Source organism: Vibrio sp. TRT 29B02, from assembly GCF_050113655.1.
Taxonomy (GTDB): Bacteria; Pseudomonadota; Gammaproteobacteria; order Enterobacterales; family Vibrionaceae; genus Vibrio.
In genome coordinates, this window is record NZ_JBNJOJ010000001.1 from 1 (window position 1) to 330,081 (window position 330,081).

254 protein-coding genes and 11 pseudogenes are annotated in these 330,081 nt (G+C 45.2%); 140 read left to right on the forward strand and 125 right to left on the reverse strand.

What is annotated here, in order from left to right; genetic code table 11:
* Positions 1 to 167: 167 nt before the first annotated feature.
* Both ACQEXT_RS00005 and ACQEXT_RS00010 read left to right on the forward strand, forming a co-directional pair.
* Positions 168 to 665: a fasciclin domain-containing protein gene (locus tag ACQEXT_RS00005; RefSeq protein WP_138970520.1), complete on the forward strand. Its 498-nt coding sequence runs from the start codon at positions 168 to 170 to the stop codon at positions 663 to 665.
* Between the two features lie 55 nt (positions 666 to 720).
* Positions 721 to 807, forward strand: a pseudogene (locus tag ACQEXT_RS00010) (flavin oxidoreductase); the annotation flags it as partial.
* 436 nt (positions 808 to 1,243) lie between these two features.
* Here the strand turns inward: ACQEXT_RS00010 and ACQEXT_RS00015 are convergent.
* The gene (locus tag ACQEXT_RS00015) at positions 1,244 to 9,835 is read right to left on the reverse strand and encodes a hemagglutinin repeat-containing protein (protein ID WP_426950009.1); all 8,592 of its coding nucleotides are present in this window, start codon (positions 9,833 to 9,835) and stop codon (positions 1,244 to 1,246) included.
* 16 nt (positions 9,836 to 9,851) lie between these two features.
* Positions 9,852 to 11,468 carry a ShlB/FhaC/HecB family hemolysin secretion/activation protein gene (locus tag ACQEXT_RS00020; RefSeq protein ID WP_426950011.1) on the reverse strand — a complete coding sequence of 539 codons (1,617 nt, stop codon included), beginning with the start codon at positions 11,466 to 11,468 and terminating at the stop codon, positions 9,852 to 9,854.
* A gap of 683 nt (positions 11,469 to 12,151) precedes the next feature.
* On the opposite strand from ACQEXT_RS00020, the gene ACQEXT_RS00025 reads away from it, so the two are divergent.
* The gene (locus tag ACQEXT_RS00025) at positions 12,152 to 13,417 is read left to right on the forward strand and encodes a Rid family hydrolase (RefSeq protein WP_426950012.1); all 1,266 of its coding nucleotides are present in this window, start codon (positions 12,152 to 12,154) and stop codon (positions 13,415 to 13,417) included.
* A 64-nt stretch (positions 13,418 to 13,481) separates the two neighbouring features.
* Here ACQEXT_RS00025 and ACQEXT_RS00030 read toward each other — a convergent pair whose 3' ends face one another.
* Entirely contained in the window at positions 13,482 to 13,730 is a 249-nt protein-coding gene (locus ACQEXT_RS00030) for a hypothetical protein (protein WP_138970518.1), read from the reverse strand.
* 251 nt (positions 13,731 to 13,981) lie between these two features.
* On the opposite strand from ACQEXT_RS00030, the gene ACQEXT_RS00035 reads away from it, so the two are divergent.
* The 8 genes from ACQEXT_RS00035 to ACQEXT_RS00070 all read left to right on the forward strand — a co-directional run bounded on the left by ACQEXT_RS00035 (position 13,982) and on the right by ACQEXT_RS00070 (position 21,111).
* Positions 13,982 to 14,626 carry a hypothetical protein gene (locus ACQEXT_RS00035; protein ID WP_426950014.1) on the forward strand — a complete coding sequence of 215 codons (645 nt, stop codon included), beginning with the start codon at positions 13,982 to 13,984 and terminating at the stop codon, positions 14,624 to 14,626.
* A 9-nt stretch (positions 14,627 to 14,635) separates the two neighbouring features.
* On the forward strand, positions 14,636 to 15,319 hold the full coding sequence (locus tag ACQEXT_RS00040; protein ID WP_426950015.1) for an ABC transporter ATP-binding protein: 684 nt from the start codon (positions 14,636 to 14,638) through the stop codon (positions 15,317 to 15,319).
* Positions 15,307 to 16,566, forward strand: coding sequence for an ABC transporter permease (locus tag ACQEXT_RS00045; protein ID WP_426950017.1), 1,260 nt, complete (start codon positions 15,307 to 15,309; stop codon positions 16,564 to 16,566). The genes ACQEXT_RS00040 and ACQEXT_RS00045 overlap by 13 nt, the downstream gene beginning before the upstream one ends.
* Positions 16,559 to 17,317: an outer membrane lipoprotein-sorting protein gene (locus ACQEXT_RS00050; protein ID WP_426950018.1), complete on the forward strand. Its 759-nt coding sequence runs from the start codon at positions 16,559 to 16,561 to the stop codon at positions 17,315 to 17,317. The genes ACQEXT_RS00045 and ACQEXT_RS00050 overlap by 8 nt, the downstream gene beginning before the upstream one ends.
* Entirely contained in the window at positions 17,318 to 18,586 is a 1,269-nt protein-coding gene (locus ACQEXT_RS00055) for a hypothetical protein (protein ID WP_426950020.1), read from the forward strand.
* Positions 18,586 to 19,620, forward strand: coding sequence for a sensor histidine kinase (locus tag ACQEXT_RS00060; protein WP_426950021.1), 1,035 nt, complete (start codon positions 18,586 to 18,588; stop codon positions 19,618 to 19,620). The genes ACQEXT_RS00055 and ACQEXT_RS00060 overlap by 1 nt, the downstream gene beginning before the upstream one ends.
* A gap of 12 nt (positions 19,621 to 19,632) precedes the next feature.
* Positions 19,633 to 20,424, forward strand: a complete 792-nt coding sequence (locus ACQEXT_RS00065; protein WP_426950023.1) for a LytR/AlgR family response regulator transcription factor — start codon at positions 19,633 to 19,635, stop codon at positions 20,422 to 20,424.
* Positions 20,425 to 20,490: 66 nt separating this feature from the next.
* On the forward strand, positions 20,491 to 21,111 hold the full coding sequence (locus ACQEXT_RS00070) for a DsbA family protein (protein ID WP_426950024.1): 621 nt from the start codon (positions 20,491 to 20,493) through the stop codon (positions 21,109 to 21,111).
* Positions 21,112 to 21,158: 47 nt separating this feature from the next.
* Here ACQEXT_RS00070 and ACQEXT_RS00075 read toward each other — a convergent pair whose 3' ends face one another.
* Positions 21,159 to 22,790, reverse strand: a complete 1,632-nt coding sequence (locus ACQEXT_RS00075; protein ID WP_426950025.1) for a glycoside hydrolase family 13 protein — start codon at positions 22,788 to 22,790, stop codon at positions 21,159 to 21,161.
* Positions 22,791 to 22,931: 141 nt separating this feature from the next.
* Here ACQEXT_RS00075 and ACQEXT_RS00080 point away from each other — a divergent pair, with 141 nt between their 5' ends.
* The gene (locus ACQEXT_RS00080) at positions 22,932 to 23,828 is read left to right on the forward strand and encodes a LysR family transcriptional regulator (RefSeq protein ID WP_426950026.1); all 897 of its coding nucleotides are present in this window, start codon (positions 22,932 to 22,934) and stop codon (positions 23,826 to 23,828) included.
* A gap of 104 nt (positions 23,829 to 23,932) precedes the next feature.
* On the opposite strand, the gene ACQEXT_RS00085 is transcribed toward ACQEXT_RS00080, so the two are convergent.
* Complete coding sequence (locus tag ACQEXT_RS00085; protein ID WP_426950028.1) at positions 23,933 to 24,373, reverse strand: hypothetical protein; 441 nt, start codon at positions 24,371 to 24,373, stop codon at positions 23,933 to 23,935.
* Positions 24,370 to 24,687 carry a hypothetical protein gene (locus ACQEXT_RS00090; RefSeq protein ID WP_426950030.1) on the reverse strand — a complete coding sequence of 106 codons (318 nt, stop codon included), beginning with the start codon at positions 24,685 to 24,687 and terminating at the stop codon, positions 24,370 to 24,372. The genes ACQEXT_RS00085 and ACQEXT_RS00090 overlap by 4 nt, the downstream gene beginning before the upstream one ends.
* A 603-nt stretch (positions 24,688 to 25,290) precedes the next feature.
* Here ACQEXT_RS00090 and ACQEXT_RS00095 point away from each other — a divergent pair.
* The 6 genes and pseudogenes from ACQEXT_RS00095 to ACQEXT_RS00120 all read left to right on the forward strand — a co-directional run bounded on the left by ACQEXT_RS00095 (position 25,291) and on the right by ACQEXT_RS00120 (position 30,338).
* On the forward strand, positions 25,291 to 25,764 hold the full coding sequence (locus ACQEXT_RS00095; protein WP_004747439.1) for a site-2 protease family protein: 474 nt from the start codon (positions 25,291 to 25,293) through the stop codon (positions 25,762 to 25,764).
* A gap of 372 nt (positions 25,765 to 26,136) precedes the next feature.
* Positions 26,137 to 26,625, forward strand: a complete 489-nt coding sequence (locus ACQEXT_RS00100; protein WP_426950031.1) for a mobile mystery protein A — start codon at positions 26,137 to 26,139, stop codon at positions 26,623 to 26,625.
* Entirely contained in the window at positions 26,622 to 27,233 is a 612-nt protein-coding gene (locus ACQEXT_RS00105; RefSeq protein WP_426950033.1) for a mobile mystery protein B, read from the forward strand. The genes ACQEXT_RS00100 and ACQEXT_RS00105 overlap by 4 nt, the downstream gene beginning before the upstream one ends.
* Before the next feature lie 174 nt (positions 27,234 to 27,407).
* Positions 27,408 to 27,767 (forward strand): annotated as a pseudogene (locus ACQEXT_RS00110) (transposase); the annotation flags it as partial.
* Positions 27,768 to 28,004: 237 nt separating this feature from the next.
* Positions 28,005 to 28,199: a hypothetical protein gene (locus ACQEXT_RS00115; protein WP_138972222.1), complete on the forward strand. Its 195-nt coding sequence runs from the start codon at positions 28,005 to 28,007 to the stop codon at positions 28,197 to 28,199.
* A 228-nt stretch (positions 28,200 to 28,427) separates the two neighbouring features.
* Complete coding sequence (locus ACQEXT_RS00120) at positions 28,428 to 30,338, forward strand: methyl-accepting chemotaxis protein (RefSeq protein WP_426950035.1); 1,911 nt, start codon at positions 28,428 to 28,430, stop codon at positions 30,336 to 30,338.
* Positions 30,339 to 30,418: 80 nt separating this feature from the next.
* Here the strand turns inward: ACQEXT_RS00120 and ACQEXT_RS00125 are convergent, their stop codons facing one another.
* On the reverse strand, positions 30,419 to 31,624 hold the full coding sequence (locus ACQEXT_RS00125; RefSeq protein ID WP_426950037.1) for an MFS transporter: 1,206 nt from the start codon (positions 31,622 to 31,624) through the stop codon (positions 30,419 to 30,421).
* 97 nt (positions 31,625 to 31,721) lie between these two features.
* Between ACQEXT_RS00125 and soxR the strand changes: the two genes are divergently transcribed.
* Positions 31,722 to 32,186: a redox-sensitive transcriptional activator SoxR gene (gene soxR / locus ACQEXT_RS00130; protein WP_331417822.1), complete on the forward strand. Its 465-nt coding sequence runs from the start codon at positions 31,722 to 31,724 to the stop codon at positions 32,184 to 32,186.
* On the opposite strand, the gene ACQEXT_RS00135 is transcribed toward soxR, so the two are convergent.
* On the reverse strand, positions 32,160 to 33,035 hold the full coding sequence (locus ACQEXT_RS00135) for an AEC family transporter (protein ID WP_426950039.1): 876 nt from the start codon (positions 33,033 to 33,035) through the stop codon (positions 32,160 to 32,162). The two genes, soxR and ACQEXT_RS00135, sit on opposite strands and share 27 nt — an antisense overlap.
* A gap of 120 nt (positions 33,036 to 33,155) precedes the next feature.
* Positions 33,156 to 33,632, reverse strand: coding sequence for a peptide-methionine (S)-S-oxide reductase (locus ACQEXT_RS00140; RefSeq protein ID WP_138971092.1), 477 nt, complete (start codon positions 33,630 to 33,632; stop codon positions 33,156 to 33,158).
* 301 nt (positions 33,633 to 33,933) lie between these two features.
* Between ACQEXT_RS00140 and ACQEXT_RS00145 the strand changes: the two genes are divergently transcribed.
* From ACQEXT_RS00145 to ACQEXT_RS00155, 3 genes are all read left to right on the forward strand, one after another.
* Positions 33,934 to 34,935, forward strand: a complete 1,002-nt coding sequence (locus ACQEXT_RS00145) for an ABC transporter substrate-binding protein (RefSeq protein ID WP_426950042.1) — start codon at positions 33,934 to 33,936, stop codon at positions 34,933 to 34,935.
* 4 nt (positions 34,936 to 34,939) lie between these two features.
* Positions 34,940 to 36,298 carry a GGDEF domain-containing protein gene (locus ACQEXT_RS00150; RefSeq protein WP_331428538.1) on the forward strand — a complete coding sequence of 453 codons (1,359 nt, stop codon included), beginning with the start codon at positions 34,940 to 34,942 and terminating at the stop codon, positions 36,296 to 36,298.
* A 189-nt stretch (positions 36,299 to 36,487) separates the two neighbouring features.
* Positions 36,488 to 37,096, forward strand: a complete 609-nt coding sequence (locus tag ACQEXT_RS00155; protein ID WP_138971094.1) for a YitT family protein — start codon at positions 36,488 to 36,490, stop codon at positions 37,094 to 37,096.
* Between the two features lie 33 nt (positions 37,097 to 37,129).
* Here ACQEXT_RS00155 and ACQEXT_RS00160 read toward each other — a convergent pair whose 3' ends face one another.
* Positions 37,130 to 37,648 carry a flavodoxin family protein gene (locus ACQEXT_RS00160; protein ID WP_426950044.1) on the reverse strand — a complete coding sequence of 173 codons (519 nt, stop codon included), beginning with the start codon at positions 37,646 to 37,648 and terminating at the stop codon, positions 37,130 to 37,132.
* A 531-nt stretch (positions 37,649 to 38,179) separates the two neighbouring features.
* Between ACQEXT_RS00160 and ACQEXT_RS00165 the strand changes: the two genes are divergently transcribed.
* Together ACQEXT_RS00165 and ACQEXT_RS00170 are read left to right on the forward strand one after the other, a co-directional pair.
* Positions 38,180 to 39,325, forward strand: a complete 1,146-nt coding sequence (locus ACQEXT_RS00165) for an efflux RND transporter periplasmic adaptor subunit (protein WP_331417817.1) — start codon at positions 38,180 to 38,182, stop codon at positions 39,323 to 39,325.
* A 9-nt stretch (positions 39,326 to 39,334) separates the two neighbouring features.
* Positions 39,335 to 42,460, forward strand: coding sequence for an efflux RND transporter permease subunit (locus ACQEXT_RS00170; RefSeq protein WP_426950045.1), 3,126 nt, complete (start codon positions 39,335 to 39,337; stop codon positions 42,458 to 42,460).
* A 72-nt stretch (positions 42,461 to 42,532) separates the two neighbouring features.
* Here the strand turns inward: ACQEXT_RS00170 and ACQEXT_RS00175 are convergent, their stop codons facing one another.
* From ACQEXT_RS00175 to ACQEXT_RS00190, 4 genes are all read right to left on the reverse strand, one after another.
* Entirely contained in the window at positions 42,533 to 45,634 is a 3,102-nt protein-coding gene (locus tag ACQEXT_RS00175) for an efflux RND transporter permease subunit (protein WP_426950047.1), read from the reverse strand.
* A complete protein-coding gene (locus ACQEXT_RS00180; protein ID WP_426950049.1) occupies positions 45,631 to 46,947 on the reverse strand; it encodes an efflux RND transporter periplasmic adaptor subunit in 1,317 nt (438 codons plus the stop codon). The genes ACQEXT_RS00175 and ACQEXT_RS00180 overlap by 4 nt, the downstream gene beginning before the upstream one ends.
* Before the next feature lie 5 nt (positions 46,948 to 46,952).
* Entirely contained in the window at positions 46,953 to 47,603 is a 651-nt protein-coding gene (locus ACQEXT_RS00185; RefSeq protein ID WP_426950051.1) for a TetR/AcrR family transcriptional regulator, read from the reverse strand.
* 359 nt (positions 47,604 to 47,962) lie between these two features.
* Positions 47,963 to 50,473 (reverse strand): bifunctional diguanylate cyclase/phosphodiesterase, encoded by a 2,511-nt coding sequence (locus tag ACQEXT_RS00190; RefSeq protein WP_426950052.1) that lies wholly within the window; start codon positions 50,471 to 50,473, stop codon positions 47,963 to 47,965.
* Positions 50,474 to 50,765: 292 nt separating this feature from the next.
* On the opposite strand from ACQEXT_RS00190, the gene ACQEXT_RS00195 reads away from it, so the two are divergent.
* A complete protein-coding gene (locus ACQEXT_RS00195) occupies positions 50,766 to 51,701 on the forward strand; it encodes an endonuclease/exonuclease/phosphatase family protein (RefSeq protein ID WP_138971123.1) in 936 nt (311 codons plus the stop codon).
* Positions 51,702 to 51,805: 104 nt separating this feature from the next.
* A complete protein-coding gene (locus ACQEXT_RS00200) occupies positions 51,806 to 51,952 on the forward strand; it encodes a hypothetical protein (protein WP_171052136.1) in 147 nt (48 codons plus the stop codon).
* 74 nt (positions 51,953 to 52,026) lie between these two features.
* Here the strand turns inward: ACQEXT_RS00200 and yghU are convergent, their stop codons facing one another.
* Entirely contained in the window at positions 52,027 to 52,887 is an 861-nt protein-coding gene (gene yghU, locus ACQEXT_RS00205; RefSeq protein ID WP_426950053.1) for a glutathione-dependent disulfide-bond oxidoreductase, read from the reverse strand.
* A gap of 203 nt (positions 52,888 to 53,090) precedes the next feature.
* On the reverse strand, positions 53,091 to 53,738 hold the full coding sequence (locus tag ACQEXT_RS00210; protein WP_426950055.1) for an HAD family hydrolase: 648 nt from the start codon (positions 53,736 to 53,738) through the stop codon (positions 53,091 to 53,093).
* A 285-nt stretch (positions 53,739 to 54,023) separates the two neighbouring features.
* Between ACQEXT_RS00210 and ACQEXT_RS00215 the strand changes: the two genes are divergently transcribed.
* Positions 54,024 to 54,899, forward strand: a complete 876-nt coding sequence (locus ACQEXT_RS00215; RefSeq protein WP_426950057.1) for an NAD(P)-dependent oxidoreductase — start codon at positions 54,024 to 54,026, stop codon at positions 54,897 to 54,899.
* Between the two features lie 301 nt (positions 54,900 to 55,200).
* Here the strand turns inward: ACQEXT_RS00215 and ACQEXT_RS00220 are convergent, their stop codons facing one another.
* From ACQEXT_RS00220 to ACQEXT_RS00250, 7 genes are all read right to left on the reverse strand, one after another.
* Complete coding sequence (locus ACQEXT_RS00220; RefSeq protein WP_426950058.1) at positions 55,201 to 56,232, reverse strand: NADP-dependent oxidoreductase; 1,032 nt, start codon at positions 56,230 to 56,232, stop codon at positions 55,201 to 55,203.
* A 76-nt stretch (positions 56,233 to 56,308) separates the two neighbouring features.
* A complete protein-coding gene (locus ACQEXT_RS00225; protein WP_426950059.1) occupies positions 56,309 to 56,893 on the reverse strand; it encodes a TetR/AcrR family transcriptional regulator in 585 nt (194 codons plus the stop codon).
* A 155-nt stretch (positions 56,894 to 57,048) separates the two neighbouring features.
* A complete protein-coding gene (gene yqfB, locus ACQEXT_RS00230) occupies positions 57,049 to 57,366 on the reverse strand; it encodes a N(4)-acetylcytidine aminohydrolase (protein WP_426950060.1) in 318 nt (105 codons plus the stop codon).
* Positions 57,363 to 58,559, reverse strand: coding sequence for a DEAD/DEAH box helicase (locus ACQEXT_RS00235; RefSeq protein WP_138971105.1), 1,197 nt, complete (start codon positions 58,557 to 58,559; stop codon positions 57,363 to 57,365). The genes yqfB and ACQEXT_RS00235 overlap by 4 nt, the downstream gene beginning before the upstream one ends.
* A gap of 109 nt (positions 58,560 to 58,668) precedes the next feature.
* Positions 58,669 to 59,136, reverse strand: a complete 468-nt coding sequence (locus ACQEXT_RS00240; RefSeq protein ID WP_138971106.1) for an OsmC family protein — start codon at positions 59,134 to 59,136, stop codon at positions 58,669 to 58,671.
* A gap of 141 nt (positions 59,137 to 59,277) precedes the next feature.
* On the reverse strand, positions 59,278 to 60,957 hold the full coding sequence (locus tag ACQEXT_RS00245; RefSeq protein WP_426950062.1) for a pseudouridine synthase: 1,680 nt from the start codon (positions 60,955 to 60,957) through the stop codon (positions 59,278 to 59,280).
* Positions 60,958 to 61,033: 76 nt separating this feature from the next.
* Entirely contained in the window at positions 61,034 to 61,435 is a 402-nt protein-coding gene (locus tag ACQEXT_RS00250; protein WP_426950063.1) for a hypothetical protein, read from the reverse strand.
* A 171-nt stretch (positions 61,436 to 61,606) separates the two neighbouring features.
* Here ACQEXT_RS00250 and ACQEXT_RS00255 point away from each other — a divergent pair, with 171 nt between their 5' ends.
* The gene (locus ACQEXT_RS00255) at positions 61,607 to 62,476 is read left to right on the forward strand and encodes a LysR family transcriptional regulator (protein ID WP_426950064.1); all 870 of its coding nucleotides are present in this window, start codon (positions 61,607 to 61,609) and stop codon (positions 62,474 to 62,476) included.
* Between the two features lie 52 nt (positions 62,477 to 62,528).
* Here ACQEXT_RS00255 and ACQEXT_RS00260 read toward each other — a convergent pair whose 3' ends face one another.
* Together ACQEXT_RS00260 and ACQEXT_RS00265 are read right to left on the reverse strand one after the other, a co-directional pair.
* Entirely contained in the window at positions 62,529 to 63,302 is a 774-nt protein-coding gene (locus ACQEXT_RS00260) for a siderophore-interacting protein (protein ID WP_426950066.1), read from the reverse strand.
* 93 nt (positions 63,303 to 63,395) lie between these two features.
* Positions 63,396 to 63,980 (reverse strand): LysE family translocator, encoded by a 585-nt coding sequence (locus ACQEXT_RS00265; RefSeq protein ID WP_426950067.1) that lies wholly within the window; start codon positions 63,978 to 63,980, stop codon positions 63,396 to 63,398.
* Between the two features lie 144 nt (positions 63,981 to 64,124).
* Between ACQEXT_RS00265 and ACQEXT_RS00270 the strand changes: the two genes are divergently transcribed.
* The 4 genes from ACQEXT_RS00270 to ACQEXT_RS00285 all read left to right on the forward strand — a co-directional run bounded on the left by ACQEXT_RS00270 (position 64,125) and on the right by ACQEXT_RS00285 (position 69,127).
* Positions 64,125 to 64,565 (forward strand): Lrp/AsnC family transcriptional regulator, encoded by a 441-nt coding sequence (locus ACQEXT_RS00270; RefSeq protein WP_138971112.1) that lies wholly within the window; start codon positions 64,125 to 64,127, stop codon positions 64,563 to 64,565.
* 178 nt (positions 64,566 to 64,743) lie between these two features.
* Entirely contained in the window at positions 64,744 to 65,739 is a 996-nt protein-coding gene (locus ACQEXT_RS00275) for a porin (RefSeq protein ID WP_426950069.1), read from the forward strand.
* 286 nt (positions 65,740 to 66,025) lie between these two features.
* A complete protein-coding gene (locus ACQEXT_RS00280) occupies positions 66,026 to 67,654 on the forward strand; it encodes a methyl-accepting chemotaxis protein (RefSeq protein WP_426950070.1) in 1,629 nt (542 codons plus the stop codon).
* 426 nt (positions 67,655 to 68,080) lie between these two features.
* Complete coding sequence (locus ACQEXT_RS00285; protein WP_138971115.1) at positions 68,081 to 69,127, forward strand: GMP reductase; 1,047 nt, start codon at positions 68,081 to 68,083, stop codon at positions 69,125 to 69,127.
* Positions 69,128 to 69,319: 192 nt separating this feature from the next.
* On the opposite strand, the pseudogene ACQEXT_RS00290 reads toward ACQEXT_RS00285, so the two are convergent.
* Positions 69,320 to 70,126, reverse strand: a pseudogene (locus ACQEXT_RS00290) (phage integrase); the annotation flags it as partial.
* A 164-nt stretch (positions 70,127 to 70,290) separates the two neighbouring features.
* On the opposite strand from ACQEXT_RS00290, the gene ACQEXT_RS00295 reads away from it, so the two are divergent.
* A complete protein-coding gene (locus ACQEXT_RS00295; protein WP_263176058.1) occupies positions 70,291 to 70,689 on the forward strand; it encodes an ASCH domain-containing protein in 399 nt (132 codons plus the stop codon).
* Here ACQEXT_RS00295 and ACQEXT_RS00300 read toward each other — a convergent pair.
* Entirely contained in the window at positions 70,686 to 71,747 is a 1,062-nt protein-coding gene (locus tag ACQEXT_RS00300) for an N-acetyltransferase (protein WP_263176056.1), read from the reverse strand. The genes ACQEXT_RS00295 and ACQEXT_RS00300 overlap by 4 nt on opposite strands.
* Positions 71,748 to 71,909: 162 nt before the next feature.
* Here ACQEXT_RS00300 and ACQEXT_RS00305 point away from each other — a divergent pair, with 162 nt between their 5' ends.
* The gene (locus tag ACQEXT_RS00305; protein ID WP_426950073.1) at positions 71,910 to 72,422 is read left to right on the forward strand and encodes an ATP-binding protein; all 513 of its coding nucleotides are present in this window, start codon (positions 71,910 to 71,912) and stop codon (positions 72,420 to 72,422) included.
* A 211-nt stretch (positions 72,423 to 72,633) separates the two neighbouring features.
* On the opposite strand, the gene ACQEXT_RS00310 is transcribed toward ACQEXT_RS00305, so the two are convergent.
* Both ACQEXT_RS00310 and ACQEXT_RS00315 read right to left on the reverse strand, forming a co-directional pair.
* The gene (locus ACQEXT_RS00310) at positions 72,634 to 73,638 is read right to left on the reverse strand and encodes a hypothetical protein (protein WP_426950075.1); all 1,005 of its coding nucleotides are present in this window, start codon (positions 73,636 to 73,638) and stop codon (positions 72,634 to 72,636) included.
* Positions 73,635 to 73,910, reverse strand: coding sequence for a cold shock domain-containing protein (locus tag ACQEXT_RS00315; protein ID WP_269979026.1), 276 nt, complete (start codon positions 73,908 to 73,910; stop codon positions 73,635 to 73,637). Before ACQEXT_RS00315 ends, ACQEXT_RS00310 begins: the two co-directional genes overlap by 4 nt.
* A gap of 144 nt (positions 73,911 to 74,054) precedes the next feature.
* Between ACQEXT_RS00315 and ACQEXT_RS00320 the strand changes: the two genes are divergently transcribed.
* Genes ACQEXT_RS00320 through ACQEXT_RS00330 form a run of 3 tightly spaced genes read left to right on the forward strand, consistent with a single transcriptional unit; the run spans position 74,055 to position 79,647 of the window.
* The gene (locus ACQEXT_RS00320) at positions 74,055 to 75,404 is read left to right on the forward strand and encodes a TolC family outer membrane protein (protein ID WP_426950077.1); all 1,350 of its coding nucleotides are present in this window, start codon (positions 74,055 to 74,057) and stop codon (positions 75,402 to 75,404) included.
* Positions 75,405 to 75,452: 48 nt separating this feature from the next.
* Entirely contained in the window at positions 75,453 to 76,532 is a 1,080-nt protein-coding gene (locus ACQEXT_RS00325) for an efflux RND transporter periplasmic adaptor subunit (protein WP_426950079.1), read from the forward strand.
* 4 nt (positions 76,533 to 76,536) lie between these two features.
* Complete coding sequence (locus ACQEXT_RS00330; RefSeq protein ID WP_426950080.1) at positions 76,537 to 79,647, forward strand: efflux RND transporter permease subunit; 3,111 nt, start codon at positions 76,537 to 76,539, stop codon at positions 79,645 to 79,647.
* A gap of 315 nt (positions 79,648 to 79,962) precedes the next feature.
* Here the strand turns inward: ACQEXT_RS00330 and ACQEXT_RS00335 are convergent, their stop codons facing one another.
* The gene (locus tag ACQEXT_RS00335) at positions 79,963 to 81,285 is read right to left on the reverse strand and encodes an amidohydrolase (protein ID WP_058666166.1); all 1,323 of its coding nucleotides are present in this window, start codon (positions 81,283 to 81,285) and stop codon (positions 79,963 to 79,965) included.
* 97 nt (positions 81,286 to 81,382) lie between these two features.
* Between ACQEXT_RS00335 and ACQEXT_RS00340 the strand changes: the two genes are divergently transcribed.
* Entirely contained in the window at positions 81,383 to 82,300 is a 918-nt protein-coding gene (locus ACQEXT_RS00340) for a LysR family transcriptional regulator (RefSeq protein WP_426950081.1), read from the forward strand.
* A 41-nt stretch (positions 82,301 to 82,341) separates the two neighbouring features.
* Here the strand turns inward: ACQEXT_RS00340 and ACQEXT_RS00345 are convergent, their stop codons facing one another.
* From ACQEXT_RS00345 to ACQEXT_RS00380, 8 genes are all read right to left on the reverse strand, one after another.
* On the reverse strand, positions 82,342 to 83,568 hold the full coding sequence (locus tag ACQEXT_RS00345) for a carbohydrate porin (protein WP_426950083.1): 1,227 nt from the start codon (positions 83,566 to 83,568) through the stop codon (positions 82,342 to 82,344).
* Between the two features lie 56 nt (positions 83,569 to 83,624).
* Positions 83,625 to 84,233 (reverse strand): acyltransferase, encoded by a 609-nt coding sequence (locus ACQEXT_RS00350; protein ID WP_426950085.1) that lies wholly within the window; start codon positions 84,231 to 84,233, stop codon positions 83,625 to 83,627.
* A gap of 234 nt (positions 84,234 to 84,467) precedes the next feature.
* A complete protein-coding gene (locus ACQEXT_RS00355; protein WP_058666158.1) occupies positions 84,468 to 85,265 on the reverse strand; it encodes a hypothetical protein in 798 nt (265 codons plus the stop codon).
* 386 nt (positions 85,266 to 85,651) lie between these two features.
* Complete coding sequence (locus tag ACQEXT_RS00360; RefSeq protein WP_426950087.1) at positions 85,652 to 86,542, reverse strand: LysR family transcriptional regulator; 891 nt, start codon at positions 86,540 to 86,542, stop codon at positions 85,652 to 85,654.
* Positions 86,543 to 86,685: 143 nt separating this feature from the next.
* Positions 86,686 to 88,053 carry a serine hydrolase domain-containing protein gene (locus ACQEXT_RS00365; protein ID WP_227744717.1) on the reverse strand — a complete coding sequence of 456 codons (1,368 nt, stop codon included), beginning with the start codon at positions 88,051 to 88,053 and terminating at the stop codon, positions 86,686 to 86,688.
* A gap of 172 nt (positions 88,054 to 88,225) precedes the next feature.
* Positions 88,226 to 89,386, reverse strand: coding sequence for an acetyl-CoA C-acyltransferase FadA (fadA, locus tag ACQEXT_RS00370; protein ID WP_058666152.1), 1,161 nt, complete (start codon positions 89,384 to 89,386; stop codon positions 88,226 to 88,228).
* Positions 89,387 to 89,400: 14 nt separating this feature from the next.
* Positions 89,401 to 91,557, reverse strand: coding sequence for a fatty acid oxidation complex subunit alpha FadB (gene fadB / locus ACQEXT_RS00375; RefSeq protein WP_426950090.1), 2,157 nt, complete (start codon positions 91,555 to 91,557; stop codon positions 89,401 to 89,403).
* A gap of 12 nt (positions 91,558 to 91,569) precedes the next feature.
* A complete protein-coding gene (locus ACQEXT_RS00380) occupies positions 91,570 to 92,877 on the reverse strand; it encodes an acetyl-CoA hydrolase/transferase family protein (protein ID WP_130200586.1) in 1,308 nt (435 codons plus the stop codon).
* A gap of 233 nt (positions 92,878 to 93,110) precedes the next feature.
* Here ACQEXT_RS00380 and ACQEXT_RS00385 point away from each other — a divergent pair, with 233 nt between their 5' ends.
* Positions 93,111 to 94,133 (forward strand): helix-turn-helix domain-containing protein, encoded by a 1,023-nt coding sequence (locus tag ACQEXT_RS00385; protein WP_058666147.1) that lies wholly within the window; start codon positions 93,111 to 93,113, stop codon positions 94,131 to 94,133.
* Between the two features lie 149 nt (positions 94,134 to 94,282).
* Positions 94,283 to 96,304: an FAD-dependent oxidoreductase gene (locus ACQEXT_RS00390; RefSeq protein WP_426950093.1), complete on the forward strand. Its 2,022-nt coding sequence runs from the start codon at positions 94,283 to 94,285 to the stop codon at positions 96,302 to 96,304.
* Positions 96,305 to 96,825: 521 nt separating this feature from the next.
* On the opposite strand, the gene ACQEXT_RS00395 is transcribed toward ACQEXT_RS00390, so the two are convergent.
* From ACQEXT_RS00395 to ACQEXT_RS00415, 5 genes and pseudogenes are all read right to left on the reverse strand, one after another.
* The gene (locus tag ACQEXT_RS00395) at positions 96,826 to 98,055 is read right to left on the reverse strand and encodes a DUF3179 domain-containing (seleno)protein (RefSeq protein WP_426950095.1); all 1,230 of its coding nucleotides are present in this window, start codon (positions 98,053 to 98,055) and stop codon (positions 96,826 to 96,828) included.
* Positions 98,056 to 98,165: 110 nt separating this feature from the next.
* Positions 98,166 to 99,065 carry a LysR family transcriptional regulator gene (locus ACQEXT_RS00400; protein ID WP_426950097.1) on the reverse strand — a complete coding sequence of 300 codons (900 nt, stop codon included), beginning with the start codon at positions 99,063 to 99,065 and terminating at the stop codon, positions 98,166 to 98,168.
* A 325-nt stretch (positions 99,066 to 99,390) separates the two neighbouring features.
* Positions 99,391 to 99,531, reverse strand: a pseudogene (locus tag ACQEXT_RS00405) (site-specific integrase); the annotation flags it as partial.
* A gap of 60 nt (positions 99,532 to 99,591) precedes the next feature.
* A complete protein-coding gene (locus ACQEXT_RS00410; RefSeq protein WP_426950099.1) occupies positions 99,592 to 100,050 on the reverse strand; it encodes an SDR family NAD(P)-dependent oxidoreductase in 459 nt (152 codons plus the stop codon).
* Between the two features lie 83 nt (positions 100,051 to 100,133).
* Positions 100,134 to 101,330: an MFS transporter gene (locus tag ACQEXT_RS00415; protein ID WP_426950100.1), complete on the reverse strand. Its 1,197-nt coding sequence runs from the start codon at positions 101,328 to 101,330 to the stop codon at positions 100,134 to 100,136.
* Positions 101,331 to 101,519: 189 nt separating this feature from the next.
* Between ACQEXT_RS00415 and ACQEXT_RS00420 the strand changes: the two genes are divergently transcribed.
* Positions 101,520 to 102,401: a LysR family transcriptional regulator gene (locus ACQEXT_RS00420; protein WP_331418358.1), complete on the forward strand. Its 882-nt coding sequence runs from the start codon at positions 101,520 to 101,522 to the stop codon at positions 102,399 to 102,401.
* A gap of 282 nt (positions 102,402 to 102,683) precedes the next feature.
* On the opposite strand, the gene ACQEXT_RS00425 is transcribed toward ACQEXT_RS00420, so the two are convergent.
* From ACQEXT_RS00425 to ACQEXT_RS00435, 3 genes are all read right to left on the reverse strand, one after another.
* Positions 102,684 to 103,409 carry a GntR family transcriptional regulator gene (locus ACQEXT_RS00425; RefSeq protein WP_138971116.1) on the reverse strand — a complete coding sequence of 242 codons (726 nt, stop codon included), beginning with the start codon at positions 103,407 to 103,409 and terminating at the stop codon, positions 102,684 to 102,686.
* 187 nt (positions 103,410 to 103,596) lie between these two features.
* A complete protein-coding gene (locus ACQEXT_RS00430; protein WP_426950103.1) occupies positions 103,597 to 105,222 on the reverse strand; it encodes a PTS fructose transporter subunit IIC in 1,626 nt (541 codons plus the stop codon).
* Positions 105,223 to 105,460: 238 nt separating this feature from the next.
* Positions 105,461 to 106,183 carry a GntR family transcriptional regulator gene (locus ACQEXT_RS00435; protein WP_138971124.1) on the reverse strand — a complete coding sequence of 241 codons (723 nt, stop codon included), beginning with the start codon at positions 106,181 to 106,183 and terminating at the stop codon, positions 105,461 to 105,463.
* A 267-nt stretch (positions 106,184 to 106,450) separates the two neighbouring features.
* On the opposite strand from ACQEXT_RS00435, the pseudogene ACQEXT_RS00440 reads away from it, so the two are divergent.
* The 8 genes and pseudogenes from ACQEXT_RS00440 to ACQEXT_RS00475 form a co-directional block, all read left to right on the forward strand.
* Positions 106,451 to 106,921: pseudogene (locus tag ACQEXT_RS00440) on the forward strand (fructose PTS transporter subunit IIA); the annotation flags it as partial.
* A 145-nt stretch (positions 106,922 to 107,066) separates the two neighbouring features.
* A complete protein-coding gene (gene mngB, locus ACQEXT_RS00445; RefSeq protein ID WP_426950105.1) occupies positions 107,067 to 109,706 on the forward strand; it encodes a mannosylglycerate hydrolase in 2,640 nt (879 codons plus the stop codon).
* Between the two features lie 63 nt (positions 109,707 to 109,769).
* Positions 109,770 to 110,918 (forward strand): glycerate kinase, encoded by a 1,149-nt coding sequence (locus ACQEXT_RS00450; protein WP_426950106.1) that lies wholly within the window; start codon positions 109,770 to 109,772, stop codon positions 110,916 to 110,918.
* 1 nt (position 110,919) lies between these two features.
* Positions 110,920 to 112,110: a mannose-6-phosphate isomerase, class I gene (gene manA / locus ACQEXT_RS00455; protein ID WP_138971120.1), complete on the forward strand. Its 1,191-nt coding sequence runs from the start codon at positions 110,920 to 110,922 to the stop codon at positions 112,108 to 112,110.
* Between the two features lie 540 nt (positions 112,111 to 112,650).
* Positions 112,651 to 112,932: pseudogene (locus ACQEXT_RS00460) on the forward strand (type VI secretion system PAAR protein); the annotation flags it as partial.
* A 257-nt stretch (positions 112,933 to 113,189) separates the two neighbouring features.
* Positions 113,190 to 113,861: a hypothetical protein gene (locus ACQEXT_RS00465; RefSeq protein WP_426950108.1), complete on the forward strand. Its 672-nt coding sequence runs from the start codon at positions 113,190 to 113,192 to the stop codon at positions 113,859 to 113,861.
* Between the two features lies 1 nt (position 113,862).
* The gene (locus tag ACQEXT_RS00470) at positions 113,863 to 114,228 is read left to right on the forward strand and encodes a hypothetical protein (RefSeq protein ID WP_426950110.1); all 366 of its coding nucleotides are present in this window, start codon (positions 113,863 to 113,865) and stop codon (positions 114,226 to 114,228) included.
* A gap of 331 nt (positions 114,229 to 114,559) precedes the next feature.
* Entirely contained in the window at positions 114,560 to 114,727 is a 168-nt protein-coding gene (locus ACQEXT_RS00475; protein ID WP_426950111.1) for a hypothetical protein, read from the forward strand.
* A gap of 43 nt (positions 114,728 to 114,770) precedes the next feature.
* Here ACQEXT_RS00475 and ACQEXT_RS00480 read toward each other — a convergent pair whose 3' ends face one another.
* Genes ACQEXT_RS00480 through ACQEXT_RS00490 form a run of 3 tightly spaced genes read right to left on the reverse strand, consistent with a single transcriptional unit; the run spans position 114,771 to position 118,825 of the window.
* Positions 114,771 to 116,351 (reverse strand): hydantoinase/oxoprolinase N-terminal domain-containing protein, encoded by a 1,581-nt coding sequence (locus tag ACQEXT_RS00480; protein ID WP_426950113.1) that lies wholly within the window; start codon positions 116,349 to 116,351, stop codon positions 114,771 to 114,773.
* Between the two features lie 4 nt (positions 116,352 to 116,355).
* Entirely contained in the window at positions 116,356 to 117,483 is a 1,128-nt protein-coding gene (locus ACQEXT_RS00485; RefSeq protein ID WP_426950114.1) for a DUF917 domain-containing protein, read from the reverse strand.
* 28 nt (positions 117,484 to 117,511) lie between these two features.
* Positions 117,512 to 118,825, reverse strand: a complete 1,314-nt coding sequence (locus ACQEXT_RS00490; protein WP_426950290.1) for a purine-cytosine permease family protein — start codon at positions 118,823 to 118,825, stop codon at positions 117,512 to 117,514.
* Between the two features lie 135 nt (positions 118,826 to 118,960).
* Between ACQEXT_RS00490 and ACQEXT_RS00495 the strand changes: the two genes are divergently transcribed.
* Both ACQEXT_RS00495 and ACQEXT_RS00500 read left to right on the forward strand, forming a co-directional pair.
* The gene (locus tag ACQEXT_RS00495; RefSeq protein ID WP_426950116.1) at positions 118,961 to 119,887 is read left to right on the forward strand and encodes a LysR family transcriptional regulator; all 927 of its coding nucleotides are present in this window, start codon (positions 118,961 to 118,963) and stop codon (positions 119,885 to 119,887) included.
* A 506-nt stretch (positions 119,888 to 120,393) separates the two neighbouring features.
* Positions 120,394 to 120,471, forward strand: a pseudogene (locus tag ACQEXT_RS00500) (transposase); the annotation flags it as partial.
* 108 nt (positions 120,472 to 120,579) lie between these two features.
* Here ACQEXT_RS00500 and phnX read toward each other — a convergent pair.
* The 3 genes from phnX to phnW all read right to left on the reverse strand — a co-directional run bounded on the left by phnX (position 120,580) and on the right by phnW (position 123,985).
* On the reverse strand, positions 120,580 to 121,395 hold the full coding sequence (gene phnX / locus ACQEXT_RS00505; RefSeq protein ID WP_426950118.1) for a phosphonoacetaldehyde hydrolase: 816 nt from the start codon (positions 121,393 to 121,395) through the stop codon (positions 120,580 to 120,582).
* An 80-nt stretch (positions 121,396 to 121,475) separates the two neighbouring features.
* Positions 121,476 to 122,855 carry an aspartate aminotransferase family protein gene (locus ACQEXT_RS00510; RefSeq protein ID WP_426950120.1) on the reverse strand — a complete coding sequence of 460 codons (1,380 nt, stop codon included), beginning with the start codon at positions 122,853 to 122,855 and terminating at the stop codon, positions 121,476 to 121,478.
* A gap of 26 nt (positions 122,856 to 122,881) precedes the next feature.
* Entirely contained in the window at positions 122,882 to 123,985 is a 1,104-nt protein-coding gene (gene phnW / locus ACQEXT_RS00515; protein WP_426950292.1) for a 2-aminoethylphosphonate--pyruvate transaminase, read from the reverse strand.
* A gap of 266 nt (positions 123,986 to 124,251) precedes the next feature.
* Here phnW and ACQEXT_RS00520 point away from each other — a divergent pair, with 266 nt between their 5' ends.
* From ACQEXT_RS00520 to ACQEXT_RS00540, 5 genes are all read left to right on the forward strand, one after another.
* Positions 124,252 to 125,262, forward strand: coding sequence for a putative 2-aminoethylphosphonate ABC transporter substrate-binding protein (locus tag ACQEXT_RS00520; RefSeq protein WP_426950122.1), 1,011 nt, complete (start codon positions 124,252 to 124,254; stop codon positions 125,260 to 125,262).
* A 248-nt stretch (positions 125,263 to 125,510) separates the two neighbouring features.
* On the forward strand, positions 125,511 to 126,617 hold the full coding sequence (locus tag ACQEXT_RS00525; protein ID WP_426950124.1) for a putative 2-aminoethylphosphonate ABC transporter ATP-binding protein: 1,107 nt from the start codon (positions 125,511 to 125,513) through the stop codon (positions 126,615 to 126,617).
* Between the two features lie 8 nt (positions 126,618 to 126,625).
* Entirely contained in the window at positions 126,626 to 128,350 is a 1,725-nt protein-coding gene (locus tag ACQEXT_RS00530; protein WP_426950126.1) for a putative 2-aminoethylphosphonate ABC transporter permease subunit, read from the forward strand.
* Between the two features lie 9 nt (positions 128,351 to 128,359).
* Positions 128,360 to 129,064, forward strand: a complete 705-nt coding sequence (phnR, locus tag ACQEXT_RS00535; protein ID WP_138972180.1) for a phosphonate utilization transcriptional regulator PhnR — start codon at positions 128,360 to 128,362, stop codon at positions 129,062 to 129,064.
* 66 nt (positions 129,065 to 129,130) lie between these two features.
* Positions 129,131 to 130,033 (forward strand): EamA family transporter, encoded by a 903-nt coding sequence (locus tag ACQEXT_RS00540; RefSeq protein ID WP_426950128.1) that lies wholly within the window; start codon positions 129,131 to 129,133, stop codon positions 130,031 to 130,033.
* A gap of 97 nt (positions 130,034 to 130,130) precedes the next feature.
* Here ACQEXT_RS00540 and ACQEXT_RS00545 read toward each other — a convergent pair whose 3' ends face one another.
* Positions 130,131 to 131,606 carry a peptide MFS transporter gene (locus ACQEXT_RS00545; protein WP_426950130.1) on the reverse strand — a complete coding sequence of 492 codons (1,476 nt, stop codon included), beginning with the start codon at positions 131,604 to 131,606 and terminating at the stop codon, positions 130,131 to 130,133.
* Between the two features lie 279 nt (positions 131,607 to 131,885).
* Between ACQEXT_RS00545 and ACQEXT_RS00550 the strand changes: the two genes are divergently transcribed.
* Positions 131,886 to 133,010: a M14 family metallopeptidase gene (locus ACQEXT_RS00550; RefSeq protein ID WP_426950132.1), complete on the forward strand. Its 1,125-nt coding sequence runs from the start codon at positions 131,886 to 131,888 to the stop codon at positions 133,008 to 133,010.
* A 66-nt stretch (positions 133,011 to 133,076) separates the two neighbouring features.
* Here the strand turns inward: ACQEXT_RS00550 and ACQEXT_RS00555 are convergent, their stop codons facing one another.
* The gene (locus tag ACQEXT_RS00555) at positions 133,077 to 134,447 is read right to left on the reverse strand and encodes an L-serine ammonia-lyase (protein WP_331418310.1); all 1,371 of its coding nucleotides are present in this window, start codon (positions 134,445 to 134,447) and stop codon (positions 133,077 to 133,079) included.
* Positions 134,448 to 134,635: 188 nt separating this feature from the next.
* On the opposite strand from ACQEXT_RS00555, the gene ACQEXT_RS00560 reads away from it, so the two are divergent.
* The gene (locus ACQEXT_RS00560) at positions 134,636 to 135,469 is read left to right on the forward strand and encodes a YdcF family protein (protein ID WP_426950134.1); all 834 of its coding nucleotides are present in this window, start codon (positions 134,636 to 134,638) and stop codon (positions 135,467 to 135,469) included.
* On the opposite strand, the pseudogene ACQEXT_RS00565 reads toward ACQEXT_RS00560, so the two are convergent.
* A pseudogene (locus tag ACQEXT_RS00565) lies at positions 135,432 to 136,115 on the reverse strand (hypothetical protein). The gene ACQEXT_RS00560 and the pseudogene ACQEXT_RS00565 sit on opposite strands and share 38 nt — an antisense overlap.
* Positions 136,116 to 136,308: 193 nt before the next feature.
* Entirely contained in the window at positions 136,309 to 136,572 is a 264-nt protein-coding gene (locus ACQEXT_RS00570) for a DUF333 domain-containing protein (protein WP_331418307.1), read from the reverse strand.
* 195 nt (positions 136,573 to 136,767) lie between these two features.
* On the opposite strand from ACQEXT_RS00570, the gene ACQEXT_RS00575 reads away from it, so the two are divergent.
* Positions 136,768 to 137,700, forward strand: coding sequence for an exopolyphosphatase (locus ACQEXT_RS00575; protein ID WP_138972173.1), 933 nt, complete (start codon positions 136,768 to 136,770; stop codon positions 137,698 to 137,700).
* A 59-nt stretch (positions 137,701 to 137,759) separates the two neighbouring features.
* On the opposite strand, the gene ACQEXT_RS00580 is transcribed toward ACQEXT_RS00575, so the two are convergent.
* Both ACQEXT_RS00580 and ACQEXT_RS00585 read right to left on the reverse strand, forming a co-directional pair.
* Positions 137,760 to 138,776 carry a GGDEF domain-containing protein gene (locus ACQEXT_RS00580; protein ID WP_331427665.1) on the reverse strand — a complete coding sequence of 339 codons (1,017 nt, stop codon included), beginning with the start codon at positions 138,774 to 138,776 and terminating at the stop codon, positions 137,760 to 137,762.
* Positions 138,777 to 138,969: 193 nt separating this feature from the next.
* Positions 138,970 to 139,905: a chemotaxis protein gene (locus ACQEXT_RS00585; RefSeq protein ID WP_138972171.1), complete on the reverse strand. Its 936-nt coding sequence runs from the start codon at positions 139,903 to 139,905 to the stop codon at positions 138,970 to 138,972.
* Between the two features lie 196 nt (positions 139,906 to 140,101).
* On the opposite strand from ACQEXT_RS00585, the gene ppiC reads away from it, so the two are divergent.
* The gene (gene ppiC / locus ACQEXT_RS00590; RefSeq protein ID WP_038177557.1) at positions 140,102 to 140,380 is read left to right on the forward strand and encodes a peptidylprolyl isomerase PpiC; all 279 of its coding nucleotides are present in this window, start codon (positions 140,102 to 140,104) and stop codon (positions 140,378 to 140,380) included.
* A gap of 186 nt (positions 140,381 to 140,566) precedes the next feature.
* On the opposite strand, the gene ACQEXT_RS00595 is transcribed toward ppiC, so the two are convergent.
* The 7 genes from ACQEXT_RS00595 to ACQEXT_RS00625 all read right to left on the reverse strand — a co-directional run bounded on the left by ACQEXT_RS00595 (position 140,567) and on the right by ACQEXT_RS00625 (position 146,739).
* Positions 140,567 to 141,130, reverse strand: coding sequence for a glucose-6-phosphate isomerase family protein (locus ACQEXT_RS00595; RefSeq protein WP_426950136.1), 564 nt, complete (start codon positions 141,128 to 141,130; stop codon positions 140,567 to 140,569).
* A 1-nt stretch (position 141,131) separates the two neighbouring features.
* A complete protein-coding gene (locus tag ACQEXT_RS00600) occupies positions 141,132 to 142,259 on the reverse strand; it encodes an AGE family epimerase/isomerase (protein ID WP_426950137.1) in 1,128 nt (375 codons plus the stop codon).
* A gap of 50 nt (positions 142,260 to 142,309) precedes the next feature.
* On the reverse strand, positions 142,310 to 143,158 hold the full coding sequence (locus tag ACQEXT_RS00605) for a PTS system mannose/fructose/sorbose family transporter subunit IID (RefSeq protein WP_426950139.1): 849 nt from the start codon (positions 143,156 to 143,158) through the stop codon (positions 142,310 to 142,312).
* Positions 143,158 to 143,961: a PTS mannose/fructose/sorbose/N-acetylgalactosamine transporter subunit IIC gene (locus tag ACQEXT_RS00610; RefSeq protein ID WP_426950142.1), complete on the reverse strand. Its 804-nt coding sequence runs from the start codon at positions 143,959 to 143,961 to the stop codon at positions 143,158 to 143,160. The genes ACQEXT_RS00605 and ACQEXT_RS00610 overlap by 1 nt, the downstream gene beginning before the upstream one ends.
* A gap of 80 nt (positions 143,962 to 144,041) precedes the next feature.
* Complete coding sequence (locus tag ACQEXT_RS00615) at positions 144,042 to 144,536, reverse strand: PTS system mannose/fructose/N-acetylgalactosamine-transporter subunit IIB (protein WP_138972166.1); 495 nt, start codon at positions 144,534 to 144,536, stop codon at positions 144,042 to 144,044.
* Positions 144,537 to 144,547: 11 nt separating this feature from the next.
* Positions 144,548 to 144,976 (reverse strand): PTS sugar transporter subunit IIA, encoded by a 429-nt coding sequence (locus ACQEXT_RS00620; protein WP_426950143.1) that lies wholly within the window; start codon positions 144,974 to 144,976, stop codon positions 144,548 to 144,550.
* Between the two features lie 2 nt (positions 144,977 to 144,978).
* Positions 144,979 to 146,739 (reverse strand): class I mannose-6-phosphate isomerase, encoded by a 1,761-nt coding sequence (locus tag ACQEXT_RS00625; protein ID WP_426950144.1) that lies wholly within the window; start codon positions 146,737 to 146,739, stop codon positions 144,979 to 144,981.
* A 242-nt stretch (positions 146,740 to 146,981) separates the two neighbouring features.
* Between ACQEXT_RS00625 and ACQEXT_RS00630 the strand changes: the two genes are divergently transcribed.
* The 5 genes from ACQEXT_RS00630 to ACQEXT_RS00650 all read left to right on the forward strand — a co-directional run bounded on the left by ACQEXT_RS00630 (position 146,982) and on the right by ACQEXT_RS00650 (position 154,750).
* On the forward strand, positions 146,982 to 147,986 hold the full coding sequence (locus ACQEXT_RS00630; RefSeq protein ID WP_426950145.1) for a LacI family DNA-binding transcriptional regulator: 1,005 nt from the start codon (positions 146,982 to 146,984) through the stop codon (positions 147,984 to 147,986).
* A 257-nt stretch (positions 147,987 to 148,243) separates the two neighbouring features.
* Entirely contained in the window at positions 148,244 to 149,521 is a 1,278-nt protein-coding gene (locus ACQEXT_RS00635) for a methyl-accepting chemotaxis protein (RefSeq protein ID WP_426950146.1), read from the forward strand.
* A gap of 395 nt (positions 149,522 to 149,916) precedes the next feature.
* Entirely contained in the window at positions 149,917 to 150,759 is an 843-nt protein-coding gene (locus ACQEXT_RS00640) for a DUF4123 domain-containing protein (RefSeq protein WP_426950147.1), read from the forward strand.
* A 2-nt stretch (positions 150,760 to 150,761) separates the two neighbouring features.
* Positions 150,762 to 154,022 carry a T6SS effector BTH_I2691 family protein gene (locus ACQEXT_RS00645; RefSeq protein ID WP_426950148.1) on the forward strand — a complete coding sequence of 1,087 codons (3,261 nt, stop codon included), beginning with the start codon at positions 150,762 to 150,764 and terminating at the stop codon, positions 154,020 to 154,022.
* Positions 154,019 to 154,750, forward strand: a complete 732-nt coding sequence (locus ACQEXT_RS00650) for a hypothetical protein (RefSeq protein ID WP_426950149.1) — start codon at positions 154,019 to 154,021, stop codon at positions 154,748 to 154,750. Before ACQEXT_RS00645 ends, ACQEXT_RS00650 begins: the two co-directional genes overlap by 4 nt.
* 210 nt (positions 154,751 to 154,960) lie before the next feature.
* Here ACQEXT_RS00650 and ACQEXT_RS00655 read toward each other — a convergent pair whose 3' ends face one another.
* From ACQEXT_RS00655 to ACQEXT_RS00690, 8 genes are all read right to left on the reverse strand, one after another.
* Positions 154,961 to 156,595, reverse strand: coding sequence for an FGGY-family carbohydrate kinase (locus tag ACQEXT_RS00655; RefSeq protein WP_426950151.1), 1,635 nt, complete (start codon positions 156,593 to 156,595; stop codon positions 154,961 to 154,963).
* 11 nt (positions 156,596 to 156,606) lie between these two features.
* Positions 156,607 to 157,566, reverse strand: a complete 960-nt coding sequence (locus tag ACQEXT_RS00660; protein WP_331417717.1) for an ABC transporter permease — start codon at positions 157,564 to 157,566, stop codon at positions 156,607 to 156,609.
* Between the two features lie 3 nt (positions 157,567 to 157,569).
* Complete coding sequence (locus ACQEXT_RS00665) at positions 157,570 to 158,568, reverse strand: ABC transporter permease (protein ID WP_426950152.1); 999 nt, start codon at positions 158,566 to 158,568, stop codon at positions 157,570 to 157,572.
* The gene (locus tag ACQEXT_RS00670; protein WP_426950154.1) at positions 158,561 to 160,054 is read right to left on the reverse strand and encodes a sugar ABC transporter ATP-binding protein; all 1,494 of its coding nucleotides are present in this window, start codon (positions 160,052 to 160,054) and stop codon (positions 158,561 to 158,563) included. The genes ACQEXT_RS00665 and ACQEXT_RS00670 overlap by 8 nt, the downstream gene beginning before the upstream one ends.
* Before the next feature lie 62 nt (positions 160,055 to 160,116).
* The gene (locus tag ACQEXT_RS00675; RefSeq protein ID WP_331417720.1) at positions 160,117 to 161,091 is read right to left on the reverse strand and encodes a substrate-binding domain-containing protein; all 975 of its coding nucleotides are present in this window, start codon (positions 161,089 to 161,091) and stop codon (positions 160,117 to 160,119) included.
* Positions 161,092 to 161,669: 578 nt separating this feature from the next.
* The gene (locus tag ACQEXT_RS00680; protein WP_426950155.1) at positions 161,670 to 161,978 is read right to left on the reverse strand and encodes a c-type cytochrome; all 309 of its coding nucleotides are present in this window, start codon (positions 161,976 to 161,978) and stop codon (positions 161,670 to 161,672) included.
* Between the two features lie 74 nt (positions 161,979 to 162,052).
* Positions 162,053 to 163,060, reverse strand: a complete 1,008-nt coding sequence (ltaE, locus tag ACQEXT_RS00685; protein ID WP_426950156.1) for a low-specificity L-threonine aldolase — start codon at positions 163,058 to 163,060, stop codon at positions 162,053 to 162,055.
* Positions 163,061 to 163,071: 11 nt separating this feature from the next.
* On the reverse strand, positions 163,072 to 163,596 hold the full coding sequence (locus ACQEXT_RS00690; RefSeq protein WP_331417722.1) for an NUDIX hydrolase: 525 nt from the start codon (positions 163,594 to 163,596) through the stop codon (positions 163,072 to 163,074).
* A gap of 274 nt (positions 163,597 to 163,870) precedes the next feature.
* Between ACQEXT_RS00690 and ACQEXT_RS00695 the strand changes: the two genes are divergently transcribed.
* Together ACQEXT_RS00695 and viaA are read left to right on the forward strand one after the other, a co-directional pair.
* Entirely contained in the window at positions 163,871 to 165,535 is a 1,665-nt protein-coding gene (locus tag ACQEXT_RS00695) for an ATPase RavA domain-containing protein (RefSeq protein ID WP_138972640.1), read from the forward strand.
* 9 nt (positions 165,536 to 165,544) lie between these two features.
* Positions 165,545 to 166,990, forward strand: a complete 1,446-nt coding sequence (viaA, locus tag ACQEXT_RS00700) for an ATPase RavA stimulator ViaA (RefSeq protein ID WP_426950158.1) — start codon at positions 165,545 to 165,547, stop codon at positions 166,988 to 166,990.
* A gap of 33 nt (positions 166,991 to 167,023) precedes the next feature.
* Here viaA and emrD read toward each other — a convergent pair whose 3' ends face one another.
* The 3 genes from emrD to ACQEXT_RS00715 all read right to left on the reverse strand — a co-directional run bounded on the left by emrD (position 167,024) and on the right by ACQEXT_RS00715 (position 169,771).
* Positions 167,024 to 168,229 (reverse strand): multidrug efflux MFS transporter EmrD, encoded by a 1,206-nt coding sequence (gene emrD, locus ACQEXT_RS00705; RefSeq protein WP_138972638.1) that lies wholly within the window; start codon positions 168,227 to 168,229, stop codon positions 167,024 to 167,026.
* 210 nt (positions 168,230 to 168,439) lie between these two features.
* Positions 168,440 to 168,748, reverse strand: coding sequence for a cysteine-rich CWC family protein (locus ACQEXT_RS00710; RefSeq protein WP_138972637.1), 309 nt, complete (start codon positions 168,746 to 168,748; stop codon positions 168,440 to 168,442).
* A 90-nt stretch (positions 168,749 to 168,838) separates the two neighbouring features.
* On the reverse strand, positions 168,839 to 169,771 hold the full coding sequence (locus tag ACQEXT_RS00715; RefSeq protein ID WP_426950293.1) for a DMT family transporter: 933 nt from the start codon (positions 169,769 to 169,771) through the stop codon (positions 168,839 to 168,841).
* 146 nt (positions 169,772 to 169,917) lie between these two features.
* On the opposite strand from ACQEXT_RS00715, the gene ACQEXT_RS00720 reads away from it, so the two are divergent.
* Positions 169,918 to 170,373 (forward strand): Lrp/AsnC family transcriptional regulator, encoded by a 456-nt coding sequence (locus ACQEXT_RS00720; protein ID WP_331417742.1) that lies wholly within the window; start codon positions 169,918 to 169,920, stop codon positions 170,371 to 170,373.
* Positions 170,374 to 170,378: 5 nt separating this feature from the next.
* Here ACQEXT_RS00720 and ACQEXT_RS00725 read toward each other — a convergent pair whose 3' ends face one another.
* Together ACQEXT_RS00725 and ACQEXT_RS00730 are read right to left on the reverse strand one after the other, a co-directional pair.
* Positions 170,379 to 171,428: a GGDEF domain-containing protein gene (locus tag ACQEXT_RS00725; protein ID WP_426950160.1), complete on the reverse strand. Its 1,050-nt coding sequence runs from the start codon at positions 171,426 to 171,428 to the stop codon at positions 170,379 to 170,381.
* A 90-nt stretch (positions 171,429 to 171,518) separates the two neighbouring features.
* On the reverse strand, positions 171,519 to 171,995 hold the full coding sequence (locus tag ACQEXT_RS00730; RefSeq protein WP_138972636.1) for a MarR family winged helix-turn-helix transcriptional regulator: 477 nt from the start codon (positions 171,993 to 171,995) through the stop codon (positions 171,519 to 171,521).
* A gap of 366 nt (positions 171,996 to 172,361) precedes the next feature.
* Between ACQEXT_RS00730 and ACQEXT_RS00735 the strand changes: the two genes are divergently transcribed.
* Entirely contained in the window at positions 172,362 to 173,930 is a 1,569-nt protein-coding gene (locus ACQEXT_RS00735) for a BCCT family transporter (protein WP_426950162.1), read from the forward strand.
* A gap of 253 nt (positions 173,931 to 174,183) precedes the next feature.
* Positions 174,184 to 174,597: a GFA family protein gene (locus ACQEXT_RS00740; protein WP_426950163.1), complete on the forward strand. Its 414-nt coding sequence runs from the start codon at positions 174,184 to 174,186 to the stop codon at positions 174,595 to 174,597.
* Positions 174,598 to 174,680: 83 nt separating this feature from the next.
* Here ACQEXT_RS00740 and ACQEXT_RS00745 read toward each other — a convergent pair whose 3' ends face one another.
* The 3 genes from ACQEXT_RS00745 to ACQEXT_RS00755 form a co-directional block, all read right to left on the reverse strand.
* On the reverse strand, positions 174,681 to 175,109 hold the full coding sequence (locus tag ACQEXT_RS00745; protein ID WP_138972633.1) for a DUF3010 family protein: 429 nt from the start codon (positions 175,107 to 175,109) through the stop codon (positions 174,681 to 174,683).
* A gap of 144 nt (positions 175,110 to 175,253) precedes the next feature.
* A complete protein-coding gene (locus tag ACQEXT_RS00750; RefSeq protein WP_426950165.1) occupies positions 175,254 to 175,625 on the reverse strand; it encodes a cystatin domain-containing protein in 372 nt (123 codons plus the stop codon).
* 164 nt (positions 175,626 to 175,789) lie between these two features.
* Complete coding sequence (locus ACQEXT_RS00755) at positions 175,790 to 176,134, reverse strand: DUF3316 domain-containing protein (protein WP_426950166.1); 345 nt, start codon at positions 176,132 to 176,134, stop codon at positions 175,790 to 175,792.
* Positions 176,135 to 176,527: 393 nt separating this feature from the next.
* Here ACQEXT_RS00755 and ACQEXT_RS00760 point away from each other — a divergent pair, with 393 nt between their 5' ends.
* The 5 genes from ACQEXT_RS00760 to ACQEXT_RS00780 all read left to right on the forward strand — a co-directional run bounded on the left by ACQEXT_RS00760 (position 176,528) and on the right by ACQEXT_RS00780 (position 179,546).
* Positions 176,528 to 177,358 carry a DUF6279 family lipoprotein gene (locus ACQEXT_RS00760; RefSeq protein WP_426950167.1) on the forward strand — a complete coding sequence of 277 codons (831 nt, stop codon included), beginning with the start codon at positions 176,528 to 176,530 and terminating at the stop codon, positions 177,356 to 177,358.
* Positions 177,359 to 177,445: 87 nt separating this feature from the next.
* Positions 177,446 to 178,210, forward strand: coding sequence for a sulfite exporter TauE/SafE family protein (locus tag ACQEXT_RS00765; protein ID WP_426950168.1), 765 nt, complete (start codon positions 177,446 to 177,448; stop codon positions 178,208 to 178,210).
* A 152-nt stretch (positions 178,211 to 178,362) separates the two neighbouring features.
* A complete protein-coding gene (locus tag ACQEXT_RS00770; protein ID WP_138972630.1) occupies positions 178,363 to 178,554 on the forward strand; it encodes a hypothetical protein in 192 nt (63 codons plus the stop codon).
* 153 nt (positions 178,555 to 178,707) lie between these two features.
* Positions 178,708 to 178,950 carry a hypothetical protein gene (locus tag ACQEXT_RS00775; protein WP_426950170.1) on the forward strand — a complete coding sequence of 81 codons (243 nt, stop codon included), beginning with the start codon at positions 178,708 to 178,710 and terminating at the stop codon, positions 178,948 to 178,950.
* 413 nt (positions 178,951 to 179,363) lie between these two features.
* Complete coding sequence (locus tag ACQEXT_RS00780) at positions 179,364 to 179,546, forward strand: hypothetical protein (protein ID WP_426950171.1); 183 nt, start codon at positions 179,364 to 179,366, stop codon at positions 179,544 to 179,546.
* A 456-nt stretch (positions 179,547 to 180,002) separates the two neighbouring features.
* Here the strand turns inward: ACQEXT_RS00780 and gnd are convergent, their stop codons facing one another.
* The 4 genes from gnd to ACQEXT_RS00800 all read right to left on the reverse strand — a co-directional run bounded on the left by gnd (position 180,003) and on the right by ACQEXT_RS00800 (position 186,948).
* Positions 180,003 to 181,451, reverse strand: coding sequence for a decarboxylating NADP(+)-dependent phosphogluconate dehydrogenase (gene gnd / locus ACQEXT_RS00785; protein ID WP_138972627.1), 1,449 nt, complete (start codon positions 181,449 to 181,451; stop codon positions 180,003 to 180,005).
* 34 nt (positions 181,452 to 181,485) lie between these two features.
* On the reverse strand, positions 181,486 to 182,202 hold the full coding sequence (pgl, locus tag ACQEXT_RS00790) for a 6-phosphogluconolactonase (protein ID WP_426950172.1): 717 nt from the start codon (positions 182,200 to 182,202) through the stop codon (positions 181,486 to 181,488).
* Positions 182,199 to 183,701: a glucose-6-phosphate dehydrogenase gene (gene zwf, locus ACQEXT_RS00795; RefSeq protein ID WP_426950295.1), complete on the reverse strand. Its 1,503-nt coding sequence runs from the start codon at positions 183,699 to 183,701 to the stop codon at positions 182,199 to 182,201. Before zwf ends, pgl begins: the two co-directional genes overlap by 4 nt.
* A 370-nt stretch (positions 183,702 to 184,071) precedes the next feature.
* On the reverse strand, positions 184,072 to 186,948 hold the full coding sequence (locus ACQEXT_RS00800) for an HD domain-containing phosphohydrolase (RefSeq protein WP_426950173.1): 2,877 nt from the start codon (positions 186,946 to 186,948) through the stop codon (positions 184,072 to 184,074).
* Positions 186,949 to 187,129: 181 nt separating this feature from the next.
* Between ACQEXT_RS00800 and ACQEXT_RS00805 the strand changes: the two genes are divergently transcribed.
* The 4 genes from ACQEXT_RS00805 to ACQEXT_RS00820 all read left to right on the forward strand — a co-directional run bounded on the left by ACQEXT_RS00805 (position 187,130) and on the right by ACQEXT_RS00820 (position 190,398).
* Positions 187,130 to 187,873: a phosphatase gene (locus ACQEXT_RS00805; RefSeq protein ID WP_426950175.1), complete on the forward strand. Its 744-nt coding sequence runs from the start codon at positions 187,130 to 187,132 to the stop codon at positions 187,871 to 187,873.
* Between the two features lie 82 nt (positions 187,874 to 187,955).
* Positions 187,956 to 188,339, forward strand: coding sequence for a cytochrome b562 (locus ACQEXT_RS00810; protein ID WP_426950177.1), 384 nt, complete (start codon positions 187,956 to 187,958; stop codon positions 188,337 to 188,339).
* A 120-nt stretch (positions 188,340 to 188,459) separates the two neighbouring features.
* Positions 188,460 to 188,834: a hypothetical protein gene (locus ACQEXT_RS00815; protein ID WP_331427293.1), complete on the forward strand. Its 375-nt coding sequence runs from the start codon at positions 188,460 to 188,462 to the stop codon at positions 188,832 to 188,834.
* A 97-nt stretch (positions 188,835 to 188,931) separates the two neighbouring features.
* The gene (locus ACQEXT_RS00820) at positions 188,932 to 190,398 is read left to right on the forward strand and encodes a PepSY-associated TM helix domain-containing protein (protein WP_426950178.1); all 1,467 of its coding nucleotides are present in this window, start codon (positions 188,932 to 188,934) and stop codon (positions 190,396 to 190,398) included.
* 48 nt (positions 190,399 to 190,446) lie between these two features.
* On the opposite strand, the gene ACQEXT_RS00825 is transcribed toward ACQEXT_RS00820, so the two are convergent.
* On the reverse strand, positions 190,447 to 191,361 hold the full coding sequence (locus ACQEXT_RS00825; RefSeq protein WP_426950180.1) for a LysR family transcriptional regulator: 915 nt from the start codon (positions 191,359 to 191,361) through the stop codon (positions 190,447 to 190,449).
* A gap of 235 nt (positions 191,362 to 191,596) precedes the next feature.
* Here ACQEXT_RS00825 and ACQEXT_RS00830 point away from each other — a divergent pair, with 235 nt between their 5' ends.
* Both ACQEXT_RS00830 and tdh read left to right on the forward strand, forming a co-directional pair.
* Complete coding sequence (locus ACQEXT_RS00830; protein WP_138972620.1) at positions 191,597 to 192,793, forward strand: glycine C-acetyltransferase; 1,197 nt, start codon at positions 191,597 to 191,599, stop codon at positions 192,791 to 192,793.
* The gene (gene tdh / locus ACQEXT_RS00835; RefSeq protein WP_426950182.1) at positions 192,793 to 193,824 is read left to right on the forward strand and encodes an L-threonine 3-dehydrogenase; all 1,032 of its coding nucleotides are present in this window, start codon (positions 192,793 to 192,795) and stop codon (positions 193,822 to 193,824) included. The genes ACQEXT_RS00830 and tdh overlap by 1 nt, the downstream gene beginning before the upstream one ends.
* A 142-nt stretch (positions 193,825 to 193,966) precedes the next feature.
* Here tdh and pyk read toward each other — a convergent pair whose 3' ends face one another.
* A complete protein-coding gene (pyk, locus tag ACQEXT_RS00840) occupies positions 193,967 to 195,421 on the reverse strand; it encodes a pyruvate kinase (RefSeq protein ID WP_426950184.1) in 1,455 nt (484 codons plus the stop codon).
* Positions 195,422 to 195,595: 174 nt separating this feature from the next.
* Positions 195,596 to 196,975, reverse strand: a complete 1,380-nt coding sequence (locus tag ACQEXT_RS00845) for an MFS transporter (protein ID WP_138972617.1) — start codon at positions 196,973 to 196,975, stop codon at positions 195,596 to 195,598.
* Between the two features lie 68 nt (positions 196,976 to 197,043).
* Between ACQEXT_RS00845 and ACQEXT_RS00850 the strand changes: the two genes are divergently transcribed.
* Genes ACQEXT_RS00850 through ACQEXT_RS00865 form a run of 4 tightly spaced genes read left to right on the forward strand, consistent with a single transcriptional unit; the run spans position 197,044 to position 202,168 of the window.
* Positions 197,044 to 197,232, forward strand: a complete 189-nt coding sequence (locus ACQEXT_RS00850; protein ID WP_426950186.1) for a hypothetical protein — start codon at positions 197,044 to 197,046, stop codon at positions 197,230 to 197,232.
* A gap of 31 nt (positions 197,233 to 197,263) precedes the next feature.
* Positions 197,264 to 198,562 carry an ABC transporter substrate-binding protein gene (locus ACQEXT_RS00855; protein ID WP_426950187.1) on the forward strand — a complete coding sequence of 433 codons (1,299 nt, stop codon included), beginning with the start codon at positions 197,264 to 197,266 and terminating at the stop codon, positions 198,560 to 198,562.
* Positions 198,559 to 200,919 (forward strand): ATP-binding protein, encoded by a 2,361-nt coding sequence (locus ACQEXT_RS00860; RefSeq protein WP_426950189.1) that lies wholly within the window; start codon positions 198,559 to 198,561, stop codon positions 200,917 to 200,919. Before ACQEXT_RS00855 ends, ACQEXT_RS00860 begins: the two co-directional genes overlap by 4 nt.
* On the forward strand, positions 200,906 to 202,168 hold the full coding sequence (locus ACQEXT_RS00865) for a sigma-54-dependent transcriptional regulator (protein WP_426950191.1): 1,263 nt from the start codon (positions 200,906 to 200,908) through the stop codon (positions 202,166 to 202,168). The genes ACQEXT_RS00860 and ACQEXT_RS00865 overlap by 14 nt, the downstream gene beginning before the upstream one ends.
* A gap of 122 nt (positions 202,169 to 202,290) precedes the next feature.
* On the opposite strand, the gene ACQEXT_RS00870 is transcribed toward ACQEXT_RS00865, so the two are convergent.
* Together ACQEXT_RS00870 and ACQEXT_RS00875 are read right to left on the reverse strand one after the other, a co-directional pair.
* Positions 202,291 to 202,620, reverse strand: coding sequence for an ATPase (locus ACQEXT_RS00870; protein WP_426950192.1), 330 nt, complete (start codon positions 202,618 to 202,620; stop codon positions 202,291 to 202,293).
* Between the two features lie 15 nt (positions 202,621 to 202,635).
* Complete coding sequence (locus tag ACQEXT_RS00875) at positions 202,636 to 204,666, reverse strand: S8 family serine peptidase (protein ID WP_426950193.1); 2,031 nt, start codon at positions 204,664 to 204,666, stop codon at positions 202,636 to 202,638.
* Between the two features lie 421 nt (positions 204,667 to 205,087).
* Between ACQEXT_RS00875 and ACQEXT_RS00880 the strand changes: the two genes are divergently transcribed.
* The gene (locus ACQEXT_RS00880; RefSeq protein WP_426950195.1) at positions 205,088 to 206,341 is read left to right on the forward strand and encodes an SGNH/GDSL hydrolase family protein; all 1,254 of its coding nucleotides are present in this window, start codon (positions 205,088 to 205,090) and stop codon (positions 206,339 to 206,341) included.
* A 5-nt stretch (positions 206,342 to 206,346) separates the two neighbouring features.
* Here the strand turns inward: ACQEXT_RS00880 and ACQEXT_RS00885 are convergent, their stop codons facing one another.
* Positions 206,347 to 206,793 carry an exoribonuclease R gene (locus ACQEXT_RS00885; RefSeq protein ID WP_138972610.1) on the reverse strand — a complete coding sequence of 149 codons (447 nt, stop codon included), beginning with the start codon at positions 206,791 to 206,793 and terminating at the stop codon, positions 206,347 to 206,349.
* A 540-nt stretch (positions 206,794 to 207,333) separates the two neighbouring features.
* Between ACQEXT_RS00885 and ACQEXT_RS00890 the strand changes: the two genes are divergently transcribed.
* The 8 genes from ACQEXT_RS00890 to ACQEXT_RS00925 all read left to right on the forward strand — a co-directional run bounded on the left by ACQEXT_RS00890 (position 207,334) and on the right by ACQEXT_RS00925 (position 229,461).
* A complete protein-coding gene (locus tag ACQEXT_RS00890; RefSeq protein WP_426950197.1) occupies positions 207,334 to 208,542 on the forward strand; it encodes a NupC/NupG family nucleoside CNT transporter in 1,209 nt (402 codons plus the stop codon).
* 165 nt (positions 208,543 to 208,707) lie between these two features.
* Complete coding sequence (gene pepT, locus ACQEXT_RS00895) at positions 208,708 to 209,937, forward strand: peptidase T (RefSeq protein WP_426950198.1); 1,230 nt, start codon at positions 208,708 to 208,710, stop codon at positions 209,935 to 209,937.
* Between the two features lie 75 nt (positions 209,938 to 210,012).
* Complete coding sequence (locus ACQEXT_RS00900) at positions 210,013 to 210,480, forward strand: DM13 domain-containing protein (protein WP_426950200.1); 468 nt, start codon at positions 210,013 to 210,015, stop codon at positions 210,478 to 210,480.
* Between the two features lie 262 nt (positions 210,481 to 210,742).
* Positions 210,743 to 221,752 carry a DUF11 domain-containing protein gene (locus ACQEXT_RS00905; protein WP_426950202.1) on the forward strand — a complete coding sequence of 3,670 codons (11,010 nt, stop codon included), beginning with the start codon at positions 210,743 to 210,745 and terminating at the stop codon, positions 221,750 to 221,752.
* A gap of 46 nt (positions 221,753 to 221,798) precedes the next feature.
* Positions 221,799 to 225,332 (forward strand): hypothetical protein, encoded by a 3,534-nt coding sequence (locus ACQEXT_RS00910; RefSeq protein WP_426950204.1) that lies wholly within the window; start codon positions 221,799 to 221,801, stop codon positions 225,330 to 225,332.
* 15 nt (positions 225,333 to 225,347) lie between these two features.
* Positions 225,348 to 226,238 (forward strand): OmpA family protein, encoded by an 891-nt coding sequence (locus ACQEXT_RS00915; RefSeq protein ID WP_426950296.1) that lies wholly within the window; start codon positions 225,348 to 225,350, stop codon positions 226,236 to 226,238.
* A gap of 72 nt (positions 226,239 to 226,310) precedes the next feature.
* Positions 226,311 to 227,171 (forward strand): mechanosensitive ion channel family protein, encoded by an 861-nt coding sequence (locus ACQEXT_RS00920; protein ID WP_426950205.1) that lies wholly within the window; start codon positions 226,311 to 226,313, stop codon positions 227,169 to 227,171.
* Positions 227,172 to 227,424: 253 nt separating this feature from the next.
* Positions 227,425 to 229,461 (forward strand): EAL domain-containing protein, encoded by a 2,037-nt coding sequence (locus ACQEXT_RS00925; protein WP_426950207.1) that lies wholly within the window; start codon positions 227,425 to 227,427, stop codon positions 229,459 to 229,461.
* A 66-nt stretch (positions 229,462 to 229,527) separates the two neighbouring features.
* Here the strand turns inward: ACQEXT_RS00925 and ACQEXT_RS00930 are convergent, their stop codons facing one another.
* On the reverse strand, positions 229,528 to 229,869 hold the full coding sequence (locus ACQEXT_RS00930; protein ID WP_426950208.1) for an ArsR/SmtB family transcription factor: 342 nt from the start codon (positions 229,867 to 229,869) through the stop codon (positions 229,528 to 229,530).
* Positions 229,870 to 230,034: 165 nt separating this feature from the next.
* On the opposite strand from ACQEXT_RS00930, the gene ACQEXT_RS00935 reads away from it, so the two are divergent.
* On the forward strand, positions 230,035 to 232,785 hold the full coding sequence (locus tag ACQEXT_RS00935) for a M16 family metallopeptidase (protein WP_426950210.1): 2,751 nt from the start codon (positions 230,035 to 230,037) through the stop codon (positions 232,783 to 232,785).
* 32 nt (positions 232,786 to 232,817) lie between these two features.
* Here the strand turns inward: ACQEXT_RS00935 and ACQEXT_RS00940 are convergent, their stop codons facing one another.
* The 5 genes from ACQEXT_RS00940 to ACQEXT_RS00960 all read right to left on the reverse strand — a co-directional run bounded on the left by ACQEXT_RS00940 (position 232,818) and on the right by ACQEXT_RS00960 (position 240,478).
* Entirely contained in the window at positions 232,818 to 233,435 is a 618-nt protein-coding gene (locus ACQEXT_RS00940; protein ID WP_138972599.1) for an esterase/lipase family protein, read from the reverse strand.
* 151 nt (positions 233,436 to 233,586) lie between these two features.
* Complete coding sequence (locus ACQEXT_RS00945; RefSeq protein WP_138972598.1) at positions 233,587 to 234,375, reverse strand: PhzF family phenazine biosynthesis protein; 789 nt, start codon at positions 234,373 to 234,375, stop codon at positions 233,587 to 233,589.
* 159 nt (positions 234,376 to 234,534) lie between these two features.
* Positions 234,535 to 237,384: an FAD-binding and (Fe-S)-binding domain-containing protein gene (locus ACQEXT_RS00950; protein ID WP_426950212.1), complete on the reverse strand. Its 2,850-nt coding sequence runs from the start codon at positions 237,382 to 237,384 to the stop codon at positions 234,535 to 234,537.
* A gap of 100 nt (positions 237,385 to 237,484) precedes the next feature.
* Positions 237,485 to 238,624 (reverse strand): FMN-dependent L-lactate dehydrogenase LldD, encoded by a 1,140-nt coding sequence (lldD, locus tag ACQEXT_RS00955; RefSeq protein ID WP_331427282.1) that lies wholly within the window; start codon positions 238,622 to 238,624, stop codon positions 237,485 to 237,487.
* Positions 238,625 to 238,786: 162 nt separating this feature from the next.
* Positions 238,787 to 240,478: an L-lactate permease gene (locus tag ACQEXT_RS00960; RefSeq protein ID WP_426950213.1), complete on the reverse strand. Its 1,692-nt coding sequence runs from the start codon at positions 240,476 to 240,478 to the stop codon at positions 238,787 to 238,789.
* A 153-nt stretch (positions 240,479 to 240,631) separates the two neighbouring features.
* Between ACQEXT_RS00960 and ACQEXT_RS00965 the strand changes: the two genes are divergently transcribed.
* Both ACQEXT_RS00965 and ACQEXT_RS00970 read left to right on the forward strand, forming a co-directional pair.
* Positions 240,632 to 241,531 carry a LysR family transcriptional regulator gene (locus tag ACQEXT_RS00965; RefSeq protein WP_138972596.1) on the forward strand — a complete coding sequence of 300 codons (900 nt, stop codon included), beginning with the start codon at positions 240,632 to 240,634 and terminating at the stop codon, positions 241,529 to 241,531.
* A gap of 110 nt (positions 241,532 to 241,641) precedes the next feature.
* Entirely contained in the window at positions 241,642 to 241,944 is a 303-nt protein-coding gene (locus ACQEXT_RS00970; RefSeq protein ID WP_138972595.1) for a hypothetical protein, read from the forward strand.
* Positions 241,945 to 242,255: 311 nt separating this feature from the next.
* Here the strand turns inward: ACQEXT_RS00970 and ACQEXT_RS00975 are convergent, their stop codons facing one another.
* Positions 242,256 to 243,878 carry an ABC transporter ATP-binding protein gene (locus ACQEXT_RS00975; RefSeq protein ID WP_426950214.1) on the reverse strand — a complete coding sequence of 541 codons (1,623 nt, stop codon included), beginning with the start codon at positions 243,876 to 243,878 and terminating at the stop codon, positions 242,256 to 242,258.
* A gap of 13 nt (positions 243,879 to 243,891) precedes the next feature.
* Positions 243,892 to 244,381, reverse strand: a pseudogene (locus ACQEXT_RS00980) (hypothetical protein).
* A gap of 206 nt (positions 244,382 to 244,587) precedes the next feature.
* On the opposite strand from ACQEXT_RS00980, the gene ACQEXT_RS00985 reads away from it, so the two are divergent.
* Positions 244,588 to 246,948, forward strand: a complete 2,361-nt coding sequence (locus ACQEXT_RS00985) for a Lon protease family protein (protein WP_426950216.1) — start codon at positions 244,588 to 244,590, stop codon at positions 246,946 to 246,948.
* 48 nt (positions 246,949 to 246,996) lie between these two features.
* Here ACQEXT_RS00985 and ACQEXT_RS00990 read toward each other — a convergent pair whose 3' ends face one another.
* Entirely contained in the window at positions 246,997 to 247,995 is a 999-nt protein-coding gene (locus tag ACQEXT_RS00990) for a 2-hydroxyacid dehydrogenase (RefSeq protein ID WP_426950218.1), read from the reverse strand.
* Positions 247,996 to 248,163: 168 nt separating this feature from the next.
* Between ACQEXT_RS00990 and ACQEXT_RS00995 the strand changes: the two genes are divergently transcribed.
* The 6 genes from ACQEXT_RS00995 (at position 248,164) to ACQEXT_RS01020 (ending at position 254,973) form a co-directional block, all read left to right on the forward strand.
* A complete protein-coding gene (locus ACQEXT_RS00995; protein WP_426950220.1) occupies positions 248,164 to 248,631 on the forward strand; it encodes a GNAT family N-acetyltransferase in 468 nt (155 codons plus the stop codon).
* A 61-nt stretch (positions 248,632 to 248,692) separates the two neighbouring features.
* Positions 248,693 to 249,211 carry an NUDIX hydrolase gene (locus ACQEXT_RS01000; RefSeq protein ID WP_426950222.1) on the forward strand — a complete coding sequence of 173 codons (519 nt, stop codon included), beginning with the start codon at positions 248,693 to 248,695 and terminating at the stop codon, positions 249,209 to 249,211.
* A gap of 218 nt (positions 249,212 to 249,429) precedes the next feature.
* A complete protein-coding gene (locus ACQEXT_RS01005; RefSeq protein WP_426950297.1) occupies positions 249,430 to 251,244 on the forward strand; it encodes an extracellular solute-binding protein in 1,815 nt (604 codons plus the stop codon).
* 11 nt (positions 251,245 to 251,255) lie between these two features.
* On the forward strand, positions 251,256 to 252,344 hold the full coding sequence (locus tag ACQEXT_RS01010; protein ID WP_426950224.1) for a microcin C ABC transporter permease YejB: 1,089 nt from the start codon (positions 251,256 to 251,258) through the stop codon (positions 252,342 to 252,344).
* Complete coding sequence (locus tag ACQEXT_RS01015; protein ID WP_426950225.1) at positions 252,344 to 253,378, forward strand: ABC transporter permease; 1,035 nt, start codon at positions 252,344 to 252,346, stop codon at positions 253,376 to 253,378. Before ACQEXT_RS01010 ends, ACQEXT_RS01015 begins: the two co-directional genes overlap by 1 nt.
* Positions 253,379 to 253,380: 2 nt before the next feature.
* Positions 253,381 to 254,973, forward strand: coding sequence for an ABC transporter ATP-binding protein (locus tag ACQEXT_RS01020; RefSeq protein ID WP_426950226.1), 1,593 nt, complete (start codon positions 253,381 to 253,383; stop codon positions 254,971 to 254,973).
* A gap of 72 nt (positions 254,974 to 255,045) precedes the next feature.
* Here the strand turns inward: ACQEXT_RS01020 and ACQEXT_RS01025 are convergent, their stop codons facing one another.
* Both ACQEXT_RS01025 and ACQEXT_RS01030 read right to left on the reverse strand, forming a co-directional pair.
* The gene (locus ACQEXT_RS01025) at positions 255,046 to 256,350 is read right to left on the reverse strand and encodes an insulinase family protein (protein ID WP_426950228.1); all 1,305 of its coding nucleotides are present in this window, start codon (positions 256,348 to 256,350) and stop codon (positions 255,046 to 255,048) included.
* A gap of 250 nt (positions 256,351 to 256,600) precedes the next feature.
* Positions 256,601 to 258,376 carry an EAL domain-containing protein gene (locus ACQEXT_RS01030; protein WP_426950229.1) on the reverse strand — a complete coding sequence of 592 codons (1,776 nt, stop codon included), beginning with the start codon at positions 258,374 to 258,376 and terminating at the stop codon, positions 256,601 to 256,603.
* A gap of 385 nt (positions 258,377 to 258,761) precedes the next feature.
* Here ACQEXT_RS01030 and ACQEXT_RS01035 point away from each other — a divergent pair, with 385 nt between their 5' ends.
* Positions 258,762 to 259,652 carry a LysR family transcriptional regulator gene (locus tag ACQEXT_RS01035; RefSeq protein ID WP_426950231.1) on the forward strand — a complete coding sequence of 297 codons (891 nt, stop codon included), beginning with the start codon at positions 258,762 to 258,764 and terminating at the stop codon, positions 259,650 to 259,652.
* On the opposite strand, the gene ACQEXT_RS01040 is transcribed toward ACQEXT_RS01035, so the two are convergent.
* Together ACQEXT_RS01040 and ACQEXT_RS01045 are read right to left on the reverse strand one after the other, a co-directional pair.
* Entirely contained in the window at positions 259,633 to 260,265 is a 633-nt protein-coding gene (locus tag ACQEXT_RS01040; RefSeq protein ID WP_426950232.1) for a response regulator, read from the reverse strand. The genes ACQEXT_RS01035 and ACQEXT_RS01040 overlap by 20 nt on opposite strands.
* Positions 260,266 to 260,417: 152 nt before the next feature.
* Positions 260,418 to 261,203, reverse strand: a complete 786-nt coding sequence (locus ACQEXT_RS01045) for a substrate-binding periplasmic protein (protein WP_426950233.1) — start codon at positions 261,201 to 261,203, stop codon at positions 260,418 to 260,420.
* A gap of 107 nt (positions 261,204 to 261,310) precedes the next feature.
* On the opposite strand from ACQEXT_RS01045, the gene ACQEXT_RS01050 reads away from it, so the two are divergent.
* Complete coding sequence (locus tag ACQEXT_RS01050) at positions 261,311 to 261,742, forward strand: RNA-binding S4 domain-containing protein (protein ID WP_426950234.1); 432 nt, start codon at positions 261,311 to 261,313, stop codon at positions 261,740 to 261,742.
* 59 nt (positions 261,743 to 261,801) lie between these two features.
* Here the strand turns inward: ACQEXT_RS01050 and ACQEXT_RS01055 are convergent, their stop codons facing one another.
* Positions 261,802 to 263,538, reverse strand: a complete 1,737-nt coding sequence (locus tag ACQEXT_RS01055; protein WP_426950235.1) for a methyl-accepting chemotaxis protein — start codon at positions 263,536 to 263,538, stop codon at positions 261,802 to 261,804.
* Positions 263,539 to 263,619: 81 nt separating this feature from the next.
* Positions 263,620 to 267,576 carry a response regulator gene (locus ACQEXT_RS01060; RefSeq protein ID WP_426950236.1) on the reverse strand — a complete coding sequence of 1,319 codons (3,957 nt, stop codon included), beginning with the start codon at positions 267,574 to 267,576 and terminating at the stop codon, positions 263,620 to 263,622.
* 111 nt (positions 267,577 to 267,687) lie between these two features.
* Here ACQEXT_RS01060 and ACQEXT_RS01065 point away from each other — a divergent pair, with 111 nt between their 5' ends.
* From ACQEXT_RS01065 to vctC, 5 genes are all read left to right on the forward strand, one after another.
* Positions 267,688 to 268,782 carry an HD-GYP domain-containing protein gene (locus ACQEXT_RS01065; RefSeq protein ID WP_426950238.1) on the forward strand — a complete coding sequence of 365 codons (1,095 nt, stop codon included), beginning with the start codon at positions 267,688 to 267,690 and terminating at the stop codon, positions 268,780 to 268,782.
* Positions 268,783 to 268,971: 189 nt separating this feature from the next.
* Positions 268,972 to 269,883: a siderophore ABC transporter substrate-binding protein gene (locus ACQEXT_RS01070; RefSeq protein ID WP_426950240.1), complete on the forward strand. Its 912-nt coding sequence runs from the start codon at positions 268,972 to 268,974 to the stop codon at positions 269,881 to 269,883.
* Positions 269,884 to 269,954: 71 nt separating this feature from the next.
* Entirely contained in the window at positions 269,955 to 270,890 is a 936-nt protein-coding gene (gene vctD / locus ACQEXT_RS01075; RefSeq protein WP_426950241.1) for an iron chelate uptake ABC transporter permease subunit VctD, read from the forward strand.
* On the forward strand, positions 270,883 to 271,833 hold the full coding sequence (locus ACQEXT_RS01080) for an iron chelate uptake ABC transporter family permease subunit (protein ID WP_138972577.1): 951 nt from the start codon (positions 270,883 to 270,885) through the stop codon (positions 271,831 to 271,833). The genes vctD and ACQEXT_RS01080 overlap by 8 nt, the downstream gene beginning before the upstream one ends.
* 9 nt (positions 271,834 to 271,842) lie before the next feature.
* On the forward strand, positions 271,843 to 272,598 hold the full coding sequence (vctC, locus tag ACQEXT_RS01085) for an iron chelate ABC transporter ATP-binding protein VctC (RefSeq protein ID WP_426950243.1): 756 nt from the start codon (positions 271,843 to 271,845) through the stop codon (positions 272,596 to 272,598).
* A gap of 37 nt (positions 272,599 to 272,635) precedes the next feature.
* Here vctC and cueR read toward each other — a convergent pair whose 3' ends face one another.
* The gene (gene cueR / locus ACQEXT_RS01090) at positions 272,636 to 273,028 is read right to left on the reverse strand and encodes a Cu(I)-responsive transcriptional regulator (protein WP_331418457.1); all 393 of its coding nucleotides are present in this window, start codon (positions 273,026 to 273,028) and stop codon (positions 272,636 to 272,638) included.
* 345 nt (positions 273,029 to 273,373) lie between these two features.
* On the opposite strand from cueR, the gene ACQEXT_RS01095 reads away from it, so the two are divergent.
* The 5 genes from ACQEXT_RS01095 to ACQEXT_RS01115 all read left to right on the forward strand — a co-directional run bounded on the left by ACQEXT_RS01095 (position 273,374) and on the right by ACQEXT_RS01115 (position 278,405).
* The gene (locus ACQEXT_RS01095) at positions 273,374 to 274,567 is read left to right on the forward strand and encodes an acetate/propionate family kinase (protein WP_426950244.1); all 1,194 of its coding nucleotides are present in this window, start codon (positions 273,374 to 273,376) and stop codon (positions 274,565 to 274,567) included.
* A gap of 328 nt (positions 274,568 to 274,895) precedes the next feature.
* The gene (locus ACQEXT_RS01100) at positions 274,896 to 275,528 is read left to right on the forward strand and encodes a hypothetical protein (protein ID WP_426950246.1); all 633 of its coding nucleotides are present in this window, start codon (positions 274,896 to 274,898) and stop codon (positions 275,526 to 275,528) included.
* Positions 275,529 to 276,338: 810 nt separating this feature from the next.
* Complete coding sequence (locus ACQEXT_RS01105; protein ID WP_083148515.1) at positions 276,339 to 277,100, forward strand: RES family NAD+ phosphorylase; 762 nt, start codon at positions 276,339 to 276,341, stop codon at positions 277,098 to 277,100.
* A gap of 171 nt (positions 277,101 to 277,271) precedes the next feature.
* A complete protein-coding gene (locus tag ACQEXT_RS01110) occupies positions 277,272 to 277,805 on the forward strand; it encodes a DUF6817 domain-containing protein (protein ID WP_426950247.1) in 534 nt (177 codons plus the stop codon).
* A gap of 138 nt (positions 277,806 to 277,943) precedes the next feature.
* Positions 277,944 to 278,405, forward strand: a complete 462-nt coding sequence (locus tag ACQEXT_RS01115) for a T6SS immunity protein Tdi1 domain-containing protein (RefSeq protein ID WP_426950248.1) — start codon at positions 277,944 to 277,946, stop codon at positions 278,403 to 278,405.
* A 22-nt stretch (positions 278,406 to 278,427) separates the two neighbouring features.
* Here the strand turns inward: ACQEXT_RS01115 and ACQEXT_RS01120 are convergent, their stop codons facing one another.
* Positions 278,428 to 279,384 (reverse strand): IS110 family transposase, encoded by a 957-nt coding sequence (locus ACQEXT_RS01120; RefSeq protein WP_426950249.1) that lies wholly within the window; start codon positions 279,382 to 279,384, stop codon positions 278,428 to 278,430.
* Positions 279,385 to 279,723: 339 nt separating this feature from the next.
* Between ACQEXT_RS01120 and ACQEXT_RS01125 the strand changes: the two genes are divergently transcribed.
* Both ACQEXT_RS01125 and ACQEXT_RS01130 read left to right on the forward strand, forming a co-directional pair.
* Positions 279,724 to 280,095 (forward strand): hypothetical protein, encoded by a 372-nt coding sequence (locus tag ACQEXT_RS01125; protein ID WP_426950251.1) that lies wholly within the window; start codon positions 279,724 to 279,726, stop codon positions 280,093 to 280,095.
* A 144-nt stretch (positions 280,096 to 280,239) separates the two neighbouring features.
* Positions 280,240 to 280,857, forward strand: a complete 618-nt coding sequence (locus ACQEXT_RS01130; RefSeq protein WP_426950252.1) for a hypothetical protein — start codon at positions 280,240 to 280,242, stop codon at positions 280,855 to 280,857.
* Between the two features lie 27 nt (positions 280,858 to 280,884).
* Here the strand turns inward: ACQEXT_RS01130 and ACQEXT_RS01135 are convergent.
* A protein-coding gene (locus ACQEXT_RS01135) for an IS3 family transposase (protein WP_426950253.1) occupies positions 280,885 to 282,035 on the reverse strand; the annotation gives its coding sequence in 2 pieces (ribosomal slippage) (positions 280,885 to 281,792 and positions 281,792 to 282,035; 1,152 coding nt in all).
* Between the two features lie 64 nt (positions 282,036 to 282,099).
* Here ACQEXT_RS01135 and ACQEXT_RS01140 point away from each other — a divergent pair.
* The 5 genes from ACQEXT_RS01140 (at position 282,100) to ACQEXT_RS01160 (ending at position 292,729) form a co-directional block, all read left to right on the forward strand.
* A complete protein-coding gene (locus tag ACQEXT_RS01140) occupies positions 282,100 to 283,653 on the forward strand; it encodes a hypothetical protein (protein ID WP_426950255.1) in 1,554 nt (517 codons plus the stop codon).
* 664 nt (positions 283,654 to 284,317) lie between these two features.
* Positions 284,318 to 284,914 (forward strand): tyrosine-type recombinase/integrase, encoded by a 597-nt coding sequence (locus ACQEXT_RS01145; protein WP_426950256.1) that lies wholly within the window; start codon positions 284,318 to 284,320, stop codon positions 284,912 to 284,914.
* A gap of 205 nt (positions 284,915 to 285,119) precedes the next feature.
* The gene (locus tag ACQEXT_RS01150; protein ID WP_426950257.1) at positions 285,120 to 291,506 is read left to right on the forward strand and encodes an RHS repeat-associated core domain-containing protein; all 6,387 of its coding nucleotides are present in this window, start codon (positions 285,120 to 285,122) and stop codon (positions 291,504 to 291,506) included.
* 2 nt (positions 291,507 to 291,508) lie between these two features.
* A complete protein-coding gene (locus ACQEXT_RS01155; RefSeq protein ID WP_426950259.1) occupies positions 291,509 to 291,766 on the forward strand; it encodes a hypothetical protein in 258 nt (85 codons plus the stop codon).
* 183 nt (positions 291,767 to 291,949) lie between these two features.
* Positions 291,950 to 292,729 carry an RHS repeat-associated core domain-containing protein gene (locus tag ACQEXT_RS01160; RefSeq protein WP_426950261.1) on the forward strand — a complete coding sequence of 260 codons (780 nt, stop codon included), beginning with the start codon at positions 291,950 to 291,952 and terminating at the stop codon, positions 292,727 to 292,729.
* An 853-nt stretch (positions 292,730 to 293,582) separates the two neighbouring features.
* On the opposite strand, the gene ACQEXT_RS01165 is transcribed toward ACQEXT_RS01160, so the two are convergent.
* The 8 genes from ACQEXT_RS01165 to ACQEXT_RS01200 form a co-directional block, all read right to left on the reverse strand.
* Complete coding sequence (locus ACQEXT_RS01165; RefSeq protein WP_426950263.1) at positions 293,583 to 294,635, reverse strand: IS91 family transposase; 1,053 nt, start codon at positions 294,633 to 294,635, stop codon at positions 293,583 to 293,585.
* On the reverse strand, positions 294,632 to 295,522 hold the full coding sequence (locus tag ACQEXT_RS01170; RefSeq protein WP_426950264.1) for a tyrosine-type recombinase/integrase: 891 nt from the start codon (positions 295,520 to 295,522) through the stop codon (positions 294,632 to 294,634). Before ACQEXT_RS01170 ends, ACQEXT_RS01165 begins: the two co-directional genes overlap by 4 nt.
* A 411-nt stretch (positions 295,523 to 295,933) precedes the next feature.
* On the reverse strand, positions 295,934 to 296,428 hold the full coding sequence (locus ACQEXT_RS01175; RefSeq protein ID WP_426950266.1) for a peptidylprolyl isomerase: 495 nt from the start codon (positions 296,426 to 296,428) through the stop codon (positions 295,934 to 295,936).
* Positions 296,429 to 296,610: 182 nt separating this feature from the next.
* The gene (locus tag ACQEXT_RS01180) at positions 296,611 to 297,429 is read right to left on the reverse strand and encodes a M14 family metallopeptidase (RefSeq protein ID WP_426950267.1); all 819 of its coding nucleotides are present in this window, start codon (positions 297,427 to 297,429) and stop codon (positions 296,611 to 296,613) included.
* A gap of 210 nt (positions 297,430 to 297,639) precedes the next feature.
* Positions 297,640 to 298,908, reverse strand: a complete 1,269-nt coding sequence (locus tag ACQEXT_RS01185; RefSeq protein WP_426950268.1) for a sensor histidine kinase — start codon at positions 298,906 to 298,908, stop codon at positions 297,640 to 297,642.
* Positions 298,905 to 299,582 (reverse strand): response regulator transcription factor, encoded by a 678-nt coding sequence (locus ACQEXT_RS01190; protein ID WP_426950270.1) that lies wholly within the window; start codon positions 299,580 to 299,582, stop codon positions 298,905 to 298,907. The genes ACQEXT_RS01185 and ACQEXT_RS01190 overlap by 4 nt, the downstream gene beginning before the upstream one ends.
* Before the next feature lie 208 nt (positions 299,583 to 299,790).
* On the reverse strand, positions 299,791 to 300,165 hold the full coding sequence (locus ACQEXT_RS01195) for a diacylglycerol kinase (protein ID WP_426950271.1): 375 nt from the start codon (positions 300,163 to 300,165) through the stop codon (positions 299,791 to 299,793).
* 24 nt (positions 300,166 to 300,189) lie between these two features.
* On the reverse strand, positions 300,190 to 301,782 hold the full coding sequence (locus ACQEXT_RS01200; RefSeq protein ID WP_426950272.1) for a phosphoethanolamine transferase: 1,593 nt from the start codon (positions 301,780 to 301,782) through the stop codon (positions 300,190 to 300,192).
* Positions 301,783 to 302,105: 323 nt separating this feature from the next.
* On the opposite strand from ACQEXT_RS01200, the gene ACQEXT_RS01205 reads away from it, so the two are divergent.
* The 4 genes from ACQEXT_RS01205 to ACQEXT_RS01220 all read left to right on the forward strand — a co-directional run bounded on the left by ACQEXT_RS01205 (position 302,106) and on the right by ACQEXT_RS01220 (position 305,748).
* A complete protein-coding gene (locus ACQEXT_RS01205) occupies positions 302,106 to 302,972 on the forward strand; it encodes a LysR family transcriptional regulator (RefSeq protein ID WP_426950273.1) in 867 nt (288 codons plus the stop codon).
* 95 nt (positions 302,973 to 303,067) lie between these two features.
* A complete protein-coding gene (gene dgcN / locus ACQEXT_RS01210; protein WP_426950274.1) occupies positions 303,068 to 304,075 on the forward strand; it encodes an N-acetyltransferase DgcN in 1,008 nt (335 codons plus the stop codon).
* Between the two features lie 14 nt (positions 304,076 to 304,089).
* Complete coding sequence (gene dgcA, locus ACQEXT_RS01215) at positions 304,090 to 305,058, forward strand: N-acetyl-D-Glu racemase DgcA (protein ID WP_426950275.1); 969 nt, start codon at positions 304,090 to 304,092, stop codon at positions 305,056 to 305,058.
* A 183-nt stretch (positions 305,059 to 305,241) separates the two neighbouring features.
* Positions 305,242 to 305,748 carry a DUF3087 domain-containing protein gene (locus tag ACQEXT_RS01220; protein WP_426950276.1) on the forward strand — a complete coding sequence of 169 codons (507 nt, stop codon included), beginning with the start codon at positions 305,242 to 305,244 and terminating at the stop codon, positions 305,746 to 305,748.
* 168 nt (positions 305,749 to 305,916) lie between these two features.
* On the opposite strand, the gene ACQEXT_RS01225 is transcribed toward ACQEXT_RS01220, so the two are convergent.
* From ACQEXT_RS01225 to maoP, 3 genes are read right to left on the reverse strand one after another with little or no spacing between them, the layout of a single operon-like run.
* Complete coding sequence (locus ACQEXT_RS01225) at positions 305,917 to 307,923, reverse strand: flavohemoglobin expression-modulating QEGLA motif protein (protein WP_426950277.1); 2,007 nt, start codon at positions 307,921 to 307,923, stop codon at positions 305,917 to 305,919.
* Positions 307,904 to 308,944 (reverse strand): glutathione synthase, encoded by a 1,041-nt coding sequence (gshB, locus tag ACQEXT_RS01230; protein WP_426950278.1) that lies wholly within the window; start codon positions 308,942 to 308,944, stop codon positions 307,904 to 307,906. The genes ACQEXT_RS01225 and gshB overlap by 20 nt, the downstream gene beginning before the upstream one ends.
* Positions 308,944 to 309,294: a DUF413 domain-containing protein gene (maoP, locus tag ACQEXT_RS01235; RefSeq protein ID WP_138971592.1), complete on the reverse strand. Its 351-nt coding sequence runs from the start codon at positions 309,292 to 309,294 to the stop codon at positions 308,944 to 308,946. The genes gshB and maoP overlap by 1 nt, the downstream gene beginning before the upstream one ends.
* Positions 309,295 to 309,610: 316 nt before the next feature.
* Here maoP and ACQEXT_RS01240 point away from each other — a divergent pair, with 316 nt between their 5' ends.
* A complete protein-coding gene (locus ACQEXT_RS01240; protein ID WP_426950279.1) occupies positions 309,611 to 310,606 on the forward strand; it encodes a zinc transporter ZntB in 996 nt (331 codons plus the stop codon).
* A gap of 115 nt (positions 310,607 to 310,721) precedes the next feature.
* Here ACQEXT_RS01240 and ACQEXT_RS01245 read toward each other — a convergent pair whose 3' ends face one another.
* Positions 310,722 to 310,958: an alkyl sulfatase C-terminal domain-containing protein gene (locus tag ACQEXT_RS01245; protein ID WP_426950298.1), complete on the reverse strand. Its 237-nt coding sequence runs from the start codon at positions 310,956 to 310,958 to the stop codon at positions 310,722 to 310,724.
* On the opposite strand from ACQEXT_RS01245, the pseudogene ACQEXT_RS01250 reads away from it, so the two are divergent.
* From ACQEXT_RS01250 to ACQEXT_RS01260, 3 genes and pseudogenes are all read left to right on the forward strand, one after another.
* Positions 310,924 to 311,013: pseudogene (locus tag ACQEXT_RS01250) on the forward strand (VOC family protein); the annotation flags it as partial. The gene ACQEXT_RS01245 and the pseudogene ACQEXT_RS01250 overlap by 35 nt on opposite strands.
* Before the next feature lie 235 nt (positions 311,014 to 311,248).
* Positions 311,249 to 313,345 (forward strand): methyl-accepting chemotaxis protein, encoded by a 2,097-nt coding sequence (locus tag ACQEXT_RS01255; RefSeq protein ID WP_426950281.1) that lies wholly within the window; start codon positions 311,249 to 311,251, stop codon positions 313,343 to 313,345.
* Positions 313,346 to 313,522: 177 nt separating this feature from the next.
* Complete coding sequence (locus ACQEXT_RS01260) at positions 313,523 to 314,692, forward strand: MerR family transcriptional regulator (protein WP_426950282.1); 1,170 nt, start codon at positions 313,523 to 313,525, stop codon at positions 314,690 to 314,692.
* 64 nt (positions 314,693 to 314,756) lie between these two features.
* Here the strand turns inward: ACQEXT_RS01260 and ACQEXT_RS01265 are convergent, their stop codons facing one another.
* Entirely contained in the window at positions 314,757 to 315,503 is a 747-nt protein-coding gene (locus ACQEXT_RS01265) for a TetR/AcrR family transcriptional regulator (RefSeq protein WP_138971590.1), read from the reverse strand.
* A 194-nt stretch (positions 315,504 to 315,697) separates the two neighbouring features.
* On the opposite strand from ACQEXT_RS01265, the gene ACQEXT_RS01270 reads away from it, so the two are divergent.
* The 9 genes from ACQEXT_RS01270 (at position 315,698) to ACQEXT_RS01310 (ending at position 327,704) form a co-directional block, all read left to right on the forward strand.
* On the forward strand, positions 315,698 to 316,762 hold the full coding sequence (locus tag ACQEXT_RS01270; protein ID WP_426950283.1) for an efflux RND transporter periplasmic adaptor subunit: 1,065 nt from the start codon (positions 315,698 to 315,700) through the stop codon (positions 316,760 to 316,762).
* A 1-nt stretch (position 316,763) separates the two neighbouring features.
* Positions 316,764 to 317,819: an efflux RND transporter periplasmic adaptor subunit gene (locus ACQEXT_RS01275; RefSeq protein WP_426950284.1), complete on the forward strand. Its 1,056-nt coding sequence runs from the start codon at positions 316,764 to 316,766 to the stop codon at positions 317,817 to 317,819.
* Positions 317,816 to 320,878, forward strand: coding sequence for an efflux RND transporter permease subunit (locus tag ACQEXT_RS01280; protein ID WP_426950285.1), 3,063 nt, complete (start codon positions 317,816 to 317,818; stop codon positions 320,876 to 320,878). The genes ACQEXT_RS01275 and ACQEXT_RS01280 overlap by 4 nt, the downstream gene beginning before the upstream one ends.
* Positions 320,879 to 321,557: 679 nt before the next feature.
* Positions 321,558 to 322,298: an SDR family oxidoreductase gene (locus tag ACQEXT_RS01285; protein ID WP_138970949.1), complete on the forward strand. Its 741-nt coding sequence runs from the start codon at positions 321,558 to 321,560 to the stop codon at positions 322,296 to 322,298.
* A gap of 12 nt (positions 322,299 to 322,310) precedes the next feature.
* Positions 322,311 to 323,519 carry an acetyl-CoA C-acetyltransferase gene (locus ACQEXT_RS01290; RefSeq protein ID WP_426950287.1) on the forward strand — a complete coding sequence of 403 codons (1,209 nt, stop codon included), beginning with the start codon at positions 322,311 to 322,313 and terminating at the stop codon, positions 323,517 to 323,519.
* A gap of 35 nt (positions 323,520 to 323,554) precedes the next feature.
* Positions 323,555 to 323,902, forward strand: coding sequence for a phasin family protein (locus ACQEXT_RS01295; protein WP_138970951.1), 348 nt, complete (start codon positions 323,555 to 323,557; stop codon positions 323,900 to 323,902).
* 55 nt (positions 323,903 to 323,957) lie between these two features.
* Positions 323,958 to 325,736, forward strand: coding sequence for a class I poly(R)-hydroxyalkanoic acid synthase (phaC, locus tag ACQEXT_RS01300; RefSeq protein ID WP_426950288.1), 1,779 nt, complete (start codon positions 323,958 to 323,960; stop codon positions 325,734 to 325,736).
* Positions 325,737 to 325,845: 109 nt separating this feature from the next.
* Complete coding sequence (locus tag ACQEXT_RS01305) at positions 325,846 to 326,538, forward strand: aspartate/glutamate racemase family protein (RefSeq protein WP_138970953.1); 693 nt, start codon at positions 325,846 to 325,848, stop codon at positions 326,536 to 326,538.
* On the forward strand, positions 326,535 to 327,704 hold the full coding sequence (locus ACQEXT_RS01310) for an MFS transporter (RefSeq protein ID WP_331418322.1): 1,170 nt from the start codon (positions 326,535 to 326,537) through the stop codon (positions 327,702 to 327,704). The genes ACQEXT_RS01305 and ACQEXT_RS01310 overlap by 4 nt, the downstream gene beginning before the upstream one ends.
* 104 nt (positions 327,705 to 327,808) lie before the next feature.
* On the opposite strand, the gene ACQEXT_RS01315 is transcribed toward ACQEXT_RS01310, so the two are convergent.
* From ACQEXT_RS01315 to ACQEXT_RS01325, 3 genes and pseudogenes are all read right to left on the reverse strand, one after another.
* Positions 327,809 to 327,991 carry a hypothetical protein gene (locus ACQEXT_RS01315; RefSeq protein ID WP_331418321.1) on the reverse strand — a complete coding sequence of 61 codons (183 nt, stop codon included), beginning with the start codon at positions 327,989 to 327,991 and terminating at the stop codon, positions 327,809 to 327,811.
* A gap of 893 nt (positions 327,992 to 328,884) precedes the next feature.
* On the reverse strand, positions 328,885 to 329,277 hold the full coding sequence (locus tag ACQEXT_RS01320) for a hypothetical protein (protein ID WP_331428173.1): 393 nt from the start codon (positions 329,275 to 329,277) through the stop codon (positions 328,885 to 328,887).
* A pseudogene (locus ACQEXT_RS01325) lies at positions 329,278 to 330,081 on the reverse strand (hypothetical protein); the annotation flags it as partial.

Here is a 330,081-nt window from a genome sequence, read left to right on the forward strand (position 1 = left end):
ACCAAGTTTCATTTCTAGTATAGGTCATAAGTTGAGTGAAAACTGTTGTTTAGAGTATTAGCGGTTGAGATTTATAAAAATGATCTGTTTACAAATCCGTTGCGTAGACATTAGTGAGCAAGACAACAGCTAAATGGAGCATAGCTCCTCACTTAAAGGATGGACTCATGTTTAAATATACAATTTCACTTACGGTAGCTTTAATCGCGTTATTCACGTTTATGTTGCCAGCACAAGCACACAACCATGGTATGAAAGCGGACATTGTTGATGTAGCGGTCGAAAACGGCTCATTCACTACGCTTGTCGCGGCAGTCAAAGCAGCTGGCTTGGTCGACACGTTAAAGAGCGATGGCCCATTCACCGTCTTTGCACCAACGGATGAAGCCTTTGCTAAGTTGCCAGAAGGCACAGTGGAATCGTTACTTCTACCAGAGAACAAAGATAAGTTGGTCGCAGTGCTTACTTACCATGTTGTTGCAGGAAAGGTAATGGCGGCTGATGTTGTCAAATTGGACAAAGCAACCACTGTGCAAGGACAAGATGTGATGATCAAAGTGGTGGACGGTAACGTCATGGTTGACAATGCCAATGTGGTTGCGACTGACGTCAAAGCTAGCAACGGTGTCATTCACGTTATTGACCAAGTCATTTTACCCAAGTAATTCTCGAAACTAATTCTTTAATCAGGGCAGAGCATCGCTTTGCCCTTTTCTTTGGTTGAGCGGATTCAAAAGCGCTAATCTAGTCGGTACTGTTGACACAGATGTTCAGCCTAACCTCGCTATTGTAAGCTCGGTAACACATTCGGCTCTAAGCCTGTAAGTCGCCCCAATTCCGTACTTCAGTGCCTGTCCTTGTTACGATGAACTTTTATCGGAAGATTGGATTTGAAGCCTTTCATCGTTTGATAGATCTTGTGGTAGCCTCGAATTACTAGATCAACGGTTGGAATAGGCAGTAGAAGAGAACAACAACACAAATTACAAAGCTGATAAATCTGTTGAATTGTGTTCCTTCACTACCCTCTTCATATCTGACTAATATCGCTCCTATCGGCATAGTTCTATTGTTTAGAAAACACCAAATTAGGAATATCAGATATACAGAAATTAGTTGAGGCGCAGAAACTTCATTAATAGTATTAATGCTAAAGACTATTGTGCTTATCCATGTGATAACAATCAGGCTGATCAATGTAATTCTTACTGCTGTACTCATACATTTTCTAGGCCATATTAACTTACTTATTCTGGTCATCTTCTAAATACTCATTTATTGCGGTTTTTATCTCTTTGTCTTCAGGGATTGTCTCATTAACTTTCTTAGACACATCTAGATTATCTAGCAAGGCTTCAACTTTTTCTGCCTTTCCTGGAGCTACTAAGTCTTTAATAATTAGACCAAATAATGCTGTCGTACCTTCTTCAGCAATTTGCTTGGTAAGCTCACCTTTAATTCCTGCGCTGGAATAACTCGCGGCTGTACTAATGCCTTGTGCTGTATACATAAGTGGACCTGCAGGTGTCACCAAACTTGCTTTCGTAGCTAAATCACTAGCATCATCCAACGCTTTGGCACTAGTCGCATCTATGAACGCATCGCTGGCAGCATTTTGCACCATATTACTATTAGTCGCCACACACTCTGGAGTAGCACATGAGTGATAATCTACCATGTAGGATTTACCATCAATGGTGTGTGATACTTGGTATGTACCATTCTGGGAATTGAGCGGTTTGCCTGTTAGGAAGTCAATCTCAACCGCCTTTGTTTCTGGAACTTTAAAGAAGCTATAGCCTAGATCTTGATCCAACAAATACTGCTTCGCTGACTCGTCTAAAGGAATCGACTCTATATCCTGAACAATGTAACGACCTTTTCCTGTTCCGTCTTGTGCTACGATCAATTTACCCTCACTGTTATCAACGAAACTCTTATCGTCTACTTTAGATGTATCTGCAAAGTAGGGAGAAACACCTGAATCATACTTCTCACTTTCCTGAGCTTTGGTATGACGCATTGCATTACGAATTTCTTCCGCTGTATATTTTCCATTGCTCTCAGCTGCTAGCGTATTAGCTAGCTCGTATTCACGTTTACTCAAGAACCGATTGTCAACAGTTACTCCCGGTGTATTGTGTTGAATGGCCGAGTTGATATTGTTTAACCAGATCAATGGCGAACTGTCATTGCCGATATGTTGGTTTACATCACCAGACTTATATTCACCAAGCCCATAATTTTCCAAAACAAACTTAAAGGAATCCTCTGCATAGTTACCAACCAGACCTGCATACTGCTCTTCAAACTCTCCTTTGTCCCCAATTCGCCCTTGGTTAATAGCTGCATGGGTTCCTTCATGTACTATGGTGTTAGTAGCATCAGAACCATTGGTCGTCTCAGCATCATTTATCTCGACTGTGGTCTTTCCGTTTTGAACCAGATGATTACCTTTAGCTCCACCTTCAAACGCCACAACACGTGCTTCATCAATAGTAATCCCCATCACATCTGCATAGGTTTGTAAGTAAACCTCTGTGGCATACTGTTTCGCCTCTGCATTCGCTAAATCAAGGTTGTTCAGGATTTGAGCTGCTCCTGGGTTTTCTAACGCTATCTTCTTTTGGATGTCTAACTCTTTTTGCAGTACATCCATATGTTCGAAGGTGTCTGATACTTCAACCGATTCATCACTGACAACATCAGCAATTGCATTCCCAGCCAAATGTGTCCGCTTAACATCCTCCGCAATAGCCTTCCTGCCATCTTCGGTCAACAGACGGTGATCTACTGTAACATCTATATCCCCCTGCTTACGGTCAACCGTGAACAAATCCTTTTCAGTTTGATCGATATCGCGGTTGAGACGAGACGTGTCGTCGGAAGACTCTAAATCCCCAATGTTTAAGTTACCTTGGCTGATGGTTGCCAACGTCTTGCTCTTGTCGTAACCAGACGTGTTTTTGTATTGAAGGGACGTTGAGTTATTGGTTGAATCCAGCTCACCATTATTGATACCGACACTACTATTAAGGCCTAAGCTTTGGTCTTGACTGTAGCGAGTATTAGAAAGGTCAGCATAGCTCAATGAATCTGTGGTTAAGTTAAGTTTGCCACTGTCTTTGCCTTCCTCATCCAGCGCTGCAATGGTCGCCCCTTTAATATCTGTGTTGCCACCAACATTGATATCTAAGCTACCATTTGACGTTAAGCTGGTTACAACCGTTTGCTTGCTGCTTGTTCGTCCATTAGATGCATTGAAGCCACCATTGCCACCAGTAACATCTCCCATATTAGTAACATCTTTAGCCAAACCTTCAGGGGCCGCACCTTTTCCGTCCGATACACCGCCGCCAGACATCGAAATACCACCACTAATACCTTGACCTTTATGACTCGAACTATAGCGGTCTTGTACTGAAGCGATATTCAAGTCACCACCCACGTCTAGCGTCAAGCTCTCTCCGGCATTAACCGTTGCCCCTTTAATGTTGGTGTCTTGCGCAGAGGTAATACGGATATTGTCTGCGCTTAATTGACTGTTGTTATGCGTGGTTGACGCGGATGTGCTTTGGTTTCGGTTGACGCTTGCATTGAGGTTAATGCCCGATGAGGCACCATACACCGTCATCGATGCACCAATCTTACCAGATTGAGTTTCAGACTTACTGCTGTGAGTATCTTGAGAAGCGGTGATATTCACCTCATTGGCAGCGAGAGACAGGGTATCGTTAGCCGTAAGCTCAGAGCCTTGGATATTCAGTTGATTGCCCGTGTTATTACCAGCGCTTATCTTGATATTTTGCCCACTTAGCGCAGATCCCACTGAGGTGGTCGTTTGAGAGCTAGACTCGGTTTGGCTTGCTTCAATATCTAAATGAAGGCCTGCATTGAAGCCATAGGTGCCCGAGCTTTGCGCTGCGGCTGCCGTTTGCTGAACCAGCAAGGTAGTTTTTGAAACGACATCTTCAGCAGCCAGCGCTACGCCTGCGACATACCACGCTTCATCGCTTTTCACTTCGCTGATTAGGTCATTGAGCTCTTCGATATCTTCAAACGTAACGCCTGGTTTTTTGTCCGCGAACTCTTGTTCTAAGGTGCGGAGTGTCGACTCTAGAGAATCCAAACCTTTCTTATACTGTTTATAGTCTTGCTCAGCTTGTTTAAGTTTCTTCGTTGATTTTTGGAGCGCTTGCGCCGCTTTTGCGACCTCCACAGCTTGGTGCTGAACAACCAAGCTCGCTTCCGCTTTACCATGAATTTCTTCACGTTGTTCACTGAGCGCGTCTACCGCCTCGATAATGGTCACGTTCTCTTTTGCGGCAAGCGTTAAATCACCAGACTGGTCTTGGTTGCTATCTGCGACCAGAGTAGAGCCCTCGACCAAAATAGACGACTCAGCATCCATTGACAGATTATCACCTGCTGCAATCACACTCCCTTTATGGCTTAGTGAATCACTTTGCTGTTTGACTTTATCGTAGGTCGCCTCACCAAGCGATATCTTAACTTGACCGTCTTCAACATTTACTCCATCAAACCCATCCCCCAAACTGACTGACAGTTTTTCTTCACTGCTGAACGAACGAGTATTTTCTTTCGCCGCAAGAATGGAGACATCGCCTGTATCGGCGGTTAAGTCTATATTCTTATCAGCTTGAAGCTCAGAACCAATAACGGTCACTGAACCCCCATTGACCGAGAGGTTTCCGCCTGATTGAATCACACTCGACTGAGCAGTAGAGCTTTGCTGACCTTCACGTTTTTTCTCCATCTCAAACAGGTTACCGCCACTTAGGAACTTGGTTTTCTCATCCCACTCTTGACTCTGCTTTAATACTTCCCCGGCCGCAATAAGCACATCATTGACCGCTTCAAGGCTTACGCTGCCACCACTGGCTACTTCACTGGCAATTAGACCAATATCTTTGCCTGCGATAACCGTGGTGTTGCCCGAGTTAATCAAGTAGCTGCTGTTAAGCAAAGTGGCGTCATCAAGGCTGCCTTGGTTACTGCCACTTAGCCCGGCAAAGCCTTTCTTGATGGTTTCACGTCGTTCAAATTCTTTGTAAGTTTGAGCAGCCATGGTCACATCACCATCGGCAGATAAATTCACTTCACCGCCAGCATTCAGAGAAGAACCAATAACATTGATGTTACTATCGCCACCCGCAGTAATCGCTGAATCTAAGTTTTGCGCTTTAATGCTAATGTCATTACCAGCCGTAATCGCACTGCCTTTCACCTGCTCTTGATAAGTTTCATTGATGGTGGTTTTACTGCGACCAAAAGACTTCTTCGAAACAGTTTTGTCGTAGTGGTACTCGCTATCATTAACGGCAATAATGTTGACATCACCCTTGGCTTTAAGATTTGCAGTTTGCTCCGCTGAAACCGTACTCCCTGATAACGTAATATCGTTTTGAGCCTGCATAGAGACATTCTTGCCCTCAAGCATCGACCCTTGGTGCTGCTCACTACGATTGATTTCAGTATAATTTGAGCGATAGGTATGATCTGATTGTTTATTAAGCGCGGTTTGAACGGTAATGTCATTGCCCGCTGCCAAGCTAAGGTTCTCGCTTGATTTCACTTGGCTCGCAGTGACGGCAATATTTTGATCCGCACTCATCGTTAGGTTTCCACCCGTTGTAACATTCGCGCCAATTTGAGTAGTTTCACTTTCTCCTGCTCGCCATCCTCGCGCGGTGACGTCGTAGCCATGAGTTTCTTCTTTCGAGCTAACAGTGATGTCGTGCCCAGCATTTAAGTTGGCGTCTCCATTGGCTTTAATATCAGCCGCATGGTTTTCAATGTTCTTACCCGCTTTCAGAGCCAAGTTGCCCGTTGAGGTAATGGCAGCAGTCTGACCAACATCCGTGAACGTGCCACGGTTGTTGCTCAGAGAAGCTGTGCTGGTTGTCACTCGGGTCTCATTAATAATGCTGCCATTGGTTGCTTCAAGTGAGACATCGTGGCCTTCAATATCACCACTTAGGTTGATGATATCTTTCTCGGCAGTTAACGAGACATCTCCGCCACTAGCAATAGTGCCACCAATATTGGTGATGCTGTTTGAGCTGTTTACACTAAGACTTGAATCTGCTGACAAGTGGCCGCTATTGGTTAGATCGCCAGCATCGATAGTGACATTAGAACCTGCAATTTGAGCGCCGATGCTCAAGTTATCGATGGTTGCCTGCGCTAGGTAAAGTTTAGGTGCTAGCACTTTCTGGCCGTTGACTTCAATTTCTTCGTACCAAAGGATATCTTGAGTCAAACTTGCGACTTGAGAAGAAGAAAGTGCAATGCCCGCTGTCAGGTTGAGTGATGCTTTCTGAGATGCTGCAGCGTCTATCAGTTGTTGCATTTGGTCTAATTGGCTTCCTACCGAAGCATTTAAGTACTGTTGACCCGTTTGCTCAAAAATGGCTTGGCTAATGATGCGTGAATCATATAATGCATCACCTAAGAACTTAACATCGGCCTCTGGGTTGAAGCCCACACGACTCATAAAATAATCGGACCCTAAGAAGTTGCCCATATTGGTTAATAGCGGGTTAGTTTCAATAAGGTACTTACCTTTCGGGTCAGGTGAGAGAATAAATAACCCATTTGGCGAAGTCGGGAACACGAAATCCGGAAAGGCAATATCATTTATGTTTGCAAACGTGATAGTCGGTCCCGTGACCGATGCCGATGATGTCGCCTTTAATTTGGACGCAGATTTCGTTGGCTGAACAGCGGTGGCGTTTGCCTTAAGCGTGGAGTTATTGACTTTGTTAGCAACGTTAAGCGTTAAATTGTTGCTGGCAGTGATAGAAGAATTAAGCTGGCCTGAAGAGCCTGTTTTGACTTTGCGAGTGTTGGTTCGATCGAACATAATGTTATTAACCCAATAACTACATCCCGAATTACTTGCGCAGCCATCTTGTTCAATCGAATAGTCATAATATGTTGTATATTCAGAGAACTCATAGCCTTGGTTGGTCAAAGTACTTGCGTTAATGTTTATGTTGTTTGCAGCCATCTGACTTGCTTTGTTCAAAACATTTGTCGCTTGAATTGCCAAGTCATTTTTGGCAATAATTCGAGCAGACGCACTAGCACTATTAAGCTGAAGCCCCTCTTTTAAAACAGATACAGTAAACGTATCACCAGATACAACAGTATAAACATCGTGGCAATACACACTGTCACCACTATTACTCTCATTACACCGCTCGCTATATTCTATATCAGGCCTATGCTTACTATCTGTCGCGTTATATTTCGGACCATATTCCGCACGTTTGTCAGTGGTAGACGTATTACTGATATCTAATGTCGTTCGTTTATTGGTAAGCGTATTAGTGTAAATGCCAATATCACCGCCCAATGACTCGATAGTGCCAGAGCTATTCGTGACGCTAGAACTCTTCTGTTTTGCTGCATTTTTGGCAATTAATAAATCATGTCCAACCACAACATCTGATGTATTGTGCAGCGTATTGGAGTATAGGTTTGCATTGTTGCCCGCATAGATCAGTCCTTGGTTATTAATCGCATTTGTTACCACTGTGGTTAAATCCGCAAGAGCAATTAACCCACCTTTATTGACCAATGAGCTCACCGTCAAATTAAGGCTGTCTAACGCCTGAAGCGTGCCTGAGTTATCAACGTCGGCTGCAGAAAGGGTGACATTTTCCCCCGAAATCGTCCCTGACGAACTATGAGTAAAGTTGTTGGTTAAGAAAATAGAAGTGTCACCACTAGCCGTCAAAGTTCCATTATTTGATAAACTTTGAGCAGACAAATTTAAGTCTTGCCCTACAATCGCTTGAGCTTTGTTGGTGACAGATGAGGCCGTTATGTTGAGGTTACCCTGCGTTTCGATATCGCTCTGTATGTCTAAACTTGTCGTGTTGATTTGCAGGTCACCGACACTGGTTAGAGACCCTTGCTGCTCAAGGTTAGTAGCATCGATAGAAAGCGTACCACCCGAGTGGGTGCTGCCTTTGTTCGACAAATCACTAGTATCAATTGATAACTGATCAATGGCACTTACTTGCGCTGTAGAATCTATATTAACGCTTGATGTGGAGGCTAGATCGAGCTTTGTTGCTTCCACTGTCCCCGTAACATTAATTGCCTCACCGGTTACTCTAAAGGCTTGTTTAGCTTGGGTCTGACCCGATAAAGTTGCACTTTTAACGCTAATTGAAATGTCTTGTTCAGCGATTAATTGACCACTTTGCTCTAACGACTCTGCGTTGACTGCTATTTGATTGGCACTCGTTTCGCCCTCATGCGTTAGCGTATTCGCATCAAGTGTAATTGTACCATTGCTGGTAAGTTGGCCTTTTTGAGTCAGACTCTGAGCATTGAGTGTGGTATTACCCGTCGATTGAAGGTTGGCCTCTTGCCCAATGTCTAACGTCGATTGCGCCTTCACAGATAGTAAATTGGAGGTAATCTGACTATCAAGGTTTGCAGAGTTCACCTCTATCTGAATAGAATCTGCAGTCAGTGCGCCAGAGCCGGCTAAAGTTAGCTGTTCTGCATCAACCTCTACCGCAGCGCTTGCGTTAATCTCTCCGTCATTTTCAATGGTTTCAGCGTCTGTGAGTACAATATCACTCGCCGTAATTTCACTGTTTGAGTCCAGTGATAATGAGGTAACCTGGCCTGATACGTCGCCTTGAGAGGCGACTTTGCTGTCTTGTAGAGAAATTTGGTTAGCTTTAATGTTAAGTTCAGCATTCGCATTGGTTTGGTTATTGTTCTTGATACCACTGAATAACTTGCTGTTTTGCGCCGTGACACTCTCGTCCACTGTTAACTCAACCAAATCCCCAGCCGTGACTGTTGTTTGATTCAATACTAGGTTATCGGCGCGAACCTTGAGCTGCTCTTGCGCCACTTGCTGGTTGGTTAACGCCACTTCTTGGCTACTCGTAATGTCGATATTCTTTGCACTCTGAGCTGACGCAAGCTGCACTTTGCCATCGGCTGTTAACACAATGTTTCCGACATTCGAGACAAGATTACCTAGGTTCACGCCTACACCATCTTCAGTCGCGACCAAAGAGATACGCCCTGCGTACATTCCTCCAATAGCGGACGAGTCAATGGCGAGTGCTGGCTTACTCGTCGATGTTGAGGTTTTTTCAGTTACTTGATTGCTCTGGTAACGGACCTTGTTATGGCCCGTGATTACAGATAGATCGTTGGCATGTATATTGGCATTTATCTCGGCAGTACGACTGATAATATCGAAATAGGTTTGGTTGGTGGCATCTAGCCCCAGCCCTTCAATCGTCACACTCCCTTCGGAAACATCAAAGCCAGTCAACTGACCATTATTTAGCTCTGGAGCCCCTGTCGATAACGTCACTCGAGGGGTATTAATAAAACCACACCCGTCACAGGTTATGCCGTATGGGTTGGCCAAGATGACATTGGCTTGTTGGCCGAATACTTCTGTGTAGCCTTCAAGCTGACTGCGGTTTGCCCCTGTGACTTCATTTAAAATTACGTCGGCAGCACGGCCTTTGAGATTGGGGTTATTTTGCAGTAGCCCGCCAAGCTGAGACTGACTGAGTTGTTGGGTCGAGTTATTGAGAATTAGTCCTTGAGAGTCAACATCGAACTTTTGGTATTTGTTGTGAGACAGTCCTTTGTTGTTCGGGGTGGCGATATTGACCACCACAACGCCGTTACCCGCCTGAGTTTTGCTGGTATTCGCCGAGTTGCCATCAATCACGACATTGGCAAGAGCCGGATGAATGGTTAGAACACCACATAATGTGTATGTCAGCCACACACTGCCTTGGGTTACACGCTTATCCATAATCTACCTGCCAAATTTATATTGAGACATCTACGCGGTAATAGACCACGTAATCATCGGCATTGAGTCGTGACGGGGCTTCAATCGGAACACCTATAGCGAGTGAGCTTGAAGCGTATTTAGCCTGCGAGTTTAATGACCAACTGGTGCCAAGCAGCGAACCGCCTTCATATTGGTCTCGGTTGTCTTCAACGATGGTGCCTGTGTCTAAAGCCAGCACAGTAGTGATTTGTCCGATGTACGGCCACTGACCGATTCGATAAGTCAAATCATTGCGCCAGTAATAGCCTTCATCACCGGAGAGGGAAGTTCCTTTAAAGCCTCTGACCGAGTATTCGCCACCAATGCTGATACGTTCAGCGCCATATAGAGTGTCGTTGCTCCATTGACCAAACAGGGTACTGGTCATCGTTAGAGAAGGGGCGATAGGGTAGGTGTAGCTTGCTGTCAGGGAGCCTTTTACAAATTCAGCGTTGGCTAGCGCCGGATCACTTGATAGGGTTTCTTCTCCACCAAACCAGTCCGTCCCGATAGCCATTTTCGGAGCTACACTCAAAAAACCGCCTGCCAGACGGGTACTGTGTTGCCAACTTAATCCAGCAGAAGAGAGATTTCTTGAACTGGCTTCGACAAGAGAGCCCAAAATGTAGTTTTTTTCTCGGCGGTGTTTAACGCTGGCTCTAAGTGAAGACTTGCTGACGCTGTCTCTGAACAACAACCATTTAATGTCGAGATCATGGCTATTGGTTTGACCCGATGAATCAAACGTGAAGCCCTGATTAGTAAAGGTGGTGTGATAGGTGCTGTATGAGGTGCGAAAACCGACATTCCAATAACCGTAAGGGATGTCAACGCCAAGATAGAGGCTTTCGGAGTCTTTTGAATCGATATAGGCCGCGCTTTTGGTTGCAGTAAGGCTCCACTGGTCAAGGCGTTTGAATAGGTTGTCTGCCGTTACGCTAAGTGAAATCTGCTGCTCTCCGGTGGATTTCTGGCCGCTGTTGTTGAAGCCAGCGTCTACGGAGCCTAACTTGTGTGGAGCAGACTGAATATCAACAATTGAGTAACCCTGCTGGGCTGAAGGAAGAAGTTTGATTTGTGCATTGTATCGAGACAAGCGGTTGACCTGATCCAGACCTTGTTCTATATCCCTTAGGTTGAGTACCTTGCCCGAACTATCGGGTAGTGCCATATCTAACGCGCCAGACTCCTGACCGTTAAACAGGACTTTCTCTACTTTTCCTTCCAGTATGACTAGCTGTAAAACCCCGCCAGAGAGATCTTGGGGAGTCATAAACGCACGCGATGTGACATAGCCTGCCTGCATATAATGATTAGAAATATTACGCAGGTACTCATTGATGGTATTGAGTCCGATACAGCCTGACTGAAAGCCACTGATATCCGTCAGTGTGTGGCGGTCGTAAATGGTATTGCCTTCGAAAACGATGGTATTAATCTCGATACACTGGCTGCTCTCTATTGGTTTGGGCTGAGGCAGGCTAGGCGTTGGGACAAGTTCCTGAAGCGACTGAGTGTTCTGCTCAAGCTGCTCTAAACGCTGCTTTTGCTGATTTTCAATATCTTGCGTTGTTAATGGGCCAATCGGTAACTCAGAGGCCTGTATCACCATCGGGGTTAGGCTTAATACGATTAGCCACGTCCCCCTCCCTGAATGTGAACAATAAGGTTTGTCTATGCGAGATAATGGCAACAGATACGGCATGATGTGTGATATGTGTCTGGGTTATTTGTCTGGTGAATGTAATCTTTATCACATTTGAATCGCTTGAGTGCATTCTAGTCGATAGAAAATGACTAAATTGCAGAAGGGTTCACATCACTCTTAGCTATATATGATATTGATATCAATAAAAATGATGGGTTTGATGAGTGATAGAAGCTTTTGGTTAGTGGGGGGACAGGCCGACAAAACTTTATGCACTTCTGGCGAGTGAAACCGCGCTCAAATCCGCTTTGCTATGGTCGAAAGGCGAGTATGTTGTGAGGCCGATATCAGAAACGAACGAAATCCTTCAGTGTTGAGAAGATTTTGCTTGGGTAGGTATGCACTATTACCGCAAAACTACATTGAAATCATTGGATGGTTTCAATGGTTGATTGATAATTGATGGATATTTAGTCTGCCCGTGCTTAAATATCCACAATTCATCGTTGTGCTAGTGACCACATAATTTGATTTTAGTCACAATGACTTTTATTTTATTTCTCTACTATCTCGCCACTTATTTAACAAAACTAAACCCTACCAAAATAAAGATATAAATAAATCTTAATAGAAGGATAAGCATCGAAATGAGTGGCGGAATTATTAAGGTCTCAAGAAATACTGAACTGGCTCCAATTAACCCATTATCAACACAGAGTGTGGCGTTTTCTCACTACAACAATATTTCAGCGCAATTACCGATCGATCCTAACACTGGTCATATTGTCGCTGGTGATATTAAGCAGCAGGCGAAGCAATGTCTTGAGAATATTAAAGCGATCGTAGAGAGCATTAATCATGTTATGGATGATGTGGTAAAAATTCACGTTTTCCTCAAGGATATGTCTGATCTTCCTGCTATTGATGAAGTGTACGCGACGTTCTTCCAAAACCTATTACCAGTAAGAACGGTTGTTGCAGTTGATGCCCTTCCATTAGGTGACGCGCTAGTGCAAATGGACGCTTTAATTTCTAATGGCGAAGGGACTGCACCTCAAGAACCATGCCCGTTGATTAAGCTGTCGAGAAATACAGAGCAAGCACCAGTGCACTCACTATCCACACAGACAGTTGCATTCTCACACTACAACAATGTGTCAGCACAGTTACCAATCAATCCACAGACTGGTGAGATCGTTGCGGGTGGCGTTAAAGAGCAGGCGGCACAGTGTCTACAAAACGTGAAAGCAATCCTAGAAAGTATTGATGTACCGTTTGACGACATTGTAAAAGTGGGAATTTATCTAAAAGACTTGGCTGACTTAGACGCAGTGAATGAAGTCTACAGCACTTTCTTCCCAGATTCAGCGATTGCTCGCACTGTCGCTTATGTTCCTGCACGTACGGTAGCCGCTGCAAAAGAACTACCGCAGCAAGCGTTAGTTCAGATTGATGTTGTTGTTTCTCATGGTGACGGTACGCCACCACAAGAAGTCGAAGATCGACATGGCATTGTGATCCGTGCAAACAATACTGAGAAGGCGCCGTTAAGCCCATTGTACACTCAGACAGTCGCATTCTCGCATTACAACCATATCGCTGCGCAGTTGCCTGTAGATCCGCAATCAAACCAGATTGTTGCTGGTGGTGTGAGAGAGCAAGCAGAGCAATGCTTAAACAACATCAAAGCGATCGTTGAAAGCGTTAACCATGTTATGGACGATATTGTTAAGGTGAACATTCAGTTGCGAGATATTGCGGATCTGGAAACGGTGAATGACGTTTATACTCGTTACTTTGACGGTGATTTACCCGCAAGAACGGTTGTTGGTGTCGCGGCAATTCAACAAGACGCCTTGGTTCAGATCGATGTAGTGATGTCGAATGGTGAAGGTACACCACCACAACACTGATATTAATTTGTCATTAAAATAAAACCTGTTCAATGAACAGGTTTTAATTTCTAACTGTGCGGTTTTAGTGCTTACGGCTTGGACCGTTGCGCACCAAATCTTGTCCTGTTTGGAACACTTCTTCTGTAACCCAACGGCCTAAAATGAGTTGGTGCTTATCGTCTAGTACAGCAACGAATCGGCGGCCGTCCTGGTTGTTGGTTGCCATGGCAACGCCTGCGGCATTCTTAAGCTCTAACACACCGCTCTCGACGGCGATAAGGAAAGCTTCAAGTTCTGCTAAATCAGCAATAATTTTGTCGTCTTTGATCATCGGAGTTATCTCTTTGCTCTAACCTTCTCTGCATGTTTTTGTTATTCAGAGAGGTGATTCTTATTTTGTCGCTACTTTAACGATCATAGTGGCTAAAATCCACTGCTGCACCCTAGGTTGGCCTCAACCGCTTGCCATTTAATCCGTGTTTGTGCCATTCACGCCTTTGAATGGCCGTTCGTCGCATTGCTCTGAATACTTTTTTCTCTGAGCGTAATCTTTGACCATCACACGATCAAAGGAATAGTCAGATGAAAACAGTAACATTCGCTAGCTTCATTCTATGTAGCTTACTCACAGCCTTTCCCTCGTATTCTACGCCAACAGAGGCCGTCATCGCCGAATACAACTTGGCAGCGGAAGGTGACGAAGACAAAGTGGAGCAAGTTCACCAGCAGTTAGAGCAGCAGATTGCAGAGCATGGTGCTGATCCGCTGAGCCTTGTCTACTTGGGCAGTACCCAGACATTAATGGGCCGTGATGCTTATATGCCGTGGAACAAGATGAAATACACGGAGCAGGGGCTTGCGACGATCAGTAAGGGGCTCGATCTATTAGCCAGCCAATCGACGCCAATTGAACAGCAACAGATTCGTCAGGGACTGCCAGAGTCATTACTGGCTAGATCGATTGCAGGTGCGACGTTCACTTCGCTTCCCGATATGTTCAATCACTTCGAACGAGGCTACGACTTATATATTGAACTGCTTGCTGACGAGTCGTTTAAACAGCAGGACTACGATGCAATCTCTTGGGTTTATCTCTACGCAATACGTGCTGCACTTCGAGCGGAAGATAAGCATCAGGCACAGCAATGGATATCAGATATGCAAGCAAAAGCGCCGCAACATCCATTGACTCTTCAGGCGCAAGCCCTTGTTGATTCAGCAGCTTAAGGTGGCGTTATGATTAACTTCCAGCAAATCAGTAAGCAGTATTGCATTGGTCAGCAGCAAGTGAACGCACTGAGCGAAGTCAGTGGTCAGATTGCCAAGGGAGAAATGGTTGCACTCTGTGGTCCCTCTGGTTCAGGCAAAAGTACTTTGCTTAATATCCTTGGTCTTCTCGACATGGATTATCAAGGAATCGTCGAGTTGTCCGGCCAACCTTATCCCAAAAATCCGCTCAAAGCGGCTCAAATGCGTCGTCACCAGCTTGGTTTCGTGTTTCAAAAGTTCAACCTGATCCCAGTAATGACGGCTTGGGAAAATGTTGCCTATCCACTTATGCTCAATGGGTTTTCTCAAGCCGAGCAAAAGAAACAGGCTCAAGCGATTCTCGCAAAAGTTGGGTTAGCGGAATTTGCCAACCATAGACCTGACAACTTGTCAGGAGGCCAGCAACAGCGCGTTGCGATCGCGAGAGCTCTGGTACATAAGCCGCAAATGGTGATAGCCGACGAGCCAACCGCAAGCTTGGATAGCCATACCGCTTCGGTCGTGATTGATTTGATGAAAAACCTAGGCCATCAGTTAGGCACCACATTCATTGTCGCCACTCACGACCCACGCATGGCTATTCAGTGCGATCGAAGCATCGATTTGCTTGATGGAACAGTTAACAAGGAGCCAGTCAAATGGGCAAGCTGATCCCTGGTTCGATTCGAATCGCTTATCTAAACCTACAACGCAACAAACGTCGTAGCGTACTGTCGATATTGATTGTTGCTATCGCTATATTTGCTCTGACATCGGCGGGTGGGTTTGGCCTCTATACCTATGATTCACTTAAGGAATCAACCGCAAGAGATACTGGGCATCTCACCATAAGTCAGCCGGGATATTTCGAGCAAGATGAAGATATGCCTCTGGCAAACGGGATTGCAGATGGAGGGGCTCTAACCACTCGTTTGTTGGCCAGTGATAAGGTTCGTGGAGTCCAACCCCGCGTAGAATTTACAGGCCTAGTGTCGAATGGCAGCAAATCGACGATTTTTGTTGGCACTGGCGTTAATGAACGCGAGTTCGATATGAAAGGTCCCTTTCTTGATGTTCGAGAAGGTAAAACGCTTTCGAGTACCCAATCATCTCGGTACGAACCGAGCGAACCAGAAGTGATGCTTGGTATCGATTTGGCGCGTAACCTCAGTGTCAAAACCGGTGACTGGGTCACTTTACTCGCCACAACCAGTGATGGTGCGCTCAATGCCTATGATTATAAAGTTCGCGGCATCTATTCAACCGGCGTTCCTGAGCTCGATAAACGTCAGTTGTATCTTCATATCGATTCTGCGCAGCAACTGCTGAACAGCAACAAAGTGAGTACCTTGTCGGTGTTTTTGTTTGATACTAAACAAACCGAGTCTATGGCGCTTTGGGTTAACCAGCAGTTATCTCAAATGAACTTAGCTCAGCCGCTAGAGGTGACACCTTGGCAGCAAAGGGCGTTTTTCTACAGCAAAGTCAAAGACCTATATGACCGAATTTTTGGCATCATGGGCGCGGTCATGGCTTTGGTTGTATTCGTTGCTCTGTTTAACACAATGACAATGTCCGTGACAGAACGCACTCGCGAGATCGGCACCTTATCCGCATTAGGGACTTATCCCAATGAGATCGTTTCTGGTTTTGTTCGAGAGGCCGCGCTGCTTGCCGTGATCGGCTCTATGATTGGTGGAGTATTGAGTTTACTGGTCAGCGGTTTGCTTATGGTGGTTGATGTACAAATGCCACCCCCACCGGGGCGAACCGAAGGCTATCCACTTAACATCTATTTCTCGCCAGAACTTCTGACAATGACAGCGCTAGGCGTACTCATTATTTGTGTCGTCGCCGCTTGGTTGTCCGCATCAAAAGGCGTTAAAAAGCCTATTACGGAGGCCCTTATCTATGTTTAATACTTTGATTAAAGCCACAATGGCGCTGTTACTCACCTTGTCGGCCAGTTCATCAATGGCTAAAGACGTTGAAACCATGGTGAAAAACGCGGATCACTATCGGCTGGATTCTGACTCAGCTAAGGTCGTTTCTCTGGTCAGTCTGTATGAGAATGGGGAATTAGATAAAACTCGCGAATACAACGTATACACTCGTGAGAAACGGGAGTCGTTGGTGCTGTTTAAATCCCAAGTTGAAGCGGGACAGAAAATGTTGATGTTGGGAGATAACTACTGGTTAGTGATGCCTAAGAGTCGTCGACCCATTCGGATTACTCCGATGCAAAAACTGCTTGGAGAAGCGTCGGTTGGAGATATATCAACCTTGACCTGGAGTGAGGATTATCAGGCGACATTTGTCAAACCTGAGCAGATGGAAATCGAAGGTCAGGCTCGCTCGGTCAACTATTTGCGCTTAAGGGCGACAACTAAAGGCGCAAGCTACGCCAAAATTGACCTGTGGCTCAATGAGAGTGATGACTTTCCGATCAAAGCGGATCTGTACCTACACTCGGGTAAACTGGCCAAACAGGCTTGGTTTACGTCCGGAGAAAGGGAAGGTAAACAGCGCGTGGTTGCTATGACGCTTCTCGATCAAATTCAGCCAGCGAAGAAAACGGTGATTGAGTATCAAGAGATCACGCCGTTTGAGTTAGACGATAAATACTATAACCCTGCTTATCTCACGCGAAATGCTTTGTCGGAGTTGTAGATGAAAACATCTGTTGTGGCTATAGCATTGATAGGGGTGGCGTGTTCGGCAAACAGTCAGCCGTTTGAATTTGATTGGGATATGACTCTAAGTGGCAGTTCTGCTCAACATCGACATTCAAAGCTTCTCGGGTCTGCGGATTCAGCGAGTACTGAAGAGATCGATGCCGTTGTCGACGTCCAATTTGAAGGATACGGAGTGACGGGATTGTTAGCGGCCAAAGGAAGCCAAATTTACAGTTCGGACTCGACGCAGAGCTATCAAGGTGAATTGATCGCACAAGAACTGTTTTGGCAGGGCAGTATGGAACTTTTTTCTCAGCCCGTGGATCTGACGATCGGTAAAGTCAGGTTAGACTGGGGCGTCGGCTATGGTTACAGACCGCTCGACCTTTTCAAACCCTACCGACGTAACCCTGTTGGAATTCAGGTTGAAGAGGGGACAGGCACTGCAATGGCGTCGTATTTTGACTCAGCAGGAGAGTGGAGTCTCTACTACACCGATTCTTCGTGGACCAAACAGCAGAGCAGTGATCTCGAACAAGCTTCTGAACAACAAGGCGTAGGGATTCGGCGATATGTGCTGAGTGGTGATAACGAATGGCAGATGCTTGCTTATTACGATGATGTTCGCCATGGCGTGTTAGGGGGCTCTTTGGTCACAGTTGTGGATGAAGCTTGGTCCCTGCATGGCTCGGCTGTTTATCAAAACCACTACCTTGGCTACCGTCAAAATGAACAAAATAGCCCAGTGACGCTTGAAGAGTACAACGACGGTTATCAAGCGTTATTGGGGCTTAATTGGGCTAATGCAACAGGTCATAATGTCATCGTTGAATATTGGTTTGACAGTCGTAGCTGGAGCAATAGCGACTGGCAGGAGGCTTATCAGAGAGTGGAATTGCTTAATAGTGATGCCATGCTCGCGCCGTTAACATCCTCCTACGCACAAGGGCTCAATCACGCCAATCTAGTGCAACACAACCTGATGATTCACTGGTCAATGAACTCGACTGGATGGAGCCATTGGCCTTGGACTCGACAGCTATTATGGTTTGATAAACTCACGCCAACCTTCGATCTACTCTATTCACCACAAGATCAGGGGGTCATCGCCACGCAATGGATCGAGTACCTGATGTATGATTCGGGAAGCGCTTCACTATTCGCGGAAGTTGCGGCTCGTTTTATGACAGGAAATCAAGACTCGTTGTATGCAAATCTACTAGATAAGCGTATGATTTTTCTTAACCTGAGAGGGAAGTTTTGATGAATAATTCCGTCACTTATGCTTCGAACGCAATCAAAAGTTTTGGCTACACAACGATTTTTTGTGCGGTTATTGCGTTCGTTACTCAGTCGATTTGGTCGAGTCCTTACAATGAGCATCTGGCGATCAGCCTGGGTTATGGCTATAGCTCAGTGATTGGATCATTGTTGCTTAGCTGGTGGTTTCCACAGCTCTCCAATCGTGTAGTAACCGCGATATCGCTGGCAGGCGCTATGGTATTTGGTACGATGAATGCCTACTGGTGGCTAAGCATTTATGATCGATTCGCCGACCTTAGCCAGCTCAAACCCGTGATGGTACTTGGTTTTATCTTCTCCGTGACCTGCTTCTTTTATTTTTATACTCATGAGCAAAAGTTACTGGCGCAAAAAGAGTTAGAAACCGCGAAACGCATCCAGTCTGAGCAAGAAAAAGCACTGGTTTTAAGTCAGTTACGACAGCTACAGAGTCAAATTGAACCTCATTTTCTATTCAATACATTGGCGAATGTAAATGCGTTGATTAGCCATGATCCAAAAACTGCTCAGCATATGTTGGATAAGTTAACCGAGCTGTTGCGAGGAACGCTGCACAACAGTCGCCAGTCTCATTCGACGTTGGAAGCAGAGCTCAATCTGGTTGATGCTTACTTAGCTATTCAACAGATTCGTTTGGGTGAACGGCTCAGTTATCAGATAAATAACTTGCTCGATCATGCTTTGCCATTAGCGCCTTTGTTACTGCAACCCCTTGTCGAAAATGCTATTCAGCATGGAATTGAGCCCAAAGCGGAAGGCGGTGAAGTGTTGATCGAAATATCGCAGCAAAATCAAATGATCAACATTGAAGTGACAGATAGCGGAGTGGGCTTGGGCAATGTTGCGACTAAAGATGGTCATGGCATTGGGCTGGAGAACACACGAGAGCGAGTTAAAGCGTTGTACGGTGATGAGGCTAGCCTGTCGATTAGACAAGTTGAAACCGGAGGGGTTAAGGCCGTGATTCAGATCCCTATCGATAAATTGACACTTTAAGCAGGGAGCACGATGAATACCATAACGCACAGTGCGGTTATCGCTGATGATGAACCATTGTTAAGGCATCATTTAAACAAGCTGTTGGGGGAGTGCTGGCCGGAACTAGAGATAGTTGGCCTGGCCAAAAATGGTCAGGAAGCATTGCAACTTATTGAACAGCATAAGCCAAGCGTGGTCTTTCTTGATATCAAAATGCCTCAGCTTGATGGGATGGCCGCTGCCAAGATACTGGATAAGAGCGATACTGAGACTCAGATTGTTTTCGTAACGGCATACGATGAGTATGCTTTACAGGCTTTTGAGACTAATGCTGTCGATTATTTACTCAAACCTTTGTCAGAGAAGCGGTTAGAGCAATGTATCGCCAAGCTTAAAGTGAGGCTTAACACCAATGTACCACCTTTACAGCCCAATATGTCGATGCTGCTTGATCAGATTCAGCAGATAAGTCAGCAAGCGAAGCCGACTTATTTGAGTTGGTTGCGTGCCAGCAGAGGGGACGACATTCATCTTATCGCAGCGAGTGATGTCCTCTTTTTTAAAGCTGAGGACAAGTACGTGTCTCTTTTTGCCAAAGAGGGCGATAAAAAGGTGGAGTACTTGTTGAGAACTTCGCTGAGAGAGTTATTGCAGCAGTTAGATCCGCAGCAGTTTTGGCAGATTCATCGTTCAACGATTGTGAATGTGTCGGCGGTTGAAAAGGTCAAAAAAGTCATTACCGGTAAGATGGTGGTTGTGATTGGAGGAGAAAAGCTGCCAGTGAGTCGTGCAATGCAAAGCCAGTTTACCAATTTGTGGTAATCGAGAGACAAGCTGTGTAGTCTCACTCTAACACCCTATCTAAGAGCTCACCGAAGGAGCGGTAATATGTCGACCAACAACAAACTCTATTATGTCTATGATCCCATGTGCTCATGGTGTTGGGGATATAAACCCGTGTGGCAGAAAGTATCGCAACAGCTCGAAAGCAAGATAGAGATACAGTACGTACTCGGTGGTTTGGCACCGGATTCCGACCAGCCGATGCCAGAAGAGATGCAACGCCAAATCGCCTCATATTGGAAGAAAATAGAGGATTTTCTTGGTACAGAGTTTAACTATGATTTCTGGCAAAAGAATACGCCTCGTCGTTCTACCTATCCGTCATGTCGGGCTGTCCTTGCCGCTCGCAAGCAAGGAGCTGAGCAAGCTATGTTGAGTGCGATTCAACACGCTTATTACCTAGAGGCAAGAAACCCCAGTGACAATGAGGTTCTACTCTCTCTTGCAGCCAACATAGGGCTGGATGCGGCAAAATTTGCAGTGGATTTTTTCTCAGCAGAGCTTAACCAAGAGTTTCTTCAAGAGCTGGAGTTTGCTCGTAGTATCGGTGGCAACAGCTTTCCTTCACTGTTTGTTGCCAACGAACAAGGAATTATAGAGCTGCAAGTGGATTATCAGTCCGCAGAGACAACGATTGATCAAGTCGAACAGATACTGTCTTGGTAAGGACATGATTGAAAAGAACAACACCGGACACGTGTCCGGTGTTTTTTTTATAGCTCTAGGGCAAAAGATTCATACGGGCTCAACGTGAGTGAGTTCCCTAACTCAGTAAGTGCCGCGCGATTGGTAATCAAGGTGGTTACCTTGCGACTTTGCAGGTGACTTGGTAATGGGACGATTAGCCTCTCGGCACTAAAGTTACTGACGACCACAAAGTGTTGTTGATCATCTTTTCTCTCATAGGCAAACACTTGCGGATGTTGTTCGAGCAGCGGAATGAAATCACCGTAGACGATGACAGGGTGGGTTTTACGCAAAGATACTAGCTGTTTGTAGTGATAAAAGATTGAATCATGATTGGCAAGGGCATCTGCTACGTTGATGTGCGGATAGTTTGGATTGACTGCAATCCAAGGTGTTACGTTGGTAAAACCCGCTTGATTGTCGTTATTCCATTGCATCGGTGTACGAGCATTGTCACGACCATTTTGGTGAATTGCCTCCATCATATGCTCGTGACTTGTACCTGATTCGGTTTTCACTTGGTAAAAATTGAGCGTTTCGATGTCTTTATATTGGTCGATGGTATCGAAGGCTACATTGGTCATGCCAATCTCTTCACCTTGATAGATATAAGGTGTCCCTTTCATAAAGTGCAGCGTGGTTGCCAACATTTTCGCTGATTCAACTCGGTATTGTTTGTCGCATCCATATTTAGACACAACACGCGGTAAGTCATGATTGTTCCAAAACAGTGAGTTCCAACCTTGGTTGTTGAGTTCGACCTGCCATTTGGTGAGAACTTGCTTAAACCTATTTAGGTCGAGTGGAATGGGTTGCCATTTATCGCCGTCTTGCCATGTCAGTGTAATGTGCTCAAACTGGAACACCATGGACAATTCCTGCCTTGCGGGGTCACTGTACAATTTGGCAATTTCAGGTGTTGCTCCCCAAGTTTCTCCCACCGTTAGAAGGTCTTTGCTGCCAAAGGTGGCTTGATTCATTTGTTGTAACAGTGGGTGTAGACGTTCACCATTCCCTGTAATACCTTTATCGATCTCCTTACCAATCAGATCGATGACATCAAGACGGAAGCCGCCAATACCTTGGTCAATCCACCAGTTCATCATCGCAAAGATGTGTTCGTGAAGTAGCGGGTTTTCCCAGTTAAGGTCAGGCTGGCGTTTTGAGAATAGGTGAAAGTAGTATTGCTGGTTGTGCTCGTCCCACTGCCAAGCGCTACCTCCGAAAATAGAGCCGATATCACTTGGTGGCGTGCCGTCTGCGTTCGCATCTCGCCAAATGTAAAAGTCGCGATACTTGCTGTCAGCACTTTGCTTTGCATCGACAAACCATGGATGTTCATCCGAAGTATGGTTTACTACTAAATCCATTACAATGCGGATACCACGCTGTTTGGCTTGTTCAATGAGTGCTCGCATGTCGTCCATGGTGCCAAACTCAGGAGCGATTGCCTGATAATCTGAAATATCGTAGCCGTTGTCGTCCATCGGAGATTGATAAACTGGAGAAAGCCAGATCACGTCAATTCCCAGATTTTGCAGGTAATCTAGTTTACTGATGATGCCTTGAAGGTCACCGATCCCATCATCATTTGAATCACAAAAACTACGTGGATAGATTTGATATACCACACTGTTATGCCACCAACGTTTGTCCATTTTGTTGCCCTAATATTCGAATTGTTGAGGGAAATATAGCGAATTTTTGGCGACAAAAATAATTGATTATTTGAATTTTGATATAGAAAAAATCAATATCAAAAGTTACTCTGACACCTCTATTCTAAGGAGAGGTTGAGCATGGATAAACAGTCTCGCTATTTTTACGAAGTGGCCCGCCAGGGGAGTATCAAGGCTGCCGCAGATAAGCTCTTTATTAGTCAGCCATCACTCACAACAGCAATCAAGAAACTTGAACAGCAGTTGGGTACAGACTTGTTCATTCGCAAGTCGAAAGGGGTTGAACTCACCGAATATGGGCGAGTTTACTTGGGTTATGTGCAGGATGTACAAGAGAAGCACACTCAGATGATTCATCAGTTGTCTGATATGAAGATGCGCAGCAGTGGTAAAGTTAAGCTAGGTGTGGGCGAGGCTTGGTGGGAGTGCTTTGCGGCGCAGGCGATTGAGGAGTTTACTCGACAGTTTCCAAACAGCTCGATGCACGTCGAATTTGGTAATGGTCTGTCAATGTTACACCACTTGATCAATGACGAAATTGACTTGTTTGTCGGCCATCAAATTAACGGCATTAACTCTCAGTATCGGGTTCGTTTTACCCCTCTATTCCAAGAGCGCGAAGCCTGGTATGTCAGACCCGACCACCCCTTACTGGAGCAGGACAATATTGTCGAAAAAGCAGTGAACTATCCGCTGGTTAAGGTTACTCCCGATCACGCTCGTCATGGGGATGTATTAACGGAGGAAGGGGCCGAACTATTTAGCGCTGCGGCTTGTGATACGCGAGTGACGTATGAGCTTGATTCTCTCTCGGCAAGTGTTGCTCTGGTCAAAATGAGCAATGCGATCATGCCTTATACCTCAGAGATGAAAGCGCATTTTGAACGGGCGGGGTTGAAAATGTTGTGGGTGAATCAACAGCAACTGGGTCAGGTCGGTATCTACACTAAAATTGGCAATTTCACTGAGCCCACACAAACTCTGATGGATCTCATTTGTAGTCAAGCCGAGAGATGACTAATCTATTTTATAGGGAAAAGCTATATCACTCGCCATGCTCTAGAACGTTTATATCAGATTAGGACAAGTATCTTGAAGCCTTAAATGCTTGTAGCCAACTTTTAACCACCAGCTATACCGGATGACGACTTGCACAAACTTAAATCTTTTGCATAAACCCTCCAGCTATTTTTAGAAGAAGTTCGTGACTCATGGATACACTTTACATAACCAGATTTGGTTACTTGGTAGCCGAGATAACCTCTTGAAACTAAAGCAAGTGAACCTATGGCTAGTGATATATAAGCAACTTTGAGCCATACCTTACTATAAGAGGTTACTTCTCTTTGTGGATTACATAACTGATGTGTCATTATGCCAATACCTCCTAAGAGTAAAGGAGGAAGAATTGCTAATGCAATGTAGGATTGGTATCCAAGCAACCTGACTCTTAGCTCTAAGGGTAGAAAGGGGAGTGCTAATTCTGCTGGCGCTCCAATTGCCAAATAGCCGGCAAGAAAAAGTGCAAAAAAAATAATTCCTGAGATTTGTATCTTCTTCATTCTTGACCCGTTTTCAACAAATCAACTAACGCATCAGACACCCCAAATTCATTGTCAGCCCAGTCAAGTGCTGAACCCATGCCACCTAACCCTTTAGCGAGCTCAAGTTGTTCACTTTTAGTAAAGTCATACGGTGGCCAATAACCTGAACCTTGTGGAATTTGAGCGGTTTTCGAAGTGCCAACTTCGGTTACACTCGCTGAGGAATGTGCATTTTGAGCTTTAGTTTGAATAGCTGCTTGAGACTCAATTGAAGACAATGAAGATGATAACGCAGACATTTCCGTAGGCTGATATACATCACCGATGTTCACTGTACCACTACCAATCGTTACCCCTCCGCAACGAATCGCACCTCCAGTAATGGCTGCTGGTTTACCATTTATTTATACTGGATAGGACTTTAATTTCATGTTTATTGTTATGCAATGAAGTGCTTTAAGAATATGAATAAAGATCAATAGATGTCAGTTGAGTCAGAAACATGATTCAAGTACATGCCATCAATAATCAAAACGGCGATCGTTAGTAGCCCAGTTAACAGCAGTTTAATTCTATCAATCATCGGCTTAAAATCTCCGGAAAATTATTTACCGCATCATAGATCCAACTGCCGTGTAACCCCTAATTATTAGCAGCTTGCTTTGGTGAGCTAATGTCGCATCGGTCGCCCTTAGTAGTTAAGGCACTTAGGAGTTAAGGCCCTGTAACACGTTTCTGGACATAACCTTCTTAGAGTAGCTCCGCCTTAATCCTGCTTTCAGATAACTTTTCATATGCCAAAACGTCATTCGTCATGAAATAGGTTCATTAACTCCCCCATATTGCCGTTTATCTCTCAGCACTTTGTTTAGAAAAAGAACTTGCTACCATCGGTTGCGCAATAAACAAACGGAAAATAATGAACAGGACACGCTATGATTGAAATCATCGGAATTATCTTAGGCCTTGTTGTGATAACGCCGGCACTTACTCTCGCTCACGAGTTGGGACATGCACTACCACAGCTACTTAAAGGGTATCCGGTGAAAATAGTGTTAGGGTTGGGTTCAGACGTCAGGACGTTGAATTGGGGTAACTTATCTATATCATCGACCAAAGTTCCAATGCATGTAGGCTACTCTGAGATATCCTCTAGATGCTCATCTAAAGAGAGAGTCATTTCACTTGCAATGGGACCACTAACTTCTCTCGGGATGTGTACATTGCTTTACTTCGCATCCAAGTTTCAACTTCCATACCTACTAAGTTATTGCATAAACTTTGGATTGTACTTCTCGCTGCTTCAGACACTTGTAACAGCTGTTCCTATGCAATATCCAAGTATCTTTGGTGCTTACGAGGGCATGCACAGTGATGGGAAGCAAATACTTGAGATATTGAAACGATAGAGTGTCAATCGAAGGATGGCTTTGCTTTGTTACAAGGAACATATATGGTTACGCTAACTAATAAAGGGGCAGAAATCATTCAGAGCAGAAGTCTGGATTGTGTTTTTTCCAAAACAACCCCTATTGTCCCCAGAATCTAGATCAACCTAAACCGTTCACTTCCCACTCTAGCGCTGCCGAAGACGTTTGCACTTCCAAGATGAATTTGACACGACCATTGTCCAGTAAACAGATAGCTAAATAAGTAATGTATCTTTTTGTCGATACACTCAGTCTTGCTACGTATCAATAAAAAGATACAACAGTCTTTATAGTGTATGCAAAATTAGATACCATTAGCTTTGTAGTGTATTTAATTGGAGATACAGAGTTATGAAAAAATCCGGTGTCTATGCCGTTGCACTCAAGCAAGTCAAAGCAAAAATCAGCGCTTTGCTCGATTTATCTGTGCCTAAACCGCCGAAAAATGGCTGGGTGCGCAGTATCCGTGAGGCCTTGGGGATGTCGGGCGCGCAATTAGGTGAACGTCTTAATCTCTCTCGAAATCAAGTCTCCATATTGGAGCGTAAAGAAGCCGATGAAACCATCACACTCAAACAACTTAAACATCTGGCAAGCGGGCTCGATGCCGAACTGGTTTATGCGATTGTTCCGCGTCAGTCGATTGATGACATGATAGAAGCGCGCGCTATGGAGTTGGCCAAGCAGCGTTTGGCCATGAGCCACCAATCGATGTTTTTAGAAGCGCAGCAGTTAACCTCAGAGCAACAACAGCAAGCGCTGGTTCAATTAGCCAATGAGATTAAAACGGGCAGCCCCCGAGATTTGTGGAAAGTCAGCTTGCAGGAGAAATACCAATGAGTCTGTTTGTTGAACCAGAGGGCGCAACCGAACTAAATGCCGATGATGTTGCCGGGCTAAAATTTGATCACATCTCGACTCGCGAAGAGCTTAATGAGCTTGAAAATGCCAACATACTGCAAGGGTTGAGTTGGTTAGCCACGACGCCTAAAACCAGCATGGATGACATTCTTTCTATGGCGTTTGTGGAAGAGTTACATCAACGTTTGTTTGGTGATGTGTGGGAATGGGCCGGTAGCTACCGTCACCGAGAGTTGAACATTGGTGTCGATCCGCTGAATATCCGGCCAGATTTACACAACTTACTGGAAGACATCAAATGTTGGATTGAGTTTGAACACTATGACAGCCTAGAACTCTCAGCCCGGATACAGCACAGGTTAGTTAAAATTCACCCTTTTCCTAACGGCAATGGACGTCACTCGCGCGTAATGACGGACTACATACGAATGGTACTACTCAAACAAAAGCCTTTAGTTTGGTCCAATACAGATTTGGATAGACAAAGCCAAGAGCGGGGTGAGTACATTGCGAGCTTACGCCAAGCTGATGCAGGCGATTATGCGCCTTTAATTCAATATCTTCGGACGAAAGGGAATGTGACTTAAACTAAGCGTTAAGAGCTAAATATACAATTACAGTGTGAAACGTTAAAAGAGGCTGGAACGTCAGCCTCTTTTCTTTGTACAGAGAGCAAGCTCACCAAAACACCCCTATTGTCCTCAGAAATGGAGTACACCACACCGACAATACTAAGTAACTTTTGGACACTTCCAAGTTACCAGATCAGAGGACTTGCCGTTGAGTACGGAGTGGTTTTCCCTTTGTCTATTAAATCACTGCGGAGTGATTTGCCGTTAGCGATTGAAGAAGCTGAGAATCAGTTGTCTAATGTTATGAGAAGCTTACTGCAAACACTGCACTGTAACTTTATCAATATCAGCGACGAAATTGATGAAGTTACTCAAAGCATAACCAGATTGAGCCAACAACATCCAAGGTATGAGGCAGTTAAGAATATCCCTGATTTTGGTCCGATTTTGACTGCTGAAATTATTAGTGAAGTAGGCTCTGGCAAACAGTTTCAAAATGGTCGGCAATTCTCAGCTTGGTGTGGATTAGTTCCCAAACACAATAGCTCGGTTGCGTGGTAATGTATTGAGTGATTTATGAAAGAACAATGCGATTAGTTGGAAAAAGCTCACAGAATTAGACTTATTTGAGTCATAATGATCGAGGTTTAATGTCCAATAACATTTTATTAATCATAGCGTTACTTCAATGACTATTGGTTATGTGCAACAAAAGTTCACTTTGACTCTGGCAAGGGTTTTTCTACGCTTAATAGTGATTTAAACGTCAGATGAAAGGAGAACACAATGGCGAGATTCCAACAAGACATCCCTAATCGAGTTACGGTTTATCATGATGATCTTGACCAAGAAAAAGCGCTAAAAAATGCAATGCTGCCAGAAAAACCAAGGTACTTTAACGGCTCACCAACCTATGAAGCCTCTAGCGTTGATGAATTCCGAAGCAAATTGAGTCAAATAGGCATGTCTCTTGATATGTAAGCTCAGCGAGTTACGCAGAAAGCAGCTCTAGGGGCTGCTTTTTTTATGCCTGATGGCGATTTTATGCTTGTCAAACCAAGAAATGACAATCATGCGTCATGAACTCGCGTTCTAGGCTGGATCTTTATCATATTCCTACCACAATTTACTTACAGATTTAATAATAAATTCGAGTGATTGGCTCTGCTCTGTAGTCGTTATGGCAATAGAGTGAATAAGGAATTTGTAATGAGAAATTTAGGATTTAGGAAGTTACTGCTTATATCGATCATCGCACTGGTGGTGTTTTCTGTGACGGTGTCGAGCTATGTTTCATACGTTAAGCAGAAAGAGACATTGGTTGATCTGATCACTAGAAGCAATCAGGAGTATGTCAAAGCTCAAGCTGAGCAGGTCGGTGGCAAACTGAATGAAAAAGTGGCGGGTTTGGACAAAGTTGGGGCGTTGTTTGCGAATCAACCCATCACAGGCAGTGAACAAGAGTTCATTGATTTGACTCACTTGATAGCGGGTGGAATGAACCTTAACAGTTCTGTGGTGGCATTTACCAATGGTGATGCCTACTGGAACCAGACAGCAAACACGTGGCCGAATCACAAATACAATGGTGACGTTACAACTCGAAGTTGGTATCAGCTCGGAAGACAAAGTCCAACGGCCGCAATGACGGAGCCCTATTTAAGCAGTGACGGGGACACCTACTGGGTGTCGATAGTGCGCAAGACACTGAGTGGCATGATCTCGGTCGATATGCAGCTAGGGTTTCTCAACGAAATCGTTAAAAGTGCCAACGATATTCCTGGTGCATTCGCGATGATTCTTAATCACGATAATACCGTTCTGGCTTCTTCTCTCTCTCTGGTTAAAGCAGGAGAGAAGGCAGACAAATACGCTTGGTTGGCAAACGTTGCTCGCCAGTCAATCGGAGTGAATGATGCGGTATTTGAAGGTCAGATTGACTCCGTCGAAAAACTATTTTTTTCGCACAAAATCAATGTTGCAGGTAAAAGTTGGTACTTCGTTACTGGGCTGGAGAAAGAAGTTGTTTTCTCTGATTTGGTTTCGGCGAAACAAGCCGCGATCGCCACGGCATCCATAGCAACCATGGTGAGTGTCATACTAGCAATGCTAATTATGCAGGTTCTTTACCGACCCATTTTAGTATTGAAACAGACCATGCTTGGTTTGAGCCAAGGAAACGGCGATCTCACTCAGCGCATCGAAGTCAAAACGAAAGACGACTTGGGAGAGATCTCGGAAAGTGTTAATTCGTTTATCGGTAGCCTCCAGACTATGATGTTAGAGATTCGCCAGATGACGGAAAATCTCAATGAGAATGTCGATCGGATGAAAGATCAGAGTCAGAGGAATAGCGTTATTCTCCAAAACCATGTTCAAGAGACAGAACAAGTGGTGACAGCCATTGAGGAAATGAACTCTACGGCTGATTCGATGGCAACGGATGCGGCGAATACGGCGCAATTGACTCATAAAGCGAGTGAGGCGAGTAGCGCTTCTAAGAATACCGTGACACAAGCGCAGAAAAATGTTCAAGAGTTAGTCGAAGACGTAAGCACGGCATCTGGAAACGTAAATAATATGGCGGCCGAGACGGATGGAATTAATACCATCCTTGGTGTGATTGGCGATATCGCTGAACAGACCAATTTACTGGCGCTAAATGCAGCCATTGAGGCGGCACGCGCAGGGGAGCAGGGGCGTGGTTTTGCTGTGGTGGCCGACGAGGTCCGCAACCTTGCTAGCCGAACCAAAACCAGTACTGAAGAAATTGAAGCGGCGCTAGCAAGCTTGTTACGTGGCAGCCAATCCGTGGTGGATTCGATGGAATCGACCAAACAGAAGTGCGCCCAAACTGCGCAAGGGGCTGGTGAAGTGGCAGAAAGTCTCGATGTGATGAGTCAATTTGTGACGGATATAAACGACCTCAGTACCCAAATTGCGACAGCCGCAGAAGAGCAAAGTAGCGTTACTCAAGAGTTAAGCCGCAATATGAGCGCAATCAATGACATTGTTGGTGAGTTGGATGCCAATGGACAACAAGCATTAGAAGAGGCGCAGAGAATTTCAGATATGAATCAGACACTGAGTGATATCGTCGCTCGCTTTAAACTCTCGTAGCTCATTTGCTATTGGCTGAAAATATAAGAGGTACCTCCGTGTACCTCTTTGGTTTTTAATTGGAGAGAGACAATATGGGTTCAGTTGGCAATTTGAGCTTGTAAAGCGCGGGAGCGGTTGAGTTGAGACATAACCAATACCGCGAAAAACATAGTAAACGCTGCAATAGCAAAGCCCCATTGAGTCATATCGTATCGCGCCAAATACGCAATCAGGATGTAACTGACACTTTGTACAGATGTGGAGAATAGCACCAATCCACCCTCGACTCTGCCACGCTGACTGACATCAATCGTATGATGCATCCAATTAGTGCGAGCAATACGATTTAAGGCATTAAAAAATCCAAACACTAACGTCATCATAAGGATGTACATTGGGTGTGTCGCGATGCTCATACCCACTAAGGACGCCGCTACGAGCGCCATTGAGTATTGCATGGTCGTTTGATGTGAGCTGAGTGAGAGCAGTCTGCTGACAAATATACCCGTCAGCAAAGAACCAAAACCAAAGGCGATGTTATAGCCCGCATACCAGTCTCCGGAAATGTCATTCTCAGCAAACCAAATTGGGACAAGTTTTCCTAAGAAAGTGAGAATTGGATAAGAAAGGCATGACATCAGCAGAAAAGCATAGAAGTGTGGCTGTTGAGCAAAGATGGTACGACTCTCTTTCATCTGTTCGACAAAAGAGTTTTGGTTGTTGCTACGCAGTTGCTGTTGATATGGTGTGACAATGTAACTCACAGCAGCGATAGCCGATGCAATGGCGGCAAACGTTGCAAATTCGACCATTCCCCATCTTTGCAGTAACACGACGCCTAATGCACCAGCACCAAGGGTTGTCGCCTGCATTACAATCTCTTGCTTACCTGAAATCGAAGCATATTCATGGCGCTGATAGTTCTCTTGGGTAAACGCGTTGTTCGTCGACCAGGCTAAATTGCTACTGACCCAAAACACCAATTGAGCACCGGCGAGGAGCCAGTGAGAGTCGAGATTAATAAGGTATGCGACCAATACGATGGTTGCGGTGAGAGACTGAACCACTTGAACAAGGATCAGCAATAATTTGCGTGAGTGACGATCAATTAAGGTCGCAAAAAATGGCGTGAGGACAAATGATGTTGCGGTACAGGTGAGAGCAACCAAGGCAATGAATGTTCCCATGTCGGGTGTGCTTAACATGACCCACGGCAAAGCCATCATGAAAAGACCGGATGAAATACCATCAAAAAAGCGCCCTGAAAGGTAAGGCAAAGTTCTATTTCTCGTCACTAGTCTCATCGAAATATCCTTATGTAATCTGACTGAGTTAGTGCTACTGTAAAACCTCAAGTTAACTTGAGGTAAAGCGCGAATTTTAATTTATTTGGAGTGCAATATGGAAATGAGTGTGGGAGAAGTGGCGAAAAGAGCGCAAGTCAAAGTCTCAGCGTTACACTTCTATGAGCAAAAGGGATTGATCTTCAGTTGGAGAAATCAGGGCAATCAACGTCGCTATCATCGCAGCGTACTGAGGCGTATCGCAGTGATTAAAGCCGCTCAGGAAGTCGGACTAACGCTGGAGGAAATTGCGGAGTCACTGGGTCATTTGCCTAAGCATCAGGCTCCTAGCCGTCAGGAATGGGAGCAGATGGCATCCGGATGGAAAGAGCGTTTGGAGCACAGAATTCAGCAGCTTAAAGCTCTTCAAGATGATCTAGGTGGCTGTATCGGCTGTGGTTGTTTGTCTATGGAATCCTGTGCTATCTACAACCCTCAAGATATTCGTGCTGAAACGTTCAAAGGTAAAACCATGCTCACCAACCCTGAAGAGTGGTCACAAGGAGAGGGCGAACCCGAGTAACATTGGCAGTGTCAGCACACTAAAGAAGTTACTGAACAGTACCATTGACGCGACTTTCGTTGGCTCTATCTGAAAGCGCTCAGCAAACAGATAGTTCATCACCGCTGGTGGTAGCATGGTAAAGAGCACCATCATTTGTAGCTGCATCGGCGGTAGAGGAATGAATAGATAGATCACCGTGAAAGCGACTGCACCGGTTGCCAGTGATTGCAACGTACATAAGATTCCCACTTTTAAGCCGCTCAACCTGAGGTTACACATCTGTGCTCCAAGCGAAAGCAGCATGACAGGAACAGCCGCCTGACCGAGTAACGAGGTCGCTTCATAGAGTGGTGTCCATACACCGATATCGGAAACGTTAAGGATTAGCGCTAAGCTTGCCGCGATAAAGATCGGCATCTTTACGATCTGTTTGAAAGGGTTACCTTCACTGAGGAGTGCTAAACCGAGGCTAATATGTAGGCAAGCCGAAACCACAAATAGCAAAACCGCTGACCCGAGCGCACTGTCTCCGAAAGTGTAAGTGAACAACGGGATAGCGAGGTTGCCACTGTTACGAAACATGTGTGGAGGCGCCCAAGCTTTATAGTTTAGCTTGGTGAGTTTGCATACGGGGAGCATGAGGATGCCAGGTAACAGCACCGCGATGGCGGCAGCGCTTAAAAGCGGCACTTGCTCAGTATCCAGAGGCATAGCGACCAGCGATGAAAATACCAACGCAGGGGTGAACGCATCCATATTTATACGGTTAATCGGCCTAAAGTCGGGTTTAAGCCATCTACCAACGGAAAAGCCAACGGCAATCAGCGCGAACACAGGGAAGAGAATCCCGACCACTTGTTGAAACATTTCAATCCTTGAATAGCGTTATACAACTTAGACTAACTTACTGGATCTTAAATCATTAAAACAGGGTAATGTCGCTTATAACGTCAATGTCAGTTGATTTACGCGCGGTTGCTCTGCTGACTACTTACGATATTTATGCAGCACATTGACGGGAATGTGACAGTAGTCATTTGGAAATCGAGTTAATCGATCTTGGTGCTCGTCATCGCTCTTGACGTAATTGGTCAGCAGCATCACTTCAACTGCAATTTTCTTGCTGTCAGGACGCGCAGCAATGTACTGGCGGGCTTGATTTAAGTGCTGCTCATCTCGGCTGTAAACACCGGTACGATACTTCTTACCGATGTCTTCTCCTTGCTGGTTAACGCTATAAGGATCGATAATCTCGAACAGATAATCCATTAACTGTTCAACAGAGAGCAATTTAGGATCGAACTCAGTACGAACACATTCTGCGTAGCCATCATATTGCCCCGAGGTTGTGCTTGAGGTGCCATTGGCTCTACCAGCTTCAGTGGTGACAACGCCGGGTAAATGGCGCATAAACTCTTGCACACCCCATAAACATCCGCCTGCAATATAGATCTCGTGTAACAAAACATGGCTCCGTTGGTCGATTTAGACTGGCAATTAAAACAAATTCCGCTGCCTAGGAATAGTGATCATTCGTCAAGTGAATCTGTACACAGATATAACAGGAAGCATGGAGAAAAAGAGAACAGGTAAGACGAACTGGCGGATATCGCTTGCGGGTCGGAAGGGCTGGTTTTTGTGAACTGGCGTTAAGTTTTAAAGAAATTATTCATGACAATCTGAAAAACTTGAGCTCTTGATTCACTTTTTTAATTCATAGGCTAAATTTATATGTGCTAGGTTTCTTATGCAAATGGATCTGCCAATGATACCGTTTATAAAGAATAATAAATTGGCGCTTAGTGTTTCTGTGCTTATGTTGTGCGCGGTAGCTTGGGGCGTGATAAACGAAGTGAAGATGAGTCAGATGACGACCTCTTCAAAAATAAGAATAGGGGTTTCTCTAACACCCTTATCATCGCCTTTTTTGGTTGCTGACCAACTGGGCTTTTTTAAATCCTTTAATCTAGATGTCAGCTTACACCCTTGTTCGAGTGGTGCCGCTTGTACAAACCTGATGCTAGATCGCAATGTTGACTATGCAACGGCATCGGAGTCTGTTGTGATGTTCCAAAGCTTTCAGCGTGATGATCTTTCTTTGCTTGTCAGCTTTGTTGAATCAGACAACGACCTCAAACTTCTCACACTCGTGCCTGCCAGTATTCACAGCGTCAACGAGTTGGAAGGTCGTAGGGTAGGCATTATCAAGGGCACGGCCAGTGAGTTCTATTTCGACTCGGTACTTATCAGCAACAATCTCAAGCATATGCCCGTAGAGAAAGTCTATTTGCAACCACACGAGATGGTACCGGCACTGCTTTCGTATCGAGTTGATGCAATATCGGCATGGGAACCAATGGGCTTTGAAGCGGATTTATTCTCTGTTGCGGATGTCGCGAATCTAGGGGTTAAAGGGATCTATCAATTGTCATTTAACCTGATTGCTCGCTCACCTTATCTAGAGTTTGTTGGTGATGAGCCGACCCGCTTACTACAGGCTCTTGATAAGGCGATTGAATGGATAAACAGCAACCCAGAGGAGGCGATTGCGATGATCGCGACACGACTTGACCTTCCGCCTAGCCAAGTCAAGTGGACATGGCAGGACTACCTGTTTCGCTTATCCTTGGGTAATTCGCTACTCTCAAACTTGCAATTACAATCTCGCTGGGCGATTGAAATGGGGTTAGTCGAAAACTCGCCGCCGGATTTCAGAGAGCTACTTTACCCTTATCCGTATCAGCAAGCGATGGAACTGAGGGATTGACGCTATGTTGGATTCTCTGTTCAAGAAAATGTTTATCCTTTCAACGACAACGATGATGTTGACGTTATTCATTGTTATCTCTTTCTCAAAGATACATGCCGAACAGAAGCTAACGAAATTCGAGCTGGATCAGCTTATTGAGCTACAACTGTGCGTCGATTTATTGCGCAGCCAATTATGGGTGTTTAAACAGTTTGGTGACCAGCCAAGTTTGCATCAGGTCGAGATCGCACACGCTGAGTTGGACACTAAACTCACCGCTTATAAGAGTAGCAACATTCTCCTCGACAACATTCAACACATGAACCGAAGCCTTCATATTTTGCTACTGCAAGAAAAAGAGCTCTATTTTGATGGTTCTGGTAGACGCAAAGAAACGGATTCTGACGATATCAATGCACGTAACCTGCTGCATTCGCGCTACAACATGATCGTGCAAAACATGACAGAGGAGCTTGCTTACGTTCATCAGCTTGTCTTGAATCGTAATGTCACCAATCTACAGAGTGTTATGGCGACAGCTGCTGCGTGGCTGATCATCTGTTCCATTTTAGTGAGCGTCACCGCTTGGCTAATTTTGTTCCGTTTTAAATCGGGTGCAGAAGCAATGAAAGCAGCGATCATCGATCTTGCTAAGGGGAAATTGGACACCAAGGTTGAAGCGGTAAAAATGGACAGTGAGTTTCGTGTTATCGCCAGCTTTTTTAATCAAATGACCGTCTCGTTGTGTCGTTCGACGGTCACACGTAAAGAGCTTGAAGAAGAAGTGCTCAGACAGACTCGACAGCTCAAACATAAGCAGGAGCAACTGCTGTTCTTATCCGAACATGACCCACTCACCAACCTAATGAACCGCCGCGCATTTGATAAACAACTTGAGAATGCGATGATCAAAGCTAATCGCAGTGGCTGTAAATTGGCGTTGCTGTTTATTGATCTCGACGAGTTCAAACAAGTTAATGACACCTATGGTCATGATGCTGGTGATGTGGTGTTAGTCAACATTGCGCAGCGATTAGAAGAGAGTGTACGCGAGTCGGACTTTGTTGGTCGTTTAGGTGGGGATGAGTTTGTTATCTGCTTAGACTTGCTTCACGATCTGTCCATTGTCGATAAAAAAGTTCAGCAAATCATAGACGTCATCAGTCAGCCGATTGTATTTGACGGCCACACGCTCGTTATTGGGGCGAGTGTTGGTGTTAGCCATTATCCGGAACAGACCAAAGATAAAGATTCATTGCTCAGCTTAGCTGACGAAGCGATGTATAGCGCGAAAGGTCGCAGTGGGGGGGATGAGAAGGCCAATAAGCCGGCAGCCTCTTCAGAGTCAAATGTGGTCAATTTATCACAACGCTCCAAGTAACCTTAGCGTCTAGTGTACATTTTGTTTAACACAGTCCTTACAAGTGATTTCCTGTCAGCTCTCGACATTTTTGTCATTAATCGACATCTTATGCGGGTTTGATTCACCGGTTTGTGAATCTGATTGCCCATCGAAATACGTCATCGTTATGTCTATTTCGATTTTGGTACTAATGGATAGGAAGTCTAAATGGATAAAGAACATAGTTTGCGCGAAAACTTACTTGCGCTTGTTTTGGGTAGTGCTCTGGTCTCACTGGGTGTTATCTTTTTCAATAAAGTCGGTCTGCTGACAGGCGGTACTGCGGGATTGGCAATCTTCCTGACTAAGGTGAGTGATTTCAGTTTCGGTCAAATCTTTTTTGCGCTCAATTTGCCGTTTTACATTTTATCCGTCACCCGAATGGGATGGCGATTCACGCTCAATACCTTCATTGCCGTTACCATTGTGTCATTCGCGGTTGACCACTTACACCATGTAATAGAGATTGCCCGCATTGACCCATTTTATGCGGCGCTTCTTGGCGGAGGGATGATCGGTATTGGGATGCTGGTGATATTCCGTCACAAGATGAGCTTAGGTGGATTCAATATTTTAGCGCTGTTTCTGCAGGAGCGATTTGGTATTCGTGCTGGTAAAGTGCAAATGGCATTAGACTGTACGATTGTTATCATGTCTTTGTTTATTGTCGATATTTCGCTGATTGCTCTGTCGGTAATGGGCGCAGTCGCGACCAACTTGATTCTGGCAATGAACCACAAGCCGGGTCGTTATCAACCCCAAGCAACAACAGCATAGAAAAAGGCTTAGCTTCGGCTAAGCCTTTTTTATTTAGCAATGGGATTGTCTATGACTCAAGGCGTTCGTGAAGTGCTGCAAATCCTGTTCAGACAAAGAATAGCCATCATTGCAAGCGGCGTGCAGAGTTGCAGTAAACTCCATATTAAAATAATCAAATAGACCGTGAAACAGCCCATGAAATATTGGGCATATTTGCGCTTTACCTGAGCTGGTCACTAAGAACCCACGCTTATGTTCAAGCGCCCGCGCTTTGGGCTTTAGTTCGGCAACATCGAGCAACTCGGTTAAACGATCGATCAGGGCTTTCATCGGCGCAGTCACGGTATACCAATATACCGGAGAGGCAAACACAATGTTGTCAGCCGCGAGCATCTTATCGACCAATGGATAAAAGTCATCGGCAGGATAGTCATTTTGGTAGTTGTAGGGAGTGATCACCAGCTCATCAATGTCGATAATCTCGCTTTCGTGGCTGCGATTGACCGCCTCAATGGTTTTAGCCGTATTTCCTTGTTTGTTTGCGCTTGAGAATAGAATCAATGTTTTCACTTGTTGTCCTTTTTGATGTTGATACCTTGCTAAGGACGAGACTATAAAACCTCAACCTAAGCTGAGGTAAAGTGCCAGTTACCATTTTTGTTCTAGTAGCTGAGATAAACAGTGAATCACCAACCATTAGGGTGTTACCCCAATCAAATAGAATGACTCGCTTCATCTGATGACTTCCTTGTTAGTCATATTTGCCTCATCAGTTTTTTTTGTAATCACTAGTAGGTAAATTTCACCTACTAGTGATTACATTCACCAACTGCATAGTTAGTAAGTGTTGATTAGTCCTGTGGAAGCTTTTATTTATCAGGGACTTAATTTTGGCACTGCAATTGCTATCGCCTAGTTAGGCATTCAATATATGAACAAAAATGAGAATTGATAAGGATTTATTATGAACGTCATTTATTGGGTGTATAGTGTGGGCTGAATTGGTGCAAAACCTCTCTACATACGTATATAAATTCTAATACTCGGTGAAGTCAGCCGAGATTGCACAAATGTATTATTACAAGCGGATAAGGAATTCAAATGACAACTAAGCCGTTACGTTGGTTACTGCCATTTATCACGTTAGGGGCTGCTTATGCGGGCTACTCAGCTATCGCTTCAAGTGCACCAGAGTCACTAGAGAGTAAGCCACCCAAAGCACCACCAGTCGTCACCGTTTCTAAAGTTCAATCGAGTGACCACAAGGTCGTGATTACTAGCCACGGCGAGCTTCGACCTGTGGAAGTCACTCAACTTTCAGCCCAGGTGTCAGGTGAGGTAATCAGCTGGCACGCCAACTTTGTCGTTGGTGGTATTGTAAAACGAGGCGAGGTTCTATTCAGTATTGAAAACGACAACTACCAAGCGGCGGTATTGCAGGCTGAAGCTCAGTTAGCGAGCGCACAAGCAGCGCTTATCGAGGAGAAAGCAAAAGCCGAAGTCGCAAAGCGTCAAGCGAAGAGTATGCCTGAAAAACAGGTCACAGATTTATATCTCCGTAAACCGCAACTGCTCAGTGCCAATGCCCAAGTGAAATCTGCACAGGCCGAGCTAAAAAGAGCGAAACGTGATTTAGAAAACTGCCAGATCATCGCACCTTACGATGCACTAGTGGTGTCGAGGGATATTGGTGTTGGTCAATTCATCACTGCGGGTGCTCACGTCGCAACGTTAAATAACGTCGAAGCGGGTGAAGTGCATATTCCAATCGCGGGCTTTGACAGTGCTTTCTTGCCACAAGACTACGCAGGAACATCAGCTCAGATCATTCAGCGCGGTATCGAAAATACCTTCCGTGAAGGTGTTATCGACCGTGACCTCGGTGTAGTAGATAGCAGCACAAGGATGATCAATATGGTGGTTCGCGTCGAGAATCCTTACGCCATTGATAGTGATCAGCCCGCGATGAAATTCGGTTCTTATGTCGAGGTTCAGTTCGCAGGCAAAGAGCTGAAGCATATTTACCGTCTGCCGCAAGAACTGGTTAACAATCGCCAGGTTTGGGTGGTTAACGACAACAATCAGTTAGAACCAAGAACCGTTAATGTGTTGCGTGCAGAAAAAGAGTTCATGCTGATCAATCAGGGATTAAATGATGATGACATGTTAGTCCTCACTGTGCCTGAGTATCCGCAGCAAGGGTTACAGGTCGAAGTTGCTGCGAAAACTAACCAATCAAGCATGTAGGGTTTGAGCATGGAAGAGACGAAACAAACAGGGCTGATTGCCTATTTCGCCAACAACCCTGTGGCGGCAAACTTGCTGATGGTGTTCATTCTTATCGTCGGAACGGTGAGTTTTTTCTTCATACAAAGACAAATGTTCCCCAACATTGAGGTCAACTACATCAATGTCAGCGCACAGTATCCGGGGGCGTCACCACAAGAAATTGAAGAGAGCATCCTAATCAAACTTGAAGAGTCGTTGAAGGATGTCACGGGAATTAAAAAAGCGGTATCCACGGCATATCGTGGTAGCGGTAACATTGAGCTGGAAGTGAACGTTAATGAGAATATCGATGATGTTCTCGATAAGGTTAAGCAGAAGGTCGATGCCACTTCTAACTTCCCAGATGCCATGGAGCCGATTCAGGTTTACCAATACGAGTGGCGTCAAGATGTCATTGAGATGGCTCTGGTGGGTGATCGCAGTTTACTTGAGCTAAAGCCGATTGCTAAACAGATTGAAGATGAGTTGCTACAACTGGGGAATGTGGCTTTGGTTGATTTAGGGGCGCCTGATTACGAGATCGCCATAGAAATCGAACCTCAAGTGCTGCAAAAGTACAGTTTAACGCTTAATGACGTTAGCAACGCGATTAAGCGTTACTCAGCGAACTATTCTGCGGGTGAAGTGCGCACCAATGCGGGAATGATCTCGGTACGAATAGAGAATCAGTATTACAGCGGTGAAGAGTTCCGCGATATTCCAGTCAAAATTGGTAACAATGGTGGCAAGGTTCTTTTACAAGATATCGCCACGATTAAAGATGGCTTTACCGAAGATGATCGATACTTCAAGTATTCGGGTCAAAACGCGATGTACCTTTCGGTTAAGGCGACAAAAGATCAAAACATGGTCGCCGTTGCGGAGTCAGTCAAAGCGTATATTGAGCAAAAGAATCAAACGTTGCCAGCCGATCTGAAGATCAAAACTTTGGTTGATATGACCTATTATCTGAATGCGCGTTTAGACATGATGTTGAAGAACCTACTGCAAGGTGCGGTTTTGGTCGCACTCATGCTTAGTCTATTCTTGCGCGTTAAGTTAGCAATGTGGGTGATGATCGGTCTGCCTGTCTGTTTCCTCGGCGCGGTGATGGTGATGCCTGCGATTGGTGTCAGTATCAATATTATTTCACTGTTTGCCTTCATTATGGTGCTGGGTATTGTTGTCGATGACGCGATAGTGATTGGCGAGAGTGCTTATAGTGAAATCGAGAAAAAAGGTGGCGGGGTTGAAAATGTGGTTCGAGGCGTAAAACGCGTCGCGACTCCTGCGACCTTTGGTGTTCTTACCACCATGGCAGTATTCGCTCCGTTCTTGATGTCTAAAGGTATTGAACGCGCCTTCTTCTTTGGTATCGCGTCGATTGTTATTCTGTGTTTGTTGTTTAGTTTGATTGAGTCGAAGTTGATTCTTCCGGCGCACTTGGCACATTCTAATTTCACTCCAATCAAGAAAGGCAGTTGGCGAGATCGATTCAATACTCGTTTCTTTGCATTCATCAATGGGCCGTACAAACGTTTTGTCACAACCTGTACCTACTGGCGTTGGAGTGTGTTTGCTGGCTTTGTCGCGATACTCGTTATCAGTATCGCTATGGTGATGGCGAGTTACGTTCGAATCGTCCCGTCACCTAAGGTACCTCATGATTTCCCAAGTATTAAGTTGGTGATGAACGACAATGTTTCTAGCGAACAGACGATAGACGCGTTGAAACTCATCGAATCGACGGTTCTGACGATTGATAAAGAGATCGAGCAAGAGACGGGTCAGAAAATGATTCGTGACATCCTCACCTTTAGTCAGGGTAGAAAAGAGGGGCGCTTGGTGATTCCTTTGGTTGATGAGGAACTGAGACCATTTACCACATTTGAGTTGGCGCGAAGATGGCGCGAACGTCTGCCAGATATCCCAGGGCTCAAGATGCTCAATGTATCTGACAACGTTAACGATGATGAGAAAGGGGATGAGTTCGGATTCTTGCTTTATGGGTCGGATATTGAAAGTCTGAATGCGGCTGGACGCGATCTGATTTTGACTCTGCAACAGCAGAAAGGCTTGTTTGATATCTCTTCATCTATTGATGCGGGTAGTCAGGAAGTTCTGCTCTCTCTCGCACCAGTTGCCTACGATCTCGGTCTGGATCTCTTCGATATTGCCACTCAGGTCGGTGGGAGTTTTTACGGTGGCGAAGCACAACGAGTGCTGCGCGATGGTGAAGAAATTAAAGTAATGGTTCGCTACCCACAGTTGACTCGTGAAGCGTTCTCTTCACTGCGATATGCCGTCATTACGACTCCAGAAGGCAAAAAGGTGATGTTGGGGGATGTGGTCGAAATTAATCAGCAACCTGGCGTGAGCAGTATTCGACGAGAAGGTGGCTATCGCAGTGTGTATGTCTATGGTTCTATTGATGAGGAACTGGTTGAGCCGAATCAGGTTGTTGGTCAGATCACCGATGAAATCATTCCAGACATTTTGACATCTTATCCCGGCGTTAAGAGCCAACTTGGTGGCTCGATAGAAGAGCAACAAGCTCAGCAAAATGAGCAAAAAATCTTCTTTGTTGCTGGCATGATCATTGTTTATATCCTGCTGGCTGTGCCGCTCAAGAGCTACACTCAGCCGCTGATCATTATGTCTGTCATTCCGTTTAGTCTAACTGGGGCGATCTGGGGACACTATTGGTTTGGACTCGATCTGAGTATGATGTCGACATTTGGTCTTATCGCTGCCGCGGGGGTGGTGGTTAACGACTCCTTGGTGATGACAGATTATGTCAATCAGGTTCGAGCGCAAGGCGTGACGATCAAAGAAGCCGTAATAGAAGCTGGCTGTGCTCGATTCCGAGCCATCATACTAACTTCCATTACTACCTTTGTAGGTGTACTGCCGATTATGTTTGAAACCAGTCTTCAGGCAAGGTTTGTCATACCTATGGCGGTCGCACTCGGTTTCGCCGTTTTGTTTGCAACACTGCTGACGCTGGTTCTCGTCCCATGTCTCTATTTGATGTTGGAGGATATCAAAGGTGTGTTTGGCAAGCTAAAACGCCTGTTTCCACGAGCGAAAGCGAAGGCACAAACCACGTCTTGAGCAATGTTCTCGGTAGATAAAAAATAAGCCAGGCATCTTGTCTGGCTTATTTTTATTTTAATGTTTCGACCATCAGATTTCTTGATGTTTATGAACCAAACCGAAGTCAGCCAATACGGCGTAGGCGGCGGGGATCATAAACAACACTAGAAGTGTGGAGGCAAAAATACCAAAGACGATAGAGATCACTAGTGGTTGAATCACTTGCGCCTGCAAGCTGGTTTCAGTGAGCAGTGGTAGCAAACCCGCAGCCGTAGTCATCGACGTTAAGAAAACCGCGCGGAACCTCTCTCTGCTCGCTTTTACAACCGAGTTATGGACATTGTCTCCTTCATCCACATGGTGACGGATATACTGCACCAGCAGGATAGAGTCATTGACCACTATCCCCGCCAAAGAAACAAATCCCATCATACTTGGCATGCTGAGTGAGTGACCAAGCAGAATATGTCCCCATACTACACCGATAAAAGCGAGTGGAATGGCGAGCATAACCACAAACGGTTCTAAGTAGCTGCGGAACTGATAGCTCAAGATGGTGAATACACCGAACAGTCCGAGCAAGAAGCCTTTCGCCATCGAAGAACTGGTCTCTGCGGTGTCTTTTGCTTCCCCTTCAAAATCAAAGCGTAGCCCCGGATACTTAGCCATTAACTTAGGCGCTTCATCTTTCTGGAACTGATTGATGATAGCGGTTGAGTTGACTTTGGTATTGTCTGTGTCACCAAAAACACTGATGGTTCTCAATCCGTCAATGCGCTGTATGCGTACATAGTTTCTCTGGAAATCGAGCGTCGCGATGGTTGCCAAGGGAATTTGGCTACCGTCAGCGACAATGATCGGGAAGTTAGCTAACTGCTGTAGATCGCCCGCTTGAACCTTATTTAATCGCACCTCAACGGAGATGTTTTCGACGCCAACCTGAATCTCATCGGCCGTTTGACCAAAGAAAGCGGCTCTCAGTTGGTTGGCGATAAGCTGACCATTGACTCCGTAGGTTTCAGCGCCCGGTCTTAGTTTGACGAGCACCTCTTCCTTGCCCATGCGCATGTCATCGAGTACGCCGTGAACGCCATCAAACTCTTTTAAGTACTGCTGAATATCGATCGAGGCCGCTTTTAAGGCGTTAAGATCATCATGCTTGGCGCGGATTTCAATGGCTCGTCCTCCTGGTCCCATAGTGGGTTGTTTAAATACCAGAGAGATAGGATCGGCGAGCTCTCCAATATCTTTTCTCCATGCGGCAATAAACTCATCGATGACTGTGTTGCGGCTTTCTGCCCCGAGCAAGTCAAGCCTGACGGTCGCGATATGAGGGCCAGACTCGTTGGCGTCCGCGTTGGCGTTAAACTGACTGGTAATATGCTCGATCAGCGGTGTGCCATTTTCGACAGTTTCACTCCACTCTTTATCAAGCTTACGAGCGGAAGCGACGATTTTATCGACCACAGCTTCGGTCTGGGAGAGAGACGAGCCGGGAGGTAAAATGATACGAGCTTCAGCGATATCGCCATCTAATTCTGGAAATGGTTGGAATTTAAGTAGTCCACCAGCAATGGTGGCTATTGAAATCAGAAGTAACGCGACGATACTACCGAGGAAGGCGTAGCGGTATTCGACCACTTTTTCGACACCATAGACTAGAGTGGTGTTACGGAAGTTCTCAAACTTATCGAGGAGCGTTTGTTTGAACTTAGCAGGTGGTTGATCGTTTTTTTCTCGGTGTAACGAATGGGATAAGTGGTTAGGCAGGATTAAAAATGCTTCCACCAAGCTCAACGTAAGGACCAAAATGAGCACTTGCGGAACGGCTTTCAGAACCGCCCCCATCTCTCCTTCGAGAAACAATAGACTGCCAAAGATACACACAGTGGTTAGGAACGAAGAGATAACGCCGGGCAGAACCTTTTTCACCCCTTTTATCACTGCGTCATCCACCTCTTCACCACGATCTAGGTGTGATGCGATAGACTCGGCGATCACGATTGCATCATCCATCATGATGCCTATTGCCATCAGAAGACCCACCAGCGACATGATGTTGATTGACAGTCCGAGTTGTGCCATTAAGAACAGACCGCCAAGAAACGCGACTGGCAAACCGGCGGCAACCCAAAATGAGTAACGAAGAGTGAAGAACAACCACATGGTAGCAAACACCAAGACAATACCTTGCCAGCCGTTGCGTACCATCATAGTTAAGCGATCCCAGAGTACGGATGAGAGATCATTGGTCAGCTCAAGTTTGACACCCATGGGCGCAATAGCCTGTTGTTCTTCCACAAACTGGGCGACACGCTCTTTGATACGCAGCGCATCATCTTCTTTGTTTTTACTGACTTTAAGCAGTGCAGAAGGATGGCCATCGAATAGCACTTTTTGTTCGTCCAGTTCGAAGCGATCAGTGATGGTTGCGATGTCTCTAAGACGTATGAGCGATCCATTGGGGCCTGAACCGACAACAATGCTTTCCATTTCTTGTGGAGTGATGCGTCGCTCATCAAAACGGATCAGGAAGTTTTTGTCGGGAGTTTCAACGTTTCCGCTTGGTAGCTTGATATTCTGACGACCAATCTGATCAGCGATATCGCCAACACTGAGACCCAATTGACGCATCGCTTGCCCATCAAGCTCGACTCTAAACTGGTGATCCGAAAAGCCTGCTACATCGACCAACGAAACATCATAATCGAGCTTTAACGTTCGTTTAAGCTGTTCGGCATACGCTTTTAGCTCAGGCCAAGTGGTATCGGCAGTAATCGCGACATCAACGACAGGCTCGTTCCAGTCTAGTTCTTGAACGACAGGGGACTCAATCTGTTGAGGGAAGTCATTGATAGAGTTAATTTGAGTCTGAACATCAACCAGCATCCGACCAATATCGGCTTTCTCATTGAGCTTGAGGATCAGGCGCGCTGAACCTTCAACGGCTTCACATTGGGTCTCTTCAATATTGGCTAATCCATCGACGGCATCTTCCATTCTTACACAGATGCTCTCCTCGACTTCTTGAGGAGATGCACCCGGGTAGACGACGCCAGCCATAATATAGGGTGGATCAAACTCGGGGAAAGTCTCCCTTTTGATGTTGGGTAATGAGGTGAGGCCGAGTACTAGTAGGGCGAGCATCATCAGGTTGGCGGCTGTCGGATGCTTGGCAAAGAATCGGATCATTGCGTTGACTCCTGATCGCTATTGTGCGCTGTTTTAAGCAGCATCCCTTCAATGGCAGGAAGAAGATCATTAACAATCAGTTGATCCCCTTGGCTAAAATTACCATCGATGACTACTTGGTTGTCTCGGCGATACAGAACTTCGACAGCATGGATTTCCAACTGGTTTTCCTGATTCATCAGATAGATTTTGTCACCGTGCAAAGCGCGTTCAGGGATGACCCAACTTGGATTGGCCTGACCTTCAATGACCGCTCGGACAAACATACCATTGACCAGTGGCGGTGCGGACGTCGGGTTGAGGTTGCGGTAGTCTTGCTCGATTTCTAGAATCACGCCCGCTGTTGCCTGATTTGGGTCAACCGTTTCACTGATACGGGCAACTTTGGCAGGCCATGTTGCCTTCAAGCTTCCGCTACTTAGTTCGATATAGGCATCAATGAAGGTCATGTCAGGCTGAGGAATCCCATTCGCATCACGGCCAAACTCTCCAAGACTAGATGCAAGGGTCTGCATGTCGTGAATCGATAACTGCGCTTCAACTTCCATCACGCCCATACCATGTGCGGTGACCATCGTTTGCTGGAGGTTCACAACTTGATTTTGCTCGACATCGACTGAGGCAATTCGCAGATCATACGGAAGAGTAATAATGGTTTTCTCAAGGGAACGCTGTGCTTCATCAACTTTCGATGCATTGACTTTAACTAAGGCTTGCGCGACACGTTTTTCATCTGGCATCAGTCCAATTTGGTTTTCGATGTCCAGAACCAGTTTGCGTTGTGATAACGCACTTTGCTCTTGTTGATCGACATCTGACTGAGACGTCAGCCCTTTAGTGCGCAGATTCTGTTTCCGTTGTAACTCTTTGTTCGCAATCTCAAGTCGGTTACGTTCGATCTTTAAGGTTTGTTTAAGGTTATCTTCTTCTTGATTCAGCTTAGCTAAAGAGGTTTGAGCAGATTTGAGATCAGCCTGAGCTTGAACCAGTTTTAGTTCATAATCGAGTGGGTCGATACGCAGGATTTCTGTTCCGGCTTGAAGAACCTGCCCTTTTTCAAGTCTCGGATGGCGGAAGACGATTTTACCTGTGACCTCGGCGATCGCTTTCCACTCTAATTTAGGGGCAATTTTACCAAACCCGATAGCCTGCGGAGCCATTGACTTGAGTTCTAACGTTGCGGTTTCGACTAAACGGGCGCGATCGCCAGCGGGTTTAACGGGCAGATCAGGTTTCATTTTTACCGCGATAATCAGGGTGATCACGCCAACAGCGAGTGCGGGGAAGAACAGTAGTTTCTTGTTAATTTTCATTGATGTTAATCCTGCTGGTGGTTGGATTGCAGAAATCCGTGAGTCATGAGTTTGATGTTGTGTTCGAGCAGTCGGTCTAAGAAGGCTTCATTCAGTTCAATGCCATGAATCGCGAGCAAAGCAGGCGGTGCAATAAACGGAAAGACCATCAGACTGATGTAGGAGACTTTACACAGTTTCGGGTCAGCATCTGGCCTGAGGATTTTGCCCTCAACGAGTTTCGTAAACATAACCTGTTGCATGGGTTGGCTGATATCGAGAAAAACCTTCTCCAATAATTTGCGTTGTGTTTCACTTGCGTCCATGTGCATGACTTGAGCGACTAAGCGCGGGAATTGCGGCACCTTGACCATCTCACGATAGTAAGTTCGCATGAGATCGAGAAAGTTCTTCTGAGAACTCTCTTTTAATAGCACCTGCATTTGCCGTCGCATTGGCTCCAAGGTTTCACGCAACATGGTTTCAAATAATCCTTCTTTGTTACCGAAGTAATAGCGGATCATGGCAACATTGACGCCGGCGCGATTGGCGATAAGTCGAGTCGATACCTTATCGTAAGCCATGATAGTAAACAGCTCTCTGGCTTGATGGATCAGCTGTTGTCGAGCATCGATACTGTCACTGGGACGTCCTGCTTTACGTGGCTTAGTCGTCACACCAAAATCTCTTATATTAAACAGACGATTAATTATAGTGTGGCTATGATTTGTTCGACACGACAAAAATTAATCAATATTTAAACAAGTGATTAATTTGTGACGTATCGCGTAAGTGGACATGCTAGAAAAGAAAATGCCCGCACAGTGGGCAACTGCACGGGCTAAAAAGGGCAACAATTCATATTGTTTGTTTGGAGATTGTTGGTCCATATCCTTATTTAAACTGTTATAAAGAGTGTTCGGTCTTTGGAATTTCTTTATATCAGTGTAACCAATGACGTTTAAAGTAACACTTTTGTCACGATTGGTTAAACAGTAAAAACGCAAAGATAAATTCCAAATATGAAATCTTCGGGCTACAGATTTGTCTTCGACGTCGAGTTTTCTTGTATGGTCGACGCGTACCTTTCTGCTAATTGATCGATACTGATAGGGCGTTCAATTAAATAGCCTTGCAGCACATCACATCCATATTCGATCAAAATCCTTCTCTGGGCTTCCGTTTCGACCCCTTCAGCAACGACACGCATTTCCGCAGACTTGGCAATCGCAAGGATCGCTTTAACGAGCGAATCACTCTGCTCCGAACTCAGCATCTTGTCGACGAAGACTCGATCAATTTTGAGCTCGTCGAGTGGTAGGTTGCTCAGATAGCTTAACGATGAATAGCCTGTACCAAAATCATCTAGTGATATAGTGAACCCAAGTTCCTTCAGTTTGCTAATGACAGGTGCGACTTTAGGGAGATCGCTAATAAGGACATTTTCGGTGATTTCTAATGTCACTCGATGATTAGGCAACTGGTGCCTATCGGTTGCCGCCAGCAAGTTAGGAATAAGCTGTTCGTTCATCAACTGCATCGGTGAGATGTTGATTGAAAGAACCAAATCAAATTGAGGAGAAGGGAACAGTTGGCTAAACTCCTCGCACGCCTTGTTAATTACAAAGTCACCTAACTGATGTATCAGACCAATCTCTTCTGCCAGAGAAATAAACTCCAGTGGAGAGACATGGCCAAGTTGAGTATTGCTCCAGCGTAGCAAGCTTTCAACTCCGTACAGTTTACCGCTGTCTGCACAAATCTGTGGCTGATAAACCACGGAAAGCTCACCGCGCTCAACCGCACCGCGTAATTCGCGTTCGAGTAGGAAGTCATACTGAACTTGTTTGTTAATACTGCTATCGAAAAACAGTACATCACCTTTTTGACGAGCCTTCGACTTGTAGAGCACGATATCAGCTTTGGAAATGAGTTCTTCGGGTTCATCACCATCGGAAGGGTACATAGAGACACCGATAGAGCAACTGGCAAATAGCACCTTGCCATCGATGACAAATTGCTGCTTAAAGACTTGCTTAATACTGTCAACTTTTGCTTCGGTTTCAGCGAGATTAGTTAAGCCGGAGAAACAGAAGATAAACTCATCGCCACCGAAACGCGCTACAAAATCGTTGGGCCCAAGAAATGCCTCAAACTTCTTACCGATTTCACTGAGTAGACGGTCTCCTGCTGAGTGGCCATATAAATCGTTCACTTTCTTAAAGTCATCAAGGTCTACAAACATCACCGCTAACTGACAACATGCTTGCTCCGATTGCTTGATGCCCTCTCTAATACGTTGATGTAACTGAGAACGGTTGGGTAGGCCAGTGAGTTCATCATGGGAAGCAATGTACTCCAATTGATCCTTAGTGGACTGCAAATACTCGAAGTCGTTGTTGATTCGTTTTTCAAATCGCTTAAAGCGTTTGGCGATGAGACGGCTTAAAGCAATGGAAAAAAGAGCCACGATGGCGGTTGTGCTTAGCCCAATGACTAACAGCTGCTGTAAGGTGCTGCGTTGTTCAAGTTTAGCCTGCTGCTCGACAGAGGCCAGATAGCGCATATTGATTTCATCATACACACCGGCGCCGATTGTCCATTGCCAGCTTTCATCTTGAACGACGTAACTGGTTTTAGAGTAATCTGAGATATCTTCAGGTCCAAAGGTGGCTTTGTAGTGTACAAATTCTCTATTGGCGTCCATGAGGGCTAAAGCGCCTTGTAAAGATTCGGAACTGTCGAGGTTATACGCATTCTTGCCAATCAAGTCAGACTCAATGTGCGAAAGAATCGTCCCGTCATTTTCGATGACGAACACATAGCCAAATTGATCAAATCTAAGATTTATCAACCAGTGAAGCACCCTTTTCTTGATATCATTTTCTACATCGACGACATAGTCGCCCGTACCGATAAACCAGTCATAGGGTTCGAAGTACTTACCAAAGCCAACTTTTTCAAACTCTTTATTTTTGTTATCTGGCTTAACAAACCACCAGCGATAGAATGCTTCGCCATGCTTTTTCACCTCTTCTCCCATCTCGCGGACGATGTAGCTGCCGCGAACATCTTCAAAATCCCACAAAGAGGTGCCTTCGACACGAGGAAGTAGGGGATGCATGATGCTCAAACCATCGGTTTTGTAGATAAAGAAGTAACCACGACCGTTATTGAAACGTATATCGCGGAGGGCATCGGTAATGAGTTTGGTGACTTCAGCCTCGGGCAAAGATTTGTTGCTTTCGTATAGGCGTGTCGCGATGTTGTGAGCTTGATATATCTGCTCTTTTATCGTGCTTTCTAATTCGGCTTCTGTTTGAGTGCGTGCGTAGCGGATTTGCTGCTCAACATATTCGACTCGGCTGGTTAGGGTTGCCAGTTGCTGTTGTTGATGTTCTTGGCGTAATGCGCGTAATTGCTCTTCGGAGTTTAGAATGACGTCTCTTGCGGTAAGGATTATCCAGAATAGAGTGAAGACAGCAACGATGGAAGCTGGAGCATAAGTAATTAAGTTCAGCAGTTTTTTATCCGTAAGCTTGGTCATGTAATACCGTAAGTTGCCTAAAAATAAGAACTTAGATTATAGCAATCGTTTAATGAAATGTTAAAGATATCAGTGTTAATTGTTCTAAATATTAACAATTTGAGATCTCACGGTATGTATTGAATTGCATTACGAATCAGGATATTAAGATCAAAATTGCATAATTATGCATTTGTGCGCAGAGGTAGCTGACTGTTAGTCACTTGAGTTGAGCTATATTTCATAGTGTAGCGGAGTAATGTGACAGCTTGACGCATACTTGGTTGATATCGTGCATAAGGAGAGCCGATTGATAAAGCGCAGCTTAGTCTGGTTATTGATCTTCAGTCCAACATTGACATGGGTCGGATTCTCATTTTATGAATCGACTTGGTGGATTGAAAACATTGTCGCGTTTCCGGCGGTCTTTCTATTGATCTACTGGGGACTCGCGTTGGCCTTGATATTGAAGAAGTGTTGGGCGCAGGGGGTCGTGTCTGTTTTGTTATCGGGTGTGTTCTTGCTCCTCGCTCCAAACTCTCAGCACACTTTAGTCACCAACTGCGTTAATCCGATCACAGTGAGTCAGTTTAATCTTTACTACGGCAACAGAAACATCAATCAATTTATAAACCGCCTGCTATCGAATCCCACTGATTTAGTCGTGCTGCAAGAGGTTGCGCCTGAGATAGGTGAAAAACTCAAGACACTCGATGATGTGTATCCCTATTACTACGGCGGACAAGAGGGAATTGGTTACCCTTCTAGCCAGATGATTTTGAGTCGAGCGCCACTGCGAGACGTCTCCGTGTACATGACGCCAGATCAGCAAGCCATCATCCACGGTGTGTGGATGCCAAATAAGCATAGTGCGGTGACCTTTATTGCTGCACATCCTCCTTCACCAAGGACTAAAGAGCTCTGGTATCGACGTAATGCCTTGATAAGGACGATAGAGTCTATCATTGAACTTTATCCGAGCGATGAAATGCTGGTGGTTGGAGATTTCAACCTATCCGCGGTCAGCCTGAGGTTTGGTCAGATTTTGCCAAGTTTTCAAACGGTGCCAGTGGCGAGTTGGCCTAATTGGGCTCAAGAGGTTGCGACCCCCGATTTTTCAATGATTGCGATTGATCACTTATGGTTAAAGTCATCCTTGGAAGGAAGGCGTATATGTGAACGACGAAGTATCAATCATCCAAACGGCTCTGACCATAAAATGGTGATCACTAAGATTGGGTTTCTTTAATGGGGCTAGCCGGACGAAACAGATTCAACTGTTACCATGGTTGAACTCGCAGTAGGCAGTCTGTAGAATCGCCGCTCCTTAACACTCTATCCGTTTGAGGGTTTATGAACAGTGCACAAGTTGCGGCGTCATATTCTACAGCGATTGTTTCACCTATGCGTGAAGTGATGATGCGAGAATTTTTGGCGTTAGCAAAAATGGCGTCGGCAATTGCCTTACCATTTTTGCTGTTGTCTCTGGTTTGGATTTAACTCAGAGCAATACGACACAAGGATGTGTACTTTCTAGCCTTCCTGACATCATCCTCTTTCAGCACCGGTCATCCTTACTCTGGCTTTAACGCCATGACTTTATCGATATCCTCTGCGCTATGGCGTTCGAGCACCTGTTCCCACTCTTCACCAAATGGTCGGTTCACAATACGTCCTCGCTGTACGGCTTGACGAGACTCAATCTGTTTGGCCCAACGGACCACATGGGTGTAGCTCTCTACCTGTAAGAACTCAGCTGCGTTATACAATTTGCCTAGTACTAGGTTTCCATACCATGGCCAGATCGCCATATCCGCAATCGTGTACTCTTCACCAGCGACAAAGGTGTTGTTTGCCAACTGCTTGTCCAGTACGTCTAACTGACGTTTGGCTTCCATCGCAAAGCGGTTAATCGGGTATTCTTGCTTCTCATCGGCATACGCGTAGAAGTGGCCAAAGCCTCCACCTAAGAATGGTGCGGAACCTTGAGCCCAGAACAACCAGTTGAAGGTTTGGGTACGGGCAGGCCCACTTTGTGGTAAGAACTTGCCAAATTTTTCTGCTAAGTGAACCAAAATTGACGCCGATTCAAACACGTTCTCAGGTGTTTCGCCTGAATTGTCGACCAACGCAGGTATCTTAGAGTTCGGGTTTACGGCAACGAATCCTGAAGAGAACTGATCGGAATCCCCAATTTTAATTAGGTGCGCATCATACTCCGCCTCCTTAATACCAAGGGCGAGTAACTCTTCCAATAAAATGGTGACTTTTTGGCCATTCGGAGTGCCTAAAGAGTAGAGCTGAAGGGGATGTTCGCCAACAGGTAGATCCCTTTCAAATCGAGCCCCTGCTTCTGGGCGATTAATATTTGCCCATTGGTTTCCTGAGCTAGGTTGGTTCTTCCAAACTTTAGGTGGTACGTATTGAGTTGTCATTGTCGTTCCTTATTCGGATTGCGTTCAATACTATTATTGGGTCACTTTAGTCGATAAAAACCCTAAGTAACAAACTGCCTATAGAACGCTTAGTTATTGAAAATTGGTAAAGGGTATAAGGGCGAGGTGCCGTGTTCGACAAGATGGTCGGCGAAGAAGTAGCGAGTAAAGCAATGATGAGAAATGCTTACTCGCTGTCGAGATTACTGCTGTTTTAAATCGGCTAGGGCATCATGCAATGATGGCAGGATCTGGTGGCCAAGGGCGATCACATCCTCACTAGGTTCAAGCAGATCTGGGATTTGATAGGTATTCATTCGCGCTGCCACTGCACTACGTACACCATTGTTTGAGTCTTCAAACGCGAGACACTTAGTCGGGTCTACTCCCAAACGCGTTGCGGCGAGTAGGTAAATCTCTGGGTCAGGTTTGCCATGTGACACTTCGCAACCACAAGTCAGGCTATCAAAATACTTATCGAGACCTGCCAGTTTAAGCTTAAAAGTGGCGACATCCTTATGTGTTGAAGTGGCGACAGCCGTTGGAATCTTGTGGCTTTTTAGCCACTCAAGTAGCTCTATAACGCCATCTTTGACAGGTATTGCCTGATGCTTGACGATAGCGTTGTAGTTGACTCGCCACTCATCGTGTACGGTTTGGTAGTGCTCCCCATAAGCGTGACGAAAGATCTTTTCAATCGTTGCAGAGTTACAACCAATAATCGATCGGTAAACCTCTTCATGGAAAGGTTGATGGGTTGTAGCGCAGGCCTGTTTGAAGACGCGCATACAGACACGTTCAGTGTCGAGTAGAAGGCCATCCATATCGAAGATAGCGGCTTGATAATTCATGTGACAACTTATTAAACATGGAAGTAACTGCGTTGATTCTGGCACAATTAGTCAAGTGAGTAAAAGAGCATATCAATGATATCTCGACAATTTTAATCGTCTTCGCTGGGGCGATTTGTTTTGTAAATGGGTAGAGGTGGTTGGTTAATCTGCCCTTATCGGTGACAAACAATGCTAAGTTTGCGTACTTTTCGAATGTGAACAACAGTTCGTTTGAGAAGTTAATTTGTCCGCCATTATTTAGTACACTGGCAACACAACAATCTATAACAGAGAGATAGAGTCATGAGCAACAAAGTCGCCTTCATCGGATTAGGAGTGATGGGCTATCCAATGGCGGGTTATCTTAGCAAAGCGGGAAACCAGACTAAGGTGTATAACCGCACATCGGCTAAGGCAGAGCGTTGGGCTGAAGAGTATCAAGGAACGCCGTGTGCAACACCGAGAGAAGCCGCGCAAGATTGCGATGTGGTTTTTGTCTGTGTTGGTAACGATGATGACGTGCGCAGCGTTGTTTACGGTGAAGATGGTGTCTTGGCAGGGCTAAAACCAGGAGCAGTATTGGTTGATCATACGACGACGTCGGCAGAGTTGGCGATTGAGTTGGCAGATGCGGCGAAAGAGAATGGAAATGCCTTTATTGACGCCCCTGTTTCTGGTGGACAAGCAGGCGCAGAAAATGGCGTGTTGACCATCATGTGCGGTGGTGATCAGAGTGTATTTGATGCCGTATCTCCCGTGATGGATGCCTATGCGAAACAAGTCAGCTTGTTTGGTGAAAACGGGCAGGGTCAACGCTGTAAGATGGTTAACCAGATTTGTGTGGGTGCTGTATTGCAAGGCCTCAGCGAAGCCATTTTGCTTGCGCAGAAAACGGGTCTTGATGTTGAAAAAGTCGTTGATACTTTAAAGCATGGTGCCGCAGGATCATGGCAAATGGAGAATCGCGCAGTCACTATGGCTAACGATCAGTTTGATTTCGGCTTCGCCATCGATTGGATGCGTAAAGATCTTGGATTCTGTCTTAAAGAAGCAAAACGCGTTGGTATCGAGTTGCCTCTGACTAAAGATATTGACCAACGATACGCTCAACTGCAAAAAGATGGCTATGGCCGTATGGATACCTCTGTATTGATTAAAGCGCTAGGCAAAAATCAGTAAAAAATAAACAGCTCTTTGGTGTCAAACAGTCTAAAAAAATCGAAGCTTTTCATGGTTCACCCCTCATTGTTCCTACAGAGCTAAGCCAATAGAGAGGTGCTATATGCACCTCTTTTCCTATTTGGTTTCATCAATAAATTTAGTTTAGGTTTTGCACGATTGCCAAATTTTATCTTCAGCAAATAGCGCGGATTGGAAAAGACGTTGAGGACGGTTGGTTTGGATTCGCAACAGCAAAGAGGGCTCACCACAGTGAGCCCTCTTTGGCATGATGTTTTAGTGTTCGATCACTACGTTTAGATCAAAGGGCAGCGTTGGTTTGAACAACGAGTTTACCGAAGTTTTTTCCTTCCAGCAGGCCGATAAAGGCTTGTGGTGCGTTTTCTAGACCTTCAACCAGATGCTCGCGGTAGTGAATTTTGCCTTCAGCTAGCCATTGCCCCATGTCTGCTGCAAATTCGCCATAGCGGTGAGCGTAGTCGTCAAAAATGATAAAGCCTTGCATTTTAATGCGTTTGATCAGCAGTTGAGCCATTAGCATTGACATGCGGTCTGGCCCAGCAGGCAATTCTGTCGCGTTGTACTGAGAAATTAACCCACATAGAGGAACACGAGCGCTGGTATTTAGGAGAGGCATTACTGCATCAAATACTTTGCCGCCAACGTTCTCGAAATAGATATCAATACCCTTATCACACACCTTTGCTAGCTGCTCGGCGAAATCGTCGGCCTTATGATCAATACATTCATCAAAGCCTAACTGTTCTTTTGCGTAACGGCATTTTTCTTCACCACCAGCGACACCGATAACTCGACAGCCCTTTAACTTACCAATCTGGCCAACCATAGAGCCCACTGCGCCAGTCGCAGCCGCAACGACTAGAGTTTCTCCCGCTTTAGGCTGACCAATGTCTAGCAGCCCCATGTAAGCGGTGAAGCCTGGCATGCCCATAACGCCTAACGCATAAGATGGATGAGAAGGTGCTTTACCCATCTTAATGAGACCTTCTCCATTTGAAATGCCGTAGTCCTGCCAACCGGTAAAGGCGAGAACCCATTCACCGACTTCAAAGTCAGGGTGGTTGGATTGCTCTACCTGACAAACGCTACCGCCAACCATCACTTCACCCAAAGCGACAGGATCGGCGTAAGATTTAGCATCGCTCATACGTCCACGCATGTAGGGATCAAGAGAAAGGTAAACACTGCGAAGTAGCATTTCTCCTTCGGCAGGTGTTGGTTTATCGACATTCTCAAGACGGAAGTTACTGTCGACCGGAGCACCTACCGGTCTTGAAGCGAGGACAATGCGGCGATTCGTTGAATTAGTCATGGGTAGTTCCTTATTATTAGACCAGTCGTCTAGTTGATGTTTCAAAAAATCCCGCCGTGTAAAGTGGCGGGTATTATTAGTTGTTTAAAAGTTGTTGAGTCGCAATGTAGCAAGATTCCAGATTGCGGCCATCTTGATGCAATTTGTTCAATAAACTTGCCCCAAGCCATTGCTGATAGAGCTGACGTGCCATTTGATCCGCATCACGACAGTGAATTGAGCCATCTTCAATACCAGATTGAATGCATTTGGCCAGCATCTGAACTATCTTTTCTGCACCGGACGCCAATTTCGACCTCATAGGCTCTGATAAATCCGCTACTTCAGCACTTAGCTTTACCACCAAACACTTATTGGCGTTACACATCCCGTTGTCGACATCTAACCAGCGCGAAAAATAATCTAGCAGGCGTTCGCGGCCAGTTGTCTTGTCATGCGACAATAAGTCACCGACTCGTGTCAGATAAGTTTTGAAATACTCTTCAATAAGCGCTTCTCCAAACTGTTCTTTTGATTTGAAGTAGTGATAGAAAGAACCTTTAGGTACATCTGCACTTTTAAGCAATTCAGATAGGCCAACCGTAGTAAAGCCTTTAGCCACGACCAATTGGTAGCCGACTTCGAGTATGTGTTGACGAGTGTCTTGAGTTTTAGCGTTCATGGCGCTACTATAATTTAAATTAGACCAGTCGTCTAGTTTTTGTTTTTCGTGACATAACCATGGACTGGTTAAGAGAGTGATCGAACGAACAGGCGGAACCAAGATTAACTTGATGAGAAGACACAGGCTACCGTTGGTAGCCTGCGTTAAGCCACTTAAACGAGCTCGTAACTGATTTCGAAAAGGGTGTCTGTATTAGGGTAAATCTCCCTAATCAGTGCTTTGAGTTTTGGTAGTTCAATCGATTCCTGCTCGGCATGGAACTCGTTGATATCATCAAAGTGGAGGGGGGTAACCGACAGTATCTTAATGTTGCAGACTTTTTGGTCAGTTTCTAAGGTGTACACCTCCACTTCCGTTCCTGGAACATAATGGGACTCAGACTCATCACGGATGGTAATGGTCTTTTTTCCCGCCGTGATCAACGGAGTCAGAAACTCAAAAAAGGTAATTTTAGTTGGTGCGTTCATCAATTATCCTTTTGTTGGCGTTTGTGTTTTGGCACATAGTTTAAGATAGAAATCGGCACTGGCTTACGAGGCTCAAAACCTTCAATTTCACGGCGCTCAATCAAGTGACCTAAACGAGATTCGATCATGCAAAGGTTCTTGAAGTTATCTTTCGAGACAAATGAAATCGCTTCACCTTGCGCATCCGCACGACCCGTACGACCAATGCGATGAACATACTCGTCTGCTGGGAATGGCAGATCATAGTTAATGACTCTCGATAGCCCTTCAATATCAATACCGCGAGCGCCGACGCCTGTCGCAATCATGTATTTAATTTTGCCTGCTTTGAAGTCAGCGAGTAGTTGTGAACGCACCGCCTGACTTCGGCCACTGTGAAACGCTTCAGCAATGATGCCGCGCTTTTCAAGCTGCGACGCCAGCTTGGCTGCGCCATGTTTAGTTTCGATAAAAATCAGCGCCTGATCCCAGTCATTCTCATTGATCAGATGACTCAGCAGCGCTGATTTTCTGTCTTTGTCTACCGTTATCAGCCATTGCTCAATGTTTTTCTTTGATGCTTGGTTGGCCGCAATAGAGATTTCATACGGGTCATGAACCGCGGTTTTAGCCAGATCGCGCACCTTGTTCGACAGGGTTGCCGAAAACAGAAGATGCTGAATATCGGTAGGCAAACGATCGAGAATCTTGTTGATGTCTTCAATGAAGCCCATGTCGAGCATTCGGTCTGCTTCATCGAGTACCAGCACTTCGACTTCATCGAAATGCACTGCGCGTTTGCCATACATATCAATTAGGCGGCCTGGTGTTGCAACCAGAATATCGACACCATCGATTAATGCTTGTTTCTGGCTACTCTCATCGACGCCACCGTACATAGCGAGAGAGGTGAGAGACAGATTCTTACTATAATCTTGTACCTTTTGCTCAACTTGCATTGCAAGCTCACGGGTAGGAGCAAGGATGAGAGCGCGAATGCGTTTCTTACGCTGGGTTTGCCCTTGACTGAGCTTTTGTAAAATTGGCAGAACAAAGCTGGCGGTTTTACCGGTTCCCGTCTGTGCCGCAGCGATAAGGTCATCACCACGTAAGATCACTGGAATCGCTTGTTGTTGAATTGTAGTTGGCTTGCTGTAGCCAAGTTGAGAAATCACGTCGGTGATCGGTTGGCTCAGGCCAAGTTTGGAGAATGGCATGGTTACACTCAGGTTTTTTATCGTAGTGGGCGTTTACCCCATAATTGACGCTGAGTGTAGCATGAAGTGAGTTATTTTGATTAGCTTTGTTTCTCTCGCTTTACCGCTTCTAAGCAAGGATTTCAGTGGTTATCTCTGTTTTGACTGAATTCGCGATGAAGCAGTGTTGATGAGCAAGGTGATGGAGTTTTTGCAACTGCTCAAACGTTGGTTGCTTGTCTCCAACGAAAATGATGTCGGGCCGCAGAATCACTTGTGTCACGGAGCTTCTTCCTTGAGAGTCTTCTTCCATATAACCAACAGCGTGATCGATGTACTGGTCGATCACGTAGCGCTGTTTGGCGGCTATGCCAAGGAAAGTTAGCATGTGACAGCTGGAGATCGCAGCGATATACGCTTCTTCAGGATCAACATTTTCCGCCACTGAAAAGGGTAGGGGGACAACATGAGGTGAAGACGAGGCGGGAACAACGATTCCGCCATCAAACTCCCAAGTGTGGCCACGGCTGTATTGATTGTCGTTAAAGGGCTCTTGCTCGCCACGTTGCCATTTAACCGTAGCAGTGTAATCAGACATATTTGAACATTCCTTGTAGGCTGGCTTTAAGACATTGTCATACACTGATTAGGTTGAGGTCTGAACCCTTAGATAACAAAAGCCTGACTAGACTCACAGCATTGACGGTTTCTAGTCCGCGCAGTGAGTCCTGTCTGCGAGCTAAAACTCGGCCGGTGCTGAAAAGGTTAGTCTCTCTTTGCTATAAGGGTGGTCAAACTCCAACCGCTCTGCGTGTAGATGTAAGCGATCTGCTTTCTCACCATACAATCCATCACCGACCATAGGCAGGTTTAGTCCGAGATGGTGTGCACAGTGAACCCTTAGTTGGTGCGTGCGTCCAGTTTTCGGATAGAGGTAGAGCTTGCTTCGTCCGTCAGTGGTGTTAATTTTTTCCCAGTAAGTTTCAGCGGGTTTGCCATGCTCAAAACAGACCAATTGGCGAGGGCGGTCAACGGGATCCCCTCGCATTGGTAGAGTAATCTGGCCGCTCTCTTGGTCAACACTACCCTCGAGCAAAGCGACATAGCGCTTGTGTACGCTGCGGGAGATAAACTGTTTCTGGAGGCTTTTGTTGGCGCGTTTAGTGAGTGCAAAAACCAGCAATCCCGATGTGGCCATATCCAATCGATGGATGACAAATGGTCCTTCTGCGTCGGGATAACGCATTTGTAAGCGTGTATAGGCAGAGTCCGAGATGATCTTGCCTGGCACTGATAGTAGGCCCGAAGGTTTGTTTACGACGACTAATGCTTCGTCTTCGTATAAGATTTCCAACTCTTTGTCTTGTGCCCAGCTCTCTTCCAGTGGGTTGTCGTCAACCAGCAAGCCTTGCAACATGTGACCTAATATTGGCTGGCACTTGCTATTACAGGATGGATAGAACTTTGCGTGCTGTCGAATTTCCGATTTGGGAGAGACTCCCCACCAGAATTCCGCCAGCGCTAATGGTTTGAAGTTGTGCTTAAAGGCGTAATGTAACAACTTTGGTGCCGCACATTCGCCTGCTCCTGCGGGAGGAGTCGGGCTCGTCGTCGGTGCAAAGATTGCAGATAGAGACTGTTGTTGTCCATGTGCATTAAGAAAACGGTATTGATTGAACAGTTTATTTTGCAGGGTATTGGACAACTGTTTTCTCTGTTGCTTGAGCTGTTCTAGTGACGTCTGCAAGACATCAAGCTCTGCTGTGATCGCCGCGATTCTTTCTTCCCACTCTAACTTGAGGTATTTGAGTTTGTTTTTTTCAGCGACACTCTCTTTGCCTAACGCTACTAACAGCGCATCGAGCTCCGCTTTACTTAATGTTTGTTCGCCGCGTTCGCGTTGCATTTTACGCGCTGCTCGGCCAGCAATAATGGCTTGACGCTGCTGATGTTCTTCGCTCTGATAGTCTTGCTGTAATTGACTTAACGTCTGTTTAAGCTCTATAAAGCGGGGGTTGGATTGCTGCTGGGTAACCGCACTATTGATCTCAGTTATATTAGCCAGATCTGAACGAAAGAAACTTTCCTCTGCCAGCATATCAAACACCGGTGGTACAAAGCCTGGTAGTAGGTTTTGGTCTGCGATCTTGCCAGAAAAAGCAGAGAGATAACCAATTTCACCTAGAGGAGACTTAACCAGTAGAACGCCAAACATTTTACCCGTTCCTGCTGCATCACCATCGATGCCAAAGTTATGTTGCCATTGCTTCTGGGTCGTCAAGTGTTGTTGCAGTTGCTCAGCCGCTAACACGCACAATGGGTGCGGTTGATAATAAAACGGAAAGGTAAATTTCTCTGGTAGTGAATAATGTGCGATATCAGTGGAGAAACGGGTAAATAGATCTTGAGGGTGGTGCATTAGGGTATTCACTACAGGTAAAAACAACTGGCGTGATTTTACCTGTTTGTGTCTGGAATGCTAGCGCAGTGAGAGGCTAGCGGATGTAATTGATATTCGCACTGACGTACCAATGTTGCACTGTACCGTCGGGTCTTTCGATCCAAACGTCATTATCAAGGAACTTAACTCGACCATTGACCGAGAGCGATAATTTGTTGTCATCAACCTTAGTCACAGTAATAAATGGGTCAGATGTGATCAAAAAAGGTTCTGAGTCTGAGACGCTGGCTGATTGATCGATGAGGAAGAAGTGGTTCAATTTACCGGCTTGAGGATCGGTTGATATCGCTTTGTGACCGACCAATTTGTAGCCACCACCAATTGATTGATTAAGGATTTCGTTGCCGAGACGAACATGGGTAGGAATGAACACCCATGCTAGTACGAGTGCGATCGTGATGATGAGTATACTCAGTGACAGTTTGACTTTAGACATTTTCAGTCGCTTTTGGAATCGGAACAGGAGGCCATGTTATCACAATCGAAGTGCGGTTTTTTGCTTTGAACCTATCCGGCTAAACAATTCACGACTTCGATTCTTGTGAGATTGTTGTCTTTTTTGCAATAATTGACCGTTAGATGACCTTGAATATTACAGAGTGACAAGATGGCGAATTGGGAAGGAGTCAGTGAGTTTGTCGCGGTGGCGGAAACACACTCATTTACGGCGGCGGCAAACAAACTGGCGACTTCAGTTGCGCAGGTCAGCCGTCGCATTTCTACGCTAGAGGAACGTTTGGCCGTTAAGCTATTTAACAGGACGACTCGCAAAGTCACCCTCACCGAAGCTGGGCATGTTTACTTCCAGCAATGTAAGCATCTTGTGGAGGGGTTAGAATTGGCTGAACTGGCGGTTACTCAGATGCAGTCAACGCCGAAGGGATTGTTAAAAGTGACCGCCCCAGTCACCTTCGGTGAGCAAAATTTAGCGCCTTTGTTGCATCAGTTTCTGGAACAGTACCCACAGGTCGATCTGGAGCTTATGTTGACCAACCAGAAGCTGGATCTTATTGAGATGGGCTTTGATGTGGCGATTCGCCTTGGTCGTCTACAAGATTCGAGTTTGATCGCAAAACGTCTCTCAAGTCGGCAGTTATACGTTTGTGCTAGCCCGAGCTACCTAGACAGATATGGAGAGCCTTATACATTATCTGAGTTAGCTCGCCATCAGTGCCTTGTGGGGTCAGTAGACTACTGGCGCTTTAGGGATGCAAAGAGCGAAAAATCAATACGCGTTACAGGCCGAATTCACTGCAATTCAGGCTATGCGCTGCTTGATGCGGCGAAACGAGGGCTAGGTTTAGTTCAACTGCCCGACCACTATGTTCAACACGCTTTGGATGAGGGTGATTTGATCGAAGTATTGACGGAGTATCGAGATGAACGCGAAGGTATTTGGGCGCTTTATCCGCAAAACAGAAACCTATCGCCTAAAGTTCGGTTGTTGATTGATTTTCTCGCGGAGAAGTTGGTCTGACGGTTCACTAATGAACAGATTGAGGGAGAAATTCCCTCAATCTATATCCCGGTTAGTTGTCATGCTGTTCCGCATCTTGGCGTTTAATCACTTTGTGACCGTCTTCTGCAACGCCTTGTTTCCAATAACTACTGATGTAGATATTTTCTCTTTCTACCTGTCTTTCATTTCTAAAGTACTGGCGTAGCCCTCGCATAGAGTCAAACTCACACGCGCACCAAACGGAAGTTTTACCTGCATGCCAAGGTAAAGAACGTACTGTGTCGACTAGCGATTCGTTTGCGAAAATCCATTTAACGTCAAAGTGACTTGGCGTCTCAATAGGCTGAATATCGAGCTCTGAAATAACCTTGATCACAGCATAGCCTTTTGCATCATGCGGCAAACGGCGGATCTTAGCGGATAGTGCTGGCAGTGCGGTCATATCGGCGGTCATAAAAAACCAGTCCGCTTCTGTATTCATATCTTGAATCGAACCTGGACCCGCAATAGAAATGCGTTCACCCACTTTGGCACTCATTGCCCATCGAGCGGCAAATCCGCACTGTAGATCCTCAGTAATATGTTTAACAAAATCGACTTCAATCAATCCGTTATCGGCGTCAAAGCGGCGGATGGTGTAAGTGCGCATGATAGGGCGATCGCCTTCGCTCATCGTGGTGAGATCAGTGCCACCTGATGGTGTAAACAGTAACTTGATGTAGCTACCTTCACAATCGGCAGGGAATTCAACAAGCGCATCACTCTGAAGAGTAATGCGCTGCATGTTGGGAGTGATGGATTCAGTCGCTGAGATGGTTACTTGTCTTGGAGATGGCTTATTCATTTCTTACCCGATAATTGTTCGTATTCGCGTTTAAGATTAGCAGCACAATTTCAAGTTAGATAGCATCTTTAAGTAAATTTACATTCAGCCCAGCTAGATCATCGGCAGGGTTGAGGCGACGAGCAGTGTAGCCATCGCGATATTAAAGCTTCGAATACGAAGTGTACTGGTTAGCCAACGTTGTAGCTCACGTCCCGCCAGTATCCAAAAAGTACCAGAGGGAAAGTTCACGATTAAAAAGGTACTTGATATGATCATTAGTTCAAACCAACTTCCACCATTGCTATACAAGGTGACGGAACTGAGAGCCATTGACCAGCCTTTGGGGTTGACCCACTGAAAGCTTGCTGCGGCAAGAAAGCTCATTGGTCTAAAGTCATCAACTGTTGAGGCTCTACCACTTAACGCAATCTTAAGCGCCAAATAAGCCAGATAGGCCAAGCTGACGTATTTTAGTACGACATGCGCTGTTGGATAAGCTTCAAATATCTTGGTCAAGCCTAGGCCAACAAGCAATACCATAAACGCAAAGCCAACTGCTATCCCACACATGTGCGGAAGCGTGCGCATATAACCCACATTGGCTCCAGACGTCATCAACATGATGTTATTGGGGCCTGGGGTAAAGGTCGAGACAAAAGCAAATAAAATGAGAGCACTAAGTTGTTCAAATTCCATGAGAGTTCCTAATTGCAAAGTGATCGCAACAAAGTTGCGTGATGAGCTTCTCTTGACCGGTCAATGGCTATATTAGGTGGAAAAGTGAGCAATTTTGTGTTTTTATTCGAATCTAATTGGTTATTTGCACAATAAAGAGATGAAATGGATCGTTTTGACGAAAGGATATTGCACGAGCTCAAGTTAGACGGAAGAATCTCCAATGTTGAACTTGCGGAGCGTATTGGTTTATCGCCATCAGCGACGCTGCGACGGGTCCAGGAGTTGGAGAAGCAGCGAGTCATCAAAGGTTACCGTGTGATTCTGGATAACAGCCGCCTTGGTATCGGATTTATTGCTTATGTTTCAATCGGCTTAGCCAGCCACAGAAAACAGGCTCAGCAAGAGTTTGAACAGCATGTGCGTTTTGTCGATGAGGTGGTGGAATGCCACAACATTACGGGGGCCAACGAGTATTTACTCCGTGTAGAAACCAAGGATTTACCAAGTTATAAAAAGTTTCACGCCGATGTATTAGGTGAGTGTAGGCACGTTCAGTCGATTACCACCATGGTAGTGATGGACTCGCCTAAAGACAAACGTTAGCAATCAGTTTCATCTCGATAGGGCAGGTCTTCTTTGGCATGCCCTGTCACATTACTTCCATTATTTCGCCACTTAACCGTCATGGTTCAGCCATCAAAGCGTCACGCTGGCACATTAATTTATCTCGCATTAACCCATTCGAGCATGAAGCTCATTGAAAACTAAAAGGTAACGTAAGATGAAATTAGCAGTGGCAGCGTCTGCAGTATGTGCAGCATTGGTATCAGGATCTTCATTGGCAGCGACCGTGTACAAGGCAGAGGGTACCGAATTTCAAGTCGGTGGCCGTGTTGAGTTTAGAGGTGACTTTATCGGTACCTCAAAGGGGGCTGAAATTCAGGGCACGATGGATGACAGTACCCGTGCTCGTCTGAATTTAAAAGGGAAGTCTGAAATAGCCCAAGGCATGACAGCATTTGGCGTGTACGAAGCAGAGCAAGACACAGGTAAAGACGAATTTGAAAACCGCTATATGTACGCAGGAGTCGATTTTGATGGTCATGCCTTATCGTTCGGTCGTCAAGATATGGCGTCTGTCATTGTCTCTGATCTAACGGACATCACGGAATTCTCTGGGATCCAGCAAGTCAATAATTCATCAAGCGACAAGCAGGACAGTGTGGTTGCGTATCGCGGAGCATTTGAATCTTTCAAACTACAGGCGACCTACCAAGCCAATAGTGAAGAAGACACCGATGGCTATGGTATTTCCGGGATCTATTCTGCGCCGTTTGGGTTGGATATTGGTTTGGCATTTTCGGCCGCAGATCTAGGTAAAGGGCTAGGCAGCCAATCACAAGTGCTTGGTGGTCTCGGTTATACGCTCGACAATCTTTATCTTGGTGCCACTTACTCTATTGGTGATCTTGATGATAAAGCGACAGGGACGAACGACAAAGAGTTCACCGCCTTAGAAGTGGTGGCTCAATACAAGTTTACCAAGCAGCTTTCTGCTGCGTTGCTTTACACCAATCAGGAGAACAAGCAAGCAAATGGCAGTAAATATGATGATACTGATGGTGTAGAGCTGGTCGGTTATTACAAATTCAACAGTAATTTCCGTACCTATGTTTCTTACTACTCTAATGGCGTAACGTCGACGGATACGAACGCCGACGGATTCAAGGATACGGGTGAAGATACCTTACGCCTTGGTGTTCGCTACGATTTTTAATCGCAGAGTTGCCTGAAAATTCTGTGGTAATGGCCAAGCTCAGCTTGGCCTTTTTTGGCTAAGTATCCTAGTTTAATATAACTTTTAAAGTCATCTGAATGTATATGCTCTATAGTCGGTTTGCATATAATGGCGTCTGAACCTAGAGTATTGGTCAGGACATACTGCTGCCGAAAAAGCACCTCACTCCAGTCAGACACTATTACTTGAAATGCTTTAAGTCCCTTTTTAGCCAATGCGAGCTTATAACAAACAAGGGCGAGCTTAGACTGACTAAGAGTGAATTATGCAGCCATCATTAAATAATTTTTCGATCCGAACTCAGGTTTTGTTACCTGTTCTTTTTACCGCCCTAGCACTGATTATTGCGTTACTTATCACCAAGAGAAGCATTCAAGCGGAAGAAGCCGTGGTCAATGAAATCATCGAATCACTGATGTTTTATACCGAAACGTTGGACGAGCTTGACGAAGAGGTATACACACTCAGACTCAGTGTGTTAAACGTTATCTATGGTAGTGAAGATCAGAGCGATTTCCCTATCAAATTGGATCATGGAAGGTCCGCTATTGAGGCCAAACTAACCCTGATTGATCAACGGGGAACATTTATCGAACAGGTGAAACCGGTTCGCGATGCGCTGAAAAACTATATTGCGCAGTCTGAGCGAGTGGTGGAACTTACAAACGCGAAAGAGTTAGGGCAGGTGAGTAGAGAGGAGTATAACGACTTTCTTAGCAATTATCGTCAAGCAGGCGATGAGATGGTGATTGTGGCTGATCAGCTTTCCCAACAAATTGCGACCTTCGCAAGTGAGTTTGTCGAGATGAGAGCGGCGCAGAATGTAAAAGTAAAACGACTGACGCTTATTTTGCTCCCTTCGGTATTCGGCATATCGCTTTATGTCGCATGGGTTCTGTCTGGCATGATCGTTCGCCCAATACTCAACCTGCAAAATGTCATGCGCCAGTTAGCACAAGGTGACTTAACAGTTCGAGCTGACGCAAAGGGTAAAAACGAAATCTCAAAGCTAATCAATGACGTTAATCTAACGGCGAAGCAATTCCATTCGATCGTCGGTACCTTAACGAACATCAGTGACGAAGTTGCCAGTGCCTCGACAGTATTGGCTAAGGTTATGACCCAATCAGAATCCAATGCAGAGAAAGAACTGGCAGAAATCGAACAAATTGTTTCTGCTGTCAAAGAGCTATCAAGTGCTGCCGACAATGTCAGTGCTAATGCTCAGCAGGCTGGTCTAACGGCCCAAGAAGCCGATACGTTGGCAAAGTCTGGGCAACAAGTATTTGAGCTGAGTCATGCGGAAGGTGTGAAAATGGGCAAAGTACTCAATGACGCAGCGAACGTTATTATGACTCTTAAGTCTCAATCTGAGCGCGTCAATGACGTGATTGAAGTGATTCGCGGTGTCTCCGAGCAGACCAACTTACTGGCGTTGAATGCAGCTATAGAAGCGGCGCGAGCAGGAGAAACTGGGCGTGGTTTTGCTGTTGTCGCAGATGAAGTACGAAAATTGGCGGCGACAACACAAGACTCCACGGTAGAGATTCAAACCATCATTGAAGAACTACAGAAACAGTCGAATCTTGCCAATGAAAGCATGCAAAAAAGCTTGGATATGCTAGACAAAAGTAGCCAACTTACTAATCAGGCTAACGGTGCATTGCATGGTATTACGCAAACTATCACCAGTATTAATGCCGTCAATGCGCAGGTGGCAACAGCGGCGGAACAACAGTCTCACGTTACCCAAGAAATCAACGGCAACATGGCGAATATGTCCCAGTTGGTGAATCAAAACGTGTTAGGGATTTCTCAAAGCGCCACCGCAAGTGAAGCGCTTTCTGATCTCGCAGAGAAACAAAAACAACATTTGTCGTTCTTCAAGCTGTAGTTTTTGGGCTTTCTAAGTAAATAATCAGGTATTTTTTTACTCAAGAGGCGAAAAATCGTTGAGTTCTACACCACTGTTTTTAACCAAAACGAGACATCGAGTCGAACATTTAGTTTAAAGGTTGGTTTAATTGTCTACGTAAAGGATTGCGCAAACGTTTGTGTGACTGTTGTTAAGTGTTTGTTTTGAAAAGATAATTGGTGTATTAGGCGTGAGTTGCAGTCGGATAGGTATGCAACTTAACCGAACTGTAGCATAAAAATTTTGAAAATATCAGTCTTGCGAGAAATAAATCGCGACCTATAATGCTGAAAACCGGAGCGTCTGCCAACGCTCCGGTTTTTTTGTGTCCGAAACTCAGTAAAACGTCTGCCAACGTTTACCGAAAACGCACGACACGTAAATTTGCTTACAGGAAAATTTATCATGCGTATCGAACAAGAACTTAAGTTAGGCTTTAAAGATGTACTATTCCGCCCGAAGCGTTCTACTCTTAAAAGTCGTTCTCAAGTTGAGTTAACCCGCGAGTTTACATTCAAGCATAGCGGTCGTCAATGGTCTGGTACTCCAGTCATTGCTGCCAATATGGACTCGGTAGGTAGCTTCGAAATGGCAAAGGCGCTCGCTGAACACGGTGTTATGACAGCTGTTCATAAACACTACTCAGTAGAACAGTGGGCTGAGTTTGTAGAATCTGCGGACCAAAAAACATTAAACAATGTGTTTGTTTCTACTGGTACTTCTGATGCTGATTTCGAAAAAACCAAAGAGATCATGGCACTTTCAGAAGAACTTATCTTCATCTGTATCGACATCGCAAATGGTTACTCAGAGCATTTAGTTGAGTACGTAGAAAGAGTACGTGCGGCATTCCCAAACAAAGTGATCTCTGCTGGTAACGTTGTGACAGGGGATATGTGTGAAGAGTTGATTCTTGCTGGCGCGGACATTGTGAAAGTGGGTATCGGCCCTGGTTCAGTATGTACAACACGCGTGAAAACGGGTGTTGGCTACCCACAACTTTCAGCAATCATTGAGTGTGGTGATGCGGCGCACGGCCTTGGCGGTATGATCATCGGTGACGGTGGCTGTTCATGTGCGGGTGATGTGGCGAAAGCATTCGGCGGCGGCGCAGACTTCGTTATGTTAGGCGGTATGCTTGCAGGTCATGAAGAGTCAGGCGGCGAAATCATCGAGAAAGATGGTGAAACCTTCATGAAATTCTACGGCATGTCTTCTCAGTCGGCGATGGACAAGCACTCAGGTGGTGTGGCTAAGTACCGCGCAGCTGAAGGAAAAACCGTACTATTGCCTTACCGTGGAAGCGTTCACGGCACTATCTCAGACATCCTTGGCGGCGTACGTTCAACGTGTACCTACGTAGGCGCAGCAAAGCTTAAAGAGCTAACTAAGCGTACAACTTTCATCCGCGTACAAGAGCAAGAGAACAACGTATTCGGTAAAGAGAAGTAATCCAACATTTCGAAAAAAACGAACAATCGAGAGCCGCATTTTGCGGCTCTTTTTTTGCCTGAAATTTGGTAAGTGTCTACAAAGTGTCTACACCTGAGACATTTTTGCTTTGCGCCACTCTTCAGATTTGCATAAAAACTCATCAATTATTCAAGTCCAAGAGCAGCAAGCGGGTTCATGTCAAATGTTTCAGAAAGGGGTGTAGCACTCTTCATACATTAAGCCGGAGCATGGCTTGTAGATCTCTTCATAAAGCGCCTTGGAGATGGGTACTGAACGGTTCTTCTTGGTTTTAGTATTGGTATAGATGATCTTGTACTTGCTGAGCTGGCTCCCCCGCAGCTTTGCCGCTTCATTCCATCGTGCACCTGTGGCTAAGCATATCTTTACTATTTTGGGCATGTCTCCACGCTGATGCTGGCCAACCAACTCTAGCAGTAGAGGAAGTTTTTCTTTAGGAATAAAAGCCATCTCTCGCTCTGCTACTTTGAATGGCTTGAGCTCTTCTAGAGGGTGGGGGAGGTCCCACTCACCGAGTTCTTTTAGCTTACTGAAAACCGCCTTAAAGCGCGCTAACTCCGAATTGAGGGTAGAAACACTTGGAGCGCCTTTTTGCCAGCGGTCATCAACAAAGTTGATTTGGCCAGCGATCCTCAAGCTACGAAACTCAGTGTATTGCTTGGCGTTAAATAAGGAAGCGGGCGGGTTACCCATGGCTTTAACCATATGGTTAAACTTTTGGTAGATGACTTCTCCGTTGGTGAGCGTTCGGCCGTAGTGGCTGAACCAGGTATCCACAACATCAGACAGCCGCCTGTGATCACTACTCATTCCAAGCCAGGGCTTTTGATCCACTTCTTTCATTGTGAACTTCTCAAACCCGACAGCCTCACCTTTGGTGGCAAAGCGTCTGCGAACGCGTTTCCCATTGCGGCCATTAGGGTAGCAGTCACATATCCAAGGTTTGGTTGAACCATCTTTTAAGTTACGGATAGACATAGAAAATATACTCATATACTCATATACTGTATATGTATGCAGTATCATCCGTTTTGGTACATTCAATGTTTAGTTGGGATAAACTCGCACAATGTCAGATTTCCTGATGAAATCTTGCGTGTTTGAGTTTAATATTCGCACCTAGAAAAAATAAGAGCTCTATCATGAAAGCGTTATTGTCGATTAAACCAGAATTCGTAGAAAAGATTATCTCGGGCGAGAAGTTGTTCGAGTATCGCAAAGCTATCTTCAAAAGACCTGAAGTGAAGTCAGTAGTAATCTATTCGACCATGCCAGAAGGTAAGATCGTTGGAGAGTTTACTATCGGGGATATATTAGCTAAACATCCTGAAGAGTTATGGGAAGAAACCAAATCTGCGTCTGGTATTAAGAAGTCGTTCTTTGACGAGTACTTCTCAAATAGAGAAGTGGCTTACGCTATTCAGATCAAAGACTTCAAAAAGTACGATAATCCGATAGATCCATACCAAAAAGAGAGAGGCTTTAAAGCCCCTCAGTCATTTAAGTATATCGATTTGAACTCGAATCTTTGCTTAGCTTAATTCCGGATGAGTTCCGGTCTAACTTCTGAAATGTCTACTATACTCTGGAACTGTTGGTCTGACAGTTCTAATACACCCCAATAATCGTCTCTTGATACTCCGGCCTCGTCAGCAATTTTGCCTCTGATTGGTCGTTTCGGTAGAGCTGCATTGTAGGTGAACTTAATAACGTAAGGATATTTCTGGCTTCTATAGAACCCTCTTAACTCTTTTTCGGTGAAAACACTGTATTTCACACATTCGCTGACAAAGTGCTCTTCATTGTCATAATCGCCTATTGTATGGACATCCTCAACGATACATAGTGAAGTCGCAACTGCCCTGAACTCAGCGGCACCTTGTCCATCACCAGTTCTATAAATAACGAGAACATCACCAGGTTTCATCGCAGTTACTCCATCCATACCGCAAATGTAAATCTTGTGGATACTATTCGAATGAGAAATATCCTGTACGATGTTTGGAGATTCGGTGAGCAGCTTGGAGTCTGGAAATAAAACAGTATGGTACTTTGGGTAGACACTAAGTAAATACTTTTTGCGGCCCTCGGTATAAATAAAAGGGTAATCTTTATTGATATCGCCAAACTGCTTGTTCAAATCTCTAAGGAGAACTAACTCGGTACCATTCTGTCCAGTCTTCGTTCCGTAACGTTCGAAGCCATAACGTTCAAACAATTCAACTAAGTACCCGTGCTCATTCTCAAAGACTGTTACATAGATGTCACTAGGCTTCGACTGATGAGCTAATGCATAATCAAAAATCTTTTTTAAATACCTATCACCGCGACGTGTTCCTTTCGGATTAAATTTGAAAGTTCCCACCTTCATATGGTTAGTGCTTGGAAGAAGAGGGTTGGTGTCGTCACCTGGACCAGATTCAAATTTGCAGTATAGAAACCCTTCAATAGTCCCTTCATTGCTGTATAGCACCAAGGCATGGTCATCTGCTTTTTTTAGAAACCATTCAGAGAACTCAGTGTAACCAGCTTTGAGAGAATTGAAGAATTTGTCGTTGAGATTAATCTCAGAGAATTTTTGAATTAATAGGTTATCCATTTTTGCCACCGACGTTGCTTACTAATATGGGGCAAGTTTACTCTTAGTAATTCTAAAAACAGTGATGCATATAAATAAGTTACATAAATGTTCGTTGAGTCAAATTCATTGCTGTGACAAAGGTTTAAAATCTGTTCGTCAACCCAGTATCAGGAATGAGATATGCCAAAGATAATTTTTGTTTCAGGAGTGCATGGAGTAGGGAAGTCGACGCTGTGCGGAAAGCTATCAGAGAAGTTTGGATGGGCGCATTATTCATGCAGCGACTTGATAAAAGAGAACTCGGATTATGTTGAGAGTTCTAAGCTTGTCTCTACTGCTGATAAGAATCAACAGGCATTGCTGAGAGGAATCAGCCGACTAACTGAAGAAGTAGTGCTGCTCGATGGACACTTTTGCCTGCTCGACAAAGATGAGCAAGTGATAGAGTTACCGTTTGAGGTTTTCGATGCGATTTCACCGTCGGCTATCTTGCTGGCAACCTGTGACGAAGAAACGATACATCAACGGTTAGAATTACGCGGTGGGCATGTTTTCGCTCTCGGAAAAATAGTTGAGCTGCAACAGCATGAAGTCAAGCGTTCAAAGCTATATAGCGAGAGCACTAGCTGTAGATTACTAGAATATCGTTCTCCTGAGCCTATCGATGAGTTACTAGGGGAGTTGTCCTGTTGAGGATGATTCAGTTCTACCTAATTATAGAAGCTCTAAAAACTCGCATTCGATGAAGGTTACTAGATCTGACACTACGCAAACGTAGCTATCGCCAATCCGGCTAGCGCAATCAAAGAGAACAGTAAATCGAGAGTTCTTAAGTCTCTAGTCATCTTCTGGATTAATATCTGCCGCAGTCAGTTACGCTGTATGGTGTTGAGCTCGATTTGTACTACGCCGAAAGCTTGATAAGTGCTTGTATCTTTTCTAGCAATCTCGATCTTAATTGCTGGTAGGTGAGAGGCTTGCGTCCACGTACAGTCACTCTCTCGGACTCCGCTGCCAATATTGCTTTTTTATTGCGTTCTAATTCACACAATTGTTCCTCGAGTTTTTTCCGTTTTCTTAGTGCTTTTTGGCGCTCACTGAATGGCTTTCTGCCAACTTTTTCAAGTTTACTATGTTGTTGGTTTCGCCAAACTTGTTCTGGTGTCAGTGGTAGTATTTGAAGAGCACGATAAGTTATGGCTAGCTCTTGATATTCATCGATCAAGGCTTGCTCCGACCTAACAAGATCAACCGGCGTTGGTAGCTTAGGGCGACCTGCGGTTTTGGCGCTATGTATCGGGTAAATCAAACCAATGCGTTTTTCAATGATGTGGCCTAGCCCATTTCTGATCAATGTCCGCCAAGTTTTAACAGCACACTTCTCTTCATACTCAGCACACTGTGCTTTGAGCCAAAGAGCAAAACCATAGAGCGTAACAGTTTGTTCGTTAGCTGGTTGATAACTTAAATATGAAATCGCCTTATTGATTGTTTCATTGTTAGCATGTCGCCAGTACTTTTTACTGGGTAGGATAGGTTGATTACGCTGACAGAGTATTAACTGATAAGTAGTCTGCAACTGGACTAAGTCCTGCTGGAGCTTCTCCGACTGGAGCAAAAATTGAGTTTCTGGGTCTTTGTGCCTCTGAATGGCGAGCAGCCGATTGTCGATTTCTGACCATAAGCGATATTCTTCCGCGGTAGCAAGAACAAGTTGGGCGACATCGCTGAGTTCCGCAGGGTTTAAATCTGGGTAGTGCTGTTTCAGCTCTAGGTTGAATTGCTGACGCACGTTAAGTAGATCTTGATAGCGTTTCGCTACGTGACGTTGCTGTTTTATTAATGGAGCGCTTTTGGGCCTTCCTCGTTTATTGTCAGGCGTAGACGTCTCCGATACGGCATCCGTCATAGTGGTATCACTGCAGTGGCGCGAAAGCCACCGTCGTCAGGTGTTTCGATTTCTATGTAAATTCGCTGCCCAAGGGCTAATTCCATGTTGGCCAAGTTGATGCTGGAAAGATCAATCAACACATCAATGGGAACGACATCGGGCACCGCAAAGCCAAATTTTTTCTCAGAGTTAAACCAGGTTACTTTCGCTTTCAGTCCCAGCATTTCTAGTGTCTCTCTCCTAATTAATAAGTAATAAATTAAATAACAAAAAAAGCCGAGCGTAGCCACGCTTTTCCTTTCTTACCGCCGCGAAAGCTGATCTGAAACAATTCCTGCTCTTCCAAGCCTACGTTTCGCACTGGTTTCTCAGTAAAACAGCGTCATTAAACACGATTAATCACGTAATTACGTTGTATAACAGCGAGTAAAACTATGAACAGACTATTGTTATCAGCAGTTGGGGTCAGTTTGACACTTAGCGGCGCGCCCGCAGTGGCACATACTGTTGACTTGCAGCGACTCTATCTAGACTCACTAGAGAACAATCCGATATTGGCTAGTGCGGCACTGGAAATGGATAGTGCGCGTAAGGGCAGCGCCATCATTGATGGTCAATACCGCCCACAGGTGGATGTGGGTGTTCAGTATGGTGCGCTGCGAAATGATTGGACAACGATGAACGAAACCGATGGCCAAGGCGCAGAAGTGTCTGTATCGGTTGGGCAAAATATTTTTAATGATCAGCTTAATCGAGCGAGTGCCATTGCTGAGCAGCAGCATGAACTCAGCAAGGTTAGTTATGATTACGCTCTAGCGACGATGCAGATGAGTGTGGTCAATGGCTATTTCAATGCGCTTAAAGCGCAAGAGAAACAAAAACAGGTTAAAGCCACCAAGAAAGCGATAGGTGAGCATTTGGTTCAAGTGAAGCATCGTTTTAATAACGGCCTCGTGCCAGAGAATGATGTCAAAGAAACTCAAGCGCAATATGACCTAGCGGAAACGGCGGTGATTTTTGCTCACAACGAGTTGGAAAAGGCGCTCGACTATCTGTACGAATTAACGGGTCGCGAATATACACGAGTAGCCTCATTGGGTGCCAATCTGCCTAAGGTTTCGCTCCCCCAACCCAATGGTTACATCAGCTGGCAAGAGCTTGCTCAGCGAGAGAGCCAGCAAATGGAGATTCAACGTCATCTGGTTGAGTTATCGCGAGAGCAGATTTCCCTTGCTCAAGCGGGTCATATGCCGACGATTGGCTTAGTGGCAGAGTATCGCTATGCGTTTGCTACTCAATCCCGTAGCAACGGCCCACAACAAGCAAAAGGTTCGTTTCAAGACCTAGACAACAATGCCACTGTGTTTGCCGGAGTGGCAATGTCTCTGCCAGCTTACCGTGGTGGCGCGACGGAAAATCGAGTCGAACAAGCCAATATTCAGTACCAACAGGCACTTGAACTTCAAAGCCATACTTGGCGACAGGTCGCACGCCAAGTGCGCAGCGCAGAAAAAGATTTAGTGGCACTTAAAAGTGCGCAATCTGCTTATCAACAGGCGGTGATTTCTGCCGAATCGGCATTAAACGCGACGGAACAAGGGCTAGACATTGGCACGCGCACTATCGTTGATGTGCTTGACTCGACGCGTCAACTTTACTCAGCGAAAGAGCAGTTAACTGCCGCTCAGATCGATTTCTTAGTCGCAAATCTTCAACTGCATTTCCTAGCAGGTGTTCTCGATGACGAAGCGCTAAACGCAATTAATCGCCTGCTAGATGTTTAGTGATTACACCGCACCCACTCAATCAAATTAATTAATAAAGAGAAACTCATGAGAAAATTGCCCTTATACACAGCGATGGCCCTTTTGCTATCTGGTTGTGGTAGTTCAAATGAAAGTGACCAGCAAAACGTGGCTCAAGCAACCCCTGTTAGTGTGGTCACTGCAAAGGCACACTTTCACAGCCCAACTAGCTATTACGTCGGCCGAATGCAAGCGATTGAGTCCGCTAATTTGACGCCAAGAACCACAGGTTACTTACTCAAGAAAAACTTTGAAGATGGGGCTTTAGTCGAGAAAGGTGACGTTCTATTTGAGATCGATCCAACCTCATACCAAGCCGCTTTGGATGCCGCTAAGGCTTCGATGAGCGAGGCGAAAGCAGCGCTAGCACTTACAGAGCTGAACCATCAACGTAATGCAAACATGTTGAAAACCGGTGGCGTATCTCAAGCACAGTTTGATTTAAGCTCAGCGGAACTCGCACAAGCGAAACACCGCGTTGAATCAGCGCAAGCTAACCTAGTTGTTCAGCAAGATAACCTAGAACAAACCCAAGTAAGAGCGCCGTACAGTGGCAAGTTGGGTAAGAGCCTGTTCTCTATCGGCGATATGGTTGGACCTAACTTTGGACCACTTACCGATTTGGTGCAAATCCATCCGATTGAAGCGAGCTTCTCACTCAAGCAAACCGACGTTGCTGCACGCGATTTTTCGCGCCAAGACTCAACACTGGTTTCACTAGAAATTGCTGGTGAAGTTGTTGACAGCGAAGGCGTCCTTTCATTTGTTGACAACAAGATTGACCCACAAAGTGGCACGATAGATCTCGCGGCAACATTCAACAACGAGCAAGGCTTGCTGACAGCGAATCAGTATGTACGGGTTGGCTTAGCTCCGACTCAAGCGCTTGCTGGTGTAAAAATACCGCACGCGGCGATTCACCAAGATTACAAGGCGCAATACGTTCTGACGATTGAAGACGGGATTGCGGTTCGTCGAGATGTGGAAGTGTCAGACCGCATTGGTCAAAACGTCTTTATTACACAAGGTTTGGCCGTGGAAGAGCCAATCATTATCGGTGGTCTACAGCGCATTAGGGAAGGTGCTCAAGTAGTGGTAGCGGAGTAGGTCCATGCTAAGTCAATTTTTCATCAATCGACCAAAATTTGCGTTTGTCATTTCGATTTTCCTGACCTTGATCGGTTTGATTGCGATTAAAACCATGCCCGTGGCGGAGTACCCTAGTGTAACACCGCCTCAGGTACGTGTGATCGCCGTTTTACCCGGTGCGAGCGCAGAAACAGTGAAAGAGGTGATTGGTAACCCGATCGAAGAAGAGGTCAACGGCGTGGATGGCATGGTATACATGCAGTCGCGTTCAACCAACGATGGCCGTTACTTCCTCAATATTACGTTTGATAACAGTGTCGACTCTGACATGGCGATGGTCAACGTTTCAAACCGTGTCGCGGTAGCGGAAAACATGCTGCCGTTCGAAGTGCGTGCCCGTGGTATTCGTATTCGTAAAGCGACGCCTGATGATCTGCTTGCGGTAGCGTTCTATTCTGAAACCCAGTCAATGTCTGAGCTTGAGCTTAACTCGTGGGTGGAATCTAACTTCATGGAGCGTATTGCGCGTATTCCAGGGCTGGCGACCAGTGACCTCATCGGTGCGACGTATGGCATGCGTGTGTGGCTTGATATGGATCGTATGGCGGCTCTAGGTGTCAGCACAGTAGAAGTGAAGAATGCGATTCGCGAGCAAAATGCGGTTGTCCCTGCGGGCCGTATTGGTCAGGGTCCGAGCCGTGAAAATGCCGCGCTTCAGTTTAACCTGATCACACAAGGGCGTTTAACCAGTGCGCAAGACTTTGAACAAGTGATTGTCAAAACCCTCGCTAATGGTAACCATATTCACCTTGCGGATGTGGCCGATATTGAAATTGGCAGTCAGTTCTACGACGCATATGCTAACTACAATGGTCAAGAAGCGGCGCTAGTGATGATGCAAGCGAACCCAGATGCGAACGCATTGGAAACGGGTGAAGCGGTTAAAGCGGTGCTGAAAGACATAGAATCTATTCTGCCAGCAGGCATGTCGTATGCTATCCCTTATGACACAACGCTTGCGGTAGAGGCATCGATTAAGAGTATCGTAGAAACGCTGTTAGTTGCGGTTCTGCTGGTTATCGCGGTGACCTACTTATTCTTGGGTAATGTTCGTGCAACGTTAGCGCCTGTTGTAGCCATTCCTGTCTCTTTGATTGGCACCTTTGCCTTTATGCAGATGGGCGGCTTTAGTATCAACACAGTGACGCTATTTGGCTTGATTCTCGCGATTGGTATTGTGGTAGACAATGCGATCTTAGTGGTAGAAAACGTCGAACGTATTCTCGACGAGCAGCCACAGTGGTCAAGCAAGGAAGCGACAATTCAAGCAATGAAAGAGGTGACGGGGCCTATCATCGCGTCGACGCTCGTTATGTTGGCGGTGTTTATTCCGGTTGCGATGCTGCCGGGTATTACCGGCTTGATGTTCGCTCAGTTCTCAATCACGATTTGTATTGCGCTAGTATTATCTGCGATTAACGCGCTGACTCTATCGCCAGCATTGTGTGCCATGGTGATGAAGCGCAATAGCCAACCAGCAAAATGGTTTGTTGCTTTTAACCGCATGTTTGACCGCGTGACCAACGCCTATGGTAAAGCGGTGGCACTGATGGTTCGTAAGAGCTTGGTGTTGGGTGCGGCCTTCATAGTGGCGATTGGTGCTATGGTCGTGATGAACGCTAAGCTACCAACCGCATTTGTTCCTGCTGAAGATAAAGGGGTACTTGCGCTAGCTATGTTCTTGCCGGACAACGCATCTAAAGAGCGCACCCATGAGCTGATCCGTAAAGCCGAAGAAATTTTGAACAATGACCCGGCTATTGAAGATTATGCAGGTGCGATTGGTTTTAACGCCGTAACCGGCAGTGTGGCGTCAAACTCGGCGACCATGTTCATCAACTTAAAGCACTGGGATGAGCGTCTTGATCTTGAGGGAGACCATACTCAGGCAGCGGTTGCACAGCGTTTGAATCGTCAGTTGCATGGTATCGACAAGGCGATGACGTTTACCATGGGTATGCCAGCGATTCCGGGTGTAGGTGCCGGTGATTCACTTGAGTTCATGCTGCAAGACACAGGCGGTCGCAGTGCACAAGAGCTGGCCCAAATGACGTACGCGATGGTCGCGGCGGCAAACCAAGCCCCAGAGATCACTCGTGCGATGACCACCTATCGCGCCAATGTGCCTCACTACCACGTCGACATTGACCGTGAAAAAGCGCGTCAAATGGGTGTAACGCTCGGCGCGATCAATGATGCGATGGCCACCCATCTTGCGTCTTCTTACGTGAATGATTTTGCACTGAATGGTCGTAGCTACCGTGTGTTCGTTCAGGCAAAAGGTGAGCAGCGCAACGATCTGGATGATGTTTTGCGTATCCATGTGCCATCGAACAGCGGTAAGCAGGTTCCATTGTCAACGATAGCAACGATTTCACCGACACTTGAGCCAGATTTGGTGACGAGCTACAACATGCTACCAGCTGCGCGTATTCAGCTAAATGCCGCGCCAGGATATTCATCGGGTCAAGCCATTGAAGCGATGGAGCGTATTGCAGGCGAAGTGCTTGAGTCGGGTTACACGTTTGAATGGACCAACATGGCGTTCCAAGAGAAACAAGCGGGCGGTACAGCACAAATTGCCATGATTCTCGCGTTGGTGTTCATCTACCTGTTCTTGGTGGCGCAGTATGAATCTTGGGCACTGCCAGCAGCAATCATCATTGTTGCGCCAACAGCGGCGGTCGGCACATACGCTGCACTACTAATGGGTGGTCAAGCGCTGTCGATTTACGGACAAATTGGTTTGATTCTGTTGGTATCGCTAGCGGCGAAAAACGCCATCTTGATGGTTGAGTTCTCAAAGATTAAGCGTGAAGAGCAAGGTCTATCGATTGAAGAGGCAGCTATCCAAGGTGGTAAGATGCGCTTTAGAGCGGTTAACATGACATCATGGTCGTTTATTCTGGGTATTTTACCGCTTGCGTTTGCACAAGGTGCGGGTGCGACCGCGCAAAACACCACGGGCCTTGCCTTGCTGGGCGGTATGTTGATGGTACTTGCGGTGGGCTCGATTATGACCCCGGGATTCTATGCGGTGTTCCAAAAACTGCGTGAAAAAGTGAAAGCGTAACAAATAGCAGTGTTAAGCAGTAAAGCGGAGCTCAATTGAGCTCCGTTTTTTTTGTGCGTCATGTTTACCCATCACTACGGGTTAGAGAGTAAAGCTCAAGTCTCTGAGAGGGGAGAGGTAAACGCTGTATGCGTGGCGGCAGGGTTGCTTGGTTACTTTATTGGTTGAACAACTCGGTAGTGTGACAGAACCAGTGGAAGGTCAAACAACAAGGGTTTTTGACTAGGCTGGGGGTCGTTGAAAGCAGGAGGGAGCGGTGTAGCAAATGCAAAAATGGTGCGTCCGTGCACCCTACATTTTGTTAGTGAGGTAACACTATTTTTCCATGATCTTAAGGATGATGTCTGAAGCTACTTTGGTCCCTTTACCGATCGCGTCAAGGTCGACTTGGTAGTCAGGGTTGTGGTTCATAAACGGGAAATGCTGACCATTCTTATGTGCTTGCTCAACCAGCTTAGGCTCTGCTGAACCAACGGCTAGGTAAGACACTTTTACCCCTGGAATATGGTCAACTAAAGTTGTTGCGTCATCCGATGCTGGTGCTTGGAACTGAGGCACGACTTTGTTGACATAATCCGCGTCACGCAGCTCTTTCTGAATCAGACTCGTCAGTTCTGGATCGTTAACCATGGCCGCTGCGAAGCCTTTGTAGGTGATCGTCGGCAGGTCTTCTTCCGTCACGCCGTTTGAGCGAGCGATGTTGTTAACGATGTTGGTGATGGACTCGTGCATCTGCTTGCGAACATCGTTGTCTGAAAAGTGAAGCTTGAGCTTTAGTGTCGCTTCTTCAGGAATCACGTTGTTGTCGACGCCCGCTTGCACTGAACCAACGGTTAATACCGAAACATCCGTTGGATCTATGTGACGTGAAACCACGGTTTGCAGTTGAACAATCGCTTGTCCAGCCATGAGCACTGGATCTTTTGCTAGATGAGGAGAAGAACCATGGCCACCAACACCGTGGAAAGTGACGTCGATATGATCAGAGCCGGTACTTACACGACCTGGAGAGGCCAATACCGTACCCGTGGCGAATGGGAAGGTATGCATTGCGATGAAGTAATCTGGTTCAGGTACGCCATGAGTCGTGTACATACCATCTTGTACCATAGATTGCGCGCCTTCAATGGGCTCTTCTGCTGGCTGAGCAACCAATACCAGTGTGCCTTGCCACTCAGATTTCATTTCGGCCATCACTTTGGCTAAACCGATCAGCCAGGTGGTGTGTGCGTCATGACCACACATGTGCGAGACGTACGTTTCCTCTCCGTCTAGGTTGGTGACTTTAACGTTGCTGGCATAAGGCAGTCCGGTTTCTTCTTTGACCGCGTTGGCATCCATATCAGCGCGGAACATCACAACCGGGCCCGGCCCATTTTCTAAGATTCCAACCACGCCTGTTTTACCAATGCCTGTCTTTACCTCAAAGCCGAGTTTGGTCAGTTCATCGGCTACCACTCCCGCAGTGCGGTATTCCATGAACCCTAGCTCTGGGTTGGCATGCAGGTCTTTGTATATTTCTTGCAGACGCTCTGCTTTGCTGTCGACAAACTGGGTCATTTCGACCGATGAGGCATTAACTGTTGTCGCGAGTGCCATTGCGACGGCAAGCACTGAAGCTTTTCTTAGTAGGTTCATTCTTTTTCACCTTATGTAAGCGTTGTTTGATAGGTTTATCTTTCGTGTTGATATTAAGATGGATTGAGAAATCAAAGAAATGCATAATGATAGGGAAGTGCGTACATTTTTGCTGGGGGCGACGATGTTTACTCTTGAACAAATCCATTGTTTTAATCAGGTCTTCGTGACGAACTCTTACAGTCAGGCTGGCAAAGTGTTGGGTAAGACACGTACAACGGTTAGAGAGCAGATCGTGGCGTTAGAAGACTCTACTGGGCTAGCTTTGTTTGAACTTGAAGGTAAGCGATTAACGCCGACCCAAGCCGCAAAAGCCATTTTTGAGCGCACAGTGCTTTTGGGTAAGCATGCTAGAGATTTGCAGGAAACGCTTTTGTCACTGCATGATTCGACATTAACGGAGCTGGTTATTTGCCATGACCCTTTGGTGCCTATGAACTTGCTTACTCGCCTCCATGCCGCCATATCGAGTCAATTTCCTCACCTAAATGTCCAGTTTCTTGATCGTGTGCGAGAAAACGCGTTTGTTGAGGTAAAACAAGGAAGGGCGCAAATCGCGTTAATGGCGAGTGAAAACTTGATTGCTACATCCCACGAATTGGATGTCATCAACCTAGGAACAATGCGATTTTCAGCTTACCTATCCAAACAGCACCCATTGGCGAAGGCGAAGTCTGTTAGCCTCAATGATCTGCGCTTGGTAAAACAATACATGACAGAGAGCGCTGCAAATGGGGGGTTGGGTTCTTATCCCATGTCGGTAAACAAGCAAATTATTACCGATACCAACCTGTTATTAGAAATGGCCGCACAAGATGGCTGGACCATTATTCCGGAATGGTTGGCAAAATCTCACGCGTCCCAAAAAGGACTCATTAAAATTAAGCTTGAAGAAGTTCTCCAGTCACAACCACATAATGTGTGTGCGTTTTTTCCTATTCATTATCGCAGTGATGAGCAGTTACGCGAGATTGCCAATATTGTAGGTCAAGTCGGCAAAAACAACCTGAGTTAAAATAACGCTCCATCGTGTTTGATGGAGCGTTTTGTCGATGATTAAAAGCGAATATTGGTGCGAAGACCTGCCAACCACGCTTTATCTTGTGTATTGAGCGCTGAAGTGACGTATTGAAGGTCAGCGGTTACCGTTAACCAAGGCACTGGCTCATACGCATAATAAGCCTCAAACCCCTGTTCATTACGCAGTTTATACGGCATTGGTAATGCGTTGATGCTGTCTTGTAAATCGTCAGACAAATCGTAGTAGTAATAACCTAAGCCCCAAGTATCCATTGGGCGTTCGAAGAACAGTGCTTTACCGCCGAGTCCGCCTGCAAAGGTCGCGTGAAAGACATTTGGGTTGCCATCAGCCAGTGATCCGCGTAGATGTAATCCCCAAGATTCCGCCGGATTACCCTCTCGCTCAACTAAATTGTGCGACAGTTGGAAACGTGCGTTGTATTTATATTGTGCAGTCGCCTCGAAGTTTAAATCTGGTGTCAGTGAGCTAAAGTCTGCACCTTTCTCAGTGCTGTAAGCATAGTTAACTGACAGCAGAGTTTGACGGTCAAACAGCTTGGTAAAGTGCGCAAAGCCTAAGCTAGCACTGACGCCATCATCAAACAGACCTTTAGCATTCAAGTTTTCGGTGTAGCGATCTCTTGGGTCGAACACCATCGCGTTCCAAAGGGTGTTGCCAACTCTGTGATTCGCAATGACCCCGACAAACGAAGGTGGCACTACGCCACTTGGCGGCGCAGTAAACGCTAAGTTCATAAAGCCATGACGTGTACCACCACCATAGAAACTAGCTGGGCGCATCATCTCAATCGCATCAAATTTACCAACCATGACTTGTGTCGCAGGGCTAATCTGATGGCTATAGTTGAACGTCGGAACCATGACTGAATCATCATGGGCGAACAGTGTTGAGTTCGGGCTCGAAATTTGTACTAGACCAAAGTCATTTGCCGTGCCGCTGCTGGCAACCACTTGCGTGTTGAGCTTGCCTCCTTGCCATAGCCCGAGCGCTGCAAAATCAAATTGGGTAAATAGATCAAAACGGTGAGAAGTATTTGAGCGGTCGTTTGGCGTTGTATTGAGAGGCGTTTGATAGACATTAGTGTACTCCGCATTCACGATGACTCCAGAGTTGGCAAGATCGGTTCTTACACCACCCCAATCTTGGCTCAGTGTATTGTCAAAAGTCGAATTAGCGACAGCGGCAGTGCTATAGCTGGTAAATATCGCTGTTAGCGCGAAAGCGATCGGTGAGCGTTTCATATAAGTTCTCTGTGGTTACGGTATTGGTTTACATGCTTTAAGCCGTTTCTGACCTGTCAGGGTTGGAGCTGGACAAATTGCAAGCGATGCTGACACGCAAACTGTGCGCGATAGGCGTCAATTGCTTCACTGAGGTTGAGCAGACCTTTTCGGTATGCGGTTGCAATATGGAGACCATTGCCTTCGGTGAGCTGGGTTGGCTGAGAGACCATTTGTCTGTTCTTAAGGTAAGAAAACAACAGATTCATTTTCTCGTCATCTTGGCAAGATAGAGGTTCGTCGCTGTTGAGCAAATAAGTCGCAATTTTACGAGCTCGCTCGATAAGCAGATTGAACTGGTCGTAACGCTCAAGGTTGACCACAACCGACAAGCGTTCAACCAACTCAAGTGCTTGGTGAATATGTCTGACTTCGACTCGCTGTTGTTCAAGCGTATCTGAGACCAACTGCTCTACAAGTTCGATAATACGGTGTTTTTCTTTGGGGAAAATTTTTACTGTGTCGTCCCTAACATGAGCAATAATTTCCTGAAATAGTGTGACAAAATCTGTCAGTTCAGGGTGTTTTATGATCATGGTTTTTGTAGTGTCTGTTGGATTAATGATGTTTGCCGGGTTGGTGCGAGAAGGATGCTGCTCAACGCTCGGACAGTAAGGTGTAAACATGGTTTAGCTCGGTCTGGTTCAACTCTCTTTCAAAAATGGTTGGGCTCACGCAGTGGTGAATCAGCCGAGAAAATGTAATTGGTGCTGATAGCACAACAATAAAAACGACTAAAATGGCGACATGGGCATTGAGCATATCTGAATGTGCCTTATCGTGGAGAAAGAGCGTGGCCCTATATAAACGCAGCGCTTTTACACTGAGCTTATTAGAGAGCCACTCTCTTTTGCCTCTAACTAGAAGAACCACTTCATGCCGATTTCGACACGTAGCTCAGGATCATTGTTAATTTCAGTACCATCAGGCAAAACGACATCGGCTGAGCCGTATTCAAAACGTGTCATAAGCCATTGAGTACGATCAGAGCGGGTTGGTGCGCTAACAAAGAAGTTCAGCTTGCTTGATTCCATCGATACCACATCACCTTCGGCTTTGAAGTACTCTGGTGAGAACTGAATGAAGCTGCCCGAGTCACCAATTTCTTTGGTTAGGAACATGTTTAGCATGTAGCCATCTGCACTTTCGCCAAATACGCTACCCGTGGTGTAAGCTACGTTAGGGAACACTTTGGCACCAAATGTGTAAGCAGGATTGATCAGACCAATCACGCCCGCTGAAAACAGAGTCGTGTCTTTAAGGCCCGAACCTTTTGCCGTACCTGCTTCACCGTTTTGGTGGATCAAATCGGTTGAGAAACCAACGCGAGGTAGCAGAGAGTTGTCTAGCGCGTGAACTTGAAAATACTGCGCGCGACCTTTTTGATAGTCAGTGCCAAGCTTATGTTTGCCATCAACTTTTGCATCATTGTTGCCAAACGTACCTTCAGCAAAGCCTGCAAATTGAATATCTTCTGACCATGCACCTGTCATCATTCCTGACATTCGAACGTCCGCATTGGAATCTAGGAAGACAGCCGCTTGAGTATAAACGCGTGTAAGGTCAGATGGATTGATCACTTCGCTTTCTTGTTCTTCGGCAATCGCAGCACTAGAAAATGCAAGAATGAGTGAAGCGGTAACAGCAGTTCTTTTCATAGTTTTACCTTGTGTTATTACTCGGTTTTTGTTCCAACATGGTAGAAATGCATCCTTGCAAGGCCTTATGTAAATGTGGAGTAACGACTGGCGTATATGAAAAATCAGGAAAAAAGCTCTTACCTTCATACGCGTTGTGTCATCCAGTTTGTAGAGGTATTAAAACAAGTGAGCATGCTTTGCGCTTTGCATTTTAGGTCACACGGTTAGCCAGCTGGGACAATGGATAAATTGTTGATGCAGGTCATCCTTTCTGAAGGGGGCAGTTTGTGATGCAGGTGAAGAGATTAAGCAAAGTTGAGAAATGCTGGTGAAGAATGCGACTAAAAGAGAGATAGGAGGTTGTTGTGGTATGAAAAAGCCGGCTGACTAGGCCGGCAGTTGATTCACGCTAAGTACGGATGAGCATGTCGATTAAAGCAATCCAGCGCAAAGCTAATTTCATCTCTGTTTTTGCTGGTTAAGCCAAAAAATAGACAAACACCTCGCATATAATTGCGCGTCGCTTCGTTCAAGGTAAGTTGCCGGATATGGCCTTGCTGAACGAAAGGATCTGCTAATGAGCAGGATAAGGCTATCCAACCGCCTTGAGTGAGCAGAGCGCTAGCAAGGCTGAGTGAACTGACTTTTTCAATCATGTTTGAAACGCGAAAGCACCCCAAGTCGCCTTCTTTCGTGTGGGGTAGTTCATACTGGGTTTCGAGTCTGAGTTGCTCAATTGACACGATATCTTGTTCGGCAAGCTGAGAGTCTGGGCTGACATAGGCACCAAGAGCCAAGTTACCAATATAGTGTGTGTCAATTCGAGCTTGCGTTCTTGGCGAGTCTTCGGTGGCCATGATTGCTATATGGCATTCGCTCTTTTCAAGGCAATCATAAGCGTGCTCTCTTGACGCGCAGATAATATCAATCGTCAGTTGAGGGTACTGCTGCTTAATCTCCAGAATGGCAGAACTCATCCAGCCACTTGGGATCTGGTCATCATGCATGACGATCAGTTTTTCTAGTGGCTCATCGAGCAGGGAGAAAGCGGTGAGCTCAAAATCTTTGGCTTGTTTGCTTAAATTGGTTGCCCGAGAGATGAGCTGGTGGGCCGCATCGGTTGGCTTTGCTTTTCGTCCTTCAATTTGGAACAGCTCTACTCCAACAATATCTTCTAAGGTCACCACTTGCTCCCTTATTGTACTGCGTTCCTTGTTTGCTGCGCGTGCCGCTGCACTGTATGAGCCATGTTGGTAAACCAGAGTAAACGCGTGAATCTGTTCAATAGAGATCATAGAGAAACCTTGTCGAGGTGTTTTTGTATAAGATACTGGTTTCTTTGGGCATTGTCATGACTGCAAGGGGCTCAAAACGAGCCGGAAAAAAAGCCTAAACGTTTCCGCTTAGGCTTTGGTCTTATCCCGATAAATGTATGTGCTTATTTTGCGTTGTCTAACTGCTCTGCTACTTTGCGGAAGTAAGCAGGTGCTTTGATCTCACCGTATGGTGGCACATAAGGTGTTGCTCCGAAGTAAACCGCGGCAAAGTCACGCGATGGGTCGACGTAGATACCTTGGCCAGAGTTACCGTGTTTGTACATCGCACCGTCTTCAAAAATGAAGTCGAACTGGTAAGCGCCTTTAACAGGTTTTTCGCCAAATAGACCCACAGCCTGGCCTTCTTTCATACCGCCTGCGAATGCGTCTGCACTGCCCGCAGAGCGAATGCGATCAAGTAGCTCAGGTGTAACGACTTGCTCGTGTGCAACTTTATCCCAGCTTGGCGTGTACATGGTGGCGTACTTAGCGAAATCTTCTAGCGTAGACGACATGATAGCTAGGTTTAGTGGTGTGCCGTCTGGTGTTAGGTGAACTTGTAGTGGCATACGTGCGCCTAGTTTGCCCCAAATGCGCTCTTCAGCAACGTCAGTCCAGCGTTTGTTGGTCACGTTTTGAATCACTTGCCCCAGCACGTGTGTGTTTAGTGAAGAGTAACGGAAGCGATCGCCCGGCTTTTCGTTTTCTAGCGGTTGAACATCTTTTAGCACATCACGCCAAGTTTCACCGCTTGCGCAGCGTTCAGTGGTGCCAAGCGCAGAGCTGATAAAGCGTACGAATACGCCTTCTGGATCTAGGATAGACTTGTTGTTCTCTTCGTGGTCAAGGCCAGCTGTGTGGTTAACTAAGTCAAGGATAGTCACTTTTTCCCATGCCGTGCCTTTAAGCTCAGGCACGTATTTAGCGGTTGAAGCGCTCATGTCGAGCTTGCCTTCTTCAGCCAGCATCGCAGTGATAAGGCCAGTTAGTGTCTTTGATGATGACATCCAGATGTGAGAATCGGTTGGTTTCATACCTGGGTAAGCTTCGTATACCACTTCACCTTTGTGGATCATCATGACACCTTGGTGACGGAAGGTTGGATGAACGAAGTAGTCATCCATCTTCAGTTCACCTTCACTGTCCGTTGTGACTGTGATGTTGCCAATTTCGCTGTTGATATTACGTGCCAATATTTTTTGCACTGCCGCAGGGTTAACGTTGTCAGTGCGCATCACAGTGCTGAAGTTGGTCATGTAGTAAAGTGCATGGTCGCCGCCCATTTGCGCATGGAAGCTTTCGAAGCTGTCGTAGGCGCCCTGAACGAAATCTAGATCAAAAGACTGTTTTGCTGCAGTCACAGGCAAGTTAACCGATGCACCTGGTGCATTAAGGTACTTAGCCAGTGGGTGTTCCGCTGGTACATTGGCGTGAACAGAAGCTGACGTAAGTGCGAATGTTAGCGTGGTTAAGGCAAATTTTTTCATCATTTTCCCCAAGGTTTGTTATAGGAACAGAATGTTTGTTTCGTTGACCATAATAGCGATTTTAGTGAAGCAAAAAACTCAATTATGTAGGGGGTGACCATCCAAACTAACTGGCGACAAAAAAAGAGCTCTGGGTAGGACAGAGCTCTTTGACTTAGGCTGACTTTAGTTTTCGCTATTCAATACGTTCAATGATGGTCGCGATACCTTGACCCATGCCAATACACATGGTCGCAAGTCCGTAACGGCCGCCACGTTGTTCCATGATGTTGATCAGAGAGCCGACAATACGCGCGCCTGAACAACCGAGTGGGTGACCCAGTGAAATCGCGCCGCCATGGAGGTTAACTTTGTCATCACGCTGCTCCCACAAGCCAAGATCCTTCAAACAAGGAATCGCTTGAGCGGCAAATGCTTCGTTAACTTCAGCAAAGTCGATTTGGTCAATGCTGAGTTCGGCTTTCTTCAGCGCTTTTTGTGTCGCTGGCACTGGGCCGTAACCCATGATCGCTGCAGGAACACCTGCACTGGTAGCCGCAATGACGCGTGCTCTTGCTTTCAGACCGAGTTCGATGGCTTTTTCTTCGCTCATCACGAGTAGACATGACGCGCCATCAGACAGTGCCGATGAGGTACCAGCCGTTACTGTGCCGCGAGGGTCAAACACTGGGCGAAGCGTAGCAAGTGATTCTGCTGTCGTTTCTGGTCGAATCACTTCATCGTGTTGGACTAGAGTAGGTAAACCCTCCGCATCATGGCCCATTGTTGGGACGATCTCGTTATCAAAGCGACCTTCAAGGGTGGCTTGATGAGCCAGACGATGAGAACGAGCGCCTAGCTCATCTTGCTCTTCACGAGACACTTTATGCATCTTGCCAAGGGCTTCTGCTGTCAGTCCCATCATTGCTGATGCTTGCGCCATATTGCGGTTGTATGGGTTCATGCTGATGCCTTTGGTCATCGGCACGTGGCCCATGTGCTCAACACCGCCGACAAGGACCACATCTGAGTCGCCCGCTTTAATAGCGCGGGTTGCCATGTGCAGTGCATCCATCGATGAACCACATAGTCGGTTGACGGTTGTCGCTGGCACGGTTTCCGGAAGCCCCGCTTGCAGAGCAGCAACACGAGCTAGGTTAGCACCTTGCTCCTCAGTTTGTTGCACACAACCCCAAATCACATCGTCGATCAGTGTCGCATCAAGGTTCGGTTGACGCTCAATCATGCTTTTCATTAGGTGTGCAGACAGGTCGTCAGCACGGACGTGGCGAAAAACACCATTCTTTGATTTACCCATAGGAGTACGGATAGCATCAACAATCACTACATTTTTCATTTTAAATCTCCTAATTAGGCGTAAAAGCTTTGGTTGTTGTTCGCACGTTCAAGCAGACCTTGAGGTATCGCGTAAAGTGAACCCAGTGCTTGGTATTTCTGCGCGAGTTCGACTAAGTTATCGAGGCCAAGACTGTCCATGTAGTAGAAAATGCCGCCGCGGAATGGCGGGAAGCCTGTGCCATAAACAAACGCGATATCGCCTTCTTGAGGAGAGCTGATAATGCCTTCATCTAAACAGCGAATTGCTTCAAACATCATTGGCAGCATCATGCGCAAAGTCACTTCTTCATCGCTAAACACCGCAGGAGCTGCACATTCGCTATCAAGCAACACTTGGGTGTCAATGCTGAGAGACGGCTGTAGACGACCTTTACGATCTTTTTGGTAGCTGTAGAAGCCGTGTTCAGATTTCTGACCTAGCTGTCCACGTCCACACAACATTTCAATCAGGTTGACTTGTGGTTTACCCAAACGAGCTGGGAAGGCTTCATCCATCACATCCATACAGTGCTTAGCGGTATCAAGACCAATCACATCCGCAAGGTGCGCAGGCCCCATCGGCCATCCAAAGCCTTTGCTCATCACTTTGTCAGCTTGCGCGATGCTTCCACCATCAACCAGCAGTTGGTTGAACGCTAGGAAGTAAGGCGTTAGGCAGCGGTTGACTAAGAACCCTGCACAGTCATTAACCACAACCGGCACTTTACCTAATTGCAGAACATAGTTGACGGCTTTGGCGATCGTGTCCGTTGATGTTTTTTCGCCACGAATCACTTCGACTAATGGCATACGGTGTACTGGGTTGAAAAAGTGGATACCACAGAAGTTTTCAGGCTTTTTCAGTGCCTGAGCTAGACCGCTGATCATCAGCGTTGATGTGTTTGATGCGATGATGGCGTTCGGCGCTGTCTCTTCAAGTTGAGCCAGTACTTTCTCTTTCACCATTGGATTTTCAACCACCGCTTCGATGATCATATCGGTGTCTGCCAGTGTTGCGTCGTGCAGTGTTGGCACGATGCGATTTAGCACATTACCCATTTCGCGTGGGGTTTTCTTCTTGCGCTCAACTTGCTTGGTTAGAAGGTTGTTTGCTTCTGATAGACCGAGGTCAAGACCTTGCTTATTGATGTCTTTCATCACCACATCAATACCACGGTCTGCACTCACGTAGGCGATACCGCCACCCATGATGCCTGCGCCAATTACGCCGACTTGTGCTGTTTTGCTTACATCAGGCTGTTCAGCGTGCTTTTTCGCCGCCGCTTTTACCGCCATATCGCTTAAGAAAACATTCACAAGTGCGTCTGCTACGCCGCTTTCTGCACAAGCGACGATACCTTTTGCTTCAACTTTTAGCGCTTCATCACGAGCGCAACGTGCAGCGTTAAATACGGTATCGAGGATAATACCTGGAGCAGGGTAGTGAGGACCTGCCGCTTTTGCCACCATGCCGCGAGCGACATTAATCGACATCGCCAGCTCTAGATCGTTCACAGGAAGTGCTTGGCGTTTTTCTGCTTGGCGCGCTTGCCAATTCAGTTCACCACGCTGTGCACGTTCGATGACGCGCAGCGCTTGCTCAACTGGGTTATCTTGGCTTGGATCAATGATGCCATCAACCACATGGTCGCTTAGTGCTTTTTCGGCTGAGAAGTTTTTGCCCGTGGTTAGCCAACCAAGAGCAGTATCAACGCCAACAATACGTGGAAGACGCGTAACGCCACCCCAACCCGGCATAATGCCAAGTTTCACTTCTGGCAAACTGATTTTTGCGTCAGTTGTCGCTAAACGGTAGTCAGCTAATAAAGACAGCTCAACACCGCCACCCGCTGCTACGCCATTGATGATGGCCACTTTAGGGCAATCGAGATCTTCAACACGGTTGTAGATAGAGTGTACCCAGTCAAGGAACGGTGTGATCGCTGCGTCACCGTCTTTAAATAGGCTACGAAACGCTTTAACGTCTGCACCAGCACTAAATAGAGCTTTGCCAGAACGAATGATTAAGCCTTGTGGCTTTTCTTCTTCAAGCAGGGTAATACAGGCTTCAAGTTCAATGAGCGCAGCATTACGTAGTGTATTGACTGGATCCTTTTCAGCGTTGAAAACCAGTTCAACTGCCTGATTGTTGCCCAGTGTGTTTAGGGTGAAAAATTGACCTTTGTACATAATCTGGGCTCCTTATTTAGCCAAACCAAGTTTTGTTGCTTGTTCTAGAAGCTCATCTCTAAACTCTGGGTGAGCAATGTTGATGAGGGCTTTGACACGTTGTGGGGTGGTTAAACCACGTAGGTCAGCTGCACCGTATTCGGTGACAACAACTTGTGTGTCGTTGCGAGGCGTGGTGATCGGTGTACCTGTTGGCAGTGCGATACGAATGTTTGACTCAAGGCCTTCTTTGCCATCACGAGTTGACGATAGGGCAAGAATGCTCACGCCACCTTTAGACATGCCCGCCGCACGAACGAAGTCAAGCTGACCGCCAGAGCCAGAAATTTGAGAGAAGCCCACACCTTCAGACGCCACTTGACCCACAACATCGACCATCACACAGGTGTTGATTGATACGAAGTTATCGTTCTTGGCAACTTCATAAGCGTCGACCACATCGGCCATGCCACCCATTTCAATTGCGTCGTTGTTGTGCAGGAAGTCCATCACTTCTTGAGGACCAGCTGCAAACGCAGTCACAATTTTGTTTGGCTTGTAGTTTTTCAGCTTGCCACTCACCGCACCTGCTTTACACATTTCCATTAGAGATTCGGTAAACATTTCCGTGTGAATTCCGAGATCTTGGTGGTTACGTAGTGCCATGCCCATAGCGTTGGAGATGGTGCCAATACCGATTTGCACTGTCATGCCATTTTCAATGAATGGACTAACGTGCTGTGCGATTTGTTGTTCAAGTTCACTTGGCTCGCCCGCTTTTGGCATGGCAATACTGTGGTGACCTTCGACAACAAAATCTGCGTAGTCAATGTGAACAAGGTTGTCTTTGTTGCCAATAAATGGTTGTTGGTCGTTAACCACAAAAAGGACTTTTTTCGCGTACTTCAGCGCTTCTTTGCTGCCCACACCGCCACAAGCACCAAGACTTACATAACCGTCTGAATTTGGTGGCGTCACCTCAATGATGACTGTGTTTGGTTTTAGCGCAGCAAACGTCTGTTTGAAGTTAGAGAAGTGGAAGTTCATCACTTCAATGTTACCGCCATGCTGGCATTTACGCTCAAGTGGGCCCATGAAAAGGCTGATGTGTTTGAAGTTCTCTTTATATTGAGGTTTTAGGAATTCGTATGGGTAAGTCATTAGGCCTGTGTAAAGCTCACAGCCGTGGAATTGAGTTAGGTGTTTGTCTAACTCTTGAAGGAAGATAACTGGCATCGACAACAAGCCACCAGCCCAAATTTTATCGCCCGATTCAATTTTGCCTACTGCCGACTCTAATGAGATGATTTTTTCGGCGAATTGATTTTTCCAGTCAGTCATAGTGACGCTCTCTGTTTTCGCATATTGAACCATTCGACCTCGACTTCTCAACCGTGAAAATGTCCGATGTATCGTGTCCAATGTGATTTATGTAGGGAAGAAAGTCCGTTTCACTGCATACAGCTTACTCTGTTGATGGAGGTCAATATTTGGCTTTTTAAGACAGCTAGTATGCAAGTTGAGACAGTGTTAACCTTTGTGTATTGAGTCACAAATTTAGGGTGTTAAGTGATATGAATCATAAAAAATCCGTTTTTGACAACGCGCTTTCAGTTCATGCTGGCTGGCTAAAGCTATTGAAACCGATAGGTGAAGAGTCCCTAATAGAAGCGATTCGCTGCAATGAAGAAGGTAGGGTTAATGTGCAAGATTTGCGCTCCTTGCTTTATCAAGCTTACGAGCAAAATGAGACACCAATCATGTTGGCTGACATTGCCGATACGGTAGAGTCATTGACGTTTGGCAGCTTTTCGACTGCGTTATGGACGGCGCGAGATCTTGATAGCTTGTTGAGCGTGTTGCAAGAATACGTGATTGTATTGAATGCGCCTGTTCGACTTGTCTATAAGCGAGATCGCCAAGGCAATGCTGAGCTCTGGGTTCTGGATACGGAGTCGCTGGGAAACGATTCAAAAGTCAGTTACCTTGGGATTACTTTATTTATCGCCGTGGTGATCAAAATCATTCACAAGGTGCTGAGTGATATCAAAGTAACACTCGATGTCTGCTTGATTGAACATCGTTATCGCGAAGAAGAAAACGCCCTACTTGAAGAAACAATGCACTGCACCATAGTCGAAGGTTCACCAATTCGAAAGTTGGTTATTCCAAAGCGCTTTCTTCACATCCCTCTCACCCATTGGGACAAAAATCTTCACTTCTCTTGTGTGAATTTATTGCGAGAAGAAGCGGAGCGCCTGAAAAAAGATGACTTGATTCTTCAGATTTATCATTTCCTCAATCAGCAGAGTCACTTAGTTGATATTAATGGCCGTGCCATCGCCGACGAGCTGAATATGAATTTACGCACCCTAAATCGACATCTTTCACAGCAAAACACCAGTTATCGAGGGGTGGTCGAAAAGTACAAGCTTGAAAAAGCGCTACATCTACTCGATGCCGGAAAAGTCAATATGACCGAAATTGCCTACCAACTTGGCTTTTCAGATTTGAGCACTTTTTCGCGTGCGTTTAAAAGGTGGACGGGCGTATCGCCAATGTCTATAAGGCAAGACGCTAAGATCAAGGACGCCTGATTATGATTCATGTCAAAAAAAATCAGGATGTCTTGAAAGGTTAATGAGATGTCCTGTTTTGCCAAGTAATGAGCGTTGAGGGTTGTTTTAATACTCGCAGATTCTGTCACTAACTATTTTGGTGGCATACCAATAATGTGGAGTGTTCAATGTTAAAACAACAGCACAAAATCCTTTTTGAGCCAATGCAGATTGGTTCATTAAAACTGAAAAACCGTTACTCGATGGCGCCAATGGGCACACTGGGTTGTGTCGATGGTGACGGCGCCTACAATCAGCGTGGTGTTGAATACTACGTAGCGCGCGCTCGTGGCGGCGTTGGCTTGATCATTACCGGCGTACAAATGGTTGAAAACGAATTGGAACAGTTTCCAATGCCTTCTCTTCCTTGTCCGACCAACCACCCTACAGCGTACATTCGCAGTGCCAAAGAGATGACTGAACGTGTGCATACTTACGGTGCGAAGATCTTTGCTCAGTTGACCGCAGGTTGGGGACGCTCTTGTATCCCAGGTTTTACCCCAGAAGACAAATCCATCGCGCCTTCTGACGCGCCAAACCGTTTTGATCCTTCTATTCAGCATAGAGAGTTAACGACTGACGAAGTAAAATACTTTATCGGTAAGTTTGTGGAATCGGCCGCGATTGCACAAAAAGCGGGCTTTGATGGCGTCGAAATTCACGCAGTGCATGAAGGATACCTGCTTGATCAGTTTACGATGGAGTTCTTTAACCAACGTACCGATCAATACGGTGGTAGTTTTGAAAACCGCTACCGTTTCGCAGTAGAAATCGTAAAAGGCATTAAAGCAATCTGTGGTGATGATTTCCCAGTTTCACTGCGTTACTCAGTCAAAGGCAACATGAAGGGCTTTGGCCAAGGTATTCTTCCGGGTGAAGTAGCTGAAGAAGTTGGCCGCGATATGGAAGAGGGCCTGAAAGCAGCCAAGTACCTTCAAGATGCTGGCTTTGATGCGTTGAACGTGGATGCGGGCACTTATGACTCTTGGTACTGGAACCACCCGCCTAACTACTTTGCACCTGGCATGTACAAGCCTTACTGCAAGGCAGTGTCAGAGGTGGTCGATATTCCAGTCTTAATGGCAGGACGCATGGAGAATCCAGATTTAGCTGCGCATGCCGTCAACAATGGCATCTCTGATGGTATTTCACTTGGTCGACCACTGCTGGCAGACCCAGATACCGTTAACAAGATTCGTCGCGGTCGCTTTGAAGAGGTGCGTCCTTGTCTCTCGTGTCATTTAGGGTGTTTAGGCCGTATGGCAGAAGTGGGTAACTTATCGTGCGCTGTAAACCCAAGTTGTGGCCGTGAAGAAGAGTTTCGCTTAGCGCCAACCCATCGCAGCCAAAACGTCGTGGTCGTTGGTGGTGGTGTCGCAGGTATGGAAGCAGCGCGTATCGCGTCAGAGCGTGGCCATAAAGTGACGCTACTGGAGAGATCCCAACAACTTGGTGGTAACGTGATCCCGGGTAGTCAGCCTCCGTTTAAACACGATGACAAATTATTGATTGAATGGTTTGCTGGTGAAATGGAGCGTAAGAATGTGGATGTGCGTTTCGATACTACGGCAGATAAAGAGACCATTGAATCGCTCAATCCAGACAGCGTTATCTTTGCGACGGGCTCGCGTCCAGTGAAGCCAAAATGGTTATCAGGTCAAGATAAGCCACATGTGATCGTTGCAGAAGATATGTTGATGAATCCTGACAAGATCACAGGAGACAAAGTCACCGTGATTGGTGGTGGTCTAGTTGGCGCTGAGGCAGCCTTGTGGATGGCCCAACAGGGTAAAGCTGTGACTTTAATTGAAGCCAGTGACGACATCATCGGTGGTCCTCACGGCACTTGTTTCGCTAACTACCAAATGCTCAAAGAGCTACTGGTTAAAGAGCAAGTGAGCGTATTGACCTCAACGATGCTGCAAACCATCACTGATACAGGGGTTACAGTTCAGCGAGATCAAAGAGACATGGAAATCTTGTCGGATCACGTCGTATTAGCTTTGGGTTACCGAGCCGAAGATCATCTACATGAAGCACTTGCTAATCAGCTTGATGTCGAAAACGTGTTTAACATTGGTGATAGCCAAAAAGCGCGAACCATCATGACCGCCATTTGGGATGGTTTTGAGGTTGCCAGAACACTTTAATCGTTAAACAAAACAGAGAAGCAGCAATAGGCTGCTTCTTTTTTTCGTTACGGATTGATTGGCGACTCGATCATTTAAGTCGCGCCGGAGATCTGGGAGTCGCTAAGTTTTAATCACAACTAGACTAGTTAGACCTAAAATTGAAAACTACAATAACGGTAGATATAAATAGGTGAGTCTGTATTATGACGGGCGCAAATAAGCGGCATATGATCCCCATAGTCTAGATTCAATTAGACGTCGTTGATTATATTCGTTATGTCGTTTGGTCGTACTTACACAATAAAGTGAGCTTTTAAATTCGAACGGTAAGTCACTTCGAGATAGAAGCGACTATGGTGAAAGCAGTTAGCTAAGTAACGAAGCTAGCTCTCCGTTCTGCCCCATTTATTGCTAGAAACAGAGTTTGGGGAATTTCTTTTGATCGCTATTTAGCCTAGGAAAGTTAGGCGATTGAAAAGGATTCATGATTAACCTAGCCAAGGAAACGCCCTAACTTAGACAGGGCGTTTATAGAGGGTCTAGAGACGGTTCAGGTCGGTTTTTGGGAAGAAGTCGGACCAAATAATCCAGTACGCTCCTGCTTTTACCGTTTCAACGCGGTCTAGTTTGCCGTGGGCGGTTTCACCAAAAAAGTTAATATGTTCAATCTCTTGTTTGGTGTCATTGTAATAGAAGCCTAAGCTTTCATATTGCGCATCGTAACTAATCACAATGTCTTTGCCGCCAATTTGCGTGTTAATTGGCTGGTCTTGAAGTCGAACGAAATGTTCAGTGTACGCAACAAAGTCATCCCCAACATTCAAGCCCCAAACTTTCTCTTTGCTCGGTAAGCGATGATCATTGTATTCCACTGTAGGGAAGGTTGGCTCGTCATAGTATGATTGGTAGGCAATCGCCAGCTTAAAAATAAACTCCATAATAGGGTCGTATACAGCTAGGAATGGGTTTTCCCAGAATGTCGGGCGCATACCTTCGACTAAGTAGTCGTTTACAAACACTTCACCTTGTGGGTAAGCTTCGGCAAAGCGGTTAAATGGCATACGGAAAGTTGGCCACTCCTGCATTTTTTTCTCATTACCTAGGTTGCGGTCTTGCTCTTTTTGTCCCCATAGCTGCTGTACAGGTTCGCCTGTATTGCGATCCCACATCACTAGGTTGTTGCGCAGTTGGTTAGCGGGAGCGAGATCGAGTGGTTTTCCGTCAATCTCAGGGATAAACGCCATGCCTAAATTGGTAAGACCGCAATATGTCATAACCACATTGTCTTGCTCTTCTGATACTAGTTTGCCCGCGACATGGGGGCGTAGGAGCTGCTTGTCTGAGTGAGCTCGTGCCTTTCCGTTGACCTCCATAACAATCACGCTTTCATGTGGACGAAGATATTTTTTCCCTTCTTCCACCGACACGAAATGACCATCACTCATTCGATCACGCATCATAAGATGGGGGTTGATCATGCCGCTGTAAAAAGTAAAGGCAAACACCAATCCTAGTACAGATAAAGTTAGGTTGCCCACGATATCTCTTCGGGTGTATTTGAGATATGCCATAATACCAACCACTACCACGGCGATTACACCAAGCAAGTTTCGGTTGTACCAAACCCACATCGTGGTCTCTCGGTCTGATTGTACAAACCATTGGCTGACATCTGCCAAGTCTTTGAAAAGCAATGCACCAATGTATTGGGCAATGATCATACATAGCCAAAAAATGACTTTGCCATATTTATCGAGAATTGAACTCATACGTTTACTCATCAAGTTGTTTACCTGACAGTGAGTGTATTGAAGTAAACCAAGCGTATAAATAATCAAAAATAGAATGGACTGTTGCTAAAAATGAGACAGTTATAGCTCTATGTTTTGGATTCAAGCTCTGTAATTCGCTGTGGCAACTGCTCTTTGATCGTCTCAATTAACAGTCGAACTTTTTGCGGAACAAACCGGCGAGAGTGGTAAATGGCGAAGATGGTTTGGCTAAAGGTTTCTTGACCTTCAAAAAGTCTGACCAAGCGACCTTGTTCAATATCTTTGCCCACCATCGCGACGGGTAAACAGCCAATGCCTTGAGCATCTACAGTTAATGCCCGGCATACATATGGCGAGTTTGCTACATACTTTGGCTGGGTAGGGAGGATTGCTTTCTTGTCGTGCCAGACAATGGCACTTGATGGCAGCTCATGGACAATGAGTTTGTGATTTTTGTTCAGATCATGCAGCGAGAATGGTTGGCCGCACTTACTGAGATAATCAGGGTGGGCAAAAAAGTCAAAGCTGATGTCTACGATCTGTTGGGCGATAAAAGACGAATCAGGTTGCTGGCCTATGTCTATCAATAAGTCAAAGCGTTTGTCGCTCATGCTCGTTAAAGGTTGACTGGTGTTGTGAAAGGTCATTGATAAGCGCGGGTATTGACGACAAAATTCAGAGACCTGATCAATACAAAGCTCGAGAATGTGGTCAGGAGCGTAGATGGTGAGGTTTCCTATAGACTCATCTTGTGCCTGCGTTATCTCGTGCTGGGTAGCAGCGACTTGTTCAAGGATAGAGAGACATTTTTGGTAAAAGACTTCACCCACCTCAGTCATCACTACCTTTCGTGTTGTACGTTCAAGAAGACGACTATGCAGGCTCTCTTCTAAGCCTCTGATTCTTCGACTGACTGTGGATTTAGGCATGTCAGTTAATTGTGCTGTTTTGGTAAAGCTTGCTGTTTCGACAACCTGAACAAACAGCTCCATATCTTCTAATCGCATATTGACTCACAACGTTAAGGGTTATGAACAGTCTAACGGATAAGATTAAAACGCCAAACCTTCTTAGCGCTCGTGCCGTTTAGAGTGCGATGCTTTGACAGAGGATGAAGGTTTATGAATGAGGAAGTGACGAGGCGTTTACCATAGAATGCTGAAAGTAACTTTCTTACCGTTAGTTATTGACTAAATTCGCCGATTCACAAAAATATCAATTTATGGTTGTTTCAACAAAAAAGACGAATAATCGAGATCCGCTGATTGCGGCTCTTTTTTTGCCTGAAAATTGGTAAGTGTCTACAAAGTGGCGACAGCCGCCGAAAAAATTTTATGGCGATGACGACAAATTCGCGAGTGGATTACGAGTGATCGCCTCAGACAGGTGATCAGGTGCGAAGTGGGCATAACGCATTGTCATGCTGATATCGGCATGGCCAAGGATGTCTCTCAGAACAAGAATGTTGCCACCAAAACTATAAATAAAAGCAAATCATACCCTTAGAGTTTGTATGTGACGTAACTAGAGGGCTTACCACGGCAATTGAGTTCCATCGTAGACAAAAAATGAACCTGAATGCTTAAGTTTTAAATTGTCGATAACATTAAGCATGCCTTTAACACTCTCTTCTACTGTTACCTTGCCATCCTTTCCGCCCATATCGGTTTGTACCCAACCTGGATGAATTGCCATCGTCTTCACACCCACTTCGGAGAGTTCACAAGCCAAAGATTTAATTATTTGGTTGAGGGCGGCTTTTGATGCGCGATAACTGTATCGACCACCAGAGCGGTTGTCATCGATGCTAGCGAGTATTGAAGTCATGCCAATGATGGTTTTATCTTCGCCAGCAAGAATGTTATTAAGCAAAGCCTGAGCTGTGTTGATGTCACGGCTGCATGCAATTACACGCCATCCACGCTGAGCGTATTGTTTAACAAGCTCTAGGCCTAAGCCTCGATTGGCGCCAGTGATAAAAACCGTTTTCATTGTGAGCCACCTAAGTTGATTATAAGTAAGAATTAGCTGGTCAATGTCGAGCCTTGACCAGCCTGTAACCATTATCGTGATACTTACTTCACAAGTACGTTTGCTTCCGACAAATGAACTGCTGTACGTTTATCAAGACGTCCACTCATTCGAGTAAGAGCGAGCGCAACGATCACTATCACTGCTCCAATCCAAGGGGTATGCATTAAGCCCATTTCTGACACAATCATACCGCCTCCCCAAGAACCAAGCGCAATACCCACGTTAAACGCCGCAATGTTTAGACCAGAAGCGACGTCTACCGCATCAGGAGTGTATTTTTCAGCCAGTTTAACCACATAGACTTGTAAGCCAGGAACATTACCGAATGCAAAGGCCCCCCAAACTAAAATGGTCGCTACCGCTGCTATAGGGTTAATGGCCGTAAAGTTAAATACAACTAATACGGTGGCGAGTCCCGCAAAAATAATCGTCAGCGCTTTTATTGGCCCCATCTTATCGGCCATTTTGCCGCCCAAAATATTACCAATCGCTACTGATACGCCGTATACCAACATAATTAGGCTGATTGCATTGGCGCTGAATCCTGTTTCCTGTTGCAAAATCGGCGCAAGGAAAGTGAAAGCGGTAAAGGTACCGCCGTAACCGAGTGCTGTAATGGCATAAACCAGTAGTAGTCTTGGTTGCGTTAACACTTTTAGTTGTGATGACAGTTTAGCGGCAGCAGGCTGTTTTAGGTTGTTTGGCACCAAGAAAGCACTACCAATCAAGGCAATCAGTCCTAATAGCGCTACAATCAAAAACGTCGATTGCCAACCAAAGGTTTGGCCGATGTAAGTACCAAGCGGTACGCCCGTTACTAATGCCACGGTTAATCCCGTGAACATAATCGCAATCGCGCTGGCTGCTTTTTCTTTAGGTACTAGGCCTGTCGCAATTGTGGAGCCGATTGAGAAGAACACACCATGGGCTAAACCAGTCAAAATACGAGCAACGATAAGGGTGTTGTAACCAGGTGCTTGCCATGCCAATAAGTTGCCAATCACAAACAGTGACATAACAGTAATGAGTACGTGCTTACGGTTCCACTTTCCCGTTAGCGCGGTTAAAACAGGTGCGCCAATCGCAACACCGAGTGCATAAAGACTGACCAGCAGTCCTGCGGATGGTAGTGAGACATTTAAGTCAGAAGCCATGGTCGGGATCAATCCCACGATCACGAACTCCGTCGTTCCAATAGCAAAGGCGCTGAGCGTCAATGCAAAAAGTGCTAATGGCATATCATTAATTCTCTTTTGTTAGGTTCTAGTAAACAGCAGTGAATGTGTTTATCAACGTGTCGCGCTGCCGTGATTTGATAGAGGGATTTTGCGTGGAAATGTAGTTGCAAAAAATAGGTTATTTAACAAATGATATTTGCTATAAATGCAATAATTAAAACGAAACTGTTGAGAAAATGGTAGGCAAGCATGCGCACGAAATCGGACGATTTAGAAATTCTACTTACTGTCGTTGATACTGGTGGATTTACTGCGGCAGCAGAAAGTCTCGATATACAGGTGGCACGCGTATCACGAGCGGTGAGTAAGGTAGAAAGCCAGCTTGGTGTGACGATATTAAACCGAACCACAAGACGGATTGAATTAACGGATGAGGGGAGGCAATTCGTTGAGTCGGTAAGAATAGGGCTGATGCAGTTGCAGCAAGCGGAAGACGAGATCATATCCCGTGGGGAATTACCCAAAGGGCGGCTGCGTGTTGATGCCGCCAGTCCGTTTGTGTTTCACCAGCTAGTTCCACTCGTTCAGCCATTTAATCAAACCTATCCTGATATTGAGTTGGAGTTGACCTCCAATGAAGGTTTTGTTGATTTGCTAGAAAAGAAAACCGATATCGCTATTCGTATCGGTGCATTAAATGATTCAACTTTACATGCAAGGCCTCTTGGCCGAAGTTTACTTTACATTGTTGCTTCACCTGATTATTTATCAAAGCGCGGCTTTCCGAGTAAGAGTAGTGATTTGGAACATCACGATACCATCGGATTTTCAACACCAAAAACACTCAACGAATGGCCTCTGAAAGGATTTTCAGGGCTGACACCCACGCTGACCTCAAGTAACGGTGAAACCGTAAGACAGCTCACCTTGATGGGAAATGGAATAGCCTGCCTATCAGGGTTTATGGTGAAGAAAGATATTGCGGAAGGAAGGCTAATTCCTTTGCTCGAAGGTGAAAAAATCAGTCATTCTGGCAGGGAGCAAATTAATGCCGTCTACTATAAGTCTTCTTCTGTTGCCAAGAGGATCTCTGCTTTTATCGATTTTATTCAGCCGAAACTGGATCTGTAAATCGTTCAACGCGAGGTAACTCCGTACCTCGCTTGGACTATTGCAATTTTAACAAATATCATTTGTCTTTGTTGCTATCAATGTAATGCGTTGAGTTTGTTAGTCTCCCTCTCAAGAAATAAGAGGGCTTATTATGTCTAAATCACTTTTTCAACCTACTACCGTCAGCGTGCCAGCACTATTTTTTACAACGAAATAGCCCTTGGTGCGTTACATGATTTCTGTCCATAACCTTCACGGTGCTACTTCTAGCGTTCGACAATTTTACTTAAAACATCCAAGTTAACTGTTAGGTTTATGTCTTTTTGCTACCAAGGTGAACTTATAGTCACTTGATTTAAAGAAGTTACGACTATATTCAAATACCGTGTCGTCGTGTAAGTAACTGCGAGTGCGTTTCTCAATGATCGGGTCGGTAGTGCTAATACCTAACAACTTCGCTATTTCATCAGGAGGTAGGATTGGCACCAATTCTTGTTCGCTTCGATCTATCACTAGCTTTTTTTGATTCTCGATAAACTCATATTTTGATCCCTGCATTACCTGGTAGGTCAAATCAGGAAACATTTCTACTGGCATCCAAGTCTCTTCAACCGTGATTGGATTCTCATCAAGGAAACGTACACGCTTAACATAGAAAATGCGTTCACCTTCGTTGATATCTAAATGTTCAGCCATAGTGAGAGACGCAGATTGAATTTCAAAGGCCAATACATCGCTATGCGTGACACCTTCCAAATGTGCCCATTTTTCAGCGAAACTACTCTGCTGATAGATATCATAATTGACTTTGGTCTCTTTAACGTAGGTGCCACTGCCTTGAATACTCTCTAACTCTTCGTTCTCGATGAGCAGCTTTAATGCTTGGCGAACGGTGACTCGACTGGCAGAGAACTCTTTGCAAAGTTGAGCCTCGGTGGGAAGTGCCTCACCTACTTTGTAATCCTTGCTGATTATCTTTTCTCGAATGGCGTCAGCTATTTTGCGATACAGGGGCAGTCTTGCCATGTAAACCTCGAAAGTAATACAAAAGAGATGGGGGGCAACAGATTATGCTTCCCACAAGAAGCTTAATGATACGAATTAAAGCGCTGAATACAAGATTCGGTTGATAAAGAGCTAGCGGGTAATACAAAAAAACTCCAAGCGAGGGGGGATCGACTTGGAGTTTTGGAGCATATTTAGTTGAGGGTAACTAAACTTTCGCTTCAGCTAACTTCTTTTCTTTTTGGTTTCCTATTCCTTTTAATGCGATGGTTAGGACCATTGACACTGCAATACCTATGGCGAAGTAAGTCAGCCAAGCGACAGGGTTACCGATAACAGGTAGCATGAATACTGCGCCGCCAGCTACGGTACCAATCGTAATCTTAGAAGATAGAATTAACGCTGCCGCTACGCCACCACCAATCATATGTGCTGGTATGATACGCATTGGATCTTTTACAGCGTAAGGAATAGCGCCTTCAGTGATACCACAGAAACCTAAGATAGCGGTTGAAGGGCCTGCCAAGCGATCTTCTTCGTCGAAGAAACGTTTGAATACCACAGACATAATACCTAGTGACATACCTGGGATACATTTCGCAGCAGTAAAGGCTGCGTAGAAGATTGATGCATCACCAGCGAAGTCTCCACTAGTACCGACACCGATACAGAATAGGTACGCGGCTTTGTTTACAGGGCCACCCATATCGAAACAAGCCATAGCACCGAGGATGAAACCAAGAATAAGTAGGTTATTCGTACCCATTGACGTTAGCCAATCGACCAAACCACTGTTAAGCATCGCGAAGAACTTACCAGGGCCTGCATACATAAAGATCAGTGTGGCGATACCGGCTAGTAGAGGTGTGATGATAATCATCTTCACTGATTCTAGTACTTTTGGTACTTTGATCTGGCGGACAAGCATAACAAATAAGGCTGCTGCTGCACCGGCTACTAAACCACCTAGGAAGCCGCCAGTCATGACCGAGATCTTACCGAACCCGCCACCAACGGCGACGAAACCACCGACGAAACCAGGGGCTAAACCGGGTTTACCTACCATACCGTAAGCCGTAAATGCCGCAAGCACACAGATTAACAGAGGGTTAAAGGCTTTTAACGTGCTGTAGTATAGGAAATGAATAATACCTTGGAACGAAGCCTCAAACTGCGCTTTGGCTTCTGGCTGTGCAATGGCTGCATAAACTTCTTGCTTAATTGCATCGATTTCACTGTTTGCTAGCCCTTCAGCAGCGTTAATAATGCCAAGGTCTGCGTATGTTTTGCCCGTGTATTCAACCAGTATCGCTTCATCATAAAGGTGGGTGTAATCGTAGCCGAAGAATAGATTTAGAAGACCTACACAAAGACCACCGATTATAACAAGAGGAATGATGTGAGATACGCCTGAAAGAGCGCCCTTGTACCAAAGTTTCAAGAAGCTAACGATCATATTGTCGTTGCTCTCTTCCTTCTCGGCAAACTTATTGGTCGTCGTGGTTGCTTTCGCTTTTGAGCCACCCGCTTTGACCTTCTCTTCGAGTGCATCAAGCATTTCGTCAGCGGCTTTGATGCCATCCTTAACCTTACCTTGCACAGACGTTAGGCCCTCGAAACGCTCAGCTTCAATTACGCCTACGTCAACAGCGTAGATAATGCCATCGGCTTCCGCGACATCTTGCGCGGTTAGTTTTCCATCTAGGCCATTCGCACCTTGTTTCTCGACCTTTATTTCCCAGCCGCGCGCGGCTGCTTTCTTTTCTAAATTTTTAGCCGCCATGTAGGTGTGCGCTACACCGGCCGTACATGCTGTAATCGCTAAGATCTTCATCTGATGTTCCTTTGCGTCGTCTCTCGTCATTTGAGCGACAAATAGGTCACTCAATGATTATATTTTTACCTAATTTGTTTTAATCATCTGTGATAATTCTCACAATTTGTATTATTTGTATTTAATTTGTTTTTATTTATCTTGGGTGAAAGGTAATACAAAAATTTATTTTGACGCTATAGCATTGAAATATAATATGAAATAGATACACGATGACATTGAGTAATATAACCCTTATTTAAATAGAATAGCTTGTCTTCGCCCTTTGGCGCTTAGAGGTGAGGGTAAACTTATAGTTGTTGGTCGTGAAATAGTTTCGGCTGTACTCGAAGATGGTGTCATTTTCTAGGTATCCGCGTGTGCGCTTTTCTATAACGGGTTCTGTGGGATTGATGCCAAGCAATGCAGCCACGTCACTTGGTGGAAGAACGGGCATGATTTCTTGCTCACTTCTATCTATAACCATCTTCTTCTGTTTTTCGATGTAGTCATATTTCGACCCTTGCATCACTTGGTAGCTGAGGTCTGGGAATATCGCTGTTGGCATCCAAGTCTCTTCAACCGTAATGGCGGTTTCGTCTAGGAAACGCACCCTCTTGATGTAGAAAACGCGCTCTCCTTCGTTGATTTCCAAGTGTTCTGCCATCGTTAGCGAGGCAGCTTGTACCTCAAAGGCTAAGACATCGCTGTGCGTTACTCCCTGCAAATGAGCCCACTTCTCAGCAAAGCTGCTCTGTTGGTAAATGTTGTAGTTGATTTTGCTCTCTTTTACATAGGTACCACTACCTTGAATACTTTCTAGCTCTTCTTGTTCGATTAGAAGCTTAAGCGCTTGGCGTATAGTGACTCGGCTGACAGAAAACTCTTCACGTAGTTGTGCCTCTGTAGGCAGTGTCTCACCAACCTTGTAAATACCGGTGCTAATCTTATCTCGAATGGCATGAGCGATTTGTCGGTACATGGGTAATCTTGTCGTCATATCCTAGATAGCCTCTTGCTTATTAACCTGCATAACCGCTCTAACAGGTCTTAGTGTGTGACTTTAGATTTAGATAATACTAATTCCACCCTGTTTAATAAATTAAAAAATACAAATATGTCATTTTAAATCCAATTTAATACATATTGTGGTGTTTGTGAGATCTGTATCACGGTTTATTTGTATTTGATTGGTATTATTGGTGTGTAAACGAATAACCCAACAGAACGTGAATACGGGGCTAAAACTATGAACCTTACAACGCTTACAAATCCATCACTGATCAATCTACAAACGACGTTCGAGAGTCGTGATGCTGCAATTAAGGCACTCGCTGAACAGCTCGACCAACAGGGCAAGCTGCACGACAAAGAAGAATACTTAAAAGCGGTGTTTGCCCGTGAAGAACATGGTGCAACGGCGCTAGGTGAAGGCCTTGCCGTTCCACATGGCAAAACCGACGCAGTGAAAGAAGCGGCATTTGCTGTCGCAACCCTAAAACAAGATTTGAAATGGCAGGGAATTGATGAAGAAGAGGATGTCAATCTGATTTTCTTGATTGCTATTCCTAATGCTGAAGCGGGTTCTACACACATGCAATTGCTGACCGAGCTTACAAGTACTTTGATTGATGATGAAGTTCGTGAAGCGGTACTTAGCGCGACTACTGTAGAAGAAATTTTTGCACTTCTTAGCGATGAGGAAGAGCAAGTTGAAGAGATAGCAGAAGAACCAGCACCAGTAGTTGAAGAGAAGAAAGGGTTGTTTGGCTCTATTGCTTCAAAATTATTTGGATAGCTCAGCGTTTACGCAAAAGCCATTACTCATTTAAGTCGCATAGCACAGTCTTTACAGGTACAAAACAATGACTAAATCACGCGTTCATATTACCCCACACATGCACTGGGATCGTGAATGGTATTTCACCACTGAAGAGTCTCGTATTCTTTTGGTGAACAACATGGAAGAGATCATGCAACGTCTGGAGAGCGATCCAGACTATAAATACTATGTACTCGATGGTCAGACAGCGGTCCTTGAAGACTACTTTGCTATCAAGCCTGAAAACAAAGAGCGAGTACGCGACCTAGTTCAGGCGGGCAAACTGATTGTTGGTCCTTGGTACTCTCAAACAGACACTATGCAGGTTGGTGGCGAGTCAATCGTTCGTAATATGTTGTACGGCCTACGCGATTGTCTAGAGTTGGGCGAGCCAATGAAGATTGGCTACCTGCCAGATTCATTCTCGATGAGCTCACAATTGCCAATGATCTACAACGGTTTTGATATCGATACTGCGATGTTCTGGCGCGGTTGCTCTGAGCGTCATGGTACCAACAAAACTGAGTTCTTATGGCAATCTAATGATGGTTCAGAAGTTGCGGCACAAGTACTGCCTCTTGGTTATGCGATTGGGAAGTACCTACCTCAAGACGAAGAAGGGCTGCGTGCTCGCCTAGACAAATACTTCCCTGTGTTAGAAAAGCCGTCAGTGACCAAAGATATCCTGCTGCCGAATGGTCACGATCAGATGCCAATCCAACAAGACATCTTCGAGGTGATGGACAAGCTACGTGAGGTTTATCCGGAACGTGAGTTTGTGATGAGCCGCTTTGAAGAGGTTTTTGATCGCATCAACCAAGAACGCGATCAACTAGACACAGTAAAAGGCGAGTTTAATGACGGCAAATACATGCGTGTTCATCGCACTATCTCGTCAACTCGCATGGATATCAAACTGATTCACGCTCAGGTAGAGAACAAGATTGTCAACATCCTAGAACCGCTCGCTTCTATCGCTTGGTCGCTAGGTTTTGAATATCACCACGGTCTGATTGAGAAAATGTGGAAAGAGAGCATGAAGAACCATGCCCACGACTCTATCGGTTGTTGCTGTTCAGATAAGGTGCACGCTGAGATTCTTAACCGTTACATCCTAGCCGACGATATGGCGAGCAACCTGATTACCTTCTACAAGCGAAAAATCGTTGACCATATGCCAGCTCGTGAAGGCTGCGACAAGCTAGCATTCTTTAACCTATCGCCATACGAACGTGAAGAGGTGATCAACACCACCATCACTATCCGTGCAGAGCAGTTCAACATCTTCGATGATAATGGCAACCCAGTAGAGTTCTTCATCCAAGATCAACGAGTGATCGACCCAGGCAAAATTGACCGTCAGATCGTTCACTACGGTAACTATGACCCGTTTGTTGAGTACGATATTCAGATTAAACAATCTGTACCTGCGATGGGCTTTACCACTTTGCATATCCAAGGCAATGAGAAAGGCACTCAAAAAATTGCTGAGCAAAAAGATTACCTGCTTGAGAATGAGTACTACAGCATCAAGGTCAATGACAACGGCACTCTAACCATCTTGGACAAAGAAACCGAGATGACGTACGACCAAGTGCTAAAAATTGAAGATGGTTCAGACGATGGTGATGAGTACGACTACTCGCCATCTCGCAAAGAGTGGTTGCTTTACTCAGATGAGTTCAAGGTAGAAACCGATATTAAACATGAAGGCTTCCAATCGGTTGCTAGTATCAAACTACGAATGGATGTGCCAGCTAATCTGCAAGAACGCGAAGAGCGCACGGGTCAAAATGGCTTTGTTGATGTCGATTGCCAAGTCGTACTGAAAGCAGGTTCACGCCGTATTGAAGTTCGTCTGGAGCTAGATAACCAAGCTGATGATCACCGTGTGCGGGTGCTAATCCCAACGCCATTTGTATCTGAAAATGTGGTGGCAGATAACCAGTTTGGCCTAATCACACGTCCAACTAACGACCCTGCGATGCAAGTATGGGAGCAAGAAGGTTGGAAAGAAGCGCCAGTGCCGGTGTACCAACTGATGAACTTTGCTGCTGTTGAGAATCAAACTGGTGGTTTGGCGCTCATGACTAATGGCCTGCGTGAGTTTGAAGTGGTTTCGAGCCAAAGCAATCAAGATCGTGACACTTTCGCCCTAACTTTGCTACGTGGTGTTGGCGTACTGGGTAAAGAAGAGCTGTTGCTGCGTCCGGGACGTCCTTCAGGGATCAAGATCCCGACTCCAGATTCGCAAACGCGTGGCAAGTTAGTGTGTGAGTTCAGCTTACTTGGTTTTGCTGGTAACCATATCGACGCAAATGTAATGGCTCAAGCACGAGACTATGTAACGCCAATCGAGTGTTACAACAAGATCCCATACAACGCAATGAAGCTAAACGTTGGTGTACAAGACAAACCTTTGACTTACTCGCTCTTAGCAAAAGAGCAGAAAGGTGCCGTCCTAAGCGTCTTAAAGAAAGCTGAAGATGAAGATGCCTTAATTCTACGCGTCTACAACCCTGCTGAATCTGGACAGATTGAAGATGGTGTTGCCTTCACTCAACCAGTGGCTTCATGGCAAGAGACCAGCATGGATGAGCGAGTACGTGATACTGAAGTCGCTAGCCAGAGCTTTGGTGCCCTTAAAGCGTGTCAGGCTAAATCATTCCGAGTGAAGTTTTAATCCTAGTTTTTAAACGTAGAAACCTCCGCTCTGATTCCAACTGGGCGGAGTTGGTGAACTGAGATGAAGATTGTAATTGCCCCCGATTCATTTAAAGAGTCCCTTAGTGCCAAGCAGGTATGCCAACGCATTGAAGCAGGTTTTGTACAAGTATTCCCAGAAGCGGAGTATGTGCATCTACCGCTGGCTGACGGTGGTGAGGGAACGGTGGATGTATTGATGCAAGGGTTAGATGGCATTATGCAAACTACCCAAGTGATGAACCCACTGGGTGAGACCGTCGACGCACATTGGGCACTGCTTGATGACGGTAATACGGCATTGATAGAGATAGCGGCGGCATCGGGATTAGACCTAGTTTCGCCACAAGATCGCGATCCTGCCCTTGCAACTACCTATGGTACTGGTGAGTTGATCAAAGAGGCACTTGAGAAAGGTGTAAATAAAATCCTGCTTGGTCTTGGCGGAAGTGCCACCAATGACGGTGGGGCAGGTATCGTCCAAGCATTGGGTGGAAAGTTGTTGGACGAGCAAGGCAATGAGATTGCCTTGGGTGGAGCCGCTCTTTCTCATCTTTCTCGCATCGACTTGAGCAATATCTATCCTCGATGCCAACAGGTCGAGTTTGTGATTGCTTGTGATGTCAACAATCCACTAGTTGGTGAAAACGGCGCTAGCTATATCTTCGGTGCTCAAAAAGGGGCTTCTTCGAAACTGATTGTTCAGCTTGATGACGCACTAAATCATTTTGCAGAGATCAGCAGCCGTCTCACTGGAAAAGACAACCGAACGACACCCGGCTTTGGCGCCGCTGGTGGCGCATCTCTTGGTTTATCACTGCTATTTGATATTCAAATCAAGCAAGGTATTGAGATGGTTTTAGACACCTTAAACGCAGACCAAGTGTTGCAAGGCTCGGATCTCGTTATCACTGGCGAGGGTCAGATGGATAACCAAACCCTGCAAGGCAAGACCCCGTTTGGTATTGCAAAACGAGCCACGCTACAAGGTATTCCCGTGATTGGAATTGCAGGCTCATTGGGTAAAGAGATTGATGAACTCTACAACGCTGTCGATAGCACCTTTGGCACGGTTCGTTCACCACAACCACTAGAACAAGTTCTGACAGAGGCGGGCGATAATCTGACTCGCACTGCACGTAATATTGCCGCCACCTTGAAAGTCGGCGCACAGATATTTGGAGAGAAGTAGTATGTCTCTATTTAAGCTTGATAACGTCATCCAAAACTATGCATGGGGTAGTAAAGACTCCATTCACAACCTATTTGGTATCAATAATCCAGAGCACAAGCCGCAGGCAGAGATCTGGATGGGTGCTCACCCAAATGGCAGCTCTAAGCTCGATGATACCGGAGAGCCTCTTGCTGAGGTAATTGAGCACAACAAACAAGATATCCTTGGTGGCTACACCGCCGCACGTTTTGGGGAGTTGCCTTTCTTATTCAAAGTCCTTGCCGCAGAGACGCCACTCTCTATTCAGGTACACCCAAGTAAACATAAAGCGCAGCAAGGGTTTGAGCGAGAAAACCAACAAGGGATTCCGTTAGATGCTGCTCACCGAAACTATAAAGATCCTAATCATAAGCCTGAGTTGGTTTATGCGCTAACTTTCTACAAAGCGATGAATGGCTTTCGTCCGATCGCCGATATAGTTGCCCTGTTCAAAGAAGCCAATATCCTAAGCTTGGCCCCTGAGGTCGCAGAGCTTGAAAAGCAGGCAGATAACGCCGCACTAAAGGCATTCTTCACTACTATCATGTCACTTGAAGGCAAACACAAAGAGGTGGCTCTGGCAGAGTTGGAAGCCGCCCATAATCGCCCCGCTAAAACCATGATGGGACGAGAAGCGTTGCAATACAGTGCTGAATTCAAACAGCACTATCCGGGAGATATCGGTCTATTTTCACCACTGATACTAAACACCGTTGAACTGGCTCCAGGTGAGGCTATGTTCCTCTATGCAGAAACCCCACACGCTTACGTGCAGGGCACTGGCCTTGAGATCATGGCAAATTCGGACAATGTATTGCGCGCAGGGCTAACACCAAAACACATTGATGTAATTGAGTTGATAGATAACACCTCATTCGAACCGATTAATCCAGCGGAGATTCGGCTAAAACCAATATATAAAGAGGGTAATAAAGTGAGCTATCCCATCCCAGTTGATGACTTTTGCTTTGATGTAATGACAGTCGAACATAGCAGCCAAGTACAGTTTGTCCGTAGCGCAGAAATACTGTTTTGTATTGAAGGTGAAGTGGCAATTTCAAGTCAAAATAATCACCTTGTCTTGAGAGCTGGTGAATCAGTATTCGTTAGCAGCAACTCAGTGAAATACGATTATCAAGGGCATGGGAGGATAGCCCGAGCATTCAATTAATTTGCATATACTTTGACCCTTCACGTGGCTTGCAACTAGGGCTAGCTTTAAGAGTTGACACTACTAAATAAATGGCAACTGCAAACAATATTGAGTATTTGGCAGCCCTAAGTGCTTTGTGTCCAATTTGAGTCTAATCTCATTTAACTTGCTTAAACTAATCCATTTCTCACTAAATTATTAAATTGCGTAACATTTTGTCTGGAAACGTGTTACAGGGTCTTAACTACTAAGGGCGACCGATGCGATATTAGCTAACTAAAGCAAGCGGCTAATAATTTGGGGTTACACGGCGGTTGGATCGATGATGGGTAAATAATTTTCCGGAGATTCTAAGCCGATGATTGATAGAATTAAACTGCTGTTAACTGGACTACTAACGATCGCCGTTTTGATTATTGATAGCATATACTTGAATCATATTTCTGACTCACATCATATCTATTGATCTTTATTCATATTCTTAAAACACCCCATTGCATAATAAGAAATATGAAATTAAGGTCTTATCTACTATAAATATCGTGGTGGGCTTGTGAAATGGCTAAAGCAGTTAAAGTGGGGGATCAAGGAACTGAGCATGATGGCTTTCCTCCAACACGTGTAATCGCAGGATCTCCTACAGTCAATTTTGATGGTTCTCCAGCAGCTAGAGTTGGAGATCCTTTAGAGCCACACGATAAGCCTAAACATCCTCCGCATGATCGTGTTATTGCGTCAGGCTCATCTACGGTAAAGATTGATGGAAAGGCGGCAGCTATTACCGGAGGAGCGATCAGCTGTGGTGGTGTTACTATTGGAAGCGGAACCATCAATATAGGAGACGCCCCTTCAACTGCTTCAGCAAAAAAACTTATTGCGGCTGCTGAAGAACTATACGATATCAATCTTTTGGTTAAGGGCTCCTCGGGCTCAGTATGTTCCGAAATGGAGTTAATTTGTGTATTCAGTGATGGCACAGAAGAAGTCGTAAGGACTAACGCTAAAGGGGAGATAAAAGGTCTAGCAAAAGGTGCTTCGATAAAAACGGTATCTCTCAAGCCTAAACCAACTAAGAAATGGTTCTTAGGAGGCCATTAATGACTGACACTGTGTCCTCAACCCCAGTTACCGATGTAACTCCATATGAAATATATGTCTCCGGTACAGAAGATTTCCTGATACCCATAGTATTTCCTGATTACGAAATTCTTGTTGCAAGCGAACAGACATTTGATTTATTTGGGTTTGATATTACGACCCCTAAAGTGAAAGCACCGTACCTCGGGCATGCTGGGGTTATATTAATTAACGGAGAGACCGGAGTGACGAGGTATTATGAATATGGTCGTTACCCGAACAGAGCTTCCGATATTCCAGGAAATGTCAGAAAGGTATCAATTCCAAATGTGAAACTGATCAACGGATTGATTACCGAAAGCTCTCTGAAAGAAACATTGAAATCAATCTCAAAAAGCTCAGGACAAAGCGGCAGAATTTCTGGTGTGGTCTTAAGGGGAAGCTTTTTTGCAAAGGGAGATAGCTGGCTTAAAAATAAAATGAGCAGTAATAACAGTCCTAACAAACTCCCTTATGATCTAGATAGTCATAACTGTATGACATTTGTAATAGATCTCGCCGAGCACCTAGAGTTGGATCCAAGCTGGCGTCCACCTGTCGTAATTCCAAGCGCTTACATTGAACAATTTCAACTGTCTGAAGTCGATTTAGACTACGACTTCTCAACGAATACGTTAGTCGTATCGGAGTAATATGAGAAAAATATTAAAGTGGTTGTTAATCTTAGGAGCAGCAACTGTATTAGCACTTCTAGTTCTTTTCTTCACCTTCTTCAAGTTCGAGGAAACAGCACCAACGCAACACCAAATGCTTGGTGAAATGTTATGGATTTCAGCACCTGATGGAGGAGTTGGTTTCAGAATACTTGAGTCAAATCATCCTGATTACAAGGTGAAGATACTGTGTGGTACTCCAGATAACGTATGTGATGAAGGCACCTTCAAATATTCAGGAAGCAAGCTTGATAAAATCAAGCCTGATGACATTGCTTCTTACTTTGGTGAGAACATTGGCCTCATAAATGGTGAAACGATGGTCAAAGTTACTCAGAACGAATAATACAGAATCATACCTTGGTGGCTTGGTATTTCTAAAATCAAGCCAGCGAGGCGCTTCTATATACAGAAAGGCCAAAGAGCAATGCCACTTAATCAGGCCTTTTACTTTTCTAGTAGCTGCGTTGAAGGCTGTTTCTAATCACCTCAATGAAATGCCTCTGCTCACTAAAACTCAACTTACTTCTGCCCCTTTCCGTGCTAGAACTATTGCTCGTATGAGTTCTGATACGTGTCATTTGACCAGATTATCCTAATCAACTTAATATGCAGTTAAGCACCTACTAGGAAGGCGCTATTTAAGTCACATAGGTATTTGAGGTGCCATTTTGTTAATGACGAGAAATGAACTTAACGATTTCAGTAAAGAAGCCGATCAACATATCATCAGTCAGGATTATGCCTCTTTGGAGAAGTTAATTGAGAGGCTCACAACGCTAGATTTTGACTTTGAACACTCTCTATATGAGGCTTATTACTTCTATACACTGCTACCTGTATGAGCAGGTAGCAGCGTTGTTTTGGAAGCGATAAATTGAGTCCAGACTAATCCATCTTAATATGTCCGGCAGCTTTGATTTTCACGTGAACCATATTGCCCTGCAGATAGCTCAGTGGGATTTCACTGCGCTCGATAATGGAAACATTTTCTCTGCACGCACCCGCTGCAATCGCGAACTGTTTTGCCTGCTCTTCTAATGTTGACAGCACCTTTTCACGTGATGTGGATTCAATCGGGACTATTTTATCTAATTGCCCAGAAATTTCCCCAAGAGCAACCCCAATAGCATTAGCAACTTCAAAATGTTCTGGACGAACAACTTGGCTCACTCCTTCGAAGTTATCGGGGAAAAGCGCACTGCCGCCCCCGACCATGATCACAGGGACACTGGCAGCAGAAGTTTTCATCTTATCGATACCTTCTTCCACATCAAGCACCATTTGTTGATAAATAGCCTGTGCTTGCTGCAGAGTGATACCGATGTTGTCCGTCAAAAGATGGTCGGATTGCCACTGCATGTTGCCTGTCTTTAAAGCAACATCTGTTAACGTAAGCTCATCGCCACCAAAACTGCGAGCCGTTGAAGTCAGTGTATGACCTACGCTATCAGGCCCTAGTACGATACGTTCTCGCTCAAGGGCAATCTTGGTGCCACCACCGATAGCAAGAGCCAAAATATCGGGCATCCGGAAGTTAGTACGCACTTCTCCAATTTCGACAGCTAAACTCGACTCGCGAGGATATCCGTGAGTAAGCACACCGATATCGGATGTTGTTCCACCTACATCGACCACAATCGCATCTTTGAGTTTAGTAAGATGACTTGCGCCACGAATAGAGTTCGTAGGGCCACAAGCGACCGTCAAGATTGGGTACATTAACGCAAACTGCTGTGACATGAGTGTGCCATCGTTCTGACCAAAGTAAGGCGTCGTATTAATATTGTGATTCACTAAGGCACGGCAAAAACCATCGACAAAGCGCTTGGCTGTGCCTTGAAGTGCCGCATTCAAAATCGTTGCGTTCTCGCGCTCAAGTAACCCTAAGCTCCCAATCTTATGAGACAGTGAGATGTTTACACCTGGAAGTTCTTCAGCGACCCACTCAGCAACGCTCAGTTCTTGATCACCATTCACCGGCGAGAACACACCACAGATCGCAATCGAGTCTACTCGACCTTTCATCTTATGGCATATCTCGCGGATCTCTTGTTCTTGCAACTCTGCGATGAGTTGACCATCGTATTCATATCCACCGTGCGCTTGATAAAAGTGCTCACCAAGCAGTGTCTGCCATGATTGGCTCCAGCCACACAATGGTGGAACGCTATCACCGCTAGGTAAAGAAAGGCGGATCATACCCACGCTGTCGAGTCCTTTTTTCTCAACGATAGCATTGGTACATTGCGTCGTCCCAAGCATGGCATGTTGAACTTGCGATCCATCAATGTTCGTCACCTGTAAAAGCTTTGAAATTGCATTATCGATACCGGTTGAAATATCATGTGTGGTGGCGGTTTTGATTTTAGCTACCACATTGAGTTCAGCATCTAGCAACACACCATCGGTATTCGTTCCGCCAACATCAATACCTAAACGGTAGTAATCTAATGTGTTGTTTGCCATTCTATTACTCTCCTTTTAACGCCGACTTCAGTTGTTCGATAGGCTGATAATCCACGGTATAACCAAAGTAGTTTGGCCCTGCGACTTCAATCCCTTTTTTACTGCGCCACTTCGGGTCACAAGGATAAGCAATTAAGTCGATGCGCTGACCATAGCGCAATTGTTCTGTGGTGATGGGATTGCCTGTTTCATGGTCAAGGATCGAGATAAGGTCAGGAGTTGACGCTAGCAAGTTCTCTTGTGACATGTCTGCCCTGCTACGTCCTTTGTGGGCGAGTAGAAGTTCATTCTGGAAATGGACAAATACCGAGTCTACCCCCGTGTCTTCAAACTGAACGAGTTTTTCGATCACCACTCCCCCCATGGCAAAGCCACCATCGGTTTCACGCTGAATATCAACGATCTTGCCACTAATCAAGATATGACCACCCACTATATCCAATACCGCTTGTGTGCCGCTTTGGTTACCCTCATTGGCTTGGCGTATCGCTTCACCAATCTTCATTGCTTGGGTCAAAGTGGCTGGCAGAGCACTGCGCTTGAGGTTTTTTCCACTCATTGGGTAATCACACATTGCTGCTGAACCGCCCATTTGCTCGGTAATTGGGCGAGCAAATTTTTCAGACCAAAGACCATTGACTGGATAGAGCGTGACCACATTGCCTCGTTCATCAGCCAAGGTATTGGGTGCCGATGGCAAGTCGTCGAGAAAAAACGTCACCATCTGCGCCTCAGGGAAGGCGCGCCCCATCGCATCACAGTCAACGAGAGGGATATTCTTTTGTGCCGCCACCAAGATAGGAATCAGTGAGTTGAAGCCACCCACTTCAATTGGGAATGTTGCGGCTATCTCGGTTTCAAGCGCCTGTTCCATGGCCTCAAACGCCACCAGCATTTGGTCTTTGGAGTTAAGCTTTTCAATCGCAACGGTAGGTGCCCCAATCATGGATGAAGGAACTGTCATCCAATCATCTTGTACTTCATCCAAAGCGATTAATTGCACAGGCTGTTTTGCATTTGCAATCGCAACCTTCGCCATCAGCGCGCCACTGTAAGGGTCACCACCACCTCCAGTGCCAAGTACGGTAGCACCCAGTGCTATGTCATCAATCATCTGTTCAGTAATAATCACTACAACTTTCCTTATTACTAATTTCCAATCATTTAGAAAGATTTTTGCGCTTTGATAGCTTCATCAGAGCAATATAAAACACAGCCGAAGCAATAATGCCATCAAGTGCCGAAATGCTCGTCAGCGAAAATAAGTCGAAGAATTCTGGGGCTGTACAAGCACTAAATACGGTACCGAACACCCAAGATGCTAAGCCTCTTAGCATCCAACTCGGCACTTGTTGAATGTTCTTAAAATTCATTTTGCTCGAATCAAGAACATAATATTGAGCGATATAAACCCCCGCTGCCGGTGCGATAGTGACACTTAGTAGCATTAAAAACTCAGTGAACTTGTCCACCATGCCTAATTGGGCAATGGCGATACCTGCGACGGTCATTAGAATCACAAGGATAGGGCGCGGCACCTTGGGTAGTACCATCGACATACATAGGCCGCCAGAAGTAAGGTTGCTACTGTTGGTTGTCCATTGAGCAAACACCAACACAATGATGGCAGCCATGCCCAAACCTAGGCTAAAGAAGACTTCAACAAGGTCATCGGTGCCGGTGATTTTTGTCAGAATAAGAGCGATAAGGATGATCGCACTGTTGCCAACCAAGAAACCGATACCCGCACCCAAAATCGCATCTTTACGTGTCTTCGCATAGCGAGCAATGTCTGGCGCAGCGACGGCTGCTAGGATCCAGATAGACATAACGAACGAGATCGCTTGCCCCATCGTTAGAGGATCAGTAATGGATGGAGCGCCACTACCTTGGTAATCCGCCGCCATAAATAAGCCAAGAGTAATTAGAGTGACCATAAGGGGCACAGAGTAAGTACTCAACTTACCCAAAGCACGGACACCATAGATTGCTGTCGCCATCATCAAGATACTGCCGCCAATCAGCGCAGATAGATGAGAAACCACAATCTCATATTTTGCTAGAGCATCAACTAGGATGAATGCAAAGAAGTCGGCTTGGAAAGCGAACCAACCGACAAGTGAGATACCGTTGATAAACCCAAGAATCTTACCGCCATTACGACCAAAAACTGCGCTGCTCATCAAAGATGTGGATACTCCAGATTGAAAGCCGATATTGGCGCACAGCATCGCAATCACTGCGAGAAGACCTGAGCCCACAAAGGTTGCGATGAGTGCATCTTCAAAACCCATAGCGCTGCTGAGGATAGAACCCAAGAAAAGACCAGAAATATCGATGCCGATCGCTAACCAAATGAGGCTAATCACCCACCAAGAACGCCTGGCTTTTTCTGGCACTGGCTCTAACTCGAAATCATCGATATTCTTTTGAGTCTGACCAGCTTGGCTTAGCTCTGTCGTCTCTTCTTCCATGTATGTTTCTTTATTCATGATGCATCCCTTGCATTGTTATTCCATAAGCCTGAATAAATCATACTGATGTATTTCTTATCAATAAATGAATATAATTAAATGCAAACATAACAAAAACCAAATGTGTTAATTTAGATGAACTCAAACAATAAGTTAGATAAGCGTGACCTACGAAGATTAGAGCTTTTTTGTGAAATCGTTGAGCAAGGAGGCATTAACCAAGCGGTTGCAAGTACAGGTCTTAGCCAGCCCGTCTTGAGTAATCAACTTATTGCGCTAGAAAATAGTTTAGATTTAACACTATGCCAACGCGGAAGAAAGGGGTTTAAGCTTACTCACGAGGGTGAGAAAGTCTATAAATATGCAAATCAGTTAAAATCCACTCTTACTGACTTCGCTTATAAGTTGCGAGGCGTGCAAACTGAACTCTCGGGCCACGTTCGTGTTGGTTGCTTAGACAATACGGTGACACTCCCTAATAACCCGTTACCCAAAGCGGTCGAGTCATTTTATCAGCGTAGTGATAGCGTCGAAGTGAGTATTGAAGTCGGTGACTTCACTCAACTTAACGAAAAGCTCGCAAAAAACCAAATTGACTTAATGATCGTAGTACTGGGGGGGCATCAAAAAACCGCCTTTAAGCACAGCTACCCATTGTTTGATGAGAGAAGTTATCTCTATGCGCGCCGCGATCTTGCAGATAAGATCATGGATCTAGAGTTCTCCCTTGATGGATGTCGTATCAATATGGGCGGATATGCAAAGGACGAAATGTTTGAATTACTCAACATTGAGCAATATGACTCGATTAAGCTCTATGACGGCTGGCATGTGGAGTCTGGCGTTCTTCTCACCCTGGCAGGCACCCATTTAAGTTTTCTCCCTTCTCACTTGATTGATCGTGGTCATTACGACCAGTCCTTAGTTCCATTGCAACCAGAGAGATGGTTTCTAATTAGCCAGTTTTATGCCGTCATGAAACAGCCACTTGATTCGCTTTCTCCCGTTGCGAAAGCTTTCTTTGAAGAGCTGAGCAAACTTACCGAGGATCACTCGCGTTAGTTTTATTCATATCAATAAACTTGGTTGTTTACAAGGCACTTGGAGCAAGAATAAAACATCACTAGTGTAGTGGCTTAGTTAATTTGGTCAATTGATTGGAGGTTTGCAATACCTGAAATTATCCGTGAGATGCTAATTTAGAACATTCACTAAAACACTTTTGTCCAAAACCTTCCTAGCGCTGGTGTCGTTTAGAGTGCGGCTCTTTTTTGTCTGAAAACAGGAGTGATTACACCTGAGGCATTTTTGCTTCGCGCTACTTTTCAGGTTTGCCCAAAACCGCACTAGTTATTCAAGTTCAAGAGCAGCAAGTGGGTTCATTTCGATAGTTTCTGAAAGGTGGCCTTTTATTGGTTTAGGCTGCTCCCACATTTGTTAGTTTGGAGTTCATCACTATTTAAAAGACTACTGTTCCGTTAAAGGGTGGAAGCTCTCTGCTCGTGGTCGCTCGACCTCGCAAATTACCTAGCTAATGTTATGGTCATGAGCCATATACAGGACATTAAATGACAACTGCGAGAAAACAACAGATATCTATTGATGCCAAACCTTATTATCACTGTGTCTCTCGCAGTGTCAGGCGTCGCTAAGTACCGCGCAGCGGAAGGAAAAACCGTACTATTGTCATACCGTGGAAGCGTACCTCTAACTCAGTTGATAATTTAGTTGAATTAGAGGCTTTTACATAAATCCTATGGACGCTCACCTGCCGCTAGGCGACGTTCGATATCTGCCACCACTTCAGGGAAGTCAGCAATGGTGTCGATTAGGTAGTGCGGCGAGCTCTTGATCAATTTTGCACGTGCCTTTTCACGAGCAGTATCTAGTGTGGTTTGGTCGGCCGCTTGGTACTCTTCAAATGTCAGACCCGCTTCGTTACCAGAAAGCAGCAGACCAACGGTCCACATACCTGCGTTATGACCTTCATCAATGCCCGGTGCTGCGTCATCCACTTTGATACACGCGTTAACATCGGTTACGTTCAGTTCAATCACGTTCTTCAATGCCATAAATGGTGCAGGGCGGCCTCCTTGAGGCAAATCATCCGTGGCTACCACGTAATCAGGTTTGTAGCCGCAATCCGCTGCTACTGGAATCAGTACATCCATCACTTCGCGAGGGTAACCAGAACAAGAACCTATCTTGATGCCTTTGTTTTTCAGACCGTTCACGACTTCAATTGCATTGAGAATGGGCTCGGCGTGGTCAGCGACTTTCGCTTTTTGCAGAGGCATAAATGCGGCATAGATCGCGTCGATGTCTTCGCTGGTCATTGAGCGACCAAACTTCTCATTCCAACGCTTATCAACCGCAGGGATGCGACCCACAGCTTGGATGTGATCCCATTTGCCAAGTCCCATCGGCTCACGCGCTTCTTCAAGGTCAATATCGAAATCAAAGCCTTGCTTGAATGCTTCCACAAAGATGCTGGTTGGCGCAAAAGAGCCGAAGTCGACGATAGTGCCTGCCCAGTCAAAGATCACAGCTTGAATTGGTGACTTGTTCATGTTTAATCCTTTGTCTTGTTTGCCAGAGCGCTTACCTACACGTTGGAACTACGCTCTGGATAAATTGGTGTTTGTTGAAATTAGAAGTAGTTAAAGTCTTTACACACTTTGGCGATGGCTTCTTCGAAGATTGCCAACGCTTCTGTCAGTTGCTCGCGCGTTATGATCAGCGGGGGGCTGAGTTGAATCACATTGCCTTGCGATACCTTAAAGCTGACGCCATTGTTGAGGCATTGGTACAGCACAGCTTCCGCTTCGTCATACGCGCGCGCTTTGCTTTCGTGGTCGGTGACCAGTTCAATGCCCCACAACATGCCGATGCCACGTACATCACCAATCACTGGGTACTTGGCTTTCATCTCTAGTAGCTTTTCCCGCATGAACTGGCTGTCGGCTTTGGTTTTATCTAACAAGCCGTATTGCTCAATGGCTTCCATGGTTGCCAGCGCCGCAGCACAACCGATAGGGCTTTTCTCATGAGTGTAGTGTCCCATCGAGATTTGCTCGGCAGTGTTATATTTATCTTTGGTTACCATGGCTGCGATAGGCATTATGCCTCCGCCCAAGCCTTTACCAATGCAGAGCATATCAGGCTCGATATCGTAGGCTTGGTAGGTAAACCATTCACCGCTACGACCCATGCCGTTAGGGATGTCGTCGATGATCAGCATGACATTATGTTTGTCACAGATTTCGCGGATGCGTTTCCAATAGGCTTTACTGGGCACTTGAACATCCGTGTTGCGAACCGCTTCTGCGATAAATGCACCCACGCCGCCTTCTTTCTCAATTACGTATTCAAGATAATCGGCGTAATGCACATCACTACCGTCAGCGACTGGAAAAGCACCTCGATAAGAGACCGCTGGTGGAATGCGCTCAACACCTGCCATCAAAGGTCCCATGCCTTGGAGGAAGCAAGCTTCTCCTCCCACTGAGATGGCATCCAATGATGCGCCGTGGAAGGAGTCCCACAAGGACACTACCTTGTAGTTCCCTGTGATGTGGCGTGCTAGTTTAAGTGCCATACCTACCGCTGATGTACCACCCGGAGCAAACAATACGCGATTCAACTCGCCGCCACAGATTTGCGTTAGCTTTTCGGCACATTCAATTGCGGTTTCGTTGGTAAAGCGACGTGGTGAAAACGCCAGTTTGGCAATTTGCTCTTGCACACGTTTAATCACATGCGGGTGACCGTAGCCCAGCTGATGGACGTTATTACCATGGAAGTCCATGTACTTTTTGCCGGTAGCATCTTGGATGTAGATGCCTTGTGCTGCTTCCAAGGTATCTAAGCAAGGCGTTGACATGGCTTGATGAAGAAAGACTTCCGAATCACGCTTCAATAATGCTTGCGTGCGTTTGTCGTCCATCGATGCATTCCAAGCTTGGCGTGCCGGTGTCGTGTTGACATCACCTTCGCTGCGGAAATGGGTCGGTTTTACATTTTCAGTCATAACGCTCTCTCAATCAGAAGGCTGCTTTAGGCAACTTGCCAATACATTGCTTTTTCAATCGCACCGATTAAGCGCTCGATATCTGCTGGGTAAACTTCGCCAATGTTGCCGATGCGGAAGCAATCTGCGTTCGATACCTTACCCGGATAAATCACAAAACCTTGCTCTTTCAAACGGGTGTAGAACTCTTTGAACTGGTAATCACTGTGCGTCGGAGAGTAGAAAGAAGTGATGATTGGCGAGTGAAGATCATCATGCAGTAGTGGTTTGAAACCAAGAGAACGCATACCTGCAACCAGTGTTTTCTGGTTAGTCTGGTAACGGTTGTGACGGGCCTCGATGCCGCCTTCTTGTTCTAGCTCTAACAATGCTTGGTAGAAAGCGCGAACCGTGTGTGTCGGAGACGTGAAACGCCATTTGCCATGGTTTACTTCCATGCAGTGCCATTGATCGTAAAGATCGAGGCTTAATGAACGTGCTTGACCTTTGCATTTTTCTAGCTCAGTTTGTTTCGCAATTACAAAGCCAAAGCCCGGTACACCTTGGATACACTTGTTTGCAGAGCTGATCATAAAATCGATGCCTAGTTCGGCAATATCGATAGGAATGCCACCAAAACTGGACATGGCATCGAGAATCACCACTTTACCGTGCGCTTTTGCCGCAGAAGCGAACTCTTCAATTGGGTTAAGCATGCCCGTGGTTGTCTCGCAGTGAACAATCGCCACGTGTGTGATAGCAGGATCCGATGCCAATGCAGTTTCCACCTCGTTCAAGTGTGGCTGTGATGTTTCGCCTGGGGAAACTACATGGCACGGAATATTCAGGTAATTGGCGATCTGAGCGATACGTGCACCGTACGCACCGTTGTCGACAACCAACAGTTTTCCATCTTTACCAATGGCGCTACCAATCGTGGCTTCTACTGATGCTGTGCCGCTACCTTGCATTAATACGCTGGTGTAGCCGTCTTGTTGAGTCGCCAGTTTAACAAGCTTGGTGCGGATCACTTCTACAATATCTTTGTTGTATTCATCATCCCAAGTACACCAGTCTTTTAGCATGGCTTCACGTACCGTTTCAGAAGTAGATAGAGGGCCTGGAGTCAGTAGTAGATATTCGTTTTTCATCTCGATTTCCATTAGAATGGTTTTTTGGTCTACACCAAGTTTCCAATTCACTCTAACGAGGAAGAAAAGGGCAGTAAATAGGTAAATCTTCAATTTCATAAAACTTTAACATCTGAAAAATAGCGGATCTATTGAACGATTATTCAGCGCAAATTTTCGTAAAACTGCCATTTAATGGTCATGATTTCGTCACAAAGTGTCAGTAGGGTTTATATCGTACAACTGGTACAGACCAAATGAAAACTTAGCCAAATTAACTGGAGAAAATGATGAAAAACCGTTTGATGAAAGGATCGCTGGCTGCACTTGTCTCTCTGCTAGCAACGAACGCAATAGCAGCACAGGAAGTCACGGTTTACACCGCTTTCGAAACTGACATTCTTGCTAAATACAAGTCTGCGTTTGAGAAAGATAACCCAGATATCAAGATTAAGTGGGTTCGCGATTCAACTGGTATCATGACGGCGAAATTGCTGGCAGAAAAGAACAACCCTCAAGCGGAGGTGGTTTGGGGTCTTGCTGGCTCGTCAATGGCGCTGCTTAAAGATGAAGGCCTTCTTAAGCCTTACACGCCAAAAGGTTTGGAAGAGCTGCACGCGAATCTAAACGACCCTCAATCAAACCAAGCTTGGTTCGGTAACGATGCGTTCTTTAATGCAGTTTGTTTCAACGAAGCGGTAGCGAAACAACTTAACCTGCCTAAACCAACATCTTGGGAAGACCTAACGAAGCCAGTTTACAAAGGTCACATTGCAATGCCTAACCCTGCCTCTTCTGGTACTGGTTACATGCAGGTTTCTGCTTGGCTACAAAACATGGGTGAAGATCAGGCATGGAATTACATGCGTGACCTAGACAAGAACATTGCACACTACACCCACTCGGGCTCTAAGCCATGTGTTCAAGCGGGCATGGGTGAAGTGGCTATCGGCATTTCGATGGCGAGCCGTGGCGCGAAGCTAAAAACACAAGGCGCACCACTAGCGGTTATCACACCAAAAGGTATCGGCTGGGAATCAGAAGCGGTTGGTCTAGTAAAAGAGTCTGATGCAGCGAAGCGAGTTGTGGACTGGTCAATTTCTAAAGCGGCAAACGAGCTTTACGTAGAAATGTACCCAGTGGTTGGTCACAAAGATGTGAAAGCGACCGTAGCTAACTTCCCTAACGTTCAAGAGAACATGGCGAAGATGGACTTCGCGCAAATGGGTAGCAAGCGTGCGGAAATCCTAGCGGCATGGTCTGAGAAGTTTGACGCGAAATCAGAGCCAAAGTCTTAATCTTATTTGCTTCTCACTTAATGCTAAAATCCACCTCTGTTGAGGTGGATTTTTTGTTTTCGAAAGAATCTCATCGTTGAAGCCTCGTCATTCTCAAGAGTGCGGAAGGAGTGAGTTGGGAATATCTCATTACCACTTAAACAAACCTCAATTTCCTTCATCTATTTGTCATCTTATGGCTATAAATTTGTCATTGGAACGTAACACTCCAAAATTAATGTTGGTATATACCATTTGGAGCGTGTGTTATGTCAACTACTCAACATTACCTAAATATTGAAAATATAGTAAAGCAATTCGGGCAGTTCACTGCATTAAAGAAAATCTCGCTAGCGATTGAAAAGGGCGAGTTTGTTTGCTTTCTTGGCCCTTCTGGCTGCGGTAAAACCACTCTACTACGTGCTATTGCAGGTTTAGACTTGCCAACGTCTGGTGCGATTTTTCAAAACGGTCAAGAGACCACATTCCTCCCTCCAGAGAAGCGCGATTTTGGCATCGTATTTCAATCTTACGCGCTGTTTCCTAACCTAACTGTACAAGAGAACATTGCTGTGGGTTTAAAGAACCAAGGCATGTCGACCAAAGAAGCGCTAGAGAAGGTAGATTATTGGCTAGAAACGATTGGTCTTCCAACTTCTGGCGAGAAGTTCCCTAACCAACTTTCTGGTGGTCAACAACAACGTGTCGCTTTGGCTCGTGCATTGGCGCTGTCTCCGGGTCTACTGCTACTTGATGAACCATTATCGGCGCTGGATGCTAAAGTACGTGTGCACTTACGTGACGAGATTTGTAAGCTGCAACGCAAGCTTGGCATCACCACCATCATGGTTACGCATGATCAGGACGAAGCGTTGTCGATGGCGGATCGTATCGTGGTAATGAACCATGGCGTGATTGAGCAAGTTGGCACGCCTCAAGAAATCTACCAACAGCCAGCAACGCGCTTTGTCGCTGAGTTTGTCGGCAGCATGAACTTTATTGAAACCTCAGTCGCAACGGACTCCAAAATACGCATTGCAGAAACCTTGATGCCAGCGCCAAGTTTGACCAATCGTAAGATTCAACGTGGTGACCGCTTCGACCTTGCGGTGCGTCCTGAAAGCATCAAGTTCGTTGAAAACGACACCAACTCTCTGCCAGTGCGAGTTACGGTAACCGAGTTTCTGGGGGCGTTTTTCCGCATTGATTGCGTATTGCAAAACGACAGCTCAACCCAAACCATCGTAGTGGATGTGCCTGTTGAAACGGTTCAACAACTCAATATCAAGGCGGGTGATGTGCGTTACATCCAGTTTGCTGAAGAAGGGTTGCATGGTTACGCCGTGCCCTCGGTTGATAAAGCGCTAGCAGCGTAGGTGTAAACATGGATGCGAAGACAATGATGATGACTAGCCTGACCACACAAGACAAAGCAAAATCCCTACTCGGACGTGTTAGCCGCGACAACCTTGTGTTGTTTGGTTTGCTCGCTGGTTTGTCGACCATGATGGTGCTGTTCATCTTGATGCCGCTTTGGGCAATGTTGATCAAGAGTGTGCAAAATGCCAATGGCGAATTTGTCGGATTGGCAAACTTTGCGACGTACTTTTCCTCTTCAAGCTTGTGGGTGTCGGTGGGAAATACCTTTACTTTGGGCGTGATTGTGACCTCGGTAGTGGGTGTGCTTGCGTTTGGTTATGCTTACGCGCTGACTCGTTCATGTATGCGGTTTAAAGGTTTGTTTCAAATCCTCGGCACAGCACCCATTCTCGCGCCTTCGTTGTTGCCGGCTATCAGTATGATCTTCCTTTTCGGTAATCAAGGTATTGCCAAAGAGATGCTGTTAGGAAATTCGGTTTACGGCGTGATTGGTATCTCGATGGGTTTGATCTTCTGGACCTTCCCTCATGCATTGATGATTTTGACCACTTCGCTGCGCACCTCAGATGCTCGCTTGTATGAGGCAGCTTGCGCGCTTAAAACCTCACCAATTAAGACCTTCTTTATGGTCACGTTACCTGCGGCGAAATACGGTTTGATCAGTACACTTATCGTCGTCTTTACACTGGTTATCACGGATTTTGGTGTACCGAAAGTGATTGGTGGCAGCTATAACGTTCTGGCGACCGACATCTTCAAGCAAGTCGTGGGACAGCAAAACTTTGCCATGGGTGCGGTGACCAGCATTATGCTGCTATTTCCTGCGGTAATGGCATTTGGTGCAGACCGTTGGGTACAGAAAAAGCAAAAGAGCTTATTCGACACACGTTCAGTGCCTTATCAACCAGAACCCAACAAAGCACGCGACTGGATTTGTTTGGTTTACTGCAGCATCATTTCTATCGCAGTGCTTGCAGTGCTTGGCATGGCGGTATATGGCTCGTTAGTTACGTTCTGGCCTTGGAACAAAGCGCTGACGCTAAACAACTACAACTTTGCTGAAATGAGCACTTACGGTTGGAGCCCATTCTTCAACTCGCTAACGCTGGCAGGTTGGACGGCAGTTATTGGTACTGCCATCATCTTTGTCGGTGCTTACTGCATTGAGAAAGGGCGTGCGTTTGGTCCAATTCGTCAAGTGATGCAAATGCTCAGCGTGGTACCAATGGCGGTTCCGGGTATGGTACTTGGCTTGGGTTACATCTTTTACTTTAACGATGCGAACAATCCTCTCAACGTGCTTTATGGCACCATGGCATTCTTGGTGATTAACACGGTAGTGCATTACTACACAGTAGGTCACATGACTGCACTGACAGCGTTGAAGCAGCTGCCATCGGAGATTGAAGCCACAGCAGCATCGGTGAAGCTTCCTCAATACAAGTTGTTCTTTAAAGTGACATTACCGGTGTGTTTACCTGCGATTTTGGACATTGCGACTTACTTGTTTGTTAATGCATTGACCACCACTTCTGCGGTAGTATTCCTTTACTCAACCGATACGATTCCAGCTTCGGTCTCGATTCTGAATATGGATGATGCAGGTCAAACTGGCGCAGCAGCGGCAATGGCTGTGATGATCATGATTGCTGCCGCAATTGCGAAGATTGTTCAGATGACGTTGGGTAAATTGTTAGAGAATCGCACACAAGCTTGGCGCAAAAGATAAGGACACTTCGTGCAATACTTAAAAATTAAAGATTCGATTGTTGAACAGATTGAAGCGGGCATGCTGTCGCCGCGTCAAAAACTGCCAGCAGAGCGTAAGTTGGCGGAGTCGTTCGATACTACACGCGTCACTCTGCGTGAAGCGTTATCACTGCTAGAAGCGGAAGGTCGAATCTATCGCGAAGATCGCCGAGGTTGGTTTATCTCACCTGAGCCTTTGCGTTACGACCCAACCCAAACGCTAAACTTCCCGAACATGGCGAAAGCGCAAAATCGTGTGCCAAAAACGGAGTTGATCGCAGCAAAAGGAACGTTAGCAAACAAACAAGCCGCGCGCTTGCTGGACTTGCAGCCTTTCTCGGACGTATATCGAGTCGACCGCGTGCGATACCTTGAAGATAGACCTGTGGTATTTGTAACAAACTACATTCGCCCAGAGCTGTTTCCGAACCTGCTGGACTACGATTTATCAAATTCACTGACCGACATTTATCGCGATCATTATGGCGTGACGTATCAAAAGATTCGCTACCGCATTTCAACCAGCACCTTGTTGGGTGAAATGGCTCAGGCACTGCGCGCAACAGCAGGCACGCCAGCGATGGTGGTAGAGCGTATCAACTACAACCAACACGGCGAGTTGATTGATTGCGATATCGAGTATTGGCGACACGATGCCATCAGTATTGAATCTCTGGCAGAACTCAATCGTTAAGTGGATTTTCTCATTATCTAAGGCTCCATCTCGGAGCCTTTATTTTATTCAAATAGGAACATTGAAATGGATTTGTTGGCGATTAGTCTCGTCGTTTTTTCTGCTGTTCTCCATGCAGGCTGGAACATCCTTGGTAAAAGCAACTCAGGGTCTGGGCTCGCGTTTACTATGGCGGCTAGCTTTTCTGCCTGTGCCATTCTTACCCCTTATTTGATTTGGTATTTGGCAACCATTGGCTGGACATCATTGCCAAGTGAATTTTGGGGATTGCTGTTCATTAGCGGCATTTCACAAATGGTCTATCTGGTCGGTTTGATTGTCGCTTATAAGCACGCTGATGTGGGTGTGGTTTATCCGATTGCTCGGGCACTGCCTGTGATGATGGTCGGCGCAATCAGTGTGGCTTTAGGGCATCAATTATCCAGTCAGCAGTGGCTTGGATTCTTACTGATAACCCTTGGTTGTATGCTGGTTCCACTGACGAATTTTCGTCAAATGACATCGGGATCTTACTTTAACGTCGGTGTGTTCTGGGCATTGATTGCCGCAATAGGCACAACGGGTTACTCGGTGGTCGACAAAGAAGCACTCAGTTTACTCACTGAACAAGCAGCAGAGATCTTGAGTGATCACTCCAGTGCGATCTTCTACTTAGGCGTGCAGTTTTGGGCGATAGGTATTCCTGCCCTTGTGTGGTGCTTAGTCACGGGTAAGCCAGATGAGATTAAGACAGCGTGGCAGATCCGCAAAACAGCCAGTATGGCAGGAGTAATGATGGCATCAACCTACGGCTTGGTGCTATTTGCGATGACCATGACCGACAACGTCAGCTTAGTTGTGGCACTAAGGCAAATCAGTATTGTATTTGGATTGTTTATGGGGATCTATTTCTTGGGAGAGAAGTGGTGTCTAACTCGTTCTGTAGGAATCACCCTGATGATCACAGGTTTGATTCATGCTCTGACATGATTCAATAGAGAAAGTGTCCGGCTGGATTTGACCAGGACAACAAACAACAAAAACCCAAGCAATGGCTTGGGTTTTTCTATTTCTTACTGGCAGTAAATTAGCTTTCCGCTTCAACCATTTGCGGTTGCTCATCTGCTCGTGCTGCTGCAAGCATTTTGCGGATGATCATTGAAGAGAGCAGCGCAATTGCGACCATTACGACTGCAAGAATTGTCAGTAGCTGGAAGTACTCACCGTAAACCGTTTGTACGATCTCTTGGGTGATTTGCTGGCCTTTCTCTAATGCGATAGATGTGGAGAATACCGCACCAACGATCCCGCTTAGGGCCATAGCGACGGAAAATAGCGAGACTGAGAAGCCTTCGATGTGCTTAGGTGCAACCGACAGAATAAACGCCACCACCAAGCTACCAACGATCACTTCAGCGAATGCTTGGAAGAAGTGGATGGCAAGGAACACTTCAGGACGAATAATGACATCTTCGCCGACATTCATGACCGCCATCGTCAGGATACCAAACGCGATCGCAGTAAAGATGAAAGCAAAACCAATCTTAGTGGCTGTTGAGAAATTGATGCCTTTCTTTTCCAAAGAAGAGAAAGTCATTGAAATCACTGGACCTGCAACAATACACCATAGTGGGTTCATCGCCATTGAGGCTTCTGGTGCGATTGGGATCAAGTTGAACAGATCACCACGCATTGTGTTGATGGTGACCATTGTCATAGATGTCATCATCTGACCGTAGTAAACAAAGAAACAGGTCGTTAGCACTGTCATGATTAGGATAGTACCCATTTTCAGTGCGTCAGATTTACCTGATTTAAACATCAGTGAGATGAAGTAAAGAATCGCGGCAGCGCCAATCGCATAAACGATATTTTGACCAATATCCATGTTAGAGAACATGAAGAATACTAAGCCTACCATCGCCGCAGATAGGGTAAGGAAAGCGATCCAGTTTTTTGCGCTAACTGGTTTCTGGTCGATGTCTGCACCTACGCTAACCAGTTGTTTGTTGAAAAGGACCAGTACCGCAAACGCGAAAGCCGCCATAACAGCTGAGAGTGAGAAGCTGCCGTGGAAACCAATAACAAGTACAAACATCGGGAATAGGTACTGACCTAATAGTGCTCCGACGTTGTTTACCGAATAGTTGACAGGGTAGCCGTTTTCAAAATCTTCTTCTGAAGCAAAAGTGCGTTTGTAAAGGCTAGGGTAAGAAGGAGACATCAAACCGCGCGCATAGCTTGCTAGAGCAATACCCACCAAGCTCATCGGGATATTGGTTGCTGAAGCACCCAATACAAGTAGCGTGTAACCTGTAGCAAAAGTGCCGTATGCGATAGTTAGAGAGCGGTAGGCACCAAGGAACTTATCTGCTATAAAACCGCCCGCGATCGCAAACAGCGGTCCGATAGAAGAAAATGCGCCCACGACCATCATAGTATCCGCTTCGCTATAGCCTAAATCTTCTAAGAAGAAGCGGGTTAGAATCACCATTACACCATAGAATGATAATCCAAACATGGCTTGGCAGAACATCATTGATTTATTGAGTTTATTCCACATAATAGTCTCTTTTAGATCCTTTAACACAGAATTAACAACTTAATATTAATGAATCTGTGGTATGTTATAAATTGAAACAATTATCGCAGAAATAATGCTTGATGCACTAAGTTTTATCAGATTCGCATAAATTAATGTAATGTTATTGATCTAAATCGTTTGCCTTGGATATTTGTTGAGCAGCGCTAGTTACTCATTCAAGTTCAAATCTATTCTTAGTTAGAAATCTTTGTGTTAGTCTGCGCTGCAAGCTTGAATTTGTAAAAGGAACGTAACGTTATGAAAATTTTCAGTAACTTCGATAGCGGTAGTATAGAAGTCGTTAATACCACCAATATGGATGATATTCAGCTTAGAATCCCTAATGACAATCAGTCTGAGTTTTATCAGTGGTTCCATTTTCGTCTAGAGTCTGAAGCTGAACAGCCTCACACGTTCAAAATACTGGATCTGAAAAACTCAGCGTATCCAGAAGGTTGGAACGGTTATGACGTGGTTGCTTCTTATGACCGTGAAGAGTGGTTTCGAATTCCGGCAGACTTTGATGGCGACACACTGACATTTACTGTGATTCCTGAGCGTCGCTCTATCTATTTCGCTTACTTCGCGCCTTATACCTACGACCGTCACCTTGATCTCCTGCATATGGCGCAAAGTGCGCACCATTGTCAGCTTGAAACCTTGGGTCATACACTTGATGGCAATGATATGAGCCTACTCACTTTTGGTGAGCCAGAAGAGGGCAAAAAGAAAATCTGGTTGATTGCACGCCAACATCCAGGTGAAACCATGGCTGAATGGTTTATGGAGGGGTTCATACAGCGACTACTGGATGACGATGACACAACGGCGCGTGCCTTGCTCGAGAAAGCCGTCCTATACGTTGTGCCTAACATGAATCCAGATGGCGGTCTTCGAGGCCACCTACGTTGCAATGCAATTGGGGTCAACCTAAACCGTGAATGGCAAACGCCTTCAATGGAACGTAGCCCTGAAGTCTACCTAGTGCGAGAGCGTATGCTTGCAACGGGGGTTGATATGTTCTTGGACATTCATGGTGATGAAGCGATACCGTATAACTTTGTAGCAGGCTCTGAGGGAATACCATCGTATGATGAGCGCCATGCTAAGTTAGAGCAAGCGTTCAAAGATGTCCTAAAAACGGTTACGCCAGAGTTTCAGGATGAGTTTGGTTACGATAAAGACGAAGCAGGCAAGGCAAACCTGACGGTTGGTTCTAACTGGGTGGGTGAACAGTTCAGATGTTTGTCATACACAGTAGAGATGCCGTTTAAAGACAATAACGACTATCCCGATCCACTTTACGGCTGGTCTCCGGAACGTAGTGTTAAATTCGGACACGATATGCTGAGCGCAGTGTTCGCTGTCAGCGATAAGATCTAATCGCGCTAAAATGAGCAAAACACTCAACCCCCTGAGACGAATCTCAGGGGTTTTTTATTAGGAGTGTTATTCACATGGCGGAGCCATATGGATCACGGCCAATCCGCCCAATGATGTTTCGCGGTATTTTTTATTCATGTCTTTACCTGTCTGGTACATAGTCGCAATCACCTTGTCTAGAGAGATAAGACACTTACTGGTGCGTTTTAGCGCCATACGTGAGGCGTTAATCGCTTTCATTGCCCCCATCGCATTTCGCTCGATACAAGGCACTTGAACCAGTCCGCCAATAGGATCGCAGGTCATGCCCAGCGAGTGTTCCATCGCAATTTCTGCCGCGATACAGATTTGTTCATTGCTGCCTCCGCGCAACGCTGTGAGGCCCGCAGCAGCCATAGATGACGACACACCGACTTCGCCCTGACAGCCTACTTCTGCCCCAGAAATGGACGCATTGGTTTTGTAAAGAATACCAATCGCCCCAGCAACGGCCAGAAAGTCTTTGAGTTGTTTGGTATCTAATTCTTTAATAAAACGGTGGTAATACATGAGAACCGCAGGAATAACGCCCGCTGCACCGTTAGTTGGAGACGTTACGACCTGGCCGCCAGCGGCATTCTCCTCACTGACGGCAAAAGCAAACAGGTTGATCCAGTCCATAATTTCCATCGGATCATTTTCTATTGCCGCATTTGCCTCAAGCTTCTTCAGAAGGTTAGGTGCGCGTCGGGTTACGTTGAGGCCGCCCTCTAGAATGCCTTCAGTCTCAAAACCTCGTTGCATACAAAGCGTCATCACTTTCCAAATCTGGTCTGCTTTACGAACGATTTCCTCTTCACTGAAAAACTGGAGTTCATTTTGCAAGATCATGCCGCCAAGGCTTAAACCATTTGCTTCTGCCATTTCTAGCATTTGATCTGCGCTGGTAAACGGGAAAGGAACGTCAACTTCGTTTTGACCACCGCCTTCTTTGAGCTCTTTTTCTGTTGCGATAAAGCCACCACCCACAGAATAATAAGTCTCGAACGCGATTTGGGTGCCTAATGAATCATAGCCGGTGATAGTCATTCCATTTTCATGCAGAGGTAGGTTATCTTTGTGAAAAAGAATATCGCTATCGTAGCTGAAGTTGATCGTATGCGCTCCGGCAAGGCAAAGTTTTCCCTCTTCGATTGTTGAGCTTAATGCTTGTTTCGCGCTGGAGATTTTTATGGTGTCCGGTCTGTTGCCAAGTAAGCCAAGGATGACCGCGCGATCAGTGTGGTGACCTTTACCCGTTAAGGAGAGTGAACCATAAAGATCCACTTGAATGCGACTGACACTCGCTATCGAGGAGGCGAGAAGGCGGGTAAAATGATAACCCGCGAGCATCGGACCGTTAGTATGGGAACTGGAAGGCCCGACCCCAACTTTAAAAATATCAAATATTGACAGCATAAACTTAACTTCCTGTTTGAATGGCCGCTACTTCGGACTCTTTTAATAACAAGTATGGCATGTGCCGAGCAATTGCACGTTTGCCAGTGTGATCATCAACATAATAATCCAAGCTAACTTAGCGATAAGGTCAATACTTGTACAGTTTCTCGTATCGTTAGTAGGAATAATTGAGACATGAGTAAATAATGGACATTATCAATGTTGTGCTAGTTCTCGGAAAACGACTGGTCGATAACACGATTACGGCTGAAGGTCGCTCAAGAGTGGAAGCCTTGATAGCGCTTCTAGCGGCAAAGGACTTGCGTCAAACGGTGGTGCTATTTTGTGGTGGAGTCACTGAAGGACAGACTGTGACTGAGGCGCAAGCTATGTATGATTACTTCAAACGCTGCGTTGCTGGTGCCAATCTCAATCCACCATATTTGCTGCTTGAAGACCAATCCACCAACACTATTGAGAATATTAGTAATGCTGCCAACAAATTGATTGAGAGTGGTCTCTGTGCGAAGGGAGAGGGGATCAATGTCCAACTCGTCTCGAACGACTACCACCTTAAACGGATATTTGAAATACAGGCGTTGATGGATGAGCAGGGCTTATTGCGTGTATTGGAAAAGCGATGTGCTGAGACGGGACTACCCATCAAGATAGATAGGGCGGTCAGTGCTCACTATTCAGTACCTTATCCGCACGACAATGAGTTTAGTCGAGTGTTTTTGCTACTCGATGAACTGACTACATATCGAGTTTATCTGCAAGGATACGTGTCAAATGTCTTTAAACGGCCATTGGCTGATGTGAGGGAGCAACCGTATCAAATTGCTCGCAATGCACTTATTGAGCTTGAAAAATGTATAGGGGATGAAGAGACGCTTGCTGATCTTGATGCGATAAAAAGGGCAGTCGAAATGACCACCCCGCAATTGAATCGCGAAGAAACGTTACAACAGCTCAAGCGGCTTGATGTGACGCTGACGAAGCTTAATCGCCAGTACGATCCTGAGCGTCAGATTTTGTGAGAAGGTAATAAGTCTTAACTGCACTCAGTGAAATCAGGCTGTAGCAAAGCAGCTCGATCGCTTCTTCTGATAGGTTTTTTACCTCTCGCAGATAGTGCTCTTCCATCACGGAGTGCCAGAACGAGCCCATCCCGTACAAACGAGAAAATACCAGCAGCAACACCACAGCGGTAATCAACATCGGCATTTATCGACTGTTTAAGATCTTGGCAAGCTGTTGAATTGAATCACTTCCCCCACGGTAAGCATAAAAGCACGCAGAAAATGTGACCAAAAGGGCTGGGATAACCCACGCACCATGAAATATAAAATCAAACCACACATCGGATTCACGTATAAACAGCACAGTAAAGAAGCCGCTGAACAGTATCGATGCGTGACGAATAGAGCGATTGCGTTGGGCTAATAGAAAGAACGCCAAGCTTGTGACCGCAAGCATGAGTGATTGAGCCAACTCTGTCATAGAGCTTTCACTTAAACCATGATGAAGTAGAGTAAAATCGACGCGCAAGCAGAGATTCACAAAGATACTGAGTGCGGCTAGAACCAAGACATTAAGGGCAACTCGTTGGAAGGTCGCTTTTGAGCTAACAGTGACTACGGCGCGGTGATCGGCTGGGTGATCGGTTGAGGTTTGGCATTTCATGGCATCTATCGCCTTAGTGTAGAAGTTTTTTAGTGATTTTCGTCACATTTTATTTTTCGCCTTGGTTCCTTTGTCAGAGAAATGTCATAACTGAACAGTGTACACTTAAGATCAAAAAGAGAGAGACAGTGCTCTCTCTTTCATCTAGCCAAACGAATCGGTTTCTCATGCCAACCCGATTCAGATCAAGCAATTAGCTATTGTCGCTCTGTTGCTTATGATTGTTTCGGTAGTACTCCCACTGTTCAACGCGTTGATCGTCTTGGAATACGCAGTAGGTGACTCGTTTAGCATCTTCAGTCACCGTTTCAAGCGCTCCACCTTGCTGGACACAATAAACCGCAGCTGGGTTAGCAAGAGATGTGTACTCTTTCACTTCGTATTCATCTGGCTCGCTCGCGCAGCCTGCGAGTAATACAGCACTGGACACTGCCAGAGCTAAATAGGTATTTCTCATAGAGTTTCCTCAATTGAATCAATTGGTAGCATATCGAGTATAGAGGATTGAACTAAAATTTCTGTCTTGAGTTTGTTAAAAAGTAGTCGATGTCTAAAATTAAAAGTAACAATTCAACATACTTATAAATAAGCACAAAGATTATTGCTAAGTATGTTGTGTCCCTAAAATAATTCGAAGCATAGGAAGTGTCAGATGTCGGATAGAAAACATCGACTTGTAACTCGTAGTGATTTTGATGGATTGGTTTGTGCCGTACTACTTAGGCAGCTAGAACTGATTGATGATATTAAATTTGTTCACCCTAAAGATATGCAAGACGGCGTTGTGGAAATTACGGGGAACGATATCGTGACCAATCTGCCATACGTTGAACAAGCCCACCTTGTCTTTGACCATCACTTGTCAGAAGTGATACGCAATCAGGGTGAAAGAAAGAACCACATTATCGACCCAAACGCTCCCTCAGCCGCGCGTGTTGTTTGGGAGCATTATGGTGGTGAGCAAACTTTCCCCAGTCGCTGGCTTGATATGATGGCTGCTGTGGACAAAGGGGACTCCGCTCAGTTTAGTCGCGATGAAGTGCTCGACTCTACAGGCTGGAACCTACTCAACTTCTTGATGGACGCCCGCACAGGGCTAGGGCGTTTTCGAGATTTTCGAATTTCTAACTACAGCTTAATGATGGATCTGATTGAGTATTGTAAAAACCATACCATTGATGAAATATTACGATTGCCTGATGTGAGAGAGAGAATCGACCTCTATCGTGAACATGAAAACTTGTTTAAACAGCAGATCCAGCGTTGTGCAAAGGTTTACAATAATCTAGTGGTACTGGATTTGACCGAAGAAGAGGTCATCTATGCTGGTAATCGCTTCATTATTTACGCGCTCTACCCACAATGTAATATCTCAATCCACAAAATGTGGGGCTTCCAAAAGCAGAACACAGTATTTGCAACCGGAAAATCGATATTTGATCGCAGCTCTAAGACCAATGTGGGGGAACTGATGCTCAAATATGGTGGTGGTGGACACAAAGCTGCTGGCACCTGTCAGATTGACAACCAACGAGCAGATGAAGTTGAGCAAGAACTGATCAAAGCCATCACCTCAGACGGTTAAGCACAAAAAAGCCCCAGCGCGATTGGCTGGGGCTGCAATGTTTGCTTGTATGCTAAGCCCTAAATCGGCATAACACGGTTACGGCCTAGCTGTTTGGCCTCATAAAGCAGTTTGTCGGCTCTCTCAATCAGTGAATCTGGCGACTCTCCTGGCTCTAGCTCGGCAACACCTAATGAAATAGTGATATTGCCGACCGACTTAGCGGTACGTCTGTCTTTAACGGTAAGCTTTTCAATGGTTCGTCTCAGGCTTTCAGCAAATTGTCTAGCGATGCGAAGAGACTTATTTGGAATAATCAGCGCAAACTCTTCACCACCGAAGCGGTACGCATGAATCCCTTCTCGGCAGCTTAATTGCATCCTACGAGCAATTCCTTTAATAACCGTATCTCCGAATAGGTGTCCGTACGAGTCGTTGAAGTTCTTGAAGTGATCGATGTCGGCAAGGATTAAACACATTTTCTGCTCTGCTCGACACAGTGTTTTAATGTCACTATCGAATGCGCGACGGTTGTAAAGGCTGGTTAGTGCATCAAAAAGTGCGTCTTGCTGCACTTCGGCTAATTGACTTTTAAGCTGATTGATCTCTTTCGCCGCGTTTGCAAGCTGGCTGTTGAGGAATCGAGTCGAATTACGAATCTCTCTTGATTCTGCCACCAGTTGTCTTATCACGGTCATCACTTCTTCGAGAGAAACCGATTCATCTTCCACTCTTTCAAGGCTGTCGAAGCTCTTATCAATCAGTTGTGAAAATTCAGAGGTGTCAGAGAGGGTGTCAGTCATTGAACTGGCTACTTCGTTCACCAGAATCTCAATATTAGCCCGAAGATTCCTCATGTCGGTTTCAGAACGAGTGGCAACATAGTTGTTATAGAGTTGTTCGCCTGCCGCGGGTGGGCAGATGCCATAGTTTTCTAAAACGCTGTCTAGTTCTCTGTTTAGCTGAGGGATCGCGTTGTCTACATAGGTGTACCAAAGTGCATAGTTTGCTGGGGTAGCAGCTACGTGATTTTTCATCATTAGCGGGACGGCTTTTTTTAAATTTGCCGTCGATTTTTTAAAGTCGTCGTCTGTCATGTTTTATGAGCATTCTTACTCTAGGCACCTGTTCGTTAAGATTAGCGGATAAAACGCATAGATGCTTGATTTACTAATACTTTGTTCTGACTTATTGATTGATTAAATGAACTTTAGCACATCTAAATACTAGAAGCTGTATAGAGATTGAGCAAATGAAGCGTGACGAATTTAACATCCTGACTGTTGGCGCTTATTCGCCGACAATAACTTCGCTTCTTACGTTGCCTTCTTCCAGTCTGCTAGCACCACGTAACATAGCCTGAATCAAATCGCCAGCGTTGAATTTTTCTAGTGCTTCATGTGCTCCCACTTGCTGAGCACGTTCTACACAAATCTCGCTAGAGAGTGAGGTATGTAAAATGACATAACTGTTACTCAACTCTCGTTCATTTTGGGTCTCGAATGCCAGTTCATAACCATCAAGCCCAGGCATTTCAATATCACTCACTAACATATCGATAGCCTCGCCTTTGGCTGCGCATGCACGCATTAACGCCAAGGCATCCAGCCCGTTGTTACAGATTTGATAGGGGATATTGATACTATCAAGGGCATCAGACAGTTGCTTACGAGCGATAGATGAGTCATCAACCAACAGAATTCTGAGGGCTTTTAAGCGCTCTCGCTCAATATCAGTGAGCATAGGAATATTGGTGGACTCATACTGAGGATAGATTTTTGACAACAGCAGCTCGACATCGAGCATTTGTACAATCTGATCCTTGTATCGGGTAATACCCGTAACGAACACATTATTGCCAGCCGTTTTTGGTGCGGATTCTATCGACTTCCAGTCACATTCAATAATCTTTTCGATGGAGCGAACCATAAAGGCGACTATTGTTCGTAGACAGTCAGTCACAATCAAATAGCATGAATCATACTCTTCTGGCTGAATGGGACGAAAACCGATCGCAGCGGGCATATTAATCACCGGAATGGTCTTATTACGAATAGTGACCGTTCCAATGACATGATGGTGTGAATAAGGGATCTGCGTTGTTGGTTGGTATGGGACGATTTCGCGTACTTTAAGTGTACCAATAGCAAATAGCTGTTTGTTACTGGTGAGAGTAAACATCAGCATACCTTGCGATTGATTTGCTTTACTAATTGTCTTGGCCATTCCATCTTCATCCGAGTGCTTGTTACCTTACATGGTAATGTAAAACCATTTAGGGTCAATGAACCTATATCAATTTTGTTATCGTTTGGCTGCGAGTCAGATATTTTCAGTATTATTAACTCATCGCTTAGATGAAGATCTCATTTTGATCGGGTACAATCGGCCCCATATTTGTTACCAATCACGAGGCATTAACATGGCCAATACAGCAGCTGCTCTGCATATTCTTGTTAAACATAAAGAACAGGCAGAAGACATCATTAAACAGCTTAAAAAGGGCGCTAAATTTCAGACATTAGCAAAGAAGTATTCGACCTGCCCGTCGGGTAAGCGTGGTGGTGACCTTGGTGAGTTCAGACGTGGGCAAATGGTGCCTCAGTTTGACAAAGTCTGTTTCTCTGGCGAAACGCTTGTTCCGCACCTAGTGAAAACTAAGTTTGGTTGGCACGTTGTGAAAGTGCTTTACAGAACATAAGGTTTGAATGCTGTACAGAGCTTGTCAGAGTCTCAAACCTAATCTGTACCGCCTCTTATATAGCCAATCCAAAACAGCAATAGATGGCAGATGCAAACTGACCTGCCATCTTAGTTTATTTTTGCTCACTTAATCAAAGACTCTGTACAGTAATGGCGGCAATCAATGATTAAAAGCGGTGGTTTATTAGTCAGTCATATCCATATAAACTATTTTATATGCGGTTGACGATTTGAATACACGAACTTTAAACCCTACCTCATTTAAAAAATCATAGTTATGCCCTGCGATTGCAGGCCAAACTGCAATTGCAGATAGTCGAGTGGTACCCGTATTGATCAATCGGTGGGCAATGAAGCCTGGAATATGATGCACGCTGCCTGGGAAGACTTTCTCAATGGACACTTCTCCTTGCTCTGTTTGCATGAGTAATAACCCTTCACCCTGCGAGCCCAAATAGAACTCTGCTTGCTCTTTGCGTTGGTGAATGTGCCCTCTGGTCATGTGGAACTCGTCGCCTACACAACCGGGTTCGATATGCGAAACACCAAAGTTTAGCTCTCCTTCTGCTTGCTGCGCAGGTAGCATTTCTACTTGGTAGATGATTTGGTCCTGTGCACTTGCGGCACGTAGGGTTTCGTCGGCAAATACGCCTTCAAGTTCGCCAAGCGTGGTTTCTTTGCAGACAATGTTTTTTGCATCAATATGACCTGTTAAGTAATTGATGGTTGGAGGAATAGATAAATGCATGTTAGTCCTTATCCGCTATTCTGAGTAGTTCAGAAAATGCGAGAAATAGATGGTAAAAACTGCTCGCAGGAGAGTGGCTATTTAACGGCTCTCCTGTGCTATTTACTTGATCGACCCATAAACCGGGTAATGCTGGATCTAAATAATGGACAAAGATGTTTTCCACCGCTCGAGTGATGGCGATTCGGCGGCTGTCGCTTGGGGCTCGCTCCCAAAGTGCAATACACGCTTTTAAGTATTCGGTTTGACACCAAAGGCGCGATGTTGGACGCAAGGGCTTTCCATTGGCGTATATCTCGTCCCTAACCAGACCATTGTCGTTATGCCCATATTGCTGTGCAAAGCGGTACAACACATCAATTTCATTGTCGACACAAGCGCCAGTGAGTTTGTGGTAATGGTTGAGTAACCAGATCCACTCGTAATGATGGCCTGGATCGATGTGGGAGCCTGTTTCAAAGTCAAGTGAGAAATCGGCCTGAAAGAACTCAGCTAAATGGTCACTTTGTATGAAATGAGCTTGGAACAAATAATAGATTTGTGTTGCTCGCTCCAACCAAATAGGGTTGTCGGTATGTTCGTAGCTGACCATTAACGCTTCGAACAAATGCATGTGAGGATTTTGCCCTTTGTTGACAGTGTTGCCTTCAGTCAGAAAAAAGCCACCTTGTTCAGTATCCCTAAGATATGTTGAGATGTGCTGGTAAATGGTTTCCATTGCGGCTAGAGCAATATCATTAGCCACTAGTCTGTAATACCAGGCAAACCCAAGAAGTGCGAAAGCTTGCTCGTATAAGTTAATCGCCTCACTATTACTGTCATTGTTTTTGCACAGCGCAAAACGATAACCGGATGATGGTGAGCCAAAGTATGTAAATCCTTGTTCAATGGCCGCCAAAACTTGATTACGACCGTCAATTAGGTTGAGTTTTGTAGCATGGGCGAAGACGTAAACTTGACGTGGCTGCACGCGAAATCTGTGTAAATCGTCATTAAACTCTTGTCCGTCGGAGAGTAAGCCTTCGGCAAAAATCCCGCTTTGATTGGATTGTGCTTTTTGCCATCGAGGTAGGGCATGTTGAGAAAGCCAGTGTTGGCAACGAGCGATTTGAGATGTTAGGGAGTCCATGGTTTACTCCAAAGAATAGGGCACTCAATGAGTGCCCTAGGTATTGAGAATTAGAAGAGACCGATAGCGACACCGATGAAAGAGAGAACCACAAGCGAAAGCATTGCTTTTACTGGGCTAAGACCTTTTTTCGCCATCGCAAACCAAGTGCCTAACACGACAATTAATGGCAGCAGTTTAGGAAAAATTCCGTCGAGCATCATTTGTACGTTGATGTCGACGCCGTCTTTGGTTGCAAACTCAAGTCCAGTGCCTAGGTTGACATAACTAGCCGCAACACCGCCCATGACAAAGACACCTAATAACGACAGTGCTTCACGAATCTTAGTTGAACGGTGGCTGACAAGCATCTCAACGGAGCCTGCGCCCATCTTGTAGCCTTTCATAAACAGATGGTAAGAGCCGATAATAGCGATAGCGTTAAATGCCACGATATAGAAGATCGGGCCTAACATGCTACCGCCAGCGGCTAGTGCCATACCAATACTGAGTAAGATAGGTACTAACATACCCGGAATCATGGAATCGCCAATGCCAGCAACTGGTCCCATCAAACCGACTTTGAGTGTATTGATGGTCTCGCCGTCAATCGGCTCGCCGTTGGCTTTCTTCTCTTCCATACCCACAGCCATACCATTGATGATAGCGCCCAACTGCGGTTCGGTGTTGTAGAAGGAGGCATGGCGTTTCATCGCTTCTTTTCGGTCTTCTTGATTCGGGTAGAGCTTTTTCAAGGCAGGCATCATACCAAGACAGAAGCCAAACGACTCCAAGCGTTCAAAACTCATCGATGATAGGTTATACATCATCCATGCTCGCCAGCATTTCTTTAGGTCTTTTTTGTCGAGTGCGACCTTTGGTTCGATCTCACTACCAAATTTGTTGTGTTGTACAGTCATTAGAATTCATCCTCGTCATCATCAGCCTGTTGAACTGGCGCAGCGTTAGCTGTTTGTGGTTCTGGTTTGTAGTTGTAATGAAGTAGAGCGAATAGTGCGCCAATCATTACCAAACCCACCATGTTGAGGTTTAGGAATACGATGCCAACGAAACCGACTAAGAAATAAATCAGCATCGTAGACTCCTTGATAATCTGCTTTAACAGAATTGCGATACCCACAGCAGGTAAGATGCCACCTAGAACCGTCATAGTGTTAATCACCAAATCCGGGAGGCTAGCCATAAAGCCTTCGATGTATTGGTTACCGAAGTAAACCGCAATAAAGGTCGGAATAAAGCGCATCAAGAAGTTGGTGACCTGCGGGTAAATGGCGGAGTTCATGTACACGCCTTTCTCATCACCAGCTTCTATGGCTAAATCCGCCTTATGGTTCCAATAGGAGTTAATGACCATCATAAAGTTGAAGATGATGGTGCCTGCGATACCGATGGTTGCGGCAATAGCAACGGCTACTTCCACGCCCTGTCCAGACATGATACCCAGCGCGACAGCAGGATAGGCGACAAAGTTAAGGTCTGCTGGCATGGAGCCGCCAGGTGTAACCATCGCGATGTAAACGGCTTGTACCGCTACACCAACCATGATGCCAGTTTGAATATCACCTAAGATGATACCCACCAACATACCGGACACGAGTGGTCGAGTGATAGTGTACCAACCACCGGTTAGTCCAAGTAACCAGGGGGTGGAGAGGGCACCGAGATAGCAGAGTATCCCGATAAATACTGCTTCTATAAACATAATGTCATCCTTTAGCTCACGTACTAGTCTCTCCACTTTTGAAGCTAAAAGCTGCGCCAAAAGTGGAGGTTGTTTTGTTGTTATTTCAGTTTTTGCAGTGCATCTTGCCAGGTGTAGGAACTGGCATCAGGAACCAATCTAAAGTCGATGTGGTGACCGTCTTCTGAGAGGTAATTAAACGCAGAGATTTCTTCTTGGTTAACGCATTGGTTGCTGCCAATTGTCGTTGTGCCTTCTCTAGCGCTCATTGGGCCTACGTTGATTTTGTTATTGAGATTTTCAAGGCTAATACCGGCTTCGCGAATACGGCGCAGCGTGACTGGAGATTTCGCGATGACGAAATACTTCTTGTCGCTGGCGATCACCTTCGGTAGCTTGCTGACGGCGGTAGCCGTGTCAAATAGCCAAACTTTAACGTCGGTTACTGCGCCTTTCATGACTTGTGATAGCAATGGGTCAGCTGCTACAGCATCGTCAATGGCCACGATGCCATCACAAGGAAGTTCTTTTGCCCAACGAGTCATTAACTGTCCATGAATAACGCGGTCGTCGATACGCACAAATGAAATAGCCATAGTGTTTCTCCTTAAAAATAGTCTTCTTGTGACAGCTCTACTGGCTTGGCAACCACAACCGTTTTTAGCGCTTCTTGCTGCAAGGTCGTTGCAACCGATGAAGCGTCCGTCTCTTCAACAAAGTCTGCCGTCATTAAAAGTGTTGGGAAGTTAACCCCAGTTACGACTTCCACCTTGGGATTTAAATCTGGGTTGAATGCGTAAGTGCAAGCTACGTTGTAGGGTGTGCCGCATTCCAAATCGCATAACACAATAATGCCGTCGACATTGGGTGCTATCGCAGTGATTTCATGGTGAAAATCGTGTTTAAATTGCTCTATGCCTCCCTCTTCGGTCAGACAGATCGCAGTCGTGTTATTGAGTTCGCCAAATACCATGTTGGCGCTACTGATAAGTGCAGTGGCTAATGGGCCGTGACTGGCTACAATAAAATGGAGCATGATTAACCTCTTACGAACGCTTTAATAGTGGCAATTTCTTTTCCTTCGCTTTCGCCATATGGTTGGATGACATAAGCGTCTATGTGAGCTGGGATAACGAAGGTTTCGGCATAATGAACAACAAATGGCTCAAATTTATTGTCTGGACTCAAGATAATTGCCTCCCTACCTTCGACTAAGTTCAGAACATTGACGGTTCCCTCAGTTTTATGAAGAACGGGTTTGTTGAACCAGTGGCGTCGGGTCTCGATAAACTCACGCTCATGCAGACCCGTTTTTTCTTCTCTCCAGCCTTCGCCTTCTGCGATTGGTGTAATAGCGTTAACTAAATGCTCCTGACACCATTCCGTGTTGCGCTCCCATTGAATCACTTCTTTGCCATGGTCCAAATGTACTGGTCGTGGCAGGTTATCAAGCCCTAGACGACCCCAATCCCACAGTTTGAAAGTGAAAATATATGGGGTTGCACTGATTTCAAGCACCATTGAGTCGGAGCCCGAGCAGTGAATAGTGCCGGCAGGGATTAAGAAATGGTCGTGCTTTTTCGCTGGAAATTGATTGATAAAGCGCTCATCATCGAATGATTTTTCGCCGCGTTGCGCTGCATATAAATCATCCATCAGTTCATCTGGGTTGATGCCAGACTTAGTGCCAAGATAAACACTGGCTTTTTCTCCAGCGTCTAATATGTAATAGCTCTCGTCTTGGGTATAGTGCATCCCAAATTCGTTCTGAATGTACTCTGTTAGAGGGTGTACTTGCAGGCTTAGATGCTGACCTTGCATGGTATCGAGGAAGTCGAATCGAATTGGGAACTCTGCGCCAAAACGTGCATGGACACTGTCGCCTAAGAGTGCGCGTGGTTGTGTTAATACCAAGTCTTGCGATGGTATTTCGACAACAACGTCACCGTATTTAAGTAGTAAGCTGTTTTCTTCAGGAACGCAGTCAAAACACCATGCATAGTTTGGCTTGTCTTGGTCGAGGTCGCAGACTTCTTTCATCCATTGACCGCCCCAGACCCCTGGATCAAAGAAAGGCACCAGTCTAAATGGTTGAGTTGTCGCTTGTTGCAAGCCGGCGTTGAACGCTGTGCCAGAGACCATTTTAGGGTCAAAAGCGGTGTTAGTGTCTAATAGAAAATCGACGACAGACAGCAGTTTGGTCTTATAACGGTCGAAGACACGCCACTCGATAAAGAATGAGCGTTTGTATCTACGTAATACATCCTCATCGTAGTTTTCTGCGCCCCAGTTCCCGAGCTCACCACGGCGAAAGCGTTGTTGGACTTCCCAACGGGCTAGGTCAGCATAAATAAAGGTATCCCCTTCAGCGACCAATCTTGCGCCATGGCCTAAAACAACGATTAAACCAGAATCAGCGTTTTTAACGGCTTGCTTTAGTTGTTGTAGTTTTTCACAGTCAAAAAACTCTTCCAGCTTGTGTGGTGCAATGACACCAAAGACTCGGTCATCGGTAATGTTGCGTTGCAACATAGCGAAGATATGTTCTTCGGAATATTTTGCGTCGTCCATTGACACCACTAAAGCGGGGGAGAGCGGAGCAACAAGCTGGTCGAGGATTTCATTGTGATTGACACCATGATAGGTATCGATCACCAAAATATGTTTATCTTGGTCCTGAAGGCGTTGTTCAATTGTGTCAACGATACTGCCCCAACCGCGAACGGCTGAGTGGTCAAAGCCCTTCACTTCTACATTTGGAAACTTGTCATAATTGGATTGACCAGATAGGTATTTCATACATCACCTTGAGTTAATCATTTGACTACAGTCTAATCACTCAGTTAATCAATCAACAAATTGGTTAACGCGGTTAACTACTCATTTAGCGTTCGTTAACCCTTGATTTGAAGGCTAACTTTGTAGTTAATCACATAATCATAGCGATAATAGTCCGTGATTTGGGTTAATCGATTAATCTGGTTTTAATCAGGTAGGAAAGCCGTTATAACTGGCGCTAATTTCATTTACTGGAGTTCAACATGACGAAAGCAACCATCGCAGATGTGGCTAAGTATTGCAGCGTTTCCACCGCAACCGTGTCCATGGTATTGACGAACAAAGGGCGAATCTCTGCCACCACGCGTGAGCGGGTATTAGAAGCGGTTAAAGAGCTTGGTTATGTTTACAATCAGGCCGCTGCCAACTTGCGACACAAGCGCAGTAACCTAGTTGGGCTCGTCATACCGGATATCACCAACCCATTTTTCGCTGAAATGATTGCAGGACTTAGTCACTATCTTGAAGAGCAAGATTCGTTACTCTTTCTCGCTAACGCTGAAGAGAGCGTTGAGCGTCAAAGCAAGTTCATCGATTCGTTGTTGAGTCAGAATGCCGGTGGTGTAGTTATGTGCCCTGCGATGGAAACCGATCTGGACTTTCTGGAGACAGTACAAAGTCGTGGGTTTCCGATAGTGTTGGCTGTTCGACCTATTGGAGAAGATCAATTTGATTTCGTCGGAACCAATAACTTTATGGGCTTACAGTTGGCAACGGAGCACCTTATCAAAAAAGGTCACAAACATATTGCGTTCGTTGGTGGATTGGATATTTCGAAGACGCGTTCCCATCGTCTTGGGGGCTATATGTCAAAGTTGATTGAACATGGGATTCCTTTCAATGAACGATACATTCGAAGCTGTTCAGCGAGCCGCTCCGAGGGAGCGAAGGTAACAAGAGAGCTATTGGATCAACACCCTGAGATAACCGCCATTATTGGCTACCAAGATATTGTTGCTTTTGGAGTCATGCGGGCAATTAAAGATCTCGGTAAAACCGTGGGGAAAGATATCGCAGTTGTGGGTTTTGATGATGTTGCGGAATCTGCCGATACCAACCCCTCGTTGACTCCTATTTCTGTCTCTGCAAGAGAAATAGGCCGAGCGGCGGGAGAGATTATTCTGTCACGCATGGAAGGCGACAAGCAGCCATACAAAAGCGTTGTGTTCCCACCCAAACTGGCGGTGAGAAGCTCATGTGGTGGTTGAGTTGTGAGCCATACCACTTAGCTAGTGATATTTATGGTGTGTGTCCTTTCAATTTTTAAAATGAATGCGCCGATTGTTGCTAAAAGCGTTTGAGGTGATTTAAGGGGTGTTTTGAGTACAAGTCACGTTTAACATAATAGGAAATTAACTACATCATTCGTCGCTTATTTATTCTATTCTGGTTCTGTTAATTTTGATACTTATTTTGTGTTAGTACTGTTATTACAAAATCATAAACGTAATTAGAATCGGAATATATGTTTTTTAAAAAGAAAAAAATGGTCAAAACCCCCGACCTTAATCAAGATTTTATTGAGTCTTTATATGGATCTCTGGCCGTTATTGAGTTTACCCCTGAAGGGGAGATTTTAAATGCTAGTGATTTGTTTTTATCCTGTGTTGGATACCAAAGGCAAGAAATTATAGGTAAGCACCATTCTCTCTTTTGTTTAGAAGAAATTGCGTTATCGCAACAGTATTCCCATTTTTGGCACAATCTAGCTTCAGGGGAAGCGCAAAGTGGAGTTTTCTCCCGACTTAATAAATCAGGAAAAGAAATATTTGTTGAGGCAACGTATTTCCCGATAATCTCTGATGGAAAAGTTATAAAAATTGCTAAAGTCGCCTCTGATGTTACAGAACAACATGTAAGAAGCATTGAAGATTGTGAGTTATTAAGTGCATTAGACCGAACGTTTGCCGTTATCACATTTTCACCTTCTGGAGAGGTAATTAATGCAAATGATGCATTCCTGAGTACTTTAGGTTATTCACAAGATGAAGTCGTAACCAAGCATCATAAAATGCTTTGTTTTGACGATTTTTATCAAGAAAACCCTCATTTTTGGAGGGAGTTACAAGGTGGGAGAGCATTTAGTGGGCGTTTTTTAAGAAAATCAAAACTAGGCGATAGAATTTGGATTCAGGCGTCTTACAACCCAATATTCAACGATAAAAATGAAGTATATAAAGTGGTTAAGTTTGCTACTGATATTACACCAGAGGTCCTTCAAGAGGAGGCTTCAAATGAGGCCATATCGATTGCTTACACAACGGCTGTTGAAACTGAACAAGTAGCAACGGATGGTAAAAAGTCAATAAACAAAGTTCAAGAACAATCACTAGACGCAGTTCAACAAGTGGAAAGCTCCGTCGAGCTAATAAATAAGCTAAATGAACTCTCAACTAACATTGAAAATATCGTCCAAGTTATTGGTAGCATTGCTGATCAAACGAACTTACTGGCTTTAAATGCGGCAATAGAAGCAGCAAGAGCTGGTGAATATGGACGTGGTTTTGCTGTTGTGGCTGATGAAGTGAGGGTTTTAGCTTCCAAGACATCAGGTTCAACAGATGAAATTAGTCGAGTGGTCTCTGAAAATGTAATGTTGACGAATAAAATATCCGAATCAATGGGGAAAATTAGAGTCTCTGCAATAGATACAAATGAACAATTATACACTGTATCTTCAGTGATCGATGAAATACAAAGAGGTGCAGAGGATGTCGCTAAAAATATGTCCAATTTAACTTAGTGTGAACCTAAACCAATTTTTTAGCTAGTGCGATTTTACTTACCGCACTAGCACTTCATAGCTAGCTGTGCCATACCTGTAGTTATTCATTAGTTGCTAAATTAGCAAAAACGCTGGTAAATAAATGTCCAAATACGACTTATTGCCAATTAGGAAAAGCAATTTCTCGACCTCCTGAAAAAGTGGCATTGGAAATGGTTCAAGAACGGCTCAAATCTTCTCTCGCTCGCATAGATAGAGAAAAAGTGATCTTACTTCGACATTTTTTGCCTAGTTTTTCTTTTTAAGTCAGAAAATGAGTAATTTTTCAATGTGCCATTGCTTGCTTATTGAGCGGTCGTTATTCTCGGTTTAATACAGAAGATATTATCTACGTCAGACCAGAGTAATACGCAATGAAGCCATTATTTGAATTGTCAAAATCAGAGCAACTATTTCTTTTGGTGGAAGGTGCTTGCATTCCTGACCTAGAAAGGCAGCTTTATCAACTACCTGGGGTAATGGAACAAGAACCGATATTTTTGTATCCCCCTTATAATTCGTTATTGAGTGTTTCACCGAGGCTAGTGAAAGCGACCCCAGAGGTTCAACACTGGTTTTTTGACCTCAACCAGTTTCAATGGGGATACTTTTTCTCTTCAGATTTATCATTAAGTGATGCAGCGAAAGCTTTACGGCGACTAATTATGGTTGAAATGCCAAGTGGTAATCCCGGATTTTTTCGTTTTGCTGACAGCAATGCAGCCTATGTTTTATTAGATACGCAATGTGCCATGCTATGGCTGCCCATGAACAGAGTCTGGCTTCATCAGGCGGGTGAGTGGCGAACACTTGACAATCCTTTTGTGATATCGCCAGAAATACCCCATCAATCGCTGAAACTTACAGACGAACAGTGGCGAAGACTCTCGCTCATCCCATGGCAAAATTCACTGCCCAATACATTGATTGCTCACATGCAGCGTTGGTTTCCTGAGCGTTGTCAGCAGATTAACGACTTAAGAAACTGGGTTTGTAGCCAAATGGATAGCGCTCACGCCAAAGGTTTTGAGACAGAGCAAGACTTACTCTATTACTTCAATATTCTCGGTTATGTAGGCGAACAGGCGTTGCTAAAGAATACCTACCCAAATCTCACTCAACTTATCGAACAACCGTCATCACACACCTCATCACAACGTATTGCTCAAGCGGCGAGTTTAGCCGAGCAAATTGCCAACCAACTCAGGGAGAGCTAAATATGAGTACCCCCAATAAAGCGGCTAGATGTGGATCAACCCACAAGGCAAAGAGTGCGGTGGGTCAGTGTCATATGCGACGCAATGACATAGGTATCATCCCTGTACGTTACGCCTTGGACGATATTAATGAACAAGGCCAACCACTTCACCCACTGCCTACCACCGATACCCAGTGGCAAGGTCGATTTGCCCCAAAGCAGCGTCAGTATACGTTAAGGCAATTACGTGATGGTTGGTTGTATGTCTATGACGAGACGGATAAGACTTTTGATGAGTATCAGGTGAAAGGGTATGAGTTGACCAAAATTGACTGGTCAAACGATGAAGCGGATAAACCTGCGAATGAGCGTGGCAGCAAAGGCGAAACGAAAAGCTGCTTGGTCTACCCAGCGAAAAATACACTCTATATGACGTTTGCCCATCAACGCTGGACATGGCGACTGTGTGAGCATATGCGTTCTAACCTATCCCATCGTTCGACATGGATGCGTAAGGTAAATTTGCAACAGTTCCATTCAACACAGAGTCACCCCCATGCGGGCCTTTCGTCTCAGCTTGGCAAGTATGTCGCTGATGTTGGCACCGATGGAGCACCGACAGGTGTGTTTGATACGACCTGTACACCATTAACACCCATTGAAGGCGGAGTTGATGACTTCAAACATGTGGCAGACAAGGCTGGGTGTTGGGACTTAGATTATCGAGCTGACTTGCCCGCCCAAGATTGCGGGATGTTTATTGCCCTCGATGACCCTCTAGCGGATGTGAGCGACTTGTTCTTACCTCTTTCCAAACAGGTTGCGGCGCGCAGCACAGCCCACCAAGATGAAGACAATCTTCACAAGCTACAAATGGCCGAACTGACTCGAACACTAGGGCGGATAAGAGTAGAACATGATGAGTTACCGGTGCAGGTTAAAGATGACCCAATCAAGGTGATGGAGTTTGAACGTCAACTTACTGAATATGTCGCCACTCAATCTCTGGCAGATAAAGAGCGTACCGCCCTTGAAGCTAACCCGAATGTCGGCAACGCCCCGTTTACTCCACTTCAAGAACAAGCGATTGAGAAGCTTGCTGAGCTAAAACAGACGTATCGCTTCACTCCGACTGCCGCGCAACGAGAAAGTTGGCAGCGCAATACGGTGTTTAGTGACGAAGTCAACTGGAGTGAACTCGATGCTTTCCTTACTCAGTATTACACTCAGATTAAAGGTCTGGATGAGCGTATCGATGTGCTTTATCAAGACTTTATAGCGGTGTTTAATCAATTGGGGACTGACCCACTGGTTTTTGGCCTCGATAATCAAGACGAGACTCACCTTACTTATCTACTTAGCTTAACCAGCCAGTACTTAGCGGTGGTAAAACAAGCGGTAAATACCGAACAAGCGAATGAGCAGTTGAAGCAGGCGCTTTCACTGGATTCGCCCAAAACGCTTTTCGCTCTAGCTTCTCTCGGTTTTAAGTTGGAAAACTGGCAAGCGCTGAACGCTTACGTTGATGAACTTAAGCCAGGCCTACTCTCCATCGAGAATGCTAGCGATATGGTTGCCTTTTCTAGTGCGATTGCTAACTGGGGCGCGTTCACTGGTGATGTGCGCATGCATGATAAAGCGTGGTTTAAGGCATTAGCAGAGCCAGTTCAGCTTAGTTTTATAGCACTTCAAAAAGCCGTCTCAGGGGTGGCCCAAGAGAGTTGGCGTGCTACTTCGAACTTGCTGTTCCCTAGCCAGATGAATACCACCGCAACACCGGAAGGTTTAGTCAGTAACTTGCGGCTGGTTATGTTAGAGGCCATCGTGAACCCAGAAGCTATCGTGGTTCATAATCCTGACTATCCCGCACAGTTTAAAACATGGCAGCGAAAGTTAAACACCGAAATGGCCACCATTCGTCATATTAGTCAGCTTCCCTCAGGAGAGGTGACGCCAAAGAACCACCAGATACAAACCATGCGCAGTGCTCAGCAGAAAATGCAGAAGTTGTTGAGTAGTGAGTTGCCAATGATGGTGATGCTTAAGCATGAAGCGGTCAATAACACCGCCAAGCAAATGCTTAACGATGCAGTAGAACGCAGTTGGCAACAAGGTAAGCAGCTCACTCAAGCATCATGGGACAAATTGGGTAAAATAGGGGGCGTCGTCGCCATCCTAAACCTTTGGAACGTGTCGGTTGTTCTGCAAGACATCCGCCATAAAGCTGCGCAACACCCAAGTAGTAGCTTATGGACTAACCCTGCAATCAGAGAAGCGACCTATGCGACAGGTTATGCGGTCTCCGCTGTTACCGCTGTGTGGCGAGATGCTGCTTGGGACATTATTGTTAAAGATTCAGAATTGCTTAAAAAAAACCTTAACAAAGCAATGGTGACATCTAGTGTTTCAGAGGTGGCTACACTCAAAACTTTTGCGAAAACCACGGCGGCGGTCTCTTTGTTTGGCTTAATCGCGACAGGATTCGAAACATGGGAAAGCTACGATAAATTCACTGATTCAAGTCATGCGCCAATGGAACGGTTCGGCTATGGCTTAAAGTGGGGATCAACCTTGGCTCAAGCTTTCGTGTTTGGAGTACAATTTGTAGCCAATATATTGAGTCGTGGTAGTCTAATCAAGGTGAGTATCGGGTCTATTATCGCCTCTTGGATGCTTACTACACTTATGGTTACCGGTATTGTGTATTTGATTGCTGTTATCATCATTAATGTCTTTAAACGTTCAGAACTTGAGAAGTGGCTGCTTCACTCCATATGGGGCAAACAATCGAAGCAATGGAAGCCTATCGAGGAGTTAACTCACTTAGAGCACATTATTCATAAACCTCAGGTTCAGCTTAACTCAGTCCCTAACCGAAAACCTTCCCAATGGATGGACTCTGGTACCAACCAATGGCAATTGGAGTTGACCTTGCCTGCATTTACCATAGGCCAACGGATTGGCTTACAAATAACGCGTAAGCCCAAACAAGTTTATAGCTATGGCCCTACTGAGGCGATGCCAGCTGTTATGCTTAATGAGCAGAACGGCACATGGAGCCAAAAAAAAGAAGAAGGTAGCCCCGTCACCTATCGATTAGATTTGGGTGGTAGTACGGACGATACCATTACAGTGTTAGTTAGCATGCCGTTTAACTGGCAAGCCTCAAAGCATCAACAACTGGGCTATATAGCGTCAGGTAAAAAACAAGGTGATTTAACCGTAGAGCCTGCGCCAAAAGAATTTGGCACTCGTATTATTGAAGTGAGAATAGACCAATGAAGAATAACCAAAGCATAGAGTCTCTAAAGGAACAACTTTATAACGCTGATGTAGCCTACTCTTGGGAGCACAAAGGATATGGCGGTAAATACGATCGTCTAGGGATATGGGGAATGGCAATATTTGTTGGCTGTTCAATATTTGGCTTTTTTTGGCTTGTTCTTGATGATTTTACCGTAGATACCCCGATGTTTTGGGTGGCATTTGCTTTAATGACCATGATGGTATTGATAACAAGGTATCTGTATTTTCCTGATAAACATCGCTGTTACCACTTAACCTCACGGGGTATTCATTGCACGGAGCAAGATATGATCCCAGAGGTGGCTTATAAAATCGTGCGTGGTTTTGCTTGGGTGGGGATTGCGGTGTGTGTTATTGCGGTTTTGTTACTTGGCCCCTTGGCGCTTGTCGGTGCTGGGGCATTTGCACTGATGTCATTTGGGATGACCAATTTTAAACCAACCGTTGATAAGTGCTGTCTGTTAATTGATGATCGCAGTGTCGCCTTTAATCTAACGAATGATGGTGTGATGTCATTTGCTGTTTCTGAGAAAGGTGTGCATGCCTTCTCAGGTGATATCTATATCTCTCTTGAGCAAAAAGAAGAGTTACTTGCTTACTTAAAAAAGACTTTTCCCAACATAGAGATCGTCAAAATCAAAAGACTTAATGACCAATATAAACACCCTGTTTATCAGCAAGATGAAGAGAGTGCAACAGAATAACGCTCTCGCTTTCTCACAAACTCATCAGATTTGCGTGGCAGTACTGGTCGACACCATAACCATACTTTTTAGCATGCCGTTTAACTGGCGAGCATCAAAGCATCAACAACTAAATTATTTATCTAAGGGGTAAGTGAGCCAATGTGATGGTATCGCTTATCTGTACCCAGAAGTAGAAAACCCAAGGTGGTGAGCCTTGGGTTTGGTGTTTTAAAACGCTTCCATTAGACGTTTGTATTGAACATCGTCCTCGTACATTTTGTGGAAAATTTTGTACTTAGCATCATAAAAGTGTTTTATTTTCTCTGTCTGAGGCATCACGCTTTTGCTTATCCGACTCATCGCATTCATTGCATCTGGAATATCACTGTAGAACCCTGCGGCAACGGAGCCCAACATTGCAGAGCCAAGAAGTACGGCTTCACTCTCTTCTGGTAGTAGGATCATACAACCAGTCGCGTTGGCATGTTCTTGTAGAAAGACACTGTTTTTCGTACCACCGCCACAGGCCATAATGGTATCGATGTCATAGCCTGAGTCGTTCATCACTTCGATAATATGGCGTGTGCCGAGGGCGATGCCTTGAATGGTTGCAAGGTACTGAAATGCCATATCATCTAGCGTTTTTGACATTTTTAGTCCGGTGATTGTGCCAGTTAAATGAGCATTCGCTCTCGGTGAGCGGTTACCATGGAAGTAAGGTAGAACATGAATGTCTTTTGTCAAAAATGCGATGTCTTCTTTGTTACCAGCAAGTTCCAATAAGCGATCGTTTAATAGCTGATAAACGGTTTTGCCTTGTTTATCGGCTAGCTCCTTAGTGTTTTTGTACAGTGGGTGAGATGTGATGATATGGTCGATCAAAGCACCAGTGGCTGATTGCCCGCCTTCGTTGAGCCAATAACCCGGGATCATTGCACTGTAGTACGCTCCCCAAACGCCATCAATGAATCGAGCCGCCTTTGATGCAGCCATATGGCATGACGAGGTTCCGCCGATCAGAGCGAGACGTTTATTAAAGTCGGCTTTCTCACCCGTCATTCCAGAGGCACCAAGAACACCAATACCACCCGCATGGGCGTCAATAATGGATGTGCCCACGGCGGTTCCAGGGGTTAAACCCAAGTCATCGGCAGCGTGTACAGTTAGACCGTCACCGACAGGTTGGCCCATAGGAAGAATTCTGTCACCAATGGTTTGTGCATTGTCTTCCAGTAGGTCTTCGAAACCAATGAGTTCGAAAAAGCCTCGATCCCATTTGTTTTCATGGCCAAGGTATGTCCATTTACATACGGTTGAGCAAAGGGATCGACTAGCATCGAATGTTGCTTTCCAAGTTAAAAAGTCGGGTAGGTCGAAGAAGTAACCTGCTTTTGCCCATGTATTTGGCATGTTTTGCTTGAGCCAAAGCAGCTTAGGTGTTTGCATCTCTGGTGAGATACGGTTGCCCACATAAGCCAATACAGGATGCTGAGTTTTGTTGATCCGATCGGCTTGAGCAATGGCGCGGTGATCCATCCACATTACGACGTTTTGTTCGCTTCGCCCAGTAGGACTCACCGTGAGCGGCTGGCCGCTTTTATCCAACACGACTAATGAACAAGTCGCATCGAAACCGATGCCTTTGACTTGGATAGGGTCGATGTTGGCTTGGGATACCGCATCTTTAACCGCAAGACACACACATTGCCAGATGTCATCGGAAGATTGCTCAACGAAGTTAGCTTGAGGTTTGAACATCATGGTGTCGCGTTTGGCTTCACCCACTTTACGACCTTGTGCGTTAAAGACACCCGCACGCGCGCTGCCACTGCCTACATCAACGCCGATAAAATAAATACTCATATACTACTCCGTTAAGCCTTATTTTTTTGTAAGAAGATAAATAAGATCAAGATGCCGCCCCATAGCGCCATAGTGAGATAGCTGCTCACTCCCAGCAAATTAAAGCCACTTTCTAATGTTTGTAATACGATAAGTGCAAGACCAATTCCGATAATGCGTCCAAAGCCACCGTCAGGGTTAATTCCCCCGAGTACTGAAGCGAGAATTGCCGTCAGAAGATAGGATTCTCCGTAGCCAGCCTTTGCAGAGTTGAATTTTGCCATCATCACAATGGCTGCGACCCAGCAAAGCACAGAAGAGATGACATAAACGTACAAGGTTGCTTTTTGTGTGTTGATACCGGAGAAACGGGTGGCTTTTTCATTGGACCCCATCAGGTAGATAGTTCGACCTAAGCTGGTGTGCTCCAATAGTGCCCATAAGCCAATTGCAAAACCTACAAACAAGATCAAGGGCATAGGTACGCCAAAGATTGAGCCGTTGCCGAGTACCAAAAGGGTTTTAGGGAAACCCGAGATAACACTACCGCCAGAGATTAACACGTTAAGACCATTAATCAGGGTCATCGTCCCTAAGGTTGCGAGTATTGGTGAAACGCCAACGTACGCGATCAATGCACCATTGAGCAAGCCGATGACTGTAGCGGTAATCAGGCCTGCGAGAAGCGCCAAGACAAGCATTGCTGAGCTATCAGGCGCTTGCGTAATGATGCTTGCCATTATTAATCCACACGCGTTGGTTGTTGCAATGATCGACAGGTTGATACCGCCCGTCAGCATGCACACAGCCATTGCCAGTGCGAGTAAACCGAGCAGTGGCATTTGCGATGACATCGATTGTAAGTTATCAATGGAGAAGAACGCTTGCCCACTTGAGAATGCCATAACGGCGAGGATGCCAGCTAAGATCACCAGTAAGTAACGAATGTTCTTGTCTGTCGGCAGCTTTAAACTATTTAGCACTTGTTCCATGGTTTATGCCTCTTGTAGTGCTTGTTTTTTCTCATTGATTGCCGTCATACTGATGCTGCAAACAATGATTAAGCCAGTTACGACCGTGTGCCAATATGAAGGTACACCAAGTAACGTCAGACCGTTCTTAGCAACGGCGAGCAATATCACCCCAAGTACAACGCCAAACAGCGTACCTTTGCCTCCTGTCATACTTGTGCCACCAAGTACAACCGCAGCTAGTACCGTAAGCTCAAACCCCATAAGAGAGTTTGGAGCGACTGATTGGGTTATTTGGGTTTGAACCACAGAAGCAATGCCTGCAAGTGCTCCCATGTAGCCATAAACGAACAGATTAATACCAAATAGGTTAATACCAATACGACTCGCCGCGTCTGCGTTACCGCCGACCGCGTAAATCTGACGCCCCAAGCGTGTCTTAGACATCAGGAATGAGGTGAGGGCAATCATTGCTACTAAGGTTAAGATTGGAAGTGATAAGCCGTAGTCATAGCCGTCGCTACCGGTAAATGTGAATAGCTCAATACCATCCATAAACCAGTCAGGAAAACCGTACAACCATTCGCCGTTACTAAAGTAAATCAGTAAGCCAAAGAACACGTTCAATGTTGAAATGGTAATGATGATCGCTGGCACCTTGAGTTTGTAGACCAGCGTAGCGTTGATCATACCAAGCAACACACCCACGACGGTTGCAATAGCAAACGCAATCATGAAGTTACCACCAATCGTCAAAATGTATGTCGCGGTGATGTACTGTGCAATCGCAGCACTGGCTGGGAATGAGATGTCGATGCCGCCAGCGATAAGTACGACAAACAAACCACAAGCCATGATGCCTAGCAATGCCGAACTGACGGACATGTCAAAGATGTTTCCAAGAGTGAGGAAATCTTCTGAGGCAAAACTCAGCACTGCGACAATCAACACAATCATCAATGAGAGGTAGAACTCATGGCGTTTGCTGAATGAAGATAAGGAACAACGAAACTGGTTAAGCATTGACGGCCTCCATGATTTGTTGCTCAGTAGAGTGAGCGGGTTGGAAATCATGAGTAAAACGTCCTTCTTTCATCACAATCACGCGATGACTGTTGTAGAACACTTCGGGGATTTCATCGCTGACCATGATGATTGCCATTCCTTTTGCGGCAAGATCTTTTGCGATGGTGTAGATTGCTTCTTTATTGGCAACGTCGACACCCACGGTCGGAGAGTCAAGGATGAGCACTTCTGGCTCTGCGGCTATCCATTTTGCGATAGAGATACGCTGCGCATTACCACCGGATAAACTGGTTACTGGGAGTTTTGGATCCGCGGCTTTGATGGACAATGAACAAATCAATCTATCGACGAGCTTGTTTGCCTTTAGATGGTCAAGAAAACCTGAGGGCTTCTTAAGTCTGTGCATTACTGAGGCGGTAATGTTGTCTTGAATCGCTTGTTCCATCACCAACCCAGTCGACATGCGGTCTTCAGAGACATAACCGATACCTTGAGAAATTGCGTCACGATTAGATTTGAATGTGGTTGGTTGGCCGTTGATGCGGATAACGCCGCTGTCTGGTTGAGTCATGCCGAACAATGCCATACACAATTCGGTTCGTCCTGCGCCAAGTAAGCCGGTAATGGAGACGATCTCTCCTGCACGAACTTGAAATGAAATGTCGTCAAATTGGCCACGTTTCGACAGATGTTCTACTTCAAGTTTAACGGCACCTTGCTGGTGGTAATCGGCAAGAGGAGTGAATTCGAATCGTTGTCCGGTCATTAGAAAAGCCAATTCGTCACTGTCTACTTGGTCAGCTTGATAGGTTCCGATGGTGCGGCCATCACGAATGACAGTGATTCGGTCGGAGATCTCCATTACTTCATCAAGCTTGTGGCTCACAAAAACCACTGTGACGCCTTTGGATTTAAGGTCTGCGACCACGTCGATGAGGTGATTCACTTCGGTGCGAGTGAGTGAGGCGGTTGGCTCATCCATGATCATTAATTTGGCATCAGATGCCATAGCTCGGCAAATGGCGACGAGCTGACATTCGGCAATTGAAAGCTGCTCAACGCGTTTATCCAGTGGTAATTTGACACCTACTTTTGCCATTGCTTGAGTTGCAATGCTCTGAATACGCCTCTGTTGCACCAGTCCTTTTGTCCATTCTACATGATCCTGAATGGCAATATTCTCTGCGACAGTTAAGTTTGGGAATAGGGATAAGTCTTGGTAGATAACTTGAATGCCGTGTTCAATTGATTGTTGTGGGGTGAGTCGAGAATAGTGTTTGCCCGCTAATGTGATCTCAGCGCCTTTCTCTGGTGCGTGAACGCCAGATATCACTTTAAATAATGTGCTTTTCCCACAGCCATTTTTGCCAGCTAGGCAGTGCACCTCACCTTGATTGAATGTTAGGTTTATCCCATCCAATGCCTTGACGGAACCAAAGTGCTTGGATACTTGCTTGAGGGTAATAAAAGGAGTTCCAGACATGATCATTTCCAATAAGGTTGGGCGGCGTTGCACCGCCCAATTTAAAACAGGGTTTGTTTAGCTTAGAAACCAAGCTGACGTGCGTTGGTTTTATCCACTTCTAGAATCTTGTTAAACTTGATCACGCGGTTTTGCGCATCGATTTCTGCATCGCCTAGGCCTTGGACATTGACCCCTTGAGATACGTCTTTACCTTCGAGCATTTGTTTAGCAACGGCAACCAAGGCGTAGCCCGCATCTGCAGGGTTCCACAAGAAGCCTTTATCAATCTCGCCACGAGCTAAGTACGGAGCAGCTTGGCTTGGCATCATAATACCCACGACGCTGATTTTGTCTTTTGCGCGTTTCTTCTTAATGGCTTCACCTGCACCGATGCCACCTAATGAACCGTAAGAAACGATGCCAGCCATATCTGGGTGTGCTTTCATCAGGTCATTCGTTGCGGCATAAGATTGATCGATGCTTTCAGCAACTGGCATACGGCTAGTGACTTCATACATTTCTGGGTAGGTTTTCTTTTGGTAATCGATAGCTAGATTTGCCCAGTTGTTATGCAGTGGCACCGTTAATGAGCCAACATAAACTGCGTAACCACCTTGCTTGTTCATATTTTTTGCAAGCTCATCCATGGTTGCTTTCGCGTAGGCTTGGTTATCAATCGTTTCGATATCCCAATCCGCACCATGTCCATCTGGTGACTCATGGGTTAACACGATAATCCCTTTCTCACGAGCTTTTTTAAATACTGGTTCCAATACAGTTACATCATTCGGAACCACAGTAATTGCATCAACGCCTTTGGCAATTAAGTCTTCAATAATTTTAACTTGTTGCGCTGGATCTGGAGTGGAAGGACCAAGCTGGCGAGCTGTCACGCCGAAATCCGTAGCTGCTTGCTCGATCCCTTTGTTCATTTGGTTAAACCAAGGAATGCCAGACACTTTAACTACATTTACGATTTCATAATCTTTAGCTTGAACGCCGGTAGCAGCAAGGGCTAGCGTTACAGCTGCCGCTTTCAGTAAGACCTTTTTCATCTTCATCAATCCTTTATTTGTTATGTGTAGGGTAAGTTGAACCGATGAGATGATCTTAAGGTGTATTTCAATAGAAGATTGAGCACCAGAGATTGAATTGTGATTTACACACGTTAATGAAAAATTTCCTAGTAAATTATGTTAAATAATTGTGATTATGGAAGTGTGACGTAATTTAGGGATCAGTTGTTATCATTGTGGGTATCAAAAATATAACAATTAGATCATTTTTTTTACGCGCGTGTTGGGTTTTGAAAATGAGGGCAGATGGTGATGAGCAGAAAAGGCTCTTAATGAGAGATTAATTGATAAATGGGGGATTTAATCACAATAAATAGCAACTTGATAATTTGTTACATGGCTTGTGAGTGATATTTATCATCTGCGCTCATGAAAAGAATAAGAAAGAACGCAGGCGGTTTGTAATTATATAACGAATACTAGTGTGTTTGGCTTGATCAATTAGACTCAGTTCGCTGGTAGTAGAGGGCGCACCGGGTATCTACAGCATTCAGCGTCTTTTGGTATTACGGTGGGGAAAGCATCCCGAGGAAAAGGCTTTGTTCTATTTGCCGACGTTAGTTTTGACTGGAGAAGTAAGCGGCAATGTCTTTTAGATCTTGATCATTAAGGCGTGAAAGCTGACCTTTCATCATTTCTGCCAGTGGTCCAGTCCGATTACCTTGCTGATAATCTTTCATAGATTGGTATAGATACTGAGCGTTTTGACCATTGATGTTAGGGTAAGATGGCTTAACCGCTTTCCCTGTTTGACCATGACAAAAGACGCAGCTTGGCGCTTTGATTTTGCCCAGTTCTGGGTCGCCGAATGACTCAGCTTGAGAGAAGGGTGACAATAACAGTAGAAGTAAGAAGACTCTTGCCATCAGTTGAACTCGGTAAACAATGATGGAGCTAGAATAAAGCTTCCCCTAAGGGGAAGCTCAAGAGTTTGAAGTCATTATTGGCTGTACTGTGCCAGTTTTGCTAGCAAAGTATCAATATCTTCGCCTGTGACATCTTTATGAGTGACGAAGCGGATTGGATTTCCTGGTGAGACTGTGATGCCATCGTCTGCCAGTTTTGCCGCGATCTGTTTGATATCAATGTTCTCATCGAGTTTGGCAAACACAATATTCGTTTCTACCAATTCTGGTTTAACATGATAACCATCGATCTTGCTTAGGCCTTCAGCAAGACGTTTAGCGTTGGCATGATCTAACGTGAGTTGTTCAACTTGCTCAGTTAATGCGAGTTTGCCGGCCGCTGCCAAAATACCGGCCTGACGCATACCGCCACCGACCATTTTACGTAAGCGACGAGCTCGGGCGATAAATTCGCTGCTGCCTAGCAGCAAAGAGCCAATCGGTGCTGCGAGTCCCTTTGACAAGCAGATAGTCATGGAATCAAAGTATTGGGCAATCTCTTTAACATCGATATCCAGTGCGACTGCTGCGTTGTAAACACGCGCACCGTCAAGATGAAGCATTAAACCGTGGTGATTAACAAACTCTCGCGCTTGTGCCAAATAGCTAAGCGGTAGCACTTTGCCATTAATGGTGTTTTCGAGGCTGAGTAATTTAGTTCGGGCAAAGTGTGAGTCATCCGGTTTGATCGCTGCTGCTAGCTTTGCAAAATCGAGCGTCCCGTCTGGGTTGTTTTCAATCGGCTGAGGTTGAATTGAGCCAAGTACTGCGGCACCTCCAGCTTCGTACTTATAGTTGTGCGCTTGCTGACCACATAAATATTCGTCACCGCGCTGACAGTGAGCCATTAAGCCAAGTAGATTCGCCTGAGTACCCGATGTGGTAAATAGTGCGGCTTCGAAACCGTGTCGCTGCGCAGCCCATTGCTCCAACTCATTAACGGTTGGGTCATCACCATAAACATCATCACCGACAAGCGCTTCACTCATCGCTTTGCGCATTGCTTCGGTTGGTTTGGTTACGGTATCAGAACGAAAATCCATAAATTAATCTCCTAAATATATCCACATAGCTTGGCTTTGCTTAAACACGCGATCGTTTTAGCATCGGTGATTTCGCCTTGAATGATTTTTTGTTCGAGTTGTTCTATCGATAGCGAGATAACGTCGATGACCTCATCTTCGTCGCACTGGTAACGTTGCGTATGGCTCAGATCTTTCGCGACGAATAGGTATTGAATTTCATCACAGAAACCCGCGAGAGGTGTTACCTGTCCTAGAGATATCATGCTTTTTGCGCTGTAACCAGTCTCTTCTTCAAGCTCTCTGTGGGCACAAGCCTCGACGGGTTCGCCACTCTCTAGCGTTCCAGCGGGTAACTCCAGAAGCCATTTTTTCAATGAAGGTCGGTACTGATTGATAACAATGATCTGTCCATCGTTATCGATCGGGAGAATAACAGTCGCTCCAGGATGAGAAATGGTGGTGTGGGTGATGTTTTTGCCATTGGGAAGCGTCAGATTTTCTTCTATCAAAGAAATGCTTTTCCACGAATGGATAGTTTTAGTTTGATTTTCCATTGAATCGCTTTATTCGTCCATAGCTCTAGACTGGCCTACATTACAGCTTCGGCTTGCAGAGATAAAGATCAATTCCATTCCTAGTTGCTGAGTAGGTTATGCAGAACAGTGATTAAACTATCAAAAGTGCAAACATTGATTTCTAGGCGTTACGTAAAAACCGCTTCTGCTATAAAGATCCGTCCAATCAAAAAAATGCACTTGTAACAAAATGATAACAAATGTATAAAATTATACATACAAGGTTTCAAGGTGTCCCTAGGAGAGCACGAAAATGATTAGCCCAAATCGAGTGTCTCACTCACAAAAAGCATTGCTCTCTGAACGGATCAGTAAATTGGCTCAAGCGCTTTCTGATGGTGTGTATGAAAGAGAAGAAACCATCAAGCTCTGTTTGCTAGCAGCGCTAGCGGGTGAAAGTGTTTTCTTACTTGGCCCTCCGGGTATTGCCAAGAGTCTGATTGCGAAACGTCTTATTCAAGCCTTTGACAACTCTTCTTATTTTGAATACTTAATGACCAGATTTTCGACGCCTGAAGAGGTGTTTGGCCCACTTAGTATTCAGGAACTCAAAGACAACGGTCGTTATCTACGTCTAACTGAGGGCTATTTGCCGACAGCGCAAGTGGTGTTTCTTGACGAAATCTGGAAAGCAGGCCCAGCAATTCTTAACACGCTACTTACGGTGGTTAACGAAAAAACGTTTAAAAATGGCAGCGATATCCATCGAGTACCAATGCGTTTGTTGGTGTCAGCCTCCAATGAACTACCGGATGAAGATAGCGGGCTAGAAGCGCTATATGACCGAATGCTAGTACGAGTGTTCGTCAATCGCATTCAGAACAAGAACAACTTTAAGTCGATGTTAACGGTTGGTACACCACAAGAAGCCGCTATTCCGGAAGGTCTTGCGATTACCGATGAAGAGTATCATCAGTGGCAGTCCGAACTGGATAAACTTGAATTGTCAGATGAGGTGTTCGAAAAACTTTTCGAACTGAAAACGATGCTAGAGAATGCGGCGACCTCAACAACGGGAGGCGATGTTGCCGATACCGACATGTATGTCTCAGACCGTCGCTGGAAGAAGGCGGTAAAACTCCTTAAAGCGAGTGCTTATTTCAACGGTCGTGATTCAATTAATCCTCTTGATTTACTCCTGCTGCAAGATTGTTTGTGGAACAGTCCTGAATCACGAGATGTTGTGCGTAATGTCATCAAGCAGTTTGCTCTTAATCACGCGTTTGACCAACAGGAAGTCGAGCAACAAATCACCCTGTGTCGTGAAGAGCTTGGCGATATTCAAGAAGCGCTGGAGTCACAATTTGGCATAACACTAGGTACAGAAACAACAACGGGTCTGATTAAGAAGCAGATTCACAGCTACGATATTTCAAATGCCAAGAGCTACAAAGTTGGCAGCGCATTTGATTTGGTCAAGTTGGTTTTACTCCAAAGCAATATGTCGGTTTCCGAATCGGAGAAGGGCGACAGCCGTTGGGTGTACGTGCCTAAGAATGAGTTAGAGCGAGTGATTAAAGATGGTCAGGGTGATGTCTATGGCTATGTTAATCAGAACACCAATATGTGTCGTCTGCGCTTCGACCTCGATGCGGCGAATAATCTTGTTATCAAAGATATTGCTAATCGCGCTGTGTTGGTCTCTGTCGTAACCAACAAGGGGCTAGATGAGTCACTTTATCAAGAGTGGTTAACTAAGTCAGAGCAGGCGATGTCACAGCTAGAAAATGCCGAACATCACTTACGCAAAGTTCGCTCTAACTTCCATGGTGCGTTACCACACGGCTTTATTGATCAAGAACTACCACGAGTAATGGAGGCGAGCTTGCAGAACCTTCAACAAGTATTAGAGTCGACCAAGTCTGAATGTGAACGTACGGTTTTCCGTTTTAAAAACTTAAACCAGTTTTTCTCATAAGGAGCCGATATGTTAGGTGCCGACGGATTAAACTTAGCTCTGGCCATCGCCGACTCGGGAATTATCGATTCTGCGGTTAACGATCTCATTGCTCGTTCACAAGTGATGGTGATGGCAGAGAATCGCGGTGTGAAAAGCTCGGTTAAAAATCACCTGCTTAAATGGCGTGGTAGCGTGAAGAAACGCATCACTAAAGTGTGTGAAACAGAACGTTTTCAGCAAGAACTGGCGCTGTATCAGGAAGTGATTCATTGGGATGAAACACAGTTCTTTGAAGAGATTCCTCAAGTGATCACAAAGCTAGAATGGCATTCCGCGTTCTATCTAAAAGCCCGCCGTTTAATGGAAAAAAATAAGGGTCTCAACAACCCTATGTTTCCCCATTACTTTTGTGATCAATGGTACCAAAGCCTTTCCGATGCTTTGCGCCAGGCTCAGTTAAATGAGCTTGAAGTCAGTAAAGAGAAAGTCCTCAAAGACCTATATCAGCGCATGGAAACCATGAAAAACATGGATAAAGTGACGGAAGAGGGGGACGAAGGCAGTGTGGGTCGATTGTGGGATATGGCGTCCGCGAAGCTAAGTAAATCTGACTTGACAGTGATGAAGCGTCATGCGGAATTTCTGAAAAAGAACAAAGGCTTGCAAGAAATTGCTGAGCAGCTTGGTCGAATGGCTGGGCAAGTTGATGATCCAGAGCTACAGCGCGCACCAGCAGAAGAGTTGCAAATGGTCGAAGAGAAATCCGACGAAGCAACAGATGATATTGTCGGCATTCACCAGAGTGACGATCTCAACAAGCTACTGCCTAATGAAACCATGTTTCTTGCCTATCCAGAGTTGGAAGTGGTGTTCTACAAACATTTAGTCGATAAGCGATTGATGAACTACCGCATGCAGGGCAAATCAAGAACCCTGCGCAAGATCCGAGCACAACAACCAGACCACAAGCAAGTTGATGTTGAAAAAGGGCCATTCATCGTTTGTGTTGATGCGTCTGGTTCAATGAGTGGCTTTCCAGAGCAGTGTGCAAAGGCGATGGCCTATGCCTTGATGCAAATTGCATTGGCTGAAGACCGCGAATGTTACGTGATTCTGTTTTCTACTGAGCAGATAACCTATGAGTTGACGAAGCAAGATGGTCTGCGCGAAGCGAGTGATTTTCTTACTTACAGCTTTCACGGTGGTACGGACTTGGAACCTGTGCTGATGAAGTCGATTGATTTGATGTGCGGCGACAAATATCGCAATGCTGACATGGTGGTTATTTCTGACTTTATCGCACCTAAGCAGTCAGATGAGATGGTGCAACAAGTCGAGAAGCTTAAAGCGCGTAAAAATCGATTCCATGCGATCAGCTTATCAAAGTATGGCAACCCTCAGTTGATGTCGATGTTTGACCACACGTGGGCTTATCATCCGAATCTCGTCGGTCGCTTGATGAAAAAATGGTAGATAAAAAAGGAGCGCGATGCGCTCCTTATTACTTTAGATCGCCAGTGGCATTTCGTTAGAGGGATCGTGCTTACGGTAAACACGAATCAGACCGAGCAAAGCGACAATTGACATGACCAACATCAGTGCGCCGAGCGGCATCTGGTCCGGTGCAGGAATCATAGATGCACCAAGGGTTGCCAATCCCGCGCCCAAGTTTTGCATTCCACCGAGTACCGCACCACCTGTTCCAGCATGATAAGGCAAAGGTGATAGCGCACCTGTCGTTGCTGCTGGGAATAATATGCCAGCGCCTAAAAAGTAGATGGTCGCACCGCCAATGAGCGTTAAGGCACTTGTTTGACCTAGTAATCCAGGTAACAGAACCACGAGTGAGCCAGCCATAATAGCGACCAGTCCGACACTCAAAGCGTGTTTTTCATTTTTTCTCGTCGCGATAAAGCTAGATAACGCAGCACCAACCAAGTAACCCGGAATCGGTAGGACAAACAGTAGGCTGACAGTCGTTGCTGGCAATTTCAATACGCCACCCAGCAAGACACCCGCGGCAGCTTCAAAGATAGCAATACCTGAAAATGTTGCGACTAAGCAGAGCAGATAACCTTGAAAACGGCGATCTGACAATACATAACGATAGCTACTGGTGACTTTCTCATAACGACGTTTTTCACGAGGCAGAGTCTCGATAAAGCTTGTCAGCATTGTAATCACAACAGCAATACCAAATAGCGCTAAGAACATGTAGCTTGAACGCCAGCCGAATGATTCGGTGAGATAGCCACCCAAAACCGGAGCAATAAGAGGTGAAAAAATCACGCACATGCTAATCAAGCTATTTACCTTGTGCAGCTCGCTGCCATCAAACAGATCGCGAGTTAGCGTGCGAGACATAGCACCACCACAACCGATGCCTAGGCCTTGGATAAAGCTACCGGCTAGGAACCAATCGTAGTCGTGGGCAAAGAGCGCCACAAGTGTACCTGCGATATAGATCAGCAGTCCTGCAACGATGATTGGTTTGCGCCCCAGACGGTCTGATAGCGGTCCATATACGAACTGCGAGAAACCGTAAGGGATCAGATAGCAGGCCATTACTGCTTGAAGTGCAGATGGACTAACTAAAAACTCATTTGCCATATGGCCAATAGATGGCACGTACATGGTTTGAGTCATTTGACCCACAGCAGTCAGAATAGCAATTAGAAAGGTTAACTTAATTACTTGAGCAGAGGCGGACATTTCTACAACACCTAAAATCAACGCGAAAAACATTAGCCTTGCAGTAGCAAAGCTAATAACTAAAACAAACAAAGGGGACTATCAGGCGCGAGATATTAAGGGGGCTTTCAGTTTCTATCAATTAAAAAGTGTGAACTGACGCAAGATAAAAATTTAAGATTTGGATTAGAAAATCTAATTCAAAATTATTATATGCTGGTGGATGAGTAATTATGCGATGGGCAGACTAGATAGGCATTTGCGACATAGGCAGAGGTCATTATTATCCAGTTTAGAGGTATCGCGTTTTTCGATAGCAAAACACCAGCAAGTCGCTTTACCCTGACTGATATCGCATTGGGCTGCTTGGTTGCATGAAGGACAAGTATGGCTGGCGTTTTCACCACTGAGATTAGCCATGGTCTCATCCCTGTCTTGATCACTCAAATGTCGCCAGTTCACTACTTCATCTATCGTACGGTAGCAGCCGCTACATATACCTTCGTTATTCTTACACGCAGCGATACACGGAGTTTTCACGTTATTTCCATCTTGTTGGTGACAAATCTAAGTTGGGACTATACCGAGTTCTGCCGCTAACATCAAAGCTGTGCTACATCGTGTATCTCGTTACGCCTTATTTTTAAAAGAGGGAGGCTGATACTGCATTGACGTATCTTTCTTCATCAGAATGTTGCTCGCAATCAGGCTACCAACACAAATCAGAGACAAGGCTATCCAACCCAACGGAGTAGGTTGCTCCGCAAAAATAGGTATGGCGAGCAAGGTCGCAACAGCGGGGGTCGCAGCGCCAAATGCTGCGGTTCTCTCTGCTCCAAGGACAGAGATCGCGTGGAGATAAGTAAACGCGGCGATGATGCCCGCACCGACACCTTGAAGCATAAAGTGGCCGCTGAGTTGTTCCCACGGCCAATCGCTAAAGGCGTGGCTGTAGAGGTAGCTATCGATAGCACCACTCGCCATTAGGAGAAATAACGCGAGGTTAGACATCAGTGCAATGAGCCCTGAAGCCGCCAACGGATTGAGATTGGAGACGCGCGCACAAATGGTGAACATCGCCCACATGACACTACCAATCAAAAACAGCATATGCCCCTGAAGCAAATTAGGATCTGCTTGGCTAAGACTCTGGGTTAGAAAAGTTCTAATACCAATTACCACCAAGGTCAAACCAACAATTCGATGACGACTTAATGGCTGCTTAAACAGGATGACGGCAATAGCGGATACAAACAAAGGTAAGGTGCCAGGAACTAGGGCACTTCCATCCGATACTGGAGCCAATGTCATTCCGGTACCCGCTACAAGTAAATAGGGGAGACCACTGCCAATAAACATGCCGATCAGATAGCGTTTGGGCACCGCCATGATCTGTTGTCTCGCTTTGTAAACAATAGGAAGTAGGACCACACAAGGGATCAAAAAGCGGGTCAGCGCAATATCCGCTGTCAGTAGCTCAGAATGAGCCCCACTGCGTAATGAAAGAAAAAATCCTGACCAGAGTAAAAGTGTGGCAACCATTGCCAGATATCCAGAAACCATATCCATATGTGACCTTGAAAGTAGTTGTTAACATTATGGAATGTATATCGAGGTGAAATCTGGCAATATTGACTGATGATTTAAAGAATTTTGACTGATTCAGTTAAAATTGTGCCAATATTTGATGGAAATATGCGTGAATGACGATGGACAGAATTGATAAACACATTTTGCGACTCTTACAGCAAGACGCTCGTCAGGCGACAGCGGAAATTGCAGATAAGGTGGGGCTGTCTGCTTCACCATGTGCTCGCCGAATCAAAAGATTGGAGGAGCAGGGTATCATTGCCAATTATCGCGCCACACTCAACAAGGATTTGATTGGCGTCGGTATGACCGTATTTGTTGAAGTGAGCCTTAACAACCACCAAGCCGCTAGCATCGACGACTTTGAACATGCAATTCAAGAAATGGATGAGGTCATCAGTTGCCATGTCGTGTCGGGAGCGTATGACTATCTGTTAGAAGTTGTCAGTCATGATCTAGCGGGCTATGAGTCCTTTACTCGTAAACTTCAACGCTTGGAGAACGTTAAAGATATTCATACCCACTTAGCCATCAGGCAGGTCAAAGGCGGGAGCGAACTGCCTATTTTTAAGTGACAGCGTTAACTCGCTTGACCTCGTTGACGTTTTCCGTCGGCACGCTCTACTTCATCGGCCATAGCATCGTGATAACTTGTCATACGATTGCGCCCATGACGCTTTGATTGATATAGAGCTAAATCAGCGCGTTTTATCCACTCTTTGTTTTCTTCAAATGGTCTACATTCTGCGATACCAACACTGATAGTGATCGCCTTATCACTGGGGCTAGGGAGCTGACGGACTTTGTTGAGGATACGCTGACTAGTTTCCTCGACCAGTATTTGATCTTTACCGTAATGCAGAATGAGGAACTCATCGCCGCCAAGGCGGAACAACTTATCTGTCGGAGATACTTCTTGTTGGATGCTGGCAACGATTGAAACCAAGATGCGATCGCCCACATCATGACCAAATTGATCGTTAAAGTACTTAAACTTATCGACATCAATTAGGGAAATCGATGAGCACGGATATTGCTCTATCGCATTCTCAAGTGAGGCGTTGAGTTCATGGCGATTGTAGACGCCGGTAAGCGAATCTCGCACGATAAGAGTGCGCAGTTCGAGTTGTAGAGATCGTATCGCTTGCACCACAACATGAATGATAATCGCCGTTACGGTTAACGAAATAACGTATCGCAGTGTCACAGCCGCGTCCTGATGCATCAAAGCGGCAAAGCCCGAGCCTGTAATCATAATGAAGTTGGCAACAACCGCTTCTCTTTCTGGGAGCAGGAAGATAAGGCTGGTTAGGATTGGGTAGATCCAGTACGTTGCCAGAGTGCCAAAAACACGTACCGATAATACAGCGGAGAAAATCAGCAGAAATAACGGCAGGTAGTGACCGAACAGAGTCGAACGATTATAAACAATGGCGGTGATTTCAAGCAGGAGAGAGACTTCAAACGCGAGCAAAACAACACCGAGCATAACTTCACCAGCGATGATGTTTTTGATACCTAGTGGTACAAAAGTTACGAGCGTGATGACGGCGATAATCTTCAGCACTTGCTTTTGCTTAGTGAGATCGAGAATCGCCTCGTCGTTCAAATTTGGTAATGTCTTGCCCATAACCATTACACCTTTATGACCGCTTTAGATGTTTATTGTTTAACTTTAAACGTAATCATAAAGATAAATGAAAGCAAATATCTTGGTTGGTTAATCTGGTTTGGTGATGCTACCGAGTTCTAGAACGGGAGCTACATCAATATCCTCTGCGTTCATCATCGATGAAATTCGCTGTACAGAGGAAAGCAACAGTGATTGCTCCCACTCTTCTAGTTTCTGAAATTTAGTGATGAAACTTTGCTGCAGCGGAGTCGGCGCATTATCCAGTACGTTCTTGCCTTGGTCAGTCAGATGGGCATGGACTTTCCGTTTATCTTTACTATTACGCACACGCTGCACCAGCCCATTGCGCTCCAGCCGGTCAAGAATGGTGGTGGCCGTTGCTTGGCTCATGTTGGTATGGTCAGACAACTGACGAATAGTGACATCGCCTAACTCTTGAATCGAACGCATGAGTATTAATTGCGGTCCGGTTAAACCTGACTCTTTGCTCAGTTTTTTAGAGTGTAAATCTATCGCTCGAATGATCTGGCGAATGGAAATTAGGACTTCTTCGTGCTTCTCCAATGCGCTTCCTCCCTGGTTCGATAAAAGAAGGGAAAATACATCAAATGTCACTCTAGATAAAGCCTCCAGTCTCACAAATCAGCATGACCACTATTCCATTATCAGTAAACCATTTCATTTAAATTGTTTAGTGTACAAAATGTTTTTCTTGCAGGTATTTCATCTTTGCGAGCAAATAATGACCACTCAAATGCCGTTTTGATAAAATATTGCTCATTTATTAGCATATTACTGGATTGAAACGACGAAAAATGTACAATAATGAGAATTGTATCCAGTTGCAGAATGATGAAATTGTTTTTACCTCTAACTATTTTGTTGATTGGGCAACGGTTACTCATTAAAGAATAGATGCAGAGAGGAAGAATGACTAAAGGCATAGATAAGTACAGTATTGACAGTACCGACTATACAATCGGTCAGGATAACGTGCAGAAATGGGGATTTGACGTTCACAATCCAGTCTTTGGATGGAGTGCGAGTCTAATTGCCCTGTTTTTGATTGCCGTGTTGGTCATGGATGCGGAATCAGCCAAGGCGACACTGGATGGCATCAAGTGGCAGATCATTGGCAACTTTGATTGGCTGTTTATCTGGTCTGGGAACATTTTCGTGATTTTTTGTTTAGCTTTGATCGTATCGCCGCTAGGTAAAATTCGCTTAGGTGGCAACGAGGCTACAGCAGACTACTCATACCTGTCTTGGCTATCGATGTTATTTGCCGCCGGTATGGGTATCGGTCTCATGTTTTGGAGCGTTGCGGAACCAGTCGCTTATTTTACAGGTTGGTATGAAACGCCATTGGGTGTTGAAGCGAATTCGCCTGAAGCCGCTAAGCTTGCCTTGGGCGCAACTATGTTCCACTGGGGGCTTCACCCATGGGCAATCTACGGTGTTGTTGCATTATCGCTGGCTTTTTTCGCTTATAACAAAGGGCTACCACTTTCCATTCGTTCGATTTTCTATCCGTTACTTGGCGATAGAGCGTGGGGTTGGGCAGGTCATGTTGTCGATATCTTAGCGGTACTCGCAACCTTGTTTGGTCTAGCGACATCTTTGGGGCTGGGAGCACAGCAAGCAGCAAGTGGTATTCACCACGTGTTTGGCATTGAGTCAGGTTTAGGCTTGCAGGTAGTTGTGATCACGGTTGTAACCTTGTTGGCTGTCGTCTCTGTTGTACGTGGTATCGACGGTGGAGTGAAGGTCATCAGTAATATCAACATGCTTGTTGCCTTCCTATTACTCATTTTAGTGGCCCTTATCGGCTATGCGATTGTTGCAGGGAATATTGGCACGACATTTATGTCGTACGTGGAGAATATCATTCCATTAAGTAATCCACATGGACGAGAAGACGAAGCTTGGTTTCAGGGGTGGACAGTATTCTACTGGGCTTGGTGGATCTCATGGTCGCCATTTGTAGGTATGTTTATTGCGCGTGTTTCTAAAGGACGTACAGTTCGTGAGTTCATCACAGCAGTCTTGCTTGTCCCGACAGCGGTGACGTTACTGTGGATGTCGACCTTTGGCGGCATGGCAATAGATCAGGTCATCAACAATGTGGGTGAGCTTGGTAGCGAGGGTCTGACGGACGTGTCTCTGGCCATGTTCCAAATGTTTGATGTGTTGCCGTACGGTTCAATTCTATCTGTGATTGCCATCATTCTGGTTTTGGTGTTCTTTATTACCTCTTCAGATTCTGGCTCGTTAGTGATTGATAGCATCACGGCTGGTGGTAAGGTTGATGCGCCTGTCATTCAGCGCGTCTTTTGGGCCTTTATGGAAGGCGCGATTGCTGTCGCACTATTATGGATTGGTGGCTCTGAAGCGGTTCAGGCATTACAGGCAGGGGCGATCTCTACGGCGCTACCGTTTACGATAGTTCTTCTGTTGATGTGTGTAAGCCTACTCATGGGTATGCGTACTGAGCGTTAATAAGTGATAAAACGGCATAAAAACAGAAAAGGGACGCTTGCGTCCCTTTTCTGTTTTATACGCAATTTAGGCAATCTCATCTTTGCCACTGTTCTCTTGGTTAAGCTCAGATTTACACTGTTAATTATTCTCAGGTTTACGCGTCACACATACTGGTATTTGAGCGATAAACTCGTTACTGTGGCTGATAATTGTACAATCAAAGGCAAAGTGCCTTGTTTGTAAACGTCGTGAAGTCAGGGAGGAATAAGGAATGAGTTATCTAGTGGAAGGTACGTGTCAGTGCGGTCAGGTGAGTTACCAATTGCACCAGCCACCTAAGATGGTATTAGCATGCCATTGTCGAGAATGCCAAAAACTTGCGACGGCTCCTTTTAGTGTGACTGCCATTGTTGCGACCCAAGATATTGAATTTAAAGGCGAGCTAAAGGAGTGGCAGCGAATGGCAGAGAGCGGCAACAAAAATTATGCGAAGTTTTGTGCTCAATGTGGGAACCGGGTCTATCACTTCAACCCAGATGATCCATCAACAATAAAGCTTAAATTGAAATCAAGCAGCGATTCGGATCATCATGTGTTTGAGCCGACAGTGCATGTCTGGGTCAGTGAAAAACAGGATTGGTATGAGATTCCGCAAGGCGTTAAGTGTTTCGACAAACAGCCATAGCGCGGTGTGATTGGTTGAATGCCGGTTTAGCAAAAATGAAAACGCCCAAGCAGAATGCTTGGGCTTAATTATATCTGATTCACTTAACCACGCATCATTGCGCAAGCGTATGCCGTCATGAATGCCGGTTCTTGGTATTGTTTAAGACCCGTATCCTTAAACTGGATACCGAGTGGGTTTCGCTTCAGGCTCTCTTTGATGTCAGTTGGAGAAACAACTTTCACTTCCACATCATCAATAAGCTGGATTGCTGCTTCTAATTTGAAACCAACGGCACCACCAGCAAATTTGCCTTTTGTTTGACGTTGACGAATGACAACTTTTTCAATCTTGTAGTCTTGAATTAGCTTAGCAAATGAGAACTGGAATTTCTTCACTTCTTGCGTGTCGTTAGCATTGCCTATGCTTAGCTTTGCTACGCGGCAGTCTGGCAAGTGGACTACGCTGTCGGCATGTGAAAGAAGGCAGATTACTGCGTCGTTACCTTGAAGTTCTACACCACAAATTTTCATGTTATTACCTGATCGTTTCTGAGCTGGCTATTATATCCGGCATCGGTAACATATCGACTATTTTATTTAGCAATAATCGAGATAGGGTTGCCCACTCAGTGTAGGCGAGTCATTACTTTCCATTGACTAATGATTCATGACTGGTTAGGGACAGAGAGCACCTTGCTCAGCGACCTGATCAATCATGTAATCATTGCGTAGGTTTCTGTAGACAACTGCGTGCCAGACTTGACCATTCTCAAGTGTAAACTCAATGGCGTAATTGACACCATTAACCACCTGAGTACGTACTTCATTGACTTGTTTCAAAGGGGAAGTGGTATTCATTTGTGCCATAACAGTATCAATGGCTTGCTGCGCTTCGGGAGTGATTTGAGAAACGGACCAACCTCCAGGCATAGATTTCGATTGGCACATAGCGGTCACTGGACGGGTAGGTTGTTCATTTTTGCTGCTTTGGCTACACCCAAATAGGGCGGTTAGCGTCAACACAGACGTAAAGATAACTTTGTTCATTGTTATACCCTTAGATCGGAGACAGATAAATTGATTTAATCAGAGCTGCACAGTCCAGAAGATCTGATATGCAGCGAGTATAGCTTTCGAGCGTTAAACAAAGTCAAGACAGTGCAATAAAAAAAGCCGCAATAGTGACCTAGAGCGGCAAGGCAGGGGGGAGATTAACCTTTTTTACTTTCGCGGTACTGGTATTGGTAATCGATATCAAGCACGGCTTTGTACTCAATATTGCCAGGGCTACGAGCAAATTCGTCGACTGAAACCGTCATATCACTGAGTTTGACGCTAGGAGTAATAACATTGCTTTCTGTGATTGGCAGCGCGATTTTTAGTTCAGCGCTGTTCATTGATTTCATCTCATCCACGAGGTTAAACGCCGCATCATAGGCTTGCTGCTTGCTTGCGTAAGCATCAGTAGTCACACTGGTATTTGACGTTACCGTATTAGTGCTAGCAAAAACTGATGCACTCATAACGATCGAAGCTAATAAAATCATTCTTTTCATAGTTGTTTCTCCTGATGGGTAACCTTCGCCAAATAGATTACGCTTCGAAGGGTAAGAAGTCTGTCAGGCAATGTAAGATTAATCCTAGTTTCCGTAAAACTTACCTTTACGTTACTAACCGTTAGGAAACAGTGTGAAAAAATGCCCTATTTGCTGGCACGATTGTCACGTTAAAGTGATGGGATAGTGGTTGCCGTCTTATCGCGACTCTGGACAAAAACAAATCGGTGCATGAGGCAATTGGTAATCACAACAGATTGTTTTTATTATAATGACAGTAGAAATGATCCAAGTTGGTCTCGAAGTTGCTAGATAGATTACCGCAGACACAGAGGAAGATTGTGTCTATGGTAATAATAATGGCTCTAGCAGTGCGTTGCGTAGGAAGAAGCAATGAAAAAACTCGCATTACTATTGGTAATTTGTTTGTCCCTAATCGGTTGTAGCTCTAAGTTTGTCTACAACAACATGGATTGGTTGTTGCTGGAGTATTTAGATGACTATGTTGAGTTAAACGATGAACAGGAAGAGTTAGTGAGTCAGAAGGTGGCGGTTCTTAGTGAATGGCACCGACGTGAAGAAATCCCTAATTATATCGAGCATCTTGATGAGCTTATCGAGATAGAACCGAGCACATTTACACTGCAACAACTCGAACAGCAAGAGATAAAGTTTCACAACCATTCTCAGCGTCTTGTGACGAGAGTTGCACCCGAACTGTATTCTGTTGCGCGTGAGTTGTCTGACAGTCAAGTCGGACAGCTTATGGACAGTATTCGTGTTCGTCATACCAAATACAAAAAAAAATACCAGCCACTGAGTGAACCAGAAGTAAAACAACGTTACCGAGAGCGAATAGAAGAGAATCTCGAAACATGGATAGGTGATCTCACCGACCAACAGCAAAGCTTGCTCGATGAATGGGTGGCAGCGCTTTACGTCACATCACATGACTGGATTGATCATCAGACCAAGATGCGCATAGAGATGAACGCATTACTGACCCATCGACTTGATATCAACAAGTTTCAACCAGAGTTTAACAAGCTAATGTTCAATCCTGATAGCTTCTATGCGCCAGAGTTGGAACAGAAAATCGACCACAATAAACAGATCGCGAATCAGTACTTGGTCAAAGTCATCAACACCATGACCACAAAGCAGACTCAATACTACCGAGATGAGTTACGGGACTGGAAAGCAATCGCGTTAGATATTCAGTAGCTTGAGCACAAAATTTACTCATCTCTATTTGTTCAATGGAAAGAGCAGGTTAGAGTAGTTAACCCCTAGTAAAAACTCGTAACCAAAATGGAATGGATTCTACTATTTGGCGCTGGTGTTCTGGGCGGTATACTTAACAGCATTGCGGGCGGTGGAAGCTTTATCACGTTTCCTGCACTCATGTTTGTTGGTGTACCTCCTGTGATTGCTAATGCGACCAATACCTTCGCGGCATGCGCCGGTTATATCAGCGGTGCCTACGGATTTCGTCAGGACATCGCTCAGTCGGCTAGTGCATTGAAATCAATGATCTTCTTCAGTCTCCTTGGCGGCGCCATTGGAGCTTACTTGCTTCTGAGTGTGTCTGAGCAGCAGTTTTTGGTCGCCATACCATGGCTGCTATTGTTTGCTACCTTGCTATTTGTTTTTGGCAATAAAATCAGTCATTGGGTCAGTCAAGCGGCGAGAACGGCGTCGCTGAGTCCGATATGGGCGGTCATCTCCATTACGTTGTTATTGATTCTGGTTTCCGCATATGGGGGATTCTTCAATGCTGGGCTGGGCGTTATCGTCCTCAGCTACTTAGTCTTGGCCGGACATAACGATATCAACCAGATGAACGGCCTGAAGTTGCTTATCTCTTCATGTGTTTCAATTATTGCCATTGTCGTGTTCGTTCTAGATGGCGCGATTGATTGGCCTAGAGGCTTTGCTGTGATGTTAGGAACGCTTTCGGGGGGCTATGTTGCCGCTCGTGTATCGCGAAAAGTGGAGCAGGTTTACGTGAAAGGGTTTGTCGCCTTGTCGAGCATAGTGATGACCGTCTATTTCTTTGTTGATGTCTATTGGTAACGCGTCGACTAGCTCATTGCGGAGTGTCACATACCGAGTTATTTTGAGTTTGATTTAGGTTTATTTAGCTTACATTACGGCATAATGAATTGGTCAAAACATGGCCGATTAATGTTTTAGCCATGTCCCTTTGTTGATACTTAGGAGGCGTTATGAACAGAAAACTAGGCAGAGTAATGTCAAGCAGTCGCATGATTACCTTCATCGCATTTCTTGCCGCGACGTTTGCATGGATCCTGAGCATGCCAGCTCTTTTTACCGTGTCGGTGATCGCACTGATTGCCAGTTTTGCTCTCTATGTCACCGATAAGTTCAAAGGAAACGATAAACAGAAGAGCGCCTAATGGCGCTCTTGCCGTTTCCATTTTGGAAAGGATGTCTTTCCCAAGTTCATGAACCATGTGTAATACAATACTTGTAGGAGATAAATAAAAGGAGGTTATTCACTTTGCCTTACACAAAGCCAGCACTGTACTGGCCTAGAGGATAAAACATATATGCTCACATACTACTCACCCATCGCCTTTGAAAAAACACCGCTAATTGATGAAAGAGATCTGTTTATTGCGTCTAATGTTCAGTCGTTGGAAGATTTCTTAAAAACGGAGTTATCCGGAGGTCGGCATATCTATTGCTCTTTCTCTCAATCACACCTCGATTGGAGTGTCATAAGGAACATCAAACATCGCGAGATAAAAAGCATCGGCTTTGTCGATGGTCAAACTTTGGTTCGTCGATAAACGGTTTGATACGACTTATATCTACAGTACCTCTCAACGCTGGGAGGTATGGCTCTATTTACCTTATCCGATTTTCGACGTATTCTCCTCTTCTCAATCCTTAGCTATTGCGCCAATCTTTGCAATTTACCGTGTACAGTTATCAAATTAGAGACGTTGGTTAAATTAACATAAAAATAATTTCAAAGATTTAGATAAAAGCATTCTAATTAGTCCTATTGGGTTATTAAGGTTAATTATTGCTGTGTTAATATAAATTAACTAAAGTTAATCATGAACTTTATGGTAGCCTTAAGTCCGAATGAAATTTTTTATGTCATTTCTTTGAATTGTATTTCTTTATTTTGAATTATATTTCTTTATAAAGATATGGTATAAATTATCTCAATTAATCTCACTTTTCTGGTGACTGTATGAACGGAATGAAGTTTAGTGAAATAAAATCAGAGTTGGAAGGACTCAATGACCATCAGCTCCGAAACATCAAGCACGAAGTTGACAAAATCCTGAGTGAAATGGAGAAGTCCGGGCAATTACTCTCAGATGAAGAGCTGGATTTCATCAGTGAGCTTTATAAGGATGAAAATTACTATTAGTCGTACGTTTGACAGGGACTTTGCACCAACTCATCCATCAGCCTCTTACATCGAGATCCACTGGGATTCGCTGCCAACCATTGATGCTTGCTCTTATCCTACAATCCACCAATAGTTTAGTGCCTTTTATCTTTGAACTACGCAATAGCTAGTATTCGTACGGAACAAGGGCATGAATAGGGAACGCTTGACGGATATATTTTAAATCGATAGTTTATCGATAAATATCGTTATTAGTTTGCAATGATTTATTAATAAAAAAAGCCAATAATATACCTAATAAAGCAATATTCTATTTTCTTTCCTTTTTATTTGCGCATATGGCATTTTGATAAGTGATTGTTTTGCATTAATTATAGTAGTGAATTAGTGAGTAATGATGAATTCGCTGGATGAACCGATAATAAAAAAGCCGATTTGATTACCAAATCGGCTTTGCGGCAAATTTAACTTAGATTACACATCGTAAGTTGTAGAGGCTGTATCGCCGCCTGTACCAGTCCAGTTAGTGTGGAAGAACTCACCACGTGGACGGTCAATGCGTTCGTAGGTGTGAGCACCGAAGTAGTCACGCTGCGCTTGCAGAAGGTTAGCTGGCAGGCGAGCTGTTGTATAACCGTCTAGGAAAGAGAGAGCAGAGATGGTACAAGGCATTGGGATACCCGCTTCCAATGATTTTGCTGCAACTTTACGCCAAGCGCTTAGGCTATTTTGTAGAATGCCTTTGAAGTAATCGTCTGAACCTAGGAACGCGATGTCAGGGTTCGCTTCATAAGCATCACGGATGTTACCTAGGAAAGCAGAACGGATGATACAACCGCCACGCCACATTAGCGCTACGTTACCGTAATTTAACTCCCAGCCGTTCTCGTTTGACGCTTCACGCATTAGCATAAAGCCTTGAGCGTAAGAGATGATCTTAGACGCAAGTAAAGCTTGGCGAAGTGCATCAACCCACTCTTGCTTATCCCCTTCTACTGGTGTGATAGTTTTGCCGAATAAAGATTCTGCTTCAACACGCTGATCTTTTAGCGCAGATAGGCAGCGAGAGAAAACGGATTCAGAGATTAGCGTCAGTGGAATGCCTAGGTCTAGTGCGTTGATACCCGTCCATTTACCGGTACCTTTTTGACCAGCAGTGTCTAGGATCTTCTCTACTAGAGGCTCACCGTCTTCGTCTTTGTAGCCTAGGATATCAGCCGTGATTTCTACTAGGTAGCTATCCAATTCGGTTTTGTTCCACTCAGCGAATACCGCTTGCATCTCGTCAGCAGACATACCTAAGCCATCTTTCATGAACTGGTACGCTTCAGTGATAAGCTGCATGTCGCCGTATTCGATACCGTTGTGAACCATTTTAACGAAGTGGCCAGCACCGTCGTTACCAACCCAGTCACAACAAGGCTCGCCCGCGTCAGTTTTAGCAGAGATGCTTTGGAAGATAGGTTTTACCGCTTCCCATGCTTCAGGAGAACCACCCGGCATGATCGAAGGTCCAAAACGAGCACCTTCTTCACCACCAGAAACACCTGTACCGATAAAGTGAATGCCTTTTTCACGTAGTGCAGCAACACGGCGGTTAGTGTCTGGGTAGTTGGTGTTACCACCATCAATGATGATGTCACCTTTCTCAAGAAGTGGTGCTAGCGCTTCGATAAATGTATCTACAACTTCACCTGCACGTACCATGAGCATCACTTTACGCGGTGTTTCTAGTTTCTCAACTAGCTCTTCTAGTGAATAAGCACCAATGATGTTAGTACCTTTCGCTGGGCCTTCTAGGAACTCGTCTACTTTCGCAGCAGTACGGTTGTGAGCAACCACTTTGAAACCATGGTCGTTCATGTTTAGGATAAGGTTTTGCCCCATTACTGCTAGGCCAATTACACCGATATCACCTTTCATTATTTCTCTCCAATTTTCTATTTACGCGCTCGCATTACGCGATTTTTGCTGCTGCGTCTGAATCTAAGTACCATTCCGTTAGACCAGTTTTTGACTGGATTTTTGATGCTGGATAAGGCAGCTCATTCGCCGGAGTAGTATGAATTTCGTTTACAATGTCAACTTTGCCTGCACCAAGTACGAGGTAGCTGATGCGTTTCGCTGCTTCCAACACTTTTGCGGTTTTTGAAACGCGAATTTGTCCTGACTCAGGGTGAGAGGCAAGCACAGATAAGTTCTCATCCTGGTAATTTGTTTGATTTGGGAACAGGGATGCAGTGTGACCATCTGCCCCAACGCCGAGTAGAATCCAGTCAAACACAGGAGTGCCATTTTCACATGGAATCACGGCAGCCATTTCTTCAGCAAAGCGTTTTGCTTCAACGGCTGGCTCATCTTCGCCGCGAATACGGTGGATGTTTTCGCGAGGAAGATTGACTTGGCTAAACAGTAAGGCGTTGGCCTCGCCATAGTTGCTTTCTACATCGTCTGGTGCGACACAGCGCTCATCACCCCACCAGAAGTGCAGGTTGTTCCATTGAATGGATGTCGCGTAAGTGTCACTTGCCAATAGTTTAAATAGCATCTTCGGCGTGCTACCGCCAGAGAGTGAAATATGGACAGGTCGGCCAAGTTCGCTATAGGCTTTCATGTCGTCAGCTAAGCTTGCCACCACTTGTTCAGCGGTTGGAAAAATCTTGTGATTAATCATAGTTCACAGTAATCCGTGTCAGTTAAGTTTTTACAAGGGAAGCGCCATGCACGATTGTCACGTTGCAGTAAGTCATCAGACTCTTTTGGTCCCCATGTACCACAAGCGTAACCAAATAGAGCTTGTGGGTCTTGTTTGAAGTCTAGAATCGGTTGAACGTATTTCCAGCACGCTTCGACCGCATCGCTACGAGCAAACAGCGTCGCATCACCGTTTAGTGCATCAAGCAGTAAACGCTCATAGGCCGTCAGCATTTGCGTTTCTTGCAGAGAAGCATAATGAAAGTTCATTTTCACTTCTTTGGCATGGAAACCCGCGCCTGGTTCTTTTAAACCAAAGCTCATTTGGATGCCTTCGTCTGGCTGAATACGAATGATCAGTTTGTTTTCTGGCGCATTTTGACCAAACACTGGGTGCGGTGTCTGTTTGAAATGGATAACCACTTCCGTGACACGTGTTGGGAGACGCTTACCTGTGCGGACATAGAAAGGCACGCCATTCCAACGCCAGTTGTTGATGTACGCTTTCAGGCCAACGTAAGTCTCAGTGCGCGAATCTTCGGCAACACCTGGCTCATTACGGTAGCTTGGTAAAAATTCACCACGTACATCCGATTCAGTGTACTGACCAAGAACGAGGTTGTTACGTAGATCGTCTTCTTCAAGCGGTTTTAGACACTGAAGAACTTTAACCACTTCATCACGCATTGAGTCTGCATTGATTTGTGCCGGTGGTTCCATACCGACCATAGCAAGGACTTGCAGCAAGTGGTTTTGGAACATATCACGAACAGCGCCCGAGCCGTCGTAGTAGCCACCACGCTCTTCCACACCGAGGAATTCCGCGCCTGTGATTTCAACATAGTCGATGAAGTTGCGATTCCACAATGGTTCAAACATTGCGTTGGAGAAGCGGAATACCAATAAGTTCTGTACTGTTTCTTTACCTAGGTAATGGTCAATACGGTAGATTTGGTGCTCTTGGAAGTGCTCATGAATTTCTTTATCGAGTTTTCGCGCAGAAGCCAGATCATAGCCAAACGGTTTTTCGATGATTAGGCGTTTCCAACCGTCATCTTCATTGTTCAAACCGTGTGCAGCAAGGCTGGCTGGAATGATGCTGTATAGGCTTGGTGGCGTTGCTAGGTAGAATAGCGTATTGCGTTGCTCGAACTGATAATGGTCTGCCAATTGGTTGAGACGCGACGACAGTTTAGAGTAATCAGAAGTATCCGAGGTGTTGATCGCTTGGTAATGCAGATGGTTGATAAAAGCATCTAATGTTGCTGGCTCAGTTTTCTCCATTTCCTGAAGAGAACGTTTTAGCTTTTCACGGTAAGACTCATCGCTGTATTCCGTACGACTTACGCCGAGGATAGCGAAGTTCTCAGGCAGCTGTTTGTTTGAGTAAAGGTGATATAAAGCAGGGATCAACTTACGATAGGTTAAGTCGCCCGAAGCACCAAAAATAACGATGCTGCTGTTTTCTGGTATTACCATCATCTTTCCCTTAGAAACGAGGTAGTTAGCATGTGCCTAGGAGGTTGGCATTTAAGTAGACCAACCCTATCAACGACACCTCAAATTATAAAACTGGTCTTGCCTATTAAACTGATAGGCAAAAGCCAATAAAGCGTGCCAATTCTTTCATTTGTCAGCGGGGCTGACGCCAAAAAACGGAGCTCAATGCTCAGATGGCAGCGTATTGTCTATGACTCTTTGATATACATCAACCTTTGAGAGGGCAATCGATTAAATATTGACTCATTGGTGAGCTAACTTGTTGAAAGTTATAGCTAGAGCATGATTTTGCGTTTCGAGATAAAAATGACGCATTTACTCTAATTTGGTTCGCAAATTGTTGGAGTGTTTAGAAATGGGATTTTAGGAAGCTTTTCACTCTTTTGATATGTGCTCCACGGTCAATCTCACCCAACTGATTTGGTGATAAAAACATCTCTGCGTATTGTTGATCGATGTGTTGTTCAAGAAAAATCAGATATAGCTTAGGATCAATGTGTCCCGTTGTTGCCATCTCCGTCATGATTTCTAAAGATTCAGATAGAGTTTTGGCTTTTTTGTACGGCCTATTGCTTGAAGTCAGAGCTTCAAAGACATCGGCAATCGCCATAACACGTGCGGGAATGGATAGTTGTTCTTGGAATAAACCTTTTGGATAACCTTTGCCATCCATTCGCTCATGATGTCCTCCTGCGATTTCAGGAATATTTTTGAGATGGTCCGGGTAGGGAAGACGATTGAGCATCATGATGGTCTGAATGATATGGTCATTGATAATAAAGCGCTCTTCATCGTTCAGGGTCCCTCTCTGGATGGAGAGGTTATAGAGTTCGCCACGATTGTACTTGTAATCGCCTGGTACCAATACAAACTCCTCTTGCCAAAAATCCTGTGGTTTAGTGTTACTCTGCCACTCAATGAGATGCACTTGTTTGTCGGCGAGGATTGACTCTTCAACGGGTAAATCGCTAGGCTTTCCGGCACGTTGTTTTTCTATCCATGAGACACCAGCTTGGTCATCTAACGTCCTTGTCCATTTATAGGCACTGATTTTCTTGAGGCGTTCTAGAGCATCCTGACTCATGTTTTCACCACCGATATTACATTCAGCAATGAAGTAAAAGTCATCATCAAGTTGCTGTTGTTTACGGGTCAACGTTTCTTTCAACTGCTTGTCGTCTCCCCCCGCAGATAGCGCTTTCCAATAGTCGATTTCAGCTTGCGCTTTGAGCAATTCAAAACGCATCCGGACTTCGTGGATCCGATCGTATATGGTTTCCAATTTCGTCGCTTTGTCTATTACGTATTCTGGCGTGGTGACTTTACCGCAATCATGAAGCCAAGAGGCGAGATGCAACTCTTCCCATTGCTGTTTCGACATCTTAAACAGCGGAAAATAGCTGTTATCTTGCTCGGTAGCCTTAACCAGCATTTCAGTCAGTTTAGGGATACGCTGACAGTGACTACCGGTGTACGGCGATTTGGTATCAATGGCAGAAGCAATCAGCTCAACAAACGCGGTGAGCATCTCTTTTTGTTGTTCGATACGGTCGATATTCTCTTTTGCCAATGCGCCAAAACTGAGCAGTTCATTGAGGAATGCGTGTTTATCTGATTGATCAGGGGTGATGGCTCGTTCATAACCAAGTAGCAGTACACCGATCAGTTCATGAGTCCGATTGTGGAGTGGGAACAGGTAAATGTCGGAGTTATAGAGGATTTCTCTGTACTTCGCCAGTACGTTATCTTCGCGGTTGAGATGGACAATATCGCCTTTTGCTAAGTCGGTGCTGACCCAAGGTGTGGATTGGATCAACTGATTGATATCGATTTTGAACGGAATAATGGCTTGGTTTGCTGATGGTAGCAGCGAATTTGTTTTGTCATCGCGAGTAAAGAGAACGATAGTTTCTGCCTTGGTGACTAAAAAACTTTGATGGGCGATCGTTTTAGCGAGTACTGCGAAATCTTGATTGCTGGCGGTATCTCGAAGCAGCATGAGTAAATCATAGAGTGTATGCTCCATCAACTCGATAGATTGAGTGAGGTTGGCCACTTCTTTGATGACACTTTTGGTGTAACGAGTCTTTTTAAAATCAAAACGGGCGATGTTGTCGGTCTGCCTCACTAATGCCTGAAGCGGGTTAGCCAAACGTTGTACCACTAACCAAACGACAACAAAGCTCATCAGCAACATTGCGACCGCGACTCGAACTTGCTTATCTCGCATTGACAGCAATGAAGAGAGCAAATCATCTTGAGGTGTCGCTTCAGCGAGTAACAAGCGGGTTTTGTTGTTTAAGCTAACCGGCGTTAACGTCACTGACCAATTCTGGTCATCGTGCTCAAGCGTTTCGTAAATGATTTGACTCGAACTACGGTTGATGACGGTTCTAAATACGCTGTCTTTGAGTAAATCAACACTGGGGCGGCCGTCGTCACTCTGTTCTATGCCAACATTGTGATGGGCCAATATGTTGAATTTATTGTCAAATAGAGTCAGCTTGGTATTTTCCGAATGTCCCATTCGACTGATTTGTTCAGACAGCGAAGTTAAGGTGAAATCTGCTCCAACGACACTCTGACCATCCGGCGAACGACGTGATAGTGTAACTCCGTTGGTCTTCAGGAAGTAAAAAAAATATGGCTCAGTGAGTCGTATTTCGCCATCTAGGTCTGCATTGGAGAACCACGGACGAGTGCGTGGATCAAACTTATTGTCATTGCTTTGGCGCTGTCCAACATTGCGGAAACTGCCATCAAGGAAGGTAAAACGATTGAGACCAGACGGATTGGTCGTGTTGATCATCAGCGCGGCTTTGTCTGGTGCATCAAATCGTTCTCGGTCGCCATTGGTTCTAAGGGCGCGAATCAGTGTGAGGTCACCAGAATCGTTAGCATAGAAAAGTGCGACGACTCCTGGGTTGCGTTGAAAAATCAAATGGAGGGAGGCGAGGAAAAGTTGATGTTTTTCAGGTGCCTGATGGTCATCAATTGATCTACTCATCGCCATAAAATCGAGAGTGGTAAGAATCGGCCCCGCTTTGACCTGGAACGTTGATTCCAGCTGTCGAGCGTTTTCACTGCTGAGTTCTTTCGCACTTCCGGTTAACAAATCCTGAGCATGTCGGTAACTGATGGCAATAAGAACCGAGCCCACTAATGTCGTGAGAACCAGAAATAGAGTAGTGATATGAATACTTAGGGAGTAACGACGCTTTCTCATGATCTGTCCAGTAGCAAGTACATTCTAAGTATTGAACAAACTGGCGATGATGCAAAAAAACTACTTCATATTGATGTTTTTATTATTGAAAGCCTTTAGGAGTGGGTTTCGGTGGACTTAAACAGGGGAGAGTTGATAGGCTAATGTCGTTGTTGAACTGGATGAGAAGTAGCGTCGATTTATGAAACTGGTTATTGATACCCATACTCACACGTACGCAAGTGGGCACGCGTATAGCACTCTGATTGAGAATGCTTGTCTGGCGAAGGAAAATGGTCTAGCGATGTTCTGTACTACAGACCACGCTGAGTCAATGCCTGGTGCACCTCATTATTGGTTCTTCTCTAATCAGCGTGTTTTGCCACGTTTTATTGAAGGGGTGGCGGTGATCCGTGGCGTTGAAGCGAACATTCTCAATATCAACGGAGATATTGATGTTCACCCAACGTCTTACAATAGTCTCGACTGGGTGATCGGCAGTTTTCACGAACCAGTGTTCCATCCGTCGGACAAAGAGACCCATACCCAAGCGCTGATTAATACCATTCAAAGCGGCAATGTCGATGCGTTGGGCCACCTAGGCAATCCGAACTTTGATTTTGATTATGTTCCCGTTCTTGAATGTGCAAAACAGCACAACGTGGCGATTGAAATTAATAATACAACGTTGCGCGGAAATAGCCGCGTTGGCAGTGTCGAACGCTGTCATGAAATCGCTGCTTTGGGCAAAGAAATTGGTGTGTATTTTACCACAGGTAGTGATGCTCATTTCTGTCAGGATGTCGGCGGACTGCAACTTGTATCGGATCTCTTAGATCAAGTGGGCGTTGACAGCCAAAAGGTGATTACTCACTCAGTTGCGCAGTTTTTAGACTTCTTAGCGTTACGTGGTCGCGAGGTTATCGAAGACTTTAAACCGTTATAAGTTGATACAAATTTACGCTCATGTGTGCGGAATAAATTCAGTACACTTTGTCCTCATTTCCCCGAAATAAAGAATAAATACAATGAAAAAATTGGTTCCTGTATTCGCGTTAGTTATGTCAGCTCAAGTGTTTGCGAGTGATTTCGATTTGAAAGCGACCATGAAACAGATGAAAGTCGAGTTCAAACAGGCCGCTCAGGCAGAGGAAATCACCCAAATGAAATCCGCAGTTGCTAATCTCTCGGAGTTAATTGAACAGTCGAAACAGGGTGAATACCCGCCAGAGAAAACCGATCTTTACCTTGAAGGCTTTAATAAGCTTTCTGTTGCGTTGGACTCTATTGAGGCGAAATTAGAGGCTGGTAACTTAGAAGCGGCCAAAGCGGAGTTAAAACGCGTCGATGATTTACGTGTTGAGTATCATGATAAGCGTAATCCAAGCATCTGGAGCAAGCTATTTGGCTAAAAGGCTCAAGGCCATACTGTAAGGGTAAAAAACCATGATCAATGTTAGGTTTTTTATCGTAGGTTACTGAGTTTGTTAGCAGAAGGTTATATATTTGCGCTCTAACTATTGAGAGTGACAATGATCAGAGCGTCTTATTTTAAGCGAAGCATGTTAATCGCAAGTGCCCTTAGCTGGGTGCTTGTGACATTGATGCCTGTTATAAACGCCCATGGTGCCAATGCCGGGGTGTGGGCGACGCTCTGTACGATCAATGGTTTTGAGCTGGTTCAAGTTGAAGAAGGTACGGTAGAAACCCAACACAGCAAACCTTGTCCATTTAGTCACTTTTCCAGTTTTCATCAGGATTCTCTTCCAACCCCCCAACACGCACGAAGATCGACATTAGCGACGATGGATTCGTACACTTATTTGGCTCTAAGTGAACGTTTTCAATTTGCTATCCCACGCGCTCCGCCCGCGGTTCTTTTTTCCAACTTTATCGATATCTCATAATAATTAGGCTTAAAGCCACTAAGTAAAGTTAATGCTCAGCGATTAGCCTCGACATGATTCGAGGTGCGACGCTGTGCGTCTTAAAAAGGAAAATATAATGCTGGGTAGTCAGTTTGAGACTCAACCTAAGGAACACGCACGCTCATCAAAAAGTCAGCAATCCATCGAAAAGAAAAACGCTAAAGCACGCTATTTCCTCGCTTGGCGTTGGCACTTCTATGCTGGCTTATTCGTTATCCCGTTTATGCTAATGCTAAGTCTCACTGGTATAGTGATGCTGTTTGATGATGAGATTGAACATTTTCGTTACGGCGAAATTTTAACGGTTACTCCCCAAGAGACGGTTCAATCTGTGTCGAAGCAGATGCAAGCCGTTATTGCTCAATATCCCAAAGCCAGAGTGACGCAGTTTATCGCGGCTTCAGAAGCGACGGTCGCCAATCGGTTTAACGTTCGATTAGCAGATGGAAAATCATTGTTAGTGGCGGTTAACCCCTACACAGCAGAAGTGTTAGGCGAAATTGATCGCAGCAACAGTTGGTACCAGTTGGCGAACGATATTCACGGAACCTTACTCATTGGAACGTGGGGAGACTACTTGATTGAAGTGTCCGCCAGTTTAGGAATTCTTTTATTGGTATCAGGGATATACCTATGGCTGCCAACAGACAACGCGGCCAAAGCAGGCTTTCTTAAGGTGAGATTAACCAGCGGTACACGTACCATGTTGCGAGATCTTCACGCAAATCTAGGAGGTGTGCTTTCGATTGTGCTGCTGCTATTTTTGCTTTCTGGCCTCGCTTGGGCTGGAGTGTGGGGAGCGAAAATGGTCCAAGGCTGGAACACCTTTCCAACCTATTATACATGGGGTGAAAAGCCACAATCCGTTCAGACTCACGCCAGTTTAAATCATGGAAGTGAAGAAGAGCTGCCTTGGAATCTTGAGCAAACGCCGTTACCACAGTCGCAAAACCATCATGGCGGCCATGAACACAACGAAGTGAGTTATGATGCCAGTAACACGATGGATATCGATAGTGTGATATCTCAGGCGCAGCAACTTGGTTTCAGCCGTTTTAAAGTCTTTTTGCCTCAATCGTCGACAGGTGTCTATACCATTGCGGCGAACTCGATGGCAGGAGATGTGACGGATCCAAGAGAAGACAGAACCACTCATATCGACCAATACAGTGGCAAGGTATTAGTCGATGTGACGTGGCAGGACTACAGCCTAATGGCTAAGTTGATGGCAGTAGGGGTATCCCTCCATCAGGGCGATCTTAGTGTTATCAATAAAGTGCTCAACCTACTGTTCTGTTTGGCATTCATCGCGATTTCAATCACGGGTGCGGTGATGTGGTGGTTACGACGTCCAAGTAAACAGAACAAGTTGGGGGTGCCAGCGCGTTTTGAACAAGAAGGTACTTGGAAGGTGGGGCTGGCGTCCGTTGTGGTGATCAGCCTCTGCTTCCCATTGGCAGGGGTAACGATTATTGCGACCTTGTTGTTTGATGCATTTGTCGTCAGCAGAAGTACCAGACTGCGCGAATACTTAGCGTGTTAGTCGCGATGAGTTGATGGATACCGCTCTGAGGCTCTCCTCAGGGCGGTATTATTTTTGACTCAGTTGCTCGGTCATATAGTCGATGAATCCACGTAAACGAGCGGGCATGTACTTGGTTTGTGGGTACTGAATTGCTATTGCCCCGTGATAGTTGCTTTTGATTGTCCAGTCTGGCAAGACTGGAACGACTTGGTTTTGCGCAATCGCATCGGCGATAACAAAATCATGGAAGATGCCGATACCAAGTGCATTCTTAACCCCTGTCAATCGCATTTGTGAGTGGTTAACTGCGTAGCGTCCGCTAACGGGTACTGAGTGGTACTCGTCTTCTTTAAAAAAGTCCCAGATATGATCACGGTCGGTTTCTGCTAGGTACAAACAGTCATGTTTTACCAGCTCTGTTGGGTGGGTTGGCATCCCTCGCTGTTCGACATATTCAGGGCTTGCACACAGCACTAAGTTAGTTTTACTCACTTCTCTCAATACCAAATTCTCATCTGGCTTATCGGTGAGTTTGAAAGCGACATCAATTCCATCGCGGATCAAATCTATTTCGCCATCGGCAGCGCGGAGTTTGAGCTGAATGTGCGGGTATTGCTTGAGAAAAGGCACAACGTGAGGCTGAAGCACCGAGTATAAGAACGCTTCGGGTGCTGCAACGGTCAACGCCCCCGACATTTCTTGATGATCTGAAGTCGAAAGTTCAACGGCTTGCTTGGCGGCGTTAACCATAACCATTGCCTGATCATAAACCTGTTGACCTGAGCGGGTAATGATCAGCTTGCGCGTCGTACGTTCAAACAGTTTCACCGATAGAGAGGTCTCCAATCGAGTCACCAGTTTACTTAGCGCTGAAGGCGTCACCTCAAGCTGTTTCGCCGCAGCGGTAAAGCTTCCTTCGTCAACGATTAAAATAAAACTCGCTAAGTCAGGGAGTAGGGCGATCAGTTTGGTGTTTTTCATAGTGGAGTGTGTTAATGGCAATGATGGGGGGAGTTTAGCGTGATCCTGAGCGACGGTCATCACAAAAGCGTCCAATTTGTGCCTCAAATTCAATAATGTTTTTCCGCTCAACGGGATAATGGAAACAACGTGCTTGAATTACACTTAAGACAGCAGATTTTAGTCTTTAGCAATACGCTCAAGGCAATCGATAAGCGATATGCTTACAATCATAATAACTAGGAAGGAATTTGAAATGTCTTCTGCATTCTACCAACAGATCCAACAGCAAATTGAAGAAGTAAAGGCGGAAGGCCTTTATAAATCAGAGCGTGTGATCACTTCGCAACAGGCCGCTGCGGTGAAAATCTCAACCGGCGAAGAAGTGCTTAACTTCTGTGCGAACAACTACCTTGGCCTTGCAAATCACCCTGCTCTAATCGAAGCAGGTAAAGAGGGTATGGACGTTCACGGCTTTGGTATGGCATCTGTGCGTTTTATCTGTGGTACTCAAGACATCCATAAAGAACTTGAACAAAAGCTTTCTAAGTTCTTGGGTAAAGAAGACACCATCCTATACACCTCTTGTTTCGATGCGAACGCTGGTCTGTTCGAAACGATTCTAGGTGCAGAAGACGCTATCATTTCTGATGCGCTAAACCACGCCTCAATCATTGATGGTGTTCGCTTATGTAAAGCTATGCGTTTCCGCTACTCAAACAACAATATGGAAGAGCTAGAGCAGCAACTAATCGCAGCAAAAGAAGCTGGCGCTCGTCACATCCTGATTGTGACTGACGGTGTTTTTTCAATGGATGGTGTGGTGGCTAATCTTCCTGCCATCTGTGACCTTGCTGAAAAGTACGGCGCACTGACAATGGTTGATGATTCGCACGCTGTAGGCTTTATGGGCAAAACAGGTGCAGGCACTCACGAGTACCACAATGTTGTAGATCGCATCGACATCATCACAGGCACACTGGGTAAAGCGATGGGCGGCGCTTCAGGCGGTTACACTTCTGGTAAAGCTGAAGTGATCGACTGGCTACGTCAGCGTTCACGTCCATACCTATTCTCTAACTCTGTTGCACCAGCAATCGTCAACGCTTCTATCCGCGTTCTTGACCTGCTTGAAGAGAGTGGTGATCTACGCGACCGCCTATGGGAAAACGCCGCACACTTCCGTGCACGTATGGAAGCGGCTGGTTTCACTATGGGTGGTGCAGACCACGCAATTATCCCAATCATGTTAGGCGATGCCAAAGTAGCTGCCGAGTTTGCAGAGCGCGCTTTAGAGAAAGGCATCTACGTGATCGGTTTCTCTTTCCCTGTAGTACCAAAAGGTCAGGCACGTATTCGTACACAAATGTCAGCAGCACACTCTCGTGAGCAGCTAGATCGCGCTATCGATGCGTTTATCGAAGTGGGTCGTGACATGGAGATCATCAAATAATGAAAATCAAAGCACTATCAAAACTAAAGCCTGAACAAGGCATCTGGATGACTGAGGTCGACAAGCCTGAACTTGGTCATAACGATCTTCTGATCCGTATTAAGAAAACCGCGATCTGTGGCACTGACGTTCACATCTACAACTGGGATGAGTGGTCACAAAAAACCATTCCGGTTCCTATGGTTGTAGGTCATGAATATGTGGGTGAAGTGGTTGGCATTGGTCAAGAAGTCCGTGGCTTCGAAATCGGTGACCGCGTATCTGGTGAAGGCCATATTACTTGTGGTCACTGCCGTAACTGTCGTGGTGGACGTACTCATCTATGTCGTAACACAACGGGTGTTGGTGTTAACCGCACAGGTGCGTTTTCTGAGTACCTAGTGATACCAGCATTTAACGCATTCAAAATCCCTGAAGGGATTTCTGATGACCTTGCGTCAATCTTTGACCCATTTGGCAATGCGGTACATACAGCACTGTCTTTCGACCTAGTTGGTGAAGACGTACTGATCACCGGCGCAGGCCCTATCGGTATTATGGCAGCAGCGGTTGCTAAGCACGTAGGTGCTCGTCATGTAGTGATCACGGACGTAAACGAATACCGCCTTGATCTTGCTCGTAAGATGGGTGTGACTCGCGCTGTTAACGTTGCAGAGCAAAAGCTTGAGGACGTGATGGCTGAACTTGGTATGACAGAAGGCTTCGATGTTGGCCTTGAAATGTCTGGTGTACCTTCAGCGTTCAACTCAATGCTACAAACAATGAACCACGGTGGTCGTATTGCCCTATTAGGCATTCCACCATCAGATATGGGTATTGACTGGAACCAAGTTATCTTTAAAGGTCTTGTTATTAAAGGTATCTACGGACGCGAAATGTTCGAAACGTGGTACAAGATGGCGTCATTGATTCAGTCAGGCCTAGATCTCACGCCAATCATCACTCATCACTTCAAAGTTGATGACTTCCAAGCAGGCTTCGACGCTATGCGTAGCGGGCTTTCTGGCAAAGTTATCCTTGATTGGGAATAACCCAATAAACTAAGAATAGCGCTCCGATTGGGGCGCTTTTTGTTTGCATAAAAAAAGACCTACCGCAAGGGTAGGCCAAATCCCTAAGTTTCCCTGTGGAGCAAGGAGTGGGTGTGACTAATGTTTATGGAGAATTTAATAATTAAGCTGCAATGGCTTCTTTAGTTGGAATTGGAATCAGACGGCTAATGTTGACATCACCCGCGTTTTCAACGGACTCAAAACGAGAAATTAACAGTGATTGCAGTTGGTGATCTTTGATCGGCTTTGCAAGGATTTCCAAAACCGATGCGGTGGCATCGGATTCGTCTATCGAAGCAAATACAGGTTGAACACCACGTAAGATAGATAGACGAGAAAGTAACTTTTCATTGTCGCTTAGTGCCCAAATCATCGCTTGGCTATGACAACGTGACATAAGCAGTGGGGTTTCACCACTGTTGGTGAATACCGCTACGCCTAAGTTTTGTTGTGATTTGGCCGCGAACAAAACAGAAGAAACAGCGAAGCTCTTACTACTATTGCTACAAAGCTGTTGGACCTTGTCCCAGCAACTGCTTGAGCATTCAATTTCTTGTTCAACACCACGTGCAATTCGAGCCATCGCTTTTACGGTTTCAACCGGATAGGCACCTGTCGCGGACTCGGCGGATAGCATAATCGCATCGGTTCCATCAATAACAGCGTTCGCCACATCCATTACTTCTGCTCGTGTTGGTAGAGGATTATCAATCATAGACTCCATCATTTGAGTCGCAGTGATTACGGGTTTTCCAAAATGTTTCGCACGGCTGATAAGTGCTTTTTGAACAATAGGTAAGCGAGCATCTCCAATTTCGACGCCAAGATCGCCACGAGCGACCATAATGATGTCAGAAGCGATGATAACGTCATCCATGGTCTGCTGATTTTCGACAATTTCAGCACGTTCAACCTTAGCGACTATTTGTGCATTGCAGCCTGTGGCGCGAGCGATTTCTCGAGCATAGTGGAGGTCGTCCGCATTACGTGGAAAGGATACGGCTAAAAAGTCAGCGTCAATGATCGCGGCTGTCTCGATATCTTGTTTATCTTTGTCAGTTAAAGCAGGGGCAGAAAGCCCACCGCCCAATAAGTTGATCCCCTTGCGGTTGGATAGGATTCCACTGTTTAGTACTTTGGTTTTTGCAATCGTGCCAGCTTCGTCAATATGGACAACTTCGAGCTGAATGCGCCCATCGTCAAGCAGAAGTACATTTCCGACAGAGAGATCTTTAATTAACTGAGGGTAATCAAGGCCTACTCGCTGCTCGTCACCCGCTTGTGAATCTAGCGTGCTATCTAGGGCAAATATTGCGCCTTGTTCAAGTCGGACTGCTCCATTCTTAAATCCAGAAATGCGGATTTTAGGTCCTTGCAAGTCAACCAGAATGCCAATGTGCTTTCCAAGTTTTCGTCCTGTGTTGCGCACATTGGCTGCGGCCGCGATATGGTTTGTGGGATTGCCATGTGAAAAGTTTAACCTAACCACATTAACGCCAGCGAGAATCATCTCTTCTAGCACAGTGGCACTTTGGCTCGCGGGGCCGAGTGTCGCGACGATTTTAGTTTTATTCATAACCTTACCTTTAACAACATAACCGAAAATGGACAATCAAAAGGGGGGCGGCTGGTGGTCAACATTCGTTTGATGGGGAAGGGGGTACCATCTCTAGGAGCCAGATAAGTACGTCACCTCAAGTCAATGTCAATCGCCAGCCAAAAGGGGGAGCGAACTCCCCCAAGTTCGTTGTTAGTTGGCAACGTTAGCTTTTAATTTAGGTTGAGTTTCCTCGTCGATATCAACGACTTTCTTCGCGTTCCAAACAGTTAACGCAAGCAGAAGTGACAGCACACCTGCCGCTAGCCAGAAGTATTGAGCTTGAGAGAAGTCGTACTTAGAAACACCGTCGATTTCTGTGATGGTAATGAGCTTTGCAGAAATAATTTCTTGAGCAGATGCCGCCATGTAAGAGAACAATCCAATAAAGCCTTTTACCGCACCAACAGCGTTCTTTGGCATCAGGTCACAAGCTGTGAGGCCAGCAAGGAATACGACCAGACCACCGATAGCGAAACCGATCAGGCCTAGGGCTACCGCATCAACCATGCGGTTATCGGGGCCAAAGAACATTAGACACATACCCGCGATATTTGCCAATCCGTATAGTAGCGTCGGGATATGACGGTTAGCGTTAAAGATTTTATCCGATACGATGCCTGATAAAATTGCCCCTGCTAGACCAGCGATAGGGTAGGTAGACATTGCAAAACCGGCGTCAATCAACGAATAACCTTTTACCTCTTGCAGATACAGCACTGCCCAAGAAGACATCGCATAACGAGAGACGTACATTGCCGCACACGCCGCAGCGATAAGCCACACAACGGGTTGTTTTAATACAAATAGCTGAGCACGACGTGTTTCTTTAGGATCATTTTTCTTCTTGATTTCTGGTTCTTCATCAAAAGCCGTCGCAGCATCTGGTAAACCGTAAGTTTGTGGGCGGTCTTTAAGGATAAAGAACATACATAGTGCTGCTACGATTGCTGCGATACCAGCGCCGATGAAGCCAGCGCGCCAGCCAAGGTAGCTCACGAGTGTAGCGGTTAGGATCCAAGTAATGCCTTCGCCTATGTTACGCGAGCCACCCCATATTGAGTAACGCGAGCCACGTTGTTTAGGTGAGAACCATTGGAACAGAGAGACACATGAAGGTGCTGAGCCTACCGATTGGAACCAACCGTTTAAACCCCAAAGCAGAACAAAGAAGAAACCAGCGGTATTCAAGCCCATGATGACGGCTGTCGCGCCTGACAATAGTAGTGAGAACGACATAAAGCGGCCAATGTTGGCATAGTCAGAAAGGAAGCCGTTCGAAAACTTACCTATTGCGTAGGTGAAGAAAAAGGCTGAACCCATAATACCGAGTTCTTCAATGGTGACGATACCCGCATCTAGCATAGGTTTCTTCACGACACCTAAACTCATACGAACTACGTAGAAAACAGCGTAACCAAATACCAAACCGAGGAATACTTGCCATTGGAAGCTCTTAAAGCGGGATTGCATAGCCTCTTTGGAGCTATCGGACAAAGGTAAGTCCGGGCGTGTTTTAAAGAAATTGAACATAAATGTTTCACTCCGAATATGTGTGACGATTAATGAGTTGTCGTCGACATGATGCAGAAGGAGGTGAATTGGCTCAAAAGGCTACTTTTGAGGCAAAAATGACTCAAACTAAAGATTGGCGAGGGTTAAAAGAGACACTTTTGACCATTTTGTTGGTAACGAAATTGATAGAATTACCGCTATTGAGAGATTTAATTGCGTCAGCAGTGACCCATTCAACTGGGGATGAATTTAGTGGTTGGTTTGTCACTTTTTGAATTGACGCACATTTCTAGGGGATTTTGTGAAGTGGGATTAGCAAAAGTGTTTATAAGGCGGTTGGCAAAGATAGGGCTGGGCGTGTTGTGGTTCAGCCCATATGCGTTGGCAAATCAAGATCAATTGGTGGTACTCACTACCTTTTCGAGCGAGCCAATCGCGGAGTTAATGTCGGAATATAAACAAAGGAATCCCAAGGCAGATATAAAGCTGATTCATAGAAGAACACAGTCAGCGATTCAACTACTAAACAAAAGTTACATGCAAGATGTCGATGTCGTACTTAGTTCATCGCCATTTTTAATGGAGGAACTTTTTAAGCGTAACCAGTTAGCAAGCGTGTCTTATAGCAATGAAATGCCCGAGTGGTTGGTGCCTTTTGTCTTGCCTAAGCGAAATAAAGTAGTCAGCGTGGGCTACTCTGGTGCAGGGCTAGTGTGGAACAACGACTACCTAAAAGCTAACCAGCTACAAATCCCAAATCAATTTATAGATTTGGTTGCGTTTGAGTACTTTGGTCACATTACGATGAGTACGCCAAGTCGTTCGGGGACGACACAAATGATGATAGAAAGTATTTTAGCCAAACATGGGTGGTTAAAAGGTTGGGCAATCATTTTAAATGTTGGAGCCAACCTTGGTACTGTTTCCTCTCGCAGCTTTGGTGTCGCTGACTATGTAGCTAAAGGACAATTTGGCGTCGGACCAACCATCGATAGTTATGCGTTAGTGTTACCAAAACAGTTTCAGCATGTTGGCTTTGGATACGATTCAGATTTTACGCTAATGCCAACCTATATTGGGGTGCTAAAAAACTCAGGAGAAAATGAATCAACCCAAAGCTTTATTACGCTGCTCCTATCCAAACGTGTCCAAGATAGTATGGTCAACAGTGACTTTGCCAAGCACTCGATTAAAGATGATTCGTTGTATAGCGAGAAGAATCCGCCTCTTAATTTGGAAAAACTAATGAAAAGAGAAAAGCTGGTTAATATCATTTTCGATGAAGCGATAACTAAGCGTCTACCAGAGTTACAGGATCTTTGGCACAGCATTGCAGAGCTTGAGTCAATCACTGCGTCGAACCCTGAATTGAGTAGGAGAGTCTCTCACTTAAAACAGCAACTTTTCCTTATCCCGATGACAGAGGAAGAAGTCCGTTCGATCGCGAACTCCATTGCTGAACAAGATGCTTCAAATCAAGCCTCAAGCGGATTGGAACAAGCAGTATTGGCAGAGTTTGGTTATCGTTTCGGGGTTAAGTTTGAGGATAATTTGCTTCAGGTGGCGGATACCCTGAAAGCCATTCAAGTAGAGTTATCGCTATGACTAAGTGGAGTACGATTGGCGCAAAGTTGATTTTGGCCTTTGCTGGTTCAACGCTTTTACTGATGGTAGTGAGTATTGTTGCATGGCTAACATGGAACCAACTCGATGAACAAGTGAGTGAATTGCTCGACAATAGTGTGCCGAAATACAATACCAGTTACTTACTAGAAAGCCGAAGTAGTGAGATACGCTATCGAGTTCAACTGTTGCCTCGTCTAAATAACAAAGTTGAGTTAAACAGACAAATCGCAGAACTCTCTGAGCAGCTTGAAGCCATCAATCTGACTCTGAATCGCATAGGTTCTGGGGATATGTCAAACGACGATACTCAAATGCTTTCTGAGCGTTACCGAGTTCTTGATGAAACATTAGAACAGTACAGTGCGCTCGTGCTTCAGCGGATTGAACATAGTCGCAGAGTGAATAAATTAGAAGAGCAGATCAACTGGATTCATCAAGATATTCGTTCTGAACTCACACCGATACGTCAAGAGTTACATTGGTTGATCCGACGTGATGAAACGGGCGAAGAGCGTAATATCGCCTTGGATCAATTGCGAGCGATTCAGCATGTATTAGATCTGGAGTCGAATGTCTTCGCTATGACTAGTGAAGTTATTCAGGCGCAGCAACTTGGTGAGGTCCACAATGCGACCAAGGTAATCCAATACAAATTGGATGATTTGGTGAGCAATAGTGCCGCCATTTTTGTCCTACCTTCAACCATAGCGTACCAGCAGTTAATTCAAGAGTTAGCGACATTACTTGCCCCGCAAGGTGTTTTCTACCATCAAGTGTTAGATAAGGTAGCGTTAAACCAACGTATTGATCTGTTAAAGGTCAATATTGACCAACAGCTAAGTGATATTCATCAGCAGATTGGTTTGATTGTACAAGAGGCCGATGACAGCTTTATCAATGTACAAGCGCAAACGACGAGTCTTGTCTCCTATGGGAACCATGTTCTTATCGTTTGTTTCAGTGTATCGATAGTGATGTCGCTGTTCCTCACTTACTATTTTATTAATCGCCGCATCGTGGCTCGTCTAACGGCATTAAGCTCGAGTATTGATGCGATAACAAAAGGCGATTTAAGTCATCCTATTCAAGTTGATGGGGCTGATGAGATTGGTCGCCTGAGTGAAAAACTCATTGAGTATGGCGTCAGCGTCAAAGAGATTCAGCGTACCAATGCGATGAGTCTGATCAACAACACCTCTGCGAGTTTATTGACCTGTGACTTAGCGGGATATGTCGAGTCTGCCAATCTCAGCGCACGCAGGCTACTGGCGTTTCAGGGAGAGGTGGAAAAGAAGTTGATTTGGGATTCGTTCGAAAATCGGAGTCAACGTGTCTTAGCCGCAGTGTTCCAACGCAATGGAGCATTATTTAGAGATGGGCATGATGAGATTACCCTATGTGTTGTAGATGAGCAGACCTGCTATCTACATTTTGACTTCCATCTGTTTTCACATGGTCAGTTCAACAAAGTGATCGTTACGATCACTGATATTACCCAGCAAGAATTGAATGCTAGGGAGCTAGAGCAACGTGTCGCGGATAAAACATCAGATTTAAGAGAGAAAAATCATCGTTTGTTAGAGGAAATCGTTGAACGCGAGCGGACCGAACGGCACCTAAAGCAAACACAAGGTGAGTTGATACAAGCAGCCAAAATGGCAGTGGTAGGGCAAACCATGACCAGTATGGCGCATGAGCTAAATCAGCCGCTCAATGCAATGTCTACTTATTTGTATAGTGCCAAAATTTCATCGCAAGCGGGTAATTTTGCAGGCGTCGATCAGTCACTTGGTTACATCGAAGGCTTGGCTATGCGGATGGGGAAAATCATATCCAGCCTACGGAGCTTTGCGAAAAAGTCAGACGATGACCAGCCAGCGGCAACGCAAAATCTTAAAGATATCGCAGACCAAGCGATGACCATCGTGATCGCAAAAGCAAGAAGACAAATGGTCGAAATTGATAACCAATTGACCTCAGACCTTACCGTGCATGGGAACGCTCTCGCCATAGAACAGGTACTTGTCAATCTGTTGGTGAATAGCTGTGATGCTATTGATGAGCAGAATGGAGAGAAGCGAAAAATCACTATTCGTGCGGTTTACGAGACTCACACACACCATGCTATCGGAATATTTGATAGCGGTAACGGGTTTGATTTTAGCATCATTGATAAACTTTTTACGCCCTTCACAACGACCAAAGAAGTGGGTTTGGGGCTTGGGCTAAACATAAGCAAATCTTTGATGGAAAAACACTCTGGGCAGATATATTTAGCGTCCAACTTAGATAAAGGCGCGTTAGTTATTTTGGAATTGCTACATGCAAAATCTTAATTACTCGATCCTATTAGTGGACGACGACCAAGATGTTTTGGATTCCTATAAGCATCTGATGGATATCGCTGGACTTTCGGCGAAGCCACTCCTTGACCCTACATTGACGACACCGTTTCTCACCCCTGATTGGGCGGGGGTCGTGTTGTTGGATATGTACATGCCCCAGATTCATGGGCTGGAGTTACTAGAGAAAATTAAACAAATTGATGAACGTATTCCGGTCATTGTGATTACTGGGCATGGCGATATCCCAATGGCGGTGGATGCCGTCAAAAAAGGGGCGTGCGAGTTCATTGAGAAGCCGATTAATCCTGCGGCACTATTGGAAATGGTCAAAGAGCATTTAGATTTACGGCGCAGCTTTATTGAACAAAAACATGCGATGGTCGCCACGATTGATAAGTCTTTAGTGGGGAGCTCGGCGCAATTGGAGCAAATCCGTCTCCTTATTTCCCAGTTTGCCTTACTCAAGAATCATGTTGTTATTTGGGGTGAATCAGGAACTGGCAGGCACCTTGCTGCGCATCTATTGCACTCAATGTCAGAGAAAGGGGATGCCTTTGAAGTCATTCAAGCAAAGCCGGATATGATGGAAAGTGAATTGGCTCAACAGCTGTCTGAGTTTAAAGAAGGAACTCTGATGCTGGATAGTGCGGAGTTGCTTTCAGAAGAGTGCCAACGGTTTCTGGCTCAAAGGCTGATCGCCAACGAAAGAGAGGGTAGGCCGTTACGTGTGATCGCTGTTTTAGGCTGCGATCCAGAAACACTCATCGCTAAACAGCAATTAATTCCCGAGCTCTATTATGTGCTCAATCAGGGGGTGATAGAAATGCCAGCTTTGCGACAGCGTCCAGACGATATAGCGGTGTTATTTCATCACTATCTCAAAAAGAGCTGTAAGACATTGGGTAAACTGCTCCCTAAAGTGGAGTCGAACTACTTGTCGATACTCAGAGGTCATACTTGGCCTGGAAATGTCCGTGAATTACGAAATATAGCTGAGCTATATGCGGTAGGGATCATTAAATTAACGGGTAAAGAAAAACTCTATACCCAAGCTGAAACGCAGTTACCGCTTGATGAATTGATGGATGATTTTGAAAAAGGTGTAATTGAAGATGCGCTGTTTTTGCATTCGGGGCGAGTGAGTGAGGCCGCTGATTACCTGCAAGTTCCGCGGAAAAAACTCTATTTAAGGATGAAAAAACACGCGATCGACAAAGACAAATTTAAAAGTCGGTCATAGACATTTACACCGCTCACTGGAAGCTTTAATACCGTGAGAGAGCATGGTTACGAAGAGAGTGGTTTTGTTCGTGACTTAGGCGTGGAAAAGTAGCAAAGGCGAACGGATGTTCGCCTTTGTCATTACTGAGCCAATAGTTTTCTTATCGGCTCGGGTTCGGTGTATTCAATCGAAGAGCTCTGCATCAGTTTTTCAACTTGTTTTGACTCTCCCTCAATCACAAATACTTGGTCATTAGGTAGCTCATCAACAATGTTTAGACCAGATAGAGTGATAGCCTTACGAGCTTCGGGGCCTTTACCAGCAAAATATTTAACGAAATATCTTGTTGGTGCTTGTTCTATAGCCTCTTGCTTGTTTCCGGGGAAAGGGAAACCTTGGCTATTGGCGAGTACCGAGCCTGTGATCCCCATCATCAACAGTATTGAACATGTTATGAGTCTATTTACCATAGTGACTTGAACTCCTTATGGAAAAGTCAGTGACCAGCGATTAATTGTACCGACATCTCGTCTTGCGCTATCAACAGCTTTTAGCTGCCAATCACCTTTTGACTCAAAACCAGTAAAGTCAACTTGATAGCTGTTCTGGATGTTATTTGAACTGCCACCTGTGTTGTCATGCAGGATGACTTGACCACCTTCTGGTGAGATTAATGTGATCTTGAGATCACCGATGTAGGTGTGACTGATATCAATCGCTACAGTGATGATACCAGCGTCGCCAGCACGGCTTACAGATAGTTCACTTATCACGCCACGGGAGTTGTTGTCTGGGATCGCAACCGCTGTATCGTTTACATAGCTATCAGTTCCATTATCGCCGTTGCCAGAACCTTCACAACCGTATTGCTCGAGATACTTAACCGCAGCGTCGCTGTCAACGAGACCGTAGCCTGTTCGATTATCGCGTCCTGCAACATCAATATCGGTAGCTGTCTTGGTTAGCACGCTACGTATTTGAGCCGCAGTACAAGTAGGGTAGTAACTCCAGACTAAACCAGCGACACCGGTGACATGCGGAGTTGCCATTGAAGTTCCGTTGTAATACTCGTAGTCCTCTCCAAGCGTTGTTGACACTGAGATTTCCTGACCTGCGTATGCGAGAAGCTGTTGGCCAAATTCTCGGTCAACCGTGACCGACAGGATACGCGCGGTATCGTTTGTGTCGACAAGGAAAGGGTTTTGTAGTCCAGGCAAGTCGCTATTGCTGTAAACAATACTCGCTCTAGCACCTGCATCGGAACAAGCTTGAACGGCATCTATTTCTGGATAGCTTCCTGAACCTTGGTTACCAATCCGTTCAACCAGACAAATCTTGTTAGTCATATCTGCGCAAGTGAAACGGCCGTTGGAGGTGTCACAAACACCAAGAGACGCAGTAACTGAACCAGCAACAGGCTCAGATTGATAGTTGCCCGAACGCTGTACTAAGCGGTTATGTGGGACGATACCGCGGTCGAATTGACTGACACCGTCTAATTGGATGTCTGAAAGTTTACCTTCTCCGATCGTAACTGTGGACAAGATCGCCACACCTGGACCAGAAATCTCAACTTGATCCGTTGCCTGTGAGAACGCCGCGTGCGCATTTTGATTGTCTATTGCAGCGACCGACATGACTGAGTCATAGGAGGCAGGGTAACTGTGTGCGGTATTGCCGTCGTTACCTGCCGCAGCGATCAGCAGTACCCCCTGGTCATAAATGCGTTGTAGTGCATTTTGTTCAGTAACACTGGACTGACTGCCACCTAGGCTCATATTGACCACGTTAGCACCGTTGTCTGCACAGGTTTGAATCGCTTTAACCAAGCTAGAGGAGTATCCCCATCCCGATTCGTTAAACACTTTAACAATATGCAAATTAACGTTTTGATTTGGCATCACGCCCTTAATGCCTTCGTTGTTCGCCATTGCTGCAATGGTTCCCGCTACGTGAGTGCCGTGGGCATTGTTGTTACCCGGAGCACTCCAAGAACCTGTCCCACTGTCATTTGTTCCAGAGACTCGGTTTCCACTTAAATCGTTGTGTGATAAGTCGTAACCTGAATCAATGATACACACAGTGCGATTGCCCGCGTTTGAGTCATCAAGAAGCTGAGCGTTTACGGCGGTGTAGCCCCATGGCACCGTTTCACTTAAAAGGTAGCGAGGTGGATCAATCTCGACATACTCGACGTCACTACGATTACTTAACTGAGTTACTTTTGTGTTGTCGATTTCGATACTGTATATCGATTGGTCACCTAGCTTTTCCACTTTGTTGGCGTTGAGTTGTTCCAACACCGATTCTTGTACGATTCGTGGTCCGGAGAAAGGACTACTGCTCATTGAAGAAAGAGCGGTATGGTCACCTTTGAACTTAACGATGTACTTGGTGGGTAGTTTGGATTCGTCGAACCCAGTTAAAGAAGCGTATGCTGACGTTGGTAGTGTTAGCACTACCGCAACCGCAGTAGTTGAAAACAAACCTTTGATTGTATTTGTTTTGTGATGCATTTTGTCTTATTCCTTTTGAGACAATTTTATTCACTTTTTATTAATTAGTTCTCATTCAACGAAAATGTGAATGAGCAATATAGCTATGCTCAGTTGTCAGAAAATACCAATACATTTATGTCCTGAATCGGTAAAACTGAACAAAAGATCTTCAAAACAACACATTCCGTTAACAATGATGGTGCTTATATATTCTTATAAAGCAATTACTTAGTAGTGAAAGGCTGCTTTTCTAGTCACTAATTTTGAGTAAATATTCTATTTTTAGGGCGGTGGGATATATTTACTAAATCTATTGAAAATAGATCTTGGTTACAAAGCTGGATATAGGAATATTCTTACATTTGACTCATTAGAGTAATTAGTCTGAAAATGTATTTAGATGAGAGCGTTTCTCATTAATTACAATAACGAGAATCTTATGAAAAGAACCATGACACTAATGAGTGCCTTGCTGCCACTCGCATTTGCTTCGGCGTCAGAAGAGTTGATTACCCCTGAGATGATTTCTCCCGCACAGGTTGTCAGTGCACAGGGTAAGCAAACTTATACTTATGTGCGATGTTGGTATCGAACCAGCTATTCCAAAGATGACCCTGGCACGGATTGGGAGTGGGCTGAAAACCCTGACGGAAGTTACTTGACTTTGAATGGATATTGGTGGAGCTCTGTGTCGTTTAAAAACATGTTTTATACCGACACTCCCCACAGCATCATTAAACAACGTTGCGAACAAACATTGGACCTAGCGAATGACAATGCCGATATTACTTACTATGCGGCCGACAATCGTTTCTCATATAACCATTCGATCTGGAGCAATGACCCTGTTGTTCAGCCGCAGCAAATCAACAAGATGATTGCGTTTGGCGATAGCTTATCGGATACCGGTAATATTTTTAATGCCTCGCAGTGGCGTTTCCCTAACCCGAACAGTTGGTTCTTGGGGCATTTTTCAAACGGGTTTGTTTGGACGGAATACATTGCTAAAGCGAAGAATCTACCTCTTTACAACTGGGCGGTCGGTGGGGCTGCAGGCGAGAACCAATACATTGCGTTAACGGGCGTCGGGGATCAGGTCACATCCTATTTAACCTATGCGAAGTTAGCGAAAAACTACCGACCTGAAAATACGCTATTTACCTTGGAGTTTGGATTGAATGACTTCATGAATTACAACCGAAGTGTCGCAGAGGTTAAATCTGATTATGCAGAGGCACTGATTCGACTTACCGACGCTGGGGCGAAGCACCTCTTGTTAATGACGTTACCAGACGCAACACGTGCGCCTCAGTTTCGCTATTCTACCCAAGAAGACATTGACAAAATTCGCGCGAAGATTGTGGAGATGAATCGATTCATAAAAGCACAAGTGGCGTACTACACTGCACAGGGGTACACCATTACTCTGCATGATACTCATGCTTTGTTTGAGAGCTTGGTTGCCGATCCTCAAGCGCATGGATTTGTTAACGCAAGTGAAGCGTGTCTCGATATTAATCGTTCTTCATCCGTCGACTATTTGTACAACCATCCTTTGCGCTCTGAGTGTGCTTATCAAGGTTCGGATAAGTTTGTGTTTTGGGACGTAACCCATCCGACAACAGCGACACACCAGTATGTTGCACAACAGATGCTAGAAGACAGCCAGCAACTCGTAGCTCATCCTTTCTAGTATCGTCATTTTGATTGTGCAATCTGAGCGTATTGACGCAGTAAGTCAGTGAGTGTGGTTACCCATTCGAGTGCGTTTTGAGGGCTCTCCTTGAGGATTATCTCAACGTGGTTACAGTGAGTCTCAAGTGGAATCGCTCGCTCTAGATGAAACGACACTGTGTAAAAATGCCACAGCAGTAGTCGCTGCATTCGAATGATGTTTTGCTGCTTATTGTCCGATTCTTCAAACAATGCTGGCAGTTGGCTCAGTGCGATAGCGTTCATTCTGAGCATTGCGTCAAACTGAGCTTCTTGAAGCTTATCCTGATCTTCGGCCTCATCTTGCTCAAACGTAAACAGTTCTGTCATTGATTCTTCAGGAATAAGACGATGAATCATTTTCAAGCTCAATTCTTCAAGCTCTTCACGAGAAGTTTGAGTGAGACTGCTGTAAGTGTAATCGCGTTGCATATAGGCTCTCAGACATCAAAGTAGGGCGGGTATTCTAGCGGTTGGGAGGAAAAATGCCATACGATCCTTCCTTACGAGCCAAAAAAATCCCCGCATGAGCGGGGAAAGTCTTAGTTGTGTTAGCTAGGTTCGCCTATGACGTTGTAGTGAACTTAATTGTCATACCAAAGGTACGTTAAGCTTTGTTACTTAACACTAGGTGCCAAATGATATAACGCCAGTTTTTGGCCAATAATTGTGATGCCCTGATAGTGAAATTGAGAGTTTGGTTCCAATTTTATAGGTGTTTAAGTGCGTATGTTGACAAGGGCAAAGACGAAGTTTACCGCGACCAGTAGGTGTGCCAAATATGCAGAGTGGTCATACATTGAACACTTGAACGTTTGCGTATAAATATGTGATGAAACTCTCATTCGTGGCGCTATACTTTCCGCCCGGTTGAGAATAACAGCTCTACCAATACAAGCCGTCACAGGGAATGGTGAATGACCCCAAGGACAGGACCAGCTACCAATTCAATGCTTGTAGAGGTAATTTTTAATGAATGTTTTATTTGGCTTAATCGGTGTCGTTGCCCTGCTTTTGTGTGCAGTATTACTGTCGGAAAGTCGCCAATCAATTAACTGGAAAACAGTGTCCCGTGCTCTGTTACTTCAAGTTGCTTTCGCAGCGTTAGTGCTTTACTTCCCTTGGGGACAGGCAGCATTAACAAGTTTAAGTAGCGGCGTATCGAGCTTATTGGGGTTTGCAGACCAAGGGATAGCCTTCCTATTTGGTGATCTAGCGAACACTGGGTTCATTTTTGCTGTTCGCGTTCTTCCTATCATCATCTTCTTCAGTGCTCTTATTTCTGCACTTTATTATCTCGGCATTATGCAAAAAGTTATCGAGTTCATCGGTGGCGGTATTCAAAAGTTTCTTGGCACCAGTAAAGCAGAATCTTTGGTGGCAACGGGTAACATTTTTCTTTCTCAAGGTGAGTCTCCTCTTCTAGTTCGTCCTTTTCTTTCTCGAATGACTCGTTCTGAGCTGTTTGCGGTTATGGCTGGTGGCATGGCGTCTGTAGCAGGGAGTGTGCTCGGTGGCTATGCAGGTCTGGGAGTGGAGCTAAAATATCTGATTGCCGCGAGTTTTATGGCTGCACCAGGTAGTTTGATGATGGCAAAAATCATTGTGCCTGAACGTGATACTCCTATCGACCAATCAAATATTGAAATGGATCAAGCGCAAGAGAGTAATGTGATTGATGCACTAGCAAGTGGTGCGATGAATGGCATGAAGGTGGCCGTTGCGGTGGGTACTATGCTGATAGCTTTTGTCAGTGTGATTGCGATGGTGAACACGGGTCTTGAAAGCCTAGGAGAGTTGGTTGGCTTTAGTGGCATTACGCTCCAAGCGCTGTTTGGATATTTGTTTTCGCCACTCGCATGGGTTATAGGTGTTCCTTCCAATGAAGTGTTGATGGCTGGCTCATACATTGGTCAGAAGATCGTAATGAATGAATTTGTTGCGTTCATTGATTTTGTTGAACATAAAGCTCTGCTTTCAGAGCATAGCCAAGTCATCATTACTTTTGCACTTTGTGGTTTTGCTAACATTGGTTCTATTGCAATCCAGCTGGGATCAATCGGCGTTATTGCGCCAGAGAGACGCGCTGAAGTAGCCAATTTAGGCATTAAGGCTGTGCTTGCTGGCACATTAGCTAACCTGATGAGTGCATGTTTAGCAGGTATCTTTATTCTGCTTTAATCCTGCAACTTGAATATTTTTAAGCCCGAGTAGCTATGCTCTTCGGGCTTTTTTGTATTCGCTAGTTATTGCGAAAAAAATGATTTATAGCAAAGCCTTGTAGCTAAGAAGGCGTACGATGAGAGCTCGTTATGAGTAAGGCTTAAATTATAAGAGAATGTATTTATGAATGAATTGGTACAACGTTTTCTGCGCTATGTGACTTTTAATACTCAATCAAATCCGAACCATCTTGCCTGTCCAAGCAGCGAAGGACAAATGACCTTTGCTCAATTTCTTAAACAGGAATTGATTGAACTTGGCTTAAGTAATGTTTCTCTCGATTCCAATGGGTATGTAATGGCTAAACTACCAAGTAACGTAGATTATCCTGTTCCAGCGATTGGCTTTATCGCGCATATGGATACTGCACCTGATGCTTCAGGTGAGAATGTAAAAGCGCAGATTGTAGAAGATTATCAGGGTGGTGATATTGCGTTAGGCAAAGGTGACCAAATACTCTCTCCAATTCAATATCCCGATTTGCATCAATTACATGGGCATAACTTGATTACCACAGATGGGACAACGTTACTTGGGGCAGACAATAAAGCAGGCATTGCGGAAATTATTTCTGCTATGGCGGAGCTTATCGCCCATCCCGAAATCCCTCACGGTGAGATCTGTATTGGCTTTACGCCGGACGAAGAGATCGGCCGAGGTGCTGACAAGTTTGATGTGGCAAGGTTCGGGGCCGAGTGGGCTTACACCATTGATGGTGGTCCGGTCGGTGAGCTGGAATTTGAGAACTTCAATGCCACCAGTGCTGATGTTATTTGCCATGGTGTCAATGTTCATCCTGGAACAGCAAAAGACAAGATGGTCAACTCAATGAACATTGCTGCTCAGTTCCAAATGATGATGCCAAGTGACGAGACTCCTGAGTGCACTGATGGCTATCAGGGTTTCTACCATCTGAAGTCCGCGAGTATGTCGGTTGCGCGTAGCGAGCTGGGCTACATCATCCGAGACTTTGACCGTGAAGGGCAAGCGGCTCGTAAACAATTTATGATTGAAAAAGTTGCCGAGTTGAACAGCCAATTAACGCACGGCTCAGTTGAATTGAAGTTAACCGATAGCTACTTCAACATGAAAGAGCAAGTGGAGCCGTATCCGCATATCATAGAGTTAGCGAAACAAGCGATGATTGCGTGTGATGTTCAGCCCCAGATTAAGCCAATTCGTGGTGGTACGGATGGTGCGCGATTATCATTTATGGGTCTGCCATGCCCTAACATTTTCACCGGTGGTTACAACTTTCATGGCATTCATGAGTTCGTTTCGATAGAGGGAATGGAGCAAGCGGTAAAAGTTATTGTGACATTGGCAGAGAAAACAGCTCTTAATTACCAATAAGTATCTAATTCAACAATGATATTTCATTAAAGATCATATACATTTATAGCAGTAATTTTTCAAGTGAGTGTCAGGATGAAAAGGATATTGCTGCTGCTAACACACACGATGTGTATCGCATTGGGCTTCGCATTAGGAATTTATGCGTTGCCCATTCTCACTCAACCCCCATCTCCTACGATGCAGAAGGTGCAAAGTATCACCACGCAGGCTATCTATACTGCGAGTTTTCAAAAAGATCGCAAAGATAGTGATTTTTTACATTGGGGAGAAGGTTCACTTTCCATCAGCCAAGATGAAGTTGCCTTTGTTGGCGAGTTGGCTCCTGGGCCCGACTACAAGTTATATTTTTCGCCAACCTTTATTGAAACCGAAGCAGATTTTTTAGCGCAAAAAGAACAGATGGTTCAGGTTGGTGATGTCAAAAGTTTCGATCGCTTTACTGTCACTCTTCCAACAGGGTTTGATGCGGCTAAATACGACACCGTTATCATCTGGTGTGAAAGCTTTGACCAGTTTATTACGTCGGCAAGATATAGATAACTATTATGTAGGATATTTCTGAATAATAGGCTTTAAAGGTATCTCAAATTTGAGTATTTGATATTTTTTACACTCAATAGATGCTTTCTGACAGTGCAGTGACAACCGATGACCGTTCAAAACAATAATGCGTAGCTTGCTCAACCGCTGCTAATCAAAAAATAAAACAATCGCGATAGCAGTAATTAGACAATGGGATGAAACCGTTTTGCTAAACCAGATTCCTTCAAAACTGTATTCTTTAATCACAGTGTTATTGGCAATGTTTTCTATACAAGCCTTTGCGGCAGATATAGAAGTTGTTGTTACACCCGCAAGTTCGACATACGAAAATGGTCAGTTGATTGATTATTATGTCACCGTAAAAAATACTACTGCGAAAACATTCCGTGACGTAGAAGTGGAAGACCTTGTCTGGGATACACAGACCGACACCGAGTCTGGCCGTGGTAAAGCGTTTAGTTCAGTCACAATTACGGCTTCAAATAGTTGGGGGTCAAACCCTGGTTCGTTTACCAGCAGTGATTCGAATCTGTCGGTATCTGATGCAAAGTTATTCCCATTCGGTAGCAACGATTATGTCATCCAAGCCAAAGTGAGTGATGATGCGATCGGTAAAATAGAACTAGGCAAAACCACGGTTAGAGCAGACGTTGATGGCGATGGTAGCGCAGAAGTGTTTGTACCGAGTATGGCGAGTGTTTTTAACCCAGTTCCTTACCAATATGAACTGGCGCTCTCGGCAGATAAAGATGAGTACCTCGTCGGTGATTCACTGACTTATACCCTCACGGTGACCAACACAGGCAGTTATCGAGTTCAAGGTCTTGATATCAATCAAGCGTTCGAATCACTGGCTGTCGAGCATAGCAACGGAGCTACTTCATCTCCGTTTAGTAATGTCACCATCAGTGGTAAAACAACCGGTAGTGGCAGTGAACTTGGTACTTTTGCTACGAGCGGTGATCTGGCGGTTACAGATGCAAAGATTGTGGTAGGAGGCAAGCTGACCTATACCGTTACAACGACGGTAGCTAACGATCTTGTTGGAGACATCGTCACTTCAGCAACAGCGCATACCAAAGAAGGCAATATTGAAAGTGATGAGCAAATCACCCCTCCAGCTCAGCCCATAGTTAGTATTGAACATACACTCAATAATGTATCGCCATATCTGGTTAGTTCAGAGCGTGTCTTTACTGTTAAAGTTAGCAACCGCGGTCAAGGCATTGCTTACGGCTATCATGTTAAACACAATATCAAACAACTGATCACTGACTTAGGTTTAGGTAACAACTTACAACCTGAGCACAATAGCAGCGACTTATCTGGTAATCCATTCGCTCAGTGGAGTGTTGAGGTGACCGATATTGGTGGCAATTCTCTTTCCAAGTATAAAGACCTCGGCTCTCAATCAGATGTAGATTTTGATGATCAAGTTTCTATTTACCCAAATGAAAGTATCACTTATCAGCTTAAAGCGAGTATTTCTCCCGTCGCGATCGGTGAGATAAAAGGGGCTAATGCGGCGATATTCAACGCTGATGGTGCGCTTGAGCAAGACGCGCAAATCAGCAATATATTTGCTGCAGAGCGAACGCTCAATGTTTCTGACTCTGAAATTAAGATCGTTAAAACGACCAGAGAGTCTGAGTATATCCCGGGCAATACCGTTGAATATGAGATTAAAGTTTCCAACTCTTCGTCAAAATATTTCGCTAACGATCTGCAAATCGTCGATGACTTAACTTGTGTTACCACAGATATGGCTGCTGGTGCAGGTCAGGGGCAGGCTTTCAAACGTTGGAAGCTGGAACCTATCAGCGCAGAAGATAATCAAGGTACCGATCATGGCCAATATAGCTATGGCTCGTGGACCAGTTCTCCAGTGACAGTGTCACCAGATATTGCACCTGGTAAGTTCGTGACTTACAAGCTTACTGCTGAAGTCAACGACTCGAGCGTGGGTCTGATTCTCGATGATAACCCTGCGTGTAGTGATAACGTGATAGAAGAAGGTTCGGGTGTGCAGATGCCTGAGGATAACCTTCGTGCGAGTAAAGATGTTGATTCACGTTACTACTCTTCAGGTGATACGCTAACTTACACTATTCGTGTTGATAATGACGGCGATGGTTTTGCAGACCAAGTGCATGTTATGGATGCCATCGATAAGCTAGAAACTGTCGACATCTTTGGCAATACGATTACTGCATTCGATAGTTGGACTATTACCGCACAAGCGTATAAAGAAAACGGTTCACCATCAACGGCATCAGACACAGGCATCAGTGGTAGTGTGAGCAGTCCTGACATTCTGGATGTAAAAGCAACGATTGAGCCGCGCGGTTACGTCATCTACACCATTGAAGCTAAGACCAATCCATTGGCGAATGGTCATATTCAGAACAGCGTGACAGTGGATGATTCCGTCTATGCTGACCGAGGTTCGGATCCTCGAGATTTCAATATTAATCTGATCAAAGAAGTAAAAACAAACAACGATGCGAACTTCCATACCGATCAAACCAGCTATTCCAAAATGGAAAACCAGATCACCTATCGTCTGCGTGTTATCAATGCGAAAGGGAATGGTTATGCCACTAATGTAAAAGTCAAAGATAGCATTTCGACGATTGAGGCTGGCCTACTTGAACCAGACAACGTTTCGAAAAAAGTCTTCTCTTCTTGGACGATCAGTGCAGAGATTATTTCGGATGATCCACTGCTAAACGGCAATAGTACTTTCACCAAGGTCGGGACTTTTGAAGATAACAAAGATCTTGATACCGTCGCCCAGATTGCGCCAAACGTTGAGGTTGTTTACACCATTACTGCTCAGATCGATCGCAGCAATGGTGACGAAATTATCTATAAGCGTATAGACAACAGTGCCGTAGTTGAAACTCCAGATTCAGACTCTCAGTCAGGGATGCAAGATGCTGCTGTGGTTTATCCAAAAGCGCCCAATGTTGTCGTAGTAAAAACCACCAAAGAGAATGAGTTTGTTCCGGGACAGTGGGTAGAGTTTGATGTCACGGTTTATAACCGTGGTGCAGGTTACGCGAATGAAGTGCGAGTCACTGATGATATCGCGGGTATGAATGCGTTTTCGGAATGGACAATACAAGCCATCACAGATAAGAATAACTCTCCTTTTAAAACAGGTAGTTATCCCGATGTTAAGTCGAACTACCCCAACAACGGTAACATAGATACCCGTATTGATATTGACCCTCAAACGGTTCAGGGGATGGGTTTTGTTACCTATAAAATTCGCGGTTTAGTTAAAAATGACTACAGCAAAGATGAAATTTCTAACACGGTAGAGATCCACGACCCAGTCAATAATCTTGACCAATCCGCGACCGCCGAAATTGGTGACAGTGGCGATGCAAAACTGAACGTGTCTATCCTAAAAACTGCCGACGTGAGTCGTTTCACGCCGGGACAGGATGTGACCTACTTTATCTATTTACAGAACAACAGCGATAACACGGCAGACAACCTGAAACTTGTTGATCCAATTAAGGAAATTAAGTCGGTACTTGCCAACAAGAAGAACAATCAGTTTGAAGAGTATGAAGACCAATCTCCATTTGAATACTGGGAGTTTGATTACGGTGACGGTGCCGGTTGGCAAGGTCAAACTACAGAAGATCTTGTCTATCCGCCAGGCAGTGTTAGCAGTTCGTTTTCTCTAGCAGCCGGCGAGACGCGTACTGTTAAGATCAAAGCTCGAGTCAAAGACAACGTGGTTGGTTCTCGTAATTCAGTAGGGATATTAGAGCCTATCATCGCCAACAACGCCTATATCTTCCGTGATTACAAACAAGTCTCGGAGGTGTCGCATGTGTCGCACCATGAAATGGAACGAGTGGATAGTGGTGGCACAACGACTCGTGAACTATTGGTCAATGGTAAGAAGAGTGCGTTTTATGCACCAGGTGATACGCTGACTTATAAAGTAAAAGTCAGTTCTGACCGTGGTTATTTCAATAACCACCGTGTGGCTGAAAACATTAAGGGAGTAAGCGTTCTGCTTTTAGATGGAACGAATGCTAACCCGTTTAATGACACCTTCTCTGTCGCAGTTGAAAAAGAAGACAGCGATGGTGGCGATGGCACAACGGACGGCACCCTAGATGGTGTAGTTAAGGACAATGAAAACATCACGACAACCATAGACGTTGCAGGTGGAGATTATGTTCTTTATACCGTCGAAGGCGTAGTACGTGACGATGCCGTTGGGGATATCACTATTGGTGGAATTACGGTTGAACCGTACGACTACCATCTAGCGTTTACTAAAACAGTCGAGCAGAAAAACTATCAACCTGGTGCTGAGCTGACTTACCATCTTACGATCAAAAATGATGGTAAGGGCGGAGCATACAATATTCCAGTTGTCGACACACTTTCGACTATCAAAGTGAGTTTGCTTGATGGTAGCGAAGGCGTTGCCTTTCCAGAAGGTTGGACGATAGAATCTAAGGTTGTTGGTGGCAATCCGCATGCTGAAGTTGATCTCGATAAAACCATTGCAAATAACCAAGATATAAATACGCATGCTTCAATTCCGGCTGGTGAAACGGTTGAGTATGTTGTTCGTGCTAAAGTTAATACCAATGCGGTAGGTAATATTGTCAACTTGCTCAAGGTCGACGGTGACACAGTGAGTGCTGAGTCGAAAGCCGACACTGAGAAATATGACTTTGAGAAGCATGTGACCAAAATATACGATGTTGACGGTAGCACCGAGCTCTCGGGTGGATACACACCTGGTGGTTACATCGAGTATCAGATCCTGCTCAAAAACAAAAACAATGTTCACTTACAAGACATTGCCATCTTTGATGATATTCAGGGAATCTCAACCGAATATTTCGATGGCACAACAGGTCCAGCATTTACGAGTTGGACGATCAATACCGACGTTGATGGTTCATCGCTGTCAAACGCGGGTTCTGTCGCCAACAACACCAATATAGATACGGTGTTTGACCTCGCTGCGAGCAGTTTTGACCCTTCAGGCACCTTCGTTAAGTACACGATTAAGGCGCATGTGTCGGATAAAGCGGTCGGATCCATCCAAAATACTGCTAAGGTTGATGGTAAGCATAATCTCCCGTCAGAGAGGGTAGATATGCTGCCAGCCAATGTTCAAAAACTGCATAAATCCTACACGGATGCTAGTTATGCAACGCAAAAGGGAACCTACAACCATACTGTTGATGGGCAGAAAGTGGTTTACCGTCTGCGTCTTGAAAACAAAGGTAAGGGTACTGAGTACAACGCGAATCTGAGTGAAGAGTTTAGCAAGCTGAAATCAAAGCTCGCTCAAATTGCCGCAGGTCAACCAGACAACCAGCAGGGCGTGGTTTACCAACCAGCTACTTGGCTTGTCTCGGTTGCAAAATCTGATGAAGTGACGACCGATATTGGTTCATTCGTAGGTGGCACCGATGTGGATATTGATATTCCTAAGTTGTCGATTGCCGCCAATGGTTGGATTGATATTAAGATGGAATCCCAGATCCGCGATGATGCAGTGACTGCGGTGACCATTCAGCCTAAATACAATGGTGTTGGGTTTGGTAAGTCGCAAATCAATCCAGAAACATCGAATCTAGATGTCAGCAAAGAGATTGTATCGATTGGTGGTAGACCCTATTCGAACGGCGATACATATAAACCGGGCGAAGAAGTCATTTATCAGTTTACTGTCACCAATACAACGCCAGTGTGGCGTGACAATGCCGTACTGCGTGACCTATTGTCGAACATTACCGTAGAAGTGCTCGGTGGCAATGTTACCCAAGCATTGTTGGACACTGAAATCACGCATACGATTTCTACAGGTTTAGATGGTGACATCGATACCTATCTACCTCCGTATGACAAAACAGGTGATCTCGACATCGTCGCAGATATTGCACCGAAAGAAGAGATTCAGTTCTTGATCAAGGGCACTATCAGACCAGACGCACTGGGTACCATTGACGCGAACCAAGCAACGGGCGGTAATCACCAAATCGCAACACCAGAGATACCTCCAGTGGCTCCTGATCTCGTGTTCGAAAAACTGGTTACCAATACCACTGCGGATGGCAGTAGTTGTAGCTTCCCATCGAACAGTGGCAGCGGTTGTGAATACAACCCAGGTGGTCAGGTGAGTTACACCATTACGGTCGAAAACCGTGGTGAAGGTATTGCCAATGACGTTGCGATTATCGATAAGCTCAATGCCATTAGTACATCGACTGGTGCCAAAGCATTCAGTGGACTTTCGACCACCATCATTGAACAACCTAGTAGCGATCGTTTCTTTATTTCTGGTAACTACTCAGGCAATAAGCCTCTTGATGCCACTTTCGACCTAATGCCAGGCGATAAAGTCGTGTTTGGTCTGATAGGTATTGTCGATGCCGATGCGACCGGTACCATCACTAACATTGCGAAAGTTGACAGTCAGGACTCGAACTCAATAGTACTTGGCCAAGGTGACGCCGATATTATCGCGGCTAAGTCGACTGATACTCCAAGTTATACGCCAGGTGGTGAAGTGCGTTATACCATGTACGTTGCCAACCGAGCCGATTCGAATGCAGATGTGCGTGTTCAAGATGAGATTTCGAAATTTACGGTACTGACCGCTGATGGTTCAATGCAGACCGCACTTAAATCTTGGACGACTAACGCAACGTTTGTGTCGAATATCAGCGCTGCGCACAACGATGCGAGTACCATTCAGACCAGCGGCGATATTGATGCCGTCGTCAAATTAGGTGCGGCCGGTACCGAGCCGACAGTGCTTAAAATCGAAGTGGTAGGTCAAGTTAGAGACGATGCGATTGGTAAGTTTGGTAACACGCTATACATCGACAGCAAACAGTACGATTTACAGCAGCATTTTATCTATCCTCAGCAAGGTGCTCTGACCGTCACGAAACAAGCTTCACTATCTCCAGCGCTTTATGCGCCTGGTGATTCGATTGGCTTTGATATTGTGATTGAGAATACCGGCGCGGGTTATCTGCAAAATCTTCATGTTGAAGATATCGCGTCAAGTATCCGAGCGGATGTCGTGGACAGTTTATTGCCAGGTCGAGTGTTCAACTCATGGGATAGTGCAACCAGCTCGATCACCATCGTAGATCCTTCGGCAAGCAAAACAATTGTGATTGACCAATCGGCTTTTGATGCACCGGATGGGTTTAGTGGTGATTTCAATCTCGCACCCGGCTCTCAGATTCAGCTTCATCTTGAAGGCACAGTGAATAGCAATGTGATCGGGGCCATTACTAACCAAGTGAATGTCACCGCTGATGACGTCGACGGGGCTAACGATACGGCAACGTATTTGCCGATGGATGCGGAAGTGACCGTGTCGAAAACCGTCGATAAGAGTGTTTATCAGGCGCAAGATACCCTAACTTATACGCTAGTGTTGACCAATACACAGCGAGTATGGGCGACCGATGTGAAGGTTACGGACTTAGTTGATCGTATCAGTGCGGAAACGATCTACGGCAGTACGATATCAGTATTTGACCCAGCAACGATTGATATTAGCGCCGTCTCTTCCAATGGAAACACCAGTTTGCCAGCACTATCGGGTAACTATATCGACAACACCATTGATATTGCGCCGCAAGACATTGTGACGATTACGATCAAAGGGAAACTCAAGCCTGAAATCATAGGCGAAGTGCGAAACGTCGTTCAGCTTGAATACGATGGTAAGACGCTTGAAGATGAAGCGATCAGTACGCCACTGACTCCAACGATTGAAGTCACAAAAGAGCCGCTCGATCCACTTTATACTCCGGGAACGGTTAACGGCTTTGAAATCAAAATCGTCAATAAGGATGCTGCCTTTGCCAATGACATAGTGCTGGAAGATTTGATTTCTGCGGTCATGGTATCGACAGCCGATGGCGTTGACCGACAAGCATTTAGTCGCTGGACAGTCAGTTCCTCCGCTAACGATCCAATGACATCGGTGGATAAACGCAGTTACGCTTGGAACAGCGATATTAACGCGACGATTGACTTAGCGCCGAATGATACGATTACGTTTACGATTCAAGGCGAAGTCGATGCCAAAGCGATAGGTGATATCGTCAACACCGCCAAGGTGGCGTACGATGGCAAAAACTTTGAGCCGAGTGCCACGATTAAGCCTAAGCCAGCAGATATATCGGTGACGAAAATCGCAGACCAAGAATTCTATCAGGCCGGGCAGAGTGCACAGTTTGTCGTAACCATCACCAATGGCGGAGAAGGTTTCGCCAATGATGTGATCATCAAAGACATCATGAACGATGTCTTGGTCACTTTGGTTGATGGTTCGAACGGCACGGCATTTGAATCATGGACAGTGGAGACACAGTTGAGTGATGTCACTTCATCACTGACGTCTGTGCCTAGCGGCAACAATCCTGATATCGATACTATTGCAGACATTGCACCGAATAGCACGGTGACCTTTACGATAAATGGTACGGTCAACCGTTATGCAACGACGGATATTATCAACCAGGTAAGTGTGGAGTTTTCTGGTCAGCCAACGTTAAATGCAGAGGCGATCATCAAGCACCGCCCAGTATCTCTGACATTGGAAAAATACGTTGGTGAAACTGGAACTGAGACAGAAATGGCTTATGAACCGGGTAAAGAGTCTGTTTTCCGTGTCATTGTTGCTAACCAGAACGAGGCCTTTGTGGCTGGCATTCAACTGAAAGATCTCCTTGATTCAATGGTAGTGGATACCGTGAATGGGGCAAAAGAAGCTGCGTTTTCTAGTTGGAACATTGAAGTCAACAAAGGCAACGAGCTGACGACGATTTCCCCAGATCCTAGCGGAGACAACAAACAGGTGGATGCGGTCGTCAATCTCGCGCCAAACGACACTCTTGAGCTGGTGATTAAAGGCACAGTGAATGAGTTTGCTAACGGGCAGATTGATAACAAAGCATCGATGGTAATCAACAACAGTGGTCGCCCACAGCGTTCGACTGCCGTTGCAAGCCTTATCCCTGAACCAGATAACGTCGTGATCAGTGAATCAGCGGACAACCCAATCTATAAGGCAGGTCAAGCTGCGACATTCCGCATCACGCTATTTAACGACAGTAAAGGTTTTGCCAACGATATCGTGTTGAGAAATGCGATTTCTAGGATGAAAGTTCCGACTAAACCGGACTTAACCAGCGGTGATCGTGAAGTTGTTAATGCCTTTACCGATTGGGACATCACTGCGACAAGCACCGACCCTAGAACCAACATTAATGTGGGTACATTGGCTGCCAATGATGACATTAATATCTCGGGTGATATTGCTCCGGGGGACACGGTTGAAATCGCGATCACGGGTACCACAGATGCTCGTGCTATGGGTGAAATTATCAACACAACGCATAAGATCGACGAGTCTCAATCTGCAACGCCGTCAACACGAAATGTGTCGGTTGAAACCGTCAGTGCGATGATCACTCCTCAAGCTGTCAGCTTTGCAATCGACAAAACCACAGATAAAGGTGAGAACGCTGAGTACACCAATGATGATTCAGAGCTGACTTACATTCTTCGTGTGAGCAATGAAGGATCGGCGACCATTTCTGGTGCACAAATGGTGGATGAAATCACTAAGCTGGTGGGGGCGAACGGCAATGCCTTATTTACTACTTGGAAAGGAACGATTGAAGAGTGGCCGAGTGGTCAGAAGAAAGGCGAGTTTACCGATAAAGATCTGATGCTTCCCGATGGAGCGCTTTCACTCGATCTGTTGCCTTACATGGGTAATGGCTATGTGATTAAGATTACCGGTGAATTGAACAAAGGTTTGGATGACAACATCACCAATACCTTTACTGTCACTGACCCTGCGACCGGCATTTCTGCATCGGATGATGTCACTATTCACGTCAAGAAGTTTGCTGACAATGAAGGTGAGTTACTGGTGACCAAAGAAGCGCTGAAAACAGATGCGCAGGTCGGCGACGTTGTTGAGTATGAAGTGACCATCATCAACAACAACGAATCAGAATTTAAGAACGTTAAGCTAGTGGATCGTTACCCATCAGGCTTCGCTTATGTTGCTGGTTCCACAGAGATCACCAATAGCGGTCCTGATGGTCAATTTGATACCAATGATGATGTCATCAACACGGATGATCCAGCTGTCACGAGCACGCTTACCTTTAATGTTGGTGATATGTTGGCCTATGGCGGTGCTGACAAGACCATCACGGAGCAAGTTCGTATTCGTTACCTACTGCGTGTGACTGTTGGCGCAACATTCGGCAAGTACGTCAACTCAGCGGTGGCAATGGCGCCACCTGAAGGTCAGGTGACGGGCGCTTTGGAAGAGAAATCAAACACAGCCACCGCGACGGTTGAAGTCATGCCAGATAAGGTATTCGACACGGCTTCTATCATAGGTAAAGTGTTTGAAGATCATAACAAAGATGGTTTCCAAGCTGATGCAACCGCATTCGAAGTACAGTTGTCTGCGAACGTCAGTGACAAAGATTATATTGCCAACACCACAGTGATGATTCGTGATGGCAAAGAGCATCATCTTAAAGACCGCAGTCATACAAGAGGTGAGCATACGGGTAATGTCTATGGCGTGCAGGCTAATCAGGCTAGCGAATTTAAGTATAACTATGAGCATGCGGTCGAATCGAAAAAACAGTCTACGCAGTTTGATTCGGCATTAGTGGCTGGTTATGAGATAGACGAGCTATATGGGATGTCTAAAAACCGTACCTTACCATCGAGCAACAAGGTGAGTTTCCAGCTTGAGACGAAGACCAAAGAGGGATTCAGCTTTAGCGTCATTACTGAGTCTGGAACGCGCCTAGTGTTTGATCGAGAGGGCAATATTAGTTCGAGCCATGTTGGAGATAAGCAACAGGGGTTATCTGCTGAAAATCTTGATGTAACCAGAAACCTATACAAAGATGGTGATCACTACTTATGGGAAATCGTCATAGAAAACAAAGGGATCTATGAGGATGGCATCCCTGGTGTAAGACTACTCACAGTAGAGGGTATTGTGATCGAAACGGATCAGTACGGTCGCTACCATGTACCAGATCAGTGGGTTCTAGATAAAAAAGGTAAGAACTTCTTGGTGAAGGTTGATACCGATTCATTGCCGACAGGCATGAAAGTCATCAGCGAAAACCCAAGAGTACAACGGATCTCTCCCAACAAACTGACCAAGTTTAACTTCAGTGTCTCGGTAGAGGACAAAGAGTAATCGTGAATAACTATAACGACAAACAGACGCGATTGGCGGAACAATTATGAATAAATTCAAAATGACTCGTTTGGCAGTGAGTATTATGGCAGCCATTCCCATTATGGCAGTGGCAAAAGATACCAGTCAGTTGGAGAAAATCGATACAGATACCACGGGTATTGAGGTCGAAGTTCATCAACAGGAAGACAGCTCACGCATCTACCTCGAAGAGGGCGCTATTTGGGCTAGCCGAGATATTACCCGTTTTGAACCAGTACTCGATGTAAGTGTGAGTGATGAGCTAGAAATTAAAGAGGGACAGTTATCTGACAAGGTTAACTTTACCGTCAGCTCAAACTACAGCTACTACATGCAACGGTATCAAATAGAGATTTTCCGTGGTCAAGACCGCAGCCTATCTCAGCCGATTAAGGTCATCGAAGGTACTGAGGTTGCGAACGATATTGATATTAGTTGGGATGGCTCGACCGACGCTGATTATGCATTCGAAGTCGGCAACCAGCTGCAATTCAGGTTCAAAGCTTGGGATAAAGACGGCAACATGGACATCACGACTATCGGTGTGATTGACCTAGTACGCCCAGATTCCGAAGTGGATATCGATCGTAATCAGAGCGAAGAACAATTGGCGCGAAGTTTTGGTCGTGCGCAGCTAATGCGTCATAACATCCCGACCAATTCGGGGTTGGCTAAGTTTATTGGTACCGGGCTTAAAGGTGTCGATAAAGTGGTGATTGGAGAAGATGAATTCGAAGTTGAAGATGGGGAGCTATACGCCGAGCAGTTCTTGCCTGCTGACGCCTATATTTTTCCAACCAAGGTCATCTTTGACAATGGCGATGAGCGCCGCTATCAGTTGTACGTGCGTATTCCAGATACCTACTACGCACAGGCAGGTTTGGCCGATATGTATATTGGTAAAAACCGCGTAACGGGTGATACCGGAGCACTGGGTGTCAATGACCAATATCAGGATGATGTTTACAACCAAGGACGTATTGCCTACTTCAGTCAGGGTAAGTTCGGCGATAAGTTACGTTTAACCACGCACTTTGATAGTAAAGATGGACAGATCAAAGACATCTTCAAGCATCCATTTGCTGCGGAAGACTCGTCTGTCTTCGACATTCTCGAAGACGATGATGAACTTTACTATGGTGATTACGGCGATGGAGCCAACATCCACAAGGTGGTGAACACTAAAGGTAAAGTCTACTTCGATCTTGAGTACGATAAGTCTCGGGTATTGTGGGGTAACTACAACACTGGACTGACTGGCACCGACAACAATGACTACAACCGTAGCTTGTATGGTTTTAAAGGAGATTATCGTACCCGTTCTACCACTAAGTATGGCGAAGATAGACTCAATATTGTTGGCTTCGCTGCGTCAGCAGACTCCTCTTTTGCTCATGATGAATTCCTCGGTACAGGGGGGTCACTTTACTTCCTACGTCATGGTGAGTTAGTCCCAGGCAGTGACAAAGTCTATGTCAAAGTCGTCAATAAGGACTCGGGTATATCAGAGCGAGAAGTACCACTTCAATCAGGCCGAGACTATGAAATCGACCCATATCAGGGCCGAATCATCTTGATGCGACCTCTGAACAACATCATTTCAGATAGCTTTGGCAGCGTGATTGATGACACACCAACAGACGGTTTTGAAAACTATCTTGCGGTCGATTATGAGTACGTGCCAAGAGGCTCCGACGTTAAGGATTCATTGACTTACGGTGGTCGGGCTAAGGGCTGGGTAAACGACTACATTGGTATTGGAGTCAACTACGCAACTGAAGAGCGAGATGGTCAGAACTATCAGGCTTCGGGAACGGATCTGACGCTACGCGCAACAGAAGGGACATACATCAAAGCGGAATGGGCACACAGCGAGGGCCGTCAGACGGATTCAAACTTTGTCTCTTTTGATGGTGGTTTAACCTTTACCCCAGTGGGTGAAGACTTTGATGAGCGTAAAGGTGACTCGATACAGGTTAAAGGTGTTGCAAGCTTATACGACATTGCTCCGAACATTTTTGGTGCAGTGGGGAACGATGTTAAGGCTTGGTACAAATCGAAAGATGCGGGTTACAGCTATGCCAGCCAAAGTGACGATTTAGAGCAATTGTCATACGGAACCGAGTTGCGTTTACAAGCCTCCGATCGACTGAGCTTTGCGACGCGCTATACCTCGATTGAAGAGACAGAGCTCGATGGTACTAAGCAAACCGATACTCAGCAGGCTGAGCTTGAAGCTCAGTTTAAGCTGACTGATCACGTTAAAGTTTCGGCAGCAGCAAAACAAGTCGACGAGCTGAATCGTGAAAACGTAAAGGGTAAGGGTACCCTAGCGGGCTTAAGAGCTGACTATATCTGGGACAGTGACAACAGCGTATATATTAAAGGCCAGTCTACGGTAGATAAGACGGCTCAGTATGACGATAACGACAGTGTCTCTGTGGGTGCTGAGTTCCGAGTGTTTGATGATCTTTCATTGGGAGCGGAATACACCACAGGTGATCGCGGTGATGCGACAGAGGCAACCGCAAGTTACGACATCACAGAGAACTACACCACCTATGTAACTTATACGGACGATAACTACGAAGGGCAAAATAACGTTGTTGTAGGGCAGCGTGCCGATTTGACATCCAATATCGATTTCTATCAGGAAAATCAGTTTGTTAATGAGAACAACGGCAAAGGGCAGATTGACTCCTTTGGCTTTGGTTACGATATGAGTGACGACATTGATTTTGGTATCGGTTACCAGCAGGGTGAGATTGAGAAGAAAAACGACGTCGATCCGAGCAAACTAGAAATCACGGAACGTAAAGCGGTGACGTTCACCGCCAATATGGATATTGACGATGTTAACCTCAAGCATAAGATTGAGTACCGTGTTGATAAAGGCAACGAAAATGTCGATGTCAATAAGCGTAGGGTGGATCAGTTTGTTACGACCAACCGATACACTCAGAACTTAACCGAAGAATATACCTTGTTCGGCAAATTCAACTATTCGAAATCGATCAGTAAAGAGACCGATGAAACATTAGAGCGCTTCGTTGAAGCAACAGGTGGCCTAGCGTATCGTCCTATCTATAATGATCGATTAAATCTGCTTAGCCGCTATACCTATATTGCCGACAAAGATAATCTCGATCGGGATGTCGATTACAGCAATGAAGAGTCACATATCATCGAAGTGGAAGGTATCTACTCGGTAAACGCCAAAGTCGATGTCGGTGCTAAATACGCGCACAAAGATAAGAAAGAGGATTTTGAGCGTGCTTCTGGGAGCGTAGAAACGGTCGAAAGCAACATCAACCTATATGGTCTAAGCGCGTCCTACCATGTCATTAAAGAGTGGGATGTGACGGGCGAATATCACTGGAAAACCGATACGCTCAATGATGAACTTGAGCACGGTGCACTTGTTTCAGTGAACAAACATCTTTCTGACAACTTTAAAGTTGGTATTGGCTATAACTTCTCTGGCTTTGACAGTAACTTAGCCAACGATGATGACTACAATGCCAAGGGTGTCTTTATCAACCTTGTTGGTAAGTTATAGAGGATTAGCATGACAATGAAACTCAACACGCTCTTTGCTGTAGGTATGGTAATGGGGTTGGCCGCGTGCTCTACCGATACCTATGTAAGTAAAGAAAACATAGACAAGTTTGGTGATCCGCAGGTAGAGAAGTTCTTGATTCGAGAGTGTATTGTGCCAGAGCGAGACATACGAATTGCCATGGCTTCCCATTTTGATTTCGACAAATCAGAGTTGAAACAACAGGATAAAGCATCAATCGACCAACTGATCTCAAGCATTGGTAAACTGCATGGTCAGATTGCGATTGTCGGCCATACTGATTATCAAGGCTCGGATGATTACAACGTTAAACTGTCACTGCGTCGGGCTGAAGCGGTAAAAGCTTACATGCAAACTCAATTAGACCCCTCTCGCTACGATTGGGAGGTGAAGTACTACGGCGAGTCTAAGCCACTGGTTGAGGGGACGACAAAGCAGGCGAATGCCGAAAACCGTCGTGCGTATATTGTGTTTGAACAGACACAAACCCAGCAGGAAAATGCGTTTTGTCAGCCTCCACAACCAGAGCGCAAAGTCTTTGTCGCCATGACCTCTCATTTTGACTTTGATAAGGCGCAGCTGAATCCAGCCGATAAAATCTCATTGGATGAGTTTGCGAACAATTTAACTGGCTTAAATGGGCGAGTATTGATTGCCGGGCATACCGACTATCAAGGCTCAATCAGTTACAATGAGCAGCTCGCGCAGCGCAGAGCAGAATCGGTCATGCAATATTTGCAGACTAAGCTAGACCCAAGCCAATTTGTGTGGGAAGTTAAGTCTTTTGGTGAGTTGAACCCAGTCACTCAAGAGCAGAACCTAGATGCCAATGCTCTGAATAGACGTGCGTTTGTCGTATTCAAAGAGGGTGAGTTACCCAAGTAACTCATTCAATAAAACCAACTATTTAAAGGGGCACATTGCCCCTTTTTAACCATTACCAAGCAGGAGCAGAGCGTGGAGAAAGTACAAGCAGTCATCGATTTTCTTCTAACTCACAAATTGATGTTTACCGTGTTGATCATTGTGATGATCTCACTGGGTCGTCGGCTAATATTGTCACGGATACGTGGTGAGGTAGCCTTTGTGACAGAGAAACAGCGCAACTGGATGTCACGTACGAAAAACGGGTCATTCATCGTACTGGTCATGTTGCTGTTTATACTCTGGCAGTCGGAAATCAATGAATTTGCGCTCTCAGTCACCGCAATTGCTGTTGCGATAGTTGTGGCATCTAAAGAGATCATTCTCTGCTTCACTGGGTCAATTCAACGAGCCAGTTCGCGTTCATTTCGTATTGGTGATTGGATAGAAGTGGGTAAGATCTGTGGTGAGGTAATTGAGCACAACATGATGGCGACGGTGATTCAAGAGATTGACCTCTATCATGGTCAGTATCACTACACAGGTAAAACGGCGACCTTACCTAACAGTATGTTCTTTACCTATCCGGTGAAAAACCTCAATTTTATGAAGCGCTATGTCTACCATGACTTCTCTATCGTCGTGCCAGATTTTGTGAATCTGTTTCCTCTTGTCCCTGAGATCTTGGCTAAAATTGATGAGCGTATTCACTACTTTAGCGAAGTTGCCAAACGTTATAACTCAATGATCGAAAAGCACGCAGGCGTTGATCTGCCAGGCTCAGAGCCGCATATTCATATCAATAGTGGCAGCACGGGTGAGCAAATCGTCCACTTTATGCTTTTCTGCCCAACGGATAAGGCGACGCATCTGGAACAAGAGATTAGGGCGGATTTTATGGCGCTTTATGAACAACGTTTTCCGTGCAATAAAAACGCACAGCAATCGGACTAAATAGCATCAGCTTTGCTCGTTATGTGATTGGTATGATTGCAATTGGTTGTCGTGTCGATAGATAACCTAGTTCGAGTTTTGTCGGAAAAGGGAGTATGGTGCGCGCAATTGCCTATATGAGCTCGGTAGTCTATTCGGAGCTTTGTGCGCAGCTTACGGATACAAAAAATTTCATTAAGGAAAATGCTGCGTCAGGCAATGGATGCGCACCAAGTGCGTAAATTCTTTAATCTATTGGCTATTAATTTCCTTAATGAAAACCTCTTTTCTCTATCGCGTTTTTACCCGATTTTCGGAAAACGCTTATCTGAACGGCTTATGTAATGTCTTTGTGATGTTGCTGCCGGTTTCGCTGCTTTCTGCCTTTGCTATGCTCATTAGTAGTGGTCTGGCGGAGCTTGGTTTTCAATCCCAAGCAAACTATCTGATGTTTATTAGCAAACTTGTGTGGAAGCTCTTTCCAATACTCCTGCTAATTTACTATTCATTTTTTTTAGCGCGTTTACATAACATCTCGCGTACCAATGTTATTACGCCTTCGCTGCTGATCTACGTCATCCTATCTAATGAGTGGGGATTACTTCATACCGGTTCGATTCTACCGGATAACTACCCGCTGGCGATCATTACGCCTCTACTCGTGGCTTTGACGGTAAAGCATTTGACCCGACGAAGAGTCTACATGGAGTCTGACTTACCGAATGTCGTCGATCAGTCGATCAACTTGATATTTGGCACGGTTTTGATTGTGGCCCTCTATGTTTCACTGGGGCATTACCTTGGTGGTGCATTTTATTCAATGTCTTGTGTGAAGGAGCTGGTTCCTACCATTGGTGTTGACTCGTTGCTTGGTGGTCTATGGTATGAGTTAGTACGAAATCTGTTGTGGACAATAGGTATTAACGGCCACATCTTACTCGCGGGTTACAAACAAGAATTGTATCAACTCTCAGTAGATAGCTTCACTATGTATCAAATCATGGGAGAGGAACTGCCTATTCTGACCAGCAGTTTCTACGATATCTATGCGGGAATCGGTGGAGCAGGCAATACGCTTAGCTTAGTGTTATGTATGTTGTTGTTCACTAAAAACAAAGGCTATCGCACCTTAGCTGGCGCGACGTTAATTCTGAGTATTTTTAATATCAATGAGCCTGTGTTGTTTGGCTTGCCTGTGATATTTAATCCCGTTCTCATCATTCCGTTTTTGATCACACCACTGGTGGCTATTCTAGTTGCTTACACCGCGACATGGATTGGGTTGGTCGCTCCGGTGTCGCAATTTGTTAGCTGGATGACGCCAACCTTGTTTAGTGGCTATCTGGCGACGGATGGCAGCATCAGTGGTGCCATCCTTCAATTTGTCATCATAGTCATCGGCATGATGATTTATCTGCCATTTTTTAAGCAGATGGATCGAGTGTTGGGCAGTCATGCGGTGTTCTCAAAGGGTTCCTCGGATGAGTTTTTCAACTATCAAGAAGTGGGGAATAGCGGTGGTGTGATAGGTTTACTGCCTCATATGAGTGGCAACCTTCTAGCACAAAAGCAGATTAGTGATTTGCAACACGATGGCGAATTTGTTTTGTTCTATCAACCACAGATCGACAATAGCAAACACTGTGTCTCTTCTCTTGAGGTGCTGATTCGACACCGAAGCAAAGATGGCACGATAACGCCACCGACTTTTCTCGCCAGTTTCGCTACATTGGGACTGACCTCAGAGTTAGATCTATGGGTTATCCGAAGAGCGTTAAAAGAGGTTGCACCGCTGGCATCCAATAAGACATTCAAGATTTCGATCAACGTCTCTCCAGAAACGTTTCTTGTGCCTAATTTTGCTGAAATAGTGATTGAGCTAATCGAGAATAGCTCCTTGAACTATGAGCAAATTGAACTGGAGATCACTGAGGAACTGCTGATTCAAGATGAGCAGCGAACTTGGAGTGTTTTCACACAGTTGAGAGAGAAAGGCATTAGAATCGCGCTTGATGACTTTGGTTCTGGTTATTCCTCTATTGGTCACTTATGCAAGTATGAATTTGATAAGGTGAAAATTGATCGTTCATTAGTCATCAACTTAAAGCACAAAAACGGTCGAGAGATGTTCCGTTTAACCAGTGAGCTCGTGCGTATTACTGGAGCAGAAATTGTCGTCGAAGGTGTGGAAACACAAGAGGAGTTGGATTTTGTAACTCAACAAGGGATTGCGCTCATTCAGGGTTACTATTTCTACCAGCCAATGCCGTTTGAACAAGTTTGCCAGCAAGTGGTGATCTGCAATCACTGATGTTAGCCTTTACGAAAGGAGCCCTTATGGCTCCTTTGATTTTTTGTGCTATTTCCATCGCAACCGTTAACTAAATACCATACCAAACAGACCAGAGAACTGCGCTAGCTCTGCTTTATTGACGCGATAGCAAACTTTGGGTGGGATAGATTGAGCTGTGATGAAATTTGCCTGCTTCAGGATGCGCAAGTGTTCAGACACGGTTGATTGTGCCAATCCAAGCTCAGACACCAAATCACTATTCAGGCATCCGCCCAGCTTTTCGAGATTAAGTAGAATCTTCACTATTCTTACGCGCGCAGGGTGGGAGAGTGCCTTTGCTTGTGCGGCGAGTTTGAGTTCCTGTGCCATCTCTTGTTCAGTAGATTTGAAAGCTTGCGCATTGACTTGAGTGCATGAATTAGGCATCTGGACACACTTAAATAGTTAATCGTCGAATTGCGATAAATAATACGCACCTTATCTCAAATCTGCAACTCCATCAGAATATTACATTATTGAGAACGAATTATTTAATATTTCCATTTGCTTAGGATATATTTGGGCTGATTTTAATAATAATGAAGTATGGCTATGAGAATAATATTTTTTGCCCTAGTACTTTTGCTTGTCGGTTGTAGTCAACCTAAAGTTGAGGTTCCAATACAACAAGATCCTCAATGGACAAGCGGACAGCTAGAAAACGGTGTTCGTTTCCACTTATATCCGATGGACGATGAATCTGTGTCGATTCGCATGTTTGTCCATGCGGGTTCAGCTCAAGAGACTGTTCAACAAAAAGGCTACGCGCACTTTTTGGAACACATGGCGTTCAATGGTTCGAAAAACTTCAGCACCAATGACATTGTTAAACTATTTGAAAAGACAGGTTTAACCTTTGGCGCCGATATGAACGCTTATACTTCTTACTATGAGACGGTGTATGAGCTTGACCTACCTGACAATAAAGAGATCGAAACCGCGGTGATGTGGATGCGAGACATCGCGGATGGTTTGTCGCTTTCTCCAAATGAAGTGGAGAAAGAGAAAGGCGTTATTCAAGGTGAGATTCGTCGTTCTAGCCCAGAGCATAAATCTCTGGAAGGTAAGTATTACGATTTTCTAGTCAAGGGAACTCAACTGGATAACATCGATCCAGTTGGAAATCAGCAGTCAGTCGACGGTGCAACACCAGAGTCGATCCGAGCCTTCTACCAGACTTGGTATCAGCCTCAGTCTACTGAAATCATCCTGACAGGTGATATTGAGCTTGAGCAAGCCAAAGCATTGCTGGATAAGTACTTTGGTTCTTGGCAGCAAACGTCAAGCGCTAAACTACAAAGCAAGCAACATACCGAGCTGGTATTACGTGACTTCACCACTGAGGTTGGCGAATTTGATGCTCCAAGCATGAGCCTATTGGTTGAGCGTGGTCCAGCGAGCATCCGTCATCGTGGTCAACTGCATGAACAGTGGCTGGATGAAGTTGCACTACAGCTAGTTTGGAACCGCCTCGATGCTAAGTTCACTGAGCAGGCGGCACCCTTACAAAGTCTCTACTCATCGCCTTATTACCTGAATGAACGACGCTATGCGTTGCTTTCAGTGAGTTTCTCAGCACCGGACAGAGAGCAAGCACAGGCGTTGTTTAGTCAAACTCTCGCATCACTGCGAGACCACGGTGTCAGTGCGCAAGAAGTCGAAAGGGTGATGGCTTCGTTTAATCAACTCGCGACTAATGTTGATCATCATTGGCAACAGCAGTCTCCAGTCGACTTCGCTAGTCAAATGGTTAATGTCATTTCACTCGGTGAGTCGACTCAGTCAAAGCAGGACTATAAGCAAAGCTTAGATGAGTTTATCCAGCTAGCTTCGATTGAGCAGATCAATAAGACGCTGAAAGATTTGCTGGCGCAGGACTTTGCTATTGTACTTGGTGCCGATGACACCGCTGCGATTCCTGCACTTGAAAAACAGCTGCCAGAACTACGTAAGCAAGTTAAGCAACCGGGAGTTAAACCCCTTGCTTTAGCGACATCGGTATCACAACTGGCTCAGCCTCAATCAAGCGGTACGATTGCAAATAAACAAATCACAGATACGGGCTTTACCGTTTGGACTCTATCCAATGGGGTTGAGGTGTGGTTTGAACAAGACGCCAATGCCGGTGACAACGTTCAGTTTATTTACGCAAGTGAAGGCGGCACTGCGGCACTCGATCCGAGTTTATACGCAGCATCAGAGTTAGCAGTGGCTGCGATCTCACGCAGTGGTGTTGGTGAGTTTACTGGCTCCCAGTTTGATGCTTACCTTGGTCGTAACACGATTGAAGTCTATCCATTCATTGGGTTCAGTCATCATGGTATTGAGATAGCCTCACCGAGAGCAAAACTTGCTGATGCGTTTAATGTCATGTTCAACATTGTAACCAACGCTAAAGTAGACAAGCGTCAGGTAGAAACCGTCGCTCGAGAAAGACTAGAGGAACTCAAGTCATACTTAGAGACACCTGTTGGTCAGTGGAATAAATCGATCAACGGTAACGCTTACTTAGCGGATAGTCGCCATCGTATGATCACCGCTCCTCAGCTCGCAATGGTGACAGACGTTGAAGTGCAGAAAGTCTATGAGCAGCTCTATGACTTTAATCGAAATAACAAGCTGGTGGTGATTGGTGATATTCAAGCGGAGGAGCTAGAGCCACTGCTGACTCATTTCATCGGTTCTATTCCTCTTCAGGATGCGCCACAAAGCTTTTATGCCGCTGGCTATCAATTGCAACCAAAGCCGCGTATTGATTTACCGTTAAATAATGAGCAAAACAGTTTCTATCTGTTGCGAGCAACCAACCCAAGTACGGTTGCGAGTAGTGTACGCACGGCATTTATCGATGACATGATCCAACGTCAGTTGTCAAAGCAACTGACCAGCTATGTTAGGGAAGAGCTCAGCCTCGATTATGCGCCAGATGCGTACAGTGTTTCTCAAGACAGGGAACCAAGTACCGATTGGTTTATTGAGGCTCAGGTCGCTCCGAAAGATATCAAAAAGATCGATCAAGCGATAGATAAGGTGATAGATGACATGGTGCAGGGAATCAGTCAGCAAGACTTAGATCTGGTGGCGAAGCAGCTGTCCGTAGCGTTACAACCCCTAGATAATGATCCTGTGCAAAGACTCTGGTTCTATACCCGTTATCTTATCCATGGCTATGGGATAGAGGCATTGACCGATGTTGATGCGATGACGAAGTCTATCACTAAGTCAGAGTTTGAACAGAGGGTTAGCCAGGCCTTCGGTGAAGAGAGTATCAAGACTAAGTACACCCTAACACCGAAACCCTAGCCACAGAAAAGCAGCGAGTCATCGCTGCTTTTTTAATGGATAAACGCATTGTTCGCAATGAAATGATGAATTTGCTGCGGAACCAATGAGGTGTAGATTAGGCTGGTATGACTGCTGCGAATCTCTACATGGTCGGTCATACCTTCTATCTTGGTCTCATCGACGGTGACCGTTCCATCAGACATCATTTTATTATCCATCATCAGTAATGATCGCGCGCCAAGTGGCAGTGTTCCGGCGATGCATCCCAGTTTTTGTGGTTGATTCCACGTTCCTTCGTGTTGTGCCAACCCAAATGATGGTGAGTTTCCGAGGATGGCACTCATCCCCAGTTCTTGAATGCGAGTTACAATGGATGCGCCTTGCATCGGAGAGCCAATGGTGACGACATGTGACACCTGCTGTTGATCAAGTTGGCGAGCTTGTAGGTAGTGCTTAATGATAAGTCCACCTAGACTGTGCCCGACCAGAATATTGGGCATTTGCGTTGAAAGGGCATTATCGATAGCGTTAAAGACTTTATTCTCGTCAATCGCAACAGTGTTGTAAGAGAGAATTTTGGTGCGATAGCCTAAATCACGTAAGCGGTGACTCAAGGGCTGCATGACCATACCATGCATATACAGGCCATGTAAGATGATGATTTTCATAGAACTCCCTGTTACGAGATGTGCTAGATAATCTAACCATTTTCGACCAAGAAAAGCACCTAAAAAATATCAGATTGTGTAAGTATGTGGGGTTGGACGTTGAGATAAATACTGGCAGCTAATTGCGCATTAGCTGCCATAGATCGAAATACTACGAGAAAATCTTTCCGTGAGAGTAAAGGACCGCATAGCCTGACACAATGACCCGATCATCTTCCACATGGCAGTATAAGATCCCCCCTCGTTTAGATGCTTGGTAAGCTTTGAGATTAGGTTTTGCCAATCGTTCAGCCCAAAGTGGTGCCAATCCAGCGTGTATGGAACCCGTAACCGGGTCTTCATCTCCTCCATTGGCAGGCCAGAAATAGCGGGAAACAAAATCGTACTCATCTCCGGGAGCGGTTGCGACCACATCGTAGGGAGCCAATTGTTTTAGGTAGTGACTATTGGTTTTGAGATTAATGACGTCTTGTTCATTATCATAGATCGCGAAGTATGCTTGTTGATTTCGTAGGATCTCTGTTGGTGTGATCGAGAGCCCTTCAAGAAGTAGAGAAGGAATCTCTTCTGCGCTAGGCGTGAGTAGAGGAAAAGCCATGCAGATACGACCTGTTAGATCACGATCGACGACGAGCTGGCCGACAGAGGCCGTTTCAAAACGCAGGATTTCACCTGCATTAAAATGATTGAATAACACATAGGCTGTAGCGAGTGTAGCGTGGCCACAAAAATCCACTTCACACAGTGGAGAAAACCAACGAATTTCGTAGTGGTCTTGTGCAATTTGCTTAGTGAAGGCAGTTTCAGAAAGATTATTCTCAGCGGCGATTTTCTGCATTAGCTCTGTATTTGGCCATTCACCAACGGGAACCACAGCAGCAGGATTCCCACTGTATTTTGTTTGCGTGAAAGCATCACATACAAAAATTTCATACTCCATCAACTACTCCTTATTGTCGGCTGATAGGTTCAAAATCGAATTTGATTATGAACCTATCGCTGCCTCTAAGTCTGTGTAACAGTGTAGAGTTGAGAGTAAGATCTAAGTGAATACTACTGAAGTTTCATTCATTATTGTTAAGTTATGTCTAAGCTCTGTTTATTGGGGAGAACTTACCTCATCCACTAAATAGAGTATTGACTGATATGCGATACCACTATGGTGGGACAAACCAATCTCACAGGTTCGACTGTTACTAAATCCACGTTGACACCCCTTTGGAACTTGCGCCTTAAGCGGATGAACCGCCGCTTGATTCAGCTCAGGAGTGGTAAAGCCCTTATCACCAGCCCAACCACAGCAAGATATATGCTCAGGGACGACCACATCGGAAACGCATGTTTTAGCCAGCGTGATCATGTCATTCTCTAACCCCATACGGCGAGAGCTGCACGTGACATGCAACATGACGGTTTCCTGCTTAGGCGTAATGGTGAGGTGGTCCAATAAGTACTTAGTGACGAAGCCCGTTGGCTCTAAGACTTCCAGTGGTTTTGTGAAATGCTCAATACTGCGTTTTGCGCACGGACTGGTATCCATAAGTACTGGGTATTCACCTTCCAAGCTGGCTTTCCAAAGCGCATTCTCAAGTTGCTGCACTTTATTGCGTGCAATGTCGTTCATCCCTTTGCTGTCATAAGGCATACCACAACACTGGTCATTGAGTGATTCTGGGATAATCACTTCAAAACCTGCTTTCTTTATAAGTGACAATGTCACCTCTGTTAGTGAACGCTGATCAGCTGCATCACTTTGCTGGCCCATCGTGCGTGATGCGCAGGAGGGTAGGTAGACCACTTTCTTATCCGAACGAACCAGCAGTTCCATCGCTTTATTGATGTTATGTTGATTGGCTTGTGGAGTTTCAGGCAGCCAAACAGGGGTTTTATTGTTGGCTAGCTTACGGACACCGTTGGTTAGGCTTGCCACGCCACTTTCTCCAATTACCTTTACAGCAATTTGATTTGCCTTTAAAGATGCTCGGGTTAGCGCCGTTGTGGTCGCAAAATGATCGGCTGTCCACTTAGCGATAGGGTTGAACTTGTTATATTTTGCTGTGCGTAGTTGTTTGACTAAGTCGCCAGTGTTAATCCCTACTGGACAGCGGTCAGCGCATAAACCTGTGGCTGCACATGTATCAATCCCCTGATATTCAAATATCTGTTCCAACTCTGTGGCGGCGGTGTCTTCTCCAACAGCACGTCGTTGCTGCAATTCGCGATAGAGAACAATTCGTTGGCGAGGGGATAGAGTTAGCGTACGTGATGGACAGACGGGTTCACAAAAACCACATTCAATACAGCGATCGACGAGTGGATCAGCGGCAGGCATCGGTTTGAGATTTTCAATGTGTGACTGAGGATTATCATTAATGATGACGCCAGGATTAAGCAATCCTTGAGGATCGAAAAGTGCTTTGATCTTTTGCATCAATTGATAACCAGCTTTGCCCCATTCCAGCTCGACATAGGGAGCCATGTTTCGACCAGTGCCATGTTCCGCTTTGAGAGAACCCTGGTATTTGACAGCGACTAACTCAGCCACATCATCCATGAAATTTCCATAGCGCTTGATCTCTTGTTGAGAATCAAAGCCTTGGGTAAAGACGAAGTGGAGGTTTCCCTCTAGCGCATGCCCGAATATGATCGCTTCACTGTAGGCATATTTATCAAACAGCGCTTGCAGGTCTCGTACGCCGTTTGCAAGGTTTTCGACTGGGAAAGCAACATCTTCAATAACAACGGTGGTTCCTACCTCTCGCACAGCACCAACTGCTGGGAACATACCTTTACGGATCCCCCATAGCGTAGCAACCGTCTTTGGATCGAGGGTGAATGGTACCGATTCAATGATGTGGTAATCGGATAGAGAATCCATAATTTGTTGGCATTGAGTATCAATGTCCGCTTGGTTACTGGCATGGGTTTCAACCAGTATCGCCGCCGCCTCAAGATCAAGGTGTTGGATAAACTCTGGCATACCAGATTTGTCTGCCACTGAGCGCAATGCTCGACCATCCATCAATTCAACCGCAGCGACAGGTGTGTGTGATAGCGTCGTGACAGCCTGACAGGCCTCTTCTATATCAGCAAACACCAACAGAGACGACGCTTTAAACTCATGTTCAATGACCGTGTTGTAAGTGATCTCTGCAATAAAGCCCAACGTACCTTCAGAACCGATCATTAAGTGCTCTAGCACCTCAATAGGGTCGTGAAAGTCGACTAAGGCATTCAGAGCATATCCCGTGGTGTTCTTTAAGCGGTATTTGTGCGTGATAAGTTCACGCAACTCTTGGTTGTGATGCGTTTCTTCAACCAGTTGACGCAGACCTTGAATGATATCCGGGCGGGTCGCATGAAACGCACTGATGCTCTCTTTGCACGAGGTATCAAGCAGTGTGCCATCACTAAACACCACTTTAATGGAATCGATGGTACGGTAAGAGTTTTGTGCGGTACCGCAACACATACCACTCGCATTATTTGCCGCAATACCACCAATTTTGCAGGTATTGATTGACGCAGGATCAGGGCCAATTTTGCGCTTGAAAGGAGCGAGGTATCTGTTTGCATCTGCACCGATAACACCCGGTTGGAGCAAGATTTTATTGCCATTATCAATGATCTTATGCCCACGCCAATCATCCGTTAAGGTGATCAGTACAGAGTCAGAGACGGCTTGACCAGATAAGCTGGTGCCAGCGGCACGAAAGGTAAAATGAATGTTCATTTCACGGCAGCACTGAATGGTATAAATCACTTCATCGAGTGTTTTTAGGCGTAATACGATGCGTGGAACAAGGCGATAAAAACTGGCATCAGTACCGTAAGCGAGACGTTTAGCGTGTTGAGTAATGATGCGTTTTGGATCAATTTCAACCGCTAGCAGAGATTCTAACTGTTGATATAGGCCATCGCTATCAGACGGGTGAGTTTGGTTTGACATGTTGGCTTCCTTGTACATGCTGATGTCAATATTGTTGTTTTCTTTTCAGCAGGTTAAAGGTGCCACAGACAAAGGATTTTGGCTATGACACCTATCGTCATTATTTGATGTTGACCAATGAATCGCGACTGAGATCCTGAATGCTTTTGGCTCCAGTCAGAGTCATTGCGACGCGCATCTCTTTCTCGTACAGATCAAGTAGGTTTTCAACACCCGCTTGACCTTGTGCAGCTAGTGCATAGACAAAAGAGCGACCAAGCAATGTACAATCCGCGCCGAGTGCCAACATACGGACGACATCAAGACCTGTTCGTATACCCGAATCCACAAAGATTTTCAGGTCACCTTTAACCGCATCTGCGATGGTCGGCAAGGCTTTCGCGGTAGAGAGAACACCATCTAACTGACGACCACCATGGTTAGATACAACAATCCCATCGGCACCAAACGTCACCGCATCCTTAGCATCTTGTTCATCGAGAATCCCTTTAATCACCATCGGACCATCCCAAAAATCTCGAATCCACTCTAAATCTTTCCAACAGATTGACGGATCGAAGTTGTCACCAAGCCAGCCAATATAATCTTCAAGTTTGGTTGGTTCACCACGGTAGGTAGAGATGTTGCCAAGATCGTGCGGTTTGCCCAATAAGCCGACATCAAATGCCCAGCTAGGGTGGCGCATTGCCTGAAAAACACGACGCGCCGCTGCATTTGGACCACTCATACCCGAGTGCATGTCACGGTAGCGTGCCCCTGGAACTGGCATATCAACCGTAAATACTAACGTCGTTACACCAGCGGCTTTGGCACGCTCTAGTACGTTTTTCATAAAGCCGCGATCTTTTAGTACATACAGCTGGAACCACATCGGACGTTGAATTGCTGGGGCAACTTCTTCGATAGGGCACACCGAGACTGTCGACATGGTAAATGGGATACCTTTGTTGGCTGCGGCTTTTGCTGCCTGAACTTCACCGCGACGTGCATACATCCCCGTCAGACCAACAGGAGCAAGGGCAATTGGCAAGGCTAATTTCTCGCCAAAAATTTCGGTATCGAGACTTAGGTCAGACATATTATTGAGTACACGCTGCTTTAACGCTATATCAGCAAGATCTTCGGTATTCTTGCGTAGGGTGTGTTCGCCATAAGAACCGCCATCAATATAATGGAAAAGAAACGGAGGCAGCTTGGATTTCGCAGCAGCACGATAGTCAGTTGAGGCAGAGATAATCATAAAGTCATTCCTATTAATCTTGTTGCAGCACCCTTTCTCTGAAGGGTTAGTGTGGTCGACATCTAAGTAAGGTGGCGTTAATACTCGTGAATTTGCTAGCGTTTTCACACTGGCAGGGGTCTTGTCAGGGAGAGTTGAGTATTAACGCCTTAGATCAATGAGTTAGTGCATTAGTGCATCAGTGATACGTAGGCCATATATGGCGACAAGACCAATGATGCCTGTGACAACTAAATAATAAATGGTTGGGAGAATCGTCTTACGCAATGTGGCGCCCTCGCGCCCGAGCAAACCCACGGTGGCAGAAGCCGCGACGACGTTGTGAATAGCAATCATGTTACCCGCTGCGGCGCCGACAGCTTGAAGTGCAACGACAACCGCACTAGAGATAGTCAAGGTTTGGGCTACTTCAAACTGAAACTGGCTAAACATCATGTTGGAGACGGTATTTGAGCCTGCGATAAAGGCACCAAGAGCCCCCACAGTCGCACTTAATGCTGGGAAAGCATCACCAACTAGACCCGCCGCAAAATTAGCAGTGGTGACGGGCATACTCGCTAAATCCGCGCCATTGACACCTGAGTTGATGAAGATACGCACCATAGGAATAGTGAATACAAGCACGAAACCCGCACCGATAAGGGTCTTACTTGATTCACCGAAGGCTTTAGCAAGCGGAGCCGCATTGCGTGATTGGAGTAATACTGCAATGAGGGCAACGAATACTAAGATACCGCCGGGTAGATAAAGTGGCTGAATCGCTGTGCTTACCCCAGTCTCACCAAGAATATTACTAAATGAGAGGTTGACAGAAACGAGCAGTGCTTTGAAGTCTGCGCTAACACGGCTTGCCACTAAAATCACCGCGAGCAGAACATAAGGTAGCCAAGCTAGCGCTATGCTCATTGGTTTTGCTGTGTTCTCTTTTAGATCCATCTTCAGTGAACCTAGCCATTCAGCCGGCCATTTTGCTTCTTCTTCAAAATCCCATGTGGTTTTTGGAACTAAGAAGCCACGCTTTGCTGCGGAAACCACAATGGCAAGGCCCACCAAGCCACCAATAAGGGAAGGGAATTCTGCACCAAGGAAAACTCCTGTTAACGCGTATGGTACGGTAAACGAGAGACCGGCAAAGATAGCAAACGGCAAGATATCAAGGCCTTCACTCCAACGACGGTTTTTACCAAAGAAGCGCGTTAGCATCACCGCCATCAGAACAGGCATCAAGGTACCCACTCCCGCATGAATTAATGCCACGCTTGAGGTGATTTGTTGTAAATAAGCATCCCAAGTCGAGCCATTTGCTAGCAGCGCTTGGCTAATGTTGTGCGTATCTAGGCCTTTATTCACGCCTACGATAATTGGTGTTCCCACTGCACCAAAAGAGACAGGTGTCGATTGAATCATCATGCCCATTAACACCGCAGCAAGAGCAGGGAAGCCAATTGCGACAAGTAATGGCGCAGCGATGGCGGCTGGAGTACCAAACCCTGAAGCGCCCTCAATAAAAGAACCAAAGCACCAAGCAATGATGATGGCTTGTACACGGCGGTCTGGAGATATATTGGTGAAACCGTTACGAATCGTTGAAATTGCGCCCGTATGTTTCAGCGTGTTTAGCAAGAATATTGCACCAAACACGATCCATAGAACGGAGACGGTGATACCCAGCCCTTGAAGTACAGAGGCGAGTACACGTGTGGTGGTCATGTCCCATGCGAAAAGCGCAATGACGACAGTTAGACCAAATGCCACGGGCATGGCGCGTTTTGCAGGCCAGTTGAGGCCCACCAGTAAAATGGCTGCCACCACAATTGGTGAGAAAGCCACGAGAGCTAGTATTGTTTCACTCATTGGTACGTCCTTTACATTCTCAATAAGGGCCTTCGCAGCCTCTTAGATTTTATATTTGTGATGATTTTGTTAATTGCTGGTGAATTTACCCCTTTATTTTTTGTTTATATAGGGAAATAATGAAAATAATTAATTCCAAAAGTGACATAATCAATGCGTGCAGATGACTTAATCCTGTTTTCTCAGGTCGTAGAATTGGGTAGCTTCAGTAAGGTTGCTGATATAAATAACCTTACAAACTCAGTAGTTAGCAAAAGAATCGCCAGATTAGAGGAAGAACTAGGTGTTCAGCTATTGTACCGAACAACGCGCAAATTAACGCTCACAGAAGCGGGTAAGGCGTTAACCAATGGTGCCAAAAATGTGAAACAGGCCGCGCAAGAGGCTATGGATGCAGTTTCAGGCTTTGGCGAAAATATCAGCGGACATATCAAAATGTCTGTCCCCTCTATCTCTGGCGACCTGATTTTGGCCGACGCGGTCGCAGAGTTTTGCAACTTGCATCCGGGGTTAACGGTAGATATGTCACTTGATAATCGCTTCGTTGATCTTGTTGAAGGGGGGTATGACTTAGTTATTCGAACGGGCTATTTAGAAGATTCGTCATTAATCGCACGCCACATCTTAGATTCACAATGGGTAGTTTGTGCGTCACCGTCTTACATTGCTCGTAATGGCAAGCCTATCAAACCGCAAGATCTCACTCGGCATAATTGTTTTCAATACGCCTATCAAACGACCGGAGCGAGCGAGTGGGAGTTTAAGGCTCAGGATGACAATTATATTGTGAGAGTCAGTGGTAGTTTCTCAACGGATAACGCGACTGCACTTCGAAAAGCAGCGTTAGGTGGGCATGGTATCGCTTACGTACCTAGGTGCTTAGTGTATCACGATATACGTAACGGACAGTTAGTTGATCTGTTCCCCGAACAAGTCGGAAAGAGATTGGGTATTTATGCTGTTTACCCGTTTACCCGACAGCCCCCTAATAAAGTAAAGTTGTTAATAGAACATATTCGAACTCGATATTTGGCTATCTCACACTATTTCTAAATACATGCGCCTGCTTTTGTACGAAAAGTAGGATTTTTTTCTGATAGATTGCATCATTATTCATACACCCATTAATATGAGGGCTACATGATTATTTTCTGGGGGCGTTTATGGATGATGTATTTAAGGCTCAACTGTCAGATAAAACTGATAGCGAAATTAAAAAATACCGAGGAGAAGTTGTTTCTGAATATATTTCCTCAGAAAGAGTCGACTGGAAAAACAAGAAGTTTGTACTTGAACAGCAGAAAATTATCGATGAAATGCTTAACAGCGCCCCTACTAGTGATTTAGCTTTATCGATGATTTTATCAGAACTTACTACCAAACTCTCACTGTTACACACGTCTCTATCTGAGCTGAAGAAGCTGCAAGAGCAAGCGATTGAGTTGAGGGGGCAAGATGAAGACTGATGATATTGATGACAAAGTGTTATTGCTATATGAAGTTGTCGAACGAGCATTGAAAAATAATATTGAGTCCAAACGGCAGCCCGTCAAACACGAAATTAGACGGAAAATAGAACGCTTTCATGAAGAACTAGCACAGAGAAACGATATTGACTTTAATTGATTGGTGTTCGTTATATTTAGAAGTGTTCATCGAGGTATGAAAAAAATAAGACTCATAAACGTTGGGCTACTCGATTTCTTATACGTCAATAAAAACGCCGACGCATCCTTGCGTCGGCTTTTCGTCGGCGGCCAAACCGAATTATTTTAGTTTAGGCAGCATGAGTTGAATCTTCCAGTTCAAAAGAGGCGGCAATTAACTTCTTGGTGTATTCGCTTTGAGGGTAATGGAAAATTTCCTCTACACTGCCATGTTCCATCACTGTGCCTTTTTGTATTACCAACACGCGGTCGGCTAACGCTTTTACAACACTCAAGTCATGGCTAATGAAGATAAAGCCTATGTTGTGCTTTTGCTGTAAGTCTTTGAGCAAATCAATCACTGTTAACTGAACGGAACGGTCTAACGCTGATGTTGGCTCATCGAGCAGAATGAATGAAGGCTCAAGAATTAGCGCACGAGCGATGGCGATACGTTGCCTTTGACCACCGGAAAACTCATGTGGATATCGGTTGATAGAGTGTGGATCAAGGCGAACTTCTTCAAGTGCTTTTCGAGCGCGTGCCATTCGCTGACGTTTAGTTAATTGTGGCTGATGGACAGTGAGCGCCTCGGTAATAATATCTCCAACTGTCATGCGGGGCGAAAGTGAACCATAAGGATCCTGAAAGACCATTTGAACCTCCTTTTTCAGTTCAAATCGTTCTTGACGTGAAAGCTGATTCACATCTCGACCCTTAAATTCAATATGGCCCGTTGAAGGGAGTAGGCCAATCAATGCTCGACCAAGTGTCGATTTACCAGAGCCGGATTCACCGACGATGCCCAGCGTTTCTCCTTGTTTGAGCTCGAGGGAAACCCCTTTAACGGCTTCAAAATATTCAGCCCGACTAGCAATAAAATGATTTTTGATCAGAAATTTGACTCGGATGTCATCGGCTTTGAGTAGCATTGGTGCATCCTGCTCGATCGGTTCCTTATGGCCTTTAGGAATGGAATCAATCAGCATTTGAGTGTAGGCGTGCTGAGGATTGGTAAACAACTCGCCACACACCCCTTGTTCTACCACGTCACCCTTGCACATCACGATCACGCGGTCAGCCAAATGCTTAACAACGCCGAGATCATGGGTAATGAACAAGATAGACATCCCCATTTTTTGCTGAATTTCCTTAATCAAATTGAGAACTTCAGCTTGAACCGTCACATCGAGCGCAGTTGTTGGTTCGTCGGCGATAAGTATGTCGGGCTCGTTAATCAACGCCATCGCAATCATGATGCGTTGGAGTTGGCCGCCGGAAAACTCATGTGGATACTTTTTATACGCTTGCTCAGGGTTAGGTAAGTGAACTAAATCAAACAGTTCGAGGACTTTCTCTTTAGCCTGAGAGCGACTGACGCTTCGATGACAGAGTATGGCTTCAGCAACTTGAATACCAACACGCATAAATGGGTTAAGTGACGTCATTGGTTCCTGAAAAATCATGCCAATTCGATCTCCCCGAATGTCCTGCATATCTTGCTCAGACTTATCGAGCAACTGCTGATTCTCGAACACAATGCTGGACTGGGAGTGAACTAAAGCATTCTTTGGCAGCAACTGCGTTACAGCGTTGGTTGAAACGGATTTCCCACTACCGGATTCACCCACAATCGCAAGAGTTTCGCCTTGAAATAAGTCAAAGCTGATGTTTTTTACCGCATCAACCATCCCATCGTTGGTGGTGAAGCTAACTGACAGGTTACGAACCTCAAGAATCGGCATCATGGACATTATAATTTCCTTATTAATTAATGCAGTAAGCGCTTTCCATCGCGGTGTTGTGCTGTTTCAGTGTCGAGAAATAGTGGTGTGCTCTTTGTACATGCTCAAACTCCAGCATCCATTGGGCGCTGCGCACTGCAAAATGCGCCTATGTGACGCAATAGATCTTCACACTGAATCTGGATGATGTGTTGAGTGGCGTAAACCAGTTCAAAAGACTCGATAGAGACAAACTGAAGGTGAGCATAAGTCTGGTTGAGGAGATCAAACGCTTGCTGATGCTGCCCCATCTTGTTGAGAATCTCTGACTGCGAGACTGCGGCATCTCTTAATCCAGTGATTAAGCAACTAAACTGACAGGGTTTAGTGTCTTCACTCCCCAACGCGTTTTGCAGGTGTGATGGTAAATGAGTGAGGACGATTTCATAAAGGTAGTGGGCTTCTGGCCAGTGTCCTTGCTCTAGCAATTGTTGTGCTTTTAGATAATGCGTCCAGCATTGCTGCAAATCCATGTCTAAATACTCCGCAGTCAGTAATAAGTTTAGCATTTAAATACAACTCATTAACGAATGCAAATAATTATCATTTAATTGTCTGTTTTGCATCTCGAATGGCGAAAAAATAAGCACTTAGACATGAATTAGTTGTAAGTCACTAAATTATAAATGAATCTAGCCTAAACTAGATTTTATAAAATCATAACAATAAGGATAGAGTGATGACGATTCAAAGACTTGAAGCCAATCAGCTATATCTACACGCTGAGTTAGAAAAATTGCAAAGCAAGTCGACAAAAGAGTTGGCGCCTATCGATGAGATTGTAGGTCAGGAGAGAGCTCAAAAAGCCGTCGAATTCGCGATGTCGATAAAAGAAAAGGGCTATAACATCTATGCTATTGGCCAAAATGGTTTAGGTAAGAGAACGATGATTTTGCGTTATCTTAACCGCCATCAGCATGATGAAAGCGCTTTGTTCGATTGGTGTTATGTCGCCAATTTTGAGGACATTCGTACACCACGTGTCCTTAAACTGCCATGCGGAGTAGGTAGCAAACTCAAGCATGATATCGAAAAACTGATGTCTAAGCTGGTCAATGCTATGCCATTAGCGTTTGACAATGAACTCTATTACAGCCGGGCTGATAAGTTGAAGAATCAGCTTGCAGCAAAGCAGGAAGCAGAACTAGAAGTTATCACCAAAGATGCCAAAGCCAAGGGCATTAGCTTGACCATCACGACTCAGGGTGATTATCAGTTTGTGGCGATGAACGGTGAAGAGCTTCACAACGAAGAGAGTTTTGATGCGCTGAGCAAGAAAGAGCAAGAGTATTTTGGTGAGACCATCGACGAGCTTGAGGTCAAATTAAGAACTATGGCTCGTCAGCTCACTGAATGGGAAGAAGCGTACACGGAAAAGATTAAGAAGCTCAACGATGAAGTGACTCTCGATGTGATTACCCACTTTATCAAACAGTTGAAGAAGGACTATTCTGGTTATCCGGCGATCAAGAGTTACTTAACCGAACTTCAGCAAGATATTGTTGAAAACGCGGATATTTTCCTAGAACAGAGCGCTGAGCAAGGGGAAGTTGCGAGTGCCTCTTTGGATAAGAAATTACCACGTCGATACAAGGTTAATGTTCTAGTAAGCCGTAAGAGTAGCGAATTTCCTATTGTGGTAGAAGAGAACCCTAACTATCACACCCTGTTTGGTTACATTGAAACGGCAACCTTCAAAGGAACGGTTTTCACTGATTTCTCACTTATTCGTCCGGGTAGCCTGCATAAGGCAAACGGTGGTGTGTTGCTAATGGATGCACAAAAAGTGCTAGAGCAACCCTATGTTTGGGATGGATTAAAACGCGCATTGCGGGCTCGTCAGCTAAGTTTTACATCATTAGAGAAAGAGGTGACACTGACAGGTACCGTCTCTTTGGATCCGGAACCAATACCGCTTGATGTTAAAATCATTCTGTTTGGCGACTACCGTACTTATCAGTTGCTACAACATTATGATCCGGAGTTCAGTGAGCTATTTCGTGTAACGGCAGACTTTGAAGATGAGATGAAACGCGATGCGGATTCTGAACTTCAGTATGCACGTTTTATCTCTAGTGTGGTCAATGATAATGGCATGCTTCACTGCGACCGTAAGGCGATTGCTCGCATCATTGAACATAGCTCTAGACTGGCGGGCGATCAGACTAAAATTTCGCTGCATTCGGCCAATATTGCTAATTTGCTGCGTGAATCGAACTATGTCGCGAAACAGGCTAATTCGAACATGATTCGTTCAAGCCACGTCGAAGAGGCACTGGCGAATCAGGAGTTGCGCATTAGTCGTTTGAAAGACAGTGTAATGGAAAGCTTTATCAACGGTACAACCTTGATTCACACTGAAGGTGTGGCAGTGGGGCAGGTGAATGCTTTGTCGGTGCTGAGCACCAGTGAGTATATGTTTGGTGCGCCAAACAGAATCACCGCCACGACCTGCTACGGTGACGGCGAAGTGATAGATATTGAACGCAGCGTTGATCTCGGCGGAAGTATACACTCAAAAGGCGTTATGATCCTGACCGCTTATTTGTCCTCTGTCTTTGGCAAAACGGCGAAAGTACCATTGAGTACCACCATTACTTTTGAGCAATCATATGGTGGCGTTGATGGCGATAGCGCGAGTATGGCTGAGTTTTGTGCGGTGGTATCGGCTTTCTCCAAACAACCTAACCGGCAGGATATCGCCATTACTGGCTCAATGAACCAGTTTGGTGAGTCTCAGCCTATTGGTGGTGTAAACGAAAAGATCGAAGGTTTCTTTGATGTATGTACCATCAAAGGACGTAGCAATCAGCAGGGTGTGATTATCCCTCGCTCTAACATGCATAACTTGATGCTGCGACCTGATATCGTCAAGGCGGTAGAACGAGGTGAATTCCACATCTGGGCGATAGACCATGTCACCGAGGCAATAGAACTGTTTACCGGCAAGCCAGCTGGTGAACCGAGTGATGAGGGCGGTTACCCAATAGATACCGTTTTTGGTATCGCACAGGCAAAAATCAATGCATTGCGTAAGTAAATAACGACAAGAAAGAGCCCACAAATGGGCTCTTTCGTTGAGATGGGTTTAAAGTTCAATCACTTCATTACCTGAGGCAACGCCTTTCGCGAATGCGTCAATATTTCCCAGTGTTGTTTCGGCAATATTGCCAAGGGCTTCATGAGTCAAGAATGCCTGGTGACCAGTGAAAAGTACGTTATGGCATGCAGATAAACGGCGGAAGACATCGTCAACAATGACGTCATTCGATTTGTCCTGGAAGAAGAGTTCCTTCTCATGCTCGTAAACGTCGAGACCTAATGCCCCAATTCGTCCACGTTTTAACGCTTCAACCGCTGCCGCTGAATCGAGTAACCCCCCTCGGCTGGTGTTGACGATCATCACGCCGTCTTTCATCTGTTCGAATGCCGTTTCATCCAACAGATGGTAGTTGTCTTGCGACATTGGGCAGTGGAGGGTAATCACATCACTGTTTGCAAACAGTTCCTCCTTAGAGCAATAGGTCGCACCGAGTTCCAAAGCAAGTGGGTTTTCATAAGGGTCATGGCAGAGAATCTTCATACCAAGTCCTTTTAAGATCCGCATTGTTGCTATGCCAATTTTACCAGTGCCAATAACCCCCACTGTTTTGCCATAGAAGTTAAAACCCACTAGGCCTTCAAGATTAAAGTTCGCGTCGCGGGTTCGCTGGTAAGCTTTGTGGAAACGACGGTTGAGACTCATCATCAGACCAACGGTGTGTTCGGCTACGGACTCAGGGGAGTAGGCAGGTACACGCACCACTTGGATGCCCAACTCTTTGGCTCGATTCAAGTCGACGCGATCGAAGCCAGCACAGCGCATCGCCACCACTTCGACCCCTTGTTGAGCGAGCACTTCTAATACTTGTGACGATAAGTCGTCATTAACAAAGGCACAGACTACTTGGCTTCCATGAGCCATTTTGGCTGTTTTTACCGTGAGAGGAAACTCATGGAAATGGAGGTTAAATCCATACTCCTCATTAACTTTGGAAAATGAAATTTCATCATAGGACTTAGAACTAAAAACGGCGACATCTATCATTTGGAAAACCTCTCAAAAGAGAAAAGGAGAGTAACAGCGCTTATTGAATACCTAATTCACATGAAAATAAACCACGAATTTTCTAGGGGATTTGTTTGCTTGCTAAATGATTTAAATAGTTGATATATATAGTTCGAATGGATAGATATAGTGGAAGCGAGAGAGTAAATGATCCAACTAGCCCCGATGAAAAGCAGTGATTTGGAACAAGTGATGAACCTGAGGATAGAGAAAGAGCAGCTTCCTTATGTCGGCACTATTGAAGAAATATTACTTAATGCAGATGACAAGGTTCATCCCCATTTAGTTTGGCGACAAGAGAAGGTCGTTGGTATTTTTCTCATTGATACCACTTATGGGCAAAATTACGATTTTTCACCCTCTGATGCCGTTGGATTTCGCGCATTTTTAATCGATAGTGGTTCTCAGGGCAAGGGAATTGGCGGTAAGTCGATGTCGAAGTTGGCTGGATATCTCAGTGAACAATATCCTAATTTTGGCGCTGTTTATCTAACCGTTAATTGCAAAAATACGCCAGCGTACCAGTGCTATGTTAACAATGGTTTCAAGGATAGCCATCAATTATATCTGGGCGGCGCTGCGGGACCACAGCATATAATGTTCATGCCTCTATAGGGGTTATGTCGGTAGACTACTGGTGTTAGAATCAGGGCAAACTTTCAGTTGTAGTATATTTATGAGACACCTCAAGACCACGATTCATCCTGACATAGACCACTTGGATGGCAAGATTATCTATAAGCGTAACGCTGCCCGAGCTATCGTGATTGATGGCGAAGACATACTCCTACTATACACCGAGCGTTATCATGACTATACCATCCCTGGAGGTGGTCTTGACGAAGGCGAAGATGTCATTGCTGGTATGGTTCGAGAACTCAAAGAAGAGACTGGCGCACAGAACATTCATGCCATCAAACCGTTCGGCATCTATGAAGAGTTTCGTCCTTGGCATAAAGAGGATGCGGACATCGTTCATATGATTTCACATTGCTACAGTTGCAAAATTGACCGCCAGTTAGGCGAAACCAATTACGAAGATTATGAAATCAACAATGGCATGAAAGCTGTCTGGAAAAATATTCACGACGCTATCGCTCACAATGAGAAGACAATGGCCGAAAGCCCTAAAAAGGGCTTGAGTATTGAACGAGAAACCTTCTTACTTCACTTAATCGTCAAAGAAATGCTTTAAGCTCATCTGCCAAGGCCTGCACATGCAGGCTTTTTTAGGCGCTGAAAAGTTGTCTCTCTTTGTTAGCTATTAGTGAGTTAACATAATGCGCATTCAATTTAGCGCACAGAATTCTCATATTCTTTCTATACTTATCCAAGTAATTGAATTATTAATACTAATTAATATTATAGTAAACACAGCGATTCGGATAACGACTAAGGGATTAGTATATGAAGATGTTGATGCGCTTCGTACTAGGTGGACTGGCTGCCACAACTGCGAGCTTTGGATCTTATGCCAAAATAATCGAAACCACGACGCTGGTGGGATTTGGAGAAGCGAAATACGCGGAAGACTTTAAGCACTTTGACTATGTTAATCCGGATGCGCCCAAATATGGCAAAGTGACCTATGGTCAAGTCGGAACTTACGATAACTTCAATCGCTTTGCGTCGAGAGGCGTACCCGCAGCCGCCAGTGGCGAGCTGTACGACACTTTAATGTTTTCTCCTAGTGATGAGATTGACTCATACTACCCATTGATCGCACAAAAAGTTCGTTACTCCGATGACTACAGCTGGCTTGAGTTAGATATTAACCCAGCAGCTCGTTTTCATGATGGCAAGCCAATTACCGCTCATGACGTCGCGTTTACGTTCGATAAGTTCATGTCCGAAGGCGTCCCTCAGTACCGTATTTACTACCAAGACATTAAATCCGTTACGGCAAAAGATGATTTAACAGTCAGGATCGAAATGGCGACGCCAAATCGTGAAAAGATGTTCAGTTTTGCTCAGGGCACTCGTGTATTGCCTAAACACTTCTGGAGTGACAAGAACTTATCAGAGCCGCTATCTACCCCCCCAGTGGGCAGTGCAGCATACAAAATTACCGATTACAAATCAGGCCAGAGTGTCACTTACAGTTTAGTTGATGACTATTGGGCCGCTGATCTTCCCGTCAGCGTTGGGCGCAAAAACTTTAAACAGGTCCAATATGATTACTACCGAGACGACACGGTTATGCTTGAGGCATTTAAAGCGGGGGAGTTTGATTTTCGATTAGAGTCCTCGGCTAAGTTTTGGGCTAATTCCTACACGGGTGTCAACTTTGATAAAGGGTACATTACCAAGCAAGAAATCCTTCATCAAAAACCAGAGAGCACTCAAGCATTTGTATTTAACACTCAACGTGACGTATTTCGTGACCCTAGAGTTCGCGAGGCGCTCAACTACGCGATGGACTTTGAGTGGATGAACAAGAACATGTTCTACAGCCAATACAGTCGCACACGCAGTTATTTCCAAAATACGGATTATGAAGCGAAAGGTGTACCTTCCGAAGCCGAGCAGAAGATACTTGCTCCGTTTAAAGATAAGTTGCCTGAACGTGTCTTCACTGAAGAATATCAGCCACCAGTGACCGATGGTTCTGGTCGTATTAGGACTCAGATGCGGATGGCCTTTACGCTACTCAAAGAAGCGGGCTGGGAACTAAAAAACAAGGTTATGACGAACTCAGAAACGGGGCAGCCTATGGCCTTTGAGTTGCTGATCTACAGTCCAACCACGGAACGAATTGCGATACCAGTCCAAAAAAACTTACAGAGTATGGGTATCGATATGAAAATACGTACCGTCGATACCACCCAATACATTAAGCGACTTCGTGACCGTGACTTTGATATGGTGTCCTCATCTTACAGTGCTAACCCATATCCAAGCCCTGATCTGATGATTATATGGAACTCGAACTACATCGATTCGACGTATAACACCGCTGGTGTCACCGACCCTGTGGTGGATTTCCTTACAATGGAAATCGCTAAAAATCAGCAGAATTCAGAGGGGTTACTCTCTCTAGGTCGAGCCTTGGATCGTGTGCTGCAATGGAACTTTTACATCATCCCCCAGTGGTATGTGAGCAAGTATCGAGTGGCGATGTGGGACAAGTTTGAACGTCCAGAGATCTTACCTAAGTATGATTTAGGTGTTGATACTTGGTGGGTATCAGAGTCTAAAGCGGCTTTGCTACCTGAAAAACGTCGATAGATGAGGGAATAATGGCAGCGTATATATTCAGACGTTTGTTGCTGGTGATCCCCACGCTTTGGGCGATCATTACTATTAATTTTTTTATCATACAAATTGCTCCCGGCGGTCCTGTCGAACAGGCAATAGCTCAACTAGAAGGGCACTCTTCAGGCATTATGGAACGCTTCTCAGGCGGCGGAAATGAAGTGGAACTCAGTGTCGGCGATGAAGCGGGGGCTACCGGATACAAAGGCTCTAGAGGCTTAGACCCTGAAGTCGTCGAAGCCCTCAAAAAACAGTTCGGCTTTGATAAACCGATCCATGAGCGTTACTTTGATATGCTCAAAAACTACGCTACGTTCAATTTTGGTGAAAGTTTGTTTAAGGGCGGTAATGTCATTGACCTAATTGTCGAAAGGTTACCCGTTTCGATATCGTTAGGCTTATGGAGTACGTTGATTATCTATTTAATCTCCATTCCTCTTGGTGTTCTTAAAGCGATTCATCATGGTAGCCGTTTTGATATTTGGTCGAGTGCTGTTGTTATTATCGGCTATGCGATACCGGGATTTTTGTTTGCGATCATTTTGATTATCCTATTTGCTAGCGGCAATTACTTTAGCTGGTTTCCACTGCGAGGACTCGTATCGAGTAACTTCGATCAACTGACATGGTATCAACAGATTGCCGATTACTTTTGGCATTTGGCCTTACCTATCTTCGCTATGGTGATAGGTGGTTTTGCCACCTTGAGCATGCTAACTAAAAACTCGTTTCTTGATGAAATCAACAAGCAATATGTGGTGACAGCACGTGCAAAGGGTCTCGATGAGCGTGACATCCTTTATAAACATGTCTTTCGCAACGCTATGTTGATCATCATCGCGGGTTTTCCTGCTGCTTTTATCAGTATTTTCTTTACTGGGTCGATGCTGATTGAAGTCATGTTTTCGTTGGAAGGGATTGGTTTACTTGGCTTTGAATCGACCATTCAACGGGACTATCCAGTTGTATTCAGCTCACTGTACATAATGACATTGCTTGGTCTTGTGCTGAGCATCATCTCTGATTTGACCTATACCTGGGTTGACCCACGAATTGATTTTGAGGCACGTTGATGTTTCGTCGTAGTAAGAACCCGCTAAATCAGGCGCGATGGCAAAGATTTAAGGCCAATAAACGTGGCTTCTGGTCGATGTGGATATTCACAGCGCTATTTGTGATCAGCTTATTGGCTGAAGTCATTGCCAATGACAAGCCCTTGCTGGTGGAGTACAACAACAAGTGGTATTTGCCGATCGTCAATCAATATGCTGAAACTGAATTTGGCGGAGAGTTTGAAACCGAAGCCGATTATACCGACCCCTATGTGATCGAATTGATTGAGGATAAGGGCTATATTGTCTGGCCGTTGATTCGATTTAGCTACGATACTATCAATTTCAATATTGATGGTAGTGTGCCTTCAGCACCTGATAGCGTTAACTGGCTTGGAACCGATGACAAAGGACGAGATGTCCTTGCCCGTGTGATATATGGCTTTCGCATTTCGGTGTTGTTTGGATTTGTATTAACGATCGTTTCAAGCATCATTGGTGTTGCGGTCGGGGCAACTCAGGGATATTACGGCGGTTGGCTCGACCTATTTGGTCAACGTTTTATCGAAGTTTGGTCAGGCATGCCGACCTTATTTCTACTGATTATTCTCTCAAGCTTTGTTGAACCGAATTTCTGGTGGTTGTTAGGCATCATGGTGGCTTTCAGTTGGATGAGTTTAGTTGGTGTCGTGAGGGCGGAGTTTCTGCGTTGCCGCAATTTTGATTATGTTCGCGCTGCGCAGGCGATGGGTGTCGATGATAAACGTATCATGCTCCGTCATATGTTACCCAATGCTATGGTCGCCTCGCTAACCATGATGCCGTTTATTCTTTCTGGTTCAGTCACGACACTTACCTCGCTCGACTTTTTGGGATTTGGGTTACCGGCAGGCTCTCCTTCGCTGGGGGAGCTGCTTGCACAGGGTAAGGCAAACCTGCAAGCGCCGTGGCTTGGCTTTTCTGCATTCTTTGTACTGTCTGTGATGCTAACCCTGCTTGTTTTCATTGGCGAAGCAGTACGTGATGCCTTTGACCCTCACCATCAAGGAAGGTAACCATGAATCAAACGGTACTCACCATTGAGAATCTGTCGGTGGGCTTTGGGCAAAAAAATAGCATTCAGCAAGTGACTCATGATGTCTCTTTATCTATCCGTAAAGGGGAAACATTGGCGCTGGTGGGTGAGAGTGGTTCCGGCAAGTCGGTGACCGCCAACTCAGTGTTAAAGCTGCTGCCTAAAGGCTCATCTCATTACCTTAATGGCTCAATTGACTTTAATGGTGTCGATATTCTCTCGTGTTCTGAACGTGAACTTAGAGGCATTCGTGGTGGGCGCATTGGCATGATCTTTCAAGAACCAATGGTATCGCTAAATCCGCTGCATAAAATTGGTAAGCAGTTAGTCGAAACCCTCTCAATCCATCGTGGGATGAGAACCCGTCACGCAGAACCGCTGGCGATTGAATGGCTAGAAAAAGTAGGAATACGCCATCCAGAGCAAAAGATTTTGTCCTATCCACACGAACTCTCTGGCGGTGAACGTCAGCGAGTGATGATTGCAATGGCGCTAATCAATGAACCTGAACTGCTCATTGCCGACGAGCCAACAACCGCGCTGGATGTTTCCGTCCAAGCTCAGATACTCGATTTGCTGAAAGAGCTCCAGCAAGAGTTAGGGATGGCGATGTTGTTTATCACTCATGACCTCAGCATTGTAAAGCGAATTGCAGACAGAGTGGCTGTGATGCAAGATGGCGCATTGGTTGAGGTCGGGGAGTGCCAACAGGTATTTAGTGCCCCAGAGCACCCATACACTCAGACTCTGATTAACTCTGACCCGAGAGGTTTGCCGGCAAACGTTGACGACAACGCAGAGCCTCTATTGAACGTCAAATCGTTGCGGGTTTGGTTTCCACTCACTGGTGGCATTTTTAAACGGGTGGTTTCACATATTAAAGCTGTCACCGATATGAATTTTACCCTTAAAAAGGGCTATTCTATTGGACTTGTTGGGGAGAGCGGCTCGGGTAAATCGACCACAGGAATGGCAATCCTAAAGCTGATAAAATCTGAAGGTTCAATCTCTTATCAAGGGTGCGAATTACAAGGTTTGGATCGTAAAGGTATGCTCCCTTACCGCAGTAAAATGCAAGTGGTTTTCCAAGACCCGTTTTCTGCGCTCAACCCAAGGATGTCGGTTGCTCAAGTTATTGGTGAAGGCTTACGAGTTCATCAGCAATATGACGAATCAGAAATTGATGCCTTGATATGCGAAGTGATGAGAGAGGTGGATCTTGATCCTGAAACTCGTCACCGTTATCCCAATGAATTTTCGGGGGGTCAACGTCAACGTATTGCGATTGCACGCGCGCTGATTTTGAAGCCAGAGTTTATTCTACTTGATGAACCGACCTCTTCACTGGATCGAACGGTACAAGCTCAGGTGCTTGATCTATTAAAATCTCTGCAAGAAAAATATCATCTGACCTACCTGTTTATTAGCCATGATCTCAATGTCGTGAAATCTTTGTGTCACTACACCATTGTGATGAAGCAAGGACTCGTGGTGGAGCAAGGAGAGACGCAGGCTCTATTTAGTCATCCACAACAGGAATACACCCGCCATCTAGTTGAGTTGTCGAGTTTATGAATTTCCCGAGATAAGCTGGTAGCAAAAAGCCGCCATAATTGGCGGCTTTGTTCATCAATTGGGCAATTGTGATTAAAGAATCACAGCATCATCTTGAGACCAGATTTTTGCCAGCTCTTTACTCACATCCAACTCGTTGAGATGAGCTACATGGAAGTTGAGCAGATCAAGATCGTATGACGGTGCCGTATAGACTGAGCCAGAGTTGACTGCTTCGATCAGACGATCAGCTTGTTGCGCGGTGTAATCGGCATTTTGTCGACGAGTTTTACGCTGTAGCTGTTCACGAACTTGGCTTACCACCATTTCATACTCGGTCTGAGTAAAACCACTGGCAATGGCACGTTTAATTTCTGCTTGTACGATTTGTTGTGCCTTGCTGCGTTCATTAACGTCTAAATCCGTTAATCGAATTTGAGAGAGCAGCTTATGGTTAAATACAAGCTGATTATCAACCACAACTTTGGCTAATGAGTGCTGCTGTTGCAATGCATTCTCAATACGTTGTTCAAGTAACTTATTGGCTAAGGTTGCAACCAGCATATCTTTTCTTAACGCTTTGCTGTCTGTTTGGTTATGAACCGACTTCAAGCTGCTGATTGATACTGAGGAATCATTGGCGACAGACTGAGCCGTGACTGGCGTGGCGGTAAAGGCAGCTAGAGAGTGAGTTGATGCGCTCTTGTTTGCTTTCCAGTCTGCGAAACTTTTGTCAATCAGATTCGCTGCTGAGCGAGGGCTAACCGCACCGGCAATGACCACAGTAATGTTCTGCGGTATATATTGTTGAGCTTGAAAATCATGCACTGAGGAGAGAGGGGTATCGGCCAAAGTTTCCGCATCGAGTGCTGACCAGTGCTGATCAACTGCCAACGGCTGTAACTGTTTCGCTGCGATAATTTGGTCAATATCTGTTAGCGACGATTGACCTTTTACCAGTAATTCTGAAACTTGTGATGTTTGGATCTGTGTTGTTAATCCAGAGCGAATCAGGTCAAGCGCACGACCAATGTCTGCATCGGTGCCATGAGCAAGATCTAGGCTGAATACCGTTTGCTGATAACCAGAGGTTGCAAGCCAGTCTGTACCTGAAATTGAGTTCAGTGCGGTAATTCTTGCTAGTGGGTAGTCGGCCGGCTCTTGTGCAACCCCAGATCCCACTCGCACGCGAATCGATACTTCATCGCTGGTCTTGGTGGTCGGTAGGATGATGTAACGTAGGCCGTTTTCCAGCTGCGCGACTGAAGTGCGAGCTGGTAGTTGAATATCTGTGTGCTCAAACCATAGCGCGCTATTGCTTTCAGCAGAAGCGATTGGCGAAAACATTAAAGATGCAGACAGAGCTGCACTGAACAAAGTACGAATCGAATTAGACACTTATTACTCCAGAAACAATGAATTTGATATCTCTGTGTCCTGAGAGCTCGATGTAAAAACATCGGACTCCGTGTATGTCTATCCATGAACTCGAAGCTGAGCTTCGTAACACGTCGCTGCCAGTAAATCGCGATCCTGCGAGGCAATGGAACATCTCATTATTAAAACGGTGAGATTTTCTACAACTAAAGTTGATTAGTCAAATTGAATTATGATTTGAGTGAATATATCTCATAGCTGAGACGTTCGATTAGACGGTCGTATAGTGGCTAGCGCTGGCGATAGAGAGCGGTTTTGAAAACCAATAGCCTTGTAAATAGGAGGCACCCATATCGGTGAAGACCTTTTGCATCGCGGCATTTTCAATACCTTCTATCACGATATCGATATTGTAAGTGGTACAGAGCTTAGTGATGAAAGAGAGGTACTCAAAGGTGACGGGGTTTTCCATTGAACGCCATGCAATGGATTTATCGATTTTGATTTGCGACAGAGGCAAATCGAAAAAGCTGTTTAATGAACTATAGCCGGCGCCAAAATCATCAAGCGATAACTGAAAGCCTAAGCCATTGAGGCGATGTAGCTGGGCAATCGCACTTTTATTGTCGTCCAGTATGATGGTTTCTGTTAACTCAAGCACAATGGAGCTTGCGGAAACATTGTGTTTATCGATTAACTGCTTGAGTTCGTCTGGAAATTGCTGGCTAAGTAACTGCAAAACAGAGACATTGACGTTGACTTTAATCGACTCTGTGTGGGTCTGCTGGTATTGGTTGATGAAGCGACACGCCTCGTCAAATACCAAATAGCCCAGCTCACTAATTAAGCCTTTTCGTTCAGCCACACTAATGAACTCGTCAGGATAAATTTCACCGTGCTGGCCGCTTTTCCAGCGTACTAAGCTTTCAAAGCTTGCAACGACATTGTGTTTAGTACAAATGATCGGTTGGAATTTGACGGACAGCTTGCGCTTTTTGATTGCGTTGCCAAGTTCTTGCTCGATATAAAAATGCCGGTCAACCTGATTTTTGGTGTTTCCGGCATAAATACGAATGTAGTTGTCACGCTTGGTCGCTGCGTATTGACTGGTTTTTGCAGCAACTTTGACCAACTCATCGACGGCTAACTTATCACAAATATTGGGGTAGATGCCGATGCTGATGTCGGTCGTGTATAGGAAATCGATGGCTTCCACTGAGTCTTGATAGGCTTGACACATCCGCTGAGCAAGGTCTTTTAGCTCACTGTTGTCGTACTGACCCCGCACCAGAATGGCAAAGTCGTGTGATTGAATCCGGTATATATCGACAAATTGGTCTGGGAACTCACCTAAAATCATCGTGAAGTGAGAAAGTAGATTGCGCATTATCTGCGAACCATAAAGCGTTTGGTCTGATCGAGCATTGCCTGCTTGAATATATACAAGATGGTGTGACTGCGTTGTGACTCCCTTGATGTTATCAAGGTCAAGAGCAAGCTTTTGCTCGTTGGACAGTCCTGTAGGCCCATCACGCAAGGAAGATTGCTGCACATACGTTTCCATGAGTTTTCTGTCGGAAATGTCTTTGTGGCAACCAATCATGAAGCGATGCCCTTTTACCGTTTTGGTGATGGCGGTACCTTCCAGCCATGTGTATTGACCGTTAGTACAGCGCACTCGATATTCGACGGTGACACGAGACTCATCTTCTTGAATATGCTCGTCGACGCGTTCAGACAAGGCGACTTTGTCGAGGGGATGGACAAGATCAAGCCAAGTTTGTAGACAGGTATGCCCTGACTCAACACCAAATCGGGCGTAAAATGATGGGTTATAGAAGCAGACATGTTCGGTATCAGACATATAGAAAATACCGTCATTCAGAACGTCTACCACATGTTGAAAATGATTATCCATCAATTCATCTAACTCGGCACCACTTAGGATGCTCGGCTGATGTGAATCTGACTCAGCCGTTTCGACACTAATCTCTGAGACAAGTGTGATTCTAGGACGCGGATTGATGCTTTTCATTGATTGTGACATTTGTGGCTTAGTTACCTATAAGACCATTGCTCGGTCAAATCTATATTCTATAAAAATTCTTTCTTACGCATATTTTCAGTAATACATGAAATTAAGATGAATCTCTAGCAGATGGCTCGCAATAATTGTCAATAGATTAAAAACGTTGGCTGGCGTTGGCAACATAACCAAAAAATAGTGACAGTTTGATTAATTGCATGCTAGTGATGACAAAGTGCAGGCTTGTTGGCTGAAAAGACCGCATTTTATTTTACAAATAGGCGCTATGCAGAGAACATAAGTAGCTGTTTTTATGATTTTTCCTCGCTATACTGACGGATAAATACAAGATAGAGACCTAATTGCAGTTTGGTCGAAGAGTCTGCATTGGAGCACAGGATACACTATGAAATCACAGCTTGATCTTAATCTCCTTAAAGTACTTCCGCTGCTTGATAAACACCGTCAATTGAAACCGGTTGCGAAAGAACTGGGGAAAACAGAAAGTGCGGTGAGCAAGTATTTGGCCAAACTCAGAGAGCAACTAGGCGATCCGCTGTTCGTCAGAGGGGCGTTTGAATTCGAACCGACCGAATATACAACCAATTTGCTGCCTAAAATTACCGCAGGTCTTGATATGATTGATGAGGCGGTACAGCGTGAAGAGTTTAACCCTGCCTTATACGATAAAAGTATTTCGATAGCTTTACCCAGTCTAGGCCAGTCATTAGTGGGAAAGGCCTTGTTGCTGGATCTGATGGAAATTTTTCCCAAAGCCAAGATCAATATCACTACTTGGAATGAAACATCGATCACCGACATTCTTGATGAACGGTTGGATATCGGGGTTCAGTACTTCAACGAAGAGCTAACCAAAACGATTTTTCAGCATCACTTAGGCAAATACAAAGGGGCAATTATATGTGCCAAGCCTTATGCCGACAGGTCATTAGAAGAAAAGCTGCGCATGCCTTATATCATGATGGAGCTGAAAGGTTGGCAAGATACCAAAGCGGTGACAAACATAGCATTGGAAGAGCAGGGAATAGAAATCAACACCTTTGCGACGGTAGATAATATCACCTGTTTATTTGATGTTCTTGAGTGTACTGAGTGCGCAACATTACTCCCTTATACAAACCACACTCAGTTGCATGAAAAATATTGCGTCACTGCGCTCCCTGATCATTTGCAGATGAAGCATCCGCCGTCAGTGGTTGCCAATTACAAATTGGTCAACCATGGTAATCCGCTCCATCAACTCTTAGCGTCTAAGGTCAAGCAGCATCTTTTCTAGCTTCATTAAGGTCGATATGGATGTGTTGTTGAATTCGCATCAACTCTACAATGGAATCGACCTTATATTTATCTAAAATTCTTGCCTTATAAGTACTGATGGTTTTTGAGCTTAGTGACAGCACTTCAGAGATCTTCTTGTTGCTGTAGCCTTTAATCAGATAATTGAATACAACAGTTTCTCGCTTTGACAAAGTGGTATTGCGCTTCTTGAGGTTATCTGTTTTTTTGAATACAGAATGGCCACGTAATACGCTTAGCACTGCCTCTTTGAGCACCAGAGTGTTTTCTAATTTAGAGACGTAACCATTAGCCCCTAACAATTTTGCTGTTTCTGAATACATCGGATGCTTATTACTCGAAACAAATAAAATGCGTCCAGTGTATCCATATGCTCGTGCGCGTCTTACAAATTCGAATCCATCAGAGCCTTCAAGATCGACATCAAGCACCACCATATTAATGTTATGATTTCTGACCAACTGTATTGCAAACGTTGCTGAAGGTGCCTGCAAAACCTGCACATTTGGGATGGTTTCGTAAAGCAGTTGAGATAGCGCTTCGCGCATAATTGGTTGACTATCAATCACTAACGTATGAGTTGAGGACATCATTTTACTTTCTCGCTGTTATTCTAATCAATGATGCTTCCATGCCTTCAAATCCGATGGCGCTAATGTAAGAGATAACTGACGGAAAAGGGGGAAAGCGACACTTTCCAGTACGGAAAAACTGTCATGGCAGGGTTAGTTAAGTCAATTAATCGTTATAGCTCTAAATATTTTTCGAGGATCTCATCTATGGTTCCATCCTCTTTGAGATAAGTGATTATGGTGTTAAGTTGTTGAATAAATTCATCTTTGTAAGGGTATTTATCTGGCGATTGATTGGTGAATCCAACATAGCCTTGTTCACTACTCACAGAGTTACCTAATTGCATTTTCCAAGAGGAACTAATGATGCCTTCTTCACGTAACAACTTGACTTCCCAAAGAATTGACAGCCGATCGTTTAAGTAACAGTCAATACGATTTTTATACAGGTTGAGGACATTGTTGCGATTGCCTTTGGCTTCGATAAGTTTAATGGTTCCTTTTTTAACCTGTTGCCAGAATTCATTTCCACCTAACGCGAAAGAATCGTTTACGCCGACGGTTAAACCAAGGTAATCATCAGGCCAGACATTGAGTTGCCGGTCTTTTACACGATCTGGCTGACAGTAAACCACGACTTCTTCGTCAAGGATTGGGTGTGAGTAAGGAGAGATGTATAAGCGTTGATCTGGGTAGTAGTAAGGGGGAAAAAGCGCAAACCCTTCTCCGGTTTCTAACAACTTCAACCCTCTTTTCCAAGGAACGGGTGAAACTTTGATTCGATATTCCGGCATTCTCTCAAAAGCGGCTAATAGAATATCCACGTAGATTCCTCTAAGCTCACCATCGACTGAATAACTGTATGGTGGGTATGAGTCATCGCCGTAAACAGTTACGGAAGTAGGGGGATAGTATGCCCAACAGGCGTTGCTTAAAAGAGCGATTATTAGCCATCTCAAGACGACATCACCTTAGCGTTGTTCTTTCTATAGTTAACTTTAGTTTATTTATCGCCGCTGAGAGATTAGACTTTCATTTTTATTAGTGAATGACCGCAAGGTATGGTATGAGCCAGGATTACGAGCAGGGCGAAGAAATCGAAATTGAAGCGATAGGTATTGAAGTATCGTCACAGCCAATTGAGCTGTATAAAGTGTTTAAAATCGCTAACCTTGTTGGTGGCGGTGGTGAAGCAAAGCACTTGATAGCGGAAGGTTATGTTGCGGTAAATGGCGAGCTGGAAACTCGCAAACGTCGTAAGATGTATGACGGTGATTTGTTTGAATTCAATCAGGAATACTATGTCGTGATCTGTGATGCGCCTGTAACAGAACCTCAAGAGAAGCCAGCTAAGGTCGAAAAAGTGCCGCAGCCACTTAAGTCTCAGCCAAAGAGCCAGAGTAAAAAAACGCCAAAAAACAAAGATAAAGCGAAAAAGGCCGAGTCTAAACCTGCGAAAAAAAACGCTAACGGACGTTCCTCAATCGACTTTTTTTAAGGTTTGATTGATGAGTAAAGGGCCCACAGGGCCCTTTAAAAATAGAAATCGTTGAGCAATCAAGTGCGAATATGGGCTATCACTTGATTCAGATCTTCGACGTTTTGCTGCAAGTCGACAACAATCGGTTGTAGTTGGTTGATTGCCTCGCTCATGTCAGACGAAAGGTTTTTGATGTTGGCCAAATTACCAGATATTTCACCACTGACGGCGAGTTGTTCTTCAGTGGCGGCGGCAATGGAGGTATTGAGCTTGTGTATTTCTGCCGCCGAGCCTTGAATAGTACTGAGGGCTTCATTGGCAACGCTCATGTTTGAGCGTGTCGACTGCATCTTGTCAGCACTGCTGTGAATCGTGACGGTCGACTCTTTGGCTTTCTCTTGTAGTGTTGAGATGATGCTTTCGATTTCTCCCGTCGAGTCTTGGGTTCGCTGGGCTAGGGAGCGAACTTCATCGGCAACCACTGCAAAGCCTCGTCCTTGTTCACCGGCGCGCGCCGCTTCGATTGCCGCATTGAGCGCCAGAAGGTTTGTCTGCTCGGCTATCGCCTTGATCACGTCCAGAACATTCCCGACATTATTTGACTCTTCGGCAAGTTGTTGAATGATATGTGAGGTATTAGTGAATTCTCCCTCTAGTTGAGTGAATTCATTGGATGTCTTATCAAACACTTCTTTACTCGTTGATGCTTCTTTTTCCGCGCTCCCTGCATACTGTTCGGCCATATTGGTGCTCTCGGCAACATTGGATAACGCCGTGGTCATCTCTTCCATGGCTGTCGCCGCCATCTCCATTTCTTGGTTCTGTTGGCCTGCCATATCAATGTTGCGTTGAGTGATGGATTGAATCGACTGCGAAATGGTCGAAATAGTGGCGTTAACTTGATTGATTTTGCTGATGGTTTTCGCGTAGCTCTCTAGGACTTTGTTAATCGTGTTCCCAATGATGCCGAGTTCGTTATTGCTCTTATCGTCGACACGAAGGGTGAGATCAGAGTTGGTATCGACTTGTTGCAATAAGGTCGCCATTTGGTCTATCGGTTTTACCACGCGGCGATTGACCAATACATAGCCAATCATTGCGATAACAAATACAGCGATCAATGAAATATTACCTATCAAAACGGTGGTTTGAACTTCTTGAGCTGCCATCTCAAACTGTCGATTGGTTCGCGCTTCGAGTTCTTGGAAAAACGTATCGATAGGTGCCATGATCTTGGCTTTCTCTTGATGATATTCCTTACTATGCAAAAGTGCCGCGGCCATTGCTAAGTCGGGCTCACCCTTTTGGGTATAGTTGCCTGAGCTATCCGGATACAGCCCTTTAACCGCGTTCATCGCTTTGACTTCCATGTTGACCAGAGCATCTGAGTTTTGCTGTGCTTGTTTTAACAACTTGAATTCAGATTGGGTGAAGCCTAGATTTTCCATCATCTGTTGCAGAGATATTCTCTGGCCGTCAGGTTTTGGTTTCTGTCCATAGCTCAACACTAAGTCCCAATAGATTGTGTGATAATTTTCTGGGCGTGGTTTTTGGCCGTTGCGGATAGCCAGAATGTCCATATACATTTTTTCGTAGGTATCATCAGCAGTTAGGACATAGGTGCGGCCTAAACGAGTTAAGTCATCAGAGCTTTGACGTAATTCATCAGCAGCTTGATAGGACTGGTAACGAACTTGTGCCATATCATCCACTTTCTGCAATAGGCCGTTAAGCTGAAAAACGGTGATGACACTGATGATAATGCCTAAGGCGATGACCCCAAACACCAGCTTCATTGTATTGTTAATGTTCATTGTATTGATCCCTTTTTTACGATGAATCAACTGACGGTGTTTTATAACTTAAGGTTACTGCTCTTTACCTGTCATTATTTGTTATGGTTTAGGGAACTGGTCAAGCAGCTGTTTGGCCAATTCAAATTCAAATCCTTCAATAGCATCAATGAATTGAAGCTTCTGCTCTTCGGTCCAAATCCCGAATTGCTGGGTATCTTGAACTATGCTCAGCGCCTCAACATCATACGCTTCCACTAAGCTGACCAAACGTTGGTAGAGTTCGATTGGATCGGTCTCTGTTTTCACCTCGCTTGGTGTCCGATTTGCATGCCACTGTGCCAATTCAGCGTTTAGCTTTTTAATCAACTCTGCGCACACTTCCAGCTCGCCCAGTGCAGACTTATCTTGTTCTCGGATGCGGCGTTCCATATTAGCCGCAAGTTGAGAGACAAGTTTGACTCCTAAGTTAGCCGAAGATCCTTTTAGCGAGTGGGCCATTCGAGCCGCCATGTCCCAATCTTCTTTGTCAATGACTTCTTTAAAGATAGATAACTCTGTGTTTTGCATCTCTAAGAATCGACCTAAAATGGTAAAATAACTCTCTTTGTCACCGCCAATATCATAAATGGCTTGCTCAACGTTGATGCCCGATAGGCTAGGCAGTTCAGAATCAACGGCGGGAGAGACGTTTTTTTCTTCTTGTAACAATTCATCGTTCGGTTGCTGTGATGACAGATATTGAACCAGAGCTTGATAAAGGTTGTGCACATTGATAGGTTTAGCGAGATGAGAGTTCATGCCTGCATCGATACAGCGTCTAACATCACTCTGCATGGCATTGGCGGTCATGGCGATAATGGGGAGATTTTGCCATTTTGGATTGCGTCTGATCTGTTCAGTGGCAGAGATACCATCTAAGACCGGCATCTGCATGTCCATAAGAACCAAGTCCACCGCTTTTTGTTCAAGAATGTCGATCGCTTGTTGACCATTTTCAGCGGTCACTACACTGAGATTAGTACCGTTGAGTAGACCTAAAGCCACTTCTTGATTTACCTCGTTATCTTCAACTAATAGCACGGTTTGTCCATCAAATACGGGCTTTTCGAGATGATTAGCATGATGGTTGCGAGTGGCTTGTTCAATGCCAAAACTGTTCATGATTGCATCGAGAAGGTTGGAAGGATTGACGGGTTTTACAATCAGAGAATCAATAAGTTTTGACGTCGTTTGGTCTAACGAAATTTCACGACCGTAAGCGGTGACGAGGAAACGTTTTGAACGTTCGAGTAGCCGTTCTTTTTGCGCAGTTTGTAGAAGTTCAACGCCATTTAAACCAGGCATGTTCCAGTCAACGAATAGTAGGTCAAATTGGCTTTGTCGCATTTCATCAAGCGCTTCAAAACCGTTACTTACCGCTTTGGCTTCGAAGTGCATCGCACTTAGCAAGGTGACTAAAATATTTCGGGCGGAGTCGTTATCATCAATCACTAAGGCTCGCTTACCAGCCAGTCCGGCGATAGGCTTGGATATATCACGCATTTTGGCCTCTTGCAGGCCACATGTGATGGTAAATGCGAACGTTGAACCAACACTTGGAGTACTGCTGACACTCAATTGCCCACCCATCAACTCAACCAGTTGTTTGCTGATACTGAGTCCCAGACCGGTTCCGCCAAACTGCCGAGTGATGCTGCTATCCGCCTGAGAAAACGCATCGAATAGGTGGTTGATTTTATCTTTGTCGATGCCAATGCCAGTATCCTTGACCGCAAAATGAAGAACCACCTCGCGTTCGGTGACTAATTCACGACGTACAGACACCACCACTTCGCCTTGTTCGGTAAATTTAACGGCGTTGCCACACAGGTTTACCAGCACTTGTCCTATTCGGAGTGGGTCGCCAATCAAACCAACGGGAACTTGAGGGTCAATATCGAGTAGAAATTCGATTTTTTTCTCTTGTGCTTTAAACGATATAACATTGATCAGGTTTTCAAATACCTCATCCAAACTAAAGTCGATGGTCTCTATGTTCAATTTACCCACTTCTATTTTCGAGAAGTCGAGGATGTCATTAACTATGCCAATCAGGTTTTTCGCAGATTCATTGATGCGAGTTAAATATTTCTGCTGGGCGGGATCGAGTTCAGTATTCAGTGCAAGGTGAACCATACCCAAAATACCGTTCATTGGTGTACGTATCTCGTGGCTCATATTCGCTAAAAACTCACCTTTAGCACGGCTCATCGCATCGGCAGTCTCTTTAGCGTCACGGAGTTCGGTTTCCATCTGCTTACGTTCAGTTAGGTCAAGTAAGATGCCGACAATTCCGGACACCTTGCCTTGGCTATTACTGAACGACGCTTCGCACACGAGCATGTCGCGTTCCTGTTGGTGTTGGTCGAGTAGAGATAACTCGTAGTTTTTACTTCCTTGCTGGAGAAATAACTCCTGATGCGTATCGTTAAAGCACCGCGAGGCATCTTGTTGGCTAAATACTTCTAAGGGGGTCTTGCCAACAATATCTTGCATTGGCAAGCCACATAACTCGCTGAACTTGGCGTTGACGGTCAGGTATTTGCCTTGTGGGGACAGGCAGTACATCGGGTTGGGGGTCGCATTTAAGATCTCTTGGTTGAGCTGAGATTGTTCCAGTACTTTTTGTTCGGCTTTTCTCTGTAGTTCGATGTTTTGGCTCAGTTGGATGCTGACGGCCAAATCATCGAGCATTTGAGTCAGCCACCGATACTGGATTTCATTTAATTCACTGATGGTACCGACTTCGAGTAAGGCGACAGGTTGTTCGTTAACACAAAGAGGGAAGTAGTAGAGTTCATTGAGTTCTAGGCTGCCACCGCTGACTGGCATGGTGTATTTGCCCGCCAGCGCTGTCATGCTGTAGGGCTTACCGGAAAGAAGAACGCTTAACTCCGTAGAACTGGTGTCTGAAATATGGCTCGCTTGTGTTCCATCGTAGCCAGCACCTGCCACTCGAACTAACTGATTATCTCGATACAAGGAGAGACCGATTTGTTGAATTGGAAATTGATGGAGAAGAAACTGGGTCACTTCTTGGCATAGGTCGAGCGTCGATTGACTGGTTCTCAGGACAATATTGAAGTCTTTGAATAGCGTATTTTGATTGAGTTGCTCTGTTATATGATGAAAAACGACGTTCAGACTATCGATGAAATGTTGCAGTTCCGCATAGGCTTTTTGAGTAATAGTAAAGGCATAGTTTTTCTCTTTGACTTGATGAACCACCGTTTTTAATAAACGACTGACAGGGCTAATGTAGAGGTGCCACAGCAAAGCGAATGAAAGAGCGATCGACGCCAGCAATATGGTCATTAATGTGAGATACATATTCCGGTATTCGAGTGCTTTTCGGTCGAAGTTATTGATACTGTTTTCAATTCGATAAACGATCGCTTTGTGAGCAGAACCGACGGCTCGCATGATTTTGGCTTTTTCGGCAAAGTATTTTTTGCTGTACAGCAGTGACTGTGCGTATTGAAGATCGGGTATACCGGTGTCTATTTCTTGCCCTTGTTCGAGTATTTTTATCCCTTTAACCGCTAGAAAGGCTTCACGCTCAAGATTGACTAAGCCATCTGACAGCAAGAGAGCGCTTTTGAGCTCAAGAAATTCAGCCTCAGTGATGCCAGAATCTCTCAATCTGGTGAGCTGTGGAGTACTTTGCCCCCCACTGGTTGAGGGGAACGGCTCGGTTGAATTTGCTACTAAGTCCCAGTATTCATATTCATTGCCTATCGGCATCGCCGCTTCGCCATTGCGTACGGCAAGGACTTGATTAAACATTTCTTCCCAACGCTCATCACCTGTCACTGCGTACGCTCTGGCAAATTTTGTAAGGTGATCTGAGCTTTGTTTGAGTTCTTGTGAAAGTCGGTAGAAGCGATGTAAGTCATTTAGATAGGTGTGACTTTGTAAACGCATTTCTGAAACTTTATCCGTAACCACAGACATGGCCACAGCGCAGGCTCCCATTATTAGGAAGAGCAGCATAAATAGTGTGCGAATTGAACGCATTGATTTCCTTCCCTGAGTAGATAGCAGTGCAAGTAACAACGACTTGTCTATAGTTATTTATAAGCTTACCTATTGTTATTCTAGTCTACAAAATGTTTTGGGAAATTTCGTATGGCCATTGAAAACCTGAGTGACTGCACAGTGCTGATCGTTGATGACTGTGCTGACAACCTAGCGTTTATGGCTCAAGGGTTGAAAGGGAGTTACCATGTAAAAGCGGCCAAGAGTGGGGAGATGGCGCTTAATATCGTTGAGAATTTCGCTATCGATCTGGTTTTACTCGATATCGTTATGCCAAATATGACTGGATATGACGTTATCCGAGCGATCACCAGTAATCACAGTACACGTCATATTCCAGTGATATTTCTTACAGGAAAAAGCTCTCCTGAAGATGAAAAACTAGGATTTGAACTTGGGGCGGCTGACTACATTCATAAGCCCGTTAGCATACCTTTATTGCGCTCACGGGTGAGAACTCATCTGCAAAATAAGCGCTCAAAAGATATTCTCCTCGGCCAAAATGGGTACCTAGAGAAAGAAGTCCTAAAGCGCTCCTATGAACTTGACAGAATGCAGGATGCGGTCGTTTTTGCCCTCGCAAGCCTCGCTGAAACTCGAGATCCTGAAACAGGCAATCATATTTTGCGTACCCAGCACTACGTAAAGCTCCTAGCTGAAAAACTCGCTGAGAAATCTCAGTACAGTGAATGGCTGACACCTAAGGTGATTGATACCTATTTCAAGGCAGCACCACTACACGATATTGGAAAGGTAGGAATTGTCGATTCGATTTTACTCAAACCGGGAAAACTGACCGATGAAGAGTTCGAAATCATGAAAGGGCATACGACACTGGGACTGATAGCTTTGGAGAAGGCAGAGCAGTTGTCAGGTGCCCGCAATGATTTGATCACTGTAGCCAAAGAGATCGCCTATGGTCATCACGAAAAGTGGGATGGTTCAGGGTACCCAAATCACTATAGTGGTGAACAAATTCCACTCAGCGCTCGTTTGATGGCGCTAGCAGATGTCTATGATGCGTTGAGATGTCGGCGTGTATATAAAGAGCCAATGACTCATCAAGACGCCAAAAATATCATCATGCAGGGGGGAGGGAGTCATTTTGACCCCGAGGTGATTGATGCCTTTATAGAGCAAGAAGATCGATTTATAAAAATCGCCCAAGAATTTGGCGATGGGTAACCCGTCCCTGAGTCAACAGGACGAGTTTGATACTTTAGCGTCGAGTTTGTGGGATTCACTGATCAGCCTGACTTTTCTATCAGCGTGCAAGCTTACCATTCTTTGATAAATGTAAAAAACGTAAATCAGCGGTACATGGTTACAAATCTAAATGATAATGCATTGCATTTGTAATTATGGAGTCTAACAATGAAATTGTCTGCCGTTGCGCTGCTAGCCAGCCTAACTGTATTTGGTGCCAGTGCGAAAATGGTCGAGGTACAACACGCTCAAGGTACAACCAAGCTTGAATCTAATCCTGAGCGAGTGGTGGTGATCGGTCTTGGCGCACTTGATACAGTTAAAGCACTGGGCGTTGAACCTGTGGCACTGTCTACGGTAAGTATGTTCCCTGATTACCTTGCTGAATATCGAGATTATCAATTTGTGTCAGCGGGCAGTCTTCACGAGCCAAACTTTGAAGTGATATATACCCAGAAACCCGATCTCATTATTGTGGGTTCACGTGCAGCACCAAAGTACAAAGAGCTATCAGAAATTGCGCCGACTATTGTCTACGATATCGATTCAAAGCAGGGGTACTGGGCGAGTACCAAACAGCAGTGGCGTAATCTAGCAAAAGTTTTTGATAAACAAGAGATTATTGAAAGCAAAATTGAACAAGTTGAACAACAGATCAACCACATTCGTACGGCTAACCAAAGCAAACAACTTGACGCGCTGACAGTGATGAGTGCTGGTGGCAATATTACAACCTTTGGTTCTCAGTCTCGATTCTCGGCTATCTATAGTGACTTCGGATTCAAAGAGACCGTTGAAGGAATTAAAGAAAGCCGCCACGGAGACTTGGTGTCTTACGAATTTATCAGCCAAAAGAATCCCTCCACATTGTTAGTAGTTGATAAAGATCTACTGATCAACAAAGGCAAGGGCAGTACCGTTCAACGAGATTTTGAAAATGAACTCGTGAAATCGACACAAGCTTACCAGCAAAAACGGTTGGCTTACTTGGACATTAATGCGTGGTATTTATCTGTTGCGGGTATCCGAGCAACTGAGCAAATGATCGCTGACGTTACGTCTGTATCAGCAGCAAACTAATCACCAAAAACTATAACTATTAATCAGCCTCGGGCGTCGTCGCCTGAGGTTTTGTGCTGATGAGGCCAAAAGTGAAAAAGATATTGCTGATACTGATTGTTTTAGGTATCGCGTCACTATTTGTTGGGGTTGGGAAACTGACCCCTTCTTTGTTGTTTGCTGGAGATAGTCAAAGCTGGCAATTGTTAATGACCAGCCGTATTCCACGTTTGATGGCTGTATTGCTTGCTGGAGCAGGGCTTAGTATTGCTGGATTGATCATGCAGCAAATTAGCCAGAATAGATTTGCTTCACCTTCAACCTCGGGAACAGTCGAGTGTGCAATGCTCGGCTACGTGTTGAGTCTGGTTTTATTTGGTAACGGGCAACAGTTATGGCTGATTTTCTCGGTCTCGATGGCAGGAACCTTGTTGTTTGTTCAGTTTATTAATCGAGTGCAATTTAAGAACGCCATATTTGTCCCGTTAATAGGTATCATTTTTGGTAACGTGATCAATTCACTGGCAACGTTTATCGCCTACAAATACGACGCCTTACAAAACCTTTCTAGCTGGACTATCGCCAATTTTGCCAATTTGCTCCAAGGTGACTTTGAGCTCCTTTATATCGCCATACCTGTGGCTATTCTCAGCTATCTATATGCGACACGAATCTCCGCGGTTGGACTTGGTAAAGATTTTGCGACCAATTTAGGCCTCAATTATCAGCAAGTTTTGGTGTTAGGCGTTCTGCTTGTTTCGGTCATGTCGGCAACGGTTGTAATGATCGTCGGTATGTTGCCATTCTTAGGTTTGATTGTGCCTAACTTGGTGAGCCAATTCTGTGGGGATAACCTGCGTAAGAATATTCCAATTACCGCTTTGCTTGGCGCATTAATCGTCCTTTGCTGCGATTTAGCAGGACGACTGATCATTTTCCCTTATGAAATTCCTATTTCGACCATCATCAGCATTCTTGGTGGCTCAGTGTTTATTTACTTTATTCTTAAGGGGCAAAAAAATGCGTGATAGCTATAAGTTAATTGCTGTTGCGTTTAGCTGCATCTTGCTGTGTGCGATGTTTATTAGCATCGGGCTTACCAGTGATAACTATCAATACTTTTTGTCTCGTCGAATCCCTAAAGTGCTGGCAATGGTGGCGGCTGGGATAGCCATTGGTCAATCGGCATTGGTATTTCAAACTATCACTCACAACCGTATTTTGACACCAAGTATTATGGGGTTTGATTCCCTTTATATGTTTACTCAGGTATTGGTGGTGGTGATATTTGGTGGCATGAGTAGCATTGCTCTCAACGCATACATCAACTTTAGCCTGTCGGTATTAGTGATGATGGGCTTCTCTTTGCTCTTATTTACGTTCTATTTTAAGGGCAAGAGCCACAATCTAATGGTGCTTCTGCTACTTGGCGTGATACTTGGTCAATTGTTTAGCAGCATTTCTTCATTCTTTACCATGCTTATGGATCCGAATGACTTCGCCAGTGTGCAAGCCAATATGTTCGCCAGCTTCAACAACATTAAAGTTGAATTGGTGTACTACTGCTTGCCACTACTCACGGTGATCAGTATTGCGCTCTATCGGCTTAGTCGTGTGTTAGATGTGCTCTGGCTTGATAGAGATAACGCCACTAGCCTAGGTGTCGATGTTAAGCGAGTCACTATGCAAGTTCTCGTTTTAAGTGCAGCGTTGATAGCGATATCGACGGCGTTGATTGGTCCTATTATGTTCTTTGGTCTGCTGGTGACCAATTTAGCAAGAGAACTGTTTTCTTCTTACCAGCACAAGATACTCATTTGTGGCGTGTCTTTGCTATCTATCGCTCTACTACTTAGTGGTCAGTGGATTGTTGAGAACCTATTTGATTTCTCAACCACGATTAGCGTGGTGATCAACTTTGTCGGCGGTATCTATTTTTTAACCATGTTGCTGCGCAACAAGATTGTTTAGGTCTTCCCTATGATTTCATTAAAAAGTCTTACCAAAATGTTTGGCCAATTCACCGTCGTTGATAGCGCCAGTGCTGACTTTGATAAAGGGCAAGTAACATCAATCATTGGCCCCAACGGTGCAGGGAAAAGCACCTTGTTATCTATGGCGAGTCGTTTAGTGCCGAAAGATCAGGGTCATGTCATGATTGATGGTAAAGAGGTCAGCGAATGGGACTGTCGGGAGCTTGCAAAGAGGCTAGCAGTGCTGCGCCAGTCGAATAACATAACCATGCGCTTTACCGTAAGAGAAATGGTTTCATTTGGTCGTTTTCCTTACACTCAAGGTAAACTAAATCAGGATGACGCGTCGATTATCGACAAAGCGATCGAGTATCTCGACTTAAGCGACATTCAGCATAAGTATCTGGATGAACTGAGTGGTGGGCAACGCCAATTGTCATTTATTGCTATGGTCATGGCACAGGATACGGACTATGTTTTCCTGGATGAACCACTCAACAATTTGGACATCAAGCATTCATTACAAATCATGAAAAACATCAGACGACTGGCTTATGAAATGAACAAGGCGGTAGTTGTTGTGATTCATGACATTAACTTTGCCGCGTGCTACTCAGACATCATCATCGCTCTCAAGAAAGGGCGAATTGTCGCTCAGGGGAGTGTGGAGCAAGTGATTCAGGCCGAGATCTTAGAAAGTATTTACGAAACACCGTTTAACATCGTTGAAGTTGGCGGTAAACGTATGTGTACCTACTATTAAGCCCAATCAATGTTGAATAAGCCTCGTGTTACGAGGTTTATTCAGCTTTGGTGAGATCTTCAATAATAGGGCAGCTACTGCCTGAGTCGCCTGGACATGCAGACACCCACTTTTTAAGCTGACGTTCGATCTCTTGGAGTTCACGAATCTTGATTTCCACTTCGTGCAGTTTTTCTTTCGCTTTTGCCTTAACTTCGCTGCTTTTGCGATTGGAGTTGTGCGCTAACTGAACCAATTCCTTGCATTCAATTAAAGAAAATCCAGCGTTTTTCGCTCTAGAAATCAGATTCAGTTCCTGAACATGCTGATCTGAATACTCACGATAGCCAGACTCGCTTCTGTGCGGAGCAGTGATGAGCCCTTTATCTTCATAGAGACGAATAGATTTGCTTGATAATCCGGTTAGCTTTGATACAGCACCAATATTCATTGTGTTCCCTTAGTGAGTTAGGCACGGCTAATTCTACCTTTGATCCTGTTTTACTATGTTTGTTCGTCAAAGGCTAGCCAACAGCGACAAGTGGCCTGAGATATACGTGGCAATCGATACCGTGAAACAGAGAAGGATGACGAATAACTATCCCAAAATGACAAAAAACACATTAATTTTTGAGTTCAAATTAAATAGCCATTTGCGATAGATCAACAAAAGTTTGTTTGTTTTGTTGAATAAGTATAAATAAAGTTGAAACATTCAAAAAATATTGAATAATGGAATCCACAAAACTATAGAAGTGTGACGCTTCATCAATCAGTCTGAAACAGGAACATATCCATGTCGAACACATTTGTGCTGGTCATTAACTCAGGTAGCTCTTCATTAAAATTTGCCGTTATCGACTCTCTGTCGGGTGAAGCAATTGTTAGCGGTCTGGGCGAGTGCTTTGGCTTGCCGGAAGCTGTAATCAGCTGGAAGTACAATGGCGAAAAAACCGAAGACGCCATTGATGCACCGGACAACCACCACCAACACGCGATTAATCGTATCGTTGCTCTAATAGATACATTAGGGTTCAGCAATGATTTAGTGGCCGTTGGCCACCGCATTGTGCACGGCGGCGAAAAATTCACTTCGACAGTACGTATTGATGACGAAGTTCTAGCAGAAATTGAAAGCCTGTCAGACCTAGCTCCGCTCCACAACCCAGCTGGCGCGCTTGGAATCGAAGCATCTATGAAAGCTTTCCCAAGCTTGCCACAGTTTGCTGTGTTTGATACGGCTTTCCACCAAACAATGCCACAGAAAGCGTTCACTGGCGCAATCTCTAACGAGCTATACAAAGAGTACGGTATTCGTCGCTACGGATTCCACGGTACGAGCCATTACTTCGTTAGCCGCGAAGCAGCTAAGATGCTTAACAAACCAGTGGAACAAGCAAGCTTTATCTCTGTTCACTTAGGTAATGGTGCGTCTGTATGTGCGATTGAAAATGGTCAATCAGTGGATACATCAATGGGCTTTACACCGCTAGCAGGCCTAATGATGGGCACACGTTCAGGTGACCTTGACCCAGGTATCATTGAGTTCCTAATGAAGAAGGGCTGGAGCCAAGAGAAAGTATTCGAAACTCTGAACAAAAAATCAGGTTTCCTAGGTGTCTCTGGCCTGACATCCGATGCACGTGGCATTTTAGAAGCAATGGAAAACGGTCACGAAGGCGCCAAGCTTGCGTTTGAAGTATTTACCTACCGCGTAGCAAAATACATTGGTTCATACTTGATCCCGCTTAACCACTTAGATGCAATTATCTTTACTGGTGGCATTGGTGAGAACTCTCTTCCTATTCGCCGTGAGATTCTGAAAAACCTAAACCTACTTGGTTTTATCGAAGACGAGAAGGGTAACGAAGACGCACGCTTTGGTGCAGCAGGCATTATTGCTAAGTCAGAGATACTAAACGCAGTGGCTATGGTCATCCCAACCAACGAAGAATTCGTTATTGCTCAGCAGTCGGTAGAGCTTCTGTAATCTATTCTAAAATTAGATAGTTAAAAGCGAGCCCAAGTGGCTCGCTTTTCTGTTTTATATGTTGGTTAAACTATCACGGACAATACTATCTTGGTTTAGTAGATGAGGGTATAGCTGACTTATTTCTGCCCCATTTCGTAACAGCGAAATCTAACCTCACCAGTCTCACATCGAGAGTTTGCGATAGATTTTCTAATCGAAAATTAGAGGTGCATGGCAATTATTTACATTATTGCCATTTTAGCTTTTACTAAGTGTCAAACTGATTATAATCTCAATAAAACAATGAGTTAAAACAGATGTGAACTCAAACCCTCGGACTATTTAAATGACAAAACAACTTAAAACGATCATAGATACTGTCAGGTACGCTAAAAAGGATATTGCCTCTTATGGCGAAATTGTGATTGACCTCTTCATAGAAGATGAGTTGTTGAAAAATGTTCCAATCGTAGAACATGCATTGAAGATACGGAATATATGTGATGTATACAGAGCAAATAAAGTCAAAAGAAATTATTTGTCATTTATAGATGCGGTTTCAGTCATGGACTCTTCAGAAATCGAGAAGTTTGAGACCATGCTTTTTGAAAGCGGTGATTTAGGAGTCGATGCATCAGAGACACTTTTCGATATTCTTATCGATGGACATAAAACAGTTCGAGCTAAAATTGCTGGTAACCTGGTAGCAGCTTTGGCTAAGGGGAAGCTGGACTTAGATTCATATTATAATTTGCTTCTAATAGCTCACTCAGGCTCCATCCCAGCACTTCTGTCTATACCTAAAACTGTTGAGTCAATGGCGGTATTTGGCGAATGGGACAAAAAATTTGGTATTCCGGAAGAACCTCTACTCATCTCGCTGGGAATCGCGAAAAAGCTAGGAAGCATATTGATGCTGTCTAGTCTTGGTAAGCAATTTTATAAATATGGTTACAACATCCCAACGACAAACTTATGAGTATGAAAGTCTTCCACTTCGTGATCGTATCTGATCTGTGCCGAAGTGATTTTGAGCTAGAGCCGTTAATAAAACCTCGATCGCTAGATTGACCTGTTTTTCCTAATGCCTAACATTAGCGCGTTTTAGGGAAAATATACTAGGGTAAATTGAATGCCAAACAAGGGATCTGAACGACATACATTTTCATTTGATGGTGGCGATAAGCTAACCACCATTGGCGCGACCTTTTTTGTGTCGTATCTTTACCACCTGCATGTTGACACTAGCCATAGAAATTGGGCCTCAATCAAAACGCAGCGCTCACGTATTAGCACTATAAACAACTCCGAGAGCCATTATCGAGCTTGGTTATCGCATGTTCAAAATATGAGCGATGCAAACCTTAATCGTAATAGTCTTGGGTTGGAAGGACCTATTATCAAACAAATGGCATTGGCAGTACAAGGAAAGCTGTGAACTGGCTGTTGGTCGCTACAAGTCTACTAAGAAATATGGCATAGCCTAAACGAACGTACACCATTCCACTTGGGCTACCAGAAATGCCTGAATCACTTTTGCCCCAAAACCACTTAGATTAAATACTCTACACAATTCAGAGGGCGTGCGTTTACCCAACTAAAACTTATTCGATTGAGTTGATAACTCTTCACTCCCGTCATTAGGCGACATCTTGAAGCCTAACCTCCCGTTATGTGTCATAACTTATTGATTATCAGTTGATTTAATATGAAAATGACAGCATTGCTGAAGGATAAAAAACGACAATTTGTCGTCTAATAAGCGTTATGTGTAACTATAGGATATTTAATGAGTTTTAGTTCTTGGCGAAGCTTTTCAATATTTAGTTGGGCGGTAAATCGTAAACAGAGATACATTCTTGATGAAGAGTCTCAGCTGTTTCTAAATTCAATTGTTGATACGTGTAAAGAAAGGGAATTGGTTATACCTGAAGGGAAGTGTGTATGGCGAGCGCAAAATGGACATTCGTGGAAGCCATTGTACCAGCATGATCCTGATACAGGCGAAGATATCCATGTCGATGACATCCCTTGCCCGTTTCCTCATTCAAGAATGAAACCTTTAGAAGATAGTGCGTCAGATGGACGAGCGAATTCTAAAGGTATTCCTTGTCTTTATGTGGCTACAAATAAAGAAACTGCGATGTCTGAAGTAAGACCTTGGCTAGGTGCTATTGTTTCACTAGGGGTATTTAAAACAACCAAGGAGCTAAAAATATTAGACTTTTCTGTGGAGCAAGGTACTAGTAATCTTCATTTTTACTTTACTGAGCCAACGGAAGAAGAAAAAATTAAGGCAGTTTGGTCGGACATTGATAACGCTTTTTCCAAACCGGTGAGAAACTCAGATTTAAAGTCAGACTACGCAGCAACACAAATTATATCCGAATTTGTAAAATCTAAAGGCTATGACGGTATAGCGTATAAAAGTTCATTGGCTGACGGGCATAATATTGTCCTCTTTGATTTGAACGCAGCTGAGATTATTGGTTGTCAAATTCATGAAGTATCTAAGGTTCAGTTTGAATTCAAAAAGATCGAGGATTACTGAGAATAAGACTGGTAGACAATTACACATAACAAGCATTTAAGAGGGATTCACAACGCTTGGCGCTTTCACTTCAAGCCAGTTTAGTGTTTATGGCACAATGCGTTAGGTTTAGGTGATAGCGTTGCTCCCCCCTTAATTGGGCTACATGCGACCTAAAGGAAATTGAGATTTATGGATAAATTTGGAATGCTTCAAGAACTTGGTGCGGGTGACTTTCAGCACCTTAACGGTTCATTGGAAGCGCACTTAAAAGGGACTCAAGAAGTTCTAGTGAACTGGGGTAGTAGCGAATTACTTCAAGTTGCAGGTCTCTTTCATGCTGCTTATGGAACAGCGGGTTTCGATGAAAATATGGTGTCGCTAAGTCAGCGCCAAGAAATAGCACGAGTTATTGGTTGTGACGAAGAAGCTCTAGTTTACTTGTATTGCTCATGCGATCGAGACTATGTATTTCCTCAATTTGGCAAAACGCCAGAAATCCAATTCAAAGACAGATTTACAGGTTCAACCTTCAAGCTTGACAGTGCAATGGTGAAATTGTTTTGTGAGTTAACGGTCGCTAACGAGCTAGAGCTTGTATATAGCAGTGAGGAATTCAAGCTCAAGTATGGTGCTGAACTATTTGAGCTGTTTCAAGGCATGGACAGTTACTTAAGTCCCGAGGCTAGAAATGCGTACAAATCAGCCTTGTCGACTTTCGCATAACAAGCATTCAAGAGCGATTCGAGCCTACGTTATATCGTGGCCTACTTTAGACGGGTCAGGGAATCGTGGTTTGCAGGTGGCACAGTAGTCACGGCTCTCACGCCTTAATGCGCGCGTTATGTGCTTAGAGAGGAATTTATGCTTTTATTGACATCCGATGCAAGTGATATTTGCAAAGGTTTAGCTACTTGGAATTGGCTAGATTTTTCAGAGAAAACATTCCTTGTTTCAAATTTATTTGGAGATATGTTCTTTGAATCTAATGAGGGCATATATTTCTTCGATATGTTAGAAGGAACATTAACTGTTATCGCTGCAGATAAAATCGAACTTCAATCGATATTAAATACGAAGCAAGGGCAGGAGCAATTTCTAATGGTTAGCCTAGTGACAGGTGCTCGTGATAAAGGATTGATGCTTTCCGAAAATGAGTGTTATGACTTCATAATTCCTCCCTGCTTAGGAGGCGAGTTAAGTGTAGGAAATTTGCAGGTGTTGCCTTTTCTAAGCAAGTTAGAAGCAACTGGCGCAATTTACTCGAAAATCAAAGACCTACCAATAGGCACTGAGATTACGAGCGTAGAATTAGCACGCACATAACAAGAGACTATGGCGTCAATAGTTAATTTTTGGCGCTATTGTTATCCCACATTACACCGTCTCTGAGCATCGAGTTTAAGATCACAACCATCTTTCTCATGCAGGCAACTATGGCAACTTTTTTGGGTTTTCCTGCCGCAAGTAATCGTTCATAAGTGGTCTTAAAAACAGGGTTACATTGGATAGCAGACATCATCGCCATATACATCACGGTTCTAACCTGAGTCCGACCGCCTTGTATTATGCGCTTTCCTTTGTAACGACCACTTTCTCTAACGATGGGTGCAACGCCAATCAAGCTAGAGGCTTGTTTATTGGTGATGTAACCAAGTTCTGGGACGTTGCTAATGATTGATGCGGCCAGTATTTTACCGACACCAGGCATGCTTTGAAGTATCTCATTTTTATTCTGATATTCAAGTGAGGTATCGATGAGCTTAGTGATTTTAGTTTCTACTTTCTCAATTTGATTTTTAAGAGCGGTTAAGATGGGTGTAATGGTTGAAGCGATGTTCTTTGGCAATATTTGAAGTCGGTTTCGTTCCATGGTCTGTATGGAGAGTAACTGATTACGCCTTGTTACTAAGTTACTCATTAGTCGGATGTTTTCGGCTTTCAGTTTGGTTAGCTCAGGCTGGACTTTTTCGGCATAGTGGGCAATGAGAGCGGCGTCTAAACGGTCGTTCTTAGCTCTTTGTCCGATAGCACCAGCGAACCTTTTTATCCTCAATGGGTTAGCGATGACATAGGGTAACTTTGCTTGGTCACAAACAAGGATGAAGGGCATTTCTAATCGTCCAGTAGCTTCAATCACGACACGTTGAGGATGGTGTTTAGCGATAGTTTTGACGGCCTCTTTAATGCCTTTGTCACTGTTAGGAACAGTGAAGTAAATATCGAGAGGACGAATATAAATATCTAACTGTGATTTGCCAGTATCAACACCGACATTAATGTTTTGAAGTGTGTTTGTATTCATAATAAGCTAACTCTTGCTTGAAAATGCGGGCTCGAGACCCAGAAGACTATTCGAGTGTGGTGCTTGGAGTTCTATCTGACGTTCGTACTTGTTATCGGTCTCTCGATAGAGGAGCCATCATTTAATCGAACTATCAGATAGAAGAACTTTAGTTGCAGCTAAAGTCTGGGTCTCACCTTACCCGATTGGAGAGCTTATTATCCATACAAGCATTTAAGAGTGATTCGCAAGGTGTGGCATTTTCACTATGCGTTGGTTTAAGTCTCTAAGGTGGTATGCAGTGGTTTTGCTATTGCGTTGCTCATCACCTTTACAGGTCTATGGAACAAGGAGGTTACAGTGGAAGAAGAATACTATAAGAAGTCGGTTGAAGGCTTCGAAGTTGTTACCGAGCAAGGTAAAGATCCCGAACCATTTATGGTCACATCTAACGGTATAGACTTTGAACAGCTTAAAGTTACAACCCTCAAAAAATTTACGGATACAGTTAAAGCAACTGAGGAACTTTCTGAAAAGGAGCGTAGTTCTGTATTGGATTACATTTCAGATAATGCAGACTTAGTTAGCAGAGAGCTTGAATCATTCGTTAATGACCAAGAAGCAGCTATCAAAGCTCATGATTACTTAACTTCTATTTTTGTGGATTTTCCTTCAATTTCAGAGCTTGCGGATGTTTTGATACAAGTCCTTCTGAAGTTATTGGGAGGCTGACGGACGGTTTCATACAAACTGTTTAAGAGTGATTCGCAACGTGTAGCATTTTTGGTTTGCGGTGGGTTTAGTGTTTAAGGTGAAATGCGGTGGCTTGGTCATTGCGTTGCTCACACCTTGACAGGCGTCTATGTATTTTCGATTATGAATGAATTTAGAGATCATATCATCAGGTCTATTTCCCACTTGGATGCTATCAAATATCAATCTAAGTGTGACATTGATGAGTCAAAATTGCGTGATGCTTATGACGAAGTTCACGAGGCACTAGCATTCTATTGCCCAGAATCTAGCTTTTCAGACTTAATAGTCCATCAGCTATCGATGGTTTGCAGTCATCAATGTGTTGAGCTACAAGATAAATTGTATCCGTATATTTACTCTGAAGTTTTAGACCGAATGAGGTTAGTGGAAGTAAATAAACCCAAATATAAGCCTTTCAATGGTAAAGGCTCGCCCTTAAAAGGTCTAAAGCTGTATCACGTGCATCACAGTCTGAACTTTGAAGTTATATTTAACTTTAAGCGTTATCTTGAGCAAACCTATGCAGAGGACAGTTCCATTGTCAGTGCAATTGATCTGCTTAGGCAAAAGTATCCTGAGCGGGATGACCACTTAGCGATGTTTGTTAAAACCGAAGTCATAAACTCGGTTGAATGGGGTTCAAGAAATAAAACAGGGGAGTGGTTAGTTTATCAGCTGGTAGGAGGTAAAGTTCATTTCTTAGCTTTAGCATTGCATCAAACCAGTGACGAAGAATGATCTGCTCCAGCCAGACTGGACACTTCATTAAGCGACATTTTGCTGTTCAAAGTTAACTGGGCTTAGATACCCAAGAGCACTGTGCCTTCTCGTCCGATTATAATCAACCTCTATGTACTCGAAGATCGTTTGGCGCATCTGGTCTCTCGTCATAATTGGCTCATATTGTATCGCTTCCACTTTCATAGAATGGAAGAAGCTCTCAACACAAGCATTGTCCCAGCAGTTTCCTTTCCTACTCATACTTTGCTTTAGATTATAAGCAGTTATGAGATCTCGATAATCTTTTGAGCAGTACTGACTACCTCTATCACTATGAACGATAACCTGCTCGGGGAATCCGCGACGGAACAACGCCATTGATAGCGCATCACAGACCAGCGTAGCCGTCATTCTGGTATCCATAGACCATCCAATTACTTGTCTTGAGTAAAGGTCAATAATTACCGCCAAGTACAGCCAGCCTTCGCTTGTGGCTATATAGGTGATGTCTCCAGCCCATTTTTCATTCGGAGCCGATGCGCTAAAGTTCTGAGCCAACAGGTTTGGAGCAACAGGCATTTGATGCTTGCTGTCCGTAGTGCACTTAAACTTGCGAGCAGCTTTCGGCGTTAAATCTTGACGCTTCATACTGGCAGCAATGGTTTTAACATTGTAGTTATCACCGCTCTCAGACAGTTCTTTTTGGATACGCCTTGAGCCATCTCGGCCTTTGCTGTTGTTGAAAGCTTCTTTGACTTTTGTATCAAGCTTTTGGCGAATTGCCTCGTATTGGATGGCCTTATGGCGATGCTTAACCCAGTAATAAAACCCACTTCGGGATACCCCGAACACCTTAGCCATACGCACAATACTGAAGCTCAGCAGGTGTTCGAGCATAAATTCATAGAAATTTACTTTAGATTTTTCGCGAAGTAGGTGGCGGCCTTTTTTACAATTTCTAGCTCTTCTGCTTGCTCAGCCAACTGCCTTTTGAGCTTGGCAACCTCTGCGGCTAGCTCTTGCTCTCGCTGACTAGTATTGGTGTCTTTCTTCGAGTTCTTCCGCCACCCGTAGATTTGAGATTCATGTAGAGAAAGCTGTCTTGCTGTCGCAGCTACTCCTACTTTATCCGCTAACTTAAGGGCTTCTGCCTTAAATTCAGGGGAATGTTTAATTCTAGTTTTCTTAGTTGTCATTGTTCACCTCGTTAGTGATTGTACTCACTTAACTCGGTGTCCAAAACTGCTGGGGCGGATCAGGGTGATCCCTGCCAATCTTCTGGACACTTACGATGCTCTAGTGCCTGCACTTGACCGAGTTACTGACGCGCGCGTTAAGAGCCTTGCTGAACCAAGAAGAGTACAAGTTAGTCATGTCAGTCAAGATGAATCAATTGACTCGATTGAAGACCTTCCAGCTCACAAAATAATTGCAGCTATTGATGCGATTGGACCAAGAGAATTCAGAAGTTTCGTTAATAAGGTTCCATTTACTGGTCTAGTTAAACAGGAGCCAAGAAAGGCACTCGCTGCACTCTTATATCTAGCAAAAAAAGATGAGCATCCAATTGGCTACTGGAAGCAGATCCTACAGGATTGGCCTGAGATAGATGACTCTACAACTCATCGAGTACTCCTTCGTCGACTAGGTTTACTACCTAAAGATGTGTTGACGGAAATCAGTCACGCCTTGAGCTCTTGGTTCGATAAGTTTCTTGTCACGATGCTAAAAGATAACGAAGAGGCTCTATGGTTTGCATTTGATGAGTTCGTTGATGCCATATGGCAGTCCGAAGAAGATGTAGCTAAGAGCTCTATAGTGGATACCACAAGGGGAGGTAGAAGCTTGAATTTATCTCGTAGAACGTATGGTCACGCTATCAATAGCCCTGCGGGTAAGTTGACTGGATGTCTCTTTAAGCAATTGCAGGCTATGAACTTAGAGAGGGGAGAGGGTGTTCCTGACTTCATTAAAAGCAGATTTGGCAAGCTAACTTCTTTGGGTGGAGAGGGGCAAGATCATGCGGTTGTTATGTTATCTCGGTTCGTTGACTGGATGCTTTGGTTTGATTCAGATTGGACTGTTAACAATGTAATCCCTTGGTTCGACTTAAAGCATGAAAACTCAGAGCCAGCATGGAATGGATTTATTTCGAGGAGTATGGTGCCAAATATAGTCTTGCTTGAACATATTCAAGAACATCTGAAGCACCTGTTTCCTGAGTTATATAAGTGGTCGTGGGGAGAGGGTGAGAGAAAGGTTGCAGCCCAAATAATCACTGAGCTTGGAATGCCACATGAAGTTGCTCCCGCCGCTTTGGTTCCACAAGACTTCAAGAAGAGCATTCGAAATATGAAGAATAGCCAGAGGTGTGAGGCTATTCATTATTTAGGGGTCGCAGGAAAGAAAGATGGTGGGAAATGGAAAGAACGTGTAATTCCGTTTATCAATAATGTTTGGCCTAGAGAAAAGAAACTGCGAACAAAGGCTGAAATTCAAGCATGGATTAATCTTTTAACTCACTCAAAGGAAGCACTGCCAGAGCTCCTTGAGTGCGCTAAATGGTGCTTAGCTCCAGTCCAACTTGATCCATATTGGACGCAACAATTGACTCACGACTATGGGCAGGAAGAGCCCATTACGTCAGCTTACCCAGATGAGATTTTAGAGCTTTGCTATCTCGTAACGCCAGATACCACCATTGGCTTACCCATCTATCTAGAAGATGTACTTGACCTGATAGAGCAGGCTAAGCCTGAGCTAGTTAAAGATAGGCGTTTCCAACACTTATTGGATTTGATAGAGAGTGCCTAGGGGGGCTTTTCTATGAGCACTGATTTATATTTTGAGTGAGTTTGACCTGCATGATGGCAATCAATACCAGCTTGAGTAGTACTAAATGAATGCTACCTGTAGTCAATGGAAGAGAGTTAAATCCCCTAGTTGGAGTGAGCAGATTAGATAGTTTACCAGTAGTGAATGTTATCTGAGTTTACGGATGTCATACGATGTTCGAATCAAGTAAACTATTGCCATACCGCCAACTGAGGGTAGGCAATCGTAACTGACACTTAACTAGTGGGATCTGGGTGCCTGTGGTAATAGTTTTATCGATTTAGAATAAACGCCTTTTCCATGATTTAGTAGAGATTCTTCGTATATGACTGCGTATTTCGGTGATTGCGAAGCGTTTGTAGTGGATAAGATATTCTGACCAGTTTTTTTTGAGTTTTCGATACTAAAGATAATCCGTAATTTACTAATTTAGCAAAAAATATAAAACGTTTTTGTCCATAACCTTCACGGGGCTACTTCTAGCTCAGAAATGCCCCGAAACGGTTTAGCGGGATGATCTCCTTAAAATGCTGAACGTCGTTTTTCCTTAGAAAATCTTATCTGGAATGTGTGCGCAGCTTGGTCTCACCTTGAGCTGATGGCTAGTTTCATTATTGGCGAATCAAAAACAAGGAGGCCAAAAATGAACACACTGACAGTGACCAAATCCACAGGGGTAAAACGTCCCTTTAAGCTAGAAGAAATATGGCGGCTCAGAACTCGACTCGAACTTGAGCACAACTGGATGCAGATTGCTCTACTAAATCTAGCCATAGATAGTAAATTGAGGGCAAGTGATTTACTTAACTTACACGTCTATGATGTGTGCGCTCAAAATAGGGTGTTGGAGCGCGGGCATTGCTTACAGAAGAAAACAGGGACTGATGTGCAATTTGAAATCACGCCACGCACGCAGCAGAGTCTGAGTAAATGGATAGACATTGCCGCACTCCCCGCCAATGAGTACGTGTTTCCCAGTCAGCGTCGTGATAATCAACCCATCAGCTACTCTTATTACCGAACCATCATTCGCAATTGGGCTAGTCTGTTAGGGCTGAATGCGAACCGCTATGGGACTCATTCCATGCGCCGCACCAAAGCCACGCTGATTTATGCGAAAACCAAAAATATCCGAGCCGTACAGTTACTTCTCGGTCACTCCAAGCTGGACAATACTATTCGCTATCTCGGTGTTGAACTGGAGGAGGCCTTAACCCTGTCCGAACAAACCGAGTGTTGATGGGGCAATAATATGTTGTGGTTGAGTGCTGCATAAGCCTCTGTTTATAGGGGCTTCTTCGTGTCAGAGGTATTACTAGTTCACATAAATGCCCCGCCTCTCATTCATGAAATGTATTCACGTCACGCTTTGATGGTTTTTTGAGCGCCTGAACTATTACATTTGTTACTTTTAGGCGAACTTTTTAGTTGGCAAAGGTAATCAAATGAAAATAACAAAAATCATTCCCTTGATATCACTTCTAGGGTTAGCACTGGTGGCGACATCACCCGTTGGTTGGGCTGAGGAAGGGCCAGATTCCGACACTGGTTCCTCTGAACCAGGTGGTGGTCCTAGCGATGAGCAAGATGAAGACTCGAATCATGGCTTTGATAATGAATGTGGATCGGGCACGGCGAATGGCTCATGTAATGATGGCGGTGACTCAGGCCCCAGCCCCGAGGAAGAAGACGCCGATGAGATTAAGTCTTCTATCAGTGAAACCTTTTCAAGGATTTGGGATTCCATCACCAGTTGGGGAAGCAGCGCAGACCAAGAGGCGAGCGAGACCAACGCCCAAACTCAATCTGCGTTGAGTGCGAATACAACCACGCAAACTCAGTCCAGTCAGATAGCCCAGGATGGCACCACGACGGGTTGCCCCGTCGAGCTTTACTCGGGATGTAAAGTGACCCGAGAAAATGATTTTGAACATCCGCTTCTATCGTTAACGCGTCAACATCGTTTGACTCAAGGTTCGGCGTGGGCGCTGGGCGCTGGCTGGCACAGTGCGTTAGATACCCGCATTCTTTGGGGTGTTGATATTGATATTGCGCCGCAAATCGCGGCCAATCAACAAGTGGTCAGTGGGTATCAGACCATCATCAATGAGATTGAGGCTGAAATTGTGTCGCTTAACACGATTTACGCCGACAGGATTGGGATTAACGAGCCTGGGGTACAAGAGCTTATTGCTGAAAAAAGTGCCGAGCTGCAAGCGGCCAAGCAACCTTATGTAGTGAAATTCAATGCCGCGCAGCAAAAACTTGATGAGTTGGTGGCGGCGAAAGCGATATCTGATGGTTTTCGAGCGCGGAACGTCTATAGCGCCGACGCCGCGTTTCCTCAAGAGTATGAAATTGGCGTGTACAACGTCAAATGGGTCACGCCGCAAGGTGCGAGGGAGTTGTTTAAGCTCAACCCTGTGACTTCCGCTATTACTGCTCAATCAGGGAATCGTGCCCGCTTTGAGCGCGGCGTTAACGACTCGGTGACGATTATCATCCCAGCAGGTGAGCGTTATCAGTACAACCGTCATGGGTTATTGATTCGTATCGAAGCGAATGATGGTCGTTGGGTCGAGATTGCGCGAGACAGCCAACAACGAGCCACGTCCTTAACCGATGAACTGGGTCGTACCTTGACCTTTGGCTATTCTGGGAAACGCTTAACCTCGATGCGTGACCAGGCAGGACGCGTGGCACAGTATCGCTATCTAGGCGGCCAACTCTCTGAAGTGATAGGTTTTGACGGTGAAGTGCATCGTTACCAATATCAGTATGCGGCGAACCCGCTCGCGTTAACACAAAAAGCCGATGGCGAAGGCAATGCGGCAAACTATCAGTATCGCCAACAAGACGGCAAAACCGTGGTGGACGTTCAAACCGACGCGGACGGCAATGACTTCCGCTATGAGTATGACTTTGCCAATCAAACCACCACCGTGATAAATCGCAATGGCTCGCGCACGCGCTATCAGTATGACGACAACAACCGCATTACTTCTCGCGTTTATGAGTCAGAGGGCAACGAAGTCAGCATGCAGTATGACCCACAGGGTAGCCTGTTGGTCGAATACGATGAACTCGGTGAGGCGACCACCTATGGTTATGATGAGCGCAATCAGCTTGTGTCCATTACTGACCCTGAAGGCCGTGCAACTGAGCTAGTGCGTGACGAGTTGGGCCGCATCCTCTCGACCACCAATGGCGCAGGCGAAAGCACGCAAATCGATTATGGCCCAGAAGGCCGCGTAGAAACGGTGACCCTGCCTGATGGTTCGGTGATTGATGAGCGCTGGCAAGACAACCTACTGGTCGAGCGCATTGATGAGGCGGGCAACACCACGCGGTTTGAGTATGACGCTCTGGGATACCCCACTCGAATCGAAACTTTTGGCGCGACGACTCAGTCAGGCGATGCATTTGTTCGCACTATGCAATACGATGCGATTGGACGAGTGCAATGGGTCTCTGAAGGCAGTGAGTCGACTCCTGAAGCGCAGTGGCGCACCACGCGTTATGACTATCAGACCGAGGATGGTCGCAGTTTAGATGTCCCGACACGCATCATTGACCCATTAGGTCGTGAGTCGGTCATGCGCTACAGCACCAATGGGCAAGTCACCTATCACAAAGATTTTTCAGGTGTGGAAACCCACTACACCTACACTGCCAGAGACAAAGTCGCCACTAAACGTGTGGTGATGCTGAGCGCTCAAGGCAGTATAGAGTATACCTATGACTATCGTTATGACGCGGAAAACAATCTCGTTCAGGCCACTCAGCCCAATGGCTCGGTCTGGCGCTATCAATACGATACCCGTAATCGTCTGATACGCTCGTACATTGAAGGGACACAGGTCAGTAAAACATTTAGCTACGACGCAGCAGGTCACCGTTTAACGGAAACCGACAGCACAGGCAACACCACAGCGCTGAGTTATTACGCTGATGGACAAGTGGAAGCGGTCACCAATCCGCTGGGTGGTTTCACTCAGTACCGTTATGACGGTGCGGGGCGTCTGGCGTCGGTGTATGACAATGAGCGCGGCGCGTATACCACTCACTACCTGCGCAACGAACTGGGTCATATCATCCAGTCCACCGATGGTAACCAAAACAGCACCCAGTTTGGGGTGAACCCATTGGGGTATATCACGTCCACCTCTCTCCCGAACAGCAGTGTTGAGCGTCTCAACAGAGTGCTTGATTGGCGAGGTAACCCAGTAGAGCAACGTGATGCGGTCGGCGGTGAGCACCAGTTCGAGTACAATGCGTTCGGTCAGGTAACTCGCGTGACCGACTCTGAGGGCGGTGAAGCGCGTTATGAGTATGACGCGCTGGGAAGACAAACCTTGCACATTAATGCTGCTGGGCTGAAAACAACCTGGCAGTATGACCAGCAACCGACCCAACTTGTGGTCACTCAGACCGAAACCGATACGAACCAGTCTCAGGTCTACCTGAGTAATCGTCGTATTAGCCAGAAAACCTACGACTTATTGGGTCGATTGATTGACTATCAAGATGCACTGGGTCAAACGTGGACGTTTGACTATAACTCACAAGGCTTACTGCGCCTCACCACCAACCCAGATGGCAGTACTATTGCTCGCGAGTACAATCTTGCGGGCCAGATGATTGCCGAAGTCATGACCACCTATGACGGTGAGCAGCGCGGCAGTTACTACACCTATGATGGCGAAGGCCGTGTTCTCACCGAGCAATTACCTCACTACCCACTCGGCACGGTCAATCGCTATCAATACAACGCGCTCGGACAAGTGAGTGAAGTTACTTTACCTGATGGCAGCAGTTACAGTTATCACTATGACGCCGCAGGCAGACAAACCGCCACCTACAACCCGTTAGGGCATGGCGAGCATTGGCAATACGATGGCAACGACAATGTCCTTAGCTATACCGACCGAGAAGGGTTTACGTGGGCGTACCGCTACAGTGCAGACAACCAAGTGAGTGAAGTGGCTGACCCCGTCAATGGCTATCACGCGCCGACGGTGCATCAATACGATGACATGGGACGATTGGTTTCTAGCCGTAACCCGCTCGGGCAACAAACCCGCCAAGTACGAGATACGCTAGGACGCATTACTCAGCGCATCGATGAAGCAGGCAATGCGACACGCTTCCAGTTGGATACAGCAGGTCGCGCCGTGATGGTGACCAACCGTCTAGGCGATGCGACCACGCAGCAATTTGATGCGTTTAATCAGCTCACCGCCCTCACAGACCCAATGGGTAACACCACGGAGTTCCAATACGATGCGCTAGGCCGATTAATCAACCAACGCGATGCGCTTAATCACCAAGAGCAGTGGGCATACAACTATCGCAATCAAGTGGCGCAGTACACCAACCAACGCCACCAAAGCACGGCGCACCAGTACAATGGCTTTGGCAACCTGACCGCGATTGAACAAGCGAATGGCGCGACCACCCGCTATCAGTACAATGCGGCGGATAAACTCACCCAAGTGACGTCGCCCTTGGGGGCCACTCAGTCGTTTGATTACGATGAGCTGGCAAGGCTCACGGGCTTTACCAATGAGTTAGGCGAGCAGTGGCGCTATGACTACAACCTGGCGGGTCAAGTGACCACCGCTTACCAACCCGAGCATGGCACCGATATCAGCTATCGTTATGACCCACGTGGTAACGTGACGGAGCGTGAGTTCCGCCAGCAAGGTCAATGGGTGAGTGAGCAGCTCAGTTACGACGGATTAGGGCGCTTAGCCAGCATCCACAGCCCAAGCCTCACTGAGCAGTACCACTACAATGGCGCGAGCCAGTTAACCCGAGTGGATAACGAGCTTATAGGCCAAAGCTTTACCTACGCCTATAACGCCATCGGTGAACGCATTGCCAGCCAGATGACAGACAGTGAAACGGTGACGTACCAGCGAAACGATGAGGGGCACATCACCCACATTGAGCGAGAGACCGACCAAGGCACACAGGTCTTTACGCTAAACTACGATGCCAATGGCCGCCTGACCGACATCGAGTACCCGAACCACAGCCGCCGTACCCTGGACTATGATGCGCTCAATCGCATCACTCACATCACTATTGAGCAGGAGGAGTACAAAGGCAATCGCTGGCGTGGCAACTGGGAAGCGATTGAGGTACTGGAATACCGCTACGATGAAGCAGGCAACGTCACCGCGCAAAATCGTAAAACCGAGCAATATGATAGCGACCAATGGGCGTACTTTGAGTATGACCAAGTCAATCGTTTGATTGCGGCGGACTACCCATCGAATGAAGATATCGATTATGTGTGGGACAACGCGGGCAACCTAGTTGAGAAGCAAACCAAAACCCACACCTTTACCTATCGTTATAATGACGCCAATCAGCTGTTGGAGATGAAAGGCCATCGCTTACCTGGTTTTAGCTGTGATTACGCGCAATGTGAAGACGATGAGTACAGCGACAGCCAGTGGTTTAGCTACCAGTACGATGCCAATGGTTACTTAACTGACGTCAGCAATAACACGGAGCAACAAACCTACCAGCACGATGCGCTTGGACGCATGACCAATGTAACGAACCCTGATGGCACCGCTGTGTCGTATGGCTATGATGCCCGCTCAAGGCGCGTGATGACCGAGCACACCATGAGCTTTGATTCTGAGCCAGATATCATTTCTAACAGCCACAAGGGCAATAACGGGAAGGGCAAAGGTAAAGGCAGAGGACAAAGCAGCACCAGCAGTGTCACACAATTAGGCGTCATTACTCTCTACAGTCATTATGATGGTCGCCAAGAGCAAGGCCAGTGGCAACAAGCAGGCCATGGCTTTGAGGTGTTCCGCTCGTTGACGCTACTCCCGCAAGCGAACTTACCGTATGCGCAAGTGCTGCATCAAAGTCTTTCTGACAGCAAGTCACAGCTTGTGAAAGCCAGCGGGACAAAAGGGGCCGATGCGTCTAACCTGTTTATACACCATGACCGTTTAGGCAGTGCGATACAGGTATTGGATGAGACTGGCACTCAAGCGATGCGCTTAGGTTACAGCCCGTTTGGTCAGGTTTATCGTAAACACAATGACAAAACGCAGTGGAAGATAAACGCTGGGGTGAACGCCAACAAGCAGCTTGGGCAGTTGATGCCTTACCAGTACACGGGTGGTTACACAGACGGAAACACGGGGTTAGTGCACTTAGACGCGCGTTGGTACAATCCACATACCAGTCGTTTTGTACAACCTGATTACTGGAACCTCAAGAACACTTATCTGCCAGCAGAAATTCAGCATGAATTGATGCGGTTTACGGGGTTAAATGCGAGTCAACTGCTGCGCGACCCAAGCCAACAACTGGCGTATGGGTATGTGAGTGGTAATCCACTCAGTTGGGTTGACCCGTTTGGGTTGGCTAACATCATTTCAGACTGGTGGAATGGTGATTTAGATAATGTTCACTTTAGTGGGAGCGCCTTAAACCCAGAGCTAGATCAAAATACTATGAGTGGTGTTAGCAGTGGGCTTACGACTTCAACTATCGTTTTTGCTTCAATCGGGTTGGAGCCTGTAGCTGTCGCTTCAGCATTTGGAGCAAGCGCTACAGGATTAATAGCAGCATCCATGGATGCTGAGCCATCAAAAGCAATTATAACGGAATCTGTATCAATATTAACAGGAGCTAAGTTTGCGAGTAAATTCGAAACTATTGCTAAAGGGGTTACTAATGCATCAGAAGGTTCCACTGTCTCAAATCTAATCAAAGGTGCTTCAGAGTATCTATCAGAGAAGTTGTCAAACATGATATCAACACCTAGTAAAAACGCTCCGGAAGAGGGTTGTTAACAATGAAAATTATTCGAGTATTTTTAGAAAAAAAATTCCTGCTTGGGTTTAGGCTTATAATGCTCTTGATTGCCATGTTTTTTCTAATGGGAGCATATGAGATTTACTCTTCGGGCGAGTCTTTTGGAAGAGGCGGAAATCATGCTGTGTTAGGCAAATCATCAACTGATAATTTTGCTTACTACGCAAAACTAGTCAAGGAGCTAGTAATTGCAGCTCTCTTTATTTGGTTGGGTACTTTTGGCTCTCGGAGTAAGTAAGAGGTAAGAATGAAAAGCAATAAGGTTCAGCTCTTGCCTTTTGCTTATTTTCGGGTGGTCTGGCTTTTTAGCTAGACCATTTTTATCCCTGGGTGATTCTAACCTATACGTGCACCATGACCGTTTGTTCTGGATGATACTGGCACCCAAAGGAAGCGCTTAGGTTACAACCCATTTGGTCAGGTGTACCGCAAACACAATGACAAAACGCAGTGGAAGATAAACGCTGGAGTCAACGCCAACAAACAGCTTGGTCAGTTGATGCCGTACCAATACACGGGTGGTTACACAGACGGTAATACGGGGCTCGTTCACCTTGATGCAAGATGGTACAACCCACACACCAGCCGTTTTGTGCAGCCAGACTACTGGAGCCTCAAGAACACCTATTTGCCGACAGAAATTCAGCATGAGTTAATACGGTTTACGGGACTGAATGCGAGCCAACTACTGCGTGACCCAAGTCAACAATTGGCGTATGGGTATGTGAGTGGTAATCCTTTGGTATGGGTAGATCCGTTTGGGTTAGCTGAGTCCTATGTTTTTGATCTAAGCAGTAACGGGGATTGGATTCCCGTTACAGACATGCAGCGTGACGAGCTAAATCGCTCCCACCCTCAAACCGCAGAAGGAGTTCTGGCTAGCAGTGCTGGTGAGAGTTCCATATTGGATCATAATACATTTGATAAAACGGAACAGAAAAAAGCATTGGTGGTGGCTTCAATTGTGGTCAATCCTATTTCGACACCAGTTAGTATTACATTAGGGTTTGCTGCTGCATCTATGGAATATCAGAATAGTGATAACCCTGACGAGTACGTGGGTACAGCGGTAAGCATTGTATCGGAGTTGGTTAAACAAGTTCATCCAGCGCTCAGACCGCTTGCAGAAGCAGTAGATAATTTTAATACAGTCAATGATGCAGTCAATGTGATTGGAGCGGAACAGAAATGTAGTGAATAGAGGATCTTATGTTCGAATCTTATCGTCACCCTTGGTTTATTTTGTACTCGTTCGTCATTGCGGGCAGTATCTATTCTGTGCTTTGGCTTGGAGGTATAGCATTTCTTATTGGCTACGTTTCTATCTCAATGGTTGAACTCAAGCGGTGGCCACACTCTATCGAATGGTGTACTGTGCCTGGTTTTAATCTACTGAACAGGTTTGCTCTTGGAGGATACTATCTGATTATTACGTTAACTTATTTTATAATTGGTTCAACTAATTGGGTATTACATTTCTTGGTAATCGCAATAGTTTTATTTCTTCTAGAACGAAAGTTGATAAATCACTTGAAGCTAAGAAATTGAAAGAGTGATGTAGTTTACTGATTTATGTAAAATGGCCTAACAACTAACTGTTAGGCCATTTCTATATCTGAGTGCATCTAACCTAAATGTGAACCAAGACTGCTTAGGCTAAAGTGCGTTTGTACAGGCGTCTTCAATCGGGCTGGTTTAGAAGAAGTGGTTTTCTTAAGTCGATACGCATCGTCTGTTGGGTGCAGTGCTTCCTTTGCCCTATCTGAACTAATCTGAAAAACTGCATGTTCCTGAAATCGTAACAAATAAGAATAGCTGTCGCGCAGCCGACAGCTTTATTCAGAGTTGAACAAGCCCGAGCCTCTTCTTTATATGTAAATTGTGTCTGATGAGTTTAGCGTTTAGATAAGATGTAACTTTTCTTAAAGCGAACGGTGTCATGATGTGAGGCTTGATAGCTTCACACCTTAAGTTGAACAGTCTGTTAAGCTCTATTCATAGGCGACTCTTCTGTCATGACTGTCTCCATTATCCTTGTTCTTTCTACCTTTCGGCTAACTCGGTCGGCTGACTCCAACACAAGCCATTTCATGATGGCAACAAGGGCAACTACGTACCACTCTCGACTGTGCTGTCCTAGATACAGGGCGGTAAAGTTCGCTCGCAGATAAAAACAGTAACTGAATTTGTAGGCAGAGTTGATGGGCGTTTCCGCGAAGAAAACCATAGTCTCTGACTCGCTGAAGACCTTTTGGTAAAACATGTTGAAGTATCAACCATAGGAACTGTGTTATCGGAAGTGTTCGGGATCTTCGTTGTTTCGTTTTGCCATCTACATATTCGAAGGTGACTTCATTCTCTGTGACAGATTTGATGTCTTTGTCTGGCAAGACTCCACGGTAGAGATAGCGCGACAGATATTGCAGAGCAGGTAACCCATACCCAACACACCGACAGTCTACGACCCATTTTGAGGGAACATCTCGGGGTAAAACCGCAGGTATTGTCTGATTGATTGCTTCTAGCATTCTGGCTCGCCAGACCTTGGCGAGGGCAAACTCATTAAACAGGTAATTCTTTTTTCCTTTAAACCACTGATGCCGCTTTGCATCATATTGCCCTCCCGCAACGATAACGTGCAAGTGAGGATGTAGCTCTCGCTTTCGGCTGTGTGTATGAAGGACGATAGTAAATCCCAGCTCACCTTGGGTTTGCCTGTGAGCAAAGTCTTTTAACGTAGATGAAGCCACGCGGAACATGGTTTGATAAAGTGCTCGGGGAGCAGAGCGAGCTAAGCTTCTCAGTTCATAAGGTAATGTGAAGGTTACCATGTAGTAATGAACTGGAAGCAGCTTACTTTTCTGCCTTTCGAGCCAGTCTGATGTTGTACGATGCTGACATTGCGGGCAGTGACGATTTCCACACGAGAGAGGGAGACGGTCATCATGGTGGCAGTGGGAGCAATACCACTGCGAGAGTCCTTGTTTCTCTGTTTTACACCGTAACATGGCGGAGATGGCTCGCTTGATATCGCTGTTAAAGTGATGACCATAGTCTTGTTCAAGCTCGTGACGATGTTGGCGCAACAGGTCGATAAAAGTGCTCATACGGTCAACTCCCAGTCGAGGTGCAGGCGGTTAGCCAGTTGATTGAGAGCTTGATTAGCATCATGTAACTTGAGTTGTGTGAGTTGAGTATAACGAGCCGTTGTATTTAAACTCGCATGGCCAAGGAGGATTTGCAGTGAACGCAGGTCAAGCCCCTGCTCTAGGAGATGGGTTGCAAAGCAATGTCGAAGTGAGTGAGGGGTAATTCGCTTATGAATACCACATTCTTGTACAACCTGTTTAAGTGCTTTTTGTGCTCCTTGATCATTAAACGCGACATCACAACACTTACCTTTGCTTGGGAATAACAGTTTGGGATGTCGGTGTGTACACCAGTATCGGCGTAAGGCGTGAAGCGTTCTGTGGGGGAGTGGTACTAGTCGGTCTTTGCCGCCTTTTCCATAACGAACATGGACTTGCATATTGTGACTGTCGATATCGGAGATGGTGAGATTGAGAGCCTCATTAATCCGCAGCCCCATCGTGTATAACGCTAAGAATAACACTCGGTAACGGGGTTCTCGGGTGGTGTTAATAATCTGAGCGACTTGCTCAGGAGAAATGATATTCGGGAGACGTTTTACTTTCGGAGGTTTGATGATTCCGATCCATTCCCACTGCTTGTTGAGCGTATGTTTGTAGAAAAATTGAAGCCCACAGCGGTCAAGCTTAATCGTGCTCCAGGAGACCTGACCAATCAGCTGGCTGAAATATCGTCGCAGGTCTTCAATGGTCAAGGTATCAGGGCACCGATCAAAGTACTCGGTGATACGTCGCACAGCAAGAGAGTATGCAGAGATGGTTTTGGCTCGCTTACCTTGAAGCTTGAGTTGGGTAAGATGTTGTTGATATAAGGCGTCAAAGCGCTCTTTTTCAGACGGGGTCATAGTGTTCTCTCCAGTAACACACCACCAACATGATGGTGTTACTAAAGAGTATGATTGTTGGTGCTTATTCGTTTCTGCCGCGGAGCGGCTTCGTTCAACTCATAATTGTCCAAAAGTTTGTTGGAGGAAACCATATGATGCGTGGTTTGCTAATACCTTGCCAACTCACCAAGAATTCGTGATAGCCCAACAATCGGTTGAATTGCTGTAATTTAAATTAAAAACAGATAGTTAAAAGCGAGCTTGATGCTCGCTTTTTTGTGCTTACTATGCCGGCTAGACAATCGCTAAGTAGCGCATGACGGTACTTTAAAAGCACTAAAGCGATGGTATAGGCCTTAATTTTCGTGCTTATACATCACTTGATGATTTGTAGAGCCTAGATTATCGACAGTGTTACCCAACGCCTTGTTATTCTTCTATGGTTACCCGTTCAATCATAACCGTCTCTGCTGGCACATCATCATGCCCCATCCGTGATAGCGTATGTAGCTCGGCAATCTTATAAACGACATCCATACCTATTGTCACTTTGCCAAACACAGCATAACCCCAGCCGTTGTTGGTTTTTGCGGTGTGATCTAGGAAATCATTGTCATCAAGATTGATAAAGAACTGTGCGGTTGCAGAGTGTGGAGCATCCGTTCGTGCCATTGCAATGGTGCCGTTAAGGTTATTTAGACCGCGATTCGCCTCATTGGTAATAGGAGCGCGTGTTTCCTTTTCGTCCATTAATTCCGTTAGGCCACCGCCTTGGATCATAAAGCCTTTAATCACACGGTGGAAGATAGTGCCGTTGTAGAAACCATCTTCACAGTATTTTTTAAAGTTACGTGAGGACACAGGAGCTTTGTCTTTGTTAAGTTCGATTTGGATGTCACCAAAGTTGGTGTGAAGCGTAATCATTGTATATGGCAATCTCATTGGAGTGATGGCGGCAATTATAGGTAGTGGTAGCGAGATATAACAAGTTTTTGTTGCTTTATCCGATGAAGTTGACCGTTCCCTGATTTAGGAAACGAAGCCGGTTCGAGGGTAAAAAAAGCGAGCTCAATAGGCTCGCTGTTATATCTAAAGGGCAATGATGCCTAGTCGCGTTTAACGATGTTAACAAACTCCGTCATTATTGCGGCATTGGCCAAAATGCGCTGGTCGATATTCTGTTGACCAGGCGTTTCACTACAGCAGCCGAAGCGGCTTCCTTGCTGCACTAGAAACGATTCAAACGAGGTGTCAAAATGGTTGAAAATAATGCCATTTTGAACCGGACAATCATCAATCTCCCCGTCTGCTGCGACAGGAAAGAACTGTCCGAGAGTATCTCTCAAGTTTTCACTGAAACTCCCCGGAGTTTGCTGTGGTTCGAATGAATAGATGTAGGTGTCTGTCAATAACACATCTTCATGGCAGGTCAGTATTCCATCTCGACTCGCGGACAACAGGGTTGGTGTATGATCCATGAGTATCTTTGCTTCGATGGATGTTCCTTTCCCTGACGTCGGAGTACCATCTTCAAGGTAAAATCCATGGTTAGGGTTTTCGCCACGCTGATTAAATCGTTGACCAATGGCAAAGCCAGTAGGGTTGACCAGTGGCAGTAAGCTCAGATTCACTTGGGCGAAAAGAGTTTGATCTAAACTCGATAGAAAATGCAGTAATCCCCATGGTCCGGCAGCCTCTTCGCCATGAAACCCAGCGCTAATCATCAAGTTAGGATTAGAGGCAATGTGTTGTGATGATTGTAAGAGGCATACAGGGTATTCACCTGAGGTTCCTAATATGCTCTTGGAGAGACCAAGGCGCTCTATCTGTTGTTCCAACAAATGGTAAAAACGATCAATATCGTTAGTTTGACACTCAAAAATCTCACTATGCCATTGATAGGCTAAGGCAGTAGATTGGGTCATTGTTACGTCCTTGTTAAAAATTCGTTTTGAACGTTGTCAGCATACCAGCAAAACTAAGGAAGTGAAGTAGATTCAAAAGGATAGCGTAGGGTAGAGTGGTGGGAACTCGCTCCCCCATCTTTGGGTAGTCTGGGAGAGCTTATCTCTAAGGCAATGGTTATCTTCTGCATTCGCATAACGATATATCTATTATTGCGGCTTAACGCTTAGTTAAGAGCAAGGGTTAAACGAAATTCGTGCCTCACAACCTGTCGTCATCCTATTCTCGATGGTGAATGTCCAACCATATCGATGGCAGAGTTCTTCGACGATAAGTAGCCCCAATCCATGTCCATCATGGTTTGAAGTCTTGTGTAGCCCCGTACCTTCGTCCGTCACCTTGATGGAGTGCTCTGAGACCTCAAGCGTCACTGTCCCTTGGTCAGAGGCGGCAATGGCATTTCGGATCAAGTTTCCAATCACCATGTTGAGCACAGCGGGGGCGGCTTTGAGTTGTGGTGCTTGGTGGAATATTAATGCTGTCTCAATGTTTTTATCTTTGGCTTGAGCGGTATTGGTTTCGATAATGGCGTCAAACTCAGCTCTATCTACCTGCCTAACAGGCGCGTCTGCATCACTACGTTCATAGCGAACAAGACCAAGTAGAGCATCGACCATAGTACTCATTTGGGTCGTCGCTTCGTTGATACGCTGGATTTGACGCTGTTGAAAGTCATCAGATGAATTACGTTCTAACAGTTTACTCGCGCCTTTTACAATGGTTAGCGGGGTTCTTAATTCATGGCTGGCATAACGGGCGAAAGCTTGTTCGCGTTTAAGTAAGCTATGGATTTCAAGGCGATCTTTATTGAGTTGATTGGCCAGTATCTGAAACTCTGATGCTGCACCTGATGGTATTTCGAATCGATGTGCTGAGTTGCCGCTTTGTTCAGTTAATCGCTCAGTCAGGTGAATAAGTGGGGCGATTAAACGCTGTGACATGCGTGAAAGCAGGGCACCGAATATGACCAATAGCCCGGCGATACTAGTGATGACAATAAGGCTGGCAAAGATGGTTTCAGATAGCCCAAACTCAATTTGATTGATGTCAGAGACCAAAATGACGGGATGCTTGGAGCCGTCCTTCATGTAATAGCCAAAGTAGAGCATGCGTGATTCTTCACCACTACCGACTTCCCCAACGAACTCCTCTTTGTCTTCAAAATGTCTGCGGTAACTTTCTGGCACAAGGTTAATGTCGTCATAGGCTCGCGTAAGGATGTCTATCGTTATCTCGCCTTGTTCACCATGAAGAAAACGATGAATCGCTTCATTCTTATCTATTTCAATACGCCGCTCTCCCACTTTATCTTCAGACCAATTCAGAGCCGCATAGAAGATAATATAGCTTGCTAGACCCATGATTAAGGCGACAGAGGTAAAGAAAAATACCAGCTGGCTGGTAAGTGTGCGAGTACTGGTCCTGTTGATTGGTCTCATAATGCTTTTTCCAAACGAAAGCCAACTTTGGGAACGGTGACGAGCATAGAAGAAGCAAAAGGTTTGTCTAACTGGTTACGAAGATTGTAAATATGGCTACGTAAGATATCGGTGTCAGGCTCGTTATCTTGCCAAAGCATTGAGATAATTTCCTCACGAGTGACAACGTCAGGAGCTCGCTGGCACAGCAGTTCCAGTATTGCGTATGTCGTAGGGTTGAGAGTCAACTTTGTGCCATCTCGGTAAGCTTGATGAGTTTTTTGATCGATACGTAGATTGGCGAATTCAAGCCAAGTATCTGCAACGGTTCTGCGATAGCGCTTGATCAGAGCATGCAAGCGGGCTTCAAGTATTTCAAGATCAAACGGCTTGGTTACGTACTCGTCGGCACCGTATTTGAATCCACTTAGCATATCTTCGCGGCTGTCTAACGCAGTGAGCATGAGTACTGGCGTGACGTTGCCGGCTTCTCTGAGTTTTTCACACACACTCAAACCACTCATGCGAGGGAGCATAAGGTCGAGTATGATCACATCGAAGGTGTTTTCCAGCGCGAGCTTCAATCCGAGTTCGCCATTATTAGCGTAATCTATGATCGTCCCCTCACTTTCGAAATAGTCAAATAAAATACCGACAATTTCTCTATTGTCTTCGACCAGCAATATTTTTTTCACATTGATACTCAATAAGTTAACGTAAGCTTAGTTTCAATTTAATCACCCAGTTAGGGTCGGATAAAGCGATCTATCTTATTACTTGAACAATAACATCTAAAGGCATTGTGCAGGAAATAGTAACGCCAGATAGAATCATCTGGCGTTATTAATGTCGCATTAGTGCTGCGGTTTATCATCCTCTAAATCTAAGTTTCAGCCAATAGAGTCACCTTAACCACAGCACGGTTCCCCAAACGGTTAAACTGGCTATTATGCTCAGTAGAACAAGAGCAGAACCTATATTCTTAGCGACACCTGATAACAGGTGGTAGTCGAGACTAATCCGGTCAACGATGGCTTCTATTGCGGTATTGACCATTTCTGCAAACAGGACAAAAACCATGCTCAGTATTACCAGTAAGGTGTGCGTAGCGGGGAGGTCAAGCCAGAATGCAAACACAGTAAGGGGAATAAATAGCGCGAGTTCCTGTTGAAATGCCGCTTCATTTTTACATAACCACTTGAAGCCATTATAGCTATGAACAAGGGTATAGATAATGCGTAGGATACCTGTGCGTCGGATGACTAATTGTTGTTCCATATCTTAATCACTCTTAGGCTAACATTATGAAATTGTTTGACATGTTTGGGTAATGTCGAGTTCTGCATCATGGACTTGGGAACGAACACCATATAAGCCCAGTAAGCTATGAAAAAAGTTGTCATGTGACAGGATGCTATCTTTAGCTTTACGCTCCAAACACGTTTTGTTTATCCCTTTTTGCTGGGCATATTGATCTGGCATCCACATAAACCATGGAACATGAGTTTGCTCTTTGGGCGCAATAGCATAGGGCGTGCCATGCAGATATAGCCCGTTCTCGCCTAGTGATTCCCCATGATCTGAAATGTAGGTCATCATGACGTTGTATTGGTCAGAGACGCTTTGTAACTCGTCGATAACCTGAGCGAGCACGTAATCTGTATAGACTAGGGTATTGTCATAGACATTCAAAATTTGCTGGTCGTTACAATTCTCGATATCGCTGCGGTTACAGGCGGGTTGGAATGGTGCTTGCGCATCTGGGTATCGCTGCCAGTATGTTGGGCCGTGGCTACCAATCGTATGTAAAACCAGCATTTTGTTGCGCAGTCCGTTATCGATAAAGTCCTGAGCATCCTTGAGCATGGCAACGTCAAAGCAGGTTGAACCGTTGCAGTCTTCGTTCTTTAACGAAGCATTGATAGCGGTATAGGCTAGGTTCTTAGCAACACCTTTGTCGCCACCATCATTATCGATCCACAGTACGTCTACTCCTGCATGTTGCAGAACATTGAGGATATTATCTTGCGCGGACGCACGAGGTTTGTTGTATGAGTCTCGGGTCATGTTAGAGAACATACAAGGCACAGAGAGTGCGGTATATGTTCCGCATGACGACACATCCTGAAAGGCGATCAGTCCTTTTTCTTTCGTGTAAGGGTTGGTATCTCTACGGTAACCATTGTAAGCAAAGTTCATCGCTCGGGCAGTCTCACCGAGCACAATCACCATGAGCGTTGGTTTTCCATTGGCTGTTGCCTCTACTTGTGCATCTGTACCTAATGGTTGATACGCCAGCTTTGTTTCAAAGTACGTTCTATTGATGTACTTGGCGCCATTAAAAATATGAGCGGGAATGATCATCTTACTTAGGTAGTGGTTGTTTCTTCCTACCGATGCATAATCTTTATAGCAGGTCTCTGCAATGAGTCCGATACCGACAACGGCAATTAGCAAAATGCCAACTCTGGCAACAAACGCACTCTTCCAATTACGGTGGGGCGTAATACGAACCATCGCCAAAAAGAGACATGGAAAGACTCCAAAGCCCAACAAATAAAGCACGGTGGTCATATTGAAGTAGAAAGAGATCTCAGTTGAGTTTGTTTCAAACACACTCTCCATCATGGTGTAGTCAAACAGCGTCTGGAAGTTGACTTCGGCATAAAGAGCACCAGCCGAGGTGAGTATAACGAACATCATGAATGGTTTGAAAAAATAGGGCCAAGCGAACAATGAAAAAATGATGATAAATGAACAGGTAAGCAATACCGGCGCGGTATAGGCAAACAAAGGGTTAGAGACATTGGCGCTAAGATTGAAAATCGTTTTTAGAACGGGGTAGTTCATTACTGTGCCAAAGTATAGTGCGCACAAGACAATAAGCGTCGTCATGTTCATCTCTATACGGCGAAAAGGTAATGATCTTGAACTTATCATAAACAATGTACCTGATTGCGAGTTTTGGAATTCTTGGTAGTTATTGGTGATGAGTGTCTCAAGCGTAATGTGAAAAAAATGTCGATTGAAAAATTGACGTTAGGAACGCGGGCGAATAGATAGACGTCAGTGTGGGAGAAAACGGATTCTGGTGCGTGATAGCGCGTATCATGGCATAGTGATGGCGCAAAATGTTTAACTCAGTTTCTCCGTAGTTTGACTCGCCCATGTTTACGAAGGGGGAACTGGCCAAAGAGTAATAATTAGCAGAGCAGAAAGTGAATCTAAGACAGCTTGAAATCTTCTACGTCGTAATGAAGTGCGGCACCATATCGGCGGCTGCCAAGCAACTTCATGTCTCACAACCTAACGTGACACGGGTTCTGGCGCACACAGAACAGCAGCTGGGCTTCGCCTTGTTTGAACGAGTCAAGGGACGCTTAGTGCCGACCCCTGAAGCACAACTGTTGCTCCCAGAAGCAGATAAAATTTACCAGCAACTAGGACAGTTCAGGAACCTAACTAAACGGATTAAGGCCGGAGACAAGCACCTGTCTATTGGTGCGACTCCGATTCTTTCTGCAGCGATGTTGGCGTCAATTATTGCTGATATCTGCAAGTGCAGTGATTACAGCATCGAGATGTCGACGGGAAACCAAGATGAACTTTGTGATGCATTGCTCAAGCATCAACTCGATTTGGCGGTTTGCTTTGGCAACGATACGCCTGCCTCGTTAGTACAACAGACTCTGCTGACCACGGAAATGGTCGTGATAATGCCTTTACAACAACCCAAGCAGGAGAGCGTAAGCCTCGAGTATCTGCTGGGTGAACGCATGCCTCTAATTGCGCTCGATAGTCGTGACCCGTTAGGCTTGCAGCTCAGTCAATCAGTTCACGCTCTGGTCCCTGAGTATCACCCTCAAGTCACGGTTCGAAATTACAGTGCAGCGGCTGAATTAGTCGCACAAGGTTTAGGCTGTGCTGTCGTTGATCCGTGGACCGCACGCCAGTATCAGCACCGTGTTCACTGCGTGTCCCTCAATCCTACCATCGAGATATCCGTATCCTTGTTGTATGCAGAACATTCGCCAATGAGCATCGCCGCGAAGTGGTTTGTTGAGCAGTTAAAACTGAGCCTATAACTCAAGGTTATAGGGAGCCGACAAATCAGTATTCGAAAAGGGATTTCTGAGCGTTTACTTTAGTTGCCAATACTTCAGCAACCAAAGGACTTGCCATGTCTATCGCTCAACCGTACTTACTGTTTCTCGGTGATGTTTCCGATCCTATTTCTGCTAAAACTGCACGAGGAATCGCTCTTTGGCGACCTGAGTTATGCATTGGGCAATTGAGGTTAACACCACAAACCGTCTCTTTATCACTGGACGATCTAACCTTAGACCAAGCAAAACAACTTGGTGCGAAATCTCTCGTTATAGGTACAGCCAACGCTGGTGGCGTTATTCCATCAGCTTGGTTAGAAACCTTGATTGAAGCTGCTGAAATGGGTTTTGACATTGCCTCTGGGATGCACTCAAGGCTCAAAGATATACCTCAACTGGCACAACTCGAACGTGAGGGCAAAACAAAGCTTCACGATGTACGCCATTATGATGCACCTCTGAGCGTCGGTAATGCCATCAATCGCGAAGGAAAACGCCTGCTCACGGTTGGAACTGATTGCTCGGTCGGCAAAATGTTTACTGCGTTGGCGTTAGAAAAAGCGCTGATGGATCAAGGTGTTGGCGCACGCTTTAAAGCCACAGGCCAAACTGGCATCTTAGTTGCCGGAGCGGGCATCGCTATTGATGCTGTGGTGGCAGACTTTATTTCTGGTGCGGTAGAAGCGATCAGTCCGGCGTTTGATGACCATGAGTGGGACATTATTGAAGGGCAAGGTTCACTCTTTAATCCTTCGTTTGCTGGAGTTAGCCTTGGGTTGCTGCATGGTGCTCAAGCCGATGCGTTGGTGTTGTGCCATGAGGTCAATCGTCCTCACATTCGCCATTTACCGCACTGCCAAATGCCCTCGATTGCCGCAACGATAGAAGCCAATCTGGCGGCCGCACGCTTAACCAATCCAAACGCAAGAATGGCAGGTATTAGCCTTAACACATCTGCTCTGGATGAAGATGACGCGAGGGCACTTTGTGCCAACTGGCAAGAGCAGTTTAATTTACCCGTGACCGATCCGATGCGTTTTGGTATTGAGTCTATTGCCCACTACATTGTTAAAAGCTTTTAGCGTTGGGTGAATTCATGAAGATACATGCTGAACCGTACACTGTCGAGCTCGCGACGCCATTCGTTATTTCTAGAGGGACAAGAACGCATTGCCACATGGTGAGGGTAACCATCAGTTACCAAGGCCTTGAAGGAGTAGGTGAGTGTACGCCTTATCCAAGATACGAGGAGAGTGTGGAGTCTGTTATTGAGCAAATTGAGCGATGGAAAGAGAGCTTAGCTGGGTTAGCGCCACAGAGGGCTAAGGTGTTATTACAAACTAGGCCCGCGGGGGCAGCAAGAAATGCCATCGATTGTGCGTTATGGGATGTTATTAGCCAACTGGAAGGAGAGCGTTTCCCGACGCCATATTTCCCCGTTAATGACGTGATCGAGACAGCGATGACGGTCTCAATTGGGGATGTGGGAACGATGGCTAAGCAAGCGAAAGAATACATCGTTCAGGGAGCAACATTGTTGAAAGTGAAGCTAGACAGTGACCGTGTCGTCGAACGTGTCGCGGCGATTAGAGAGGTCGCACCTGAGTGTCGTTTGATACTGGATGCGAATGAAGCATGGCACTCTCTTGATCTTGAGTTACTGTTTGAACAGCTGGTTCCTTATAACATCGCCATGATTGAGCAACCCCTTCCAGCAGACGATGACTATCGATTAGCACAGATTGCTCATCCTATCCCTTTGTGTGCCGATGAAAGTTGCCACACTCGTGTGGACTTAGACAATCGGGTTGATCGTTATGAAATGATCAATATTAAGTTAGATAAAACGGGTGGCCTAACCGAAGCCTTATTACTTGAACAGCAGGCTAGAAAACTCGGTTTTAGTATCATGACAGGTTGTATGTTGGGGACATCATTAGCCATGAAAGCCGCGCTTCCCATTGCGACGCGGGCTGAAATCGTCGATTTGGATGGCCCCGTTTTACTTGGCAAAGACATAGACAATGGTCTGGAATATCATTCAGGTAGCCTTCACCTTGTCTGACTGTGGTTGATGGCGAATGGGTTCGGCACTTTCTGTTGATAAAGTGCCGAACGTCGTTTGTTACCAGAGATGACGGATTAGCTCACCATTTGCAACAAAATATCGCTTATTTGATTCTATTCACAATGTATAATCGTAAGTTTCTCGACGTCATGTAAATAAACGCAACACAATGGACTATTGATGAAACTACAACGAATCGACAAACAGTTATACCGTTCACGTTTGAATGTGGTTATTGTCTCATGCATCGCCTTTTTAGCCTTATCGAGCCTAGCGGTATCACAGACATTAATTTATTTATTCCCTGCCGAATCAGGCTCTCACTTCCATTGGAATCTGCTTGGCGTTGTGGTTAGTGCGCTACTCGTCGTGACCATTTTACTCAAGTTTAAAACTCATCCCAAGATGCATGAAGTCGTCTATGTATGGGAGCTTAAACAGGCGTTAAATCATATCTATCGCAAGAGTAGAGCACTGAAAGCTGCGGCAAAGGAGGGCAATCCACAGGCAATGCTTGCACTTCAGTTTAGCTATGATGGTTCACGTCAGTTATGGCAGTTGGATGACAATACCATAACGATCAATAGCCTCGAGTCGGCGCAAACAGAGCTTGATCAATGGGCGCAGGAGTTTGGCGTTGAGATAGATATTGCTCACTACCACGCAGAGATCCTAAAGTCGTTTTAACTCTCGTCTGTGCGTTGAGTGTCAGTGAACAGCAGACGCTTAACGCGCAAATTATTTGTGAGCACGAATGATTGTCTACTGTTCGTAACGACAACACAGTAGATTGAAGGCAACAAAAAGCGAGCATTACGCTCGCTTTATCTGTTAAATAGTCGCTTGTCTATAAACTTAGATTGCCAGAGACTCAATCAGATAGTCTAGCGTGGTATTGCTATCATCTTGATTGATGACAGTGGGTAAGAAAATGGGTTTCTTTAACCAACCGCGATTCATAAGCTCATCGAGCAAGTCGTGATAGCGGAAACTACACTTGCCGACATACAAGTTGTCGATAGGACGAGATTTCTCGGTCTGTAACGCCTGTAAAAAGCCTTTCAGATAGAGATGATCTTTGGTTAAACCACCACCACGATAAACACGAGTCGTTAATGAAAACGCGCTCTCTCGATCGAGTTTTAGCTCATCGACAATATAGCTGTAAGTATGATAGAAGTTCTGCTCTTTTAGCATAGAATCCACGGCGAGGACGCGCTTAGCGAGCATATTAAGGCGTTCATGAGACAAGTAACCAGACTTGTACTCGGCCAAGATAGCCAAACCTTCCTGCGAGACCGTCGAACCGGGCAACCCTAAGCGAAAGATCTTTAACGGTTGAATACGCGCATTGTAGTTGGTTGCCATATGCACACCCAGTTCATGCTGTGCTAAACGCTCTAACTCACGATCGGTAAAGTTGGCTTTGCTATTTACGTAGAGAGTCGGCGGGTTTGCCGTTACCATCGCTTTCGCTGCAAGCGTGTTGGAACCCGTAACCTTACATCTCATCCCCATCTCAGTGGCAGCCTGAGAGAGTCGTTGTAACGCGACTGACGAATCAACATGCTCGTTAACGTCTTCCTCGAGCAGTTTTGCGTAGAGCAGGAAGCGAGCGTTATCCAAATCCTTATTGTCTGGGCGACCGTGATATCTTAGTGCGTTATACAAAAATGCTTCGTTGCCAACAGACGTCAGCAAGTCCATTTTGTCATTAAGCTTCTGCACCATATCACTGTATAGATGGCGCATATCCGGGTCGGAAATGGTCTCAATCGGCAAACGGTAGAGTTTTTGTTTAAACTCGTTGACGTTGATCGGCAACTGTCGATAGCGATAATTAGGCTTATACCGACTCGGCGCTGCTTCGAAGCGTTTAAACTCTGCTTGCAAGTTTGTCGGGTTGACATATTTCAGTGTTTCGACTTTACTCGCAAGTTGATACAACTGCTTGTCGAGTGCTAGCAGATTAGGTTCGATGTTCGAACTCAACATGTCTGCCTTGCTAGTACGACGTTTTTTATTGAACTTACGCTGAACAAAAGCACTGGTCTGGCTAAATGCGGCTTTTAAACCTGACTGAAGAGCTTCAAGCACCAGTGGGAAAGGCGTCCCAGACTCTTCTTCCATAAAGACCTTTTTAACTTCAGTTGGAAGAACCAAGGTTCGGTCGAAGTGTGCGTTGGTATGCGAGATTAGATACCCACGACCTTCAAATACCGAGTCAATTTCAGCGGTAGTGGTCAAATTAGGCAAAGTAACTTTAGCGAGCTCTGAACAAAAACGTTGAACGACCGTTCCCCAACGCTCCATATCGATTTGTGAGGTTCCGATGTTAAATACCGGAGCATCACTTTTCTGGCGTTTATAGTTGTAAGAGTGCATGTCAAACACGACAACACTATCGTGCATCGATTCTAGCTTAGAAATGATGGCTTCATAGATAGTGTAGAATGCCGTGTGTTTGCGATGGCTTTCAGCACGGTGACGATCACTAAGAGGCTTCTTCCACACCAAACGATTCCACGCAGACTTATAGTAGGTACTTAACGTCAATGCACGGTTAAGATCGTACTCAAAGCGAGAATCGAGACCAACAAGTGTGATCGGCTGAGACGCGATCATATCGTCGGTAAAAGGGTCTTCCTCAAATAAACGTTCTGTTTCATTGAGCACGCAGCGGTGGGTCAGTTCATCGCGTAGACGAGAGCCTGCGTGAATCGCGGTGCAAACCACTGGTAGATACTCATCAATTTTGACTAAGCATCCAGCGTCAATAAGTTCGCCTGAAAAAGGTTGCCCTCGCTGGATCAGCGAGAGCATTTCTTTAAGAGTGTATTGCTTATGGTTCAATGTGAGCATTCTCAACTGCCGTGCGGAAGGTGCTCTTTCTTTGCTGTAGAAGGTGTTTTGAGTTAACAATGTTTTCTACAAAATCGATCACCTGACGCTGAAGACGGACACGATTCAACTTGTTGATACGCATAATACCGCCAGGGCTGAGTACGTTAACTTCAACGAGTTTATTACCGATGACATCCAGACCTGTGAAGTAGAGACCATCGCGTACTAGTTTAGGGCCAATCGCGGCACAGAGGCGTTTTTCTTCTTTGGTGATGCTGTGTTTCACCACTTTACCACCTGCGTGGACATTAGAGCGGAACTCCCCACTTGCTGGAACACGACTCATTGCGCCTATCGGCTCACCGTTAAGCATTAAGATGCGTTTGTCACCGAGTTCGGCACCTTCAATGTAATCCTGAAGAATCACATAGTTGCTTTGATCGCCTTCACCAATATAGAAGTCGAGCAAAGAGCGGAAGTTTTGTCGGGCGTTCTTTTCGATAACGATCACACCATGACCGCCAAAGCCATTAAGTGGCTTGAGGATCATTTTTTCACTGTCGCTCTCTTCTAAAACGCGCTGCAAGTATTCACGATTTTTGGATACGTGAGTGGCTGGAATGAATTCGCTTGCTGCGCCACCCATACTCGCGGTGTACAGTTTGTTGTTCGCTAGACGCAGACCTTCTAGGTCATTGATGATCAAAGTGTCGTCTTTAATCGAGTCCAAAAAGTTCAGCGCTAAGTTGTCCAAAGGTGGATTGGCACGCATAAAGATAACGTCAAAACCGGCCATTGGCAGACGCGCTTTGGAAAACTCGACTTGACGGTAGAAGGACGGAATTTTATCCGTGATCTTCTGGCCTTTTTTAATTACGTTGCAGAAACCATAAACAGTGCTGTCTCGAATAGTCAGTCCACTGGTTGTTGTGATCGCCACGGTATGTCCACGTGCTGCGCATTCGTGAACAAGGCGAAGAGTGGTATCGGTTTCTGGGCACACGCGTTCCCACGGGTACATAAGGAAACAAATGTGCATTAGTCGTCCTCTACTAGGTCATAGCTGTTATAGTCATCATCAGAGACTGTTGGTTTACTGTTTAATGTATGGAAGCGTTTTTTACCACGAGCAAGCTTTATGTATTTCATCCAAGTACGCTCTAACTTGGTGGTTGGTTCTTTCTTGCCTTGAATAACGTCTAGGAAATCAGATTCAGCTTGATTCTCTGGAGTTAACTCACCACTTTCGAGTCCGAGTAACGTTTTTCCATAAAACGTGAGTAACTGATCTTCAGCCAGAGTGAAGTCTCCAGATTTAGAAAATCCACGTGAGAAATGGACATTGTCATAGAAGTGCGTTTTACCTTGTCGAATTTCTTGAAAAGACATTGCAATCGTCTCGATTAAGTAGGGTTATTGGTATGCGAAAGATATTCGCAGTTTGGCAAAGTTAACAACAAATAATTTTTATCGTTATAACAATTCATTGTGATTAAATTGCATGATTTTATCGCCTTCATAATTACCCGATTAACAAATAAACAATAGACTAAACTGAGCCAAATGGCTCAACTCTCGCGTTTAGTTAAATCTCCTGTTGGATCGATGTACAAGGCAAACATATACTTCGGTAAATAACGCGACAGATGGCGTTAATGTTAGTGGTTTCACTCGCTATCGATGATAGATATTAATGGAATAGAAAATGTCGAGATTTGTTACGACGGACAAAGAGCCTGAGGGCTTAATTCACGCGTTGTTACTTGATGGCAATGGCGGTAGTCGAAAATTGTCATGGCAAGAAGTCAATCAGTGGGATGAATCAGAAAGTGGCTTGTGGCTGCATTTTGATTACAGTCATCAACAAGCGTGCGACTGGATAAAAAGATGCAGTGGACTCAATGAGATAGCTGTAGATGGTTTGCTGAACAGTGAAAACAGACCGCACGTGCTGACTCGGGTAAATAACCTCTTGCTCATCTTGCGAGGTGTGAATCTCAATCCTGGCTCCAATCCAGAAGATATGGTCTCGGTACGGCTGTGGACGAACGGCAAAATCTTAATCAGTAGCAGAAAAAGAATGCTGCTTTCGACACAAGATATTGTCGCCAACCTTAATGAGCATGCTGGCCCTGCAACAATCCCAGCGTTGCTGATTGAATGGACTGACCGCATCGTTGCGAGAATGAACGATACCATTAACGTCATAGAAGATAGCGTGTTAGGCGTTGAGGAAAACATATTAGATGGTGATGCGAAGCAGCTTCGTTCTCAGTTACTTCGTCTTAGACAGCAAAGTATCGGCATTCGACGTTATATTGCCCCGCAAAGAGAGGCTTTAAACCGACTGGCAGTGGAACAGTTAGCATGGCTGAGTGATGTTGACCGACTTGCGTTGCGTAGTATCGCCGACCGACAAATTCGCTATGTCGAAGATATCGATACGATAAAAGAGCGTGCTTCTATGGCGCAAGAGGAATTGCTCAGTCGTATTTCTGAGCAGCTAAACAATCGCAGCTATGTCCTGACGGTGATTGCCGCTATTTTCTTGCCTCTGGGATTCTTTACCGGACTAATGGGGATCAATGTCGGCGGGATGCCTGGTGTCGAAAATAGCATGGGCTTTTGGATTGTTGTGGCGATATGCTTTGGCGGAACTGCTCTGTTGGCAGTGTTTCTGTCGTGGAAAAAGTGGCTTTAATCAGCGTCACTTGTCTTGGATATAATGACCGCTGATCCGCCAGAACAAGTGAAAAAAGCCCGTGGATCAGGCGGGCTTTAACGTAAACAACTAATTGTGTTATGTCGCTTTTAGATTAAAGCGTGACCACCTCAAACCACATGTCAAATTGGTCAAATACGCCCATAAGCTTATTAAACTCTTCTTGATCTGACACGCTAAAGTTGCCTGCTTTGATTTCCTGTTTTAGCGTTGCTTGTTTGGTCATCATGTTCTCAAACGCCTGACGGGTCATTGAAATGGTCAAATCTGGCTGACTAAATTGCTTGTCAGTGTAGGACTTATATTTTATTGATCCGGCCGGTTTTGAAATTGAACTTATTGAATATCTAAGTGATGATCCAAAACAGCGAAACCTATCGAGTTAGATCAATAAGCAAGTGAAATTATCTTAAGGCAACAAAGCGAGCAGTAAGCTCGCTTTTTTTTGTGGGGCAGATTTAAACTACAACATAAACTACGCTAGATCATGCAAGGTTACAAAGTTGCTAAGTTCTTTGGGCTGTAAATCATATATTTATCAATTGAGAGACTGGTCTCTTATTATTACTGTGCTTTATAGGATTTCATTCGTTATAGTGGAGATGTTACTGGGGGAAATATATGAAGCAGATATCTCTTAAAGCAAAGCTATTGTTTGTTACCATCTCCATCTTGTTATTCACACAAGCGGTTGGAACATACATTAGTACCAACTCTATGTTGGAAACATCGCAACAAACCAAACAGTTGGTTTCGCAACAGGTTGAGCAGAGCGCTAACGCTCAACTACAGCTTCGAGCACAAGAAACGGCAGAGCAAGTCAGTGGTTATCTGAATCAGGCGTTTGTTGTTCCGTTAACATTGGCAGAGAGCTTTAAGTCCAGCTCTATTCATCAGGGGGGCACACCGTTTTCACGCCAGCAGGTGAAGTCTTTAAACAAAGATATGCTGATCGCTAATCCCAATGTTAATGCCGTATATAGCCAGTTTGAACCCAATGGATACGATGGCCAAGATAACGAATACATTGGTGATGAAACCCATAGCTCATCAAGCGGTACATTAGAAATCTATTGGGTTGTGGAGGATGGAGAGTTAGTGTTCTACTCCACGGAAGATCCTCAAGAGAAATACCTCGATGAAAAGGATGAGTTTGGCCAACGTGAAGCAGAATGGTACCTGTGCAGTCGAGATAGTGGACGACCATGTATCATTGAACCTTATTGGTATGAGGTCAGCGAAGGCAACGAAGTCTTGATGACGACACTTGCTGCGCCAGTGATGGCGGGCGGGCAATTTCGCGGGCTGGTTGGGGTCGATATCAACTTGCCACAGTTGCAACGCTTGGTGACGGATATTGCCAGCGAGGTGGAAGGCTCTGAAGTTGTTCTTTTAAGTAGTCAGAATCGTTTGGTCGCAGCAACGCACGTAGAAGATAAGCTAACTCGACCACTCGCTGAAGCAGACCCTAAACTTTTCGAAATGTTCAACAGTGGCCGAGATAGTGACTACCTGATCGCTTCAGCTACTGTATCCATTCCACAAGCACAGACGGAATGGACGATTGTTATTCGTCAGCCCTACCAAGTTGCAATGAAATCCTATATACAGCTAGATGGTCAGTTAGAAAAGGCGGGCTCCAGCAGTTTAAACACAATGCTCGTTGCTGCCTTGGTTGTGTTGGTTTTCGCCATCTTTGTGATGCTACTTATGGTCAATAGTTTTATTAATCCGATGACTCAAATGGCTAACAAATTCAACTCATTAGCGAGTGCGGATGGTGACCTCACTCAGTCGCTTCATGTTGAGCAACACCGAGAGCTAATAGACATGGCACGTGGCTTTAACGGATTTACCAACAAACTGAAACAGATGATCCTCGCCATCATGCAACAGTCAGATAGCCTAACCCAAGATGCCCAAGAGTTAAACCACACAGCGGCGTCAACTCGCAATGCAACGGACACTCAGAAGAGCGATATTGATAGCGTGGCAGCGGCCGTGGAAGAAATGTCTGCAACGAGTAATGAAGTGGCAGGGTTGGCGTCTAATGTTTCAAATGATGCGCAAGAAGCCTTTAATTTTCTTCAGAGTACCAGAGATATCGTTGATAGCTCGGTTCAGGAAATCATGGCACTGGCTCAAGACATGGAGAAAACATCACAGCGAATTGTTCAGGTGTCCAAACAGAGTGAGAACATCAATAGTATTTTGGAAACCATCCGTGGAATTGCGGATCAGACCAATTTGTTGGCGCTCAATGCGGCGATTGAGGCCGCTAGGGCGGGAGAACAGGGCAGAGGCTTTGCAGTCGTTGCGGATGAGGTGCGTAATCTTGCTGCGCGTACACAAGACTCTACCGTCGAAATTGATCACCTCATCCAACGTTTACAAATTGATGTAACCGATGCGGTAAAACAAATGGAACTTAGTCAGCAACGGGTAAATAGGAGCGTAGAAGGTAGCCAAAAGAGCAATGAACAGTTGAATATGGCGACTGAACGTATCAATACGATCAATGAAAATGTTACTCAGGTGGCAACGGCTGCTGAGGAGCAGAGCGCCGTGAGTCTGGAAATCAGTAATAAACTCAATGGTATCGGCAGTTCCGCTGACAATTTGCTAAGCCTTGCAAGCGAAGTGGATCATGTCAGCGAGCGATTGCAGTCTGTCGTTGCGAACCTTAACCAACAACTTGCAACACTAAAAGTTCAGTAATCAATCATAGACCCTGAGATACCAATCAGGGTCTTTTTTATCCTCCAAACCACAAATCTCATATCAGCCTTCAAATTTGAGGCTCTCAGCAAGTAAAGCGGTCGAGCTATCTGTTATTGACCTGTCTATAACTTTATAGTTTATATTCCATGACCATTGAAGGAGCGGAGAGAGTTTGTGTACAAAATTTCTGAGCTAGCAGCACTTGTTGGATTATCGCGCACAGCCTTGCTTTATTACGAAAAGCAAAAGCTGATCTCCAGTCATCGTCTATCTAACGGTTACCGTGTGTATGGTGATAAGGAGTTACAACGCGTGCGTTTGATCCAGCAATTATTGGCTGGGGGACTGACACTAAAAGAGTGCAAAGTATGCCTTGAAGCCAAGGTAGACAGGCAATTATTACGCAACCGACTTGAAGCTCTTGATATAGAAATTGAGCAGAAGCAGAAATCGCGCCGTCTTCTCGCAGCACTGCTCGGAGAAGAAGAGAGCAAAAGCTGGCATACGGGGTTAGACAAACTGGCTCCAGATGCTCATTTGGAATGGTTAATTAAGCAAGGTTTCAGCGAGAAAGAAGCGTTGCGACTTAAATGGTTATCAAAAGATATGAACGAACACGATGTATATATGGCAGACTTTATGAAAGTTTTCGAGACGCTTGAGCGTTGGGGGCCAGGTAGTGAAGTCGATACAGCCAAAGCATTTTCGTTAGTGACCTCTACACCTGAGCGGATCTTGGAGGTCGGTTGTGGCAAGGGCTTAGCTACTCAGGTATTAGCGGACGCTTGTACTGCGGAAATTGTAGCGGTCGACAATGAGCAATCAGCGTTAACGCGACTCACCGAACGTTTTTCGCAGCAAGGGATCACTCATCGTCTCGAAACAGTATGTGCAAGTATGACCGACTTGCCTTTTGATGACCTAAGCTTTGATCTTATTTGGTCAGAAGGTAGCGCATACATTATGGGAGTAGAAAAGGCTCTCAAATCTTGGCGCCCTTTACTTTCTGAACATGGGTTGTTAGTCATCAGTGATATGGTTTGGCGTGCTGCTGAGCCTAGTGATGAGGCGTTGGAATTCTGGAGCCAAGAGTATCCTGACATTCAATCTATAGAGACGCGCTTGGTTCAAATTGAACAGGCTGGTTATAAGGTGGTCAACCATTTCCCACAAAGCGCACAAGCATGGCTGAATTACTATGCGCCGTTAAAGCGTCGAGTCGCAGAGTTGGAAGCGGAAATGGGAGAGTCGCAGGCGCTAAAAGATATTAAGCGAGAAGTTAAACTGTGTACTGAACTGGCAGATGAGTTTGGCTACCACATGTTCGTTTTAGCCAAAAACTGACTCGAATAAGCCCTCTGAGCTATATTGGCGTGAGGGCTTATATCATGTGTTCTATCGACGCCGTTTACATTTCTTCAGTAAAATCTTCATCGGTATATTGGCTGCTATCAGAGCACTCGATCTCGTAAACCAGTTCAGACAGAGTTTGCGGATTGAGTACTATTTCTTGAGGCACTTCAAAGCGACATGCCATCATTCGGTTAAATATCTGCCAGTGGTTGAGCAGACAGACTTGTAATTCATTGGTCTCGTCGGACCATGTTTCTTTCATAAATGGCGTCAAACTCGCCGCACTGTGTGCAAACATAATCATCTGCCATTTAATTTCCCAGATTTTGACCTGATTTTGCGGGTGCTCTTGGTTGTATTGCTCAGCTAAACGATTGACGAGACTTTCTATTTCGCCCGAATTATCAATAAAGTAGTCAAATAGCGCGTCTTCTTGACGAACCGCGTCAGCAATAAACTGGATAGGTTGTTTGCATTCGAGCATATGCGCTAGCAAGCGCACAGCGAATAGGTACAACTTAATGTTTGAACTTACATCGCTGGGCATGTTGCCAATGATGGTTTGTATATAGCTTTCCATATAGCGATGGAGCCCATCACTAATCGAGTACCATATCTGTTCTTTGCTGCCGAAATGGTGACGGATGAGGCTATGAGATACCCCCGCCTTATCACTAATATTCCTCAGTGATACTCGCTCGTAACCCAGTTCGCAAAATAGGTCTGTAGCGACACGCATGATCTCACACTTGGTTTTTTCTGCGTCTTGGGCACTTCTTCGGCCTTGCTTTCGTTCAGTCATAGTTACCGTCAATTTCTAAAAACGCTCTCTTTCTACCAGAAAAGCGTGGGGATTTCATCAATCAAGCGCATAAATAGCATAGTACATGTCTGAATTTTATTGTACGAGTGGAAAATAAATATTGATCTGCCACACAATCTTTATATACTGCACATGCGTGTAATAAAACTCGATAACATACAGTGAGCATATCAATGAAAGGAATGATACCTGTTGCAAGGTGGGTCACGATCGCTGCGGTGGCTATTGCCGTTACGGGCTGTAACAAGGCTAACTCTGAAATAAACCAATCTATTGTTACTCCGGTAAAACTCGTTGAGATCCCTGATCTACAAAACAGTCGTTACGATCGCTTTATCGCTAATATTGATGCGACTGATCGTGCATCAATGTCGTTTCAAGTCAGCGGTGAAGTTGAGGTAGTGGACGTCAGAATGGGCAGTGTCGTGAAGAAAGGACAGCTTCTTGCTTGGCTTGATCCTACCGACTACCAACTGGCATACGATGCGAAGAACGCAGAGTATGATCTGGCGAAAACCGCCTATCAACGGGCGGTCGCACTTCATGAAAAAAATCTGATTAGTGTCGACAAATTTGATCAAAGTGAAGCGGCGTATACGGCTGCGAAAGCGGCATTTGACCAAGCGAAAACAGACTTAGAATACACTAAGATTACAGCCCCGTTTGATGGTGTCGTTTCACTTATTTTTAGCAAAGAACATCAGGTTGTCGCAGCTAACCAAGCAATTTTGAATGTGATTAATAATCGAGTTGTGGATGTGGTTTTTGCTATTCCGGTTAGTTATGCAGAGCAATATGGACTGGATCATATTGAAAACTCGGCTTTTAATGTCGTGATGGATAGCCATCCTGATCTATCGATTCCAGCACGGTTTAAAGAGATTTCTACCCAGCCTGATTCAGACACCAATAGCTACAGGGCAAGTCTGAATTTTGAACGTCCAGACAAGCTGAATTTATTACCTGGAATGACGGCACAGGTTCGCCTGCTCAATGAAAAACGCTTTGCTAAAGTCGATATCTCACCAAGCGCTTGGATTAGTAAGAGTGGTCAACATGGCCAACTCTTCAAGTTCGATCCTCAACAGCAAGTCATTACCCCCGTTGATGTCACGCTCGATGTCAACGGCAATGTTATCGCGGGTCTTCAGCAGGGCGATCTGATTGTGCAGGCGGGTGTCGAGAATCTAGTCTCAGGTCAACAAGTAAAAGCATGGACTAAAGAGGGCGGTATTTAAGATGAATCGAATTAATTGGATTGCCGCTGGCTTATCTTTGAGTTTACTCACCGCGTGTATGCCGGAAACGGAACATCGCCCACTCAATCCACTTGTTGTTGATACATTCACTGTCGCTCAAGCTACAGAGAGTCAGTTTCGTACCTTCAATGGTCAGGTGATGCCCGCAGAGCTCACACCACTCGCTTTTCGACTTGATGGTGAAATCCAGACCATGTTGGTAAAAGAGGGGGACAGGGTGAGTAAAGGTCAGGTAATCGCTGTCCTCAATGATACCAAGGTAAGGCAAAAGTTGGCTGATGCGCAGGCGCGCTATGAACTGGCGTTTAAGCAGGTTAAACGTGGTCAGGAATTACGTATCAATAAGATGATCTCTGCCGCTGAACTCGATGAACTAAGTGCAAATTTCCAATTGGCGAAAGCGAACTTGGGTGCCGCACAAGCGAGTATGGAATACACGCGCTTGAAAGCGCCTTTCGATGCGGTGGTGTCATCGGTCGATAAGAAACGACACGAAAATGTATCGCCAGGTGAACAAGTTGCGTCGGTGTACCAAAGAGCACAGGTCTACGTAAAAATCGAAGTTTCTGACTCGGTGCTGGCGTTACTTAATCCTCAAGCTCAGGCTCAAAAGTACCAACCTACGGTAACTTATGCAGGACATGATGTAAGTTACAAGGTCACGTATTTAGAGCATACCAGTGAACTTCATCCCAACAGCCAGACTTACGAATTATGGTTGAGTATGCCTCAGGTAGAGCCCAACGTTTTGCCAGGTACCAGCGCTAAAGTGTTGGTTGATCTAGCTAAAGCCGGGTTAGCGGGTTATCAGGCATACCAGATCCCAATGACATCAATCGATTCAGGTAGAGAGAGCCAAGATTTTTATATTTGGAAGCTTGTTGAAGGTAGCGCCCATCGTGTCGCCATTAATATTGACCAAATCACCGGCAATGGCGCTTTGGTATCAGACGGCATTGAGCAAGGTGATGTGTTAATCAATTCGAATCTAACAAAGCTACGTGAAGGAATGCGAATTAAGGGAGTAGAGCTGTGAGCATCGCCGAGTATTCAATTAAGAACAAAGTTATTAGCTGGCTATTCCTTATTATTTTAGCCATCGGTGGGTACACGTCATTTGAGGATTTGGGCCGCCTAGAAGATCCTGCGTTTACCATCAAAGATGCAATGATTATCTCAACCTATCCTGGCGCTAGCTCTCAGGAAGTTGAAGAAGAGCTGACATATCCATTGGAAAAGGAGATACGCAAACTACCCTATATCGATAAGATAACCTCGACGTCGTCACAGGGTATGTCACAAATAATGGTCAGTATGGAAATGGAGTATGGTCCAGACGAATTACCACAAATTTGGGATGAAATGCGCAGAAAAATCAATGATTTGAGGCCAACGCTTCCTAGTGGTGTCAATTCTATTCAGATAATCGATGACTTTGGTGATGTGTACGGAGTCATGATCATGTTGACGGGTGATGGATACGATTATGTCGAACTAAAACGATATGCAGATTACCTCAGTCGAGAGCTGGAGCTGGTAAAAGGCGTGGGCAAGGTTGCCATTGCGGGCGATCAACAAGAACAGTTGTTTGTAGAGGTATCACTGGAACGTCTAGCGGCGCTCAACCTCGATATGAACACAGTCGTTGGGCTGCTTAATCAACAAAACAGTGTGCAGGCTGCCGGTGAAGTGATGGTGAACGGTCAGACGCTAACCATTAGACCAAACGGGACGATGAACTCAGAACAAGCACTTGAAGAGCTGATTATTCATGGCCGCGATACTGGTAATCTTATTCGTCTCAAAGATGTGGCGACCATCAGTCGAGGTATACAAGAAAAACCTTCTAACGTCCTGACTTTTAACGGTAAACCAACAATTAACCTTGCAATCTCTTTTGGCGCTGGTGTCAACGTGGTCGAGGTGGGGAAAAAACTAGAAACGGAACTCGCTGCATTAGAAAGCATTCGTCCAGCAGGTGTAGAAATTAACTATTTCTATAACCAATCAGCAGAAGTTGAAAAGTCGGTAGACGACTTTTTGATCAGTCTCGGTCAAGCGGTGGCGATTGTTATTATCGTCCTGCTGTTTGCGATGGGGTTACGTAGCGGTCTGATCATTGGCGCGGTGTTGCTGCTCACCGTGATGGGGACGTTCATCTTGATGAAGCAGAATGATGTCGAGCTTCACCGTATATCGCTTGGCGCGCTAATTATTGCGCTAGGTATGCTGGTGGACAATGCCATCGTCGTGGTTGAAGGTATTTTGGTTGGCTTAAAGCGTGGCAAGAGCAAATTACAGGCATCAATCGATATTACCAAACAGACTCAGTGGCCTCTGCTCGGCGCGACCATTATCGCGATTACCGCGTTTGCTCCGATTGGATTGTCACAGGACGCGACGGGCGAATTTATGGGCTCGTTGTTCTGGGTACTTTGCTATTCATTGTTTTTGAGCTGGATTACTGCGCTGACGCTCACGCCATTCCTAGCAGACTTGCTACTAAAGGAGCAAGAGGGGAACACGGATGAACAAGATGCTGATCCTTACAAAGGCATTCTGTTTGTGCTTTTTGGTGCTAGTTTGAGGTTTGCACTGCGTTTCCGATGGCTTACTGTGATTAGCATGGTTGCTTTGTTAGCGGCTGCGGTAGTGGGTTTTGGCATGGTGAAACAGCAGTTCTTTCCGCCGTCTAACACACCTATGTTCTACATCGATATGTGGATGCCTGAAGGAACCGATATTCGAGAGACCATCAAGGAAACCAAAAAGGTAGAAAGCTACATTCGGCAGTATGACAGCGTTGAGTTTGTTTCAACGACGACGGGGCAGGGATTACAACGTTTTGCTTTGACCTATCAGCCAGAAAAGAGCTATGAAGCCTATTCACAATTGCAGGTGCGTACCCATGATCGTGAGGCGATGTTTGGTCTGCTTGAGGAGCTAGATGCCCATTTATCGACACGATTCAACCAGCCGACTTTTCAATTTAAGCTGATGGAGTTTGGTCCTTCACCTGCATCGAAGATTGAAGCGAGAATAGCAGGCCCTGACCCTCAAGTACTGCGTGATATCGCTGTACAGGTAGAAGATGTATTACTGCAAGACCCGGGAGCACGTAATGTGCGTCACGATTGGCGTGAACGGACTAAAGAATTAGTACCGCAGTTCAATGAATCGAAGGCGCGTCGTCTTGGCATCTCTAAGCAAGAAGTCTCTGAAACCTTACAGATGGCGTTTGGCGGAACACCAATCGGCTTATTGCGTGATGGCACACATAGACTGCCGATTATTGCACGACTACCCGAGCAAGAGCGTGTTGATTTTGAATCACTAGCCAATGTGAAAATCTGGAGCCCGACACTGCAAAGTTACGTTCCGGTTGAACAGGTGATAGATGGTGTCACCTTAGACTGGCAAGAACCACTCATTCAACGCCGTGATAGAAAACGCACGCTAACGGTGCTGGCAGACCATGATGTGCTTGGTCATGAAACACCTGCTAGTTTATTCAACCGAGTTAGACCGGCTGTGGAGGCTATCTCGTTACCAGATGGCTATGAGATTACTTGGGGTGGTGAGTATGAATCATCAAAAGACGCACAAGAGGCTCTGTTTGGTTCGTTACCTATGGGTTACTTGCTGATGTTTATCATCACTATGTTGTTGTTCAACTCATTGAGAAAACCACTGGTGATCTGGTTTACCGTTCCGCTATCTATCATTGGTATTTCAATCGGTTTATTAGCGATGGATATGCCTTTTAGTTTCACGGCGTTTCTTGGCTTACTAAGTCTGAGCGGAATGATTTTGAAAAACGGTATCGTATTGTTGGATCAAATCAATATAGAGCTCTCGTCAGGTAAGGAACCTTACCAAGCGGTATTTGATAGCGCGATATCACGTGTAAGACCTGTAAGCATGGCAGCTTTAACCACCATACTCGGAATGATTCCTTTGGTGTTTGACGCATTTTTTGGCTCAATGGCAATTACGATTATGGCGGGTCTTGGATTCGCGACGGTACTGACCCTTATTGTCGTACCGGTATTGTTTGCCATTCTTTACCGAATCAAACCATCCACTGCCGGATAATTCATGGATTGAACCTCGATTCGATTTAAGCCAGCCCGAAAGAAATTTCGGGCTTTTTTATCTTTCTATAGTCGATAATTGACACAAATTGATATTGAATAGAATTAAATTAATATCATCACATCATTAAACAAAATATCATTCCTTACTATACTAAAGTATGACTATATAGTTCTTGTTGATTGTTAATTTAATCATTAACTTACATTTAATAAGCCATCTTCATCTCAATTATTATTCTTATCGTTAATACTAATGACTATATTGATAGTCTGATAATTAACTACTCATTTTCAAACTATACTGCATGATAATCATTGTCATTAAACAAGTGATGAAGACTAATGAAATAAGTGCAAATACTAATATACCGTGCAAAAACAGCAAGATAGATGTTATTGATAGAATGGGAGTTTAATTAAAGTCTAGTTTAATCAATTGGATAGCGATTGTTAACAAGGATATAACATTTCATTCCATATGAGACCTTGTTCACCTTTATGCATAAAAAGTGAAAAAATATTTGAAGTGTAATAATTAGGTATTAGCTTAGTTTAATAAGAGGCAAGCAAAAAGCCTTAGATTATTTATTCTATGTTTGTCGCAATGACAAATATATAACGAGAGCTTTTCAATATTTGTTTGGGTTATTAATTGCTGTAAAGAATGGAGTCTCTTAATGAAGAAGATCGCTTTGATCACTGGATCGAAAGGCGGAATTGGTTCTGCTATTTCCTCACAACTCGTCGAGGATGGCTACCGAGTCATCGCCACTTACTATACTGGTAATTATGAGTGTGCGTTGGAATGGTTTAATGAAAAAGGATTTAACCAAGATCAGGTTCGATTGTTTGAGCTTGACGTAACAGACACCGAGCAATGTGCTGAGCGACTGGCTAAATTGCTTGAGGAAGAGGGAACGATTGACGTGATCGTCAATAATGCTGGGATCACCCGAGATGGTCTGTTTAAAAAAATGTCTCCTTCTGCGTGGCGAGATGTTATCGAAACCAACCTTAATAGTGTTTTCAATGTTACTCAGCCCCTATTTTCTGCGATGTGTGAAAAGGGGAATGGTCGCGTAATCAACATCTCTTCAGTCAACGGTCTTAAAGGACAGTTTGGTCAAACTAACTACTCTGCAGCTAAAGCCGGAATGATCGGTTTTTCTAAAGCACTTGCAGCGGAAGGTGCTCGAAGTGGTGTGACGGTTAACGTTGTGGCACCAGGTTATACCGGCACTCCTATGGTCGAAGATATGCGTCCAGAAGTGCTCGAATCAATTAAAGAGCAGATCCCGATGCGACGTCTTGCCACGCCTCACGAAATTGCACAATCCGTCTCTTATTTGGTCAGTGATGCTGGAGCCTACATTACAGGGGAAACACTCTCTGTAAATGGCGGCTTATACATGAATTAAAGGGACGATTAGATGGAAAAAATATTTATTGTAGCGGCAAAACGCACACCAATCGGCGCTTTCGGTGGCTCGTTGAAAGACATTTCTGCCGGCAATCTAGCGTCAATTGCCATCAAAGCAGCGATTGCTGACAGTGGCGTTAAGGTTGACGCGATCGATGAAGTCATTGTCGGCAACGTGGTGAGTGCCGGACAAGGTATGGGCGTTGGTCGACAAGCTGCGATTTACGCTGGTATTCCGCATCAAGTGCCTGCTTATTCACTCAATATGGTGTGTGGCAGTGGTATGAAGACGGTGATGGATGCCGCAAGCCACATCAAAGCCGGTGATGCAAATATCGTGGTAGCAGCTGGTGTAGAAGTAATGTCTCAAATCCCATTCACAGCACCATCAAGTATTCGAGATGGCCACAAAATGGGCAATATGAATCTGACCGACCTACTGATTAACGACGGGCTGACGGATGTTTATAACCAATACCATATGGGGGTTACGGCTGAAAACGTGGCCAAATTGGTGGGTATTAGCCGTCAGCAGCAAGATGAATATGCATTGGCAAGTCAGTTAAAAGCGGTGTCTGCAATTGAGGCGGGTATGTTTAAGCAAGAGATCGTCTCGGTTGATGTTAAAAAACGTCGTGAAACCGTCGTGTTCGATACTGATGAATATCCAAAGCCTGACGCGACTCTGACTGGTTTGTCAAACCTGCGTCCAGCGTTTGATAAAGAAGGGACCGTTACCGCCGGCAATGCGTCAGGAATCAATGATGGCGCCAGTGCCATCATCGTCGCAAGTGAATCGGCGGTGAAGGATCACGGGCTTACACCAATCGCTGAAGTCGTTAGCTATGCTCAGTCTGGACTTGAACCCGAAATCATGGGACTTGGCCCTGTTGAAGCTGTCAGCCTCGCATTGCAAAAAGCGCAACTGACTACAGATGATATTGGTGTCTATGAGCTCAATGAAGCGTTTGCTGCTCAGGCACTGGGTGTGATTCACCAACTGGCTGAAAAGCACGGTGTGTCAGTCTCCTCAATTCTTGATAAAGCCAATGTTAATGGCGGTGCAATAGCACTTGGTCATCCACTCGGGGCCTCCGGAAACAGAATTCTAGTTTCACTCATTCATGAACTTAATCGCAGTGGAAATCAATACGGTGTCGCTTCACTTTGTGTTGGCGGCGGTATGGGGACTGCTGTTGTTATCAAATCAATTAACTAACCCAATTAAATGGACTTAACTTAGGAGTACCAACCATGTACACAGATTTTTTCAAGACGTTTGCAGATCAAACAGAAAAGACAATGGAACCATACGTAAAATTCAACAAGCTAGTGACAAAGAATGTTGAAGTACTCACTGAGCTTCAGCTTAACGCTATTCGTACTTACAGCGATATGGGTCTCGCTCAGATGAAAGCAGCCAGTGAAATCAAAGATGCGACGTCACTGACCGCTTTTAGTGGTCAGCAGCTAGCGGCACTAACCAAACTTTCTCAACAGATGATGGACGACAGCAACAAGCTTCAGGCGATTGCGAAAGAGTTCAAAGACGATGTTGAGCAAATGACATCGGAAAACCTTAAGACAGTGACTCCTGCATAACACTGACTTTTTTGCCGCCGAAAGGCGGCTCTTTTCCGATCTTAGGAGTCGTTATATGTTACAAAACTTCTTTTCGGACTACCTTGTTAAGCTCCAAGAAACCAATCAAAAGTGGTGGGAAGATCTAGAGTTGAGCAGGGCAGCCGCAAACTCCCCACTCAATAAAGCAATGCAAGAGGTTAACCTCGAAGATACCGCCAAGTTATTCGAAAGCGCGGCGAATCAGCCTGCGGCATTGCTTAAAATTCAGGCCGAGTGGTGGCAACAGCAGTTGCAGATTTGGCAAAATGTCGCGCTTACGGCCAACACAGAGGACGTCGTCAGCGCAGAGAAAGGTGACAAGCGCTTCTCTAACGAAGAGTGGCAAAAAGACATCTTTTTTAATTTCATCAAACAGTCTTATCTACTGTTTAGCAAAACCTATCTTGAGACAATCAACAGCATTGAAGGACTTGATGAGAAAAGCAAAGAGCGCATTAGTTTTTTTTCTAGACAAGCCATCAATGCACTGTCACCAAGCAATTACATTGCGACCAATCCAGAATTACTTAAGCTGACACTAGAACAAAACGGTGAGAACTTATTAGCGGGTTTGGAACAACTGAAAGAAGATGTTGAGTCGAGTGCGGATATTCTCAAGATTCGTATGACCAACAATAATGCGTTCCGATTAGGTGAGGATATTGCCAATACCCAAGGTGACATCGTGTTTCGCAACGAATTGTTTGAACTGATTCAGTACCGCCCGTTGACGGAAACGGTCAACGCGACACCGTTATTGATTGTTCCGCCTTTTATCAATAAATACTACATCCTCGATCTGCGAGAAAAGAACTCTATGGTTCGCTGGTTACTGGAACAGGGACACGCGGTATTTATGATCTCATGGCGTAACCCAGGGAAGTCTCAGCAGCATGTCGAGTTTGGCGACTATGTCACTGAAGGTGTCGTGAAAGCGGTCAGTGCCATTGAAGATATCACCGGTCAGGAACAGATTAACGCCGCAGGCTACTGTATTGGCGGGACGGTTCTGGCAAGCACGGTTGCCTACTACGCTGCGAAGCGAATGAAGAAACGCATTAAGAGCGCGTCCTTCTTCACTACCTTGCTCGATTTCTCGCAGCCTGGTGAAGTGGGGGCGTACATTAACGATACCATCATCAATGCAATCGAAGTGCAGAATAACGCCAAAGGTTACATGGACGGACGCTCGTTGAGTGTCACTTTCAGCCTGTTACGTGAAAACAGCCTGTACTGGAATTACTACGTAGATAATTATCTTAAAGGCAATAGCCCGGTAGATTTTGATCTGTTGTATTGGAACAGTGACAGCACGAACGTCGCGGCGGATACGCATAACTTTATGTTAAGAGAGCTATATCTCAACAATAAGTTGGTGGCGGATAAAGGCGTTAAAGTTGGCGGTGTATGGATCGACCTGAATAAAATCAAGATCCCAAGTTACTTCGTTTCAACTAAAGAAGACCATATCGCCTTGTGGCAGGGCACCTATCGTGGTGCGCTCAACGTTGGCGGAAACAAAACCTTTGTGCTTGGTGAATCGGGTCATATTGCTGGTATTGTTAACCATCCAGCCAAAGAGAAGTATGGGTACTGGACGAACGATTCTCTGGACGATAGTGCAGAGGAGTGGTTGTCAAATGCTTCCCATAGTGAGGGGTCATGGTGGACGCATTGGCACCAGTGGTTGTTGTCGTTCAATCCAGACGAACAGGTAGCGCCATTTACGGTAGGAAATGAACAGTTCCCTGCAATTGAAGCAGCGCCTGGACAATACGTCAAACAGACCTTACCGATCACGTCGGACAACTAGTCTGTTCAGTGCAAGATTAAAGCCTCTGGTTAACCACCAGAGGCTTTTTGTTTGTATTCTCTACATCAATCTGTTTTAGTGGGTTTAACTGGTTAGGAGAGGGAACGGAATGAAAACCATCGGTATTATTGGCGGAATGAGCTGGGAGTCGACAGTGACGTATTACAAACAGCTTAATCAAGGTATAAAAAGTGCGTTAGGCGGTTTGCACTCGGCAAAAGTGGTACTCAATAGTGTCGACTTTGCTGAAATTGAAGCGCTACAACGCTCAGGCGACTGGCAAGCCAATGCTGATATTCTCTGTCAGGCGGCGCAGTCTTTAGAACGAGCGGGCGCAGAATTTGTTCTTATCGCGACCAACACCATGCACAAAGTGGCGCAGCAGGTTGAAGAGTCGATCTCCATCCCGCTTCTCCATATTGCGGATGCGACTGGTGAGGCGTTAACAGAGCAGGGAATCACTAAAATTGGCCTATTAGGCACAGCATATACGATGGATCAGGGCTTCTATAAGCAACGTCTAACCGATAAATATGGTATTGAAGTTGTGGTTCCAAATGGCGTTCAGCGTCAACTCGTTCATACCGTGATATACGATGAACTCTGTCAAGGGCAGATCAGTCAACGTTCCAAGGATGACTTTCTCACCATTATTGACGACCTCTATGCCGATGGAGCACAAGGGGTGATCCTTGGTTGTACCGAGATTGGTTTACTGGTTGAACAGGCAGACACGCGAGTGCCTTTGTTCGATACCGTAATGATTCACGTTGAGGCTGCGGTAAAAGAGGCACTGCGATGAATCGTAACGTTTGGCTTTTATCGCTGTGCCAAGCGCTATTAATGACTGGCAATATCCTTTTGATTTCTGTTATTGGATTGGTAGGAAAAACACTGGCTCCCAATAGCAGTCTGATTACGTTACCTGTCGCAGTACAATTTCTAGGTTTGATGAGCGCGACGATTCCAGCTTCTTTGATCATGGGTAAGCTGGGGCGTAGAAAAGGGTTTAGCATTGGTAATATCATCGGTATTAGCGGAGCCAGCTTAGCGACATATGCTTTGTCTATAAAGGCTTTCTCTCTGTTTTGCGCAGGTACTTTCTTGTTGGGGATTGGGATCGGTTTTGGCACCCTGTACCGATTTGCAGCCATTGAAGTGTGTGATGAAAGTGCAAGGCATCGTGCGATATCGATCTCAATGGCTGGTGGCGTGTTGGCCGCCATACTGGGTCCAAACTTGGCCATCTACTCTCAGCAATGGTCCTCCGATGGGCTTTATGTTGGGGCATTTATGGCACTGATTGTCCTGAATATTTGTGCGCTTTGCTTATTGCAAACTATTCAGTTCCCTAAGCCACTGTCAGCGACGCAAGTCACCAAAGTCGACTCATTAGCGACGATCATCACAGCGCCCAACTTTATGGTGTCCGTGTTCGCTGCAATGGTGGCATATGCGGTCATGAATATCCTGATGACGGCGACACCGCTCGCTATGATTGGTTGCGGCTTCGATTTTAATAAAGCGGCGGGCGTGATCGAATGGCACGTTCTGGGTATGTTCGTTCCTGCGTTCTTTACCGGCCGTCTGATAGAACGCTTTGGTGCCAGAAGAATGATATTGTCGGGCGGCTTACTGTTTATTCTATGTATTGCCATCAATATACATGGTCAGTCGATTTGGCACTTCAGCTTGGCTCTGGTTCTCTTAGGTGTCGGCTGGAACTTTATGTTTATTGCGGCAACCGGATTGTTTAGTCAATCTTACCAAAGTCACAATAAGTCGAAAGCTCAGGCATTTAACGAATTTTTTGTCTTTAGCTGTGTGACGATCACGGCCTTAATGTCAGGGTGGTTAGAGGCATCCGTAGGTTGGCGGACGATGAATGTCTACGTATTGCCATTTGTGTTAGCTGTGATTGTTGTGTTTGGCGTTAATACCTACAAAACAAGTAAATTAGCGGCTTAATTCAGCGTTAGATGAGGAAGGCAGGGGGATACCTGCCTTGTTTATATAGTGAATTTTTGTCAGTTACTCAGAAGAAAAGGAGAATAGAAAAGTGATTCTGAGTATTAGAATTGTGATGAAATAAGTTCTACAAGTTCATTTTCGGTTTCCGGCATTTTTTCGAGTTCTATTGAACACGAAGCGCCGCCTTTGAGCATATATGCGGTTGTTGTGCAGTGGTCATGGTGAAACCATTTTCCATTAACGCAAACATCTGTGTAGCAGCGTGGGTCTTGTTTCAGTTCCATTGGCATCTTCCTTGTTACTTTCCTGTTAACGCAATGTCAAAATAACCTCAATTGATTGAATGAAAAATGATCTAAATCAATTCGGAATGAGAACTAGACAAAGGTTGTAGTGATTGGCAGTAGTTATCAATCTCTTTATTTTTCGGTAACTCGTGCATACGGTGGCACAATTGGTCTAAAGGAATGTTTATCGTTTTTTTAGCTGTTAAAAAGTAATTGATCTCACAGCCAATATTTCAATGACTATGGGGCTTTGTTGCCGAATTCAGCTTAAGAGCGAACGCTCGCTAGAACGTTCGCATTTTAAATAGCATAATTCGTTTTGGCTCTGATAGTAAAACGGCATTAAGAGAGATTGAAGAGTTACAGGGTTTTTCTAAGGCTCTTTCTGTTTTTTTAGGTGCATCTGCAATGTTAGATATTTTTGGTGGCAATGGAGTGTTGATGTCCTCCTATAAGATTTACACCACAGACGAAAGGGGAACTAGAAACTATCAGAAATATTGATGAACGGCTCGAGAGTTATAATCTTGAGGTTGATCTATTATCAATATACGACAAGTTGAAAGTAGAGTAGTAAAAGTACGATAACGATAAACATGATCATAGAAGTTGCTTTTATTAACTTAGGATTATGGTCAGTAAAGTCAGAGTACATGTAGGCTAAAATTAGTAATGATGGGAGGCCTATGAACAAGGGCCCTATCTTTGAGTGCTTAGGGAGACTAACTAAAGTTATCAAGCTTATGGACCCTGTAAATAATTCTGTGTAACTGTCGGGGTTACATATATTCAGTGAGTCGGTCTTCGAACACTCTCTTCTTAAATTCAACATTGTGACTAAATCAGTTGCAGGTGGTGTCACTCACGCACCTAATTTCAACCCAGAATAGTTAAATGATATTAAACAGTTTACCGAGTAAACCAAAACAAAAAACACCGATCCAGCTCCACATGCCTAACGCATTAACCCACATAAATATTTTGAACTTAGTTGAGTTCGTTGTTGAACGCTTACGAATGAATGGGTATTTAAACCAATAATCAAAACAACGACTGCCAATCTCCCAAGATAACTGGTACTTCGGGCGCATATAGCCTTTTTCGTCATAATATTTATCTAGGTCTTTAGCTAATTGTTTATCCATGAAAATAATATGCTTAAAGCTACCTAAAGATACGATCGCATTCATAATGACAGCCGGCACAGCCCAAATGATGGCATACCCTCCCAAAATAGCCGCTGGAATCATGATAAAGAACTCCCACCAAACAGCGTTTGACATTTATTCAACCACCCATTCATAGATATCATAAGCAAGATCACCTCCAGCTTTACCGGTAGTAGATCCAATAATACCGCCAATGGCGCCACCAATAACTACGCCACCGATTGTGGCGATCGCTAGAGCAGGAGCTGAAGCTGTCACACCAATAACCAAAGCAATCGCGACTCCAACGCCAGCAACTCCGCCTTTTACTCCACCATACCAACCACCAATAAATCCAGCTATCTCTCTAGTCGTCGTCTTACCACAATCCCCAGATCCATCCACCTTGCACGCTTCAAAAATGTTATCGACACCACTGACGGCACCCACAAGTAAACCTACATAACCCACACCTCTGGCGGCAGAAATTCCAAGAGCAATATTACCAATCCGCTTCCCTAATTCTTTCACAAAACCCGTGTTTAGAATTTCATCCGCATTGTGAACGACTGATTTAGTGGAGAGGCTTAAATTGCGTTTAATTTGCGTGTAGATAGGCAGTTGAACGCTACGTTTGGATAGCATTGCAAAGGAACCATCCAGTTTTTTAAACAATGCGGAACGCTGATCAAAAAATCGCTGATTATTGGCATAGCCCACTTTTTGATTGGTTTCGACATGCTGCACATACAGGCCATTTATTTCTAATAGGACATTTTGAATATTCTTAAGGTTTTGCTCAACGATTGCAGACGTTGCACCAACCCCCACCGCTACCTGAGCATAATAATCATTGGGTAAGCCATCCGATTCAATCCGCTCTTCCAGTTGATGAGAGAAAAGCTCGAAGTGACGGTTGAGTGTCGCTACCTCCTCATC

What these genes read in the sequence shown, in the direction of transcription:
- ACQEXT_RS00005 (WP_138970520.1), top strand. Translation starts at nt 168, where the DNA reads ATGTTTAAATATACAATTTCACTTACGGTAGCTTTAATCGCGTTATTC.
- ACQEXT_RS00015 (WP_426950009.1), bottom strand. Translation starts at nt 9,835, where the DNA reads ATGGATAAGCGTGTAACCCAAGGCAGTGTGTGGCTGACATACACATTA.
- ACQEXT_RS00020 (WP_426950011.1), bottom strand. Translation starts at nt 11,468, where the DNA reads ATGGTGATACAGGCCTCTGAGTTACCGATTGGCCCATTAACAACGCAA.
- ACQEXT_RS00025 (WP_426950012.1), top strand. Translation starts at nt 12,152, where the DNA reads ATGAGTGGCGGAATTATTAAGGTCTCAAGAAATACTGAACTGGCTCCA.
- ACQEXT_RS00030 (WP_138970518.1), bottom strand. Translation starts at nt 13,730, where the DNA reads ATGATCAAAGACGACAAAATTATTGCTGATTTAGCAGAACTTGAAGCT.
- ACQEXT_RS00035 (WP_426950014.1), top strand. Translation starts at nt 13,982, where the DNA reads ATGAAAACAGTAACATTCGCTAGCTTCATTCTATGTAGCTTACTCACA.
- ACQEXT_RS00040 (WP_426950015.1), top strand. Translation starts at nt 14,636, where the DNA reads ATGATTAACTTCCAGCAAATCAGTAAGCAGTATTGCATTGGTCAGCAG.
- ACQEXT_RS00045 (WP_426950017.1), top strand. Translation starts at nt 15,307, where the DNA reads ATGGGCAAGCTGATCCCTGGTTCGATTCGAATCGCTTATCTAAACCTA.
- ACQEXT_RS00050 (WP_426950018.1), top strand. Translation starts at nt 16,559, where the DNA reads ATGTTTAATACTTTGATTAAAGCCACAATGGCGCTGTTACTCACCTTG.
- ACQEXT_RS00055 (WP_426950020.1), top strand. Translation starts at nt 17,318, where the DNA reads ATGAAAACATCTGTTGTGGCTATAGCATTGATAGGGGTGGCGTGTTCG.
- ACQEXT_RS00060 (WP_426950021.1), top strand. Translation starts at nt 18,586, where the DNA reads ATGAATAATTCCGTCACTTATGCTTCGAACGCAATCAAAAGTTTTGGC.
- ACQEXT_RS00065 (WP_426950023.1), top strand. Translation starts at nt 19,633, where the DNA reads ATGAATACCATAACGCACAGTGCGGTTATCGCTGATGATGAACCATTG.
- ACQEXT_RS00070 (WP_426950024.1), top strand. Translation starts at nt 20,491, where the DNA reads ATGTCGACCAACAACAAACTCTATTATGTCTATGATCCCATGTGCTCA.
- ACQEXT_RS00075 (WP_426950025.1), bottom strand. Translation starts at nt 22,790, where the DNA reads ATGGACAAACGTTGGTGGCATAACAGTGTGGTATATCAAATCTATCCA.
- ACQEXT_RS00080 (WP_426950026.1), top strand. Translation starts at nt 22,932, where the DNA reads ATGGATAAACAGTCTCGCTATTTTTACGAAGTGGCCCGCCAGGGGAGT.
- ACQEXT_RS00085 (WP_426950028.1), bottom strand. Translation starts at nt 24,373, where the DNA reads ATGAAGAAGATACAAATCTCAGGAATTATTTTTTTTGCACTTTTTCTT.
- ACQEXT_RS00095 (WP_004747439.1), top strand. Translation starts at nt 25,291, where the DNA reads ATGATTGAAATCATCGGAATTATCTTAGGCCTTGTTGTGATAACGCCG.
- ACQEXT_RS00100 (WP_426950031.1), top strand. Translation starts at nt 26,137, where the DNA reads ATGAAAAAATCCGGTGTCTATGCCGTTGCACTCAAGCAAGTCAAAGCA.
- ACQEXT_RS00105 (WP_426950033.1), top strand. Translation starts at nt 26,622, where the DNA reads ATGAGTCTGTTTGTTGAACCAGAGGGCGCAACCGAACTAAATGCCGAT.
- ACQEXT_RS00115 (WP_138972222.1), top strand. Translation starts at nt 28,005, where the DNA reads ATGGCGAGATTCCAACAAGACATCCCTAATCGAGTTACGGTTTATCAT.
- ACQEXT_RS00120 (WP_426950035.1), top strand. Translation starts at nt 28,428, where the DNA reads ATGAGAAATTTAGGATTTAGGAAGTTACTGCTTATATCGATCATCGCA.
- ACQEXT_RS00125 (WP_426950037.1), bottom strand. Translation starts at nt 31,624, where the DNA reads ATGAGACTAGTGACGAGAAATAGAACTTTGCCTTACCTTTCAGGGCGC.
- soxR (WP_331417822.1), top strand. Translation starts at nt 31,722, where the DNA reads ATGGAAATGAGTGTGGGAGAAGTGGCGAAAAGAGCGCAAGTCAAAGTC.
- ACQEXT_RS00135 (WP_426950039.1), bottom strand. Translation starts at nt 33,035, where the DNA reads ATGTTTCAACAAGTGGTCGGGATTCTCTTCCCTGTGTTCGCGCTGATT.
- ACQEXT_RS00145 (WP_426950042.1), top strand. Translation starts at nt 33,934, where the DNA reads ATGATACCGTTTATAAAGAATAATAAATTGGCGCTTAGTGTTTCTGTG.
- ACQEXT_RS00150 (WP_331428538.1), top strand. Translation starts at nt 34,940, where the DNA reads ATGTTGGATTCTCTGTTCAAGAAAATGTTTATCCTTTCAACGACAACG.
- ACQEXT_RS00155 (WP_138971094.1), top strand. Translation starts at nt 36,488, where the DNA reads ATGGATAAAGAACATAGTTTGCGCGAAAACTTACTTGCGCTTGTTTTG.
- ACQEXT_RS00165 (WP_331417817.1), top strand. Translation starts at nt 38,180, where the DNA reads ATGACAACTAAGCCGTTACGTTGGTTACTGCCATTTATCACGTTAGGG.
- ACQEXT_RS00170 (WP_426950045.1), top strand. Translation starts at nt 39,335, where the DNA reads ATGGAAGAGACGAAACAAACAGGGCTGATTGCCTATTTCGCCAACAAC.
- ACQEXT_RS00175 (WP_426950047.1), bottom strand. Translation starts at nt 45,634, where the DNA reads ATGATCCGATTCTTTGCCAAGCATCCGACAGCCGCCAACCTGATGATG.
- ACQEXT_RS00180 (WP_426950049.1), bottom strand. Translation starts at nt 46,947, where the DNA reads ATGAAAATTAACAAGAAACTACTGTTCTTCCCCGCACTCGCTGTTGGC.
- ACQEXT_RS00190 (WP_426950052.1), bottom strand. Translation starts at nt 50,473, where the DNA reads ATGACCAAGCTTACGGATAAAAAACTGCTGAACTTAATTACTTATGCT.
- ACQEXT_RS00200 (WP_171052136.1), top strand. Translation starts at nt 51,806, where the DNA reads ATGAACAGTGCACAAGTTGCGGCGTCATATTCTACAGCGATTGTTTCA.
- yghU (WP_426950053.1), bottom strand. Translation starts at nt 52,887, where the DNA reads ATGACAACTCAATACGTACCACCTAAAGTTTGGAAGAACCAACCTAGC.
- ACQEXT_RS00210 (WP_426950055.1), bottom strand. Translation starts at nt 53,738, where the DNA reads ATGAATTATCAAGCCGCTATCTTCGATATGGATGGCCTTCTACTCGAC.
- ACQEXT_RS00215 (WP_426950057.1), top strand. Translation starts at nt 54,024, where the DNA reads ATGAGCAACAAAGTCGCCTTCATCGGATTAGGAGTGATGGGCTATCCA.
- ACQEXT_RS00220 (WP_426950058.1), bottom strand. Translation starts at nt 56,232, where the DNA reads ATGACTAATTCAACGAATCGCCGCATTGTCCTCGCTTCAAGACCGGTA.
- ACQEXT_RS00225 (WP_426950059.1), bottom strand. Translation starts at nt 56,893, where the DNA reads ATGAACGCTAAAACTCAAGACACTCGTCAACACATACTCGAAGTCGGC.
- ACQEXT_RS00235 (WP_138971105.1), bottom strand. Translation starts at nt 58,559, where the DNA reads ATGCCATTCTCCAAACTTGGCCTGAGCCAACCGATCACCGACGTGATT.
- ACQEXT_RS00240 (WP_138971106.1), bottom strand. Translation starts at nt 59,136, where the DNA reads ATGTCTGATTACACTGCTACGGTTAAATGGCAACGTGGCGAGCAAGAG.
- ACQEXT_RS00245 (WP_426950062.1), bottom strand. Translation starts at nt 60,957, where the DNA reads ATGCACCACCCTCAAGATCTATTTACCCGTTTCTCCACTGATATCGCA.
- ACQEXT_RS00250 (WP_426950063.1), bottom strand. Translation starts at nt 61,435, where the DNA reads ATGTCTAAAGTCAAACTGTCACTGAGTATACTCATCATCACGATCGCA.
- ACQEXT_RS00255 (WP_426950064.1), top strand. Translation starts at nt 61,607, where the DNA reads ATGGCGAATTGGGAAGGAGTCAGTGAGTTTGTCGCGGTGGCGGAAACA.
- ACQEXT_RS00260 (WP_426950066.1), bottom strand. Translation starts at nt 63,302, where the DNA reads ATGAATAAGCCATCTCCAAGACAAGTAACCATCTCAGCGACTGAATCC.
- ACQEXT_RS00265 (WP_426950067.1), bottom strand. Translation starts at nt 63,980, where the DNA reads ATGGAATTTGAACAACTTAGTGCTCTCATTTTATTTGCTTTTGTCTCG.
- ACQEXT_RS00270 (WP_138971112.1), top strand. Translation starts at nt 64,125, where the DNA reads ATGGATCGTTTTGACGAAAGGATATTGCACGAGCTCAAGTTAGACGGA.
- ACQEXT_RS00275 (WP_426950069.1), top strand. Translation starts at nt 64,744, where the DNA reads ATGAAATTAGCAGTGGCAGCGTCTGCAGTATGTGCAGCATTGGTATCA.
- ACQEXT_RS00280 (WP_426950070.1), top strand. Translation starts at nt 66,026, where the DNA reads ATGCAGCCATCATTAAATAATTTTTCGATCCGAACTCAGGTTTTGTTA.
- ACQEXT_RS00285 (WP_138971115.1), top strand. Translation starts at nt 68,081, where the DNA reads ATGCGTATCGAACAAGAACTTAAGTTAGGCTTTAAAGATGTACTATTC.
- ACQEXT_RS00295 (WP_263176058.1), top strand. Translation starts at nt 70,291, where the DNA reads ATGAAAGCGTTATTGTCGATTAAACCAGAATTCGTAGAAAAGATTATC.
- ACQEXT_RS00300 (WP_263176056.1), bottom strand. Translation starts at nt 71,747, where the DNA reads ATGGATAACCTATTAATTCAAAAATTCTCTGAGATTAATCTCAACGAC.
- ACQEXT_RS00305 (WP_426950073.1), top strand. Translation starts at nt 71,910, where the DNA reads ATGCCAAAGATAATTTTTGTTTCAGGAGTGCATGGAGTAGGGAAGTCG.
- ACQEXT_RS00310 (WP_426950075.1), bottom strand. Translation starts at nt 73,638, where the DNA reads ATGACGGATGCCGTATCGGAGACGTCTACGCCTGACAATAAACGAGGA.
- ACQEXT_RS00320 (WP_426950077.1), top strand. Translation starts at nt 74,055, where the DNA reads ATGAACAGACTATTGTTATCAGCAGTTGGGGTCAGTTTGACACTTAGC.
- ACQEXT_RS00325 (WP_426950079.1), top strand. Translation starts at nt 75,453, where the DNA reads ATGAGAAAATTGCCCTTATACACAGCGATGGCCCTTTTGCTATCTGGT.
- ACQEXT_RS00330 (WP_426950080.1), top strand. Translation starts at nt 76,537, where the DNA reads ATGCTAAGTCAATTTTTCATCAATCGACCAAAATTTGCGTTTGTCATT.
- ACQEXT_RS00335 (WP_058666166.1), bottom strand. Translation starts at nt 81,285, where the DNA reads ATGAACCTACTAAGAAAAGCTTCAGTGCTTGCCGTCGCAATGGCACTC.
- ACQEXT_RS00345 (WP_426950083.1), bottom strand. Translation starts at nt 83,568, where the DNA reads ATGAAACGCTCACCGATCGCTTTCGCGCTAACAGCGATATTTACCAGC.
- ACQEXT_RS00350 (WP_426950085.1), bottom strand. Translation starts at nt 84,233, where the DNA reads ATGTTTACACCTTACTGTCCGAGCGTTGAGCAGCATCCTTCTCGCACC.
- ACQEXT_RS00355 (WP_058666158.1), bottom strand. Translation starts at nt 85,265, where the DNA reads ATGAAAAGAACTGCTGTTACCGCTTCACTCATTCTTGCATTTTCTAGT.
- ACQEXT_RS00360 (WP_426950087.1), bottom strand. Translation starts at nt 86,542, where the DNA reads ATGATCTCTATTGAACAGATTCACGCGTTTACTCTGGTTTACCAACAT.
- ACQEXT_RS00365 (WP_227744717.1), bottom strand. Translation starts at nt 88,053, where the DNA reads ATGATGAAAAAATTTGCCTTAACCACGCTAACATTCGCACTTACGTCA.
- fadA (WP_058666152.1), bottom strand. Translation starts at nt 89,386, where the DNA reads ATGAAAAATGTAGTGATTGTTGATGCTATCCGTACTCCTATGGGTAAA.
- fadB (WP_426950090.1), bottom strand. Translation starts at nt 91,557, where the DNA reads ATGTACAAAGGTCAATTTTTCACCCTAAACACACTGGGCAACAATCAG.
- ACQEXT_RS00380 (WP_130200586.1), bottom strand. Translation starts at nt 92,877, where the DNA reads ATGACTGACTGGAAAAATCAATTCGCCGAAAAAATCATCTCATTAGAG.
- ACQEXT_RS00385 (WP_058666147.1), top strand. Translation starts at nt 93,111, where the DNA reads ATGAATCATAAAAAATCCGTTTTTGACAACGCGCTTTCAGTTCATGCT.
- ACQEXT_RS00390 (WP_426950093.1), top strand. Translation starts at nt 94,283, where the DNA reads ATGTTAAAACAACAGCACAAAATCCTTTTTGAGCCAATGCAGATTGGT.
- ACQEXT_RS00395 (WP_426950095.1), bottom strand. Translation starts at nt 98,055, where the DNA reads ATGAGTTCAATTCTCGATAAATATGGCAAAGTCATTTTTTGGCTATGT.
- ACQEXT_RS00400 (WP_426950097.1), bottom strand. Translation starts at nt 99,065, where the DNA reads ATGCGATTAGAAGATATGGAGCTGTTTGTTCAGGTTGTCGAAACAGCA.
- ACQEXT_RS00410 (WP_426950099.1), bottom strand. Translation starts at nt 100,050, where the DNA reads ATGAAAACGGTTTTTATCACTGGCGCCAATCGAGGCTTAGGCCTAGAG.
- ACQEXT_RS00415 (WP_426950100.1), bottom strand. Translation starts at nt 101,330, where the DNA reads ATGCCATTAGCACTTTTTGCATTGACGCTCAGCGCCTTTGCTATTGGA.
- ACQEXT_RS00420 (WP_331418358.1), top strand. Translation starts at nt 101,520, where the DNA reads ATGCGCACGAAATCGGACGATTTAGAAATTCTACTTACTGTCGTTGAT.
- ACQEXT_RS00425 (WP_138971116.1), bottom strand. Translation starts at nt 103,409, where the DNA reads ATGGCAAGACTGCCCCTGTATCGCAAAATAGCTGACGCCATTCGAGAA.
- ACQEXT_RS00430 (WP_426950103.1), bottom strand. Translation starts at nt 105,222, where the DNA reads ATGAAGATCTTAGCGATTACAGCATGTACGGCCGGTGTAGCGCACACC.
- ACQEXT_RS00435 (WP_138971124.1), bottom strand. Translation starts at nt 106,183, where the DNA reads ATGTACCGACAAATCGCTCATGCCATTCGAGATAAGATTAGCACCGGT.
- mngB (WP_426950105.1), top strand. Translation starts at nt 107,067, where the DNA reads ATGACTAAATCACGCGTTCATATTACCCCACACATGCACTGGGATCGT.
- ACQEXT_RS00450 (WP_426950106.1), top strand. Translation starts at nt 109,770, where the DNA reads ATGAAGATTGTAATTGCCCCCGATTCATTTAAAGAGTCCCTTAGTGCC.
- manA (WP_138971120.1), top strand. Translation starts at nt 110,920, where the DNA reads ATGTCTCTATTTAAGCTTGATAACGTCATCCAAAACTATGCATGGGGT.
- ACQEXT_RS00465 (WP_426950108.1), top strand. Translation starts at nt 113,190, where the DNA reads ATGACTGACACTGTGTCCTCAACCCCAGTTACCGATGTAACTCCATAT.
- ACQEXT_RS00470 (WP_426950110.1), top strand. Translation starts at nt 113,863, where the DNA reads ATGAGAAAAATATTAAAGTGGTTGTTAATCTTAGGAGCAGCAACTGTA.
- ACQEXT_RS00475 (WP_426950111.1), top strand. Translation starts at nt 114,560, where the DNA reads ATGACGAGAAATGAACTTAACGATTTCAGTAAAGAAGCCGATCAACAT.
- ACQEXT_RS00480 (WP_426950113.1), bottom strand. Translation starts at nt 116,351, where the DNA reads ATGGCAAACAACACATTAGATTACTACCGTTTAGGTATTGATGTTGGC.
- ACQEXT_RS00490 (WP_426950290.1), bottom strand. Translation starts at nt 118,825, where the DNA reads ATGGAAGAAGAGACGACAGAGCTAAGCCAAGCTGGTCAGACTCAAAAG.
- ACQEXT_RS00495 (WP_426950116.1), top strand. Translation starts at nt 118,961, where the DNA reads ATGAACTCAAACAATAAGTTAGATAAGCGTGACCTACGAAGATTAGAG.
- phnX (WP_426950118.1), bottom strand. Translation starts at nt 121,395, where the DNA reads ATGAACAAGTCACCAATTCAAGCTGTGATCTTTGACTGGGCAGGCACT.
- ACQEXT_RS00510 (WP_426950120.1), bottom strand. Translation starts at nt 122,855, where the DNA reads ATGACTGAAAATGTAAAACCGACCCATTTCCGCAGCGAAGGTGATGTC.
- phnW (WP_426950292.1), bottom strand. Translation starts at nt 123,985, where the DNA reads ATGAAAAACGAATATCTACTACTGACTCCAGGCCCTCTATCTACTTCT.
- ACQEXT_RS00520 (WP_426950122.1), top strand. Translation starts at nt 124,252, where the DNA reads ATGATGAAAAACCGTTTGATGAAAGGATCGCTGGCTGCACTTGTCTCT.
- ACQEXT_RS00525 (WP_426950124.1), top strand. Translation starts at nt 125,511, where the DNA reads ATGTCAACTACTCAACATTACCTAAATATTGAAAATATAGTAAAGCAA.
- ACQEXT_RS00530 (WP_426950126.1), top strand. Translation starts at nt 126,626, where the DNA reads ATGGATGCGAAGACAATGATGATGACTAGCCTGACCACACAAGACAAA.
- ACQEXT_RS00540 (WP_426950128.1), top strand. Translation starts at nt 129,131, where the DNA reads ATGGATTTGTTGGCGATTAGTCTCGTCGTTTTTTCTGCTGTTCTCCAT.
- ACQEXT_RS00545 (WP_426950130.1), bottom strand. Translation starts at nt 131,606, where the DNA reads ATGTGGAATAAACTCAATAAATCAATGATGTTCTGCCAAGCCATGTTT.
- ACQEXT_RS00550 (WP_426950132.1), top strand. Translation starts at nt 131,886, where the DNA reads ATGAAAATTTTCAGTAACTTCGATAGCGGTAGTATAGAAGTCGTTAAT.
- ACQEXT_RS00555 (WP_331418310.1), bottom strand. Translation starts at nt 134,447, where the DNA reads ATGCTGTCAATATTTGATATTTTTAAAGTTGGGGTCGGGCCTTCCAGT.
- ACQEXT_RS00560 (WP_426950134.1), top strand. Translation starts at nt 134,636, where the DNA reads ATGGACATTATCAATGTTGTGCTAGTTCTCGGAAAACGACTGGTCGAT.
- ACQEXT_RS00570 (WP_331418307.1), bottom strand. Translation starts at nt 136,572, where the DNA reads ATGAGAAATACCTATTTAGCTCTGGCAGTGTCCAGTGCTGTATTACTC.
- ACQEXT_RS00575 (WP_138972173.1), top strand. Translation starts at nt 136,768, where the DNA reads ATGTCGGATAGAAAACATCGACTTGTAACTCGTAGTGATTTTGATGGA.
- ACQEXT_RS00580 (WP_331427665.1), bottom strand. Translation starts at nt 138,776, where the DNA reads ATGACAGACGACGACTTTAAAAAATCGACGGCAAATTTAAAAAAAGCC.
- ACQEXT_RS00585 (WP_138972171.1), bottom strand. Translation starts at nt 139,905, where the DNA reads ATGGCCAAGACAATTAGTAAAGCAAATCAATCGCAAGGTATGCTGATG.
- ppiC (WP_038177557.1), top strand. Translation starts at nt 140,102, where the DNA reads ATGGCCAATACAGCAGCTGCTCTGCATATTCTTGTTAAACATAAAGAA.
- ACQEXT_RS00595 (WP_426950136.1), bottom strand. Translation starts at nt 141,130, where the DNA reads ATGCATTTATCTATTCCTCCAACCATCAATTACTTAACAGGTCATATT.
- ACQEXT_RS00600 (WP_426950137.1), bottom strand. Translation starts at nt 142,259, where the DNA reads ATGGACTCCCTAACATCTCAAATCGCTCGTTGCCAACACTGGCTTTCT.
- ACQEXT_RS00605 (WP_426950139.1), bottom strand. Translation starts at nt 143,158, where the DNA reads ATGACTGTACAACACAACAAATTTGGTAGTGAGATCGAACCAAAGGTC.
- ACQEXT_RS00610 (WP_426950142.1), bottom strand. Translation starts at nt 143,961, where the DNA reads ATGTTTATAGAAGCAGTATTTATCGGGATACTCTGCTATCTCGGTGCC.
- ACQEXT_RS00615 (WP_138972166.1), bottom strand. Translation starts at nt 144,536, where the DNA reads ATGGCTATTTCATTTGTGCGTATCGACGACCGCGTTATTCATGGACAG.
- ACQEXT_RS00620 (WP_426950143.1), bottom strand. Translation starts at nt 144,976, where the DNA reads ATGCTCCATTTTATTGTAGCCAGTCACGGCCCATTAGCCACTGCACTT.
- ACQEXT_RS00625 (WP_426950144.1), bottom strand. Translation starts at nt 146,739, where the DNA reads ATGAAATACCTATCTGGTCAATCCAATTATGACAAGTTTCCAAATGTA.
- ACQEXT_RS00630 (WP_426950145.1), top strand. Translation starts at nt 146,982, where the DNA reads ATGACGAAAGCAACCATCGCAGATGTGGCTAAGTATTGCAGCGTTTCC.
- ACQEXT_RS00635 (WP_426950146.1), top strand. Translation starts at nt 148,244, where the DNA reads ATGTTTTTTAAAAAGAAAAAAATGGTCAAAACCCCCGACCTTAATCAA.
- ACQEXT_RS00640 (WP_426950147.1), top strand. Translation starts at nt 149,917, where the DNA reads ATGAAGCCATTATTTGAATTGTCAAAATCAGAGCAACTATTTCTTTTG.
- ACQEXT_RS00645 (WP_426950148.1), top strand. Translation starts at nt 150,762, where the DNA reads ATGAGTACCCCCAATAAAGCGGCTAGATGTGGATCAACCCACAAGGCA.
- ACQEXT_RS00650 (WP_426950149.1), top strand. Translation starts at nt 154,019, where the DNA reads ATGAAGAATAACCAAAGCATAGAGTCTCTAAAGGAACAACTTTATAAC.
- ACQEXT_RS00655 (WP_426950151.1), bottom strand. Translation starts at nt 156,595, where the DNA reads ATGAGTATTTATTTTATCGGCGTTGATGTAGGCAGTGGCAGCGCGCGT.
- ACQEXT_RS00660 (WP_331417717.1), bottom strand. Translation starts at nt 157,566, where the DNA reads ATGGAACAAGTGCTAAATAGTTTAAAGCTGCCGACAGACAAGAACATT.
- ACQEXT_RS00665 (WP_426950152.1), bottom strand. Translation starts at nt 158,568, where the DNA reads ATGCTTAACCAGTTTCGTTGTTCCTTATCTTCATTCAGCAAACGCCAT.
- ACQEXT_RS00670 (WP_426950154.1), bottom strand. Translation starts at nt 160,054, where the DNA reads ATGTCTGGAACTCCTTTTATTACCCTCAAGCAAGTATCCAAGCACTTT.
- ACQEXT_RS00675 (WP_331417720.1), bottom strand. Translation starts at nt 161,091, where the DNA reads ATGAAAAAGGTCTTACTGAAAGCGGCAGCTGTAACGCTAGCCCTTGCT.
- ACQEXT_RS00680 (WP_426950155.1), bottom strand. Translation starts at nt 161,978, where the DNA reads ATGGCAAGAGTCTTCTTACTTCTACTGTTATTGTCACCCTTCTCTCAA.
- ltaE (WP_426950156.1), bottom strand. Translation starts at nt 163,060, where the DNA reads ATGGATTTTCGTTCTGATACCGTAACCAAACCAACCGAAGCAATGCGC.
- ACQEXT_RS00690 (WP_331417722.1), bottom strand. Translation starts at nt 163,596, where the DNA reads ATGGAAAATCAAACTAAAACTATCCATTCGTGGAAAAGCATTTCTTTG.
- ACQEXT_RS00695 (WP_138972640.1), top strand. Translation starts at nt 163,871, where the DNA reads ATGATTAGCCCAAATCGAGTGTCTCACTCACAAAAAGCATTGCTCTCT.
- viaA (WP_426950158.1), top strand. Translation starts at nt 165,545, where the DNA reads ATGTTAGGTGCCGACGGATTAAACTTAGCTCTGGCCATCGCCGACTCG.
- emrD (WP_138972638.1), bottom strand. Translation starts at nt 168,229, where the DNA reads ATGTCCGCCTCTGCTCAAGTAATTAAGTTAACCTTTCTAATTGCTATT.
- ACQEXT_RS00715 (WP_426950293.1), bottom strand. Translation starts at nt 169,771, where the DNA reads ATGGTTTCTGGATATCTGGCAATGGTTGCCACACTTTTACTCTGGTCA.
- ACQEXT_RS00720 (WP_331417742.1), top strand. Translation starts at nt 169,918, where the DNA reads ATGGACAGAATTGATAAACACATTTTGCGACTCTTACAGCAAGACGCT.
- ACQEXT_RS00725 (WP_426950160.1), bottom strand. Translation starts at nt 171,428, where the DNA reads ATGGGCAAGACATTACCAAATTTGAACGACGAGGCGATTCTCGATCTC.
- ACQEXT_RS00735 (WP_426950162.1), top strand. Translation starts at nt 172,362, where the DNA reads ATGACTAAAGGCATAGATAAGTACAGTATTGACAGTACCGACTATACA.
- ACQEXT_RS00740 (WP_426950163.1), top strand. Translation starts at nt 174,184, where the DNA reads ATGAGTTATCTAGTGGAAGGTACGTGTCAGTGCGGTCAGGTGAGTTAC.
- ACQEXT_RS00745 (WP_138972633.1), bottom strand. Translation starts at nt 175,109, where the DNA reads ATGAAAATTTGTGGTGTAGAACTTCAAGGTAACGACGCAGTAATCTGC.
- ACQEXT_RS00750 (WP_426950165.1), bottom strand. Translation starts at nt 175,625, where the DNA reads ATGAACAAAGTTATCTTTACGTCTGTGTTGACGCTAACCGCCCTATTT.
- ACQEXT_RS00755 (WP_426950166.1), bottom strand. Translation starts at nt 176,134, where the DNA reads ATGAAAAGAATGATTTTATTAGCTTCGATCGTTATGAGTGCATCAGTT.
- ACQEXT_RS00760 (WP_426950167.1), top strand. Translation starts at nt 176,528, where the DNA reads ATGAAAAAACTCGCATTACTATTGGTAATTTGTTTGTCCCTAATCGGT.
- ACQEXT_RS00765 (WP_426950168.1), top strand. Translation starts at nt 177,446, where the DNA reads ATGGAATGGATTCTACTATTTGGCGCTGGTGTTCTGGGCGGTATACTT.
- ACQEXT_RS00770 (WP_138972630.1), top strand. Translation starts at nt 178,363, where the DNA reads ATGAACAGAAAACTAGGCAGAGTAATGTCAAGCAGTCGCATGATTACC.
- ACQEXT_RS00775 (WP_426950170.1), top strand. Translation starts at nt 178,708, where the DNA reads ATGCTCACATACTACTCACCCATCGCCTTTGAAAAAACACCGCTAATT.
- ACQEXT_RS00780 (WP_426950171.1), top strand. Translation starts at nt 179,364, where the DNA reads ATGAACGGAATGAAGTTTAGTGAAATAAAATCAGAGTTGGAAGGACTC.
- gnd (WP_138972627.1), bottom strand. Translation starts at nt 181,451, where the DNA reads ATGAAAGGTGATATCGGTGTAATTGGCCTAGCAGTAATGGGGCAAAAC.
- pgl (WP_426950172.1), bottom strand. Translation starts at nt 182,202, where the DNA reads ATGATTAATCACAAGATTTTTCCAACCGCTGAACAAGTGGTGGCAAGC.
- zwf (WP_426950295.1), bottom strand. Translation starts at nt 183,701, where the DNA reads ATGGTAATACCAGAAAACAGCAGCATCGTTATTTTTGGTGCTTCGGGC.
- ACQEXT_RS00800 (WP_426950173.1), bottom strand. Translation starts at nt 186,948, where the DNA reads ATGAGAAAGCGTCGTTACTCCCTAAGTATTCATATCACTACTCTATTT.
- ACQEXT_RS00805 (WP_426950175.1), top strand. Translation starts at nt 187,130, where the DNA reads ATGAAACTGGTTATTGATACCCATACTCACACGTACGCAAGTGGGCAC.
- ACQEXT_RS00810 (WP_426950177.1), top strand. Translation starts at nt 187,956, where the DNA reads ATGAAAAAATTGGTTCCTGTATTCGCGTTAGTTATGTCAGCTCAAGTG.
- ACQEXT_RS00815 (WP_331427293.1), top strand. Translation starts at nt 188,460, where the DNA reads ATGATCAGAGCGTCTTATTTTAAGCGAAGCATGTTAATCGCAAGTGCC.
- ACQEXT_RS00820 (WP_426950178.1), top strand. Translation starts at nt 188,932, where the DNA reads ATGCTGGGTAGTCAGTTTGAGACTCAACCTAAGGAACACGCACGCTCA.
- ACQEXT_RS00825 (WP_426950180.1), bottom strand. Translation starts at nt 191,361, where the DNA reads ATGAAAAACACCAAACTGATCGCCCTACTCCCTGACTTAGCGAGTTTT.
- ACQEXT_RS00830 (WP_138972620.1), top strand. Translation starts at nt 191,597, where the DNA reads ATGTCTTCTGCATTCTACCAACAGATCCAACAGCAAATTGAAGAAGTA.
- tdh (WP_426950182.1), top strand. Translation starts at nt 192,793, where the DNA reads ATGAAAATCAAAGCACTATCAAAACTAAAGCCTGAACAAGGCATCTGG.
- pyk (WP_426950184.1), bottom strand. Translation starts at nt 195,421, where the DNA reads ATGAATAAAACTAAAATCGTCGCGACACTCGGCCCCGCGAGCCAAAGT.
- ACQEXT_RS00845 (WP_138972617.1), bottom strand. Translation starts at nt 196,975, where the DNA reads ATGTTCAATTTCTTTAAAACACGCCCGGACTTACCTTTGTCCGATAGC.
- ACQEXT_RS00860 (WP_426950189.1), top strand. Translation starts at nt 198,559, where the DNA reads ATGACTAAGTGGAGTACGATTGGCGCAAAGTTGATTTTGGCCTTTGCT.
- ACQEXT_RS00865 (WP_426950191.1), top strand. Translation starts at nt 200,906, where the DNA reads ATGCAAAATCTTAATTACTCGATCCTATTAGTGGACGACGACCAAGAT.
- ACQEXT_RS00870 (WP_426950192.1), bottom strand. Translation starts at nt 202,620, where the DNA reads ATGGTAAATAGACTCATAACATGTTCAATACTGTTGATGATGGGGATC.
- ACQEXT_RS00875 (WP_426950193.1), bottom strand. Translation starts at nt 204,666, where the DNA reads ATGCATCACAAAACAAATACAATCAAAGGTTTGTTTTCAACTACTGCG.
- ACQEXT_RS00880 (WP_426950195.1), top strand. Translation starts at nt 205,088, where the DNA reads ATGAAAAGAACCATGACACTAATGAGTGCCTTGCTGCCACTCGCATTT.
- ACQEXT_RS00885 (WP_138972610.1), bottom strand. Translation starts at nt 206,793, where the DNA reads ATGCAACGCGATTACACTTACAGCAGTCTCACTCAAACTTCTCGTGAA.
- ACQEXT_RS00890 (WP_426950197.1), top strand. Translation starts at nt 207,334, where the DNA reads ATGAATGTTTTATTTGGCTTAATCGGTGTCGTTGCCCTGCTTTTGTGT.
- pepT (WP_426950198.1), top strand. Translation starts at nt 208,708, where the DNA reads ATGAATGAATTGGTACAACGTTTTCTGCGCTATGTGACTTTTAATACT.
- ACQEXT_RS00900 (WP_426950200.1), top strand. Translation starts at nt 210,013, where the DNA reads ATGAAAAGGATATTGCTGCTGCTAACACACACGATGTGTATCGCATTG.
- ACQEXT_RS00905 (WP_426950202.1), top strand. Translation starts at nt 210,743, where the DNA reads ATGTTTTCTATACAAGCCTTTGCGGCAGATATAGAAGTTGTTGTTACA.
- ACQEXT_RS00910 (WP_426950204.1), top strand. Translation starts at nt 221,799, where the DNA reads ATGAATAAATTCAAAATGACTCGTTTGGCAGTGAGTATTATGGCAGCC.
- ACQEXT_RS00915 (WP_426950296.1), top strand. Translation starts at nt 225,348, where the DNA reads ATGAAACTCAACACGCTCTTTGCTGTAGGTATGGTAATGGGGTTGGCC.
- ACQEXT_RS00925 (WP_426950207.1), top strand. Translation starts at nt 227,425, where the DNA reads ATGAAAACCTCTTTTCTCTATCGCGTTTTTACCCGATTTTCGGAAAAC.
- ACQEXT_RS00930 (WP_426950208.1), bottom strand. Translation starts at nt 229,869, where the DNA reads ATGCCTAATTCATGCACTCAAGTCAATGCGCAAGCTTTCAAATCTACT.
- ACQEXT_RS00935 (WP_426950210.1), top strand. Translation starts at nt 230,035, where the DNA reads ATGAGAATAATATTTTTTGCCCTAGTACTTTTGCTTGTCGGTTGTAGT.
- ACQEXT_RS00940 (WP_138972599.1), bottom strand. Translation starts at nt 233,435, where the DNA reads ATGAAAATCATCATCTTACATGGCCTGTATATGCATGGTATGGTCATG.
- ACQEXT_RS00945 (WP_138972598.1), bottom strand. Translation starts at nt 234,375, where the DNA reads ATGGAGTATGAAATTTTTGTATGTGATGCTTTCACGCAAACAAAATAC.
- ACQEXT_RS00950 (WP_426950212.1), bottom strand. Translation starts at nt 237,384, where the DNA reads ATGTCAAACCAAACTCACCCGTCTGATAGCGATGGCCTATATCAACAG.
- lldD (WP_331427282.1), bottom strand. Translation starts at nt 238,624, where the DNA reads ATGATTATCTCTGCCTCAACTGACTATCGTGCTGCTGCGAAATCCAAG.
- ACQEXT_RS00960 (WP_426950213.1), bottom strand. Translation starts at nt 240,478, where the DNA reads ATGAGTGAAACAATACTAGCTCTCGTGGCTTTCTCACCAATTGTGGTG.
- ACQEXT_RS00965 (WP_138972596.1), top strand. Translation starts at nt 240,632, where the DNA reads ATGCGTGCAGATGACTTAATCCTGTTTTCTCAGGTCGTAGAATTGGGT.
- ACQEXT_RS00970 (WP_138972595.1), top strand. Translation starts at nt 241,642, where the DNA reads ATGGATGATGTATTTAAGGCTCAACTGTCAGATAAAACTGATAGCGAA.
- ACQEXT_RS00975 (WP_426950214.1), bottom strand. Translation starts at nt 243,878, where the DNA reads ATGTCCATGATGCCGATTCTTGAGGTTCGTAACCTGTCAGTTAGCTTC.
- ACQEXT_RS00985 (WP_426950216.1), top strand. Translation starts at nt 244,588, where the DNA reads ATGACGATTCAAAGACTTGAAGCCAATCAGCTATATCTACACGCTGAG.
- ACQEXT_RS00990 (WP_426950218.1), bottom strand. Translation starts at nt 247,995, where the DNA reads ATGATAGATGTCGCCGTTTTTAGTTCTAAGTCCTATGATGAAATTTCA.
- ACQEXT_RS00995 (WP_426950220.1), top strand. Translation starts at nt 248,164, where the DNA reads ATGATCCAACTAGCCCCGATGAAAAGCAGTGATTTGGAACAAGTGATG.
- ACQEXT_RS01000 (WP_426950222.1), top strand. Translation starts at nt 248,693, where the DNA reads ATGAGACACCTCAAGACCACGATTCATCCTGACATAGACCACTTGGAT.
- ACQEXT_RS01005 (WP_426950297.1), top strand. Translation starts at nt 249,430, where the DNA reads ATGTTGATGCGCTTCGTACTAGGTGGACTGGCTGCCACAACTGCGAGC.
- ACQEXT_RS01010 (WP_426950224.1), top strand. Translation starts at nt 251,256, where the DNA reads ATGGCAGCGTATATATTCAGACGTTTGTTGCTGGTGATCCCCACGCTT.
- ACQEXT_RS01015 (WP_426950225.1), top strand. Translation starts at nt 252,344, where the DNA reads ATGTTTCGTCGTAGTAAGAACCCGCTAAATCAGGCGCGATGGCAAAGA.
- ACQEXT_RS01020 (WP_426950226.1), top strand. Translation starts at nt 253,381, where the DNA reads ATGAATCAAACGGTACTCACCATTGAGAATCTGTCGGTGGGCTTTGGG.
- ACQEXT_RS01030 (WP_426950229.1), bottom strand. Translation starts at nt 258,376, where the DNA reads ATGTCACAATCAATGAAAAGCATCAATCCGCGTCCTAGAATCACACTT.
- ACQEXT_RS01035 (WP_426950231.1), top strand. Translation starts at nt 258,762, where the DNA reads ATGAAATCACAGCTTGATCTTAATCTCCTTAAAGTACTTCCGCTGCTT.
- ACQEXT_RS01040 (WP_426950232.1), bottom strand. Translation starts at nt 260,265, where the DNA reads ATGATGTCCTCAACTCATACGTTAGTGATTGATAGTCAACCAATTATG.
- ACQEXT_RS01050 (WP_426950234.1), top strand. Translation starts at nt 261,311, where the DNA reads ATGAGCCAGGATTACGAGCAGGGCGAAGAAATCGAAATTGAAGCGATA.
- ACQEXT_RS01055 (WP_426950235.1), bottom strand. Translation starts at nt 263,538, where the DNA reads ATGAACATTAACAATACAATGAAGCTGGTGTTTGGGGTCATCGCCTTA.
- ACQEXT_RS01060 (WP_426950236.1), bottom strand. Translation starts at nt 267,576, where the DNA reads ATGCGTTCAATTCGCACACTATTTATGCTGCTCTTCCTAATAATGGGA.
- ACQEXT_RS01065 (WP_426950238.1), top strand. Translation starts at nt 267,688, where the DNA reads ATGGCCATTGAAAACCTGAGTGACTGCACAGTGCTGATCGTTGATGAC.
- ACQEXT_RS01070 (WP_426950240.1), top strand. Translation starts at nt 268,972, where the DNA reads ATGAAATTGTCTGCCGTTGCGCTGCTAGCCAGCCTAACTGTATTTGGT.
- ACQEXT_RS01080 (WP_138972577.1), top strand. Translation starts at nt 270,883, where the DNA reads ATGCGTGATAGCTATAAGTTAATTGCTGTTGCGTTTAGCTGCATCTTG.
- vctC (WP_426950243.1), top strand. Translation starts at nt 271,843, where the DNA reads ATGATTTCATTAAAAAGTCTTACCAAAATGTTTGGCCAATTCACCGTC.
- cueR (WP_331418457.1), bottom strand. Translation starts at nt 273,028, where the DNA reads ATGAATATTGGTGCTGTATCAAAGCTAACCGGATTATCAAGCAAATCT.
- ACQEXT_RS01095 (WP_426950244.1), top strand. Translation starts at nt 273,374, where the DNA reads ATGTCGAACACATTTGTGCTGGTCATTAACTCAGGTAGCTCTTCATTA.
- ACQEXT_RS01100 (WP_426950246.1), top strand. Translation starts at nt 274,896, where the DNA reads ATGACAAAACAACTTAAAACGATCATAGATACTGTCAGGTACGCTAAA.
- ACQEXT_RS01105 (WP_083148515.1), top strand. Translation starts at nt 276,339, where the DNA reads ATGAGTTTTAGTTCTTGGCGAAGCTTTTCAATATTTAGTTGGGCGGTA.
- ACQEXT_RS01110 (WP_426950247.1), top strand. Translation starts at nt 277,272, where the DNA reads ATGGATAAATTTGGAATGCTTCAAGAACTTGGTGCGGGTGACTTTCAG.
- ACQEXT_RS01115 (WP_426950248.1), top strand. Translation starts at nt 277,944, where the DNA reads ATGCTTTTATTGACATCCGATGCAAGTGATATTTGCAAAGGTTTAGCT.
- ACQEXT_RS01120 (WP_426950249.1), bottom strand. Translation starts at nt 279,384, where the DNA reads ATGAATACAAACACACTTCAAAACATTAATGTCGGTGTTGATACTGGC.
- ACQEXT_RS01130 (WP_426950252.1), top strand. Translation starts at nt 280,240, where the DNA reads ATGAATGAATTTAGAGATCATATCATCAGGTCTATTTCCCACTTGGAT.
- ACQEXT_RS01145 (WP_426950256.1), top strand. Translation starts at nt 284,318, where the DNA reads ATGAACACACTGACAGTGACCAAATCCACAGGGGTAAAACGTCCCTTT.
- ACQEXT_RS01150 (WP_426950257.1), top strand. Translation starts at nt 285,120, where the DNA reads ATGAAAATAACAAAAATCATTCCCTTGATATCACTTCTAGGGTTAGCA.
- ACQEXT_RS01155 (WP_426950259.1), top strand. Translation starts at nt 291,509, where the DNA reads ATGAAAATTATTCGAGTATTTTTAGAAAAAAAATTCCTGCTTGGGTTT.
- ACQEXT_RS01165 (WP_426950263.1), bottom strand. Translation starts at nt 294,635, where the DNA reads ATGAGCACTTTTATCGACCTGTTGCGCCAACATCGTCACGAGCTTGAA.
- ACQEXT_RS01170 (WP_426950264.1), bottom strand. Translation starts at nt 295,522, where the DNA reads ATGACCCCGTCTGAAAAAGAGCGCTTTGACGCCTTATATCAACAACAT.
- ACQEXT_RS01175 (WP_426950266.1), bottom strand. Translation starts at nt 296,428, where the DNA reads ATGATTACGCTTCACACCAACTTTGGTGACATCCAAATCGAACTTAAC.
- ACQEXT_RS01180 (WP_426950267.1), bottom strand. Translation starts at nt 297,429, where the DNA reads ATGACCCAATCTACTGCCTTAGCCTATCAATGGCATAGTGAGATTTTT.
- ACQEXT_RS01185 (WP_426950268.1), bottom strand. Translation starts at nt 298,908, where the DNA reads ATGAGACCAATCAACAGGACCAGTACTCGCACACTTACCAGCCAGCTG.
- ACQEXT_RS01195 (WP_426950271.1), bottom strand. Translation starts at nt 300,165, where the DNA reads ATGGAACAACAATTAGTCATCCGACGCACAGGTATCCTACGCATTATC.
- ACQEXT_RS01200 (WP_426950272.1), bottom strand. Translation starts at nt 301,782, where the DNA reads ATGACGACGCTTATTGTCTTGTGCGCACTATACTTTGGCACAGTAATG.
- dgcN (WP_426950274.1), top strand. Translation starts at nt 303,068, where the DNA reads ATGTCTATCGCTCAACCGTACTTACTGTTTCTCGGTGATGTTTCCGAT.
- dgcA (WP_426950275.1), top strand. Translation starts at nt 304,090, where the DNA reads ATGAAGATACATGCTGAACCGTACACTGTCGAGCTCGCGACGCCATTC.
- ACQEXT_RS01220 (WP_426950276.1), top strand. Translation starts at nt 305,242, where the DNA reads ATGAAACTACAACGAATCGACAAACAGTTATACCGTTCACGTTTGAAT.
- ACQEXT_RS01225 (WP_426950277.1), bottom strand. Translation starts at nt 307,923, where the DNA reads ATGCTCACATTGAACCATAAGCAATACACTCTTAAAGAAATGCTCTCG.
- gshB (WP_426950278.1), bottom strand. Translation starts at nt 308,944, where the DNA reads ATGCACATTTGTTTCCTTATGTACCCGTGGGAACGCGTGTGCCCAGAA.
- maoP (WP_138971592.1), bottom strand. Translation starts at nt 309,294, where the DNA reads ATGTCTTTTCAAGAAATTCGACAAGGTAAAACGCACTTCTATGACAAT.
- ACQEXT_RS01240 (WP_426950279.1), top strand. Translation starts at nt 309,611, where the DNA reads ATGTCGAGATTTGTTACGACGGACAAAGAGCCTGAGGGCTTAATTCAC.
- ACQEXT_RS01255 (WP_426950281.1), top strand. Translation starts at nt 311,249, where the DNA reads ATGAAGCAGATATCTCTTAAAGCAAAGCTATTGTTTGTTACCATCTCC.
- ACQEXT_RS01265 (WP_138971590.1), bottom strand. Translation starts at nt 315,503, where the DNA reads ATGACTGAACGAAAGCAAGGCCGAAGAAGTGCCCAAGACGCAGAAAAA.
- ACQEXT_RS01270 (WP_426950283.1), top strand. Translation starts at nt 315,698, where the DNA reads ATGAAAGGAATGATACCTGTTGCAAGGTGGGTCACGATCGCTGCGGTG.
- ACQEXT_RS01275 (WP_426950284.1), top strand. Translation starts at nt 316,764, where the DNA reads ATGAATCGAATTAATTGGATTGCCGCTGGCTTATCTTTGAGTTTACTC.
- ACQEXT_RS01285 (WP_138970949.1), top strand. Translation starts at nt 321,558, where the DNA reads ATGAAGAAGATCGCTTTGATCACTGGATCGAAAGGCGGAATTGGTTCT.
- ACQEXT_RS01290 (WP_426950287.1), top strand. Translation starts at nt 322,311, where the DNA reads ATGGAAAAAATATTTATTGTAGCGGCAAAACGCACACCAATCGGCGCT.
- ACQEXT_RS01295 (WP_138970951.1), top strand. Translation starts at nt 323,555, where the DNA reads ATGTACACAGATTTTTTCAAGACGTTTGCAGATCAAACAGAAAAGACA.
- phaC (WP_426950288.1), top strand. Translation starts at nt 323,958, where the DNA reads ATGTTACAAAACTTCTTTTCGGACTACCTTGTTAAGCTCCAAGAAACC.
- ACQEXT_RS01305 (WP_138970953.1), top strand. Translation starts at nt 325,846, where the DNA reads ATGAAAACCATCGGTATTATTGGCGGAATGAGCTGGGAGTCGACAGTG.
- ACQEXT_RS01310 (WP_331418322.1), top strand. Translation starts at nt 326,535, where the DNA reads ATGAATCGTAACGTTTGGCTTTTATCGCTGTGCCAAGCGCTATTAATG.
- ACQEXT_RS01315 (WP_331418321.1), bottom strand. Translation starts at nt 327,991, where the DNA reads ATGGAACTGAAACAAGACCCACGCTGCTACACAGATGTTTGCGTTAAT.
- ACQEXT_RS01320 (WP_331428173.1), bottom strand. Translation starts at nt 329,277, where the DNA reads ATGTCAAACGCTGTTTGGTGGGAGTTCTTTATCATGATTCCAGCGGCT.